Genomic DNA, 461,373 nt, shown 5'->3' with positions numbered 1-461,373 from the left:
TAGGAGAACAGGCGGCCTAGTGCTGTTCGTGAACGAGCAGCGGCGCAGCGTACTGCCCGAGCGCCTCCTCAGCGGTATAGCCGAATAGCTTCTCGGCCTCCGGGCTCCACAAGACGGTCCGCCCATCGGCATCCAGCAGCACCGCGGCAACGCCGAGAAGATCCATCAGTCCGCTCGGCTGCGACGATCGCTCCTCCGGCTGGCCGGCGTCAGCCGGACGCCCATCGGCTGTGCTCACACGGGCACTCCTTCCATACGCCGGACCATAAGGACCTCTGCTCGCGCCAGTCCGTGGCCCTGGCCCGTACCTATGGAGTGCTTTGGCTTCCATGGTCCTCCTTGGAGCGGCCGACCGCTCACGCGCTGGAGCAGGATGGTCCCCGCCCCTTTCCAACTTGATCATTTGTCGTGAGCGCTGCTGGAATCAGTGGCGTACCTGGTAGGTGAGGCTGCTCCAGGTGAGGGCCTGGGCCGCTCGCGCGGCGGGGCCTCCAAGGTCCACCTCAGTGCCGACGGCCGGTGCCGCCCGCTGGTGACGTGTCGCTCGGCGTCTCGGGCGTGGTTGGCTGGCGGGGGCGGCCGGGGGTGCGGGCGGCGCCGATGCATCGCAGTGGCGTTCTGGTCGGCTATCCGGCCCTAAGAGGTGGGGTGGTTGGGCGTCCTGATCGGGGCGTACGAATCTCACAAGCCGGGATCCAGCCGGCCGCGGCGGGCAGGCGGGCGCAGCAGTCACCGCCCCGCACGAGGTCGTACAGCTCCACTGACTACTGGTTTTCGGACCCGTCAGGTTTCCCTTTTCAGGGCCGCATGTTCACCGAGTCGATCGCACAGCGGACCAGTCCAGCTCGCCATGGGAGCTGAGCTCGTCGAGACCAGGCGATGGAGCTTGGCTCACACCCGCGCCTTGGCCCACTCGGAAAAGGGCCGATGGGACGTGGCTCCGGATGGCCCGAACGACGCGGAGAGCAACTGCTGCCATGTACATCCCGACGTGGCCTCGAACCGATCGCCGCGAGCGAACCGCACTGGTCATGCAGGAGACCGCGGGCGAGGGATCCGCACTGCCCCCGGCGGGTCACCCCACCTGCGACTTGAGGTGGTCGACCACGTCGGTGAACTCCTTCGTCGGCGAGAAGTCGAGGTACTCGCAGTCCTCAAGAGCCTCCGGGGCGTGCCCGGATGCCCAGTAGAAGGCTTGCCCGGCCTCGTAGATGTCGTTCCCGCCCGCTGTCCGCATCTTCAGCCGCCCCTTGAGCAAGTATCCCCAGTGGGGGCATTGGCACAGATCACCGGGCAGACCTCTGAAAGCCGGCGCCAGGTCCGTGCCCTGGGGAATCGTCACGAAGGCGACAGACATGTCTCCCCCGACTTCCTGCATGCGCAGTTCCACACCGCCGCCTTCGATCGCAATGGGAGCGTCGTTCCGCGTCGTCGCAGTCATGCTTCCTCCTCGTCGAGCCCGCCGTGGGATATAGGGAACGCCGCCCCTCCAGCCTGCTGCTCGCCCCCTGCCTGGGGCTGGTGGACCGGGCGGCACCGTAGGCGGCTTGGGTGGCGAGCAGGTACTTCTCCCCGGAACGGTGCGCGGAAAGGTAGTTCAGCAGTGCCCTCATTGCACTCGCCGGTCCTCCAACGGGGCCGCCATCAGCATGTCCTCATCGGTCGGGGGGAGATGCGGGGTGTGGTTGACCAGTCGGGCCGAGTTGGCGACGACGGCGATGCTGCTGGTGTTGTGCAGCAGGGCGGCGAGGACCGGGTTGATCGAGCCGCCGGCGCCGGCAACCAGCCCCACGAGGTTGACGCCGATGGCGAGGCCGTAGTTCTGGCGGACGAGGCGCAGGGTGTGGCGGCTGAGTTCGACGACGGCGGGGACCTGCCGCAGGTCGTCGCCGGGCAGCGCGATGTCGGCGGTTTCGAGGGCGACATGGGAGGAGTGTGCGCCCATGGCGATGCCGACGTCGGCGAGGGCCAGGGCGGGGGCGTCGTTGGTGCCGTCGCCGACCATGGCGACCGTATGGCCCTCGGCCTGCAGGTCGCGGATGAGTTGGAGTTTGCCCTCGGGCAGGGCATGTGCATGCACTTCGGCGATGCCCAGGCTGTCGGCGACCACCTGCGCAGTCTCTGGTGCGTCGCCGGTGAGCAGTACCAGACGGGACACCCCCAGATCTCTGAGCTGTTGGATGACGGCGCCGGCCCCGGCCCGTACGGCGTCGGAGACGCCGAGCAGGCCGATCAGATCGTCGTCGTGAGCGATGCAGATGACGGTCTCGCCGCCGCTCCGCAGCCGCTCGGTCCAGCTCTGGGCCTCTTCCGTTAGCTCGACGCCGTGTTGGCGCAGCAAGGCGGGGCTGCCCACGAGCAGCCGGGTGCCGTCGAGTTCGGCGCGCATGCCCATGCCCAGGACGACCTCGCAGGCTTGGTGGATGGGCGCGTGGAGGTGCTGTTCTTCGGTGTGGGCGACGATGGCCTGGGCGAGGGGGTGGCGGGCGTGCAGTTCGCCGGAGGCGGCCAGACTGAGGACCTGGTTGGCGGTGAAGTGGTCGCTGAGGGTGACGACGCTGGTGACCAGGGGGCGTCCGAAGGTGAGGGTGCCGGTCTTGTCGAAGACGACGGCGGTGACCCGGCCGATGCCCTCCAGGTGGGTGCCGCCCTTGATGAGGGTGCCGCGGCGTGCGCCGTTGCCGATGGCGGCGCTGATGGCCGTGGGGGTGGCCAGTCCGGCCGCGCAGGGGCAGGCGATCAGCAGCATCGTCATGGCGCGGCGGGCATCGCGGGTGACGACGTAGGTCAGTGCGGCCAGCGCGAAGGAGACGGGGACGAAGCGCTGGGTGAAGCGGGTGGCGACGGTCTGGATCGGTGCCCGGTCGGACTGGGCCTCTTCGACCCGGCTGATGATCCGGCCGACGGTGGTGTCCGCACCGACGGAGGTGGCACGGACGGTCAGTGAGCCGGAAGTGACGATGGTTCCGGCGTAGACCTCGGCCCCGGCGCGGGCGTAGACGGGCAGCGCCTCGCCGGTGATCGCGGCCTGGTCGACGAGGGCTTCACCCGTGACGACGCGGCCGTCGACGGGGATCCGGTGGTGCTCGTAGACGGCGACCAGATCGCCGGGCGCGACCTCTTCGAGCGCCACCTCGGTCTCGATGCGCCCCTCGCCGTCTGCGCGTTCTTCCCGTACGAGCCAAACGCGTTCCTCGCCGATGGTGAGCAGCTCCTCGATGGCCCGTCGGGTCCGGCGGAGGGTGAGGGTCTGCAGGAATTCGCCGATGTTGAGGAGCCAGAGGACGGTGAGGGCGACGACGTTCTCACGCAGGACGAGCGAGATGACGGTCGCCGCAGTGACGAGGGTGTCGGTGCCGGGATGGCTTCGGCCCCGCAGGGAGCGCAAGGCACCGCGGAAGAAGGGCAAACCGGTGAAGAGGGTGATCGCGCCGAGGAGGCCGGAGGAGCCTGCGGTGATGCGGGGGCGGCCGAGCAGCCGGCGCAGGGCCATGAAGGCGAGGACGGCGCCGCCGACGACCAGCCGGGCCAGTTCGCCGGTGGAGGAGTCGGGGGTGGAGCGGGTGGGTTTGGCGGGCGCGGAAGGGGGCGGGGGCTCTTCGAGGGAGGTGACCAGGCGATCGACATCCAGCAGGTCCGGGGCCATCCAGATCACGACGCTGCCGGTGCGCGGGAAAATCCGCAGCGCCCGGAAGCCCCGCATGCCCACCAGACGCTCATCGACCAGTCCGGCGCTGCCGGGGCGTGCCCGTACCCAGGGGACGGTCAGCCGGACCCGGCCCGAGGCCACGGACCGTACGACCACATCGGACATGGTCAGTGCTCATGCCCGTGGTCGTGCTCGGTGGCTACCGCAGAGGGTGGCGGGACCTCTTCGCCCAGTGATGTACGAGCCTCGGCGAGGACATCACCGGCCTTGAGCCGGGCCTCTTCCGCGGCCGAGGCCAGCCACCGGCTGGTTCGGATGCCGCCGGCCAGACCGTTGATCACTGCCTTGCGGGCGGCGGGTTTTGCCTCGGGGAGGCGCTTGGCGGCGCCTTTGATGATCAGGGCGCCCACCACTCCGGAGACGGCATGGTGAGCCAGCCATCCGGCTGCGCCGCCGGCGAGTGCGACGGGGTGCATAAGGACTCCTTCCGTCGGTACCGGCTTCTTCAAGTGTGCGTCCGTACGGGGTCACCGGGCGAGCCGAGCGCGGTCCGTGGTGCCCGCTGCGTACGCCGCGCCTCCACCAGCCGGCACCCGAGGTAGATCACGAACGCCAGGGTGGTGACATAGGGGCTGATGGGGATGGTGCTGCCGAGCGCGAGCAGGATGCCGCCTTCCATAGCGCACAGCGCGAAGACGACGCTCAGCACCGGCAGCAGCACGGGGGAGGCGGTGATCCGGGCCGCGGCGGCCGCGGGTGTGACCAGGAGCGCGAGCACCAGCAATGCCCCGACGATCTGTACGCACAGTGCCACCGCGAGGCCCAGGACCAGCATGAACGTCAGGGACAGCGTCCGTACGGGCACACCGCGGGCCTCGGCCACCTCCGGATCGACGCTGGCGAAGGTCAGCGGCTTCCAGACGACGGCGAGCGCGACAAGCACCACCACCGACGTGCCGACGAGCCAGGCCATCTGCGGGGTGTCGACCGCGATGATCTGGCCGGTCAGGAGGCCGAACTTGTTCGCCGCCCGGCCCTTGTAGAGGGAAAGAAACAGCACCCCGAGGCCGAGCCCGAACGGCATGATGATGCCGATCACCGAATTGCGGTCGCGGGCGCGGACCCCCAGGACGCCGATCGCTGCGGCTGCCAGCAGGGACCCGGCGATGGACCCGGCGACGATGTTCACCCCGAGCAGCAGCGCGGCCGAGGCCCCGGCGAACGAGAGTTCACTGATGCCGTGCACCGCGAACGGCAGATCCCGCATGATCACGAACACCCCGGCCAGCCCGCCGACCAGGCCGAGCAGCACCCCGGCGATCAGGGAATTCTGCACCAGGCCGAGCAGCTCTCCGTAGTTGTCGAAGTTGAAGATCTGATGCCAGATGCTGGTGTCTTCCCCGGCGTCGGCGAGGAGCCGCAACCCGAGCCCGGTCACAGGCTTTCTCCCCCGTGCGCCCCGTGTGCCCCGTCGGCGTGGGTGTGGCCGGTGCCGGCTTCGGGAACCCCGGCCACCACGATCCGGCCCCTGACACGGACGACATCGACCTGTGTGCCGTACAGCTCCGACAGGGTCGTGGAGGTCATCACCTCGTCCGGCGGCCCGACACGGTGCCCGCCCCGTGCCAGATAGAGCACGCGGTCCACCAGGCCCAGGACGGGGTTGATCTCGTGCGTGACGAAGACGACGGCGGTCCCGGCGCTGCGGCGCCGCTCTTCCACCAGGCCGGTGAGGCTGTGCTGGTGGTGCAGGTCGAGGGAGAGCAGCGGTTCGTCGCAGAGCAGGATCCTCGGGTCGGTGGCGAGCGCCTGCGCGATGCGGATGCGCTGCTGCTCGCCGCCGGAGAGCCTTCCGAGGGGAACGTCCGCGTAGGGCGTCGCACCGACCGAATCCAGCAGGTCGTCCACCCGGTGGCGGACCGCGCGGCGGCCGAGTGGCAGCCCCCAGCGGTGGCCGTCGAGTCCCAGGCGCACCAGATCGCGGGCGCGCAGCAGCGCGTGTGCGGGCTGGAACGTCTGCTGGGGCACATATCCGATGTGCCGGCCGCCACGGCGCGGGGCGTGCCCGAGGACGGTCAGCACACCCTCGCTGAGCTGCTGCCGGCCGAGCAGCACCCGCAGCAGGCTGGTCTTGCCCGATCCGTTCGGTCCTACGACGGCGATGAACTCACCAGGGCGGACATCGAGATCGAGCCCTCGCCACAGGACGCGTCCGCCGTACGCCAGTGCCGCGCCACGCAAGCTGATCACGGGCCCGGCCGCCGGATCCTCGCGCCCTCGCCCGGTCGCTCCGCGCGGCCCGGGATGCGGCGATACCGCCTCGGTGCGGTCCATCACGTGCCCAATGTGTGCTTCAGGGCGGCGACGTTGGCCGTCATCCAGCTGATGTAGTCCTGCCCGCGGGGCAGCGTCTCGGTCACCGGGACCACCGGGATCCGGTTGTCCTCGGCTGCCTTCTTGACCTGCTCCGTCTCGGGGCTGGAGGTCTGCTGGTTGTAGACCAGTGCCCTGACCTGTTTACGGGTGAACAGGTCAAGGGTCTGCCGCAGGCTCTGCGGGGAGACATCGCTGCCCTCTTCGACGGCCTCGCTGAAGTCCGCTGGCGTCTTGTTCCGCAGTCCGCTCGCCTCGGTCAGATACAGCGGCACCGGCTCGGTGACCGCCACCGGGCTGCCCCCATGAGCCTCCTTGATCCCCCGTTCCTGCTCTTCGAGGCGGGTCAATTTCTCTTTGAAGGTCTTGGCGTTGTGGCGGAACGCGTCGGCCTCGGCGGGGGCGGTCTTGGCCAGAGCGGCAGCGATCCGGTCGGCCAGTTTCCCCATCGCGGGGAAGTCGTACCAGACGTGTTCGTTGAGCTGGGCACCCGTCTTCGGTGCCCTCCCTGAGACCTGTACGGCAGCGATGACGGTGGGCGAGGAGTTCTTGGCGCTGTCCAGCATCCGGCCGACGAAGTCGTCATACCCGCCGCCGTTCTCCACGACGACCTTCGCTTTCGACAGCGCCAGCCGGTTCTGCGTACTGGCCTCGTACGAGTGCGGGTCCTGCGCCGGGTCGCTGATGATCGACACGACCTTGACCCGGTCGCCGCCGATCTGCTCGACGATGTCCCCGTAGACGTTTGTCGAGGCGACGACCGGAATGGCCGACGAGCGGGCGCCGTCCCGGGAGCCGCCGGGCGCATCGGCGCCCGCGGCACCGCCGCAGCCGCCGACCAACCCGAGCGCCAGAACCATGAGCAGCGCCGGGCCACGGATCGAGGACAGCCGCATCGCGGCCTCCCGAGCAAACAGAAACGGAAACGGTAATCACTTCATTATCAGCCCGAACCTTGTAGACCCTCCACCGGAGCAAGGGAGGGAGCGGCGCCCCCTGGGGCCCGCCGGAGCCAGAAGCCATGGCGTGATATAAAAATGGAAACCATTTTCAATAGAGGGGGGGTCGGCATGACCGACGTGACCCACGGCAGTGGGAACCGCCCCTTCACCCTGGTCGCATGTACGAACTGCCGGGACGCCGTGGACAGCCAGGTGATGGACCGCCTGCGCAATGCCGTCCGCAGTTGCCACCACGGAGTCATGGTCGCGACCGGATGCCTGGGGCGGCTCCTGGACTGCCACTCCACCAGCGAGCTGTACGCCGCCGTACAACCGTGCGCAGTAGACCGCCGACCCATGGGCACCCCGGTGCTTCTGGGCCCGATCGCCACCGAAGCCGACGCCGAGTCGGTCGGCGCCTGGCTGCTGGCCGGGATGCCGGGCGACGGCATGCTGCGCGTCGGCTTGCGCGAAGCACCTACACCCCGGCGCCTCCCGCACCTCAACTGATGAACTCCACCATGCCCAAGGGCCTGTTGAGCGTGGTCATCGGCAACACCCCTGACGCACGCGGCGCAGTGGTGAACCACGCGATGCATCTTTCCCCCCGCGCCGTGGTCCTGACCGTCTCGATCCACAACACGACGGGTGAGGAGTACCCGACCGTCCAACGCTTCGTGGCCGGAAATGATCCGCGTCTGCACGAAACCGCACCTCTGAGCGCGACCGGCGATCCGGCGATCATCCTCCGCCAGGACCTCCTCTCCCTCAAACGCACCGCAGGAAAGCCCCACGTCATCCTCGCCCTACCGACGGAGCTTGATGCCCTCCCGTTCCTTGTGGAGTTGTGGCGCAAACGGATCGGGAGCAGCTCATTGGGGGACCATTACGAACCGGCCCCACCCTCGTAGGGGTCGATCCGGCGTCCTTCATGGCGGACATCGACTGCGTCCACCGGACCGTGCACCTGTGGAATGGAAGTTCTCGCAACGACCCACTGACACCCGCAGAGATCGCCGCCCGTCAAATCGAGGCGGCGCACGCGCTGGTCTTTCCCGGGCAGGTGAGCAACGACGGGCACCGCAGGGACGATGTTGCTGCGCTGGCCAGTCAACTCAACAGCGACGCTCTGCTCGTGCGGCCCACGGGCCCCGACGAAACGGAGATGGAGCTGCCGCCGTCCCTCATCCAGCCGGCAGCCTGTGGGATCGCCGACGAGTGGCGGGCCCAGCTGGAGCCCGTGACCGTGCCGCGCTCACGCCGAGACAGTGACCACGGGGTCAATTCCGTACTGTGGCGGGCCCGCCGCCCGCTGCACCCGGAGCGGCTGGCAGACGCACTCGGCACCGTGATGTGCGGCGTGGTTCGCAGCCGCGGGCATCTGTGGCTGTCCAGCCGCCCCGATTCCGTCGTGACCTGGCGCTCGGCCGGGCCGCACCTGGAACTTCGCGAAGCAGGCTCCTGGCTGAAAGCAGGCGCCCAGCACGCTTGGGATGCCGTCTCGCCACAACGGCGCACGCTCGCCTCATGGTTCTGGCACGACTACTACGGCGAGCGACGCAACGAGATCACCTTCACCGGCATAGATCTCGACGCGCAACGAATCCGTTCCACCCTTGCAGCCGCGCTGCTCACCGACGCAGAACTGTCACTGGGCCGGGACGGCCGGACCTCCACCCCCGATCCGCTACTGAGTGACGGAGATCCGCCCTGATCACGCGGGTGTGTGTACCGGGTTGGGCGGCGCCGTGGCTGCGACCACCGCCCAACCCGGAGGCATCACTGGATTCCCCCGCAGCAAACGGATCGATGAACGAACGATCTTCATCAACCGCCGCGGGACAGAGAGCCAGCCTCTGGACACACGGAGCCTACATGAAAACGACTCCCATTACCGAATTATGCGGCGTCACAATGCACGGCGCCGCCCCGTCCGCCGGTAGTGCCAAATCCTCAGCAGACAAGAGAGATCAGCAGCGCGGAGCCACCCTTCTTGACGCGGCGGGATGAAGGATTGCGATGCCGGGTGCGAGCCAGCTCCGTGCAGTTCGATCTTGCGTTTTCAGTGCCGGCTGGGATTCCCACAACGGCTGGGACCGGCCAGGGCGCAAAAGACACCTGCTCCTGCGTTTGCAGGACACTGGAGGTACATGGACGTGGTTGCCCCGCGACCCTCGATGCGAGGCACCGAAGCGTAAGGCCGCAACCGATCCGCGGCGGGCCCTCGACTTCGCAATCATGGATGCCGCGGTCGAGGGGTGCCGCGATGCCCACCGCGAACTGACCGAGCAGGTCCAATCTCCACCGGATGGTGCGATCACAAGCGCCCGAGCAAGAGAGGCGGGAGCAAAGGGAGGTGCTGCGATGACTGGAGCACCGGCACAGCACAAGTCCGCCCGGTATCTACCGATCGCTGAGCACGGCTTGATCGGGAATCTGCGCACGGTGGCGCTGGTGGGCACCGACGGCACCATCGACTGGTACTGCTGCCCCTCCTTCGACACCCCGAGCGTCTTCGCAGCCCTCCTGGACGCGGACCGGGGCGGGGCATTCGAGCTGGCTGCCACCGTGCCGGCCAGCACCAAACAGTTCTACTTCCCGGACACCAATGTGCTGATCACCCGCTTCTTCACCGAGGACGGGCTCGGGGAGATCCAGGACTTCATGCCCGTGGCGGACTCCGGCGCATCCGACCGCGACCGGCTGATCCGGCGGGTGGTGTGCATCCGCGGAACCATCCCGTTCCGGGCTCGGGTGGCCCCCCGGTTCGGCTACGGCGCCCACCCGCACACCGTACGGCTGCTGGACCGGGCCGCCCTGTTCGCCTCCGAGGAGCTGTCGCTGACGCTGACTGCCACGGTGCCGCTGGAGTACGACGAAAAGGACGTGTGGACGGAGTTCGAACTCTCCCAGGGCGACACGACGGTCTTCGCCCTGGAGCAGGTCAGCAGCGAGGCTCCACCGCGCCGCTGCCCGCGCGCCGAGGCCGAGCGGGAGTTCACCGCCACGGTCGCCTTCTGGCGGCGCTGGCTGAACCAGTCCCGCTACCGCGGCCGATGGCGGGAGATGGTGCACCGCTCCGCCCTCACCCTCAAGCTGCTCACCTACGCCCCCACCGGCGCGATCGTGGCAGCCCCCACCACCAGCCTGCCCGAGCAGATCGGCGGCGGCCGCAACTGGGACTACCGCTACGTGTGGGTGCGCGACGCCGCGTTCGCCGTCTACGCCCTGCTCAGGCTCGGCTTCACCGAGGAGGCAGAGGCGTTCATGGGCTTCCTCACCCGCTACACCGACCGGCGCGGCAACGGATCGTCCGGCCCGTTGCAGGTCATGTACGGCATCGACGGACGCACCGAGTTGCCCGAACGCGAGCTGTCCCACCTGGAGGGTTACCGGGGCTCGGCGCCCGTGCGGGTCGGCAACGGCGCGGCCACCCAGCTGCAGCTCGACATCTACGGCGCCCTGCTCGACTCCGTCTATCTGTACGACAAGTGGTGCCGGCCCATCTCCAGCGGCCACTGGCGCGCGGTGTGCGCACTGGTGGACTGGGTCTGTGAGCACTGGGACCAGCCGGACGAGGGTGTGTGGGAGACCCGTGGCGGGCGCAAGAAGTTCCTGTATTCCCACCTGATGTGCTGGGTGGCCATCGATCGCGCCATCCGCATCGCCCGGCACCGCAGCCTCCCCGCCGAGCTCGGCCGCTGGGGGCCGGTCCGGGACGCGATCTATTGGCGGATCATGGACAAGGGCTGGTCGCCCGCCCGGCAGGCGTTCGTCCAGCACGAGGACGGCGATGTGCTGGACGCCGCGGTGCTGATGATGCCGCTGACCAAGTTCGTCTCTCCCAGCGACCCCGTATGGCTGTCGACCCTTGACACCCTTGGTGACGAACTGGTCTCCGACTCCCTGGTCTGGCGCTACGACCCCAAGGCCAGCCCGGACGGTCTGGAAGGTGAGGAGGGCACCTTCTCCATCTGTTCCTTCTGGTACGTCGAGGCCCTCACACGCGCCGGGCGCCTGAACGAAGCCCGCCTGGCCTTCGAGAAGATGCTCACCTACGCCAACCACCTCGGCCTGTACGCGGAAGAGATCAGCCACACCGGAGAGCAACAGGGCAATTTCCCCCAGGCTTTCACCCACCTTGCCCTGATCAGCGCCGCCTTCAATCTCGACCGCGCCCTGGGGTGACCTGCCACGCTCCGCATCCTTGCCATTACGCGAGGTCGGCTAGGCTCTGGAACTGCTCTGGGGCGCCGCGGCGGTCAACGCCTGGAGCCGGGCGGCGGTGCTGTCCTGGCTCGGCTGGGGTGGTGCGCCGAGTAACAGCGGCTTCAGCCGGCTGTGTCTACCTGGCCGTATTGCCTCCACGAACGCTCGTGATCACGGTGGCCGCTCCCATGCGGGCAGGGACTCCGGAAGCCCCCGGACCTGCACGAACCGGTCAGTGATCGAGAACTACAGCTGCCCTGAGAGGGGTTTCCGTAACAGCGCATTTGCGGTCGTCGGAAGACGGGGTGACCATTTTTTTAGGGGGTATCGGCCGGGTAAAGCTTGATGCCGACGCCATCGGATGTGTACCGCGACCTTCAGATCGTGACGCGCACCAGCAGTAAGCGTCACCGCGAAGCTACCGCCGCGGCGAAGAAGCCCGAACATGCAGGTGCTCAGCCGGTGGCGTCGGCGGGGGCGACGGGCGGGCTGTCCAGCTGGGCGGCGATCGGAAGGAGTCTGCCCATGCGAATCGCCGTGGATCTGAATCGATGTCAGGGATACGCACAATGCGTGTATTTGGCGCACAAGGACTTCAGATTGACCGGCCAAGAGGCACTCACCTACGAGCCGAACCCCGATGACGAGCGGCGCCTGCAGGTTGAGCGAGCCGCTGCGGCGTGTCCGGTGCAGGCGATCTTGATCGACCGCTTGGACGGCGCGAAGGGGAGCGCGACGTCATGACCGTGCCGGCAACGGTCGCAGAGCTGGTGCGCCAGTTCAGAGCCAACGGCCGGATCGTCATCGTCGGTGCGTCCCTGGCCGGACTGCGAGCCGCCGAAGCCCTGCGTGAGGAGGGCTTCACCGGGTCTTTGACCATCATCGGGGACGAGCCATACGAGCCCTACGACCGTCCCCCGCTGTCCAAACAGGTGCTCAAAGGCTGGGTACCGGCCGACCACACCAAGCTGCCCCGCCTGCGAGAAGTGAATGCGCAGTGGCGGCTCGGGGCGACCGCCACCGGGTTGGACCGGGCCGCCAAGCAGGTGCGCCTGGCCGACGGCGAGCAGATCCCGTACGACCGGTTGTTGATCGCCACGGGCACCCGGGCGCGACAGTGGCCGAACCCGGACGAGGCCGCCCTGGACGGGGTCTACTCGCTGCGCTCGCGTGATGATGCCGCACAGCTGCAAAAGGCGCTGGCCGCGCCGCCGTCGCGGGTCATGGTCATCGGCGCCGGGTTCATCGGCTCGGAAGTGGCCTCGGTCTGCCGGGAACTCGATCTCCCGGTGACCGTCGTCGAGCGGGGCTCGGCACCGCTGGTCGGCGCGCTCGGCGGGGTGATCGGTGAGATCGCCGCGGAGATCCAGCGCGACCACGGCGTGGACCTGCGCTGCGGGCTGGGCGTGGCGTCACTGGAGGGCGACTCCGGCGGACACGTGCGGCGTGCTCATCTCTCGGACGGAACCACCATCGACGCCGACGTGGTGGTGGCCTCGCTGGGGTCGATCCGCAACGTGGAATGGCTGGAGGGCGCCGGGCTGGCGTCCGGTTTCTGGGGCGTCGGTTGCGACGCCGGCGGTCGCGCCTTCGACATCAACGGCGTGGTCACCGACAGCATCTACGTGGCAGGGGACGTGGCGCGCTCGCCCCACGTGCTGTACGAGTACCAGTTCCTCGCGATGGAGCACTGGGACAACGCCGTTCTCGGCGCCGAGGCCGCGGCCCACAACATGGTGAACCTCGAGCCCCACTATCGCCCGCATCTGCTGCTGCCCGGCTTCTGGTCCGGTCAGTTCGGCCTCAACATCAAGTCCGTCGGCGTGCCACCGTTCGGCGACGAGATCGTCTTCACCCAGGGGTCCGTCAAAGAGCGCCGCTTCGCCGCCGCCTACGGTCGCCGGGGCCGCATCGTCGCCGCCGTCACGTTCGATCACGGCAAGTGGCTGGAGTACTACGGGAAGCTGATCGAGCAATCGGGGCCGTTCCCGCCTCCGCCGCCGGGCTGGGACCAGCCCCCCGACATGAAGCCGATTCCGGCCGAGTTCCCGCAACCCGGCGTCCCGACGGCGATCCCCGACGTCGTCCTGACCGGCCACGACCCGAGCGAGCGGGGGGCCGAGTTCCGGCCGCGCCCTCGTTGACGCGCCCGCCGGTTCGGGCGGTGCAAGCGGACAGCATCGACAGGAAGAAGGAGGGAAGCCTCGTGGTCGAGGAAACCCCCTGGCAGCAGGCCCTCCGCTACGCCAACCGCGCCAATCCGTACCCGTTCTACGAGGAACTCCGCAAGACACCAGTGGCGCGGCAGCCGGACGGCACCTACGTCGTCAGCACCTACCAAGAGATCGTCACGCTGCTGCACGACCCCCGGATCAGTTCGGATGTCAGGAAGCTCCCCGACCCGGTTGCGACCCTGGCCGAAGGCTCGGCAGAGGCGGAGGCCGAGCCGATCACGGAGACGGTCATCTTGGAGCCGAACATCATCACCCAGGATCCACCCGAGCACGATCGAGATCGCCGGATGATGACGCCGCATTTCGTCGGCCCACCCCATTCCCCCCACCTGATCTCCGACCTGGAACCCGAGATCCGCCGCATCGTGGACGGCCTCCTGGACAACATGCAGGGCAAGACCCGAATCGATGCCGTCGACGAGTTCGCCTACCCCCTGCCGGTGACCGTGATCTGCAAGGTCCTGGGCGTGCCACTGGAAGACGAGCCACGCTTCCACAGCTGGATCGAGACAGCACTGGACGCCTTGGATTTCGGCCCCGAGGCTGCCTCCGAGGAGATCCAGAGCCGACTGGCCGGGGGGCGCCAGGCCGTGAAGGAGTTCGGGGAGTTCGCAGCTGAGCTGCTCGACCGGTACGCCCAGCAGCCCGGCCCGGGCATGCTCTCGGCGATGGTGAACGAGGACGGCCCGGAGGGAAGGATGTCCAAGGGCGTGCTCGTGAGCAATGCCTTGCTCCTGATCTTCGCCGGGCATGAAACCACGGTCAATCTCATCGCCCACAGCGTGCTCACCTTGCTGCGGCACCCCGACGCGCTCGAGAAGCTGCGCCGCCGGCCCGAGCTGATCGTGCCCGGGGCCGAGGAGTTGCTGCGCTTCGAGTCGTCGGTCCAGTTCTGGCACACCCGCTCCGCCCTGGAAGACATCGACATCGCAGGCACCACCATCCCGAAGGGAGCGCCGATCTTCCTGGCATACGGCTCGGCGAACCGCGACCCGAAGCGGTTCGCCAACCCCGACGAGCTTGACCTCGAACGCCGGGACAACCAGCACCTCGGGTTCAGCCAGGGCATCCACTTCTGCTTCGGCGCTCCGCTCGCGCGGCTCGAGGTCCAGGTCGCGGTCGGCGAGTTCCTCCGACGGGTGGAAAACCCCCGGCTCGTGGAGGACCCCCCGCCGTACCGCCACAACCAGATTTTCCGCGGCCCGCGCCACGTCCTGGTCGACATCGACGGGATCCGCGACTGACTCGGTATGCATGAAGGATCGCTATGCGGGCTTTTCAACTCGTCGGATGGCAGCAACCGCCCGAGCTGCGCGAGGTTCCGGCGCCCGAGCCCGGGCCGGGACAGGTCCTGGTGAAGGTCGGGGGTGCCGGCGCGTGCCACTCAGATCTGCACATCATGGAGGCACCCGGACCACCACCCGGATTCGCCACGGAACTGCCCTTCACACTCGGCCATGAGAATGCGGGATGGGTGGAAAGGCCGGGGCCGGGTGTCACCGGGTTCGCGCCCGGAGACCCTGTGATGGTCTACGGCCCCTGGGGCTGCGGGATGTGCGCCAACTGCCGCGAGGGCAGGGAGAACTACTGCCAGAAGGTCAGCGGTCAGGGCGGGGGCCTGGGAGGCGGTCACGACGGCGGAATGGCCGAGTACCTGCTGGTCCCGACGGCGCGATTCCTGATTCCGCTGGGCACCCTCGACCCCCGCCAGGCCGCCCCGCTCACCGACGCGGGACTGACCAGCTATCACGCCGTCAAGCGATCGGTGCACCTGCTGGGGCCGGGCTCGACCGCGGTAGTGATCGGGGCGGGCGGTCTGGGCCAGATGGCCATCCAGATGGTGCGAGCGCTCAGCGCGGCGACCACCGTCGTCGCCGTGGACACCGACGCCGGCAAGCTGGAAACCGCCAAGCACATGGGCGCGGACGAGGCGCTACTCTCGGGCGAGGAAGCGGTCACACGCATCAAGGACATGACGGGGCAACAGGGCGCTCAGCTCGTGCTCGACATGGTCGGCATCGACCCGACTCTGCGCATGGCGGCCCAGGTGGCCAGGGTGCTCGGCCACCTGACCATCGTCGGTCTCGGCGGCGGAGCCCTGCCCGTCAACTTCTCAAACCCGCCGCACGAGTGCTCGGTCGCCTCGCCCTACTGGGGCTCCCTTCCCGAACTGATGGAAGTGATCACCCTCGCCCAGCAGCAAAAAATCAAGATACTGCTCGAGCACTTCCCCTTGGAACGCGCCAACGAGGCATACCAGCTCCTGCACGACGGCAAGATCCAAGGACGCGCCGTCATCACCCCCCACCCATGAGTACTGTCATGACCGAGAACACGTTCCGACCGGTGACCGCTGCACGGCGGCCGTATCTGATCGTGAATCCCCGTTCGGGAGGTGGAAAAGCGAGCCGGTTCCGGATAGCGGAAAAAGCCCGTGCGTTGGGGGCTCAGGTTCTCCTGCTCGATCCTTCCCGGCCCCAGGACCTCGCTACTGTCGCCCGGCGCGCGGTGTATGACGGTGCGGATCTGCTGGGGGTGGCCGCCGGAGACGGCACGCAGGCTCTTGTCGCCGGCGTGGCCGCGAAGAACGGTGTTCCCTTCGTGGTCATTCCGGCCGGTACCCGCAACCACTTCGCGATGGACCTCGGCCTGGACCGTGACGACCCTTCGGCCGCACTGGAGGCCCTCACGGACGGCGTCGAACTGCGCGTGGACCTCGGGTTCGCAGGCGAGCGGGTGTTCGTCAACAACGTGTCGTTCGGTGCCTATGCCGCCCTGGTACAGGACCCGGCCTATCGGGAGGACAAGGTCGGCACGACGGTGCGGATCCTCCCGGAATTCCTCGCCCGCCACAAGGGCCCGGAGCTGGTGGTACGGGCCGGGCTGCTCACTGTGGACCGGCCTGATGCCGTGCTGGTGAGCAACAACCCCTACCGGGCCGATGACCCGGCCGGGCTCGGCAAGCGTGCGCAACTGGACTCCGGGCTCCTGGGGGTACTGGCCGCCAGGGCGGAGACACCCGCCGAGACCGCCGCCCGGCTGCGAGATGGGCAGACGCACGGCCTGACCAATCTGGCCACCTCTGAAGAGGTCGTCGTCGAAGCCGACCTCCCGTTCATCCCCGTCGGGCTGGACGGCGAAGCCGTCAACCTGCCAACTCCCGTGCGGTGCCGGATCAGTCCCGGGACGCTACGGGTACGGGTCCCCCGCCATCGGCCGGGCGTCACGCCCGCCGAACGGCCGCCGGGCCGGGGCGCCATCCGCCGGGTGGCCTCGGCTGTCGGGCGAGCGGTTCACGCCCGTCATACCGGCTGACGGAAGCCGAACCGGGCAGAGCGCGGACTTCCACCGAACGGATAAACACCACACACCGCTATCTGGCCACACTGCTCGGGCTGAAGAGCACCTGAGCGAGCCGGGCCTGGTAGTCATCGACATCACCGCGGCCGACGTAGCGACTGCCACCGAAGCCGCGGCGGCACTTGGCGAGCTATGGCTCTCCAGCGGCCCGTCCGCCCCTGGCACACCCCCGGCCAAGCCGGCGTCACCGTCCGCGGCCATGCCGACCTGCGACGCGCACCCCTACCAGCGGCAATTGCCCCGGCACCGGTTGAACGACGGTGACGAGAGGAGTTCGCGTAGTTCCACGGGGCTGGTTTCGCCGCCCCGGTACGACTAGCCACTCCCCCGAGTGACCACCATCCCTGTTCCCGGGCGGCGACCGACGCTATGGCGCTATCAACAGATCATGATCAAGAAGACTGTCCGCGCCTTCGCGGCCGCGGCCCTCGCCCTGCTGCCCCTCACCACCGCCACCACCGCCGCTCATGCGGCCGAGACTCTCAGCCTGCACGACGGTATCGAAGCCCTCCCCCAGGCCGCCGAGTCCCGCGACGGCTACGAGCGCACCAAGTTCAAGCACTGGATCGACGAGGACAAGGACGGCTGCAGCACCCGCAACGAGGTCCTCCTCGCCGAAGCCGTCACCCAGCCCATCATCGGAGCCGGCTGCAAAATCACCGGCGGCACCTGGCGCTCCTACTACGACGACACGACCGTCCAGGGGCCGTCCGGCCTGGACATCGACCATATGGTGCCGCTGGCTGAAGCCTGGGACTCCGGCGCCTCCCAGTGGACCGCAGCCCGGCGCCAGGCTTACGCCAACGACCTCGGCGCCGAACGCTCCCTGGTCGCAGTCACTGCCAAGAGCAATCGCTCCAAAGCAGACCAGGACCCCGCCCAGTGGATGCCGCCGGCCATCGACGCCCAGTGCACCTACCTGTCCGACTGGGTGAGCACCAAGCTCCGCTGGTCGCTGACCGTCGACCGCGCTGAGCGCGACACCCTGCGCCAGCTCGCCGCCGGCTGCGAGAGCACCGACGTGGACTTCGAGCGGGTGTAGCCAACGCATCCGGTCCTGCTGGGATTCATCCCAGCTGTTTGCTCACGGGGCCAGCAGCATGGGCAGAGGACGCGTTCGCGGCCCAGCCCCTTGAGCGGGACGCAGCGGTGCGCCGCAGGCACGGGCCTGCGGCGCGCCAGGGGTGGCCGGTGAGCGGCACAGCTCACCGGCCGGTTCAGGCCGGTCAGTGACCGCGGCGTCCCAGCTTTCGGCATCGACGATGCGACGGTGATCGTTGCGCAGGGCGGCGGTGTCGCCGGTGTTGTCCCAGACGTAGGCGCGGCGGTCCTGGTAGACGTCCCGGCGGTTGTCATGGCCGTTGCCGGTGTGGACACGGACCTGGCTCTGGCCCCGGCGGTAGCCCGAACTACCGGGAGCCCGCCACAGGCTGCGGCTTGTAGAAGGACTCCTCCAGGTAGGCGGCCTCGTGCGGCTGGTAGGGCTCCTCCAAGTAGGCGGCCTCGTCTTCATCGAGTTCGACGTCCACCGCGGCGACCGCGTCGGCCAGCTGGGCCGGCTTGGTGACCCCGACGATGGGCGAGGTCACCACCGGGTTGCGCATGACCCAGGCCAGGGCGACCTGAGCCGGGGACAGACCCCGCCTGCCCGCGATCTCGTGGACGCGCTCGGCCACTGCCTGGTCCCCGTCGCGGTAGAGGATCTTGCCGCCCTCGTCGGTCTCGGCACGCGCCGTGGTGGTGTCCCGGGCCCGCGTCAGCCTGCCCCGCGCCAGCGGGCTCCACGGGATCACGCCGATGCCCTGGTCGGCGCAGAGCGGGAGCATCTCCCGCTCTGCTTCTCGGTGGATGAGGTTGTAGTGGTCCTGCATCGACACGAACCGGGTCCAGCCGTTCAGGTCAGCCAGGTACAGGGCCTTGGCGAACTGCCAGGCGTGCATGGAAGAGGCTCCGATGTAGCGGACCTTCCCGGACTTGACCGCGTCGTGCAGCGCCTCGAGGGTTTCCTCGATCGGGGTGTCGTAGTCCCAGCGGTGGATCTGGTACAGGTCGATGTAGTCGGTCCCCAGTCGCTTCAGGGAGGCGTCGAGCTCGGCGAAGATCGCCTTGCGGGACAGCCCGGCGCCGTTCGGGCCGGGGCGCATCCGCATCCAGACCTTGGTGGAGAGAACGACCTCCTCGCGCCGGGTGAAGTCCTTGACCGCCTGGCCGACGATCTCCTCGCTGCTTCCGGCGCTGTACCCATTGGCCGTGTCGAGGAAGTTGACGCCGCCCTCGAGGGCCTGCTTGATGATGTCCCGGCTGGCGTCCGCGCCCAGCGACCAGGGCTCGCCGCCCCGGTCCGGCTCGCCGAAGCTCATGCAGCCGAGAGTGATGGCGGAGACTTCCAGTCCGGTCGTTCCGAGTTTGATGTATCGCACGCTTCCGAAGCTAGGAGTTGGAGTGCGCTCTAACGCAATACGTCTCGGTCCGGAATTCGGAGGCGTGGGGCATGCGCGCCCTGTCAGGTTTCGACCGTTCCGGCCAGACGTACAGAGAACCCAGTGGTAGCGAGTAACAAACTGTCAATTCTCGGCGAGCGCGTGGGACACTACTCAGCCCCCCGACGGCAAAACCGCCCTCGCGGGTCCGTCGCCACGACCGATCATCACTCGACCACTAAGAGATTCCGCTGGTCCGGGCGACGGTATCGCGGCGCTCGCGACGGCGCCCCTACCCGCGGGATCTCTTAGTCGCATGTCCTGTGCGTAGAACTCCAGCATCTGTCGCGGACTCTTCACCACGAACCCACCCCCTAACATCAGGGCCTCGGATCCTCGGGTTCCCGCTGAGCACCCTTCAGTTTCGCGTACTCGTGGGAGTCTGGCGGTATGACCTCAAATCGAGAAAACCCGACCGTGCAGACGACGGCCGCCACGGGCCCCGGCTGGTGACTCACACCCTGCGCTTCAGTACCCCCGCACCCCGTGGTTCAGCAGGTGCCGGGGTCAAAGCTGCCGCCGGTCAGGGGTGGGCGGCGCAGGTCGGCGTAGGCGCGGACGGTTACGCCGGCCTGGCCGGGGGTGTGCCAGGGGGCGGAGGGCCCGCTGGAGAGCCATAGCCCGCCGAGCGCAGCCGCTGCCTGGGTAGCGGTCTCTTCGTCGGCCGCGGTGATGTCCACGACGACAAGTCCTGGCTCCCTGAGGTGCTCTTCGTAGATCTTCATGGCCTCACAGACGCGATGCCCGAGTGGGCAGTTCGTCTGAGACGCAGAAGTCACCCGGTTGTGGGAGGCATGACGGACGACAACCGCACAGGGAGGCGCATTGGGCCGGCTGCCGCGATCACTGGGTTCACTGGTTGACGTGCCCTGGTGCGGTGGGTAGACCCATGGAGTCTGACATCACCCCACCCGACAGGGAGCCTTATGTACCGCACGCGCCGCTTGGCGGTCCTCGCCTGTCCCCTCCTGCTGCTTTCCGCGGCCGCGTGCACTCCCGCGACTCATGAGGACGCGAAGCCGTCGGCTGAGCCGAGCGCGACTTCCTCCGAGGGCACGAAGGGCACCCTGCACCTGACGGATGCGATGGGCCGGCTGACGGTGGCCCGCGAATCCCGGACCGGATACGAGCGGGACAAGTTCCGTCTGTGGACCGACGCGGACCACGACGGCTGCGACACCCGCAAGGAGGTCCTGCTGGCCGAGGCGGTCAAGAAGCCCCGCCAGGGCAAGAGCTGCCGTCTGACCGGCGGCACCTGGCGCTCCTACTACGACGACCGCACTGTTACCGATGCCCGCAAGCTCGACATCGACCACGTCGTCCCCCTCGCCGAAGCCTGGGACTCCGGCGCCTCGAAATGGACCGCGCAGCGCCGCGAGCAGTACGCGAACGACCTGGGGGCCGACCGCAGCCTCGTCGCCGTCAGCTTGGGCCCCAACCGCACCAAGGGCGACAAGGACCCCGCCGAGTGGATGCCACCCGCCAAGGACGCCACCTGCACCTACGCCACCGACTGGGTCACCGCGAAACTCCGCTGGAAGCTGACCGTCGACCCCACCGAAGCCAGGGCCCTGCGGACGATCGCGGCCGGCTGCCCGGATGCGACGGTGACGTTCACGCCGGCACCGTAGCCTCACCGAACCGATCGCCCCTGCCACAGACCATGGGCCCGGTAGCCCGCCCCGAAGCTCCCCGAGCATCCCAAGAGGCTTTTGGTAAGGCGTCTGGCTGGTGGTGCGATCGTCCAATGCATAGGTAATGAGAGGGGAATGATGCTGTCATGTTCGGTCAACGCGCGTAGCACGCGGCGTCGCCTCGCGGTTTGCTGAAGCGTCTCTCCAACCCCCACACTTTTGGAGACCTTCATGCGCCGTGCCGTCCTCGGCTCCGCTGCCGCAGCCCTTGCCTTCGTCGGCCTGACCGCGGCTCCCGCGCTCGCCGAACCGCCCGCCCCGCCCAGCCAGTCGGCCGCCCGCGCCGAACTCGCAGCCCTCACCGTCGCCGCCCCGCACTCCATGGACGGCTACGCCCGCGACAAGTTCGACATCTGGGCCAAGCAGCCCGACGGCTGCACCACCCGCCAGGACGTCCTCGCCCGCGACGGCAAAGACGTCATCGACGGGTCCGACAAGTGCCAGCCGACCAGTGGCAAGTGGCACTCCGTCTACGACGACACCACCGTCACCAACGTCGCCCAGGCCACCATCGACCACATGGTCCCCCTCGCCGAAGCCTGGCGCTCCGGCGCCGACACCTGGACCGCTGACCAACGCAAAGCCTTCGGCAACGACCTCAAAGACCCCCAGCTCGTCGTCGCCTCCGAATCCTCCAACAGCTCCAAGAGCGACAGCGGCCCGGCCGACTGGAAGCCGGCCAACCACGCCTTCTGGTGCACCTACGCCGAGGACTACACCCACGTGAAGTCCGTCTTCAAACTCACCACCACCGACAGCGAGAAGACCGCCCTGTCCTCCATGCTCGACACCTGCACCAACTAACCCGCGCGGCCAACGTGCCTGCGCGTTTTGATTGTGATGCGCGGGGCACACGCACTGCAGTCCCCGGCTGGTCACCCCCGTCCAGCCGGGGACTTGTGTTCCGCGTTGGCTGGTCAGGTCGTGGCGTTCGTTGTCGGCAGCGGCCGTCTCGCGGTGCGACTGCCTGAGTCCGTGGCGCTTGGTGTTGTCATGGCGAGAGGTGCGGTGTCGTGCAGCGGTCAAGACCAGGGCCAGCCCCAACAGATCCTGCCGCCCCGACGGCGATGTCGTCGAGGAAGAGCATGCGGTTCCGAAAAGACAGCTTGCCGGGCCCGCTGTGGCGAGCCTTGCGGACTAGGTAATTCCACCCTGAAGAATGTTTTGGTGGTCAAGTCGCCGCGCCGAGCCTTCAGCGCGCAACGGGCTTTCGTCTGTAAGTGGCTGGCTGCCGACTGGAATTGGCCTTTCGAGCTTCCCTTATTCCTGGTGAGATTGCGCCGACGAAGTGTGCGGCATCGCGCACCATCGCCAACTCAACCCAGGGGGAATGTTTTGAAATTGCAGAAAATGCTCATGTCCGCTGCCTTAGCTGTTGGCGCTCTCGTCACACTCACGGCAGGTCCCGCGGTTCCCGAACCGGCGGCAATGTCACAGGAAATCCAGTCTCACGCTTTGAGCGCGAGTGGCCCAGGGGCTGAACCTGCTGTAAAGCCTGCACCAATACTTGGCCCGTCCGAGACCTGCTCTACTCCGAAAGCAACGGGCAAGGGGGTGTGCCTGAGAACGGGCGCAGTCGGCGCGCAGGCGACGATGTTTCGCGGACGATCCGCGCCTCAGGCGGGGGTGAAGCCACCGCAGTGGTGTGTGAACGCCCGTGGTCAGATCCTCGGAAAGCGCGAGGAGGTGTGCTGGATCTCCGGGCTGTCCTACCAGACTTTCCGCGTGGTCAACGGCCGCCGACAGGTGACAGGCTCGGCCGATATGAACGTCATCAACTACAGCTATGGTGATTCCGGAATGCCCCGATGGGGCTACCAGATTGAAGTCTCTGCCTACCGTGGCTGGGGAGATGCTCTGAAGGCATCTATCAGCGGGAAGGCAACGAAGGACGGTGCTTGCAAGGTCCACAAGTCGGCCTTTCCTTCCAGGAAATTGGCTCCGCTGAGTTCCTGGAAGCTGGGGGAGTCTTTCTTCGACACCACGGCAACGCGCTCCGGCGCTATTGGCCGCTGCGCCACCACGTGGACGCTGTCCGTGACAAATGGGACCTACGGAACGTCGAAATCCTCCTTCAAGCTCAACGAGTTCCGCTGCGACAACGCAACGGCCGGTAGGGCCACGGTCGGATGTGTTGTCCCGTGGTACGCCTCACCGCTCATCTACAGCAAGAGCAGGGCACCGCAACTGGCATCGCACATCACTCGTGCTCAGCGCTCCGGTCTGCCGGGAGCTACCTTCAAAAGTCCCCTGACCCGGACGACGAACGCGGCCACCATGAAACGCAACCGTGACCTGGCCTGTCCCAGGGACGAGTCACGGCCTCAGGGGAAGAGCTGTGACGAGTACCCGGTGGCCACGTCGAAGGAGGGCCTGTCCGCCGGCGGTCAGCGTCGCACCTTCCCGGGATGCTCCATACCCACAGTGCCCTCACGCACGGGGGCGAAGGGGGCAAGCGCCTGCATGATCAGTGTTTCCGATCAGAACTACCAGGGCGGCATGAACAGCAGCTTCTACAAGGCCGAGCGGATGCTGGACGGAGATCCCTACCGGGTGTTGATCGGCGACTGACCGCTCATGGAGGGGGCGCTGCGGGATTCTCCGTAGTGCCTCCTCCATTCCTGCGCCCGGGTAGCCTCATACACGTGACCACATCGTCAGTCATGTTCGTCAACGAAGGCATCTTCGGCGTCTCGGACGACGCCCAGGTGCCCATGGAAACGGTTCGATGGTCGAACGGCCTCGCCGCTCCGATGGACCACGGAGCGTGGATCCTCACCGGCATCAACACCGGACATGTGCGCGTGAAGGCCCAGTGCCTCGATGCCGCACCGTCCGTGGAGGCGGCCGACTGGGAAGAGATCGTAGAGATCAGCGTGCGGTCGGTCGCCGGCGATCTGTGCATCAACTCCGGTTACGACATCACGCCCGATGACCTTCCCGCGCTCAACCCCCAAGGACCGGGCTGGTATCGCATGCGCGTCCACGCCTCGGGGCGCTCGATCAACCCGGACGGGGTCAGCGAAGAGCCTGTCGAGGACTACCTCATCGCCGTCTGGCCACAAGAGCCGGCGAAGTCCGTCGTCATCCGCTCCAGCAAGATGATCGACGAGGCACTTCGGGCCAACGCCGACACAACACCCGACGACATTTCACACGCGCCCCCGGAGCCGGACGACACAGCCGAAAGAGACCGGAGGGCCGACGTACGAGCACGACTTCTGCGGTCACTGCAGGACGACTGAACCACGTGTGTCGCGCCGTTCTCCTGCGGCTTCCCTGACGAGAATTCCTGGCTCGCTGTCCACCGACCGCATTGTCGGCCCTGGACATCCCGGGGCCGTCAGCAGCCCTTACGCCCTGTCGGCGGGCACCTGCGTTCCTCCTTCAACGCAAGGACTGGCACAGCTTCACCGCCGCCCAGATCGCCGTCCCCCACGCAGGAGAGAGGGATCCACAACGCCTCGCCGCTCTCGCCGCCCAGTTGTGGCACCAGCCCCTGGCCTGGGACGCGCGCACCCGCCACCCGTTCCCGCTGCATGTTGCCGGCGCCATGGACCGCGCCCACCCCGAGTACCGCGGCCCCAGCATCGAGCCCACCGTCACGCCCGAGCCCGACGAAACACAGGACGACGTCTAGAACACCGACTCCGGCTGTCAGCAGGTGCGTTCCGTATAGAAGGACTGCCCGGTGTGCCCAGCTACGCCGTCCGGCCTGTTACGTCGGCGGTGATCTATCGAGCTGAAGGGTCGCAGGGGTGGGGCCGTGCGCCTGGGGCCGTGCGCCTGGGGCCGAGGATCGTACGAAATCCAGGAAATCCCGGTCCACTATGCCGTCAGGCCTCACGGATGCCCCTATTACGCAGCTTGGAACTTGGATCCGACCAGGTGGAAGACTTCTCGGAAGGCGGTTTCGCCAAGCCGAGGATGGCGTCGCCGAGCACACGGAGCGCAGCGCCTTGGTGCTGTCTGGTCGGCATGTGGGCAAGGACGGCGAGGGTGCATGCGACCACTGGCGCGGGGGATCTCGCAAGCGCTCGTCCTGGTGCGAACGATCGGCTGGCTTAAGCCACTTCGCGGGGCCCGATGCCAGAGCGGACCAGGTTGAACACTTCTCGGGCGGCATAGCGTTTGAGACAGCGGATGATCTCGCGCCGGGTCTTGCCCTCCACGATGCGCCGCTCATAGTAGTTGCGGGTACGCGCATCGAAGCGGAGCCGTGACTGCACGATCCGATACAGGGCAGCGTTGGCCTGCCGGTCGCCACCGCGGTTGAGCCGGTGGCGACGCTGACGACCGGAGGAGTGCTCGACGGGGCTGACCCCGCAAAGCGCCGCGAACGACGCCTCACTGCACAGGCGTTCTGGGTTGTCCCCCATCGTGATCAGCAAGGTGGCGGCACTATCCGGCCCGATCCCCACCGGGACAAGTAACTGCGGAAAGTGACGCTCCACCAGCCCAGTAAGACGCCGCTCCAGGTCACGAATCTGCCCGGTCAGCTGATCGATCCGCTGGGCCAACAGACACAGGGCGATACGGGTGGCCTGCCCGACGGCATCCTTCTCGCCGTCGTCATCGTCACGATCGTCGAACTGCGCGCAAGTCCTGACCAAGGCTGGATTCTTCAGACCAGCCAGCTGCTCGCGCAGATCCGGATCGGCGGTGACCATGATCGCCTTGAGCTGATTGATCGCCTGTGTGCGGGCCTTGACAGCAGAGTCCTTGGCCAGTTTGAACAGTCGGGCGCACTGCACCGGCCCATCGCCGGCCTTGGCCTGGGAGCGAGCACGGCCACTAAGCACCGCCCGGGCCGCCTCCTGCGCATCCACCGGGTCCGACTTCCCCCGCCGTCGACGAACCGAGCGATCAGCCCGGTTCACCTCGAACACCTCGACCCGATGAGCCAGCAAGTAGCGGGAGAGGGCAGCTCCGTAGCTTCCGGACCCTTCCACCCCGGCCCTGCGCACCGTACCCAGCCGGCTGGCCCACTCCCAGAGTTCGCAATAGCCCCCCGTCGTGGCAGGAAAGGGCGCGGTGTCCATGACCGCCCCTAGCGTGGAGAGCACGGCGGCCACATGAACATCCCGGTGCGTGTCCACACCAAGGACCACCTCGTCCACAACAGAAGGACGTTTTCTAGGACTTGGGACACTCACCATGGTGCACCTCCTGCTGTCTGAGCCTGTCGGCCCTCGCCACCAGGCCGTCGAGGCGGTCAGCAGTGAGACAGTGCCCAGTTCACGGGCACGACTCGCCTCGGGACACGCCTCAGCAGCCCGGCATCAGTAAACCCCGCACTGGTGATCGACGAAGGACAGGCCGGACACCCAGGTCCGATTTCTCACGAGCCAGAGACCAGCGCGCGGGTACATCAACAGGTATACCCAGGGCCCACGACTTGCGATCACTCGGAGCGCAGTGCTCTTTCAAAGCGTGGTGATTCTCCGCGTTCGCGGAGCGGACGAGGGCCTGTGGCGCCGCGTGAAGCTGGTCCCCGGAGCATCTCCGCGTGCGCGGAGCGGACGGGGGCGATACAGGTAAGGCTCTCATCTGGTTCGGAGCATCTCCGCGTTCGCGGAGCGGACCTCACCGAGCAGGAATGGGTCGCCATGTACCGCGGAGCATCTCCACGTTCGTGGAGCGGACTTGAGCTGCTTGGTGTAGTCGGCGAGGGTCGCGGGAGCATCTCCGCCTTCGCGGAGCGGACCGGACGTCGACGACGTTCTCGACCACACCGGCCGGAGCATCTCCGCGTACGCGGAGATGCTCCGGCGTCGTACACGTCGACGCGGGATCCGCCGTAGTCCGCTCCGCGTAAGCGGAGATGATCCTGTGCCAGGAGTCTCATCCCGTAGATGGAGCCTTCTGCTCCGCGTACGCGGAGATGTTCCCTGGCGACCTGAATCGGGGCTCCTCCCCGTGGGGTCCACTCGGCGTACGCGGAGATGCTCCCCCAGGGGCCGACCAGTCGCACGTCCGGCTGAAGCTCCGCGCACGCGGAGATGTTCCGCCCTTGCCGATGACGGACGCGATGGAGCCCTTGCCTGCTCCGCGTACATGGAGATGGTCCGCAGTACGTGCTTGCACGTGGCGACGTCGCTCTGGCCTCTCCGCAAGGCGAAGGTAGGCCGATTCTTAGCGTGGCCGGCGAGTTGGGGTTGAGCGGCTCTCCGCACAAGGGGCAGATAGACGCCGGCTACTTCGAAGCGAAGCAACATAGCGCGGGATCGCCGGTTAGCCAAACCGGCGATCCCGCGGATCATTAATAGCTCACCACAACTTGACCACGCAACGAGAGGCATCGCCGAGACGCCCATCAATGCAACTTGCTCCACATCACTCAGCCCTACGTAGCCGCGTACCCCATGGAACAAGTACCGTGCACGCTCCCGATCCCACGAGAATCGCATCTGCATTCCCTAATCGGCCGCGCCGCGAAGAACAGCAGAGCATCACTTCTTCCCAGGGTCCCCAGGAATGAGGTCGACCTTGCATTGGATTGGCCAACGTCGACCGCAGTACCCGATAAGAGCCCAAGTTGGGGCAGCTTCAAACCGTACCGACGATGCGTAAGCAGCACTATTCTTGCACCGGAGAATCACGAAATGCACGAACAGCCCAACGAGGTTCAGGGCGCCCGGTATAGCCCTACGAACATCCGCGCCACCTGGGACGGAACGGGTAGCGTGGAGGACGCTTCCAGGGCGTTGGGCTTCTCGCGTGCGAAGGGGTACGACCTGGCTCGTCGCGGGGAGTTCCCATGCCGTGTGCTGCGTATCGGCCGTAGCACACGTGTCGTCACCGCGTCCCTGCTCCGCGTGCTCGAAAGTGGAGAGCCGGAGTACAACAGCGCCCGAGCCTGACACTGCGCCGTCATAGCCCGCCGCGCGCAGAGGCCCCGCCGGAGCGTTCCGGCGGGGCCTCTTGTCTCAGCTGCCCCTATGACGAAGGTCATGATGGTGAGGGCCTGACCAGGTTGAAGACCTCTCGGGCCACGTAGCGTTTGAGGCATCGGACGATCTCGCGCCGGGTCTTGCCCTCCTTGGCGCGGCGCTCGTAGTAGTCACGTGTGCGTGGGTCGAAGCGCAACCGGGCCTGCTTGATCCGGTGCAGGGCAGCGTTAGCCTGCCGGTCGCCGCCGCGGTTGAGCCGACGGTAATGATGGCGCCCGAGGAGCGCTCGACGGGGCTGACTCCGCACAGCGCGGCGAGGGTGACGGCCGTGTCTGGGCCGATGCCCACCGGGGCGAGGAGCTTCGGGGCGTGGCGTTCCACGAGCCGGGCCTATGCGGTCACAGCACTGCCGTCCGTTATCAGGAGGCGGGAAGAAGCCGACACGTCTGCAGGTGGGCACAACGGGCGCTGCTGGGAGTATGCCGATTGCCTGCGCGAAGGGCCGTGCCGCTCGAAGGCGGTGAACATCCGGCGGACCAGCGGGCCCACACGCCGCCACGAGCGCAAGCCTGAGCACTTCATTGGTGCGACGTGTTTCGGCGGTGCCCGCGGCTGCAAGGCTGAGGGGGCGCTGACCACCAGGCAGGCGTCACTGCATCACGATAGTGATCGCCCAGTGCCACCTGCTCGTTGATTTGCAGCCTCGGCTTCCTGGTAGGTGACGTATTGACGGAATGTGCCGTCGGGCAGGTTCAATTGGTAGCCGGTGACGGTCTGAGGAGTTCCCCCGCCGCAATTGCATGGCATGGCTGCGATCCTTTCGGGTTTCTTCTTCAGCGCCGGATCGTGGCCGGAATCATCTGGGGCTCCGAGGCTCCATGGAGTGCGTCTGACCGGGAGGCGCCGCGCAACGGACAGGTATGGAGGGGCTGGTCAGTCCAGCCACCGTGAAGCGAGTCCCGCCAGGTAGGAGAGTGTGAGAGCAGTCGCCGGCGCCTGGAACCATGGAGAGCCTCCCAAGCAGGAGGCGTACAAGGCTGTGGCGGTGGTGATCCAGATGCTCGTGCATCATCCGCAGCTGACCAGACATGCGGCCCGGAAGTCGTCACCGAAGTGATCGCCAATCCACGATCTGACCCCGCCGCCAGCGTGTCCTTGGTGATGAAACGGGTGGTGCGACACGCGACGCCGAGGGAGAGAAGGAACGCGGCAAGGCTCATGGAAACTGTCCACTCACTGGCGGGTTCACTACGGGGTGGTGCGGGCTCGGCGGGCGCCTGGGATGTCGCGGAAACCGTCTCACCGGCCACCTGGCGGCGCCACGCCGGGTCCTGGGATGCGAGAGCCGCTCGGCTGTCCCGGGACCGATGGCGGAGGAAAGCACCGGCCCCGGGCCTCACCAATGAGCTGTCCACGCTCCGGCAGCCGGGGGTGTTCCACCCCCGGTCTCTGTCCTGCCGACGTGCGTGGAGCCGGCTGGCCCACCGGTAAGTTTGAGGGGGCTGTCCCCTGTCCTTCCACGACGGGGGACAGCCCTTGAGGGACGGGCCGCTTACCGGACGGCCCTCAGGTCAGGGGCGGCACAGCGTGGATCAGACCTGTGCGCGAGTACCGCCGCAGGACCCTTCACGCCGCCCCGGTCGATCGGGCGCATGCCGGTCACACCGGCGGGAAGCAGGGCCGCAGGGCACCGGTGGCCTGGACCGGGACGCCGCCGACGGTGGCGGTCGCCGTGTAGCTGCTGGCGCTGATCTGAAGGATGGACAGGCCGGCGTTGAGGGTGGCGATGCCGTTGGCGTTGGTCACCGCGGATCCCACCGGCAGGCCGTAGACGAAGAAGTTGACCGTGACGCCCGCTTGCGCCGGCGTGAGGGTGGCCGTCAACGTCGCCGCGAACAGGCTCGGAATCGGGATGGGCAGGTTGACGTGCCAGCAGGCGGGCGCCAAGCTCAGCGGGCCCGTCGCCGGAGTGACGGGGATGGTGAGGGGCGCGGACGCGACGCCGGTGCACGCGCACGCGGTGCCGGCCGCGGTGACCGTGGCAGTGACCGTGGCGGTCCCGGACGTGTTGAAGGTCAGCGTTCCGGTGGCGACACCGGCCGCGTTGGTGGTGGCGGTCACCGGGACCGCACCACCGGTGAAGGTCACCGACCCGCCGACGACCGGCAGACCGTTGCAGGTCACCACAGCGGACACCGGAGTCGGCTGCCCGACCACCACCGGCCCGGCCACCGGCTGGATCACCACCAGGCAGGACGGCTGCGGAGTGACGGTGATGGGGAGGGGCGCGGAGACGACGCCGGTGCACGCACACCCGCTGCCGGCCGCGGTGACGGTGGCAGTGATGGTGGCGGGCCCGGCCGTGTTGAAGGTCAGCGATCCGGTGGCAATGCCCGCCGCGTTGGTGGTGGCGGTCACCGGGACCGCACCACCGGTGAAGGTGACCGAGGCACCCGAGACCGGCAGACCGTTGCAGGTCACCACAGCGGACACCGGAGTCGGCTGCCCGACCACCACCGGCCCGGCCACCGGCTGGATCACCACCTGGCAGGTGGACAGGGGCGGCACGGTGACCGCGTTCGAGTCCAGCGTGACGGCGGCGCCGAGAGCCAGCAGCCGGCCGTCCACGATGGCCCCCGCCGTGGCGGTGATCGAGGTGAAGGCGAGGATGCTGCCCCTGATGGTGGAGCCGGCGCCGAGCGTCGCGGAGCTGCCGACCTGCCAGAAGACGTTGGCGGACTTCGCCTGGTTGATGAGGTTGACGTTGCCGGTGGCTCCGGTGATGAGCGTGGTGGTCGCCTTGAAGATGAAGACGGCGTTGGGGTTGCCCTGAGCGTCCAGGGTCAGTGTCCCGTTGAGGCCGAACGTGCCGGAGAGGGAGTTGTACACGCCGGGGGTCAGGGTGGTCCCGCCGAGTTCCGTCGCGACGGTGCCCGTGACCGGCTGGGAGAGTGCGTTGGCGTACCCAACGAGCAGGTCGGCCTGGGCCTGCGCCGCGGCAGCGTCGTTCACGTGGATGGTTCCGGTGACCGTGCCGGGAGGAAAGCCGGTCACCGCACCGGCGGGGCTCACGCCGAGGTCGCCGGCGACCACGGTGGGACCGGTGTTGGTGACCGCCGTGTTGGCGAGCACCCCGTAGGTGGCGGCGGTACCCAGAGGTACAAATGTTGCCATCGTGGATTTCCCTTCCTAAGGCTTCCGGGGCAGCCCTGATGCCGCCCTGGAACTGTGGGAGAGCGGCGCGCTTGCACCGCTGCGACCGGCGCCTTGGGCACAGGGTGAGCTGTGCCATGTGCTGCGCGCCGGGAGGAACATGAAGGCTTCGGCCGAGCGTGGTGTGCGCACTCGTCACAACTGCCTGAGCACACTCAGGCGTTGGCGCTCGTACCGCTTGCTCCTGGTGACGCCGCACCGGAGCTTGCCTGATGCCGGACCGTCGCCTGTGCCGGACGCAGAGGGGGTCCGGCATCCAGGTCTGATGGAAAGAACAGGGGGAGTCTGGAAACCGGCGGAGCTGTCGCCCGAGTCGGTCGCTTGGGCGTGCTAACGGTCCGTGGAGCCCAGCTTGAGATGAGATCCGCCGAAACCGGTATGGTCGAATTCAGCGGAGTCGGCAGCGTGAGTTGATTTCCACACCCCACGACTCAAAAGCAGTTGCTGCCTTTTCGGCTGAAAACCCTTGCCCATGTTGAGCCCTCGCGATCTAGGTCTGCGTGGATCTAGTTCGGGGCTCCTCAAGGACCGACTGGCAGTCAGATCACAGCTGGGAGGGGCAACTGACCAGCCGTCCAAGGAGCACCCATAGGAAATGCGCTGACCGCTACCGGCCAACCGGCAAAACATGAGCCCCCGAGAGGGATGGGCGACCTCCGGACTCACTATTGCTATTTAAGGCATCACCGGCGGGCCCCGGATAGAGGGAGAACCCAGATGTCGCCCGAATGGCGCAGCGCTTACCCGGGTCCGCTGCCGCCACGGACCATGCGTGGACATCACGCCTCGCCGGCGGAGCGAACTCACAGCCAGCGCAAAAAGCGGGCTGGAACCGTTTGTGCACGGACGCCCCTGGGGGCAGTGGCACTGCTGGACGTTCTGGTGCTGGTGGTGCCAGTGCGTCGCCGCGCGGCGGTGAATGGCGGCGTATCAGGGGGAGTTGCGGTGCGGTCCGCGCCACAGGAACGAACGTCGGAGGTCAGCTGCTGGGTCCCGTCGGTCACCCACTGGCGACCATCTCCTTGCAACCTGATCACCGTCCGACCGCAGTGCCTTTCGTGCGCCCGAGCGACAGCAGATCTCCACGATGTCGATCAACTGCCCGGCACCCCATCACCTCCTGAGAACACTGGGAAACGCCCCCTGAGGTAGTCGACACAGCCCAGACGTGCGTCGGTCTCCGGGTCCGGCGTGACAGGGCACGCGTCGCTACCGGTCCGTGCACGGGCGCGTGGTCACTGTGCGGCCTGGACCAACTAGCCACGAGGAGGGTGGGGGTGCAATTGAGGTCGTGTAGCTGGTCGGCATCGCAGACCACAGAATCCGTCCCGGCTTTCGGCGGCTCGCGCAGCGGCTGCTGCTGCACAGTCACCAGGATGCCCAGAGCGACGGCGCGGGCGACCTCCCTGTGGACCGACCTTCGGCGGCATCTCGACTGGTATGCGCAGAAGGGCCCGGACGGAATGCTGTACGCGGGAGAAGGGCAAGCAGCCCCGTGCGACGGTATCCGGCCTTCTCTCTCGGCCGAGGCGCCAGGGAGGCGGCCGAGATGGCCGAGAGATGGGGGGCGTGAACGGCGGCGAGAGCCGGTCCGACGAGCAGTCGGCCCGGCCCTCGCCGTAGCCGCCCGGGTCTGAGCAACGGAATGGGACCCTTCGTGGGTGCGTCGCGCCAACGCGGCACTGGTTGCATGTTGCGGCGCGCGAACGGCGCACTGTGGGAGACCGTCCGGATAAGAGATCAGCCCCAGGCCGTTGGCCTGGGGCTTTCGCCCGGAGCGGGCTGCGGGACCGACGTCGCGCTCGTGATGACTGACACGACGCTCAGATACCTCTCGTCGCATCTGGTACCTGAGCAATGACTGCTCGGGCGGGGGAACGAGAGGTCGGCAGGCTTGCTCCATGGCCGCCTTCGGAGTCCCAGACCGAGACGAGGGACAGTTCCGTCTCCTCCGCGATCCGGCGTTGCTCCGCTTCGTTCATCAGGGCGCTCGCGGTGAAGGTGCCCAGCGGATCGGCGGCTTCGGTCATGAGCCGGGCGGCGGTGGCAGGACGGGTCTCCGGAGGGATGACGAGCAGGTCCCAACGGCCGACGGTGTAGGAGAGCAGCAGCAGCTTGTGGGGGTCTTGCTCGGCCGTGAACCAGCCGACACCCACCGCATGCCCCGCGACGGGCACCTTCCGTGGGATGACCGGCCAGAAGGTGGGGTTCACCGTGACGTGGGTGATCCGACCCCACAACGGGTCGAGGACGGCCGTCAGTGCGGGAAGCTCCGCCGTGAGGTCACGGGAGCGGGGCCACCACGCACCGTCGAGCAGAGCTGGAGCGGTGCCGACCGGTGCCAACATGAGTCGCAGGGGCAGCGAAGAGGTCCGGTCTTCGACCGCCGGCGTATACGCAATGGTCGTGGTCATGACGCGGACCTTGCCCCAGGCCGATCACACCGGCCCGGTGTCGCGATCGCCGAAAACGACACGAGCGTGGAGGCTGGTGTACGAATTGCCCTCGGTAGTTCCAGCTTACTCCTGGTAAGGCTCACCGAGCCGACCCGGAGCGACGGGATGAACGGCACAGGAGACCTTGGACCAGTCGGCCCGAGAATTGCGAAGAGGCAGCGCCTCCCGTGCGGGCAGCCGGACACTCTCGTGCTACATCGGCTGCCAACGGGGGGCTGTCAGCCGCAGGACCGCGTGGGTCGTCCGGTCAGCCGAGGAAGGACAGCCGGACCTGGCGCTCGGGGCCGTCCCGGTCGGTGTTCACCAGTACGACGGACTGGGAGGCCCCCAGCTCCAGCTCGCCCTCGACCACGGGCAACGTGGCGTGTGGTGGCACCAGAGCCGGGAGCACATGGCCGCTGCCGTGGCCTGGACCACCGTGGCGGTCCCCCCAGCGGTCGTCCGCGGGAAGAACGCCGCGGAGGGCTGCCAGCAGGTCATCGTCACTGCCCGCGCCGGTCTCGATGACGGCCAGGCCGGACGTCGGGTGGAGGGTGAAGACGTTCAGCAGTCCGTTTCGCCCATGAGCGGCCTCCCGGAGGAACGCGGAGCATGCGTTCGTCAGGTCGTGCATGGTCTCAGTGGCGCCGATGGTGATCGTGCGGGTGGTGAAGGTGCCAGCCATGGTTCACCGGTACCCGCCGCGGAGGAACGGCACTAACGGCCGGATGGGTTGTTTCCGGGCCTCCGCTCGCAGCCGAAGGGTTCGGACGCCACCGGAGCGTGGCGTCAACCGTGCTCTTCTTCCTCAGCCTCCATGCGCCGAATGCCCTGGTGCGTCAGCGTGACCATGGCCGGCGTATTGCCCGCGGCCCAGTCGACCGTGATCAGGTCCTCGCCCACCAGATACGTGCAGGCGGCAGCCAGATCCTCTGCCGGGATCGCGAGATCTTGCGCCAGCTTGGCCCCGGTGACACCCAGAAGGCGGTTGCCCTCTGTGGCCTCGTACAGAGCCTGCATGACCTTCTCGCGGTACGCCTTCCGCTCGGCTAGTGATGCCATGACTGCTTCCTCTGGCGAGAACTGCGTCTCGCTCACCGCAGTGCCGGAGGCCTTCTGCGACCCGGCGCGCGGCCTCGGGCGATGCGGCGACGATACCGCCCTCGGCCATCCGCGGCGAGCTACCGACGGGCGGAGAGACGAGCCGGGCCGGCCCACCCCCGGCCTTCCGACTACGGCAAGGACGGGAGCGCCGAAATGTCCCTTCCTGTTCACCGTACTCCGGGCGGCGGTCCACCGAATCCACGCGGGACCAGGCGTTCGTGGGGGCGGGCCGGGCACCGCTTGGGCACCACCCCCTGCCGACGCTGACCCCGTCGCGTTGGACGGCGCACCGACGCCTCGAGGAAGCCGCGGGCGCCCTCCTCGTTGCGGCCCGCGCGCATGCGGGCCGCAACGGTCGTAGACCAATACCCGGAAGGACCGGGCAAGGGCCTCGCGTACAGCGCGCCAGCTGTGACCACCGGTCATCTCCCCGTGGACCAGGACCAGCGGCTCGCCGCGGCCGAAGACGTCGTACGCCAGCACGGCTCCCCGCACATGGGCTCGCGACACGGTTCGGCCAGGGAGCCGCACGGCGGGCTCCCCGCGCGGCCATCCGCCCAAGCCACCGGAGCAACTCATTCTGAAGAACAAGGCAAGTTGGGCATGCGTTTACGGGCGATCTCGATCAACTGGCGTGTACACAAGCCGAGTTCTGCCCTGACCATCCGATGCCGAACGCTCACGGCCCCTCACCCAGGTCCGGTCTTGATGCAACAGTCATGGTCGAACGGCAGAGCCGGAGCACAGCAAGACCGTGCCGAACACCTCACCGGGCCCGTCCCTGAACGCAAGAACCCCCGCCGGCAAGCCGACGGGGGTTCCTCACCTCTCACGCGGTATCACACAGCCCCTATAACGGGGGTCATGGCCGTGTGGGCCTGACCAGGTGGAACACCTCGCGGGCGGCGTAGCGTTTGAGGCATCGGACGATTTCGCGCCGGGTCTTGCCCTCCTTGGTGCGGCGCTCAAAGTAGTCCTGGGTGCGCGGGTCGAAGCGCAGGCGAGTCTGCACGATCCGGTGGAGGGCGGCGTTGGCCTGCCGATCGCCGCCGCGGTTGAGGCGACGGTACTGCCGAGTGCCCGAGGAGCGTTCTACGGGGCTGACCCCACACAGCGCGGCGAAGGACGCCTCACTGCCCAGACGTTCCGGATTGTCCCCCATCGTGATCAGCAGAGTGACGGCCGTGTCCGGGCCGATGCCCACCACAGTGAGCAACTGCGGGGCGTGGCGTTCCGCGAGCATTGCCAGGCGGCGTTCCAGGTCCTGGATCTGCTCGGTAAGCTGCTCGATTCGGTGGGCCAGCAGGCACAGGGTGATGCGGGTAGCATGCAGCACCGCCTCTTCACCGCCCTCGTCGTTCTTGCTGGCGTCGGCGAACCGTGCGCAGGTACGGAAGAGTTCCGGGTTGCCCAGCCCGGCCAGCTCTTCCCGCAGATTCGGGTCGGCGGCGACGAGGACGGCCTTGAGCTGATTGATCGCCTGGGTGCGGGCCTTGACCGCCGACCCTTTGGTGAGTTTGTACATCCGGGCGATCTGCACCGGTCCATCGCCTGACTTGGCCCGGGCGCGAGCCCTCCCGCTCAGCACCGCCCGGGCCGCGTTCTGGGCATCGAGCGGATCCGACTTGCCGCGCTGACGGCGGTCAGTCCGGTCCGGCCGGTTCACGTCGAACACTTCCACGCCCCGGGCCAGCAGGTAGCGGGACAGGGCCGCCCCAAAGGAGCCGGTCCCCTCCACTCCGGCCCGCCGCACCGTGCCCATCCCTCTGGCCCACTTGAGTAGTTCACGGTATCCGGCCGCGGTGGCCGGGAACTCTTCGGTACCGATCACCGCCCCCACCGGAGAGAGCACGGCAGCCACATGAGCATCCCGGTGCGTGTCCACTCCAAGGACCACCTCCCCCGTGGGCCGACGTCGGCGAGTACGCGGAGTTAAGGACGTATCTGTCACGTTCATTCACCTTCCGACCCGATGGCACATCGCGTAGCCGGCACCGGACCGCGCGGGCAGTCAGAACTGTGACAACGCCTATTTGGTCGGCAGGCCCCTATCGAGACACACCTGGCCGGCCCGGCGCCGGCAACGCACCACCCCCCGCCAACGGTCGGCACAGCGTGAGTAAGACACCGCGGTCAGAGTTCTCATGAGCCAGACCCCGGCCCGGGACAGCACCCATCAATCCTCCCGGTACTCACTGCGTCCCGCCCAAGCCCGCCGAACATTCTTTACCCCAGCTCAAGGAACACCCTGAATCTGACTCTGGCCGACCACAACGGATCGCAAAGGTCCACATCACGATCAGTCCTCAGGATTCACCAACGGCGTCGTCGACTGACAGCGCCTTGACACCGACCACCGGACGAGGATCAACCCGCGCCCACGGTCAGCGGCCTACTGCGGGCGGCCGACGGAACCGGCGCGCCCCGCGCCAAGCGTGGGAGGCGGCTCGCGCCGGGAGCGCTCCGACACATGGTCATCGACCACCTCCAGCACACCCCGACGAGTCATTCACCGCCGTCCGGATCATCCGCATCATTGATAAGTCCTCAGGCGCCATCGCCAACGCCCTCAGCAGGCTCGTCAGTCTGAGAGTCGCCGAGCAGGTCAGCGGCCGGCCGCGCAGGTTCCGCTCGCCGACTCGGCCGTGAATAGCACCTGATAGCCGCCCGCCCACACCGGTCCGGGCGTGCCCCTCACACCATGCGCAGCGCGCCCGGCCCCCCTCGCTCCACCCACGCCGCGACGCCCACCTCGTCTTCGCTCCCGATGAGAAGCGGGTACCAGCGCGATACCGGGCCGCTAAGAAGTCACGTGGCAGGAGCACAAGGGGATGCCGGTAGCCAGCGCACCACGCTGTCCGTCACCGAAGGCACCGACTCTTGCGGCCGCCGAGCGCTCAGGCAGCGAGAAGTCGAATTCGAGGAGCCTTAGTCGAATGAAGGCGTGAATTTCAAAGTGGGGTGCCGTCGGCAAGACAACGGTGATCGCGGATGGCGGCTACCGGGGCAGCTGCCGGTCCGGCCCATGCTCTGCTGGTGGCCTGCACTCCTCCGTAATCTTCGGCGGCCGGGGGCTACCCGCGGTCGCCATGAAGCGATCACATCCGGGCGAACAGCAACCCGGGGTATCCCTTGTTGGGGTCGCCCCGGGGGTCCGTCCTGCCTGCCTTGTCCCCTCATTAGCCACCCACCACCGTATCCTCGTCGAACCGCAGCGATGTGATCCGCGACTCGCCCACCCACTCCCTGAGGGTGTCCAGTGCAGCGGGCTCAAGTTTCGTGGTGAAGAGGAGGGCCAGGTGCTCTCTGGCCCGTGAGCATGCCACGTAGAAGAGGTTGCGTGCCCTGATGAACGCCTCCAGTTCCTTGTCCGTCAGATCTTCGCGCCGGGAGAAGTTGGCCAGCATCTCGGGGATCTGGAAGCGGGAGTGTCCCTTGCTGACCACGGCGAGGACCCGGTTGAACTCCAGTCCCTTGACTCCGTGTTGTGTGGCGAAGGGCGTGCCGCCGCCGAGGTGCTCGTTCAACGCCAGCAGCTCCGCGTACGGCACCTGGCGCAGTTGTTGGTACTCCTTCGACCGCGCCTCCGCCCGGGCTTCGGCCTTGCCGTCACTCACAGCCTGCGGGCCGGTACCGGATGGTGATACGGCCTTCCGGTGACGCTCGCGCACCTTCCCCAGTCCGTCGAAGAGCTGCTGCTCAAGACAGAGGTCGAGGACGTCGCCGACCGTGCCCGTCTCGCGGGCCTCCCCCAGTCTCGTCAGGAACGCCATCCATTCCTGCTTGTCGGCTGGCGAGTTGATGGGTGAACGGCCACGGGGGTCGAGTGCGTTGAACATCGCGCCGTAGCGCTTGTTCCGGTGGTGGAGCAGGGCCGGTTCCAGCGTGTCCATGAAGAAGGACATAGCGTGGTCCTCCTTCCTCACATAGGAATCGTTACGCCGAAAGGCGCCGTGGAGCTTCTGATATCCCAGTTCGCCGGCGATCGTCTCGTGCGTGAGCATGAGGATCTTCGTGCTGGGGTCCTCCGCCCGCGCCTGGGCTTCGTGACCGGATGCCCCGGTGCTCCAGAACCGGTCGCGAACGTCGTCCAGTACCCATTTCCGGGCCGCGTGGGCCGCGTCCCAGCCGAGCTGCCCCTTCCGGTGGTGGGTGAGCCTTGTCCCGGCCCATTCGTTGGTGTGATAGACGGCGACGGTGCCCTCGCCAACTCCTGACGCCGTGGTCTGCGTCAGTTCAGGACGCATCGTGTTCAGGAGGTTCACGACGGCGCGCTGTGAGCGCCGATTGCGCCGTCTGAAGACCGGTGTCGGGCGGGCGTCCTCGAGTTCCCCGCACGCGTTGTCGTAGATCTGCTGCCAGTGGTCGCCGAAGAAGCCGCAGAGGGGGCCACGCGCGGTTGCCTCATCGCCCGGCGTGCCCAGCATGGCCTCTGCCAGGCCGGCGGGGGTGTCCTGGTACTCGTCCACGAAGACGATCGGGAAGCGGTCGGTAGCCAGGGCCCGAAACTTGGGAAGGGCGAAGAACGCCCTCGCGAGGACGGGAAGATCGTTGTGACCCAGCTGCACGCGACGGGTGTCGTGGTCCACGTTCTGGAAGCCGGTGCTGTACTCGACGGTGTAACCGTCCAGCGAGGTATAGCCCTCCATCTTCGACAGCATGATGTCCAGCTCGACGATGTGGAGCAACAGGTGCTTACGGAAGGGGGAGAGCAGTTGCCACAGGAAGCCATGGATGGTTTCGGCAAAGACGTACGGGCTGCGGTCGGTACGGCTGATGATCTCGTCGCGGGCCACATTGGTGTACGTGAGGCAGGCGACGCGCTGGTGGGTCCGCGGGAGGTAGCGGGCGCGGTCAGCCAGGATGCTCTGGAGCGCCTCGATCAGTGAGCTGGTCTTGCCCGCACCGGCACCGGCCTCCACCTTGAAGTGACGGCCTGCCTGGAGAGCCGTGAGGATCGTGCGCGTGACGTCGTCCGCCTCGGTCGTCACTGGACGTCCGCCTTCGTCGCCGTCCCGTCCTGTGCCATCAGCCACTCGAGACCGCGCCTGATGTACTTCGGGACCTGCCAGTCGTGGTCTCCGAGGACGTGGTCGAGGGCGAAGTCGACCTTGCTGAGCCTGGTATCCACGCTACTACGGGCCTGTTGCTCCAGTTCCTCGGCTGGAGCGTCACCCCTGGGGAGACCGAACAGGGCCCGGTTGGCCAGCGCGAAGGCGTCCTCGAAAGTGCGGCCGCACGGACCACCGGGCTCCTCCGGCACCTGGTAGGCGAGACACATGTTGCCGCCGGCGATCGGCGGGTCTGTCTCAGCCCGCTGCAGCAGCTCGGCCACCGTGACGTCCGCCATCTCGGGGCACCACGCCCTGATGGACTGGTTGGACGTGCGTCCTGCCTCGGACACCAGGCATTTGCGGATCTTGGGCTCCCGGTCGTCGACGGGATCGAGGTCCGTGATGATCAGGGCCGGGATCCCGAGGATCTTGAGCAGCGGATAGAACCTGTGGGCATACGCCCCTCCCACCTCCATCAGGGTCACGTACTGGTGCTGGCGCGGCTCTCCGAGCCTCGTCGCCACCAGCCTCTCCTCCGCAGCCGGGACGAAGATACGCTCGCTGGCGCCCTCGACGAGGATGGCCTTGTCCGCGAAGTAAAGGTCGGCCCGGGTGAGGGTCAGGTACTTGCGGAGGAACCTCTCGTCGCCGGTCACCTGGGAAAGGTCCTTGATGACAGTGCGGGCCGGCCCCGGCTCGCCTCCGCTCTCCACGGCGTCCTCTTCCTTCCGGAAGTACCGGATGTCGGAGAAGTGTCCACGGTTGGCCACGTGCGCTGAGTGAGTGGTCACCACGAACTGAGCGTTCCACCGGGTGCTGCTGCCGATTGCGGTGCAGCTCTCCTCGACCGCTCCCGCCTGCCCGAGCATGCTCGCTCTCATCTCCGCGTCAATCTGGGGAAACAGACCGTCGGAGTCCGTGAGTTGCTGGACGAACGCCTCCTGCATCTGCGGATGCAGATGGGCCTCCGGTTCCTCCAGGAAGACGAGATGGATCCCCGACTCCGGAGAGGTCGCCGTGTGGTCGCGATAGCAGGTGAAGAGCCTGAGCAGAATCATCACCAGGTTCCGCGTGCCGAGGCCGCTGTACGACTCCGGGAACCGCACGCCGGCCACTCCGGGATAGTGAATGCGTGCGAAGTTCCTGAGCAGCCTCTTGGAGTCCAGCCGGGCGGCCGTGACGAACTCCTGGTTGCCCAGGCCCGGATAGCCGAAGGCTTCCAACGCCGGCGCCACCCGTTCGCGGACCTGCTGGAGGCCGCTGTCGAGACTGCCAGAGGTGTCCACGAGCATCTTGTCGATGCTCGTGGCGAGCTCCTCCAGCCACGTCGCGTTCTGGCTCTGCTCCGCTGCGGTCAGCAGTTGCTCGAAGACCGCTCCGATCGGCGCGGCATGCCCCTCGCCTTCGTCGTCCAGCCCTCGCTGCGCCTCGACGAAGTCCACCCTCACCAGGGTTCGCACGTCCGCGAGGTCGACCGGTCGGACGTTCGCCTCATCGGTCGGGTCGACCGCCATCACCGACGTCTCGAAGTGCTTCGGGATGCCTCTGCCCAGCTGCTCAAGCGTGACCGTGGCATCCGGCCCCACTGCCACGCCGCCGAAGAACTCCTTCAGGGCGCCGTCCCCCAACGCATAGGCGAACTTGATCACTACCTCGGAGCAGTCGGGGTCGAGGTCCACCACGAAAGGGGCCAGGGGGCCGTACTGGCCGCATTCCTTGTCGTAAGCGATGTGAAGGGTGAGGGTGACTGCCGGAACCGTGTCACGCGCCTGCTCCGCCTCACCCGAGACGAAGAGGCGATGAGCAGCGAGGAACTCCTCGTAGCAGTCGGCGGAGAAGTCCTCAATGTGCAGCGTGGTCTTCTTCCTCGCCACGAAGAATGCGAACAGTTTCGCCAGCGAGGTCTTTCCCGTGTTGTTACGGCCGACGCACAGCGTCACCTTGTCGGCAAAGGAGAGGTCGGTTCTGCGGAGCAGCCGGAAGTTGCGGATGACCGCCTTGGTGAGCCGGGGCGGCATCGGGACTACGGTCCCATGTGGTTCGGCGGAGCCGTCTCGCGGGCACGGAATGGCAGGCGGCTCACTGAGCTGGGTCATCGCGGCTCCCTTGCTGCGCTCGTACACACCCTGGGACCTTGGGGGGAACGCACAGCAACGGGAGCGACTAGCCCCTTGAGATGCCGCCACCCCCTCAGGATCCGGGGCCGCATCTTGCCAGCATAAGTCTCTTAATGCACAACGATCGTATTTAATTCAGTTTCGGTCACCTATCCATCTGAATTCACTCCCAAATGTTCGAAATACGGCACCTGTACGGCCACCACCTCTCAGGCCGACGGACCAGGCGGGGGACGGCCTCGCCTATACCATCGCAACACATCATGCCGAGTAGACGGCCGGTTGGGTGACAGGACAGTCCCGCGAAGCGCTACAGAGTCAGCAGAAGGGGGAGCAGTGAGCCAGAGGGATAGCAACGTGCACATCGGCGCGCAGGCGACAAGGGCGGCGGGATCGCAGCGGCGACGTCCGGCGTCCACAGCCACTCTGGACTTCCCGCCCGTCCCGAACGGGGTCGACTACCTGCGCAGCGCCGTGGAGCACCTCGTGGGAGAGCCCTCCCCGCGCGACCTCAAGTACGCGGTGCTCCACCTCCAGGCCGGGGCGGAAGTGCTTATCAAGGCAAAGCTGTACGAGGAGCACTGGACCCTGGTGTTCCGCGACCCCGGGAAGGCCACAACCAAGAGCCTGAACGAGTCCGACTTCGACAGTTGCACCATGGCGGCAGCCATCGAGCGCCTGAGGCACATCGCCAACGTGCAGATTAGCGAGAAAGAGGCCAAAGCCCTCCGTGACCTGACCAAGGACCGCAACGCCCTTCAGCACTTCGGCCTCACGCACAGCGCTCGCGCAGTCGCGGCCCGAGCCACCGTCGTCCTGGACTTTCTCTTGCACTTCGCGTGGCACTCACTGATCCCGGGCTTGAAACTGCCGGAACACGAACGTGAGCGCATCTGGTCGGAGATGGGGGAAGTCCGATCAGGACTCACGTCGATCCAGCAGTTCGTTGACGAGCGAATGAGGCGGCTGCGCGCCACCGTCTTGAAGGACGCGACGGACCACACCCTCGTATGCCCGAACTGCGGCCAGCCGGCGCTGCTGGCCACGGACAACCACATCACCTGCCACTTCTGCGACACCCTCTGGCCGCCCGAGGACCTTGCGGAGAAATTCGTCGAAGATCCGGAAGGTCCCTGGCACGACTGCCCCGAGTGCTGCTACTCCACGCTCATCCCCGGGACCCTGTTCGTGAAGCCGCCCGACGAGGGCGTGATGCACTGCCTCAACTGCGCGGCGCGATTCCGCATGGAGGCTCTCACCCAATGCACCGGCTGTGGGGCCCCGTGGCTGATCGAGAAGGCCGTCGGCGGGCAGACCGATCTGTGCCCTGAGTGCTGCGACCGCATCAGACGTGAAGAAGATGAGCGGTACTGGCAGTGAGTGCGATGGGGGATGAGCAGGTCAACGACAGTGCTCCGGACAACCTGCCCCGTGCTCTCCCCGACATCGAGCGCGCCATGGAGAAACCAACCCGGCTGGTACCACTGCATAGTTCGGATGTTCCTCGTGGCTCTCTGCCGCGCGCGCTGATCAGCCGGAACGACGTGTGTAGACATTGCCGAACGTCAGTTCAGCAATCCCGCTACCGTGGTGACCACGACCGCGATCAACGAGAGGGTGGCTCCGAACGCGATGCCGGCCCGGACGAGTGCAGCAGCTGGTGTCGCACCGTCCGCACGCGCGAGAAAGGCGGCCACCGCGCCGGTCAGGGCGGAGACGATCAGGGACACGGTCACGGCCAAGATTGCCATGGTGGCCAGCAACGCAGGGGACATCGAGAACTCCTTCGTCAGTGCGACTCTGCCTGCGCACCAGACCTTGCCGATGTCCGTGTTCGCTGCGGTCCGGGTGGACGAGAATGAACGGCACCGAACAGTGTGGTGACGCTACCGGGCGGGGAGTTGACGTGGAGAGCGGCGAGGCATTATCTCGGAACCTGGTGAAGCTGCGGGAGCGGCTGCAGGATCTGCGCGGGCGGTCCGGGCTGTCGATGCAGCAACTTCGCCTGCGTGCTGGACTCGGGCGCACCACACTCAGCCAGGCCCTGAACCACGGACCTACACACCCGTCGTGGGGCACAGTCGCCGCGATCGCGAAGGCCGTCGGTCTCGGTCCCGAAGGTCTCGATGAGCTGCACGATCTTTGGAAGTGCTCCCAGCCTCCGAGTCCTCCCTCTGTGATTTCCGCGGACCGGACCGGGGTGTACGTCCACGAGCAGCTCATTGCCGATGTCGGCCCCCAGGCCCTCGAAGTGCACCGTGCCGTGCTGGCGGCCCCCGACCCCGGCGGCTATCCGTTCCTCACGTCCTACATGCCCAGACGGCATGACGACGAGATCCGCACGCATCTGGCACCGGCCCTGTCGGGCGGAGAATCGGTGCTCGTGATGCTCACAGGGGACTCGGCCACCGGAAAAACCCGCGCGCTGTTCGAAGCTCTGACTGATCTCGCGCCTCAGCGGCGGCTCCTGCGCCCGTCAGGCTCCAGTGACCTTCTGCATCTCCTGCTACAGGCGCTGTTCGGTCCCGGCACAGTCCTCTGGCTTAACGAGGCGCAGCGCTTCTTCTACGGTCACGATGCGGAGCAGGCAGCGGCCGAGCTGCGGCAGCGACTGGTCACGACCCCCGGCCTCGTGGCGGTGGGGACCCTGTGGACTGATCCCTACTGGGAGGAGCTGACGCGACCTGGTCGCACAGGGGATCCACATGGGCAGGTCCGAGGCCTGCTGGACTGTTCCGCGGCGCGCAGGGTCATGGTGCCCGACCACTTCTCCGATTCCGAACTGGTTCAGTGGCACACGATGGCGCAGGCCGCAGAAGTGGACGGTGATCGCCGACTTGCTGACGCGCTAAGGGCGGGGGCCGCCGATGGCCTCGTCGTGCAGCACCTCAGCGGAGGGCCCGCACTCCTCGCTGCCTACCGAAGCGGTCCCGGCAGCCACTTCAACCATGTGGAACACGCAGTACTGACTGCGGCTCTCGACGCAAGACGCCTCGGTCATCGCAGTCCGCTGCCCGCCGGATTACTCGCAGACGCTGCCGCCGGCGCGTTGCACCCGCGTCGGCGCCCGAGCGGTGCGGCCTGGGCCGAGGGCGTGTTGACGGCCCTGAGCACGGGGGAACGCGACGACGGACGGCGCACTGACATACGGCATACGCTGACCGCGATGCACAGACCGCTCACCCGACCCGGTGACGAGGCCCTGTTCGAACCGGCCGACTATCTCGTGCAACATGTCCGCCCTCGGCACAAGGACCGGCCGGGAACGCCCTCCCTGTGGCACGCCCTGCTCGATCACACCAGAGATGCGGACGACCTCGTAGAGCTTGCCACGTCAGCGCGCGACCACGGATATCTGACGCAGGCGGTACACCTGTGGCACAAGGCCGTGCTCGTCGGACACCCGACCTGCGCCCACGCTCTAGCCGAGCTTCTCGACGAGGCCAAGGACCCGCAAGCGCACGGCAGCGTGTGGGCCGCCCGTCATACCCCTCTGCGCGACCCGGACGGTGTACGACTTCTCGTAGAGGTACTGGCCGAAACAGGCCGACACACGGCGATGACCGCACTGATGCGGCGCATGCCGGAGGCCCATGTCGACTGTGATGACGCGGAGTCGGTCGCCCATCTCCTCATGCGGCTGCGCGCAGCTGGACAGGACGTTGCCGCGGCCCGGCTGGCAGCCCGTGCGGCGAAGGTCGGGGATGCGACCGACGCCGGTGGCAGTTTCGATCTGCTGGAAGCCTTGCGGACTCTGGGCCTCGACGAGGCGTACCACGTGCTTGCCGTCCGCACCGCTCGCGAGGCCGACACCTCGGACATGGCGTTCACGCCGGCCCTGCTTGCGGAACTCAACGCCTACAGCCCGATTGCCGCCAATCTGGCGATCCGGGCGGCAGCGTCAATCGACATCGGCGACACCACCGACGTGTGGCTGCTGCTCGACGCCTTGCGGGAGGAGGGTCTGCATGAGGCGATCACCGTCCTGCTACGTCGCCAGCCGGAGGAGCACGTCGGTCTTCATGAACCAGAAGCCGTAGCCTGGCTTGTCGATGTCCTCGACCAACTTGATCAGACGGAAGCCGTGCACACCCTCTTCGACCGAGGCGCCGCCACCTTCGCGGACCTCTCGGATCCGGACGCCGTGTCGTTGCTGCTGCGCACGTTGTTGGCCCACCAACGGGACGCGGAGTTCACCGCCCTGGCCACGCGAGCTGCGGAGGAGACCGACATCTCCGATCCCGCGCTTCTCGCGGAGTTGATCGAGTTCCTCCATCAACTCGGCATGGAAGCCGAGATCACTACCTTGCTTGACCGTGGCGTGGCTGCCCGTACAGACGTGCGCGACCCCGAAAGCGTGGGGCGGCTGATCGCCCTCCTCGACAAGATGGGGAAATATGAGGCCGTGGCGCTGCTTGCGCACCGTGCCGCGTCGGACACCGATGTCACCGATCCGGACGGTGCCGCCTGGCTGTTGGAAAGTCTGGAAGAGGTCGGGCAGATCGAAGCCACCCGACAGGTGCTCAGCCGGATACCACCCAGAGACGTCGATGAGGTGCCTGTCGACACACCTGTCGACCGGTGGGGCTTCGATCTCGACGGCACACCCGCCGGCCATTGGACCTGGGACGACCTGGGCCTGTCGTAGGGTCGGCGGTCGTTGCTGACGTCTGAGCGGGACAGCTTTCACGTGCTGTAGACGGCAACTGGTTGCCAGTCATGGCCGGGCGGCCACGGACTGCAAGTCATGCGGTAGCTTGCCCCTCAAGTCTGGTGCGCGTTCACGGGGCAGGCTGGGGGTGGGCAATGAGCCAAGGCGCAGAAGAATGTAGCTTCCAAGGATGCGGGCGACGCTTCCGGGCCCGGTCAGAGGGTGTGCCGCTGTGCAAGTCGCGCTACGAGCAAGCGCGCCAAGGGATTCAGCTCAGACCTATCAGATCAAAGTTGCCAGCGGGTCTACACACCAAGTGCCAGTTCAACACCCCGCCATGCGACCAGGCGGCTACTGCGCTACCCACTATCAGCAATGGTCGGACGGCAAACAGCTCACACCCATACGGGGGTGGAAGTCGCAGGCGGAATGGGGACCGACATGCCGATACGCAGAGTGCGAGGCTGTATCCCGTGCGCGCGGCCTGTGTATCGTGCATTACGGCCGGGGCATCTCACAGTTCGCCCGCGACGCGATTCTGGCTTTGCAAGGCGGCCGCTGCCTATGTGGGACTTCGGATCCGGGGCAGAGGGGCTGGCAGCTCGACCATGCCCACGGCTGCACCAGCGGGCACGAGCCCGAGAACTACTGCAAGGACTGTGTGCGAGGGCTTCTGTGCATTTCCTGTAACCGGCACGGACTTGGGTGGTACGAGGGCGCCTTCCGGCCACAGCACGGAAACGAGCTTATCCCCATCTTCGAACACTGGATCAGCCGACGTGTGCAGTTCCACGGTGACGTCGACTCCCCAGGGACCAGGGTGAGTTACGTGCCCGCTCGACATTGATGGCCGTCCCGGCCGCTGGCTAGTGCACTGAATGTCGACGGACTAACGGCCCTGATCTAGAGAGAATGCGAAACTTCTACCGCGCAAGGAAGGCCAGCCGGAGTCGCTGGTCCTAGGGTCGACGGGCTCCTGAGGGTCGTGCGGAGGCGACTGCATGTCGGTGATCCGAGGGGCCATCGCGTCGATAAACGTGGACGAGGTCGTTCTGGCGAGCGGGGCCGCCGAAGGTGCCAACCGTGGCAAGCAGGGTCTGACGCCATGGGGACTTGACTGGCCACAGCCGGTGTTCGCGCCCGAGGGCCTGACGGCGATGTTCTGGTATGCGGTGACTTCGCCGACGTTCCAGCGGACGAAGAGTCGTGTGCTGCGCTCTCGCGTGGCATCCTCAGTTCACGACCAAGGGGACGTAGGCGAGCCGTCCGGGTCGAGTCCGTAGGGCCACCTCATCTTGACCTCGTCGTCGTCAAGGGCGCCGGAATCGGCGACTTGCTGGTAGAAGGTCTCAGCGCCCTCCTGGTCCCCGGCCTCGTCTCGCATTCGTGCTAGGTGGATCAGCGTATCGGGGTCGCCGGTGGCAGCAGCCTGCTGGTAGAAGGTCTCAGCGCCCTTCTGGTCCCCGGCCCACTCCCGCAGCTCTGCCAGGCGAACCATGGCGCCAGCGTGGCCTGCGTCTGCGGCTCGCCGGTAGACGGCTTTGGCGCCGTCCCGGTCCCCGGCCTGTTCCCGTATTCGGGCCAGGGCTGTCAGTGCGTTGGGTTTGGTAGCAGCCTGCTGGTAGAGGGTCTCCGCACCCTCGAGGTCTCCGGCATCCTCCTTCAGCTCGGCGAGGTGGACCATGGTGTGGATGTCGCCCGTATCGGCGACCTGGTGGTAGAGGGCTTCGGCACCTTCCTGGTCCCCGGCCTCCTCCTTCAGCTGGGCCAGGTAGATCAGAGCACCGGTGTCGCCGGCACCGGCGGCACGTTGGTAGAGGGCCTCGGCGCCGTCGAAGTCTCCAGCTTCCTCCTTCAGCTCGGCCAGGTAGATCAGAGCACCGGTGTCGCCGGCATCGACGGCACGTTGGTAGAGGGCCTCGGCGCCGTCGAAGTCTTCGGCATCCTCCTTCAGCTCGGCCAGGTAGATCAGAGCACCGGTGTCACCGGCATCGGCGACCTGCCGGTAGAGGGCTTCGGCACCTTCCTGGTCCCCGGCCTCCTCCCGCATGTCTGCCATACGGGCTATGGCGTAGGTGTCGCCGGCGTCGGCGGCCCGCTGGTAGAGAGCTTTGACACCCTCCCAGTCCCCGGCCTCCTCCTTCAGCTCCACTAGATCGACAAGGGTGTCAACACGGCCAGCGTCTGCGGCCCGCTGGTAGAAGGCTTCGGCGCCCTCACGGTCTCCGGCTGCCTTCCGGCGCCCCGCCACGAGGAACAAGGCGTCTGCGTCGCCGGCGTCCGCGGCCCGCCGGTAGAGGCATTCGGCGCTCTCCGGATCCCCGGCCCCTCTCCTTTGCTCCGCCAGTTCAGTCAGATCGCTGGTGCCGTCGGCGTCTACGGCTCGCTGGTAGAGGGATTCAGCGACTTCCATGTCCCCAGCCGCCTCCCGCATCCGTGCCAGATAGATGAGGGAGTAGGGGTGGCCTGCGTCGGCAGCGCGGAGTCGGACGTGCTGTGCCCACTGCAAGCGGTGCCTTCGTTCAGCGGCGATCGCAAGGTTGCCGAGGTCGTCGGGGTGGGTGAGGTGGGCGTGGGCGGCGGCCCAGAACGATGCGGGTGGGCACAGCCGCAACCGGGTGGAGCGGCCATGCTGCTCGAGGTAGTCGGCGATCCGAAACACTGGTCCGGTCACTGAGGAGGGCGTGGGCGCCGATGTCGGGGCGCCGGGTGGGCGGCGCCTGGGCCGGGCACCGGTGCGGCTCAGGGGTGCCTGCTTGCCGTGGACGGGGCGGGCGAGGTCGGCGAAGGCCGCCTCTGCCCAGTCGTCTGTGAGTTCGTCGTAGTCCTGGTCGCTGAGGTAGTCGATCGCGGCATCCGTGAGGAAGGTTTGCGGGAGGTGTAGGCCCACACCAAGACGGCGTGCGTCCATAGCCGCCTGCAGTACGGCCCTGGCGGTCGGTGTGCTGTGCTCGTAGCGGCGTAGCAGTTCGGGGGCGCCGGCGAGGTCCTGGGTGATTCGTCCGTGGGTGTGGGCTCGGGTGAGAGCGTCGGCGAGCAGTTGGTCGCCGTCATGCGCCAGGACAGATGCGGTCCGCAGTGCGTCCTGGTCGAAGGTGTCGGGGATGGTGAGGATGCGTCCGGCGAGTAGTTCTCGGACCCGGCTGTGAGAATCCGGGGAGGCAGCGGGGGGGGCAGGGCTGTGTACTGGTCGGCGTACTCGGGCCAGAGCGTGCCCAGAACGAGGACCGGTCGGCGCTTGGGGTGCGTGAGGAGGGTATGGACGGCAGCCGCGATCCGCTCACCGAGCTGGGGGTTGCCGAGGTAGTGCTGGGCTTCGTTGAGCCAGACCACTGTGCACGGCGCGACGCGTTCGAGGTCGTCGAGGGCGGCCTCGGCTCGGGTCGGGTCGAACGGGTGCCACAGCCGCCACCCGCGGGTCGCGAGTGGCTGAATGGCCTCCCAACAGGCTCTTGTCTTGCCAGTGGAGGACGTTCCGACCAGTACCAGCATCCGACTGTTGCCCTGTCCGGCCTCCAGCGCCGCGTCGGCGAGGATCCGGTCATGGCTACGCGGGACGTAGCCAGGCAGCACCCGCTGGGGCAAGGCCCCAGAGCCGACCCCGGCGGGGTGCACCTCCAAGTCGTGAGGGTCCCACTCCGTGATCGGCTTGCCCGGGCCGTGGTCCTTTCCAAGGCCAGGGTCGATCTCTCCGGCGGCGACGCGCCGCAGATCTAGTAGTTGCTGGTCTGGCAGGCGTAGCACGCGTGCCAGCGCGACAACCGTCTCGGCCGATGGAGCGGGCTTGCCCGCCTGGAACGCCTCCTGCACGGTGGTGCGGCCCAGTTCTGCTCGGGCGGCGAGCTGAGTCTTGTTCAGCCCGGCACGAGCCAGGCCGTCGGTGAGCCTTTTGCGCAGCTCGATAAGCGCCGCCAGCTCGCTAGGTTCGTCGTGCATCCGTCCCGCTCCGGCTCGATGTGTTCGCCGGTGTTCATCATTGTCCAGCCGGACCCCGGCGAACATCGTTTCCGCGACCTTCGTCACGTCAACGCCTCACCTTTGCAAGGAGTCTGCCGTGACCCGTCTCGTCGTTGTCCTTCTCTTCACTGCGCTGGTCGTCATATTCGCCCTACTGGTTGCCGCCGCTGCGGGCCTGCTCGCCCGGCTGGATGGCGCCACCTATCCCGCTGCCCTCATGCGAGCCGCCACCACGTTCGCTGCCGCGCTCACCCTTGCGGCCGCCCTGACCGGTGCTCTCGCCCAAATCGTCTCCTGAGCGCTTCTCAGGCTCGGTATCCGGCGCCGAGGGGACTGTCGAGACGGATCTCGGCGCGTACCGCGCCGGGCTCCGCACCGAAACCGATAGCAAAGTGGGCTACGCGCATGCCCCGAGGCCCCCTCTGGATGCCCCGCGCGCGTGCGGCGCGCTCGCCTGGGCCGCAGGCGGTTGGGCTTTCGGCTGCGCCTGTTCTGGAGCGGTGGCCACCGTGCCCCTTTCCGCGCTCGCCGCCTGGCGGTGCTGGGCTGGGGGGGGGCGGGGTCGCTCACATGCGAACGCCTTGCGGTCCCTCCACCTAACCCACGACGAACTCATCTGCCGGGCCCACACACCAGCCCTCCCCGCGCGGTGCATCGGCAGGCCGCTCAGCCACGCCAACGAGCTACCCGAGCATCAGCGCGTCCTGCGCATCCAGGGTGCTAGCCGGAACAGCACCACTCTCGGGCCCAGCGCAGAGCGCCTGGGCACAGCCCGCGCAACGGTAGGCACCCGGGGCCCGGGGCGCACCAGGGGCGATCCGCTAGTCGGACTGAACAGTGACGATACGGCAGACTTCCTCACCCTGCTCGGCGTCAGCAGTCCCGGCAGTTGGATTGCGCGACTCTTGGTGGAGGTCGTTCAAGGCACCTTCGAGCAGGTGGTACCGCACGCGTTCTTGTTCCAGTCGTACGTTGTGACCGAATTCCCCTTCCATAAGGCTTTCATGAAGATCGGCTTCTTCCGGTGAGAGTGTGGCGAGGTGCCCGTGAGTGGGGGCATCCTCCTTCACCCATTGGTTGCGGTGCTCCAACAGCACGTTCCTGGTCATCAGGATGGACTGGGTGTGCGGGAATGCTCGGCGCAGCCGGTCGAGGATGGCGAATCCGTGGGTGTCCAGGTCGCCCCAGTAGATCAGGCTCCTGTGGTGGAGCCATGACAGGGCGGAGAGTTGTGTGACGGCGTAGCCGCCGCCGAGGATCACAATGCTGCGGGGTTGGTTCGGGAAGGCCAGGTAGGTGGTTTCGTTCTCGACGACGTATACGGTCGTGATGCCGGACGGCGGGGAGGTGAATTCGTCGGCACGGACCGTGAGTTCACTGAAGCCTGCCAGTGACTCGTCACCGAGCAGCCGGAACCGCAAGTAGGCGGGCTTGCGTAGGAAGCGGAAGCGGGCGGCGAAGTCGGTGCGCGCAGCCTCAGTGTCGATGCGGTCGCTGGGGAGGCAGTGCTCGAGCAGGGTGGTCAGGATGGCGCGGTGGTGTTCGATGAACTTGGTGTCCACACCGGGTACGTCGAGCTGGCGCAGGTAGACGGCCGGCCCGCGGTAGCCGTTGATCCACCGGATGGTGGCCTGCAGTCGTGGCCAGTCGGCTTCCCACCGGACGACCCTCATCGGGTGATCGGCCATCCAGGTAGCGAGGCGGGGCAGGGCCTCGCGGGCGCAGGCCAGGAGAAGTTCGTAGCGGTGGACCGTGCTGGTGACGCCCAGGAGTCTCCACAGGTCTTCGCGGCGTTCGATCCATACCCGAGCGGGCACGTCGTTCACGCCGGCCAGGCGCCCACCGAGCCGCCGGTGCTCGATGCGCACGTGCTTGTGTACCTCAGGAGCCCATGACCTGGCCCATGCCAGGGCTGCCTCGTAGTGCTGGGTGATGTCGCCGGCCTTGGGGCCGCGCAGGGGGATGCTGAAGGGTTCCCAGTCGGTGCCGTTGGCGAGTTCGGCAAGGTAGTCGCCGCGCTCCCAGCGTTTACGCAGACGCGCGACGACATCGCGGGGTGTGGTCCAGTCGGAGCTGTTGGTGGCTGCCATGTCAACGCCCCTGCCCGGACGCGGGCTGCAGGGCGGCCAGGGTGTGGGCGAGGCGTTCTTGGCGGTACTGGGCGATGGTCAGGGTGCGTAGGCGGGAGTGGTGTCCGGTCGGGTTATCGACGAAGCCGACGGCGGACACATAGGGCTCGATGACGTGGATCTTCTGCAGCGGGGTGACGATGAGGAGTTGCAGGCCCAGGCGCTTGAAGAGGTCCAGGGCGAAGCGGGCCGATTCCTCCGAGCCGCGGCCGAAGGCTTCGTCGATGACAACGAAGCGGAAGGTACGGCTTCTGCTGCTGGTCGTGTCCAGCTTGAACTGGTAGGCGAGGGAGGCGGCCAGGATGGTGTACGCGAGCTTCTCCTTCTGGCCGCCGGACTTGCCGCCGGAGTCGGAGTACACCTCGTACTCGGAGTCGTCCTCGCGGCGTCGTTCGCTGGCGCTGAAGACGAACCAGTACCGCACGTCGGTGACACGCTTGGTCCAGCCGCGGTCGCTTTCCGTGGAGCCTTCGCGGCCCTTGAAGCGTTCGATCAGGCGCTGGACCTGGTGGAACTTCTCCTCGGAGTACAGGTCAGAGTCGTCGCCGGACAGGACGTCGTCGGTGCAGGCGCGCAGTTCCGTAGTGAACTCGCGAATCTCGGTGTTGGGGGTCTGCTCGGGCTTGAGCATGATGTAGCGGCCCGGGTTGTAGTCGATGTCGGCCAGCGACTCGTTGATGGTGTTGATGCGGTCGCCGATCTCGTCGGCCCAGATGTTCAACTGCGCGTGAAATCCGGCGATTTCGCGGATCACGTTGGTCTTCAGGTAGGTGCGGAACTGGCCCTGGAAGCGCGGCAGGTCGTCGGCGACGAGCTGCTGGTGCACAGCGCGGTATCCGGGGGCGGAGGCGACGGAGGCGTCGAGCTCGCTGGTCTCAACCTGATAGGTGTTGCGGAAGGCGCTCATCTGGGCGGCGATCGTCTGGGCGAGGCGAGTCTGCTCCTTGGCCCAGCGGTGCTTGTGCGCCGTCATCTCCTCGCGCAGCCGGGTTTCGGTCTGCGCGCACTCCTGCGCGGTCCGGCACGCCAACCGGGCTGTGGTCAGGCGCTGCTCGAGGGCCGGGAAGTGGGCCTGCGCATCGCCGGCAGCCGGTTCGTCGAGTACGGCGCGGGCCTCGTCGCGAGCGCGTTCAGCGGCGTCCCGTTCGCCACAGACCCGGCCCCAGCTCTGGCTGGCCTTCTCGTAGGCGACTTCCTGTTCGGTGGTTTCGCCGGCGATCTCCGTAAGGCGCCGGGTGAGTTCGTCCAGATCCTTGGAGTCGGCCTGCAGACGCTGCTTCTCGCCGGTCAGCTCGGTGATGCGCCGTACCGCGGACGGCCAGTCGATCTCGCTGTAGTCCTGCATCGCCGCCAGCCGGTCGAGGACCTTGTCACGGCTGATGGCGTCCTCGTAGGCGGCTCCCAGCCCGCGCCTCTTCTTCTCCATCTCGCGCTGGGCGCCATGGACCCGCCCTGCCTGATCCAGGAGGGCATCGATCTTCGCCTGGTTCGTCCAGCCAAGCACATAAGTGCTGCGGTCGTCGATGCGGGTGCTGTCGTTCTTCTCGTGGCGGCCCCGCGCCCCCTTGATCAATCCCTGTGCGGTGATGGCCAGTTCGGCGTGCCGGAAGTCCTCCATGGTCGACACGCAGGCGTGGGAGGCGCGGCGTTCGAGCTCGCCGGCCAGCCACGGGGCGAACGGCGAGTCGTCGCGCACTTCGAGCTTGGTGAACAGCACCGTGGACACGCCTGTGGGCAGGCGCCGCGGCGGGAGCTTGTCCGGGACGCGGAAGTAGACCAGCTTCGTCCCCAGGTGGTGGTCGTTGATCCAGTCGGAGACACGGGCGTACTGGTCGCCGGGGACCAGGAGGGACACGGCGAAGCCGCGCAGCAGCCGCTCGGCGGCTCCGGCCCACTCCTGTTCCTCGTCGCGGACCTGAATGAGTTCGCCGGCGAACGGCAGGACACTCTCCTCGATGCCGAGTTCACGGCTCAGGCGGGTGCGTACCTCCAACTGCTTTCGGGGGATGTTGCTGCGGCGCGAGCGCAGACTGATCAGATCTTCGTTGAGGTCCTCGGCCCGCTGCTTCAGCCGTGCGGCCTCGACCGCGAGCGTCTCCAGCGCCGTGCGCGTCTCCTGTGTCGTGGCGGCGACGTCATGCTGGGCCCGGGCGATCTCCTCAAACCGGTCGGTGAACTGGGCCTGATCGGTGACCGGAGCCAGCTCGGCCTGCTCCAGCAGGGCGGAGTGCTGGCGGGCGCGCTTCTGCTGAGCGGCCCGCCGCTGCTCCGTCTCCTCGATCTGGCGCTCCAATTCCCCCAGGCGCCCGCCACCCAGGCCCTCACGCTGCAGTTCACACCGGCGCTCCTGGCCCCGCAGCCGATCCAGCTCGTCCTTCGCGGTCTTCTTCTCGCTGTCCAGGCGGGCGAGCATCCTTTCCAGCTCGGCGCGCTGGGCTTCGTGCAGAACCGACGTGCGCTCGGCGATGAAGTACCGTAGGGCGGCCTGCTGGGCGTCGGCCTCGTCGATGCGTGCGGCCAGGCCCTCGTAGGCGTCGCAGTCCTCAAGCAGCGGGGTGAGAGCCTCGATCTGGGCGCGCGCCCGCTGAACCGAGTTGTAGGTGGTGGTCAGCGCGTCGAAGTGACTCACGATGTTGTCGGTCATGGCCGCCGCATCGAACGGTTCGAGCATGTGACTGCGCACGAAGTCGTCCAGGCTGCCCACCGACTTCATCGACACCGTCTGGTGGAAGAGTTCCAGCGCCTGCTCGGACTCGATGCCCATACGGCGCCGGAAGTCCTTGCTGTAGGGCGGGAACGTCTTGTGGACGCGGACATCGCCAGCTTCGAGGCGTTTCTTCAGAGCCCGCACCTCGGTGCCGAAGTCGGCGAAGTCTCCGGCGACGGACAGCGCCCGGTCGGCGACGAGGAACAGCCGCTCGGGGCTGGTGGCGTTCGGATCGGCCAGCCAGAACACCTGCCCCAGCGTGACGGTCGCCGCCAGCGCCGGGTTATGGAACACGCCCAGGATGACGGAGTAGCTGCCCGGCTTGCGCAGCGCCACCGGCTTGGTCGTCCCGGTGGTCTCATTGCGTTCGGACTTGTAGTGGCCCAGGACGTAGGAGCGCAGGCTGCGCTCGCGGCTCTCCGCGCCGGCAGCCTTGTTGTAGGCAATCTTGTGGGCGGGCATGAACAGGGTGGTGATCGCATCCACCAGGGTGGACTTGCCGGAGCCGATGTCCCCGGTCAACAGCGCGTTGGCGCCACCGAGGCCGAAGGACCACACGTGCTTGTCGAACGTGCCCCAGTTGTAGACCTCCAGACGCTCCAGCCGGAATCCGGCCGCGGCAACGTCGGTGGAGGGGGCCGTGTCGGCGGGGCCGGGCTGGGCGGGGATCACCGCTGCTTCTCCTGGGGAGTGTGTGTGGCCGCGTACTGGGCCAGGTTCGTTTCGAAGTCGGCGAGCCACTGCCCGTCGACGAAGGCTTTGATGATCCGCTGCACCTCGAACAGCTGCTCCTGACCGCGGGCCCGGCGCAGGAACTGCAGGTCCACCACCTTGTTGATGTGACCGTCGATCTGGTCGACCAGACGTGCCTCATTGCTGCCAGCCGGCAGGTACGTGCGGATCAGCTCGACGATCTCGTCCCGGCTGATCATCAGGCGGGTGCCGTCCGCGCCTGCGTCGAATTCCGCGAGCCGCTTGCGCAGCAGCACGATCAGTAGACTGACGGGGTAGGAAAGCGACCGGCGGGGCATCAGCCGCGGCGGCGCCATGCGGGGGTCTCGGACGTCGTCTTCGTCGTCGGGCTTCGATTGGAGGAAGGCGTAGCCCTCCATCTCGTCGATCACCAGGCGTAGCCCCATGACCTCGACGTAGTCCTTCACACCGGCACTGTGGTGCAGCAGGGCATCCCAGGCCCGCTCGTGCTGGTCGCGGAATACCGGTCCCTTGAGCAGCTGGTTGACCGGAAGCGAGAGGGTGTACGGCTGTTGCGGAGTGGGGGTGGCAGGCTTGGTCATCGCCCCTCCTTCAGGCTGGACGCCCAGGCGATGCCGGGGCTGGTGCGGGCAAAGGTGACCACGGGCACCGTGGCGACCTGCTGGACGTCGTCCTCGCCGATCCAAGCGATCTCTTCTTGACGGTGGTCGTCGAACACGGTGGTGAACCCGTCGTCCGGCAACGCGAAGTAGGCGACCAGTTCGGCAAGTCCCTGCTCCAGGGGGTGTTCGCGCAGCGTCTCGGTCAAGGACACCTGTGTGCGGGAGTCAAGGACGTGGTGCACCGCAGCCGCGAGCCGGGCCGGATCCACATACACCGCCTCGAACAAAGCGTCGGCGGCGAACTCCTCGTCCCCTACCTGGATCCCGGTACTGTCGATCGGTGTCTTGACCACCGGCGCATACAAAGGCCGCTCCATCGGCAGGGCGATGGCCGGAGCTGCCGCATCGATCTCGGCGACCAGTCCCACGCCGGGCACATCGCGCAGGGCCAGGGCCTGAGACTCGATCCCACGGACCAGCTCCAGGACACGGCGATCCTCCGAGCGCACCTGATCGTCCAGGAACCGGCGCAGTTGATCCGACAGCTGCCTCACTGTGGTCTGGGTACGTTCGGCGGCCTCCAGCCAGTCCCGGGGCATGCGCCGCATCCTCGGGTCGGGCTCTCCGATGGCCTCCATCGCCTCTACCTCGGCCAACAACACCTTGAGCTCGTCCTGACGGCTCGGAGCGAGCAGGAAGTCGTAGAACGCCTGGAAGGTCCGGCCCTGGTCCGACTCCGCGATGCTCTCCCGGCTGCCCAGCACCTCATCCAGGAGTTCACCCTTAGCCCCGTCCCACGCGGCGATCTTGCTCCGCAGGTCGCGGTCCAGACCCCGGAAGTTCGCCTCAACCTCGCGGAAGTCGGCCAGCAGCCCATAGGCCGTCGCTGTCACCTGCTGGTAGCGGTCCCGCAACGCCGCACTGTCCAGGACGTCCACCTCGCCGGCCCCAACCCGCGCGATCTCCTGGTCGATCTCATGCCGACGCCGCGTGAGCTCCGCCAGCCGCGCCTCGGGGTCGGTTTCGGTCCCGAACGTCATCTGCCGCAACAGATCGAAGATCGTATTCAGGCGCGACTCCGTGCCGACAAACGTACGCTCTTCAAGCGACCGGACCCACGCGATGGCCTTCTCGACCGCAGACGTGGCGTCATAGTGCGGCTCATCCGAATCCGGCGGGTAATACTTGCGCAGCCAGCCGTTCTCCGGCGCCGACCAGTCATCCAGATACGCCTTCGCAGACTTGGGAAACGCGCCTTGTCCCAGCCGCTCATTGAGCGCGAACAACTCGTCATCCAAGCGTTCGACCAGCTCCGTACCGGCAATGGAGCGAGCCCCCTGCTCGACAAACACCTTGTTGAAAAAGCTCAGCATCAGCGCCGCATTGCCGGCCGTCAGCAGCCGCCACGCGGCGCTCTGCTTCCGCAATGCGACCAGGCGGTCGTAGTCCAACTCCATGCATCCTGCCCCTCACTACCCTCGGCGGGTGCGACGGCATCTCTCACCAACGGCGAAAGCGCATCCCACACGGCCAGCACCCATGCCCCTACGGCCACGCACAGGAATCCCATGTCAGCCACAAATGAACCGTAGAGGCCACCACTGACAACGGGGGTCGATAGAGCGGGGCCACTGGACTACCCAAGGCAGCTCCCAAGAAGGAGTTCAGCAGGTGAGGCCGTAGATGCATCCTGATTCTGCGACGCTGCCAACACCTATCCAGCAGCTCATTCCGAACAAAGTTCCGGACCTGCTCCGGAGTCATGGACATGCTCATTGATCTTCCACAGCTGCGACACCGCATAACTGTTATCCGGTCACGTCATTCGACGTCGGTGTTTATGCCGAGCTCGGCCATTCGCCCGGGTACCCAAGCAGTACGGAATTCCCCAGGGCCCTCGTCTGCCGCGCAACGCCCCCGCCCTCTGCTGTACCCCGGCCACCGCACCCGCATCGTCACCGCCGCGTTCCCTGCCCCCGTCGAGCACAGCGAGCCGCAGCACAGCAAGACCGCGTCGAACACCACGCACCAGGCCCATCCCGAACGCAGAAACCCCCGCCGGAGCCAGCCGACGGGGGTTCCTCACCTCTCACACAGCCCCTATCACGGAGGTCATGGCTGTGTGGGCCTGACCAGGTGGAACACCTCCCGGGCGGCGTACCGTTTGAGGCATCGAACAATCTCGCGTCGCGTCTTGCCCTCCTTGACGCGGCGCTCAAAGTAGTCCTGGGTGCGTGGGTCGAAGCGCAGGCGGGTCTGCACGATCCGGTGCAGGGCGGCGTTGGCCTGCCGGTCGCCGCCGCGGTTGAGGCGACGGTAGTGCCGAGTGCCCGAGGAGCGTTCTACGGGGCTGACCCCGCACAGCGTGGCGAAGGACGCCTCACTGTGCAGACGTTCCGGGTTGTCCCCCATCGTGATCAGCAAAGTGACGGCCGCGTCCGGACCGATGCCCACCACAGTGAGCAACTGCGGGGCATGGAGTCCGCGAGCAGGGCCAGGCGGCGTTCCAGATCCTGGATTCTGGTCGGTGAGCTGCCCAATTCGCTGAGCCAGCAGGCACAGAACGCATCGAGCCGTGGCCACCAGGTACGACAAACTCGCGGTCCGCTACGAGGCTACCGTCCTCGTTGCCGCCATCAACGAGTGGTTGTGACGTACTGGTCCGACGACAACTCGAACACCCGTACTCGCCGACCGCCGGTGGGATGGACGGTCTCACGGACCGGATGCATCCCCAGTTTGGTCATGATCCGTTCGGAGGCGTCGTTGCCCACTTGAGCGATGCTGACGATCCGCTCCAGCCCTCGCTCTTCGAACCCGAACCGCACAGCAGCCCTCGCGGCCTCGGTAGCCAGGCCCTGCCCCCAGTGGGAACGTCCCAGCCGCCAGCCGACCTCCACCGCCGGCAGTACCTCCGGCAAGAAGTCGGGCACCGAAAGGCCGGTGAACCCGGCCAGCTCGCCAGTGGACCGGATCTCCACGGCGAACAGGCCGAAGCCCTGTGACTCCCACTCGCTCTCCCATGCCTGGACCCCGCCGCGAGTCTGCTGTTCGTCACGGACGCTGCCGTCACGGATCCACCGCATGACCTCGGGGTCGGCATTGACGGCAGCCATGGGCGCAACGTCTTCCTCGCCCCAGCGACGCAGGATCAAACGGGGAGTCTCAAGCATGACCATCCAATCTTTCTGGATCACAAAATGGGCTCTCTCCGCCATCCTCACCAGGCACTTTCGATGCACGCCCCAGAAGGTGGTACCGGGGGCGGCATAGGCGGTTGGGCCGCCGCACCGAGCCGAGGCGCGTGCCACCGCTTGCTGCGGCGTGAGGAAGCGGCCGACGTGCGGGACGATCAACCGTCCTGCATGGGCCGCGCCGGCAGTTCGGAGCGCTGGCTCTGCGCGGAGAAGATCCGCAGTACCGCAATCCACACCAGGCACGAGCCGAACATATGGGCACCGATGACCAGCTCCGGCAGATGCGTGAAGTACTGCACATACCCGATGACACTCTGGCCGGCCAACACGGCGAGGAGCTCCAGTACCCGACGACGGACGACGGCAGGCGCTGACACAGCGCGCAGCGCGAACCAGAGCGCCACGGTCAGGCCCACCACGATGTAGACGAAGTCCACGTGCACTTGGGTGATTTCCTGCCAGTCCAGCGGGATCCGGTGCACCTTGCGTGCGTCGCCCGCGTGCGGCCCTGCGCCTGTCACCACGGTGCCGATCACGATCAGTGCTGCAGCGGATGCCACGAGCAGCCCTGTCAGCTGCCGCAGTGGCCTCGTCACCAGGTAACGCGCTGGGGCGTCCCCCTCCCGGGCGCGCTGCCAGGTCACTACGGCCACGGTGAGCAGTGCCATGGCCAGAAGGAAATGCGAGCTGACGATGTACGGGTTGAGCCCGGTCATCACAGTGATGCCGCCGACCACTCCATTGCCCATGATGATCCAGAACTGCGCCCAGCCCAGCCGGCCAAGATCGCGACGCACCGGTGTACGCGACCTGGCGGTCAAAATGACCAGGCCGGCCACGACGCCCATGAGGCCGATCATCATGCGGTTTCCGAACTCGATCACGCCGTGGATACCCATGTCAGCGGTCGGGGTCAGGCTGTCGTCGGTGCACTTCGGCCAGGTCTCGCAGCCGAGCCCGGATTCGGTGAGGCGCACCGCGCCGCCGGTGACCACGATGAGGACGGCCGTCATCACCGAGGCCAGCGCGGCCCGTTTCACCGCCTGCTCGGAGGGCTGCCAACAACGGACAATCAGACCAAGAGAATTCATCAAGCTCGGTGCTTCCTTCCGGTATCACCCGTCCGAACCAGGCCGCCTCAGTCCAGGGTCCGTCTGCCTCGTTCGCCGCGCTGTCCTGGAGACGTCGAGCCTCTTCACAGGGCGTCACGATCACCACGGTTGAACGGAACGCGACGGGCCGACCCTCGAGCACACCGCATCTGGCCTTTGTGAACACTGGCGCCGCCACGACTCCGGACGGGGCCGCTTTCCTGGCTGGGCGGCACTGACCGGTCGCCCACGCGTGAAGGGCAGTGACCCGGCAGGCAGCGCACCGCTTCGAGAGGCAACCCACTGGTCAGCGTCGCGGTGGCTCTTCTGTGGGTTGGAACGGCGGCCGGCCGCTTCAAGGCGCGTGGTTCATCAAGGTAGTTGGCGTCGGTGACACGTTTGTCGCGGCTCCGGTCATTGGCCCTGGAGTTCCTGGTTGCCATGAGCTGCCTCGGGCTCGGCAGCTGCTGCGGGGAACTCGACGGCGACGTCGTACAGACCCGGGCTTGACGTGATCTGCGTCTGCGGGCCGTCCTGCGCGGCTCTGGTGCGCCTACCGAACTCAGGGTCCGCAGTGGCCGCCTCCCACGCTTCCCGGCTCTCCCAGTGAGAGACGTTGACGAGCTGGAACCGTGTCTCCGTGGATCGGGCCCGGTGCAGCCGGGAGTCGATGAAGCCGGATTTGGTGCTCATGAGTGCGGCGCGTTGCTCCCACTGGGCGATGAATGCATCGAGGTGCTCGGCTGAGATTTCGAAGATGTTGATGAAAGTGACGACCGGGCTCGGCACGTTGACGGGCCGACTATCTGCGGTCACAGGGGTCTCCAAGAGTTGGTGGCGCTACGTGGTCCGCTCGGTGCGGATGGGACGACAGCCAGCGGTCAGGTTCTGCCACGCAGTGCGGCGAGTTGCAGGAGGGCGAATACCGAGACGGGGATGGTCTGCAGGACGGTCCACACCGTGCCGACGGTGTTGGTGTCCCACCAGTTGAGGACGAGGGAGGCGAAGCTCGCCGCCACCCACGCGGCCCCGATCGCGACGACGAGCCATACCGATGCGGCGGGTGGATCAGCTCGCCGGGCCAGCAGAGCGACGCCCGCGCCGATCGTCAGCATCAGGCCGCCGGTGGTCAGCACCAGCTTGTCGCCGACCCCCAGCAGCCGGGCGAGGGGGCCGGAGACGAGGAGGTACACCAGCCCGAACACGATCATTCCGGCGGCGTCCATGGCGAGGATCCGGCGCAGCGAAGGTAGCGCCGGCCTGCGGGGATGCGTCGGGGCGACGTCCGCAGATGACGGTGTCATGAGGTCTCCAAGCACTCGACGTCACCGGGCGGCGCGCGGCGGGATGTTGTAGTTGAGGCGGAAGATGTTCTGGGGGTCGTATTCGGCCTTCAGAGCGGTCAGCCGCCTGTGGTCGTCCGTGGTGTAGGCGGTGCGGGTCCGTTCCTGATCGGCGGTGTCGCCGTGGCCCATGAAGTTGAGGAACCGGCCGCTGGTCCAGGGCTCCAGGTCCTTGAACATGCGCTCCAGGAAGGCGTGCGCGTCGGCGGTGGAGTCTCCCGTCAAGGGGGTGAGGACCGCCAGCATGAAGCGCGCGTCGCGATGGCCGACGGCGTTCGGGTGCGCGGGCTGGCGGGCCAGCGCGCCGCCCAGGTGGCGCAGTTCCACGATGGCCGGCAGTGCGGTGCTGGGGCCGGTGTGCTTGAGGATCGTACGGACCGTGTCGCCGTCCAAGTCCGCCAGCAAGGCATTGTCGGCGGCCCACGGCATGGGGACCGGGGGATCGTCGTGGATGTCGGCGCTCTGCTCGTAGGGCATGTCGCGCAGGTTTTCCAGCAGTCGGGGACCGGCCTGGCGGAGCGGTTCGACCAACCGCTCGCCGTCCTCGGTCGAGCCGGTGAAGGCGATCCGCACGTGGCAGACATGGCGTCCGCGCATCGGCTCGGGCACCTGCGGGTCGTCCGGGAAGGGAATCAGCGCCAGCGAAGAGTTCATCTCGTCGGGCACCGTGGCGGCCCACCCCCCGTACGCCTCCAGGATCCCGGGGGTCTGCTCGACATCGAAGAAGAGCCCGCCGCCGTACAGCCGGGCCACCGGGACCAGGTCGAACTCCATGCCGGTGACGATGCCGAAGTTGTCCCGGCCGCCCAGCAGCGCCCAGTACAGTTCCGGCTCGGCGTTCGGGGTGGCGTGACGCAGCCGCCCGTCGGCGGTCACGACGTCCATGGCCCGTACCCGGTCGGCGGCCCAGCCGTGGCTGCGTCCGAGCAGAGGGAGCCCTCCGCCCAGGGTGTAGGAGACGACGCCCACGTGCGGGGCGGAGCCGTTCAGCGGCGCCAGGCCGTGCCGTGCCGCCTCGGGGATCACCTGGTCGAAGCGGGCGCCTGCTGCGACGTACGCACTGCGCGTTTCGGGGTCGACGCGGACAGCGGCCATGCGCCGGGTGGTGACCAGCAGCCCGCCCTCTGCGGCCACCGAGAAGCCGTGCCCGGTGTTCTGTACGGCTACCGGCAGGCCGTGCGCCGCTGCGAAGTCGACGGCCGCCGCCACGTCCTCGGCCCGCGCGGCGCCGACGATCACCTCCGGATGGTGCCGCACGGCCAGGTTGAAGCCCGTCAGCTCCTCGTCGAAGCCCTCCTGGCCGGGCAACAGCACAGGCCCCTCGGTACGGGCGGCCAGGGTCTCGATGTCGTGACGCTCCACAGTCCTGCTCCTTCGTCGTGCCAACGGGAGCGATCTTGATGGGCGTATATGACATCTGCCGTCATATTCTGCTCAGGTGAAATTCGACCGCCTGCTCTCGATCGTGCTGCTGCTCCAGCACCGTGACCTGGTCCCGGCCAAGGAACTCGCCGAGCGCCTGGAGGTGTCGCAGCGCACCATCTACCGCGACGTCGAAGCACTGTCGGCGGCCGGCGTCCCGGTGTACGCCGAGCGTGGCCAGGACGGCGGCATCGGGCTCCTGGCCGGCTTCCGCACCGACGTCACGGGCCTGACCACCGACGAGGCCCGCGCGCTGTTCGTGCTGGCGTCGCAGAGCGCCCACTCGGCGCTCGGCCTCGACCACGCCCACGGCTCCGCGCTGCGCAAGGTGATGGCCGCGCTGCCCGCCCCGCACCGCCCGGCGGCCGAGCTGACCAGCCGCCGCATCCTCATCGAACCCGACCGCTGGCATGCCGCACCCCGCCCCGAGACCGACCTCGAGGCCCTGTACACCGCGGTCCTCAGCGACCGTCGGCTGCGCGTCCGCTACCGCCACAGCGGCCAGACCGCGCTGCGCACCTACACCCTCGACCCCTACGGGCTGGTGGCCAAGGCCGGCACCTGGTACCTGGTCGCCGACCACAAGGGCAAACCGCGGCTCTTCCGAACCGACCGGCTGTCGCAGGTCAGCCTCCTCGCGGCCGAAGCGCGCCGCCGCCCCGGCGCAGAGCTGACCCAGGTCTGGCACGACCTGCGCCGCCAAGTGGAAGACCGCAGCGTCGGCGTCACGATCGTCGTCCGGGTGCGCCGGGAGCGGCTGGACATGGTGACCCGTATCGCCGGCGGCTACTTCACCGCGCCACCTGCCCCCGAGGCCGGAACCGACGAGTGGCTCCGGGTCGAGGTCGCCTACCCTGTCGTGGAGGCGGTCCGCCACCTGCTGCAGTTCGGCACCGACGTCCAGGTCGTCGGCCCTTCCGAGGCCCGCGCCGAGATGACCCGCGCCATCGCCGAGTTGGCGGACCACTACCACGCCGCATGAACCACGGCTTCGTTTCGGCCGCATCCCAGCGGTTTCGCAGTCCGTCACTGCAGGCCGCCGACCGGATGGCGCGGTGGCCCGTAATCCTCCGCCAGGCAGCTCCCATCGCCACCGACTACGAGCAGTATTTGTTGAGTATCGCGAGCTATGGCCCACGGAACGGTGCCGAAGTCGAAGAGTTGATCAACCGGCGGCCCACGCTCCAGGTCCGTTACGAGTCCCTGGACGGCGCGCTGTCATCCGCAAGTCAGGATGACCTTGCCAAACTTGCCTGGGCCGGCGAGCCGGTCATAACCATCGGCGTACCGGTCGAGGGAGAAGGTCGTGTCTACGGGGACCCGCAAGCGACCTTGGGCAAGTAGGGGAACGACCGAGGTGCGAACGAGGTCGGCGAGCAGCGCCTTTTCCGCGTGCGTGCGGCCGCGGATGGTCGTTCCGATCAGATGGCCGCGTACCAGCATGAGGTCGAACATCCGCAGCGGCACCGTAGCGCCGGCCTGAACCCCGACGACGAGGACCTTGCCGCGGCTGCGCAGCAGGCCGACCCGTTGCAGGCAGTCCTGCCCGCCGACGAGTTCCACGATCACGTCGTACGGCCCGTGCTGCGCCTCATCAGCGGGAGTGACAACGTCGACGTGTGCGCCGTCCGGGGCGAGCGCCTTCACCTGGTGGTGAAGCTCGGGACGGCGCACGCTCGCCACGGTATGGGCTCCGGAAACGGCGGCAACCTGCACCATGGCCGTTCCCACGCCGCCTGCCGCTCCGGTGACCAGTACACGGTCGCCCGCGCGGACCTGGGCCTGGGTGATCAGGGCGTCCCAGGCGGTGCTGAAGGCTTCCGGGAAGCCGCCGGCCTCCTGCCAGGACAGCGCATCCGGCACCGGAAGCAGGAGATCGGCGGGGACGGCGATCCGCTCGGCGTGACCGCCGCCTCCGACCAGCGCCATGACTCGGTCTCCGGTGGAGATGCCGGTAACGGCGCTCCCCACGTGCTCGACTTCACCGGCGATTTCCAGGCCGGGCACGTCGGTTGGCCATCCCGGCGGCGCCGGATAGTCCCCCCGTGCCTGCTGCAGGTCGGCGGCGTTGAGACCTGCGGCGCGCACACGGACCACCACACCTCCTGGCCCCGCCACCGGGTTCGGCCGTCGCTCCAGATGGAATTGCCCGTCGGAGTCGATCACTACAGCCCGCATGATCGCACTCTACGGCCAAGGCACTGATGAGGCTGCGAGTGGGGCACGAGACAGTCACAGCCACTCATTGATAGCCGCGACGAGGACGGTCACCTCGTAGCGGACAGCGAGCTTCTCGTAGCGAGTGGCGACCGCCCGGTGCCTCTTGAGCCTGGTACCGGCACATCACCCTGGCCATGGCGGCTTCCGCCCACCTGACAGCGGTCCGGGCCACCACTCATGACAGGGAGGACACAGCCGCGACCTGATCCGACTGAGCGTGAACGAGATCCGCCGCCTGCTGAACACGTTCGCTCACACCGCCCGACACGAAGCCGGTCACTTCCTGTACTGGGGTCGCTGGCGTCGCCGCCATCAACACCGCGCCCGTCTCAGCCACTACCGCCGACGAGGCCAATGCTCCCGTAGCACTGGCGGGTTACGGACTGTGGATCAGAACCGCCCGGGACAATGGTGATCGCATTGTGCACTGGGGGGCTGCGTCATCCTTTTCTTGATTCTCGCTTGCGATGTGCTCTTTTGGATCTTCCTTGTGGGCGGTTTGGCCGCGCGCTACGCCGCTGGCTGGCGGATCCTCGGCGGCGCGCTGCTGCTGTGCGTCCCGCTGATTGATGTCGTGCTGCTGGGCGCCACCGTCCTGAGCATCCAGGACGGCGCTGAGCCAACGGTCTGGCACGGCCTGTCGGCGGCCTACCTCGGAATCACCGTGGTCTACGGACACCGCACCGTCCGCTGGGCAGACGCGAAGTTCGCCCGCCGCTTCGGCGGAGCCGCTGCCGCGCGGCGTCCTGAGCTCTACGGCCGCGCGGCCGTCGTGGACGCCTGGAAGTCCTGGCTCAGGTTCCTGCTGGCCTATGCGATCAGCGTCGGCCTGATCTTCGGCCTGGTGATGCTGGTCGGCACCCTCGACGAAGGCGCTCCGCTACTTGTCTGGCTCAACCCGCTCACCAAGGTCCTTATTTACAGCGTCATCTGGCCGATAGCGACCACCATCTGGCCGGGCAAGGCATCTGAGACAGCGAAGGAGAACCGCTGACCGGGCCGTCCCACGCACCAGCCTTCGACTGGGCATGTGGCCGATGGCCGCGACCACCGACTCCCGCAACTGCGGCTGCAGTACTAGGGCGTGTCCGCAAAGTCCCGCCTGGCTCGCGACGCCTGGCACGCACTCCCCCACGCCTGAACGGCGCGGGGGGACCCCCATCTGCGTTGTCGGGATCGTCCACGTAGGCCCACTACAAGGACGACCCTCCGCCTTGCGAGCGCACGCACCAGACGCCGCGAGCCCCGCCCTCCGGGCGGACGACGGGACTTTGCGGACACGCCCTAGGCCGTCGGCACAGTGGGCAGGAGTGAAGACCTTGTTGGCCGAGAGTCGGAAACCAACGCAGACGTGCGACTTACCCATCCACACCCTTTTCAAGGATGGCCACGTGATAGGGCGCGGTCGGCAATGTGGCGTCTGATCCGCCAACTATGACGGAGTCCGGAGCGGTGCCGGCGAATGCAAGGCACAACGAGGCGGCTGATGCGGCGGCGATTTCGCTCTGCGGGATCACCGTCAACACTCGAAGGACCACCTCCCCCGTGGGCCGACGTCGGCGAGTACGCGGGATTAAGGACGTATCTGTCACGTTCATTCACCTTCCGCCCCGATGGCACATCGTGTAGCCGGCACCGGACCGCGCGGGCAGTCAGAACTGTGACAACGCCTATTCGGTCGGCAGGCCCCTATCGAGACACACCCGGCCGGCCCGGCGCCGGCAACGCACCACCCCCCGCCAACGGTCGGCACAGCGTGAGTAAGACACCGCGGTCAGAGTTCTCATGAGCCAGACCCCGGCCCGGGACAGCACCCACCAATCCTCCCGGTACTCACTGCGTCCCGCCCAAGCCCGCAGAACATTCTCCACCCCAGCTCAAGGAACACCCTGAATCTGACTCTGGCCGACCACAACGGATCGCAAAGGTCCACATCACGATCAGTCCTCAGGATTCACCAACGGCGTCGTCGACTGACAGCGCCTTGACCCCGACCACCGGACGAGGATCAACCCGCGCCCACGGTCAGCGGCCTACTGCGGGCGGCCGACGGAACCGGCGCGCCCCGCGCCAAGCGTGGGAGGCGGCTCGCGCCGGGAGCGCTCCGACACATGGTCATCGACCACCTCCAGGCACACCCCGACGAGTCATTCACCGCCGTCCGGATCAGCCGAATCATTGATAAGCCCTCAGGCGCCATCGCCAACGCCCTCAGCAGGCTCATCAGTCTGGGAGTCGCCGAGCAGGTCAGCGAGATGGATGACGCCACGGGGGTCCATCTCCGGGGCACTGCCCATGACTTCTCCGCGCGCCTCCTCGGTGGCATCTGCGGGATCGCCGGCGCCTTCTCCGTCCTTGCTGACCTCGCCGCCTTCCTGCGCCATATGCTGGTTCCCGCAGCCGCTTCGGAGCAGTCGGGATTCGGGGCGAACTGGGTTGAGAGGTCCCTGCAAATCCACACGGGTGAGCTCACACCAGAGCGCGGTCTGTTCTGGCACCCAGCCCCGAGCACAGTTCCGGCAACGGACGACGTCTGGGTGCACTACGGCTTCACCGGTACCGGCATGTGGATCTCACCGTCGAAGGGCCGCTGGGCAATCCTCCTCACCAACAAGCTCTACTACACCCGCGACCGGGATCCCCTGACCGCGATTCGCAACGCGTTCTGCACCGCCGCATTCTCGTAGCGGCACCCCACGCCAGGCCGAATGCCGACGAGCACAGGGCGACGCCACGCCGCCGACGGCAGGTCGCCATCCGGGACACGCGTGGACCGCGCTGGCCTTCGCGATGCACTGGCACCGCAGGCATCAGCACGCTCAGCAAGAGGCGGCAGCCCATCAGGCCCGCGTCCACCTCCAGCCCGCATACGGACCGATCGCCGAACCCGTACTGAACTTGTGCTGATCTGGCGCGTCCGACCGTGCCTGGAAACGGTCGCTCACCTGGGTACCGCCCCACGCGGGGAAAGCAGCGATACCGATAGGCGCACGCCAGTAGGGTCGAAGAGGGCTCCAGGCGGAGATACCGGTCATAGGGGCTGTGTGATGTAGAGCTGTTCCGCCGCCCGGCCGAAGTGCCGGCGCTCGGCCACCGCGACGAAGTAGCGGAGCTTGCGCAGATCAAGATCCATGCCCTCAAGGTACCAATTGCCCAGGAAGAGTATTGGACGCCGTAGATGCGCCGGCCCGAGACTCGAAGCATGATCCTCATCACCACCCCCACCGGCCAGATCGGCGGCCGGCTCCTGGACATCCTGCTCAACGAAACCCCCACGCGTGGCGAAGAGCTGCGCGTCATCGTGCGCGACCCCGGGAAACTTCCCGACGCGGTCCGCGCCCGCGTCGATGTCGTCACCGGCTCGCACGGCGACGCCGAGGTCGTCGACCGTGCCTTCGCCGGCGCGGACGCCGTCTTCTGGCTGGTCCCGCCGGCGGACCCGCAGGCACTGAGCCTGGACGCCGCGTACTCCGGGTTCACCCGCGCCGCCGCGAAGGCATTCACGACCCACGGAGTGGGGCACGTCGTCGGTGTCTCGGCGCTCGGCCGCGGCACACCCGTCGCCGGCCGCGCCGGACTGGTCACGGTGTCGCTGGCCATGGACGACCTCATCGCGAGTACGGGCGTGGCCTACCGGGCGCTCGCGAACCCGACTTTCATGGACAACCTGCTACGGCAGGCGGATTCGATCCGCGACGACGGAGTCTTCACCGACACCGTCGCCGCCGACCGCAAAGCACCGATGGCCGCCACCCGGGACATCGCCGCGGCCGCCGCCGACCTGCTGCTCGACCGCTCGTGGACGGGGACGGGCGAGGTCCCGGTGCTGGGTCCCGAGGACCTCTCGGCGCACGACATGGCGCGCATCATGTCCGACGTGCTCGGCCGCCCGGTCCGCTACGAGCGGCAGTCGCTCGACGACTTCCGCGCCGCGCTCACCGGACGCGGCGTCGGGGAAGCGCTCGTGGAGGGCTATGCCGACATGATGCGCTCCAAGGACGCCGGTCTCGACGACGGCGTACAGCGCATCCCGCAGACCGCGAGCCCGACCACCTTCCGCGAATGGTGTGAAGAGGTCCTGAAGCCGGCGGTCCAGGCATGAGCGCCAAGACCGCTCTCATCGTGGGAGCCTCCCGCACCCTCGGGCTCGGCCTCGCTACCGAGTACGCGCACCGCGGCTGGGACGTCATCGGAACCGTCAGGGGCAGTGACCGCACCGGTCTCACGACGTGGCCGAGGCGTCCGGTGGGCGGGTCACGATCGAGTCACTGGACATGACGCAGCCGGAGCAGATCACCGCGCTGCGCGAGCGCCTGGCGGAGCGCACCCTCGACCTGCTGTTCGTCAACGCCGGCATCACGAGGGGCGACATTCCGATCGGCGATGTCCCGGAGGAGATGTTCGTCGAGGTCATGGTCACGAACGCGCTCAGCCCGATGCGCGTGGTCGAGTCCTTCCGCTCGCTGGTCGCGCCCACCGGGACCATCGGCGTCATGTCCTCGCGCCAGGGCAGCCTCAGCTTGAACACCAGGGGTGGACAGGACGTCTACCGCGCCAGTAAGTCCGCCCTGAACCAGCTCATGCGCAGCTACGCCGCCCGGTACGCCGAAGCCGCTCACGCACTCCTGCTTATGTGCCCCGGCCACGTCCGCACCGAACTCGGCGGGCCGGACGCACCGCTGACCATCGACCAGTCCATCCGCGTGGCGGACACGATCGACCGCCACAGCGGCGAACCCGGCCTGAAATACCTCAACTACCAGGGCCAGATCGTGCCCTGGTAGCAACCGTCGAGGAAACGCGGGTCCAGACGCTGCCGGTCGGCACTGCGCTAAGGCGTGTTTGAGATGTGGTCACAGGGCTTGCCTTATCAGGGCGAGTTGGATGGTGGCTTCGTAGCGGACGGCGAGCTTGTCATAGCGGTGGCGACGCTCCTGGCCTGTTTCAACAGACCGATGCGGTTCTCGACCTTGTGCCTGCGCCTTTGCATCTCGCGGTCGAAACCGGCCGGTCGGCCCCCTGCTGAGCTGCGTCGGCGCCGGTGTCCGGCCTGGTCGCGCTTCTCGGGGATGGTGTGCGGGATCTGCCGTCGGCGCAGGTACTCACGGATCTCGCGGGAGGAGTACGCCCGGTCGGCGAGCACGTGAACGGGCCGGGTGCGGGGAGGGCCGCCGCCGGTGCGACCAACTGACTCAGGCCGCAGCGGTGGCTTCCGTCGGACTTCTACCGGTACTACTCGCCGGCGCGGCCACGTACTTCCTCACCACCAACGTGGCCGGGCTGAGGCAGGAATGACTCCGCTGGAGGCTTCGCGCGCTTGGTCGCTTCCAAGCGACGCCACGTAGGGGGATTGCCGGTTAGCCAGTGGCTTGGTGTTCACCGAGCTGGTCGGCCTTCGGGCAGGAAGCGACGGACAGGCCCGCGAGGCGGTGCTCGGGCTGGTCGACGAGGTGATCAGCGTGCGCGCAGGCGTACCGGCTCAGCACGGTCAGTGAACCGCTGACTCTTGGGGTGCGGCGTTACGAAACCAGCGATGGGTGCCGTGTGACAAGCAGGACCGACTGATCCTCGACGGTTCGCTCCGCCTGACTGATCTCGGCCCAGACGGCGTCGAGAGACAGGCTGAGGGTGTCGGCGATCGCTGCGATGGTCGGGAAGGCGGGAGTAGCCACACGGCCGGATTCGATCTTCCGCAGAGTTTCCGGCGAGATGTGTGAAGCGAGCGCCACGTCCAGCATCGAGCGGCGGCCCCGGGCTCGGCGGAGCAGGGCGCCAAGGCGCTGTCCGCGTTCTACCTCGGCGGGGGTGAGCGGCAACCTGACCATGAACCCATTCTAATACCGGTACAGTTATACCGGTATAGTTATTGGACGTACATGAGAGGTCCCCCATGATTGAGATCCTGAACTCCGCGCGGCTTGAGCGGGCGAGGGACACCGGCGCCCTGGTCGGAGACATCCTGCACACGCTGAAGCAGCGCAGCACGGTCGGGACGAATCTGCTGGACATCGACCAGTGGGCCAAGGAGATGATCACCGAGGCGGGAGCACAGTCCTGCTACGTCGACTACGCGCCTTCCTTCGGGCGCGGCCCGTTCGGGCACTACATCTGCACGGCCGTCAACGACGGAGTGCTCCATGGGCGGCCTCACAACTACACGCTGGCAGACGGGGATCTGCTGACTCTCGACCTCGCCGTAGCCAGGGGCGGGGTGGCCGCGGACGCCGCGATCAGCTTTCTGGTGGGCAAGGCCAGGCCGGCGAAGAGCGTCGCGATGATCGATACGACCGAACGTGCACTCGCCGCCGGCATCGCCGCCGCCAAGCCTGGGGCGCGCATCGGCGACCTCTCCCACGCCATCGGCACGGTCCTCAGCAAGGCGGGCTACCCGATCAACACCGAATTCGGAGGCCACGGCATCGGCTCGACCATGCACCAGGACCCACACGTCGCGAACACCGGACGGCCCGGCCGCGGATACAAGCTGCGCCCCGGACTGCTGCTCGCCCTGGAGCCCTGGGTCATGGACGACACCGCCACACTCGTCACCGACGCCGACGGTTGGACGCTGCGCAGCGCGACGGGCTGCCGGACCGCGCACAGCGAGCACACCATCGCCATCACCGACAACGGAGCCGAAATTCTCACCCTGCCCCCGCAGGCACGACCGTAAGGGAGCCCACACCGCTGCCGCGTCAGCAGACCCGGCTGCCAGGCGCGGCCGGGCCTCAACTATCCCCGGCCGCCTCGAACCGGGAGGTCACCATGTCCGAGCTGATCGCCGCTTGCACACCGAACAGCCACCCGAAAGATGGTGAGTTCCTGGCTGCCATCAACCTTCCGGACTGGGAGAGCCTCCAGGACGTGGCGGCCCGCCCGCCGCTGCCCGCCGACGCGGGCTTCGCCCCCACCCGATCTCGCCTCCTCCGGCTCGGCCGACTGCGAGTGGCTGCGACTAGACCTCGGTGCTGACCGGGTTGCGCTCCATCCGGCTCGGCAGGTTGGTGAGAAGACGCCGATGTCCCAGAGCCGCCCTCTAGGCGGGTGCCGACGATTTCGGCCACGTCGGACACGTCGACCTGCTCGTCCGCCACCAGAGGCCCCTCACGTTGTCCGCCCGCCAGCGGATGCCACCGGCGACGCGGCGGCACCCGTTTGGCACCACGCCGCGCCTGCGGGCCGGGGCACCCTGACGGGCCGGGTAGCTCGGTCCACACCAAGCCCGGTTTGCGTATGGCAGGGGATTGCACGCTGAGCACCTTGGCGAGTTGAGGCACCGCGGCGGCTGATTAGCGGTGGGGCCGGGGGTCGGGCTGGCGCCGGGCGGCGTGGATGGAACCGAGCAGATTGAGGGACTGGGCGCTGGGGCTGCCTGGTTCGGCATGGTACCCGGTCCCAGTCCGTGTAGAAGTTGCGGCCTGCGGGGTCGAGGAAGGTTATGCGGGCCAAGTTGCCCGCCGGGTCGAACGGGGCGTAGAGGGCATCGGCCAGGGCGTTGACGGCAAGGAGGCCCAGGGTCCGGCTCATGACGAACGCTGGAGTGTTCGGGTAGCCGTCCATAAGCTGTCGCAGCGCCGGGCTGACCCGCTCGGCGGCATGGACGGAGCGCCGGTCGTTCCGCGTGGCCGCGGCCAGCCGGTACAAGTGCGCGCGGGCGTCCGCGTCGAGGCGCAGCGCGCGGCTGAGCGCGTCGGCCACCTGGGGTGAGGGATTGCGCTCGGCCGTGTTCCAGGCGGGTGTAGTAGTCGGCGTTCACTCCGGCCAGGACGGCGACCTCCTCGCGGCGCAGTCCGGCGACTCTGCGGGCCCCGTAGCTCGCCATGCCGCCGCCCTCCGGCCGCAGGCCGGCGCGGCGTGTGCGCAAGAAGTCTCCCAGGTGGTTGTCGTCCATGTGTTCCTGGCTAGGCGACAGCCCGGTGTGCTGCCTGGGCGTGGCACACCCAGGCAGCACGCGTCCTGGTTGATGGCCGCTGACCTGCCCAGACTCGGTGGAGCGGGAAAGACCGCACCATTCGAGGAGAGGAGAGGAGTCCGCCATGGCCGGGACCGTTGAGGGCGACCACGTCGACGTGGTCGGGATGTGGGTGACCGCGGATGGTCACATCCGTCAGGAGCTGCTGCCGGACGGCCGCTACGACGAAGCTCGCGGCGAGCGGCGCAGCGCGTACACCGGCCGGTACACGGTGACCGGCAGCCACCTGGACTACGTCGACGACACCGGGTTCACCGCCACGGGCGACCTCCGGGACGGAGTGCTGTATCACGAGCACCTCGTGCTCTACCGGGAGCAGAAGTCGTCGTAGAGGAGGCCGGGCCGCGGCCGCCGTGGTCACCGGGGGCGAATCCGCCGTCGGCGGACCAAGAAGTCCCGACACAGCAGTCAGTCAGCCAGCAACAACGAGAATCAAGGACCATATCCATGACAGGACCACGACTTGACGGCAAGGTCGCGCTGATCACGGGCGCGACCGGCGGCCTCGGCACAGCGACCGCCGAACTCTTCGCCCGCGAAGGCGCCCGGCTAGTGATCACCGATGTCGCCGAAGGCCCCCTGCGGGACCTGTCCCACCGGATCGGGGAACGCGGCGCGAAGGTCGTCGCTGCCCGCCTCGATGTCTCCTCCGCGCGGGAGTGGGACGAAGTGATCAGCGTCGTACGCGACCGGTTCGGAACGCTGGACGTGCTCGTGAACCTCGCCGGCATCCTGGACTGGCCAGGTATCGAGGACACGCAGGAAGAGGCTTGGGACCGCGTCATCGACGTGAACCAGAAAGGCACATGGCTCGGCATGAAGGCGGCGTTGCCGCTCCTGCGTGCGAGCGGCAACGCGTCGGTGATCAATACGTCGTCAGTACTCGGCCTGGTAGGAAGCGGTGCAGCTGCGGCCTACCAGGCGTCCAAGGGGGCCGTGCGCCTGTTGAGCAAGACCGCCGCGGTCGAGTACGCCCGGCAGGGAGTACGGATCAACTCGGTGCATCCCGGGGTGATCGCCACGCCGATGATCCAGGAACTTCTGGACGACCAGGGCGACCAGCAGCCGGACATCCAACGCACCCCCATGCGCCGAGCCGGCCGTGCCGACGAGATCGCGCCCGCGATCCTCTTCCTGGCCTGCGACGACTCCTCGTTCATCACCGGCTCGGAGCTGGTGGTCGACGGCGGGCTCACCGCGCACTGAACGGCCCGGCCGTGCGACGTCCACGACGGCCTGGCAGTGAACGCAGCGCCCCCGTGAGCGCGTCAACGGCTTGGCCCACCTGGCCCGTTCACCGTGTCACTGCACAGCACTTCAGGTGCCCCGCACCGGCGCCTGCACTCACACTCGCCTTCTCCAGGGACCGCACCCATGACACCTGCAACTGCGTCCGCCGAAGCATCCGAATCCGCCGAGTTCGCTGGGAAGAGCGCCCTCGTCACCGGGGCCGCGCGCGGCGTAGGCAAGGAGACCGTGGCGCTCCTCCACGCCCGCGGTGCCCGCGTCGTCGCCGTCGACCTACGCCCTGACATCACGACTCTGCCGGACGAGTTTCCCGGCGTACTCGCGATGTGCGGCGACATCACGCAGGAAGAGACCGCCGCCCGCGCGGTGCAATCGGCCCTGGACACCTTCGGAGGACTGGACATCCTGGTGAACAACGCCGGACGCACCCTGAACAAGCCCATCACCGAAACCACCGCCGAGGACTGGGACGCTGTGATGGCGGTCAACGCCCGCGGCGCCTTCTTCTGCACCCGCGAAGCCTTCCGGGCCATGAAGAACCGCGGCGGCGGCGCCATCGTCAGTACCGGCTCTTACACCTGCACCGTCGCCCTGCCCGAAGGCGCCGCCTACAGCGCGTCGAAGGGCGCTCTGGCCCAGCTGACCAAGGTGCTCGCCGTCGAGGGGGGGCCACTGGGCATCCGCGCCAACATCGTTGCCGCAGGTGTCATCGAGACCGATTTCCTCGACACGATCCGCTCCGACAGCCGTGCGTACCTGGCGTCCTTCGCCGACGTGCAGCCCCTGGGTCGAGTGGCACAGCCCGAAGAGATCGCCGAGGTCCTGTGTTTCCTCGCCTCACCACGCTCGAGCTTCATCACAGGAGCCGTAGTCGCCGCTGACGGCGGCTTCACCGCGGTCTAGCGCCGCATTGGCCGCATCCACCGCCTGACCCGCTACGTCCGCGGCCTTGTACACCGCCTTCGCCGCGGCCTCGGCATGCTTCGCTGCGTCATTGGCGGCATTGCGCGACTGCCGCACGGCCACCGCGGCCTGCCGGACATTGGTCTGCGCCGCCTCAGCTGCACGCGTGGCCTGACGTAAGTCAGCACCCGCTATCAGCGCCATGGCCAGCAGCGTCGCCACGACGCCGCGCCGGCCGAAGGCGCTCCGTAATGAGGTCGGCCGCTGTCAGGAAAGGCGGCCCACCGGGCCCGTCCCTGAACGCAGGAACCCCCGCCGGCAAGCCGACGAGGATTCCTCACGTCTCACGCGGTATCACACTCGTCTCACCAACAGCATTGACGCTCTTGGCTCTCAAGGCCCTGACCTGCTCCTACGCCTCTGACCTGGACCACCTGGACCGCACGGGACGCGATCTACAACCTGTGCCAGGTGGTCCCCAGAGCGGCGCCCAGGACGAGTACGGGGGCATCGTCGGGGCCGTCGATCCGGTGCTGCAGGGTCTTCTCACTCACCCGGCCACGCTACCGACTCTCTGACAAGATCCTGACACCCGGGTCAGGAAGAGCCGCCGTATCGCGGCCGCCGACCACGCCCGAAGCGGGGGTACACGCAGGTCAGAGCCTCATCGTGGAGACTGTGTGGACGATCGCGCGCCCCGGCTCGTCGTAACTCACCGTGATTTGCTGATACGGATGCGGTGCCTTGCTCGTGCTCAGGACCGGTGTTTTCTGGCCTGGAGAAGCGGCGTTGCGGGGTGGGCGCGGACAGCTCACTCACGCCTTGCGCGCTCTAAAATCTCACCAACCTCGCCTGGCTCGGCGGAAACGCCGCAGCCCTCCTCACCGACTCCGGCACACCGGCTCCCTACCAGCCGACCGGAGCCCTACTGCACCCCGAACAGCTGTGGCCCGACCTCGACCACACCGCGCTGCTGATGGGCACCCGCATCACCCCCCATCGCTGTGCTGCTCGCCCTCGCCGCCGTCGGCGCCTGGTGGTGGTCGCGGCGCAAGAGCGCCTCCGGCGGAAAGAAGAAGCCCCTCCGGGGTCTGGCGCGCAAGAGGGACATCGAGCCCCTGCTCGCCAAGGCGATGACGGCCAAGGCCCAGTCCCTGCGCCCGAGCCTGAAGGACGCCAAGCACATCGCTCCCCGGGAGACCGGCGATCACGGACCGCTCTCCGCTCCCCATCTTCCCCAGACAGTTCAAAGACCAAGGAAGTGGGGCGAGGAGCAGCCCCGGCCGTTTTCAAAGGTCCCCATCATCTCAGGCCGAGACCGAGAGGTAACGCCGCCTCAGATGGTCGGGGTGTCGTCAACGACCGGCCTGTGAATCTCAACGACCGGCTTCCACCCCGCGGAGAACTCGATGAAGTCCGCACGGGTGGGGTAGGTGTCGACCGCGCGACGGTCACGCTTGGGGCTGTCGCTCCCCTTGCGCCCCCGGGGAATCTGCTCCTCGAAGATGTCGACCTTCACGTCGGGAACCTCCTTGAGGCCCTGGCGCCAGATCTGCACGACGTCGGCGCCGAAGGCTTGCCGGGCTGCAGCGTAAAGGGCCGTGAGGGCCCCCTTGTCCCCACTAGGGACGAAAAGTGCCAGGTCCAGCACGACACCGGCGGACTGGAGGACCTCGATGGTCACCGAGCCGTTCTCGTCGGCCAAGTAGATTCCGGCTTCATTCTCGTCGTCGGGAAGGCAGGAGACCTCTTCCTGGAATACGGTTCTCGCCGTGACCGAGCCGCCCTCGAAACCCTCACCGGACTTGGTCAGAAAAGCAGGGACATAGCAGTCGGGAAGCTTGAGTTCTGCCGTGTCGGCGGAAATGAAGATCCTGTCTTTCACGCCGAGCTTCGCCACCTCTTCCAGCGAGAGGCGGCGAGCGGCGATCTTCTCCGTGTTCACGATTTCCCTTTCAGGTTGCATTGTCCCTCGAACAAGGACGCTACCACGAAACCCTGAGGTCAACTGCCCAGCAATCTTTGGGTAAATGGCCTTCGATGACCTGCACGGGAGGATACCGAAGCGAGTGCCACTCGGCCGGGAACACGCATCCGCCAGGTTGTGGCCCTCGCCGTGCTGTTGGGGATCAACTGGCGGCTGCATTTCGGTGCGTTGGGTAGTGCGGAGGAACCAAAAGAGAGCTTACGGCAGATATCACCCATATCACCTTCGGGAGGTGGCGGCGCGGCAAGGCGATCCATTCGTCGTGCATCTCGAAGAGCGCAGCGGAAACCAACCGGATGGTCCGACAACGCAACAACGGAGACCCCCATCGGCAACATCTGGATGAAGCGCCAACCGGAAGTCGCGTACTACCGCGCCCTCTTCGTTCAGGACTCGGCGTAGTCGACTGACGCCCGCTTGCTGACGTCTCGTCATGTTGAGCGGGGTTCGGTACACAGCAGGCACGGACGTCCGCGATCACGGGCGCGCCGGTGGGGAAGCTGGTCCGTCCCCGTGCTCTCGCCGACACCCACAGAGGCCGCGGAGCCCACCACGGGGCACCAGCACCCTGCATGGCGTCTTTTTGCTCTTACCTCCGTGAGGCGTGGGCGGCACTGTGTGTGGCTCGCATCGGAGGGAGCGAACGCATGAGCAATCAGCGAAGGCTCGAAGGGCGCAGTGAACTGCTTGTGGCGGTCGAGGTGCTCTCCGGCGTCCACGATCGCAACGACGCGAGCATGTCCGACCCACCACCGGACGCCACAGGCGACACCCAGCCCGACGGTGACGGCCTGAACCACCCCGCCGGTTACACGTCGTTTCTCTTGGCTCCTGGCGTTCCAGCGAGTGGTGCCGCCGACTGAGGTGCAGCGGGGGCGGGCGTTGCGGGCCGGCGAGGACGCGGCCCTCTCGGCGCTCATCGGGATGCCGCTTGAGGTATACCAAACTAACTTGCAACGCTAATTTAGCGTCCTAAGTTGCCCATGTGGAGCGCAATCTGAGTTTCAACCTGCACGTCCTCACCGCCCGCCTCGACCGGGCAGCCAACCGAACCCTGCAGGCCGAGCACAACGTGTCCTACAGCCGCTTCCTGGCGCTAACTCTGGTGCGGGAGCTGGGAACCCCGACGCAGCGAGCCCTCGCCGACTGCCTCGGGGTGACCGAGCCGTCGGTGAGCCGCATGACCGCGGCCCTTGCCGCGGAGGGACTTCTCGACGCGCAGCCCGATCCGGCCGGCGGACGCCGCCGCCGGCTGAGCCTCACGGAAAAGGGGGTGCGGCTGGTGACCTCGGCCCAACAAGGGTTCGAGGAGCGGCTGGCTGCTCTCGTCGCACGCAGCGGCGTGCCGTACGACGAGTACGCCGAACACACCGCACGCCTCCTGGCGGCCTTTGAGGACCTGGAGAGAGGGGGAACCATGTGAGCCAGAACTTCCAGACCCCACTGGCCTGCCAGCGCACGGCATTGCCGGCCGATGGGACGCCGATCAGCTATCGGACGATGGGCGACGGCCCGCACCTCATCCTGCTCGGCGGGGCTCTGCGAACCTCTGACGATTACCTGCCGCTGGCCTCAGTGCTGGCCACCTCGTTCCGGGTGCACCTCGTCGAGCGGCGAGGACGCGGTGCAAGCGGCCCTCAGGGCCCCCACTACACCCTGCGCAAGGAGGTGGAGGACCTTCTCGCCGTCCAGTCTGAGACGGGGCGCGGCTGGCCTTCGGCCACAGCTATGGCGGGCTTGTCATCCTTGAGACCGCGCGGTCATACCCGGTGTTCGACCGCACTGCGGTCTATGAGCCTGGAGTGCCCGCAGCTCCTGTTCCCACCGGCTGGATGGGCCCATACCGGGAACGACTGACCGCAGGCGACTCCTACGGTGCTTTCGTTCACTTCATCCAAGGAGCGGGCGGCGCTCCGCCGATTTTGGCCAAGCTGCCGTACTGGTATCTGCGCTATGCCTTGCGCATTGGCTTCCGTGGGCCGAGCTGGCAGCGCATGCGGCCTCTTCTGGCAGCCAATCTGGCCGAGCACGAGCAGGTAGCCGCCCAACAGGGCAAACTTGCCGGATTCGGGGCTGTTACCGCCTCGGTGCTGCTCCTTTGCGGGAGCCGCAGCCAACTGGCGAGCAAGACGCAATTCGGCGCACTCCGCGAGATACTCCCCACAGCCGTCCAAGAGACCCTGAACGGTCTCAACCACTTCGGGCCGGAGGGGAAGACAGCAGCAGTTGTGGCGGAACGGGCTCGGGCATTTCTCCTCTGACGTCACAGCCCGCACGGCTTGCAGGAGCAGACTGGGCAGCAATGCAACAGGCATCTCGGGCATTCCTTACGACGTTGCCCTAGTTGGTGAGTCGGCGGAAAGCGATGAGGGCCGAGGCCATGCCGACGAAGGCAAGGAAGTGTTGCGCCTTGCGCTCGTAGCGGCGGTGCAGGCGGCGGCATCCGGCGAGCCAGGAGACCGTCCTTTCGACGACCCAGCGGTGGCGGCCCAGCCTGGTGGAGGACTCGATGCCCTTGCGGGCGATGCGGTGACGGATGCCTTTCTTACGGAGCCATCGGCGCAGGTGGTCGTAGTCGTAGCCCTTGTCGGCATGGAGCTTGGCTGGACGCCGGCGGCGCGGTCCGCAGCGGGAGCGGATGGGCGGGATCCCGCCCACGAGTGGTTCCAGTCCGAGGCTGTCGTGCATGTTGGTGCCGGAGATGCCCAGGGACAGGGGCAGCCCGTTGCGGTCCGTGATCAGGTGGATTTTCGATCCGCTCTTGCCTCGATCGGTCGGATTCGGTCCGGTCAGTGGCCCCCTTTTGCCGCCCTGACGCTGACGGAGTCAATCGCACACCGCGACCGGTCCAACGCTCCGCGGGCGCCGAGCTCGTCGAGGATGACGCGGTGCAGCCTGGCCCGCACCCGGTCCCGGCTCCACTGGGCGAAGCGCCGGTAGACGGTGGGCCAGGCCGGCCCGAACACCGGCGGCAGTTGCCGCCACGTGCAGCCCGAGGTGGCCACGAAGATGATCGCTGCCAGACAGGCGCGGTCACCGGCCCGTCGGCGGCCGCCGCCTTGCAGGCGTATGACCTCCGTCGGCGGAACCACCCGCCGGAACAGCACCCACAACTCGTCCGGCACCACGCTCAACCAGATCCGTCATGCACGGCTCAACGAGCGATCACACCATCAGAAACGGCGTCTTAGACCGTGTCCTATGTGGTGAGGCGGACGTTGGCCTGTGTATGGGGCGGGGTACGTGGAGTTGGATTGTTCCGGACGGTCTGTGGGAGATCGCGAAGCCGTTGGTCCCGCCGTCGAAGGTGCGGTCGCAGGGTGGTGGGACCCAGGACACGCCTGATGAAACGGTGTTCGCGGCCATCATCTACGTGCTGGTCAGTGGCTGTTCCTGGCGTGCGTTGCCGCCATGCTTCGGGATATCGAAGTCGACCGCCCACCGCCGGTTTCTGATCTGGTCGCGGGCCGGCGTGTGGGGCCGGCTGCACGAGGCGATCCTGCACCAGCTCGACGATGCCAGCTTGATCGACGTCTCCCGCGTGGTCCTGGACTCCGCCCACGTCAGGGCCAAAAAGGGGGCGAACTCACAGGTCCGAGCCCCGTGGACCGGGGCAAGCCGGGTTCCAAGATGCACATCCTGTCGGACGCGAACGGACTGCCCTTGGTCGTCGGCGTCTCGGCGGGGAACACCCACGACAGCCAAGGGCTGAAGCCGATGGTCGAGGGTCACCAAACGAGACACGACCCTCACCGCGGCCGCTACTTCAAACCCGAGCGCCTGCACGCCGACAAGGCGTATGACAGACCCGACCTGCGGAAATGGCTGCGTGGTAAGCGGATTGGAGTACGGATCGCCCGCAAGGGCATCGAGTCCAGCGAACGGTTAGGGCGGCGTAGATGGGTGATCGAGCGCACCATGTCGTGGCTGTCGGGCTACCGCAGACTCAGCCCCCGCTACGAACGCGACCACCGCAACTACCTGGCCTTTCTCGGACTCGCCGCCGCCATCTGCTGCTACAAGCGATACGTCCGCCTCACCACATAGGACACGGTCTTACTCTTTACGAGCTGCGCTTCCGATTGGGCTTGATCACGTTGTCAGATGTGCACGGGCTGCCGGAGGCCGTCGGGGGGATCGTCAAAGTGAGAGACCCAAGCTGCATGGCTCGTGTCGGTGGGGGGTGCTGGGTTACAGCCCGCAGGAGCCGCGGTCGAGGTGGAAGTACCGGGCGTTGGCCCAGCGGCACAACCGGATACCGACGATGACGCCGACGATGGTGATCAGGGCAGGTAGGTATCCGCTGGCGACCTGGATGATCGGGATTGCCGGGCACCCGCCTGAGATCGCCCAGCCCGTACCGAACAACACCGCGCCGGGGATCACGCCGGCGTGGATGCGTCCCGGGGTGCGGCGGACCCGCAGCAGAGCGAACGCGCACACGAGGATCACCACAGCACCCGCGAAGGAGAGGAACATGCGCAGGTCCTGGAAGGTGAACATGCGGTTCAGCTCAGCGAAGTCGCCGAAACCGATGTTGGTGACGGTGTAACCGAGAGCTAGTCCGGTGATGATGTTGGCCAGCAGGATCGCGCCCCGAGTACGCATCAGATCACCTTCCACAGCAGGAACGACACCGCGACGGCGGTGCCGAAGAACACGGCGGTCGCGACGAGGCTGACCGGCCGCAGCCGGCCGCAGCCGCTGAGTCCGTGGCCGGAGCTGCACCCACCGGCCAGCCGAGTGCCGAAGCCGACGAGAACACCTCCCACGAACAGCATGGCGACCATGGCGGTCGAATCGGCGGTGACCAGGTCCCGAAAACCGGGGCCCATGTCGTAGCGGAGGTGGAACCGCCCGGAGGCGACCGCGGCGATGAACCCACCGAGGAAGATCGACATCAGCAGGGCAGCCTGAGTGACCAGCGGGGCCGGGCGCAGGCTCGTGGCTGCCGGGCGCTCACTCGCTGCCGATTCGGTGTCGGCTTCCAGTGGCTGCGACTTCTCGTGCGGAGCCTGCGGCACGGTGGACGCGCCGGTGCCGGTGCCGAAGTGCTCCGCTGTGGCTGCGGCAAGCGCCTCGGCCAGAGCTTGATCGTCGGCGAACTCCTCGTCCATCCGTTCGAGCTCGCGTTCGCGACGCCAGTGCAGCACGCGATCCCACGCGGCCGACACCCCGAGAGACCGATCAGTGATGAGGGTGTGGTTGATGGTGACCAGAGCGAGTCCGATAGCGCCCGCCCACCAGGGCCAGTAGGTACTCATGCGGGTCCTCTCATCCAATCGGCAAAACGAGCCCACCAGCCGCGCTTCGGGGCGGGCGCGTGCCGTGATTGTCGAGCGAGGCTGTCTGAAGGTCGGTCGGCCTGTGGGGGCGGTGACGGCCGGTCATGCCAGACATCTGCTGGTGGAGGTGTGGCTCCGAACTGGGCCATGGCTTCCGGTGTCGCGGTTCCAGGCCACGACTGTGACTGCTCATGTGGCTGGGTCGGTGCCGGCTGGGGCCAGGACGCGGGCTCCGGTGACCCCGGAGTGGGTCGTGGCGGGGACTGTCGAGGGGCGGCCGCCGCGCTGGTGGCGCTGGATCGGCCCGCCTCGGCCGGGGCTTCGAGGTGTCGCGCGCTGGCTCCGTTGGGCAGCAGGCTGATCGGCACGCGCTCGCCGGTGAGTGACATCCGGTAGCGGGCACAGCCGAGCCATTGATCTGCGCTGTCGCAGTAGTACTCGCGCCAGCCTTGCAAGCTCGCTTTAAGTAGGGGGAAAAGGGGACATCCTGCGGCGTGTGAGCAACCCACGTTGCTCCCTCCTGACTGGCGTACCACCCGTTGGGGGAGAGCGGTTGCTGTTCTCGATTCCTGCCCACGCCGGCCCGGTCGACGGCCTGAAAAGCAATGCGGTGGCGGGCAGTGACAGAAGGCGCTGTGCCTCCTTTTCTCGACCGGGCGAGATGCAACCATTGTTTCGGTGTCCCGAGCAACTCCGGGAATTTTTTCAAACAGGTCACTTGGCGCCACTTAGTGAGATACTCTCCGCGACGGATATGCGGCGCCTGCCCCTCATGTCCGGATTTTCATGACCGCCGGCGAGGTAACTTGGATCGTGATTCGGCTCCATGAGGACGGCTCACACCGACGCAAGGAAGCTACTTCTGAAGGAGTTGTAAATTCTGGAGTTCCTTGTGGTGATGGCGTGAATATCGTGGATCTCAAGCGAAGAACCAAGGAGGTAATCGTGTGCCAACGTGCCGTCTGTCCGTCGTGCCGGAAGTTGACCTTTGAGGGTTGCGGGAGGCATGTGGACCAAGTGCTCATGGGCGTACCAAACGCCCAGCGGTGTATGTGTGAGCCTGCGGAACGCAAGCGTGCGCGCCCAGTAAAGGCGGCGACTCGAACGGGATCGGCACCAGCCCGACAGGGCGAGTCGTCGCGACGCACACGCGCTCCTGGTGCCCCGGGGAGTTCATCGGGCCGGTGGAGGGGCGGCTGGTGGGCTCGGCTCATCGATTGGGTCAAAAGCCCGGCCTGAGGTAATCATCCGAGTGCGCTCGCTTTCGGTCCCTTGAGCCCAAGGCGTGGATTGTTGGGCCATGAGAACCCCGATTTCAGAACTCCGGGGTGCCAAGTGACGCCGAGCACGGAGCCAGCACCGACACTCGCGTCTCGCGACGAACGTCATAGGCGCTCTGCGTAACAGCATCCGCTTCTTCTGATGACCTCATCCTCATCCACTTTCTGCGGACCCGCTGCACCGAAGAATGGCGGAGCGCGATGATGCCCCGGATGTAGAGATGATGCTCCGGATGGAAAACTGCCAGTCGCGCGTCGCCGACGTGAATGCCGGGCAGACCGTCGTGGACGCGTGCGAGAGGGCGAATATCCTGGCCGCCGGTGCCATCCGACGGCCTCTGAGGGATTCGCTACTGACGGCAGCCCGTGTGCCACTGCCACGTGGGACGCCCGGGCTGTCGTATGTGCGCGGGAGCGGGCCGGCACGGGGGAACCACCCCGCTCCTGCGATCGGCGCCCGCGCACCTCTCCATGACGGTGAGCGCCTCGACCCTCGTGATCGGGTCACTCCTTCCTGCGCGCCATGTCCCTGAAAGACTTCTATCGCACATTCCTCGTCCGGTTCTCCCCACGGCGGCATGACGCGGTAGTCCGGATGATCGAGGAGTGGCTCCAGCGCAGTGGGCACCTCGCTCCACGGCCGTTCGCCGCCGAAGCCCCACATCTCGGAGAGCGTGAAACCCTCAGCCTGAGCCAGACGCCGCCGGAACGCAGCAAAGCCGCTGTAGGACCAGGAGACATCAGGACTGCTCGTGTCTCCATCGCCCGGGAAAAGAACCAGCCCCATGCGCCCTCCCTGCCCTGCGTGCTGAGCACACAGGATCGACGAGATAGGGCAGGACCGGCAACCGAGATGATCTCCGCGTGGCTGCTGTGATCACTGCGTCGGAGTCGTCCTGGATAGCCGCGGTGCCGCGCATCGGAGGCGTTCTCGTGGACCGCCTTCAACCAAGCCCGGCCTCGGCCTCCAGGTAGCGGCGGCCGCCAGGGCCACGGACCTCCACAGTCTCGAAGCCCCAGCTGCGCAGCACCGCCTGGCAGCGCTGGAGCTGCTCCTGTTCCTGGTAGCGAGCGCCACTCCCCCGCGGTCCCACCCAGCGCACCTGGACCTGCCCGGCCTGGCCGCCTTCGCTGGTGCGGTATCCGGTCCGCGCCGACTCGCCGGCCCGGTCGACGGCCGAGTTTCCAAGCGACTCAAGCAGCGACCAATCCACACTCGGTCGCTCACTCCATACGCCGTGCGGCCAACCACTGCACGCACGAGGTTCTACGCCCGAGAACGGTCTGATGACCGCAAGCAATGCGCTGTTATCAGACAGCTACCCTGTGCCTTACCGCTCCCAGTACTTCGCCACCGCCTGTGCGTACGCGACGCGGTGGTCGAGCCTGTCACCGCGGACGCGGAACCGGCCGCGCGCGGACTCGGTCAGGGTCGCCCGGCCGAAGAGTGCACCCGGCCGCTTCCAGGCCGTCCGCAACGGGGCGGTAAAGGTGCCGGCCGGGGAGTCGGAGAATGCCAGGGCAACCAGGTACAGCAGGACGAACGGCAGCTGCACCAGGCACAGGAGCTGCGAGGGCATCGTCCCCTCCCGCCCGCGCAGCACCGTCCCGTCGGGCAGGTGGATCTCGTACGAGGGCCGCCATCGCTTCTCGCGCGGTGGCAGGTGCAGTTCGGCCAGGTGCTCGTGGTTGGGGGTGAGCACGGCGAGGTGACCGCCGCCCTGCTGGACCACCACGGCGAGTGGCGAGGCGCCGGCAGGGTCATCAGCGAGGGTGAAGCGCGGCTTCCACCCCTCGGGAAGGGGCCGGCCGTTGGGGGCGCCACGGCGCACGTGGACGGGGGCGGCACCTCGGGGGCGCAGTTCGTCGCGCTTGTCGTCGCGGTGGCGGGTGAAGGTGAGGGTCATGGAGTATCCCGTCTCGTCGCATCGGTTCTGGCGCCGTTGCCGGCGGTGGAGTTCAACCCTCGGGACCCGCCCGGTCTCGAGAAGAGCACGACTCTGAGTGCCTGGACTACGCGGAGATTGGCGGCGTCTCAGTGCACCCGGGCGTGGCCCTCCGTTGTCCGTTTCCGGGTGGGACGAGGGGCCCCACCGTCCTTCGGTACCCACAACATGCGCACGGGGAATTCTGCCGTGTCCAGCTCATAGCAGGCCGCGTGGGGCATCAGCAGAGGCTGCGGCCGTAGAGTTGAGCACTTCAGAGATGTCTACCTGGACCTGCTCGGTGGTTCCGGTAGTCCAGCACGGCCCCGCACGACAGCGTCAGCCGGTCTGCGCTGTCGGCCACGGCCCGGGCCAGACCGGCAGGTCCTCTGAGTGCTCGGAGCACAGGAACAGAAGCCACGCCGGAGCCTCGCCGGGCTCTGCGGCTGTGCCCTGGCGGAGCACGGTGGCCATGCCGTTGCAGGGGAGCGGGCGGCGCAGGGCGGTGAGCTGCCGGTCGGCGCTGAGCTGGGAGAGTGTGGTCGGCACGCGGGCTCCTTGAGCAGCTAGACCGGGCGGTGTCGGTAGTCACCCGGGCGATTTTTCTCCATCGGGCCTGCTGCCGTGGCGCCGTTCCGGAGGTTGCTGACGGTGAGGTCGATCTGCCCGGACCGCGGGCGAGGAGAGCTGGCGGCCTCGGGCCCGGTGGTGGCGATCCGGGCCTGAAACGCCAGCTGGTCGGTGTTGGCGGCCAGGCCGAGGTGCCCGAGCCAGGTGTCGACGTCGGCCTGGGCGCAACGGCCGGGTGAACAAGGCCCGCTCGGCGTGCTTGAGCGCTTCACGGAAGCGGGCGCGCCGCCGCCGACCGCTGGCGGCGGGCTGATGTGGGGTGGTGGTGTCGTCCATCTACCATCCTCGCCATGACGCTGTGCATCCGGCCTGGCATGGCTGCTCACGAGCAGTCGTTTGCCGCGACGCAGCATATTCGGCGCAATGAACAGCTAGCCTGTCGGCACGAACGCGCCCAGGGGGAGGCAGTGGCAGGGGTAGAAATCTTGGCGGCGGTTGCAGCTCAGGCTGCGAGTGTGGCGGCCCGGGATGCCTGGAGGAGACTTCAGGCCACGAAACAGGCCCAGGCAGCAACTCCCGTGCCAGAAGCCGATATTACGAAGGCAGGTCCGGAGAGAGCAGGCGAGGAATCCGGGCAGACAGTTCCCCTCCCGCTTCCGGTAGAAGTGCCGACGGCACGGCAAGACCCACTCTCTGACGTCCTGGAGACGTACTACAACAAGGTAGGTCGAAGGGCTGACGTCAGCTTCTTCGCAGCGATCATTGCCGCAATCCTGGGTTACGTGATCATCGCTGCCGGGATCGCGGTCGGCATCTATCGCTCGGACGACATGGCGCTGGCTGTCGTCATGACCGCCGCCGGCGCCTTTTCGCAAGTGCTGTCGTTCTTCTTCTTCCGGAATCGGGCGGAAGAGAGACGCATGATGCTCCGAGTACTGGCTGACTTGCGTGACGACGCAGAGAAGAGTGTCCGAGCGGCACGGTCACTGGCACTCATCGAGCAGGTACAGCAGCCACTTCTCCGGGACAACTTGACGGCGGCCGTTGCTCTGGAGCTGAGCGGCGCTTCTGCGGACCTGAAGGATATTCACGACTCCATGAACCTCTTCAGCGACGGAAGCGCCCCCGACTCCCCGCGCTGAGGAACAGCAGCATCGGTCGGCGTCGGCCTTGACCGGCGTGAATCCGTGCCCGTACGGGTCGGCGGCCCGGGTGCGGGGAGCAGCTGCCGAGCGCTGCTGCGAGACGGCGATCCCGAGACCATCCCCGCGGGCGCGGGGATGGCCCCCCGGCCGGACCGCGCGGTGACGTGCCGGGGCCTGCTCCCCGCGCCCGCGGGGCAGGTCACGACCTTCCATATTCCCGCCGTGGTGTTGTCTTGAGTGTCGATCCTCGGGTTCATGGTCAGGGTGAAGGTGCAGGTGGTCGTGGTGGCGCTGTGGGCCACGCAGTCACCGGTGCCATTGTCGGGGACCACGAACCCGTCGGGGTCGTCGGGCATTTTCTGGCCGGGCCCGTGCCACAGCGAGGGGACGTTGTAGTCCTCCTTTATGCCCGAGTCGTCGGTGGCGGTCACCGTCATGGTGAAGGTTTTCGTCTTCGTGGTGCCCAGGACGATGTCGGACCCGCCGTTGACGACCACCTTCATCGTGGTGTCGCCCACGACCTCGTCCGCCTGGGCGGCACCCGGAACAGCAAATGCGGACAGCGCCAGGGCGCTGGCAACGGCGGCCATGGTGGTGCGCTTATGCATAAGTGTGTTTCCCCCACACTCTGGTGGCCCCGGGGCGCCCCGGGGCCAAAGCTGGCAAGACGCGTCCGGCGCTGGGGAGTCAGATCACCCGGGCCAGGGCGGCTTGATCCGCCTCGGCGGCGGCGCGGACGGCACCGAAGACGACTGCCGAATCCCCGGGACGGTTGCAGCGCAGAGAGATCCATTCTGATGCGCCGCCACCACATCTGGCGGAACACCTGTCTTGCGGCCGAGCTGCCACCACCGTGCCTAGCTGCGCGACCTCTTACGGTGCGCTCCAAGCCACTGACCTGCCGGCGGGGGCCCGCCGCACCGGTTTCAGGCCCGGCGGCGGGCGTCCTCGAGGTAGTGGAGGACGGCGGCGACGCGCCGGTCCAGTCGGTGGGTGGGTGAGAGGCCGAGTTTGGCGAAGATGCTGCGGATGTGCTTGTGGACAGCGCTGTCCGTGACGACGAGCCGTTCCGCGATGGCGTTGTTGCCCAGCCCCTCGGCCATCAGGGCGAGTACGTCCCGCTCGCGAGGGCTCAGCCGGTCCAGCCGGGTGTCCTGGCGGGACCGGGCGAAGAGCTGCGTGATGACCTCGGGGTCGATGGCGGTGCCTCCGGCCGCCACCCGCCGAAGAACGTCCAGGAACTCCTCCACCCGCCCGACCCGTTCCTTGAGCAGGTAGCCGAGGCCGCCCACGCCGCCGGTGAGCAGTTCCGTCGCGAAGGTCTGCTCGACGTACGCGGACAAGACGAGGACGGCCAGGCCGTGTTGCCTGCGCCGGGCCTCGACCGCCGCGACGATCCCCTCGTCGGTGTGGGTCGGTGGCATCCGCACGTCGAAGATGGCGACGTCCGGTCTGTGTGCGTCGATGGCGTCCAGTGCCTCGTCGGGGGCGCCCGCGGTGGCCACGACATCGAGGGACTCGGCGCGCAGCAGCAGGGCGAGCCCCTCGCGCAGCAACGGGTCGTCCTCGGCGATCACGATCCGCATGGAAGATCCACCTCAAGGGTTGTCGGGCCGCCGGACGGGCTGGTCAGGGAGAGGTTGCCGTCGTGTGCCGCGATCCGGCGGCGGATGCCGGTGAGTCCGGAGCCGCCGTCCTCGTCCGCCCCGCCCCGGCCGTCGTCCTCGACGCACAGGTGGAGACGGCCGCCGCGGCTGCGCGCCGTGACGGTGGCGTGGTCGGCGCCGCTGTGCTTGGCGATGTTGGTCAGGGCTTCGGCCACGACGAAGTAGGCGGTCGCCTCGACGGAGGCGGCGCACCGCTCGGGTACGTCGACGTCGATCCGGCAGGGCACCGCGCAGTTCGCGGCCAGCCCGGAGAGTGCGCCGGTGAGTCCCCGGTCGGCCAGCACCGGAGGCAGGATGCCGCGCGCGACCGCACGCAGTTCGGCCAGCGCCTGCTCGGCGGTGGAGTGTGCGCGTTCGAGGACTTCGTCGGCGCCGGCGAGATCGCGGGCCACCATGCGGCGGGCGGCGCCGAGCAGGATGGTGACGGAGACGAGCCGGTTCTGGGTGCCGTCGTGCAGGGAGCGCTCGATGCGGCGCAGTTCGGTGGCATGGGCGTCCAGGGCAGCCGCGCGCGTGGCGGTGAGCTCGGCGACGCGCAGGGACAGGTCCGTCTCGGGGCCGGCCACCAGGAGTCGTCGTCCCGGGCGGGCCTGCAAGCGCGCCATGCCGGGGGTGAGGCCCAGGATGACGGCGGTCCAGCCAAGGCCCAGCAGGCCGACGGCGACCGCGGCCGGCCAGGATTGCACGTTCCCGAGCCCCAGCGACGTAGTGGCCACCTCCTCGGGCGCGAACCGCCACCACAGCGGGAAGGTGCCGTCGCGGAGGGCCGAGATCGGCAGCAGGACGCCGAGCACGCCCAGGAGGAACCCCAGAGTGGCGTGGCGGACCAGCCAGCGCAGCTCCCGTCGTGTGGTGGGGTCGACGAGGGCGAGCCGCAGTTGCGTCGGCGGAGGTTCCGGGGCGACGACTTCGGGACCCCAGCGACCGAGCCGGTCGCGCTCCCGGCCGGCCAGAGCGTGCAGCGCGCGCAGTACGGCGGGTGCCATGAGCAGTCCCACCCCGATCGGACCGGTCACGGCGGTGACGGCCAGCCAGAGCAGCACGAACAGGGCCGAGAGGGCACTACCGAGCCCGGAGGCGAGCTGTCTGATCGCGGCGGTCGCGGGCCGTACGACGATGTCTTTGAAACCCGCCCGCGGGCCACTGGCTGCCGCGTCCTCCCGGATCGCCATCAGGCCTCCCTCCCCTCCCCCGCCGCGCGGACGACCTTATGACGCGGCCGGCTCGCCGTCCGTCTCGGGGTCGGGGAGTACGGCCTGCTGTACCTCGAACCGGGCGGTCTGCGGGATCGGCCGGGAGGGGTGCTCATCCATAGCGTCGGCCGGCGGCTGCTGGTGGACTGCCCGCGACGCCGGGAACGAGGAGGCCGAGCTACCGTCGAAGCTGCCCGCGCCAAACAGGCCGACGAGCTCCTTGTAGTCGGTAGGCAGCGAGGTCCCCGGGCCGGCCTTCGGCAGCGGCCCGGTCGACGCTCCCGCGCGGCCGGGGGCGTTCCGGCGGACGGCACACAGGGGAGGCCGGTCTCCCCGTAGGTCAGGAAGCGTCGAGCGGCTCGTGCCGGGGCCTGGCCGTCACGGCATCCGCTTGTCTGCCTCCCGGACTTCGTGAAGGTGAATGAGGACGTCGAAGGACTTCGCGATCGCGACGTCGCGCGGCTTCACGGGGAACTGTGTGCCGACGCCGAGCGTGGGCCGGGCGACGTTCAGCCAGGCCCGCGCGGGGGCCGGGGCGTTGCGGACGTCGAGGTAGAAGTCCCGGTAGCGGACCTGGTCGAGGGTGTGCTCGTTCCTGCCGGGCTCGGCGCCGTCCACGGTGAACTTCTTCCAGTCGCCGCCGAGGGCGGCATCCTTCGACAGGAACGAGCCCTGGTTGAAGGTGAAGCCGATGGGGAGGTAGTTCTTGCCCATCGTGTCGCGCAGGAACGACCCCTGCGTCTTGGGATAGAGCTCGGAATAGCCGGCGACGTGGCCGACGTGGTCGTTCTGCGCCGACAGCAGGATCTTGTGGCCGGTGCGCTGCTGCCACCAGGTGACGTTCTGGGCCATCACCTCGTCGCGGAAGCGCTGGAAGGAGGGCAGCGTGCCAGGGTCGTCGGGGTTCATGGTGAGGAACTTGGCGGTCTGGGCGATGGAGCGGGCGTTCTGCTCTGCCCATTCGAACGCCTCTCCGCCGGAGCCCTTCTGACTGCTGATCAGTTCCAAAGCCTGCTGTGCCTTGGTGGCGAGTTGCTGCCGTTGCGCAAGCGGCTTGCCCAGGTAGGCGAAGACGTCGTCGATCGGGCGCAGGCCGGTGTAGAGCTCGTTGAGCCGCGGCAGCGCCTCCGGGTGGTTCTGCCGCACATAACCGGTCACCCGGCCGAAGAACTCGTCGCTCACTGCGGGGGCGCCGATGTCGTCGCCCATGAAGTGGACGGTGCGGCCGGGGTGGCGGCGGTTGTAGTCACGCATCCACTCGATGAGGCTCACGAACTCCTCATGGTCCCAAGGGGTGTTGGTCAGCGTCTCCTCGGCGATCTTGCGGGCGTCGCCCTTGCCGGTCTGAAGGTAGTCGTCGATCTGGAGCCCCGCGGACCAGCTCAGTTCGAGGGCGAAGGTGGTGAAGCCCTTCTCCTCGACGAGGTAGCGGAAGACCCTCTCCTTCATGGTGAAGAACTCGTGGGAGCCGTGCGTGGCCTCGCCGAGGCCGACCACCTTGGCGTCGCCGATCATCGAACCCAGGGCCCGCAGGTCGGCCGTGCTCCTCCCGGGCTCGGTCGAGCGCAGCGGGTGGGCCGTCTGCTCCAGCGCGCGGACCGGGTTCTGCTTCCCGCCTGCCGTGTCGGCCGGGGCCGCCTGGACCGCCTGGACCGCCACAGGAGCCAGGACCGCTCCCGTCGCGATCACCGCCGTGACCAGCAGCCCCCGCCGGCTGATGCGCTTACGGTGCCTCACCATGCTATTTACCCCTCAACTTGCGTACGGCAACTTGAGAAGGATCATCACTCGCGATTCCCTCGCCCCGCGCTGGTGGCAGCCACCGAACTTCTCCGGGTGGCTACCGCCCGCTGGAAGCGGTAGTAGGGGGTACCAGAGCGGGGCGGACGTGGCCGCCCAGGCCCCGCACCGCGCGGCGCTCGCGCCTGGAATCTCCCCGGGTGCCGTATGGCCGACGACGGGGGAAGCCAGCGGCTCTTCGTCCTGCGCGGTCTGTTGCCTGACGACGCCGACCACCGCCTGTCGCTCCCGGCGCCGCAGATGCCGGGAGCGGCAGGCGGGCAGTGAGGTCAGTGCGACCCTGTGCTCGGGGTCGGCCTCGGTGCTGACCGGATTGCGCTCCGCCCGGCTCGGCAGGTCGGTGGGAAGACGCCGATGTCCCAGTCGCCGTCCTCCAGACGGGTGCCGACGATTTCGGCCACGTCGGACACGTCGACCGGCTCGTCCGCCACCAGGGGCGCCGTCACGGTGTCCGCCCGCCAGCGGATGCCCCTGCGATGCGGCGGCGCAGATCCTCGCGCCTCGCCCCTACCCCCAGGCTGCCACCATAGGGAGGGTCCGCCCGTTCGCCCGTTCGGCAGCACGCCGCGCCTGCGGGCCGGGGCACCCCTAGCATGCTGACTGTGCGCCCCATTCTCCCGAAGATCGAGGGCGGCCGGGTACAGGGCCTCCTGCAACTCATCGAGGACGGCATCCACCTCGTCGTCGCAGCGTTCCTCGTAGTGCTCGCGGGGCTCCTGGCCGTCGGGGTCGTCCACGACGTCATCAGGTCGATCCAGGGGCCGTACCGCGAGGATGTGGTCGTTCTCTCCGCCCTGGACAACGGCCTTGTGCTGTTCATCGTGGCCGAGCTGCTCCACACCGTCCGCCTCACCATCAGGAACCAGACCCTCGACGCGGAGCCGTTCCTCGTCGTCGGCCTGATTGCCGGCATCCGCAAGGTGCTCATCGTGACGGCCGAGGCGGAGAAGTCCTTCCGGTGGAACGTCGAGGGGATCGAACTCCTCATCCTGGCGGGGCTGATCCTCGTGATGGCGACAGCGGCGTACGTGTGGCGGCGCTCGACGCGGCCGGGAGACTACTTCCCGCTCCAGGAGGCGGGGCGCTCCCCGTCGCCGGCGCCGTCATCCACCCCGGTGCGCGGGTCCTGATCCGTCACCTTCCGCCTCCACGGCCGCCCGCACCCGTTGCTCCTCGCGAGCAGAGCCGACGTCCCGTTCCAGGGGTGTGCGGCTCACGGCCGTCGCGAGGTCCTCCAAGGCCCGTTTCTCCCGCGCCCTGGATGTCCGCCAGGTCCAGAACCTGTGCCTGGCCGTCCTCCACATCCCACCCGTCCAGCGCGGTGGGCGTGCAGGTCCCCGGAGACTCTCCGAAGCTGGATCAGGCGGCTACCTCTCACCGAAATGGAGACATCATGAGCATTGCCGTTGTGCCACGGCCCGGCATGGGTGGGTGCATCCGCCACATGAACGAGTGAGTTTCCGTGACCCTCGGGCTTGCGCCCAAGAAATCGCACCCCAAGGTCCCACGGCGTCACGGCGAGGGCGGAAAGTCCCACCTGACCGTGCTCCAGGGGCTGGCCGCCCTATCACTGGACGCCCTCAGCTCGGTCGCGTACGGCCCGGAGGCCATCGTCGTCGTACTGGTGGCCGCCGGTTCGGGCGCACTCACGGCGATGCTGCCGATCACCCTGGTCATCGCCGGGTTGCTGGCCGTCCTGGTCGTCTCCTACCGCCAGGTCATCGCCGTGCACCCGGACGGCGGTGGAGCCTACGCGGTGGCGAAGAAAGATTTGGGCAGAACGGTCAGTCTGATGGCCGCGGCCAGCCTCATCATCGACTACGTCCTCACCGTCGCCGTCAGTCTCGCCGCCGGCGCCGCGAGCCTCGCATCGGCCTTTCCCGTCCTTTCCGATCATCTTCTGGCCGTATGCCTGATCGCGCTGTTCCTCCTCACCGTCGTCAATCTGCGCGGCATCGCGGACAGCGCACGGGTGCTGATGCTGCCCACAGTGCTGTTCATCGTCAGCGTGATCGGTGTCATCGTCGTGGGGCTGTTCCGGGCCCATCCCGCAGCCACGGTCGGAACGTCCCAGTCCTTCCCCGCCGTCGAGGCGCTGGGCGTGCTCCTGGTGCTCAAGGCGTTCTCCGCCGGATGCTCGGCGCTGACCGGGGTGGAGGCCATCGCCAACGCCGTTCCGATGTTCCGCCAACCACGCGTCAAGCGGGCGCAACACACCGAGCTGATGCTGGGGTTGCTGCTGGGCGCCATGCTCATCGGGCTGTCGTTGCTGATCCGCAGCCATCACGTGGTGCCACGCGGCGGTGTGACGCTGCTGGCCCAGCTGACCGCCGGCGCCTTCGGGACCGGCTGGCCCTACTACGCCATCAGCCTCATCGTCACTCTCGTGCTGGGCATCGCCGCGAACACCAGCTTCGGCGGCCTTCCGGTCCTGATGAGCGTCCTCGCCAAGGACGACCGTCTCCCTCATCTGTTCGCCCTCCGCTCGGAGCGGCCCGTCCACCGCTGGGGCGTCGTGGCACTGGCGGTGCTGGCCGGCGTCATGCTGGTCGTCGTCAGTGCCGACACCCAGCGCCTGATCCCGCTCTTTGCCATCGGCGTCTTCGTCGGCTTCACCATCAGCCAGATCGGCCTCGTCCGGCACTGGAGCGTGGAACGCCCCGACGGCTGGTTGCCCCGTGCGTTGGTCAACGGCGTCGGGGCTGTGCTGACCGCCGTCGCCGGAATCGTCCTGCTCGCCACCAAGTTCCTCGCCGGTGCCTGGATCGTCGTCCTCACCGTGCCGCTGCTGATGCTGCTGTTCTCCCGGATCGAGCGCTATTACACGCGCGTTCGCGACCAACTCGGACTGGACGGCACCCCGCCACGCCCCACACGAACCCACAGTCTGGTCATCGTCCCCCTGGGCAGGGTCGACATGATCGCCGCCGCCGCACTCAACGCCGCGTCCTCACTGGGCGATGAGGTCGTCGTGGTCGCCGTCTTCGACGACCGGACGAAAGCAGACGCCATGCGCGCCGACTGGGCGCGATGGAACCCCGGCCCACGGCTCGACATCATCGACAGCCCTCAGCACTCCCTGGTGCATCCAGTCATCGGCTATGTCGAGCAGGTCGCCCGCAACGGCAGGCAGGTCGCCGTACTCATTCCCCAGGCGGAACCCCTGCACGGCCGCTACCGGATTCTCCAGAACCAACGGGGCATTCTCATGGCCGGCCTGCTGAGTTCCCGCACCGACGTAGTCGTATGCCTGCTCAAACTCCAGTTGGATCTGTGACCCCGTCACTCACGTGACGGCGCCCCCGCCTCCAGTGGCACACCATCAAGTTCCCTCATCACGGAGAGCCATTGATTCTCCGAACCTGCCACGCATGGCGTCGCTGTCTGCCGTGCTGCGGTAGCCACAGCTGCGCGGCCGCCGCTCGCCAAGCCGGGCGGGGGCGGGTGGCTCTGGCCCCTGGAGGGGCGACCTGCGCAATCCGGGCAGAGCCGGCTACAGGAGCAGGTCGAAGATGGCGGTCGCGCCCTCCCAGTGCTTGGTCTGGGGGTTTTTGACGTCGGGGTACATGATCTTGAAGGTTTCGGCGAGTGCCACGCTCAGCCCGCCGATGATCTCCGGGTACCGGGCCTCGGTCTCCTCGCTGGGTGCCCGGTCGAGCAGGGGGTGCGCGGCCAACTGCTCGAGGATCGGCTTGAGCTCGACCTCCTCGTCCAGCTGCCGGAACCGGTGAATGCTCTCCTGAAGCCCCTTGGTGATCGGTAGATCCCACGGTTCGACGATGTCCCGGTCGTTCGCCTTGGCCGCGGCCTGGGCGACGAGCAGGAGGTCGTAGAGCTTGCCGTCGACGAAGTCGCTGTACCGCTTCAGATCGTTCTTGTCCACGTCGAGACTTGCGGCGGCACGGAAGAACCTTTCGAACCTGGACACGCCCATCACGGTCATGCCTTTCGCCTCCTCGCCCTCGGTGACTACCCCACACCGGCGACTGTCCGCCCACCGGCGCGCAATGCCCAGTTCCAGGATTCCAGACACCTCCGGGGCACGCCTGCGCATGCCAGGCCGAAGCCGTGGCGCTTATTTCACCTGACAGGCCAAGCGATCGGAACGTCCCCGGAATTGGCCGTGAGAGCCGCCCGTCGGCGGCGTAGAATGGCGTGAACAAGAGGACGCGAAGCGTTACCTCGCCGCATGAGCCATGGATGCTCCGGACCGGCGGATACCGGCGGATCATCCGCCGCTGATACAGGGGCACACAGTCAGGCAACGGAGCGTTATCCCCTCCCCCCGGTGAGCGCCATTCCCGGAGGATTTCCCGTAGTCCCGTGGCACGGCAACGCGTGGGAGGTGTGAACCTCGTGGTGGTGAAGTTGAACGCACGAGCCTTTGAACACGCGAAGAAGCTGGTCAGGGAACGGCAGGTGGTCCTCGACGACCGGGACGAGTGGAGCGAACACCGCCCCTCGGCCGAGGAGGAGAACCGCTACCTGGAGCAGCACGGCTTCGCCGAATACCGGAAGTGGTACCTCGGCGAAGACGACGAACAAAACGAAGAGAACAAAGGCCGGTACAAGTTCCCCTATGGCGACTTCGAGAAAGTGCACCGCTGCGGAGTCCTCTCCGCGGAGTCACGCGCCGGGCAGTACAAGTACACCGACATAGAGGTTGCCGTGGCTCATGTGCACGGAATGCTGGAAGAACTTTCCTGAGCCGGACTCACGCCCCGCCTGCCGTCCCCGCACCGCCCTGGGCCAATGCACCCGCCCCGCGGTCTCACGTTGAACCGGCGGCAGTTCGGGAGCGAGCAGCCAACCGCTCCCCGTTCTACCGTGCCTCGCCGAACCGGAAGGCGGGCATTGGTGTCCCACAGTCCGATTCGCGCGACGCGCTCACCAGGCGGCGAACAGCCCGGGAAGTACTACGGCCTGGGCGAACACCCGGGACAGCGGCACCTGGATCGGCCCCGTCTGGTGGCCGGCGTTCCCGCCGGCCACCTCGGTTCGTTCCCGGGCGGCACCGCGTGGTAGCTCACGTGGACGGGTGCACGGTGCGGCTGACGGCGGACGGCCCCGGCCTCGCCCTAAGCTCGGCGCCGTGACGTGGCTGCGGGCGCTGGGGCTGATCGTGCGCTCCGGACTGACCATTGAGAGGACCCGGCTCGAGCCGCTGGTCGCACTGCGCGCCGCGGCCGGAGTGGCAACCGTGATCGGGCTCGCGCTGTGGCTTGTCTCCCCGGCCTATGCCGCGTCCGCCGCGTTCGGAGCCTTCTCGGCCGGCACCGCCACGTTCCAGCGGAGTTGGCGCCCGCGCAAGGTGCTCGCGCTGGCCGCCGGCGCGGGCCTGGCGCTCAGCACCTTCCTGGGATATCTGGCGGGGGCGCACCCCGTGTCGTTCCTCCTGCTGCTCGCCGTGTGGTCCTTTGGCGCCGGAATGGCCTGGGCCGCGGGCTCGACCTCCGGGATCGTCGCGGCCACCACGATCGGCATCATGCTGGTGACCATCACCCTGCCGACCACCGTGGTGCAGGCGCTGGAGCACGCCGCGGTGATCGCCTTCGGCGGGGTGGTGCAAGCGACGCTGATCCTGCTGTTCCCGATCCGCCGCTGGGGAGCGCACCGGGATGCGCTCGCCTGCGCCCTCGCCGCCGTGGCCGACTACGCCCGGCGGCTGCGGGACGACCCGGTGGCCCCCTTCGCCCCGGAACCGATGATGACGGCCCGCGACGCCGCTGCGGTCACGCCGTGGCAGGCGCGCCGGCGGCCCGCCGCCTTGCACGGCCCCCGCGGCCTGGCCGAGCGCATCCGCCCGGTCCTCGCCTCCCTCGCCGACCCCCGGGTCGGCGCTCCGGCGGAGGGGCCGGAACGCGACCGGGCGCGGGAACTCCTGAAGGCGGCCGGCGAGGTGCTGGACGCCGCTGCCCACTCGATCCGCCGCGGTACCCCGGTCCGGGTGCCCTCCGAAGCCATGGAGGCCCTCCGGGGCGGGGAGGAGGAGGTGCTGCGGGGGCCGGCGCGGCTGGCGGCGGTGCGGCTGTTCGATCTGCTGCGCGAGGTCGTGGAGACCGCGGACAGCGGCGACACTCACGCGGCGAACGCCCCGGCACTGGTGCGTCCGACCATGTTCCGGATGGTGCCGGTCGTGCTGCGTGCGATGCGCCGCGAGCTCACCTGGGACTCGACTGTTCTCCGGCACGCGGTACGTCTCGCCGGGGTGGCTTGCCTCGGCTACCTGCTCGGCAATGCGCTTCCGCTGGGCCACGGCTACTGGGTGCCGATCACCTCCGTCATGGTGCTGCGGCCCGACTTCCACCAGACCTACTCCCGTGCTGTGGCCCGGTTCTCCGGCACTCTCGTGGGCGTCGGCCTGGCCACCGGAGTGGTGCAGTTGGCTCACCCGGGCGCATATCTGTCCGGCGGGCTGGCCGTGATCTCGGCCGGGTTGATGTACCTGCTGATGCGCACCGGGTACGCGGTCTCGCAGTCCTTCGCCGCAGCGTATGTCGTCTTCCTGCTCGGGATGGGGGGCGAGGAGTGGCACCAGACGGTGCGGGACCGAGTGCTGCTGACCCTGCTCGGCGGTGCGCTCGCGATGCTGGCCTATGTGGTCTTTCCGGCCTGGGAGACCCCGCGGCTGCTGGACCGTCTCGCGGACTGGCTCGCCGCGAACGGGCGGTACGCGGCGGCGGTGGTCGGCAGCTACGCGGATCCCGGCGGCGGGCATCGCGCGGAAGTGCGGCAGGCACTGCTTGCCGCCCGTAAGAAGGAGGCCGTGTGGGACGAGGCTTTCGAGCGGGCCAAGCAAGAGCCGGTGAAGCATCGTGGACTGACCCGCAGTGCGGCCCAGGACGCGTATGGGGCGCTCAAGTCGATGGGGCGGGCGGCGATGCTTCTGGAGGCCCATCTGCCGGGGCCAGGGGTGCGGCCCGTCCCGGAAGCCGCACTGTTCGCGGCGGCCCTGCGGGCGGACACCGCGCGGGCGGCCCGGGACGTACGCGAGCGGCGGGCCCCGGGATGGGAGCGGGTAGCGGCGGCTCTCGACGCCTGGGAGGGCGCGGACGACGGTGATGATCCGGTGGTGCGGCGTGGCGCGGAACTTTTGCTGGGGGCCCTGGAGGAGCTGACGGCCGCGCTGGGCACGACACCGCTGGAACGGGATGTCGAGCCGGTCCGGGAGGCGCGGGAGAGCCGGCAGGAGCGACCGGCGCCGGGGGAAGAGGCGGCAGACGCGGAAGAGGAACAGGAACTCCGGCGGGGGCGCGGTGACGGCTCGGCTCCGCCACCCAAGGACGTCGGATAGGCAGCGCCTACGTTCCGTGCGGCAAGCCGGGGTTTCGTGCCGGAACCGGGCGGCGGGATGTGCGCACGGCCGGAGCCGTGAGCGGTGAGCGGTGAGCGGTGTCAGGTCTCCCCGGAGGCCGGTGGCCCGGTCTCCTCATCGGGATCGAGGAAGTACGGATTTTCCATGATCATGCCGTTCAGCCAGACCTTCGGATGGGCCTTGACCAGTGGGACGATCAGGTCACTGTGGAACATCTCCAGGTCGTACATGCACATCCCCACCTGCGGATACGACCGCAGCCACCGGGTCGCGCGCATCTCGTACCGGACCAGGTCCTGGACGAAGGCGGGCCGCACCAAGGGCTGGGCCCAGCTCATATCGGCGGCGAGCCGGGCGCAGGTGCCGTCGTCGGACGGGACCATCTCGTCCGACCATGCGGAGAGCCGGGCCAGTGTGCGGTCTCCGTCGAAGGTCCCGTCCCGCAGATACTCATCCGGGCCCCTGATCTGGAGGTTGTTGCCGCCCCGGCCCACCGCGGGGGCGTGCGAGGCCAAGACGTCGCGAAAAGTACGGCCGTCGCCCTCGGTGCCCAAGAGGAGGCAGATGTGCCCTGCACTCAGGCCCTCCGCCAAGAAGGGGGTCATGAACTGGTCCCGCTCGGCACGCCCCCGGTACAGGGCACAGATGTGGTCGCCGGGAGTCAGTGGTACTCCGCCCAGGTGAGCGACAGCGGCCACGGGAGCGTCCGCTGTCCGCCGGTGCATCGCTCGCCTCCTGGTCAGGGTCAGCCGCCCAGGACTTTCCACACCCGGGTGGCAACGTGCAGGTTCAGCCGGCTGTCGACGGCCCCGAGGTCACTGCCGCTGACCTCGCGGATGCGCTGGAGCCGGTAGCGCAGGGTGCTGCGGTGGATGGCCAGGGCGGCTGCCGTGGCGTCGTAGTTGCCGCCGCACTCGAAGTACTGGGAGAGGGTCTGGACCAGGTCCGAGTGGTGTGCGGCGTCATAGTCCAGGAGCGGGCCGAGCCACTCACGGACGAACTGCTCGACCTCCCGGTAGCCGCCGCCCGGCCCCAGGATGCGGTAGAGACCCAGTTCGTCGAAGGTCGTGGCGCCGTGGGGGGACTGCGAGCGCTGGCGGACCTCCAGGGCGCGCAACGCTTCCTGGAACGAGCGGGGGATCTCGCTCGGGGTGTCGCAGCGGCCGCCCACACCGATCGAGCCGGTGGGCGAGCCGAGTTCGCGGCCCACCGCCTCGTGCAGGGCCTTCGCCTGGGGACGGCCTTGCAGTACGAGGACGGCCATCCCGGACCGTCTGGCCAGCAGTGACCGCATCCGCAGCCCGGCTGCCGACCTGCCGACCGCTTGCACGAAGGTGTCGTCGGCCGGCCTGCCCGTCCATTGCACGACGGCGAGATAGTGCGGACCGTGCAGGTCATGGCCGACGGCGGCGGCCCGGGCGTAGGCGCTCGCGTCGTCGGTGCCGGTGATCAGGTCGTCCACGAGTTCGCGTCGTAGCCGCAGTTCCACCTCGGCGAGGTTGCGCAGATGGGCCAGTTCCAGGGCCAGCGCGGTGCTGGCGTAATCGAGGGCGAACCGTTCTTCCTCGCCGGCGCCTGCTTCGGGGTCGATCAGGGCCACGGTGCCGAGGACCTCGCCACGGTGCTGGGCCAGCGCGATGACCTGTTCCGCCACCCGCACCGGCCGCTGTCGGCGGGCCGCATCCTGCAGAAGCTCTTCGTGCGGGGTCGCCTCGGGTTTGGGGTAGGGGTCGGGGCGGCCCGGGCCCGCCCAGGCCCGCAGATTGCCGAAGCGGTCCTCGATGGCGACCGGGTAGCCGGTGAGCCTGTGGAGGGCTTCGGCGATGCCCTGTACGCCGTCGTCGTTCGCGGAGGCGTCGCTGAGCATCTCGTGGACGGAGCGCTGATGCTCCAGTTCGGAGACGGACGTGGTGAGCCGGGCGTTCGTGGCCGCGCGGTCATCGCTGAGCTGCCGCAATTGCTGTTCACGGTCGTGTTCCGTGCGCCGGGCCATGGCTTGCGTCAGGGCCGCCGCGGTCTGCTGAGCCAGGACCCGCAGCAGGAAGTACTCGTCATCGGTGGGCCGGGACGGTGCGCTGACCACCAGGTGGCCGATGGCGTCCGCCGTGCTGCGCAGCGCGAGGCTCCAGCCCCATTCCCGGTCCGGCACCGTGACCGGCCCACCCTGACCGCCCAGTCTCCGGACCTGGGCATCGAGGTGGGGGGTGGCGTCGGGCCAGTCGGCGGGTGTGCGGGTCAGGCCGTTGTCGAGCGTGAGGTAGGCGGCCTCGGCGCGGCACGGACCGAGGGTGCCAACGGCGGTGAGGGCCCGCGTCAGGACGTCACTCTCGTCCGGCGCGTCATTCATGATCATCGAGAGCACGAAAAGGCTGTACAGGTTCGCCAGGTGCTCGCGGCCCCAGCTGGTCCGTGGGGACCGGCCCGTCGTGCCCGAGGTCGTGGCCATGGTGGGATCAAGGGCCTTTCTACGGGACTCGCCCGGGATCCACACTACCCAACGACGCAGATCTTGTCCGATATGTCGGCCTCGCAGCTCACCCTGGCAGACCGAGATTCCCTACGGATTTCGGCCTCGCAGGCGCAGGCCGCGGGTCGCCCGCGATGGCGAGACTGAAGCGGTCAGCCGTGAACCAGTAGCAGTGGCGTGTCGTCGGGAGGAGCGGACATGAGCCAGCAGGATCGTCGTCCCATCGCGTCCTACCCCACCTACGCGGAGGCGGAACGCGCCGTCGATTACCTGTCCGACCAGGAATTCCCGGTGGAACGAGTCGCCATCATCGGCCACGACCTGCAACTCGTCGAACAAGTTGTCGGCCGTGTCGGCCCTGGCAGGGCGGCGCTCAGCGGGGCCGCGTCCGGAGCTCTCCCCGGTGCACTGATCGGCTGGCTCTTCGGCCTGCTCAGTTGGCTCGACCCGGTGCTGTCGTCGCTGTTGCTGGCCCTTTACGGGCTGATCTTCGGCGCGGTGATCGGCGCGCTGCTCGGACTGCTTCTGTACAGCCTGCAGCGCGGGCGCCGCGACTTCGCTTCGGTCAGCGCGATGCAGCCGAGCCGGTACGAGGTCGTGGCGGACGCCGAGGTGGCCGATCAGGCCGCCAAGCTGCTCAACCGGCTCGGGAGCGCGGCGGCCGGCACCACCGCCACGGAGAAGTGAGACCCCGCGGCACAGGGCGCGCGAACACTTCCGTGGCTTCGATGAAGGAGTATCCCCATGGCTAAGGCAGTCGGCATTGACCTCGGAACCACCAACTCGGTGATCGCCGCGTGGGAGGGCGGTGAGGCGACGGTTCTCCCGAACTCCGAGGGCAGCCGCACGACCCCTTCAGTCGTTGCGTTCACCGACTCGGGCGAGCGGCTCGTGGGCCAGTTGGCCCGCCGCCAGGCGATCCTCAACCCCAAGGGAACCATCTACTCGGCAAAGCGCTTCATCGGCCGCCGCTACGACGAGATCTCCGACGAGGCGAAGGCCGTCGGCTTCGACGTGGTCGCCGACGACCACGGCAATGCGCGCTTCGAGGTACGCGGCAAGCTGTACGCGCCCGAGGAGATCAGCGCACTGGTCCTGCGCAAGCTCGCCGACGACGCCGCCAAGCAGCTGGGCGAGAAGGTGACGGAAGCCGTCATCACCGTCCCCGCCTACTTCAACGACGCCCAGCGCACCGCGACGAAGGACGCGGGGCGCATCGCAGGACTGGAGGTCCTGCGCATCATCAACGAGCCCACGGCGGCGGCCCTCGCCTACGGGCTGGACAAGAAGGGGCACGAGACCGTGCTCGTCTTCGACCTGGGCGGCGGCACCTTCGACGTCAGCCTGCTCGACGTCGGCGACGGGGTGGTCGAGGTCCGTTCCACCGCGGGCGACAGCCACCTGGGCGGCGACGACTTCGACCGGCGGCTGGTGGACCACCTGGCGGACAACTTCCAACGCGACAACGGCATCGACCTGCGGAATGACCCGCAGGCCCTGCAACGGCTCTTCGAGGCCGCGGAGAAGGCCAAGACCGAACTCAGCTCGGTCACCCAGACCCAGGTCAGCCTGCCGTTCATCACCGCGGACGCCGCCGGCCCGAAGCATTTGACCGAGACGGTCATGCGGTCCACGTTCGAGCAGATCACCTCCGACCTGGTCGAGCGGACCATGGAACCGGTCAAGCAGGCGATGGCCGACGCCAAGATCAGCGACAACGATATCGACGAGGTCATCCTCGTGGGCGGCTCCACCCGCATCCCCGCCGTCCAGAACCTGGTCCGCCGGCTGACCGGCGGCAAGGACCCGAACATGAGCGTCAACCCCGACGAGGTCGTGGCCATGGGCGCCGCGATCCAGGCCGGAGTGCTCAAAGGTGACGTCAAGGACGTCCTGCTGCTCGACGTCATCCCGCTGTCGCTGGGCGTGGAGACCCGCGGCGGTGTGATGACCAAGATCATCGAGCGGAACACCACCATCCCGGTCCGCCGCACGGAGACCTTCTCCACCGCCGAGGACAACCAGGGAGCCGTCGACATCGTCGTCCTGCAAGGAGAGCGCGAGCTCGCGCAGGACAACCGCGTCCTGGGCCGCTTCCAGCTCAAGGACATCCGCCCCGCGCCCCGTGGCGAGCCGCAGATCGAGGTCACCTTCGACGTCGACGCCAACGGCATCCTGAACGTCACCGCACGGGACAAGGACACCGGCGCCGAGCAGGGCATCACCATCAGCGAGGGCTCCAACCTCGACCAGAGCGAGGTCGAGCGGATGGTCCAGGAGGCCGAAGCGCACCGCGGCGAGGACCAGGCGCTGCGCGAGGCCGTGGACGCCCGCAACGAGCTGGACGCCGTTGCCTACCAGGTCGAACGCCGGCTGAACGAGCTGGGCGACGCCGCACCCGCGCACGAGAAGGCACGGGCCGAGATGCTCGTCACCGACGCCCGGGAAGCCGTCAAGGGAGAAGCGCCGCTCGACAAGGTCAGGTCGCTGACCTCCGAACTCCAGCAGATCCACGCCTCACTGGCCTCCCACCAGGCAGGCGCGGGCCCGTCCGCGGAGGAGCGGGCCACGGCGGACGCCGGGGCAGGCGGTGCTTCGGGCAGCTCCGCCGGATCCGACGACGACGTGGTCGACGCCGAATTCGACAAGAGCTGAGGTGCGGCGATGTCCACCGAACAGGAGCCGACGACGCCCCAGGACGAGCTGAGCCAGGCCCTGCCCCCGGAGCAGCCGGAGGTGGACGACCACGCCGCGGCCCTCGACGAACTCCAGGACCGCTGGCGCCGCGCCCTCGCGGACCTCGACAACCTCCGCAAGCGCCACGCCAAGGAACTGGACGCCGTACGGAACGAGGAACGCGCCCGCACCGCGGCGGCCTGGCTGCCGGTGGTCGACAATCTGGACCTGGCGCTCGCCCATGCCGGATCCGATCCGTCCGCCGTGGTCGAAGGCGTCAAGGCCGTACGCGACCAGGCCGTCGACGTGCTCCGCCGGCTCGGGTATCCCCGCTACGAGGAGACCGGAGTGCCGTTCGATCCGGCCGTGCACGAGGTCGTCGGCACCGTCGACGACCCCGCTGCCGAGCCGAACACCGTCGTGCGGGTGATGCGTCCCGGCTACGGCGAGGGGCGCCGGCAGCTGCGCCCCGCGGCCGTCATGGTCAGCAAGCGGCAGGAGTGACGCCCCATGGCACGGGACTACTACGACGTGCTCGGGGTGCAGCGCAACGCGAGCTCCGACGACATACAGCAGGCCTTCCGCAAGCTGGCCCGCAAGTACCACCCCGACATCAACAAGGACCCGCAGGCCGAGGAGCGCTTCAAGGAGCTCAACGAGGCGTACAGCGTGCTGTCCGACCCCCAGACGCGCAAGCGCTACGACCGCTTCGGCGAGGACTTCCGGCAGATCCCGGAGGACTGGGAAGAACGGGTGGGCGCGGGCGTGGGGGCCGGGGCGGGAGCCCGGGGCCGCGGCCGGTCCACCGGCGGCGGCCGGGTCCGGTTCACCGACTACGGCGAGGGATTCGACGGCTCCGGCATCAACTTCGAGGACCTGTTCGGCGGGTTGTACGGCCGCGGCGGAGGCGGCGGACGCTGGGGCCCGGTTCCCGGGGCCGACCAGGAGGCCGAGATCCAGCTCGGTGTCGAGGAGGCCTACCACGGCGGCCATCGCAGCATCACCCTCGCCGGACCCGGCGGACAGCGGACCTACGACGTCAACATCCCACGTGGCGTGGTCGATGGACAGCGCATCCGGCTGGCCGGGGAAGGCGGCAGGGGCAGCGACGACGGTCCCCCGGGAGATCTGTATCTCCGCGTACGGATCAAGCCCGATACGCGATTCCGCCTGGAGGGCCGGGACATCCACGTCGCGCTTCCCGTCACGCCCTGGGAGGCGGCGCTCGGCGCGACGGTACCGGTACCCACGCCCGGCGGCACCGCCAAAGTCACCGTTCCCAAGGGCTCGTCCAGCGGCCGCCGGCTGCGGCTGCGCGGCGAGGGCATGCCCAACCCCCGTGGCACCAACGGAGATCTCTACGCGGAGGTCCGGATCATGGTGCCGCCCGAACTCGGCGACCGGGAGCGTGAGCTCTTCGAGGAGCTGGCTGCCGTGTCCACCTTCGACCCGAGGAAGCCAGGATGACCCATGATCCACGGCGCGCTGCCGCCGGGCCGGAGGCCGGGCATCGCCGGCCGACGGCGCCGGACAAGCAGCGGGCCCTGAACGTCGTTGTCCGCAACTACGCCCTCGCGCCCGTCGACAGACTCAGCCTGGACGTCGTGGCCCGGCGCTCTGGACTCCACCCCGATCTCGTCCGGCGGTTCGTCACCCTCGGCCTGGTCGACGCGACCCGCGACGACAGCGGCCGGCTGTGGTTCGGCCCGGGCGCGCCCGCAACTCTCGCCCGCATCCAACGGCTACGGGCCGGGCTCCCCCTCAACTACGCCTCCCTCGGTCTGGTGCTCGACCTGCTCGACCGGATCAGCGAGCTGGAGGCCGCGTTGAGACGCAGCAACGCCGGCTCGAGGAGTGATGAATCGTGGATATGAACCGGCTCACCCAGAAGTCCCAGGAAGCCCTTCAGGAAGCGCAGACGATCGCCGGCCGGATGGACCAGACCGAGGTCGACGGTGAGCATCTGCTGCTCGCCCTCCTCGACCAGCCGGACGGGCTGGTGCCGCGGCTCTTCGACCAAGCGGGCGCCGACACCAAGGCGTTGCGCGCCTCGCTCATGAGCGAGCTGTCACGCAGACCGAAGGTGACCGGACCCGGCGCCACACCCGGCCAGGTGTACGTCACCCAGCGGCTGGCCAAGCTGCTGGACACCGCCGAGCAGGAGGCCAAGCGGCTCAAGGACGAATATGTGTCCGTGGAGCACCTCGTCCTGGCACTGGCCGATGAGGGCTCCAGGACCGCGGCGGGACGGCTGCTCAAGGAACACGGCATCACCAAGGACGTCTTCCTGTCCGCGCTGACCCGCATCCGCGGCAACCAGCGGGTCACCTCGGCGACGCCCGAGGCCGCGTACGAGGCGTTGGAGAAGTACGGCCGTGATCTGGTCGCCGAGGCGCGCAGCGGCAAGAAGGACCCGGTGATCGGCCGGGACGCGGAGATCCGCCGCGTCACCCAGATCCTCAGCCGCAAGACGAAGAACAACCCCGTGCTGATCGGCGATCCGGGCGTCGGCAAGACGGCCATCGTGGAGGGCCTGGCACAGCGGATCGTCCGCGGCGACGTCCCCGAGGGGCTGCGCGAGAAGACCATCTTCTCCCTCGATATGAGCTCGCTGGTGGCGGGCGCCAAATACCGTGGTGAGTTCGAGGAACGACTGCAGGCCGTGCTGAGCGAGGTCAAGGCCGCCGAGGGGCGCATCCTGCTCTTCGTCGACGAACTCCACACGGTCGTCGGAGCCGGCGGCGGCGCCGAGGGCGCCATGGACGCCGGCAACATGCTCAAGCCGATGCTCGCCCGCGGTGAGCTGCACATGATCGGCGCCACCACGCTGGAGGAGTACCGCAAGCACGTCGAGTCCGACGCCGCCCTCGAACGCCGCTTCCAGCAGGTCCTGGTGGACGAGCCGAGCGTGGAGGACACCGTCTCCATCCTCCGCGGCCTGCGCGAACGTCTTGAGGTCTTCCACGGCGTGAAGATCCAGGACACCGCGCTGGTCGCCGCGGCCACCCTCAGCCACCGCTATATCTCCGACCGCTTCCTGCCGGACAAGGCCATCGACCTCGTCGACGAGGCCTGCGCCCGGCTGCGCACCGAGATCGACTCCATGCCGGCCGAACTCGACGAGATCACCCGCCGGGTGACCCGCCTGGAGATCGAGGATGCGGCCCTCGCAAAGGAGACCGACGCCGCCAGCCGTAAGCGGCTGGAGGAGCTCCGGCGCGAACTGTCCGACCTGCGCGCCGAGGCCGACGCCATGAACGCCCAGTGGGAGGCCGAACGCCAGGCCATCCGGCGAGTGCAGGAGCTGCGTCAGGAACTGGAACAGGTGCGTCAGGAAGCGGAGGAGGCCGAACGCAACTACGACCTCAACCGCGCCGCCGAACTGCGCTACGGCACACTCACCGAACTCGAACGCCGGCTGGCCGCCGAAGAGGAGGCGCTCGCCGCCAAGCAGGGCGATACCCGGCTCCTGCGCGAGGTCGTCACGGAGGACGAGATCGCCGAGATCGTCGCCGCCTGGACCGGCATCCCGGTGACCCGGCTGCAGGAAGGCGAGCGGGAGAAGCTGCTGCGGCTCGACGAGATCCTCACCGAGCGGGTGATCGGCCAGGACGAGGCCGTCAAGCTGGTCACCGACGCCATCATCCGGGCCCGCTCCGGCATCCGCGACCCGCGCCGTCCCATCGGCTCGTTCATCTTCCTCGGCCCCACCGGCGTCGGAAAGACCGAACTGGCCAAGGCGCTGGCCGCGGCACTGTTCGACACCGAGGAGAGCATCGTCCGTCTCGACATGAGCGAGTACCAGGAACGGCACACCGTCAGCAGACTGGTCGGAGCGCCGCCCGGATACGTCGGCTACGAGGAGGGCGGTCAGCTCACCGAGGCGGTACGCCGCAAGCCCTACTCCGTGGTCCTGTTCGACGAGGTCGAGAAGGCACACGCCGATGTCTTCAACACCTTGCTGCAGGTACTCGACGACGGCCGGATCACCGACGCCCAAGGCCGCACCGTCGACTTCCGCAACACCGTCGTCATCATGACCTCCAACATCGGATCCGCCCATCTGCTCGACGCGGTGACCCCCGAGGGCGAGATCAAACCCGAGGCACGGGCCCTGGTCATGGGCGAACTGCAAAGCCACTTCCGCCCCGAGTTCCTCAACCGCGTCGACGACGTCGTGCTGTTCAAGCCGCTGGGCATGGACCAGATCAAGCGCATCGTCGAGCTGCAGTTCAACGACCTGCGCCGGCGCCTGGCCGAACGCCAGATCACCGTCGAACTCACCGAGCGGGCCCGCGAGCTCATCGCCCAGCAGGGCTTCGACCCCGTCTACGGGGCACGGCCGCTGCGCCGCTACATCTCGCACGAGGTCGAAACACTCGTCGGGCGGGCCCTGATCCGCGGCGATGTACAGGACGGCACGGCGATCCGGGTCGACGCCCAGAACGGTGAACTGGTCGTGACGTACGACAGGCCGGCCGAGGCCGACCACGGAATGGCTGCGTGAGCACGGTGACAACGAGCGGGAGCAACACGGTCGTCTGTGAGTCGTGCGGCCGCAAGAACCGGGTGCCGGCAGCGGGGGACGGGCGCCCCAAATGCGGAAACTGCGGTACCCCGTTGCCCTGGATCGTCGATGCCGGCGATGACGACTTCGCGGAGATCGCCGATAAGGCGGCGCCCATCGTCCTCGTCGACCTCTGGGCCACCTGGTGCGGTCCCTGCCGCATGGTCAGCCCCGCACTGGAACAGGTCGCCCGCGAGCTCGCCGGAAAGATCAAGCTCGTCAAGGTCGATGTCGACCAGGCCCCCAGGCTGTCCCAGCGATTCCAGGTGCAGGCCGTGCCGACCCTGCTCCTTCTCGACCAGGGAGAGGCGATCGCGCGACAGGCCGGCGCGGCCCCCGCCAACGTGCTGCGCCAATGGGTCGAGGAGACCATCGCGGGTCGCCGCTGAGCCCGTCCGCCAAGGAAGGACGACCATCATGACTACCGAAAGCGACTGGCACCTGTCGCTCGTGCGCCCGGTGACGCCACGCACCCCCGAGGGCTGCGAGGAGTGCCTGCGCCTCGGCTCTCCCTGGGTGCACCTCAGGCTGTGCCTGACCTGCGGACACGTCGGATGCTGTGACTCCTCGCCACTCAAACACGCCCGTCTGCACGCCGCCAACGACGGCCACCCCATCGTGCAGCCCCTCGAACCGGGAGAGAACTGGCGCTGGTGTTACGTCCACGAGGCCGTGGTCTGATGACTGCCGCGGGCCCGGACGGGGTATCCACCGAAACCCCCGATCAGCACGGCGCCTACCCCCGGCTGACGCCGGAACAGCTCGATGAGCTGGCCCAGTACGGCGAGTACCGCCCCACACGGCGGGGCGAGGTGCTGTTCCGCGAGGGCGAACCGTGCGAGGAGTTCCTTGCCATCGTCAGCGGGATGGTCGAGATCATCCACGACTACGGCGGTCCCGACCAACGCACCGTGGCGGTACATGGCCCCGGCCGCTTTCTGGGGGAACTCGGTCTGCTCGAAGGGCAGACGGCGTTCGACACCGCGGTCGTACGCGAGCCCGGCCAGGTCCTCGCGGTCCCGGTGGAGCGCCAACGGGCCCTGGTGGCACGCGATCCGGCCCTCGGGGACCTGATTCTGCGCGCCTACCTCGGCCGCCGGTCCCTGCTCATCGGCCTGGGCGCCGGCTTCCGGATCCTGGGCTCGTGCTACTCGCCCAACACCCTGCGACTGCGTGAATTCGCCGCCCGCAACCGGCTACCACACCGATGGATCGACCTGGAGAAGGACAAGGAAGCCGAGGCGCTGCTGCGCCGGTTCGGCATCCGTCCGGACGAGACCCCGGTCGTCATGTGGAAGGGAGAGCAGGTACTGCGCAATCCCAGCATCGCGGACCTCGCCCGCCTCATCGGACTCCCCACCTCTGCGCACGGCGACGGTGAATACGACCTGGTGGTGATCGGCGCGGGCCCGGCCGGGCTCGCCGCCGCGGTCTACGGCTCATCCGACGGCCTCGTCACCGTAGCCGTCGACGCCATGGCCACCGGAGGCCAGGCCGCCACCTCCTCGCGCATCGAGAACTATCTGGGCTTCCCGTCCGGGATCTCGGGTGGCGAACTCATGGAACGCTCGGTGCTCCAGGCCCGCAAATTCGGCGCACAGCTCACCGTCCCCGCCGAGGCCACCTCGCTCGAACCGCGCGACGGCCGGTACGCCCTCACCTTCGCGGACGGCTCCGAGATCCGGGCCGCCACCGTCGTCCTGGCCTCGGGAGTGCGCTACCGCAGGCTCGACGTCCCCGGCATCGACCATCTGGAAGGCTCCAGCGTCTACTACGCCGCCACACTCCACGAAGCCAACCTGTGCCGGATGGACCCCGTGGCCGTGGTCGGCGGGGGCAACTCCGCAGGCCAGGCGGTGCTCTTCCTCGCCGAATACGCACCCAAGGTGTATCTGATCGTCCGCAGCGGCGACCTCGGCAAGGACATGTCGCGCTATCTGGTGGACCAGGTGACACGCCATCCGAAGGTCGAGGTGCTGACCCATACCGAAGTGCGCCAGGTCAACGGAGAGGGCACCCTGCAGTCGTTGACCGTGGAGGACAACGCCTCCGGCGACCGTCGCGAACTGCCGGCCCGCGCCCTGTTCGTGTTCATCGGCGCCCGGCCGCACACCGAGTGGCTGAAGGACGTGGTCGCGCTGGACCGACGGGGGTTCGTGCTCACCGGCGCCGACGCCCGGGCAGCGGCCGACGAGAACATCTGGGAATCGCTCGGGCGCGGGCCACTGATGCTGGAGACCACGATGCCGGGTGTCTTCGCCGCGGGTGACGTCAGGAGCGGGTCCGTCAAGCGGGTCGCCTCCGCCGCGGGGGAAGGCGCCATAGCCGTCCGACTCGTCCATGAACACCGGGCCCAGGAAGGCAATCTCGTCCGCGGCTCCGGCATGAGCGAGCCTCGGTCCGTGCCGGCCCAGTCGGTGTCCTGACGCCGGCCGTCCTCCTGCTGGTGGCCGGTGCGGCGCTGGAGTCGTGGCTCGCGCCGGCGAGCGGCTGGGGGCTCGCCTACGTATCGCGGCGGCTGAGCCGGGCCGAGTGCGCGGCGCTCGGCGTGCCCGGGATCGTCGGCGCTGTTCCTGGTGTGGCGGATGCGGCGGGTGCCCCGCTGAGGGACCGGGGTCGTGCCTCCCTGACCGGGGATGCCGCCGCAGGCACAATGGCAGGCATGGCTGCACACTCTCTGACGGTCGGCTTCGACCTCGACATGACGCTGATCGACTCGCGTCCGGGCATCAAGGCCGTCTATCAGGAGCTGTCGGCCAGGACCGGCACCTTCATCGACGCCGACCTCGCGGCGAGCCGGCTGGGGCCCCCGCTGGAGCACGAGATCCGCCACTGGTTCCCCGAGGAGCGAGTGGCGGAGACCGCCGCTCTCTTCCGCGAGCTGTATCCGCAGTACGCGGTCACGGCCTCGCCCGCCATGCCCGGTGCCCGGGAGGCCATCGACGCGATCCACGCCGCGGGCGGCCGGGCGATCGTGGTGACCGCGAAGTACGAGCCCAACGCCAAGCTGCACCTGGAACACCTCGGCCTCGACGCGGACGCCCTCTTCGGCTCCCTGTGGGCGGCGGGCAAGGCCGAGGCGCTGCGCAAGCACCAGGCGCAGGTCTACGTCGGCGACCACATCGGTGACGTCGTCGGGGCGCACACCGCCGGCGCGCTGTCCGTCGCGGTCGCCACCGGCCCGTGCGACGCCACGGAACTGCGCAACGCCGGCGCCGAGGTGGTGCTCGCGGACCTGACGGAGTTTCCGTCCTGGCTGGAGCGCTATGTGGCCGACGGCGCGGACGGGGGCGACGGCGCCGCCCCCTGACGGCGCTGAGCGGTGGCGGAACGGATCACTCCGGCCCGCGGCGATCAGAAAACCGAGGCCCATCAGCATGCACACCCAGCAGAAGACGGACGGCAGCGGTTCGGTCCCGAGAAACAGCGGCGTCACCCGTGGCGAGAGTGGCCACCGCGCCAGCTAGGAACATGATCGCGTCGATTCGGACCAGCAGATCCCCGGCCAGGGGAGTTTCGTCGCGAGAGCCTCATCGAAGCGCCCTCGCCGTTCGGGGGCGGGGCTTCTCGCATGTGCCGGCAACGTGTGGCGTGGGTGGGGACTCAGGGCGCGATGACTAGGCGTTCGATGAGGCCGTCGCGGAGTGTGAACTGGTAGCGCAGATCGATGGCCCCGCCGGGGAAGTTGCCCTCAAGGTGGTGGGTGGCGATGTAGCGGGTTGGGTCGGTCCGTTGGGCGCCGGTGAGGTGGATGGTGTAGTTGAATTCGGTGGCGGATCGGTCGAGCCAATCCCCGATCGCCTCGGTGCCCTCGTAGGTGTTGCCGTCGTCGATCACTGTGGCTTCGCTGGTGAACGCCGTGATTGCGGTGGCGGTGTCGTGGGCGCGGTGCGCTTTCAGGTAGCGGGTGATCACCTCGGGCAGGGCGTCCGGGGTGCTGGTTCGGGGCTGGTTGTCGTGCATGACGCTCCCTGGGGTGGTGGCAGGTTCAGACGGTGGGGGTGGTGCCGCCGTCGATGACGTGTTCGGCACCGACGATGGCCGAGGCGCGGTCGGAGACGAGGAAGGCGACGAGCTCGGCGACTTCCTCAGGCCGGTTGGGACGGCCCAGTGGGATGCCGCCCAGGGAGTCCATGAGCCGGCCCAGCGCCGCTTCCTGGGTGATGTCCGCGTCGTGGGCGATCCGGGCGACGAGGTTGTCGGCGGCCGAGGTCTGCACGAAGCCGGGCGAGACGGTGTTGACGCGGACGCCGTGCGGGGCGACCTCGTTGGCCAGGCCCTTGCTGTAGGTGGTCAGGGCGGCCTTGGCGGCGGCGTAGGCCAGGGTTCCGTTCCACAGCGGCATGCGGCGCTGGATCGAGGTGACGTGCACGATCACGCCCTTGCCCGTGGCGATCATGTGCGGCAGGAGTGCGCGGTCCAGGCGGACAGCGGCCAGCAGGTTCGTGTTCAGCTCCCTGGCCCAGTCGTCCTCGCCGAGCGCTGCGAACCCTCCAGCCGGCGACTCGGACCCGCCGAGGGTGTTGACCAGGATGTCGACGCCTCCCACGCGGGCGTCCACCTCGGCGGCGACGTGGGCTGCGCCCTGGGCGGTGGACAGGTCGGCGGTGATGAACGCATTCTCCTCGACGTGGTCGGGGCGGCTGCGGGCGGTGACCAGTACGTTTGCGCCGGCCTGGGTGAGACGTCGGGCGATGGCGGCTCCGGTGCCCTTGGTGCCGCCGGTGACCAGAGCGCATCGGCCTTCGAGGGATTCACTGATGGACGTGGTCACGGTGTGCTCCGTTCCCGGGTGCGGACACAGAAGGCACCGCTCCCGACGTTACTGCTAAAATAGCACCCACTAACTTCGATTTTAGCAGTAACCGAGGGGATGGTCGCCGTGGCAAGCCGGATCAGGCTGTCGGACCGAGAGTGCCCGCTGTCTACGACGGTGGAACACGTAGGCGAGTGGTGGACGCTGCTGATCCTCCACGACGCCTTTGACGGCTACACCCGCTTCGACCAGTTCCAGGAGAGCCTGGGCATCTCCTCCAGCATGCTCACCGCCCGGCTGAAAACCCTCGTCGCGGACGGGCTACTGGAGCGCCGGCCCTACCAGTCCAACCCCGTGCGCCACGAGTACGTCCTCACCGAACTCGGGCACTCCCTGCGACCGGTGATCGTCGCCCTGGCCGCATGGGGCAACTCCCGCCTCACATCGGCCGAACGCAGCATGATCCTCATCGACGCGCACAGCGGCGAGGAAGTCGAGCCCGTCGTCGTCGACGCCAAGACCGGCCGCCGACTCGACGACAGCGCCACCTACGTCTTCACCGCAGGCCCCGCGGCCAGCGACGCCATGCGCCACCGCTACGCGACACGACCGGCCACCCCCGCGGAGGCGTGAGGCTGGTCCGGACATGCACCGAACGGCCTTGAGCATGAGTCAGACCCCGCCCCGGACAGCACCCGCCCATTCTCCCAGCAGGACAGCCACGGCGTGGGCACGCTGCCACAGCACACCCATATCAACTGCGGGAGCAACAGAACGGGCACTCCAGGTCCGGTCTTGATGCAACAGTCGTGGCCGAACGGCAGAGCCGGAGCGCAGCAAGACCGTGCCGAACACCTCCAGGCCGTCCCCGAACGCAGGACCCCCCGCCGGCAAGCCGACGGGGGTTCCTCACCTCTCACGCGGTATCACACTGCCCCTATGACGGGGAGCATGTCTGTACGGGCCTGACGAGGTGGAACACCTCACGGGCGGCGTAGCGTTCGAGGCATCGGACGATCTCGCGTCGCGTCTTGCCCTCCTTGGTGCGGCGTTCGTAGAGCGCCAACCCAGCGAACCACGCGGTCAACGCATTAGCCGGGCGAGAGCAATCGTCAATACCTGTGGATCAGCAGGGTCGGGAGAGTTCCTACGCACGGCCTCCCGCTCCTCAAAGCTGTGCTGTCAGAGTGGCCGTTCGGCAGCCGAGGTGTGCCGTCGTTGTCGTCATCACCGTCGCTGGGGCACCCTCCAATCGCAGCTCGCGAGCGCGGAGTCGGGTTGTTCTGCCGCGCTTCCTGCGCCGTGGTCTGCTGGATCACCGTGCCGATGCTGGAGCCGCCCTCACGGCCGGAGCCCCACCACTGGAATCCGCACGTGCCGCCAAACCCCTCGACTGGTCGGCCGACTCGTCCAGTTGGGCCACGGTGTGTTCCTCCCATCGCAGCAGACCAGGTGACGTGGGGTTTTCGGAGCCAGTCAGATCAGCCCGGGAGGGGGATGAACAGCAGGATGCCGTGGGCGGTGGCGGAGGTGTAGCAGGCAGTGCCGGGGAAGGTGGCGGTGTAGAAGGGGGTGGCGATGGCGAAGACGGGGACGACGGCGTTGTGGATGGTGGCGGTGCCGCTGGCGTCGGTGACGGCGGTGCCGAGATTGACCGGGCCGAAGATCGTGGTGGCGGTGAAGGTCACCGGCTGACCGGCCACCGGCATCCCCGAGGTGGTCTTCAGGGTGGCGCTGAGGGTGGGGATGTAGAACTCGGGCAGCGGGGTCAGCCGGAGCCTGATCGTGCCTGGCTGCGCGGTCAGCGTTGTGGGGGTGCGGTTCACGGTGACGGGGGTGCTGGTGGTGAAGCCGGTGAAGCAGCTGTCACCGCTGTAGGCGGCGGTGAGGGTGCCGGTGGTCAGGGCGGTGGTGGTGAAGCAGGCCTGCCCCGATGCGTTGACGGGGACCACCTGGGTCTGGCCGTTGGGGAGGGTGAAGGTGACCGTGCCGGTCGGCACTGAGGTGGTGCCTGGCGCCGGGGTGATGGTGGCGCAGACGGTCACGCTCTGCCCGCAGCTGGAGGGGTTCGGCGTCACCGACAGCGTCGTCGTTGTGGGGTTGGTGCTCACGGTGACGGGGGTGGGGTTGCCGTTCACGGTCGCGGTGAACGAACCGGCGGTGTAGGTGTGGGTGGTCTGCCCGCTCCCGGTGGCGTCCAGGGGGACGGTGACCGTGGGGCTGGCGTCCCCGAAGTTCACCACCGCTGTCCCGTTCGGAGTCCCCCCGGAAATGTTGAACGTCACCGGTTGCCCGCACACCGGCGACGCCGGCGAGGTCGTCACCGTCAACGGCGAAATCTCCGTCACGTTGGCCGAATTGGCGTTGGTGACGTAGACGTTGCTGTTCTGCGCCGCCGCCACCGAGAACGGGAACGCGCCGACGGGGACGGTGGCCAGTACGGTGTTCGTGGTGCTGCTGATCACCGTCACGTTGTTGGAATTGCTGTTGCCGACGTAGACGTTGCCGGTCGGCGCCACCGCCACCCCGAACGGGCCCCCGCCGGTGGGGACGGTGGCCAGGACGGTGTTGGTGGCGCTGTTGATCACCGTCACGTTGTTCGAAACGGTGTTGGTGACGTAGACGTTGCCGTTCTGCGCCACCGCGATCACCCCCGGGACCGTGCCGGCGGGGACGGTGGCCACGACGGTGTTCGTGGCGCTGTCGATCACGGTCACGTTGTTCGAGGTCTGGTTGGCGATGTAGACGTTGCCGTTCTGCGCCACCGCCGCATAGCCCGGGAAACCACCGGTGGGGAGGGTGGTCAGGACGGTGTTCGTGGCGCTGCTGATCACCGTCACGGTGTTCGCGTTCCGGTTGGCGACGTAGACGTTGCCGTTCGCCGCCACCGCCACCGCGTCCGGGACCGCGCCGACGGGGACGGTGGCCAGGACGGTGTTCGTGACGCTGCTGATCACCGTCACGTTGTTGGAAGTGCTGTTGGCGACGTAGACGTTGCCGTTCGGCGCCACCGCCAGCGCGAACGGGCCCCCGCCGGTGGGGACGGTGGCCAGGACCGTGTTCGTGGCGCTGCTGATCACCGTCACGTTGCTCGAGCTCTGGTTGGTGACGTAGACGTTGCCGTTCGCCGCCACCGCGATCATGGCCGGGTTCGAGCCGGCGGGGACGGTGGCCAGGACGGTGTTCGTGGTGCTGTTGATCACCGTCACATTGTTCGAATTGGCGTTGCCGACGTAGACGTTGCCGTTCGGCGCCACCGCCACCGCCAGCGGGGTCGTGCCCGCCGGGATCGTCACCGTGGAGAACGCCGCACTGAACGGCGCGGCCGCAAGCCGCCGAACAGCGGCCACCTCAGATCCACCGGCCGGTACAACCGGCCGAACCCCGGCCACCGCCGGAGCTCCCCACCAACCTGTAGTCAGATCCATGACAAACCTCTCTCAGCTGAGAGGGTCGCCCGAGAACTCCCCTCCGGGGCCCGCGTCACACGGCGCCGGTATACGCGCGCCGGACCACCGCCTACACACCGGGACAGAGAGAGACCCGCCGACACGTACCACGCGTCCGCGCACCACAGGGGTTGCCTCTCTCCCCGGAGAGATGGGCAACCCACCGGAAAACAGTCACCACCATTAACCCGAAATGGCCAATGGAACACCACCGTATTGACCCGACTATCACCCGGACAGACCAACACACAGCCCCACCCGGGCACGTCGTTGGAGAGGACGAACTGGCACGCAATGTGGCCCGGAACGTGGAGCTGAGCAGGGGGACGAGGTGAGGCGCGTTGACAGCCCGCCCGCCCGCCACCGCTGTTGGGCGGACTCGACAATCTTGAAGACCACGGCCAGGGCTGCGGTGCCACGGGTCCGCAGCCGGACGGTGGTGGAGGTCGACTCGACCGGATTTGTGGTCCGCAGGGTGATCCAGTGCTCGGCCGGGAAGTTGAAGACCGCCACCCAGCGGGAAGGTGCGCCTCTTTCCGGCAGGAGTGATCCACAGGCGTCGACCTTCGCTCCGCTGGTACCAAGCGCCGCGTCCCGGGGGCCGACAAGCCGCCAGGGGTTCCTCACCTCTCACACAACTGCCCCTATGACGGGGAGCTTGTCTGTACGGGCCTGACCAGGTGGAACACCTCGCGGGCGGCGTAGCGTTTGAGGCGAGGTACTGCCGAGTGCCCGAGCAGCGTTCTACGGGGCTGACCCCGCACAGCGCGGCGAACGACGCCTCACTGTGCAGACGTTCCGGGATGTCCCCCATCGTGATCAGCAAAGTGACGGCCGTATCCAGACCGATGCCCACCACGGTCAGCAGCTGCGGGGCACAGCGTTCCACGAGCCGGGCCGGGCGGCCTTCCAAGTTCCTGGATCTGCTCGGTGAGCTGCCCGATTCGGTGAGCCAGCAGACACAGGGTTACGCGCGTGGCCTGCTGCACCGCGTCTTCACCGCCCTCGTCGCACTCACCATCGTCGGTGAACCGTGCGCAGGTGCGGCAGAGTTCCGAACAAGGTCACGCCCTCGCAGCGTAACGATCGAGTGTCCAAGATCGCGGGGAACTTCAGCCCGGGCGGCCATCAAACGCCGTACGGTGTCGCCTACTCCGCGATCCGGCTACGCAACTCTTTGCGGGACATCACGGCTTTCCCAGCGGAATCCAATACACTTTCAGGATCTGATCCAGGTTCGAGTCCTGGATGTTACCTCCGTCCGCTGCAAATCGCTCCCCCTTACGGACAAAGAGTAGCGTGGATGCAGATCCCCTGTGCTCCCACCAGACAGTCGTCTTCTTTGTGGAACCCACGATGGACAGCGTCAGCTGCCCATTCCGCCCAGTATCCTGAACATCCATTACCGCTAGAGCAATACCAGAAGATGCAACTGGACTGGATTCATAATAAAGCTGCGGGTCTTGCTTGCTGGATTCCCATAGCTTATGGGTATTCCCGACAAGGTCTGCGAGGACGGTTTGCCCGTAAGCCGTGAAGCTGGTGTGAACCGTGATGTCACGGGCCGCGAGGCCGCTAGTGGCGTGGAGGGCGCCATAGGCCATGAGGTTGCCACGGGTCGTGAGCGTCCCATCGACCTTTACGTCTGAGAGCTTGATCTCTTCTTTGTACTTCGGTTGGATATCATCCACCTTCAAGGAATTTCCAACTTCAAGCATGCCGATATAGCCCTGCGAACTGATGAGCGTGCCCTCCGGGCCCATTTGAAGAGTGTCGTCGATTCTGGTGTAACCGTGGAGTTGGGTGGTTCCTTTGACGATGAGGGAGTTGTAGCCGGGGCGGAGGCTGTTGACCGTGAGGGTGTCGTTGGCCTGGATCGGGCCGTTGACGGTGAGGGATCCGTTGACGGTGCCGTGGACGGTGAGGTTGCCGATTTCAAGGTCTGGTTTTCGGACGGTGACCTGGGCGTAGAGGGTGCGGGTGACGGGGTTGGTGGGGTCGCCGGTGGTGCCGCGCAGGTAGAAGGTGGTGTCGGATTTGATGTTGGTGATGGTGCGGGTGGTTTCGTTGGTGACGTTGAGGTTGGTGTCTCCGTAGAGCAGTTCGTAGGTGGCGTTGGTGGAGCGTTTCCAGGTCAGTGTGATCTCGCCGCCGTTGTCGATCCGGGTTTCGTCAGCCACGAATTCGATCATGTAGAAGTCGGCCGGGAATTTGCCGACGCTGAACACGGTGGACCTGTCCTGGAAGGCGCTCTTGCCGGTTCGGGAGTGTTCGGTCACGCAGATCGGTACGGTGCCGACCTTGCGGCTGATCGGGATCTGTGAGAGCTGGATGGTGAATCCGGTGTCGGGCCCGATCGTTTCGTGGCTTCCGGCCGGGGAGAAGACGAACTCCTTTGCCGTCTCGTCCAGTGGGGCTGTCCAGCCGTTGAGGGTGATCCGTGGGTTGACGCTCGACAGGTTCGTGGCCAGGTCCGGTGACATCGTCCCGGCCGGCACTTTCACCTTGATCCATTTCACATCGGCCGGAGTGCCACTGTGCCGCGAGCCGACGATGATCAGCTCACCGCGCTCCTCGGGTTCCTCGGGCTTTTCCGGGGAGGCCTTGAGCGGGTCGGGGCTGGTGGTCAGGTCGTAGGACAGCAGCGGTTCTTGGGCGGTGGGGTCCGTGGTGCGGGTGGGGGAGACCAGGGCCATGATGATGCTCCTCGGGCTGGCAGGCGTGCCGCAGCACCGTTGTCGGTGCGCTGGTGGTGGGTCAGCTGTCGGTGCTGCTGTGCAGTGCGGCGTTGTCGAGGGTGAGGAAGCCGGAGCGGATCTCGGGTTCGGCCAGCGGGAGGTCGGAGGGGTCCTGGCTGAGGATCGGGAGTTTCTCCCAGGTGCTGCCGCGCTTTTCGGTCCAGGTCCAGGTGCCTGTGATGCCGGCGGGTGCGGGCATCAGTACGGTCTCCTGGGCCTGTTCCTGGGCGCCGAGCAGTGCGGTGGTGCCGGCGAGCAGGGGGCCGGTGCGGAAGTTCACGGACATGCGGGCGAGGGCCTGGTCGGTGAATTCCTGGGGGATGAATACGCGCTTGGTGGCGAGGATGTCGGTGGTGGCGTGGACGGCGGCGCGCGGGTCACACAGGACGGTGGCCACGGCGGTGTTGTGGCCGCCGAAGTCGAGTTGCAGGCTGGGCTTGTCGCCGATCGGCCGTAGGTAGTCGTCGCTGCCTGTGGCGGGGGTGATCACGGTCTCGAAGTGGGTGTAGTCGTTGTCGGCGACGTATCCGACCAGTCCGTCGTCGGTCTGGGCTACCTCGCCCAGGCGGATCGTCCAGGGGTAGTCGGGCAGTTGCGGCTGCGGCGGGTCGAAGAGGGCCTGCCAGCTGACGTCGGTGCGCACGGGGCCTCGTAGTTGCATGGTCAGCCGGGTGCGGACCAGGGCGAGGGGGCGGCCGAGGAGGAATCCGAGGCCGGGGTCGGCCGGGCCGTCCGGGTCGATGGTCTCCAGGGTGCGGTCGACGGTGGCGCGGAAGGCGTCGAAGGTCTGCGGGCCGCGGGTTTTGATGGCGCTCAGCAGGCGGTAGGTGTGCGGGGAGCGTGTCTGCAGCTGCTCGAAGTCGTCGAGGTCGGAGCCGGGCAGTGCCGTCCAGGACACCTCGTGCTCGTCGTTGGGGCCCAGGGTGACGCGCAGTTCGCCGAGCGATGTGCCGTCGGGTGTGTGGACGACGAGGGATTCGTCGAGGCGGTTGTGGAGCAGCCAGGCGCAGACGGGGTTGGTGCCGGGGGTGAGGTCGGTGTCTTCTTCGTCGCCGGTGGCGGACAGGAAGGCGAAGTCGAGCCGGGCCGGCTGGAGCAGGCGGGGGCCGAGTTCGACCAGACGCCCGCTGTCGTAGCCGCTGACCGGGTGGGCGGGCCGCATGGTGTCGGACATCTCGGGCCGGAAGTGGCTGGGTTCTGCGATGAGGTTGACGGAGCGTCCAAAGCGGTCGACGACGGCCAGGTTGAGGAAGGAGAGTTGTCCGGCGCGCAGTTCCTGGAAGGTGGACTCGGGCCACGGATCCCAGTCGCTGGCCGGCATGCCGCCGGGGTCCGGCGGGGGGTAGCCGCCGTTGCCGATGAGGTCGGCGATGTCGTCGTCGGCAGGCTGGAGTCCGCCGTGGGCCCGGCGCTGGGCGATGGCCGCGCCGAAGCCGTCGAGGGTCTGGGAGAGCAGGTCGGTGGAGCGGATGTCGGCGCGCAGGCGCCGCAGGCTGTCGGCGGGCAGCTGGTCGCGGACGCGGGCATAGGCGCCGAGAGCACCGTCGAGAGTGTGCCCGGGGGCGGGGGTGAGGATCTGCCGTCCGGAGATGACCAGAGGGGTGCCGGGGGTGCCGGTGCCCTGCCACTGGTAGCGGGAGCCGTCGATGAACTCCCAGTGTGCGGTGGTGCCGTCGTGGAACGGCAGGGGGAAGTACTCGGCCTTCCACAGCAGATACAGCGGTTGCCAGGGCATCTGCCAGGCTGCCGTGCCGTACTCGGGCAGTGTTCCGGTGACCTCGCGGATCTGGCCGGTGGCGAGAGCCCGGTCGAGGATGAGGAATTCGGTCAGCAGCGCGTGGAAGCAGGCGGGCAGGTGGGTGAGGTCGACCTGGCGGACGAGGCCGGCCACGTCGCTGGTGGTGATGCCGGATGCGCGGGTGATCAGGCGATCGGGGGTACGGCACGGTAGTGGGGTGCCGCGGGTGAGCGGTGCGTGCAGGTTGGCGCCTTGCAGGGCGAGTGCGGGGTCGGCGGAGTACTCGAAGTCCTGGGCGGGGACGCGGATGAGGCGACGGGCGGCGCGTGCTCCGAAGGCGGGGTAACGGGTGGCGATGCTCGCGGACAGCTCCTCCTCCGTCCTGCCCCAGGGCAGGGTGCGGCGCTGCTCGGCCAGGCGCCGGGCCAGGGCGGTGACGTGACCGGCCGCGCCGTCGGGGTTGGCGGGGTCGAGTTCGGCGTCGATGCGCTCCCCGAACTCGTCGGAGTGCCGTTCCAGACGGCTGAGCCACCACAGGTGATAGAGGCGTTCGCGGGCGGCGTCCAGTTCGGCTTCGATGGCGTCATGTCCGGCTTGCCTGCGGTTGAGGTCGGCGATGGTCTCCGCCTCGGCCGCGCGGGCGGTGTGCCGGGCGGCTACGGCGTCCGGCGAGGGAATGTGGCCTGGGTCGCCGCCGCGTTCGCCGATGAACCAGCGGTAGCCGCCGGGCACGGGACCAAAAGCGGTGTCGTGGGCGCGGCGGTCGGTGAGGATGTCCGCTTCGGGACGGTCACGGTCCTCCAGGCCCTCGATGCCGCCGAGCAGGAAGGCGCGGAAGAGGTCGGCTTCGTCCGCGGAGAAGGCCCCTGTGCCGTCGGCTTGGGCACCGAGTTCGGCCGCGGCCTCGCCCATGGTGTTGGCGACCATCGTGGTGACGTCCTCGCGGCGGGGGCAAGGGGAGTCGGGGACCGGGCCGGTCAGGTCCCAGTCCAGGCCGAGGACGGTGCCGGTGTAGACGGAGGTGCGGATGCCGCTGCCGGAGCCGGCGGGCTTGGTCCACTCCAGGCGTCGCAGGAGGTCTGCGAGGTCCTCGGTGCCGGCGAGGATGTCGGCAGCCGGGTCGGCGTACCAGCCGGCGACGAAGTAGCTGAGTTGCTCCCGCTCCGCTACGCCTTCCAGCGTGTCGTGCAGGGAGAAGACGTTCTCGTTATAGGGCTGGAAGACGGAGAACGTGAGCAGCCCGGGACCGATCGCGGTGAGGAAGGGGGCGCGCCGGTCGGCGGGCTCCTGCCAGGGACCGGTGAGGGGATGGCACTTGCCGATGAGCGTGGCCTGGGGCGTGGCGCTTTCCGGGTCCTGGAAGGAGACGGTGCCGTTCGTCGGATCGAGGTAGTCGCTTTCGACGATCCAGGCGGTGAGCGTGCGGGTGCTGTCCGCGTGGCGGACGACCAGCCATCGGTTGGGGACGAGGGGGAAGTCGCCGACGCCCTCGTCGTCATCGTGCCGGCCGCGGGTGAGTGCGGCGGGCAGTTCCCACTGGAGATAGACGCCGAGGCGGTCTTCGCGCCCGGTCCACTCCTCGGCGCCGGTGAAGGGCTCCGGCTCGGACGGGACGCCCTGTCCGATGTGTTTGAAGTTGGTGTTCCAGCGGTGGATGACGTGGTGGCTTCCGGTGTCGCGGGTCTGTCGGTTGACGGCGAGGGCGGCCACCTCGACCGGCACGACCAGGGTGTTGTCCACTGACATGGCCCATCGGTCCTTTCACGAGCGTCGCGGGATGGGGCGGGGTGTGCTGGTCAGGGCCGGTAGGAGAAGGTCTGCGCCTGCGGCGCGTTGATCATCTGCAGGGCGAACTGCGCCGAGGAGAGCCGCTCGACGCCGTGGGCCTGCGACAGGGCGGGAACCAGAGCGTCGCCGGTGCCGTAGACATTGAGGACGTCCGCGTCACCGGGGCGCAGGAAGCGACGGAAGCGGCCGTCGCCCTTTCCCGGTGGGAACTCCCCCTCGATCCCCTCGATGGGATAGCCGATGTGGTCACCGCTGATCTCGCGCAGCTGGATCGTGCCCACGTTGCCGATGCCGAAGCAGAGGCCGCGCGGCGGCTCGGCCAGTTCGAACCGGTCGATCACCCGCGGGTAGAGCATGAGGCGGACATCGGTGCCGAAGAGGGCGCTGCGGAGCGGCTCCACGACACTGGGACCCGCGTAGGCGGTGATGATGGTCTGGGGCCAGTGCGGTACCAGATCGGAGCGGAGCAGTACCGCGCAGGCCGGTAGGCGTCCGCCGGTGGTGGCCAGGTCGTTGAGGTCGGCGTCCAGGGCGTGGCCGACGCCGACGCTGAGGGCCCCGTCCACGGCGGCGCGGACCCAGCCGGCATCGACGTAGGCGAAGCGGATGCTCTCCGGGGGCAGCATCCGGCTGTCCGGGACCAGGTGCTCGAAGCCCAGCATCTCCAGCCGTCGCAGCCGGTCGAGCCAGTCGGCGACGGGCCGGAACTCGCCCTCGGCGGCCTGGGTGATGATGCTGGCGACACCTGACTGGGACAGCAGTGACCGCACATCGGCCGCGGTGCGGGCCCGCCGGGCACCGGTGGTCGTGGCACTACGGCGCGGGTGAAGCGGTCGCCGTCGCCATCGAGGAGCATGCGGTCGAAGGCTTCGAAGGACAGCGGTGCGGTCAGCTGCCGGGCCGTCACCGCACGGGTACCGAGCTGAAGCTGGGGGTGGGAGGCCAGGCGGCGTACGGCGGAGCGTGCGGTGGAGCGGAACTCCAGCAGGGCGGTGCGGAATTCTGCGTCGGACAGAGCGAGCGTGCGCCCTGCGGTGAAGGCGGCGCCGTAGCTGGTGTCGAAGACTCCGTACTTCTCCAGGTAGATCAATGCCTCGCCAGGCGATTTCAGCCGGGGGGCAGCAGGCGCGGGCAGCGCGCGGGCAGGCCGGGCGGTGAGCGGCCCGCGGTGGAAGGCGGCGGTGCGCTCCCCCGTCTCCAGGCGCTGTGGCAGGGCGACGGCGCCGCCCTCCATGCGGTCGAGGGCTTCGCGCTCCTCGGCGTCCGGGTTGGTCGGGGCACTGACCGGCAGGCGCAGCCGCAGCCCGTCCGCGGAGCGCGGGGTTTCGCCGTCGGTGGTGGCCAACTGCTGGGCGAGGTCACCGAAGCCGATGCCGGAGTCGGCATTGGTGGTGAAGGCCCAGGAGGTGAGCGAGACCAGACGCACGCCCTGGGACGGGGCGGGCTCGGTCAGGTACCGGTCGAAGCCTTCCAACGACACGAGGTGGACCACATGCCGGCCGCCCGCGGCGGCGGGGAACCGGTTGGCAACCACGACGCCGTTGAGCTGCCCCTCGTCCGGCTCCGGGTCGCCGTCGGACAGGGTGGCGTCGGGTGGGCCGCCCTCGCGGACGTGGGCGAGGTAGCCCATCTCCACCGGCAGGGGTTTGACCTTGTCGAAGAGGTCGGCCGGGACCAGGACCGTCGCGCAGTGCTCGTCGTACTCCTCCGGCCGCATGCTCAGCTCCGGCAGGTCCGGCGGCTCCCCCGCGCCCAGGCCGCGGGTGAGGAGTCCCCGCACGGTGCCGGCCTTGACCAGGCCGACGGCATCGGGATCCTCGGGCAGTTCGTTCTCCCGGAACAGCAGCAGCGCCATCCAGGGCACCGCGCGCTGTGCCTCACGCTCTTCCTCGCTGGCACCAGGTACCAGGGGCCGGTTCCAGGGCAGGCCGGGGGCGTCGAGGTTGATGTGCGGAAGGATCTCACTGTAGGTACCGACGGCGTCGGGTACCGGGAAGCGGGCGTTGATCCCTCCCGGGTCGATGCTGAACCGCGGCTCGATGACGTCGAACGGCTGCGGCGTGGCGACAATCTCGCGGTCGGCGCCTTCGTCGACGTCCTTGAGGACCTGTCGGTTGCCGATCTCGTAGCGGCCGGCGTACAGCGAGGGGATGCGGTGGTCGAAGAACCGGGTGCGGTGCCGGGCCGTGGGCGCGGTGCAGGGCTGGGGCCCCGATTCGGGTGCGGTGGTCACGAGCGTGCCTTTCGACAAGGGGCGGCTGCAAGCGCGGGCAGCGGACCGGCCGGTGGAGGAAAAGGGGGGCCGGCCGGCGAGAAATGACGGGACGGCGCCGGATCAGCCGGCGGGCACCAGCATCGGATTCGCGGTGAAGGCGGTGCCCGCGGCCCGGGCGTACCCGCTCAAGTCCGAATCGAGTGCGCCGAGTTCCGAACCCAGCCTCCCCAGCGCGCTGGTGAGGGCCAAACGGTTGCTGCGGGTGCCGGCCGCGTCGATACCGTTTTGGATCTTCTCGATCACTCGGCCGGGGCGCTGCGGGTCGGCGCCGGAGGGTTCCTCGCCCGCGGACAGCGGCTGGTTGCCGTCCGGCGCGATCGGGTCGAACGAGATGCCCTCCTCGTCGATGAACCCGGTGGACTCGCCGTAGTCCACCGGGGGCGAGATCAGCCGGACTCCCAGAATGCGGTCGGGGATCAGCCCGTCATTGCCCGCATCCCGGCTCGTGCCCCACAGGCCGTTGACGACATTCCCGCGGATCAGCGTCCGCCCCCAGTCCGTCAGGCTCTCGGCGCCATCGTTGTAGTCGAGCCACACGCGCAGCTCGCTGTCCCGGCCCTTGACCTGCATGGGCAGGATGTCCACCGTCCGGTCGGTCTCCACCGGCATGGTGCTGTCGCGGTCCAGGAACACCTTGCTGACCGGCGCCTGGGTGTCGGCGGTGAAGGTGAAGCCGCCGCTGTCGACCAACCACGGCTTGACAGCGCTCCGGGCGGCAGGAGCGGATGTGCCCTCACCGGCGTATCCGGAAATCGCGGTCGTACGGACCATGGTCGCGGGCGGTGGCAGCATGCCTTGGAATCCGCCCCAGTCCAGCGCGGGAGGCTCCCTGCGGCGGTCGGCGCCGAATCCGATGGTGAAGGAGATGAACCACAGGTGGACGGTGGCCTCCCCGCCCACCGCGGGCCCCCACACCCGCACGCTGACCCCGACCTCGATGGAGATCGTGACCTTGACGAACCACACCTTGATGGTGGCGGAGACACCGACCCGGACCCCGATGCCCACATCGAAGTAAAACGGGTTCCACTCCACGAGGGCATCCACCCTGGCGTGGAGCCAGGCCCGCAGCGGCCCGGCGTGGAAGGTGACATCGAGCCCGCCGCCCGCCATCAGCGACTTCGGCGTCAGTGCGGCGTAGGCGCTGCCGGTGATGTTGACCGTGTCGCCGATGCCCCAGGTCAGACCGGCGGGCTGCTGCTTCGGGTAGCGGGCAGGCAGCTCACGGCCCCGCGGGATGGCACCAAGGATCAGCGCGAAATCCCCGGCCTTGGGGTGCTTGCCGAACCAGAACTTCATCCCCACGCCACCGCGCAGCTTGCAGTTCGGGTCGATGAGGAAGGTCTTCTCGGTGAATCCGGCGCTGAAACTCAGCTCCCCGGCCATGGGCCGCAGCGTCGCCTCGATACCGATCTCCACCCGGGCGATCTTCTTGTCACCCTTCGTGGGCAGCTCGGCGCCACCCGCCCCGAGCAGACTGATCGTCAGATCCGATCCGGTCTGCACCAGAGCCATCATGCGGCCACGCAAGGAGGCGAAGCAGTCGAAGGCCAGGCCGGCGGCCAGCCACAGGTCTCCCTCCTGCGGCCGCACCCACGGGTTGGAGCCGCCGATCAGCTTATTCAGCACGGACAGCGGATCGACCTCGTCCTCGTCCGCGCCGATCTCGCCCGGGTTGTCGAGGGCGACCAGGAACGGAAATTCGCCCAGGGCCTCCGCCGACGGGACCCGCACCCGGCTGTTCCACCCGAACCCGGCGGCGATACCCCGTACCTGGAAGCAGGGCAGACCGATACCGGTCTCGCTGCCCAGCGAGCCGTAGGCGAACAACGACGGCCGGGCCCCGTTTCCGTCGGGAACGACATACGCACCCATCAAGGAACCGTTGAACGTGCCGGTGTCCATCAGCAGCGTCCCGCCGATCACCGCCTTGTAGGGCGGGGAGGCCGGCAGGGCGGTCAGCGCCCCCGCGATCCGCAGCGGCGGGCTCTCGTAGTTGACGCTGATGCCGTTGCCGACGTCGCCGCCACCGGGTGTGCCGATCGGCGACCAGCCGCGCACCATCGGCGACTCAAGAACCCGCACGCCCGCGCGCCGGTACGCCGGCGGCCGGGGACGAGGATGCCATGCTCGGTCACCAAGGCCCGTGGCCCGCGGTCCCTTTCACGTTCGGCGGCCGTCCGCAGGCGGACCGGGGGAAGGGACCGGCCCAGGCCGTCCAGCCGCCCGGCATCGGTCCGGGCTGCTGCGGGGCCCCGTCCGGTCAGCCGCAAGGCCCGTCCATCCGCCACCGCCCAGGCCCCGGGGGGAAGTTCGGCGCCGGCCGCAGCACCATCGATCAGCAACAGCCCGCGGCCCTCACCGAGATCGGCGGTTGCCAGCGTCCCAATCACCAGTTCACCGTCGCCGGTGAAAGCGACCCGCACCGGCACCAGGGCCGCACCAGCGGTAGTGGCGGCCTGACCGGTGACCCACAACTCCTTCGGAGCACACACCGCGCCCTCGACCCGCAGCTCCCCGCCGCGGAACACCAGACCCACATCGGGCGCGCAGCCATCGAGCACAGAGGCCGGGATCTCGACCGCTCCCCCCGGCGCCGCCAGCTGAAGAATTTCCCGGATGTCACCCACACGTACTGACACAGAGACCCAGCCTCCGAACCGCAGCAAAAGGGAAGAGCAGACCAGCGCAGCGCCCTACTGGAAGCGACACCCCATACCCGGCATCGGACCTACCGGAACGTGATCGACCGATTACGGACAGTACACGGCCGCTGGCCGACATGGCGGCCGACCAGGCAGTTTGCGCCAACGGGCCCGCGGCCAACACCCACCCCTTCCGTCACAGCAGAAGGCGGACGCCCGAAGCGCGTGCGCCGGTCGAGCACGCCGCGCACCACTGGCCGCCAACGACCGATGATGAGCCGTCCACCCATACCCAGAAGGCATCCACGGCCACGTCCGGTCGGCGTTCTGACGGAACGAGGAGCAGCGGTCCGCGACAGATGCCGAGCGTCGCCACCACCCTCCACAACGACCCCACGCCCTTCGTTGTCCTGATCCAGCCGCAGGGCGCCGCGGACCGGGGTTGCCGCGCTCCCTTGACGACGTCGCGCTCGGCGAGAGCAAGCGAAGCCGATGAGGCGGATAGCCGACCAGAACACCATTGGGATGCAAGGAGCGGGTGCCGGCACACGGTCTCCGGCAGGAGTGCCAGGGCCGGGAAGGGGGACCTGCGGAGCCGGTATGCTGGGGCTGCTGCGGCACCTCCCACCCTCACCCACGTGGTGAGTTACGGCCTGCGGTGGTCGAGACGTCTCATGGCATGAGGATGAAACACAGGTGCTGATAGCGGGCCGGTATCGGCTGCAGGACGTGGTCGGTCGGGGAGCGGTGGGGGAGGTCTGGCGGGCCTTCGATGAATCGCTCGGCAGACCGGTGGCGGTGAAACTGCTGCTTCCCCAGGGCTCCGACCCCAGCGCCGCCTCCCGCTTCCGCCTGGAGGCGCAAACGGCCGGATGCCTCAACCACCCGCACGTGGTCGGTGTCCTCGACTTCGGCGAGCACGAGGACCGACTGTTCCTGGTGATGGAACTGGTCGAGGGCGACAGCCTTGCCCGGCTCGCCGGTTCCGGCCCGCTGCTTGCCGAGCGCGTGGCCCTTCTCGCTGCGCAGGCCGCGGCCGGGCTCGCCGCGGCTCACCGGCAGAACATTGTCCACCGGGACATCAAGCCTGCCAACCTCCTGCTGGACACCCACGGTGCGCTGAAGATCGGCGACTTCGGCATCGCACGGTTCGTCGACGACCCCGGTGCCGCCCTCACCGCCACCGGACAGATCGTCGGCACCAGTCTCTACCTCGCGCCCGAGCGCGCCCTGGGCCGGCCCGCCGGCCCTGCCTCGGACGTGTACGCACTGGGGTGCGTGCTCTATCAACTCCTCACCGGGCGGCCGCCGTTCCAGGCGGACACCGCCCTCGCGATCCTCCACCAGCACCTCGACGCCTCCCCCGTGCCACCCCGGCAGCTCGGCGCCAGCCTCCCGCCTGCGTTCGAGAGCTACCTGCTCGGGCTCCTGGCCAAGCAGCCCGAGGACCGGCCCACGGCCGATCAGGCGGCGGACTGGTTCGGGCGCGGAGCCTGGCGCGGGGCGCCGGAGCCCCTGCCGCAGGAACTACCCAACCAGGGCCGCAGGCCCGCACCCTCCGCCGTGCGCGGGCCGCACATCACCGGCCCGGGCACCGCCGTCCCCGGTACCCCAATACCAGGCACCGCCGTACCTGCCCCCTCTGTCGGGTCTGTCGGGGGCGTCTCTGTCCGGGCAGCGGAAACGGAGTGGAAGACGACGGTGCACCGGGCCGCGCCGCACCGCCCTCGCCTGCCCTTGACCCGCCGTTCCCGCCTGGTGGCGCTGCTGGGCGGTGCCGCCTTGTTCTCCGTGGCGCTGCTCGCCGGCTTGACGTGGTTCTCGCCCGACACCGGTACGGCGCAGGTGCCGCAGGCTGAGCCGTCCGCGCTCGTGAACCCTTCCCTCTCACCGTCCCCGGCATCGAGTGGGACTGCTCCCTCATCTTCACCCACCCCCTCGCCCTCTTCGTCCGCTGCGCAGACTGCCGACAAGAAGACGGCGGCACCGGCCGACCCCAACAAGAGCCCCAAGGCAGCGGGCAAGCACGGAGGTAAGGGCAAGCACTGACCAGGGTGTACCGAGCGGTGTGGTGACGTGGTGCGGCTCTGACCGAGCGACCTCGGACGTACGGCGAGGGGCTCCCCCGGTCTCAACGGCCTTTACCGCCTCGCGCGTTGAGTCCGGCCATTCCCGCCCATCACGGACTGCCCGTCAGTGCATCCATTTTCGTGTCGATCCTGTGCATCTTTGCAGTCGGGGGCATGGATTCCGGACGAGGCCGCCCATCTCGCTGCGTGGCGCCTGTCAATGCCGTGATAGCACGGACTAATCCAATTCGAGGGAGGCTACAACCGCATGGGTATCTTCAGCCGTCGCCAGAGCGCGACGATCGAGCAGACGCAGGCTGTTGGCCCCCGTACGCCCTTCCCGGCGGCCGATGCCACCGGAGTCGCGCTCGACCCCGCACTTCGTGCGCTGACCGGGCAATGGACCATCGACCGCCCGCACAGTCGCATCGGCTTCTCCGTGCGGCACGCGATGGTCACGACGGTGCGGGGTGCTTTCGCCGATTACGACAGCACGCTGTATTTCGACGGAGCCCGGCCCTCCCAATCCCGGGCCGAACTCGTCATTCGGGTCGCCAGCGTCGACACGGGCGTAGAACAGCGGGACGCACACCTCATCGGCACCGACTTCTTCGACGCGCACCGCTACCCGGAGATGGTGTTCCGCAGCACCTCCACGATCCACGAGGGCGCAGAGAGCTTCCGCATGACAGGGGATCTGACGATCCGCGACATCACCCGTCCGGTCGAGCTGCAACTCGACTACCTCGGCTCGGTCTTGGACCCGTTCGGCTACGAGCGGGCCGGCTTTGACGCCACCACCACCATCGACCGCACCGATTGGGGCTTGGTCTACAACCAACGCCTGGAAGCGGGCGGCGCCATGGTGAGCGAGAAAGTCCGGCTGCAGTTCGATATCTCCGCGATCCGGTCCATGCCTGTGGCGTAGTTGCCCGGAAGGCCCCCTCCGTTCGGCACGCCCACACCCTCGACGAGGCGAGCTGCGTTAACGCGCCTTCTGGCGTTGGTGCTGCATTACCGCTGGGAGGGGGAGAGCCAGCAGGGCTCCCATCGGCTGCTTGGGCCCCTCCTCCCGGGGAGGGGGTGGTGCAACTGACATGCTGGTGACTCCCTCCCAACCCACCCTTGGGTTCAGGCCGAACAACATTCAGTTTCTGCGAACTCGCGGACCCCACTGACTTTTAGGGACAACAGGGCCCGAGTGAGATCAAAAAGTACGCGGCGCTGACAGCGGCTGCCTCACGTACAACAATTCCGCGAATTCACCACGTGCGGGGATGGGTGCGCCAGTCGGGTGGACACTCGTCTCGGCGCTCAGGGGGCACGGGAAGCCTGCGCCCCCTGAGCTCGGCGGAAGCACAGTCAGAGGCGTCGCAGCCATGCGGCTGCGCCGTGGCCGACCGCGAGGTAAATCAGCGCGGGAAGAGCGTAGTTGAAGAATACGCGCAGCCCTTCCGTCTCCATGATGAAGATGTCCTGCGACCAGCCGGCGAGCCAGTCGGCCACACCGTGCACGAAGCCGACGAAGACATTAGCCTGATTCGCTTCGAGCAGATAGAGCAGGATCCACAGCCCGAGGAATGCCGCGGCGACATCCGCGAGGCTGTGAATGATCAAGGCGAGTCGATCCGCTCCGTGGCCTCGCCGGTTCCCTCTCCCACTCCTTCCGGCATCGGAGTTTGTGTTCGGAACGGCGTTGTACGGACCGGCTGGGGCGGGGTCGTAGGGCGAGGGTGAATTGCTGCGATGCGGGGCGGGCGCCTCGACAAACGGCAGCGGAGCCGTCTCACCGGGATCCGGCGAGTTCGGTCCGCCGTGGTAGGGAGAGTTTCGACCGGAGTCGTAGGGGCGATTTTGCGGTATGCCTTCATTGGGATAACTCACGCTTCCGCGCATTTCCCGTCGGACGATTCCGAAACTCCCTTCACCGCCATTTCACATCGATGCCCTCGGACCGCCACCTCACAATCGACAGGTCAATGGCGCGGCCGGCCGGCTGGGGGCCGCCCGCGCCGCGCGCGGCAACTTGAGGCGGGGGGACCGCAGACATCAAGGCACCACGCGGCCGATAGCGATCGGCACTCCCCACTGCGGCGCGCCGGACGAAAGTGTCACACCCGGCCGCGGCTGCCTCACCGCAGACGCCGCGACGCCTCGATGCCCCGATCGCACCACGTACGGAGTCAGTTCATCCGTGCTGCTTGGCCGTGACGGTGAACTTGCCTCGAATCCCGTCACCCACCATGCCTGGCTTGCATGCCGTGGCGTACGCCCCGGGCTCGGACACCTTCACGCTCATCGTGCGGGAGGTGCCGGGGCCGATGCCCTCGACCTCGCTGACGACCTTTCGGTCGGGTCCGTAGAGGTAGAACTCGGTGATCTTGCTGCCTTGGTTGGAGACCTTGAAGGCGATGGGCCCGGCCTTGGCAGAAGTCCTGGAGAGTTTGCAGGCGTCGTCGGTGGCCTCGACGGCGATGGCCCCCGACTTCGAGTCGCCGCTCTGGCTCTTCTCGGCGCAGCCGGTCAGGGCGGCGAGTGCTCCGGCGGCGAGCAGGGCCGCGGCCATGGGCTGGGACATGCGAAGCGTCATGAGGGTTCTCCCTGGGAGGGCGGAGGCGGGGGGGAGGCGGACGCAGTGTAAGCAACAGAGCGGCCGAGTTGTCCAAATCCCGCCCAACCATCGGCACTTCCTGAGCGTCACCAACGGCTCGACTCTGCACAACTCCCACGAAAGCGGCGGTCCGTTCCCACGAATATCGCCCGCTTCACTCGCTAATGCCCGAATTGCGAGAGGGGTTGACTGGAACGCTTCATATACTTAGGTTCGCCTAACCTCACCTCCAGCCCGAAGGGATTCAGCCATGCCCAGATTCGTACCCGCCGTGTGCCTCGCGGTGCCACTCGCTCTTGCCCTGACCGCCTGCGGTGGCGCCGATTCGGACAAGAAGCCCGCCGCCCGGAGCGAGTCGAAGGAGACAGCCCCGGCCGGCGTCGCGCACCAGCACACCGTGCTGGCGGCGGAGATCGCGGCCAGGGGCGGCAAGATGCGCGTGGGCGACTACAACGTCGGCTACATCGTCGAGGCGGCCGAGCCGTGGTTCCACGCGGAGCACGGCACACACGGCAAGCAGGTCCACCGGGCCCCGGCCAAGGACGAGACCCACCACATCGAGATCATCCCGATGGAGGCCAAGACCGGCCGCATCGTGCCCGACGTGCCCATCACGCTCGAAGTGGTCAACAAGGACGGCAAGGTCGTCCAGGCCAAGGAACTGAACTTCTACTACTCGGAGTTCTTCCACTACGCCAACAACTTCTCCATACCCAAGGCCGGTAAGTACACCCTCCGCGCGAAGCTCGACACCCCGACGTTCCTGCGACACGGCGCCAGCGGCGAGAAGCCCGCGCTCGGCGAGGGGGCCACTGCCACGTTCCGCAACGTGGAACTCAAGCCGGAGAGCTGACGGTGCAATCCACCTCCGCCAGAGGCCAGGCTGCACTCGGACCCCGGCCGGCCGGGGAACCGGGGCGGCCGGCCCTCGCCGTCGAAGACGAGGGCCCCGACGGCGCTCCGACACCGCCGTGGGCGCTGGTCGCCCTGGGCGTCGTGGCGTGCGCGGTCCTGGCAGCAGCCTGCTGGACGGCCTCCCATGTCCACCCCGACCCGCCGTTGCAGGCCGCAGCCCGCTTCCTCCACCTCGCGGCGCTCATCGTCGGGCTGGGTGCCGTGCTCGCCGTCGACTGGTTCGCCCTGCTCTGGCTGCTCGGACGTCGCCGTCTGAGCGATGTCCTCCAGACCGCCTGTGCGCTGCACACACCGATCTGGCTGGGGCTGGGCGGACTCGTCCTCAGCGGGCTGTTCCTCCGCCCGGACCTGTCATCCCCACTGACCTTGGTCAAGCTCGGACTCGTCCTCGCCGTCATGCTCAACGGCCTCTACGCGCACTGGCTCGGCCAGCGCCTGAGGCATGTGCAGGAGCACCCCGGACGCGTACCTCGACGCCTGCTGATGCAGACGGGGATCGCCGCCACGATCTCCCAGGGCGGATGGTGGGGCGCCAGCGTCATCGGGTTCCTCAACAGCCACCCCTGAACCGACACCTCACGATCTTCATGATCTTCGCTAGGAGACCGGCGTGCTCGCCAACTATCTGATCGGCCTGCGCGAGGGCCTGGAAGCCAGCCTCGTGGTCTGCATCCTCGTCGCCTACCTCGTCAAGACCGACAACCGCAGCAAACTGCCGCCGATCTGGCTCGGCGTGGGCATCGCCGTCGGTCTGAGCCTGGCCGTGGGCGCGGTACTGCAATTCGGCTCCTCCCAGCTGACCTTCGAGGCACAGGAGGCGCTCGGCGGCGCCCTGTCCATCGTGGCCGTCGGGCTGGTCACCTGGATGGTCTTCTGGATGCGCCGCACCGCCCGGCACCTCAAGGCCGAGCTGCAGGGCAAGCTGAACGAAGCCCTGGCCATCGGCACCGGCGCGCTGGTCGCCACCGCATTCCTCGCGGTCGGCCGTGAGGGCCTGGAGACGGCGCTGTTCATATGGTCTGCCGTCCAGTCGACGGGCGACGGCGCACAGCCGGTGCTCGGAGCCGCCCTCGGACTGCTCTCGGCCGTCGCGCTGGGCTGGCTCTTCTACCGCGGCGCACTGCGCATCAACCTGGCGAAGTTCTTCACCTGGACCGGCGCCCTGCTGGTCGTCGTGGCAGCAGGCGTCCTCGCCTACGGCATCCACGACCTACAGGAGGCCGACCTCCTCCCCGGCCTGGACGACCGGCTCTTCGACATCAGCGCGACCATCCCTCCCGACAGCTGGTACGGCACCCTGCTCAAGGGCATCTTCAACTTCCAGCCCAACCCGAGCGTGCTCCAGGCCACCGCCTGGGCGCTCTATCTGGCACCCGTCCTGTACTGGTTCCTGCGCCCTCAGCCCGCCAAAGAGGCACCGGCCCCGGCATAAGCCCCTCGCCGGATGCGGACGGCCACGTCGCCCATCCGGTGTCGGAACTGCCCGCACCAGATAGACCCGACGCCAAGAGGAGCCGCCGGAGCGTGGCGCCGATCCGCCACCATCGTGCTCGTACGCCACCTGGATTCCAGCGAGCGCGGGGCGGACCGTCACACACTCGCTTCACCAGCGTCCAGCAACAGGCTTTGGCTAGCAGAACCAGCCTCGAAAGGCCCCCTCGCTCCCCTCCTCCGCGTTGGGGGCCCGCCGCGCCACCGCCGCCAGCAGCCGCTGAACCGAGCGCTGCCATACAGCGGACCTCGTCAGCGGCCCCGCCTGCGTCCACGACGGAACGTCACGCATGCGCCGCCGCGGCTGGTACGGAGGGCGGTCCGGGGCGTCGGCCGCCGCACCGAAGAAGTCCCCGCCCTTGCGCTTGAAGCCGTCCGTGCCCCACGCCTGCCTCTGGCGCTGCTCGGCCGACGCCTTCTGCAGGTGCGGAATGTGCTTGGCGCAGTGGATGTACGCCTCCTCAACCGTGATCTCGACCCACAGCTGGGCTCGGCGCCCGGGCACGGGGTCGACCGGCAGCTCGGGCTGGGCGCGGCGCATCTCCTCGTCGGAGACGATTCGGGCCCGCCCATTGACGTGCAGGCCGATCCGGTCCTTCAGAAAGTCGATCATCAGGAGACCGACATGGGGGTTTTCCTCGATGTTGCCGAGGCTGGCGAGCACGCCGTTGCCCCGGTACTCGGGGTAGACCAGCGTCCTGTCGTCGAGGACCTGGAGGAAGCCGGGCGGACCGGCCCGGAAAGTGCTGTCGCACTCACCGTGCCGGTCGGAGGTGGCCAGGAAGCACATCTCCTGGCGCGCCACGAAGTCCCGCATCCTGGTGTTGAGCCGGTCCAGGACCTGCTCGTCGTAGAACTTGTCAGCGCGTGCGGTGGTGCCCATGCGCTCCTGGAGTTCACGCTCGCCCTCGCTGCCGGGCGGGAGCCGGCAGTCTCCAGCGGGCATGGGATCCACCGTGGGCATCCAGCCTGCCGTGGACATCTGGTCCGCCACCTGGCCCTCCCTGAGCGCCGCCTCGACGCCACCTCTCCACGTACCGGTCCCGGCCGAGCGGGAGGCTCCAACCGCCGAGTTCCGGCTTCGGCGAAGCGGATGGCGTACCGATACCAAGAAGTAGATGCCGGACGCGAGCGGGGCTGAGCGGGGGGGGCCACATCCCCGCCCGCGTCGGGCACGGATCCTGCAGCCGGGGGGACCTCGGATCCGTCGTGTGCCGACGATCAATCGGCACACTCAGGTCTGCGCCGTCGTCCCATCAAATGTCACACCCGCAGGCGAGCGAATTCTCATGCGCGCCCGTATCGGACGAATGCGCTCGCTGCAGGTGAGCATCTTCGTGGAGTTTGTGAAAGGCGTGGCGGATGCGCCGACTTGGTGGTCACAGGACATTTTCACCATGCACACAGAGGGCGTGGGCGCCCTCCTCAATTACGCTCTGCCAGCCGTGATCCACCTGCTGGCCGGACAGGGAATAGCCGCACGAATTCGCCGCCGTTCACCCTGTTGCGTCAATCCGAACCTGTGAAGAAACGAAGGCGGTTCAGCAACAGTTCTCAAAGCGGGCTACTTCCACTCCAGAAAATGTCCGGGGCGCGCCGACTCGGCGGCTTCACCGCTCCGTGGAAGTGCTGCGAGAGGCAAGGCGCCGGGGCCTCCACGGCACCCGGCGCCACGACTGCTGGGCGCTACTGCACGTCGACGTAGTCGCCAGTCGCCTTGACGGCCGGAGTGGTCGAGGTGCCGGCGAAGTTCCAGCGCCAGTAGCCGTCCACGGACGCGGTGGCGGTGGCCTTGAGGTCACCGGTGCTGGAGGTGTTCACCGTCTGGAGGGTGTTGTAGGTGCTGGTGCCCGCTTTGCGGAACTGGAGCTTGACGGGCTGGGCGGTGTAGCCCGCGTAGGTGTCGGTGTCCCAGTTGGCCCGGGTCAGCCTTCCGGTGACCGTAAGGGGCTTGCCGGCGGCTATCGGCTCCGGGCTCGCGTTGACGGTCAGCTTGGAAAAGCGCTGGAGCCGGACGGTGGTGTAGGCGTCCCGCACCGCCCGGCTGTCGTCGTTCGCCCACACCTCGATGCCGACCTTCCAGGTTCCGGCGTCGGCGTTGGTCAGCCACGAGTCCGGTTCGAAGGTGAAGGTCTTCGAGCAGGTGGAGGTGGTCGCTGAGGAGGCGACGCAGTCCGCCGGGGTGGTGTCCTCGTTCGGCTTGAGGTAGCCGTCCGGGTTGTCCGGGTCGGTGCCGCGCCAGAGATGGAAGTCGGCGTCCCAGATGCCCGAGGGGTCGGTGGCGGTCACCGACACCGTGACCGTCTTGTCGGCGAGGCCCATCGCGATGTCCTTGCCGCCACTGACGGCGGCAGTGGTGATCTGGACGTCACCGACGGTCTCGTCCCCGTACGCGACGGCGGTGGAGCCGCCCAACGCGACGGCAGCGCCGAGTACAGCGAAGATTGCGCGCTTGCGCATGAATCTCCCCAGTGTGCAGAAGAAGCCCGCCGTTTGCACGGCGGGCGAAGAATGAGGCGCCAACTGTAAGCAGACAGCCACACCCGCACAACGGCTGGTCGATCACACCGGGCCCCGGGGGAACCGTCCACCCCCGGGGGGGACCCGTTCTGCCGCGTCACTGGTCAGAGGCGGCGCACCCGCCCGGCGATCAGGTGTCCGACCAGCAGATAGATCGCGGCAGGCAGACCGTAGTTGAGGGCGACGCGCAGCCCTTCGGTGTCCATGGTGAAGATGTCCCGCGCCCACCAGGCGAGCGAGTCCGCCACGCTCTTCACGAACTGGACGAAGACGTTGGCCTGGTTCGCTTCCAGCAGGTAGAGCAGGATCCACAGCCCCAAGAACGCGGCGGCTATGTCGGCAATCGTGTGGACGATCAGGGCTGTCCGCTGTGCGGGGGTGCCGCCCCCGCTACGGGAGTACCGATCATCTACAGGCACGGGTTCGAAGCTGTGGCTCATGGGAATCGCAATCTGACGCACGCAGCGCCTCGGCGGCGGGGCGCGAGCACGGCCAGGGTGGCCACCCCCCACAGGAGTCACCCTGACCGTCATCGCATACGGGGACGACCATGCGCGCCCGTATGCCGTTCTGCGTCGCAGGGTGCTGTCACGTTACTCGGCCGTGCAATACGTCCGATACGTAAGGACATTTGCGCTCTTCCAGGCACCTGGCCGTGCGGGTGTAACGAGGAATTAACCGGTGACGCAGTAGAAGTAGCCGACTGGTCATCGGTCCATACGGATCCGACGGTTCCCCCCGTGCCGAGCGGATCCACCGCCCGGCGCGGGCGGCGCTACTCCCCTCTGGAGCCCCCGCCCGCGCCGGCCTCATCCCTCGTGTGCGGTTGACAGTGCCTGTTGCGGCGGTGGATACCAGGTTCACCACCGGCACCGAGTACATGGCGCGGGTGAAGCCCTCCCGGTTCGGCCTCCCCGTCTCCAAGCGCATTCACGAGAGCGTGTTGAGCTTCGGGCACGAGGTTCTTCTGGCACCGCTCAATGCCATCGACAACATAGCCCTGGCGGTCGAGAAGGTCATCGCCAACGCCCGGGAACTCAGCGGCTGAGTGTGAGGCATTGCCCCCGAGGACATCTGTGTCGGCGGTGGTGGCCTGTGCGGTGTGCGCGATGTCGCGCCCCTGGGTGCGTGGTGGTAACCGACTGCCGTTCAAGGTTAATTACCCTGCCATATTGGGGCGTTCAGGTTAGTTTTGGCGGCGTGATCGATTCATTCTCCGCATTCCGAACGTTGCTGCATGCCAACCGCGACAGCGGCCGGTGGGAGCCCGTCACTGATGGCGAGTCCGAAGCCAGTGTCTTCCGCACGGAGGACGGTTCGCGATACGCCAAGTGCGTCCCTGCCGAGGGTGTGACCTCGTTGGAGGCAGAGCGGGACCGCGTCGACTGGCTCAGCAGGCAAGGGGTACCCGGTCCACGGGTACTCGACTGGCGCGTCGACACGGCCGGCGCGGCTCTGCTGACCAGCGCTGTCGCAGGAGTCCCCGCCGACCGTGTGTCGGCTCCGGCGCTCATGACGGCGTGGGAGCCGATCGCGGAAGCCGTGCGGCAGCTGCACGCCCTGCCCGCGCGGCAGTGCCCCTTCTCCCGCGACCTCACCCAGATGTACGCCGCAGCACGTGACGTCGTCGCGCGTGGTGCGGTGAAGTCAGAGTTCCTCCCCGTGGAGCAGCAGCAAACCCCTCCGGACGAGTTGCTCGCGCGCCTCGCCGCACAGCTCGAACACCGCCTGGCGCAGGAGACCGCAGAGACTGTCGTCTGCCATGGCGACCTGTGCCTGCCCAACATCATCCTCGACCCGGAGGCACTGACGGTGGCGGGCTTCATCGACCTGGGGCGCCTCGGACGGGCCGACCCCTACGCCGACATCGCGCTCCTGCTCGCCTCGGCCCGACTGGAGAAGTGGACGGACGATCAGCAGGCGGACTCGGCGGAGGAGACGTTCGCCGACCGGTACGGCATCACCCTCGACCGTGACCGCGAGCGGTTCTATCTGCACCTCGACCCCCTCACCTGGGGGTGAGCCCATTCCTCCGTGGTACGGCCGAGCGGCTGACAGCCCAGCCGGCCGGGCGTCGTGGACAGCCACCAGACCCAGTCGGCGAACACGTCCGGTACGGAGACGTGCAGGGTGGGCATCCCGAGCGCGGATGCGGTCCGCAGCACCGTGCGGCATCCTCGGCGCGGGGCTGGGACGCAGGCCGGCACACGTGCGCCGGGGAGTCGCCGGGCGGGGTGTGCTGGCTACTGACACTGCCGGCCGCGCGGCGCCACCGCTCCGAAGGAACGGCGGGCACCGCGTCGGCCACCGGCGAGGTGAGAGTCGCGGTTATCGGGAGACGAGCTTGCCCCAGCCCTGAGCGATGTCATCCTTGGCGTGGCCCAGCTGCGACTCGGTCGGGAATCTCGGCGTGCCGGAGACCTTCGGCAGCTTGGCGGCCGCGGTCTTGTCGAGCGTGCCGTCCTCCTCCATGGCGGCCATCAGAGCCGGGCGGGCGTAGCCCTTGAGCCAGAGGTTCTGGCCCTCGGCGCTGTAGAGGTACTCCTGCCACAGTCGGGCGGCCGCCGGGTGCGGGGCGTCCTCGTTGATGGCCTGCGAGTAGTACTGCGAGAACTTACCGTCCTCTGGGACGGTGACCTGCCAGTCGAGTCCCTTGCTCTTGAACTCGTCGGAGTACCTGGCGTTGAGGTAGTCCCAGTCGAGGACGATCGGCGTCTTGCCCTTCGTGATGGTGGCCGAGGTGGACTGGACGGGCGTGTAGTTGCCGTTCTTTTTGAGCTTGGCGAAGAAGTCGAGGCCGGGCTGGATGTAGTCGAAGGAACCGCCGTTGGCGAGGGCGGCCGCGTACACACTGCCGAAGGCCGAACCCGACTGGGTGGGGTTGCCGTTGAGCGCGACCTTCCCCTTGTATTCCGGCTTGAGCAGTTCCTTGAAGGTGGTGGGACAGGTCTTCACGCGATTCGCATCGCAGCCGATGGAGATATAGCCGCCGTAGCCGTTGTACCAGCGGCTCATCGTGTCCTTCTGGCCGTCGGGGATGTCAATGAAATCGGCGACCATGTACTGCGCCAGCAGATTCTTCTGGGCGGCGCTGTACGCGAAGGAGCTGCCGAGGTCGAGGACGTCGGGCGCCCCGTCCTGGCCCTTGCGGGAGGTGACGGCGTTGATCTCGTCCTGGCTGGCACCGTCCGGGTTCTCCACCTTGACCTTGATGCCGTACTTCTTCTCGAAGCCGTCGATCAGCGCGCCGTAATTGGCCCAGTCGCGGGGGAGCGCGATGGCGTTCAGCGTGCCTTCCTCTTTGGCTGCCTTGACGAGCGCGTCCATGCCCCCGAAGTCCTCGGCCGTGATCGCGGTGGCCGCGCTCTCTCCGTCGGCGTTGGTCGACGCGTCGGAGCCCGCGCTACAGGCGCTGAGGGCGAGTGTGGCGGCGACGAGACCGCCGGTAAGGACGGCGGCTCTCGGCAGGATCTCGGTCACGGTCTCTCCAGAGGGGTACACAAGGGGGCACAGGGGACACACGGGATTCGCGTGGGGGGTGAGAACTTGTGCGAATAACTCGTCTGAACAAGTTGGCCATAGTAGGCACGCCGTCGATGTCTGGTCCGTAACATCTTCGAAACTCTTGGCCACCATTCCTGCACATTTGTGGCACGCAAGGACGTGTCACGGTGCCTCACCCACGCTGGTCGCGCTACGTGAATGGAGCGCCACTCTGTGCGAGCGGGGGGATGTGGCGGCACGACACGAGGAGATCGCCGAGGAGCTGCGGCGGGCGATCGATCGCGAGGACTACGCGGTCGGCAGTCCGCTCCCCACGGAGGTCGACCTCGCACCGCGCCACAGCGTCTCGCGCGGTACGATCCGCCAGGCCGGGCCGTCGCGGCCCTGCCCGTCGAGGGGCCCACCGGATCACGGCAGGGCGTGCGCCGCGTGGTCCTGACGAGCCGCCGCAGCCCCCAGAGCTTCGCCGTTGAGTCCCAGCAGCGCCGTCCGGCTCGCGTTGGGCCCCTGCCACCGTCGGGCACTTCTGCCGCAACTCACCATCTGCCTATGGTGTCTTGAGACCGCAGGGCGCGGTCGAAGGGAGATGCTCATGCCTACGCAGACCAGCCGCGCATCGCACAACCTTCCTCGCTTCGAAGACGCAGAACCGCTCGGCTCACAGGACGCGGAGTTCGCCAGGGACATCAAGGCCGTGCTGGAGAAGCACGGCAACCTGGACCGGTTCGGTCTGGTCCTGTTACACGACCACTTCTCGGTCGGTGGCGACGAAGTGCTCGTCGAGACGAACGATCCGCAGGCCCGCACACTCCACGTCGAGGTGGAGAAGAAGGGAGAGACCAAGCACGCCCAGCCATCGCAGTGGCGGTTCGTCGCGGACTCCGAGGAGACACCCACCGCACAGAGCGACAGCACCCCCTACGAGGTGCTGATGCTGTGCCTGACGCTCGCCTGCGAGGACCGCTGAGGTCGGGCGGCACCCCCGGCTGATACGAGCGCACACATGAGGAGGGCTGTACGAGCTCCCTCGGGTACAGCCCTCGCTGTGCTTCGCCCCGCCTCGCTCGGACCGTGACGTACAAAGCCCGGCGAGGCGACCGTTCACGCCAGGCCGGCGCCGGCTTCCTTGCGGGCCCTCGAAGACGCTTTCCGACGCGAACACCAACCTGGCCGAGCTCGTCGTACTCGATGGGGCCGACATCAATGCCGGCCCCATCGCTCGCACCGTCCGGCGGGAGTGATGAGTGGCGTCAGCGACGTACAGCAGCATCGGCCCTGGGCCCGCCACGACGCAGAGGCGTGTGAAGGCGCGTCCCAGCACATCGGCCGCCCGCGGGTCGGAGGCCTGCGACTGAACCGGGACGGGCTGGATCTCGACGCCTCCGCACCGGATGCAGTCGCCGATCAGGTGGTCGATTGCGGACAGCGGATGATCGCCGCCTGATTCGGATAAGGCGGAGCGCCGACGGAGCTTACGGTTTCGAAGAAATCAGGTGCTCTGGAGGCGTACATGAACAGCTATCGCGGTGCGCGTACGGCCATGATCGTGGGCGCGGGCGTCGCTGGTCTGACAGCGGCCACTGCCCTGGCAGGCGCGGGATGGCAGGTGGAGATCGCTGAGGTCAATCCGTCAAGGGCGACTTCCGGCTGGGGGTTGTGCCTGACCGGTCCCGCGCTGCGCGCGCTGGCCGAGCTGGGTCTCGCGGACGACTGTCTGACCGCGGGCTACGGCATGAGCGTGATCACGCACGTGGACGTGGACGGCGAACCCGCGGGCCGGGCCCGGCTACCGCGCCTGATCGGTGCGCGGCGACCGGCGATGGCCGGCATAGCGCGCCCCGTGCTGCACCGCATCCTGCACACGGAAGCCGAGCAGCGCGGCGTGGTCGTACAACAGGGACTGACCGTCACGGCGGTGGACCAGGAGGGGGAGCTGGTCCGCGTGCAGTTGTCGGACGGGACGGTCCGGCAGGTCGCGCTGTTGGTGGGCGCGGACGGGATCCGCTCATCGGCGCGGAGCCTGCTGGGCCTTGAGACCTCGCTCGGCTATCACGGGCAGATGGTCTGGCGGGCTCTGGTGCCCCGCCCGCAGTGGGCCACCGGGATCCACCAGTTTGCCGGGAAGGCCGACACGGCGGGCCTCGTGCCCATCTCGGCCGGCCAGGCGTACGTGTTCTTGACGGAGAACGGAGTGGAGCAGAGCGTCCTGCCCGAGGCTGAACTCGTCCCGCGCCTGCAGCAGTTACTGGAGGCCTTCCCGGGCCGGGTGGAGGAGATCCGCCCTCTGGTGTCCGTGTCGGAGTCGGTGGTGCGCCGCCCGGTGCTGACTGCGTTCCTTGAGGGCGCCTGGAACCGGGGCAACGGCGTCGTCATCGGTGACGCCGCGCACGCGCCCGCACCGCAGATGGCCAGCGGCGCGGCTCTGGCCATCGAGGACGGGCTCGTGCTGACCGAAGAGCTCGGGCGGCACAGGTCGGTCGGGGCGGGGCTCGATGCGTTCGTGAGTCGGCGCGGACAGCGGTGCCGAACGCTCGTGGAGACCTCGGTGGCGATCGCCGGCCTGGAGCATGCGCAGCGCCATCGTGAGGCGTATCCGCTGACGGATGCCGGTCACCGGCTCATGGCCGAGCCCGCGTGACCGTCCGGCGCGAAGTGACCCACGAGACGCGGGAGTTCCGGCGGACTGCCCTTCGCGCGTCGGACGATGTGCTGCGGTTCCTTGTGGCACGCCTGGGGCAGTCGCCGATGCGCGCGGGCCGGGACGCCGGACGGCAAATGGGATCCCGCTTCGCCCCAAGACACCCGGATGTTCCCTGGCGGCCGCATGGGCAAGGGCCCGTGCCGCCCACCGTCCTCAACTGGACCACGGGACGCCCGAGCTGACCGAACGACCGAGCTGACCAGCGCGACCCAAGGGAGTTCACCATGAGCAACAGCGGCAGTCTGATCACCCACCTGCGGCACATCGATGTCGCCATGCCGAACTTCGCCGAGCAGCGTCAGTTCTACACCGAGCTGTGGGGGCTGACGGAGGCCGCCGGTGACACCGGTGTCTCGTTCCTGGCAGCCGAGGGCTCCCCGGAGCAGTACGTGGTGCGACTGCGCGAGGATGCCCACAAGCGCACCGACCTGATCGCCTTCGGCGCTGCCGGCGCCGGCGATGTCGACATCCTGGCCGCACAGCTGATCGCGCAGGGCGTGCGGCTGGTCCACGAACCGAAGGCGCTGGACACACCCGGGGGCGGCTACGCGGTCCGTTTCTTCGACAACGAGGGCCGCGTGGTGGAGGTCTCCGCCGACGTCGCCGCGCGCCGGCACCGCCGGATCGAGGCCCGCGAGCCGATCCCCGTGCGCCTCTCCCACGTCCTGATGAACTCTCCCACCCCCGAGGCCACGGTTGCCTGGTACATCAGGCACTTGGGGTTCCGCCTCTCGGACACCATGTGCCTCGGCGGCCGCGGCGGGATCATCTGGTTTCTGCGGTGCAACACCTTCCACCACAGCTTCGGCATCGTGCGCGGGCCGCACGCGGCCTTCCACCACGCCTCCTTCGAGATGCGCGGAATCGACGAGTTCATGCGCGGCACCGGCCGGATGCGGCGCATGGGCATCGAGCGGCTGTGGGGGCCGGGGCGCCACCGTGCCGGTGACAACTCCTTCAGCTACTTCCTCGACCGGGCCGGCAACACCGTCGAGTACACCACCGAGCTGGAAATCCTGGACGAGGACACCTGGCACCCCCATATCTACGACCTGCACGACCCCGCCAACGCGGATCAGTGGGGCACGGCCAACGAGATGGACGAGTTCATCGCCGTCAAGTCCCACAACGACGTGGACCCGGGGCTGTTCGTCGCACCGCCGATGTGAGCGCGCCCGCAGAACAACTCACAGGGGAACCCGCGGAAGAAGATGCACCCCTCGGTCCGGTGCGCCCCGCACCGTCCCGTTCGTCCTGCCGGACGCCGAACCGCCGGACCGCCGAACCGCCGAACCTCCGGACCGCCGACCGGGCAGAGGGCAAAGGGCAAAGGGCAGAGAGCAGAGAGCAGAGAGCAGATGGTAGAGGGCAGACCGCCATGGCTGAGACACTGACGCCGGAATCGGGCCGCCCGCCACATACGCTCCACGGCACCGCGGCGGGCGCACCAAGGGAGGTGAACGCCGTGCCGGAGCCGCTGCGCACCTACCTCATCAGCAAATCCCGGAACCCCGTCGACCTCCTGAACGCCGCCACCCTGCTCTTCGGCGGCTCTGTCGCCACATCGCCGCTGGACGGCCTGTGCGGCGGCGATCACGAACTGCGCGGCGTAGCCGCCCACGACTTCGCAGTGGGCTACTTCGCCTCACCGCTCGATGTGCGCGTCGCCTCGGCCGAGGGCCGCAGGTCCTACTTCGTCAACATAGGCGTCTCCGGCGCGATCTCGGCAGCGCGGGGCAGCCTGCGGGCGACCTTGGACACGTCGACGGCGGGAGTCGTGAACCCCGGCGACTCCCAGGAACTGCGGCCCGTGCGTGCCCGCGGGACGCGGTTCCTGGGACTGCGCATCGACGCCGCCCTGGTCGACCAGGAGTTCAGTGCGTTGACCGGGCACCCGCCGCTGTCCCCCATACGCTTTGACTTCGCCCTGGACCTGGCCGCGTCCAAGGGCCGGGCGGTGCGGCTACTGGTCCGTTCCCTCCTCGAACAGCTGGATTCGGGAGACCCCCTCTTCCAGCGCTCGGACGTGCAGCGCGGCCAGCTGCGGTCCATCGTCACCGCCCTGCTCCTGGCCCAGCCGCACTCGCACACGGCCGAACTGCGCGACGGTCCTCCACCCGGCCACCCGCGTGCCGTGCGCGCAGCCCTCGCGTTCATCGAGGCGAACCTCACCGAACACATCAGCCTCAGTGACATCGCGCAGGCTGCCCACTGCAGCCCTCGCACCATCAGCTCGGCGTTCCGCAACCGGCTCGGCCTCTCGCCCCTGTCCTACGTCCGCAACCTGCGGCTCGACCGGATCCGTGAGGACATCCTCGCCTCCACCGACCCCATCGGCACGATCGCCTACCGGTGGGGCGTCTCCCACCTCGGCCGCTTCGCGAGCGCGTATCGCGACCGCTTCGCCGAACTCCCCTCCGACACCGCGGCCCGAAGGTAACCCCGGCCTCAGCGGTGAGCGACAGGGCGCAGCCGATGCATCACGCGGTCTCGAGCGGCGGTGCGTGAGCCGGGTGCGCCGACGCGGGCGTTCTCCCCTGGCCGGACGCCGGTCGACCGGCGTGGGTGGAGGGCGTCACTTCATGGTCTGGGCGAATTCGTCGAGGTCGAGTGCGCGGTGGGGCAAGGGGGACGGGCCGCCCCTGTCGCGGCGTATGCCGTCCAGGATGAGGGTGAGGTAGCGCTTCCAGAGGTCCGGCGTGATGGTCCGGCTGTGCTGGGTGACGGCTCCGAGCATGATCTGGATGAGGGGGAAGTCGGTCCGTTCGATGTCATCGCGGAGCCGGCCGTCCTGCTGGGCGCGCGCGATGAGGGCGCCGACCGCGGGCATGAGGCGCTCCCGCGCGGCGGCCACCCGGGGCCTGCCGTCCACGTGTCCCAGCAGGACTTCCCTCAGGCCGCGGTTCTCGGCGAACCGCTGGGCGGCGGCCAGGAAGTACTCCACGAGGCCGTCCCAGGGATCTTCGTGGGCGAGGGCCTGCTCCGCGAGTGCGACCACCCGCAGCGCCTCGTCCTCGAAGACGGCCTCGACGAGTTCCTCACGGCCCCCGAAGCGGCGGTAGACGGTGCCGACGCCGACGCCCGCGTGGTGGGCGACGTCGTCGAGGGTGACGTCCAGCCCTCGTTCGGCGAAGACCTCCTGAGCGGCGGCGATGATGCGTTGCCTGTTCCGTTCCGCGTCCGCCCTCAGGGCACGCGCCGGGGCGTTCTCGGAGGGCGTGGTGGAGGCGGTTCGGTTACTCATGAGTCCACCGTACCCCAGAAAGCGGAGATGACTTCTCCATTTTGGTGTTACGGTGGATCACGTAAACGGAGATGCCTTCTCCGTTTACTGTGCTGCGTTCCGAGAGGTCCGTGAGCGCTGCCGCGCCGCCGTGATCTCGCCGCTCCAAGAAGACCTCGATCCCCGAAGAGGACTGGAGAAACGACCGCCATGAACAAGCCGCGTGCCCTCATCGTGGGCATGGGTATCGGAGGCCTGGCCACGGCCCTGCGCCTCCACGACATCGGCTGGGAGACCCTGCTCGTCGAGCGCGCTCCCCAGCGCCGTCCCGCCGGATACTTCGTCGGGCTGTTCGACTCCGGCCAGCTCGCCGCGCAGCGGATGGGCGTGCTCGACGCCATCGGCAACCGGGCCGTCGTCGAGAAGGGCAGGTCCTACGACATCGACCGGGCCGGCCGCCGCCGGCCGGGCCTGGGATACGGCGACCTTCCCGGCTCCCCCCGCATGCTGCTCAGGGGTGACATCGAGAGCGCCCTCTACGATGCCGCCGAGCCCTTCACCGAGATCCGCTACGGCACGACACCGGTGGCCGTCGAGGAGCACCGCGACGGCGTGGACGTCACGCTGCGCACCACCTCGGGAGACAACACCACCGAAACCACGGAGGCGTTCGACCTCGTGGTGGGGGCCGACGGCCTGCGCTCCACGGTGCGTCGCCTGGCCTTCGGCCCCGACTCCGACTACTTCCGTCCGTTCCACCACATCATCGGCGCCACGATCCTCAAGGAACCCGTGCCCGGCTACGGGCTCACCGACGGCGTCGTCCTGACGGAACCAGGGCGTGCCGCCTGGGTCTTCCCCTTCTCCGACCACCGGCCGGGGCTGCTGCTCACCTACCGCACCGACGACGAGGACGCGGAGTTCCAGCGCCCGCCCATCGAGTCACTGCACCGCGCCTTCGGCCCCGAGCCGACCGGACCCGTGCTGGACAACCTCCTCCGGCAGTTCGAGCAGGCCGACCACCGTCTCTTCGACTCCGTCCACCAGGTGGTGATGCCGACGTGGCACACCGGCCGAGTCGTTCTCCTCGGCGACGCGGCCTGGTGTCTGACGCTCTATTCCGGCATGGGCGCCTCCACCGCCATCGCCGGCGCGGACCTGCTCGGCACCATGCTGCAGCGCAACCCGGGCAACCCCTCCCGGGCACTGCGCGAGTGGGAGCAGAGGATGCGGCCCTTCATCGCCACCATGCAGGAGCACGGCCGCAAGGAACTGGTGATATTCGTCCCCCAGACCCGCCGGGACAAGCTCACCCGCACCCTCACCAGGTCGCTGATGGGCAACTCGGTCGGCAGGCGCGTGATGAAGAGCCTGCTGGCCGGCTCGTTCAAGGACAAGTCCATCGACGTCGCCGCGGCCTGACCCTCCGGCCGTGACGGCCTCAGGATGCCCCGGCACCCACGCGGAACATCCGGATGCCAAGTCACCCGCCGGCACGAGCCGTTGAAGCCCTCACCACAGGCGGGAGCTCGTGCTCGCCTCCATCACCACCGACCAAGTAACCAACCCGGTAAAGGAAAAGAGGAAACTGCCTTGCCCAAGCACCATCGCGTCTCCATCAACGGCATCAGCCTGCAGATCACCGAACAGGGCGAAGGCCCGCTTGTTCTGCTCCTCCACGGCTTCCCGGAAACGTCGTACTCCTGGCGTCACCAGATCCAGCCACTCGCCGAAGCCGGCTACCGCGTGGTCGCGCCCGACCAGCGCGGCTACGGCGGCACCGACTGCCCCGAAGGCATCGACCACTACACCATCCTGCACCTCGTCGGCGACGTCGTCGGCCTCATCCATGCCCTCGGCGAGCGGCAGGCCGTGGTCGTCGGTCACGACTGGGGCGCCATGGTCGCCTGGAACACCGCCCTGATACGTCCGGACGTCGTACGCGGCGTGGTCGGCATCAGCGTCCCGCCCCTGCCGCGTGGCCCCGTCCCGCCCATGGCCGCCGCCCGTGAGCGCTTCGGCGAGGACTTCTACCAGGTCTACTTCCAGCAGCCGCACGTCGCCGAGGCCGAGTTGAGCAAGGACATCCCGGCAACCTTGCGCAAGGTCCTCGCGGGCGCCCGGAAGGCCGCGGGCGAAGGCGCCGGCGGCTTCCTCGGCCCGTTCGCCGAACCGGACGTCCTGCCCGGGTGGCTCACCGAAGCCGACCTCGCCACGTTCGCCGGACAGTTCTCCACCAGCGGATTCACCGGCGGCCTCAACTGGTACCGCAACCTCGACCGCAACTGGGAACTGACCACCGCCTGGCAGGACGCCCCGATCACCCCGCCGTCGCTGTACCTCAGCGGTGAACGCGACTCCGTCCGCGGCATCTATCCCCCGGATTTCCTGGACAACCCGGACGTGATCGTCCCCAACCTGCGTGGGGTGGTCGACATACCCGACAGCGGCCACTGGACGCAGCAAGAACGTCCGGCCGAGGTCAACAAGGCTCTCCTCGACTTCCTCAGCGGCCTTTAGCGCCCACCCACTCCCGCTGCCTGACGGGCATTCCTCGCACGTCGTCGTGGCTCACCACGCACACAAGCCCCGCCGGAGATCCCACTCCGGCGGGGCTTGAACCGGTAGGCAACCAACGACGAATGGCGTCCGCGGCCGGTCCCGGTGACCGTTCAGAACTTCACGGTCGAGACCGTGTAGACCACCGGGTGCCCCGGCTCGTCGTAGCTGACCATGATCCGCTGGTTCGGGTGCGGTGCCCGGTCCGTGGTCGTCGTGCCGGCCCAGGGCCCGTCGGTGTTGAGGTCCCAGCCGACCTTGGCCGCCTGTCCGGGCGGGATCGTCTTCTGGTCCTTCTTGAGGGCGGCGGTGCTGGTGCCGACCGCCGCGAGGTAGTGCTCCAGGCCCCACTCATTGGTCCGGAACTGCACGAACAGCGAGCTGGTCTGCCAGGAGTTGGTCTCGTAGTAGTAGACCGGGGTGGAGCCGACCGGGACCGGGACGTTGTAGATCCGCTGCTGGACCTTGGAGGGGAAGGCGTTGGTCAGGCCGGTGGCGGCGGCCTCCAGCTCCTTGCCCTCACCGCTGTCCCGGCTCTGCTCGGCGGAGATGACGATATAGCCGGCCGGGATCGCGATCAGCAGAAAGATGATCAGCGCCATCAGCACCGGGCGGCGGCGCTTGGCGCGGGGCGGCGTGGACGGGTGGTGGTCGTCGTGCACGGTGTGCAGATCGGTGTCGGTCATCGGCGGCCGGCCCGTTCATAGCGCTCGTAGCGCTCGACGCGGCGCCGGTTGGCGCGCCGGAAGCGGCGGGCCACCAGACGAGCCAGGTCGGCGGCGCCGACCATGCCGGCCTCGGGGCCCAGCTGGGCCTTGGTGATGGTGGCTTCGGGACGGTAGCCGCGGCCGGTGAGATGGCGCCGGAAGGCGTCCCTGGCCGGGCCGATCAGCAGGTCGTCGGCGGCGCTGACGCCCCCGCCGATGACGAAGCAGGACGGGTCGAGGGCGGCGGCGAGGTTGGCGATGCCGACGCCGAGCCACTGGCCGATCTCCTGGAGGAGCTCGACGCACATCGCGTCGCCCTCCCGGGCCAGCTCGGTGATCAGCGGTCCGGTGATGTCACCGACGCGGCCGCCGACCCGCTCGATGATGTTGTACGCGACCGGGGAGTCGGCGGCGGCCAGCTCGCGGGCCTCGCGCACCAGCGCATTGCCGGAGCTGTACTGCTCCCAGCAGCCGCGGTTGCCGCAGGGGCAGCGGTGGCCGCTGGGGACGACCTGCATATGGCCGAATTCACCGGCCACGCCGTACTTGCCGCGCTTGACCGCGCCGTCCTCCAGGATCGCGCCGCCGATGCCCGTACCGAGCGTGATCATGACGAGGTGGTCCTGGCCGCGGCCGGCGCCGAAGCGCCACTCCGCCCAGGCGGCGGTGTTGGCGTCGTTGTCGACCATGACCGGCACCGCGAGGCGGCCGGCGAGCCGGTCGCGCAGGGGTTCGTTGCGCCAGTTCAGATGCGGGGCGAAGAGCACCTTGCTGCGGTCCGCGTCGACCCAGCCGGCCGCGCCGATGCCGACCGCGTGGACGTCGTGCCGATCGGAGAGGTCGAGCACCAGCTCGGTGATGGTGTCCTCGACGACCCGGGGGCTCTTGGACTTGTCCGGCGTCTCGGTGCGGACCTTCTCCAGGATGGCGCCGTCGGCGTCGACCACGCCCGCCATGACCTTGGTGCCGCCGATGTCGATACCGACGGTGGGCACCCGGGGGGCGGTCAGATGCGAGCGCCGCTCGCGGGTGCCGACCGTGCGCAGCACGGTGGCGCCGGCGGATCCTCGGTGCACCCGGTCCCGGTACATGCTCATCGACCCACCTCTTCGCCGGTACTCCCCCACTGCCCGGTGGGCGCGGGTGGTACCCCCATGCGACGGCTGTGTGCTCGCAAGAGTCGTCTCGTCCCTGCGGGTCTCGGGAGGCCGGGGCCTCGATGTGCTGGTTCGCTGCGATTGTGCATCACCCGCACCGTTCCGCGCACCGCGACGGAGAGTAACGAGCCCCGCGCGGCCGGGCGGCCTGCGCGGGGCGCGGTGGAGATCACTCGGGCCGGTGACCTCCGGGGAATTCCGGGGTCGCGGTGCGGGCCAGCTCGTGGCTGAGCTGTTCCAGCTCGCTGCCGCCCGCCATTTGACGGGTCAGCTCTTCCAGGGCGATCTCCGACTTGGCGTGGCTGCCGGCCATCGTGCCCCGTTTGAGCAGCACGAAGCGGTCGCCGACGAGATAGGCATGGTGCGGATTGTGGGTGATCAACACCACGCCGAGCCCGGCGTCCCGGGCGGCCGCGACGTACTTGAGGACGACACCGGACTGTTTGACGCCGAGCGCCGCGGTCGGCTCGTCCAGGACGAGGACCTTGGCACCGAAGTAGACGGCGCGGGCGATGGCGACGCACTGCCGTTCGCCGCCCGAGAGGGTGCCGATGGGCTGGTCGACATCGCGCAGGTCGATGCCCATCCGCAGCAGCTCGCTGCGGGTGGTCTCGCGCATCGTGTGGACATCGAGCCGCTTGAAGGGGCCGGCGCCGGTGGTCGGCTCGGAGCCGAGGAAGAAGTTCCGCCACACCGGCATGAGGGGGACGACGGCCAGGTCCTGGTAGACGGTGGCGATACCGCGGTCCAGGGCCTCGCGCGGTGAGGAGAGGGTGGTCTCCTCACCGTCGATGGTGAAGGAGCCGGCGTCGTGCCGGTGCAGCCCCGCGATGATTTTGATGAGGGTGGACTTGCCGGCGCCGTTGTCGCCGAGCACACAGGAGATCTCACCCGCGTGCACCTCCAGCGAGACGCCTTCCAGGGCCCGGACGTTCCCGTAGTACTTGCTGACCTCGGTCAGCTCGACCAGCGCTGTCATGCCTTTTCCTCCGCCCGCTTGCGGACCCATGCGTTCAGGAGTGTGGCGAGCAGCAGCATCGCGCCGAGGAAGAACTTGTACCAGTCCGGATTCCACTGCGCGTAGACGATGCCCTTGCTGGCCATGCCGAAGATGAAGGCGCCGACGGCGGCACCGATCGCGGAGCCGAAGCCGCCGGTCATCAGACAGCCGCCGACCGCCGCGGCGATGATGTACAGGAACTCGTTGCCGACGCCGTCGCCGGACTGGATCGCGTCGTACGAGAACAGCAGATGCTGTCCGGAGACCCAGGCGGCGAAGGCGACGCCCATGTAGAGGCCGATCTTGGTCTTGGTGACCGGGACACCCACGGCCCGTGCGGCGTCGGCGTTGCCGCCCACCGCGAAGATCCAGTTGCCGACGCGGGTCCGCAGCAGGATCCAGGTGGCGACCGCGACCAGCGCCAGCCACCACAGGATGGTGACCTGGATGTCCACGCTGCCCAGGGTCAGATGCGAGGCGAAGAGCGTGCGGGCCGACTCGAAGCCCTCCATGTCGGCGATGGTCTTCGTCGAGACGGTGCCGCTGATCAGCTTGGTGAAGCCGAGGTTGAGGCCGGTCAGCATGAAGAAGGTGCCGAGCGTGATGATGAAGCTGGGCAGTTTAGTACGGGTCAGCAGGGTGCCGTTGAACGCGCCGATGGCGAGGGTGACCAGCAGCGACACCCCGACACCCACCCAGGTGTTGGCCGTCATCTGGTAGCTGAACATCGACGAGATCAGCGCCGAGCTGACGACCATGACACCGGCCGACAGATCGAATTCGCCGCCGATCATCAGCAGTGCCACCGGCACCGCCATGATGCCGATCGTCGAGGACGCATAGAGCACGGTGGAGAGGCTGGCGGCCCGCAGGAACGGCTCGGCGGCGATCGAGAAGAAGAGGAAGACCGCGGCGGCACCGACGACGGAGCCCAGTTCGGGGCGGCCCATCAGCCGGCGGGCCAGGGAGCGGTGCAGCAGCCGTTCGTCGCCTCCGCTCTCGGACGGGCCGGCGGGCTGCAGCGGTGGGGCGTCCGTGTGGCTCATCGGGTCCCCCGCTTCGTGTACTCCTGCAGTGCCGCGGCGTCCTTCTTGGTGATCACCTGGGGTCCGGTGAGCACCGGCTTGCCGCCGCCGAGGACGTCGGAGTTGTACTTGTAGAGCCACAGCAGGTCGATGGCCTCGTAGCCCTGGAGGTAGGGCTGCTGGTCGACGGCGAAGCCGAGGGTGCCGTCCTTCAGGCCGGTCGCGACCTGGGCATTGAGGTCGAAGGTGTCGATCTCGGCCTTGCTGCCGGCCTGCTCCCTGGCCTTGACGGCGGTGGGGGCGAAGGGCGCGCCGAGCGTGACGACGGCGTCGATGGCACTGTCCGACTGGAGCTTGGACTCGATGGAGGACTGCACATCGGGCATGTTGGTGCCCTCGACATACAGCTTCTGCAGATCACCCTTGAAGGTCTTCTCGGCGCCGTCGCAGCGCTGCTCATGGCCCACGTTGCCCTGCTCGTGCAGAACGCACAGGGCCTTCTTGCGGTCGCGCTTGTTCAGCTCCTCGCCGACCGCCTCGCCCGCCACCGTCTCGTCCTGCCCGATGTGGCTGAGCGCACCGAACGCCTTGGACTCCTCGGCGCCGGAGTTCACCGTGATCACCGGGATGCCGGCCTTCCGGGCCTTGGCGACGACGTCCTTCATGGCGTTGGGCTTGGCCAGCGAGACGATCAGCCCGTCGACCTTCTGGTCGATGTAGGACTGCACCAGCTGGCTCTGCCGCTGGGCCTCCTTGTCGTGCCCGTAGACGAACTTGATGTTGTCCTTGACGGCGGCCTGCTGGGCGCCGTTCTGCACGATGTCCCAGAAGGTGTCGCCGTCTCCCGAGTGGGTGACCATCGCAAACGTCCACCTGGGGGTGTTCACCGCGGCCTTGCCGCCGGCGGCCTTCGCGGCGCGCTCCTGCTCGGCGCGCAGCCCTCCGGTGCTGCTGCACCCCGCCAGGGAGGCGCCCAGCGCCGCCGCCAGCACGGCGCCTATGACGCGTCCCCTTCTCCGAACCCGTGCCACGAGGACTCGCCCTTCCCGCTGATCTTGCCGTGTCGGCTGCGTTGGTTGTATTCGCTGTCCGGCCGGCCCGGCCGGCCGCTGTGTGGTGTGGTGCATCGGTCCCGGCCGGCCGGGACCGACCGGCCAAGTATCCGTGACCGGTGATCTGTCCCGGTTCATGGGGTCCCGTCTTCCGTGTGGCTTCACCGGGTGCCTCGCCCGGTGTACTCGGTGAGCTTCGGTACGTCCTTCTCGGTGACCAGCGCGGGCCCGGTGAGCACCGGTTTGCCGCCGCCGAGGACATCGGCGTTGGTCTTGTGGAGCCAGAGCAGATCCACGGCCTCGTAGCCCTGGAGGAAGGGCTGCTGGTCGACGGCAAAACTGAGGTCCTTGGCCTTGAGCAGCTTGACGACGGCGGAGTTCAGGTCGAAGGTCGCGATCTGCGCCCGGCTGCCCGCCTCCTCCTTGGCCTTGAGCGAGATCGCCGCCATCGGCGCACCGAGCGTGACGATCGCGTCGAGGGACTTGTCGGACTGGAGCTTGGCCTCGATCGAGGACTGCGAGTTCGGTGCGTTGGTGCCGTCCACGTCGATGTTCTCGACCGTTCCGCGGAAGGCCTTGCGGACGCCGGCGCAGCGGTCCTCCAGCGACACATTGCCCTGTTCGTGGATGACGCAGAGCACCTTCTTCGCCCGCCGCGCGTTCAGCTCGTCGCCGACCGCGCGGCCGGCCACCGACTCGTCCTGCCCGATGTGGGTGAGCGCCCCGTACGCCGCGGAGAACTCGCCACCGGAGTTGACGGTGATGACGGGGATGCCCCGCGCCACGGCCTTGCGGACGACCGCCTTGACGGCCTGGGGCTTGGCGAGGGTGACGATCAGCCCGTCCACCTTCTGGTCGATGTACGACTGGATCAGCGCGGCCTGCTGGCCGCCCTCCTTGTCGTGGGCGTACAGGAACTTCACCTTGTCCTTGGCGGCGGCCTGCTGGGCGCCGTTCTGCACGATGTCCCAGAAGGTGTCGCCGTCGCCGGAGTGGCTGACCATGCCGATGGTCATGCGCGGGGTATCGGCGTCGTCGCCGGAGGCGTCCTGGCCGCCGGTGGCACTGCACCCGGTGGCCAGTGCGACGGTCGCCAGTAAGGCGGCTGCGCCGCGCACAGCGACGCTGCGGACAGTGAAGGAGCCAGTCGTACGCACGCCGATCATCGTGGGACCGCCTTTTCTCCCGGCCGCCGGAATGCGGTTGGAGGAGTTTGTAACGGCGCGCGCGGAGCCACGTCAATGGTTTGTCAGAACATTCTGACGAAGTGGGGTCTCGCGGGCCCTGCATAACGGGATATTCCGGGCGATAAAGCCCGTCCGGCCGTGCTCAGGGGGACGCGATGACCGGTCCGGCGGCTCTCGGGGCGGTGGGGCCCGCCCGCTCCGCTCAGGGCCGTACCAGCAGCTGGAACTCGAAGGCGTAACGCGACGCGCGATAGACGTGCGAGCCGAATTCGACCGCGCGCCCGGTGTCGTCGAAGGTCGTCCGCTGCATCGTGAGCAGCGGGGCGCCCTCGGGCTCATCGAGCCGCTCGCCCTCCTCGACGGTCGCGGCACGGGCCCCGACGGCCTGACGGGCACTGTGCAGGGTGATCCCGGCCGACCGCATCAGGCGGTAGAGACCGGTCTCCTCCAGCTCGGCGGTCCTCAGCGCGATCAGCCCGGCGGGGAGGTGGTTGCGCAGATGCGCGACGGGCTCCCCATGGGCCAGCCGCAGCCGCTCGACCAGCGCGACCTCCGCCCCCTCGGCGATCCCCAGGGCGGCGGCGACCTCGGCGTCGGCCTCGGTGGTGGTGTTGAGCAGCACCCGGGTGGCCGGCTTCTGCCCGGCCGCCTCCAGGTCGTCGTAGAGGCTGCTCAGCTCCAGCGGGCGCTTGACCTGGCTGTGGACGACCTGGGTGCCGATACCGCGGCGGCGCACCAGCAGGCCCTTGTCGACCAGCGACTGGATCGCCTGCCGCACCGTCGGCCGGGACAGGCCCAGCCGGCCGGCCAGCTCGATCTCATTGCCGAGCAGGCTGCCGGGAGCCAGCCGGCCGTGCTCGATCGCGGCCTCCAGCTGCTGGGACAGCTGGAAATACAACGGGACCGGACTGCTCCGGTCCACGCTGAACTGGACGGGGCCGTCGGCGCCCAGGGCTTGTTCTGTCTCGCGTTTCCCCACGCTCGCGAGCGTATCCGCCCCGGCAGATGACGGGAAGTCCGGAGGTCACATTGTCCGGACAAGGTGGGTGACGGGGGCCATCCGTTGCCCGCCCGGCCGGGAATCCGGGCGCGGGCTCAGGAGGTCTTGCCGTACATCGGAGTACGTTGCCGAGGCCGGCCGTGACCGCACACCGGACCGGGCCCTCCCGCCCGTGCCCGACCGCCCGCACGTCCCGAAGGAGCGCCCATGCCCGTACGCCGCGTCGTCCCCGACATCCACTCCGACGACCTGGACGGAAACCGCACGTTCTACGGCCTGCTGGGGTTCGAGGAGGTCATGAACCTGGGCTGGGTCATGACCCTCGCCTCCCCCGCCAACCCCACGGCCCAGCTCATCTTCATGACCCACGACAAGACCGCCCCCGTCACTCCCGACCTGAGCATCGAGGTCGACGACGTGGACGCGGTCCACGCCGCCGTCCTGGCCTCCGGGGCGCGGATCGTCCGGCCGCTCCAGGACGAGGAATGGGGCGTCCGCCGTTTCTTCGTCGAGGACCCGAACGGCCGGGTCGTCAACGTCCTCAGTCACCGCGCACCGGCGCCCGGCACCGGGAACACCGCGGCCGCCGACGCCGGCACCGACGGCTGAGCCGCCGCGCACCGGCTACCCCTCACCACCGCCGCCCGCCGGCCCGTTGAGCGGCATCGCCGTCCCCTGCGCCACCGCGCACACGCTCTCCGCCCCCTCCTCGTCGAGCACGGTCAGCTCGCAGCGGCACACGGCCTGCCGGCGCCCGGCCTGGACGACCTGGGCGCGGGCGCGCAGCGTGCGGCCGCGCGCCGGACGCACGTACTGGATGGAGAAGCCGCCGGTGACGATGGCGGCGCCCAGGGCCGTGGCGGCGGCGAAGGTGAGGGTGTTGTCGGCGGCGTACGACAGCACCCCGCCGTGCACGAACCCGTGCTGCTGCTGGAGTTCCTCGCGGATATCGATCTCCAGCGTGGCCGCACCACCCCCGAACTCGGTGATCCGCGCCTGCACCAGCCTGCTGAACGGCTGGGCCGCCAGGGCCTGTTGCGCCGCCGCAAGATCGAACTCCGCACTCGTCCGCCCCGAACCGGCCATCTCGTCCTCCGCCTCTCGCCGTGTGCCGTATGCCGTGTGCCGTGTGCCGGAAAGTCCGACCGACATTAGAGCCGACTCTCCAAAACGGCGGGCCGCCACCGGCCCGCTACTTCATCCATGCGTCCTCGTACTTCCGGTACGTGCCGTCGTGCGTGGCCAGGTGTACCCACTGGTCCACATACGCCTTGAACTCATCGTCGCCGCGGGGCAGTGCGTAGGCCTTCTCGGAGAAGGAGAAGGGCTTGTCCGGGTGGAGCGAGCAGAGTTCGGGGTGGATCTTGGCCTGGTAGCGGGTCTCGCTGGCGTCGGTCATCATCACATCGGCGCGGCCCGCGATGATCTCGTCGAAGATCGTGGTGTTGTCCGGATGGACCGTGAGGGCTGCCCGGTGGAGATGGGCGCGGGCGAATTCCTCGTTGGTGCCGCCCGGGTTGACGATGACGCGCGTGCCGGGCCGGTCGATCTGCGACAGGGTCCGGTACTTGTCCTTGTCCGTGCAGCGCACGATGGGCGTCTTGCCGTCGGTGCGGGTGGGTTCGCTGAAGTACACGGAGCGGGCGCGCGGGAGGGTGACCGAGACTCCGCCCATGGCGATGTCGCAGCGGCCGGCCGACAGATCGCCAACGAGCCCGGCCCAGGTCGTGGCCACATAACGCGGCCTGGCACCGAGGCTCTTGGCGAGATCCCCGGCCATCTTGATGTCCACACCGCTGTACGTGCCGGTCGCGGGGTCGAGGTGGCTGAAGGGACGGTAGTCACCGGTGGTGCAGACGCGCAGTACCTTGCGCCGGGGGACGGTGTCGAGGGCCGACTGCTTCCCCGTGGAGGCGGTGGTGGCTCCTCGTGCCGCGGTGGGGGTGTCCGAGGCCGCCGGGGCGGCGGCGGTGACGGCGAGCAGACAGGCGAGGGCGGAGAGGGTGGCGGCGCGCTTCATGGGGGCTCCTGTGACTCCGGTACGCGGCGGCGTGGTCGCATGATCGAAGCGCTCAGGGTGGCAGAGCCCGGGGTGCGGGTGAACCCCTTGACCGGCCAGTGGGACGGCCGGTCAGGGGCCGGGAAGGCGGCGCACCGACGCACCGTCAGTCTCCGCACCGGACGCGCCGTCCGTCCTCTCAGAAGTCCGCGGCACCCCGGATCGTCGGACGGTCCGGGGCGGCGTCCTCAAGGCGGGTGAGCAGATCGGCGGCGCGCTTGGCAACGGTGTCACGGTCGCCGTCGGAGAGCGCCGCGCCCATACCGACAGCCACGGCGCCCGCGGCGATCCACTCCGGCGCGCTGTCGACCGTCACCCCGCCCGTCGGCAGCAGCGGTACCTGCGGCAGTGAGGCACGCACCTCCGCCAGCCAGGACGGGTCGTGTGCCGAGGCGGGGAACAGCTTGAGCGCGTCCGCCCCGAGCTCCAGACCGCGGACCATCTCGGTCGGCGTCGACACCCCGGGGAAGACCGGGACGCCATAGCGGTGGCCCGTACGGATGACCTCGGCGTCCAGGCTCGGCGAGACCAGGAAACGGGCGCCCGCGTCGACCGCCATCCGGGCCGATGCCGCGTCAAGGACCGTGCCGGCGCCGATGACCGCGTCGTCGCCCAGCTCCCGGGTGAGGGTGGTGACCGCTTCCAGGGCGAAGGGGGTGGTGAGGGATATCTCCAGGCTGGTGATGCCCGCCGACAGCAGGGTGTCGGCGGTGGCGCTGGCCTCGTCATAGGTCCGGCTCCGGACGATGGCGAAAACACGCTGCGCCAGTGCGGCCCGGGTGATTTCCCAGCGATACACGGCAGTTCGCCGTCCTTCCTTGTCTCCGACGCTCCATGCCGCCTCGCCATGGCCTTCAGCGGATACGGCACTTTCCGGGGCGTGCCGCAGCAGCTGACCGCACATGGTCTTTTTCCGCCGATGCCCGCCCGCTCCTCGTTTTCACCGAAACGCTACCGGGAGCCACTGACAATCCTCTCTCGGGGGTGCGCCCCGTGCGCCCCTTCTGCCGAGAATGGGGAGAAGAGGGAGGTGGGAGGGGGCGCACAGCGCGGGCATCCAGCGCGCACGCACGGCGGCGGCCGGGGTGCGTGTACACCCCGGCCGCCGCGGGTTCCGGGTCACGGGCCCACTCGGCCCGCTCCCCCTGCTGTTCCGTTGTCCTGACGGCCGGCCGGTGCCCTGACATCCGGCCGGCCGCTCACCTGCCCGGCCGTCTGCCGGTCGGCCGACGGCCCGTCGGTCCGGCCGGCCTCAGCAGCCTCGGTCGACGAGATCGAACGTCTTGTAGTGGTCGGCGGTGTAGTAGTCCTCCTCCTTCTTCTCGCCGGTCACGATGCGTCGCGCACCGCGGTCGGGCGAGCCGGGAGTGATGACGGTGAACTCGTGGTAGTAGCCGGTGCCCTGGGACGGGAGGATGCCCTCCCGGTTGTCGAAGACCGTGCCGTCCTTCGGATACGGGTAGGGCCCACCCTTCTCGATCAGATCGAGGGTGTCATGGGCCTGCGAAGGCAGCTTGGAGTAGCAGACCTTGCCGACGTCCTGGACGTGCACGGACGCCACATGCGCCGTCGCGGCGTACGAGGTGGCCGTGTGCGTCGAGGCGACGGCAGGGGTGGCGGTGACAGCGGTCCCGCCGATGAGAAGGGCCGAAGCGAGGGCGCCGACGGCGCCGAACCTGGTGATCCGTGGGGGGATTCTCATGCCCTCCAGAATGACGCGCGTAGACATGATCCTGTCAATGCCAACGGGCGGAAGTTTTCCGGGAGTTCACAAGACCGCCCCACCAACTGCCGCACATTTCCGCATATCGCGGCCACACCCTCAGAGCCGCACAGGGGGGTGTGCGATCCTGCCGCAGTGCCGCCTACGCCCCTCGCCCCGGAACCCATAACGCCGGCCCCCGTGCACACGACGCCGCGCCCTCTCCTCACTCAGTCGTGGCTGGATCTGGCCTTTGTGCACTGGGCCGTCGACCCCGCCGACATCACGCCGCTCCTGCCCGCAGGTACGGTCCCCGATACGCTCGACGGCGCCACCTACGTCGGCCTGGTCGCTTTCCGCATGCACCGCGTCGGATGGTTCCGGCTGCCCGGCGTGCCGTATCTGGGCAGCTTCCCGGAGACGAACGTGCGCCTCTACACCGTGGATGCCTCCGGGCGCCGAGGCGTGGTCTTCCGCTCGCTCGACGCCTCCCGCCTCATCCCCGTGGCGATCGCACGGACCTTTCTCCGACTGCCGTATCTGTGGTCCCGCATGAGCATCAGCCGCAGCGCCGACACCATCAGCTACCACAGCCGCCGCCGCTGGCCCGGACCGCGCGGCGCCCACAGCAGGCTGACGATACGGCTCGGCGAAGAGATCGAGGAGCCCACCGCGCTCGAACACTTCCTGACCGCACGCTGGGGCATGCACAGCAGCTTCTTCGGGCGGCCGATGTATCTGCCGAACACCCACCCGAGGTGGCCACTGCACCGCGCCGAGCTGATCGAGTGCCACGAGAACCTGGTGACGGCCGCGGGCCTGCCCGAGCCGTGCGGGACACCGGCGAGCGTGCTCTACTCGCCCGGCGTCCCCGTGCGCTTCGGACGGCCCGCCCGCCCGGGCGGCATCCCCGCCCCGGCGCGAGGGGGCGCTTTTGCCTCTGAGGCAAATCTTTTGCCCGAGAGGTGAAAGCTCGCTATACCGGGGATATGACCGAGCTCCCCGACGAGCCCGCCGGCGGTCCGCCGGACGAGCTGTCCACCGTTGCGCCGCGCCTGCGTGACCTGCGGCGACGCAGTGGTCTCACGCTGGAGGCCGCGGCCCGGCTGGTGGGGCTCTCGCCTGCGCATCTGTCGCGGCTGGAGACCGATCAGCGCCAGCCTTCGCTGCCGATGCTGCTGGCGCTGGCCCGTACCTATGGCACCACGGTATCCGAGCTGCTCGGCGAGACCGCTCCGGAGCGGGACCCGATCGTGCGGGCCGGGCGGGCGGAGGCGTCGGAGGCCGGCGGCTGGACGTACTGGACCGTGGGCGGTGCCGGGCGGGCGATGCAGGCGCTGCGGGTGCGGGTGCCGGAGCGGGCGCAGGGCGATCTGGTGCGGGTCCATCCGGGCGAGGAGTGGCTGTACGTCCTGAAGGGGCGGCTGCGGCTGACGCTCGGTGCGGCCGTACAGGTGCTGGAGCCGGGGGACGCGGCGCACTTCGACTCGCTGACCCCGCACCGTATCGCCGCCGCCTCGCCGGGCGGGGTGGAGCTGCTGTTCGTCCACACGCTGCTGCAGAGCGGGGCCGCCGAGCTGTGCCTCGGCGACGACACGAGGCGCCGCGGGCTGTGAGCCCTCGGCACCGTTCTTGAGGGAAGGACCCACGTCGTGCCCGATCAGACCATTCCTGCCACTCCCCCGCCGTCGGAACCGCTGTCCGAGGCGGTGCCCGCGCGGAAGTACGTCGAGAACAAGCCGCCCCGCGGGCTGTATGTGCGGGTGTTCATCTATGTCATTGCGACGCATGTGCTGCTGGCGATGATGAGCCTTGTGGTGATCGCCGCGAATTCCCGGTAGGGGGCGCCCCGCGGGTGCTCCGGGGAGCGGCAACGTCCATCCCTTCGGCCCGAAAGTCCATTGCCCCGGTGTGGTGGCCAGGTGAAGCCTGCTGGCGCGAAGAGGTCGCACGACCCTCGTCCCTGAACCTCGCTGCACCGAGGAGGACCGAAGGATGCACCGTAAGCGCACCGCGGCGGCCACCGCGTTGGCCATGGCCTTGGCCGTGCTCCCCCTGACGGGCATGGCCGGGCCGCCGGGCGCGGGAGGGAAGGCGGGGCGGGACGGCGCCCGGGACAGCCCCGAAGGCTCCGCCTCCCGTGCCCTCTCGCCCACGCCCCGGTCCGTCCACGGCCGGTCCGACCGGGTCACCGTCACTCCGTCCGTGACCATCGTCGCCGGGCCGCGCGCCGATGCGCCGGCGCTGGACGTCGTCGAGAAGTCGCTGAAGGACGCCGGTGCGCAGCGGGTCGTGCGGGCCGGGCGGGCGCCGGACGGCCCGCAGCCGGACGGCCCGCAGTTGACGGTGTATGTGGACGGTGCGGACGCGGCACGGGCGCTGACGGAGCTGGGCGCGCGGGGCCCCGGGGGGCTGCCCGCCGAGGGCTATGCGCTGGCCGTCGGCAAGGGGCGGATCGCGCTGTCCGGGAAGGACGCCAACGGCACGTACTACGCCGCGCAGTCGCTGCGGCAGCTGCTGCCGCAGCGCGAGCGGCCGGGCGCCCAGGTGCCGGGCACCGTCGTACGGGACTGGCCGGCCACCCCGCTGCGCGGCGTCATCGAGGGGTTCTACGGCACCCCGTGGTCGCACCGGGCCCGGCTCGACCAGCTCGACTTCTACGGCGCGCACAAGATGAACATCTATGTGTACTCGCCGAAGGACGACGCCTATCTGCGGGAGAAGTGGCGGGACCCGTACCCCGCGGAGCAGCTGGCGCAGATCAAGGAGCTGGTGGACCGGGCGCGCGAGCGGCATGTGGAGTTCACCTATGCGCTCTCCCCGGGGCTGTCCGTCTGCTACGGCTCCGACGCGGATCTCCGGGCGCTGACCGCCAAGTTCGAGACCTTGTGGGACATCGGTGTGCGGACCTTCGCGGTGCCGTTGGACGACATCAGCTACACGGACTGGAACTGTGCGGCGGACAAGGACCGGTTCGGGACCGGCGGCGGGGCGGCGGGTGCCGCGCAGGCGCATCTGCTCAACCGCGTCAACCAGGAGTTCATCGCCGGGCATCCGGGCGCCGAGCCGCTGCAGATGGTGCCGACCGAGTACTACGACGTGAAGCCGTCGCCGTACAAGAAGGCGCTGGCCACCCAGCTGGACAAGGAGGTGCTGGTGGAGTGGACGGGGGTGGGGGTGATCGCGCCGACGATGACCGTCGCCCAGGCCCGGCAGGCCCGGGAGGTCTTCGGGCACCAAATCCTGACGTGGGACAACTACCCGGTCAATGACTATGTGACCAACCGGCTGCTGCTCGGGCCGTTCAACGGCCGGGAGAAGGGGCTGCCGGGGCAGCTGGCCGGGATCACCGCGAACCCGATGATCCAGCCCGCGGCGTCCAAGCTCGCGCTGTACACGGTCGCGGACTACGCGTGGAACGACTCGGCGTACGACGCCCGGACGTCCTGGGGCGGGGCGATCGAGGAGCTGGCGGGCGGTGACGCCCGTACGGCACGGGCGCTGCGGGCCTTCGCGGACGCCCATTACTCCTCGTCGCTCAACCCGCGGCAGGCGCCCGAACTGGCCGCCGCCATCGAGGAGTTCGGCAAGGACGGCGAGGCGCGGCGGCTCGATGCGGTGCTGCGGAACCTGCAGGACGCTCCGGCGGTGCTGCGCGACCGGCTCGCCGACCGGGGCTTCGTACAGGACAGCGAGCCGTGGCTGGACGCGACCCGGGCCTGGGGTGTCGCGGCGCGTACGGCACTGCAGCTGATCGAGGCGACCAAGGCGGGCAACGGCGCGCAGGCCTGGCAACTGCGGCAGCAGATACCGGAGTTGGTGAAGAAGGCCAGGTCGTTCGTGTACGTGGACATGGCCGGGAAGAGGATTCCGGTCCTGGTGGCGGACGGGGTGCTGGACACCTTCGTCGAGGACGCGGTGGCCGCGCACGACCGGGCGCTGGGCGTCACCGGCCGCCCCAAGGCGTCGACGGATCTCTCCGTCTACCAGGACAACGCGGTCTCCCGTATGACCGACGGTGATGACGCCACGTACTTCTGGAGCGGCGCGGCGCCCAAGGCCGGTTCCTCCGTGGCACTGGATCTGCGGGCCGAGCGCCCCACTGGGCACGGTCACCCTGGCGATGGGCAAGAGCGGCAGCCCGGACGACTATCTGCGGCACGGCGTCCTGGAGTACTCGTCGGACCACAAGACCTGGCAAAAACTGGCCGCGTTCGACGGGAAGGCCGAGGTGCGGGTCGAGCCGCCGGCCGGGGCCCGGGCCCGGTACGTCCGCGCCCGGGCCACCCAGGCGCAGGACAACTGGCTGGTGGTGCGGGAGTTCGCGGTGGCCGGGGCCGAAGCGGTGACGGTGGCCGGAGGCCCGCCCGCGACGGAGGGCAGCGCGCTGCGGTCGGCGGCTGACGGTGATCCGGCGACCGTCTACCGCGCGGCGCGGGCGGCGCAGCCCGGTGAGGCGCTGGAGTTCACTCCCGAGGCGCCCCGTGCGGCGCACTCCGTGGTCGTGCTGCGGCCGCAGGGCGCGCCGGCCGGGGCGGCGAAGGTCGAGGTCCGTACGGGCGGTGCCTGGCGCACGCTCGGCACGCTGTCCGGCGCCTATACGCGGCTCGCGGCGGGCGATGGCCCGGTCGAGGGCGTCCGGCTGACGTGGCGTGAGGGGACGGCGGCGCCCGAGGTCAATGAGGTGGTGGTGCACTGAGGGGCGCTTGCTGCACCGGGGGTGGGGCCGCGCCGCCCCCGCCCGGTGCACGGAGGACGCGGCACGCCCGGCGGTGTGCCGCGTCTCCCGTGCGCGATGGGGTGGCGTCCACCCGGCGGCGTCGCGCCATCTCCCCCGCGGCCCCGCCCCGCGCCCTAATCTGAGGTGCTGGCCGCCGCCCTCGCCCAGGAGGAGACCGACCCATGGCCCGAACCGCTCCCGACGCCCCTCGCCCGACCGCGGCCGCCGTGCTGGACGACGCGGTCCGCGCGCTCACCCCGGACTCCGCCGCCAACCGGCTGGTCTCGCAGATCGAGGCGGGTGCGGCGCCGCGCTCCGTGTTCGCCACCTTCGCCCTCGAACAGCACCAGGTGATCGCCTCCGACCGCCTCAGCTTCCAGCATCTGGCGCGTCGGGCGGACGGTGACCCGCCCGTCGCCGACTTCTTCGATCTGCTCGCCCAGGGTGAGACGCGGGCGCTGAAGCAGCTGGCCGGGCTGGCGGACGCCTGTGGGCTGAGCGAGCGGGAGATCGCGGAGTACCAGCCGCGGCCCGGCTGTCAGGCGTACCCGTCCTATGCGGCGCGGCTCGCGCTGGGCGGCGAGCCGTCCGATGTGGCGATCGCGCTGACCGCCAACTTCGCCGCCTGGGGCGGCTATTGCGCGGTCGTCGCGGCGGCGATGCGGGACCACTACGGCTTTCCCGAAGCGGCCCGTGGCTTCTTCGGGTTCTTCGCCGAGCCGGCGCCGGCCGTCGACGAGAAGGCGCGCGAGGCGGTGCAGCACGGCCTCGACACCGGCCAGGCGCAGCCGGCCACGGCGCATCGCTACGGCCGTCTGCTCCAGTCGTACGAGCTCATGTTCTGGAACTCCGTCGGGGAGTGAGCCGCTGGGACGGGCGCGCGGGTTCCCCGGCCGGTGCCGCCCATCCCCTCCGGCCGGGGTGACCGCCCGGCACTTCTGACATCCCATCAGAACCGCCGGACCCGTCGTGGTCAGCCGCTCAGCTCCTCGTGGCGCGCGGCCAGGCGGCGCATACCGTCCGCGGTGAGTGAGCCGTGCAGGCGCAGCCGGGCGATGCCGCCGTCGGGGAAGATGTCGATCCGGACGTGGGTGACGGGCGGCGCCCCGGCCGGCAGGAAGCGGTGCACGGTGTCGGGCTGCAGGCGCGTGCGGGGCAGCAGTTCGGTCCAGTCGCCGCCCTCGCCGTCGCGGCCGAACAGGGCCGCCCAGCCCGCCGAGTTGCCCTTGAGGCAGCCGGTGTCGATCTCCACCGCGCGGATCACGGAGCGCTCGGTGAGGCGGTAACGGACCCAGTCGTTGCCGGTGCCGCGGCGACGCCGGGTCTCCCAGCCCTCGTCCATCGTGCGGGAGCGGCCCGGCTGGATGGTGTGGGCGGGTGGGGAGTAGAAGCGGTCCGAGGCGTCCTCGACCCGGCCGCCGTTCTCCAGCGCGGCGACATCGAAGGTGCCCAGCGCGGCGAGCCAGTCCGGCGCCGGGACGACCTCTCCGTGGACCCGGAGGCGGGCGACACCGCCGTCGGGATGCTGGTTGAGGCGCAGATGGGTGAAGCGGCGGCCGGTATCGACGAGGAAGCCGTTGGCGGCGTGGCCGCCGATGGGGGTCCGCGGGACGAGGGGCGTCCAGGTCACCCCGTCGGCGAGGAGTCCGGCCGGTGACGGGGAGCCCTCGACGCAGGTGCCCTCGACGCTGACGGACTGCGGGTAGTTGCCGCGGAAGTGGGCGGTGTCGACGACGATGCCGTGGATCACGCCGGGGGCGCCGAGCCGGATCAGCGCCCAGTCGTGGTCCTCGTCCGCCGGGAACGGGTGGTCGCCGTCGGTGCCGCGCCGTCTGCGGGTCTCCCAGCCGTCCATGATCTTGCCCTTGTGGCCGAAGGCCTCGGGGTCGAAGCGGGCGGGGCCGGGCGTGAGGAGGTTCTCCCGCTCGGCGAAGAACTCGTCGTTCGCCGCGATGACGCCCGCGCCCAGCCGCCGGTCGGCCAGGTCGGGGAGCTGGGTGAAGGGGAAGCCGTCAGGGCCGGGGGTGCGGTAGTCGGCGTACGGGTCGCCGCCTCGGTACGGGGCGGCGTCGCCGGTGTAGCGGGGAAGGCCGGCGGCGGTCATGCGCGGTGCGGCCGTTCGAGCAGCTCGCCGGTGGGCTCGGCGAGGGTGGTGCCGTCGTTGATCCGGCGGCCGCGCAGCCAGGTGGACCGGACGACGCCGTACAGGGTCTTGCCGGCGTATGCGGTGATCTTGTTGCGGTGCTGGAGGGCCTGCGGGTCGACGGTGAAGGTCTCCTCGGGGGCGAGGACCGTGAAGTCCGCGTCCCGGCCGGGCTCGATGGCGCCCTTCCGGTCGAGGCCGACCAGCGCCGCCGGTGCGGTGGCCATCCAGCGCACCACGTCGTCGAGGGTGTGGCCGCGCTCGCGGGCCTCGGTCCAGATGGCGGGCAGGCCGAGCTGGAGGGAGGAGATACCGCCCCAGGCCGCGCCGAAGTCCGCGGTCTTGAGGTCGGCGGTGGACGGCGAGTGGTCGGAGACGATGCAGTCGATGGTGCCGTCGGCCAGCCCCTCCCACAGCGCGTCCTGGTTGGCGGCCTCACGGATCGGCGGGCAGCACTTGAACTCCGTTGCGCCGTCCGGGACTTCCTCGGCGGTCAGGGTCAGGAAGTGCGGGCACGACTCGACGGTGATCCGGACGCCCTCGCGCTTGGCGGCGGCGATCAGCGGCAGTGCGTCGCTGGAGGACAGATGCAGGACGTGGACCCGCGCGTCGAGGCGCTGGGCGAGCACGATCAGCCCGGCGATGGCGTCGTTCTCGGAGATGCGCGGGCGGGAGGCGAGGAAGTCGGCGTACTTGGGGCCATGCGGCTCGGGCGCCGCCTCCAGGTGGCCCGGGTCCTCGGCGTGCACGATCAGCAGGCCGTCGAAGCCCGCGATCTCGCCGAGGGCGGCGGCCAGTTGTTCCTGGTCGACCTCGGGGAACTCGTCCACACCGGACGGCGACAGAAAGCATTTGAAGCCGAAGACCCCGGCGTCGTGCAGCGGGCGCAGGTCCTTGACGTTGCCGGGGATGGCGCCGCCCCAGAAGCCGACGTCGATATGCGCCTTGCTGCGGGCGACCGCGCGCTTGGTGTCGAGGTGGGCGGCCGTGGTGGTGGGCGGGAGGCTGTTGAGCGGCATGTCCACGAGGGTGGTGATCCCGCCGGCCGCGGCCGCGCGGGTGGCCGTCCAGAAGCCCTCCCACTCGGTGCGGCCCGGGTCGTTGACGTGGACGTGGGTGTCGACGAGGCCGGGCAGCAGGACGTCGTCACCGAGGTCCTCGACCCGCGCCCCGGCCGGAGCCGGGTCGTCGTACGGCAGCACCGCGGTGATCCTGCCGTCCTGGACGGCGACGGACGCGGCGCGCGTCCCCTGCGGGGTGACGACGCGCCTGGAGCGCAGCACCAGCTCTGTTTCGGACACCCGGTCCCCTCCTCGTAGCTGTTTTCATCGTGGCGTGCGGGCGCGTGGGGTGCACGGCCGCCGAAGTGGCCGCGCACCCGGAGCGCGTCGCGCACGCCGGAGTGACATGCGGTTTCAACAGTCTGTTGAATGAGTCTTCACTCCGGACCCCGGCCCGTCAAGACCCCTCGGCCGGGACCGGCACGACGACCGCCCCGGCCCCCTCGGAGGCCGCAGGATCCGTCGCCACGGCGGCGCTGACCTGCGACGGGATGATCTCGTCCGGCACCGGTGCGGCGATTGCGGCGGACCGGTCACGGCCCGAGACCAGGACGTAGAGCGCACCGGCGAGCCCCATTCCGAAGATCCAGGAGAACGGCGCCACCACGTCGAAGGCCGGGACCAGGGCGAGCGCGGCGGAGACCGCGGCCGCCGGAAGGAAGGCGATCACGGCCTTCGGGTTGTAGCCCCGGCGGTAGAAGTACGCCCCCCGGGCATCGGCCGAGAACAGCGCATCGACATCGATCCGGCCCCGGCGCACCAGGTAGTAGTCGACGAGCAGAATCGCCACCAGCGGCCCGAGGAAGGCGCCGAGGGCCCCCAGGAAGTACTGGATCACCAGCGCCGAGGAGTACAGCTTCCAGGGCATGACGACGATGGCCAGCACCGCGGTGATCATGCCGCCGCGCTTGAAGTTCAGATACTTCGGCGCGAGATTGGCGAAGTCGTAGGCGGGCGAGACGAAGTTGGCGACGACATTGATGCCGATGGTGGCGACGATGAAGGACAGCGCGCCGACGACGGTGACCACCGGGTTGTCGATCTTCTGGATCACCTTCACCGGGTCGTAGATCGCCTCGCCGAAGACGGAGATGGTGCCCGCGGTGACCAGCACGGCGACCATCGCGAAGGCGGTGAAGTTCACCGGCAGCCCGATCAGGTTGCCGCGCCGGTAGGAGCGGTGGTCGGGCGTGAAGCGGGCGAAGTCCGCGTAGTTGAGGACCAGGGTCAAGAAGGTGGCCACGGTCAGACTGACCGCGATGAGGCTCTGTTCGAGCTGCGCGGAGCCGCTGAGGCCGGTGAGGCTGCGGGTCAGCGAGATGTCACCGCCGGCCTTGACGACGAGGTACACCGCGAGCGCGAGGACCACGAGCCAGACCACCGGTCCGGTCGCGAAGTCCTGGACCTTGCGGATGAACTCCATCCCGCGGGTCAGCAGGACGGCCTGCAGCCCCCACATCACCATGAACGCGATCCAGCCCAGGGTGGACAGCCCCAGCACCGAGTTGTGGTGGTAGACCTCCAGGCCCGGCGCTAGCTGCAGGGTCAGCAGGACCACGGCGGTCGAGGCCAGCCAGGTCTGGATGCCGTACCAGGCCACGGCCATGACGGCGCGCAGCAGCGCCGGGATGTTGGCGCCGTAGACGCCCCAGCTCGCGCGGGCGAGCACCGGATAGGGCACACCGGTCCGGTGCCCGGCGTGCCCCATGCGGTTCATCAGCCAGTAGACGATCGAGATGCCGGCCAGCAGCGCGACGAACACCTCCCAGGCGGGCAGGCCCAGCACGAACAGGCTGGAGGCGAAGGCGTAATTGCTGATCGCGTGGGTGTCGGACATCCACAGCGCGAAGATGCTGTACGTGCCCCATTTGCGCTCGGGGGCCGGGGCGAGGTCCTCGTTGAAGAGACGTGGGTCCGGCTGCGGGGGCTTCGGGGGTGTGGACACGTGTCCTCCCAGGCAGGTTGGGTGGAGCTTAGGGGGTCAGTTGTCAGATGCCTGATGTCTGTGCGGAAAATTCAGTGGGGCGTGGGGAGCCCTGAGCGCGCCCCGGGGACAGATGGGCGCTCAGCGGCCAGGAGCCGATGACCTTGGGGCGGGGCGGCGCGAAGCTGCGGCCCGCACTGGTGGTCAGCCCGAGGCCGACGACCGCCTCCGCGAACTTCACCGCCGCGGCGACACCGTCCACCACCGGTACCCCCAGCGCCGCGGCGACCTTCTCCTGGAGCCCGGCCATCCCGCCGCAGCCCAGACAGATCACCTCGGCACCGGCCCGGACGGCGTCACGAGCGGTCTCGATGATCACCTCGACGGTGCGCTCCGCGTCCTCCTCCAGCTCCAGGACGCCGAGCCCGGTGCCCCGGACCGCGGCACAGCGCTGCAGCAGTCCCGCGGTCAGCAGCCGGTCCTGTATCTGCGGTACGGCACGGTCGAGGGTGGTGACGATGCCGTAGGCGTGGCCGAGCATCATCGCCATCTGGGCGGCGCTCTCGGTGATGTCCAGGACGGGTACGTCCAGCAGTTCCTGGGCACCCTCCCGGCCCGGTTCGCCGAATCCGGCCATGACCAGCGCGTCAAAGGCCAGGTCGAGGGTGGCGAGCCGGTCCAGTACGGCCGCGGCGCTGAGATAGCCCTCGAAGTGGCCCTCGATCGACTCCGGCCCCCACAGGGGTTCGGTGGCGATGATCTCGGTGCCCGGGGCGGCGGCTGCGGTGGCGGTGGCGCGGATCGAAGCGGTCATGGAAGCCGTGGTGTTCGGGTTCATGACGAGAATGCGCATGACGCTCCAGCGATTTGGAGGATTCCACAGAATGGACAGTATGTTTCGCGCAGCAGAACGTAGCTATGGCCACTGGCACCGTCAAGAGATCGCGGCTAGGTGTGCGCCCGGCGGTTCACTCCGTGGGACAAAGCAAGCCTGACCGGTGGGAACGAGTGTGCGAGAGTCCATGTGCGGGCGTACGGGGACCGGTAGGCTTCTCCGGTCGGGCCCGGCGCCCGCACGTGCCAGCCGAGACCGATCAGCCCCGCCCCGAAAGGAACGCTCCGTGCCGTCGTCCAGCGCCAGCACCTCCGCCGCCGAAGCCAAGCCAGGCGCCAGCGGCGGCGTCCAGTCCCTCGAGCGCGCCTTCGACCTGCTGGAGCGGATGGCCGACGCCGGTGGCGAGGTCGGCCTGAGCGAGCTGTCCACCAGCAGCGGGCTGCCCCTCCCCACCATCCACCGCCTGATGCGCACGCTCGTCGCCTGCGGCTACGTCCGCCAGCAGCCCAACCGCCGCTATGCGCTGGGCCCCCGTCTGATCCGGCTCGGCGAGAGCTCCTCACGGCTGCTGGGCACGTGGGCCCGGCCGTTCCTGGCCCGCCTGGTCGAGGAGACCGGCGAGACGGCCAACATGGCGCTGCTCGACGGCGACGAGATCGTCTATGTCGCCCAGGTCCCGTCCCGGCACGCGGTACGGATGTTCACCGAGGTCGGACGCCGGGTGCTGCCGCACTCCACCGGCGTGGGCAAGGCCCTGCTGTCGAACCATCCCCCGGAGGAGGTCCGCGCGCTGCTCGGCCGTACGGGCATGCCCGCCGCGACCGAGAAGACGATCACCGACCCGGACCGCTTCCTCGAAGCGCTCGCCGACGTCCGCCGCCTCGGCTACGCGGTCGACGACAACGAGCAGGAGATCGGTGTCCGCTGCCTGGCGGTGCCGGTGCCCAACTCCCCCACCTCGGCGGCGATCTCCATCTCCGGCCCGACGGGCCGGGTCACCGAGGCCTCAACGGACAAGATCGTGCCGGTCCTGCAGGACGTCGCGGCGCAGCTGTCGGTGGCCCTCGCGAATCAGACGCCGGCGTAGCGGGACGGGGCGGGGCCTTCGGGGGCGGGTGGCGTACGGGCCCTCCTCGCGGGCTGGGGGGGGCGGCGTACGGCTCGCGGGCGGGCAGGCAGCCCGCAATGGCTCCTTCGGGGGCGCGCGGGCGGCGTACGGCCCTTCGCGGACGGGCAGGCAGCGTACGGGGCTGGTCCGCACACGACTCTGCCGCGGCGCGCAACCAACCGGCTCGCGAGCCGGTCAGCGCACCGGTGCGCCGGACTCCGGTCCGGGCTGCGCGGTGGTGGTCACCAAGCGCGCGGCAGCTCGCCGAAACGGTCGATACCCTCGCGCACCTCTGCCAGCGCGGGTGACAGCGCGCTCACCGATCCGACCGCCCCGGCAATCAGCAGGAGCGAACGGCGCAGCCGGGGCACCTCGGGCATCCCGTGGCTCACCATCGCGTCCAATGCGGCCAGCTCATCATCGGCGGCCACCCGATCCGGTAACTCCCCTGGAAGTACGGCCAGTTGGCGGCGCAGCCGGGCCACTGCCCCGCGCAATTCCTGGACCCGTGGGTCGCCCTCGACCCCGGTCACTCGTCTGTCCCTCTGCAGCTGTTCCACAACGACGGCGTCCTCCAAAGCCGTTGCCCGTTCCACAATGCGGGCCAGTTAACGCCACTCTGCGCTGATCGCGCCATACGGAGAGCGAAAAAACCGGATCACCGAGTGAATCCGGTGGGCGTGGCCCATGCCTGACGGCTCCTTAGGGCGTGGTGCGCGATTGAGGTCGGGGCGTGCCGGCCTGGCGGGTCGGCTGGTGGGTGATCATCTTTCGGCGGTGCGGTCGGAGATCAGGCCGGCGACGGCTCGGTAGCTCTCATCGAAGTACTCGCGGCGTCCGAGGAAGCGTTGGAGAGTTCGCCATTGCTTGTGCTCGGCGTTCGCGTGCTCCACGCAGATGCGTTCCGAAGACTGCTGGTGGCGCTCGGCCTCCCAGGCGGTGACCTCCTTGGGCGGCGCGTCCTTCATCGGAACACCAGCCCATGGTCCGGGCCGGCCCCTGGCGCGCGCCGACGGTCGTGACCTCGGCGTTCACGCCGCCGGCCCTCCTCCGCGGCCGGCCCCCTTTCCCGTACAACCCTTCAGGCTCACCAGAGGTCATCTCCGAGTCCGCACGTATGTCCTGGAGAGGAACTCATGTCCCGGCCCCATCACAAGCGTTCCCGGCGTCCCGTCGTCCTGGGCGCCACCGCCGTCGCGGCCGCACTGGCCGGTGGCCTGCTCATCACGCTGCCCGGCGGCGCGAGCGCCGCCGCGTCGGGCCTCGCCGACGACTTCAACGGTGACGGCTACCGCGATCTGGCGACCGGCGCCCCGGGTGCTGTCGCGGGCGGGAAGGCGAAGGCGGGCGCCGTGGTCGTCAACTACGGCTCGTCGAGCGGTATCAGCGCCGCGCGCCACAAGACCACATCGCAGAGTTCCTCCGGCGTGCCGGGCGCCTCGGAGACCTCCGACCGCTTCGGCACCGAACTCGCGCACGGTGACCTCAACAACGACGGCTACGGCGATCTCGTCGTGGGCACACCGCTGGAGGACGTCAGCGGCGACGTCGACGGCGGTTCGGTCACCATCCTGTGGGGCGGCTCGTCCGGCCTGTCAGGCGGCACGACGATCAGCGACCCGAACGCGTCGGGCCACGACCGGTTCGGCCAGTCCCTCGCGGTCGGCGACTTCACCGGTGACGGGAAGGCCGATCTGGCGGTCGGTTCCACCGGCAAGGACGTGTGGATCTTCAAGGGCGGCTTCACCAAGTCCGGCGGCGCGGCCGGGAAGCTGCGCTTCGACGCGCAGATCGAGTCCGGCGCTTACCCCAAGGGCGCCGTCCAGCTGGCCGCCGGGGACTTCGACAACGACAGGACGGACGACGTGGTGGTGGGGTCCTCCGCGGGCAACTTCGTCTACCGGGGCGCCTCGACCGGGCCCACTCTGCAGACCGAGGCGGGCACGGGGTACGCGGGCGCGCTCACCGTGGCGGACTTCGACCGCGACGGGCACGACGACCTGGTCGTCGGCACCGACTTCGTCTCCGTCACGGACCAGACGGCGAAGGGTGGCTACGCCACCGTGTTCTACGGCGGTGCGGCGGGCGTCGACACCACTCGCAGCGCCGTCTTCAGCCAGGACACCGCGGGCGTGCCGGGAGCGGACGAGTCCGACGACTCGTTCGGTGGCACACTCGCCGCGGGCGACGTCAACGGTGACGGCTACCCGGACCTCGCCGTCGGCGCGAACTTCGAGACCATCGGCTCCGCGACCCACGCCGGCAACGTCTGGGTGCTGCGCGGCGGCGCCTCCGGCCTGACGGGGACCGGCGCCCAGTCCTTCAACCAGGACACCTCGGGTGTCCCGGGCGCCAACGAGTCGTCGGACATGTTCGGCGACGCCATCCACCTCGCCGACCACAACAAGGACGGCCGCGCCGATCTGTCGGTGGGCGCGGGCGGCGAGAACAGCGACGACGGCGCCGTGTGGGTCCTGCGCGGCTCCAACGGAGGCGTCACGGGCACCGGCGCGGTGAGTTTCGGTGCGTCGTCCGTCGGCATCGGGAACTCGGGGGATGACCCCATGTTCGGGGATGCCATGTCGGGCTCCTGAGCACGTAGACAGACAGCCGGAAGGGGCGGCACCGGAGGATTCCGGCGCCGCCCCTTCCGTTGTGCTGACTTATGGCCGGCGACGTCGCCCTTCGCGCACCAAGTCGTTAGGTTTTTTCCCCCGCCGCCCACCCCCCTTCGGGGGGTGGGCGGGTGTAGTGACGCAGGTGCCCACCCCTAACGGGGTGGGGGAGGAGGTGGCGAGGCGGGGAAGCCGGGAGCGCCCAGGCAAGCGGGGTACGCAGGCGGCCGCCCGACGGCGCGCACAGGGCCCCCGACGGCACGCTGAGCCCCCGAGGCCCCCCCGAGAGCCGCTCAGCGCACCCACCCCGCCAGGCGCAGCCAACCCGTCTCAGGACTCCTGCTCGGGCTCCACCGCGTTGCGCCAGACCCGGACGTCGATGGTCATGTAGCTGCTGGGGTCCGTCTTCGGGGCATAGCCCTTGAAGGTGATCAGCGCGACATGGCCGTACTTGGTGGTGAGGCACATCTGCGCGCCCTTGGAGAGCCGCTTGGTCAGGATGCTGTCGGTGAACCGGGTCTCGTTGCGGCAGGTGGCGAGCGTGCCCTCCTGGCCGGCGTTGAGCAGCACCAGCTTGCCGGTCTCGGTGTCGACCTCGTCGTCCGTGTAGGAGTTGTCCGTGTACGAGAAGTCGATGTCCGTGTCGTTGTCGGAGTCGGTCGGGTGGACCGGCTCGTCGGACAGCGAAATGTGGTAGTCGTCGGGCAGGTTGATGGTCTTGTAGTCGACCGGGGTCGGGTCCTTCACCGGGGCGCCGCTCCCGCCGTCACCGGGGCTCGCGGTCGGGTCCCCGGTGGGCGTCGGCGAGGAGTCCTTGTTCGCCGTCTTGCTGCCGCCGGCGGACTGGTTGCCCTTCTTCTGGCCCTCGCCCTTCATGAAGGTGTAGACGAGGGCGCCGCCGGCGCCCGCGAAGGCCAGCAGACAGACCACGGCCAGGACCGCGATCAGCCCCTTGCGCTTCTTCTTCGGCGGCTGCGGGGCGGGCACGGCGGAGGTCGGGCCGGTCACCGCCGGTCCGGTGGCCATCGGTACGGCGGCGGTCGGTACTGCGGCGGTCGGTCCGGTGGCCGTCGGCGCGCCGGTCCCGGCGACGGTCGGCGCGTAGGCCGCCGGGCCGAAGCCGGGCGGCGGGGTCTGCGGGTGGCTCAGCTCGGTCGGCACCGGTGCGACCGGCGCCGTGGGCGGGGCCGGCGGCTGCGTCGGCCGGCCCGGCGACGGGGCGGGCGGGTTCGGCGGCTGGGCCAGAGCGGCCGCGGTGGGCGCCTCCAGCGGGGGCGGCGGCGTCTGTGCGGGCGCGGGCGCGGCGGCCCGTGTGGTGATGTCGGCGGCGACGGCGGTGGGCAGCCACTCCTCGGGGCGGCGCAGCTGCGTCTGGCCGGAGGCCGCGCCGCACAGCGCGATCACCTCGGCTACGGAGGGCCGGTCCGACGCCTCCTTGGACAGACAGCGGGTCACCAACTCCCGCAGCTCGTCGGGGAGTCCGGTCAGATCCGGCTCCTCGTGGACGATGCGGTAGAGCACTCCGTGCGAGGTGCCCTCACCGAACGCCGGGGTGCCTATGGCCGCGTAGGCGGCGACCTGGCCGAGCGCGAAGACATCGGTGGCGGGGCTGATGGTGCTGCCCGCGGCCTGCTCGGGCGCCATGAAGGTGGGGGTGCCGACGGTGACGCCGCTGCTGGTCAGGGACGTGGCGTCGGCGGCGCGGGCGATACCGAAGTCGATGACGCGCGGGCCGTCGGCGGCCAGCAGCACGTTGGACGGCTTCAGATCGCGGTGCACGATGCCCGCGCCATGGATGACCTGCAGCGCCTCGGCGATCCCGGCGACCAGCAGCAGCACGGTCGGCACCGGCAGCTTGCCGTGCCCGGCGACCGCCGCGGCGAGCGAGGGGCCGGGTACGTACGCGGTGGCGAGCCAGGGGCTGGGGCCTTCGGCGTCGCTGTCGATGACCGGCGCGGTGAACAGGCCCTGCACGCGCTGCGCGGACTGCACCTCCTGCTTGAAGCGGCGGCGGAACTCCGCGTCTTCGCTGAACTCGGGGCGGATCACCTTGATGGCCACCGGCCGCCCGCCGGGCGTGTAGGAGAGATAGACCTTCCCCATGCCACCGGAGCCGAGCCGCGCCGTGAGGCGGTAGCCCGCGATCGCCCGCGGATCGTCACCTTCCAGCGGCTGGAAGATTCCGGATCCGCCCGCACTGTTCACCACTACTGGGTCCCCCGACTCAAAAAGGCCCGCCACTTCGGCACGACGGCCACGATGTCCGCAACGGGGATGAACCTTATCCGGCCAGGCGCCACACCCTCACATCGCCGGTGACGAACATGGCGCCTTGTCCGAAGGGCCGGTTTCGCGACGGGATTTGGCGGCCGGGACCTTCCGCGTACCGCCCTGACGCGCGGTGCCCGGAAATGGCTTGATGACGCGTCGGCACATACGTTCCCCCGGACACCCTTTGGTGTGGGCAGACGTGATCCGATGCGTATGGCGGGACACGGTGGAGCATTCTCCCTTTCAAGGAAATATCCGGCATATCACTGGATCGGAGAATGCCATGGAGCCCAACTCCGGCCCCGGCAACGGCTCGAACCCCCGCCGCGTGAGCGTCGTACAACTCATCTGCCGCGCGTACGGCCTGTCCGACGCATCGGAAATCACGATGGAGCACATAGACCGCTATGTCGCCGAGCGCCGGCGGGCAGAGGAACGCACACATCATCTGCGCGACCGGTTCCGACCGCACATCCCCCGGCCACGGGCCTCCGGTGACGCGGCCTGACCCGGCCGGCCACGCCCCAACGGGCCGCGGGGCACGGTGTCATGGGGTAAGCAGTCCCCATGGCACCGACAGCACCGAAAGACCCACGAGAACAGCCGCACCGGGCCCGGCCGGACGCCCCTGAGGGGACGCGGAACGCCGGGCGGCCCGAGGGAAGGGTGGCGGGTCTGCTGCTCGCCGCGGGCGGCGGGCGGCGGCTGGGGGGACGGCCCAAGGCGCTGCTCGACCACCGGGGACGGCCACTGGTCGAGCACGCCGCACGGGCCCTGCGGGACGGCGGCTGCCACCCTGTGCACATCGTGCTGGGGGCGGCCGCCGCTGCCGTGCGCGAACGGGCCGAACTCGCGGCGTACGGCCTCTCGGAGAACCCGGACTGGGCCCAGGGCATGGGCTCTTCACTGCGTGTGGGCCTGGCCGCGCTGGCGGAGTCCGGGGCGGATGCGGTGGTGGTGTCCCTGGTGGACCAGCCGGGCATCGGTGCCGCGGCGGTGGCGCGGGTGGTGGCGGCGTACGAGGGCCGCGCCTCGCTCGCCTCCGCGGCGTACGACGGCCGGCGCGGCCACCCGGTGCTCTTCGGCGCCGACCGCTGGGCGGACATCGCGGCGGACGCGGAGGGCGACCGCGGGGCGCGCGGCTACCTCCAGCGGTATGCGGACGCCCTCACCCTCGTCGAGTGCTCCGACATCGCGGAGCCGTACGACATCGACACGCCGGAGGATCTTCACCGTCTGGAGTGAGAGCGGGCCTTGGCCGGCGGTCTCCGTACCCGGGGTGGAAGTAATGCAGAGTGACCGCCGTGGCACCGAGAGCCATTCGATCACCACTTCTGTCGACCCTGAGAATCTCGACGTCAACAAACCATTGAAGTTCCGCGATAAGGAAACTAGTCTCCACTGGTCAGAAGCGCCCTGAACCCAGTCGGCGCCCGCGACCGTACCCGGGAGCCCGCGGCACCCCGTGCCGCCCGGTGTCCCGGCGGCCGCCGGGCACCGCCGCTGAATGGAGTGACAGCTCATGTCCGCACCAGCGCCGTCCCCGCTGGCCATCGTCGAAGTCGACCCCGCGCACACCCCCGAACGGCAGGGCGAGGTCCTCACCGACGCCGCGCTCACCTTCGTCGCCGAGCTTCACCGCCGGTTCACCCCGCGCCGCGACGAGCTGCTCGCCCGCCGCACCGAGCGCCGCGCCGAGATCGCCCGGACCAGCACGCTGGACTTCCTTCCGGAGACCGAGCGGATCCGCGCCGACGACAGCTGGAAGGTGGCCGAGGCGCCCGCGGCCCTCAATGACCGCCGGGTGGAGATCACCGGCCCCACCGACCGCAAGATGACCATCAACGCGCTCAACTCGGGCGCCAAGGTCTGGCTCGCCGACTTCGAGGACGCCTCCGCGCCGACCTGGGAGAACGTCGTCTCCGGGCAGCTCAACCTGATCGACGCCTACGAGCGCCGCATCGACTTCACGGACGCCGCGTCCGGCAAGTCGTACGCCCTCAAGCCCGCCGAGGAGCTCGCCACCGTCGTGATGCGGCCGCGCGGCTGGCACCTCGAAGAGCGTCATCTGCAGTTCGAGGGGCGGCCGGTGCCCGGCGCCCTGGTGGACTTCGGGCTGTACTTCTTCCACAACGCCCAGCGCCTGCTGGACCTCGGCAAGGGCCCGTACTTCTACCTGCCGAAGACCGAGTCGCACCTGGAGGCCCGCCTCTGGAACGAGATCTTCGTCTTCGCCCAGGACTATGTCGGCATCCCCCAGGGCACGGTGCGCGCCACCGTCCTCATCGAGACCATCACGGCCGCGTACGAGATGGAGGAGATCCTCTACGAGCTGCGCGACCACGCCTCGGGACTGAACGCCGGACGCTGGGACTACCTCTTCTCCATCGTCAAGAACTTCCGTGACGGCGGCGCCAAGTTCGTCCTCCCGGACCGCAACGCGGTCACGATGACGGCGCCGTTCATGCGCGCCTACACCGAACTCCTCGTCCGCACCTGCCACAAGCGCGGTGCGCACGCCATCGGCGGTATGGCGGCCTTCATCCCCAACCGCCGTGACCCCGAGGCCAACGAGAAGGCGCTCGCCAAGGTCAAGAACGACAAGGACCGGGAGGCCGGCGACGGCTTCGACGGCTCCTGGGTCGCGCACCCCGACCTGGTCCCGGTCGCCCGTGCCTCCTTCGACGCGGTGCTCGGTGACAAGCCGAACCAGAAGGACCGTCTGCGCGAGGACGTCTCGGTGTCGGCCGCCGACCTCATCGCCATCGACTCCCTCGACGCCAAGCCCACCTATCAGGGCCTGATCGACGCGGTCCAGGTCGGCACCCGCTATATCGAGGCCTGGCTGCGCGGCCTGGGCGCCGTCGCCATCTTCGGCCTCATGGAGGACGCCGCGACCGCCGAGATCTCCCGCTCCCAGATCTGGCAGTGGGTCGACGCCGGTGTCGTCTTCGAGAACGGCGAGAAGGCCACCGCGGAGCTGGTGCGCACACTCGCCGCGGAGCAACTGGCCGCCATCCGCGCCGAGATCGGCGAGGAGGCCTTCACCTCGGGCAAGTGGCAGCAGGCCCATGACCTGCTGCTGAAGGTCGCGCTGGACGCGGACTACGCGGAGTTCCTGACGCTGCCCGCGTACGAGCTGCTGGTCTGAGCCGACTCGGCGTCCGTCGTTCCGGTTGTGCCGCGGTTCCGTTGGGGAGCCGCGGCACAACGGCGTTCCGGCCGCCGTCGCGCGACAAGGCGGGTGCCCCTGGACGGTGTGGTGTCATGTGATCACCAAGTGGAGAGGCAGTCGGATGGATGACCGGCCAGGAGATCACGGTGAGCCGCCGGCCACGGGCGGGGACGCGGGCGGGGACGCGAGCGCGGGCCAGGAGCCGGGGATGACGGTGGCCGAGCGTGTGCGGCGGGTCCAGGGTTCCCTGTCGCCCGCGGAGCTCAAGATCGCCCGCGCGCTGATGGCGCACTACCCCGCGGCGGGCCTGGAGTCGACGTCCGGGCTGGCCGGGCGGGCGGGGGTGAGCCCGCCGACCGTGGTCCGCTTCGTCGCCCGGCTCGGCTTCGAGGGCTACCGGCAGTTCCAGCAGTCGCTGCGGGACGAGGTGCAGGCGCGCCGGGCCTCCCCGCTGACCCTGCGGCCGGTGATCAGCGAGACCTCGCCGACCTCGGACCTGGTCGAGGCGGCGGCGGAGGTCGGCCGGGGGGCCTTGAGCCACACCTTCGCCGCGCTGCCGGAGCAGGAGTTCGACCGGGCGGTCGAGCTGATCTGTGACCCGGCGAAGCGGATCGTGAGCTTCGGCGGGCGGTTCTCCCGTCTTCTGGCCGAGTACCTGGATCTGCATCTGCGGCTGCTGCGGCCGGGCACACAGGTGCACATACCGGCCCCCGGCGGGGACGGCGGCTTCCGGGTGGATCTCGGACGGCGCGAGGTGTGTGTGGTCTTCGACTTCCGGCGCTATCAGCGCGACACCGTGGAACTCGCCCGCTTCGCGCAGGAGCGCGGCGCGCGGGTCGTGCTGTTCACCGATCCATGGCTGTCGCCCGTGGCCGAGTTCGCCGATGTCGTGCTGCCCGTGCGGGTCGAGGCGCCCAGTCCGTTCGACAGCATCGTGGCGCCCGTGGCGGTGGTGGAGGCGCTGGTGGCCGCGGTGCACGTACGGCTGGGATCGGCGGCGGAGGAGCGGATGAGGGCCGCTGAGGAGGCGTCGGGCGACCGCACCATGGAATGACGCCACGCCATGAAATGAATATTTCATGCACTCCTATTGACGCGCTCCCTGGAACGTATGTTTCATGACGGGGCTCGGGCTGCTGTGGACTCAGCCCCGTCTCCTCCTCGGAGCGCCCTGTGTCGAATCCCCCTCGAACACGCAAGCTGCGCTTGTGGGAAGCGCTAACCCTCTCCGTCGGTCTCATGGGGCCGACACTCGCCATGGGCCTCAACGGGGCCGGAGTGGCAACCACGGTCGGCAAGGCCGTCCCCCTCGTCTTCCTGCTCGGCCTGCTCGGTGTCGGCCTGGTCGCCTACGGCTTCTGGCGGCTGACCCAGCACTTCAACCAGGCCGGTTCCGTCTACGCCCTGGCCGGGGCCACCATCGGCCCCCGCGCCGGATTCTTCGGCGGCTTCGCCCTGCTGGGCACCTACCTCGCCTTCCTCGTCTGCACCCTCGCCGCGACCGGTGTCTTCGCCCAGGCGTTCCTGCACGCGATGGGCATCCGGTCCACCGGGCCCTGGGTGGCCGTCGCGTTCCTCGCGGCCCTCGGCGTCACCGCGCTCAACTCCCGGGACGGCCGCACCACCGCCCGCACCCTGCTGATCGTGGAGGGCATCGGCATCCTCGCCATGCTGGTACTCGCCGCCGTCATCATGGGACGGGCCACCACAGGATCGGCGCCCCGGCACCAGAGCCTCGACCTCTCGGTGTTCACCGCCGGCGGCACCACGTACAGCGCGGTGGTGACGGCCACCGTCTTCGCCTTCCTGTCCTGGGCCGGGTTCGAGGCCTGCGCGTCGCTGGGTGAGGAGACCGACGACCCCAAGCGCAACATCCCCCGCGCGCTGGCCGGCAGTGTGCTGCTGACCGGCTGCCTCTACGTCCTGATGATGTTCGCCCAGACCATCGGCTTCGGCACCGACGCCCAGGGGGTGCGCGAGTTCGGCGCGGCGGAGTCGGCCCTCTCGACGCTCTCCGGGCAGTACATCGGCACCTGGTTCGCGCTCGTCATCGCCTTCACCGCGGTCGCCTCCGCCTTCGCCGCCGCGCTGTCCTCCTCGGCGGCGGCCGCCCGTATGGTCCAGGCGCTGGCCCGGGACGGCTTCGGGCCGCGCGCCCTCGCCCGCACCCACCCCGTCACCGGTGCCCCGACCACGGCCCTGCGGGTGTGCGGCGCCGTCGCGGCGGCGCTGACCGCGGTGATGTACGGCACCGGGGCCGCCGCCTTCGACACGTACTACTGGTACGCCACCATCGGCGTGCTGTGCGTCCTGGTGGTGTACGCGGTCGCCGGGGTCGGGGTGATCGTCTTCACCCTCTCCGGCCGGGGCCGCATCCCCCGCTGGGAGCTGGTGGTGCCGGTCGCCGGGCTGGGCTATCTGGGCTTCGTCTTCCTCCAGCAGTCGACCGGCCAGAGTGCGCCGTACACCTACTTCCCCTGGATCGCCGCAGCCTGGTGCCTGGCCGGTGTCGCGGTCGTCCTCGCGGCGCCCTCCCTCACCCGGCGCATCGGCGCCCGGATGACCAGCGTGCTGGTCGCCGACGCGCACCCGACCGACCGAAAGGTGCCCTCTTGAAACCTCCCCCTCATAAGCGAGGGGAATTCCTAGCTCACTTTGCCTGACGCCTAGCAGGTGGCAGGGCTTACAAGATCAGCACTAGCCGGGTTGAGACCACCCCGGAGCTGGGGGCACCTCCCAGCGGTAGCTGGGGGACATCACGCGGGCGGAGTTCTTATCCCGTGGCCGGGAGGCTCCGCATGCGGTGCAGGTATACGTTCGTTCGGAAAGGGGCAGTGCGTGCTTGGCTCTCGCTCCGCAGTCTGCGCAATCCATCGTGGTGTGTGCCGGGTGCACCAGGTGCACCTTCCGCGCGTGCTTACGGCCCATCTCGACCAGCGCGGCCTTCGTCGCACTGATCGCGGCATCCGCCGCCTTACGGGCCATAGTGGTCTTGGCGAGGAACTTCGGGTCGTTGCTGGTGGTCGTCGCGGTTTCCTTGACTCCCCAGTCAATGCCGATCACACACCCGGTTTCGGGCAGTGGCTCGGACCCGGTTTCGACAACGAACGACGCGTACCAAGGGCCGAGACCGTCTCGGTACACCCGCACCGAGGACGGGTCGGACGGAAGGTCACGCGACCACACCACGGTCAGCACGATCCCGCCTGCCAGACGCAGACGGCCGTCCTTCAGACGGAAACCGCGCCGGGTGTATTCAAAGGTGGGAGAGGCGTCACGCTTCTTCTTCCACTTCGGCATGCCGGCACGCTGCCGCATCGGCAACCGGGCCTTGATGTCCTTCATCGCCTTCGCCCGGGACTTGCCGAAATCGCGTATCAACTGCTGCTGCGGCACCGAAGCGCCCTCACACAGCCACGGAATGCTCGGTCAGCATCGCGGACAGCTGCACCGGACCGCACGTCTGCCTGTCCTCGGGATGCACACGGTTATGCGCATGGACAGCCTTCGACTTGGCGACGCACTCATTCCACACCCACCGGCACCGGTCCCACTCCGCCAGCAGCAAAGCGTTCGCCGTCGACGACACACGCAACCGGAAGGTGTACCGGGCACGCCCGGTCTCCCCCCACGTCTGCGCTGCTGCCGTCACGATCACCAACTTACCCGAGAGGTACGACAGTTGAGACCGGGCGCTCAATCGGGACACCCTCACCATGACCCCGGAGGACGCCGTATCGCCTGGCGGCGATACGGCTTTCCCTGCCCTGCTCCGCAGGAGCTTCGTTTCCTCCCCCGGCCAAAGCCGGGGGTATCCACGAAGGAGAACCGATGACCCTGGTGCACACGACGGGGAAGGAGCCGGGACTCCTCGGTCCCGCCACCGTCCCCGGCCCCTCCCCCACCCTCCGCGCCGCACCCGAGGACCCACCGATGACCGACGCCGCCACCGTCTTCGTCGCCACCTGCGATCTGGCCGGGCAGGTGCGGGGGCGGGCCGTGCCCTCCTCGGAACAGGCCTCCGCGCTGCGCTCCGGCACCGGATGGGTCCCGGCCGATCTCGCGATCTCGGCGTTCGGCCCGATCGCGCCCGACAACGTCTTCGGTTCACGGGGCGACCTGCGGCTGATCCCCGATCCGGCCACCGGGATCGACATCCCGGCGGACGGCGACACCCCGGCCCTGCGGCTCTACCTCGCCGACCAGACCCTGCCCGACGGGGAGCCCTGGCCCTGTTGTCCGCGCACCTTCCTCCGCGACACGGTCGAGGAGCTGCGGGAGCGCACCGGAATCGAGGTGGTCGCCGCGATCGAGCACGAATTCGTGCTCGGCGGACTCCCGTCGAGCCCGCCGTTCTCGCTGCAGCGCTTCCGCCAGGCGGAGCCCTTCGGCTCGGACCTCGTACGGCTCCTGGAGCAGGCCGGGCTGCAGCCGGAGAACTGGCTCCCGGAATACGGGGACGGCCAGTTCGAGATCACCCTGCGCCCCGGTACCGCGATGTCCGCCGCCGATCGCGCCGTGCTGCTCAAGGAGCTGGTGCGCGACCTCGCCCGCCGCCGTGGCCTGCCGGTCAGTTTCGCGCCCCTCCTCGACCCCGACGGGGTGGGCAACGGGGTCCATCTCCATCTGAGCCTGAAGGACGCCGAGGGCCGCCCGCTCCTCTTCGACCCCTCGCGCCCGGGCCGCCTCTCCGCGCTCGGTGCCCGGTTCTCCGCCGGCATCCTGCGCCATACACCGGCCCTGACCGCCTGGACGGCACCGAGCCCGGTCTCCTTCCTCCGGCTCACCCCCCACCGCTGGAGCGCCGGAGGGATCTTCCTGGCCGAGCGCAACCGGGAGTCGCTGCTGCGGATCTGCCCCACGACACAGCTCGCCGGGGGCGACGCCGCCGGGCAGTTCCACCTGGAGTACCGCGCGGCGGACGCCACCGCCAATCCCTGGCTCGCCCTGGGCGTCCTCCTCCGCGCCGGACTGGAAGGGCTGGTCCGCGACTACGACGAGCCCACGGTGTGGCCGGAGGACACCGACGCCTCGGTGCTCGACGGTGTCCCCGCCCTCCCCTCCTCCCTCGAAGAGGCCCTGCACGCCCTCGAATCGGACGATGTCGTGCGGTCGTGGTTCGACCCGCGGCTCCTCGCCACCCATCTGTCCGTCAAGCGGTCCGAGCTCGCGCAGCTGGCCGGGCTGGACGACGCCGCACGTATCCGGAAGGTCGCCGATGTCCACTGATGCCCTGGCGGCGGCGATCGCCGAACTGCCGCTCGTGGACCACCATGTCCACGGCGCGCTCCGCGATGACGTCGACCGCGCTCAACTGGAGCTGATGCTCACCGAGTCCGACCGTCCGGTCCCGCCCTGGATGACCCAGTTCGACTCGCAGATCGGCTTCGCGGTGCGGCGCTGGTGCGCCCCGGTCCTCGGCCTGGCCGCGCACGCCGCGCCGGAGGCCTATCTCGCCCGGCGCCAGGAGCTGGGCGCGGCGGAGATCACCCGCAGACTGCTCGCGGCCTCCGGTATCGACCACTACCTGCTGGAGACCGGCTACGGGGGTGCGGAGATCCTCGGCACCGACGAGATGGCCAGTGCCTCCGGTCGCCCCGTCGACGAGGTCGTACGGCTGGAGTCCGTGCTGGAGGACGTGGCGCGCAGCGGTGTGGCCGCGGCGGAGCTGCCCGAGCGGTTCCGCGAGACCCTCGCCGCACGGACCACCGACGCGGTCGGCCTCAAGAGCATCGTCGCCTACCGGTTCGGCTTCGACTTCGACCCCGGGCGGCCGGCCGACCACGAGGTGGCCGCCGCGGCCGGGCAGTGGCTGGCCGAGTGCGCGCGCACGGGGACCGTACGGGTCACCGACCCGGTACTGCTCCGTTTCGTCCTGTGGTCCGGCGTCGACCGGGGGCTGCCCATCCAGCTGCACGCCGGGTACGGCGATCCGGACGTGGAACTGCACCGCTGCGACCCGCTGTTGCTCACCGAATTCATCAGGAGCGTGCAGCCGTACAGGGTCGACCTGATGCTGCTGCACTGCTACCCCTTCCACCGCAACGCCGGCTATCTGGCGCAGGTCTTCCCGCATGTCTACTTCGATGTCGGGCTCGGGGTGAACTACACCGGCGTACGCTCCGACGCCGTGGTGGCCGAGTCGCTGGAGCTGGCTCCGTTCGCCAAGATCCTCTTCTCCAGCGACGCCTGGGGCCCGCCCGAACTGCACCATCTGGGCGCGCTGTTGTGGCGGCGCGGGATGCTGCGGGCGATGGCGCCGTGGGTCGGCAGCGGCGAATGGGACCTCGATGAGGCGGTCCGGGTGGCCCGCATGATCGGACACGACAACGCCCGCCGGGTCTACGGTCTGGAGGGCGGCGCATGAGCCTCGACCACACCCTGACCACCCTCGCCGCACAGCTCGAACGGGAGCTGGACGACGCCGTCGAGCTGCGCCATCAGCTCCACGCCCGGCCCTGTCTGTCGGGCGACGAGGCCGCGGCCCGCGAGCTGGTGCTCGCCGCGCTGCCCGGCGGGCACACCGCTGCCGAGGTCGCCGGCACCGGCGCCGTGGTCCGCGTCGGCGGCAGCGGTCCGGCCGTCGCCGTCCGCGGTGAACTCGACGCCCTGGCGGTGCACGAGGAGACCGGTGTGCCCTGGGCGTCGCAGCACCCCGGCGTGATGCACGCCTGCGGTCACGATGTGCACCTGGCCGCTCTGGTCGCCCTCGCGCGGGCCGTGGACCGGGCCGGCGGTCCGGCCCCGCTGCTCGCCGTGCTGCAGCCCCGCGAGGAGACCTATCCCTCCGGCGCACAGGACGTCACCGAGGACGGGATCCTCGAACGGGAGCAGTGCCGGGCGACCATAGGGGCGCATGTCCAGCCGTTGCTCGCGGCGGGCACCGTCGCCTGCACCGCCGGTGGTGTCAACGCCTCGGCGGACGAGTTCACCGTGACCGTCCGGGGCCGCGGCGGCCACGCGGCCTACCCGCACCTCACCCGCGACCCCGTCGTCACCCTCGCCCATGTCGTGGTCGCCCTGCAGAGCCTGGTGAGCCGCGGGATCGACCCGATGTCGTCCGTCGTGCTGAGCGTCACCACGCTCGCCGCCGGGACCGCGGCAAATGTCGTCCCCGGCTCCGCCGAGGCCGGCGGCACCCTGCGCGCGATGCGGACGGCCGACCGCGAGGTCATCCATGAACGGCTGGTGGAGACCGCCGAGTTGGTGGCTCAGGCGTACGGCTGCACCGCGGACGTCCGGATCACCCGGGGTGAGCCGGTGCTCGACAACGACGCGACGCTGACCGCCGCGACCCGGCCGCTGCTCGCCTCACTCGGCCTGAAGGTCGACGCCGACCTGCGGTCCGCGGGCGCGGACGACTTCTCGTACTTCTCCGAGCGGATGCCCTCACTGATGCTGTTCGTGGGGACGCACGGCGGCACCGAGCAACTGCACTCCCCGACGTTCCTGCCGCCCGACGAACGGGTGCGGGACGTCGCCCACGCCCTGCTCGCCGGCTATCTGGCCGCCGCGGAGCAGTTCATCCCGCAGCACTGACACCTCCATGCCCCTGGCACCTCCCGCACCGCCCACACCTCCCGCACCCCCCGCACCCGCGTACTCAGGAACGAGGACCCGCACATGACCGCCACCGACACCGCCGGCGACCTTCCGCTCGCCCCCGAGGCCCGGGAGCACCTCCACCTCGCCGAGACCGCCACGGCCCGCAACTACCACCCGCTGCCGGTGGTCCTCAGCTCCGGCGAGGGCGCATGGGTGACCGACGTCGGCGGCCGCCGCTATCTGGACTGCCTGGCCGGCTATTCGGCGCTCAACTTCGGCCACGGGCACCCCCGGCTGCTGGCCGCGGCCCGGGAACAGCTCGCACGCCTCACCCTGACCAGCCGCGCCTTCCACAACGACCGGCTCGGCCCGTTCTGCCGGGACCTCGCCGAACTCGCCGGGATGGACCTGGTGTTGCCGATGAACACCGGCGCCGAGGCCGTGGAAACCGCGCTCAAGGTGGCACGGAAGTGGGGCTACGAGGTCAAGGGCGTACCCGCGGACCGCGCGAACATCATCGTCGCCGACGGGAATTTCCACGGGCGCACCACCACGATCGTGAGCTTCTCGACGGACCCCGACGCTCGGGAGGGCTTCGGCCCGTTCACGCCCGGCTTCCGCACCGTCCCCTACGGAGACGCCGGCGCACTGGCGGCCGCGGTCGACGAGCACACGGTGGCGGTGCTGCTCGAACCGATCCAGGGCGAGGCGGGCGTGGTGATCCCGCCGCAGGGGTACCTCCCGGCGGTGCGTGAGCTGTGCAGCCGGGAGAACGTCCTGTTCGTGGCCGACGAGATCCAGTCGGGTCTCGGCCGGACCGGCACCACCTTCGCCTGCGACGCCGAAGGGGTCACCCCGGACATGTACATCCTGGGCAAGGCCCTCGGCGGCGGCATCGTGCCGCTCTCCGCCGTGGTCGCCCGCCGCGAGACCCTCGGCGTCATCCGGCCCGGCAATCACGGCTCGACCTTCGGCGGCAACCCGCTGGCCGCCGCCGTCGGCCACACCGTCGTCGAGCTGCTGCGGACCGGCGAGTACCAGGCCCGGGCCGCCCGGCTCGGCGCGCAGCACCGCGAGCGTCTCGAAGCGCTCATAGGCCACGGTGTGCGCGCCGTCCGCAGCCGTGGGCTCTGGAGCGGTATCGATATCGACCCGCAGCTCATGTCGGGGCGCGAGGCCTGCGAACGGCTCCTGGCCCGGGGCATCCTCGCCAAGGACACCCATGGCTCCACGATCCGCCTGGCCCCGCCCCTGGTCATCGCGGCCGACGAACTCGACTGGATGACCGAGCAGCTCGCCGAGGTGCTCGCCGCGCCCCGCCCCTGACGCGATCCGCCGTACCGGGCCGTCGGATGAATCGGCGGCCCGGTTCAGCCCAGCGCACCGCCGACCGTCATCGCGGTCCGCATCGCGGCGTTCCGCAGGCCGGGCAGCCGCCGGGCGTGGGCCATCCGGTTCATCAGCCGTGCGGTACGCACCAGCCGCTGGGTCGCCGGGCGCCGGGCGCGGTCGTACGCACGCAGCGCGGCCGGCACATCCGGCGCGGCCGTCAGGGCCCGCGTCAACTCCACGGCGTCGACGAGCGCTTCGCAGGCGCCGCGGCCGAGGTCCGGGGTCATGGCGTGGGCCGCATCGCCGATGAGGGCCGTACGGCCCTGGACGTAGGAGGGCAGCGGCGGATCGAGGTAGTAGAGGTCCAGGCGCAGCACCCCGTCCTCCGTCAGCCGGTCCACGATGTCGCGCACTCCGGTGTGCCAGTGGCCGAACCACTCGCGCAGGGTGGCGGCCTCCCGGCCCGGGTCGCGCTGCCCCTCGGGCACGACGGCACAGGCGAACCAGTTGGTCCGGCCGCCCGAGCTGGGCGTGATGCCGAAGCGGCGGCCCTCACCCCAGGTCTCGGTGATGCTCCCGATCTCCCCGTCGACCGTGCCGCGCCAGGAGGAGGCGCCGACGTACCGGGCGCGGTGGCGCGGGCCGAACAGTGCCGTACGGGCCGCGCTGTTGAGGCCGTCGGCCGCTATCACCACGTCGTACGAGCCGTCCAGCGCGCCGAGGTCCTCGATGCGTTCGCCGAAGGTGACCTCCCCAGCCGCTTCCTGCAGGAGGGCGAGCAGATCGGGCCGGGAGATGAGACGGCCCACTTCACCGGTGCGCCGCTTCATGGCCTCGACGTCGAGGGTGGCGATCCGGCCGCCGTCGGGCCGCAGGAAGGCGCCGGAGGTCTGCGGCCGGCTCAGCGAGCGCACCTGCGCGCCGACCCCGAGGGCGTCCAGGGCGCCCAGCGCGGTGGGCCACAGCCCGAGGGCGGTACCGGCCGCGGGGAGGCTGCGGGCGCGTTCGAAGACGTCGACCGACCAGCCGCTCTCACGGAGGGAGAGGGCAGTGGCGAGCCCGCCGATGCCGCCGCCGACGACGGCCGCCGTGCGCTGTTTCCGGGTCATGCCGGCACGGTACTATGTCTGTAGTAGATCGGCACTACAAACATAGTAAAAGTCATGGCGAAGGGCGCTCAGGGTGGCACGACGGCGGGAGCAGGTACTGGACGCGGGAATCCAGGTACTGGGGAGCGAGGGCGCGCGGCGGCTGACCTACCAGGCCGTCGACGCGGCAGCGGGAGTGCCGTCGGGCACCACCTCCAACTACTTCCGCAACCGGGCGGCCCTGATCGACGGCATCGTCGACCACCTCCAGGCCCTGGAGCGCCGCGACTGGGAGAACTTCGCCGCGGCCGCCGCCCCGGCCGACGCCGGTGAACTCGCCGACGCCGTCACCCGGTTCCTCCGGTACGCGACCGGTCCCGAGCGGGCCAGGACCGCCGCCCGCTTCGCGCTCTACCTGGAGGCCACCGCCCGCCCCGAACTCCGCCCGACGCTCACCCGCGGCCGCGAGACCGTCGTCGGCTGGGGAGCGGAGTGGCTGCGGCGCTTCGGCTCACCGGACCCGCGGCGGCACTGCCAGATCCTCTTCGACTACATGGACGGCGTCGCCTTCCACCAACTCGCCTTCCCCACCGAGGACTTCGACCCGGGACCGGGCATCCGCGAGCTGCTGCGCGGACTGCTGGGCTGAATCCCCGCGGGGCCGGCGGGGCGCACCGGGCTCCCGGACGTGTTGACCGCCCCGGACAACTCGCGGGACGGGGCGGTCGGGGGCAGCCTTGACGGGTATACGACACCTGGCCAGCCTGGTAGGAAAGCTTCCTAACGATTGCGGAATCCACGGCCCGCTCCGACTGGAGGACTCCATGCGCACCCGATCGAGAGGCCGGACCCTGCCCAGGACCACCACCCGCGTCGCCCTGGGCCTCGCCCTGCTCGTCGTGCCGGCCGCCGCCGTCGCCGCCACCACGCTCCCGGACGCCCCGCACCGTCCGGCCACGGCGCACCACGCCCCGGTCCGAGTGCGCGCCGGGGCGGACCTCGACGACCCGGCGAAGAAGGAGATCGCCATGCAGCTGGTCTCCAGCGCGGAGAACTCCTCCCTGGACTGGAAGGCCCAGTACGGGTACATCGAGGACATCGGCGACGGCCGCGGCTACACCGGCGGCATCATCGGCTTCACGTCCGGGACGCACGACATGCGCGAACTCGTCGAGCTCTACACCCGCCGCAAGCCGGACAACGTGCTGGCCAAGTACCTCCCCGCCCTGCGCGAGGTGGACGGCGGCGACTCGCACGACGGGCTGGACCCCGGCTACCCCGGGGACTGGAAGAAGGCCGCCCGGGACCCCGCCTTCCAGAAGGCCCAGAACGACGAGCGGGACCGGCTCTACTTCGGCCCGGCGGTCGAGCAGGGCAAGGCCGACGGCATCGGGGCGCTGGGCCAGTTCGCGTACTACGACGCGCTCGTGGTGCACGGCGGCGGCGACGACCGGACCGGCTTCCCCGCCATCCGCGAGCGGGCCCTGGCCAAGGCCGATCCGCCGTCCCGGGGCGGCGACGAGAAGACCTACCTCAACGCCTTCCTCGACGCCCGGGTGTGGGCGATGCGGCAGGAAGAGGCGCACAGCGACACCAGCCGGATCGACACCGCGCAGCGGGTGTTCCTGAAGAACGGCAACCTCGCGCTGCACACCCCGCTGACCTGGAAGGTCTACGGGGACAGCTACCACATCGACTGACACCCGCAGGCCGCAGGCCGCAGAACGCACGCCCTCACACCCGCACACCCGCACACCGCCCGCGTCACGCCCGACGGCCCGTGGCGAAGCGCCGCATGCCGCTCCCCTACGGGCCGTCGGTCCGCCCCGGCGTCAGTGGGCGGGCGCCGCCGCGGGTGCGCCGGCTTCGTCCGTGGTGCCGGGGGCGGGTTGCGGTGGGGTCTCCGGGTCGCCATGGGCGGCCGCGGCCGTACCGTCCGCCGTGTCCTCGTGCGCCGTGTCCTCGTCCGCGGCGTCCCCCTCTGCCGTCTTCCGTCCGAAGTGGTTGAAGGCGAGGTTGAGGACGATGGCGACCAGACAGCCGGTGCTGATGCCGGAGTCCAGGACGACCAGCAGGTCCTTGGGGAGGTGGTGGTAGAAGTCCGGCGCGGCGATCGGGATCAGCCCGATACCGACGGCCGCCGCGACGATCAGGGCGTTGTCCCCCTTCTCCATCGCGGCGGAGGCCAGCGTCTGGATACCGCTGGCGGCCACCGAGCCGAAGAGCACGATGCCGGCGCCGCCGAGGACCGGCAGCGGGACCAGCGAGATGACCGAGGCGGCCACCGGGCACAGCCCCAGCACGATCAGGATCAGACCGCCGGTCGCCACGACGAAGCGGCTGCGCACCTTGGTCATCGCGACCAGGCCGATGTTCTGGGCGAAGGCGCTGTTGGCGAAACCGTTGAACAGCGGGCTGAGAGCGGTGCCGAGGGTGTCGGCGCGCAGTCCACCCTCGATGGTGCGCTCGTCCGCCGGACGGCCGACGATCCTGCCGAGGGCGAGCATGTCGGCCGTCGACTCGGTCATACAGACCAGCATCACGATGCACATGCTGACGATCGCGGCGATGTCGAACTGCGGGGCGCCGAAGTGGAACGGCGTCGGGAAGCCGACCAGGGACGCCTCCGAGAGCGCCGAGAAGTTGGTGATGCCGACGGGTATCGCGATCAGCGTGCCGGCGATCAGACCGAGCAGGATGGCGATCTGCTGGAGGAAGCCGCGCAGCACCCGGCGCAGCACCAGCACGATCAGGAACGTCAGCGCGGCCATCCCGATGTTCGTCAGCGAACCGTAGTCCGGGGCCCGGTCGTTGCCGCCCTGGGACCAGTTGAAGGCCACCGGCAGCAGCGAGACGCCGATCAGGGTGATGACGGTGCCGGTGACCACCGGCGGGAAGAACCGTACGAGCTTGGAGAAGTAGGGCGCGACGAGGAATCCCAGCACACCGGCGACGATCACCGCGCCGAAGATGATCGGGAGGGCGTTGTCGGGACTCTGGGCCTTGCCGATGGCGACCATCGGCGTGACACCGGCGAACGAGACGCCGTTGACGAAGGGGAGCTTGGCGCCGACCTTCCAGAACCCGAGGGTCTGGAGGAGGGTGGCGATGCCCGCGGTGAAGAGGCTGGCGCCCATCAGGAAGGCGGTCTCGGTGGCGTTCAGCCCGCAGGCCGGGCCCACGATCATCGGCGGGGCCACCACACCCGCGTACATCGCGGCCACATGCTGGAGGCCGCTGGTGAACATCTTCAAGGGCGGGAGGGTCTCGTCGACCGGATGCTTCCGGTCCCCCTCCGACTTCTGCCCGGTCATTGCGGCCACTGCGGGCCTCCTTCGTTTTCTGCGTCGCCGGGGGCCGGCGAGCGAGGCTGTCACGGAGGGCTTGCCATGTGGTGCGTACCGCGGGAAGTTCGCCTGGTGAGCGTGGTGCGGCAGGGCGCGCTTGTGGCGCATGGACGGTGGTGGCCGGGCCTACCGGCCCCGGGGGTACGGGAGTTCCCGCACCCCCGGGGTCCGGCGCTTGTGGATCCCGCTCGGATCCACAAGCCCGGCCGGGAGCCGTCCCTCCCGGCCGAGTCTGGGGTGTGCGCCGGTCTTGGGACCGCGCCGTGGGGGTCAGCCCTCGGCGGCGATCCGGGCCAGACGCTGTGCCTCCGCCCGCGCGGTGCGGGCGATGGCGTCCTCGTCGACGTTGCTGAGGTGGTTGTCCTCGACGACCGGCCGGCCGCCGACGAGGGAGAGGGTGACCGGCGCGGCGGCGCCGAAGACCAGCGCGGTGACCGGGTCGGCGATGGAGGAGTGGCCGAGGCCGTCCAGCTTCCACAGCACCAGGTCGGCGAGCTTGCCGGCCTCCAGCGAACCGATCTCGGCGGTCCGGCCGAGGACCTGCGCGCCGCCGTAGGTGCCCAGCCGCAGCGCCTTGCGGGCGTTGAGGGCGGCCTCCTTGTGGGCGCCGAGGCGGTTGATGAGCAGTGCGTTGCGCAGCTCGGTGTGGAGTTCGCCGGACTCGTTGGAGGCGGTGCCGTCGACGCCGAGGCCGACCGGGACGCCGGCCGCCAGCATGTCGGGGACCCGGGCGATCCCGGCCGCGAGGCGGGCGTTGGAGGACGGGCAGTGCGCGACGCCGGTGCCGGTGCGGGCGAAGGCGGCGATGTCGGAGTCGTTCATGTGGACGCAGTGCGCCATCCACACGTCGTCGCCGAGCCAGCCGGTCGACTCGAAGTAGTCGGTCGGGCCCATGCCGAACAGCTCGTGGCAGAACTTCTCCTCCTCCACGGTCTCCGAGCCGTGGGTGTGCATGCGTACGCCCTTACGGCGGGCCAACGCGGCGCCCTCCCGCATGAGTTCGGTGGAGACGGAGAACGGCGAGCAGGGCGCGGCGGCGATGTGCACCATCGAGCCGAAGGAGGCGTCGTGGTGTGTGTCGATGGCCTCCTCGGTCGCCAGCAGCGCGCCCTCGGTGGTCTCGACGGCGAAGTCCGGGGGCAGCCCGCCGTCCTTCTCGCTGCGGTCCATGGAGCCGCGGGCCAGGGTGATCCGGGCACCGATCTCCGCGGCCGCCGCGAGCTCCGCGCCGACGAGGTCGCCGGAGCCCCGGGGGAAGACGTAGTGGTGGTCGGAGGCGGTGGTGACACCGCCCTTGACCATCATGCCGAGTGAGCCCTGGGTGGCCGCGGCGAGCATCGGGGCGTCGATACGGGCCCAGGTCGGGTAGAGCGCGACCAGCCAGTTGAACAGGTTGTGGTCGGTGGCCAGGCCCCGGGTGATCCACTGGTAGAAGTGGTGGTGCGTGTTGATCAGGCCGGGCGTGACCAGGTGTCCGGTGCCGTCGATCCGGCGGACCACGTTCTCCAGGCCCTCGGGGGCCGGACCGGCGCCCACCGACTCGATGACGCGATCGGCGACGACCACATGGCCGGTGGCGTACTCGGTGTCGTGGGCGTCGACGGTCGCGATGGCGCAGTTCTCGATGACGAGGCGCTGCTTCACCGCGCTGTCAGGGGATGCCGGTGCAGCCATGGTGCGGTTCCTTCTTTCGGTACTGGCGGTGGGCACGGCATGGCCCTAGGGGATTTGAGTGCCGGAGCCGGACGAGGCGGCTGACAGTACCGCTGCCCGTGGGGTGCTCCGGGTGCCGAGATGGTGGAAGAACAGGTTGAGCGCGACCGCGGTCAGGGCTCCGGCGCTGATCCCGGAGCCGAGCACGGTCTGCGCCCAGGCGGGGAAGTCGGCGTAGAAGGTGGGTGCCGCGAGCGGGATGATGCCCGCACCGAGCGACACGGCCACCAGGATGATGTTGGAGCTGTCGTCGAGACCGGCCGCGGAGAGCGTACGGATACCGCTGACCGCGATCGATCCGAACAGCACGATTCCCGCGCCGCCGAGCACCGGCATCGGCACCAGCGAGACCACCGCGCCCAGAACCGGGAACGCGCCCAGGACCAGCAGGGTGGCGCCGGCCAGCGCGACGACATACCGGCTGCGGACGCGGGTCAGCGAGACCACCCCGACGTTCTGCGCGAAGGCGCTGGTCGGGAAGCCGCCGAAGACGGGACCGAGCAGGGTCGCGAGGCCGTCGGTGCGCAGTCCGCGGGTGAGGGTGGCGCCGGTGGCCGGGCGGTCGCAGATCTCACCGAGGGCCAGCATGCCGGCCGACGACTCCGTCATCAGCACCAGCATCACGATGCACAGCGAGAGGATCGCGGCGGGCTGGAACTCGGGGGCGCCGAAGGAGAACGGGGTGGGCAGCGCGACGACCGGGGCCGAGCGCAGCCCGTCGAAGCTCGCCATCCCGAAGGGGACCGCGGCGAGGGTGCCGGCGACCAGGCCGATCAGCAGCGCGATCTGCTTGACGAAGCCCCGGGTGAAGCGCTGGACGAGCAGGATCACCACCAGGGTGAAGGCGGCGAGCGCCAGGTACTTCATGGCACCGAAGTCGGCGGCCTGTGCGTCGCCGCCCTGCGCCCAGCCGACCGGTACGGGCATCAGCGTGACCCCGATGAGGGTGATGACGACACCGGTGACCAGCGGCGGGAAGAAGCGGAGCAGCTTGCCGAAGAAGGGGCCGACCGCGAGGCAGAAGGCTCCGGCGACCATCACCGCCCCGTAGATCGCGGGGAGTTGATGGCCGCGGGCGGTGGTCTCGGCGATGGCCAGCATCGGGGTGATGCCGGCGGAGCTGGCCGCGTTGACGAACGGCAGGCGGTTGCCGGCGAACCGGCGGAGGCCGAGGGTCTGCAGCAGCGTGGCGAGCCCGGCGATGAGCAGGCTCGCGGCGATCAGCCGGGTCCGGCCCGCGGTGTCCAGGCCGACGGCCTGGCCGATGATGAGCGGAGGGGTGACGACACCGGCGTACATGGCCGCGATGTGCTGGAGCGCGGCCGGGACGAGCCGCCTGGCCGCCGGCTTCTCGTCCACCGGATGGACCGGGGACGCGGGGTGGTGCGGGTCGTGCGGGTGCTGTGCCATGGGTCGTTCCCCTCAGGATGTGCGCTCCCCTCCCCGCTGCGGGGTGGGGAGGGGAACGCACGGCACGGCGTTGCGTCGGAGCCGCTCAGAGGTTCGTCAGATCCACCGGGATCTTGGGCTCGACACCGTCGCGCAGAACAGTGGCTTCGATCAGGCCGTACGGGCGGTCCGCCGCGTAGTAGACCTCGTTGTCGTTCTTGAGCCCGAACGGCTCCAGATCCACCAGGAAGTGATGCTTGTTCGGGAGCGAGAAGCGGATCTCGTCGATCTCGGACCGGTTGTTGATGACGCGCGCCCCCATTTGGTACAGGGTCTGCTGGAGCGACAGGCTGTAGGTCTCCGCGAAGGCCTGCAGCATGTGCTTCTTGACCTGCTCGTACGAACGCTCCCAGTTCGGCATCCGCTGCTCGTCGTCGGTCCAGTTGAACCGCCAGCGGCCGGACACCTCGGTGGCGAGGATGCGGTCGTAGGCCTCCTTGAGGGTCGTGTACTTGTCCTTGATGTAGCCCCAGAACTCCGAGTTGGTGGAGTTCATCACCACGAGGTCCTTGAGGCCGGAGATGACCTGCCACCGCTCACCGTCATAGGTGATCTCGGTCAGGCGGGTCTCCTGGCCCTTGCGGACGAAGGAGTGCTGGACCTCGTCGGCGCCGATGAAGCGGGAGTTGGCGTCGGAGGTGGCGATCCGCTCCCAGGAGTACTCCTCGATCCGGATACGGGCCCGGTGGATCGGCTCCTGGCTGCTGACGAAGTGCCGGGCCAGGTGGATGCCGAACTGCTCGGCCGATTCGATCCCGTATTCCTTGGCGAAGGCGTACACGGTGTTCTTGGTCGTGTCCGTCGGCAGGCAGTGGGCGTTGGAACCGGAGAGGTGGACCTCTTCCAGGTCGCCGGAGAGCGACACCGAGACGTTCAGGTCCTTGATGTGGTGGGTGTCGCCGTCACGGGTGATCTTGACGACGCGGTTCTCCGCTTTGCCGTACTGGTTCTGGCCGAGCATCACCGGGCGGGCCGGGCGGGAATGGGCTGTCATGTCGGTGCTAGCTCCCTCGGTATACGGAGTAGCCGAACGGGTTGAGCAGCAGCGGTACGTGATAGTGCTCGCCCGGCTGGACGGCAAAGGTGATTGCCACCTCCGGGAAGAATGCTCCGCTGTCCCTTACGCGGGGGGCGTCCTGCTGTTCCTCGGCTTGCTGGTGTGAAGCGCGGTGCTTGTTTGAAACGAAGTACTCCTCGACGGCGAAGTCGAGGCGCACATGGGTGGTGCCGTCCGGCAGGGCCGGCAGGTCCTTGCAGCGTCCGTCCGCGTCGGTCGTGGACGCGCCGTGGGCGGTCCAGGCGCCGTCGCTGCCGGAGCGCACCGAGAGCGTGAGGGCGACGCCCTCCGCGGGGCGGCCCACGCTGGTGTCCAGGATGTGGGTGGACACCGACGTCGGTGCGGCCGTCTCGCTGCTCATGCTGCGTCTCCTTCTGCGTGCTCCGCGATACGGGTCAGACGAATGCGGTTGATCTTGCCGAGTTCCGCACGAACGATCTCTCGTTCCTGTTCCGGCGTGTTGTCGATCCTGTTACGGACCGCGTCACGCATCTGTTCTCCGGTGCGGCCGGAGGCGCAGATCAGGAAGACATGCCCGAACTTCTCCTGGTAGGCCAGGTTGAGTTCGAGCATCTCCGCCTTGAGCGCGTCGGAGGCGCCCGCCATGCCGCTCTGCTCGCGTCGCGAGGTCGGGTCACCCGGCTTCGGCCGGCCTATGGGCGGGTGCCCGGCCATCGCCTCGGCCAGATCCGCCGCGGTCAGCTCGGCCATCGCGGCGTCGCTCGCGGCGAACAGGGCGTCGGTGGTGGCGTAGGGGCGCCGGGCGAGCATCCGCTCGCCCCATGCCCGGCTGGCGCACACCTCGTGCAGTGCGGCGCGCGCCGTACCGTCGTCGGCGGTGTTGAACCGGGTGAGCCCCGCGGGGGGCACGGGGGTGTCCCCCGTCGAGCGCGGTGAACTCGAAGACACGGGAAGCCTCCGTGGCCTGGTGGTGCTGGACAGCTCTGCTTGGCTGGAAACAGCTAAGACCCCTGGCAACATCACGTCAACACTTTGTTGAAAACTCGGCGACACAAAAGCCGCCGTCCGGTGCTGCGGGACGGCGGCTCCGGCGGCCGGGACGGGGCCGTGACCGACTGCCCTCAGTCGGCGTCCTTCGCGGCGTTCTCCCTGTTCAGGTAGTTGTACACGGTGAAGCGGCTCACCCCGAGAGCACTGGCGACCGTCTCCACTCCGTGCCGGACCGAGAAGGCGCCGCGGGACTCCAGGATCCGCACGACCGACTGCTTGGTCTTACGGTCCAGCTCCGCCAGCGGCACCCCGTGCCGGCGCTGGAGCTCGGCGAGGAGGTGATCGAGCGAGTCCGACAGATGCGGGAGCCGTACGGCCACCCGGTCCTGCCCCTCCCAGGCCAGGACGACATCGTCACCCTCGGCCAGGTCCGGCGCGACCATCTGTCCGCCCATCGCGTCGACCAGCGGTTTGACCGCCTGGACGAAGGGGTGGTCGGCGGGATCCGTCATGTCGCGTCCCCCTCGCCCGGCCCGGCCTCACCGATGACATTGACCTGCAGGGAGACCCTGGTGGCACCCGCCTGCAGGGATTCGCGCAGCAGGGCGTTCACCGCATCGAGCACCCGGTCGGCGTCGCCCTCGGCCGTATTGCCGAACGGGCCGACGTCCACGGCGTCCAGCTCGGCGCCCGTGACGACGTCCCGCGCCACCACCGCATGCGCCGGCGCCTCGTCCAGATCGAACGGTTCCGTCGTGAATTCCACTCTCAATCGCACGCCGCTCAACCTACGCGCGGTTCGGCCCGGCCACCAGAAATTGCCCCGGGGCCCCCTTGACAGCCTCCGAGCCCGCCAGGCAGTGTTCCATTAAGCAGAAAAACAGTTCCACTATCCGGAAGGAGCGCCGCCGTTATGGGTTTCCCGGACACGCGCTTCAACGTCAATCTGTCGATCCTGTTCACCGAGCTTCCGTTGCTGGAGCGGCCGGCGGCCGCGCGGGCGGCGGGTTTCACAGCGGTGGAGCTGTGGTGGCCGTGGGTGGATGCCCCGGTGCCGGAGCAGGCGGAGCTGGACGCACTGCGCGCGGCGCTCGACGACGCGGGGACACAGCTGGTGGGGCTGAACTTCTATGCCGGGCAGCTGCCGGGCCCGGACCGTGGCGCGCTGTCGGTTCCGGGTGAGGAGTCGGCGAGGTTCCGGGCGAACGTGCCGGTGGCGGTGGAGTTCGCCCGCTCGCTGGGGTGCACGAGCTTCAACGCCCTGTACGGCAACCGTGTCGAGGGCGTCGATCCGGCCGAACAGGACCGGCTGGCCCTGGAGAACCTCGCGTTCGCCGCGCGGGCGGTGGCGGAGGTGGACGGCACCCTGCTGATCGAGGCGCTCAACGCGCCCGAGTCGCCGCGCTGCCCGATCGTCTCGGCGCCGAAGGCGATCGAGGTCGTGGAGGCGGTGAACGCGGCGACGGGCCTGGACAACGCCCGTTTCCTGATGGACCTCTACCACCTGTCGATGAACGGCGAGGACCTGGACGAGGTCATCGACCGCTACACCGACCGGACCGCGCATGTGCAGATCGCCGACAACCCCGGCCGCGGCGCCCCCGGCACCGGCGACCTCGACTTCACCGCGCTGCTCGACCGCCTCGCCAAGGCCGGTTACGACGGCTGGACCGGCCTGGAGTACAAGCCCGGCGACGGCCCCAGCGCCGAGGCCTTCGGCTGGCTCCCGGCCGACCGGCGCGCAGCCCGCTCCTGACCCGTCGCAAGCCCTTCGAAAGAGACACTCATGAGCAATCTTCCCAAGATCGCGTGGATCGGTCTGGGCATCATGGGCTCGCCCATGGCCGAGAACCTGATCAAGGCCGGCTACTCGGTGACCGGCTACACCCTGGAGGCCGACAAGCTGGAGCGGCTCGCCAAGAACGGCGGCCACGCGGCCGGCTCGATCGCCGAGGCCGTCACCGGCGCCGACGTCATCATCACCATGGTCCCGGCCTCCCCGCAGGTCGAGGCCATCGCCTACGGCCCCGACGGCATCCTGGCCCACGCCCGCCGCGGCGCCCTGCTGATCGACATGTCCTCGATCACCCCGCAGACCTCCATCGACCTCGCCCACGCCGCCGCCGACAAGGGCATCCGCGTCCTGGACGCCCCCGTCTCCGGCGGCGAAGCCGGCGCCATCGAAGCGGTCCTGTCCATCATGGCCGGCGGCGAACAGGCCGACTTCGACGCCGCCCGCCCCCTCCTGGAAACCCTCGGCAAAACCATCGTGCGCTGCGGCCCCCACGGCTCCGGCCAGACCGTCAAGGCCGCCAACCAGCTCATCGTCGCCGTCAACATCCAGGCCTGCGCCGAAGCCGTCGTCTTCCTGGAGAAGTCCGGCGTCGACCTGCCCGCCGCCCTCGACGTCCTGGGCGGCGGACTGGCCGGCTCCACCGTCCTGGCCCGCAAGAAGGACAACTTCACCACCCGCGACTTCACACCCGGCTTCCGCATCGACCTGCACCACAAGGACATGGGCATCGTCACCGACGCCGCCCGCGCCGTCGGCGCCGCCCTGCCCGTCGGCACCGTCGTCGCCCAACTCGTCGCCGCCCTCCGCGCCCAGGGCGACGGCGGCCTCGACCACTCCGCCCTCCTGCGCGGCGTCGAACGCCTCTCCGGACACACCACCGAAAGCTGAGTCCATGGCGGTGCAGCGGATCCCCGCCGTTCGGGCGGCCGTCCAGATCATGAAGGACGAGGGTGTCGGGACCGTCTTCAGCTGCTCCGGTGCCGCCCTCCTCCCGCTGTATGCCGCGATGGAGGCCGGCGGTATCGGGCGGCTGCCGGTGCGCCGCGAAGAGGCCGCCGCACACATGGCGTTCGGCTGGGCCCGTACGAGCGGGAGGCCCGGCGTCGCCGCGGTGGCCGCGGGTCCCGGGGCGGCGCGGCTGGTCACCGGACTGGACGCGGCCCGGCAGGACGCCGTCCCCCTGGTCTGTATCACCGGCCGGGCGGACACCGGCCCGGACGGCTCGCCGCACCACGCGACCTGCCGGCCGCCGGATCTCGTCCGGCTGGCCGGTCCGGTCACCAAGCGCGCCGAGCGGATCGAGGATCCGGCGCGGCTTCCGGGGGCCTTTCGCGAGGCGTTCCGGATCGCGCGGGAGGGCCGCCCCGGACCGGTCCTGATCGATGTCCCGGCCGAGTGGGCCGTGGCGGAGATCGGCTACGACGCCGAGCGCGACGCCGGGGCCGGCTTCCGGCCGCCACGGGCCGGACCCGTGCGCGGTGCGGCGCCGCGGCCGCCTGTCCCGGCGTCCGGGGTCCCGGCGGAGATCGCCGGGCTCTTCGCGCCGGACGCCCATGTCGTCAGAGGTACGGCGGGCGCCTGCGCCCGCAGCGGCCCGCCCGGCTGGGAGGTGCCCGCCGCGATCGGCGTCCGCACGGCGCTGGACTCCCTGGGCGAGCGGGAGGCCGAGGTCGTGGCGGTCATCGACAGCCACGATCTCCCGGCCCTGGCCGAGGAGTTGGCGACCGCGGCGCAGCACGCCGTCCCGTTCGTACTGATCATGCTCACCCCTGTGCTCACCCCACCCGGCCACGAGCCGGACTTCCCGGACCACGTGAAGCTCGTCGAGGCGTACGGCTGCGCGAGCCGGTACCTCGCGGGTCCGGCGGATCCGGCGGAGCTCCGCTCGGCGGCCGAGTGGGCACGCAAGGAAGCCGTCTCCACGCGGCGGCCGGTCCTCCTGGAGGTCCGGGCCGTCTAGAGGCTTCCCCTCCGCTTCCGGGCGGCGGCCGCGCCGACACTTGTCCTGTCGCGCCCAGGTGTGGCCGCCGTCCGGAACACCCTCGGACACCCCCCAGGTTTGTTTCAACAAACTGTTGACGTTTGGTCGGAGCGCTTCTTACGCTCCGACGTGCGGAAGCCAACTTCCGCGCTCTCGTACGGAAGGTCACCATGTCGAAGCCCACGCTGACGGCGCGCTTTCTCACTACGGAGGCTGGCGCCCCCGTCGCCGACAACCAGAACTCCGCCACCGCCGGCGTCGGCGGCCCGATCGTCCTCCAGGACCAGCACCTGCTGGAGAAGCTCGCCCGCTTCAACCGCGAGCGCATCCCGGAGCGCGTCGTGCACGCCCGTGGTTCCGGGGCGTACGGCTACTTCGAGGTGACCGATGACGTCACCGGCTTCACCCACGCCGACTTCCTCGACACCGTCGGCAAGCGGACCGAGACGTTCATCCGCTTCTCGACCGTCGCCGACAACCTCGGTGGCCCGGACGCGGCCCGGGACCCGCGGGGCTTCGCCCTGAAGTTCTACACCGAGGAGGGCAACTACGACCTCGTCGGCAACAACACCCCGGTGTTCTTCATCAAGGACCCGATCAAGTTCCCCGACTTCATCCACTCGCAGAAGCGCGACCCCTTCACGGGCAAGCAGGAGCCGGACAACGTCTGGGACTTCTGGGCGCACGCCCCCGAGGCGACCCACCAGATCACCTGGCTGATGGGCGACCGCGGCATCCCGGCCTCCTACCGCCACATGAACGGCTACGGCTCGCACACCTACCAGTGGACGAACGCCGAGGGCGAGGCCTTCTTCGTCAAGTACCACTTCAAGACCAACCAGGGCATCCGCTGCCTGGACGCCGAACAGGGCGCCGAGCTGTCCGGCAAGGACCCGAACAGCCACCAGACCGACCTGCTGCAGTCCATCGAGCGGGGCGTGTACCCCTCCTGGACCCTGTATGTGCAGATCATGCCGGCGGCCGAGGCGGCCGACTACCGCTTCAACCCGTTCGACCTGACGAAGGTGTGGCCGCACAGCGACTACCCGCTGCAGCGCGTGGGCCGCCTGGTCCTGGACCGCAACCCCGACAACGTCTTCGCCGAGGTCGAGCAGTCCGCGTTCTCCCCGAACAACTTCGTGCCCGGTATCGGCCCGTCCCCGGACAAGATGCTCCAGGGCCGGCTGTTCGCCTACGCCGACGCGCACCGCTACCGCCTGGGCGTCAACCACACCCAGCTGCCGGTGAACGCCCCCAAGGCGACCACGGCCGCCAACTACGGCCGGGACGGCCTCATGGCGACCAACGGCTACGACCGGTACGCCAAGAACTACGAGCCCAACTCCTACAGCGGCCCGGTGCAGACCGGCCGGCCGCTCTCCGCCCCGCTCGCCGTCAACGGCCACGTCGGCACCCATGAGGCCCCCGCGCACACCAAGGACGACGACTTCTTCCAGGCCGGTGAGCTCTACCGGCTGATGTCACAGGAAGAGAAGAAGCGTCTGGTGAACAACATCGCCGGCGGTCTCTCCCAGGTCAGCCGCGACGACGTGATCGAGAAGAACCTCGCTCACTTCCACGCCGCCGACCCCGACTACGGCAAGCGCGTCGAGGCCAGGGTCCGCGAACTGCGCGAGGACTGACGGGAGGTCAGTTCCTCGTGCGTCCGTACCGGCACGGCCCGTTGAGGGGTGGCCGGCCGGTACGGAGCGGGAGCGTGGGCTCCGCGGCATACGGGGAGCACGCAGTGCGGTGGCAGCGCTCGCCCGACAGGAAGGGTGAGCCGCTCCCCCCGCCGCGGAGCCCGCCTCCTCCCCCCAGTCTCCGTCCGGCGGTGCGATGTCCTGTCGCGCCCGATTGCCCGCGCTGCCGGACGGAAACCACTGCAGGGCCCGGCATCCGTACGGTCACGGACGCCGGGCCCTGTGCGATGTCACCCGTACGAGAACGATCCCTGTGCGCCGCGATGCGCTCCCTCCGTGCACCGTGGCTCCCCGGCGTTCTCCCCCGCCTGGGACTCTCCGCCCCAATTCGGCCCCCGCCGACCGGTTTTGGAGGGACCATGGAGCCAGCAGCAGATCCGACCTGTCTGCCGCCCGACCTGCCAGGAGCCGACCATGGCCGAGAGCGTGCCGGTGCGGTGCCCCACGTGCCGCCGCGAGAACGCCTTCACCCCGCCCACCTTCCCGTGCGCCTGCGGTGCCCCGCTCACCCTGTCCGTACTGCGCGGCGGGGTACCCGTCGAGATACTGCACCGCACCTGGCAGGCCTCCTGGGTGGAGGTGCGCTGTGAGGTCTGCGGACGTCAGGACGAGTGGCCGGCGCCGGAGTCCGGCTGCGCCTGCGGCACGGTAGTCCGGGTCCCGGTCGCTCCGGCGCCCCCTCTGCCGCCGCCGAACTTCCCCTCGTCCGGCCGCCCCGCGCCGAGGCCCGCACCACCGCCCGCCGCCGACCCTCCGCGCGCCGTCCTGCGGCCCGCGTTCCGCCCGGTCACGATCCGCACGGCCCGCGACTGTGTCACCGCCGCCGAGCAGTATCTGAAGTGGCTGGGCTACGCCGATGCCGCACGGACCCGGGAGCGCACCGCCTCCGGAGTGGATCTGCGCGGGACGGGTGTGGTCGCCCAGGTCGACCCGACCACCCACGCCACCAAGCTGCGCGAGATCGAATGCGTCTGGCTCAACGGCCTCAACGACTCGGCCGTCGCGGTCTTCTTCTCCCTCGCCGGCTACGCCCGCGACGCCCGTGCCCGCGCCGACGAACTGCACATCCCGCTGTTCGTCATGGACCTCACGGGCACCCCGCAGCCGGTCAACGACCCGGCCGACGAACTGATCAAGTACGGCGCGGCGGGACGGTGACCGGGCCGTCCGCGGCCGCCGTCGTCAGCCGTCCCGGCTGGGTAGCCGAAACCCGCACCGGTCTGCGCCTCGATCCGTCCGACGGCACCCCCGCCGCCGAAGTGGCCCGCGAGTACGTCGCGCACCTCGACGCCCGCGCGTCGGACGGCCGGCTGCGGTGAGCCTCCGGGCGTCACCGCCCACGAGCAGCCCACCGGCCGCCCACGGAAACCGCTCGCCCCCGCCCCCGGAACCCGCGACACTGACCTCGTGATCATCCAGGTACCCGCCCTCGACGAACTGCCCGCGCTGCGCGCCATCGAGCGGGCGGCAGGGGAGCCCTTCCGCGCGCTCGATATGGCCTCGGTCGCCGACGACGAGCCGCCCTCACCGGAGCAGTTGACGGAGTTCCAGCGGGCGGGGCGGGTGCTGGCCGCGTACGAGGAACCAGGACCCGGCCGAGAGGGCCGCCGCCCGGTCGGCTATCTGCTCTGGGAGCCGGTCGACGGCTGCACCCATATCGAGCAGGTGTCGGTCCACCCGGACCGGGCCCACCGCCGCATCGGCCGGGCGCTCATCGACCGGGCGGAGCGGGACGGCGGCCCGGTCCCGCTGACCCTGACCACCTTCACCGAGGTGCCGTGGAACGCGCCGTATTACGCCCGTATCGGATTCCGGATCCTCCCCGAGGCCGAACTCACCCCGGGACTACGGGCGATCCGCGCCCATGAGGCGGCCCTGGGACTCGACCGCTGGCCACGGACCGGGATGCGCCGGGAGCCCGGCTGGTCCGGCTGATCCGGCCGGTCCGGTTCACGGCCGTGAAGCAGCGCGTTCGCCGGAGGCACACGTCTGCCGGCGTCTCTGCCGCCACGTCCGGACCGCGCACCGCCGCTGCGGTGAAACCGCGGCCGTGCGGGCCCACCGCGGCCTCGGCCCCCCCGCCCCGCGAGAATGGCAGGATGATCGACGCGAACACCCTGCGGGCCGTCTGCCTGGACTTCAATGGCGCGGCCGAGGAATTCCCCTTCCCGCGACACCCGGATGTGTCGACGTTCAAGGTCGGCGGCAAGATCTTCGCGCTGACCACGCTGACGGACGCCCCGCTCACCGTGAGCCTCAAGTGCGAGCCGGAGCTGGCGGAGCGGCTGCGAGCGGCGCACCCCGAGGTGGTGCCGGGCTATCACCTCAACAAGCGGCACTGGAACACCGTTTCCCTGGACGGCGGCCTTCCCGACCGGCTCGTGCTGGACATGATCGAGGACTCGTACGACCTCGTGGTCGCCTCGCTTCCCAAGGCCCAGCGCCTGTTGCTCGACTGGCCGGGAGAGCGGCGGGCCTGACCACCGGCGGCGTAGGGCGTGTCCGCCGACCCGCTCTGGCCGCCCCGCCTCTCCGATCTGCTCGCACCGTGGCGGGGCGCGGCCGGCCCCGCCACGGCGCCCGGGCCGGTCGCCCTGGGGTACGTCCCGCAGGGGGCGGCGCGGCCGCGCTGAGCACCCCGCGCCCGGCACCCCGGGCGCGGGATCACTGCGGCACCCGCCCCAGCTCCCTCGCCAGCCGCTCGCGCAGTTCGACCTTGCGGACCTTGCCGCTGACGGTCATCGGGAAGGCGTCGAGCACCTCCAGGTAGCGCGGCACCTTGTAATGCGCGAGCCGGGAGCGGCAGTAGCGAGCCAACTCGTCGCGGGTGAGCGGGTCTTCGGGGTCGCGGAGGATGACGCAGGCGGCGATCTCCTCGCCGTACTTCTCGTCGGGGACGCCGACGACCTGGACATCGGCGATCTTGGGGTGGGAGTAGAGGAACTCCTCGATCTCGCGCGGGTAGACGTTCTCACCGCCCCTGATGATCATGTCCTTGATGCGGCCGACGATCCGGACGTAGCCGTCGTCGTTCATCACCGCGAGATCGCCGGTGTGCATCCACCGGGCCGCGTCGATGGCCTCGGCGGTGCGCTCGGGGTCCTCCCAGTAGCCGAGCATCACGCTGTAGCCGCGGGTGCACAGCTCCCCGGGGGTGCCGCGGGGCACGGTCACCCCGCTCGTCGGATCGGCCACCTTCACCTCGATGTGCGGCAGCACCCGGCCGACGGTCGCGGTGCGGTGGGCGAGGTCGTCGTCACGGCGGGTCTGGGTGGAGACCGGTGAGGTCTCGGTCATGCCGTAGCAGATGGAGACCTCGGTCATATGCATCTCGGCGACCACCCGCTTCATCACCTCCTCGGGGCACGGCGAGCCCGCCATGATGCCGGTACGGAGGGAGGAGAGGTCGTAGGAGGCGAAGTCGGGGTGGTTGAGCTCGGCGATGAACATGGTGGGGACGCCGTAGAGGGAGGTGCAGCGTTCGTCCTGGACGGCCCGCAGGGTGGTGGCGGCGTCGAAGGCGGGGGCCGGGATGACGATGCAGGCGCCGTGCGAGGTGCTGCCGAGGTTGCCCATGACCATGCCGAAGCAGTGGTAGAAGGGCACCGGCAGACACACCCGGTCCTGTTCGGTGTAGGCGAGGGTTTCGCCGACCCAGTAGCCGTTGTTGAGGATGTTGTGGTGGGAGAGGGTGGCCCCCTTGGGGAAGCCGGTGGTGCCCGAGGTGTACTGGATGTTGACCGGGTCGTCGGCGGTGAGCGCCTTTTCGCCGTCGGTGAGCCGGTGCTGCGGGACGGTGGCGCCGGCGGCCAGCAGCCCGCCCCAGGTCGGATCGTCGATGTAGACCACCTCGCGCAGCGCCGGGCTCTCGGCGCGTACCTGCTCGATCATCCGGCGGTAGTCGCTGGTCCTGTGGTGGGTCGCGGAGACCAGGAGGCTGATGCCGGCCTGCCGCAGGACATAGGCCAACTCGTGTACGCCGTAGGCGGGGTTGACATTGACGAGTATCGCCCCGATCCGCGCGGTGGCGTACTGGACGAGGACCCATTCGGCGCAGTTGGGTGCCCAGATGCCGACCCGGTCGCCCTTGGAGACGCCCTTGGCGAGCAGACCGAGCGCCACCTCGTCGACCGCACGGCCCAGTTCGGTGTAGGTCCAGCGGCGGCCGCTCTCCACCTCGACCAGCGCCTCGCGCTCGCCGAACCGGGCGATGGCGCGGGCCAGATCGGTGCCGATGGTGTGGCCGAGCAGCGGTCGCCCGGAGGCCCCGCAGGCGTACGACAGCTCCTGGTGCTGCTGGCTCATCGGTGGTTCTCCTCCCAGTACTCGGCACCGCCGTCGCCCTGCGCGGTGCGCTCGCGCAGCTCGATACGGCGGATCTTGCCGGAAACGGTCTTCGGCAGGTCGGCGAACTCCAGCCGCCGGATGCGCTTGTAGGGGGCCAGGACCGCGCGGGAGTGCTCGAAGATCAGCTTTGCGGTCTCCGGGCCGGGCGACCATCCGGCTGCCAGCACCACATACGCCTTGGGGACGGCCAGCCGCAACGGGTCAGGGGCCGGCACCACTGCGGCCTCGGCGACCGCCTCGTGCTCCAGCAGGGCGCTCTCCAGCTCGAACGGGGAGATCTTGTAGTCGGACGCCTTGAAGACATCGTCGGCGCGCCCGACATAGGTGATCCAGCCGTCGCGGTCGCGGATGCCGATGTCGCCGGTGCGGTAGTAGCCGTCGGCCATCGCCTCCGCGGTGCGTACCGGGTCCCCGTGGTAGCCGGTCATCAGGCCGACCGGCCGGGCGGAGAGGTCGAGGGCGATCTCCCCCTCGTCGGCCGGGGCGCCGCTGACCGGGTCGAGAAGGACGACGTCGAAGCCGGGGGTGGGGCGGCCCATGGAGCCCGGCTTGACGGTCTGGCCGGGGGTGTTGGCCACCTGGACGGCGGTCTCGGTCTGCCCGAAGCCGTCCCGGATGGTGACGCCCCAGGACTGCCGCACCTGCTCGATGATCTCCGGGTTGAGCGGTTCACCGGCCGCGACGATCTCCCGCGGCGGATGGCGGAGGGCGGACAGATCGGCCTGGATGAGCATCCGCCAGACGGTCGGCGGGGCGCAGAAGCTGGTGACCTGGGCCCGGTCCATCTCCGCCATCAGCCGGGCCGCGTCGAAGCGGGTGTAGTTGTGGATGAAGACGGTGGCCTCGGCGTTCCAGGGCGCGAAGAGATTGGACCAGGCGTGCTTGGCCCATCCGGGCGAGGAGATGTTCAGATGCACATCGCCGGGCCGCAGACCGATCCAGTACATCGTCGCGAGATGGCCGATGGGGTACGAGGAATGGGTGTGCTCGACGAGCTTGGGGCGGGCGGTGGTGCCCGAGGTGAAGTAGAGCATCAGGGCGTCGTCCGCCCGGGTCGGGCCGCTCGGCTCGAAGGTCTCGGGGCTGTCGTAGGCCTCCTCGTACGCCAGCCAGCCGTCCGGCGCACCGCCGACCGCGATCCGGGTGTAGTCGCCGGGCACATCGGCGAACTTGGCGGTGTCCGCGGCGCGCACGATGACATGCCGGGCCCGGCCGCGGTCGATCCGGTCGGCGAGATCGGCGGGGCCGAGCAGCGGGGTCGCGGGGATGACGACGGCGCGCAGCTTCATCGCGGCCAGTGCGGTCTCCCACAGCTCCGCCTGGTTGCCGAGCATCATGACGATGCGGTCGCCGGCCCGTACCCCGTTGGCGGACAGCCAGTTGGCGGCCTGGTCGGAGCGGCGGCGCATCGCGTCGAAGCTCAGCTTCGTCTCGCTGCCGTCCTCCTCGACGAGGTGCAGCGCGGTGCGGTCGTTGCCGTGGGCGAGGGTGTCGAACCAGTCCAGAGCCCAGTTGAAGCGCTCCGGACGGGGCCAGCGGAACGCCGTACGGGCCGCGTCATAGTCCTCCCGGTGCCGCAGCAGCAGGTCCCGCGCCGCCCGGAACTCCTCGGTGGCGTCCGGTGCGCGCCCCGTCGCCCCGGCTTCCGTGTCCGTCATATGTCCTCCTCATTGCCGCACCGCTACCTGCCATCGTGTAATCAGTGGCGCAGGTCTCACCACCCCCGAACGGGGGGAAGCGGAGGTTTCGGCGTGCGGCTCGACCCGGGAGCGAACGAGGCGGTGGACGTACGGGCGGCGCTGTCGCGGCTGCGGCGGGCCGGCGGCCTGCCGGTGGCGTTCGGCGGTCTGCTGGCCGGTGCGGGGCGCTACCGCATCAATGAGCTGGCCGGTACGGAGACCGCGGTGCTGCGCGGCCTGGACATCGTGCAGGGCAACGGGCTGGGCGGGAAGGCCGTGGCGCTGTCCCGGCCACTCGCGGTGACCGACTACAGCACGTCCTCAGTGATCAGCCATGAGTACGACGCCGCGGTGGCCGCGGAGGGGCTCCGGTCGGTGCTCGCGGTGCCGGTGATCGTCCGGCGGCGGGTGCGCGGGGTGCTGTACGGGGCGCTGCGCCGCCCCGTACGGCTCGGCGACCGGACGGTGTCGGCGGCCATGGAGGCGGCACGGGAGCTGGAACAGGCGCTCCTGCTCCAGGACGAGGCGGCGCAGCTGCTGTCGCTGGCCCTCCCCCGAGCTCTTCATGAGCAGGGGGGACCCCCATCGACCGCCGGCGACCCGGCGCGCTGGGAGGAGGTCCGGGAGGCGCACGGCGAACTCCGCGGGCTGGCACAGCGGGTCGGTGATCCCCTGCTGCGGCAGGAACTGCTGGCGGCGTGCGGACGACTCGCGGCGGCCTCCTCACGACGGCCCGGCGCGGAAGGTGACGCCCCTGCCCTGTCGCCCCGAGAGGTGGATGTACTGACCTGCGTGGCATCGGGCGCGACGAACGCGGAGGTGGCGGAGCGTCTGGGTCTGCGCCCGGAAACCGTGAAGAGCTATCTCCGCTCCGCCATGCGGAAGTTGGGCGCCCACACCCGCCTCCAAGCAGTGATCGCGGCACGCCGGGCGGGGGCGTTGCCGTAGGGCGGGGCGGCACGGCTTCGTCCGGCTGGCGACGCCCGGGCGCCCGGCCCTCCCCAACTGCGGCCGCCCAGGACTCAGATCCCGGAGCCTGCACATGGCGCATATGAGGCCCACGAGCGAGCCCGGTCAGCTCTACTCTCGGGGGGTTGCGTGCAGCATCACGTCACAATCAACCGGTAGACCACCGCACAACTGGCCACCAGCAGAACGACAATGACCCATGCGGCCTCGGCCCGGGCCAGACCCTTTCTGATGGCGCCTACGCACTCGACCAAAGCGATCACTGAGGCCAGCAAGCCGATGCCGCCGACCACCGCGGCGGTCACATATGCCCACGCCTGGTCACCCAGAGTGTGCAACAGCAGCAGGGCGACAGCGAGCGGGACCACTGGCCAGGCATCGCCTCGGACAGAGGCCTTGGTCTCAGACCGTGCTGGATACGAACTGTCGCTCATGTCTTCCTTGGGTGTTTTGGAGGTGCAATGTTGATGAAGCAGTTTCATACAGGAGCGCGGCCGGCGGAACAGTGAATCCCGCCAGCCGCTGATCACCTGCGGTGGCATTGCACCGGCTGACTCACAGGCCGATGAAGTCCCGCATGGCCGAGGAGATCTCGTAGACCGATGCACCGACCTCGATCGCCTTGCGGACGAGCCACGGCACGTACTCTTCGTATGCCTTCTTGAAGGCCTCGAAGCCGCCTCGGACAGGGCGGCACTCGTTAACGCACCCTGCTCAGCGATGTGCACGTCGGCGGCCGAGGTGACCGCACGATGGGTGTCCACGCCCCCGTCTCCCCGCGGCGCCCCCCGGGCCAATTCCCTTGCCGCCCCGCCGTCGTCCGGACATCATCGCCCCATGATCGATGCCACCGCACTCGCCGAGAAGCCGGTACTCACCGGCGTCCGGATCCGTCTCGTACCGCTGGCGATACGGCATGCGGCCGCCTTTCATGCCGCGTGCCAGGACCCGGAGACGCGTCGGCTGACCGGTACCCACCATGACTTCACACTGGCGGAGTTGGAGGCATGGTGCGCCGGCAGCGCCGGGCGGGCGGACCGTCTGGACCTGGCCATCGAGGACCGGGAAAGCGGTGACTTCCTGGGTGAACTCGCGCTGAGCCAGATCGATCCGCCGAACGCCCACGGGAGCTTCCGGATCGCCCTCGTCCCGGAGGCCACCGGCCGCGGTGTCGGCAGCGAGGCGACCCGGCTGCTGCTCGGCTACGCCTTCGACCGGGTGGGCCTGCACCGCGTCCAGCTGGAGGTCTACGACTACAACCCGCGTGCCCGGCGGGCGTACGAGAAGTGCGGCTTCGAGGTGGAGGGCCGGATGCGGGAGGCGCTGTTCTGGGACGGCGCGTGGCATGACGTGCTGGTGATGGCGGTGCTGCGGCCGGGGTGGGGCGGGGGCGCGGGCTGAGGACCGGGTCGTAGATGGGTCGGGGGCGGTCCCACCCGACGGCCCCGGCCCGCCGCAGGCAGACGCCCCGGCCGGCCCGCGCCCACCGGTCAGTCATTGCCCCCGGTGAAGGGCAGCCACTCGGTCTCCAGCGCGGCGTCCAAGCGGCGGACCGCGCCCGGGGTGTGCTCGGTGACCAGCCCGGCGTGGACGAAGCGGCGCAGAGGCGTACCACCGAGGTAGGAGGAGGCCAACTCCCGTACGTCCAGGGAGAGATCGGGTGCGGCGTCGGTGGGCAGCCAGGTGGCGCCGTCGGGGTCGGCGGTCAGCCGGAAGCGGCCCGCGTTGGCCGGTAGCGCGGTGTCGCGCAGATCGAGGACGAGGTCGACGGGAGCCGCCCAGGAACGGGCAGTCAGCGCGGCCCGGACGTCCACGAGCCGGATCCACATGGAGGGTTCCTGGCCGGTGACGCGTACCTGGTCGCGGTCGGCGACGAGGTGCAGGAGCGGGTCGTCGGCGGGGCGGGCCTGGATCCGTACCGTCGAGGTGAGGTCGATCGAGGCGAGGTAGGACCACAGGGCGGCGGCGGCCGGTGCGGTATCCGCCTCCAGTTCCTCGACGAGGACCGCTCCGGGCCGGTCCTCGCCTCCGCCGCGGGTGCGGTAGACCGCATAGCCGGCGGGCACTTCACCGGAGGCGCCGAGCACCACCACCCGCACCGCGCCGAAGCCGTCCCGGTCATCGCCGCCGCGCGCCCCGTCGAGGTCCAGCACATGGTCGCGCCACCACGCCGCGTCGCGGGTGAAGCGGCCGGCGCGCTGCGGCAGCGTGGCGTCGTAGCGCGGTGCGAGCAGGGCGGGCGCGTCCGCCGGGTCGATCAGCCGCAGCGGGCGGCTGTCGGGGGTGACACGCAGGGCGAGCGGGCGCGAGGAGTCGATCTCGATGCGGTACGACTCGGTGGCGGCGCCGAAGCCGAAGCGGCCGTAGATGCCGCTCTCGGACGCCCAGAGACAGGACACCGGCCGCCCCTCGGCGGCACAGCGGCGCCAGAGCTCGTCCATCATCGAGGTGAGGACTCCGCGGCGCCGATGGGTGGGCGCAACCGAGACGAAGTCCAGTGCCGCACAAGGGAGTTGACCACCCGGGACGGAGAGGGTCAGCCGGTGCGCGGCGGCCACCCCGCTCAGCCGCCCGTCGTCATGGGCCCCGATACGGGAGCAGGCCCGCAGCAGCTCCCGGTGGTACGCGCGGGTCTTGTCGGCGGGTTTGAGGTGGAAGGCGAGATAGACCAGGTCCAGGGCCTGGTCGAGGTCGGACTCGGGGATGTCCCGGAGCTCCGTGGTCACACGCGCGTCGTCGTCACTGGTCACCCGGGGACGCTAACGCGGCATCCGGGGAGCTTCATCTGTTTTTGCCGCCGCAGGGGCCGGCCCGGGTCGGCACCCACGACCCGTCCCGCGGCAATCAGCCGTGGAACCGCCGGTCCGTCATGGTGTGCCGGACTCCGTGTCGCGCTCGTCGTAGGCGGCGCGGGCTGCCGCGATTTCCGTCTGGTGTTCCTCGGTCCACGTCACCAGGGCCTGAATGGTGTCGTGCAAGGTGACGCCCAACGGCGTCAACTCGTAATCCACCCGCGGCGGCACGACGGGGTGGACGGTGCGGCGGACGAGCCCGTCACGCTCCAGCTGGCGAAGGGTGACGGTCAGCATCCGCTGGCTGATGCCGTCGATCTCGCGACGGAGTTCGGTGAAGCGCAGCACCCGCCGGTCGAGCAGGGCGATGGCGAGCAGTGACCACTTGTCCGCGACCCGGTCGAGGATCTGGCGGACCTCGCAGCCCTCGCGGACGTCCCACTGGCGCGCGTCGTTGTCGTGGTCGGCGGGGGCGGCCGCCTTGGTTCCCTCGGGGTGTGTCAGTGACTTCGAAGTGCCTTCCATAGCTCTTCACGGTGCCGCACGATGCGGTCAGTAACAAGAGGTAACCGACTGCGTGTCCAGCACCGAGCCCCCCATTGACCGAGGAGCACTGTGATGTCCCGATCCGCGGCACCGTCCTGGGCGTTGCTTCTCGTCCTGTGCGGGGCGGTCTTCCTGGAGGGGCTCGACATCGGCATGCTGAATGTCGCCCTCCCGCCGATCCGCGCCGAACTCGGCCTCGCCACCGGCGAGTTGCAGTGGGTGATGAGCGGCTACGTTCTGGGCTACGGCGGGTTCATGCTGCTGGGCGGGAGGGCCGCCGACCTGTTCGGCCGGCGTCGGATGTTCCTGGTGCCGCTGACCGTGTTCCTGGTCTTCTCCGGGTTGGGCGGGCTGGCGACCGAGGGCTGGATGCTGATCACCGCCCGCTTCGTGACCGGCGTGTGCGCCGCGTTCATGGCGCCGGCCGGGCTGTCGATCATCACCACGAACTTCCCGGCCGGACCGCGCCGCGATCGTGCCCTGCTGGTCTACTCGGGCACTGCGGGCGGTGGCTTCTCGATCGGGCTGGTGGCCGGCGGGCTGCTGACCGCCGCCGACTGGCGCTGGGTGTTCTTCGCCCCGATCGCGCCCGCCCTGCTGGTGCTGCTCGCCGCGCTCCCGCTCGTCCCGAAGGACTCCGCCCCGCGGCAGCCCCGTCCGAGGGTGGATGTGACCGGTGCGATCACCGTCACCGTGGCGGTGCTGCTTCTGGTCATGACCGTGGAACAGGCGGCTCACGCACCGGCGTTACGGACCATGGGGACCCTCGCCGCGGCCCTCGCCCTGCTCGCCGTCTTCGTCACGGTCGAACGGCGGACTCCCACACCCCTGCTCCGTCTGGGCATCCTCCGCTCCCGGCCGCTGGTGCGCGCCGGCGTCATGGGGCTGCTGTTCACCGCCGGATTCTTCGGCTTCCAGTTCCTCGCGGTGCTCTACCTCCAGGAGTTCCGCGGCTGGTCGGCCGCGGAGACCAGCTTTGCGCTGCTGCCGATGGGCGCCGACGCGGTACTGGCGCCGACGCTCACCCCACGCCTCGTACGGCGCTTCGGGCATGCCCGGGTGATCGTCGCCGGCCTGCTGCTCGCCGCGCTCGGCTACGCGTTGTTCCTGCCGGTCGGCGTGGACTGGACCTATGCCGCGATGTTTCCGAGCCTGCTGCTGGTCGGCATCGCCTTCGCGCTGGTCCACGGGCCGCTGGCGATCGTCGCCACGGACCGCGTCGCGTCCTGTGAACAGGGCCTGGCAGGTGGTCTGTTGTACACCTCGGTCCAGTTCGGCGCGGCCCTCGGGCTGTCGGCGGTCACTGCCGTGACCACCGTCGCGGGCGGCGGCGACGTGCCCCTCACACCGCTCGCGGGCTACCGCGCGGGCCTGATCGTCCCCACCGCGGCGGTCGTCATCGCCCTGCTCATCGGGGTGCTGGGGATGCGTGAACGGCGGCCCGGACGTGCGGTACGGAGCGGTCGGCGGGCGAGCGGCTCCAGCGAGCCGGCGGGCACCGGCTCGGTCACCCGGCCGAAGTAGGAGGAGGAAGGCGGCGGGAAGTCGCCTCGGCCGGTCGCGGGCCGGACGGCCGCGGAGACGCTCTCCGCCGCTCCACCGGCCCCGGCGGTCTCAGCCAAGGCCCTGCCAAGGCCCTCACGCCACCGACCCGATCCGCCCCACCGGCCGCCCCGTGTCGTGGTGGATGGGGGTGTGCGCGCCGGTCAGCGGGGCGCCGGTGCCGCCTCGGCGGTTGGCGACGATTTCGGCGGCGATGGACAGGGCGGTCTCCTCCGGGGTGCGGGCGCCGAGGTCGAGTCCGATGGGCGAGCGCAGGCGGTTCAGTTCGAGCTCGGTCAGGCCGACCTCCCGCAGCCGTCGCTGGCGGTCCAGGTGGGTGCGGCGCGAGCCCATCGCGCCGACGTAGGCGACCGGGAGCTTGAGCGCGCGCTCCAGCAGCGGTACATCGAACTTGGCGTCGTGGGTCAGGACGCACAGCACCGTGCGGGAGTCGAGTTGCTGGGCGTCCAGATAGCGGTGCGGCCAGTCGACGACGATCTCGTCGGCGTCGGGGAAGCGGGTCCTGGTGGCGAAGACGGGGCGGGCGTCGCAGACCGTGACGTGGTAGTTGAGGAACTTGCCGACCCTGACCAGCGCGGCGGCGAAGTCGATGGCGCCGAAGACGATCATGCGGGGCGCGGGGACGGATGATTCGACGAGGAGGACGACGGGCTGGCCGCAGCGCGACCCGCTGCGCTGCGCGTCGTTGTCGCTGTCCGCCGGGGCCTGGTCCTCGAAACCGGCCTCCGCTTCCTCCCCGGGTGCGAAGCCCGTGCCGATCTCCAGGCTGGTGGTGCGCCCGGCGTCCAGCAGGGCGCGGGTCTCCTCGACCGCGGTGCGGTCCAGGGCGGGGTGGCCGCCGAGGGTGCCGGTGTGGCTGCCGTCGGCGCGCACCAGCAGGGCGTGGCCGAGGAGTCCGGCGGGGCCCTGGATGACCCGGGCGACCGCCGCCGCCTCTCCTGAGGCCGCGGCGGCCAGCCCGGCGGCGAGCGTGGCGGCGGTGCTGTCCGCCCGCTCCCCCGCGAAGCCGCCGTCGTCGGCGGTCGCGGGGGCGCCCGCCCGGACCGGCTGGACGAGGATGTCGATGACGCCGCCGCAGGTCAGGCCCACGGCGAAGGCATCCTCGTCGCTGTAGCCGAAGCGCTCCAGGACCGGTTCACCGGTCTGCAGCGCCTGTTGGCACAGTTCGTACACCGCCCCCTCCACACATCCGCCGGAGACCGACCCGATCGCCGTGCCGTCACTGTCGACGGCCAGCGCGGCCCCGGGCTGGCGGGGCGCGCTGCCGTTGGTGGCCACCACGGTGGCCACCGCGAACTCACGGCCCTGCTCGACCCACCGGTGCAGCTCTTCGGCGATGTCCAGCATGTCGGTCTCCTCACGGACGGGGGGGGAAGCGGGCGGGCGGTTACTTGACGCCCAGCCACTGCTCGATCGGATGGAGCGAGAAATAGACGACGAAGATGGCGGTCAGCACCCACATGAAGCCGCCGACCTCGCGCCACTTGCCCTGCGCCGCCTTGATGGCGGCGTAGGCGATGACACCGGCGCCGACGCCCGCGGTGATGCTGTAGGTGAACGGCATCAGGGCCACGGTCAGGAAGACCGGGATGGACACCGAGCGGTCGCGCCAGTCCACATGGCCGGCGGCGCTCATCATCATCGAGCCGATGACGACGAGAGCGGCCGAGGCCACCTGGGCCGGGACGAGCTGGGTGACGGGGGTGAAGAACAGGCAGGCCGCGAAGAACAGGCCGGTGATGACGGACGACAGGCCGGTACGCGCACCCTCGCCGACACCGCTCGCCGACTCGATGAACACGGTCTGACCGGACGCGCCGGTGACGCCGCCGATGGCACCGCCCGCGCCGTCCACGAACAGCGCCTTGGACAGACCCGGCATCCGGCCCTTGTCGTCGGCCAGCTTGGCCTCGGTGCCGACGCCGATGATGGTGGCCATGGCGTCGAAGAAGCCGGCCAGCACCAGGGTGAAGACGATCATGCCGACGCTCAGCGCGCCGATGGAGCCCCAGCCGCCGAACTCGACATGTCCGAAGAGACCGAAGTCGGGCATCGCGACCGCGCCGCCGTCCAGCTCCGGGGGCGTACCGCCCCAGTCCTTGGCCGTCAGCCCGCCGATCCTGGTCACGGCGATGGACAGGACGCTGCCGACGACGATGCCGATGAGGATGGCGCCGGGCACCTTGCGGGCCTGCAGCATGAAGATCAAGATCAGCGTGACACAGAAGAACAGGACCGGCCAGCCGGACAGCTGCCCGGAAAGGCCGAGGGTGACCGGGCCGCCCTCACCCTTGCCCACGAAACCGGCCTTCACCAGCCCCAGCAGCGCGACGAACATCCCGATGCCCATGGTGATCGCGTGCTTGAGCGCGAGCGGGATGGCGTTCATGATCATCTCGCGCAGTCCGGTGACCACCAGCAGACAGATGACCACGCCGTACACCACACACATGCCCATGGCCTGCGGCCAGGTCATGTTCGGGACGACCTGGGCGGTCAGCGCGGCGGAGACGTTCAGGCCGGCTGCCAGCGCCAGCGGCACCTTGCCGATGAAGCCCATCAGCAGGGTGGAGACCGCCGCGGCGAGCGCCGTCGCGGTGACCACGCCCGCATGCGCGAGAGTGTGCTTCTCCACGTCCGGTGTCGAGAGGATCAGAGGGTTGAGCAGGAGGATGTAGCACATCGCCATGAAGGTGGTGATGCCGCCGCGCACCTCTTGCGCGACCGTCGATCCTCTGTCGGATATGTGGAAGTACCGGTCGAGCCAGGAGCGGCCGGCGGGCTGGCGCGAGCCGTCGCCCGCGTCTTCCGCCGTCGTCCTCGGCTCAGTGGACTGCTGGGTCATGGTGCCTTACTCCCAAGGTTCACAGGGGCACTCGCACCAGGTGCGAGATTTGGGATGAAACTTCGGCTGCACGACCCGGGGGACGGCCCGAGACGAACGTGAGGGGTGCTGGCTCCGCCGGGGCGGAGCAGCGACTGCGTACTGCGGGGTGGTGGTCTCCGGGCGGTGCGCGGAGGAGGACGGACAGGGACACCCCTGACACGCACCGCCCGGAGGCCGGTGTCCGGGGTCGCCCCCGGACGGCTCTCTATGTGCCGGTGAGGTGCTCGGGGCGCACCGGCGTCTTGTTTAGCTCCAGCCCGGTCGCGTTCCGGATCGCCGCGAGGACGGCCGGAGTGGACGACAGGGTGGGGGCCTCACCGATACCGCGCAGCCCGTACGGGGCGTGCTCGTCGGCGAGTTCGAGCACATCGACCGGGATGGTCGGCGTGTCGAGAATCGTGGGGATGAGGTAGTCCGTGAAGGAGGGGTTGCGCACCTTCGCGGTCTTGGGGTCGACGAGGATCTCCTCCATCACCGCCACGCCCAGGCCCTGGGTGGTGCCACCCTGGATCTGGCCGACGACGGACAGCGGGTTGAGCGCCTTGCCGACGTCCTGGGCGCAGGCCAGTTCGATGACCTTGACCAGGCCGAGTTCGGTGTCCACCTCGACGACCGCGCGGTGGGCCGCGAAGGAGTACTGGACATGGCCGTGGCCCTGGCCGGTGACCAGGTCGAAGGCCTCGGTCGGCCGGTGCCGCCACTCGGCCTCGATCTCGACGGCCTCGCCCTCCAGGACGTCCACCAGGTCGGCGAGGACCTCGCCGCCGTCGGTGACGACCTTGCCGCCCTCCAGGAGGAGTTCGGCGGTGGCCCACGCCGGGTGGTACGTGCCCATCTTGCGGCGGCCGAGCTCCAGGACCTTCTCGCGGACGAGCTCGCAGGAGTGCTTGACCGCGCCGCCGGTGACGTACGTCTGACGGGAGGCCGACGTCGAACCGGCGCTGCCCACCTGGGTGTCGGCGGGGTGGATCGTCACCTGGGTGACACCGAGCTCGGTGCGGGCGATCTGCGCGTGGACGGTGACACCGCCCTGGCCGACCTCCGCCATCGCGGTGTGCACGGTGGCGACCGGCTCGCCGCCGATGACCTCCATGCGCACCTTGGCGGTGGAGTAGTCGTCGAAGCCCTCGGAGAAGCCGACGTTCTTGATGCCGACCGCGTAGCCGACACCGCGGACGACGCCTTCGCCGTGGGTGGTGTTCGACAGGCCGCCGGGCAGCTGACGGACGTCGGCGCCCTCGCTGGACTCCCACTGGCGCTCCGGCGGCAGCGGGCGGGCCTTGACGCGGCGCAGGATCTCGGCGACCGGGGCCGGCGAGTCGACCGGCTGCCCGGTCGGCATGATCGTGCCCTGCTCCATGGCATTGAGCTGGCGCAGCTCCACCGGGTCCATCTCCAGCTTGGCCGCCAGCTTGTCCATCTGCGCCTCGTACGCGAAGCACGCCTGGACCGCGCCGAAGCCGCGCATGGCGCCGCAGGGCGGGTTGTTGGTGTAGAGCGCGACGGCCTCGATGTCGACGTCGTCGATCACGTACGGACCCACCGCCAGCGAGGCGGCGTTGCCGACCACTGCCGGGGACGCGGAGGCATAGGCACCGCCGTCCAGCACGATCCGGCACTTCATGTGCGTGATCTTGCCGTCCTTGGTGGCGCCGTGCTCGTACCAGAGCTTCGCCGGGTGCCGGTGGACGTGGCCGAAGAAGGACTCGAAACGGTTGTAGACGATCTTGACCGGCTTGTTGGTGCGCAGCGCCAGCAGGCAGGCGTGGATCTGCATCGACAGGTCCTCGCGCCCGCCGAAGGCGCCGCCGACGCCGGAGAGCGTCATCCGGACCTTCTCCTCGGGCAGGCCGAGGACCGGGGCGATCTGGCGGAGGTCGGAGTGCAGCCACTGGGTGGCGATGTAGAGGTCCACCCCGCCGTCCTCGGCGGGCACCGCGAGGCCGGACTCCGGGCCGAGGAAGGCCTGGTCCTGCATGCCGAAGACGTACTCGCCGGAGACGATGACATCGGCCTTCTTGGCGGCCGCGCCGGCATCACCGCGGACGATCGGCTGACGGTGGACGATGTTGGGGTGCGCGACGTGCCCGGCGTGGTGGTCGTCGCGGCCCTCGTGGAGCAACGGCGCGCCGTCGGCGGTCGCGGAGGCCTCGTCGGTGACGACGGGCAGTTCCTTGTAGTCGATCTTGATCTTGGCAGCCGCGCGCCGCGCCGTCTCCGGGTGGTCGGCGGCGACCAGGGCCACCGGCTCACCGTGGTGGCGGACCTTGCCGTGCGCGAGAACCGGGGTGTCCTGGATCTCCAGGCCGTAGTTCTTGATCGACGTGGGCAGGTCGTCGTAGGTCAGCACGGCGTAGACGCCGGACTGCGCGAGCGCCTCGGAGGTGTCGATGGAGACGATCTCGGCGTGCGCGACGGTGGAGCGGAGCGTGAAGCCCCACAGCATGTCCTCGTGCCACATGTCCGAGGAGTACGCGAACTCGCCGGTGACCTTCAGCGTGCCGTCGGGGCGCAGGGTGGACTCGCCGATGCCGCCCTTGGTCTGCGAACCCTGGGTGATCTTGGTCGGGGTGCCGGTGGTTCCCATGGTCAGACCCCTTCTTCCTGGCCCTGACGGGCGGCCGCGAGCCGTACCGCGTCCAGGATCTTCTCGTAGCCGGTGCAGCGGCAGAGGTTGCCGGAGAGCGCCTCGCGGATGTCCGCGTCGGTCGGCTGCGGGTTGTGCTCCAGCATCTCGTCGGCGGCGACCAGGAGGCCGGGCGTGCAGAAGCCGCACTGGACGGCGCCCGCGTCGATGAACGCCTGCTGGATCGGGGAGAGTTCACCGCCCTCACCGGTCTGCGAGTCGGTGCCCTTGGCCTGCCACTGCTGCGCGGCCTGCAGGGAGGTGCCACAGGCGCCGGAGGGACAGCCCGCGCCGGGGTGGGCGTCCTCGCGGTGCTTGGCGTAATCGGCCAGGCCCTCGACCGTGACCACCTCGCGGCCCTCGACCTGACCTGCGGCGACCAGACAGGAGCACACCGGCACACCGTCCAGCCGGACCGTGCAGGAACCGCATTCGCCCTGCTCACAGGCGTTCTTGGAGCCCGGCAGGCCCATCCGCTCCCGGAGGACGTACAGCAGGCTCTCGCCTTCCCAGACGTCGTCGGCCTCCTGGCGGCGGCCGTTGACGGTGAATGTCACGCGCACTGTGCGCTCCTCTCGTTGCCCCGGTAGGACTCCCAGGTCCAGCCGAGGGTGCGGCGCGCCATGATGCCGACCGCGTGCCGGCGGTAGGTGGCGCTGCCGCGCACATCGTCGATCGGGTTGCAGGCGCCGGAGGCGAGCTGCGCGAACTGCTTGGCGACGGACGGCGGGATGGGGTTGCCGGACTCCCAGAAGCCGCCCTCGTCCAGCGCCGCGGTGAGGAACTCCTCGGCCTCACGGGCCCGTACGGGGGTGGGCGCGGCGGAGCCGATGCCGGTGCGCACCGTGCGGGTCGCGGGGTGCAGCGCGATACCGAAGGCGCACACCGCGATCACCATGGCGTTACGGGTGCCGACCTTGGAGAACTGCTGCGGTCCGTCGGCCTTCGGCAGATGCACCGACCGGATCAGCTCGTCGGGCTCCATGGCGTTGCGCTTGACGCCCACGTAGAAGTCGTCGACCGGGATCATCCGGCGGCCGCGTACGGACTCGACTTCGACCTCCCCGCCCGAGGCGAGCAGCGCGGGGTGCGCGTCACCGGCCGGGGAGGCGGTGCCGAGGTTGCCGCCGACGCCCCCGCGGTTGCGGATCTGCGGGGAGGCGACGGTGTGCGACGCCAGGGCCAGGCCCGGGAGTTCGGCCCGCAGATGCTCCATGATCTGGGTGTAGGGGACGGAGGCGCCCAGGCGTACGGTCTTCTCGCCGACCTCCCACTCGCTCAGGTCACCGATGCGGTTCAGGTCGAGCAGGTACTCGGGGCGCCGGTGGTCGAAGTTGATCTCGACCATCACATCCGTGCCGCCCGCGATGGGCACAGCGGTAGGGTGCTCGGCCTTGGCGGCGAGCGCCTCCTCCCAGCTGGCGGGGCGAAGGAAGTCCATGGTTGGCCTCTTCTACGAAATCGGTCGTTCGTTACTCATGGTGAGGACGCTGCGCTCACATCGCCATGGAGCCGTTCATGTCTCGTTAACGGTTGAGGCTTAGTGAACGCGCCCCTGACCCGCCCGGTGCAGTCACCGAAACCATGAAGCGGTTGGCTGGCCAAGCCACCTGTCTTGTAGATTCGAACGAAAGACGAGGCTCTGAAACCTCGCGGCATTCCACCGGCAACACCAGACAGCAAAGAACGGCGGGCGAGGTCATGCGGCTCCGCGCACTCCTGGACACCCCATCCCTGGGCCTTCGGCTGCTCGGGGGCGAGGACGAGCTGGACCGCACCGTACGCGGCGTGATGACCACCGACCTGCGCGACCCCAGCCGCTACCTCTCCGGCGGCGAACTGGTGCTGACGGGTCTGGCCTGGCGCCGCGCGCCCGAGGACTCCGAGCGGTTCGTCCGCATCCTGGCCGCCGCCGGGGTCGCCGGGCTCGCCGCGGGCGAGGCGGAGCTGGGCTCGGTCCCGGACGACCTGGTGGCGGCCTGTGTCCGGCACCGGCTGCCGCTGTTCTCGGTCGTCGAGGACGTCTCGTTCGCCTCCATCACCGAGCATGTCGTCCGCCAGGTCTCCAGCGAACGGGCCGGTGACCTCGCGGCCGTGGTGGACCGTCACCGGCGTCTGATGACCTCGGGCCCCACCGGCGGCGGCCCGGAGGTGGTCCTGGACCTGCTCGGCTCAGACCTGGACCTGCGGGCCTGGGTGCTCTCCCCCACCGGCCGGCAGATCGCCGGTTCGACGCTGGCCGGTGCCGGACCCGAGCTGTCCGCCGGGACGGCCGCCCGGCTCGCGGGCGAGCATCTGGCGGCCGCCCGCAGCGGACGCCGCGGCCCGCACCGCGTCACGATCGAGGCGGCCGGCGCACCGGGAGGCGCCACGTTCTCGCTGTTCCCGATCCGCCACGACGGCCGTGACCTGCGCCAGACGCTGCTCAGCGACTGGCTGCTGGCCGTCGAGGCGGACGCCGGCGACTGGCCCGAGGAGCGCCTCGACCTGCTGCACGGTGTCACCCAGCTGATCGCCGTGGAACGCGACCGGCGCGACGCGGCCCGTACGGTCCGCCGCCGGCTCGCCCAGGAGGTGCTGGAGCTCGTCCAGACCGGCGCGCCGCCCGCCGAGATCGCCGCCCGGCTGCGGGTGGCCGCCCCGGTGCTGCTGCCCGGGCTGGGCACCGCGCCGCACTGGCAGATCGTGGTGGCCCGGGTCGAGTGGGAGGACGGCGACGCCCCCGGCGGCCCGGTCGCACAGAGCCTGCTGGAGGAGATGCTGGTCGACCCGGGCACCTTCGGTCCGGAGCCCTCCGACCGGATCGCCGTGGCCCACACCGGCGACGAGGCGGTGGCGCTGGTGCCGCTGCCCGTCCCGGACGAGCCCGGGGACGCCTCGGCGGCCGGTCTGCACGCCGATGAGCTGCTCTCCGTCGTCCAGGAGCCGCTCGGCCGCGGTCTGGCGGACGACGGGCGGCTGACGGTCGGCGTGAGCGCCTCGGTGCACTCGGCGGAGGGGCTGCGCGGCGCGCTGGAGGAGGCCCGGCACGCCCGCCGGGTCGCCGCCGCCCGTCCGGGCCGGGTCTGCGCCGCCGGGCACGAGGAGCTGGCCTCGCATGTGCTGCTGCTGCCGTTCGTGCCGGACGACGTCCGCCGGGCCTTCACCGCCCGCCTCCTGGACCCGCTGCGCGACTACGACCGCCGGCACCGCGCCGAACTGATCCCCACGCTGGAGGCGTTCCTGGACTGCGACGGCTCCTGGACCCGCTGCGCCACCCGCCTCCACCTGCACGTCAACACGCTCCGCTACCGGGTGGGCCGGATCGAGCAGCTCACCGGCCGCGATCTGGCCCGCCTGGAGGACAAGCTCGACTTCTTCCTCGCGCTGCGGATGAGCTGACGGCGAGCGACGGGTGGCGTCGGCCGGCGCGGCGGGGCGCCACAGGTCCCGCCCCGGGTGCCGGAGGCGTGCGCCCGCGGGTTCCGCCGGCGGGTTCGACACGGCCGGCCCGGACTGCGCCGTTCGGGGTCATCCGATCGGGCGGCATCGCGTCCACGGCGTCCGGGCGCCGGCCGGGCGCGCCGCGCCCCGGCGCATCCGATCAGCGCCGCGCCCCCCGTCAGACCCGTGCCCCGAGTGATTGTGAAAACTTTCACCCGCCCCCTTGGCCCCGCTACGGAATCCGTGCTGAGATTCGCCCACGGTCTCCAATTTCCAGCTCAATGGCGCGCTCGGGGAGGGCAATGTGGCGGATACCGCCATGTCAGGATCCGCGGATCCCGTGGATCCGGTCAGTTCTGCGGATCCGGTACCGCTCGCGGTACCGGCACCCGCATCCGCACCGGAGGCAGCGGCACACGGCACGGTCGAGGGGGACACTCCCCTCGACCGTGCCGTTTGGCGTCTGCGCTCCCGCGGCTGCTGGGAGGACGCGGCCGCGCTGCTGGAGCCACACTCCGTCCATCACGCCCCGTCCGCGCTGCGTCGCGCCGCGCTTCTGGTGGAGCGCTGCATGTTCACGGCCACCGGCTGGGCCGCGGCGGAGGACGCGCTGCGCGCCGCCGAGGCACTGGCGCATGACGACGACGAGCGGGGCGGCGCGGCCTGCGAGCGGGGCCATCTCGCCTACGCCGCCACGGTTTTGAGCGTCCGCGACCGGGCCGACGAGGCGCGGTCGGCGCTCGGCCGGGCCGCCGCGCTGCTGGCACCCGCCGCGCCCGGCCGCCCGCTGCTGGACTTCCGCCGCGGGCTGATGGCCGAGCATGTCGCCGACAGCCCGGACGCGGCGCGCGCCGCCTACCGCCGTGCGCACGCCGGCGCCACCGCACACGGCGACACCCTGCTGCTGTCCTTCACCTGGCGCCATCTGGCCGGGCTGGCGCTGCGCGACGGCGAACTGGCGGAGGCCCGGCACGGTTTCGCCGAGTCCCTGCGGATCCGCGAGGAGCTGGGCTTCCTCATCGGCACGGCACCGGCCCTCGCGGCGCTGGCCGACGCCGTCCCGGACACCGACGCACCCCGGCTGCGCGCCGAGGCCGCCCGGCTGTTCCGCCTCATGGGCGGCGTCCCCACCTGGCTCGCCGACCATCTCTCCGCCGCCGTCACGGCGACCTAGGGACGTCTCCCCCGGGAAACCGCTCGCGCACCACGGCCAACCACCCGCCTGCTGCGGGTGGTTGGCCGTCGCCCGTTCGGCGCCTCCTTTGCGGCTCCACCCCTCCCCGTCAACCCCCCGTAGTCGGCCATGCCCGCCCGCGCCGCGATTGGCTGGATCTGGACGGTCCCCGCGGCGGATCGGCCGGGGCGTGGTGGTTGCGGTACGCCCCAACGGTCGACGAGCCGGGCGAACCATGAGGTGGGACCATGGGCGGAGGCAGGGGGCAGTGGTGTTCCATCACGCCCCACTGGCCCCGAGAATGGCCGCAAGTCGCACTGTGAGGCGGCGGCAGGGACTTGGATGCTGGTCCGGGACCAGCCGAGACCCTCACCCACTGGCACAGCCTTTACAGGAGGCCATAGATGACAGCAGGAGTGACGAACACAACCGCTGGAACCGACTGGGGCAAGGCAGATTTCGAGGCGATTTACAACTGCCCGGATCCCCGTCGGTACTTCACCACACTGCACCCCCTGGACTACCAGATTCCGCACCACGGCCAAGCGGTCTTCCGCGCCGTGGCCGAGACCCTCCAACGGCACCGGAGCGACCGCCCGCCACTGAACGTCGTCGACCTGTGCTGCTCGTACGGGGTCAACGCCGCTCTGCTCAACCACCGGCTGTCCCTCTCCGACCTCTACGGCCGCTACGCCGCGCCCGGTCCGGGCATGCCGACCACCGGCCAACTCATCGAAGAGGACCGCACGTTCTTCGCCACCCGGCGGCGCGCCGAACCCTTCCGGATCACCGGCATCGACTCGGCGGACCGCGCGGTCGGCTATGCCCGGTCCGTCGGCCTCCTCGACCACGGCTTCGCGGAGAACCTGGAACTCGACGAGCCGAGCCCGGAGCTGCGGCGGGTCCTGTCCGGCACCGACCTGATCACCGTCACCGGCGGCGTCGGCTACATCACCGCGCGTACCTTCGGCCACCTCGTCGACAATGTGTCCGCACCGCCCTGGGTCGCCGCGTTCGTGCTGCGTACGGTGTCCTACCAGCCCGTCTCCGCGCTGCTGGCCCGTGCCGGCCTGGTGACGGAGAAGCTCACCACCCGTACGTTCCGGCAGCGCCGGTTCGCCGACGGCAACGAACGGCGGGCGACCTTCGACGCCCTGGCCGGCCTCGGCCTGTCCACCGCGGGCAAGGAATCCGACGGCTTCTACCACGCCGAGCTCTATCTCTCCCGGCCCGCCGCCGATGTCGCGGCACTGCCACTGGAGGAACTGCTCCCCGACTGAGCCGCACGAGAGGCCCCAGGGCCTGTCCCGCGGCCCCGGCCCCGGCCGCGGTCCGCCGGACGGGCCCAGGGCGTGTCGTTCGGATCGGCGAGCCCGCCATGATCCGAACGACACGCCCTAATGCGGATGCCGTGCCGCCGAGACATGCTCGCGCGCGATCCGCTCGACGACCGCGTACTCCTGGGCCACCAGGGCGTCGAGCAGCGCCGTGTGCTCGGAGGCGTCGGCCAGCAGCTCGGCCGTACGCAACCGGGAGCCGCCGGCCGGCCACTGGGTGCGGCGCAGCAGATCGCCGGCCACCTCGGTCAGCCGGCGGTTGCCGGTGAGCGACATCAGGGCGACGTGGAAGGCGTGGTCGGCCTCGGCATAGCCGACCCGGTCCCCGCGGGCGGCGGCCGCCACACCCGCCGCGGCGAGCGGGCGCAGCTCCTCCCAGCGCTCCGGGGCCAGCGCCCGTGCCAGCCGGACGATCGCGGGCACCTCCAGCATCCCCCGGACCTCGGCCAGCTCGGCGAGCTCACGGGAGCTGCACTCGGCGACCCGGAAGCCGCGGTTGGGCACGACCTCGACGGCGCCTTCGCCCGCGAGCTGCTGCATGGCCTCACGGACCGGGGTCGCGGAGACGCCGTAGCGCTCGGCGAGCGCGGGGGCGGAGTAGACCTCGCCCGGGGTCAGCTCCCCGCCGACCAGCGCATGACGCAGCGCGGCCAGCACCTGACCGCGGACGGAGTGCCGCCGGGGCGCGGCAGGTCCGGGCTGCGCGGGTACCCACGCCCGCGCGACCGGCTCCTGTTCCGCTGTGCCCTGTTCCATGACGGATCCTCCTGACGTATCCCAGCACCATAGGCGGCGCGGGCCACAGTACAAATCCGTCTCCCGGTCCCGGAACCTCGCCGGTCCGGCGGGACTGGCGCCGATCGCGCGCGGGTAAAGTCTTCGAATAAGGTAAGGCTTACCTGTTAACGATCGCGATTCGGTGGTCTCCCCATGACTTCTGCTCTCGCCGCCCCGGCCTCGACCCACCCGGTCGCCGAGTCCTACGCCCGGCTCGCCGAGGCATTTCCCGGTCTGCAGGTGACCACCTGGCATGCGGCACCACCCAGCGGCGACGGCTGGGTCTGCGCGGCCGGGCTCGCGGCCGGCGGCGAGGCCCTCGACGCCTTTCTCTCCTGGGACGACGCACAGATCCTGCGGGACTACGGACAGCGGGGCCGGCCGGACGTGGTCGCGAGCTTCGCGCTGCACCGCTACGCCTGGCCCGCCTGCCTGCTGATCACCGTCCCCTGGTTCCTGCACCGCCGGGTCCCGCGACTGCCCGTACAGGACGTCTCCTTCCAGCGCGAGCTGGGCCGGATGTCAGTGCGCATCAGCTCGTTCGCCTGCCTCCCGGACGATCCGGCGGCAACGCTGCCCGGTGCACGGGTCGTTCCGGACGAGGAGGCGCTGCGCGCGGAGGTCCGGGCGGCGGTGGCCGCGCACCTCGGGCCCGTCCTGGAGGGTTTCCGTACCCGGATGCGGCGCGGGCCGCGGGCGCTGTGGGGGATGGCGTCCGACGAGGTCGTCGAGGGCCTCTGGTATGTGGCGCAGCTGCTGGGCGAGGAGCCGCGTGCGATGGCCGCCCTGGAGCGCCTGCTGCCGGGCGCCACCGCTCCCTACGTCGGGAGCGCGGGATTCCGTGCGCTGACCGGCCCCTGCGGCGAGGCCCTGCCGACCCGGGACCGCGCCAGCTGCTGCATGTTCTACACCCTGCGCCCCGAGGACACCTGCGTCACCTGCCCCCGCACCCGCGACGAGGACCGCGTCAAGCGCCTCACGACAACCGCCTGACACCCAAGTTGCCGGCGCCGGCAGGCTGTTGCTTCCAGCTCAGCGCCCGAGCGGCAGCAGGGAACCGGCTCGCTTCACCGTGCGGAGGACGGGGGCCGTCTCCAGCGTGTGGATCGCGTCCAACGAGGCGATCCTCTCGGTCAGGTACCGCGCGAGGTCGAGGGAGCTGCGGCAGTTGACGGCCGCGAGCAGATTGGTCGGCCCGGTGGTCTGGGCCACGAGTGAGACTTCGGGATGGCGGGCCATCGCGGAGGCCACAGCGGTGAGCCGGGAGGGCCGCACCGACATCCACAGGCGGGCCTCGGAACGGAAGCCGAGTGCGGCCGGCGAGATGTCGACGAGGAAGGTGAGCACGCCGGCTCGGCGCAAGGTGGTGAGCCTCCGCCTGACGGTCGACTCGGACCATCCGGTCGCGGCGGCGAGTTCGGTGCAGCTCGCCCGTCCGTCCTGTGACAGGAGGTCGAAGAGCGAGCGGTCCGCGGGCCCCAGGGAGATGTCGCTGTCGTCGGTGGGTGGCGGGGTGAGCGGCGCGGCCTGTTCAGGGGTGAGGCGGGCGGGCCCGGCCCAGTTGTTGGGCAGGGCGTAGTGGCCGAGCAGGAGGTGGGCGGAGACGGAGGTGATGCGGCTGGTTCGGGGGAGCTTGTGCAGCAGCAGCGCTTCACTCTCGTCCGCGGTGGGTGTCTGGACGCTGCACGAGATCTCGGTGCCGCCGGAGAGCAGGTGGACGTAGGAGGTATCGGGGCGGCCGGCGAGGGCCTTGGCGATGGCGGTTGCCGCGTCCGGAGGGCACTGCAGCCGGATGGTCCAGGCGTGGTGGCCGAGGCGGGCGCCATTGAGGGTGCCGACCACACGGAGGACGCCGGCGGTGCGAAGGCGGCGGTAGCGGCGGGCGACAGTGTTCTCGGAGACCCCGAGGACTTCGCCGATGAGCCGGAACGGGGCGCGGCCATCGATCTGCAGGGCATGCACCAGCCCCGCATCGACGTCATCCAAGGTGACAGCATCCGTCTTCATCAGGGATGAGTGTGCCAGCATCCGCCGCACACAGCGGGCCAGATGGTGGGGACGAGGGGTTGTTCCCGACCGTGAGAGGCAACCGACAAACTCTTCGGAGGAAGCCTCATGCGCAAGTGGTGGCCACTGGTGGCCGTCTGTCTCGGCACTTTCCTGTTCCTGCTCGACACCACCGTGTTGTCCGTCGTCCTGCCCGGCACGGGGGAGGAGTTGGACGCCTCGCTGTCCGCTCTGCAGTGGGTGGCCAACATCTACACACTGGTCCTGGCCGTACTGATGCTCACGATGGGGGCACTGGTGGACCGGCTCGGCGCGCGCACGGTGTACGTCGTCGGCCTGGCGGTCTTCGGCATCGCCTCGCTGGTCTGCGGTCTGGCCCCCGACGCGGGTGTACTGATCGCAGCCCGCGGGGTGCAGGGCATCGGCGGCGCGGCGATGGCGGTGACCACGTTCGCTCTGATCGGCTCCGTCTACCGGGGCCCCGACATGGGACGGGCGATGGGTATCTTCGGCGCGGTGACGGGCCTGGCCGCTGCCGTGGGGCCGATGCTGGGCGGCGTCCTCACCCAGTACCTCAGCTGGCGGGCGGTCTTCTTCCTCAACCTTCCGCTCGTCGCCGTCACCGTCGCGCTGTCCCTGCGGGTCCTGGCCGCGGGGCGGCCGGGCACCGGGAGGCGTATCGACCTGCCGGGCATGGCCGCCTTCGCCGCGTGCGCGGGCTCGCTCACCTACGCCCTGACACTGGCCGCCGACGAGGGCTGGACCTCCCCCGCAGCGCTGGGGCTGCTGACGCTCGCCACCCTCTCCCTTGTCGTCTTCACCCGCATCGAACTCCGCAGCGGTGCGCCGTTGTTGGACGTGAGGCTGTTCTCCCGGGCGTCCTTCTCGGGGGTGATGATGTGCGTGGCCGCCTCCACCGCGGCGTTCGCGGCGCTCGTCTACACCTCGGTATGGCTGCAGTCGGGACTCGGCCTGGGGCCGGTACGCGCCGGCCTCGCCCTCATGCCCCTCGCCCTGGCCTCCTTCGCCACCTCCCTGATCAGCGGACGCAGGCTGCACGGAAGGTCCCCGCGCGCGATCCTCGCCACGGGCCTGCTGCTGAGCGGGATCGGCTGTGCGCTGCAGGCAGGGCTGGACGCGGACTCATCCGCCGGCTCCCTTGCGGCAGGGCTGGCCCTCACCGGCATCGGCGTGGGGCTGATGGGGCCTGCCATGGGAGCCGCGGTCTTCGCGGCGCTCCCGCCCGAGCGGGGAGGGATGGCCGCCGGCGCCATGACCACTTTCCGGCAGCTGGGACAGACCCTCGGCGTCGCGGCCTTCGGCCTGCTGTTCCAGCACCACGGTGGCGCCATGTCCGAGGGGGGCCTGAACCGGGTCCTGATCGCTGCCGCAGCGACCGGGATCATCGGCTCCGCCCTCGCCTGCGCCTTCGTACCCAAACCGGCGGCGGCGAAGGCTACGGGCACCCGCCCCCGGAACCTGACCGGGTCCCGGTGATCCTCCCCCCTGCGAGCCGCTTCGTCAGGCGGCCCGCAGGGGGTGGTCACCCGCCGGACCCGGTGCCGATATACCGGGATCCAATTTGAAAATGATTTCCATAACCGTATTCTGAGGGTGCGGCCCCAAGGCCGTAAACCCGAGCCTCGACACCCCCCATGGACAGGTATGCACGAACGACGACCACAGCCGCACGGGATCGACACCTACACGGTCCGCCCGGCCGAACCCCAGGACTGCGACGGCGCGCGCAGCGTCATGCTGGACACCTTCTACCGCGAATTCGACTACGGATATGTGCCCGCATGGCACTCCGACGTCATCGACATCCAGGGCACATACCTGGACCACCCGCGCCATCAACTGATCGTCGCCCTGTCGGACGGTGAAGTGGTGGCCACCACCGGACTACTGTCCCGCGGACCGGCCCATCCCCCGCACCCCCGATGGCTGGCCGAGCGCTACGCCTGCGCGGCACAGCTCGTACGCGTCTACGTCCGGCCCGGGCACAGGCGGCACGGGCTCGCCCGCGCCATGGTGCGGAGGGCCTGCGAATTCGCCGCCGCCACGGCGGGATACGACTGCGTCTACCTCCACACCAACGTCAACATCCCCGGTGCACAGGGCTTCTGGAACAGCATCGCCAAGCAGGTTTTCGACGCCAGGCCCACCGGCGAACACGGAGCCGGCTTCGGCACCGTGCACTTCGAGATCCCGCTGCCCGGCTGACGACCGGAGACCCACCCTCGAATACGACTCCGCATCCAGCGGTACCGCGATCACAGCGCATCGGCTGATGTCAGTCACAAACCGTGGCTGACATGACGCGGTTGATGAGAGCCCTGCCGTTCGCGTCCCACATCAGCGCGGTGACCATGGAGCACTGGACATACCTCCCGTTGCTGTTCTCGTACTTCAGAGGGCCCGCGTACCGGCTGTAGGTACCTTCATCGACCTTGCAGGTCGCACCGGTCTTGTTGGGGCACAGCTTGAGCTTCATGTGCTTCGCACTGCCGGTGTTGTTGTCGAACAGCACACAGACACCGGACGACCCCGTGGTGAACTTCGTGTAGGCGAACAGAGTTCCAAACCGTCTCGCGTCCGGAAGCCGCTCGGCGTAGTCCAGCTTGTAGCCGCTGCCGCAGAGCGTTGCGGTCGCTGCGACGGCATCCGGGTCCGCTTCAGCGATCGCACGAGTCCGAGCATCTTTGGCCCCCTCCTCGGACAGCAGGACGCCGGTGCCGGCGATGCCCGGGCCGCTCGACGGGGAGTCCTGGGCCGTCGCTTGAGGAGCCGTGAGGAGCGCCAGAGCGAGTGCCACTCCGGCGGCGGTGGCACGTATGACGTTACGCATGAGAAAGCCACTTCCTTCTTCGTGAGAACGCCCTACCCAGGAAGAACAATCCGGGTATCACCGGGCACAGTGAAGTTGCGTCTGGAAGATGCGCGATGAGCCTGGCCGTTCGAGCCGAATGACGGCACAGAACTCCTCGCGGGAGCAATACCGCGCGCACCGCGATCAGTTACATCCCCGCTCCGACTGAAGAGAGTCGGCGCCATTCCGGTGCGGCCTCGGCGCGACCCCGGCAGCACCGAACAGGGCTGCGAGTGGCCGCGCTCAGGCACAGTAGCCCACAGGTACCAGCGATGAACAGAGAGACCTCAGGCCTTATGTCTGAAATATCAGCCTTGAAGGGTGAGTCTCCCGATTTCTTGACTCAATTGCTGCGCCATGGCCGAGACATGCAGGCCTATCTGCAGCAAGAGTGACTGCAATCCAGCCGGTTTGGCCGGATCCCACATACGGAGAGCGCGGTTCAGCGGCAAGCCGCAGAGAACGGTTGACTGTCCGGGACGCATGGGATGAGATGCGTGCACTCCTCAGCTGGCAACGGCCGGCAGCCCGTGCCTTGCACTGTGCTTTTTTTGGGGAGACCTTTCCGGCGAGGGGCCGGCGCCGGCGGAACGGCTGTGCCTTCGCAGCCGAATGACTGGGGGAAGTCATGCCATACACATTCACCAGGAGCTCGGGTTTCCGTGCGGTCATCCGCTATGCGACGCGGGTGCCCTAGCCGGGTTCGCCGGGCCAACGTGGCGCAATATCCCGCGTGTTGGCGTGAGTGGCTCAGATCAGAACGCCTGGAGGCGCCCGCGCGACAGGCGCGCCCGCCAAACCGGAAACCACTTCGCCTTGCCGATGCGCAGGCCCTGCCCTCCATTGAGGCCGACTCACCAAGTCCTCGTCGAGTGACGCCAGGTTTGCTCCTACGCGCCGTCCCGCTCAGAACGCACGCCGTCAATATCTGAGCAATTCCGCTTCCCTGATGGGCAATTCATGGGACCGGTGCATGGTACGGCGCCTCACTCGGCACCCTCACCGTCGCGGTGGCCACCCTCATCCGCGACCGGTCCCCGCGCACCCACCACCGTCGCCGCCGCGGCCGCACTCGCCCTGCCCACCGGCTTGGCCGCCGGCCTCTACCCGGCCCGGCGAGAGCCACAGCCTGGCCTGTCGAGGCACTGCGGCGCCGGCATCAATACCGCAATACCGCCCGTCGCCCAACCGGGCTGCGGGCTCGCCCCGGAGTATCCCCACGAGAGGAATCAGCTGTGGCGGACGAGCAAGTTCTCAGAGCTCAGAAGTGGGTGAACTCCCACTACGGCAGTGTTGCGGGCTACGTTCGCTGCCCCGAGGACGGCCGGACCGGATGGGGGACCATGACTTCCCTTGTCATGGCACTCCAGCACGAACTCGGTATCAGCCCGGTCGTGGCCTCGTTCGGTCCCACCACGTATGCGAAGTTCGCCGCCCTCGGGGACATCGGTTTCGAGTGGGACAAGAACCGCAACCTTGTCTCCGTCCTTGAGTACGCCCTGTGGTGCAAGGGCTACTGGGCCGTAGAGCCCGGAAGCGAGGGCTGGTTCACCGGCGTCACCCGTGATGCCGTCAAGAAGCTTCGCGGGAACATGGGCATCGGCGGCGAAGGCGTCATCAACGCCCCGATCGCCAAGGCCCTTTTCAACATGGACGCCTACGTCGTCGTGGCCGGCGGCACCGACGGAATCCGCTCGATCCAGCAGTGGCTCAACGGCCGCTATTGGACCCGCAGCGCCTACAACATCGGCCCCACCGACGGCATCTACTCCCGAGATGTCCAGAAGTCGCTGATGATCGCCCTCCAGTACGAGTTGGGCATCTCCGCGCCGACCGGCAACTTCGGCCCCGCCACCCAGGAAGGCCTGAAGTCCCACACCCTTGCCCCTGGCGACTCCGGGGTCTTCGTCCAACTCTTCTCTGCCGCATGCGTCTTCAACTCTCCGACCTACAGCCAGGAGGGCGACCCGGTCCTCACGACTTGGCGGTCCACCTACGACTCCGGCAGTTCAAGTCTCGCCGCATGGGTCAAGATCTTCCAGAAGTTCAACAAGCTGACCGACAACGGCAATGGCGACTATGCGACATGGGCCCAGCTCTTGGTCTCCATGGGAGACCCCGACCGCCCGGCGACCGGATCGGACACCCGGTACGAAATCACTGGCTCTCGCGCCAAATGGCTGCACGACCACGGGTATCGGTTCGTCGGGCGCTACATCTATGACCCGCCCGGCTCAACCCTCGACAAAGAGATCAAGCCGGGCGAGCTGGAAACCCTCTTCAGCAACGGCCTCAAGGTCTTCCCGATCTACCAGGACAACGCCCGCAAACTCACAGACTTCTCCTACAGCTCCGGCTACCAGCACGGGCTGAACGCACACAAACACGCCTCCGACTACGGATTCAACCGAGGTACCACCATCTACTTCGCCGTCGATTACGACGCGACCGGCGAAGAGATTCACAGCGCCATCGTTCCGTATTTCCACGGCGTGCAGGCCGCTCTCGCCAGCCAGGGCAAGAAATACACGCACGGGGTGTACGGATCCCGGAACGTTTGCAGCACCGTCAGCAACGAGACGTTCGCCCGCTTCTCCTTCGTATCCGGCATGTCCTGGGGGTTCTCCGGGAATCTCGGCTTCCCCATCCCCAGAAACTGGGCGTTCAACCAGATCAAGGAATTCAAGGTCACCAACGGCTCCGATACGTTCGACCTGGACCGCGATGTGGTCTCCGGGATCGACCACGGTGTCTCCTCGGTGAACGACAAAGGAGGACCGGCGGACGGCTTCATCGCCTACGTCCAGCAGCTGTACGACCTGGCCGGCTCATACGGAGCCAGCGGCCAGAAGCGCAGCCAGCTCGTCATGGAGTACCTCCGCCACCGCGAGTACGGCAACAAGGGAACGGCCAACAAGCTCGGTTGGTGGTACCTCATCGGCTCGTACGACTCCGGGTTCGTCGAGTACTGCGACTCCAAGGGCATGAGCATCAGGAAGTCCTTCACCGACCCCTTCACCGGCTACCAACTCGGTGCCGAGCACATGATGGCCACGGCGAACGCGCACCTCCTCACGGATCAGCCGGGCAACAAGAAGGCCGCCAACGGCGGGGATGTCGGTGGCTGGGCCGGCGATCTGATGACGTTCTGGGCCGACTGGCGCAACTCCGAGGAGCAGTATGCGAATCCGCTGCAGTTCGCCCACGCCAAGCTCGCAGTCCCCGGCGTCGCATCGACCTTCAGCTTCAACGACCTGATCGAGGACGCCGACGGGTACCACCTCGCCCGGGCCGTGCGTGGCAACAAATCCATCGTCGACGCCATGAAGGACCACTACAACGGTGGCGGCGGCCTGCGACGCTTCAACAACTACTTCGCCCAGAGGTGGGGCAACGCCACGGACTGCAAGACCTCCGCCCACAACGCCCTGACTTCGCTGGACAAAACCCTCTCAGCCGCGCAGCTCTACCTCATCACCGGTTCCGGAGCCGTGCAGCCCGCGGACTACCAGAACCTCCCCGGCGGGAGCGAAAAGCTCAGCAGTTTCGAACAAGGCTTCGTCGACGCTCTGCTGGCCCGCATGGGTATGGAGAAGCGCAACCTGTCCCGGTACCGCGCGAACCACGAAAAGTACCTCAAGGCGGCCCGCGCCCGCTCCGCTCGATGACAACGGATAGAACATCGGCATGAAAGAAGCCTCGACCCTCGCCGTCGCAGTGATCCTCGCCGCATGGCTGGTGTGGAACCTGTGGAACCTCTTCCCACTCGCCATCGGCCTGCGAAACGGATCATGGCGGCGCGCGATGTGGTGGACGCGCTTGTGCTCCGTCTCGCTCTGCGCCGGCCTCGCATCGTGGGTCCGCGGAGTGTTCGGGGGAGGTCTCAACGTCCGCGAAACCTGCCTGTTCGTCCACCACGAGCGCTACGACGCAAAGTACTGGAACTCCCATGCCGAGGAGTTCCGGAGAATCTTCCCGCTGCACAACAAGTGCCATGCGCAATACGACTTGGTCCCCGCATGGATCAATCCGGCCATCATGACCTGCGCCCTCATTTCCTTGGCCGCCATGACGGTCCTCCTGTGGTTCGGCACCACACATCTCACCCGCTTGCTCAGAAAGGAGAACCAGTCATGAACCAGACTGGCCTGTCAAGACGCCGGTTCATAGGCGCCAGTTCCGGCTTTGCGGCTGCCGCGACACTGGTCAACCTCGGTGCAGCCCATGGCGCTTCAGCCGATACCCACGCGTGGAAGGGCCCGGTATCCAAGAACAGGTGGCCCGTCCTGGACGAGGCGACCAGCTTCACCATCGAAGGCAGCGGCCAGAAGGTCTCACTCGCCGAGGGGGACGCCGCCACAGTCCTCCTCAACGTGGCCCGCCGATTCCACTACGAGATCGACTCCCTGCGCGCCGGCGACGTTCACGGCTGGACGAGCGACCGTAAGGTGACCGAGGCGTACGAGTCGAACTATCTGTCCGGCAGCGCGATAGCGATCCGCCCCGTGGGGTACCCGGTCGGCGCAAAACACAATTTATACCCGAACGAACTGGTCGTCATCCGGGACATCCTCGCTGAACTCGACGGCGCCGTCGCGTGGGGCGGTGACTTCACCACACCGAAGGAATCTCACTTCGAGATCGCGCTCAGGCCCGGTCATCCCCGCTTGAAGGGTGTGGCGCGCAAGATCCGCGGGTGGGACAGCGGCCCGGGCGACGAGGGCGCAGGGGCAATCGACGCCTTCGACCCGAAGCGCCGAAGCGCTGCGCAGGCGTTTGCTCGGCGGGCGTCATAAGAGCTTGTGACACGTCGGCCCGACGAGCTCCTGCACGATTGGCCCGAGGCGTCCCGCCCGACAGGCCGATTTGCATCGAAATCACTTTCCCCTTGCGCGCAATAGTTCGAAGGCAAAGTATCTCCATCGCACCCCTTGGCGTCCTCTTGTTCTGAATGCCTCGGTTACGGCTGTGGTTTCCGCCAGGATGTCGCGGAAATCGCGTATCCGAGCCAAAGGGATCCCAGAATGAGAATGACCGACATACCGCTGGACTGGCTGGTTCCCGGCGCCCTGCTGCTCGTCGGCGTATGCGCGGCCTCGGCGCTGGTGGTGCGCGGGAAGCGTGCGGCCGCCCGGTCCGCAGGTGAGGACTCCTGGGAGCGCAGCGAGGAGCGCCGGCGGCGTAAGGAGACCCTTTTCGCCTCGGCCTCCTATCTGCTGCTGTTCTGCTGTGCCGCGGTCGCCGCCGCCCTGTCCTTCCACGGGCTGGTCGGCTTCGGCACACAGAACCTCAACCTCTCCGGGGGCTGGGAGTATCTGGTGCCCTTCGGGCTCGACGGTGCGGCGATGTTCTGCTCCGTCCTCGCCGTACGGGAGGCCAGCCACGGTGATGCGGCGCTCGGATCCCGGATGCTGGTGTGGACGTTCGCGGGCGCCGCGGCCTGGTTCAACTGGGTGCATGCGCCGCGCGGCCTGGACCATGCGGGTGCGCCGCAGTTCTTCGCCGGGATGTCGCTGTCGGCCGCGGTCCTCTTCGACCGGGCGCTCAAGCAGACCCGCAGGGCGGCGCTGCGCGAGCAGGGCCTGGTGCCGCGGCCACTGCCGCAGATCCGGATCGTCCGCTGGCTGCGCGCTCCCCGCGAGACCTTCGCGGCCTGGTCGCTGATGCTGCTGGAGGGCGTACGGACGCTGGACGAGGCGGTCGAGGAGGTCCGCGAGGACCGGCGCGAGAAGGAGCAGAACCGGCACCGCCGGCGCGAGCAGGGCAAGCTCGACCGGGCCCGTATCAAGGCCATCAACCGGCAGCACCGCGCCTGGGGCATCGGCCGGGGTGGCGGCCGGCAACTGGCGGTGACCCAGGCGGCGGCCGCGCCCGCGGAGGTGGCCGGCCCGGACCCCGCCATAGTCGGCGACTCCCCGCCGCTGCTCACCGGAGAGTCGCCGGTGCGCTCCCGCCCGGCCCTCAAGGCCGTGGCCGGCGCTGAGGCCGAGGGTGCCGGGGCCCTGGCCGGGCCCCCGCGGACCGTGGATCTCACCGCCGAGGACGACACCCAGACGATCCCCCGTCTGGACTCCCTCGAGGAGAAACTCGCCGAGATCGAACGGCAATTCGGCTGACCGGTGGCGGACCGCGCCGACCGACGCCCCCGCCCATGGGTCAGGCCGGTCCGCCGCCCAGCTCGAACCACACACTCTTCCCGAGACTCTCGGTGCGTATCCCCCAGGCGTCGGCTAAGGAACGCACCAGCATCAGCCCCCTGCCGGAGGTCCCGTCGGTGGTCGGTGCGCGCGGTTCGGGCCGTCCGGGCACGAAGTCCCGGACCTCCACCCGCAGCCGGTCGCTGACCCTGGCCGTGACGACGGCGCCGCCCTCGGCATGCACCAGGGCATTGGTGACCAGCTCGCTGGTGAGCAGCGTCGCGACCTCCGCGAGCTCGCCGCCCCCCGGCAGCGTCCAGCGGCTCAGCAGCTGGCGCAGCTCCCTGCGCACCTCACCGACCGCCTTCAGATCCGCATGCCGCACCTTCCGCTCCAGCACTCTTGGTGCTCGTGCGGTGGTCCCCCCGTTCCGGCCCCCGTCGGCCGTTTCCTGTCTTTTGTCCCGCTCCTCGCGCCGCACAGGCTGACGCATTCTCTCCCCCGCCCCCAACGAACCTCGGCGCTCTGCCTCGAACAGCCTCACGGTCAGCATGCCCATCGGATCTGCCGCCATGCTTCCCCTTGCCGCTTCGGCGCTCCATGTGGCCGGTCCGCCGCCCGCGCGCCGGGTGGGCCGGGCCGCGCCTCAGTGGGTATGCCTGACCCGAGCCCGACCCGAGCCTGTCGCGGAACCCCGGCCGGTACCCGGATACGAGGGAGCACTCCCCCGGTTGCCGCCGGGGCAGCCCGCCCGCGCCCCGGGGCGTGGGGAGTACGAGCGTGAGGAGCCGCTGTGCACGACGACCGACTGCTGGTGGAGGGGCGCCTGGAGCGGGCGCTGAGGCAGTTCATCAGGCCCGCTCAGTACGCGGCGCGGGTGCCGCTGCGGCTCGCCGTCTGGCATGCCCCCGGAGAACCGGTACCGGTGGGCGAGGCGCTGCAGGCCGCTTACGAGCCGTTCGCGGTCGGCGAGCCCTGGGGGCCGCCGTGGTCCACCAGCTGGTTCCAGCTGGCGGGTGAGGTGCCGCGGGAGTGGGCGGGGCGGCGGGTGGAGGCCGTCATCGACCCCGGATTCAGCGGCGACGGCCCCGGGTTGCAGGCCGAGGGCCTGGTCCACGACGCCGAAGGGGTGCCGCTCAAGGGCATCCATCCGCGCAACCGGCATGTCCCCGTCGGCGCGCCGGTCAGCGGCGGTGAGGAGGTGCGGCTGCTGCTGGAGGCCGCCGCGAACCCGGCGGTGCTGCGGGACTTCCGCCCCACCGACCTCGGCGACGTACTCACCGCTCCCGCCCGGCCGCTGTACCGCTTCGCCTCGGCGGACCTCGCGGTGCTCGACGAGACAGTCTGGCAGCTGATCCTCGACATCGAGGTGCTGTCGGAGCTGATGTACGAACTGCCCGCCGACGGCCCGCGCCGGCACGAGATCCTGCGGGCCCTGGAGGACATGCTGGACGCGCTGGATCTGCACGACGTCGGCGGTACGGCGACCGCGGGGCGGGCCGCGCTGGCGGACGTACTGAGCCGCCCGGCCACCGCGAGCGCCCACCGCGTCTCGGCCACCGGGCATGCGCACATCGACTCGGCCTGGCTGTGGCCGCTGCGGGAAACTGTGCGCAAGGCGTCCCGCACCTTCGCCAATGTCACCCAACTGGCCGAGGAGTACACGGAGTTGGTGTTCGCCTGCTCCCAGGCGCAGCAGTACGCCTGGGTCAAGGAGCACCAGCCGCACCTCTGGGAACGCATCAAGCAGGCCGTACGGGCGGGCAATTGGGCACCGGTCGGTTCGATGTGGGTGGAGTCCGACGCCAATATGCCCGGCGGTGAGGCGCTGGCCCGGCAGATCGTGCACGGCAAGCGCTTCTTCCTGGAGGAGCTGGGGGTGGAGACCGAGGAGATCTGGCTGCCGGACTCGTTCGGCTACACCGCCGCCTTCCCGCAGCTGGCCCGGCTGGCCGGTGCGAAGTGGTTTCTGACCCAGAAGCTGTCGTGGAACCAGACCGACAAGATGCCGCACCACACCTTCTGGTGGGAGGGCATCGACGGCACCCGCGTCTTCACCCACTTCCCGCCCGTCGACACCTACAACTCCCGCTTCCACGCCCGCGAACTCGCCCACGCCGAACGCAACTTCGCCGACAAGGGCCGCGCCACCCGCTCCCTGGTCCCCTTCGGCTGGGGTGACGGCGGTGGCGGCCCGACCCGCGAGATGCTGGAGCGGGCCCGCCGGCTGCGGTCCCTGGAGGGCTCACCACGGGTCGAGATCGAGCCGCCGGCCCGCTTCTTCGCATCCGCCCATGAGGAGTACGGGGCGGCGGCGCCGGTCTGGTCGGGCGAGCTGTACCTCGAATTCCACCGCGGCACGTACACCTCGCAGGCGAAGACCAAACAGGGCAACCGGCGCAGTGAACATCTGCTGCGCGAGGCGGAGTTGTGGGCGGCGACAGCGGCGGTCCGGGCGGGCGCCGATTCCTCGTACGCCTACCCGTACGACGCCCTCGACCGCCTCTGGAAGACCGTGCTGCTGCACCAGTTCCACGACATCCTGCCGGGCTCGTCCATCGCCTGGGTGCATCGCGAGGCCCGTGCCACCTATGCGGCGGTCGAGACCGAGCTGACCGGGATCATCGAGACGGCGCTCGGGGCGCTGGAGAGCGCCGGTGCCGAGGCGGCCGAGGTGCCGACGGTGTTCAACGCCTCGCCGTACGCCCGGGACGAGATCGTCGCACTGCCGGCGACGGACCCGGAGCCGGGCGGGCCGACCGCCGTCGCGGTCCATGTACCCGCGCTGGGCTCGGCCCCCGTCCTCCCGCCCGGCCCGGACTCCCCCACGCCACCGCCCGCGCCCGTACGGGCGGACACCGGCCCCGAGGGCACCCTCACCCTCGACAACGGACTGCTGCGGGTGCATCTCGACGCCGACGGCCTGCTGACCTCCGTACGCGATCTGCACGCCGGACGGGAGGTCCTGGCACCGGGCTCCCGCGGCAATCTGCTGCAGCTGCACCCCGACCACCCCACCCAGTACGACGCCTGGGACCTCGACCGGCACTACCGCCACCGGCACACCGATCTGACCGACGCCGAGTCCGTGGAGCTGGCCGCGGCCGGGCCGCTGTCCGCGACGGTACGGGTGACCAGGGCGTTCGGCGCGTCCCGGCTCACCCAGGACCTGACCCTGCGCGCCGGCTCCCACCGTCTCGACATCACCACCGCCATCGACTGGCACGAGTCGGAGAAGGTCCTCAAGGCCGCCTTCCCCCTGGACGTGCACGCCGAACGGTCGACCTCCGAGGTGCAGTTCGGCCACGTCCACCGGCCCACGCACACCAACACCAGCTGGGACGCGGCCCGTTTCGAGATCTGTGCGCACCGCTGGCTGCGGGTCGCCGAGCCGGGCTACGGGATCGCGCTGCTCAACGACTCGACCTACGGCCATGAGGTGACCCGCGCCCCGCACCCCGAGGGCCTGGGCACGACGGTGCGGCTGACCCTGCTGCGCGCCCCGCACAGCCCCGACCCGGAGACCGACCAGGGCACCCACCGCTTCACCTATGCCCTGCTGCCGGGCGCCGGGGTCGGTGACGCGGTCGCCGAAGGGCTGGCCCTCAACCTGCCCCTCAGGCCGGCCGCCGCGCCGCCCGTGGCCCCGCTGATCCGCGTCGACCATCCGGCCGTCACCGTCGAGTCGGTCAAGCTCGCCGAGGACCGCAGTGGCGATGTGGTGGTGCGCCTGTACGAGTCCCACGGCGGCCGCGCGACCGGCATCCTCTCCCCCGGCTTTCCCGTCGAACGCGCCACCGTGACCGACCTGTTGGAACGGCCGCTGCACGAGGCGGAGGAAGGCCCGACCTCCGATGTGACGGTCGAGCTGCGCCCGTTCCAGATCCTGACCCTCCGGCTCCGGCCGCAGCATCCGCCTGCCGGCTGAACCGGGGGTGCGTCGGGCTCACCGGCCGGTCAGAGGCGGCGGCAGAGGCCAGACAGCTCAACGGCCGGGACCCCGTGGTGGGGCCCCGGCCGTGTGCTGGTGAGGCGCGTGATCGTGGAGTCCACCGAACCCGCCCGGTTCAGGCCCTCATCGGCGTCGGCCGGGCCATGAGCGCGGTGAACGCCCGCTCGCAACGATCAGATGATCCGAGCGAGCGGCCTAGCGGTCGGCGCCGACCAGGCCGCCGCCGCCGGTGTGGATGCCGCCGGCCGGCTTGTGGTGGTGCTTCTTGGGGTGGTGCTTCTTGACGTGGACGTGCTTGACGTTCTTGACGTGCTTGTGGTGGTGGTGCTTGACGTGCTTGTGGTGGTGGTGCACCACACGGCGCTCAATGCCACCGTTGAGGCAGGTGTTACCGAAGGCCGGGTTCAGCAGCCCCACGATGTTGATGGTGTTGCCGCACACATTGACCGGAATGTGGATCGGGACCTGAATCGCGTTGCCCGACACCACTCCCGGCGAATTGGCCGCCCCACCGGCCGCGCCACTGTCTGCGAACGCTGCCGACATGCCACCCAGGGCTGTACTTGCCGCAAGCGCGGCCATGGCAGTCACCCGCGTGATCCGTGACATAACAATCTCCCGATCGCTCCAAGCGGCTCACTGCCGCTTCCTGTTACTCCCTTCGGCGCGTGCGGCCCCATACTGAGAGAATTTGCTAACATTTCACTCTTTCCGGGGATAAGTGTGGTTTAGAGATCGCGTGGGTGGGTCAGAGACATCGGCCTGGCCAGAACAGTGCACCAAGTACCCTTGGCCACGTGACGATGCACCAGGCCGTCGATGTGACCGTTGACGCGATGCTTGAGGACCTCAGGACGCTCATCGAGGTCGAGTCCCCCTCGCGCGACCTCGACGCCCTCAGGGCATCGGCCACAGCTGTCGCCGCAGTGATCGAGAACCGCCTCGGCGGGCAGGCCGTCCTCGTGGAGAGCGAAGCCGGGCCGCACGTCCACTGGTCGGCCGGGGGCGATCCCACCGTGCTGATCCTCGGTCACCACGACACGGTGTTTCCGCTCGGCACTCTGGCACGCCGCCCGTTCAGGGTCGAGGACGGGCGGGCCACCGGCCCCGGCGTCTTTGACATGCTCGGCGGACTGGTGCAGGCCATCCATGGCCTGGCGGCGCTCGATGACCGTTCGGGCGTCGAGATCCTGGTGACCGCGGACGAAGAGGTCGGCTCCCGCTCCTCTCGCGCTCTCATCGAAGAGCGCGCCCTTGCCTGCGGCGCTGTCCTTGTGTTCGAGGGCGCCGCTGAGGGCGGAGCCCTGAAGACCGGCCGTAAGGGCTGCGGCACGTTCGAAGTCCGCGTCACCGGCCGGGCGTCGCACGCCGGCCTGGAGCCCGCGGCCGGGGTCAACGCCCTGGTCGAAGCGGCACATCAGGTACTGGACATCGCGACGCTGAACCGGCCCGAGGTCGGCACGACCGTCACCCCGACCGTCGCGTCCGCGGGAACTCTGGACAACGTCGTTCCCGCGGAGGCGACCGTCATCGTCGATGTCCGGGTCGAGTCGGCCGACGAGAAGGAGCGCATCGAAGCTGCCTTCGCGGCGCTGGCCCCGCATCTCGATGAGGCGGAGATCGCAGTTCAGGGAGCCATCGGCCGCCCCCCGATGCCCGAATCGGCCGCGGCCGGGCTCTTCGCGGTGGCGCAGCGACTGCTTCCCGGCATCGAAGCCAAGGCGGTCGGCGGCGGAAGCGACGGCAACTTCACGGCCGCGCTGGGGGTGCCCACCCTCGACGGCCTGGGCGCGGTCGGGGGCGGCGCCCACGCCGACCACGAGTACCTGGTGATCGACGCCATGCCCGAGCGGGCGAACCTTGTCACCGGCCTGGTGCACGCGCTCCAGCACCCGGAGGAGAACGGGCGCCTGCGCGGCCTGTGAGCGGCGACCGCGCGAGGTCGTGCTCCGCGCTCACCTCACCGGCCGGCCACGGGGTGAGTTCCGCGGAACGACTCGCGCTGCGTCTCTGACCGTTGCTGCGCGCAGTTCCCCAGGGCGGGGTCGATGATGTCGACCCCGCTGCCCCGGTGAGCCGGAAGTCGCCGTGCCTGGCTGTCTCTTGACTCCGGACCGGAACTCCAGAAGCCGGCCCCACTCATGAACGTCACCCTGGCGAGGGCGACCAGGTGGCCAGGCCATGCCCTGTTTGCGGAAAACGCCTCAGAAGCAGGGGAGTTGGACGTTCGTGACGCCCGCCCGCACTGAGACGTGAGGGGGCGGCGGGCATTGCCTAATGCACTACACGCTAGCTTGCTAGGATGCTAGCATCACTGCTGTGAGTGACGAAGAGGTCAAGCAGTTCAACGTGTACTTGCCGGTCGGACTGATCAAGCAGGTCAAATATCGCGCCATCGAGTCGGGCTCGTCCCTCTCGGCGCTGGTCGCGGCCGCCCTGCGCGCCTACCTCGACGACACCCATGGGCAGCGGCAGGAATCGTCTGAGAAGGAGACCTGATATGGCGACCGAAGGCATCGAGGCCGTGTTCCTGGAGACGCACAACTGGGGCAAGGCAGCACAGTTCTTCCAGGCACTGGGCTTCGAGCTGGAGTTCTCGACCGACCACAGCTCCGGCCAACTCCGCAAGGGAGACGGTCCCTACGTCTTCATCGCCGAGGTCCCCGAGGACCGGGAGCCCCGGACGCGGATCGTGCTGGGGGTGAGCGATGCGGAGGCGCTCCGTCCCGATCCTGCCGTCGAGGTGGTCACGCCGTGGGAGGACACCCATTACGGGACCACGGAGATGACGGTCCGTGACCCCGACGGACGTCTGTGGAGCCTGCAGGCTCCGGCCAAGAACTGACCGTGGGGGGAGGGACATCGTGGCAGACGAGCAGAGCGAGGTACCGGACGGCACCGCGGTGCGGGTCGCCCTCTGGCGGGCGATGCATGTGCAGGTCGACTCGCCGCCCCATGTGATCGAGGACGAGATCGGACTGCAGCTCGCGGCCCCTGAGGAGGGATGGCGGCGGCGCCCGGACATGGACCCGCGCGGCACGAGCCCGTTCCGGGCGGCCATTGTGGCCCGTGCCCGTTTCATCGAGGACCTGGTTGTCGAGCAGGCCGGTCACGGCGTCGCCCAGTACGTCGTCCTGGGGGCCGGGCTGGACACCTTTGCCCAGCGGAGGCCGGACATCGCCGCCCGCCTAAGGGTGTTCGAGATCGACCAGCCGGCCACGCAGGCCTGGAAGCGCCAACGCCTGATCGAACTCGGCTACGGGATCCCCGACTGGCTGCGTCTGGTGCCCGTCGACTTCGAGGCAGGCGGGGACTGGTGGGAGCAGCTGTCCGACGCCGGCTTCGATCCCGGCCGGCCGGCGGTCGTGGTCTGCGCCGGCGTCACCATGTACCTCACCAAGGACGCCAACGCGGCGACCCTGCGGCGGCTCGCCGGGCTCTCCCCCGGCTCGACGCTCGCCATGACATTCATGCTGCCGACCGACCTCGTGGACGACGCCGACCGCCCCGCGCTGGAGGCCACCAAGCCACAGGCGCAAGCAGCCGGAACGCCGTTCATCAGCTTCTACACCCCGCAGGAGATGCTGGCACTGGCCCGCGACGCCGGCTTCGAGGACGCCCACCACGTGCCGGGAGCCGCGCTCGCCGTACGCTACTTCGCCGAGCGGCCCGACGGCCTTCGCCCGTCAAGCGGCGAGGATCTGCTGGTGGCGACCACCTGACGGTCGTCGGGCGCCAGGGCGGACCCGCCCGGCGCTGTCCGGCGGATCATGCTTCGGGGTCGAGAGTCCGAAGGGCAGAGAGGCAGGAGCGGTCGTGCGTGCGTCGTGCGTGCCGCTCATTTCACCCAGTGGGGAGAGAACACCACATGGATGTGTTCCCGGTCGTGCGCATGCGGATTCTTCCAGACGTACAGACCCCGGCAGGTGTGGTAGTTGCAACCCGGGCCCGGAAGGTACAACTCGGTCGCGGCGGTGGGCGGACCCTCCTTCGTCACGGCGAAGACGGGCCGGGCCGATTCTCTGAACGCCCTCGTGGTGCCGGTAAGGAACAGCGTCTCGGCGTGGACGCGTTGGCGGAGCAGGTCCCCGTTCCGCTGCCTGCCCAGAAGCCCCTGGTCGACCTCCTGGTCGGGCAGCACGTCGCTCTCCGGCACGCCGGCGGTCCGTAGCTCGCGGGGAGCGTTTCCCGCAGTGATGCGGTCGCGCAACCGCTTCCAGCGGGAGGGCCGGAACTGCAACGACCGGTGAGCCAGCATGAGATCGAGCGGCTTCTCGTCCCTCCAGCCGGTTCCGGGCGCAGTCGGGGTGGCGCGCATCGGCAGATGATCCGCCGGACAGCGCCTAAGGCCTGGGAATGTTGCGCAAGTTGGAGCGGGCCATCTGGAGCATGCGGCCGACTCCGCCGTCCAGGACCATTTTTCCGGCCGACAGGGCGAAGCCGGACACCATCTCGGCGCTGATCTTCGGCGGGATGGACAGGGCGTTGGGGTCGGTGACGATGTCGACCAGTGCCGGGCCCTTGTGGCGGAAGGCGTCGCGCAGGGCGGCGCGCAGATGCTTGGGCTTCTCCACCCGGACGCCGTGTGCCCCGGCCGCGCGGGCGATGGCCGCGAAGTCCGGGTTCTGGTTGGTGGTGCCGTACGACGGCAGACCGGAGACCAGCATCTCCAGTTCCACCATGCCCAGTGAGGAGTTGTTGAACAGCACCACCTTCACCGGCAGGTCGTACTGGACCAGGGTGAGGAAGTCGCCCATCAGCATCGAGAAACCGCCGTCGCCCGACATGGAGACGACCTGGCGTCCGCGGTCGATGAACTGGGCGCCGATCGCCTGCGGCAGCGCGTTGGCCATCGAGCCGTGGCTGAACGAACCGATCACCCGGCGGCGGCCGTTGGGGGTGAGGTAGCGGGCGGCCCAGACGTTGCACATGCCGGTGTCGACCGTGAAGACGGCGTCGTCGGCGGCCTCCTCGTCCAGGACGGAGGCGACGTACTCGGGGTGGATCGGGGTGTGCTTCTCGACCTTGCGGGTGTAGGCCTTGACCACGCCTTCCAGCGCGTCGGCGTGCTTCTTCAGCATCCGGTCGAGGAACCTGCGGTCCGGCTTCGGCCGGACCTTGGGGATCAGACCGCGCAGGGTCTCGCGGACATCGCCCCAGACGGCCAGTTCGAGCGTGGTGCGGCGGCCCAGGTGTTCGGGCCGGACGTCCACCTGGACGATCTTGACGTCATCGGGCAGGAACGCGTTGTACGGGAAGTCCGTGCCGAGCAGGATCAGCAGATCGCACTCATGGGTGGCCTCGTAGGCCGCGCCGTAGCCGAGCAGTCCGCTCATGCCCACGTCAAAGGGGTTGTCGTACTGAATCCATTCCTTGCCGCGCAGCGCATGTCCGACCGGGGACTTCACCCGCTCGGCGAACTCCATCACCTCGGCGTGCGCGCCCGCCGTGCCGCTGCCGCAGAACAGCGTGACCTTGTCGGCCTCGTCGATCATCCGGGCCAGCTTCTCGATCTCGGCGTCTCCGGGACGCACGGACGGACGCGAGGTGACCAGGGCATGTTCGATCGCGCGCTCGGGGGCCTGCTCGGCGGCGATGTCGCCGGGGAGGGAGACGACCGCGACGCCGCTCTGTCCGATGGCGTGCTGGATCGCGGTCTGCAGCACCCTCGGCATCTGCTTGGTGCTGGAGATCAGCTCGCTGTAGTGGCTGCACTCGGTGAACAGCCGGTCGGGGTGGGTCTCCTGGAAGAAGGTGGTGCCGATCTCGCTGGAGGGGATGTGGGAGGCCAGGGCGAGGACCGGGGCCATGGAGCGGTGGGCGTCGAACAGACCGTTGATGAGGTGCAGATTGCCGGGGCCGCAGGAGCCGGCGCAGGCCGCGAGGGAGCCGGTGAGCTGCGCTTCCGCCCCGGCCGCGAAGGCGGCGGCCTCCTCGTGGCGGACCTGGATCCAGTCGATGGCGGAGTTGCGGCGGATGGCGTCCACCACCGGGTTCAGGCTGTCGCCGACGACGCCGTAGAGCCGTTGCACCCCCGCCCGCACGAGGATGTCCACGAACTGCTCGGCCACGGTCTGCTTCGCCATGTCGTGCTCGCTCCTTCGACGGGTGGGTGACGTCCGCTGACGCGGTGGGGTCTGGTCCCATGAAACCCATGGGGTGCCCCGGCCGCCTCCGCTGCGCCGCTCCTGCCGGCCCGCACCCCGGGACCGCGTGTGCCCGCCGCTACGACTCCCACACCCCGACGGCCGTACGGTCCTTCGGGTGGCCCGCCACCCGCAGTTGGGCCGCGGCGAGGAAGGCCACCAGGCCCGGAGGCTCGGCTGACCACTGTCCGGCCAGCCGAGCGGCGAACGCGGGCTCCTGCTGCAGCGGCTCGGCGAGACCGGCGCTGCACAGCAGCAGAGTGTCCCCCGGACGGGCGAAGGCCGTCCGGAAGAGGAACGGCTCGGCCCCGTCGGAGCCGTCGGCCGGCGACCGGCCGGAGGCGGAACGGAGCCGTCCGCCGGTGCCGTCCGGTCCCTCCTTCGCGGACTGTTCCGGCAGCGGGGGCTCCAGGTCCTCCCAGGCACCGTCACGGAGCCGGAAGAGACCGCCCGCGCCGATACCGAAGAACACCCGGGTACGGCAGTCCGGGTCGGCGGGCAGCAGCAGACAGCGCAGCGCGGCCGTGTACCGCTCCGGTGCGACGTCCAGCTCCCGTGCCCGGCCGCGCAGCCTGCCGTAGCTGCGGTCGGTGAGCCGCTGCAGCCCGGATTTGAGGGCGCTGCGGTGGTCCGTACGGATGTCCTCCGCCAGTCGGGTGTAACTGCGGCCGACCGCGCCGCCGATCCAGGCGCAGGCGTCATGGGCGGCGCGTTGGGCGCCCTCGGCGGCCGGCCGGCCGGTGGCGACGGCGACCAGGATCAGGGCGTGCCGGCCGGCCCCGAAGCGGGCGGTGAGCAGGGCGTCGCGGCGTACGTCACCTCGGTGGCGGGCGAGGTCGCCGCGCTGGGAGGCGGCGAGCAGGGTCAGTGAGCCGTACCGGGCGCCGTCCAGCGCGGTGTCCGGGACAAGTTCGTCAAGTGCGGCCGGATCGGCGGCGGGCAGGGGACCCAGTTCGGGTTCGGACAGCGGCGGCCGGTCGCCGGTGACCCCGGTGGTGGCTGGTTCGGGGATATCGCGGGGTGGCTCGGGCGCGGACGGGGCGGCGGTCCTGGCACGGGACGCCGGGCGTGAGCCCGGCCCGGTGGCCTGGAGCGGGATCGGTGCCGGCGGGGAGGCCGTGGGGCGGGCCGGGGGCGGCTGCGGTGCGGGGGCGCCCCGCCGTGGCGGGGCCACCGCCCGGAGCGCCGAGGCGACCCGGTCATCGAGGGTGTCCGGGGCGTCGGACGGCCCGGCATCACGCATCGCGGCGCGTCCCGGGGTCTCCTCTCCCCCTCCCTCGCCGTACAACTGCCGCCACCAGTCGTCCTCCTGGCCGCACCCGGCCCCCTGCTGGTTCATGCGCCGTATTGTCCCTGCGCGGCCGCGCACTCAACAGGGCGCGAAAGAGCGTCCACCGGGCGGTCGGCCTCCCAAGAGTGACCGTCCGGCGGAGTCGGTGAACAGCGCATGTCAGCGGCGTGGCCCACGGACCGGCTGACCGAATCGCCGTGGGCGGCGGTCAGTTCGGCCGCGGTGTGACCGTTCCGTCCGCCGCGGCCTCCGGCCACCCGCGCTCCGGCCGCCCGCCCGGCAAGCACTTCCGGGCCGCTTCCGGCACGCTGGGCCCATGAGAGTGTGCAGCGTACGAGCCGTCACGGGGCGTGCGCCCGCCGGGTGTGAGGCCGGCACGTGAGCGAGTGCGGCGAACGGGCAGGGACGGGGTGCGCGCTTCGCGAAGGCAAGCGGGCCGGGCGAAGTGTGGCGCGGCGCATGAGCGCGTGCGGCGAGCGGACGGCGGGCAGGCCTGGACGGAGCGAGGGTGGGCGGGCCGGGCGAAGTGTGGCCGCCGTATGAGTGTGTGGCAGCTGGTCACGGCCGGTCTGGTGATGCTGCTCGGGCTGCTCGGGGTGCTGGTGCCCGGTATTCCCGGGCCGCTGATCGTCTGGGCGGGCGTGATGTGGTGGACGCTGTCCGAGAAGTCCGCGCTCGCCTGGGTGGTGCTCATGGCCGCCACCGCCCTGCTGCTGCTCAATCAGGTGCTGAAGTGGCTGCTGCCGGCCCGCAATCTGCGGGCCGTGGGGACGCCGTACCGGGCCCTGTTCCTGGCGGGGGTGGCCGGCATCGTGGGGTTCTTCGTGATTCCGGTCATCGGCGGGGTGCTGGGATCGGTCGGCGGTCTCTATCTGCTGGAGCGGATCCGGCTCGGCAGCCATGGCGATGCCTGGGCCTCGACCCGTACGGCCCTGCGCGCGATCGGGCTGAGCGTGCTGGTCGAGCTGTTCGCCTGTCTGCTGGTGGTCGGCGCCTGGATCGGGGCCGTGGTGGCGGGCTGACCGGACCGGGGCCGTGGTGACGGGCTGACCGGACCCGGGCCGTGGTGGCGGGCTGACCGGACCGGCCGGCCGTGGGGTGCGCGTGGGCTGAGGCGTCAGACGGCCCGGCCGGCGGTGGCGTACGTGGGTGGTTCCGCCGACGATGACGGGTTCTCTGCCCCGGGCATCTCCGCCGACGCTGACGGCTCCCTCGGCCCTGACGGCTCCCCCGCCCCGGGCCCCTCGTCCGGCCTGGGTGTCCCGTTCGGGATGGGTGTCCCGTCCGGGATGGGTGTCCCGTCCGGGATGGGTGTCCCGTTCGGCCTGGGCGTCCCGTTCGGGATAGACATCTCGCCGGCCGGCAGCAGCCCGGCGCGCCAGAGATGGTGCAGGGCGTAGGCGCCCCAGGGCCGCCATGCGGCCGGACCCGCCATCGCGCCCTGTTCCTGGTCGCTCCCCGGCGTCGTCCCCACGTCGGGGTCGCCCAGCGCCCGCATCCTGAGGTACGCGGCGGCGCGCGGGCCGACTCCGGGCAGGGCGGCCAGCGCCCGCTCGGTGGCGCCGCGGTCCGCGCCCGCGTCCAGCGTGACGGTGCCGTCGGCGAGTGCGGTGCACAGCGTGCGCACCGGTTCCGCGACCTCGGCGCCGGTCAGGTTCCCGGGCGCCGGGAAGAGGTGGGTGAGGCCGCCGTCCGCCGCGTCCAGCGGTTTGCCGTACTTCCGCACCAGCGCGGCGGCGTGTTCCGGCGGGCCGCCGAGCACGGTCCGTACCGCCAGTTCCTCGGGGTCCGCGGCGCCGGGTGACCGCAGGCCCGGCCGTTCGGCCACCAGCGGGCCGAGCAGCGGATCGGCTCCGAGCCTCTCGGCGACCGCATACGGGTCGGCGTCCAGGTCGAACAGACGACGGAGGCGCTGTACGGCCGTCGACAGATCCCGCAGGTCGGTCAGCCGCAGACGGCACTCCAGCCAGCCGCCGTCCGTGCCGCGGGCCGCCGGGCACACCAGGCCCGCCGGTGGGCGACGCCTCCGGCGCGGCCCGGCGGGCTCGTCGACCTCGGCGATACCGCTGCCGTGGGTGAGCCGCAGCGTACGGCGGTAGGTGCGCTCCCCGCGGGTGCCGCGGATCTCCTCGACCCCCGGCACCGCCCGCAGCTGCAGAAAGTCGAAGATCTCTGCGGCCGCGTACGGGCCGCGGTAGGCGAGCCGGAGCGGGATGCCGGCGGGCGCGGAGCGGTCCGCGGATCCGCCTGCGGAGCGGTCCGCGAAGCCGTCTCCCGGCCGCCCGGCCCCGGCTCCCGGCGCGGCCGCGGTGGTACGGCGGGCGACGGCACCCCCGTTCCCGGCCGCCGCCCGCAGCTCGCTGGGCGTGCCCGCGTAGATCTCCCGGATCGTGTCGTTGAACTGACGGATGCTGGCGAACCCGGCGGCGAACGCCAGCTCGGTGACCGGCAGCGCGGTGGTCTGCAGCAGTACCCGCGCGGTGTGTGCCCGGCGGGCCCGTGCCAGCGCCACCGGTCCCGCGCCCAGCTCCGCGGTCAGCTGCCGCTGCACCTGTCGCGGGCTGTATCCCAGCCGCCGCGCCAGTCCGCCGACGCCCTCCCGGTCGACCACGCCGTCCCCGATCAGCCGCACGGCCCGGCCGACCAGGTCGGCGCGCACATTCCACTCGGCGGACCCCGGCACGGCGTCCGGCCGGCAGCGGCGGCAGGCCCGGAAACCGGCCGCCTGCGCGGCGGCGGCCGACGGGAAGAACCGCACATTCACCCGCTTGGGAGTGACCGCCGGGCAGCTCGGCCGGCAGTAGATACCGGTCGTCACCACGGCGAAGAAGAATTCCCCGTCGAACCGGGCATCCCGGCTGGTCACCGCTTCGTACCTGGCCTCGTCGTCCCTCACGCCCTCAGTGTGCGCCGGGCGCGGCGCCCCGGCTGGCGGAAATCGGACGTGGCGTTCGGGCAGGGAGGGCCGATGCCGGGCGGCCCTCCCTCCCCTCACCTCACCTCTGCGGCCCCCGCTTCCGCTCCATCAGGTGCCGGCCCAGCGCCTGCTTCTGCTTCCAGTCGCGGCGGAGCTCGGCGCGCACCCGGGCGTCCGTCTTCGCCACGATGCGCTGGTTCTCACGCTGCAGCTTCCGGTAGCTCTCCAGCCGACGGGCGGGCAACTCCCCGCATTCGACGGCCTCTTGGACGGCGCAGCCGGGCTCCGCCCGGTGCGCACAGTCGTGGAAGCGGCACTCCTCGGCCAGCGTCTCGACATCCGAGAACGTCCGGGCGAGCCCGGACTCGGCATCCCACATCCCGACGCCGCGCAGCCCGGGGGTATCGATCAGCACCCCGCCGCCGGGCAGCGCCCGCAGATCACGGGTGGTCGTGGTGTGCCGGCCCTTGCCGTCCCGGTCACGGTTGGCCTGCACCAGCTGGACGCTCTCGCCGAGCAGGGCGTTGACCAGCGTGGACTTGCCTGCACCGGACTGCCCCAGCAGGACGGACGTACCGCCCGCGAGTACGGCGGCGAGCACATCGAGCCCGTCCCCGGTCGTCGAGCTGACCGCCAGCACCTGTACCCCGGGCGCCGCGGCCTCGGCATCCTCGATGAGATACGCCAGACCGTCCGGGTCCCCGGCCAGATCCGCCTTGGTCAGCACGACCACCGGCTGCGCGCCGCCCTCCGTGGCGAGCCCGGAGGCGTGCGGCGGGCCCTCGGCGCCCGCGCTGGACATCGCCAGTGCGAGGAACCGCTCGATCCGCCCGAGGTCCAACTGGTCCGCGAGCGAGACACAGATGACGATGTGATCGATGTTGGTGGCCAGCACCTGGCCCTCGGAACGCTTCGACGAGGTCGACCGTACGAACGCGGTCCGGCGCGGCAGCAACGTCCGTACGACACCGTCGACATGGTCGCCGCTGCGCCCGTTCTCCAGGTCGATCACGGCCCAGTCGCCGGTGCACGGCACCCGCATCGGGTCGCGGGTCGCCACCAGCGCGGTGTCCGCCAGAACGGTACGGGTGCCGTCGCCGTGCGCCACGACGGCGTCCACCCGGCCGCGGTCCACACGGACGATACGGCCGGGCACCAGCCCCGGCCCGGCAAAGGGGGTGAAACTCCGCGCGAACCCGTCGTCCCAGCCATAGGCGGTCAGCGGGTGCGCAGCAGAGAGAGTGAGGTCGAACAACGGGATGGCCCTTCGAGAAGGAGCGGTCCCGGCCGTGCGCGCGAGGCGCACGCGAAGAAGAGTGACGTCGAGTCAGCCGGAGACCACAGGGAGGGAGTTGATGATCTTCTGGATGCGGGCAGCGCCCTGCGCAACGACAGTCATCAGTACTCACCTCCCGCATTTCTCCACAGCCGACGGCGACAGCCTCCGGCCGTCCTCCCGAACGCTGCAGACTGTAGACCGGTCCCGCGCGTCGGCGCCAGCCATTTATTCGGCCCCGGTTTTCAGTGGTGCGCCACGCGCCGCCCGGACGCGGTGCCCGGGCGGCCGGGCGGCCGGGTCCGGGCGGCCGGGTCCGGGCGGCCGGGCGGCCGGGCGGCCGTGGGAGGTCATCGCTCAGCCGTGCCCCGGCGTGCCCCTCCCCCAGAAGCCCCTCAGGCCTCCAGACCTCCAGGCCTCAAGCGCCCGTGACACCGTCGATGCGCTCCCTGAGCAGATCCGCATGGCCGTTGTGGCGTGCGTACTCCTCGATCATGTGGACCAGGATCCAGCGCAGCGACACCCCCTGGTCCCCGACGAAACCGGCCTCCCGCTCCGAGAGGGTGCCGGAGTCGTCGAGCGAAGCGGTGGCGGTCAGCTCGCGGCTCCGGGCGACCTCCGCGCGCCAGTCGGCCAGCGCCTCGTCGATCCCGCGGTCGGGGGCGAGGATGAACCCGTCACCCTTCTGCGCCTCGTACACCGGCGGTATGTCCTGTCCGGCGAACACCCGCTGGAACCAGTTGCGTTCGACCTCCGCCAGATGCTGGACCAGGCCCAGCAGCGTCATGGTGGACGGGGCCACCGAGGCCTGGCGGACCTGCCGGTCGTCCAGGCCCGCGCACTTCAGCGGGAGCGTGGCGCGGTGGAACTCCAACCAGCTCTCCAGCATGGTGCGTTCATCTGCGTGCGGGGGCGGAACGGGCCGCCCGTCCGGTGTCATTCCCATGCTCCTCAGCCTTGCACAGGCCACTGACAACGACGCGGACGAGCGGCACGGCGCGACGGCTGGGTGCGGGCGCATCCGGAACTCGTTCCGGATGCGCCCCCGGTTCACCCGGCGCGCAGTGCCTTCTTGAGGATCTTGCCGGTGGGGCCCTTGGGCAGTTCGTCGACGATGCGGATCTCGCGGGGGTACTTGTAGGCGGCCAGCCGCTCCTTGCAGTGGGCGGTGAGGTCCTCGGCGGTGGCCGTCGTGTCCCGTTTGAGGCTGACCACGGCGATGACCTCCTCGCCGAGCCGGTCGTCGGGGCGGCCGATGACCGCGGCCTCGGCGACGGCGGGATGGGTGTGCAGGACCTCCTCGACCTCGCGCGGATAGACGTTGTAGCCGCCCCGTATGACGAGGTCCTTCTTGCGGTCGACGACGAAGAAGTAGCCGTCCTCGTCGCGGTGTCCGAGGTCTCCGGTGTGCAGCCAGCCGTCGCGCAGCGCCTCGGCGGTCTCCTCGGGGCGCCGGTGGTAGCCCTTCATGACGTTGTGGCCGCGGACGAGGATCTCGCCCACATGCTCGGGACCCGGCGGCAGTTCGGCGCCGGACGGGTCGACGATCCGGACCTCGACGCCCCAGATCGGCTTGCCGATCGAGAGCACCTTGCGCTGCTCCGCGCTGATGTTGAAGGTCGCGGTGCTGGCCGTCTCGGAGAGCCCGTAGCCCTCCAGGATCACCACGCCGGGGAACTTCTCCTCGAAGGCACGGATGACCTCGCCGGGCATCGCCGCACCGCCGGAGACACCGACGCGCAGTGCGCCGAGGTCCCGTTTGACGGTGTCGGCCTGCAGCAGGGCCGCGTACATGGTCGGGACGCCGGCGAAGACCGTGCAGCGGTGCCGTTCGAGGGCGTCGAGCACCGCGTCGGTCCCGAACCGCGGTACCAGGGCGAGGGTGCCGCCGTGGCGTACGGCCATGTTGAGGACGCTGGAGAGACCGAAGACATGGAAGAGCGGCAGCACGGCGAGGGCGATGTCGTCCGGGCGGAAGCCGAACAGCTCGCCGGAGACGGTGCAGTTCATGTGGAGCTGGAAGTGGGTGAGCTCGGCACCCTTGGGGCGGCCGGTGGTCCCGCTGGTGTAGAGCAGCACGGCGGTGTCATCGGCGCTGGTCGGCGCGATCTCGCCGGTGTCGTCGGCGGCGTAGAGCTCGTCGTGATGACGGGTGCCCGCGATCCTCCGGTCGCTGCCCGGCGGGTGGACGACATAGGTGCCGACGCCGCCGGCCAGCTCTGCCCCCTTGACGGCCTCCGCCGCGAACTCCTCGAAGGTGACGAGGAGTCGGGACTCGGAGTCCTGTAGGTGATAGGCGATCTCGGGGGCCTTCAGCAGGGGGTTGAGGGGGACCATGACCAGCCCCGCCTTGAGGATCCCGTAATACGTGAACAGGAACTGCGGCACGTTGGGCAGGTGGACGGCGACCTTGGCGCCCGGCCGGAGGCCGAGCCCCCGCAGGGTGGCCGCGATACGGCCGGACGCCTCGTCGGCCTGGGCGTAGGTGGCGGTCCGGTCTGCGAGGTGGCACAGGGGTTTGTCGGGGTGGGACCGGCGGGACTCACGGAGGGCGGTCGCGAGGTTGAAGGTCATCCGGGCTCCTGGCGTGCGGCGGCTCGTACCACGGACTGCATCGGACGCGCCGAGCATAGAGAGCGGCTGAGCATCGCTCAATAGCGCAGGAGCGAGGCGCTGCGGAAGCGCACGGCGCCGGGACGGCCGATCACCCCGCGGTGGAGCACAATGCTAAATATGGGTCATGACGGAAATTTTCGGGCGAGAAGGTGACGATTCTCCGGCGTCACCACGCTCCCCGGGACAGCGCCTGCGCTCGCTGCTGAACGGTCACGGCGTCGCGGGCCGGGTATGGGTGCTGCAGCTCGCCCTCGCGGTGCTGCTGGTCGTCGCGGCCGTCCTGGCGCTCGTCTTCCAGGCACAGGACGCGAGCACCCGGGAGGCCCGTCAGCTCTCGGTCGTCGGGGCCGAGTCCTTCGCCCATGCGCCGGGCACCCGCGCCGCCATGCGGTCCGCCGACCCCGGCGCACTGCCGCAGCCGCGGGCGGAGGCGGCCCGGAGCCCTGCGGCGCACACGACGGCCCCGGTGCTCGAACGCAGCGGCGAGCTCGTCGGGCCGGTGTCCGGGATCCGCGTCCAGCGGGCGAACGCACAGGTGGTGGACCAGCTGCCGCTGCTGCTCGGTTCCGCCGCCGGGGCGCTGCTCCTGGTGACCGGCGGGGCCGCCCTGGTGAGCCGTCGGCTGCGCCGGCAGACGCGCGGACTGGATCCGGCCGAGATGCGGCGGAGGTACGACCACCACGACGCGGTGCTGCACGCCGTACGGGAGGGCGTGCTGATCCTCAGCAGTGACGGGCGGCTGCTGCTGGCCAACGACGAGGCCCGGCGGCTGCTCGAACTGCCCGCGGACGCCGAACGGCGCCCGGTCACCGATCTCGGCCTGGAACCGCAGCTGAGCGCGCTGCTCTCATCGGGGCGGGAGGCGACGGACGAGGTGCTGCTGGCGGGCGACCGGCTGCTCGCGGTGAACGTACGGCCGACCGGCCCCCACGGCGGGGCCGCCGGGACCGTGGTGACGCTGCGGGACAGCACCGAACTGCGGGCGCTGGCCGGGCGGGCGGACGTGTCCCAGGAGCGGCTGAAGCTGATCTATGACGCGGGGCTGCGGATCGGCACCACGCTGGACGTGGGGCGGACCGCCGAGGAGCTGGCCGCGGTCGCGGTGCCGCGGTTCGCCGATGTGGTCACCGTCGAGCTGCTGGAGCCGGTGCTGCGGGGCGACGAACCAGCGGCCGGGGCGAGCGCCGAACTGCGGCGGATGGCGGTCGACGGGGTCCCCGAGGAAGCGGCGATCTACCGGGTCGGCGAGGTACTCCGCTATGTGCCCGGTACGCCGATGGCGACGGGCCTGACGAGCGGCCGGCCCGTCCTCGTCGGTGATCTGCGCGGTTCGGACGCGTGGCGGCGGCAGGATCCGGAGGGCACCCAGCGGGTGCTGGACGCCGGTATCCGGTCACTGATCGCCGTACCGCTGCAGGCCCGGGGCGTGGTGCTGGGACTGGTCAATTACTGGCGGTCCGCGGCCTCCGACGCCTTCGAGGAGGAGGACCTGGCCTTCGCCGAGGAGCTGACCGCGCGGGCCGCGGTCGCGGTCGACAACGCCCGCCGCTACACCCGCGAGCACACCACGGCCGTCACCCTGCAGCGCAGTCTGCTGCCGCAGACCCTGCCCGAGCAGTCCGCCCTGGAGGTCGCCCACCGCTATCTGCCCGCGCACGCCGGGGTCGGCGGCGACTGGTTCGATGTCATCCCGCTGCCCGGCGCCCGGGTCGCGCTGGTCGTCGGTGATGTCGTCGGACACGGGCTGCACGCCGCCGCCACCATGGGCCGGCTGCGGACCGCGGTCCACAACTTCTCCGCCCTCGACCTGCCGCCCGACGAGCTGCTGAACCACCTGGACGAACTGGTCACGCACATCGACACGGACGAGGCGCGGGCGGCCGGCCTCGGCACCGGCGGCAGAGGTGCCGACGACGAAGGGCCCTGGTCCGGCGGCGCGGACGGCGACACCGACGGGGTACCGGCGCACCTGGGACGCACCGGCATCACCGGCGCGACCTGTCTGTACGCCATCTACGATCCGGTCACCGGCCGGGTCACCCTGGCCACCGCGGGACACCCCGGACCGGCCGTGATCCGCCCCGCCGGCACCGTCTCGTTCCCCGAGGTGCCCGTCTCCCCGCCCCTGGGACTGGGCGGCAGCGTGCCGGTGGAGACCACGGAGCTCACGCTGAGCGAGGGCTCCCGGCTGGTGCTGTACACCGACGGGCTGGTCGAGAACCGCGACCGCGATATCGCCACCGGACTGGAGCAGCTGCGCACGGCCCTGGCGGCCGGGGCGGACCGCACCCCGGAGGAGACCTGTTCGGCGGTCCTCGACGCGATGCTGCCCGACCACCCCAGCGATGACATCGCCCTCCTGGTGGCCCGTACCCAACTGCTGGAGCCCGCCCGGGTCGCCGAATGGGAGGTGCCCTCCGACCCGGCGGCCGTCGCCCCCGTCCGGGCGGGCTGTCTGCGCATGCTGGAGTCCTGGGGGCTGGCGGCGATCGACTTCACCACCGAGCTGATCCTGAGCGAGCTGATCACCAATGCCATCCGCTACGGCGCCCAGCCGATCCGGGTCCGGCTGCTGTACGACCGTGCCCTGATCTGCGAGGTCTCCGACGGCACCAGCGCCTCCCCGCATCTGCGCCGGGCCGCCACCACGGACGAGGGGGGCCGCGGTCTCTTCCTCGTCGCCCAATTCGCCCAGCGCTGGGGCACCCGTTACACACCGGGCGGCAAGGTCATCTGGACCGAGCAGTCCCTCGACGGCGGCCGGCCGGAAGCCGGACCGGACTCGGCCGAGGACGTCCTCGACCAGTGGGACGACGTCCCTGCGCTGTGACGGTGCGGGGCGGGGACGCGGGGCGGGCGCCGGTCGCGGATGCGTCGTCGCGGGTCGCCGGTCTCCGGTCGCGGGCCGCCGGTCGCGGGTCCCGGGCCGCAGGATGTCACCGCTTGTCGCCCGCCCTCGCCGTACCCCCGCGCCGCGGCTGCCGGATGCAGCCCCCTTGCCCCCTGGCTAAGCTCGGTGAGGGGGCCGACTACTGATCTTGGAGGCTCCCATGGTGCAGTTGCCCGAAGCGCGAGACCTGGCTCCGCGTCTGGCCGTCGGCGCCTTCATCCTGGATTCCGGGCTGACGCTGCTGCGGGCCGACCGGGCGACCGCCGAGGGCGTGCACAGCATGGCGTGTGTGGGCTATCCGTTCCTGACCAAGATCCGCGCCGAGCAGTTCACCCGGCTGCTGGCATGTTCCGAACTCGCGGTCGGCGGTGCGCTGCTGGCGCCGCTCGTCCCCACCCGGCTGGCCGGACTCGCGCTGACCGGGTTCTCCGGCGGGCTGGTCGGGCTGTATCTGCGGACTCCCGGGATGCGGCAGCCGGGGAGTCTGCGGCCGACCCAGGAGGGCATTCCCCTGGCCAAGGACATCTGGATGCTGGGCATCGGACTCGGGTTCCTGGGTGCGGCGGGCCGGCGGCGGCGGGCCGCGGTGTCCCGGTACCGGCGCGCGGCCCGGCACCGCAGGTGCTGGTGCCGGGGCTGAGCCCTGCACAGCGCAAGCACCCCATGGCCGGTATACCGGACGGGCCGTCAGCCCGCCGGGTGCCGGCGGACGGCCCGTACGGCGGCCGCACAGACCGCGCCCAGCACGCCGGCGAGGAGGAGGACGAGCAGGCTCGTCCGGTCCTGCGGCTGAAAGGCCAGTTCGGAGCGCTGGTGGAGCACGAAGCCGTCGTAGAACATCCAGGACACCAGGGCCGCGAGGGGCACCAGAAGCGGCCGGGTGCGCAGCGCCACGGCGGCGGTCAGCAGGGCGAACAGCGCCAGCACGGCTGATGTGTGGACGGTCTCGCCGGTCAGCATCAGGGCGGTCACCAGCAGCGCCGCCCCCACGGCACCGAGCGGCAGGGCGAGATCACGGGCGAGGGTGCGATCCGGCACCTGGCGGGCCGGGTGCGTGACGGGCGGCCTCACCCGCGGGAACGGTGTGGGGCGGGGACGGTACGGGCGGGGTGCGGGCGCCGGGCGGTGAAGGGTGGTCACGGCGAACACCTCCTGCTGCGGCCCGATCGGCAAGACACCCCCTAGCCGCCAGCCTGCGCCCCGCGAGTGGTGCGGGAGCGCCACGGTGCAGTCCTTAACGCCGTATGTACGGGCGGCGGATGCTTTCTGACACCGCCTTGACGCAGGGGTGCACCGGCCGATGTCGCCGGGCGCGGGGTGGGACGGGGCACCGCGCGCGCGGTGATGCATACTCGCTCCTCGTTGCCCGAACCGACGACCGATGATCGGCAGGACCTCCCCGCATGACCAGTGTCCAGGCTGACCCCCCACCCCCCACCACCACCGCCCGACGGTGGCGCGTCTGGCTCCTGGACGGGCTCAGCAGCAAGGCCGCCCGCCACCCCGGTCCGCACGGCACCCCGCCGGCCGAGCACAAGGGGCACTCCTGGTGGCGGGTCATGTGCCTCACCGGCGTCGACTACTTCTCGACCCTGGGCTACCAGCCGGGCATCGCCGCGCTGGCGGCCGGGCTGCTCTCGCCGTTCGCCACCCTCGTACTGGTCGCCCTCACTCTGCTCGGCGCGCTGCCCGTGTACCGCAGGGTCGCCAAGGAGAGCCCGAACGGCGAGGGTTCGATCGCCATGCTGGAGCGGCTGCTGCCCTGGTGGGCGGGGAAGCTGCTGGTCCTGGTGCTGTTGGGCTTCGCCGCCACGGACTTCATCATCACGATGACGCTGTCGGCCGCCGATGCCTCGGCGCACGTCGTGGAGAACCCGTTCGCCCCGCCCCTGCTGCACGGCGCCAACCTGTGGATCACCTTGGTGCTGCTGGCCGCCCTGGGCGCGGTGTTCCTCAAGGGATTCCGCGAGGCGATCGGCATAGCCGTCGGACTCGTCGGGACCTACCTGGCGCTGAACATCGTCGTCCTGGCCACCTCGGCCTGGCAGGTACTGACGCACCCGGTGGTGGTCGGCGACTGGTGGGGGGCGATGACCGCCGGGCACTCCTCACCGCTGGCGATCGTCGGTGTGGCGCTGCTGGTCTTCCCCAAGCTGGCGCTGGGCATGTCCGGCTTCGAGACGGGTGTCGCCGTCATGCCGCAGGTGCGGGGCGATGCCGCGGACACCGCTGCGCACCCGGCCGGCCGGATCCGCGGCACCCGCCGGCTGCTGACCACCGCGGCGCTGGTCATGAGCGGCTTCCTGCTGCTGTCGAGCCTGGCCACCACCCTGCTCATTCCGCAGCACGAGTTCGAGAGCGGCGGCTCGGCCAACGGGCGTGCGCTGGCCTACCTGGCGCACCAGTACCTCGGCGAGGCCTTCGGCACCGTCTACGACCTCTCCACCATCGCCATCCTCTGGTTCGCCGGTGCCTCGGCGATGGCGGGACTGCTCAATCTCGTACCGCGGTATCTGCCGCGCTACGGCATGGCCCCGGAGTGGGCCCGTGCGGTGCGCCCGCTGGTGCTGATCTTCCTGGCCATCGCCTTCGGCATCACCGTCCTCTTCAACGCCAGCGTCGATGAGCAGAGCGGTGCGTATGCGACCGGTGTGCTGGTGCTGATGCTCTCGGCGTCCTTCGCCTCCACCGTCGCCGCCCGGCACCGCCGCCACCGGGCGGCCGCCGTCGGCTTCGGCGCCATCACCCTCGTCTTCGGCTACACCCTGATCACCAATGTCATCGAGCGGCCGGACGGCCTGAAGATCGCCCTGCTGTTCATCCTCGGCATCCTGCTGACCTCGTTCGCCTCACGGGTCCACCGGGCCTTCGAACTGCGCGCCGTGAAGGTCGAGTTCGACGAGCCCGCGCGGCGGCTGATCGACGCCGCGCTGGCGGCCGGGCCGCTGCGGGTCATCGCCAACGAGCCCGATGAGCGGGACGAGGCGGAGTACCGGGAGAAGGAGTACAGCCAGCGCGAGGAGACCCATATACCCGACGGCCGGCCGGTGTTGTTCCTGGAGGTCACCGTCAGGGACTCCTCGGACTTCACCACGGATCTGCACGTCCAGGGCGAGGAGCGGTACGGGGCGCAGATCCTGCGGGTGGAGGGCGCCGGCGTGGCGAACACCATCGCCGCCGTCCTGATGGAGCTGCGCGAGCACACCGGCCAGGTCCCGCACGCCTACTTCAACTGGACCGAGGGCCATCCGCTCAGCCATCTGCTGCGCTTCCTGGTCTTCGGCGACGGTGAGGTCGCGCCGGTCACCCGGGAGGTCCTGCGCCGCGCCGAGCCCGTCCCGGCCCGGCGCCCCCGGGTCCACGTCGGCTGATCCACCACGTCGGCCGACCCGCCACGTCAGCTGACCCGCGACGGCCGGCACACCACGGCCGGTGCCCGGAGACACGGGTGGGGTGCCCCGGCTCCCCCGCCCGCCGGCTGTGACAGGCTGCGCACAGATGCCCGGCCGGTCCGGACGCCGGGCCGGAGAGATCGGGAACCACCGTCCATGAACTCCTCGCACCCCGCGGGCCGGGCGGCCGTCGGTCCCGCCGTGCACCGCGCCGCCGTCGCGACCGAAACCGCCGCCTTCGTGGCGGCGCTGGACGGCGCGGACCTGTCGGCCCCCGTCCCCGGCTGCCCGGAATGGACACTCCGCGATCTGGTCCGGCACACCGGGAGCGTGCAGCGCCTGTTCTCCGTCCTGCTGCGTCGGCTGGTCCAGGAGCCGCCGCGGAGCCGGGAGGTGGAGCTGGACCTGCCGACGGCGGAGGACGGCTGGGCCGACTGGCTGTCGGCGAGTGCCGCGGAGGCGGCGGACGCGTTCGCCGCCACCGACCCGGATGCCCCGATGTGGGCGTGGGGCGTCGATCAGCACGCCCGGTTCTGGATGCGGCGGATGCTGTTCGAGACGCTGGTGCACCGCACGGACGCGGAACGCGCGGTCGGCCGGCGCCCGGTGATCGACCCTGCCCTCGCGACGGACGGGGTGGACGAGTTCCTGGCCAATCTGCCGTTCGCCACGTCCTTCGCGCCCCACGTGGCCCGGCTGCGCGGCAAGGACGAGACGCTCCGCTTCCGCTGCACCGACACGGACGGCGACTGGCTGGTCCGTCTGCGGCCCGACGGTTTCGTGGCCGAGCCGCGGACCGGGGACGCGGCGGCCGAATCCGCCGACGCCGGCGTCCGGGGAACCGCAGCGGATCTGCTGCTGCTCGTGTACGGGCGCCTGGACCGCGGTGCGGACACCGTCGAGACCACGGGCGACGAGGAGCTGCTGACGCGCTGGTTCACCAACTCCGCGTTCTGAAACCGGTGTCAGCTCCGCCGGCCGAGCGCCTTCGCCCGGGTGTGGGACCAGCCCGTCAGCAGCACGCCCACGGCGACCAGCGCCAGATGCACGGCCAGCGTGAGGGCGAAGCCACCGTCGAGCCAGCCGAGAAATCCGGTGTCGGTGTGGTCGAAGAGCAGCCGGATCGCGCCCTGCGCGAAAAGCACCATCATGACGGCGCCGGCGATCTGCAGGATGTCGTACTTCATCGGTCCCCCACGTTCTGTCGATAAGCCCCCTGTTCCCCGGGGACGTTACGAACGTATCATTCGGAAAGTCGCTATTAGCGGCCTGATTACTGAGGAATTCGATTTACGTCACACAATTTAGGGCTTGGAAAGGGGAATTGTGCGTGCGGAAACAGGGCGGGCGGGAGGACCCGTGTGCCGGATGTGCCGCACGGCCCTCCCCCCGGCGGGGCGGGGCCGGCCGGCGCTCTACTGCTCCCGCAGCTGTCAGGCCAGGGCCTACCGGCGGCGCAAGCAGACACCGGTCCCGGCGGCCGGGCGGCCGGCGGTGGGTGACCCGTCGGGCAAGCGGCTGCGGATCGCCGAGGCGCTCTGGCGGATCGCCGCCGAGCGGGGGCTGCACGCGGCGAGCCTGCGGGAGGTCGCGGCCGAGGCCGGGGTCTCGCTGCGCTCGGTCCAGTACCACTTCGAGAGCAAGCACCGGCTGCTGGTCGACGCGCTGCAACTGCTGCACGCGGAGAACGAGCGCATCGCCCGCTCCCGTATCCGGTTCGATACCGCGGAGCCCCGGGGTCTGCTGCGGGCGGTGCTGGAGGAATTCCTGCCGGTGGACGCCCAACGGGCCACCGCACTACGGGTGTTCGCCGCGTACTACGCCCGCAGCCTGACGGACCCGGCCCTCGCCGAGGTCTTTCTGCCCGCCGAACAGCCGCTGGAGCGGCTGGTGGCGGATCTGATCGCCGCCGCACAGGCCGACGGGCGGACCGCGCCCGGTCTCGACCCGTGGCGCGAGGCCGATCTGCTGGTCGCCGGTGCGGTGGGGCTGGGCGGCGATGTGCTCCACGACCGCCGCACGCTGGACGATGTGCGCCGCACCCTGGACTACCACCTCGACAAGATCTTCGCCGGAGACCGGCGCACGGGGCGCTGATCTCCGGCGAGGACGAAGGGCCTGCCGACCGCCGTCAGCGGGTGGCCGGCTCCGGGTAGAACTCCCGTGGCCGGCCGCGGTGGTCCTTGAGCCGGCCGAGCAGGCTCGCCGGATACTCGATGAGCCAGTAGCTCGCCGCCGCCACGGGCACCGCCACCAGGAACACGATCAGCAGGGCCAGCGGGAAGCCCGACTGGCCGGAGGGCAGCAGGCCGGCGTTGTGGAGCTGGAGCATGACCGGCTCGTGCCAGATGAAGAGGCTGTAGCTGACCAGTCCGACGGCGGTCAGCCAGCGGGCCGTCAACAGGCCCTGCCAGAAGGTCTGTTGACGTACGTGGAGGGTGCTGAAGATCAGCACCACCCACAGGGCCGAGGCGATCGGGTGGTAGAAGGTGAAGGTGAAGTTCTCCGGCGCGGAGTCCAGGGAGAGCGCGAACAGTCCGGCCAGCGCCAGCCCCGCCAACGGCAGTGCGGTGCGCGGGCCGAGGCGGCCTCGGTCCCCCAGGGCGGCCGTCAGCACGGCCAGCCCCATGCCGGCCGCGAAGCCGCCGAAGCGGGCCTGCGGGCCGAAGTACACCACCCAGTCGGTGTGCGGCACCCCGAACCGGTAGTGGGCGACGGCGATCCAGGCGAGCGGCGCGGCGTACAGGAACAGACATCCCGCCGCGCACACCGCCACCCGGGTACGGCGCCGGCGCAGCGGACGGCAGGCGCGGACCGCCAGCGGCCCGAGCGCCACCAGCACGAGGTAGAAGAGCACCTCCAGCGACAGCGACCAGGTGGGGCCCAGGGTGTAGAAGATCCGCTGCTGGTCGAAGACATGGGTGAAGGTGAGGTGCTCGACCAGGTCCCGCCAGTTGCCCGGCAGGGTGGGGTTGCGGCTCGCCCAGACGACCAGCACCGCCAGGAAGTACAGCGGCAGGATCCGGATCGCCCGCCGGAAGAGGAACACCCGGGCCGGCCGGGTCGAGCGCCCGTCGAGGGCGGCCCGGGCGTACGACAGCGTCAGCAGATACGCGGACAGCACGAAGAACAGGTCGATGACTTCGAGGGAGAAGGCGGCGCCGAGGACCGGGTTGTCGACCGGCGGATGACTGCCCTGCGCGTCATAGCGGAAGTACTGCTGCCAGACGTGGAAGGCGACGGTGCTGAGCGCGGCGAGCCCACGGAAGCCGTCGATGGCACTGGCCCGGCCCCGGGCCGGAGCGGTGTCCGTGCTGCTCATCGACGGGCCACCGCCTTCGCGGCGGCGGCCCGCGGGGTGACCCGCCACTGCCGGTCCCCCAACGCCTCCTTCAGATGGGCCTGTCGGGCCACCATGTTCTTGAAGTGGCTGTAGAAGAAGGTCGAGACGAGCAGATAGGACCAGAACCACCGGCCACGGGAACGGAGTTCGGGGACCGCCATCCGCCAGGCGAACAGCGCCTGCACCGGGCCGGCCGCCATGGTGAACAGCACGGCCAGTACGCACACCGGCACCGCCCAGTCGAGCCGCTGCAGCCCGCCGGCCTTCCAGGCCGAGTACAGCAGGATGGGCAGGATCTGCAGCGTCAGCCACGGCTGCACCTCCCGCCAGCCCAACAGGACGAAGAGCCCCAGTTTCTGACGGGCCGTGAACACCGGGGAGCGCAGGCTCCGCCACAGATGCTTGAGCGAGACCTGGAGCCAGCCCTGCGCCCAGCGGGAGCGCTGGTTCCACAGCGCCTTCAGGGTGGTGGGCGCCAGTTCACGGGAGATGAGGGTGCGGTCGACGGCGAACCGGGCGCCCTCGCCCAGGGCGCGCAGCGTCGAGTCGATGTCCTCGGTCAGCATCGAGCCGTGCATCCGGGTACGGGCGAGCAGATCCGTACGCCAGAATCCGTTCGAGCCGCCGAACACGCCGAAGCCGTACAGCCGGGTGCGGCCCGGGTGGCTGACCGCGTAGATCGCCTCGAACTCCACCGCCACCAGCTCGGCGACCCGGGAGCTCTCGCCGTTGCGGATCACGCAGTGCCCCTGGACGACGTCATGGCCGTTGGACAGCCAGTGCCAGGCGTCCCGGAACGCGGTGCGGGCCGGGTGGTGGTCGGCGTCGAAGATACCGACGAACTCACCGCGGACCCGGGTGACCGCGGCATTGATGTTCTGCGCCTTGGAAGTGCTGCCCGCGACCGGCAGCAGCACCAGCCGGGGGTCCCGGGCCGCGATCTCGCGGAGGGTGTCCTCGACGGGCAGCGGATGCGGTGTGTTGTAGGCGAGCAGGATCTCCAGCTCGCCGGGGTAGTCGAGGCGGAGGAACGACTCGACGGTCTCGACGATGGTCGCGGCCTCATTGGGCAGATACGCGGCGATGACGGCACTGGCCGGCGGGTACGGCGCACCGGGTGACTCGGGCCGGGCGGCCGCGTCGAGGGAGAAGAGGCACTCCAGGACGATCAGCAGCGCGGACAGCACCAGCCCGGCCACCACCACCCAGTACATGGCGGAGCCGAGGTCCCAGCCCAGCGCGTACGTCTGCAGGTAGAGCACGAACGGCACCGCGACGCCGAGCAGCAGCGCCAGCACCGGGGAGAGCGCCGAAAGGGCGGGCCGGATCAGCGCGCTCAACGACGGGCGCCGGTGGCGGTGCGGTGTGCCGCGCATCCAGGGCGCGTACCGGACCGGGCGCAGATCCCGGTGGCGCAGCGCCTCTTGGACCGCGTCCCGGGCCTGGCCGGTGGCCCGGTCGCCGTCCGCGCAGCCGGCCAGGGGCAGCCAGCCGATGGCCGGGGTGAGGCGGACGTTCTCGTCGGCGACGATGAACCGGGTACCGGCGACGGTCGCGGCGAACTTCTCCAGCCCGCGGCGGGCCGTCTCCTCGTCGACACCGGGCAGCAGCATCAGCAGATGGCCGTCGTCGTCCCAGCCGAGCCGGTCGCAGAAGCTGCCGAGCCGCTCGGCGACGCCCGCCAGCCGCTCGGCGACCTCGCGGCGTATTCGCTGTCCGAGCCGGGCCTCCAGGGCGGCCATCTCGGCCACCCGGACCACGGCGAGCACCCCGCCGTTCCGGGCGGCCTCGGGGCGCTGCAGCTCGCGGTCGAGCTCGTCCAGGAAGTGCGCGTGGGAGTACAGGCCGGTGCGCGGGTCGCGCGGCAGGTTCTCGACCGGTACGGGTACCCGCCGGAGCTTGGCCTCGATACGGGCGGACAGCTCGACCGGGTCGGAGGCCTCCGGAATGCAGTCGTCGGCGCCGCGGCGCAGCATGTCCGCCACTCCGGAGGGCCCCGGGCCGTCGGTGACCATGAGCAGCGGCAGCGCCCGCCCGGCGGGTGCGGTGCGGACCTCACGGATCACGTCGGGGCCGCGGTCGTCGTGGGCGCCGGGTGCGCCCCGGTCGTCGAGGGCGACGATGGCGTCCGGCTGCGCCTGCGCCATCCGCCGGTCGACGTCGCCGGGCGGGGCGTGGCTGACCTCGTGGCCGGTGGCGCGCAGGGTCCGGGTGAGCCGCTCCCGGCGCGGTCCCGGAGCGCCGACCACCAGCACATGCCCGCCGCTTCGGGGGTCGTCGGCCGGGGCGGTGGGGACGGAGTGGTCCACGGCGTCGAGCAGGGCCGTGGGTGAGCCCTGGGAGGTGTTGCGGTGCGAAGTGAGCACCTGGGGATGTCCTTTCGTGCAAGGAGGCATGCGAAAGCGGGCCCGGACCGCCGCATCGGCGGCAGCGGTCCGGACCTCTAGCTGAATGTCAGATGCATGACGCGTGCGCGGGTCGCGGTCGCTCTTCGGGTCCGTCTCTGCGCGGTACGGACGCGGGCGCGCGGGCGCACTGCTGCTAAGGCAGGCTCCAAGCCTTGGAACGCATGGGCGCGTTCCAGCACTGATCGCATATGTGGGGTCCCATCCTGATCGGATCGTGGGGGGAGGACCGGATGTCGGTGGTGCCGTCGGCCGGCCCCGCGCGGCGGGGCCCGTCGACAACATCAGCCTCGACGGAGACTGTGACACCACACCTGCTTCTGCGTAACGCTCTCATTACGTCCCGCCGTCCGCACGGTCTCGACGCATGGCTACTGCCCGGTAAGTACCGAGGCATCGGCTATACCCAGTAAGCGAGTTGAGGTGTGAAATCGGACAGATAGCGCACAACTCCCAGCGGCCCGACCGTGCGGCCTCTCCCGCCTTCGAGTCCAAGGGGAACTGGAGATTCGTACCTATCGACCATCTGTTAATCTGCCCGCTCCTGGATGTTCCTCCATGTCGTCTCCCCCCAAGCACCCCTCGTTCGCCGGGTGCAGCGAGGTGCCCCGTACGTGTACAGCACTCCCTTCTCCCCCGCCGAGGCCAGATCCGCGCGGGCCCGGGTGGGCCTGAGTACGGCTCAGGTCGCCCAGGCCATGACGGCGTGCGGCACACCGGTCCGCCCCGAGCTGGTCGAGGCCTGGGAGTACGGCTCCCAGATGCCGACCGAGCCGCAGCTGTTCGTCCTGGCCGATGTCCTGTGGTGCCCGCCGACGGCGCTGATGGGCGTCGAGCCGCGGACCCTGGCCGAGCACCGGATGGCCCGCCAGCTCAGCGTGGAGCGACTGTCACAGCTGATCGGCATGGACCCGGCCCTGTACTGGGCGGCCGAGTCGGCACAGCAGTGGAGCGGCGACTACCGGCAGACCAAGGCGCTGGTGGAGGCGCTGGGGCTGTCGCTGCGGAAGCTGATCGGGGTGATGGGCCGGGACGAGGAGCTGGCCGGGCATCTGCGGGCGGCCATCGACGGGCGCTGGAAGACGCATGTCGGGCCGGTCACCAAGATCACCACGTTGAGCAAGACGCGGGTGGGGGACGCGCTGCGCACGATGCATGCGGAGTTCGCGGAGTTCTCCGAGCGCTACATGGGGCATGTGGTCGCGCGGAACGACGACTCCCGGCTCAAGGAGGTCGCGGCCGAGCGCTCGGCGTATCTGCGCCGGCTGGTCGACCACTTCTGGGAACTGATCGGGGATGCGGGCGAGGTGCCGCCGTTCAACACCGTGCCCACCCACTGACGCGGGCCGGTGCGGGCACCGGCAAAAGCGGGCGGGGAGGGAACCGGACAACCGGTTCCCTCCCCCCCCGCGGCCGTTGACGGACTCAGTGGCCGGGTATCCCCCAGTCCGGCCCGCCCTGCGGGTGGTGCGGGCCCGGAGGGTTGGGCGGGCCCGGCCGGTGGTGCGCCTGCGGGGCGTACGGCTCCGCCGGACCGTGCGCGCCGAACGGCTCGTGCGCGTCCGCCTGTTCGTCGTCGCCCTCGATCTCGTCCCAGTCGATCTCCATCGTCTTACGGCGCGTGAAGACGTTGAAGAAGAGGTTCAGCAGAACGGCAGTCAGGCTGCCCAGCGTGATCCCGCTGTTGAGGACCGCCCGGACGTCCTCCGGCATCCGCGCGAAGAACGGCTCGACCGCGTTGGGAAGGAGTGCCGCGGCGAGGCTGACCGCGAGGATCAGGGCGTTGCGCTCCTCGCGCAGATCCACCTTGCCGAGGATCTGGATACCGACCGCGGCGACCATGCCGAACATCGCGATCGCGGCACCGCCGAGCACCGGATGCGGAATGGCGGCCACCACACTGCCCGCCTTCGGCAGCAACCCCATCACAATCATGAAGCCGCCGGCCGCGACCACCACGAACCGGCTCATGACCTTCGACATCCGCACCAGGCCGATGTTCTCGGCAAAGGCCACGTAGGGGAAGGAGTTGAAAACACCGCCGAGGACGGTGGCGACACCATCGGCGCGCAGCGCATTGGCGACGGTGGCGTTGTCGACCTTTTTACGGGTGATCTCCCCGATGGCGTACACGTCTCCGGTGGTCTCCACCATGGTGATCAGCATGACGACGACCATGGCGATGATCGGGAACAGCTCGAACTTCGGCATTCCGTAGTGAAAGGGCGTGCTGACGCCGAACCAGTCGGCAGTCTTGACCCCGCCGAAGTCCACATCGCCGAGGAGCCAGGCGACGGCGGTACCGGCGACCAGGCCGAGCAGGACGGCGAGGCTGCTCAGGATCGGCTTCCCGAGCCGGACGACGAGCAGGATGAAGAGCAGGGTGCCCAGCGCGTAGGCGAGGTTCTTGGGATCGCCGTATCCGGGGTGTCCGATCAATTGCGCACCGCCGGCCGCGTCCTTGAGGCCCTGCGGGATCAGGGTGAGGCCGATGACGGTGAGGATCGTGCCGATGACGATCGGCGGGAAGTACTTCACCAGCTTGCTGAAGAAGGGCGCGAAGAGGAAGGTCGCTATGCCCGCGGTGATCACCGCGCCGTAGACGACGAGCAGCCCGGCGGTGCCGCCGCCCGCGCCCAGCCCGATGGCGATCATCGGGGAGACCGCGGTGAAGGTGACACCCTGGACCAGCGGCAGCCTGGCGCCGATCTTCCAGACGCCGAGAGCCTGGATGATCGAGGCGACACCGCAGGTCAGCAGGTCCGCGTTGATCAGATAGACGAGCTCCTCGCGGGAGAGACCCAGGGCGTTCCCGAGGACGATCGGGACGATCACCGCTCCCGCGTAGAACGCGAGGACGTGCTGGAAACCGTAGAGGGTGAGTTTGCCGACGGGGAGTACCTCGTCGACGGGGTGAGCCCGCTGCCGGGAGAACTGCTCGGGGTCGTGTCGGGAGACTCGTGCCATCTCTGCCTTGCCTTCGGGAGGTAGGTGAATAAGAAGGGACCGGCCCGTCGTGTCCCGGAGGACGGACGGACCGGCTGGGTCTTACAAAGCCGACGTTCAGCGGTGTTACCGACACCACGTAGCCCTGCACTGCACTGTGCGTCCTGGGTTCCACAGGACTTCTTTCGACCAGTGCAGCAAATTCCGGCATTTCCATGGAATTTGCAGGTGGGACCAATCGGAGCGTTCACCCTAGTTGACCTGTGCCGTTTCTCGCGAGTAACCGGTCGTATTCGCTCGTATAAAGGGTGATCATGACCCGAAATGCCGTTTTGAGAAGGGGACTTTGTGTGCCGCGGGCGCTGCCGCGCCGACAGGCGGAGCCCGGCTCGCGGCCGTAGCATTTTGGTATGGCTGAGCGGCAGGATGCGCCCACCGCGCCGGAACTCGTCATCGAGTCCGACGGCAGCACCCAGGTGATGAGCCCCAGCCGCGTCTACCACGTCGGGCGGGACCCCGCATGTGAACTCGTGCTGCACGACGCCCGGGTTTCCTGGCATCACGCGGTGCTGCGCACCAAGTCGGGCCACTGGACGGTGGAGGACGAGGGCAGCACCAACGGCACCTTCGCCGACGGACGGCGGGTCCAGGAGACCGGTATCGGGCCGGGCAGTGTGATCCGGTTCGGCAACCCCGCGGACGGTCCGTGTGCGGTGCTCTCCAGGGTGTCACCACCGCCGGCGCCGCCTGCCGCTCCGGAACCGCCCACCCCGCCGGCACCGCCGACCCGCACCGAGCGGCCCTCCGCCGTCTCGCATCCGGCCGGCACGCACACCTTCCGCCAACCCAGCTCCGTACGGCCGCTGCCGGCCGCCCGGACCACCCGGATCGGCCGCGCCCCCGAGAACGACCTGGTCGTCGACGACCTCTCGGTCTCCCGCCGGCACGCGGAGCTGCGCGCCGGCGCCGAGGGCTTCGAGATCGTCGACCTGGGCAGCCACAACGGCACCTACCTCAACGGCCAGCCGGTGGGCCGGGCCCCGATGATCCCCGGCGATATCGTCGGCATCGGCCACTCCGCGTTCGCCCTGGTCGGCGACGAACTCCAGGAGTTCATCGATACCGGTGAGATCTCGCTGGACGTACAGGACCTGGCCGTACGGGTCGACAACGGCCGGAAGACGCTGATGGAGCAGGTGTCCTTCCCGGTGGGCGAGAAGACACTGCTCGCCGTGGTCGGACCGAGCGGTGCGGGCAAGTCGACGCTGCTGAACGCGCTGACCGGACTGCGCCCCGCGGACGACGGCACAGTGCTCTACGACGGCCGTGACCTTTACCGCGACTACGCCGAGCTGCGCCAGCGCATCGGACTCGTCCCGCAGGACGACATCCTGCATCTGCAGCTGACCGTGCGCCGGGCCCTCGGCTACGCCGCGGAGCTGCGCTTCCCCGAGGACACCGCGAAGGCCGAGCGGCAGGCGCGGGTCGACGAGGTGATCCATGAACTGGGCCTCGACCAGCGGGTGAACCAGCCGATCCACAGCCTCTCGGGCGGCCAGCGCAAGCGCGTGAGCGTGGCCCTGGAGCTGCTGACCAAACCGTCGCTGCTCTTCCTCGACGAGCCGACCTCCGGCCTCGACCCCGGGATGGACCGCTCCGTGATGCACATGCTGCGCGGTCTGGCGGACGACGGCCGTACGGTCATCGTCGTCACCCACAGCGTGCTGAGCCTGGACGTCTGCGACCGGCTGCTGGTCCTGGCACCGGGCGGCACCATCGCCTACTACGGGCCGCCGGGGGAGGCACTGGCCTACTTCGGGTACGAGCAGTGGCCGGAGGCGTTCGAGGCCTTCGAGAACGACAAGGAGCGTGACTGGGCAGGTCAGTTCCGTGCCTCGCCCCAGCACCGGCGCTATGTCGCCGCGGACTCCCATCAGCCGCCGCACGCCCCCGAGGCCCCGGCGGGCCCGGTGGCCGCGCCGAAGGCACAGAGCTGGGGCAAACAGCTGCACACCCTGGTCCGGCGCTATGCGGCGGCGCTGACCGCCGACCGGACCTTCCTGATCATCATGGTCGCGCTGCCGTTCGTGATGGGCGCGATGGCGCACGCCCTGGCCGGGTCCGCACTCACCCAGGACTCGGCGGTCAACGCGCTGCTGATCCTGTGCGTCGGTGCGGTGCTGACCGGCGCCGCCAACGCGGTACGGGAGCTGGTCAAGGAGCGGACCATCTATCAGCGGGAGAGAGCCGTCGGCCTGTCCCGCTCGGCGTATCTGATGTCCAAGGTGCTGGTGCTGGGCCTGATCACGGTCGTCCAGGCCGTGGTGCTGACCCTGGTGGCGCTGATCGGCGTCAAGCTGAACGCGCCGGGCGGCAAAGGGGTGTTGATGCCACCGCTGATCGAAATCACGCTTGCTGTGGCGCTGTTGGCGTTCACCGCCATGATGCTCGGCCTGTTCGTTTCCGCGCTGGTGCGGAAGGAAGAGGTCACCATGCCGCTGCTGGTCCTGCTCGCGATCATCCAGGTCGTGTTCTGCGGTGCGCTGCTCAAACTGAACGGTGTGCTGGTGCTGGAGCAGCTGGCATGGCTGGTGCCGTCGCGGTGGGGGCTCGGGGCCATGGCGGGCACCATCGATCTGCACCACATCATGCCGCAGGGGACCGCGGACCCGCTGTTCCAGCACAAACCCGGGACCTGGCTGCTGAACATGGGCATGATGCTCGTGCTCTCCCTGCTGCTCGGATTCGTGGTCGTCAAGCTGCTGCGGCGGCACGAGCCCGAGATCATGCGCAAGTAGCGCCGTGGAGCCGCCTGTGACCTCGCCGGAATTCCTCCCCAGCCATGTCGTCCCCCCGGAGGGTATGGCGACCTGGTCGGCCCCCGACACCACCCGGCCGTCCGCACCGCTCGACCCCCTGCTGCCGGTCCAGATCATCGACCGCCGCGGCGACTGGGCACGGGCGCTGTGCTCCAACGGCTGGTCGGCGTGGGTCGACGGCCGGCTGCTGCTGGCCGTGCCGCGCGAACCGCCGGCCGCCGCGCAGCCCGGCGCCCGGACCGCGGACCCCCGTCCGCTGCTGGGCGCCGCGGAGGGCGAACTGATCCGGTACCGCAAGCTGATCGAGGAGCTGGCCGCCGGGCAGCTGGACGGCGAGTCCTTCGCCCGGCGCACCCGCGGCACCCGGCTGGGAGTCGTCGTGGACGGCGACGCGGTCTGGCTCTACGACGCACGGCACGAGCGCTGGTGCTACTGCGACGGGGTGTCGCTGCAGACGTACGCGGTGACGGCGGGGCCCTCATCGCGGTCCGGGGAGCGGGAAGGGGCCGGAGCGGGCCCGGAGGCACCGGACGAGCCGGGACCGGCGGCGGATCCGCCGGCTTCCTCGGGCGCCGGAGCCCCCGGACGGGAGCCGGGCCCCCCGGCCCCGGATCCCACGGCGTCGGGCCCCCCGGACGGGCCGTCGGCACCGCCCCCGGACCCCGACCGGACCCGCGCGCTCCACCCCGGCGAGCCGCCGCCCCCTCCGCCGAACCCCGTGGGTGAGATCCGGTGAACGGAGGGCCGGGCCGGCCTCATGAGCGCTCCACCGCTCCCGACTCCTCCGGGCTGCGCGGGCGGCGGATCGCCGAGTATCTGCTGCAGGAGGAGATCGGCCGGGGCGGGATGGCGGTGGTCTACCGCGCGGAGGACCTGCGGCTCGGCCGCACCGTGGCGGTGAAGCTGCTGGCGCCCGAGCTCGCCCGGAACGACACCTTCCGGCAGCGCTTCGCCCATGAGTCGCGGGTCGCCGCGGCGATCGACCACCCGCACATCGTGCCGGTCTTCGAGGCCGGGGAGACCGAAGGCGTGCTCTTCATCGCGATGATGTACGTCCGGGGGCGGGATCTGCGGGCCCTGCTCGACCGCGAGGGACCGCTGCCGCTGGAGACCGCCTGCCGGATCGCCCTCCAGGTGGCCTCCGCGCTGGACGCCGCCCATGCGCACGACCTGGTGCACCGGGACGTCAAACCGGGCAACATCCTGATCGCCGCCGGCACCGACAGCGACCGCCCCGAGCACGCCTACCTCACCGACTTCGGCCTGACGAAGAAGTCCCTGTCGCTGACCGGGTTCACCAGCGTCGGCCAGTTCGTCGGCACGCTGGACTATGTGGCGCCCGAGCAGATCTCCGGCCGCCCGGTGGACGGCCGCTGCGATGTCTACAGCCTGGCCTGCGTCCTGTTCGAGATGCTGACGGGGGCGCCGCCGTTCCGCCGCGATGACGACATGGCGCTGCTGTGGGCGCATCAGTACGATCCGCCGCCGGCCATGACGGAGCTGCGGCCGGATCTGCCGGAGGCCGTCGACGCGGTGTTCGAGCAGTCCCTGGCCAAGGCCCCCGAGAACCGCTACGAGACCTGCCGGGGTTTCGTCGCGGCACTGCGCGCGGCGGGACGGGCCACGGCCCCCCGGGTGGCGGCCGGCACCCCCCAGGCGCACCCCAGGACGCAGGTCGACGCCCAGGCGGACCAGGGCGGCCGGCGCAGCGCGGCGCCCCCGCCACCGCCGCGCTGGGCGACCCCGATGTTCCCGGGCCGCGCGGGGTAGGACGGGCAGGCGCTCAGGGCTTCCCCGCCTCGCGCGGCTCCCGTACCTCACCCGGATGCCGTACGCCCCGCGCCAGCAGGCTGCCGAGGAAGCCGAAGACCAGCCCCCACACGAGGCCCGCCCCCACCAGCCGGAGCAGCTGCGGTTCCAGGGTGACCTCGCCGCCCAGGTCGCCGCCGAGGTCGCCGACGCCGATCACGGAGAGCCCGTAGTGGGCGGAGATCCGGGTGAGCAGTCCGACGACGAACAGGGTGACCGCCAGCGCCACGGCCATCTCGACGGCGTGCCGCCAGGCCGGCAGCCGGGCCGGGGAGCGGACCGCCGCGGTGAAGGCGGCGGCGAGCAGCACCACGGCCGCCACCACCACCAGCAGCCAGGCCCGGCGGTCGTGCTCGGCGAGCGCGCCGAGGTCGAGGGTCCGCTGCCCGTGGGTGCGGAGCACCTGGTCGAGGAGGTGCGGCAGGGGCAGCCCCAGGGCCTTGTCGATGTGTCCCACCCAGGCGCCGCCGGTGCCGATGCCCAGCGCCATCCAGGCCAGGTTCGGCAGCCCGAGGAAGATGACGGCGAGGGTCTGGGACGGGTGGTTGTTGGTGATGAGCTCGACGATGCCGGCGATCAGCCCGATCACGGCGTAGACGAGCAGCGTCAGCAGCATCGCGAACGCGGGTGGCCGTACGAATTCCTGGAAGTGCAGCAGCCGGGGCGACAGCGGGGCCCGGCGGGAGACGAGGAAGGTCAGCACGAGCACCGCCAGCACCCACAGCAGCCCGACGCCGAGCGTGGCGGGCACATCGGCGCGGAAGCCCACGGTGGGGGTGGTGCCCAGTTCGGCGCCGAGCTGGTCGGCGAGGTCGTTGCCCACGGAGATCCGGAAGCTGTGCCGGGCGGCGAGCGCGATCAGCAGCAGAAGCACCAGCCAGCACACCGCCGTGCGGGCGATCCGGCCGAGCAGCTCCGGGGTGCCGGCCACCGCCCGGTGGCGCAGCGGCAGCAGGAAGACGACGGCGAGCACCAGCGCTCCGGCGAGCGTGACCGACAGCGGTACGACGTCCAGGGCGGCATCGGCCTCCGCGATGACCCCCGCGTCGCCGGCCACCCCTACCGAGCCGCCGGCCGCGACGACCACGGTGGCCGCGACCACGGACGGGAACGCCCCGCCGGGGAGGTCTGCCGCGCCCGCCGCCCACAGGCCGAGGGCGGCGACCACGATCATGGTGACGAGGCCCGCCAGCGCCGCGCCGAGGGCCTGGACCCAGGCCCGGACGGCGGGCGGTGCGCCATGAGCGCGCACCGGACCCGGGGAACCGGCTGACGCGGGGCCTCGCATCTGGCTCAACCTCTCTTCTGCCGGTCGCGGGACCGCGGTACCCACGGTCCGCCCGGGATGGACTCCTGCCCCGGCGGGTGACGGAAGCTGCTCTCCCCTCCCGCGGAACACGCAATTCCGTGCATCTGGCGCAGGGACGGCATGCACGCACCACCGTAAGCACCGACGTGCCGCCCCGCTTGCGGACGGCGCCGCTCCCGGACACACAATGTCCTTGACCTAGACAAAACGGGCAAAATTCGCATCGCCGGATGGCCCACACGCGCCGGAAGAGGCACCCGTGACATCTCCCCCGCCGCCTGACAGTCACCCGACAGGACCGCCGTCGGGCCCGCTCTCCGGTACGCCGTCCAGCCCCGGGCACGAGCCGACACAGGTGGGCTCGTGGCCGGGGCAGGCGCAGCCGGAGGAGCCCACCGCGCCGGGCTACCGCCCTCCGCCGGGCGGTCCCGGCGAAGGCGGCGGAGGCGGCGGGGGCGGCGGCGGTGGGGGCGGTCGCGCCGGCGGGGGTGCCGGAGCCGGCGGGCCCTGGTGGCGGTCCGCGCCGCGGGTCGCGATCATCGCGGCCGTCGTGGTCGTGGCCGTGATCCTCATCGTCGTCCTCACCCGTCCGGGGGGCGGCACCAGCGAGGTGTTCGCCGAACCGGCCGCCTCCACCGGCCAGGACCCGGTCACCAAGTCGTCGGCCAACGACTCCTCCCCGACCGCGTCCGCCACGCCCAGAAAGCCGTCCGGCAGAGGGAACAGCGAGTTCTCGGGTGCGACGCCCGGTCTCTACGGCGGCACCCAGAACAGCGCGAGCTGTGATGTCGAGAAGCAGATCACCTATCTGATGGAGGCGCCCGCGAAGAACCGGGCGTTCGCCGGGGTCCTGGGCAAGCAACCGGGCGACGTCCCGTCCTATCTGCGGTCGCTGACGCCCGTTCAGCTGGCCTATGACACCCGGGTCACCAACCACGGTTTCAAGGACGGCAAGGCCACCACCTTCCAGTCGGTCCTGCAGGCCGGCACCGCGGTCATGGTCGACTCGTACGGGGTGCCACGGGTGCGCTGCAAGTGCGGTAACCCGCTGACGCCGCCGACGGCGCTCAAGGGAGACGTGAAGACGGTCGGCACCAAGTGGCCCGGCTACCAGTCCTCGAACGCGGTCGTCGTCAGGCCCTCGAAGGCCAAGATCAAGGAATTCACCCTGCGCAACCCGAAGACGGGCAAGTGGTTCAAGCGGCCCGAGGGCACCACCGGCGGCGAGGACCGTCCGACGAGCCCGCCGGCCGAGACCCCCAGCGGGCCCGCCTCGTCCCAGCCCCCGCCGGGCCAGTCGCCCGGCGAGACCAGCCCCGGGTCCACCGAACAGCCCACCGGGGGCACCGACACCTCGCCGTCGGAGACCGGCGGGACGGGGTCCCCCGGCGGCGGGACCGACACGTCCCCCACCGGTGGTGACACCTCGCCGGACGGCGGAACGACCGGCGAGACCACCGGGACCGCCACCGGCGAGAACACCACCGGGACCTCGACCGGTGAGAACACCACCGGGACCGCCACCGGCGACAACACCGCCGGGACCACCGCCGGCAACACGACCGGCGACCACTCCACCGGCAATCAGTCGGCCCAGGGCGGGTCCCCGGGCGGCGGCTCACCGCCGTCCACCTGACGAGGGCGGCAGCAGGTGCATGCGGCGGGCGGCCGGGAGGGCCGCCCGCCGCTTTTTCACGCCCCGATATCGAACTGTGTCCTATTCAACCCATGCACGGGACAACCACTTCAGCGGACAGACCCTCTGCTTATGCGGCGGGTGCATTGGCGGCCCCTGACGGCGACCCCCTCACGGGGCCGGGCCCCGCCACTGACAGTTGTTCTGCTTTGGAGGGATCCCCGTGCACGCCGGACCACGTCGCCACTCCGCCCGGTTGCTACCCGCCCTGACCGCGGCAGCCGCGCTGCTGACCGCGTGCGGGCCCGGTGGCGACGCATCGAAGGCCGACCAGCCCGCTGCCAAAGTAACCGTCACGCCGGCCGCCGGGAACGCCCCGGCCAAGCTCGGCTCGGAAATATCCGTACGGGCCGAGGGCGGCAAGCTCACCTCGGTCGAGGTCGAGAACAACAAGGGCGGCAAGGTCTCCGGACGGCTCTCCGGTGACGGCGCGTCATGGAACTCGGACGGCAAGGTCATGCCGGAGACCACGTACACCGTGCGGACGAAGGCCAAGTCCGACGGGGGCAAGGAGTCCTCGGAAACCTCGAAGTTCACCACGGAGAAGGCCGGCAAGGTCAACAAGCTCACCAACACCCCGTCCGGCGGGCAGACCGTGGGCACCGGCATGCCGGTCTCGATCCTCTTCGACAACCCGATAGCCAAGGACCGGCAGGCCGAGATAGAGAAGGCGCTGAAGGTCACCACCCAGCCGAAGGTCGAGGGCTCCTGGGGCTGGGTCAAGGACTACTCCGGCAAGGACCGCATCGACTGGCGGCCCAAGGACTACTGGCCGTCCGGCACCAAGGTCTCCGTGAAGGGCGCACTGTCCGGCATCAACTCCGGTGACGGCGGCTGGTTCGCCCGGGACTACGACTTCTCCTTCAACATCGGCGCCGACCACAAGGCCGTCATCGATGTCCCCTCGCACACGATGACCATGTACGAGAACGGCAAGAGCGTCGGCAGCATCCGCGGCTCCGCCGGTTCCCCGCAGGACCCGACCCGCGGCGGCGTGCACACCGTGCGCAGCAAGAACGCGGCCGAGACGATGGACTCCTCCACCATCGGCCATGGCGACGAGTGGAGCCTGGACTCCAAGTGGGTCACCCACCTCACCGCGTCCGGGACCTTCCTGCACTCCGCCCCGTGGAACAAGTCCATCGGTGTGGAGAACAACAGCCACGGCTGCTTCGGCATGACGACCTCGGACGCCAAGAGGGCCTACGACTTCCTGACGATCGGCTCCACCGTCGAGGTCAAGAACACCAGCAACACCAACAAGACCGACGTCGGCAACGGCCTGGAGGTCTGGCAGGAGAGCTGGGAGCAGTGGAAGCAGCGCAGCGCGCTGACGCACTGACCCGGCGGGCGCCCCTCCGCGGGGCCCGCGGCTGCGGATGACCAGCAGCCAAGAGACCACCGAACGCCGCCGCCCGGCCCCCAGGGGTGGCGGCGTTCGGCGTACCGGGCGAACCCGGCAGGCGGCGGGCGCCCGTGGCGCGGCGTCCGGTCAGCGGATCTCGCTCGCCGTACGGCGGTAGGTGGAGCGCCGGTCGTCGATCTCGGCCCAGCGGTCGCCGTAGACGTTCTCGATGATGCCCGGCTCCCGCAGGAAGTCGTGGGGGAAGCCCAGTGGCACCGCGCTGGTCCGGTCGAGCCGGGCCAGCGCGTCGGCGTCCAGCGTGATGCCGACGGCGCCGAGGTTGTCGAGGAGCTGGCTCTCCTTGGTGGCAGCGATGATCGGGATGATGTTGCCGGGCCGGCTGCGCAGCCACGCCAGGGCCACCTGCGCGGGGCTCCAGCCGCCCTGCTCGGCGATCTCCAGCACCGCGGTGACGGTCTCCTCCTCGTTGTGGTCCCGCACGGTGCCCGCGTCGACGGTGTCCAGCCGGCCCGTCTCGCCGCGGCGGTACTTTCCGGTGAGCTTGCCGGCCGCGAGCGGCGCCCAGGCCAGCACGGCCAGATCGAAGGCGCGGGCCTGCGGCAGCAGTTCGCGCTCCGGCGTCCGCTCCAGCAGGTTGTAGCGCAGCTGCGAGCCCGCGAAGGCGGTCCAGCCGCGCAGCTCGGCAAGGGTGTTGGCCTGCGCGATCTCCCAGGCGGGCCAGTCGGAGACGCCGATGTAGAGCACCTTTCCCGAGCGCACCACGTCGTCGAGTGCCCGCATCACCTCCTCCACGGGAGTGAAGTTGTCCCGTGCGTGCACCCACAGCACATCGAGGTGGTCGGTGCGCAGCCGGTCCAGGCTCGCCTCCACCGACCGGACCAGGTTCTTGCGGTGGTTGCCCGCCGCGTTCACCTCCCCCTTGCGGGTCGCGCAGGTGTACTTGCTGGCCAGGACGAAGCGGTCCCGGCGGCCTTCGAGCAGCTCACCGAGGATTCGCTCGGAGGTGCCGCCGGTGTAGTTGTTGGCGGTGTCGATGAAGTTGCCGCCCGCCTCCGCGTAGGCGTCCAGGATCCGGCCGCTGGTGTCCTTGGGGGCGCCCCAGCCCCAGTCGTCGCCGATGGTCATGGCGCCCAGACTCAGCTCGCTCACCCGCAGACCGGTCCTGCCGAACAGTGTGTAGCGCACGGTGTTCCCTTCGCTCAGCGACAGCTGCAGATCGTGCGCCCACGCTAGGAGCTGGAGCGCACTCCAGGGCAAGCGACGGCGCCGCGGGCGGGGCCGCGCGGCGTCCCGGCGGTGGCCCATGTCACCCGCGGGAGCCCCGGCCCCGGTGTCCGATCCGGGCGCCAGCGCCTAGGGTGGCCGGTGCAACTGGTTCGCCCTGCCCGCCAGGCAGGCGCGTCGCAAGAGGGAACCCGGTGGAAATCCGGGACTGCCCCGCAGCGGTGAGTGGGAACGACCGCCGTCATACGCACTGGGCCCGGCCGGGTCTGGGAAGCGACGGCCAGTAGATGTCCGCCTTCGGCGGACGTGCCCGCGAGTCCGAAGACCTGCCAGTGCCCCCGCGCCACCGGTGTGCGGGGTGATCTCGGTGACCTCGAGGGCGGGTCGGCGGACACATCGGGCGGGCACGGCCGGCGGCAGAGCGCCGGGGCCCGCCAGGTTTGCCGTCCCTTCGCGTCCTCGACCCTCCCGGGGTCCATGGAGACACACTCGCGAAGGAGAGTTCCGTGACCAGCAGGTCCGCAGCCGCGGCAGCACGAGCGACCGTGCACGGCTACCCCCGTCAGGGGCCGAACCGTGAACTGAAGAAGGCCATCGAGGGCTACTGGAAGGGCCGGGTCGGCGCCGACGCCCTCCGCACCACCGCCGCCGGGCTGCGCCGCGACAACTGGCAGCAGCTCGCCGGGGCCGGCGTCCACGAGGTGCCGACCGGCGACTTCTCGTACTACGACCACGTCCTGGACACCAGCGTGATGGTCGGCGCGATCCCGGCCCGGCACCGCGCCGCGGTGGCCGCCGACCCCCTGGACGGCTACTTCGCGATGGCCCGCGGCACCCAGGACGTGACGCCGCTGGAAATGACCAAGTGGTTCGACACCAACTACCACTATCTCGTACCGGAGTTGGGGCCGGACACGGTCTTCGCCGCGGACTCCGCCCAGCAGGTCGGCCAGCTGACGGAGGCGCTCGGCCTGGGCCTCGCCGCGCGCCCGGTCCTCGTCGGGCCGGTCACCTACCTCCTGCTGGCCAAGCCCGCGCCCGGCGTCGCGGCCGGCTTCGATCCGCTGACGCTGCTCGACCGGCTGCTGCCCGTCTACGCCGAGGTGCTCGCCGATCTGCGGGCGGCCGGCGCCGACTGGGTGCAGCTGGACGAGCCGGCGCTGGTGCAGGACCGCTCCCCCGCCGTGCTCAACGCGGCGGCCCGCGCCTACCGCGACCTCGGCACACTCACCGACCGCCCGCAGCTGCTGGTCGCCTCGTACTTCGACCGGCTGGGCGAGGCGCTGCCGGTGCTGGCCAAGGCGCCCGTCGAGGGCCTGGCGCTGGACTTCACCGGAGCCGCGGCCGGCAACCTCAAGGTTCTCGCTGCGGTCGGCGGGCTGCCCGGCAAGCGGCTGATCGCCGGCGTCGTCAACGGCCGCAATGTGTGGATCAACCACTACGAGAAGTCGCTGGCCACCCTGGGCACGCTCCTGGGCCTGGCCGGGCGGGTCGATGTGTCGTCCTCCTGCTCACTGCTGCACGTCCCGCTGGACACCGGCGCCGAGCGGGACATCGACCCGCAGATCGCCCGCTGGCTCGCCTTCGCCCGGCAGAAGACCACGGAGATCGTGACGCTGGCGCGCGGGCTGGCGCGGGGCACCGACACCATCGCGGCCGAACTCGCCGCCAACCGCGCGGACCTGTCCTCCCGGGCAGGCTCGGCGCTCACCCATGACCCGGCGGTGCGCTCCCGCGCCGCGGCCGTCACCGACGCCGACGGCCGCCGTTCCCAGCCGTACGCCGAACGTGCCGCCGCCCAGCGCGCGCACCTCGGGCTGCCGCTGCTGCCGACCACCACCATCGGTTCGTTCCCGCAGACCGCCGAACTGCGCACCGCCCGCGCCGAGCTGCGGGCCGGGCGGCTCGACGCCGAAGGGTACAAGGAGCGGATCTCGGCGGAGATCCGCGAGGTCCTCGCCTTCCAGGAGAAGGCCGGTATCGATGTGCTGGTGCACGGTGAGCCGGAACGCAACGACATGGTGCAGTACTTCGCCGAGCAGCTGACCGGCTATCTCGCCACCCAGCACGGCTGGGTGCAGTCCTACGGCACCCGCTATGTCCGGCCGCCGATCCTGGCCGGGGACATCTCCCGCCCCGGACCGATGACCGTGCGCTGGACCCGCTATGCCCAGTCGCTCACCGAGCGGCCGGTCAAGGGCATGCTCACCGGCCCGGTCACCATGCTCGCCTGGTCCTTCGTCCGCGACGACCAGCCGCTGGGCGACACCGCCCGCCAGGTGGCGCTCGCCCTGCGCGACGAGGTGAACGACCTGGAGGCGGCGGGCACTTCGGTCATCCAGGTCGACGAGCCGGCGCTGCGCGAGACGCTGCCGCTGCGCGCCGCCGGCCACGCGGAGTACCTGGCCTGGGCCACCGAGGCCTTCCGGCTCACCACCGGCGGGGTCCGGCCTGACACCCAGATCCACACCCATATGTGCTACGCGGAGTTCGGGGACATCCTCCGGGCCATCGAGCACCTCGACGCCGATGTCATCAGTCTGGAGGCGGCCCGCTCCCATATGCAGGTCGCCTCGGAGCTCGCCACGGCCGGCTATCCGCGCGAGGTGGGGCCCGGTGTCTATGACATCCACTCGCCGCGCGTCCCGGACGTGGCCGAGGCAACGGCCCTTCTGCGCAAGGGACTTGACGCCATTCCGGCGGAGCGGCTGTGGGTCAACCCGGACTGCGGTCTGAAGACCCGCGGCTGGCCCGAGGTACGGGCCGCCCTGGAGAACCTGGTCGCTGCGGCCCGCGAGATCCGCGGCAGCCTGCCCGGCGGGGTCTCCTGACACCCTGAGGGCCGGGGGCCGGGGGCCGGTGCCCGTAGGGGTGCCGGCCCCCGGCCCGGGGCCGCCATACCGGGGCGGGGACGGCGGTGGCCGCTCAGGGCAGGTCACGGCGCATCAGATCCGCGTGGGTCTCGCGCCGTACGACGGGGCGGGAGCGGCCGTCGCGGCAGAAGACGACCGGTGGGCGGCAGGCCGCGTTGTAGTTGTTGGCCAGGGAGTAGGTGTAGGCGCCGGTGACCGGGACGGCGATCAGATCGCCGGGCCTCGGGTCCTGGAGGTGCACGCCCGCGCTGAGCACATCGCCGGACTCGCAGTGCGGGCCGACGACCCGGCAGAGTTCGCCGGGTCCTCCGGAAGTCCCGTGCACCCGGGTGGCGACGGCCGCCTCGAACCGCTGCCCGTACAGGGCCACTTCGAGGTTGTCCCCCATCCCGCCGTCCACGGCGACCATGGTCTCGCCGCCGGCCCGCTTGACCGTCACCACGCGGTAGAGCGAGACCCCCGCCTCCGCCACCATCGACCGGCCGGGCTCGATGATCAGCCGGGCGCCGGCCGGCAGCAGCGCATCGGCCGCGGCGGTCAGCGCGTCCAGGTAGGCCTCGACCGTCGGCGGCCGGTCGTCGTACGTATAGCGGGCCCCCAGCCCGCCGCCGAGGTCGTAGACGGGAAACCGGCCGAGCTCCGCCACCGCCGCGACCGCCCGGACGAACGGCTCGGTGTCGAGGATCTGCGAGCCGATGTGCACATGCAGTCCGTCCAGGCGCAGCCGGGCGCTGCCGCGCAGCCGGGCGATCGCCTCCCGTGCCTGCGGCGGCAGCAGCCCGAACTTCGAGCCGCGCTGGCCGGTGGAGACCGCCTCATGGGTGTCGGGGCGGATGTCGGGGGTGACCCGTACGAGGACGCCCTGGGTCCGGCCGCCGGCGCCGTGGGTGCGGGCCATGAGGTGTTCCAGCCGGTCGATGTCGTCGAAGTTGTCGATGACGACCAGACCGGCACCGGCCTCGACTGCGGCCCGGAGGTACTCCTCCGTCTTGGCGTTGCCGTGCACGATCACCTTGGCCGGGTCGGTGCCCCCGGCGAGCGCGAGCGCCAGTTCACCACCACTGGCGACATCGACGCCGAGGCCTTCCTCGGCGAGCAGCCGGTAGACGGCGGTGCACGGGAAGGCCTTGGAGGCGAAGGCGACCATCGAGTCCGGCCGGCGTGCGGCCAGCCCGTCGGCGTAGCGGCCGGCCCGGTCCCGGAGGGCGCCCTCGTCGATGAGCAGGGCGGGGGTGCCGTGGCGTGCCGCGAGCTCGGTCACCGGGCATCCGCCGATGCGCAGCCCGCCGTCCGGCGCGGTCGTGGTGCCCGGCGGGAACAGCCCGAGCAGGGCGTCACCGGACGGGTGGACCGGCGCTGCGGTGGTGGTCCTGTGGGCCATGGGGTGCTCCTTGCTGGGTCGTACCGGGGGTGCGGGGCGCTCGGCGGGCCCGTCGGCCCCGGCCCGGGATCGGCTCCGCACCATGCTGCGTCCCACCCGCTTCCCCGTCGTTGGCGCGATCGCCTAGGGTCCGACCGTGGATCTGTCGGATACGCCGAACCCGCCGGACCTCGGTGGGACGAGCGAGGAGCTGTTCGCGCTGGCCAACGCCGTGGCCGCGGTGATCGGTGGCTCGGTGGCGATCGAGGACCTCGACCACCGGGTGCTGGCGTATTCGTCGGTGCCGGGCCAGCGGATCGACGAGCTGCGCCGCCGCGGCATCCTGGACCGGCGGGTGCCCGACGAGCCCGCACCGCAGCGCCAGTACCGCGAGGTGCTCGCCGCGCCCGGCGTCGTCCGGCCGCCGCGGCTCGCCCCCGGTGAACTGCCGCGCGCCGCGGCCGCGATCCGTGCGGGCGAGCTGCCGCTGGGCACCATCTGGGCGATCGAGGGGGACCCCGGGGCCGGTGCGGCCGGTGACCGGGCGCTGCTGGACGGCGCGCGGCTCGCCGCGCTGCACATGCTGCGCCGCCGCAGCTCGGCCGAACTCGGTCTGCGGGCCCGCGAGGAGGCGCTGCGGGCGGCGCTGTGCGGTGACGGCGGCGCGCAGGAGATCCGGTTTCGGCTGGGTCTGCCGGAGCGGCCGAGGCTGACGCTGCTGGGGTGTGCGCCGGCTGCGGGCGGGCCCGACCGGACCGGACCGGAGGTGGTCCGGCTGGGTGCGGCGGCCGCCCGTCACTGGTCCGCCGTGCACGGTGAGGCGGCCGTGGCCACCGTCGGCCGTACCGTCTACGTCCTGCTGCCCGGGGCCGGCCCGGACGAGGCCCGCCGGCTGGCCGGACAGGCCGTGGCAGCGCTCGGCCGCACCCTGGACACGGCGCTGCGCACCGCGGTCAGCCGCCCCGCCGACGACCCCGCCGGACTGCCCGCGCTGCGCGCCGAGGTGGACGACATCCTGCGGGTGACGACGGCGGACGCGGACGCGCCGGAGGTCGCGGCGCTCACCGATGTGCACGCCCGCGTCCTGCTGCTGCACTGCGCCGACGCGCTGGAGCGCCACCCCCGTCTGCGCCACCCGGGCATCGAGGCCATGCGCGCGCACGACCGCACCCGCCGTACCGCGTACGCCGCGTCGGTGGTGGCCTGGCTGGACGCGGCCGGCAATGTCGGGGAGGCCGCGCAGCGGCTGACCGTCCACCCCAACACCCTCAAGTACCGCCTCCGTCGCGCCCATGAGCTGTTCGGGATCGACCTCGGCCACCCGGATGTGCGGCTCTCGTGCTGGCTGCAACTACGGCTCGCCGACTGACCGCACGGGGCCGGCCGGGGCAGCGCAACGGGGCGCCCGCCGCTTCGGCGGGCGCCCCGTTCTCCGCCGGGACACCGGCGGAATGAGCGTGAGGGACGGAGCGTCGTGGGGGCTCAGTCCGTGATGATCGCCGGGTCGCTCACACCCGCCTCGCCGGTCTCCACGTGGCCGGCGAACCGGCGCAGGAAGGTGCCGTCGGTGTCGGAGGTGACCGACAGGTCGTACCAGCGCTTGCTGGCGCGCAGGTCGAACGACTTCTTGACGGTGGCGCCCGCACGGACCGGGTAGGTCTCGCTGGCCCCGCCGTAGGCCTGGGTGACGGTGAGATGGCAGTCGGTGCGGCCGGGGTTGGTCAGGGTGAGCTCGACGCGGCCGGCGGTCGCGTCATGGCGGGCGGTCACCTCGGGCCCGGTCTTCTTGCCGGCGCCCTTGAAGGTGCGCAGGAAGCCGTTCGGGCCGTGGACCGTCAGGTCGTACACGTCCTTGGAGTAGGAGGTGTTCCAGGTGTCGGAGATCTTCTTGCCGGCCTCCGTGGTGTACGACCAGGGGCCGTCGGTGCGGTTGCCGGCGGTGACGGTGAAGCAGGCACCGGCCTTGTCGCCGCTCTTGAAGGTGAGGGTGAAGCGGCCGGTGGAGGGGGTCGCGGACCCGTCGACGAGCGGTGCGTACGGCAGCGGGCGGGCGGGGCGGGAGCCCGGCTCCTGCTTGGGCAGCACGGGGTTGGCGGGCGGCTTCGCCACGAGGCCCTTGTGACGCTCCTTGTCCGGCGGCTCGTAGCCGTCGGTGGCGGGGAGCGAGGCCGGCTTGGTGTTCTCCAGGCCGAAGTCGAAGGCGGAGGTCAGGTCGCCGCAGATGGCGCGCCGCCAGGGCGAGATGTTCGGCTCGTGCGCGCCGAACCGGCGCTCCATGAACCGGATGATGGAGGTGTGGTCGAAGACCTCCGAGCAGACGTAGCCGCCGGTGCTCCAGGGGGAGACCACGAGCATCGGGACACGCTGGCCGAGGCCGTAGGGGCCGGCCGCGAACTTGGCGTCGCCGGGGAAGTGGTCGAGCGTGGTGTCCACGGTCGACTTGCCCCGGTCGGCGGAGGCCGGCGGGAAGGGCGGGGCGACGTGGTCGAAGTAGCCGTCGTTCTCGTCATAGGTGATGAACAGGGCGGTCTTGCTCCACACCTCGGGGTTGGAGGTGAGCGCGTCCAGCACCTGGGAGATGTACCAGGCACCGTAGTTCGCGGGCCAGTTGGGGTGTTCGGTGAAGGCCTCGGGGGCGGCGATCCAGGAGACCTGGGGGAGCTTGTCGGCCTTCACATCGGCCTTGAGCAGGTCGAAGTAGCCGTCGCCCTTCTTGGCGTTCGTGCCGGTGCGGGCCTTGTCGTAGAGCGGGTCGCCGGGCTTGGCGTTGCGGTACTGGTTGAAGAAGAGCAGCGAGTTGTCGCCGTAGTTGCCGCGGTAGGCGTCCTCGATCCAGCCCCACTTGCCGTCCGCGTCCAGGCCGTCACCGATGTCCTGGTACATCTTCCAGGAGATCCCGGCCTTCTCCAGCCGCTCCGGGTACGTCGTCCAGCTGTACCCCAGCTCCGCGTTGTCGAGGACCGGGCCGCCACCCGAGCCGTCGTTGCCGACGTGGCCCGAGTACATGTAGTAGCGGTTGGGGTCGGTGGCACCCATGAACGAGCAGTGGTACGAGTCGCAGACGGTGAACGCGTCGGCGAGCGCGTAGTGGAACGGGATGTCCTTGCGGGTCAGGTGGGCCATCGTCCCGGCCGTCTTCGCGGATATCCAGTTGTCGTACTTGCCGTTGTTCCAGGCCTTGTGGCCGCCCGCCCACTCGTGGTCGAGGCCCTCGATGAACTGCATGCCGAGGTCTTCGGCTTCCGGGTGGTAGGGCAGCACCTCTTTGTCGCCGTCCGGCTGGTGCCAGACGGACTTACCGCTTTCGAGGACGAGCGGGCGCGGGTCACCGAAGCCGCGTACGCCCTTCATCGAGCCGAAGTAGTGGTCGAAGGAACGGTTCTCCTGCATCAGGACGACGATGTGCTCGACGTCCTTGATGGATCCGGAGCGTCGCTTGGCGGGGATGGCTGCGGCACGGGCGATGCTGCTCGACAGGGCCGAGGCGCCCGCGGTGGCGCCGGCGATCTGGAGGAAACGCCGGCGATTGAATTCAGGCATGGGCTGGGGAACCTCTTCAGATGTGGGGGAGTTGGCGAAATGACGGTACTGGTGTGCGGTTGTGTGAGGAGTGGTGCGAAACCACGGTCAGCAGAGTGTTCCAAGAGGAACGAGCGCCAGGGAAGGGGGGGGTGTCGCAGATATGGCACATCGGGGTACGGGCGACGAACTCCCTGGTCGGGAACGCCGTACAGCCAACTGCGGGCATTTCGAACAAGGGGGAGCAATGGGACAGGGCAATGATCAGGGCGTGGCCGGGGACGGCGGGACACCGCTGCCCGACGAGATCGCTGCGGACAACGCCGAACAGGGCGGGGCCTGGAACGGGGACGACGGACGGTACTGGGTCCAGCACCGGGAAAGGCAGGAGGCGAGGTATCGCCGGCTCACTCCGCACTTAATGGCGGCGGCCGGGATCCAGGCGGACAGCCGGGTGTTGGACATCGGATGCGGCAGCGGCGGTACGAGCCTGGAGGCGGCGCGGACCGCGGCCGAGGGAGCGGTGCTCGGCGTCGATGTGTCGGCGCCGATGCTGGCCGAGGCCCGGAAGCAGGCCGCGGGCTCCGGACTGCCGCAGGTCACCTTCGAGCGAGGGGACGCACAGGTCCATCGCTTCGAGGACGGCGCCTTCGATATCGCGATCAGCCGTTTCGGGGTGATGTTCTTCGCCGACCCGGAGGCGGCGTTCGCAAATATCGCCCGAGCGCTGCGTCCGGGCGGGCAGTTGGCGTTCCTGTGCTGGCGGAGCGTGCGGGACAATCCCTATCTGACCGTGCCGATGGGCGCCATCGCCCCGTATGTACAGCTTCCGGAGCTCGAGGCGCCGGGCGCCCCGGGCCCGTTCTCCCTCGTTGACACCGACCGGATCGAGAAGCTGCTGGACAGCGCGGGATTCGACGAGATCACGATCAGCGCCGTCGACGAGCCGATGTGGATGGGGACCGATCCGGACGACGTGGTGGCCTACCAGCTCGGCATACCGGCCTCGCGCGCGATGCTCGCCGAGGCGAGTGCGGAAGCGCGGGCCAAGACAGAAACCGCGTTGCGGGATGCGCTGGCCGAACACCAGGGCCCCGACGGCGTCACGCTCGGCAGCGCGGCGTGGCTGGTGACGGCCCGCCGCCGATGACCGGCTCGGCAGCCCGGATCCGGTGCCAGTCGGGAGGTGGCCACCCCGCTCCTCGTGGACGGGGTGGCCACCGGCTCGCTCAGCCCATCGCCGCCGCCGGCCCGGCGACCGGGGCCAGACGGCCCGTGCGGTGCAGTCCGTAGAGGGCGGCACTGCAGGCGAGGCCCAGGACCGGCAGGGCGATCCAGGGCAGGGCGGGCAGTCCGGCCGACCGGGAGGCGTCCAGTGCGGCACCGGTGAGCAGATTGCCGAGGGTGATGCCGATACCGCAGATGGTGTTGTAGAGCCCGTAGTGGGTCGCCACCAGGCGGTTTCCTGACAACCGGACGATGGTGTCCATCTCGAACGGGTACGTGATCATCGTGCCGAGCGCGAGCAGCAGCGCACAGAGCGCCGGCGGGACGGCCGCGAGGGCCCAGCGGCCGGGGCCCTCGGCCGGCACCGGCAGCGCCGTGGCGGCCAGCAGCGGAACGAAGGCCAGCCCCATGGTCAGCAGACCTCGGGCGAGCGCGCGGCCCGCGGTCATCCGGGCCTTGCACCAGCGCGTCACCCTGGTCTGGCCAAGGATGGTGCTCAGCCCGGACACCGCGAACAGCCCGGCGACCGCCGCGGTGCCGAACTCCCCCTCGCCGCCCAGTCGCCGTACCTCCAGCGGCAGCGCCAGATAGACCTGGAACGACAGCACATACGAGCCGATCATGGCTCCGGAGAACAGCAGGAACGGCCGGTTGGCCAGCACGCCGCGCCATGAGGACGGCAGGCCCGCCCGCCGGTCGTCACCGGCCGGAGCGGTCTCGTCCCCGCGGGCCGGCAGCGCACGGATCTGCACGATGCTCAGCAGCGCGAAGATCCCCGCCGAAACCAGGCAGGTGACCTGGAAGTTGACGCCGGTGAGCACCATCCCCACCAGCGGGCCGAGCAGGATGCCCGCCTGGTAGAAGACGTTGAACAGCGCAAACGCCTCCAGCCTCCGGTCGCCCGCCGCGGCGGCCAGATAGGCCCGGACCGCCGGGTTGAACAGCGCACCGGCCAGTCCGGTGGCCGCGGACGCCGCCAGCAGCGCGGGCAGCGAGTCCACCAGCCCGAGCGTCGCGAATCCGAGCGTCCGCAGCACACAGCCGGCCACGATCAGCGGCTTGTAGCCGAACCGGTCGGCCAGCGCGCCGCCGACCAGGAACATCCCCTGCTGGCTGAAGTTGCGGACGCCCAGGACCAGTCCGACCAGCCAGCCCGCCAGGCCGAGCGTCCCGGACAGATGCGCGGCCAGATACGGCATCAGCATGTAGAAGCCGAGGTTGATGGTGAACTGATTGACCATCAGCAGCCGGGCGCTGCGCTCGTAGGAACGGAACTGTGTGAGCATGCCGGTCACCGGTCCTCCCCCGCAGCGTGGGCGGGCGCGTCGCCGGTCGGGCCCGCCACACCGGACGTGCCGAGCGGATCGACGACCTGCGCGCACCGGCTCCAGACGGTGACCTCCCGCTCCCCCAGCCGGCTCAGGGTCTGCGGCCCGTCCGCCGGCGGGGCGTCGAGCAGGCCGTGTTCGGCGCAGTACTGGTCGTCGTAGACCGTGCTCAGATAGCGCTGCGGTCCGTCGGGGAAGACGGCCGCGATACGGGTGCCGGCCGGCTCGGTCCGGCTCAGCCAGCCCGCGACCAGGGCGACCGCGCCGACGCTCCAGCCGCCGGTGGCGTAGTGCGAGGACGCCAGCGTGCGGCAGGCCCAGACCGCTTCGGCGGGTGCGACCCAGTGCACCTCGCTGAACTGGTCGTAGGCGACATTGCGCGGGTAGATGCTCGATCCCAGCCCGCGCATCAGCCGCGCACGGGCGGGCTGTCCGAAGATGGTCGAGCCGATGGTGTCGACGCCGACGAGCCGCAGCTGCGGGTAGAGCTGGCGCAGCACCCGGGACACCCCGGCGGAGTGCCCGCCGGTGCCCACACTGCACACCAGGACGTCGATATGGCCCAGCTGGGAGGCGAGTTCGAGGGCCAGCGGCAGATAGGCGGTGGTGTTGTCGGGGTTGTTGTACTGGTCCGGGCACCACGCGCCGGGGTGGGCGGCGAGCAGTGCGCGCACCCGGTCACGGCGGGCCTGCTGCCAGCCGCCGCTGGGGTGCGGCTCGGGGACGAGCTCGACCTGGGCGCCGTACGCGGTCAGCAGCCGGGTCATCGAGGACTCCAGGCCGGGGTCGGTGACCAGGCTGACGGGATGGCCGTAGACCATTCCGGCGAGCGCCAGGCCGAGCCCGAGGGTGCCACTGGTGGATTCGATGATCCGGGCGCCGGGCTGCAACTCACCACGGGCGCGGGCGCGTTCGACCATGTGGAGTCCGGGACGGTCCTTGATGCCGCCCGGGTTGCGGCCTTCGAGCTTGGCCCAGAAGCCGCGGCCGGGCGGGGTGAGCGGCTCGGAGATGTGCAGGACGGGGGTGTTGCCGACCAGGCCGGGGATGCCGGAGGCGGGGGCCGGGCCCGGCGTCGGGGAGGCGGGGGCAGCAGGAGAGACGGAACGGGCCGCCGTGGGGAGAGAGTGCATTTTTCGCTCTCGTTCGGTGGGTGGGGATATACGGGCGCTCCTCTCGCGCCGGCCGGGGTGGCCGGGCGCGACGGCGGGCTCCTATATCCGGCACCGGCAGAGGGCGGCGAGAGTGGACCGGCCGCCGCGTGCCGGTCTGTAGTGACCGGCCCCGCTCCCCGCGGCCGGGCGCCGGCCGGCCGCGACGCGAACGGCCCCCGCGAGGACGGCGGGCACCGCGGCGCCCTCCGTACCGGCGGCCGGCCGGCCCTGCGGGAGATGACCGGACGGGCCGGGCACACACGCGGGGTCGTGGTGCCCGCCGTCCGTCCCGGCGGTCGCCTGGACGGGCGCGGCGGCCATGGCGGCGGACCGCCCCGACGAGACCGCCGCCGGCACCGGCACATCGTGGTGGCCGTCCGCGCCGTCGGCGCACGGGAGCACCACGGACAGCAGTCCGGCGACCAGGAGCAGTAAGACGGCCGGCCGGCGGTGGCGTAAGCGGGCGCGCCTCGGTGAGCGGGCGCCGCTCAGGAATCGGGCGCCACTACGGAGGCAGGCGCCACCAGGGACGAGGAAACGGAACGGACGGCACAACGGAACGCGCAACGGCACAGGTTCTCCGTGGGACTGCCGCCGCGCCGGAGCAGCACACGCACACACGCATGCACACGGGCGGACGGCATCGGCAGGGGGTGATCCGGAATCGGCCGGAATCTAGACCTGCTGCACCACGGATCCCGTTGCGCTGCGCAACGGTGGGAGGGCGGCACGAGCGTTCTCGGACGCCTTGGACCGGCTCTGCGACGGCGGATGCCAGGAGGAGCCCGCAGCGGGAGTGGGGCAGGGCAGCGCCATGGCGGCACCCTGCTGGGGCTGGCCCGCGACACACAGCTCGTCGGAGTGGTGCCCGGGGTGCTCCGGTCCCTCGGAGTGACCGCTGTGTCCGGAGGCGAGCCAGCCGCCGGAGTCCGCGGCGGCGGAGGCCGCGACCGGCAGGGCGTTCACCAGATGGCCTTCGGCGCTCTCCGCCCGCGCCCCATGGGCGACCAGCACACTGATCAGCAACGCGGCCAGCCACAGCACACGAAACGGAACCGCTGAACCGCGGTTCCGCATGCTGCTGTTGGCCGACCTGACCGTTGCCATACCGCGATCGTAACCGCGGCGGCCTCCCGTTGCCGGTTTCCCCGCGCCCGGCGCGACAGATATCAGCCGGTGGGCGAGGCGTGACGGGGGTGGGCGTCAGCGCCTCGCGCCTTCATTGACGGCGGGTCAGACCAGCGACACCGCGTTCGACGCCGCCGGGGTGGCCTCGGCAGCGGTCCCGGTGGCTTCCTGCAGGGGCTCGACGAGCGGCTCGACCGGTACGGCCGGAGGCACCGCCGGCTGGCCCTTCGCATCGGGCACGCTGCGCAGCGGGGTGCGGCTGGTCAGCGGCGACTTGCGGGCCGCCTCGACCCGGCGGGTGAACCAGATGACCTTGCCGTCCGGGGTGCCGCAGGTGCCCCAACTGTCGCTCAGTGCCGCCACTCTGGAGAGCCCCCCGCCGCCCGCGCTGAGCAGCTTCGGCAGGCGTGGCCCCTGGTCGGCGACGGAGGCCGTGAGGTGCCGGCCGGTCCAGCGGAGTTCGACGACGCACGGGGCGTCCGGGCCGATATGGCGATGGACGTTGGTCAGGAGTTCCGCCACTCCCCGGCACACGGGCGGGATATGCAGCTCAAGATCCCAGTACCGCAGGTGCGCGGCCAGGATCCGCCGGATCTGCGGCACACGCTCCGCCGAAGCATGCAGTTCGACCGTGTAGTGCCGGTCGCCGGGAAGTGTCATGTCGTGGCTCCTCACCGCGAGGCTCACGCCCTTCACCTCGTTGGACCAACGAACCCCGAAACACGAAGAGTGAGCATTAATCACGTATGGGTCATTTGTCATGGTGACCCGGCCGGGCGGGTTCCGCAACAGATCTTGGGTCAGTGGAGTCCTCCGGCACGGTGCTCACCCCGGCCGGTCCGGCAGCCGCGGCAGGACCTTGTCCGGGGTGAGCGGGAGGTCGCGCAGCCGGACCCCGGTGGCGTGCCGTACGGCGTTGGCGAGGGCCGCCGCGGTGCCGACGATGCCGATCTCCCCGATGCCCTTGCTGCCCATGGGGTTGAGGTGCGGATCCTCCTCCTCCAGCCAGTGCGCCTCGATCAGCGGGACGTCGGCGCAGACCGGAACGTGATAGGAGGCCAGATCGCACTCGGCGAAGTCGCCGAACTCGGCGTCCAGACCGCTGCCCTCCGTGAGCGCCATCCCCAGGCCCATGGTCATCCCGCCGATGAACTGGGAGCGCGCCGTACGGGAGTTGAGGATGCGGCCGGCCGCATAGACACCCAGCATCCGCCGCGCCCGGACCTCTCCGGTGACGGTGTCGACCTGCACCTCGGCAAAGGTGGCGCCGAAGGAGTGCCGGGCGTACGGGGAGCGCTCGGACGTCTCCTGGCGGGTGTCGACGGCGGCCGTCAGCCCGTCGGCCGGGAGCGGTCCGACGTGGTCCCGCAGCCGGTGCCGCAGCTCCGTACAGGCCTTGTGGACGGCCCAGCCCCAGGAGGCGGTGCCCGCGGAACCGCCGGCCAGCATGGCGGGCGGCAGATCGCTGCTGCCGATCTCGATGCGGATCCGCTCGTCGGGCACGGCCAGCACACCGGCGGCGAGCTGCGCGAGGACGGTGCGGGCGCCGGTGCCGATGTCGGTGGCGTTCACCCGGATCCGGTAGGTGCCGTCGGCGGCGGCGTGCGCCTCGGCGGAGGAGGCGGCGATGAGGACGGGGTAGGTGGCGGCGGCGACACCGGTGCCCAGCAGCAGATCGCCCTCGCGCCGGACCCCCGGCCGGGGGTCCCGGGGCCGCCAGCCGAAGCGCTCCGCGCCCTCCCGCAGACAGCCGACCAGATGCCGGCTGCTGAAGGCGCGGTCGCTGTCCGGCTCGGTGTCCGGCTCATTGCGCATCCGCAGGTCGACGGGGTCGATGTCCAGGAGGACGGCGAGTTCGTCGACGGCCGACTCCAGGGCGTACATCCCCGGTGCCTCGCCCGGTGCGCGCATCCAGGAGGGCGTCGGTACGTCGAGCGGGACCACACGGTGCACGGTGCGGCTGTTCGGCGAGGCGTACATGACGCGCCCCGGGACCGCGGCCTGCTCGACGAACTCCGTGACGGTGGAGGTGTGGGTGGCGGCTTCGTGAGCGAGGGCGGTGAGGACCCCGTCGTCGCCCGCGCCCAGGCGCACCCGCTGGATCGTGGGTGCGCGATGACCGACGACCGCCGGCATCTCCCTCCGCGGCAGGGACAGTTTGACCGGGCGCCCGGTGTGGCGGGCGGCCATCGTGGCCAGGACGACCTGGGGGCGGGGCGTCCCCTTGGAGCCGAAGCCGCCGCCGACATGCTCGGAGAGGACGGTGATCTCGCTCCGGTCGAGCCGGAACAGCGCGGCGAGGTCCTCGCAGACCTTGGTGGCGCCCTGGCTGGAGTCGTGGACGGTCAGATGGCCGTCGCTCCACCAGGCGGTGGAGGCATGGGGCTCCATGGGGTGGTTGTGCAGCGGGGGCACGGTGTATGTGGCGTCGACGGTGACGGGCGCGGCGGCGAACGCCCCCTCGAAGTCGCCGCGTTCGCGGGTGCCCGGATAGCCGCCGTTGGCGGTCTCCGCGTCGTACAGCCCCGGATGACCGGCGGTCAGCCGTACGTCGTGTGCGGCGGTTTCGTAGCGGACGCGGACCGCCCTGGCGGCGGCGCGGGCGGCTTCGAGGCTGTCGGCGACGGCGAGGGCGACATACCAGCCCCGGTGCGGCACCCGGTCGTCCTGGAGCACCGCCAGCGTGGGGTCGTCGGTGGTCGCGAGGCGCGGCGCGTTCTCGTGCGTCAGCACCGCGTACACCCCCGGCAGGGCGAGTGCCGCCGCGACGTCCACGGCGGTGACCCGGCCGCGGGCGACGGTCGCGGGCACCGGCCAGGCGTAGGCGCAGCCCGGCGGGGTGTGTTCGGCCGCGTATCGGGCGGTGCCGGTGACCTTCTCCCGGCCTTCCCGGCGCACGAGCGGGGCGCCCACGGGGTACGGGGGTGGGCCGGGCGGGAACGAGTCGGGGCTCATGACGCGCGTCCTTGGGTCGGGGGCCGGTGCCGGGTCGGCGGTGGCGGTGGTCCTTGTCGTGGGAGGGGTCGTCAGTGGTCGTCGGCCGGGGCGGCCAGAGCGGCCAGCACGCCGACGGCCAGATTGCGGGCGAGCGTGACCTTGAAGCCGTTGTCGCGCAGCGGCCGGGCGGCGGCGAGTTCGGCGTCGGCGGCGCGGGCGAAGGTGTCCTCGGTGGCGGGCGACCCGTGCAGCACCTCTTCGGCCGCGCGGGCGCGCCACGGCCGGTGCGCGAGCCCGCCGAAGGCGAGGGCGGCCCGTCGTACGGCGCCGTCCCGCACCTCCAGTACGGCGGCGACGGAGACCAGGGCGAACGCGAACGAGGCGCGGTCGCGGGCCTTGCGGTAGCGCGAGCGTGCGCCCGGGGCCGGCGGCGGCAGCTGGACTGCGGTGATCAGTTCGCCGGGCCGGATCTCGGTGTCCCGCTCCGGGCTGTCGCCGGGCAGCCGGTGGAAATCGGTGACCGGCACGGTGCGCTCGCCATCGGGGCCGTGCAGATGGACCTCGGCGTCGAGGGCGGCCAGCGCCACCGCCATGTCCGACGGCTGGGTGGCGACGCAGTGCGCGGAGTGGCCCAGTACGGCGAGATCGCGGTGTACCCCCTCGCGGGCCGGGCAGCCGGTGCCGGGGGCGCGCTTGTTACAGGGCTTGGTGATGTCCTGGAAGTACAGGCAGCGGGTGCGCTGCAGCAGATTGCCGCCGGTGGTCGCGATGTTCCGCAGCTGCCCCGAGGCGCCGGCCAGCAGCGCCTGCGACAGGGCAGGGTAGCGGTCGCGGACCGGGACCGCAGCGGCGAGATCGCTGTTGCGGACCATCGCCCCGATCCGCAGTCCGCCGTCCGGCAGCTCCTCGATACGGTCGAGCGGCAGCCGGGTGACGTCGATGAGCAGCTCCGGCGTCTCCACGCCCAGCTTCATCAGGTCGACGAGGTTGGTGCCCCCGCCGAGAAAGCGGGCGCCGGGCTGCCCGGCCGCGGCCCGTACGGCCTCCTCGACGCTCGTCGCCCGCAGATACCCGAACGGCTTCATGACGCCGCCTCCCGTACCGCTTCGACGATCCGCGGATAGGCGCCGCAGCGGCACAGATTTCCGCTCATCCGCTCACGGATCTCGTCGTCGGTCAGCTCGACCGGAGCCGCGGGGTCCGCGGTGGGCGGGGTGACATGGGACGGGAAGCCGTCGGCCGTCTCGGCCAGCATCCCGACGGCCGAACAGATCTGGCCGGGGGTGCAGTAGCCGCACTGCAGGGCGTCCCGCTCCAGGAAGGCCTGCTGCAGGGGGTGCAGCCGCTCCCCCTCTGCCAGGCCCTCGACCGTGGTGATCTGCCGCCCGTCCTGTGCCACGGCCGGCAGCAGACAGCTGTTGGCGCGCCGCCCGTCGACGAGCACGGTGCACGCGCCGCACTGGCCGTGGTCGCAGCCCTTCTTGGCGCCGGTCAGACCGAGGCGTTCACGGAGCAGGTCGAGGACCGTGGTCCGGTGGTCCACGGTCAGCGTCTGCGTCACTCCGTTGATGTGCAGCACCAGCGAGGAGCTCTGGCCGTCCGCCGACGGAGCACCGCCGGTGTCCGCCGGATGTTGGGTGGACTCCACTCCCTCATGCCTTTCCGGTCCGGGCCGCGAGGCGGCTGCCGTGAGCGGCCGTTTGATGCGCCGTGCGCCGTGGCCGTGGTGGCCCCGCCGCTCAGGGGCGGCTGGAGGCCCGCTAGCGGGTCTCCAGCCGCAGCTCGACTTCCTTTTCCTGGTCGCCGGCGGCCGTCCCGAGGACGTGCACGGCGAACGCGGGCTCCAGGCCCTTGCACAGCTGGTCGACGGCCCAGTAGCCGCCCTGGAGGCTGACCATGACGGGCGCGGTCAGCCGACGGGGCTCGGCGGTGGCCTTGCGCTCACTCACGTCGAAGGTCGAGGTCCACACGGTCGACCCCGCACCGGCCACCTCCTCGGGCACATCGTCCGCCGCCCGGTCGGAGCTGAAGGAGGTACGCAGCGCACTGAAGACGGCGTGCGCGTCCTGCGTCGCGCAGCTCTCCAGCTCCACCATCACCTCGGCCGATACGTGTTCCGTGTGTGACGCCTGTTCCGCGCTGTTCACTGTGGGGCCTTTCCTCCGGGGGCTGAACGCTTCCAGGCTCGCCCCGCGGCCCGGTGTGTGCGACCGGAGGCACGAACGAGTGGTTTGAACGGGCGGCAACCGCATGGCACCGATCGGGGGATTACGCTGTGTAGTCAGCACGAGCGTTCTGTGACCGAAGATGCCTCATGCGCAGCGCTCGGCCCTCGCAGCAGCCCTCGTCGACCTCAGCCAGAGGAGCCCTCGTTGACCAGCGCCACGATCGACCAGAAAGCCACCGGCTACAGCGTCCGTCATGCGCTCTGTATGGCACGCGCCTCCGAACTCGCCTACAAGGACGAGCAGACCATCGAAGCCACCGCCCGGCAATGGGGCTTCGACCGGGTGCGCCATCACCACACCACGTTCCGCCCGCCGTTCCCCCTGGAGGACACCCAGGCGTACACCCTCGGCGGGCACAGCATGATCATCACCAGCTTCCGGGGAACGGAGCCGGTGAAACTGCGCGACTGGCTGTCCGACGCCACCACACCGCCGTGGCCCGGTCCTGGCGGCAGGGGGTATGTCCACTACGGCTTCGGTGAGGCGCTGGAGGCCGTCTGGCCGCAGGTCCGCGCCGCCGTCGACGCCTTCCGCGACAACCGCCAGACGGTGTGGTTCACCGGCCACAGCCTCGGCGGGGCGCTGGCGATGCTGGCCGGGGCGCGGCTGCATTTCGAGGAGCCGCATGTGACGGCCAACGGCGTCTACACCTTCGGCCAGCCACGCACCTGCGACCGGCAGCTGTCCAAGGAGTTCAACACGGCCTTCTCCGACCGCATGTACCGCTTCGTCAACAACAACGACATCGTGCCGCAGCTCCCCCCGGAGCCCGCCTTCCACCATGTCTCCGCCCTGCGCTACATCGACACCCAGGGCGCCATCCACCACACCATGCCGCTGATCAGCGGCCTGGTCGACCGCGCCCAGGGCCTCACCGCCGATGTACTGGCGCCCGCCTCCGACGGGGTCCGGGACCACTTCATGGACGCGTACATCAACGCATTGGAGAGGAACCAGAACTGAGCGTCTGGGGGGGGACGGGGGCGGCGGGCACCCGACAGGGCGGGTACCGGGGCGGCGGGCACCCGGCCGGCCGGACCGGCGGGCACCGTGCCGGGCTGGCCCGGCGGGCACCGTGCCGGGCTGGCCCGGCGGGCACCGTGCCGGCCGGGACAGCCCGGCTACCGTCCCGTCCCGTTCCGTCCCGTCCGGACCGGGTGCGGTGCCGGTCAGAGCGGCTGGGTGAGGTTGACCGCGTTGCCGTCCGGGTCCTGGATATGGGCGACCCGCTGCCCCCAGGGCATGTCGTTGGCCGGGCCGCGCGCCGTTCCGCCGAGCGGCCCGACCCGGTCGAGCAGGGCGTCGACGTCCTGGACGACGATGCTGATCAGGATCCGGGTGGGAGTGCCGGTTTCTACGTTCTGGTCCACCACGATGCCCAGCTCCGAGCCACCGATCCGCAGACCGACGAAGAAAGCCGGGCCCTCCTCGGGCACCCGGGTGAACTCCTCGGCACCGACCAGCCCGCTGTAGAAGGCCTGCAGCCGGTCGAGGTCGGGGGTGACGATCACCGGCTGGACGGCGGCAGGGGCGGGGGCGGCGGGTGAGGTGGCAGACATGGCGTCCTCCGGGTGTGTGGCCTGTGTGGTCGGTGAGGTAGACCGCGCCCGGAGTGCTGATTCATCGCTCGGGGCGGGAGCAATGCGCCGGTCGGGTTGGGAGCAGGTTCACCGACCAGGAGGCGGGAGGGGAGACGGCACACCGGCCGGGGCGGAGACGGCTCACCGGCCGGGAGGGGAGGCGGTTCACCGGCCGGGACGGAGGGCGGTGAAGGTGACCTCGGCGGCCTGGGCGGGCGACGATTTCGATCTCGTCGCTCAGGGCCCATTCCGCGGCCCGCGAGGACAGCGCCGCGGGCACCCGCTCGCTGATGCCGGGGGCCGCCGGGATGTCGTAGGTGGCGTGGGCGTCGTGCGGCAGAACGACAGGGAAGTCGCAGGCCAGGGCCGTACGGGCGGTCGCGCTGACGCACATCTCGGAGGGCACCCCGCAGAGCGCCAGGGCCTTGACCCCGGCGTCGTCGAGCAGGGCACCGAGCGGGGCGTCCTCGAAGCCGTCGTCCTGGGTCTTGCGGATCACCGACTCGCGGGGCCCGGTCTCCACGGGCAGATGGTGCTCCCAGTCCCCCGCGACGAACGCCGACCATCCCGGTCATCCCGACCGTCCCGGTCGCCGCAGCCGTCGCGGCCGTCATCCTCGCCGTAGCCGCCGTAGCCGCGGCAGCCGTGGTCACCGACGTCGCCACCGCCGTCGTCACGCTCTCCGTCACCCTCGCGTCCTCCGTCGCCGTGATGACGACCATGGGGCGGCCGGGCGGGCCATTGATCACGGTCGCGGCGGAATTCAGCCAAGCGCCCGCCCTCCTCGACCGCCTCGACCCGCCCCTTCGCCGCCCTCCCCAGCCGCCTCGCCCCGCCCATCCCCCGCCGCCTCCGGCCGCCTCGAATGCCGCTCCCCCGCTCCTCCCCCGCCCGGCCCATAGGTCGCGCGTCGTCCACGACGCCGCCGCTGAGCTGTCACAACGATCCGGACGCCCGACGGACGCCATACGGGCGCAGCGTCCGATGCGGATGCGAGGACTCGCAGCCGAGGCACGCCCGTGCGCCCGTGTGTCCGCGCCCATGCGCCCGTACACCGACGGCTCTCTCCGGACACGCGGGGCTGAGCCGTCCGGCCGCACATCGTTGCCACGGGCATCGACCTGGACGGATCATCCGATACGCACGCCGTACGCACGTACGGAGGGCCGGGATGACCGCACCGTGATGACCGCACCGGCACGACGCGAGGAGAGCCACTGTGGAGCCAGCCACCGTCAACGGCCACTGCGCACCGGAATTCACCGGCGTACGGGACGCGTTCGAGCGGAACTTCAGCGAGCACGGTGAGGTCGGCGCGGCGGTCACGGTGACCGTGGACGGCGAGGCAGTGGTGGACCTGTGGGGCGGCCACGCGGACGCGGCCGGGACCCGCCTCTGGGAGCGCGACTCTCTGGTCAATGTCTACTCGACATCGAAGGGGATGACCGCGTTGTGCGCCCATCTCCTCGTGGACCGGGGCGAGTTGGATCTCGATGCGCCGGTGACCCGGTACTGGCCCGAGTTCGGGCAGGCCGGCAAGCAGGACATACCCGTGCGCTGGCTGCTCAGCCACCGAGCCGGTCTGATCGCGCCCCGTGAGCCGCTGCCCGCAGGGCACGCCTATGACTGGGAGCGGGTGTGCGCCGTCCTGGCGGCCACCCCGCCGTGGTGGGAGCCGGGCACCGCGCAGGGCTATCACGCGGTGACCTTCGGATACCTCGTGGGCGAGGTCGTACGGCGGATCACCGGGCAGTCCCTCGGCGCGTTCCTGCGCAGCGAGATCACCGGGCCGCTGGGCGCGCGGGTGTTCATCGGCACCCCCGCCGAGGAGCACGCCCGCTGTGCCGACATGGTCGGGCAGCTGGACGAGGCGCGGATCGCCGAGCAGTTCCCCGGTGTACCGAAGCCGCCGTTCCGGTCGCTCGCCGACCATCCCCTGGCCATCGTGATGCTGGCGCTGACGTACATCCCCACCGGCGATGTCAACAGTGCCGCCTACCGGTCGGCCGAGATCCCGGCGGGCAATGCCCATGCCGGTGCCCACGGGCTGGCGACGGTGTACGGCGCGCTCGCGGGCGGCACGCTCGTGGGGCCCGGCACCCTGGAGGCGATGCGCCGGTCGCAGAGCCTGCCGGGTGAGCGTGATCTGACGATCGATGCGCTCGCCCCGGCGGGGTACGAGCACCGCTGGGGTCTGGGCTTCATGCTCAACCACCAGGGCCAGGCGGGGCCCAATCCGCGGGCGTTCGGACACGGTGGCGCGGGCGGCTCGTTCGCCTTCGCCGATCCGGAGAACCGGCTGTCGTACGCGTACACCATGAACAAGTACGGCGGTGGCACGACGGGCCAGGATCCGCGCAACGCCGGGCTGATCAGGGCGGTGTACCAGGCGCTGACGCAGCACCGGAGCTGATGCGGGGGCCCGCCGCCCCTAAGGAGCCGACGGTTCGGGCGGCGGTGCCGGCCGCGGAGCCACGGGCGGTTCGTCCGCCGCGTCGGTAAGGGCACGCAGCGCCTCGACGAGCCCGGCGCGCCGGGCGGCCGGCAGCCGGGACACGATCGTGGCGATCTCCGCGTGCCGGTCGGCGAGCACCTGCGCGACCAGACCGCGGCCCCGGTCCGTCAGGCTCAGCACGACCTCGCGACGGTTGCCGGGGTTGGCCTGCCGGGTGACGCTGCCGGCCGCCTCCAGCCGGTCGGCCATCCGCAGCGCGGTGGACGGATTGACGCCCAGCGCGTCGGCCAGCGCGGCGAGCTTGACCGGGCCCCGGCCGTCCAGCACCACCAGGGCCCGCAGCTGGGGCAGGGTGAGCGAGGGCGCGGTCCGGCCGAGTGCCCGGGCGGAGACCCCGACCAGCATCCGGGAGGCGGTCAGCACCGCGGCGATCACCTCTTCGACCTCGTGGTCAAGAGCGTCGTCGCCGGACCCGGCCGCCCCGGCCGCCCCGGCCGGCCGCGGTACGCGGTGTGCGTCGTGCCCCATGGCGCCTTTATACCCGGCAAGGGCATCGTGCCTGGTGGCGAGCCTGGCGGCGGCCCCTCTGCGGCCCGGAAATCTGCCCCCGCCATCGCCGTTGCCGAGCGCAATAATGGAAGGTGCGGCAAGCATCCGGCCTGGCGCGAGCGCCGTGGCCCGGGGAAAGGGCGTGGTGATCATGGAACGGGACACCGAGACGGTTCACGAGGCGTATGCGTTCGTCTGTCTGCACTGCGGACACGGCTGGGAAGAGGAGTACGAGATCCGGCACACCACGGATCTGGCCGGCCACCGGCGCGCCGACTACTTCACCCGGGGCGTCCGTGTCGCCTCCCCGCTGACCCGCGCCGACTGCCCCTCCTGCAACCTCGGCCCGATCCGCATCCTGCGCCCCGGCCGGGTGAACTCGACCCGCCCCTACCTCGCCTGAACCCAGCCCACCCCCTTCCAGGAATCTGACGCACTATCACCATCAGGTGCGGAGAAGGTGGTTGATGCGTGATGTCTGCACGCCGGAGCCCACGGTCGGACGGCAACCGCCTTACGGCCGTTCGGCGTGCGGGCTATGTCTGCTGCCCCGGCGGCGGTCCGGCGACCTCCGGGTCCACATAGGCGGGACCGGGCAGGCCCTTACGGCGCATGGCGATCCCGGTCAGCGCCTCGAAGATGGCCCGGCGGGCATTCATCGTCGTGGTGTAACCGGGATCGAGGTGGGGTGCGACCTCGACGACCTCCATGCCCACGACCGGCGTCTCATGGCAGATCCGGCGGAGGGCGGGAAGCAGTTCGCGGTTCGTCAGGCCGGGCGGCTCCGGTGTGCCGGTGCCGGGTGCGAAGGCCGGGTCCAGCACGTCGATGTCCAGCGACACGAACAGGTACTCCGGCCCGTCCAACGCCTCGTCGATGGCCTGCTGGAGGACCACGTCGAATCCGCGCCGGTCGATCTCGGCCATGAAGTGCGCGCGCAATCCGTGCTCGCGCATCCAGGCGAACAGGGCGTCGTCGGGCGCGATCGCGCTGCGCAGACCGATCTGGATGAAGTTGCGCCCGGGGATGTGCTCGTCCTCGATCAACCGGCGGACCGGTGTGGCGTGTGAGACGGGATGTCCGAACAGGTCCTGAGAGCAGTCCGGATGCGCATCGAAGTGGATCACCCCGACCTTGCCGGCACCGTACACATCGGCCACCGCCGCGGCGTCCGGCCACAGGATCGAGTGGTCCCCGCCGAGCACGATCGGGATCGCGCCTGTTCCGGCGATCTCGCGGACCAGAGTGCGGATCGGTTCCATGGAGTTGTCGATGCTGAACGGGTCCACCGCGGCATCGCCGTAGTCGACCACCGTCAGTTCCTCGAAGGGCTTGATACGGGTGGTGGGATTGACGAGCATCTGCGGGGTGTGGGGCAGGATCCGCTCGTCGGCCCGGATCGCACGCGGTCCGTAGGCCGCCCCCCGGTGCCCGGTGGACATGTCCACCGGCGCTCCCACGACGGCCACATCGACATGGCCCGCACGCAGGTCGTCCGGGTTGAGGCACAGCGGCAGCCCGAAGAACGTGGCGATCCCGGCGTAGGCCGGTACGAACGCATACCGCTGGAGGTTGATCGGTCCGGGCTCGCGCTTCGGGTCGGGCGTACGGTCGACCGCCCATTTCCAGACGTCCGGGGGTACACCTTCCACAAGCTGCTCCTTTCCGTCCCGTCCGGACGGCCGCCCGGTACGGAGGGCGCCCGGCCGGCCACACCGCCGCCACTCAACCCGACCTGCACGGGTTCGCCGGGCACCGCGGCGGGACAGGCCACAACAGTCAGTCGTTCGGACCGGGGGGGGAGGAGCGCGGGGCACCTTCCGGCCGTGCCTGCCACTGCAATTCGGTAACAGCACGCATTCGAGGTATTTCGGTACGGCATATGTTGCCTATGCTCAGGCCGGAGGTCGGGGGGCCGCTTTCGGACACTCCGACGGCCGACGGCCCCCTTGCCCGATCACTTCACCTGACACCGTCGGAGAACACCTTGGCCGTGGAGAACGGGGAGCAGCGCACCGGCTCCCGTGTGCTGGCCGTGCTCCCGTACGCGGTCATGGCCGTGGTCACCACGGTCGATCTCACCGCGGGTCCGGGGGTCGGGTTCCTGCCCCTGGTGTCGCTGGGGCCGGCGTTCGCGGGGCTGGTCGGCGGCTGGCGGCGGACGGCCGTGGTCGGGCTGGCGGCGTTCGTGCTCTGCCTCGGCCTGGGGGTCTACAACGGTCTGTTCGAGAGCCGGCGGGGCCTGACCGCCCTGCTGTCGGTGGCCGGGGTGACCGCGGCCGGAGTGGTCGCCGCGGTGATGCGGCAACGCCGTGAGGCGGAACTGGCCAGTGTCCGCTCGATCGCCGAGGTCGCCCAGCGGGTGCTGCTGCGCCCGGTGCCGCGCGGCGCGGGCCCGCTGCGGATCGCCGTCTCGTACACCTCGGCGGTGGCCGAGGCCCGGATAGGCGGTGATCTGTACGAGGTGGTGACCTCGCCCGCCGGGGTGCGGATCATCGTCGGCGATGTGCAGGGCAAGGGCCTGGAGGCCGTGGAGAGCGCGGCGGTGGTGCTGGGTGCGTTCCGGGAGGCGGCGCACGACGAACCGGATCTGCCGGCCGTCGGCGAACGGGTCGAGCGGGCGCTGAACCGCCATCTGTCCGGCGAACGGTTCGTCACGGCGGTGCTGGCCGAGATCGGTGACGGTCCGCGGGCCACCCTGCTGAACTTCGGCCATCCGGCGCCGCTGGTGGTCCGCCCCGACGGCACGGTCGGCTTCGCCGCACCGCCCGACCGCGCGCTGCCGCTCGGCCTCACCCTGCACGGCGCCATGGCCCCGGTCCCCTACCAGGTGCCGTTCACACCCGGCGACCAGATGCTCTTCTACACCGACGGCGTGACCGAGGCCCGCGATGCGGCGGACCGCTTCTACCCCCTCGACGAACGTGCCGCGCTGCTCAAGGACCCCGACCCGGAGGCCGCGCTGCGCTCGGTGCGCGAGGACCTGGTCGAGCATGCCGAGGGGCCGCTGCACGATGACGCGGCGATGCTGCTGGTGCGCTACCGGCAGGAGCCGGTGAACGGGCCTCAGGGCAGCGGCAGCCCCGCGTAGTTCTCCGCCAGCTCGGCGGCGGCGTGCGGCGAGCCGGCGATCCGGTCGAGCTGGGCGAGCTGCAGCCGGGTGTCGAACGGGCTCTGGTCCGGGGCGGTGTGCAGGGCCGTCGTCATGAAGTACGAGAAGTGTTCGGCCCGCCAGACCCGGCGCAGACAGGTGTCGGAGTAGGCGTCGAGCAGTTCGGTGGAGCCGGTGCGGTGCAACTGGTCGAGGGCGCGGGCCAGGACGGTGACATCGGCGACGGCCAGGTTGAGGCCCTTGGCCCCGGTGGGCGGCACGATATGTGCCGCGTCGCCGGCCAGCAGGACCCGCCCGTACCGCATCGGTTCGGTGACCGAACTCCGCATGGGCAGGACGGCCTTGGCGGTGAGCGGCCCGCGCGCCGGTTTCCAGGGGGTGTCGACCGCGCCGCGGGCTTCCAGTTCGTCCCAGATGCGGTCGTCGGGCCAGTCGGCCGGGTCGGTGCCGTTGGGGACCTGGAGGTAGAGCCGGCTGACGGTCGGCGTCCGCATGCTGAACAGTGCGAAGCCGCGTGCGGAGTGGGCGTAGACCAACTCGTCGTGGGAGGGCGGGACCTCGGCGAGCACACCGAGCCAGGAGTAGGGGTAGCTGCGTGTGTACGTACGGCGTGCGCTCTCCGGTAGCGCCTGCCGGGCCACACCGTGGAACCCGTCGCAGCCCACGACGTAGTCACAGGTCAGGGTCTGCTCGCGGCCCCGGTGGCGATAGCGGATGCCGGGCCGGCCGGTGTCCGCGCCGGTCACCGCGAGCGCCTGCGCCCCGAACAGCAGCGGTGCCCCGTCCGCGAGTTGCAGCGCGATCAGGTCCTTCACCACTTCCGTCTGGGCGTAGACCATCACCCGGCGGCCGCCGGTCAGCGCGGGGAGGTCGAGGCGGTGGGCGCGCCGGTTCCAGCGCAGCTCGATGCCGTCGTGGACCAGGCCCTCGCGGTCCATCCGCTCCCCCGCCCCGCAGGCGCGCAGCACCTCGACGGTGCCCTGTTCCAGGATGCCCGCGCGCTGGCGCCGTTCGACGTAGGCGCGGTCCCGGCTCTCCAGGACGACGCAGTCGATGCCGGAGCGGTGCAGCAGCCGCGCGAGCAGCAGGCCGGCCGGGCCGCCGCCGATGATGCCGACCGTGGTGTGGCGGGGGTGGGTCACTGGGCTGTTCCTTCCGCGGGGTGCGGTGCGGGTGTGCCGACGGCGGTGGCCACGGGGCCGTTGTCCGGGTGTGCGGCGAGGTGGTCGAGGAGGGCGGCCAGCACCGGGGCGGGGCGTTCCACGTTGGCGAGGTGGGCGGCGCCGGACAGTTCGAGCAGGCCGGCGTCCGCGATGCCGTCGGCGAGTTCGCGGGCGTGGGCGGGTGGGGTGGCCGGGTCGGCGAGGCCCGCGACGACGAGTGTGGGGGCGGTGATCCGGGCCAGGTCTGCGCGCAGATCGAAGGCGGCGAGGGCGTCGCAGCAGGCCGCGTAGCCCGCGGGCGCCACCGACCGGCGCACTGCGTCGAGGAGCGCCGTGGCCTGCGGGGAGCTGACGAAGGCCGGGGTGAACCAGCGGCTCGCGGCGGCCTCGGCGATCGGGGCGAGGCCCGCTTCCCGTACCAGCGCGGCCCGGTCCTGCCAGCCCGCCGGCTCGCCGAACCGTGCGGAGGAGCAGATCAGGGCGAGCGAGGCGATCCGCTCAGGGTGGTGGGCGGCGAGCCAGGCCCCGACGGCGCCGCCGAGCGAGATCCCGGCGTAGGCGAACCGGTCGACACCGAGGGAGTCGGCGAGGCCGAGAACCAGTCGGGCCAGGCCGGGGACGGTGGTGGTGGGGGCGGGCCCCCCGTGGTCGCCCAGCACCCCGATGGGGGTGCCGCCGTGGCCGGGGAGGTCCCAGCGGATGACGCAGTGGTGCCGTGCCAGGGAGGGGAGTTGGGGGTCCCAGACGGCAAGCGAGGCACCGAGCGAGGGGCCCAGGAGGAGCGGCGGGGCGTCTTCGGGACCGTCCACGGTGTGGTGCGGGAGCGGGGTGGCGGGCGGGTGGGTCATGGCAACTCCTGTGCGGGGTGCTCGGGGCGTTCCAGTGCCCGGTCCACGAGGGCGCCGGCGGAGCCCAAGTATCCGGTGGGGTCGAGGAGTTGACGCAGGCGGGAAGGGGACAGGGCCGGGACTCCCCGTGGGGCGGGCGGGCCGTCGGACGGGGCGGGCCGGTCCTCGCACGGGGCCGTGGGCAGTGCCTCGTTCAGTGCCTCGTCCAGCGCCGCGGGCAGTTCGATGTCCCGCTCCGCGGTGCGCCGGGCCGCCGTGTCCAGGATGCGGCGGGCCTCGGCGCGGCCGGTCAGGGCCGTGAGGGCGGCGACCAGGCGTTCGGTGACGACCAGACCACCGGTCGCGTCGAGATTCTGCCGCATACGGCGCGGATGGACCCGTAGGTGCGCGGTGAGTTCGGCGGCGTCCCGGGCCGCGCCGCCGGTCAGCCGCAGGGCGTCCCGCAGCGGCTGCCATTCGGCGTGCCAGGCGCCGGCCGGGCGTTCGTCCTCGGCGGCCAGCGACCCGTACAGCACCGCGGCGAGGCCCGGGACCTGCCGGGCGGCGGCCGCGATCAGCGTGGCGCGCACCGGGTTGGTCTTGTGCGGCATGGCGGAGGAGCCGCCGCCGCTGCCCTCGGTGAGCTCGCCGAGCTCCGTGCGGGAGAGGGTGAGGACATCGGCGGCCAGCTTGCCGAGGGCGCCCGCGGTGAAGGCCAGCGCACCGGCGAGATCGGCGACCGGGGTGCGCAGGGTGTGCCAGGGCAGGGCCGGTGCGGCGAGTCCGGTCTCGGCGGCGTAGCGGGCGAGGAGCCTGCTCCCCAGGTCGGGAGCGGGGGGCCGCCCATCCTCCGCCTCCGCGTACGCGTGGAAGGCCGCGAGGGTGCCGGCCGCGCCGCCCAGTTGCACCGGCAGTGCGGCCCGTACGGACGCCAGCCGGTCATGGGCGTCGAGCACGAGGCTGCGCCAGCCCGCCGCCTTGAGGCCGAAGGTCGTCGGCACCGCGTGCTGGGTGAGGGTGCGGCCCGCCATGGGGGTGTCGCGGTGCTCCGCGGCGGTACGGCGCAGCGCGGCGGCGGTGCGGGCGAGGTCCGGCAGGACGGTGTCCAGGGCGCGGGCGCAGACCAGCATCGTGGCGGTGTCCAGGATGTCCTGGCTGGTGGCGCCCCGGTGGACGTAGGCGGCGGCCCCGGGGTCGCGGTCGGTGACCGCGGCCGTCAGATCGGCGACGAGCGGGACCACGGGGTTGCCCGCGGTGCGGGCGCGCAGCGCGAGGGTACGGGCGTCGTGGCGGTGGGGCTCGGCGGCCGCGGCGGTGACGGCGGCGGCCGCCGACCGCGGTGCGAGCCCCAGGGCGGCCTGGGCGCGGGTCAGCGCGGCCTCGGCGTCGAGCAGGGCACGCAGATACCCGGCGTCACCGGTGAGGCCGGCCACGGCGGAGCCGGCCCAGGACGGCGCCAGCAGCCCCAAGTCGGCGGATTCGTCGCGTTGTTGGGGATGCTCGGTCCACGGCAGCTCATCGGAAGGCAAGGAAGACCGTCTCCTCGTGTGTGCCGTCCTCCGCCCGCTGCAACCGGATGTCGAAGCGGTACCGGCCGGGGCCGTCGGGGCGGGCGAGCAGGGTGTCCGCGCGGTCCGCGGGCAGTTGTGCGAGCAGCGGGTCGGTGGCGCGGGCCGTCGGGTGCCCGGGGAAGTAGACGCGGGTGAACAGGTGGTGGAGCAGTCCGCGGGCGAAGAGGCACACGGAGAGGTACGGCGCGGCGTCCGGGCGCCCGGCGGGGGCGGTGGCCGGCAGGGTGCGGACGGCATAGCGTCCGTCGGCGTCGGTGGGGACCCGGCCGAAGCCGGTGAAGTCCACACCGTTGCGGCCGAGGAGGGCGCCGGTGGCCGGGTCCCGGCGCAGCGAACCGGGCGCGCCCGTGCGGCTGCCGTCCGGGGCCGCCTGCCAGAACTCCAGCAGCGCGTCCGGCACCGGCTCGCCGGCGCCGTCCCGTACACAGCCGTGCACGGTGACCGTTTCGGGGTGGCCTGCCGGGGCGAGCTGCGCGCCGTCCGGGAACGGGAGGGCGTAGCCGTAGAACGGCCCGATGGTCTGTGCGGGGGTCGGGGCGAGCGGCCCGGACGGCGTGCCGGCCGCGGCGCCGGACCGGTCGGGGCGGAGGGTGGCGCGGGGCATCAGCGGCCTTCCTCGATCCAGGTGGCGGACGGGCCGTCCAGGACCACGTCCCAGCGGTAGCCCAAGGACCTTTCGGGGACGTTCAGTTCGTGATCGTAGGCGGCCACCAGACGGGCGCGCGCGGCGGGATCGGTGACCGAGCCGAGGATCGGGTCGTAGGGAAAGAGCGGATCGCCGGGGAAGTACATCTGGGTGATCAGCCGCTGGGTGAAGGCCGATCCGAAGAACGAGAAGTGGATATGGGCCGGGCGCCAGGCGTTGTGGTGGTTGCGCCACGGGTAGGCGCCGGGCTTGATGGTGGTGAAGGCGTACCGGCCCGCGTCATCGGTCAGACAGCGGCCGACTCCGGTGAAGTGGGGGTCGAGCGGGGCCGGGTGCCGGTCCCGCCGGTGGGCGTAGCGGCCGGCGGCGTTGGCCTGCCAGATCTCGACGAGCTGACCGCGTACGGGGCGGCCGGTGCGGTCCAGGACGCGGCCGGTGACGGTGATGCGTTCGCCGAGCGGTTCGCCGGTGTGCTGCCGGGTGAGGTCGGCGTCCAGGTCGCTGACGTCCGTGACACCGAAGGCGGGCCCGCCGAGCTCCACGGCCTCCGGGTCGGCGCGGTGGTCGATCTCGACGGGCGGGCGGCGGGGGTGGCGCGCGGTGGTGCTGCGGTAGGGGGCGAAGTCCCTGGCGGGGTGGTCCGGGGCCGGTGCGCCCGCCGCCCGGTCCCGTTCCGCGGCGGTGTGCCGGGCGGCGATCTCGCGGCTGATGTCGGCCTGGCCGGGGAGCGGCGGGGCGCCGGGCGCGGGGCGGGGCGGGGGTGCGGCCACCGACGGAGACGCCGGGACAGGAGCGTCGTCGGACGGGGTGGGCGGGGTCAGGGCCATGGGCGGTATCTCCCTGCGGTGGGGGCACGGCGCGGGTCCGGTGGGACGGGCGGACGCGGGCCGCGTGGTGGCGGGACGTGTGCGGGACGGGGCGGTCGCGGCGGTCTCGGGGCGTGGGCGCTCCGGCGACGTGGAGATGCCCCGTAGGCGGCCGATGAGCATCAGGCGTCGTTACGGGAGCGGAGGGAGGGGGCCGCCCGTAGGAGCTCGGGGGCTGTCGACCGTACGGGTCACCGGGGTCTCGCCCCTGCGGGAATCAAGGGCCTCGCCCGCACGGATCCCGGGGGCCTCCCTGGGCGACTGTCCGTCCGAGGCCGCCGCCTTCAGGGACCGCAGCGCGGCGAGTTCGGCGGCCGTGGGCGGGGCGGTGACGCCGATCCGGTCGGCCTCCTTGAGGTCCCAGCCGGTGGCCGCCCGGACCTGGTGGATCGTCACTCCCGGGTGGAGGTCGGTGAGGACGAGTTCCGCGGTGACCGGGTCGGGGCGCAGCACGCCGAGGTCGGTGATCACCGCGGCCGGACCGGCGCCGGGCAGTCCGAGCGCCGCCCGGTCCCGGGGGCCCGCGCCGTGGCCGAGGGTGGTCACGAAGTCCAGCGCACCGACGAAGCTGCGGGGGCTGTGCCGCAGGACCATCAGCACCTGCCCGCAGTTGGCGGCGATTTCGGGGGCGCCGCCCGCGCCGGGCAGCCGTCCCTCGGGCTTGCCGGGGCCGCGGTGGACGACGGTGGTGTTGATGTTGGCGAACCGGTCGACCTGCGCGGCGCCCAGGAAGCCGACGTCGATCCGCCCGCCCTGCAGCCAGTAGTTGAACATCTCCGGCACCGACACCACCGAGTCCGCGGTGTCGGCCAGTTCGCCGTCCCCGATGGACAGCGGCAGCTGGGTCGGCTTGGAGCCCAGGGTGCCGGACTCGTAGACGAGCACCAGGTCCGGATTGACCGTACGGCGGGCGAGGTTGGCGGCCGTACTGGGCAGCCCGATCCCGACGAAGCAGGTCCGCGCACCCGCCAGCGCACGGGCGGCGTTGACCTCCATCAGCTCGTCGGGGGTCCAGTCGGGGGCGCCCTCGGGGCCGGAGCCGGAGGCGCGCCGCTCGGCCACGTCCTCCCCGGCCGCTCCCCGCACCGGAGGCCCCTCCCCTCCCTGCACACGTTCCCCTCGCACGCACTCCGCCAGCCACCGCCCGAACGCCGCCCGGTCCCGTGAAATGCCGTCCCACTCCCGGTAGTAGGCGTTGTCACGGACCGAATAGCCGGCCGCGTACGACGGATGGGCGCCGCCGGGGACGGGCGCGACCGCGTCGACGACCCAGGTGGGCAGGACGACCGCACCGGGGCGCGGCTCCAGCGTTTCGACGATCTCCTCGACGGTGACCAGTACGCGCCGGGCGGCGAGCGCCGCCTCCTTCTGCACCCCGGTCAGGCCCCACAGCTGGACGTTGCCGGCCCGGTCGGCCTGCTGCGCATGGATGACCGTGACATCCGGGTTGAGGGCGGCGACGGCGGCCAGCTCCTCTCCGGTGAACGGGCAGACGACGGTGGAGACCGTGGGCGTCCGGGCCGGGATGTCGCTGCCGCGGTAGCCGCGGAGCACCGCGAAGGGGAGCCGGGCCGCGCCCGCGGCATAGCGGTTGGCCATCCCGGCGTGGCTGTGCTCGTCGATCTCCAGCGGGGCGGGCCAGCCGTGCTCGACCGCGTCCCGGAAGCGGTGCAGCGAACCGACGCCCGGATTGCCGCCCCAGGAGAACACCAGCTTCCGGGCCGCGCCCGCGCCGATCAGCTGGTCGTAGACCACGTCGGGGGTCATCCGGGCGAGCGTGAGGTCCTTGATGCCCTGACGGATGATCTCGTGCGCGGCGGCGAACGGGATGAGGTGGGTGAACCCCTCCAGCGCCACGGTGTCGCCGTCATGGATCAGCTCCGCGACGGCCTCGTGCAGGGAACGGATGTCGGCCATGTCCTCACCCTCGGGTCATACCGGAGCGTGGCCCCAGGGGCCGCCCCGCACCAGGTTGTTCGCACAGTGAACTTAAGTTCATAATGACGCCGCCTTGAGTTTGGCCCCGGTCCCCGGCCCTGTCAACGGTCCGCCGGGTACGGTTCCGACGAGATCGACGCACCAGGGAGAGGCCATGACCCACCCCGCCGCCACCGCCCCGTCAGCGCCGCCGCCACCGGAGGCGGTGGGGCCGCTGATCCGCAGCGTGTCCGTGCTGCGGGAGCTGGCGGCCGGCGGCGGCCGGCGGTCCGTCGGCGATCTGGTGCGCGGCACCGGCCTCGCCCGTTCGACCGTGGACCGGGTGCTGAGCACCCTCGCCCGGCTCGGTTACGTACGGACCGAGGGCCGGGACGCGGTGCTCGCGCCGCGTCTGCTGGAGCTGGGCAACGCCTACCTCGCCGCCTCCGAACTCCCCGAACGGCTCGGCCCGCTCGCCGACCGGCTGGCCGATGAGCTGGACGAGTCGGTCTCGCTGGCGGTGCCGGACGGCGACGGGGTGCGCTTCGTCCACCAGGCGACCCGCCGCCGCGCCATGTCACTGGCCTTCCGCATCGGCGATCTGCTGCCCGCCGAGCGGGGCGCGCCGGGCGCGCTGTTCGCGGACGGGTGGGACGAGGCGGACTGGCGGCGCTGGCGGGCGCGCCGGGCGGCCGACCCGACGGACGCGGGCTTCCCGGCCGTCCCGCCGCGGCGCGACGAGGACACCTCGGAGACCGGTTTCACCGCACGGGTGGCCGCCGCGCGCACCGCCGGCTGGTCGCTGGACGACCAGCTCATCGAGCCGGGGCTGGTGGCCGTGGCCATGCCGGTCCTCGACGCCGCCGGCCGCACGGTCTGTGCGCTCAGCGTCGTCAGCCACACCAGCCGGCTGAGCGCGGACGCGCTGCCCGGCGCGGTACTCCCCCGCCTCCGCGAGACGGTCGCCGCCATGGAGGACGCCCTGCGTGCGCCCCGGGCCGCCACCCCCTCCGCGACGGTTACCGGCCCGTCCCACGCCACCTGGATGCGCGCGTCCAAGCAGGAACTGGGCCCGGAATTCGTCGAATCGATGGCCCGCGGGCTGATCACCCTCACCGCCTTCGGCACCGGCCGCGCCGCGCTCCCGCTCACCACCGTGGCGGAGGCCACCGGCCTGGCCCGCGCCACCGCCCGCCGGGCCCTGATCACCCTGGAGCACCTCGGCTACCTCACCGCCGACGGCAAATTCTTCCGCCTCACGCCGAAGGTGCTGGAGCTGGGCTTCGCCCACCTCTCGGGGCTCACCCTGCCCGACATCGCCCAGCCCCACCTCGCCTCACTGGTCGAGCGGGTGCACGACTCCGCCTCGATGGCGGTCCTCTCCGGCGACGACATCCAGTACGTCGCCCGGGTCCCCACCGTGCGCATCATGAGCGTCAACATCACGCTGGGCACCCGTTTTCCGGCGTATGCGACCTCCATGGGCCGGGTGCTGCTCGCCGGACTGCCCCCGGCCGAGCGCTCCGCACGGCTGGCGCGCACACGGCCGGAGCCGCTCACCCGCCACACCGTGACCGACCCGGAACGGCTTCTGGCCCTCCTGGAAGAGGTCCGCTCCGCCGGTCACTCCCTGGTCGACGAGGAACTGGAGGAGGGCCTCCGCTCCCTCGCCGTCCCCGTCCACGACCGCACCGGCCAAGTCGTCGCCGCCGTCAACGTCTCCACCCACGCGGCCCGTTGCACCCCCGACGAGGCCCGCGAGGCCCTCCTCCCCGCGCTGCGCACCGCCGCCGCCGAGATCGAGGCCGACCTGGGTGTGGCGGGGCGGTACGCGCGGATTCCGGTGCGGTGACCGGCCCGGTCCTCCCCTACGGGGTCTCCTGAGGGAGCATCAGCGCCGATCCCGAGTGCAGTGTGAGGTGGACCGGCAGGAAGCGGGTGGCCTCGGCCGACGGTTCGCCGGTGCCGGGGTTGCGGGCGTAGCGCGGATGGGCGCCTGCGCTGACCTGGAGGCGTATCCGGTGACCCGCGGCGAAGCGGTGGGCGGTGGCCCTCATCGCCACGGTGACCTCCGAGGGGGCCTGCCCGGTGGTCCGCAGCCGCACCAGCCCGTCGCACAGATTGGTGGACCGGTTCTCGGGGTCCACGTCGCAGAGGCGGGCGAAGACGTCGGCGTGGCCGGTGTCCGTGGAGATCCGCAGCCGCGCGGAGACCGGGCCGAGGATGTCGACGGGCTCGGTCAGCGGCGGGCCGGTGAACGTCAGCACGTCCTCCCGCGCTTCCCGTGCGCTGTTGTCGCGGGGACCGGCGCTCCGGGAGAGCAGCGGCCCGCCCACGGACGGGGCGGGGTCGGCCGGGTCATGGCGGAAGGACGCCAACGGGCCGGATTCCACCGGGTCCTGCCGGCTGAGCGTTCCGTTCTCCGCGGGGAACCAGGCCGTGGTGGCGGGGGCCGGCGGCCAGTCGTCGAGGTCCCGCCAGACGTCCTCGCCGCCGACGTGGACGCGTACGGGGGTGGGGCGGAGGCCGGTGCGGTCGCCGCACAGGTGCGCGCGCAGCCAGGCGAGGCTCTCGGAGAAGACCTCGGGCCAGCCCTGTTGCAGCGCGGAGGTATGTGTCCAGGGGCCGACGAGCAGGGAGGACTCACCTCCGGCCCGGCGCAGCCGCGCGAACTGCCGGAGGTTCTGGTCGGCCAGCACATCGTGCCACCCGGTGATCACGCTGGTGGGCACGGCAGCTTGCTCGGCCGCCGCGGCCACGGACGCACCGTGCCAGTACGGGTCGTCGGCGTCCGGATGGGTCATCACCTCGTCCAGCCAGGGCACTTCACCGAGGGCGGACTCATACGCCCCGCGCAGCGGCCGCGCGCCGGTGATCTCGCGCAGCCGGCGCTGCAGCCGCAGCGTCGACCGCACGAAGGGCATCAGCCCCCGGTGCTGGTACGTCATGCCGGCGCCGACGGCGAGGGCGTTCTCCAGGAGCAGCGCACCACCCTCGTAGAAGAGGGCATGGGGGTCGTCCAGACCGACCTGCACCACCATCGCCTTGAGCTCCGGCGGCGGGTCCAGGGCGAGCGCCCATTGCACATAGCCCAGGTAGCTGGGGCCGATCGTGCCCAGCGTGCCGGTGAACCAGGGCTGCTCGCGCAGCCAGGACACGGCGGCCTGCCCGTCGGCGGCCTCGTTTCGCCACAGGTCGAACCGCCCGCCCGAGCCGCCGGTGCCACGGCAGCTCTGCAGGACCACATGGAAGCCCTGTTCGGCGAAGAGGATGCCGTACAGGGGTGACCACGGCACCCCCCGGCCGTACGGCGAGCGCACGAGAAGCGTGGGGAAGTCGCCCTTCGTACGGGGGAAGTAGTGGTCCGTGCGCAGGGGACTGCCGTCAGCGGCCGGCACCACGAGCCCCGGCTCCCAGCCGACGTCGTGCCGCTTGGCCGGGAGTCCGCGCCATGTCGCCCGCATCATCCGCGAGGCCAACGGCGGCTTCCCGGACGGCGCGACCCAGCCGGAACGCGGTACGACGTCGTGCGTGTGCGGCGTCATCGTCTTCCCCTCCACTCATTCCCGTACGTTGCACGAGAATAGCGGACGCCGGGCCGCTCCTCACAACTCCGGGCGTCGGAGCGGGACATGAGGATGTTGACGAGGGCGCGCGCACCGGCGACCGGTGCGGGGCGCCCGGGGTCAGTCCAGGTCGTAGTGGAAGGTGTAGGGGAAGGAGGAGGCGCCGGGACCGGTGGTGAAACTGCCGCTTCCGCGCAGCCCGGTCAGCTCCCCGGTGCCGCTTCCTGGCACGACCTCGAAGGTGCAGCGCACGGAGCCGTCGGCACCGAACGAGCCGCGTTCCTCGACGACGAAGCCGCCTTCCCGACCGTCGAGCCGCCCGGCCAGCCTCTCCATACCGGTGAAGGTGCCGGTCTTCTCCGTGATGTAGACGATGCTGTATTCGCAGGTGGTATCGACGGCCTCGATGCCGCCGGAGAAGGTGTTGGTGACGGAGGCGTGGGCAAGCCTCGGGCTCGCTTCGCTCGAACCGACCGCCCTCTCCTCCCAGTTGGCGTAGCTGAAACGGCCGGTGGTCTGCACAGGCATGGAAGTCCTCTCGGTCGGCCGCACGGGGTCGTACGTGCGGTGCGTGACCAGCCTGAGGGCCGTACCTGACACCTCCTGTCAGGTACGCGGGACAATCTCCGTATGCGTGCCGACCGGCTTCTCTCCCTGCTTCTGCTGCTCCAGAACCGCGGGCGGATGACCGCTCCCGAACTCGCGGCGGAACTGGAGGTGTCGGTCCGTACGGTCCACCGGGACATCGAGGCGCTCCTCGCGTCGGGAGTTCCCGTCCGCGCCGACCGCGGTCCCGCCGGCGGCTACCGCCTGATGGACGGATACCGCACCCGGCTGACCGGGCTCACCGACGCCGAGGCCGCCGCGCTCTTCCTCGCCGGAGCGCCCGGGCCGGCGAAAGACCTGGGCCTGGGCGCGGTGCTGGCGACCGCGCAGCTGAAGGTGCAGGCCGCTCTCCCGGCCGAACTGGCCGAGCGCACCCGCCGCATACAGGACCGGTTCCACCTGGACGCGCCGGCCTGGTTCCGGGACGCCGATCCGGCGCCGTATCTGGCGTCGGTCGCGCAAGCGGTGTGGGAGCAGCGGACGCTCCGTGTGCACTACCGGCGCTGGAGCGGTGAAATCCACCGGGAACTCCATCCGCTCGGTCTCGTCCTCAAGGGCGGCCTCTGGTACCTGGTGGCGCTCGCGGACGGGGCCGTACGGACCTATCGGATGGCGCGGTTCCTGGCCGTGGACCTCACCGAAGAGCACTTCGAGCGACCGGCCGGATTCGCCCTGGCCGCCTACTGGGAGGAGGCTGCCCGCCGCCTGGAGGCCACGCTGCAGCAGGGAACGGCGCAACTGCGGATCTCACCGCTGGCGCAGCGCCTGCTGCCGGTGCAGTTCGGTGCTGCGGGCGCACGCGCCCTGGAGAGTGCCGGGCCGCCGGACCACGAGGGCTGGGTGCGGGTGGAGCTGCCGGTCGAGGCGCCCGCCGTGGCGGTCAGCGACCTGCTCAGGCTCGGCACGGAGGCAGAGGTGCTCGGCCCCTCCGCACTGCGGCAAGCCCTCGCCCGGGCCGTGGCCGTACTCGCGGACCGCTACGCGACGACTCCCTGAACCCGCCCTGGGCGCTGCCCTCTTGGTCGTGTCAGCGGCGCCAGCACCGCGGACCGGCACACGGACCCGGCGCGGGCTCCGCTCACGGCTCCGCGCCGGCCGTCTCCGGCAGCGAGGCCGTTGCCGGTCGGCGGCCGAGGCGGCGGGCCAGCGGTACCGAACCGATGGCGAGCGCGCCCAGCAGGCCGGCCAACGCGAAGGCGGTGAAGCCGAGTTGGTCGTTGGCGGTGGCGGCGAGGGTGCCGCCGAGCCAGGGGCCGGCCACCGCGCCGGTGCGGCCGATGCCGGTGACCCAGCCGAGGCCGGTGGCCCGTTCGGCGGCCGGATAGACGCGGTTGGCCGCCGCGTACACCATCACCTGCGCGCTGAAGAGCCAGACACCGGTGGCCGCGACCACCACATACGTGACGCCGAGCGGCAGCCGCGCCCCGAGGAGCAGTGCGCCGGCGGCGGTCAGCAGGAACCAGAGGGCGGAGACCCTGACCGGGCCGTAGCGGTCGGCGATGCGGCCCGCGATCAGCATGCCGGCGATCCCGCCCGCGTTGATGATGAGCAGGAAGCTGACCGAGGACGTGAGGCCGTACCCGGAGGCGCGCATCATCTGCGGCAGCCAGGTGCTGACGCCGTAGACCAGGAGAAGTCCGCAGAACGAGGCGAGCCACAGCAGCGGGGTGGCCAGGCGGACGCCGGGGCGGAAGAGGGCGAGGACCGCGGCGAGGCGGCCCTTGGCCCCCTGGGCCGGTGCGTCGGCGGAGGCCGGGCGGGCCATGCCGTAGCGGTCGGCGACCGCCTCGGCCTCGGCGGTGCGGCCCTTGGCGAGCAGCACACCGGGCGACTCCGGCAGCAGGCGCAGCAGCAGCGGGGCGGCGACGACCGCGGGCAGGACGCCCGCCCAGAACACCCAGCGCCAGCCCAGCGCGGGGGCGAGCGTCAGGCCCAGGCCCGTCGCGAACATGCCGCCCGCGTGGTACGAGGTCATCAGCAGGCCGGTGGCGAGGGCGGCCCGGCGGGGCGGCGCGAACTCCATCACCATCGAGAGGCAGAGGGGCATCAGACCGCCGAGTCCCAGGCCGGCGAAGAAGCGTCCGGCGCCGAACGGTCCGGGCGCGCCTGCGAGCGCGCAGACCGCCGACCCGGCGGAGAACACCAGCACGCTGACGACGAGGACGGGGCGGCGGCCGAGCCAGTCGGTGAGGGTGCCGGTGCCGAGCGCGCCGATCAGCATGCCGAAGGTGGTCCAGCTGCCGATCGCGCCGGCCGCTCCGGGGGTGAGGCCGAGGCCGGGGTCGTCGAGCATGTGCGGCATGACGGCGCCGTAGACGTTGACGTCCATCCCGTCGAAGAAGACGGCGAGCCAGCACAGCGCCAGGACGGGCGCGACGGAACGGAAGGTGTGACGGCGGCCGGTGGAGGGCGGAGGACCGGTGCGGGACATGCCGGTGGGAGACATGGGACCTCGGATTCACGGATCACGGTTCGCGGATCACGGTGCGCGATGCGCCATCAGTGGCGCGGGTTCGCCGGCTTACTGGTTCGCCTGGTGAACTTTCGTTCGCCGAACGATCGGCAAGGATCATCTGCCCGGGTTCGGTGAGTGTCAATGGCCCGTGCAGGGCTTCCTGCGCTGCCGTGCGCGGCGCACCAGGGCCGGACGAGGCGGGACGGGGTACGCCGGCTCAGTCGTCGCGGGTGCCGCCGGCGTCGTGGCCCCCGCCCCGGCGCCCGCCGTCGTCACCGCGGTCAGCGCCGTCCGCCGGGGCACCGTCCGCGCCGCCGGTCTCCCACTCCGCGCCGGACCGCGCGGCCGTCCGCCGGGCGATCTCCTCGCGCGCCGCGGCCGTGGCGACCGAGGGCCACACCCGGTCGAGCGAGGCATTCATCGCGGCCCCCACCAGCACCGCGAAGGCGGACACCCCGATCCACAGCAGCACGGCGACCGGCGCGGCCAAGGAGCCGTAGATCGTGGGTCCCTCGACCGTCGAGGTGAGATAGAGCCGCAGCAGAAAGCTGCCGAGCAGCCACATGCCGAGGGCGACCACCGCGCCGGGAATGTCCTCCGGCCAGGGCGAACGGACCGGTACGGAGGCGTGGTAGAGGGTGGTCAGAAAGGCGACCGACAGGAGCAGGACGACCGGCCAGTACAGCGCCCGGATGATGTGCTCGCTGGCCGGCAGCCAGCTCACGACGGTGTCGGGCCCGGCGACCATCAGCGGCAGCGCGACGGCGCCGACCACGAGCGCCGCGAGATACAGCGCGAACGCCAGCAGCCGGGTCCTGACGATGCCGCGCCGCCCGTCGAGCCCGTACATGATGGTGATGGTGTCGACAAAGACATTCATCGCCCGGGAGCCGGACCACAGGGCGATGGCGAAGCCGAAGGAGATGACATCCGGGCGGCGGCCGGTGAAGACATCGTTGAGCAGCGGCCGGGCGATCTCGTTCACGCCCTTGTCGGACAGCACGGCGCCGGCGCCGTCGAGGATGCGCTGCCGGACGCTGTCGATGGTGTCGTGGCCGATCCACGCGTCCGTATAGCCGAGCACGCCCAGGAGCCCGAGGATCAGCGGCGGCAGCGACAGCAGGCTCCAGAACGCGGCCTCGGCGGCCAGCCCGGTCACCCGGTACTTCATGCAGGAGTTGACGGTGTCCTTGAGCAGGAGCCAGACCAGCCGGCGCTTGGAAACATTGCGGTACAGCGCGCGGGCCTTGGTCAGACGGCCCGCGGGCCGCTCGGTTGGTTCGTTTGCGGGCTGCACCTCCTTACCGTATCTGCATGGCAGCCACCACTCACTCGGTCACGAACCAGCCCCCGCCGCTGGTCGGCTACGACGTCTTCGCGAACGATCCGGCCCTCACCGAGGGCATCACCCGGTACATCGCCGCCGAGCGGCTCGGCGAGGTACGCGAAGAGCTGGGCACGCTGGGCAAGGCGGCCGGCTCCACGCACGCCCAGCAGTGGGGCGAACAGGCGAATGCGCATCCACCGGTGCTGCACACCCATGACCGCTACGGCCACCGCATCGACGAGGTGGAGTTCCACCCGGCCTGGCACCGGCTGCTCGGCCACGCCGTCACCTCCGGGCTGAACGACGCCTGGTCCCGGCCGGACGGCCATGTCCGCCGCACCGCCGGCTTCATCGTGTGGACGCAGGCCGAGGCGGGGCACGGCTGCCCGCTGTCGATGACCCATGCGGCGGTGCCCGCGCTGCGCGCCGAGCCGGAGCTGGCGGCCGAATGGGAGCCGCTGCTGACCTCACAGGTGTACGAGCGGGAGCTGCGGCCGGTCGCCGAGAAGGGCGGCGCGCTGGCCGGGATGGCCATGACGGAGAAGCAGGGCGGCAGCGACGTACGGGCCAACACCACCCGCGCCGAGCCGCTGGCCGCACCCGGTGAGTACGTCCTGACCGGACACAAGTGGTTCTGTTCGGCGCCGATGTCGGACGCCTTCCTGGTGCTGGCCCAGGCGCCCGGCGGACTCACCTGCTTTCTGCTGCCACGGGTGCTTCCGGACGGCAGCCGTAACTCCTTCCGCATCCAGCGGCTCAAGGACAAGCTCGGCAACCGCTCCAACGCCTCGGCGGAGGTCGAGTTCGACGGGCGGACCTGGGCGCGCCGGGTCGGCGAGGAGGGGCGCGGGGTGGCGACGATCATCGAGATGGTCGCGGCGACCCGGCTGGACTGCGTCAGCGCGTCCGCGGCGGTGATGCGACAGGCCGTGACGCAGGCGATCCACCACACCGCCCACCGGGAGGCGTTCGGCGGCCGGCTGACCGACAAACCGCTGATGCGCAATGTGCTGGCCGATCTGGCGCTGGAGTCGGAGGCGGCGACCACACTGGCGCTGCGCCTGGCGGCGGCGTACGACGGCGGCACCGAGCAGGACCGGCACTTCCTGCGGCTGGCAATCCCGGCGGCGAAGTACTGGGTGACCAAGCGGTGCACGCCGATGGTGGCCGAGGCGCTGGAGTGCCTGGGCGGCAACGGCTATGTCGAGGAGTCGGGGATGCCCCGGCTGCTGCGCGAGGCGCCGCTCAACTCGATCTGGGAGGGCGCCGGCAATGTCCAGGCGCTGGACGTCCTGCGGGCCCTGCGGCGCGAACCCGAGGCGCTGAACGCGTTCCTGACCGAGATCGGGGCGGCGCGGGGCGCGGACCACCGGCTGGACCGGGCGATCAAGGGGATGCTCACCGAACTCGCCGACCTGGCGGGCATCGAGGCACGGGCCCGGCGGCTGGTGGAGCGGATGGCACTGGTGCTCCAGGGTTCGCTGCTGGTGCGCCATGCGCCGTCCGAGGTCGCGGACGCGTTCTGTGCCTCCCGGCTCGGCGGCGACGGGGGTGCGGCGTTCGGCACGCTGCCGCACACGCTGGACCTCGCGGCGGTGGTGGAGCGGGCGCGGCCGGTGATCGACTGCTGAGCCCCCGCCCGGCCGGATCGTGGCGCGGCGGCGGCTCCCCGTCACCTCTGGGCCGGTGGCCGCACCGAGGGGACGAGGACAGGGGGTTACCGCCGCCGCGCCGGTCAGGGAGCGGTGCCGCGCCGACCCGGCACCGCTCCCCGGTCTCAGGGGCGGCCGGGGCGCTCCGGCGGGTCCGCGAGGCGCCCGCGCAGCGCCGCATCGATGGCCACGACGAGGTCGCCGTCCGGCGCGTGGGGAGGGAAGGCGACCAGCACACCGCGCGCCTCGTAGTAGCGCAGCACGCGACAGGCCTCGTCCGCGCCGTTCCACTCCGCACCGTGCAGCAGGACGACGAGGTCGGCGAAGGCCAGGGCGGGCAGCAGACCGCCGGTGCCGGCCATCCGGTCGAGGAGCTGCGGGGCGCCGTCGACGACATAGCCGTCGGCGGGCAGCGGCTGACGTCTGATCAGCAGGTCGACCGCGGGCAGCCGGGGGACCCCGTAGTGGTCCGCCAGACGGGCCGCACGCGCAATACGGACCCCCTCGTCCGCTCCGATCACGACGACGCGCGGGGCAGCGGCCATCATGGTGAGCCCCCTCCCCCGCACTGCCGACATCACACGACGGCCGATGGCATCCCCGGCCACCACCGGCGGTTCCCCGACGGGTGTCCGGCGAACCCGCGGTGGCGGGGCACCATCGGCCGCTCGGCCCAGATTCCCCGGAACGCGTCATAGGCCACAACGGTTGCAGTCCGTTGCAGTGCGCCGGTACGGACCTGGACAATGCCGTTCCAGGACTGCCTGGTGACGGCACGAAGCGCACGGGCACAAGGACAGTGCACATCGGAGAGCAGCGTGAGCGACAGACCGATCGAAAGTGCCATCTGCTCGTCCCAGGACATCCGAGCGACGGCACACCGCCTCGCCACGGTCCGGGAGGCCGTGCTCACGGGCGGGACACCGTCCGACGCCCCGTCCGACGCGCCCCGCGCGGTGATCGGCGAATCCTGGCGCCGGGTGCGGGTCTCGGGTGTGGACCCGGACCGGGACCAGCCGCAGAACCCGTTGCCCGTCGCGGAGTTGGAGCACCGCCGGCAGATGTCCCGACTGGCCCCGGTGCTGCCGGTGCTCAACGAGGGGCTGCTGGCGGCGGCCGACGCCGCGCAGCAGATCATGGTCGTCACCGATGCCGAGGGCCGGGTGCTGTGGCGGGAGGGCAGCGCGCCGGTCCGCCGGATGGCCGACCGGCTGGGCTTCGACAAGGGCGCCCACTGGGCGGAGGACGTCGTCGGCACCAACGCCATCGGCACCGCGCTGGTGGCCCGCCGGCCGGTGCTGGTGCACTCCGCGGAGCACTTCGTCCGCAGCCACCACCAGTGGACCTGTGCCGCGGCGCCGCTCCACGACCCGCGCGACGGGCGGCTGTTGGGCACGGTGGACGTCAGCGGTCCGGCGCCCGGCTTCCACCCCACGACGCTCTCGCTGGTGTCCGCGGTCGCCCGGCTCGCCGAGGGCGAGCTGCGCAGCCGCCATCACCTCTCCCTGGAGCGGCTGCGGTCGAGCGCGGCGCCGGTGCTGGCGCGGATCGGCGGACGCGCCCTGGCCGTCGACCCGAGCGGCTGGGTCGTGGGGGTGACGGGCCTGACCCCGCCGGACCGGGTGGCGCTGCCCAAGTCCCCCGAGGCCGGGCCGCTGTGGCTGCCGCGCTACGGCAGGTGCACTCTGGAGCCATTGCCCGGCGGCTGGCTGATCCGTGTCGGGCAGCAGGAGCGGGACATCGGTCCGAGCCGGGTGGTGCTGGACGTCAGCGGCCGGGACGGCTCGACGGTCACCGTCAGCGGACCGGCCGGCAGCTGGTCGCACGAGCTGACCCCGCGCCATGCCGAGCTGCTGTTCGTGCTCGCCGCGCATCCGCAGGGGCGCAGCGCCGCCGAACTCGCCCGGGACCTGTTCGGTGACGACAGCCGTACGGTCACGGTGCGCGCGGAGCTGTCCCGGCTGCGCCGCCATCTCGCGAGCGTGCTGGCGCACCGGCCCTACCGCTTCGCGGACGGCGTGGAAGTGGAGCTCCGGCTGCCGCCGCAACCCGTGCATCTGCTGCCGCAGTCGCTGGCGCCCGCGGTGGCGGCGGCTCGGCGGGGCTGAGGGACGGGTCCGGAGGGGGTGCCGGAGGGGGTGCCGGAGGGGTTGAGGGTCGCCCGGCGGGCTGAGGGACGGGTCGGCGGGCCGAGGGGCGGCGGGCCGAGGCCGCGGCCGGAGGGGCCGGGGGACGGTCGACGGGACCGGGCGAAAAACCGGATGCGGCGCCGTGCTGCCCTCTCGTAAAGTGACCGCGCTCTGAATCAGCTCTCCAGAAGGCCGTCGCAGAACGGGAGCAGCCCGCGCGTACAGCACGCGCGGAGCCGAATGAGCGGGCGACACGACAATCCGTGATCACGCATGCCCGCATGCCCTTCTGGAGGACACCACCATGTCCGTAGGCCTTGGCCTTCCCATCGGCGACCCCGCACAGCTGTTGAGCTGGGCCCGGCGCGCCGAAGCCACCCCGTTCACCACCGTCGCCCTCCTCGACCGGCTGGTGTTCGGCAACCCCGAGCCCCTGATCACGCTGGCCACCCTGGCCGGCGCCACCTCCCGGATCCGGCTGCAGACCGAGGTGCTGCTCGCCCCGCTGCACCGCACGGCGCTGCTCGCCAAGCAGGCCGCCACGCTCGATCTGCTGTCCGGCTCCCGCTTCACCCTCGGCATCGGTATCGGCGGACGCGATGACGACTATCTGGCCTCCGGCATCGATCTCCGCACCCGCGGCCGACGGCTCGACACACAGATGGCGACCCTGCGGCGCCTCTGGTCCGGCGAACCGCTCTCCGCGGACGTCGGCCCGATCGGCCCCGGCCCGGCGCGGCCCGGCGGGCCCGAGGTGCTGTTCGGCGGTTTCGTGCCCGCCGCGCTGGAGCGCGTCGCCCGCTGGGGCGACGGCTTTCTCGGCGCCGCACTGCCGCCCGGGCACATGGACGGACTGTTCCGTCAGGTGGAGGACGCCTGGGACCGGGCCGGCCGTAGGGGCAGGCCGCGGCTGGTGGCCCAGGTCAATGCCGCGCTCGGCCCGCAGCCGACCCTCGACCGCGCCCGCGCGGAACTGCGCGCCTACTACGCACCGCACAGCTACACCGACCACGTGGTGAACGGTCTGCTCACCTCGGGGGACCAGATCCGTGAGGCGGTGGCCGCGTTCCGGGCGATCGGCGCGGACGAGGTGATGCTCTATTGCTGGTCCCCGGACCCGGACCAGGTCGAGCGGCTGGCCGGGGCGGTGTTCCACGGCGAGTAGCCGGCGGCCGGGCACCGCTCGGTCACCGTTCGGCGGGCGGCGCCCTCCAAGGGGGCGCCCTCCAAGGGGGCGCCGCCCGGCGGCAGGCCCGGCGGGAACCGGCCACGGGCGCGCGGGCGGACCCGGGCAGAGGCCGCGCGGACGACCCCGGGCACGGCGGGCGACCCCGGGCAGGGTGCGCGGCCCCGGGCAGGGGCCGGCGGGCACAGGCAGGAGCCGGCGGGCACAGGCAGGAGCCGGCGGGCACAGGCAGGCCGGCGGGCTCCACGGCCCCCGCGCCGCCACCCGTTCGACCGGCTGCTGTCGCTGCCCGCTCGGGGCGGCCCTAGCCTGCCGACTGCGGACCATGTGCTCCCGGGCGCGCGGCCACGGGAGGTGAGTGATGAGCTCGACAGGCCCGCCGGAAGCGGCGCCCGGGAAGCCGGCGGCCCCGCGTCGGCCCAGGTGGGGCGTGCTGCTCCTGGCCGGTCTCATCGGCCTCGGCATGGTGCGCCAGGGCCTGACCGGTGAGGCGGACGGGCCTCCGCAGCCCGGAGCCGGTTCGGCGCTCTTCCCCGGCGACCTGCCGCCCGACGGCCCCGCACCGCCGCCGCTGCCCCGTTCCGCCCCCTCCCGGGTGGCGATTCCGTCGATCGAGGTGTCGGCTCCGCTGATGCCGCTGGGCCTGGACGCGGACGGCGGGATCGCGGCCCCGCCGGCCGAGGACCCCGGGCTGGCGGGCTGGTACGCGAACGCGCCGACCCCGGGGGAGAACGGCACCGCCGTCATCGTCGGGCATGTCGACAGCCGCAGCGGGCCCGCGGTCTTCTACGGGCTCGGCGCCCTGGAGAAGGGCCGGACGGTCCGGGTGACCCGCGAGGACGGGCGGACCGCGGTCTTCGAGGTCTACGGCGTCCAGGTCTTCGACAAGCGGAAGTTCCCCTCACGGAAGGTCTACGGCACCACCGGACGCCCCGAGCTGCGCGTCCTGACCTGCGGCGGCGCCTACGCGGCGGGCTCCGGCTACGCGGGCAACGTGGTGGTCTTCGCCCGGATGACGGGATCCGGCCAGGGAGAACCGCCCGGCCGGTGACTCCGGGGAGCCACTCAGGCCCGGCAAGGCCCGAGATCCCCCACGAAGTGAACCGGCGTCTCACGATTCGGGACGGTCCGCTGCCACCCGCCCGACCCCTTCCCCTTCGACCTCCCCTGCCCCCCGTCCGGCCCCCCCTGCTCCCCTGTCGGTCTGAGCCCGGGGCCCGGGTCCCGGTGTGATGTGCTGGCCGCATGAGCATCTCGGTCACCACCTGGCACCTCGAACAGACCTCGCCCGCCGACCTGTCCCCCGCCCAGGCGCCGCCGGCCGAGCAGGACGTCCGTATCGTCCGCTCCGAGGTACCGTCGCCCGAATTCAGCCGCTTCCTCTACACGGCGATCGGCGGGGACATCGCCTGGACCGACCGGCTGACCTGGCCGTACGCACAGTGGGCGGAGTTCCTCGGGCGGCCGGGGGTGGAGACCTGGGTGGCGTACGAGCGCGGTACGCCGGCCGGGTTCATCGAGCTGGCGGGGGAGGCGGACGGTTCCGTGGAGATCACCTACTTCGGGCTCGTCCCGGCGTTCCGGGGGCGCCGGATCGGCGGGCATCTGCTCGCGTACGGGATCGAGCGGGCCTGGGACCTGGCGGAACGGTGGCCGGGGCGGGCGCCGACCAAGCGGGTGTGGCTGCACACCTGCAGCAAGGACGGCCCGCACGCGATGGCCAACTACCAGCGGCGCGGCTTCCGGCTGTACGACACCAAGGTCGCCGAGGAGGACGGGATACCCGCCCCCGGACCCTGGCCCGGCGCGGGTCCGATCACGGGTCCGACCACGGGTCCGACCACGGGTCCGACCACGGGTCCGATCACGACCGGCACCCCCGCCGGAGAGTGACCGACAGCACACCGTCTCGCGATGCGGGACAGAGGTGTCCAAATCCTGGATGACGGTGGACTGGCCGGAGAACGGCGTGCCAGGCTTCCGTCATGTCTCGAGCTGGAATTGCCTTGGTGAGTCGGCGGCACGTCGACCTCGGCCGCATGTCCAGCGCCATTTGTCGGGCGGGCTGAGGCTGCATTCACCAGGGGCCTTCGGCCCCGGGCAGCACCCAGCAGCACGCATTTTCCACGCCGTCCCCATCGTCGCGGACGCGCCGACACCCCCTTGACCCGCAGACCTCCCCGACGCGTTGTCACGCGCCGCCTTTCGGTGTGTCTGCGCAGGCCATCGTGGTGCCCGGCGACCGTTCCGGATCCCTTGAGCCCGCCCAGAAGGACGTACACCCATGGCCGCCTCCTCCGAAGTCCCCGCAGCTGCCACGACCCGCCGTAAGGCCGGACGCCACCGCGGTGAGGGCCAGTGGGCCGTTGGCCACTTCACGCCGCTCAACGGCAATGAGCAGTTCAAGAAGGACGACGACGGTCTCAATGTGCGGACACGCATTGAGACGATCTACTCCAAGGCCGGTTTCGACTCGATCGACCCCAACGACCTGCGTGGCCGGATGCGTTGGTGGGGTCTGTACACCCAGCGCAAGCCCGGGATCGACGGCGGCAAGACCGCGATCCTGGAGCCGGAGGAGCTGGACGACAAGCACTTCATGCTGCGGGTCCGGGTCGACGGCGGGCGGCTGTCCGTGGCCCAGCTGCGCGCCATCGGCGAGGTCTCCGAGGAGTACGCCCGCGGCACCGCGGACATCACCGACCGGCAGAACATCCAGCTGCACTGGATCCGTATCGAGGACGTCCCCGCCATCTGGGAGAAGCTGGAGGCCGTCGGGCTCTCCACGACCGAGGCGTGCGGCGACTGCCCGCGCGTGATCATCGGTTCCCCGGTGGCCGGTATCGCGGCGGACGAGATCATCGACGGCACGCCCGCCGTCGACGAGATCCACGACCGCTACATCGGCAGCAAGGAATTCTCCAACCTGCCGCGCAAGTTCAAGACCGCGGTCTCCGGCTCCCCCGTCCAGGACGTGGTCCACGAGATCAACGACGTGGCCTTCGTCGGCGTCGTCCACCCCGAGCACGGCCCCGGCTTCGACCTCTGGGTCGGCGGCGGTCTGTCCACCAACCCCAAGCTCGCCCAGCGCCTGGGCACCTGGGTGCCGCTGGACGAGGTCGCGGACGTCTGGGCCGGTGTCGTCGGGATCTTCCGCGACTACGGCTACCGCCGGCTGCGCACCCGCGCCCGGCTGAAGTTCCTGATGGCCGACTGGGGCCCGGAGAAGTTCCGCCAGGTACTGGAGGACGAGTACCTCCAGCGCAAGCTGATCGACGGCCCCGCGCCCGAGCAGCCGCGCTCCAAGTGGCGCGACCACATCGGGGTGCACCAGCAGCAGGACGGCCGCTTCTACGTGGGCTTCGCCCCGCGCGTCGGCCGGGTCGACGGCACCACCCTCACCAAGATCGCCGAACTGGCCGCCGCCCATGGGTCCGACCGGCTGCGCACCACCGTCGAGCAGAAGATGATCATCCTCGATGTGACGCAGGACCAGGTCGACTCGCTCGTCGCCGGGCTGGAGGCGCTGGACTTCCAGGTCACCCCCTCGCCGTTCCGGCGCGGCACGATGGCCTGCACCGGTATCGAGTTCTGCAAGCTGGCCATCGTCGAGACCAAGGGCCGCGGCGCGTCCCTCATCGACGAGCTGGAGCGCCGGATGCCGGACTTCCAGGAGCCCGTCACCATCAACCTCAACGGCTGCCCCAACGCCTGCGCCCGTATCCAGGTCGCCGACATCGGCCTCAAGGGCCAGCTGGTGCTGGACAACGACGGCAACCAGGTCGAGGGCTACCAGGTGCACCTGGGCGGCGCGCTGGGCCTGGAGCCCGGCTTCGGCCGCAAGGTCCGCGGTCTGAAGGTCACCGCCGATGAACTCCCCGACTACGTCGAGCGGGTGCTGCGCAACTTCGAGGCGGAGCGCGAGGAGGGCGAGCGGTTCGCCACCTGGGCGGCCCGTGCGGAAGAGGGTGCCCTCAAATGAGTGAGCGTGCGGCGCCCTTCTACTGCCCCTACTGCGGGGACGAGGACCTGCAGCCCTCCGAGGAAGGCCATGGAGCCTGGGAATGCCGGTCCTGCAGCCGTGCGTTCCGGCTGAAGTTCCTGGGCCTGCTGGCCCAGGGGCTGACCGGTAAGTCCCCTGCCGCACCCGACGGAGGTGAGTCGTGACCACCGCTACCACCGCAGCCGACCTGCAGCAGCTGGCCGAGCAGGCGGGCCGCGACCTGGAGGACGCGCCCGCGCTGGAGATCCTCACGTGGGCCGCCGAGACCTTCGGTCCGCGCTTCTGCGTCACCTCCTCGATGGAGGACGCGGTCGTCGCGCATCTGGCCTCGCGGGCGTTCCCCGGTGTGGACGTGGTGTTCCTGGACACCGGCTACCACTTCCCGGAGACCCTCGGGACCCGCGACGCGGTGGCCGAGGTGATGGACGTCAACGTCCTGACCCTGACCCCTCGTCAGACGGTGGCCGAGCAGGACGCCGAGCACGGCCCGAAGCTGCACGACCGCAACCCCGACCTGTGCTGCGCGCTGCGGAAGGTCAAGCCCCTCGAAGAGGGCCTGGCCCGGTACGACGCCTGGGCGACGGGGCTGCGCCGGGACGAGTCGCCGACCAGGGCGGGCACCCCGGTCGTCGGCTGGGACCCGAAACGGCAGAAAGTGAAGGTTTCGCCGATCGCCCGCTGGACACAGTCCGACGTGGACGCGTACGTGGCCGAACACGGTGTGCTGACCAACCCGCTGCTGACGGACGGCTACGCCTCCGTCGGCTGCGCGCCCTGCACCCGCCGGGTGCTGGAGGGCGAGGACGCCAGGGCCGGCCGCTGGGCCGGCAGCAACAAGACCGAGTGCGGGCTGCACGGATGACCGAGCATCAGGAGATATCCATGACGGGCGCCACGATCTGGCTGACCGGTCTGCCGAGCGCGGGCAAGACGACCCTCGCGCACGAGCTCGCCGGACGGCTGCGCGGCGAGGGCCACCGGGTCGAGGTGCTCGACGGCGATGAGATCCGCGAATTCCTGTCCGCGGGCCTGGGGTTCACCCGCGCGGACCGGCACACCAACGTCCAGCGCATCGGCTTCGTGGCCGAACTTCTGGCGAGCAACGGCGTCAAGGCGCTGGTGCCGGTGATCGCGCCGTACGCCGACAGCCGCGAGGCGGTGCGCAAGCGCCACCAGACCGAGGGCACCGCCTACCTGGAGGTGCATGTGGCCACGCCCGTCGAGGTGTGCTCCGAGCGGGATGTGAAGGGCCTGTACGCCAAGCAGGCGGCGGGCGAGATCTCCGGGCTCACCGGCGTCGACGACCCGTACGAGGCGCCCGAGTCGCCCGATCTGCGCCTCGAATCGCACACCCAGACCGTGCAGGAGTCCGCGGCGGCGCTGCACACGCTGCTCACCGAAAGGGGACTGGCATGACCGCCACCGCTGCCGTGACCGACGACCTCGACAACCCCTACGCGCTGTCGCACCTGGACGCCCTGGAGTCCGAGGCGGTGCACATCTTCCGTGAGGTGGCGGGCGAGTTCGAGCGGCCGGTGATCCTGTTCTCCGGCGGCAAGGACTCCATCGTCATGCTGCACCTCGCGCTGAAGGCGTTCGCGCCGGCCGCGGTGCCGTTCTCGCTGCTGCATGTCGACACCGGGCACAACTTCCCCGAGGTGCTCGACTACCGCGACCGCACGGTGGAGCGGCACGGGCTGCGGCTGCACGTCGCCTCCGTGCAGGACTTCATCGACCGCGGTGAGCTGCGCGAGCGCCCGGACGGTACCCGTAACCCGCTGCAGACCGTCCCGCTGCTGGACGCCATCGAGAAGAGCCGCTTCGACGCGGTCTTCGGCGGCGGCCGCCGGGACGAGGAGAAGGCGCGCGCCAAGGAGCGGGTGTTCTCGCTGCGCGACGAGTTCGGCGGCTGGGACCCGCGCCGGCAGCGCCCCGAGCTGTGGCAGCTCTACAACGGCAAGCACTCCCCCGGTGAGCACGTCCGGGTCTTCCCGCTGTCCAACTGGACCGAGCTGGACGTGTGGCAGTACATAGCCCGCGAGAAGATCGAGCTGCCCGCCATCTACTACGCCCACGAGCGGGAGGTCTTCGCCCGCAACGGTATGTGGCTGGCGCCCGGTGAGTGGGGCGGCCCCAAGGACGGCGAGAGCCTGGAGACCCGGCAGGTGCGCTACCGCACCGTCGGCGACATGTCCTGCACCGGCGCCGTCGACTCCGACGCGGACACCATCGAGGCCGTGATCACGGAGATCGCCGCGTCCCGGCTCACCGAACGGGGCGCGACGAGGGCCGACGACAAGATGTCCGAGGCCGCCATGGAGGACCGCAAGCGCGAGGGGTACTTCTAACCATGAGCACGACCACGAGCGCGATCGACGCCGTTGACGCGGGTGCCACCTCGCTGCTGCGTTTCGCCACCGCCGGATCCGTCGACGACGGCAAGTCCACCCTGGTGGGCCGGCTGCTGCACGACTCCAAGTCGGTGCTCGCCGACCAGCTGGAGGCCGTCGAGCACGCCTCCCGCAGCCGCGGGCAGGAGGCGCCCGACCTGGCGCTGCTGACCGACGGGCTGCGCGCCGAGCGCGAGCAGGGCATCACCATCGATGTCGCCTACCGCTACTTCGCCACTCCGCGCCGCCGCTTCATCCTCGCGGACACCCCCGGGCATGTGCAGTACACCCGCAACATGGTCACCGGCGCCTCCACCGCCGAGCTGGCCGTGGTGCTGGTCGACGCCCGCAACGGTGTCGTCGAGCAGACCCGCCGGCATGCCGCGGTCGCCGCCCTGCTGCGGGTCCCGCATGTCGTCCTGGCCGTCAACAAGATGGACCTGGTCGACTACGCCGAGCCCGTCTTCGCCGCCATCGCCGAGGAGTTCACGACGTACGCGGCCTCGCTGGGCGTCCCGGAGATCACCGCGATCCCGATCTCGGCGCTGGCCGGCGACAACGTCGTGACGCCGTCCGCCACCATGGACTGGTACGGCGGCCCGACCGTGCTGGAGCACCTGGAGACCGTGGCCGTCGTCGCCGACCCCTCGGACGACCCCGGCCGCTTCCCGGTCCAGTACGTGATCCGTCCGCAGACCGCCGAACACCCCGACTACCGCGGCTACGCGGGCCAGATCGCCTCCGGTGTGCTGCGCGTCGGCGACGCCGTCACCGTGCTGCCCTCGGGCCGTACGAGCACCATCGAGGCGATCGACGCGCTCGGCCAGGCCGTGGACGTCGCCTGGGCACCGCAGTCGGTGACCGTCCGGCTCTCCGATGACCTGGACATCTCGCGCGGCGACCTGATCGCCCCGACGGCCACCGCGCCGGGTGTCTCGCAGGACATCGAGGCGACCGTCTGCCATGTGGCGGACCGGCCGCTGACCGTCGGGCAGCGGGTGCTGCTCAAGCACACCACCCGCACGGTCAAGGCGATCGTCAAGGACATTCCGTCCCGGCTGACCCTGGACGACCTCTCCCAGCACCCGGCGCCCGGTGAGCTGGTCGCCAACGACATCGGGCGGATCGTGCTGCGCACGGCGGAGCCGCTGGCGCTGGACGCCTACGCCGACTCCCGCCGCACCGGCTCCTTCCTGCTGATCGACCCGGCGGACGGGACGACGCTGACCGCGGGCATGGCGGGCACCGCCTTCGCGGAGGCGGCCGAAGAGGCCGCGCCGGCGGCCGCGGCGGACGACGAGGGATGGGACTTCTGAGCATGCTCAAGGACGTTTTCTCGACCTTCGCGAAAGAGGGCGGCCGCATCGGCAGCGGCGCCCTGGGCAGCGGGCAGGGCGGAGTCGGCCGATGTGTGCGCTGACGATGCCCGACTCCGTATCCCCCACACCCCCCTTCCGAAGATCCACAGCTTCGCCGGGCGCGCCCTAGAGGGCGTGCACCGCCCGGCCCTCCGAGAGGAACTCCTCCCGTGTCTGCCGTTCGTCACCGCCTGCTGGCGGCCGCCGCCACCGTCCCGCTCCTGATAGGCGCGCTGGGCGCCTGCGGCTACGGCTCCGAGGCCAAGAAGGACACCGCGGCCGGTGTCGCCCCGAAGGGCGCCAAGACCGACGGGCTCGATCACCTGACGATCGGGTACTTCGGCAACACCACGCACGCGACCCCCCTGGTCGGCCTCCAGAGCGGCCGGTTCCAGAAGGAACTGGGCGGCACCGAGGTGAAGTCCTCCGTCTTCAACGCGGGCCCCGCCGAGATCGAGGCGCTCAACTCGGGCGCCATCGACATCGGCTGGATCGGCCCCTCCCCCGCGATCAACGGCTACGCCAAGTCGCACGGCAAGAGCCTGAAGATCATTGGCGGTTCGGCCTCCGGCGGCGTCTCGCTGGTGGTCAACCCCAAGAAGGTCAAGGGCCTCCACGACCTCAAGGGCAAGACGATCGCGACCCCGCAGCTGGGCAACACCCAGGACGTCGCGCTGCTCAACTACCTGGCCGAGAAGGGCTACAAGGTCGACCCCACCACCGGCAAGGGCGACGTCACCGTCCAGCGCACCGACAACAAGGTGACGCCCACGGTCTTCCAGCAGGGCGCCATCGACGGTGCCTGGGTGCCCGAGCCCACCGCTTCCAAGCTCGTCGCCGAGGGCGGCAAGACGATCCTGGACGAGAAGAAGCTGTGGAAGGACGGGAAGTTCGTCATCACGAACATGATCGTCTCGCAGAAGTTCCTCAAGGAGCACCCGAAGGCCGTCGAGGCGGTGCTGCGTGCCTCGGTGAAGACCAACGCCTGGATCCGCTCGCACCCGGCCGAGGCGAAGAAGACCCTCAACGACAAGCTCGCCTCCGCGGACGTCGCCGGCAAGGCACTGCCGCAGAACGTCATCGACTCGGCGTTCAAGAACGTCGATGTCACCGATGACCCGCTGGCCGCCACCCTCCAGCAGGAGGCCGACCACGCCGTCAAGGCGGGCCTGCTCAAGAAGCCCGACCTCAAGGGCATCTACGACCTCACGCTGCTGAACAAGGTGCTCAGGTCCGAGGGCAAGCAGCCGGTCGACGACGCCGGACTCGGCAGCAAGTAGCTCCCGCCCGCAGCACCGCACTCCCCCAGGAGGTGACACCGATGACGACCACCACGCTCACCAAGCAGCAGCCCGCCACGGCGGACCCGGGCACCACCGTGCCGTACGCCGCTCGCATCGACCATGTCTCGAAGTCGTTCGGCCGCACCGGCGCACAGCAGCATGTCCTGGACGACATCACCATCGATGTGGCGCCCGGCGAATTCGTCTGCCTCCTGGGGGCCTCGGGCTGCGGCAAGTCCACCCTCCTCAACCTCGTCGCAGGCCTCGACGCGCCGTCCGCCGGCGCCATCGAGACGCCGGGCGGCCGGCCGGCCCTGATGTTCCAGGAGCATGCGCTGTTCCCGTGGCTGACCGCGGGCCGCAACATCGAACTGGCGCTGCGGCTGCGCGGGGTGCCGCGCGCGGAGCGCCGCGACGAGGCCGAGCGGCTGCTCGAACTCGTCCGGCTCAAGGGCGCCCACGGCAAGCGGGTGCACGAGCTGTCGGGCGGGATGCGCCAGCGGGTCGCGATGGCCCGTGCGCTCGCCCAGGACAGCCAACTGCTGCTGATGGACGAGCCGTTCGCGGCGCTCGACGCGATCACCCGCGATGTGCTGCACGACGAGCTGACCCGTATCTGGCGCGAGACGAACCTCTCGGTCCTCTTCGTCACCCACAACGTCCGTGAGGCCGTACGGCTCGCCGAGCGGGTGGTGCTGCTGTCCTCCCGCCCGGGGCGGATCGCCCACGAGTGGCGGGTGGACATCCCGCAGCCGCGCCGCATCGAGGACTCCGCGGTCGCCGACCTTTCCATCGAGATCACCGAACAGCTCCGTGGGGAGATCCGCCGCCATGGCCAGCACTGAGACCAAGGCCCCGTCCACCGCCGCGGAGGCGGGTGACAGCTCCGGCGACATCGCCGGTCTGGAGGCCGGGCTCGACGCCCTGGAATCCAGGGTCGTCGACCGGCAGCCGTGGCTGCGCACCGCCACCTCGAAGGCGCTCCCTCCGCTGATCGCCATCGCGATCGTGCTCGCCCTGTGGCAGCTCGCCTACCACTTCGAGCTCAAGCCGCACTACCTGCTGCCGAGCCCCGTCGAGGTCGGCCACTCGCTGCAGCAGAAGTGGCTGGAGGGCACCCTGCTGAGCTTTGTGTGGACCAGTGTGTCCCGCGGCGCCCTCGGCTTCCTGGCCTCGGTGGCGATCGGCACGGTGCTCGGGCTGATCGTCGCCCGGGTCAAGGCCGTACGGGCCGCGATCGGGCCGATCCTGAGCGGGCTGCAGTCCCTGCCCTCGGTGGCCTGGGTCCCGGCCGCGATCATCTGGTTCGGGCTGAGCGACGCCACGATCTACACGGTGGTGCTGCTCGGCGCGGTCCCGTCCATCGCCAACGGGCTGGTGGCCGGTGTCGACCAGATCTCCCCGCTCTACCTGCGGGCGGGCCGCACCATCGGTGCCACGGGCTTCGCCGGGGTACGGCATGTGCTGCTGCCGGCCTCGCTGCCGGGCTACATCGCCGGGCTCAAGCAGGGCTGGGCGTTCTCGTGGCGCTCCCTGATGGCCGCCGAACTCATCGTGAACGCGCCCGATCTGGGCACCGGACTGGGCCAGCTGCTGGAGCAGGGCCGTGAGCTCCAGGACATGTCCTGGGTGCTGTCCGCGATCCTCCTCATCCTCATCGTCGGCATCGGCATCGAGCTGCTGATCTTTGCCCCCGTCGAACGCCGGGTGCTGCGCAGCCGCGGCCTCCTCGTGAAGAGCTGACCCATGGACACCCGCCCCACGCTTCTCGTCATCGCCCACGGCAGCCGCGACCCGCGGCACGCCGCGACCGTCTCCGCGCTCTGTGCGCGGGTGCGGGCGCTGCGGCCGGGGCTGCGGGTCGAGGTCGGCTATCTCGACTTCAACGCCCCCCGGGTGCCGCGGGTGCTGGAGCGCCTGTCGGCCGAGGGAGTGCGGGACGTGGTGGCGCTGCCGCTGCTGCTGACCCGGGCCTTCCACGCCAAGTCCGACATCCCGGCGGTACTGCGGGAGGCGGCCGTCCGGCTGCCCCTGCTGTCCATCCGTCAGGCCGACGTGCTGGGCCCGTCGTCCCTCCTGACCGCCGCGCTGGAGCGCCGGCTGGAGGAAGCCGGGCTGCGGCCCGGTGACCGTCGTTCGACCGGGGTCGTCCTGGCCTCGGCGGGCTCCTCGGACCCGGAGGCGAGCGCAGTGATCGCTGAAATCGCGCGGGAGTGGTGGCGCACCGCTGGTTGGTGTGCCGTGCGTCCTGCGTTCGCCTCCGCATCTCTTCCCCGCACCGCGGACGCCGTACGGGCGCTGCGTGCCGAGGGCGTCCGGCGGGTGGCCGTCGCCCCGTACGTCATCGCCCCCGGCTTCCTCCCGGACCGGATCGCCGCCGGCGCCCGCGAGGCCCGCGCCGACCTGCTCGCCCCCGTGCTCGGCCCGGCGCCCGAGCTGGCCCGTCTGCTGCTGCGGCGCTACGACAGCGCGGCCCTGGCGCACGCCCGTGGGGACCTGACGGCGCTGAGCGCCTGACAGGTCCCCGGGGCGCGGCCGGTCAGCGCGTGGTGCGCAGCCAGACCGTCGTCCACGGCGGCAGCTGGTCGCCGGTGACCGGCGCGGAGCTCAGCAGCAGCTCACCGGCGGGCAGCGGCCGGGGCTCGTCCGTCAGGTTCGATACACACTCCCAGCCGCCCGAGCGGCGGAAGTGCAGGATGCCCCGCTCGGTCGCCGAGGTGTCGTCGGCCCATTCCAGCGCCTCGTCGGCCACCAGCCGGCGACGGGTGGCCAGCGCGGTGCGGTAGAGCTCCAGGGGCGCGGACGCCTCGTCCTGCTGTGCCTCGACGGACAGCGCGCCCCAGCCCGGGGGCTGCGGCAGCCAGGAGCCGCCGCTGCCGAATCCGTACGAGCTGCCCTCGCGCCGCCAGGGCAGCGGCACCCGGCAGCCGTCCCGTCCCTTCAGCGCACCGCCACTCCGGGTCCATACCGGGTCCTGCAGGCTGTCGCGGGTGAGGTCGGCGACTTCGGGCAGGCCCAGTTCCTCGCCCTGGTACACATAGGCCGAGCCGGGCAGCGCCAGCATCAGCAGGGTCGCGGCCAGGGCCCGGCGCAGGCCGAACTCCCGGTCCAGGGCGGGTTCCTGTCCGTCGGAGAGCAGCCAGGCCTCTTCGTCGCGGCCGGCCGGGAGGCCGTAGCGGGAGGCGTGCCGGATCACATCGTGGTTGGAGAGCACCCAGGTCGCGGTCGCCCCGGCCGCCCGTGCGTCGGCGAGCGCGGTGTCGATGGAGGCCCGCAGCTCCGCGGCGTCCAGGGAGGCCTTGAGGAAGTCGAAGTTGAAGGCCTGGCCGAGCTCCTGCGGGGTGGCGTAGGCGGTACGGCGGGAGCTGCGCACCCAGGCCTCGGCGACGGCGACCCGGGGCGGGTCGTACTCGTTGAAGACCTTGCGCCACTCCCGGAAGATGTCATGGACCTCGTCGCGGTCCCAGAAGGGGTGGCTGCCGTCCTCGGGCAGGTCGCCGGGCGTGTAGCCCTCGACGGTGCCGATGTCGCGGAGCGGAGCGGCCAGGTCCTTCGCCAGCCCGTGTGCCACATCGACCCGGAAGCCGTCGACGCCGCGGTCGGACCAGAAGCGCAGCGTGGTGCGGAAGTCCGCGCGGACCTCGGGGTTGTCCCAGTTGAAGTCGGGCTGCTCGGGGGCGAAGAGGTGGAGGTACCACCAGCCGTCGGGCAGCCTCGTCCAGGCGGGGCCGCCGAAGCAGGAGATCCAGTCGGTGGGCGGCAGTTCACCGTGCTCGCCCTTGCCCTCGCGGAAGACATAGCGATCCCGTGCGGCGGATCCGGGCTCGGCGCGCAGCGCCTCCTGGAACCACACGTGCTGGTGGGAGGAGTGGTTGGGCACGATGTCCACCATCACCTTGAGGCCCAGGCGGTGTGCCTCGGTGACCATGGCGTCGAAGTCGTCGAGGGTGCCCAGCCGCGGGTCGACATCGCGGTAGTCGGCGACGTCGTAGCCGCCGTCGGCCAGCTCGGAGGGGTAGAAGGGGCTCAGCCAGACGGCGTCCACGCCCAGGCTCGCGAGGTAGGGCAGCCGGGAGGTCACTCCGGGGAGGTCACCGATGCCGTCGCCGTCGGAGTCGGCGAAGCTGCGCGGGTACACCTGATAGACGACGGCCTGCCGCCACCAGTCGGTGGTGTCGCGGGCGGGGTCGAGGTGCTGTGCGGTCACGTGGAGGCCTTTCGGGGCGGGAGCGGACGCATGGGGGCACCTCCCAGCGGTAGCTGCGGGAGGGGTACGGCGCGGTGCGGCGCCGGGTCGGACCGGGTGCGGCGGGGGCGGCCACGGGGCCGGCCGGCACGGGGGCCGGGGTCATCCCTTCACCGCGCCGGAGGTCATGCCCGAGACGATCGAGCGGCGGAAGATCATGACCAGGACGCCGATCGGTACGGTGGCGGCCACGGCCCCCGCGAAGAGCGTCCCGTAGGGGACCGTGTACTGGCTGGTGAACAGGGCGATGCCGACCGGAACGGTGCGGTGGCCGTCCTCGCTGTTGAAGGTCAGCGCCAGGAGGAACTCCGCCCAGGTCGCGGTGAAGGTGAAGATGCCCGCGGTGAACAGTCCCGGCCGGGCCAGCGGCGCGATGACGGTCAGGACGGTGCGCAGCGGTCCTGCGCCGTCGACGGTGGCCGCCTCCTCCAGCTCACGGGGGATACCGACCAGGTAGTTGCGCATGATCCAGATGGCGAACGGCAGATTGAGCGCGACATAGGGCACGATCAGGCCCGCGTAGCTGTTGAGCAGCCCCAGTTGGCGCTCCAGCAGGAACAGCGGCACGACCAGCGCGATCGGCGGGAAGACGGACAGCATCAGCAGCGTGGTCATGATGGCGCCGCGGCCGCGCAGCGGGGTGCGGGCCAGGGCGTACCCCGCGAAGAAGGACAGCCCGAGCACGGCGACGGTGGAAACAGAGGCCACCAGCACACTGTTGAGCAGATAGCGGCCGATGCCGTTGCGGACGAAGGCCTCCGCGTAGTTGCCGAACGTGGCCGCTTCCGGTACCAGGCTGGGCGGGGCGGCGCTGATCTCGCCCGGCCCCTTGAAGGACGACGCGATCATCCAGTACAGCGGCAGTGCCGACAGCACCACGATCGCCAGACCGCCGAGGTTGACGGCGTTGAGGTACCGGCGGATGCCGGAGGCCGGTGCACGGCGGTTCATGCCCGCCCTCCTTCGTCGGCCTGCGTCTTGAAGACCCGCAGGAAGAGCAGACAGCAACTGATCACGATCACGGCGGTGGTGGTGGCCACCGCGGCGCCCCGGCCGATGTCGAGGTTCTGGAAGAGCGTTTTGTAGCCGAGCATCGCCAGGGATTCGGTGGCGGTGCCCGGTCCGCCCTGGGTCAGGACGAACGGCAGGTCGAAGATGCCGAAGGCCTGCAGGATGCGGAAGAGGACGGCGATGGCCATGATCGGCCGCAGCTGCGGCAGGGTCACCTTCCAGAACGTCGTCCAGGCGCCGGCGCCGTCGATCTCTGCCGCCTCGTAGACATCGCCGGGAATCAGCATCAGCCCGGCGAGGACGACAATCGCGACAAAGGGTGTGGTCTTCCATACATCGACCACCACCATGGCGCCCATGGCGGAGGCCGGCTGCCCGAGAATGTCCGGCTGGCGGCCGAGGATCTGCTCGAAGATCCAGGTCAGCCCGCCATAGGTGCCGTTGAAGAGATAGCCCCACAACTGGGCGGCGACGACATTGATCAGCGCCCAGGGCAGCAGCAGCACCGCCAGCACCCAGCCGCGGGCGGCCCCCAGCCGTTCCAGCACGAGCGCCGCGGCGGTGCCGAGCACCAGCTCCAGCAGGACGGTGACGGCGGTGAAGCCGAAGGTGAAGACGAGCGCATAGCGCCATTCCGGGCTGCTCAAGACGGCGGCGTAATGGTCGCCCGTCAGGGACAGCAGACGGAACCCGCCGTATTCCAGGCGGACATCGGCGAAGCTGAGCAGCAGCGAGAAGAGCACCGGGAAGACCGTCACGGCGGCGATCACGATCAGCGCCGGCGAGGCGAAGAACCAGCCGGTGCGCGCCCGTCGGCGCCGGCTCATCCGGGCCGGTCCGCCGCCGCGCGGTCCGGGTCCGGCCGGCGGTCCGGCCGGCTGCGGGTCCGGGCCCCGCGCGACGGTCGCGGAGGAGGTAACGGCATTCACAGGGCCCTGCCTTCCAGCGCGGTCCGGATGTCGGCGCGGGCCGCGCGCACGGCCTGGGCGGGCGTGGCCCGGCCGCCGGTGACGGCGTTGGCCTGGGTGTAGAGCGCCTTGCTGACCTGGGGGTAGTACGGGGTCTGCACCGGCCGGGCGACCAGCCGCAGTTCATGGGCCCGGGTGAGCGTCGGATCACCGACCCGGCGGGCCTCCGGCCGGGTCAGCACCCCTTCGAGTGCCGGAATCACCCCGGCGTGTTTCAGCAGGATCATCTGCGCCTCCTCTCCGGCGCAGAAGCGGGCGAAGGCGACCGCGGCCCCGAGGTGATGGGAGTTGGGATTGACGAAATTGCTCCAGCCGCCGGCGCAGCTCACCCCGCGCGGACCGTCGCCGTCGAAGCCGGGGCGGGGGACGACCCCGACCCGGCCGGCCACCTTGGAGACCGAGCGGTTGGCCGCATTGCCCCAGGCGTAGGACCAGTTGCGCAGAAAGACGCCGCGGCCGCCGGTGAAGGCGTCCTGGGAGTCCGCTTCCGCGTAGGTGGTGACCGTACGGGGCGTGACCCCGGTCTCGGTGAATTCCCGCATCAGCGCGAAGGCCCGCTCCGCGCCCGGCCCGTTCAGCGCCACCCGGCCCGCGTCGTCCAGTACGGGGGCCTCGGCGTCGGCCAGGAACTCGGCGACATTGCAGGTCAGCGACTCCGATACGGAGGCCTGCCAGAGAAAGCCGTAGGCGGCGTCCCCGGCCCGCTGGATCCTGCGCGCCGTGCGCAGCAGCTCCTCCCAGGTGCGGGGCACCGGCAGGCCGTGCTTGGCCAGCAGATCCTTGCGATAGAAGAGGAAGGAGTTGTCGGTGTAGAAGGGCAGGGCGTACACGGCTCCGCGGTACTCGCTGACCCGTCGCAGGGCCGCCGGATAGTCCCCCCAGAAGTCCTTGGGCAGCAGCGTCTGCACCGGCAGGGCAAGGGAGTTGGCGCCGAACTGGGCCGGCCAGGTGGTGTCGCCCAGGTAGACGTCGGGGGTGGGTGAGGCCCCCGCGAGCTGGGTGGTGACCGCGGCGCGGTTGCCGTCGGTGGTGCTGAGGGCGTTCGATTTCCGGACACGGAGGTGCGGATGGCGGCGCTCGAAGGCACGGATGATCAGGTCGGCCACCACCGGACCGTTCCGGGAGGGGATTTCGGACACCCACCAGACGAGGGTGGCCGGGGTACGCGGGACGTGGGCAGCCTGGGTCAGCAGGGTGTCCAAGGGCTTGCCCGCGCAACCGCTGGTGAGCCCGGCTCCGGCGGCGAGACCGCCCGCGAGCAGGGTTCTGCGGCTCAAGGCCATGAGTGCTCCTCACGTCTTGGCTGCCATCGATGACAGCGCTTGCAGGCTAGAAGTGGCCTTGTCACCAGGTCAACGGTTCGTGAACAACAGATTTCCTTGTGGATCTACTGGCAACGCTGTCATCGTCATTTTGTGCTAGCGTCCCGGCATGTCCTCAGCTCGGAGCGAGGCCACGATGGCCGATGTGGCCCATCGGGCGGGGGTTTCGGTATCCACGGTGTCGCGCACTCTGCGCGGACTGTCGACGGTCTCGGACACCACACGCGCCCGTGTGGAGGAGGCGGCCCGCGAGCTCTCGTTCGCGATCACCCGCAGCGCTTCCAGTCTCGTGACCGGCCGCACCGGACGGGTCGCCGTACTCCTCCCGCACCTGGAGTCGTGGTTCCTGAGCGCGGCGCTGGCCGGTATGGCGCCCGCGCTGCGCGAGGCGGGTCTCGACCTGCTGGTCTACAGCGTGGCCGATGTGCGCGAACGTGCCGATTTCTTCGACCGGTTGCCCGCCCGCCGCAATGCCGATGCCCTGCTCGTGGTGAGCTTCTCGCTCACCCCCGCCGAGCGTGCCCGCCTGGACGACCTGGGCATGCCCCTCGTGTTCGTCAGCCAGCACGCCCCGGGGCGCCCCAGCGTCTACGTGGACGACGCGGACGCCGCGCTGCGGGGCACCCGCCATCTGATCAATCTCGGGCACCGGCGGATCGCGTTCCTGCAGACGGTCGACGCGACGGGCTTCCACTGGAGCAGCAAGAACCGGCTCGCCGGACATCTGCGGGCCCTCGACGAGGCGGGGCTGGAGCACGACGAGGAACTCGTCATGAGCGTGCCGGGCTGGAAGGGCAGCGGGATGGGCGCGGCGGTGGGCCGGCTGCTGAGCCTCCAGGACCCGCCGACCGCCCTGTTCACCGAGACCGACGATATGGCGTTCCGCCTGCTGGCGGCGCTGCGGGAGGCCAATGTCCCGGTCCCCGGGCGGGTTTCGGTCATGGGCTTCGACGACCACGTCATGGCCGGGGTCCTGGGCCTGACGACACTGGCCCAGCCCGCCGCCGACCTGGGGCGCACCGCCGTACGCCTGGCCCGGTCGGTGATCGACGACTCCGACGGCGCCCATCAGCGCCACATAGTCCTGCCGACCGAACTCGTCCCCCGCGGCAGCACGGGGCCGCCGCCTTCGGGAAGCTAGGCCGCGTCCTTGCGGATCAGCCCCCGCCCGGCCGATCCGCAAGACCCACCCCGAACCGTCCCCGAACCGTCCCCGAACCGGGCCGGCGACGTGCGCCCCGCGAAAAACCGCTCGCGGCAGGACGGCTGTGGCACCACGATGAGGTGCCCGGAGTGGGCATGACAGGGGGAGACGGATGTCGAAGGCGCATGGGTTCACCTATGAGGAGCTGGGCGACGGATCCGTGGTGATGCGCCATCACGGACGTCGGGCGGCGGTGGTGCGGGGCGGCCGGGCCGAGCGGTTCCTGCGGGAAGTGGCGTCCGGCGACGCCCAGTTGGTGATGGCCCGGTGGACGGGCAACTACCGGCGGGGCAACGAGCGGTCGGCCCGGCAGCATCCGAGGAACGCCGGGTGACGGTGTCCGGGGCCGGTGTCAGGACGTCAGCTCTCCGGGTGGGTGGCGGCGAACACCGCGTAGGCGTCGGGCACTGTCCGGACGATCCGTTCGCCCGCCGCCCGGCCGTCACACGTCAAGGCCGCCCCGCTCGACGAGCTGGTCGGCGATCACCTTGCGCTGGATCTCGTTGGTGCCCTCGCCGACGATCATCAGGGGCGCGTCACGGAAGTACCGCTCGACGTCGAACTCGGTCGAGTATCCGTAACCGCCGTGAATACGCACCGCGTTGAGGGCGATCTGCATCGCGGTCTCGGAGGCGAACAGCTTCGCCATACCGGCCTCCATGTCCACCCGCCGCCCGGCGTCCGCCTCGCGTGCGGCGTGCAGTGTGAGCTGGCGCGCCGCCGAGAGGGACGTGGCCATGTCTGCCAGGTAGTTGCCGATCGTCTGGTGCTGCCAGATCGGCTTGCCGAAGGACTCGCGCTCCTGGGCGTAGGCGAGTGCGTCCTCCAGCGCCGCCCGGCCGACGCCGAGGGCCCGTGCGGCGACCTGGATCCGGCCGGTCTCCAGCCCCTTCATCATCTGGGCGAACCCCTTGCCCGTGACGCCGCCGAGCACGGCACCGGCCGGCGCGCGGTAGTCGTCGAAGGAGAGTTCACAGCTCTCGACGCCCTTGTAGCCGAGCTTGGGCAGGTCGCGGGAGACGGTCAGACCGGGCCCGTGCTCGACGAGGAGGATCGAGATGCCCCGGTGCGCGGGGGTGGCGTCGGGGTCGGTCTTGCACAGCAGGGCGATCAGCCGGGACCGCCGGGAGTTGGTGATCCAGGTCTTCGAGCCGTTGATCACGTAGCCGTCCGGGTCCCTGCGGGCAACGGTGCGCAGGGCCTGGAGGTCGGAGCCGCCGCCGGGTTCGGTCAGGGCCATGGTGGCCCGGATCTCGCCGGTGGCCATCCGGGGGAGGTAGCGGGTCTTCTGTTCCTCGGTGCCGAAGTGCAGCAGCAGCTTTGCGACCACGGTGTGGCCGCCCATGGCACCGGCCAGGCTCATCCAGCCGCGGGCGAGTTCCTCGGTGAGGAGCACATAGCAGGGCGTGGAGACCGGAGTGCCTCCGTACTCCTCGGGGACGGCCAGACCGAAGATCCCGAGGCGCTTCATCTGCTCGATCAGGGCCGCGGGGTAGGTGTCGGCGTGTTCGAGCTCCCGGACCACGGGCCGGACGTCCTTGTCGACGAAGCCGCGCACCGTCCCGACGATGGCCCGCTCGTCCTCGGAAAGACTGTCGAGAGTACTCACGCTGTGCTTCTCCTTGCCGGCGGGCGCGGGGGTGGCTTCGTCAGATGACGTGGTGGGCGCGGAGGCTTTCGATCTCGGCGGTGCCGTGTCCCAGCTCGGCCAGGATCCGCTCGGTGTGTTCGCCGACGGCGGGGACGGCGTCCATGCGCGGGGCGGTCCCGGCGAGGTCGGCCGGCGGCAGGAGCGCCGGCACGGTCCCGCCGGGAATCCCCACGTCGCGCCAGCGGCCCCGCTCCCGGAGCACCGGGTGGTCGAGGAACTGCTCGACGCTGTTGACCCCGGCGTTGGCGATGCCCGCGGAGTCCAGCAGCTTCGTCACCTCACGGCTGTCCGACCGCCGGAACCGTTCGGCCACGATCGCGTTCAGCGCGTCCCGGTGGGTCACCCGGTCCGGGCCGGTGGCGAAGCGCGGATCGTCCACCAGGTCCGGGCGCTCCAGGAACCGCTCGCACAGGGCGGCCCACTCGCGCTCGTTCTGGATGGAGAACAGCACCTCCTGCCCGTCGGCCGCGGTGTAGGCCCCGTACGGCGCGACGGTCGCGTGCTGGGTGCCGAGCCGCGGAGGCTGGGTGCCGCCGAACCGGGTGTAGTAGGCGGGCTGGTGCATCCATTCGGCCAGCGCCTCGAAGAGGGAGACCTCCACGGCGCGCGCGACACCGCTGACCGCCCGGGTGTACAAGCTGGTCAGGATGCCCGAGTAGGCGTACATACCGGCGGCGATATCGGCGACCGACACCCCCGCACGGGCGGACTCCTCGGCGGTTCCGGTGAGGGACACCAGACCGGTCTGGCACTGGATCAGCAGGTCGTACGCCTTGCGGTCGGCCCAGGGCCCGGTGGTGCCGTAACCGGAGATGGTGCAGGGGATCAGCGTTTTGTGCCGCCCCGCAAGAGACGCCGCGTCCAGCTCCAGCCGGGCGGCCGCGCCCGGGGCCAGGTTCTGTACGAACACATCGGCGCCGGCGAGCAGTTCCTCCAGGATCTCCCGGCCACGCGTCGACTTCAGGTCCAGGGTCAGGGACTCCTTGGACCGGTTGAGCCATACGAAGTAGCTGGACTGCCCCTGCACCGTGGTGTCGTACCGCCGGGCGAAGTCGCCTCCGTCAGGGCGTTCCACCTTGATCACACGTGCGCCGAGGTCCGCCAGTTGGCGGGTGGCGAAGGGGGCCGCCACGGCCTGCTCGACGCTGACGACGGTGATGCCGGAGAGCGGAAGCTCGTTCATACGGTGACCTCCAAGGCTGAGGGAGCACGGCGGCCCGGCTGCTGCTGCTGCTGCTGCTGCTGCTGCTGCTGCTGCTGCTGGAAGCATGCGATCAGGCGCCGGGTGAGCGCCACCCGGCCAGTGACATCATGAACATGCATGGCAGGGGCAAGGAAAGAGCGAGAACTGATGGTGCCATGCCGGATGAGCATGGCCGCTCAGGAGCGAGCGGTGGACCTCAAACAACTGGCCGCTTCGTCCGGGAAGACCCGAGGAACGGCATGACAGACCCCCCTCAGCAGCTCCACGCCTCGACCCGTGCCCAGGACGGCACCGTCCTGGCCTATCAACGTCACGGCTCCGGCCGCCCGTTGGTGCTCCTTGCCGGACAGGCGAACAACCACCACTGGTGGGACGGTGTGCGCGAGGACTTCCACGCCACACACACCACGGTCACCATGGATTACCGCGGCACCGGGGCAAGCGGCAAACCCGACGGGCCCTACTCCACCCGGCTGTTCGCCGACGATGTGATCGCGGTCCTGGACGACCTGGGTGTCGAGCGGGCCGATGTGTACGGGACCTCCATGGGCGGCCGCGTCGCCCAGTGGGTCGCCGCCCGCCACCCGGACCGGGTCGGCCGCCTCGTCCTGGGGTGCACCTCACCCGGCGGACCGCAGGCACAGGAGCGGGACGCCTCGGTACGGCGCGCCCTGTCCCAGGCCGACCCGACCGCGTCGCGGCAGGCCCTCCTCGACCTGATGTACTCCCCTGCCTGGCTGGCGGACCATCCCGGCCCGTACACGACGCTCGGCGACCCCGGGATGCCCCCGCACGCCCGCCGGGGCCATCTGGTGGCAAGCAACGAGCACGACGCCTGGGACGCGCTCCCCCGGATCGTGGCGCCCACCCTGGTGCTGCACGGCGATCAGGACCGGCTCACGCCCGCGGCCAACGCCCCGCTGCTCGCCGCCCGTATCCCCCGGGCCCGGATGCACCTCATCACCGGCGCACGCCACGCCTACTTCCAGGAATGCCGCCCCCGGGCCGGCCGCCTGGTCAGGGCCTTCCTCGCCGGCCAGGAGGACCTTCCGCTCCCGGAGGCCGGACACGGCTGACCGGGCGGGTCCCCGAACGCCCGCCGGCCGGGCCGCGGCTCACCTCGCGCCTCCCGTTCCGCGAGGCCGTCCGTGGCGTTCCGCCCACGTCACGCACCTGCCCCCACGCCCTCCGTGTCCGCGAGCGGGCCCTGTTCGAGCAAGCGCGTACGGAAGAGGTCGAGCACCCCGTCCAGCGCCGCGCGGGTCGGCTGGCCCGGTGCGTCGATGAGGTGCTCGGTCAGTACGGCGTGCGGCGACTGCACCGCGTCGGGACGCGCGGCGGAGTCGTCCAGTTCGACGGCGGTGAACGCCTCGCCGAGCTCGCGGCGCAGAAAGGCGAACCGGTCACCCGGTACCAGCCGGTCCCCGCGGAACCGGAGCCCCATGACCCGAAGGCCCTCGCGCTCACACCGACCCCGGACGGCGGCGAGTTCCTCGGCGGAGATATCGGTGGTGCCGGCCCGGCTCTTGGTAACGGGCAGCGGCATGGACGGCTGGGACAGGACGGGGGCGAGAAGGCGCTCGTCGGTGGCCATGGCCAGGGCGAAGCCCCCGGTGAGACACATGCCGACGGCCCCGACGCCGGGGCCGCCGCAGCGCTGGTGCTCGTGCGCGGCCAGGGCCCGCAGCCAGGTCACCACGGGGGAGGATTTCCCGGTGGCCAGCACGGTGAATTCCCGGCTCACGCACACCTTTCCGATGGACGAGGCCATATAGAGTCCGGCCTTCAGCCGGCCGATGTGCGCGGGATCGGCATCGCGGCCCGGCGTGCCGAAGAGCACCGGGAGCACGGCGGTGCAGCCGATGGCCGCCACGCGTTCCGCGAACTCCAGCACCTTGGGCGTGATCCCCGGTATTTCCGCCAGCACGATCACGGCGGGCCCCGTGCCACGCCGCAGAATCCGGCGGGTGGTGCCGTCGTGGGTGAAGGTGCCGCGGTCAAAACCCGTCAGGTCATGATCTGCCATGGAAGCCCCCGCTTCGGTCGGTCGCTGCTCGGACTGGTCCGGTGCGGCTCTCCGGCCGGGGCGTCTCGCCCCCGTCCGGCGCCGTTCCCGCGCCGAGACTACCCAGCGGACGCCGCTCGTAGGACCTGATTTAACGCGCCCTCCCCGCTCAACTGGCCTGCGGGCGGCGGCAATACGGTGCGGCCTACCCCGCTCGCCAGACGGTGCCCCGGCGTTCGTACTCCAGCACCTCTTCGGCGACGAGGGCGGAGGGCGGTCCGTAGTGGCGCTCGACGAGCCACAGGGCGAGGTCGATACCGGAGGTGACTCCCCCACAGGTGACCAGGTCGCCATCGTCGACCACCCGGCCGGCGACCACCTTCCCGCCCGCTTCCGTCAGCTCCTTCTTGGCGATGTGGTGCGTGGTGCAGGGCCGTCCCCGGGTGAGGCCGGCGGCGGAGAGCAGCATCGTCCCGGTGCACACCCCCGCCAGGGTCAGACCGGGCCGGCGAGCCGCGGCCAGCGCCTTGGGCAGGGTGCCGAGGCGGATCTGCTCGCTCACCCCCGACCCCTTCCCGTAGCCGCCTCCGGGCACGATGATCACGTCGGCCGAGCGCGGCGACCACGGTGCCCGGATCACGATCTCCATACCGGACGACGTAGTCACCGTCCCCGGTCCTCCGGCGGTGACGAACGTCTGCTGGAGCCGGCTCGGCTCGATGATGCCGAAGACCTCCACCGGCCCGGCGAAGTCCTGCTCCTCCACTCCGTCGTAGAGCACCGTGTGCACCCGCAGCGGCCCACGACGTGGCTCGGCGGGTGACGCCGGGGCGGTCGTGACCGCCCCGAGACCGAGGCCGGCCGTGGCGACCACGCCGGAGCGAAGAAGATTCCGTCTGTGCATATCGTGCTCCAGAAAGTGTTCGGCGACGCGATGTGCCGCCAAGTCTGTCCACGCCGAAGGCCGTCGAACAGTGGCATGACTGCCCATGGTCCGTAAGATCCGGCCAGGTGCGGGCGGCGTCGGCGCGGGCGGCCCGCCGCCGCGGGCCTGGGCACTCGGACGACGGTGCCCGTGAAGACCTGACCGAAGCGCAGCTCACCTTGAACCCGTTCCCACTCCGCGTCCGTCACCACTTGCGCATCCTCACAGCTCAGCAGCTCTGGAACGTCGCGCGGTAGGCGGTGGGGGTGGTGCCGACATGCCGGGAGAAGTGGTGCCGGAGCGTTTCGGTCGACCCGAACCCCGCCGCCCGGGCGACCCGCTCCATGCTCAGGTCGGTCGTCTCCAGCAGCTCTCTCGCCCGCTGCAGACGCCGGTGGAGCAGCCACTGCAGCGGAGTGGTCCCCGTCTGCGCGCGAAACCGCCGGGACAGGCTGCGGCTGCTCATCGCGGCCCGGCGGGCGATGTCGGCGACGGTCAGCGGTTTGTCGAGGTTCTCCTGCATCCACTCCAGGACCGGCCCGAGGTGGTCGGTGTTGCTGGGGGGATCGCGGTGCTCGATGAACTGCGCCTGGCCGCCGGCTCGCTGCGGCGCCATAACGATCATGCGGGCGGTACGGGCCGCCGCGGCCGCCCCCAGGTCCCGGCGCACCATGTGCAGGCACAGATCGAGCCCCGCGGCGACGCCCGCGGAGGTCAGGATCTGACCGTTGTCGACGAACAGGACGGAGGGATCCACCTCCACGTCCGGGAAGCGCTGCGCCAGTTGGCCGGCGAACATCCAGTGCGTGGTCGCCCGGCGCCCGTCGAGCAGACCGGCCTTCGCGAGCACGAACGCCCCGGTACAGATCGACGCCACGCGTCCACCCCGGTCGGCCACCTCGCGTATCAGCCGCAGGGCTCGCGGCGACGGCGCCCGGTCCGGGCGGACACCGGGCACGATCACCGTGTCGGCGTCGCGGGCGTCGTCCAGTCCGTACGGCGAGGAGATCCGGAAGGACGGATGCCGGCCGGCGGTCGCGGTGACCGTCCGCCCCGCACACACCCGCACCTCGTAAGCAGGGCTGCCGTCCGGGCCGTGCGCCATGGCGAACACCTGGCAGGGGATGGTCAGATCGAAGGCCGCCACGTCCTCAAGAGCCAGGATGGCAACTGTGTGCATGTGTCCGGAGCTTAGCTCTCAGCCACCTGGAACTCGCTGCCGGTGCCGCCTTCTGCCGGGCCGTCAGCCGTGCGTCATAGCCATGCGCCTTGACCGAGCGGCCCGGCAGAAAAGCGGTTGCCCACGCGGAGTGCGGCACCCAAGCTGCTCCCAGTACCCCCGCGCTGCCGTGCGGGCATACTCGGAACCGGGCCGGGGAGGAAGCGTGGGACGGCGGTACGTGGCCAGAGGAGTACCGGGCGGCTACCGGATCTGGGACAACAGAGGGCGCCGCTGGTGGGGCGACCACTATGAGCTCTGCCCCGACGACCTCCTCAGTGAGCTGAACGGCAAGGCGAACTACGAGAAGATCACCGCACTCCTCAAGCGGTACCGGGCGCAGAAACGCTAGGGCTTGTCCGACAACGCCAGGCCCCAACGCTAGGTCGCTTCCGACTCATCACGGTGCGGCGAACAAGCCCACGGCCACCCCATGGCCCTCGTTACTGGCCCACCCTTCCGTCGACGCACTCGCGCAACAGGTCGGCGTGCCCGCAGTGCCGGGCGTACTCCTCGACCCTGTGCACCAGCAGCTCCCGTATGGCGATCCCTTCCTTCCCCACACGCTCGCCCAGGTCCGGGTGCTCGGCCAGCGCGGCGTCGGTAGCGGCCTGCTCGCGCTCCAGATCGGAGTACGCCGAGTCGACCACGGCCTGCTCGGCGACCGCTCCATGGAAGTCCGCGTCCTTCGCGCCGTACAGCTTCGGCAGCGGGTCACCGGCGGTGATCCAGTTGCGCCAGTCCCGTTCCGTCTCGGCGAGGTGCCGGACCAGGCCGAGCAGCGACATCGTCGACGGTGGCACCGACCGACGGGCCAGTTGCTCCGCGTCCAGACCCTCGCACTTCATCCGCAGGGTCCTGCGGTAGTTCGTCAGGAAGTCCTGCAGCGTCGGAAGCTCGCCGTCCGGACCAGGTCCTTCGCTGCGGGGGTCGTCGTCCGGATCGGCCCACATATCGGGGTAGACGGTTGCCTGGGTCCATCGCGCGGGTTGGTCACTCATGCATGGCATGTTCGTCCGTGACGGCCCGCACTCGCCACTGAATTCCCGCTTCGAGGTGACGTCATTGGGCGTTATGGGAGGGGCGTCAGGGGGGTGTCAGGTGGGCTTCATGGTGGCGTCAGGCCACCGGGGCGGCACTTTGGCCTGAGCGCCCCATCGCGTGCGCTCCCGCTCCGGCGCACCGTCCCCTTCGACCGAGCGGGCGCGCACGCGGCGGCCACCCCCTTCCCGATCTGTAACGGTCCAGCCTCAAAGGGTGACTCCGACATTTACTCAGATTGCTCTTGTGGTGCACTTGTTGGACGTGAGCTCGGCTCATGCGTGGGGGGGAAGAATGACGCATTTGACGACATGCCCCGGATGTGGCCGGGAAGCGGTTCCGGGGGCCGCGTACTGCGGCTCCTGCGGAGCGGCCTTGGAGGCCACCGAGGCGACCGCGACGCTGCCGCAGCAGCCTTCCGGCCCTCCCTCACCTGCGCCGACAGCGCCCGGCCTGGCCGCCAACCGCCGCACCGCCGTGCCGCGTTGGGGTAACGGCCGGGATCTGACCAGGTATCTGTGTGCGGCCGCCTACCTGGACCGCGCCTACGCCGGGTCGCTCATCAAACAGGTCGCCGCCGAACCGCATCTGGGGGTGGCGGCGGCCCCGGCGTGCGACATCCCCGTGGTGCTCCGGCACGCCTATCTGGCCAACGCGCGCCGTCACGGCCGGGATCTCGTGCTCACCGTCCTGCTCCTGCTGGCCTTCGTCTTCACGTTCTGGGTCGCCGACGGGGGGATCACCCTGCTGGCGCTCTTCCTCTCCTGGGTGACGGTGCTCTCCTTCGAGCTCTCGACGAAATACGGTCGGCATCTGCAGAGCCTGCGCCCGGACCGGTTCGACCCGGCGGCCGCGCCCCCGCCGCTCAACGGCGATATCGCGACGCGTCTGCGCCAGATCGGCGAGTACGCCGACGGGAACGTCACCACCTACAGCGGCTATTCACCGTTCATCGGCTACGGGGCCGAGCTCGACTCATGGTCCCTGACCTTCGACGTCACCACATCGAGCCGGCCGGGGGGAGAGCCGCAGGAATTCGATGTGACGGAGCTCTACGCCCATATCGCCGAGCGCGTCAGCACCCTGGCGCTGCCCTGTCTGGAGATCGAGGAGCGGCTCTTCGCCGACGGGGCGACCCTCCTGGGGGACACCCGCTTCCTGCCCGAACCGCTCGGCCGGCCCGTCCCCCGGATCCCCTTCGATCAGCTGGACGCGCTGAAGCGGACGCCCGAGGAAGGCGCCCGCCCTTATCTGGCGGTGCACTCCACCGGCTGGGGCGGCGAGTTGGTCACCTCGCTGTTCCTGCGCTTCGTGCGGTCGGACTCCAACCTCTTCGTGGAAGCCGTCCCGACGGTGTTGTTCCCCCTGCTCGACCGCTACCGGGTCATCGACACCCTGATGCCCCGCCCGCCCCTGGGCGAGCTCGCCAAGCTCGTCTCGGAGACGGCGGTCAGCACCGTTTTCATTCTGCTGGCCTCGCCCGTGCGCGCGATCGCGGGATTCGCCCCCGACTACGGGATGTCCCGGCGGTTGCGCCGCCAGAGAAAGCTGATCACCAGGCTGCGCAGCTTCGACTACGGGGCGCGGCAGAGCGTCCGCCGGCAGGCCGCGGCCACCCGCCACCAACGGCATTTCCAGAAGGCCGACAGCGGCATGGTCCTGAAGACGGTCGAGAAGCGGGTTCTGGACGCACTCGTCGAATTCGCCGAGGCGCGTGGCATCGACGTGGGCGAGCTGATCCAGCGTCAGCAGACGATCATCAACAACGGCATCATCGCGTCCCACGGAGCGCGGGTGGACTCAAGCTCGGTCGCCTCCGGCGACAGGTCCCGGACCGCGATGAACATCATCAACAAGATCCCGCTGCTCAAGCTGGACTGACGAACCCAGAAGGAATGAGGAATCCGCATGCGCAGGAACGACGGGATCATCGCCACCGGCGGCTCGAATGTCGTCGGCAACGCCGTGGCCAGTGGCAGGAACGCCAAGGCGGAGGTCCGGGACAGCGGGCTGACCCAGTACGGCGACGGGCAGCAGCCGTCGCCCCAGGACCTCGACGCCCTGCTCTCCCGGCTGATCGACGAGCTCGGCCAGTCCGACCACCCCGAACGCGACGATCTGATCGAGGCCGCCGAGGATGCGCGCGAGGAGGCCTCCTCGGAGACACCGCGCAAGGGCAAGCTGAAGGTGTTCGCCAGGGCGCTCGTGGGCGCGGTACCGGGGTTCACCGCTCTGACCACCCTGGCGGTGGCGATCGAGCAGGCGATCCACGGGCTGTAGCCGGGGCCGGCGCGAAGGCCGGGTCCATGAACGCGAAGGCCGGGTCCATGAACACGAGGCCGGCTCCATGAACACGAGGGACATCGGGGGGAGATGACCATGCCGTCCTGCCTGCACTGCGGCGCGCTCCAAGAGGATGCCGCGGCGACATCCTGTCCGAGCTGCGGCATGCCGCGCGGGGGCGGGGTGTCCGCCGCCGCCGACCGGCCCGCCGGGACCGCCGGGCACGGCTACGTCCGTGTGGGGCCCACCATCCTCCCGCTGTGGCTGCTCTGGCTGATGGCCGGTCTGATCGTGGTGGGCGGGGTGACCGCCGTGGTTCTCGCCTCGTCCACCGGCTCCTCGGACGACGGGGCGGTCGACGTCATCTCGTCGGCCACCCCGACCCCGACCCCGGACCCGGCCATCGGCTCCATGCCGCCCACCGACATCGGCTCCATTGCGCCGACCTACCCCGAGACCATGCCGCCGACCGACCTGGAGACCCCCAGCCCGTCGGACCTCTCACCGTCCCCCGACAACGCGAGCGCCATCGTGGAGGAGTACTACCGGGACATCAACGCCGGGGACTTCTCAGGGGCCTGGGACCTCGGCGGCAAGAACATCGGCGGCAGCTCGTACTCGAAGTGGGTCTCGGGCTTCGACACCACGGCGCACATCGAGCTCAGCGCGGTGAACGACGGCAGCCCCGGGCAGGTCGGCGCCGTCCTGCGGGCGACCCAGACCGACGGCTCGGTGCGGGTGTACCAAGGGACCTACACGGTCTCCGACGGCGCGATCGTCAGCGCCGACATCACCCAGCGGTGACCGTCCGCCGGCTCACCCCTCCCCCGCGGGGCGGGGCGCTCAGCGGAAGGCGGCGGCGTGCTCCGTGGCCCATTGCCGGAAGGGGGTGGCGGGGCGGCCGGTGAGCTGCGGGACGGTATCGCGCACCTTCAGCAGTTCCTCGTTGAGGTCCCCGCCCATGAGGTCGAGCACCGCGTTCGCGGTCTCGTCCCCCATGAAGGAAGCCATCTGCCGGTGGGCCTGCTCCCGGCTGATCCCGACCAAGGACAGCTCTTGTCCCAGAGCCGCAGCCAGGGCCGCCACCTGCTGCCGTGCCGTGACGCGCTCCGGTCCGGTCAGCGGGTACGTCCGCCCTCGGTGGCCCGGCTCGACGAGCGCCGCTCGGGCCACTGCCGCGATGTCCGCGGGATGGATTGTCGGAAGCCCCAGATCCGCGTACGGCACATGGACCGTCCCGTGCTCGCGGATCGATGTCGCCCACCACAAGGTGTTGGAAGCGAACTGTGTCGGCCGCAGGATCGTCCAGGCCATACCGGAGTCCTTCAGCAACCGCTCGACGGCCGCATTCACCCCGGCGGCGGGCAGGTGCGGATGGGTCTGCACCGTGATCGACGACACGAGGACCACATGCTCCACACCTGCTTGCCGGGCAGCCTCAAGAACCTCACTCTCTGCCCCCATGCCCTGCACCAGGAACAGTGAACGCACGCCATTGAGCGCCGAGTTGAGGGATCCCGCCCGTCCGAGATCCCCCTCAACGGCTTCGACTCCTTCAGGGAAGGTGACCCGTGCGGCGTCCCGGGTAAGACCTCGCACCGGCCCTGCACCGCATGCGCGCAGCTCCTCCAGCAGAGCGCGTCCAATATTTCCGGTGGCTCCTGTCACGAGGATCACGGGTGCCTTCTCCTGCCGTCAGAGGGTGGTCAGCTGGAGAGCACGCTAGAACCTCAACTTTGCTTGAGGTCAAGAGGGTTCGCGGGCGATGCCGACCGGCCGCCGGGCGGGCGATACCGACCGGCCCTCCGGCTCCGCTCATGGCCTGCCGTCAGCGAGCACGCGCCGGGGCGAAGGGGATCCCCGACGTCATGGCGCGACGGCCGACCATCAGGGACTCGCCGAGGAAGCTCACGCCGATGGAGAGCTGGAGGGGACGTGCGTGCTCGTGCATGCCCATCTTCACCGCCAGGACACTGAAGCCGGCCGTGAGCGCCAGGGTGCCGATCACGGCGAGGAAGGTGCGGCCGGTGTACCGCTGCCACAGGACGCCTCCCTTGTCGACGAGTTGAACGGTGGCGCCGCGGAGTGCGCCGAGGGCCGCACCGAAGACGGCACCCGTGATGACCCAGGTGAGGTCGGTGCCGGTCAGATCCGTCCTCTTGACGAGGGACAGGATGCCGATCCCGGTCAGGATCGCCGGGGCCACGAAGAGGTCCCTTGCGTTGACCGGTTCGCCGATCATCCGCTTGATCACGACCGCGATCACGACCACCGCGATGATCGCGGCGAGCAGCCAGGGGTTCACGCAGATACCACCCATCTTGATAGCACGATTGAGCTAAAAAAATGTTAGCCCGGTCGTGCTATAAAGGCAATGTGCCGAAGATCGTTGATCCCGTGGTCCGCCGCAGGGCGGTGGCGCAGGCCGTCCTGTCCGTCGCCGCCCGGCAGGGGCTGGAGCATGCGTCGCTGCGCAACGTCGCCGAGGAAGCCGGACTCGCCATCGGCTCGGTCCGCCACTACTTCGCCGATCACGACGAGTTGATGACCTTCACCATGCGGGAGCTGAGCCGGCGCATCGGCGACCGCGTCCGCCCCCATGCCGAGCGACTGCTGGCCCCCGACGGCCACACCGACCGCCGGGCCGAGACAGAGGAGCTCCTGGCCGAGCTCCTCCCCCTGGACGAGCCCCGCCGCCAGGAGGCGGCACTCTGGCTCGCGTTCACCGCCGCCGCACACACCCGCCCCGAACTGCGGCCCTGCGCCGCCGAGATGCAGGCCGACCTGCACAGCCTGATGTCGCGCGTACTGCACGAGGCTCAGTCCGCCGGCGGGCTGCCGGACGGCATGGACGTCGAACTGGAAAGCACGCGACTGGCCGCCCTCCTCGACGGACTCACACTCCAGGCAACCCTGCTGCCGGACCGCTATCCGCCGAAGCTGCTCCGACAGGTACTGCGACGGCACCTGGAAGCCCTCAGAGCCGGCAGCTGACCTGATGCCGGCGCCCTCGGCCGGACGCGAGCCTCCCCGCCATGACGGCAGGGCCACATGGAGCGGCTGCCCCGCCGCTCAGGCCTGTGGGTGGACGTGGAGGTCCAGTCCGGCAGTTCCCGGTGACTCCGCGCCCGGCAGCAGTCGCATATCGCGGCCGTAGTCGCCGCCGACGAGCGACCGGAACGGGACCGGCTCGTCCGTGAAGAGGCCGTCGAGCCGTTGTCCGTACGCCTGCTTCGCCGCCGTGAAACGGTCCTGCGGCAGCTCGTTCGCGTCGTACACCGCGAACGGTTCGAGCGGCGCCATGCCGGTGAACCAGAACAGGCCGTGCTGCACCGGGTGGAGGACGTCCGCCAGCCGGCCGTGAATGCCGCGGTCGGAGAACGCCGACCCCCGGGCGCCCATCGTTGCCGACAGCAGCGCACGCCGTCCCGCCAGGGCGCCTTCGCTGTAGGGCGGCGGCACCTCCGGGCCGTAGCCGAACCCGCTGGTGAACACCCGGTCGATCCAGCCCTTCAGGATCGCGGGCACCGAGAACCACCACATCGGGAACTGCAGGATCACCGCGTCCGACCAGCGCACCTTCTCCTGCTCCGCCGCGATGTCGGGCGCCAGCCGGCCCGCCAGCGTGGACCGCTCGGAGGCGGCCATCACGCCCAGTTGCCGGTCCGCCGGGTGGTCGGGGAAGTCGTCGGCGTCCACCGCCGCCTTCCACTTCATCGCGTAGAGGTCGGATACCCGCACCTCGTGCCCTGCCGCCCGCAAGTGCTCGACCGCAAAGGTGGTCAGCGCGGCGTTGAGCGAACGGGGTTCCGGGTGGGCGCTGACGACGAGGATCCTTCCGCTGCCGCGGTGTGGCTTCGTTCATGTCCCCACGTTCTCCCGGGCGCGAGCGGGTAACCAGCACCCTGTTCGACCGGCGGAACGGCGGTCCTGGTACTGCGAGGGCCACGCATACTTGAGCTCATGGACGGCGTGGACCACATCGAGCGCATGGACGGCGTAGACGACCGGATCGAGGGCGGGGGCGAGGGCGGTGGTGCCATCGAGAGCGCCGAACGCGCCGGCGGGGTCGACGGGGTCGGTGATGCCCGGCGGGCGCTCGGGGGCTTTCTGCGTGCCCGCCGGGGGCGCGTCGCGCCGGAGCACGTCGGGCTCGCCGGGGGCCGTCGCCGACGGGTGCGCGGGCTGCGCCGTGAGGAGCTGGCCCAGCTCGCCGGGATCAGCGTCGACTACTACGTACGCCTCGAACAGGGGCGGGCCACCCAGCCGTCCACCGAGGTGCTCGACGCGCTCGCCGGGGCGCTCGGTCTCGACGCGGCAGAGCGCCGGCATCTCGCCACCCTGGCCGGTGCCAGGCGTGACCCCGCGCCCAGGGCCCGGGTCAGCCCCCTGCTGCAGCGGCTCCTGGACTCCATGGCGCCTTTCCCGGCCTTCGCGACGAACCACCGCCTCGACGTGGTGGCCTGGAACGGTCTGGGTGCCGAGCTGATCGGCGGGGTGGCCGACCCGGGCCGCCGCGACCGCAACAACGCCAGATACCTCTTCCTCGACCCCGCCTCCCGGACCGTCCACCCCGACTGGGAGGACCGGGCAGGCGAGGCCGTGGGCCAGCTGCGGGTCTCCGCGGGGCGTTACCCCGACGACGCGGAACTGACCGCTCTGGTCGGCGAACTGTCCGCGCGCAGCGCCGAGTTCCGGCGGATCTGGGCGACCGGCGAGGTGGTGATGTGCGCGGCGGGGCGCAAGCGGCTGCGGCACCCGGAGGCCGGGCTGCTCACCCTGGACTACGAGACGCTGCACGTCCCGGCCGCGCCCGGTGAGACGGGTCTGGTGGTGCATGTGTTCAGCGCCGAGGAGGACAGCGAGGCGGCCGTCGCCCTCGGCCGGCTGGCGATGACCGTGATGGGGTCAGCCCAGCGGTCGGCCGGGGCGGATTCCGCCGAGGGTGGCGGCCCACGCTGACCACCCGAGGGCCGCTCGTCGCGGGGCTCTACGCCGGCTGTGTGGCAGGGCGTGGCGGTTTGAGAAGCCGGAGGGCCAGGATTCCGCTGCCCAGTCCGATGGCGGCGGCGACGGCGAACACGGCGGTGAGGCCATGGGCGTAGGCCGCGTGGAGGCCGGTCCCGCCGGACGTCGTGGAGAACCGGTGGAAGACGGAGCCGAGTACGGCGATGCCCAGGGCCAGGCCGAGTTGACGGGCGCAGTTGGCTGCGGCGGAGGCGACTCCGCTCTGTGACGGGGGTGCTGCGGACATGGCGGCGGACGGCAGGACGGGCGAGACGATGCCCGCGCCGACCCCGGTGACCACCAGGCCGGGGATCAGCGCGGTCCAGGACGAGCCGGCGCCGATCGCCAGCATGAGTACGTTTCCCGCTCCGACGGCGAGCGCGCCGCCGCCGAGGGTCCGGTGCGCGGGCAGCCGGTGCAGCATGCTGCCGGCCACGGCCGAGGTGGCGAAGAAGGCCACCGGCTGCACGGTGATGACCAGGGCGGTGGACAGCGCGCTGAGCCCCGCGCCGTCCTGCAGCCAGAGGGAGATCACCGGCAGCGCCCCGAATCCGGCGAGGTAGTAGCCCATGGCCGCGACCAGGGTGCCGTTGAACTCCCGCTTGCGGAAAAGGGCCGGGGCGATCATCGGGTTGCTGCCGGTGCGTTCGGCGAGGAGGAACAACGCGAGCATCGCCGCCCCGACGGCGAAGCCGAGCACGGCCGGGCCGGAGGTCCACCCCTGCTCACCCCCGTTGATGATGCCGAAGGTGATGCCGAGGGCCGCCGGCGTGAACGTGACGATGCCCAGGTAGTCGATGCGGGTCGGGGTTCTGGCGTCGTCGGTCAGCACCGCTGCGGAGAGCGCCAGGGTGGCCAGGCAGACCGGCACTCCGACGTGGAAGATCCACTGCCAGGACAGAAACTGCGTCAGGATTCCCCCGGCGACATTGCCGATGCCGGCGGCGGCACCGGCGACCGCACCCCATACGGCGAAGGCCACGCCTCTGTCGCGGCCGGTGTACGTCAGTCCGATGAGCGGCAGCAGCGTCGAGAACATCGCGGCACCGGCCAGTCCCTGTACCGCGCGTGCCGCGATCAGCGTCATGACGTCGGGTGCAAGACCGCAGGCGAGGGTGGCGAGGGCGAAGACGGTGAGGCCGGTCAAGTAGAGGCGTTTGCGGCCCAGGTTGTCGCCGAGTGATCCCATGCCGAGCAGCAGGCCGGCCAGCGCGAGGGTGTAGACATCGATGATCCATTGCAGGGAGCTGAAGCTTGCGTGCAGGTCGTCGGCCACGCCGGGCAGCGCCACCGTCACGATCGTCGAGTAGACGAGCAGCATGAACGTTCCCGAGCAAGTGGCAACCAGCGGCAGCCATTTGTGCATCAGTGCTTCCTTCCGGGGGCGGGGTGACTCCGGAAACAGCCTGCTGTAATAGGCTTGTGCAACAGAACCCTTACGGAGAAGATCCCGTACGGCTCATCGTCGATCTGGCGGCCGTACCGCCCCGCTCCCCCGAGGAATTCGCCGACCGCTGTGTGAAGGCGGGCATGGCGATCGACCGGCCGGTGGGTGAAGCCGATCTGGCGGAACTCCTGGCGTTCATCCCGCGCTGGCTGGCGGTGGTCGATGCCGAAACGCCCCGGCAGAGAGCGGCCGAGCTGAACGAACTGCTGACGATGTCATCGAGCCATCCCCGGCTCACCGACCATGCCGACGGCGGCTGGCACATCCACTACCGCGACGACGATCTGGGACTGGCAAGTGTGGTGCGGGCCGTGGTCAGTGTCGGTACCGCGCTGCACCTCACCGGACGCGGTATGGACCGGCTCAGCCGCTGCGCCCTGGCCGAATGCGGTCGCGCGTACGGCGACTTCACCAGGGCCGGCCGGCAGCGCTACTGCTCCCATGCCTGCGCGAATCGCGATGCCGTGCGCCGCTTCCGCGCACGGCGCGCGGAACGCAGCGGGTGAGAGCGGCGGGGGTGCGCGCACCCGTAGGGGCGGAAGCCGGCACCCCGCCGGACGCACCGGACGGGGCGCCGCGGTATCCGGCGCGGAGGGAAGGATGGAGAGCCCCTCCGCGCCGGATTCCTGCGTCACGTGATATCTGCGTCACGTGATACCTGTGCCACGTCGAAGGCCGGCCGGGCCCCGGCACCGGGTTGCAACCGGGTTGCGGGGGGCCGGTCAGAGTCCGCGGTGCGCTGTGGGAGTGGCGCGGTAGGAATCGCGCGCACTCCCCCGCCCTCCCCCGCACCTCGTTTCCCGCAGGCACGCGTACGGATCCGGCCTACCCGATGTAGTCGAGCAGGGCCCGTGCCTCGGCCCGGCGCCGCTCCGCGGTGGCGTCGGGGTCGCTGCCGTCCTCGTCGCCGTAGTCGTCCAGGACGGCACGGGCGCGGGTGTCGGCGGCGGAGTTCCGGCCGAGGTCGGCCTCCAGCCAGGCGGCCATCAACTGGGCGCCGGTGCGGTCGTGGCGACCGGTCTCGCCGAGCGGGGCCAGGACAGTGATCGCCTTCTCCGCGTAGCCGAGGGCTTCCTCGTAGGCGTGCCGCGCCGTGCCGTCGTCGTCCTCGTCGCCGGGCTCGGACGCGCAGCCGCGGACCAGCAGTTCGCCGGTCTGGCGGTAGGTGCCGGCGAGTGCGGTCCGCAGCATGGCGTGGCTGTCGTCGTCCGCCGGTTCGGCGACGGCCTCGGTGAGCAACTGCTCGGCGGTGGCCATCAGATCGCGGGCGGCCGGGAGGCCGCGCCCGGCGTCGCGCAGCGCGAGCCAGGCTTGGGCCCGCACGGCGCGGGCCGCATTGTGCGGCCGGCCGAGGCCGCGCCAGAGTTCCTCGGCGCGGGCGTAGGCAGCGGCGGCCTGTTCGTTGAGCCCGGCGCCGTTGAGGGCGTCGCCGGCGAGGTGGGCGAGGACGGCGTGGTCGCGCTGTCCGTCCCAGCCCTTGGCGATGTCGGCCGCGAGCAGGAACTGTTCACTGGCCTGCCGGTGGTCGCCGAGCGCGTCCAGGCATTCGCCGAGCCACCAGCGGGCTTGCACGACCTGTCCTTCTTGGTGGTGCTCCTGGAGGTCCGGCAGCGCACTCTCCAGGACGGATGCCGCCTCGTCGAAGCGCCGGAGGCGGAGCAGGGCGCCACCGAGCACCAGCCGCGCCCAGGCGGCGAGCGCTTCGCTTCCGGCCGCCTCGTCGGCCCAGTGCGTGGCTTCGAGGGCGTGGCCGGCCACCTCGTTGTCGTCCTGACCGGAGGCGGCCAGGGCCTCGGCGAGGATGAGGTGGAGGTGGGCGCGGCCGAGGGGTTCGAGCAGCTCGGCGCCGTGGTCGAGGGCGGCGCGGGCGGCCTTCTCGGCCTGTTCCGGACGGCCCAGCGCGAGGGAGAGTTCGGCGAGCCGGGCCTCGGCCTCCGCGGCGAACCAGGGGGCGGCGGCCTCGTGGTACAGCTCCACCGCCCGGGCGAACAGCTCCGCGGCCTGCGGGGCGTCGCCGCGCCCGGCGAGCAGACCGCCCAGCAGACAGGAGGTGTCGGCGATGCGGGAGCGCATCCGCCGGTCCTCGGTGCGGTGCTCCTCGGCGAGACGGAGCACCGCACGGAGTTCCTCGGCGAGGGCTTCCGCGGCCGCGTCGGGGTCCGGCGCCGACGGGAGCGTGCCCCGCCGGACGCGGGCGGCAGCCAGGAGCGCCCCGGTCAGCTGCCGGGCGGTGGCCCGCCCGTCGGCGTGCAGTGCTCTCAACTGTCCGCAGAGCGCGTCGAGTTCGGCGAGCCCCTCCTCCGTACGGCCGGAGACCGCCGTGGTGTAGGCGGCCCGGGCCCGGCCGGCGGCGCCCTCGCCAAGGTCACCCGCGGCCTCGAACTGCTCGGCGGCCCGGCGGAACAGCGAGACGGCCGTGTCCGGGTCGTCGAGCGCGTCGACGGCGGCGTGGTAGGTCACCTCGGCGCTGGCGGACGCGTCCAGTCCGGTGCCGGTCCGTTCGGCGGTTTCGGCCACCGCCCGCCATGCGGCGCGTGCGTCCGGGTGCTGGGCCAGGGTGAGGCGCCGGGCCTCGGCCAGCAGTGCGGCGAGGTCCTCGGAGCCGGCCTCGGCCGCCACCGGAGCGGATTCCGGAGCGGATTCCGGCGTGGACTCCGGCGCGGACTCCGGCGCAGGCTTCGGCCGGGCGACGGACCCCGGGGCGAGCCGGGCGCCGCGGACACCGAGGGGGAGCCGGTCGGTGAACGGGGTGCCGGCCATCCGCGCGGCCACCCGTGTGCCGACCCGGTCGGTGGCGTTGCGCTCGTCAAAACGGCGGGCCAGGCCGTCGGCGGCTTCCCGCGTACGGGCCAGGAGCTGTTCCGCGGTGACGGTGATGCCGCCCGGCAAGGGCACCGGGCGGTCGGCGTGGCCGAGTTCCACCAGACGGCGCAGCAGCAAGGCCGCCGCGCTCAGTATCTCCAGCCGGGAGAGCGGTTCCCCGTCGTTGTCGAGATACGCCGCATGCTCGGCGAGGATCTCCAGGCCACGGGCCTCGTTGCCGGTCAGTGCGCAGAATTCGATGTGGCGGGCGAGGGCCGGTACGAGGCTGCCGTTGCCGCGGGCCAGGCGATAGCCCCGCAGATGGTTGCGGCGGGCCTCGTCGAACCGCCCGAGACGCAGCAGCGGCACCAGGGACAGGGCGAGGATGAGGTGCGGCTGCTCCGCACAGGACTGTTCCCCGTTCAGTACGGGTGCCCAGGTGGCGAGGGCGCGCTCGTCGTCCGCGTGGTCCGCGTGCCATTCGCCCTGCTCGTTGAGTTCGCAGGCCAGGCAGTCGCTCATCCGGTCCCGGTCGGCGCCGGTCCACTCCTCCAGCAGCCGGGCGGCCAGGGCGTCGTCTCCGAGGTGCTGGGCGAGGTAGAACTCGGCCGAGCGGACCGGCCGCAGGGAATACCCGGCGATGCGGTAGTGGCGCTCCATGTCCGGGAGCCAGCGGCGGATGGCGTCCAGCGGGATGTCGGGGTTGCCGGTGAGGCTGTAAATGATCCATTTGAATCGCCAGTGGAGCCGGTGGAGTGCCGGGCCGCTGAAATCCCCGGGGTTCTCGTCCCACATGCGCAGCAGCCGGGAGAACGGCACCAGCGTCTTGCCGCTCTCCGAGCTGAACTGGTAGGCGCTGATCAGATCCAGCAGTGCGTCGAGGAGCAGTTGCCGGTCGCCGGCCGTCTCGGCGAGGGCGACGAGTTCCTCGGCACGGTGGGTGCGGGCCGGCCCCTTGGGCTCGGCGTCGTTCTCCCACAGGGCCTGGCGGATCGACTCGACGGTGTGCGGCGTGCCGTTCTCGTACGTCATCGGCTTTCCTCCTGGCCGTCCGAGTGCGTGGCCCAGCGCAGCAGGTCCAGGAACGCACGGTTGAGCAGCGCCGAGTCGGCGGGCCGCAGCGGGCGCGGGGCCATCAGCAGGGCCTGGCCGTACAGCGCCTCGGCGGCGGTCCCGACGAGTTCCGGATCATCGATCCGGGCGATCCGGCGGACCAGCGGGTTGTGGTGGTTGAGGACGAGCCGGGCACGCGGTGCGCTGCCGCGCAGGCTGCCGAGGATGCCTGCCCACAACTCGTCCGCCTGCGATTCTTCCTCGGCGCGGGCCCGTTCCTGGCGGGCCGAGCGGTCGTCCAGGTGGAGGGCGGGGACGGACACCGGGTGGAAGGTGCGCAGCACCACGTCGCAGCCGAGCGGGTCGAGCTTGCTCCGGGCGGCGCCGAGGAATCCGGACAGGGCCAGTTCCTCAGCGGGGTCGACCGGGTCGAGGTGGGCGGTGACGGTGTCGGCGTCGAGTTCGGCGATATCGGTGCCGGGCCGTACCGACGGCAGCAGTTCGACGAGCTCGGCGTCGTAGGTGTAGCCGCCGTTGACGACGCCGATGCCCTGGGCGGCGGCGATCGCGGCGACCTGCCGGTACTCCTCGACGGTCCGCGTGAAGTGCACGACGGGGTGCCTGCGGGCGAACTCCTCCAAGGACAGCTGCCCGTCGGTGGTTTCGAACGGCAGCCAGGGCAGCATGGTGGTCAGCACGTCCCGGTCGTGCCTGGCCAGCGACTTCACGCCTAGGTGGTGCACGGACAGGAACTGTGCGAGCCGCTCGGGCTCTCCGGCGGCGAGTGCGGTGAACCAGTCCTTGATGCGCGCACCGAGGGCGTCACGGACCGCGGCGAGGGTCTCGTCGGCGTACAGGCTCTCGCGGGAGGCGGTGGGGCGCAGGCTGTCGGTGTCGATGACACAGCGGACGAAGAACGCCCAGTCGGGCAGCAGTTCATCGGCCCGCTCGGTCAGCAGCATGCCCTTGAGGTGGACCCGGTGCCCGGCGCGCTGGGCGGGGCTGACGGCGGACGGCAGGACGTAGGCGACACCGCGTACGCCCGCGACCGGCACATCGAGGTCGATGGAGTCGAGCGGGGTGAAACCGAAGAGCTCATGACAGTGGCGGGCGAGGGCGACACGGCGTGCGGCGGGGTTCGGGTAGCCGCGCTCCCAGACGGCCGGGCGATCGGTGACCGGCTCCTCCCCCACCCGTACGTCATAGGGCAGAAGCGTCCCGAAGTCCTTGGCCAGGCTCAGTACCGGTCCTCGGCGAGCCATTCGGCGGCGCCGGGCCGGGCCGTGAGGTGCACGGTGGTGCCGGGCTCGGGGTGCGCGTCTCCGGGCAGCGTACGCACGGTGTACGAGCCGTCGTCGCGGGCCGTCCACTCGACGGGCGGGGCGGTGAGGTCTCGCGCGGAGCGGCTGACGACGCGAATTTCCTCCGCGACGACGAAACACGCCAGCAGACCGATGCCGAACTGACCGAGAAAGTCGGCACGGGCCGACTCCAGGCCGTCGCGCTTGGAGCTGCGGCCGATGGTGGCCAGCAGACTGTGCACATCGGCCTCGGTCAGCCCGATCCCGGTGTCCTTCACGCGCAGCCCCCCGGCGTCCGCGTGCAGCCGCACCCGGGCAGGGCTGTCGGGCTGCTCGGCACGGCGTGCGGTGACGGCGTCCACGGCGTTCTGCAGCAGTTCGCGCAGATAGACCCGGGGGCTGGAGTAGAGGTGGTGGGAGAGCAGATCCACCAGGCCCCGGAGATCGACCTGGAAGGTGTGCGGTATGTGATCAGCAGTCATTTAGGGGTGCGTCGACGGACATTCACTGCCCTGCCGCGCGGATAGTGCGGCCGTGGCCGCCAGTGGTCAGGGCTGGCCATCATAGGAGCCGCGCCGACGACCCGACCATGGAATTCCGCCCCGCCGGGCGCCCGGGTCACACCGCCCGACGGGACGCCTCGACCTCGCGCCGCCCGACGGCCTGTTGGCACGTTCGATACCTCTCTTTGCACAAGGGTAAGGAGCAACGCTCGGGCGGGGTCAGGCGACGCCCGGCGGTGACCGCAGCCGGTCGGATTCGGCCCGGCCGGCCGCCCCGGCCGGAAGACCCGCCCCGAGCACGATAGGCGCGGCTTTCCCTGCCCCGCCCGTGACGCGTTCGTGGGCGGCGGGATATGGCCCCTCGGGACCGCCGGGGTCCTTGTCGCCCCGGCGGCACCCTCGGGTCATCTGCCTTGATTTCAGCGGCCGGCAGGACGCCTACCCGCGCCTCACCCCGTCCCGGCGAGAGCTGTCCGCGTCGGCCGGTGGTCGGCCCTTCCCTTCTCGTAGACGGTGAGGCCTCGTGCCAGGTGGAGGGGTACCAGCAGCAGTTCGACGATGAGGGCCTTCCAGGCGTAGACGAGGTTGACGGCCTTGGTTGCGTAGACGCAGGGGATGTTCAACAGCACTGTGGGCAGGGAGAGTTTGCGGCGGCGGGCGGCGTAGAGGAGTGGTGGGATCGTCAGGAGCAGTTCGGCGCCGGCCCACCAGGCGAAGGCGAGTGCGGGTGGCTGGTCGGTTGTTGCGACGAGCAGGAACGGTGTCGCCCACCACAAGGGCGCGGTGAGGATCTCCAGGAGGGCGAGCAGCACCCAGACCGCCAGCAAGGGTTTGTGGCGGATCAGCCGCCCGAGGTGGAGCCGGACGTTCTGGCAGAAGCCGGCCATCCAGCGCCAGACCTGTTTGCGGAGGTAGGTGAGGTCCTCGGGGTCGGCGGCCAGCGCGACCGCGTCGGAGACGTAGACCGCGCGTCTGCCAGCGATCTGCTGGGACCACGTGTAATCCATGTCTTCGACGATGGTCCGCTCGGGGAAGCCACCGAAGGCCATCAGGTCGTCGCGCCGGAAGACGGAGCAGCAACCCGAGCAGACCATGGGGCTGTTGGCGCGGGCCTGGATGGGGCGGTGCCAGTGGAATCCGAAGAGATATTCGGTGGAGCGCCCGCGTTCCCAGAGTGTGCGGGTGTGGCGGGTGCGGACCGTGCCTGCCGCGACGGAGACGCCGGGGTCGTCGAAGACGGGCAGGACGGTCTCGATGTAGTCCGGCGCGAGGACGGTGTCCGCGTCGACGGCCAGGACGAGGTCGGTGGTGCACTGCGGAAGGGCGTAGTTCTGTGCCTTGGCCTTGCTGCCGAGATTGTGCGGTGGCCGCAGCACGGTCACGCCGTGTGAGGCCGCCACTTCACCCGTGCGGTCCGTGGAAGCGTCGTCGACTACCAGGACCTGGTCAGGCCGGACCGTTTGACAGGCGAGGGACTCCAGTGTGGCCGGCAGTCCCTCCTCCTCGTTGTGTGCGGGCACGATGACGGTGATGGTGTGCAAGTCGGTCTCCCCCTGTCTTGCGGATGGCGCTGACTACGACCGTGAGCAGTCCGATCACGCCGTAGACGATGGTGCTGATGCCGATGAACGGCAGTCCTCCGTGCATGTCACCGACGGTAGGGGAGGTGGCGCCCGGCGTGTTTCCGGAGGGCCCCTCCTGTGGATAACTCGTACAACGAGGCGGGACAGAGCCTGAGTTGGAGATGTCGAGTACCGGCCTTCGCCGCGCGGCGCGTGGCGGCGGAAGGGGGCGCAGTTGAGGCGCCCCGCTGGTGCGGGCCCCTCGGTCCGGGGCGTTGCTTGTCGGCGGGCCGGTCGGCTCGTCAGTCCCCGGACGTCACGGCCTTTGTCGCTGCGGCCGGGTCGCGATCGCGCCCGGTGATTGCCGGCGACTGCGGAGAGTCGCCACCGGCCGTGCGGCGGGGGAGTTTGGCCGCGGCCAGGGCGCCGGTCGCGGCGACGACGGCGAGGGTCAGGAGGGTGGGGCCCATCGCGGAGAGGAAGGCTTCGCCGGTCCAGTGCGGCCCGCCGGTTGGACGGTTTCCGGCAGCGGTGGGGGCCGTGAGGGTCACCAGCATGGTCGCCGTGGCGACGCCCAGTGCCGGGCCGATGTTCATCGCGGTCTGCTGGAGGCCGCCGGCCACTCCGGCGTGGTCCGCGGACACTTGGCGCACGATGACTGCCGTCGCCGTGACCATCACCGTGCCGAAGCCGGCGCCCAGCAGCAGGAATCCCCCGCTGATGGCCGGCGCCGTCGAGGTCCGGTCGAGTTGGGACAGCGCGAGGATGCCGAGGGTGAGCAGGGTCATCGCCGCCACGGTCGTCCGGCGGGGGCCGTACCGGCGCTGCAGTACGGCCGAGGCCGGGGCGCTCAGCACCATCATCACGGCGAGCGGCAGCACCCGCAGACCGCACTGCAGCGGGTCCATCGCGAGGACGTCCTGCAGGAAGTAGGTGCTGACGAACAGTGCGCCGAACAGGGCCGCCGACGCGGAGAGCAGGACCGCGAGGGCCGAGGCGACGGTCGTCGAGCGGAGCACGGAGAGGGGTACCAGCGGACTCGCGGTGCGGCGTTCGTGCCGGATGAAGGCGCCGCAGGCGAGCGCCGCCGCGGCCCCGCCCAGTGTGGTGGCCGTCGTCCAACCGGTCTCCGGGAGGGTGACGAGGGTGTGTACGAGACACACGAGGGCGAGCGCGAGGAGGCAGGCGCCCGGCAGGTCAAGTCGAGGGGCGGGGGCGCGGGTGCCCCCGGCAGTGGTGGTGGCTCCGGCCGTCTCCCGGTCGGCGGGGGTGGGTACGCGAACGGCCAGCGCCAGTAGGCCGATCAGGCCCGCGGGTACCACGTTGAGGAAGAAGACGGCCCGCCAGCCCCAGTGGGCGACCAGCGCGCCGCCGAGGACCGGGCCGGCGGCGGCCGCCAGCCCGATGGCGCTGGTGCGCAGGGCGAGGGGCATACCGAGCCGGTCGCTCGGATAGGTGGCGCGCAGCATTCCCAGGGTGGCCGGCTGCAGCAGCGCGCCGAAAACTCCCTGAGCCACCCGCAGTCCGATCACCCAGCCGACGCCGGGTGCCAGGCCGATCCCTGCCGAGGCGGCGCCGAAGCCCAGGATCCCGAGGGCGAAGATCTGTTGGTGGCCGTACCGGTCACCGAGCCGGCCGGCGAACACCAGCAGGCTCGCCACGGCGATGAGATAGCCGGTGCTGGTCCACTGGACCTGCCCGAAGGAGGCGTGCAGATCCCGCTGGAGGGCGGGCTGCGCCACGGTCAGTACGGTGCCGTCCAGGGCGACGATCACGACCCCGGTGATACTGCCGGTGAGGACGAGGCGCTGACGGCGTCGGGCAGTCATCGGCCCTCCCGCCCGAGGTGTGCGTCCAGCGCGGCCCGGAGCAGCGGCTCGACTTCGTCGGCCCCTGTGGCGAGCTGCAGGCTGCCCCACCTCCACAGCTGGGCGATGCCGTGCAGATTGCTCCACAGGGCGCCCGCGACGACCCTGGCCGGCACATCGGACTGCGGCTGTACCCGGGCGACAAGATCGACGAGTACCTGGAAGAGCGGCAGGCTGGTGTCCCGCAGGCCGAGATGGCCGCTCTCCAGCAGGTCATGCCGGAACATCAGCTCGAACATGCCGCGGTGGGTCAGCGCGAAGTCGAGATAGCCACGGCCCAGGGCCATGAGCTGGGCGCGGGGGTCCGACGGGTGGGCGTCGATGTCCGCCGCGGCCTTCTCCGCCAGATCGGCGAACCCCTGGCGGGCGATGGCGGACAGCAGGGACAGATGGGTCGGGAAGTGGCGCCGCGGCGCCCCGTGGGAGACCCCGGCACGGCGGGCGATCTCCCGCAACGACAGTGCCTGCACTCCCTCTTCGGTCAACAGGTCGATGCCGACCTGGACCAAACGGGCACGCAGGCCCGCCTCTTGATCAGTCATGGACACTGTCTACCGTATGGAGTAGACAGTGTCTACGCGGGTTCCGTCCCGCGGGCCACTGAGGGGCGAGGGAAGCCTTCGGCCGGGAGTCCCGGAGCGCACAACAGCGCCGGCCGCCGCGCCCCGTGGGGGCGAGCGCGACGGCCGGCGGGTGGAGCTGAGGGAGTCAGGTGATTACTCGACGACCTTCAGCAGCTTGTTGGGCGTACCCTCGCTCGGGTTCGTGATCTTGTCCGGGGTGGCACCGTCGGTCAGGGCCTTCGCCACGTCGGCCGGCTTGGCGTCCTTGTGACCGGCCAGGTAGACCGCGGCGGCACCGACGACGTGCGGGGTCGCCATGGACGTACCCGAGATGGTCTTGGTGGCGCCGTCGTTCCAGTCCGAGGTGATGTCGGAGCCGGGGGCGTAGAGGTCCACGACCTTGCCGAAGTTGGAGAAGTCGGACTGCTCGTCATCCTTGGTGCTGGAGGCCACGGTGATGGCTTCCTTCACCCGCGACGGCGAGCCCTGGCCCGCGTCGGAGGACTCGTTGCCCGCCGCGACGGCGAAGGTGACACCGGCGTCGATGGCCTTCTTCACGGCCGCGTCGAGAGCCTCGTCCGCGCCGCCGCCGAGCGACATGTTGGCGACCGAGGGGCCCTTGTGGTTCTTGGTGACCCAGTCGATGCCCGCGACGACCTGCTCGGTGGTGCCGGAGCCCTCACCGTCCAGGACCTTGACGCCCACGATCTTGGCCTTCTTGGCGACACCGTGCTCGGTACCGCCGATGGTGCCCGCGACGTGCGTGCCGTGGCCATTGTCGTCCTCGGCCTTGTCGCTGCCGTCGATGGCGTTGAAGCCGTACGACGCCCGGCCACCGAAGTCCTTGTGCTTGATGTGGACACCGGTGTCGATGACGTAGGTGGTGACACCCTCACCCGCGGTGTCGGGGTAGTTGAACTTCTTGTCGCCCTTGGTGTCTTCCTGGTCGATGCGGTCCAGGCCCCACGACGGCGGGTTGGCCTGGGCTTCGCTGATGTGGAACTTCTTGTTCTGGACGACCTTGTCGACGGCCGGGTCGGCGGCGAGCTGCTTGGCCTCATCGGCGCTCAGACCGGTCGCCGAGAAGCCGTCGATGGCGGAGGAGTAGTTCCGCTTGACCTTGCCGCCGTACTTGGAGGCCAGGTCACCGCTCTCCATGGTGCGGATCGACTTCTTCATCATGACGATGTAGCTGCCGTTCACGGCGCCCTTGGCCTCGGCTCCGTAGATCTTGCCTTCGGCGGCCGGGGACGCGCCCGCGGTGACCGCGGTGACGGCGGCGATACCAGTGGCGGCGACCGCGGCGGTTATTGCCGTGATGAGCCGCTTCTTGCTGGAACGCTTGTGAGCCATTGCGAGGGTTCTCCTCGTTCGTGGTGTGGGGGGAAAGCGTTGCGCAATAGCCCGAACAGACAGGAAGATCTGCGTCGGACTGGTTCGAAACCCTGTCTGATTGATGAGTTCAATTCAAGGCCAGTCGGGGCGTGTGAGATAAGCAACAAGGGCTCTGAAATGGGAAATGTTTCAGAAGTGGTCAAAGCGACCCCGGAGTTGAACCGGAGGGACTCAACTCCGTTTACGTGCCCGCAATAGAGAGTGACGCGGCAGTGAACCGAACGCCGGGCGACAGGTATACCGGTGACGGTTCGTGTTCGGTGGCGGACGTGTGCGTACCGTCCATCACGGCTTCGGGCAGGGGCAGTTGGGGTGTACCGGCCCCCCAACAGCGCTGCTGCTCGGCCATCGCCGGCCTTCTGTGATGACCCGTACGGCTGCGCGCGCTTCAGCGCTGATAGCGGGCCAACACCAGATTGCCGTCCTCGACGAGCCGCTTCCGCAGGGTGTCCAGGCCGATGGCGCCGCTGTAGTACTCCTGAAGACCTGGGGTGGCTATCTTGTCCTTCCATTCCGGATATCCGCGGACGGACTGGGCCGGGGCGGAATGCAGCGAGCCCGCCAGGGCGGTGCCCGTCGCCCAGTCGTATTCGGCGGCCCGCAGCGCCGGATCCTTGAGCGCCTCCTGACCCGTCGGCAGCAGCCAGTCGCCCAGGGCGAGCCGGACCATGTTCGGCGGACTGAGGAGGAAGTCGATGAAGGCCATCGCCTCCTCCTTGTGCGGACAGTCCTCGGCGATCGACAGGGTCTGCGGGCTCACCCCCTGGTCCAGGGCGGTGCCCTTGGGGGCGGGCAGCACCGTCCAGTCGAAGCCCTTGGGCGCCTGCTGGGCGATCTGCTGACGGTAGGAGAAGCCGAGCGGCACCATCGCATAGCGCCCGGCGAAGAAGCCCGGGAGGGTGTCGGAGCCGCCCATGCCCAGGGTCGTACGGGAGGCGCTGCGGTCGACGTTGACCTGGTCGTGGATGGTGCGCGGCACCTGCTGGTCGACGGCGTCGAAGCGCACCTCCACCTTGCCGTCGCGGCGGCGGTGGAAGATCCGGCCGCCCGTGGACAGGGCGAGGTTGAGGGTGGCGGAGACGGGCTCCTTCAGTGGCCAGGCGACGCCGTAGGTGGTGCCGCGGGTCAGCCGCTGTGCCGCCTCCTCGAACTCCTGCCAGGTCCAGGGGTGTTCGGGGGTGGGGATGCGGACGCCGGACCGGTCCAGCTTCGCGCGGTTGGCGATCAGTACCCGTGGTTCCTGGAGGAACGGGACGCCGTGGATCCGGCCGGCGAAGGTGCCGGTCTCCCAGCTGCGCTGCGGGATGTCGCGCTTGAGGCGCGGCGGCAGGAGGGCGGTGAGGTCGGCGAGGTCCCCGCCGTAGGCGAAGTCCGCGAGGTCGTCGGAGGCGTCATGGATGATGTCCGGCGCCTCGCCGCCCTCGAAGGAGGTCAGCAGCTGGTCGTGGACGGTGGTCCAGGAACCCTGGACGTACTGCACCCGGACGTCGGGGTGTTGTCGGTTCCACTCGGCGACCAGCTGTTTGTTGGCCTTGAGCGAGTCCTGCTGCCAGGCCAGCGACTGGAAGCGCAGGGTGATCCGGCCGCCCGCCGTCCGCCGCCGGCCGTCGGAACAGCCCGGCAGCAGGGCCGCGGCCGGCAGTGCGGCGGCCGTCGTGAGCAGGCCCCGCCGGGTGAAACGGGGCGGGCGCCCGGGCGCGCGGTCGTGGCGCATCAGTTCTTCACCGCCCCGGCGAGCATCCCGCCCGTGATCCGCCGCTGGATGGCGGCGAAGAGCAGCAGGCTCGGGAGGGTGGCGAGGAGCGCGGCGGCGGCGAGCGGGCCGAGGTCGGCGACGCCCTCCGCCCCGAGGAAGTGGGTCAGCACGACCGGCAGCGTCTGTTTCTCGGGGGACTTGAGCAGGACCAGGGCGAAGAAGAACTCGTTCCAGGCGGTGATGAAGGCGAACAGCGCGGTGGCGACGAGGCCGGGCGCGAGCAGCGGGGCGGTGACCGAGACGAGCGTACGGAGCCGGCCGGCGCCGTCCACCGCCGCCGCTTCCTCCAACTCCCTTGGTATGGCGCGGACATAGCCGGTCAGCATCCACAGGGCGAACGGCAGCGACCACACCACATAGACCATGATCAAACCGATCCTGGAGTCCACCAGATGGAGGCCCTTCAGGATCAGGAACAGCGGGATGATCACCAGCACCAGCGGGAAGGCCTGGCTGATCACGACCCAGCCGGTGGCCGCCCGGGAGAGACGGTTGCGGAAGCGGGCCAGGACATACGCCATCGGGGTCGCCAGCAGGATCGCGAGCAGCGCGGAGACCGCCGCGGCCAGCAGGCTGTTGCCCGCCGCCGCAAGCAGCGGCTGCTGCGCGAAGGCCTGCCGGAAGTTCTCCAGGGTGGGCGCCTCGGGGATCCAGGTGGGGTGCATGCTGCTGAGTTCCCGCGGCGGCTTGAAGGCGGTGGAGAGCAGCCAGAGGAAGGGGAAGGCGAGGAAGGCGAGATAGCCGAGGAGTGCGGCGTACTGGCCGGCGCGGGTGGCGGTGCGTCGCGGGGTGGCGCGGCGTCGTGAGGTGGAGGTGCGTCGCGCGGTGGAGGTGCGTCGTGGGGTGCCGCGCGGGACGGGGGCGCTTCCCGCACCGCGCGGGGCGCTGCTGCGCTCGCTGCCGCCGGTGCTCTCCGTGGCCGTCACCGGTCGTCGTCCCCCTTCAGCCGGCCGGCCAGATAGACGGCCAGCAGGACCGAGATCACCGCAACCATCGCCAGGCCCATCGTGGCGGCGTATCCGAACTGCCCGTAGCGGAAGGCCTCTTCGTAGGCGAACAGCATCGGCAGTCGGGTCCGGCCGCCGGGGCCGCCGTCGGTCAGCACGAAGACCAGGGCGAAGGAGTTGAAGTTCCAAATAAAGTTGAGCGCGGTGACGGCGAGGGCGATGGGTTTGAGGGCGGGCCAGGTGACGGTGCGGAAGCGGCGCCAGGCGCCCGCGCCGTCCATGGACGCGGCCTCGTGCAGTTCGCGGGGCACGTTCTGCAGACCGGCCAGCAGGGTGACGGTGGTCTGGGGCATCCCTGCCCAGACGCCGACGACGATGACCGCGGGCAAGGCGGTGGCCAGTCCGCTCAGCCAGTCCCGGCCGTCGCCGGCTCCGGACAGGCCCAGGCCGCGCAGGGTCTCGTTCAGGATGCCGGCGTCCGGGTGGTAGACCAGCCGCCACATGATGCCGACGACGACCTCGGGCATCGCCCACGGGATGATCGCGAGCGCCCGGGCCAGCCAGCGCAGCCGCAGATCGAGATGGAGCAGCAGGGCGAGCCCGAGGGCGAGGAGGAACTGCGGGACGGTGACGCCGAAGGCCCATATCAGGCCGATCCGAAACGAGTCCCAGAACAGCGAGTCCTGGAACAGGTCGGAGAAGTTCAGCAGCCCCACGAAACGGGTGGCCTGGGTCCGGCCCGACTGGGCGTCGGTGAACGCCAGCCCGATGCCGTACAGCAGCGGCCCCACGCTCAGCACCAGGATCGGGAGCAGCGCGGGCAGCACGAGGAACCAGGCGCCCAGGTCGCGCCGGGGCCGGGCGGCGCCGTCCGCGGCCGGTGCGGTGGACCGCCGGGGAGCGGTCGTCAGGGTCATCGGAGGGGCTCCGCACGACGCGGTCCGGGCGGTCTGCCCCCGTATGCCCCCGCCGTTGGCACCGCTGCCATCGCTCCCCCTCTCCCCCGCCGGCCGTTCCCGGCCGCCGTCATCGTCGTGACGGCCGGCACCCCCGTCAAGGTCCCCGGCCGATTCCCCGGCGGAACTCCCCGCCGGGGATGTCCTACGGGGCCATGAGGCCGACCTGCGACACTGGTCGCGAACCGGCACCGCAGGAGGCACCCCGATGACCGAACCGAGCCCCGCCGCCTTCACGGAGGCGCGCGCCCGGGACGTGCTGGCCGCGGCCGGGCACCCCGAGGCGGCGGCCGATGCCGCGCTGCTCTCGCTCGGCGAGAACGCCGTCTTCGCCCTCGGCGACAACGGACCGGTCGTACGGGTGGGCCGCAGCGCCGAACTCCTGGAGCGCGCCGAGCGGGAACTGGGCGTGGCCCAGTGGCTGGCGGCCGAGGGCGTGCCGGCCGTACGGGCCGCGGAGCCCGTGGCGACGCTGGCCGACGGGCATCCCGTGACCTACTGGCAGCGGCTGCCGGAGGCCGTACGGCCCGCCGGTCCGGACGATCTCGCCGCGCTGCTGAAGCTGGTGCACGCGCTGCCCGAGCCGCCGTTCGCACTCCCCCGGCGCGAGCTGCTCGGCGGTGTCGAGCGCTGGCTGCGGCTGGCCGGTGACGCCGTGTCGGCGCCGGACGCGGAGTATCTGCGCGGGCGGCGGGACGCCTTCGCGGCGGCCGCCACCGCCCTGGAACCGCATCTGCCGCGCGGCCCCATCCACGGTGACGCGCTGGCCCGCAACATTCATGTCGGGCCCGACGGACCGGTGCTGGTCGACCTGGAAACCTTCTCCTCCGATCTGCGGGAGCACGATCTGGTCGTGATGGCGCTGAGCCGGGACCGCTACGGCCTGGCCCCCGACGCCTACGACACCTTTGTGTCCGTCTACGGCTGGGACGTACGGGACTGGGAGGGCTGCGCCGTGCTGCGCGGGTCCCGGGAGACGGCGAGCTGCGCCTGGGTGTCCCAGCACGCGCCCGGAAACCCGGCGGCGCTCAGGGAATTCCAGCGCCGGATCGCCTCCCTGCGCGACAAGGACGCGACGGTGCGGTGGTATCCCTTCTGAGCGGGGCGGCCTGACGGGCCGAGTCCGGCGAGCGGGCTATCGCTCGGCCCTGGCCTGGTACGGGATCAGCGGCCAGGCCGGCTCGACTATCGCCTGTGGGTCACCGGAGCGCCGCAAATACGCCTGGAACGAGGCGGCTTGATCAGCGGCCGCCTGCTCCTGGAGGGTGTGCAGCGCGCGCGGCGACGGGAGGGCGACGGCCGGGTACTTCTCCCCGATACGCCGGGCGACGCCGGCCGCGGCCGCCGCATCGGCGCCCGCTTCGTGGGCACCGTCCAGCCGGACGCCGTAGTGACCGCAGAGCGCCTGGAGGGCGCGCTTCCCCTTGCGGTAGCGGTCCACGTGCTTGTCCAGGACGAGGGGGTCGATGACCGGTGCGGGTGCGTGTCCGAGGCGTTCGGTCAGGGTGCGCAGGCCGTGGCGCCGGCACTCGCGGTCCAGGAGCGAGAGGTCATAGCGGGCATTCATCACCACCAGCGGGATCTCCGCGCGCAGGGCCTCGGCCAGCGCCTCGGTGATCTCCTCTATGGCAGTCGCCGGCGGACGCCCGTGTTCTTGGACATATGCGGTCGAAATGCCGTGAATGGCCGCCGCCTCGTCGGGAATCGGCACCCCCGGGTCGAGCAGCCACGTCAGCTTCCCGGCCGGCCGGCCGTCCCCCTCCAGCCGGAGCAGGGCCGCGGTGACGATGCGGTCCTGCTCGACGTCGGTGCCCGTGGTCTCCAGATCGAAGCTGACCAGCAGCCCCTGATGCCAGCTCATGCCCAAACCTCGCTTCGCCCGGCCCCGCACTCACTCGGCGCGCGCCCTCCCATGAAGATCCCCCGGCATTCGGCCGGGGGGACATCCATGCTGCACTCGCTCATGCGGGGCCTCCTTCGGTGGTACTTCCCCCGTTGCTCATTCACTCTCCCACGCACCACTGACAATCCACCGGCCACCTGTCGCGGCAGGGAGCCCACGGCCCGCCGCGCCCCTAGGCTGACCGCCATGGACCTACGGCTGGCAGGACACAGCGCGCTGGTGACGGGCAGCAGTGCGGGTATCGGGGCCACGATCGCCGAGACGCTGGCGGACGAGGGGTGCGACGTCCTCGTCCACGGGCGGAACGCGGGGGCCGCGGCGGCCGTCGCCGAACAGGTCGCGGCCCGCGGTGTGCGGGCCGAAGTGGTGCTCGGTGATCTGACGGAACCGGGCGTCGCCGAGCAGGTCGCCCTCACCGCACGGGACTTCGGGGCGCACATCCTCGTCAACAACGCGGGTCCGTTCGCCGAGCACGACTGGGAGAGCTCCCGGCCGTCCGACTGGCGGACCGCCTTCGAGGGGAACGTCCTGCCGACGGTGCGGGTCAGCCAGACGCTGCTGCCGTCGCTGCGCGCCCACGGCTGGGGCCGGGTGATCACCATCGGCAGCCGGGCCGTACGGACCCCGCTGCCCCACATGGTGGCGTTCTCCGCCGCCAAGGCCGCCGTGGTGAACATGACCACCAGCCTGGCCCGGCACCTCGCCGGGACCGGGGTCACCGCGAACTGTGTCAGCCCGGGGGTGATCCTCACCCCCTCCATGTACCGGATGTTCGAGGAGCGGGCGGCGGCGGAGGACGGCCCCCAGGAATGGCCGGACGAGGCGGACCTCGTCAAGGAGTATGCGCCGAACCCGAGCGGGCGGCTGGGGCGCCCGGCGGACATCGCGTCCGCGGTCGCCTATCTGGCGAGCCCGCTCGCGGACTACGTCAACGGGATCGAGCTCCGGGTGGACGGGGGGATCACGGGGACGCCGTAGTTCTCGCTCCCCGGGCCCCCGCGCTCCCCGTCGCTTCCTTCACCAGCACCTCCGGTGCCACCCCCGCGCCGCTCGCATACGCCGCCTCGTACGCCGCGTCGCCCAGGCCGCGGCGTGCCGTGGCCGTACTCCGGGCCACATCGCCGCGCTCCGCGGCCGGCTGGGGCGCGCCCGCGGTGGCGCGGGCCGCGGCCGCACACCCCAGCAGCCGGGCCGCGACGGCGCACCGGCCGGTCAGTGCCACCGCGCCGGCCAGCCCTTCCAGGGCCAGCGCGACGGCACGCGGGTCGGCGGTGGCGCGGGCCGCCACGAACCCGTCCAGGTGGTGACGGCGGGCGGTCTCCGGATCGCCCCGCAGTTCGGCGAGGAAGCCCAGCTCGCTCAGGACGAATGCGGTACCGGGGTCGCCGTCCCGGCCGAGGCACCACTCCAGCCAGGGCAGCAGATGCGCCTCGGCGTCGTCGAGGCGGCCCTCCCGCCGGGCGCCGAGGGCGAGTCCGCACTCGGCGAACATCTCGCCCCGCAGGTGCGACTGTTCCGCGGCCAGCCGCATCCCCCGCTCGTGGAAGTCGCGGGCGGCCGCCAGATCACCGGTCAGCAGCGCGATCCGGCCCAGTCCGGAGAGCTTGTAGGAGGCCTGGATCCAGAGGCCGAGCTCCTCGGCGATCCGCAGCCCGTCCCGGTGGAGCCGGGCCGCGCGGCCGTAGTCACCGGTGATCTCCGCAAGGGCGCCGAGCGCATCGGCGGCCTGCAACTGGCCCCAGCGGTCGCCCAGTTCACGGAAGAGCGCGGCGCTCTCCTCGGCATCGCGGAGCCGGGCCCGGAGATCTCCGCCGACGCTGCCCTGGGCGCGGCTGCTCAGCGCCGCGGCGATGCCCCAGCGGTCGCCCAGGGCCCGGAAGGCGGCCAGCGAGTCCGCCACCCGCTCCCTCGCCACTGCCGGTTCGCCCAGGCCGACTTGGGCGAAGCCCAGGAACCACTGGGCCCAGGCCCGGGCGCCCGGGTCGTCATGGGTCCCGTACTGCCGGAGCACGGCCGTGGCCCGCTCCACGGGGTCGGTGTCATCGCCCGCCAGTGAGGCCATGCCGACCTGCCAGGTGGCGGCACGCAGGCGGCGCCCCTCGGCGGCCGGGTCCCCGGCGTCCGCCGCCGTCGCGCGGGCGGCCTCGTACGCCGCGAGCGCCGCCGTCAGCGAGCGGCCCGCCTCCGCGAGCCGGCCGCGCAGGAACCAGTACCAGGCCAGCGCGTCGACCAGGCGCAGCGCGTGGTCCGCGGCGCCTTCCCGGACCGCGGCGTCCAGGGCGTCCCGCAGGTTCGCCGTCTCCTGGTCGAGCCGCTCCAGCCACTCGCGTTGGTCCGGCCCGTACAGCAACGGGGCGGCGCGCTCGGCCAGTTCGGTGTAGTGGCGGTGGTGTCTCCGGCGTACGGCCGTCAGTTCACCGGCCTCCCGCAGACGTTCGAGGCAGTAGGCGGCGACCGTCTCCAGGAGCCGGTAGCGGGGGCCGTACGGTGTCCGGGCCACCGTCACCAGGGAGCGGTCCACGAGACGGGCCAGCAGATCGAGCACCTCGTCCCGTCGGACGCCGTCGCCCGCGCAGACCGTTTCGGCGGCCTTCAGGGTGCAGCCGTCCGCGTGGACGGCGAGCCGGCGCAGCACGGTGCGTTCGGCGGCGGGCAGCAGCTCCCAGCTCCAGTCGATCATTGCGCGCAGGGTCTGCTGACGGGGCGGGACCCCGCGCCGACCGGACGCCAGCACCCGGAACCGGTCGTCCAGCCGGGCGCTCAGCTCCCGTACGCCCAGGGCCCGTACGCGGGTGGCGGCCAGCTCCAGGGCGAGCGGGATACCGTCCAGGCGGCGGCAGATCTCCGCCACGGCGGCCGTGGCGTCGGCGTCGAGGACGAAGTCCGGGTCGGCGGCGCTCGCGCGGGCCGTGAACAGCTCGACGGCACCGGCGGGTTCCAGCGGCGGTACGGGCCACAGCGTCTCGCCCGTCAGGCCCAGCGATTCCTGGCCGGTCACCAGCACCCGGAGGTCCGGGGCGGCGCCGAGCAGTTCGGCGGTGACCTCCGCGGCCGCCTCGACGAGGTGCTCACAGTTGTCCAGCACGAGCAGCAGGCGTTTGCCGCGTACCGCGCCGATGAGGCGCTCGGCCACCGGTCCGGCCGAGGCGCCCTCCCGGATGCCCAGCACGGCCAGCACCGCCTCGGCCACCTGGGCAGCGGTGCACTTGCTCCCGGCGCGCTCGGGGGCGTCCGGGCGGCTCAGCGCGGCCAGTTCGACCAGCCAGACACCGTCCGGGAAGGAGCCGGCCAGCCGGCCGGCGGTCTCCAGGGCGAGGCGGGTCTTGCCCACGCCACCGGGGCCGGTGAGCGTCACCAGGCGGTTGGCCGCCAGGAGCGCCTCGATCCGGCGTACGGCGTCCCGGCGGCCGAGGAGTGCGGTGAGGGGGGTGGGGAGGTTGGTGCGGGGGCGGGGGCCGGCCGGCGGTGCGGTGGCCAGGTCCGGTTCCGGCCGGTCCGTGGGGCGGGTGGTGCCGCCGTCGTGGCGGGTGCCGCCATCGTGGCGGGTGCCGCCGTCGTGCCGGGCTCCGTGGTCGTGGCGAGTGCCGTCGTCGCGCTGGGCGCCTTGACCCTGCCAGGCACCGCCGTCCTGCCAGGCACCGCCGTCGTGGCGGGCGCCGCCGTCCTGCCAGGCACCACCGTCATGCGGCCGCCACGGCTCCTGGCGCAGGATCGCCCGGTGTGTCGCGGTGAGTTCGGGGCCGGGGTCCACCCCCAGTTCGTCGGCCAGGCGCGCGCGGATCTCGTCATAGGCGGCGAGTGCGTCGCTCTGCCGGCCGGCCCGGTACAGGGCGGTCAGCTGCAGGGCGCGCAGCCGTTCCCGGAGCGGGTGCCGGGCCGCCAGACCGGCCAGCTCGGCGGTCAGCGGGGCGTGCTCGCCCAGCTCCAGGCGGGCCGCGGCCCGCTCCTCCAGCGCCGTCAGCCGCTGCTCCTCCAGGCTCTCGGCCACCGGGCGCACCAGGTCGCTGTCCGCGAAGCCGGCGAACGCGGGGCCGTGCCACAGTTCCAGGGCCTCGCCGAGCAGTCCGGCCCGTTGTCGCGGGGTGGCGGCGGCCCGGGCGCGGGCGGTCAGCGCCGTGAAGAGGCCGGCGTCCAGGGCGTCGGGGGCGATGTCCAGCCGGTAGCCCGGCGGGGTCGCCGTCACCAGTTTGCGGGCGCCGGGCTCCGCGGTGTCCAGGGCGCGGCGCAGCTGCGAGACCTTGCTCTGGAGGGAGGCCGTGGGACGGGCGGGCGGCCGCGGGCCCCAGAGGTGTGCGACGAGCCGGGCGGTGGACACGGGGCGGCCGTGGTGCGCCAGCAGCGCGGCGAGCAGGGCGCGTACCTTCGTCTCCGGGACGGGAGCGGGGCGGCCGTCGGCGGACCGCACGTCCAGGGGGGCGAGTACACGGAAGTGCATTGCCCCACGGTAGTCGGGGGCCGGTCCGCGGTGCCGGGTGGCCCGTCGTGCGGCGACTGCCGCCCCCGCGGGTGACGGGGGCGGCGTCCGGTTCAGGAAACCGACGTCCGGTTCAGGAAACCGGCCGCTTCAGGAAACCGGCCGGGAATCCGCCCACATGCTCTCGAATTCCTCCCGGTAGGTCTCGAACAGGCCGTTGTCACCGTCGCGGGTGTGGGCGTCCTGGCGGACGACCTCCCGGCCGCCGCCGCGGAGGACGAGGACGGGGGATTCCATTCCGCGGCTCTTGCGCAGGTAGGGCTGGACGACGGCCACACCGTCAGGGCCATCGCCGTCGACGAGGTAGGCGGTGAAGCGCGGGGTCTCGTCGAAGACCTGGATCTCGAAGGCGCCGGGGTCGCGCAGCCGGGCCCGCACCCGCCGCATATGGAGGATGTTCATCTCGATGGAGCGGCTCATCTCGCCCTTCTTGAGGCCGATTTCGCGCTCCCGGCGGCGGACCGCGCTGCTGGCGGGGTTGAGGAAGAGCAGCCGGACGCGGCAGCCGGATTCGGCGAGCCGGACCAGGCGACGGCCCGAGTAGTTCTGGACCAGGAGGTTGAGGCCTATGCCCACGGCGTCGAGGCGGCGGGCGTCGCCGAAGAGGTCCTCGGCGGGGAGCTGGCGCTGCAGGCGCACCCGGTCGGAGTGCACCCCGATGACATCGGCGTAGCGGTCGCCGACCAGGTCCTCCACCGCGTCGATGGGCAGCCGTCCGGAGATACGGGTGCCGACGCCGGAGCCGAGGATGTCCAGGAGGCGGGCGGAGGCGCGCTCGGCCTGGGCGAGGACCGTCTCGGACAGGGCGCGGTTGCGGGAGACGATGTTGCGGGCGACCTCGAGTTCGTCGAGGGCCAGCTCGACATCGCGGCGGTCGTCGAAGTACGGCTCGAAGCAGGGCCAGTGCTGGACCATCAGTTCGCGGAGTTGCGGAAGGGTCAGAAAGCTGACGATGTTGTCGTCGGCGGGGTCGAGGAGGTAGCCCTTGCGGCGGCTGACCTCGCGGACGGCGACCGCCCGCTGCACCCACTCCTGACCGGCGGGACCGGCCGCGGCGACGACCCATTCGTCGCCGTGCACCGGCTCGTAGATGGGCCGCAGGACGGCGGCGACGACGGCCCGCAGCCGTTGCTCGACGAGATTCAGCCAGATGTAGGCGCGGCCGGCCCGGCGGGCGCGGGTGCGCACCTCGCTCCAGGCCTCGGCGCCCCAGTCCAGCTCCGCACCGATCTCCAGCGGTCGTGCCAGGGACACCGCGCCGGGCGGTGCGTCGACGGAGCCGCCCTCATGGCCCTCATGACTCTCGTCACCAGGGGGCAACTCCAGCCCGCCGCTCACCTGCCACCGCCTTCCGAACCCCCGTGCCAACGATCAAGGCAGACTACTGCGGTGCGGGAGGCGGTGCAGCAGGATGGGTGGAGTCGGTTATCAACTCCCCTTATCCATAGTGCCCGTTGTGCCCGGACAGCGAGGGGGGAGTGAGCGGATTCATAGCGGTGACATCGCGTGGGACCAGCTGGAAGCCCTGCCAGTGCACGGGCATCGGCTCCTGGTCCTCGTCCCTGGCGATGTGGTGGAACCCGATGTTGACCCACGCGATGGGGTGTTTCAGCGGCTGGCCGTTGACCCAGGTGTCGACGCTGTTGCCGGCCTTGGTGCCGCAGTTGGCCAGGTTGTTGCTGGCGAACTGTTCACATGTGTTGTACTCGGTGAAATAGACGTCATGTCTGGTGTAACTGCGCCCGGCGTATTTGCTGGTGGGGCCGGGGACGATCTCGTACGAGCGCGGGTGGCCGTCCTTGTTGCGGCCGGCGCCGACCACCCGCCACCAGCGCAGCGGGCCGGCGTCCCCGGCCAGCTCCTTGGTGACCGGCGTGCGGGTGGTGCGGATGGTGGGGGTGCGGCCGCCGCCCGGGACGGTGGTGGCCGAGTCGAACTGCTCGACCTTGTTGCCGGCGGAGCCGCCCAGGCCGAAGTTCAGCCGCCAGAAGACATTGTGGCTGTGGCTGGTGGCGTAGTCCTTGGCGCCCTTGCCGAGCGGCGCGCCCCGGCCGTCACCGGCGTCGTAGTCGGCGGGTGAGACGGTGCCGGTGGCGCCGACCTGCAGGGTCATGGTGCCGTCGCCGGAGAACCGCCATTCGCTGATGTACTCGTACCAGCCGACCTTGTTGACGGTGTAGAGCAGCAGGTCCGTGCCCTGGAGCTGGTAGATCTTGGCGCGCTCGCCGGGGTAGGGGCCCATGCGGTAGGCGTGGCCGCGGGCTCGGGTGGTGGCGCACAGCCCGCGGATGTCGGGGTGGGCGGGGTCCCAGGCGCCGGGCACCTTGACGGTCTTGAGGGTGCCGCCGGGGCATTCGGCGGGGTCGAGCTTCTGCAGGCCCTGGGCGAAGCCCTGCCCGGTGAGGTCGTCGTACTCGTTCCGGCCGTCGTCGTAGGGGACGTGGATCTGGGCGAGTTTGGCGGTGGTGAGCACCTTGACGGGGGTGCGTTCGCCCTTGGGCTGGTAGGAGATGTCGTCCAGGACGAGACCGGCGTTGCCCTCGTAGTGCCAGCACATGCGCCAGACGGTGCCGCCGTCGAGCGTCTGGGTGATGCGGTGGGCGGCACTGCAGTTCGGGGTCGGTACGGGTGCGGCGGGGGCCTCGGGGGCGGCCTGGGCGGCCGGGCCGGCCGTCAGGGCGGCCACGGCGAGCAGCAGGGGGGCGGTGGCGAGGAGCGCGGCGCGACGGTGCGGGCGGCGGGTGCCGGTGGTGCGTCTTCCGGGCATGGCGGAGGCTCCGGTGGGGTGGAGTGGCGGTCGGTGGGGGCGCCGGTCAGCCCAGGCGGGCGACGGTGCGGGCGCTGAGGTCGATCACGAAGCGGCGGGTGTCGATCCACCGGCCGTTCTTGACCTTGGTGAAAAGGCGGATGCAGCGGTGTTGCCCGCAGTCGCCCAGGGCTCCCGGCGCGTCGCCTTCCGCGCGGCCGCGGTAGACGAAGCCGGTGACGGAGAGCGGATCCGGACCGGTGAGGTCACGTCCGGTGGCGTCGCGGTAGTCCTGGCGCAGACCGGATCCCAGCGGGGCGGCGATCAGCAGCCGGGCCGCCTCGACGGCCTCGGCGCGGCTGGGCGGCGGCTGGACGCCGTGCCGGGCGTCCGCCGACTCCACCGTCGAGGTGGTGAGGTTGACGGTCTTGGTGAGGTAGCTGTCGTCCCGGTAGTCGTAGAAGGTGACCGTCGCCCGGCGCGGCGGGTCGGCGAGCCCGGTCTCCGCGGGGGTGAGTTCGGCCAGGTCGGTGGTGAGGGGCTCGGGACCCGGCCTCCCGGTGACGTTCCGGGCGGCGCCGCGCGGGGTGCGCGGCAGCGCCAGGTCCCGGGCGCGCCGGAGTTCGTCGTCGGTGAGCGGGTCCCGTCCCCGGCCGCGCTCCCCCTCCACGGGGGGTCTCTCGACGACGCCGGGTGGTGGCGGCCCCTGGTCGCGGCCCGGGCCGGGCGCGGCGGCCGCGGCGGGCCGGCTCCGGGGGTCCGTTCCGGCGGCGGCGCCGGCGTCGGACGGCAAGGTGACCGCGACCATGGCGGCGGTGCCGGTCAGGGCGATGGCGGCGCCCGCGACGGCCTTGCCGAGGTGGCGGTGCATCAGGTGGTGCACGGTTCCCCCCTGCTGTCACCTCGTCGTGACATGCATGTCGGTTCCCCCCGGTAGTCCTCCAGTAGGACGACCAGTAGGACGATCCGACATCGCGGCAGGTTGCCACCATTCAGCGGAGATCTCGCGAAAAGCCCTTTGTGTGCGACAAGTTGCGCCATCCAGGGGGAAGTATGGCGAACCGTTCCGCGGACGTGTGTCGTGGAGTCGCCGCAGCGCCCGACGAGAAAGTGGAAGAGTCTACCCATGCAGGTCTGGCCGGGACAGATGTATCCGCTGGGTGCCACCTATGACGGGGCGGGCACCAACTTCGCGGTGTTCTCCGAAGCCGCGAAACGCATCGAACTGTGTCTGCTGCACGACGACGGTTCGGAGACCGCCGTCGAGCTGCGCGAGAGCGACGCCAATGTGCGGCACGCGTATCTTCCGGGGGTGATGCCGGGGCAGCGTTACGGCTTCCGGGCGCACGGTCCGTACGAGCCGGAGCGGGGGCAGCGCTGCAATTCGGCGAAGCTGCTGCTCGACCCGTACGCCCGCGCCATGAGCGGCCGGATCGACTGGGACGAGGCCATCTACGGCTACCACTTCGGGCGTCCCGAGGTGCGCAACGACCTGGACTCGGCGCCGCACACCATGGCGTCGGTGGTGGTCAACCCGTACTTCGACTGGGGTGACGACCGCCCGCCACGCACCGCGTACCACGAGACGGTGCTCTACGAGGCCCATGTGAAGGGCCTGACGATGCGCCATCCGGAGCTCCCCGAGGAGCTGCGCGGCACCTATGCCGCGCTGGCGCATCCGGCGATCATCGATCATCTGACGAAGCTCGGGGTGACCGCGCTGGAGCTGATGCCGGTGCATCAGTTCGTCCAGGACCACCGGCTGGTGGACGCGGGGCTGACGAACTACTGGGGCTACAACACCATCGGGTTCTTCGCCCCGCACAACGCCTATGCGTCCTGGGGCGACCGCGGGCAGCAGGTGCTGGAGTTCAAGACGGCGGTGCGGGCGCTGCACCAGGCCGGTATCGAAGTGATCCTCGACGTGGTCTACAACCACACCGCCGAGGGCAGCCATCTGGGCCCGACGCTGTCGTTCCGGGGGCTGGACAACGCCTCCTACTACCGGCTGTCGGACGACAAGCAGTACTACATGGACACCACGGGCACCGGGAATTCGCTGCTGATGCGCAGCCCGCATGTGCTCCAGCTGGTGATGGACTCGCTGCGCTACTGGGTGCAGGAGATGCGGGTGGACGGCTTCCGCTTCGATCTGGCGGCGACGCTGGCCCGGCAGTTCCACGAGGTGGACCGGCTGTCGTCGTTCTTCGACCTGGTCCATCAGGATCCGGTCGTCAGCCAGGTGAAGCTGATCGCCGAGCCGTGGGACGTCGGTGAGGGCGGCTATCAGGTGGGGAACTTCCCGCCGCTGTGGACCGAGTGGAACGGGAAGTACCGGGACACCGTGCGGGACCTGTGGCGGGGCGAACCGCGCACCCTGGCGGAGTTCGGGTCCCGGCTGACGGGTTCCTCGGACCTCTACCAGGAGGACGGGCGCCGGCCGCTGGCCTCGGTGAACTTCGTGACCTGCCATGACGGCTTCACGCTGCACGATCTGGTCGCGTACAACGACAAGCACAACGAGGCCAACGGCGAGGACAACCGGGACGGGGAGCGCTTCAACCGGTCCTGGAACTGCGGTGCCGAGGGGCCGACCGACGATCCCGGGGTGCGGCGGCTGCGGGCGCGGCAGATGCGCAACTTCCTGGCCACGCTGATGCTGTCGCAGGGCGTGCCGATGCTCAGCCACGGGGACGAGTTCGGGCGCAGCCAGGGCGGCAACAACAACGCGTACTGCCAGGACAACGAGCTGTCGTGGGTGCGCTGGCCGGAGCGGGGGCGGGGCGGGGGCGCCGGGGAGACCGACCGTACGGACGCGGACGGGCCGGACGGACTGGACGGGCCGGACGCGGCGGCGGACGAGGACGCGGAGCAGCGGGCGCTGCTGGCGTTCGTCCGGCAGATGGTGTGGCTGCGGCGCGACCATCCGGTGTTCCGGCGCCGGCGGTTCTTCCAGGGCCACCCGATGGAGGGCACCCATGACGAGCTGTCCGACATCGCCTGGTTCACGGCGGGCGGCGAGGAGATGGGGCCGCGCGACTGGCAGTCGGTCCATGCGAAGTCGCTGGCGGTGTTCCTCAACGGCAGCTCGATCTCCGAGCCGGGCCCCCGGGGCGAGCCGGTCACCGACGACTCGTTCCTGCTGATGTTCAACGCCCACGACCAGGAGAAGGAGTTCATGGTGCCCGAGCACCTGGGCCGGCAGTGGCAGGTCGTGGTGGACACCGACCGGCCGCAGGCGGTGGCGGACGGCGGCGGCGCCAAGGTCAAGGCCGGCGACCGGCTGACGCTCATCGGGCGGAGCCTGCTGGTGCTGCAGCGGCCGGCGTGAGCGCGGCGGCCGGACGGTCCGTGCCCCGGGTGGTCAGGGCGAGGCCGAGGATCAGGACGGCGGCGCCGACGGCCACCGCGAAGGCGGCGGTCGGCCCGTGGGCCTCGGCGAGCCGGCCGGAGACGGCCAGGGACAGGGCCTGGCCGCCCACGATCGCGCTGGTCAGAAAGGCCATCGATTCGGCCAGCCGGCCGGCGGGCACCAGCCGTTCGGTGAGGCCGAACAGCGTGATCAGATGCGGGGCGAAGGCCGCGCCGAGGACCACGACGGCCAGGTAGAGCGCCCCCAGGGACCGTACGAACAGCAGCGGCACGGACAGCACGATCAGCGCCACGGCCGCCGCCCGCCAGCGTGCCGGCAGCCCGATCCGGGCGGGCACCAGCGCCAGCGAGAGCCCGGCGACCGCGCTCATCACGCCCATCGCGGCATAGACCAGCCCGGCCTGGGCGGGCCGGTGGAGGTCTGCGGTGAGCGCGGTGATACCGGCCTGGCAGGCACCGAAGAGGGCGCCCTGCAGCACCATCGAGGCGCGCATGGCATGCACCGCGCGGGGCATCCGGGCGCGGGCGGCCCGGGCGGCGGGGCGCCGGGCGCGGGGACCGTCCGGGGCGGGAGCCGGGCCGGAAGAGACCGGCGCCCGGGCGGACGGGGCGCCCGTGGGCCGCACCGCAGCGGCCGTGGGATGCAGGGCGAAGGCCGAGCCGCAGACCGCGAGCAGCAGCGCGGCCAGGGCGAGCGCCACGGCCGGGTGGGCCACCGTGGCGGACAGTCCCACCAGCGCCGGACCGAGCACGAACGACACCTCGTCCAGAGTGCCTTCGAAGGACAGCGCGGTGTGGACCAGGCGGTCGTCGGCCCGTGCGCGACGGGCCAGCGCAACGAGCCGGGTGCGGGCCAGCGGCCCGATCTGCGGCACCCCGGCACCGGCGAGCAGCGCGATCAGGGCGAGCGGCAGCGCCCCGGTCCGGGCGAGGGCGGCGAGCACCAGCGCGGTCACGGCGAGGGCGTCGAACCAGCAGGCGGCCAGCACCACCGGCCGCTGTCCGTGCCGGTCCGCGAGCCGGCCGAGCAGCGGGCCGCCCGCGGTCTGTCCCGCCGCCAGCGCACCGCCCACCAGCCCCGCGGTGGCCAGCGAGCCGCTCGTCTCCGCCACCAGCAGCAGACTGCCGAACTGGCACATGGCGGTGGGGAGCCTGCCGAGGAAGGACAGGACGGGCAGCATCGGCCCGCCCAGCGCGAGCACCCGGCGGAAGGCGGCGGTGGCAGCGGTCATCGCCAGACGCTAACCGGCGGGCCGCCGCGCGCCCCACGCACCGGACCTACGAAGCTCCCCGCCCCCGGAGCCCACTCCGTCGGAGGAAACAACGACACCGTGCGGGAGGCGGATGACACAACGGGCCTCCGGCGGGGTACGGGTGTTCCCATGACGCAGCCCTCGAGTCCGTCGCCGACCGCCACCTACCGGCTGCAGCTCCAGCCGGACTTCCCGTTCGCCGCCGCCGAGCGGGCCGTCCCGCATCTGGCCGCGCTCGGCATCTCCCACCTGCACCTCTCACCGGTGCTGGAGGCCGTGCCGGGCTCCACCCACGGCTATGACGTCGTCGACCACACCACGGTACGGGCCGAGCTCGGCGGTGAGACGGGGCTGCGGGCGCTGGCGGCGACGGCCCGCTCGCACGGCCTCGGGCTGATCGTCGACCTGGTGCCGAACCATATGGCGGTGCCGGAGCCGATGTCGCTGAACGGGCCGCTGTGGCAGGTGCTGCGCGACGGCCCGGAGTCCCCGTACGCGCGGTGGTTCGACATCGACTGGGACGCCGGGCACGGCGGACGGCTGCTGCTGCCGGTGCTCGGCGGCCGGATCGGCGAGGAGCTGCGGCACTTCCGCGTCGAGGGCGAGGTGCTGCGCTATCACGGGCATGCCTTCCCGCTGCGCCCCGGGACGGAGATGCTGCCGCCGGCCCGCCTCCTGGACGCCCAGTGGTACCGCCTCGGCTGGTGGCGGCTGGCCCGCAGTGAGCTGAACTACCGCCGCTTCTTCACCATTTCGGAGCTGATCGGGGTGCGCGTCGAGGACCCCGAGGTGTTCGAGGCGACCCATGGCACGGTGCTGCGGCTGATCCGCGAGGGCGTCATCGACGGGCTGCGCATCGACCACCCGGACGGTCTGGTGGACCCCGGCGGCTATCTGGCCCGGCTGCACGAGCGGACCGGCGGCCGCTGGACGGTCGTGGAGAAGATCCTCTCCGCTGACGAGCGGCTCCCGGACAGCTGGGCCTGTGCGGGCACGACCGGCTATGACGCCCTGCGGCACATCGACGGACTCTTCGTCTGCCCGCAGGGCGCCGGACGGCTGTTCTCCCACTACCGGGACTTCGTCACCCCGCTGGCCGACGAGGGCGGCGACTGGGAGGAGACGGTGCGCCGGGCCGCGTACGAGGTCGTCACCCACGAGCTGGCCGCGGAGATCGAGCGGCTGGTGCGGACCGCGGCGCGGATCAGCGCACGCGCCCCCGAACCGGGCGACCATGCGACCTGGGCGCTGCGGCACGCGCTCCGTGAGCTGCTGGTGCGGCTGCCGGTCTACCGTCCCTATGCGGCGGATCCGGCGCGGGCCGGGCAGGACGCGGCCATGCTGGACGCGGCGGCGGCGCAGGCGCGTACCGCCTTCCGAGTGCCCGAGGAGGCGCGGGCGGTGGATCTGGTCCGCGATCTGGCGCTCGGCCGGCTGACCGACGCCCCGGACCAGGGCAGTACGGACTGCGCCGACTTCACCGCGCGGTTCGCCCAGACCGCGTCCGCACTGCACGCCAAATCCGTGGAGGACACCGCCTTCTACCGCTATCCGGTGCTGCTGTCGGCCTGCGAGGTCGGCGGCGATCCGGGGGAGCCGGCGCTCGCCCCGGAGGTGTTCCATACGTACTGCGCCGGGCTGCAGCGGGACCGGCCGCTGTCCGGCACGGTGCTCTCCACCCACGACACCAAGCGCAGCGCCGATGTACGGGCGCGGATCGCGGTGCTGTCGGAGTGCCCGGACCGGTGGCGGGATGTGCTCGGGGCGATGGCCGACGAGGCGGTGTGCGGGGTGGACGGCCTCGGCCCGGCGGACCCGATGGTGTCGTGGCTGGCCTGGCAGACCGCGTTCGGCCTGGGCGCGGCCGGCGACGGCGACGCGGCGGAGCGGGTGGTGCCCGCGGTCCTCAAGGCCGCGCGGGAGGCCGGGCTGCGCACCTCGTGGACCGAGCGGAACGCGGGCTACGAGGAGGCGGTCGAGGAGTTCGTCCGCAACGGGCCCTGTGGTCCCACGGCCGCCCCGCTCGCCGCGCTGGACGGGGAACTCGCCCCGTTCGTCCGCGCGAACGTGCTGGGCGCGGCGCTGCTGCAGCTCACCATGCCGGGCGTCCCCGACCTCTATCAGGGCACCGAACTCGGCTATGCCGCGCTGGTCGACCCGGACAACCGGCGGCCGGCCCGCTTCCGCCCCGAGCTGCTCACCGCGCTGGACGGCGGGAGTCCCCCGCGCGATCCGTCCGGCGAGAAGCTGCGGCTGACCGCCGCGGCGCTGCGGCTGCGGCGCGACCATCCCCAGTGGTTCGGCGCCGCGGCGTCGTACGAGCCGGTGTACGCGGAGGGCCCGGCGGCCGAGCACTGTGTGGCGTTCTGCCGCAGCGGGCGGGTGCTGACGGTGGTGACCCGGCTGTCGCTGCGGCTGGTGGAAACCGGCGGCTGGTGGGACACCCTGCTGCGGCTGCCGCCGGACGGCTCCTGGCGCGAGCTGCTTTCCGGGCGCGAGCTGCCGGGCGGCGCGGTGGTGGGGCTGAGCGAGCTGCTGGCGGAGTCACCGGTGGCGCTGTTCGTCCGCGAGTGACACCGCGTCACATCGGGGCGTCTTGGCTCAGCTCCGCGCTCCCGACCGTGCGCAGCAGCTCCGTGAACTCCGCGGCCGCGCCGGTCGGTTCGACACGGGAGAAGACGGTGATCTCGCGGTGCCAGGGCGGGTCGGTGGGCACGGCCGCACAGTCGAGGCCGCGCAGTTCATGGGCCGCGGTCAACAGCACACCGACGCCCGCCGCGGCCATCCGGACGGCCGTGGAGCTGTGCTGGGTGCGGACGGCGGTACGCGGGGTGAAGCCGACGCGTTCGCACTCCCAGTCCAGCCAGCGCCGGCTGTCAACCACCGGCTCCAGGCTGCAGCGCACCCACGGGCGGTCCGCCAGCTCCGCGAGGCGGACCGACTCCCGGGCGGCGAGCGGGTCGCCGTGCGGGACGACCAGCACCATCCGCTCCTGTCCCACGACAGTGACCGGCCCCGGCCAGTCCTTGGGGCGCGGCCCGAGCGCCAGATCGGCGACCCCGCGGGCCATCTGCTCGTCCAGCTCCTCGGTGGTGGCGTACTCATGGAGCACCAGCCGGACGCCCGGACGCGCGGTGGCCCAGCGGGCGCAGACCTCCGGGAGCACCCCGACCGCCTGGGAGTGCACCGTCGCGATATGCAGTTCGCCGCTCTCCGCGCCGCCCGCCGCGAGCGCGGCGCGGCGGGCCTGCCGGGCGCTGCGGACGGCGAGTTGGGCGTGCGGGAAGTAGGCCCGGCCCATCACGGTCAGCCGCACCCCGCGCGTCATCCGCTCCAGCAGCGGGCCGCCGACCGTCCGCTCCAGCGCCTTGATCTGGTGCGAGAGCGCGGACTGGGTGACGTGCAGCGCCTCGGCGGCGCGGGTGAAGGACTCCTGCTCGACGACCTCGACGAGGTACTCCATCTGCCGCAGACTCATGCCCGCCCCTCCCGGTGCACTCGGCCCCCCTCATGCAGCGCCAGCAGACAGCACCGCACATGAAGGTTCTTCATCACCTCCATGGAAACATTGCCTTGGACTCATCACCGCAGGTGGGCGGAGTCTGATCACATGAGTGAGACAGACCCGAACACGACGGACGTCCTTGTCATCGGCGGTGGCACCGGCGGCTACAGCACCGCCCTGCGCGCCGCGTCCCTGGGCCTGCGGGTGGTGCTGGCCGAACGCGATCTGATCGGCGGCACCTGTCTGCACCGCGGCTGCATCCCCAGCAAGGCCATGCTGCACGCGGCCGAGCTGGTGGACGGCATCGCGGAGGCCCGCGAGCGGTGGGGCGTCAAGGCCACCGTCGACTCCCTGGACTGGCCGGCCCTGGTGGCCACCCGCGACGGCATCGTCGAGCGCAACCACCAGGGCGTGGCCGGGCACTTGCGGACGGCGGGGGTGCGGGTCGTCAAGGGCACGGCGCGGCTGACCGGCCCCCGTACGGTTCATGTCGAGGGCGCCGGGGAGTTCACCGCACGGCGCGGCATCGTGCTGGCCACCGGCTCCCGGCCGCGGCTGCTGCCGGGCCTGGCCGCGGACGGCCGACGGGTGGTGACCAGCGACGACGCGCTGTTCGCGGCCGGACTTCCGGCGTCCGTCCTGGTCCTGGGCGGCGGTGCGATCGGCGTCGAGTACGCGTCCTTCCACCGCTCCATGGGGGCCGAGGTCACCCTCGTCGAGACGGCCGGGCGGCTGCTTCCACTGGAGGACGAGGACGTCGGCCGCCATCTGGCGCGCGGGCTGAAGAAGCGCGGCATCACGGTCCGTACGGGCTCGACGCTGACCGGCACCGAGCTGCTGGCGGACGGGGTGCGGGCCACGGTGCGCACCCCGAAGGGCGAGAAGCTGGTGATCGGGGCCGAGCGGCTGCTGGTCGCGGTGGGGCGGGCCCCGGTGACGGACGGGCTGGACCTGGCGGCGGCCGGGCTGGCGGCGGACGAGCGGGGGTTCGTCGCGCCTGCGGACTGGTCACGGCTGGAGACCTCCGTGCCGGGCATCCACGTGGTCGGCGATCTGCTGCCGCCGCCCTCCCTGGGGCTGGCCCACGCCTCGTTCGCGGAGGGCCTGTTGGTGGCGGAGACGCTGGCGGGCCTGCCGTCGCGGGCGGTGGACTACGCGACCGTGCCGCGGGTGACGTACTCCTCGCCGCAGACCGCCTCGGTCGGCCTGACCGAGGCCGAGGCGCGCGCCCGCGGCCTGGACATCAAGGTGAACACCATGCCGCTGGCCGCCACCGCCAAGGGCATGGTGCACGGTCAGGGCGGCATGGTGAAGGTGATCGCGGCGGCGGACGGGGCGGGCGGCGATTGGGGTCTCCCCTGGGCATGGGGGTCCCCCCGCTCGAACGAAGTTGAGAGTGGGGGAGAAGTTGAGAGCCTGGGGAAGACCGGCGCGGTGCTCGGCGTCCATCTCGTCGGGCCGCAGGTCTCGGAGATGATCGCGGAGAGCCAGCTGATCGTGGGCTGGGACGCCGAACCGGCCGATGTCGCCCAGCACATCCACGCCCACCCGACACTGTCGGAGGCGGTCGGCGAGACCTTTCTGACGCTGGCGGGGCGGGGGCTGCACCAGCACTGAGCCGGGCGGGGGACGAGCGGGGCCGGGGGGCCTAATTCGGTTGCGCCCCCGCAGTACGGCCGGAAAGCATGGCCGCGTACGTCGTTCTTCCCTCGTCAAGGAGCACGGAATGCGCCGATTCCTCGGAACTACTCATCGCCCCCACCGGACGACAGTTCTTGAGGACTCCACCTTCCATGCTTCCTTCGCGCACCCTGAACATCGGGATTCTCGCCCACGTCGACGCGGGTAAGACCAGCCTCACCGAGCGGCTGCTGTTCGACACCGGCGCCATCGGCCGGCTCGGCAGTGTCGACGCCGGTGACACCTTCACGGACACCGGCGAGCTGGAGCGGCAGCGCGGTATCACCATCCGCTCGGCCGTCGCCTCCTTCACCGTCGGCGACACCCAGGTCAATCTCCTCGACACCCCCGGCCACTCCGACTTCATCGCCGAGGTCGAGCGCGCCCTGGGGGTGCTCGACGGCGCCGTGCTGCTGCTGTCCGCGGTGGAGGGCGTCCAGGCCAGGACCCGGGTACTGATGAAGACACTGCGGCGGCTGCGGCTGCCCACCCTGCTCTTCATCAACAAGATCGACCGGGCCGGCGCCCGGGGCGAGGCGCTGCTCGCCGACATCCGCCGTCTGCTGACGCCCGCCACCGTCCCGATGACGTCCGTGACCGGCCTCGGCACCGCGCAGGCCACGTCCGTGCCGTACGCCCTGGAGGACCCGCGGGTCCGCGAGCGGATCGCGGAAGCCGTGGCCGAGGCCGATGAGTCGGTGCTGGCCGAGTTGACCGGCCCGGCCTCCGGCGGACCGGCCGCGGGTGACGGCGGGCCGCCGCTGACCGCGGACCGGCTCCGTGCGGCGCTGGCCGCCCGGACCGCCGACGGCTCGCTGCACCCGGTGTACTTCGGCTCCGCGCTCGGCGGCCAGGGCATCGGCGCACTCCTCGACGGTATGGTCCGGCTGGTCCCGCCGGCCCCGGCCGGCGCGGGCACCGGGCCGCGGGGCACGGTGTTCGCCGTCCATCAGCCGCCGGACGGCGAGCGGACCGCGTACCTCCGGCTCTACGAGGGCGAGTTGCGGCCACGGCAGCGGATCGAGCTGCACCGGCCCGCAGCGGACGGCACGAGCGCCACCCTGACCGGCCGGATCACCTCGCTCCAGGTCGTCGGCCCGCCGCCCGGCGACGACGGGCCGCTCACCCCGGGTCAGATCGCGGTGCTCCGCGGGCTGCCGGGCATCCGCACCGGTGACCGTCTCGGCCCGGCCGGTGACGCCCCCGCCGGCGCCGCGCTGTTCCCCTCCCCCACCCTCGAAACCCTGGTCCGGGCCCGCAACCCGGCACGGGCCGCCGCACTGCGCGCCGCATTGCTGACGCTCGCCGACCAGGACCCGCTGCTCCAGGTCCGTCCCGCGCCCGACGGCGCGACCTCGGTGCTGCTGCACGGCGAGGTGCAGAAGGAGATCATCGCCGCCACCCTGCACCAGGAGCACGGCATCGAGGCCGAGTTCGCGCCGAGCCGGGTGGTGTGCGTCGAGCGGCCATCCGGGGTCGGCGAGGCCTGTGAGGAGATCGCCCGGCGCGGCCACACCGGGCCCTGGGCCACGGTCGGGCTCCGGGTCGAGCCGGGCGCCCGCCACTCCGGCCCGGTCTTCGCCTACGAAACCGAACTGGGTGCCCTGCCGCACGGCTTCCACCAGGCCATCGAGGAGACGGTACTGGCGAACCTGCGGTGCGGACCGCGCGGTCTGGCGGTGACGGACTGCCGGGTGGTGCTGACCCGGTCCGGATTCGTCGGACCGCTCAGCACCGCGGGGGACTTCCGTACGGTCACCCCCCGGGTGCTGCTGCGGGCCCTGGAGCGGGCCGGCACCCGGGTGTACGAGCCGTACCACGCCTTCGAGGCGGACCTTCCGCTCGCCGCGCTGGCCCCGGTGACCGCCCGTCTCGCGGCGCTGGGCGCCGAGTTCGCCGAGACCACCGGCGGCCGGCACTCCTGGCTGGTCAGCGGCTTTCTTCCGGCGCGCCATGTCCAGGAGTTCCAGGGCTTGTTGCCCGGTCTGACGCACGGTGAAGGAGTATGGACGTCGGCCCCCTCGGGCGACCGGCCGATGCGGGAGGAGGAGGCGCCGCGGCAGGGCGAGCCCCTGTGAGGCGGTGGTTGCCGTGCCGTCAGGCGACAGCGGTCCGCGGCCGCCGCGCTCCGGTCCGGGCGGCGCGCGCCGCCCGGCTCACCGCTCCGTCAGGACGTAATCCACCTGTCCGAACCTGATGTGGTCGCCGGGGCCGACCGCGACCTCGCCCACCACCCGGCGGCCGTTGACGCAGGTGCCGTTGGTGGAACCGAGGTCGCGCAGCAGCCAGCCCTTGCCGGCGCTGCGGAGTTCGGCGTGGGCGCGGGAGACCGTCTCGTGGTTGAGGCGCAGGCCCACACCGGGCGCCCGCCCTATGAGCAGCGGGAGCGGGCCCGGCTCGGGCAGCAGCAGCTTCGGCAGCCGCTCCGTACGCCAGGCGCGGCGCACCCGGAGGTGGAAGGCCGATGCCCGGCCCACGACCCGCAGCAGTACGCCCTGGACCTTGCCGCGACTCGCCAAGTCGGCGGTGACGAGGTCGAGTTCGGACTGCTGTTGAGCGGTCAGGACGAGTTCCAGGCGCCGCAGGAAAGTGTCCTGGGACAACCGTCCCTGCGCCGCACCGTCGCGCAGCAGGTCGAGGGCGCGTTCCCGGTCGGCGTCCGACGGGCGCGCCGGACGCGCAGGGAACTCGAGCGAAGTCATACCGAGATTCTCCGGCCACCGCGAGCCGCTGTCCAGGCGATGTGTGTGCGGGGGACGGTCCTACCGGGCCCTCGGGCCTGTCGTCAAAGTCCCGAGGACTCGCCGGAACGGCCCACCGGGATGGCGCGATGTCGGTCCGTAGCGCCACGTCGGGCTGTCGGGCGGCGCGGCGGCGTGCTTGGGTCGGGGACCGGGACCGAACGAAGGAGGACGGCCGTGCTGTTCGAGGTGTGGGCGCCGGAGGCCGGGCGGGTCGCTCTCCAGTGGGCGGGGGACCGGGCGGCCGAGCCCGCGGTTCCGATGGAGCGCGACCCCGGCCGGGCGGGCTGGTGGCGTACCGAGGTACCGGCCCATGACGGGGACCGGTACGCCTTCCGGCTGGACGGCGGGCCGCCGCTGCCCGATCCGCGGGCCGCCCGGCTGCCGGAGGGCCCCGGCGGGCCCGGCGCGGTCGTCGCACACGACCGGTTCGTATGGAGGCATCCGTGGCCCGGCCGCCCGCTTCCCGGTGCGGTCCTCTACGAACTGCACATCGGCACCTACACCCCCGAGGGCACGTTCGACGCCGCGGCCGCGCGGCTGCGCCACCTCGCCGACCTGGGCATCACCCATATCTCCCTGATGCCGGTCTGCCCGTTCCCCGGCACCCATGGGTGGGGGTACGACGGGGTCGCCCCCTGGGCGGTGCACGAACCGTACGGCGGGCCGGACGGGCTCAAGCGGTTCGTGGACGCGGCGCACGGGTCCGGTCTGGGGGTCGTGCTCGATGTGGTGCACAACCACCTCGGCCCGTCCGGCAACCCTCTCCCCGCGTTCGGCCCGTACTTCACCGACACCCATCACACCCCGTGGGGCGCGGCGGTCAATCTCGACGCCCCCGGTTCCGACGAGGTGCGCGGCTACTTCATCGGCAGTGCGCTCTCCTGGCTGCGCGACTACCGGCTCGACGGACTGCGGCTGGACGCCGTCCACGCGCTGCACGACGACCGCTGCCCGCACTTCCTGGCCGAACTGACCGCCGCCGTCGACGCGCTGGCCGGGCAGCTGCGGCGCCCGCTGTTCCTGGTCGCCGAGTCCGATCTCAACGATCCCCGCACCACCGCCCCCAGGGCGGGCGGCGGACACGGTCTGCACGCCCAGTGGAACGACGACTTCCACCACGCCCTGCACACCGCGCTCACCGGCGAGTCCCAGGGCTATTACGGCGACTTCGCGCGGGCCCCGCTCGCCGCCCTCGCCAAGACGCTGACCGGCGGCTTCTTCCACGACGGTACGCACTCCGCCTTCCGTGGCCGCAGGCACGGCGCCCCGCTCGACCTGCGGGTGACGCCCGCGTACCGGCTGCTGGCCTACGCCCAGACGCACGACCAGATCGGCAACCGCGCGCTCGGCGACCGGCTCGCCGCCGGGCTCTCCCCCGGCCTGCTCGCCTGCGCCGCCACACTGGTGCTCTGTTCGCCGTTCACCCCGATGCTGTTCATGGGCGAGGAGTGGGGCGCGACCACCCCGTGGCAGTACTTCACCGCGCACACGGATCCGGAACTGGCGGAGGCGGTACGGGAGGGGCGGCGGCGCGAGTTCGCCGCGCACGAGTGGACCGGTGCCGCCGGTGACTGGCCCGACCCGCAGGACCCGGCGACCCGCGACCGCTGCGTCCTGGACTGGACCGAACCGGCCCGGGAGCCGCACACCGCGCTGCTGGCCTGGTACCGCACACTGCTGGCGCTGCGCCATGAGCTGCCCCCGCTGACCGACCCGGATCCGCGGCACACCGCCGTCCGCTACGACGAGGAGGCCCGCTGGCTCCTGCTGCGGCGCGGCCCGCTCCGGGTGGCGGTCAATCTCGCGCACGACACCACGGCCGCCGTCCCGGCCGTCGACGACGGCGGCGGGACCGGGCTGCAGGCGCTGGCGGGCTGGCCCGGCGCCCGGCTCCCCGGCGCGGACGGCGTGCTCCATCTGCCGCCGGAATCGGCGGTGGTGCTCGGGCCTTAGGGCCTCCGCCGACGGGTCCTCAGTGCGAGAACTCCGAGACGAACGCCGCGCAGAAGGCCTCCAGATCGGCCGGCTTCCGGCTGGTGATCAGGGTGTTCGGTCCGGCGGTGCAGATCTTGACCTGCTCGTCGACCCAGGTGCCGCCCGCGTTGCGGATATCGGTCCGCAGGCTCGGCCAGGAGGTCAGCGTGCGGCCCCGCACCACGTCGGCCTCGATCAGCGTCCACGGTGCATGGCAGATCGCGGCCACCGGCTTCCCGGCGTCGAAGAAGGACTTGATGAACGCCACGGCCCGCCGGTCCAGCCGCAGCGCGTCCGGGTTGGCCACCCCGCCGGGCAGTACCAGGCCGTCGAAGTCCGCCGCGGTCGCCTCGTCCACCGTCAGATCGACGGGGAAGGTGTCCGCCTTGTCCAGGTGGTGGAACGCCTGCACCTTGCCCGCGCTGGTGGAGACCAGCGTCGGGCCGCCGCCCGCGTCGGTCACCGCCCGCCACGGCCGGGTCAGCTCGACCTCTTCGGTGCCCTCGGGAGCCACCAGAAACGCCGCCTGCATACCGAGCTCACGTCCCTTCGTCGGGTCGAGAAGCGGGGAGGGTTCCCCGCTCCCACACTTCTCGACCATAACGCCACCGGGCCCGCGCCCTCCGCCGGACGGGGCGGCACCTCCGGCCCCGGACGGCGCTCCCCCCGGCAGCCGCGGCGGCACGTCGTAGCCGGCCGGCCGCCCGGACCCGCGTTGCCGGGCGATCGCCCGAGTGTCCATCGCGGGGCGATCTGCTGGACACTGTGTCTATGCCCCTGCACCTCTCCGACCTGCTGGCCCGGCCCGATCTCGGTCTGTCGGCCAGCTACGACGTGCCGCCGCGGCTGCTGGCCCGCACGATCGAAGCGGCCACGGTCTCGGATCTGCCGGCGCCGGGTAAGTGGCTGCAGGGCGGCGAACTCCTCATGACCATCGGCCTGTTGCTGCCGGAGGAGCCGGCCGCGTGCCGGGCGTACGTGCGGGACGTGGCCGAGGGCGGGGCGGCCTGTCTGGCGCTCGGACTGGGGCAGGGACTGCCCTACCAGGAGGCACCGGAGCCGCTGGTGACCGCGGCCGAGGAGGCCGGTCTGCCGCTGCTGACGGTGCCGGACGAGGTGCCGTTCATCGCCGTCACCAAGGCCGTCTTCGACGCCCGGGCCGAGGAACAGCGCGCGCTGCTGCAGCGGGCGTTCGCGACCCAGCGGCGGCTGACGGCCGCGGCGACCGGCGACGGGCTGCGGCCGATGCTCGCGGAGTGGACCGCCGCCACCGGGGTCGGCGCGGCGGTGTTCGACCCGCTGGGGCGGCTGCTCTCGGCGGGAGAGCCGGCGCACCGGACACCGCTGGCGCAGGCCCAAGACCTGATCGAACGGGTCGCCGCACGCGGACTGCGCGGCAGCGCCTCCAGCACGGCCGCCGGGCAGCAGCTGGAGGTGCAGCCGCTGGGGGCGCGCCGGCTGCGGGGGCTGCTGCTGCTCACCGGCCGTCCGGACGACGCCGCCCGTTCGGTCGTCCCCGGACTGGTCTCGCTGCTCTCCCTGGAGCTGGAGCGCCGTCACCTCCGCGATGAGCCGGAGCGCCGTCGCAGGTCGGCGCTGCTTTCGGAGCTGCTGGCGGACGAGGATCCGGCCGCCGGGCGGGCCCGGGACATCCTGCGCTCGGTGGGGCTGACGGCCGAGCGGGTGCGGGGTGTCGTGGTGGCGGCGGGGGGCGGTGCGGGCGGTCGTACGGGCTCCGCCGCGTCGGATGCCGGGGCCGGGGCCGCCGGGGCGGCGGACGGCGCCGCGCAGGAGATGGCCGCCGATCTGGCGCTGGCGATGCCCGGTGGCCTGGTCAGGGTCGTGGATGGGGCACCGGGCGCGGTCATCGAGGCGGTGGTCGGCGAGGATCTGGACATCCGCGATGTGCTCGCCCGCTTCGCCCCGCGCTGCCCGGCCGGCATCGGCCCGGCCACCGCCCCCGAAGCGGTACGGGTGTCCCTGCGCCAGGCGACCGGCCTGCTCGCCGTCAGCCGGTCGAGCGGCGAGCCCGCGGAGGCCCGGCAGAGCCAGGCCAGCCGGCTCCTGCTCGACCTGGGCGACCGCCGTACGCTGCACGGCTACGCCGACACCGTGCTCGGCCCGCTCGATCTCGCGGACAACGGCGAGGAGTTGATCGCCACCCTCACCGCCTGGCTGGAGACCGGCGGCGCCTGGGACGCCACCAGCCGGCGGCTCGGCGTCCACCGGCACACCGTGCGCAACCGCCTCGACAAGGCCATGGACCTCACCGGCCGCCGCCTCGACGACCCCGACGACCGCTTCGACCTGTGGCTGGCCACCCGCATCCGCCGCGGCGGCGCATCCGCCACCGGGGCCGACGGACGGCCCGCCGCACCGCCGCCAGGGCGGTGACGCACCACACCTCCGCCCGGTCCGCGCTTCACTCTCGCGCCCGCACCGTCTTTACTTCGATGATGACCTACGAGATCCGCACCCTCACCCCCGGCGCCGCCGGACCCGCCGCCACGGGCTCCCCACACGGCGGCGGACGCGGCAGATTGGTGGCCGTCAGCGATCTGCACGTCCGCTACAAGGAGAACCGCGACATCGTCGAGGGATTAAAGCCCGAGTCCGACGACGACTGGCTGCTGGTCGCCGGCGACGTCGGGGAGTTCGTCTCCGACATCCGCTGGGCGCTCTCGCTGCTCAGCAGCCGGTTCGCCAAGGTGGTGTGGGTGCCCGGCAATCACGAGCTGTGGACCCCGGCCCAGGACCCGGTGCAGCTGCGCGGTGTGGCGCGCTATGAGCATCTGGTGGACATCTGCCGGGAGTTGGGCGTCCTCACCCCCGAGGACCCGTATCCGGTCTGGGAAGGCGCCGGCGGCCCGGTCGTCATCGCACCGCTGTTCCTGCTCTACGACTACACCTTCCGGCAGCCGGGGTCGACGTCCAAGAAGGAGGCGCTCGCCCGGGCCGAGAAGGCCGGGGTGGTTTGCACCGACGAGCACTTCCTGCATCCGGACCCGTATCCGACGCGGGAGGCGTGGTGCCAGGCGCGGGTGGCCGCCACCGAGGCCCGGCTCGCCGCCGTTCCGGAGGAGTTGCCCACTGTGCTCGTCAACCACTGGCCGGTGGTGCGCGAGCCCACCCGGCCCCTGTGGTACCCGGATTTCGCGCTGTGGTGCGGTACCGAGGCGACCGCGGACTGGCCACGCCGCTTCCGGGCCGCCGCCGTGGTCTACGGCCACCTCCACATCCCGCGGCTGCTGATGCTGGACGGCGTACCGCATCAGGAGGTGTCGCTCGGCTATCCGCGGGAATGGCAGCGCCGGGCCGCCGCGCCGGGCCGACCGGTCCAGATCCTGCCCACCCCGGCCACGGTCGGCTCCGGCACCACCGGGGGCCCGGCGTGATCGACAAGCTGCTGCCGGCCCCGGTCAGGACCGCCGAGGCCTTCCAGGACGCGCCGCTGTCCGAGATGTTTCCCGAGGAGTGGGCGCAGGTGGCCAAGGCCGTGCCCAAGCGGCAGCATGAGTTCGGCACCGTACGCGGCTGCGCCCGCCAGGCACTGGCCGAGCTGGGCTTCGCCCCCGCCCCCCTGCTCCCCGGCCCCAACCGGGAGCCGCAGTGGCCGCCGGGCGTCGTCGGCGCCATGACGCACTGCGCCGGCTACCGCGCCGTGGCGGTGGCCCGTTCGTCGGAGGTGCGGACGATCGGCCTGGACGCGGAGCCCAATCTGCCCGTGAACGACCCCGGGGTGGTCGACCTCGTCACCCTCCCCGAGGAACGTGCCCAGCTCCGCCGGCTGGCCGCGCTGCAGCCCGAAGTCTGCTGGGACCGCCTGGTGTTCAGTGCGAAGGAGAGCGTCTACAAGGCGTGGTACCCGCTCACCCGCCGCTGGCTCGACTTCGAGGAGGCCCGTCTCACCCTCGACCCGACGAACGCCACCTTCACCGCCCAACTCCTCGTCCCCGGCCCCGTGGTCGACGGCAGGGAACTCACCGAATTCAGCGGCCGGTGGCTCGTCGGCTCGGGGCTGGTGGTGACGGCGATCGTGGAAATGGTCTGACGGGACGGCCGCGGGGAGGCATGAGCCCCGCGGCCGTCAGCCCTCCTCAGTTGTCACGCCGCATCAAATCCCTTCTCATCCGCACCGTCAGACGGCAACGACGGGCCGCCGGAGCCCGTCACGCCGTTACGGTGTGTTCTGTTTTCAATGATCGTCAGGACGTTGAAGGGTCAGTAGCCCACTCATGCAAGAGCAATTCGACACATCCGGTGGGACAGAGGCGTCCGATACCGAGTTGGTCCGGCGTATCCGTGCGGCCGCGGCCCGGCCCGGCGACCGCGCGGCGGCCGGGGCGGGCGAGGAAGCCCTCAACGAGTTCCACCGCCGGCACTACGCCGCGGTGCTGGCCCACGCCCGCGACTGCTGCCGGTCCGCCCAGGCGGCAGCGGACCTGACGAAGGAAGCCATCAACAGCGTCCTGCACTCCCCCGGCCCCGGAGAGGGACCCGACGGGGCCTGGCGGGACACCTTGCTGGCGGCGGTGCGCCACACCGCCGACGCCTGGCACCGGACGTCCCGGAACACCGAGCTGCGCGACGACTTCGCGTCCCGGCCGTCCGGCCGGCCAGGACAGGGCCCCGGTCCCTCCGGGGCCGCTCCGCAGTCCTCCGCCGCCGGCGAACCCACCGCCCCCGTGCCACCGGTGGCGCCGGACCCGTCCACCGCACCGCACAACGCCCGGGGCTCCCGGTTCTCCCCGGCGCGCCTCACCCTGCTCGCCGTTGCCGTGAGTGTCCTGGCCGGCGTGGCCATAGCCGTCGGCCCCCTGTCCGGCCCGGAGGGCCAGGACACCTCGGCCACCGGCCCCGGCCGGTCCGGTCTCTCGTCGGCCCCTGATGAGGACGGGTCGCCGACGGATTCTCCCAAGGGGTCGGCAAGCGCCTCCCGCTCGGCGTCGGGCACACCGAGCACCCACCCCACCAAGGCGTCGAAGCGACCGAGCTCCCGGCCCTCATCGCCGGCACCGTCGTCGCCCTCCGCGTCCCGGGGCAACAAGGGCAACAAGGGCAAGCCGTCACCCGCCCACACCACCGCGCTGGTCGCCCGGCCGTGGAGCTCCAACGCGAGCAGCTTTGCGCCGGCGAGGCTGAACAGCAGCATCGACGGACATGCCCTCACCATCCAGGGGACCGGCTACCCCCAGGGCCTGGGAGCCCACGCCAACAGCGAGATCACCTATGGCCTCGGCGGCAGCTGCTCCGCCCTCAGCGTGGACGTGGGCCTCGACGACGAGGTGGGCGCGAACGGCTCGGTCGTCTTCCAGGTCTACCGGGACGGCACCAAGGTCGCCGACAGCGGGCTGATGACGGTCGACCAGCCCGCGCAGCACCTCACCGCCGACCTCACCGGCGGCACCCAGCTGCGACTCGTGGTCACCGACGGTGGCAACGGGAACGACTCCGACCACGCCGACTGGGGCAACCCCGTTCTCACCTGCCGCTGATCCGGCCGCCCACAGCGGCCGGACCGAAGCTGCCCGCAGCCGTCCGGCCGCTCACTCCGCGTCAGGCTCCAGGCGCAGCGAGATCGAGTTGATGCAGTACCGCTGATCGGTGGGGGTGGGGTACCCCTCGCCCTCGAAGACGTGCCCGAGATGCGAGCCGCACCGGGCGCACCGTACTTCGGTGCGCACCATGCCGTGCGAGCGGTCCTCGATCAGCTCGACGGCGTCGGAGTCCTTGGGGTCATAGAAGCTGGGCCAGCCGCAGTGGCTCGCGAACTTGGTGTCGGAGCGGAAGAGCTCGGCGCCGCAGGCGCGGCAGGAGTAGACGCCCGCGGTCTTGGTGTCGGTGTACTCGCCGACGAAGGCGGGCTCGGTGCCGGCCTGGCGGAGCACCTGGTACTCCGCGGGGCTCAGCTCGGCACGCCACTGCTCGTCAGGCTTGTCGATCTCGTACGGCATCTGGGGCCTCCTCAGCTCAGCTGCCCAGGCGGGACAGGATGGCGGGGCCGAGGTCGGTCACATCGCCCGCGCCCATGGTGAGAACAAGGTCACCGGGCTTCGCCATTCCGGCGATGACGTCCGGGACGGCGGCCTGGTCGCTCTCGGGGGTGACATCGGCGCCCGCGGCGCGTGCGGCATCGATGATCAGGGTGCTGGTGACGCCCGGGATCGGGTCCTCACGGGCCGGGTAGATGTCCAGGACGACGGAGGCGTCGGCGAGGGCGAGCGCCTGGCCCATCTCCGTGCCCAGCTCCTGGGTGCGGGAGAAGAGATGTGGCTGGAAGACGACGAGTACGCGGGCGTCCTCGGCGGCGCCGCGGATCGCCTCCAGGTCGGCGGTCATCTCCGTGGGGTGGTGGGCGTAGGAGTCGATGACCTGCACACCGGCCGCCTCGCCCTTGAGCTGGAGGCGGCGCTTGACGCCGGTGTACTTGCCGAGCGCGGAAGCGAGGTTGTGCGGCGGGAGGTCCAGGGCGACACCGGCGGCCAGCGCGGCGACGGCGTTGGAGGCGTAGTGCCGGCCCGGGACGGAGACCGTGAAGGTGAGGATCTTGCCGCTGGTCAGGGTGACGGTGACATCGCTGGTCAGACCGCGGGGGTTGACCTTGAGGATGCGCACGTCGGCGTCCGCGGACTCACCGTAGGTGACGACCTCGATGTCGTAGCGGCCGGAGATCCGCTCGGTCAGCTCGCGGGCGCCGGGGTGGTCGGCGGAGATGACCAGGGTGCCGCCGGGGCGGATACGGCCGACGAAGGTCTCGAAGGACTCGTAGATCTCGTCCATCGAGGCGTAGTTGGCGTGGTGGTCCAGCTCCACGTTGAGGATGATGGCGACCTCGGGGGCGTACTTGTGGAAGCTGCGGTCGCTCTCGTCGGCCTCCGCGACGAAGATGTCGCCCGAGCCGTGCTCGGCGTTGGACCCCGGGGCGTCGAGGTCGCCGCCGATGGCGTACGAGGGCTTGAGGCCGAGGGCGCCGAGCGAGACCGCGAGCATGGAGGTCGTGGTCGTCTTGCCATGGGTGCCGGCCACGGCGATCGGCCGCGCGGCGTCCATCAGGGAGGCGAGGGCGTCCGAGCGGTGCACGACGGGGATGCCGCGCTCGTGGGCTGCCGCCAGCTCGGGGTTGTCGGGGCGGATCGCGGAGGAGACGACGACGCTGGTGGCGTCGGCGGCGAGATGCCCGGCGGCATGGCCGATGTGGACCGTGGCGCCGAGCGCGCGCAGGGCCTGGGCGGTCGCGGAATCCTTGGCGTCGCTGCCCGCCACCTGGGCGCCACGCTGCGCAAGGATCTTGGCGATGCCCGACATACCGGCTCCGCCGATGCCGATGAAGTGCGGCCGGTCCATCGAGGCTGGGATGGCGGGTGCCATGGGCGGGTCTCCCTGATGTCGATCGTCGCGAGCGGTGGTGCGGTCGTTCTGTCGTGCTGTCGATGATTCTCGCACCCGGCACCGACAGAGCCGGTCCACGGACCCCGGCCGGGTGCCGGCTCCGGCGCGAAGACCGGTGGTCAGCGGCGGATCAGGCCCTGTGCGGTGGCGGCGGCGACCGCGGACGTTCGGGAGTCCACGCCCAGCTTGGAGTAAATGTGGACGAGGTGGGACTTGACGGTCGCCTGGCTGAGGAAGAGCTGTTTGCTGACCGCCGCGTTCGACAGGCCGTCGGCGACGAGCTGGAGGACCTCGGTCTCGCGCCGGGAGAGCGCGGTGGCGGGGGTGCGCATCCGGTCCATGAGGCGCAGCGCGACGGTGGGGGCGAGCGCCGACTTCCCGGCGGCGGCGGTGCGCACCGCGGCGGCAAGCTCCTCCGGCGGGGCGTCCTTGAGGAGGTAGCCGGTGGCGCCCGCCTCGATGGCGGCGAGGATGTCGGCGTCGGTGTCGTACGTGGTCAGGACGAGGACGCGCGGGGCGCCGGGGGCGGCGGTGATCGCGGCGGTGGCCTGCGAGCCGAGCATCCGGCCGCCGAACTGGAGGTCCATGAGGACCACGTCGACGTCGAGCCGCGCGGCGAGGCCGACGGCCTGCTCGGCGGTGGGCACGTCGGCGACGATCTCGAAGTCCTCCTCGGTCTCCAGGACGGCGCGCAGTCCGGCCCGGACGACGGGGTGGTCGTCGGCGAGCAGCAGCCTGACGGGCGGGTCCGGCGCGGTCACGAGGCGGCCTCCGGCGCGGCGACGGGCGCGGTGGCGGGGCAGGGCAGGGTGGCGGCGACCGCGGTGCCCTCCCCGGGGGCGGACTCGACGGCGAGGGTGCCCTGGAGGGCGCGGGCCCGGGCGCGCATCGCGGCGAGGCCGAAGCCGGTGCCGGGGACCGCGGCGGAGCCGGGTGCGGGCACCTCGGCGGGGACGAACCCCGTGCCGTCGTCGACGATGTCCAGCGCGACCTCGGTGTCCATGTAGCTGAGGGTCAGCTCGACGCGGTCCGCGGCGGCGTGCCGGACGGTGTTGGCGAGCGCGGACTGGGCGATGCGCAGCAGGGCGACCTCGTGCGGGGTGGGCAGTGCGGTGGGCGCGCCGGAGACCTGGCAGTGCACGGCGAGACCGGAGGCTGCGGCCGTGGTGGCGCAGAGCCGCTCCAGGGCGGCGGGCAGCGACCCGGCCGCCAGGTCGGGCGGGCTGAGCGCCCGCACGAAACGGCGCGCCTCGGCGAGGTTGTCGACGGCGGCGGTGCGGGCCTGCCGGACGTGGCCGAGGGCGGTGCCGGGCCGCTCCGGCAGGGCGCGCTCGGCGGCCCGCAGCAGCAGCTGGATGCTGGACAGGCCCTGCGCGAGGGTGTCGTGGATCTCCCGGGCCAGCCGTTCGCGTTCGGCGAGCACTCCGGCGGCGTGTTCGGCGTCGGCGAGTTCGCTGCGGGTCGCGGTGAGCTCCTCGATGAGGCGGCGGCGCTGTTCGCTCTCCCGGTAGAGGGCCTCGTACCCGAGGACTACGGCGACCGCGACGGCGGCGCCCAGGACGGGGCCGAGCACCGTACCGACGCTGAGGGTGTGGGTGTGCCGGCCGAATCCGGCGACGGCGGCGAGGGTGGTGGCCGCGACCGCGGGCAGGGCCCCTCGCAGCGGCAGCAGATGCAGCTGGACGAAGAAGAGCGGGAAGGCCACCCAGACGCCGTCCGGGGTGAGGGCCAGCAGGACCAGCCAGACCAGGGCGAGGGCGGCGAGCCAGAGGGCGGCGGCGCCGGTGGAGGTGCGCAGACGGGGCAGCCTGTGGCCGGTGACGTAGAGCGCGCACAGCGCCACCGCGGCGGCGAGCACGGCGGGGGCGTCCGGGGTGCGGTCGGCCACCGCCCGTACGGCGGCGAGCGCGAGCAGCGTGGCCACCATCAGATGCAGGCAGCTGCGCAGCGCCCGCTGGACGGGGGTGAGGGAGGGAGAGGTCACGGCTTCTTCGGTCACGGCGCCTCCAGGCTAAGGGCCCTGTTCACCGGCGGCATCAACCAAAGGATTGACCGCGGGACACACCTTTCGACGCCGGTGGACCCCTCCCCGGCGCGATGCCACGGCCCCGTCCGGGAGGCGACGGTGGGGGCCAGCCGCCGGGCAGTGGGGTCCGGCGCCCGATCCGAAGAGGGCAAGGACTGTGTTCGTCGCCTGGAGAGACCTGAGATTCGCCAAGGGGCGGTTCGCCCTGATGGGCGCCGTGATCGTGCTGATCACGGCGCTGGTGGGGCTGCTGTCGGGCCTGACGGCGGGCCTGGGCCGGGAGAACACCTCGGCGATCACCGGGCTGCCCGCCGACCATCTGGTGTTCGCGGCGCCCATCGACGGCAGCAAGCTCGCCTTCACCGATTCGCGGCTGCCGGAGCGGACCGTGCGGGCCTGGTCGCGGGTGCCGGGCGTACGGCACGCCGAGCCGCTGGGCATCGCGACGGCCCGGGCCGAGGCGGGCGGCCGGACCGCCGCGGTGTCGGCGTTCGGGGTGCGGCCCGGGTCCCGGCCGGCGCCGGGGCGGGTCGGTGACGGTGCGGTGGTGCTGTCCGCGAAGGCCGCCGCGTCGCTCGGTGTGCGGGCCGGCGGACGGCTGACGCTGGGCGGGCGGAGCTTCGAGGTCGCGGCGGTGTCGGGCGCGGCGATGTACAGCCACACGCCGGTGGTGTGGACCTCGCTGGGCGACTGGCAGCGGCTCGCGGGCGGCTCCGGGCCGGCCGGTGCGGGCCCCGGTTCCGGCCGGAGCGGCCCCGACCGCGGCTCCGTCGGCGCCACGGTGCTGGCCCTGTCCACCACCGGGACGTCCGGTCTGCCGGCCGCCGACAAGGAGCTCGGCACGAAGACCGTCACCACCGACGACGCCGTGCGGGCCATCGGCTCGTTCACCGCCGAGAACGGTTCGCTGCAGCTGATGCGCGGCTTTCTGTTCGTCATCTCCGCGCTGGTCATCGGCGCCTTCTTCACGGTGTGGACGGTCCAGCGCAGCGGCGATGTCGCGGTGCTGAAGGCGCTGGGCGCCTCGACCGGCTCGCTGCTGCGGGACGCGCTCGGCCAGGCCGTCGTCCTGCTGGTGGCCGGGACCGCGCTGGGCACCGCCGTGGTGGCAGCGGTGGGCGCCGCGATCGGCGGCACCGTGCCGTTCGTCCTCGATCCGCCGACCGTGCTGGTACCGGCCCTGATCATGATCGCGCTGGGGGCCGCCGGCGCCGCGCTCGCCATCCGCCGCATCACCTCCGTGGACCCGCTGACCGCCCTGGGAAGTGCCCGATGAGCCTCGAACTGACCGATGTCACCCTCACCTACCCCGACGGCGACGCCCGGCTGACCGCGCTGGACCGGGTCTCGCTGACCGTGCCCGCCGGCTGTCTGACGGCGGTGATCGGGCCGTCCGGCTCCGGCAAGTCCAGCCTGCTCGCGGTCGCCGCCACGCTGATCGGCCCGGACCGCGGACGGGTGGTGATCGACGGCACGGACACCGCGGGACTCGGCCGCTCCGAGCTGACGAGGCTGCGCCGCACCACCATCGGCACGGTCTTCCAGCAGCCGAACCTGCTGCCGTCGCTGACGGCCGCCGAGCAGCTGGAGGTGATGGCCCGTCTGGACGGCCGCCCGTCCCGTACGGCGCGCGTCCGGGCGCGGGAACTACTGGCGGCGGTCGGCCTGGCGGAGCTGGCGGGCCGGCGGCCGCATCAGCTGTCGGGCGGCCAGCGGCAGCGGATCAATATCGCGCGGGCGCTGATGAACGAGCCCGCGGTGCTGCTGGTGGACGAGCCGACCAGCGCCCTGGACCACGAACGGGGCGCCGCGGTGCTCACCCTGCTGCGCACCCTCACCCAGGAGCGCGCCACCGCGACGGTGCTGGTCACCCACGCCCGGGCGCATCTGGACGCGGCGGACGAGGTCGCCGAGGTGCTGGACGGCCGGCTCCGCCCGCACCGCGGCGCCCGCCGCTGACTCCCGCCCGCACGGGGCGGTTCCCGCCCGGCCGGGCGGGAACGCCGGAGCCGGTCCCTCCGGAGGGACCGGCTCCGCGGCGTCGGCTTCTCAGCTGCCGGAAGTGCCCTGGGGCTGGTCGTCCGGCGCGTGCGAGAAGAGCTTGAGGACCGGGACGCCGACCTTGTGACGGGCGCGGGAGGCCCAGTCGCGGTGGAAGAACTCCTCGACGAAGTGCGGGGTGGTCAGCACGATCACCTCGTCCGCTCCGGTCTCGTCGACGATGGACCGCAGCAGGTCCAGCGGTTTGTCCTCGACCACCTGCCCGACGGCCTCCGAACCGGCGTCGCGCAGCGCCTGCAAGGTGTGCGCCAGGGCGAGCTCGGCGGGGGCCTCGGCCTGGGAGCCGCCCGGTTCCTCCGCCTCCCGTACGGCATCGTCGAACTCGCCGAGGGCGACGTCGTCGATGGCCCGCAGCAGCACGTCCTGCTTACCGCGCGGCTGCATGAGCACGACGAACGAGATCCGGTCATCGCCGTGCAGGGTGGTCACAAACTCCACGTCGACGGGCGTCAGAGGCTTCTCGATCATCAATACGCTCGTGAACACGACGGACGCCCTTCTTCTCTTCGGGGCGCCGCATGGCACGGAGCCCGACAGACACCATCCTGCCCCGTCGTCACACGGGACCTGTTGGCTTTTAGTGTGCCCAACGGAAGCTAAGCGGAACAGATAGTTCCGCTGATTGTCAGGACCGACGGTAGCGAGTGAACAGGAACCCGGCCTCTTCCAACACCGATGCCAGGGCGAAGCGCTCCGGAACCGCGACGGCGGGACCGTTCATGATCCGCGGCGCGTCGCCCACGGCGACCACGGGAGCCAGCGACAGACACATCTCGTCCAGCGCATCGGCCGCCGCCAGCTGCCCCAGCAGCCTCGGCCCGCCCTCCGTCAGCAGCCGGCGGTGGCCCCGACCGGCCAGCACCCCGGCCACCCGGGCCGGGTCGACACCCAGCCCCTCCCCCGCGAACAGCACCTCGGCGCCCGCCGCACGGGCCCGGTCCACCCGGTCCGCCGGCGCACCCGCACCGGTCAGCACCACGGTGGGCACATGCGGCTCGGTGAACAGCGGCAGGGTGAAGTCCAGCCCGAGGCCGGCGGTCACCACGGCGATGGCGGGGGCCGGGCCCTGGCCGGCGGCGGCCCGGCGGGCGGCGAACGCCTCCCGGGCACGGGCCGGCCGGTAGCCCTCCTGCCGCACCGTCTCCGCCCCCACCACCACGGCATCCGCGAGCCCCCGCAGCACCCCGAAGATCCGCATGTCGGCGGCGCCGGAGAGCGGCTGCGAGCGGCCCTCGTGATGGGCCGCGCCGTCCAGGGAGGACACCATGTTCGCCCGCAGCCAGCCGGGGCGCCCGGAGCGCGCCGGGTCGTCCGCCGCCGGGTACGCATAGGCCTCGGCCAGCTCGTCCAGCGTCCACTCACGGTCCGTGGGGTCGGTGCTCCCCGTCCCCCTGCTGTCGAGGTCAGGGGCCGGAACAGGTGGGGCGGGGAGCGGGAACAGGCGTCGCATGGCGGCAGTGTGACATGCCTCGCTGACCGGACCGGCGGGTACCGCACAGGAGATAGGCTGGACGGCTGTGTCGCCTTCCCAGCACTCCTCCCCGCAGCCCGACCCGACAGCCGCACCGCCGGCCGACGGGGACGACGCGGTGCCCGCCGCCCTCACCGCCCGCGCCCCGCAGGTCCCGGCCGACCGCCTGGTCGCCGAGATGGTGCCGCCGCCGCGCTTCCAGGGCGCCCGCTTCGACACCTACATCCCGGATGCCCAGCAGCCCAGCCAGGCCGAGGCCGTACAGGTCCTGAGCGACTTCGCGGACGGCATCGACGCCGGGCGGGCGGGCGCGGGCAAGCGGCGCTGGTTCGCCAGGAAGCCGGCGGCCCCCCAGGGCCCGCGCGGGGTCTATCTGGACGGCGGCTACGGTGTCGGCAAGACCCATCTGCTCGCCTCCCTGTGGCACGCCACCCCCGCTCCGGCCGAGCGCAAGGCCTTCGGCACCTTCGTCGAGCTGACCAACCTCGTCGGCGCGCTCGGCTTCCAGCAGACCGTCAAGACGCTCGGCGAACACAAGCTGCTGTGCATCGACGAGTTCGAGCTCGACGACCCCGGTGACACGGTCCTGGTCTCCACCCTGCTCGGCAAGCTGGTGGACGCCGGGGTGGCGCTGGCCGCCACCTCCAACACGCTGCCCGGCAAGCTCGGCGAGGGCCGCTTCGCCGCCGCCGACTTCCTGCGCGAGATCCAGGGGCTGAGCGCCCACTTCCGTCCGCTGCGCATCGACGGCGAGGACTACCGCCACCGCGGTCTGCCCGAGGCGCCCGCCCCGTACGACGACGAGACCGTCACGCGCACCGCGTACCGCACCCCGGGCGCCTCTCTCGACGACTTCCCCTCCCTGCTGGAGCATCTGTCCAAGGTGCACCCCAGCCGCTACGGCGCCATGTGCGACGGCATCGAGGCGGTCTGCCTCACCGATGTCCAGGCGGTGCCCGACCAGTCCACGGCGCTGCGGCTGGTCGTCCTCGCGGACCGGCTCTACGACCGCGAGGTACCGGTGGTGACCTCCGGCAAGGCCTTCGACGAGCTGTTCAGCGACGAGATGCTGCGCGGCGGCTACCGCAAGAAGTACTACCGGGCGATCTCCCGGCTCACGGCGCTGGCGCGCGACGCGGGTGCCCTGGTGGCCGAGGCCCGGTAGGGCCTGCCTTACGGATCAGGACGTATCAGCGGCAACACCCGGTTGGTGCCCGTCGGCCGGTTCCCGGCGGCCCGGCGGCATGGTACACACGAGCGGATCACGCCACCTGTCCGCCAACAGGGAGTTGCCCATGTCCGCGACACGACGTCAGATCCTGGCCCGCACAGGTGCTCTGGGGGCCGGAATCGCCTTCTCCGGGAGCCTCACGGAGCTCTTCGCGGGGACCGCGACCGCCCAGAGCATGGGACAGCGCGGCTACGGCCCGCTGGTGCCCGACCCGGACGGCCTGCTCGACCTGCCCCGGGGCTTCCGCTACCGGGTCCTGTCCCGGGAGGGCGACCCGCTGCCCTCGGGGGAGGGCAAGGTGCCCAGCAACTGTGACGGTATGTCGGCCTTCCCCGGCCGCCGTGGTGGCACCCACCTCGTCCGCAACCACGAGAACCGTACGGGCTCCCGCCAGGCCGTCCCCCGGGTCCGTGATCTGACCTACGACCCCGGTGGTGAGGGCGGCTGTACGGCCCTGGAACTCGACGGGGACAACAAGGTCCTCTCTGAGCGGGTCGCGATCGCCGGCACCTCCACCAACTGCGCGGGCGGGCCCACCCCCTGGAACACCTGGCTGACCTGCGAGGAGACCGAGTTCCGGGCCGGTGAGGAGAACTACACCAAGGACCACGGCTTCATCTTCGAGGTCGATCCGTACGATCCGCGGCGCACCGGAGCGGTCCCGCTGACCGCGATGGGCCGCTTCCAGCACGAGGCGATCGCCGTGGACCCCGGCACCGGCATCGTCTACGAGACCGAGGACGCCTTCGAGAGGCCGTTCGGCCTCTTCTACCGCTTTCTGCCCGAAAAGCCGATGGGCGGCCGCGGTTCGCTCCGGGCCGGCGGCCGCCTCCAGGCGCTGCGGGTCCCCGGGGTGCCCGACCTCTCCACCATCCAGCGGCCCGGCACCACCTTCGACCACGTCACCTGGGTGGATGTGCCCGATCCGCTCGCCCGGGAGACCCCGATCCGCTTCCAGGACTTCGGCCCCCAGGGGATCACCCACGCCCAGAAGCTGGAGGGCTGCTACTGGGGCGGCTCCTGCGTCTACTTCGTCTCCAGCTTCGCGCACCGCGAGGACGGCTCGGCGGCCGACCACTACGGCCAGATCTGGAAGTACGACCCGAAGAAGCGGCGGCTCACCCAGGTCGTCGTCTTCGGCCCGAAGACGGATCTCCAGCTCCCCGGCGAGTCCCCCGACAACATCTGCCTCGCGCCCAGCGGCGGCCTGATGGTGTGTGAGGACGGCGAGGGCGCCCAGCACGTCTTCGGCCTCACCCGGCGCGGCGAGGTCTATGCGATGGCGCGCGGCCGGCAGAACATCGGCACCCCGCAGAAGCCGGAGTGGGGCGAGTTCGCCGGGGTGACGTTCTCGCCCGACCACCGGACGATGTATGTCAATTGCTATACGCCGGGGACGACATTCGCGGTGACCGGGCCCTGGCACCACTGAGGCCGACTGGGGTGGGGGGAGCAGGCGGACGGCCGCTCCTCCCCTCCCCCACCCCCGAACCCACTTCGGCCCCTGCCTCCCCCCCTCCCCCGAAGGGGGAGGGGGGAGGGGGCGGGGGAGAGCCCTGGCCCTCGCTTGAACCGCGCCCTCCGCTTCCTCGCTTCAACCGCGCCCTGGTTGCGCCGCGTCCCGCTTCACCCGCGCCGCGAGCTGAGGGCGCACGCGGCCGCTACGGCGGCGGCCGCGATCAGGGCGGTGGCGGCGAGCGGCAGCCAGGGGGTGCTGATCGTCCCGTGGGCGGAGCCGGTGACCAGGCCCGATACGGCGGCGTTGGCGGGCGAGGCGCCCAGCACCAACAGCAGCAGGGCGGCGAGCAGACCCGCCGGGATGCTCCAGCCGGTGCTGCGCAGCACCGGCCAGTTGCTCAGCGCGCCGACGGCGGTGCCCATCAGCAGACACGCCAGCGCGGCGAGCAGTCCGGCGAGCGCCGCGGGCAGGACGGGAACGGCGACCTGATGGTCGTTGGAGCGCGGGTCCGACAGCAGCACGACCACTGCCGTGCCGACGAGTGCGAGCAGCAGGGCGGTGCCGGCCGCGGTCAGTACACAGGCGAGGTGCACCCGTCCAGGCCCGGCAGCGGCCGCAGCGCAATTGCGGGCAGCCGGCGGCTCGTTGGTGACACAAACCCGGGTCAGCCATACGGCGGCCGGCAGCAGTCCGCCGGCCGCATAGCCGAACCCGTCGAGGATCGGGTCGCCGCTCCGGATGCCGAGGGCCAGCCAGGCGGCGTAGAGGATGACCGGCGGCAGCCAGCGGTGCGAGCCGATGAGCAGTGCCGTCTGATAGCGGAGGAGAGCGATCACGGGAGGGGGGCCTCGTGGGGTGCGGGGGCGTCGTCGGTCACAGGGACGGTGCCGGGGGCGTCGTGCGGCGGTGGGGCAGCGGTGACCGAGCGGATGTGCCAGGGCGGGCGGGCGGTGAGCAGGGCGCGCAGCAGGGCGTCGGAGTGGACGGCCGGAACCGTCAGCCGGGTCGTCCCGTCCGGTCCGGGCGCGATCTCCGGTCCGCCGGGCAGCTGCGGCGCTCCGGCAGACGGCAGGCTCCCCGCTGCGCCCTCGGCCTCGATGAGCACGCGGGGACCGGCCGCGGTCCGCGCACCAGCCGCCGGGCCGCCCTCCTCCTGGGTCAGCAGCCGCCCGTCCGCTACCCGGTAGCGAGCATCGGCGGCGCCGGCCAGCCGCTGCGGGTCATGGTCGACGAACACGACGGTGCCGCCGTCCGCGACCCGTTCGGCGACCGCACGGTCGAGCACCTCGCGCGCGCCCCGGTCCAGACCGGTCCAGGCCTCGTCCAGTACCAGAAGGCCGGGCTCGGCGAGCAGCGCCTGGGCGACCGCGACCTTCTGGCTCGTTCCCTTGGACAGCTCGGCCAGCCGGGTGTGCGCATGACCGGCCGCCCCGAAGCGTTCGAGCCACTCGGTGGCGCGGCGGGCCGCTTCGGGGCCGTGCAGACCGTGGATGCGGCCGAGGTGGGTGAGGTAGCCGGCGGCGGTGAAGGGCAGGGCGACCGGGAAGCGTTCGGGCACATAGGCGGTGCGCGGGCGGCCGGTGATCCGTCCGGTGCTGGGCCGGTCGATCCCGGCGAGCAGCCGCAGCAGGGTGGATTTCCCGCTGCCGTTGGTCCCCTCGATGCGCAGCAGTGCCCGCGGGGGCACGTCGAGATCCACCTCCCGCAGCACCCAGGGGCCGCGCACCCCGTACCGCCGTCCCACCCCGTCGAGCCTCATGCGTTCCGGCACCTCCGCTGCCTCCTGGCGGCCCCCGCCGAACCCGACGGTAGCCGCAGCGACCGCCCGGTGCCTGCCTGGGGGCGCGTTCGCCCCCGGCCGTACGCACCCCAACCTCGCGCTGGGCGGGCGGCGTTGGCATGCACGGCTGCCGGACGGTGGCTGCGACTCTTCCAGACGGGCGACGCCTGATCTTGATGCCTGAAACCACCCTGCGAAACGCCGCAGCCACACCGGATTTCTGCTGCGCCCGTTCCCGCGGACGCATCGCGGGGGACACCGTTCTCGGCCCCAACTCCCCCTTCCGCCTCAAATACCTTGAGCCCTACGCCGAGGCGGCCCGCGCCTGGCTTGTTGAGGTCCGCCCGCCACTCGGAAACCGCGAGCGGGGCGGGGGCGCGGAAGCGGGGCGGGGCCGCTGTCGGTGGCGGCTGGCAGACTGTTCGGGTGACCAGCACCGAGACCGCCGGGGAGCCCGGCAACACCGCCACCAGCGCTTCCGAGCACGCAGAGACCGACCGGGACGCGGCACCGCAGTTCGTGCTGCCGCTCGTCGTCCGTATCGAGCGGGAGGCGCCGCCGGCGCGTACGGACGCGCTGGAGACGGCGGCGCGGGCGGTGCTGGTGCTGCTGTCGGACGAGCGGTCGGCCGGGGACGGCGAGTGGGCCGCGGCGGTACGGGACTGGCAGGACGCCCGGATCCGGAAGGTGGTGCGGCGGGCGCGCCGCGCGGAGTGGCGGCGGGCCGAGGCGCTGCCGGGCATCACGGTCACCGGCCACGAGGCCGAGGTGCGGGTCTTCCCGCCGGTGCCGCTGGACGGCTGGCCGAAGGACCTGGCACGCCTCCAGGTCTCGGGCACGGAGCTGGACGATCCGCAGCCGCCCGGGCCGCCCTCCGCGGGCCCGGTGCTGTGGTTCAACCCCGGTCTGGAGATGTCGGCGGGCAAGAAGATGGCCCAGGCAGGACACGGCGCGCAGCTGGCGTGGTGGGAGCTCTCCGAGGAGGAACGGGCGGCCTGGCGCGCGGCCGGCTTCCCGCTCTCCGTGCGGTCCGCCGGGCGCACGGAGTGGGACGCGCTCACCCGCAGCGGTCTGCCCGTGGTGCGCGACGCCGGGTTCACAGAGATCGCGCCCGGGAACACCGTTGTGGTCGAGGGGGACGATCGCTTCTGTCCTCTTCCGCGCGTACGTCGGCCGTAGTCCCGCGCGTACGACGGCCGTAGGCGGGCCACTGCGTCCCGATGCCATACGGGAGCGGCATGGGCGTGACGTACCAGTACTGCCCGTTCCCCACGGGGAGGACCACGCGCCCGCCCACCCCCACCGTCACACCGACAGGGAAAGTTCCGCCTCATAAGCCCGGTGCAGCTGCTTCAGGAAGAGCGGAGCGTCCGGCAGGGGGACCGAGCCGATGCGGTGTACCGGGATTCCGGGGGTCCAGGAGTTCATGACGACCGCTCCGGCCAGCGCGGGCAGGTCGTCCAGGGAGACTTCCTCGGTGCGCTGGGGAACACCGAGGTGTTCCAGTTGGCGGCGGATGATGCCCATCGTCGTGCCCGTCAGCATGTCGGCGGCAGGCCACACCACGCTGCTGCCGTCCCAGAAGGCCAGGTTCCAAATGGTGGCCTCGCTCAGCCGGCCCCGCCGGTCGACGAAGGCCGCATCGTCATAGCCCTGTTCGACGGCCTGGCGCAGGCGATACGTCTTGGCCACCTCGCCGACATGTTTCACGGCCGGGAGCTCCCGTTCGTGCTCGACCGCCGCCAGGGCCAGCGGTCCCTCGGGGCCGGTTGCCGCCAGTGCCGTACGGACCAGCAGCTCAGGCTCCACCTCAGGTCCGGCCACGGTGAACTCGCCTGCCGGGGAGTAGACCGTGGCGATCAGCGAGAGGTCAGCCGGACCGGCCCGCAACGCCGTCCGCAGGTAGGCACGGACCCGGTCGTCGGGCAGTGCCCGCCCGAACATCTCCAGGGAGGCGGACCGCAGCCGCTCCAGGTGGAGGTCGAGGCCCCGGACCCGGCCGTCCCGGACCTGCAGGGCGGTGAAGTGGGCGTATCCCGCGAAGGCGAGGGGCGCCAGCTCCTCTGCGGTCGCCGCCACACCGTTACGTTGAACAACGAAAGACATCGTGCATCACTCCAGCATCAGCCAGTCATCAGTCAGGCATCAGTCAGGCACCTGTGCGGAATACCCGTTCGGTGGAGGACGTTAAGGCTTGACATCGATGCGAAGGTCAAGCGCGAAGGCCTGGCGCGAGGGTCAATCACGAAGCTCAGACGCGATGGGCGGGGCACCATGCTGATCGGGGAGTTGTCCCGTCGTACCGGGGTCAAGGCACGATTGCTGCGGTACTACGAGGCGCAGGGCCTCCTGGACGTCAGACGCGAGCAGAACGGCTACCGGGACTACGACGAGGACGCGGTCGTCACCGTGCGGCGCGTGCGCGCGTTGCTGGACGCGGGCCTGTCCACCGAGGTGATCCGTTCGGTGCTGCCATGTGTCCGGGGGGAGGCGCAGGAAGCGCCGGAGTTCGACTGGTGCGCCGATCTGCGGGCCGTCCTCCAGGGCGAGATGACGGCCGTGGACGAGCACATACACAACCTTCGACGCACCCGCGGCACCCTCGCCGGCTACTTGGCACAGTCGCCCGGCGGTCCCACCCGTGAGGCGCTGCCGCGCACCGGCTGAGAGGTGAGCAGGCCGGGGCACCGCCGGGCCCGGTGCCCGGTCCGATCAGGCCACCGTCGGGGCGCGGCTCGCGCCGCTCACCGTTGTGCGGCGTAGCAGGGCCCGTAGCGACACCGTGCGGCCCGCAGGGGTGCCGGTGAAGCTCAAATCAACCTCTGAACTCGGCCGGTGCAGGGTTCGGGCCGCCCTGACGCGGCATGAGTACCGACACCACGGAGCGAGAGGGGGAGCCATGGAGCGCCTGGGTACGGGAATCGGCTGGCGGCCGGAAATCGCCGCGGAGATCGCGGAGCTGCCCGGGGTGGACTGGGTCGAGGTGGTGGCGGAGAACATCTGCCCGGGCCATCTGCCGTCCGCCCTGCAGGAGTTGCGCGAGCGCGGCACGACCGTGATCCCGCACGGGGTCGCGCTGGGCCTCGGCGGTGCCGAGCGTCCGGACCCCGGCCGGCTGACCGCGCTCGCCGAGCGCGCCGAGGCGCTCGGCGCACCGCTGGTCACCGAGCACATCGCCTTCGTCCGGGCGGGCGGGCCGCTCACCGCCTCGCCCCGTATGGAGGCCGGGCATCTGCTGCCCGTACCGCGCACCCATGACGCACTGGACGTACTGTGCGAGAACGTACGGATCGCCCAGGACGCCCTGCCGGTGCCGCTGGCGCTGGAGAACATCGCCGCGCTCATCAACTGGCCGGGCGAAGAGCTGACCGAGGGGCAGTTCCTGGCCGAGCTCGTCGAGCGGACCGGGGTGCGGCTGCTCATCGATGTCGCCAATCTCCACACGAACCACATCAACCGCGGCGAGGACCCGGCGGTCGCCCTCGACGAACTGCCGCTGGAGGCGCTGGCCTACGTCCATGTCGCGGGCGGGGTGGAGCGCGACGGAGTGTGGCACGACAGCCATGCCCACCCGGTGACCCGGCCCGTGCTGGACGTCCTCGCCGAACTGTGTGCCCGGACCACCCCGCCCGGGGTGCTGCTGGAGCGGGACGACGACTTCCCCGAAGGCGGGGAACTGGCCGGCGAACTCGATGCGATACGCACCGTGCTGAAGGAGGCCCGCCATGACCGGGCGGCTTGAGGCGGTGCCGGACACCACGCCGGGGCCGGAGACCGCACCGGTGCCGGACACCGCACCGGACGTGGGCACCCACCCGGATGCGGGCACCCACCCGGACGCCCCGGCCGAAGTGGGCACCACGGGTGGCGATGCGGGCACAGGCACCGACACCGACACCGGCACCGACGCGGCGCGTCAGCGGCTGGCGCTGGCGCAGACCGCGCTGCTGTCCGCGCTGGTCGCCGGAACGCCCGCCCCCGAGGGCTTCGACCGGACCCGGCTGCGGGTGCAGAGCCGGGCGCTGGCCGCCAAGCGGGCCGAGGTGGTCGCCAAGGTCGCGCCCGAGCTGCCCGAGATCCTCGGCGCGGACTACTGGGCGGCCTTTGCGGACCATGCCCGGAACCGACCCATGAGCGGCGGCTACCGCCAGGACGCCCTGGACTTCGCGGCGCATCTGCTGACCCAGGGCCGGCCCGAAGACCCGGCCGCGCGGCGGCAGTTGGCGCGCTGGTGGCGGGACCGCGCGGGCCCGAAGCCGCCGTCCGCCCGGCCCGCGGCCCGGCTGGCACGCGCCCTGCGGCTCTTCCGGGGCCCGAGGTGACCGCGATGCCGTAGCCCCAAGCGGTGCGAGCTGTGGGAGGCGGCTCGTCGCCCGGTGGCAGCTCGTCGTCCGGGGACAGCTCGTCGTCCCGGGGCGGTTCGAGCCGCGGCGGCGAACCCGGCCGCGGCGGCGAACCCGGCCGCGGCGCCGAATCCGGCCGCGGCGGCGGTTCCGGCTGCCGGACAGCTGACACCGGACAGCTGACGCCGGGCAACTGCCCGCATACTGAGAAACTTTGTGGCGGTCATCGTGTCGCCTCGCATAAAAATACCGACATGTGGCTGCTCTTCCTCCTCGTCGCCTGTTCGGCGGCGGTGCTGTCCTGTGCGCTGCTCTGCCGCGCGGCGGTCGCCGCCGCCCGCGCCACCTCCGGGCCGGCCCCGCAGCCGCCCGACACCGTCCCGGAGACGGCCGCCGTGGGCCGCCGTGGCCCCGGGCTGACCCTGTACGAAATGGCGTACCTCTCCGGCGGCCCGCACCGGCTCGCCGATGTGGTGCTGGTGCTGATGGCCCAGCAGCGACGCCTGCTGCTCGCCGACACCGGCTGGGCCACCGTCGTCGACCCGGTCGGCAAGGACGCCGTCGAGCGCGCCACCCTCAGCGCCATAGGGCCCGACGGGCAGCGCCGCATACCGGCCATACGGGACGCCCTGACCGGCGACGACGCGGTGCGGGAGGTGGCCGACCGGCTGGTGACCGACGGGCTGGCGCTGCCCGCCGCGGTCCGTCCGGGCGTCGCCGGTGCCGTCCGCCTGGTGCGGGGCGCCGCCCTCCTGGTGCTGCCGGCCGCCGCGGCGTCCTACTGGACGGCACCGGACGGCGCGGACGGCGGCCTGCTCCTGGCCTGGTTCTCGCTGCCGCTGATCCTCACCCTCGGCACCTGGGCCGTGGCCCGCTTCGAGCTCCACCCGTACAGCGACTGGGCCACCACCGCCGGCGAACGGCGACTGCCCGGCATCGGCCACTCCCCCGCCACCGCTGCCACGCCCGCCTCCCTCGTCACTCTCGCCCTCCGCGGCCCCGCCGCCCTCACCGATCCCGCCTTGCGCGCGGCGCTCCACTCTTCCGGGGCATAGCCTCCGACACCGGAGCCAGGTGCTTTACAACGACAATCAGCGCCCCAACTATCCCTTTTGTATGCACACACGAAGGGACGGCCAGTGAGAGCACTTGCGTTGTACGGCACCATCGGGTCGCTGATGGTGACCGCCCTCGCCACTGCCCCGGCAGGCGGCGCCACGGGGGCCGCCGCCGCGCCACCCGCGCCCGTTGCGCACCGCATCGAATTCGGCCGCTGCGCGGCGGTGGAGCATCTGCCGTCGTCCGTCGAGTGCGGCCGGCTCGCCGTTCCTCTCGACTATGCGCGCCCCGACGGCAAGAAGATCCACCTCACCGTCAGCCGGATCCGCGCCACGGCGCGCGGCGAACGCCAGGGCGCCCTGGTCTTCAACCCCGGCGGCCCCGGCGCGTCCAGCATGGAGTTCCCGCTCTACGGGGCGCTCCCCAAATGGAGCAAGCTCGCTCGCGCCTATGACTTCGTGGGCTATGCGCCGCGTGGTGTGGGCCGCTCGGCACCGCTGTCGTGCCAGGACCCCAAGGAGTTCGCCAAGGCGCCCTCCGACAGCCGGATGCACCCCGATGCGGCCTTCAAGCGCCAGAAGCGGGCGGAGGCCAGGGAGTACGCCCGCGGCTGCGTCCGCCGGGCCGGCGCGGACCTGCCGTACTACAACTCCATCAACAACGCCCGCGACCTGGACATGCTGCGGGCCGCGCTCGGCGAGAAGAAGCTGACGTTCATGGGCGCCTCGTACGGGACGTACTTCGGTGCGGTCTATGCGACGCTCTTCCCCGGTCACGTCCGGCGGATGATCTTCGACAGCGTCGTCAATCCCTCGCCCCGGAAGATCTGGTACCGCAACAACCTCGACCAGGACGTCGCCTTCGAGCGCCGCTGGGGCGACTGGCTGGGCTGGGTCGCCCGGCACGACAAGCAGTACCACCTCGGCACGACCAAGAAGGCGGTGCAGCACTCCTACGACAAGGCCGCGTACAAGCTGCGCCGCAAGCCGCTCAACGGGAAGATCGGCGCCGGCCAGCTGCAGTCGGCGTTCCTCAAGACCGGCTACAACGACGCCTTCTGGCCGATGCGCGCCGAGGCGCTCTCGGGGTACCTGCACGGCGACCCCAAGCCGCTGCTCGCCCAGGCCCTGCCCCGGGCCGCCGGCGCCGCCGCCGACGAGAACAGCAACGCCGTCTACACCGCCGTGGAGTGCAATGACGCGCCCTGGCCACGCGACTGGGGGACCTGGGACCGGGACAACACCGAGATCGCCCGGGTCGCCCCGTTCGAGACCTGGGACAACGCCTGGATGAATCTGCCGTGCGCCTACTGGCCCGACCGGTCGGCGTCGGCCGCGGCCGAGCTCGACGCCGCGGTGCGCCGCGCGGACCACCCCGCGGCCGGGCAGGACCTGGTGGATGTCGCCGGCCATGCGGCCCGGACCCAGGTCGACGACGCGCTCCACGGGCGGCGCGGTCCGCTCGATGTCCACACGGAGCCCGGTGCGCTGCCGCCGGTGCTGCTGCTGGCGGCCGAGCGGGACGCGGCGACGCCGTACCCGGGGGCGCTGGAGCTGCAGCGCCGGCTGCCCGGTTCCTCGCTGGTCACCGAGAACGGCGCGGGCACGCACGGCGTCGCGTTCAACGACAACGCCTGTGTGAACAAGTACGCCGAGGCGTATCTGCTGCACGGGAAGATCCCGGCGCACAAGGTGTACTGCGGACCGCGCGCGGAGCCGGTGCCGGGCCAGCAGGCGACCCGGGCGCAGCACGCACTGCCGGGGAAGTAGCCGAGGACCGGTGGTGCCGCGGGCCGTCCCCCAGGGGGCGGCCCGCGGCGCCGTGTCCGGGGTACCCGGCCGGACGCGCGCGTCCGGTTACGCCAGACCCGCGACCAGCTCGGAGACGGGCTTGCGCCGCCCCGTGTAGAACGGGATCTCCTCGCGGACGTGCATCCGCGCCTCGGAGCCGCGCAGATGACGCATCAGGTCGACGATGCGGTAGAGCTCATCGGCCTCGAACGCCAGCACCCACTCGTAGTCGCCGAGCGAGAAGGACGGCACGGTGTTGGCGCGCACGTCCGGGAAGCCGCGGGCCATCTTGCCGTGGTCGGCCAGCATCCGGCGGCGGTCCTCGTCGGGGAGGAGGTACCACTCGTAGGAGCGCACGAAGGGGTAGACGCTCACATAGGCGCGCGGCTGCTCGTCGGCCAGGAAGGCCGGGATGTGCGACTTGTTGAACTCGGCGGGGCGGTGCAGCGCCATGTTCGACCACACCGGCTCCAGCGCGCGGCCGAGACGGGTCCGGCGGAAGAGGTTGTACGCCTCCTGGAGGGCGTCCGAGCTCTCCGAGTGCCACCAGATCATCAGGTCCGCGTCGGCCCGCAGACCGGACACGTCGTAGGTGCCGCGGACCACCACGTCCTTGGCCGCGAGCTGCGCGAACAGCTCCTCGACCTCGTCGGCGTAGCCGCTGCGGTCCTCCGGGAGGACGTCGCGCAGCTTGAACACGGACCAGAGGGTGTAGCGGATGACCTCGTTGAGGTCCTTGGCCTTCTTGCCGACGTGCGGCACCTTCTCGGGCGCCGTGGGGGTCTGCGGCGCGGAAGCGGGAGTGGAAGCGTCTGTCATGTTGTCCATTCTCACTCGGCGGGGACGGAGTCCGGCGTCAGGGTGCCGAGGAGCTCGTCCGCGGCGCGGCGCGCCGAGCCGACGCAGGCCGGGATGCCGACGCCGTCGTAGACCGCGCCGCACACCCGCAGCGCACCCGGCATCCGGGCGACCGCCTCTCGGATCCTGGCGACCCGCTCCAGATGGCCGACGGAGTACTGCGGCAGTCCGCCCTCCCAGCGGGTGACCGTGCTCGCCACCGGCCGGGCGGTCAGGCCGACCGCCGCGCCGAGGTCGGCGAGCGAGAGTGCGACGAGTTCGGAGTCGTCGCGCTGGAGGTCGGCGGCGTCCTGATACCGGCCGAGGGAGGTGCGCAGCACGAACAGGCCGGGGTCGGCGGCGTCGATCCAGCCCCATTTGTGGCTGGCGAAGGTGGAGGCCTTGATGCGGTGGCCGTCGACGGGAGGTACCAGGAAGCCGCTGCCGTCGGGCACCCGGTCCAGGTCGGCGCGGCGGAAGGCCATGGTGACCAGCGCCATCGAGGCGTAGTCGACGGTGTCCAGCGCGGTGGCCGCGGCGGGGCAGTCCGCGCGCAGCAGGCCCGCCGCCGCGCCCGCGGGCGCGGCCATGACGACCGCGTCGGCCGCGATCGTCCGGTCACCGAGGCGGATCCGCCACCCCTCCCCGGCGGCCCACCGGAGCTCCTCGACGGGCGTCCCGAGGAGGATCTCGCCGCCGGCCCGGCGCACGGCGTCGGCGACGGCGGCCGGCAGTGTGCCGATCCCGCCGTCGATGCCCATGAAGACCGGCGGGGTCCCCTCCGGCGGGGCGGTGGCGGCGGCGCGCGCCTGGATGGCCCGTACGCCCTCGATCAGGGAACGCTGCGTCCGGGCGGCCTCGAAGAGCTGCGGGACGGCGGCGCGCATCGAGATGCGGTAGGCGTCGCCCGCGTAGACGCCGCCGAGCAGCGGCTCGACGAGCCGGTCGACGACCTCCCGGCCGAGCCGGGCGGCGACATACTCGCCGACCGCGACATCCTCACCGGCCTCGGTCCGCGCCAGCGTCTCGTCCTCGGCGATCCGCGCCATCCCGTCCGGCGAGATCACCCCGGAGGCGGCGAGCAGACCCAGATCCCCGGGCACGCCCATCACATGCCCCTTGGGCATCGGGCGCAGCGCACCGCGGGTCCACAGCGACGCGGTGGCCGTGGCGGGCGGCTGCAGCCGGTCGCCGAGCCCGACGGCGCGCGCGAGGTCCACCGCCTCCGGGCGCCTGGCCAGCATCGATTCGGCGCCGAGATCGACCGGGACGCCCGCGATCGCGCCGGCGTGCAGCTTGCCGCCGAGCCGGCCGGAGGCCTCCAGGACGGTCACCCGGGCGCCGCCTTCGAGCAGGCGGTGCGCGGCCGCCAGTCCGGAGATGCCTCCACCGATGACGACGGCATGACCGGGCTCCCGGCCCGTACGGGTGTGCGCTGCGCTCATGCCTCCACTCTCTCAGAGCCCACCGACACGACCGTGACCGGATCGCGATGCGGGGACGGCAACCCCGGTGGGCCGCGGTCCGTCGAAGGGCCAACAACGGCACGCCACTTCGAGGGGGAGCGTCATGCAGGGAGCGGTGCGGGCAGGGGGAGTGCGGGCGGGGTGGGCCGCGACGGGCCGGCGGGGTGCCACGGCGGGGGTGCTGCTCGCCGTCTCGCTGGCGGTCGCCGGGTGCAGCGCTTCGGGCAGCGACAGCGCCCGGGACGCGGCGGTCTCCGGCAAGGCACCCGCCGCACCGAGCCGGGCCGCGGGCGAGCGGCAGAGCGGCGGGGCGGCCGCGGACGGCGGCACCGCGCGGCCGGACAGCCGGGCGGGCAGGGCCCCGAAGGCCGCGCCCTCGCAGATCATCCGGACCGCGACCGTCACCGTGCAGACCGAGGACGTCGCGGCGGCGCTGGCCAGGGCGCGGTCGGCGGTCGACGGCGCGGGCGGTTACACCGCCGACGAGACCACCGACCGGGACGCCGACGGGCATGACCGGTCGCGGATCGTGCTGCGGGTGCCGCCGGCGGAGTATGACGCGGTGCTGGGGCGGCTGGCCGGGCTGGGCAAGCTGCTCTCCCGTGAGGTCTCGGCGAAGGACGTCACCGATCAGGTGGTGGACACCGACAGCCGGATCAGGTCGCAGCGGGCCAGTGTGTCGCGGATCCGGGCGCTGATGGAGAAGGCCACGACGATCGGCGACGTCGTCTCCCTGGAGTCGGAACTGAGCACCCGGGAGGCGAATCTGGAGTCGCTGGAGGCACAGCTGAAGTCGCTCAAGGAGCGCACCGGGATGGCCACCGTCACGCTGCTGCTGCGGCAGCCGGACGCCGCGTCCGAGGAGCGGAACGACGACCGGCCCGCCTCGTTCGGCGAGGCGCTGTCCGGCGGCTGGCACGCCTTCGTGACGGCCGTGCGGTGGGTGCTGGTGGCGATCGGGGCGGTGCTGCCGTTCGCGGTGGCCGCGGGCCTGGTGTGGGCGCTGTGGCGGCTGGTCCGCGACCGGCTGCCGGTGACGCGGCGCCGGCAACGGACGTCCGGCGGGCCGGCCCCGGCGCCGGCGAACCACTCGGCGGACGCGCCCGCGGCCACTGAGCCGGCCGGAGCGTCCGGCGCGGCCGGGGAAGGTGACCGAGAGCCCCGTTGACAGCGGGCGGTGTCGGGCAAAGACTCATGGTCGGCGGGCGGCGATCTTCGTACCGCCCCACCGACGTCGAGCCGGGACAGCGAGGACAGCGCCTGATGACCGACCCACGCGTACGGGATGTGTACATCGTCGATGCCGTACGGACCCCCGTCGGCAAGTACGGCGGCGCGCTGGCCGGGGTACGGCCCGACGATCTCGCCGCCCATGTGGTCAAGGCCCTGGTGGACCGCACTCCGGAGCTCGATCCGGCGCGGATCGACGACGTCTGCTTCGGCGATGCGAACGGCGCGGGCGAGGACAACCGCAATGTGGCGCGGATGGCGGTCCTGCTCGCCGGGCTGCCGGTGACCGTCCCCGGCGTGACCGTGAACCGGCTGTGCGGCTCGGGTCTGGAGGCCGTCATCCAGGCGGCCCGTGCCATTGCGCACGGCGATGCGCATATCGCGGTGGCGGGCGGCGTGGAGTCGATGAGCCGTGCGCCCTATGTGCTGCGCAAGCCCGAACGGGCCTTCCCCGCGGGCCATCAGGAGATGTTCTCCTCGACGCTGGGCTGGCGGATGGTCAATCCGCGGATGAAGCCGGAGTGGACGGTCGCGCTGGGCGAGGGCGCCGAGCAGATCGCCGACCAGCACGGCATCACCCGCGAACAGCAGGACGTGTTCGCGCTGGCCAGCCACCAGAAGGCGGTGCGTGCCTGGCAGGAGGGCGCCTACGACGCCGAGGTCGTGCCGCTGCCGGATGTGGACCTGGTGCGCGACGAGACGATCCGGGAGGCGTCCTCCCTGGAGTCGCTGTCCAAGCTGAAGCCGGTGTTCCGTACGGCCGGCGGCACGGTCACCGCCGGGAACTCCTCGCCGCTCAACGACGGTGCGGCCGCGCTGCTGCTGGTCGACGAGGAGGGACTGCGGGCCACCGGGCGGGAGCCGCTGGCCCGTATCCGCGCGAGCGCGGTGACCGGCATCGAGCCGCAGCTGTTCGGCCTGGGCCCGGTGGAGGCCGTACGGCGCGCGCTGGAGCGGTCCGGGCGCGGCTTCGACGACGTGGCGACCTTCGAGCTCAACGAGGCGTTCGCGGCCCAGGCGTTGGGCTGCATCGGACAGTGGCCGGAACTCGACCCCGCGGTGGTCAATCCGCGCGGCGGCGCCATCGCCATCGGCCACCCGCTGGGCGCGTCCGGTGCCCGTCTCGCGGGCTCGGTCGCCCACCAACTCGCCGCCCTGGGCTCGGGTACCGGGCTCGCCGCGCTGTGCATCGGCGTGGGCCAGGGACTCGCACTGGTCCTGGAGCGCTGAGCAGCCGCCCGATGCCGGAGCGGCCGGTTTCCGCCGCGCGGCGCAGGCCCCGGCCGGCCCCCGCGGACGCCGTACGGGCCGTAACGTGACGGACCCGGGCAGACGTCCAGCAGACGGTGGCACCGGCGCACCCACACGACGAGGCACCACCCGACGAAGGGGCACACGGCATGGCGGCGGAGCGGCTGGTGGTGGTCGGGGGCGACGCGGCGGGGATGGCCGCGGCATCGCAGGCGCGCCGGCTGCGGAAGCCCGGCGAGCTGGCGATCACCGCGTTCGAGCGCGGCCACTTCACCTCGTACTCCGCCTGCGGCATCCCGTACTGGGTGGGCGGCGCGGTCGACGGCCCGGACGCGCTGATCGCCCGTACGGCCGAGGAGCACCGCGCCCGTGACATCGATCTGCGGATGCGCACCGAGGTCACCGAACTCGACCTGGACCGCGGCCGGGTGCGCACCCGGGAGCTGGACAACGGCGGCCGGGAGTCATGGACCGGCTTCGACAAGCTGGTGCTGGCGACCGGCGCGCGGCCGCTCCGCCCCGATCTGCCGGGGATCGACGCGCCGGGAGTGCACGGTGTGCAGACGCTCGACGACGGCCAGGCCCTGCTGGACACCCTCGACGCGTCGTCCGGCCGGCGGGCGGTCGTCGTGGGCGCGGGCTACATCGGGGTGGAGATGGCCGAGGCGCTGATCCGTCGCGGCTATGAGGTCACCGTCCTGGAGCGGAGCGACCAGCCGATGTCCACCCTGGACCCGGACATGGGCGCGCTCGTCCATGAGGCGATGTGCGGAATGGGCATCGAGACGGTGTGCGGGACGACCGTCACCGGGGTGCTGACGGACTCGGACGGGCGGGCCCGCGCGGTCACCACCGAGGACGCCGAGTACCCGGCGGATGTGGTCGTGCTGGGCATGGGCGTCCGTCCCGAGACCACGCTCGCCGCCGCGGCCGGGCTGCCGCTGGGCGAGTCCGGCGGGCTGCTCACCGATCTCGCGATGCGGGTCCGCGGCCAGGACCACCTCTGGGCCGGCGGCGACTGTGTGGAGGTCCTGGACCTGGTCTCCGGGCGCACCCGCCATATCGCGCTGGGCACCCACGCCAACAAGCACGGGCAGGTCATCGGCGCCAATGTGGGCGGCGGTTACGCCACCTTCCCCGGTGTCGTCGGCACGGCCGTCAGCAAGGTCTGCGATCTGGAGATCGCCCGGACGGGGCTGCTGGAGCGCCAGGCGCACGCCGCCGGGCTGCGCTTCGTCACGGTGACCGTCGAGGCCACCAACCGCGCCGGCTACTACCCGGGCGCCCGCCCGATGCACGTCAAGATGCTCGCCGAGCGCCGTACGGGCCGGTTGCTGGGGGTGCAGATCGTCGGCCGCGAGGGCGCCGGCAAGCGGGTGGACATCGCGGCGGTGGCGCTCACGGCCGGAATGACGGTGGAGCGGATGACCGCCCTCGACCTCGGCTATGCCCCGCCGTTCTCCCCGGTCTGGGACCCCGTCCTGGTGGCGGCCCGCAAGGCGGCGGGCGCCGTACGGGACGACGGAGCCTGACGCCGCACCACGGACGCCCGCGCGCCCCGGCTCAGTACGTCCCGGCTCAGTGTGCCCCGGCTCAGTCGTCGTCCTCGCCGTACCCGTCCTCCGCGGCCTCGTCCCAGGTGTCGCACCACTGCAGCCACTCCTCGGCGAGCGGCGCGAGGTTCCGGGGGCAGGCCCAGGCGTCCGGCTCCCGCGCGCCCTTCGGGGCGGGGAAGCTCTCCGGGGCGAAGAGGTGGGCGAGGTGCTCACCGGCCCCGCCGGGCAGACCGGCCCCCGCTCCCGGGTGTGCGTCCCCGTGCGGGCATGTCTCCGGCACCGCCGCGACGGCGCTCTCCAGGACGGGGCGCAGTTCGCGGTAGACGGACGGCGGCGGGTCCGGGTAGGCGCAGTCGAGGCTGTGACACACGGTCAGGAAGAGCACGAGCCGTTCGTGGGCGGCGCCGGGGCCGCGTACGAAGCGGCGTCCGGCCCACAGCCCGAGGTCCTCGGTCCGCTCCTCGCCCTCGGCAGCGCTCCGCAGCACCCCCGCCAGCCGCGCCGCGTCCCACGTCCCGTCAGGGCGCAGGCACTCCGCGTCCAGGTACTCCGTCCGGCGCTCGCCGAAGAACCGGTCGCGGGCCGTGGTGAGCGGGCCGAGGGTCTCGTGGGCGAGCGCCCGCAGATGGGCGCGGCAGGTCCAGGCGGCGGGTGGCGCGTCCGCGAAGCCGTCCTCGTAGCTCCGCTGGAGCCGGGCGCGGCCGCCCGGGGTGAGGAGGTGGTAGCCGGTGCCGGCGTCGGTTTCCGGGTCGCCCGAGAGCTCGGGGTGTGCGCCGTCGCCGTGGGAACAGGTCGCGCCCTCCAGCGCCCGCAGCGCGTCTTCCAGCGTCCCGATCATGTCGTCGAGCACCCAGCGCGGCCGGATCGTCCCGGAAGCGGCTTCCCAGCATGCGGCGTGGAGCAGGACGAGATGCCCGGCCAGGGCCCCCGTGGTGGGCTGCACGGGGAGGCCGGTGCCGGCGGTGACCTCGTAGGCGGGCTCGACGCCGCCGCGCGGATAGCCGTGCAGGACGGACGCGAGGTCATCGATGGCGTCCTCGTGGTGGTGCGGAACGCGCTCGGGAATGCCCTCCGGTGTGCCGGGGGCGATGATCTCGGCGGCGATCCGCGCGAACCCCGCGACGGCGTGCGGGCAGCGGTACTCCTCCTTGGTGCCCGGCTCCTGCCACTCCGGGTCCGCCCCGGTCGGCGTGCCGTTGCCGAGGAGCACCACGTCCGGAGCGCTGCCGGTCAACAGGAGCTCATCGAAATCGAGCTGCTCCAGGGCGCTTTCGCAGGGGTGCGTGCGGTGGCCGCAGGGCGGGCCGTCCAGGGCGCGGGCCGCCGTGCGCAACGCTTCCGCGACCTGCCCGGCCGTCGCGTCGCCCGCCCTCGTGGCGAGGTAGCGGGTCATCGAGAGCAGCCCGTAGACCCACTCGGCGGCGCGTTCGCCGGCCGGGTCGGCGGCGAGCCGGTGGGCACAGTCGAGGACGAGGGGATCGGCCGTCGCGGCCGTGGAGCGGTGGTCGACCAGCTGCCAGGCGGCGGCGAGGCCGGCTATCGGGGCGTCGGCGGAGGCGTGCATGATCTCGACGACGCCCCGGGGGCGGGAGCGGTTCCGCTCAGCGCGCCGTCTGCGTGTGCACGTACTCGACCAGGCGGGTCAGCGCGTCCGGGTCGGTGGTGGGCAGGACGCCGTGGCCGAGGTTGAAGATGTGGCCCTCCAGGCCGGCGGCCGCGTCGAGGACCTCACGGGCCTTGGTCTCGACGGCCTCGCGGGGGGCGAAGAGCACGGCCGGGTCGATATTGCCCTGGAGCGCCTTGCCGGGGCCGACGCGGCGGGCCGCCTCGTCCAGCGGGACCCGCCAGTCGACGCCGACGACATCCGCGCCCGCCTCGCCCATCAGGCCGAGGAGTTCACCGGTGCCGACACCGAAGTGGATCCGCGGGACGCCCAGGCCCTCGACCGCCCGGAAGACCTTGGCGGAGGCCGGCATCACGGAGCGGCGGTAGTCGGCCGGCGAGAGCGCGCCGACCCAGGAGTCGAAAAGCTGCACCGCGCTCGCCCCGGCCGCGATCTGGACCTTGAGGAAGGCGGCGGTGATGTCGGCGAGCCGGTCCAGGAGGTCGGCCCACAGCTGCGGGTCGCCGTACATCATCGCCTTGGTGCGCTCGTGGTTGCGCGAGGGGCCGCCCTCGACGAGGTAGCTGGCGAGCGTGAAGGGCGCACCGGCGAAGCCGATCAGCGGGGTGCCGCCCAGCTCGCGGACGAGCATGCCGATGGCCTCGGTGACATACGCGACGTCGCCGGGCTCCAGGCGGCGCAGCTGCTCCAGATCGGCGCGGGTGCGGATCGGGTTCTCGACGACCGGGCCGATACCGGGCTTGATGTCGAGGTCGATGCCGATGGCCTTGAGGGGGACGACGATGTCGCTGAAGTAGATGGCGGCGTCGACGTTGTGGCGGCGCACGGGCTGCAGCGTGATCTCGGTGACCAGCTCGGGCCGCATGCACGAGTCGAGCATCGCGATGCCCTCGCGGACCTTGCGGTATTCGGGCAGTGAGCGCCCGGCCTGGCGCATGAACCACACCGGGGTGTGCGGCACCGGCTCCCGCCGGCATGCCTTGAGGAAAGCCGAGTCTTCCGTACCGGTCTGCTGCTGGCCCGCAGGGCTTTGGTTGGCGCTCACGCCCCAAATCTTCGCACGACGGCCCACCCGCGATCGGGGCAGGTGGCCGATATCTCCGCATGCGCCCGGGGGCACCTCCGAATGGGCGACGCGCGCACCGGGTGTCCTCCCCGTATGCGGGCCCGGTTCCGCCTAATCTTCCGGGCATGGCTGCGGCTCATGAACACCTCGCGGACAGCGCGGACGAGGCCCCGATCCCCTTCCGTCAGGCGGTCGAAGCGCTCCGCGCGGCACGGCTGCGGCCGGAGATCGAGATCGATCCGACACCCGCCCCGAAACGGCTCGCCCCGTTCGCGTACGCGCTGGAGGCGGCGGTCGTCGAGCGCGGCGCGGGTCCGGACGGCGAGGACCGGGACCTGGCGGACGGGCGGCTGGTGGTGCTGCACAACCCGGCCGGGGACGAGACCTGGCAGGGCACGTTCCGCGTGGTGACGCTGGCGCGAGCCGAGCTGGAGCCGGAGATGGGCGCCGATCCGCTGCTGCCGGAGGTGTCCTGGTCGTGGCTCACGGGCGCACTGGACGCGCGCGGGGTGCACTACGGCGCGCCGAGCGGGACGGTCACCCGGGCCGGCTCGTACTACTTCGGCGGGCTCGCGGCGCGTGAGCCGGCGACCCAGATCGAGATCCGGGCCTCCTGGACGCCGGCCGAGGGCCCCGGCGGGGTGCCGGATCTGGCGGCACACCTGTCGGCCTGGTGCGATCTGCTGTGCCAGGTGGCGGGCCTGCCGCCGGCCCCGCTCGACATGACGACGCGCGGCGGGATCGTCCCGCTGCCCCAGCGCCGTGGCGCACAGCCGCGCTGACCTCGGCATTCCCTGCGGCCGGGCCGCGGCGTGCATGCTCAGGCACCGCCGGTCCCGGTGATCGTTCCGCTGCGCGGCGGGCGCCGCGCCCGCCGCGCCGTCTCCCCCTGACGAGGTCCGCTGTGGCGGTCCGGTCGGCTTCGCGTACGGCTCTGATCACCTCGGTGCGTACTGGGGACCGACCCTGATCGATCATGCATCCGATTTGCCCGAATTGCCCCTAACTAAATCGTGATCAAAGTCTAAAGTCCCGCCGGATTACTGCCGAAGAGGTCAGTGACCCTTCAAACACGGATCATTCCGGCTCCCCCCAGCCGGCTTCCGTCCCCCGCCACTCCCCCAGGAGGCCCGGTGTCTGTTCTCCTCGAGCAACCTTCGAGCCTGGTCGCCTACCGCCCGAACAAGCCGACGGCCATGGTCGTCGTGGCCGACCCTCGCGTCCGCTCCACCGTCACCCGCCACCTGTGGGCCCTCGGAGTGCGCGACGTGATCGAGGCGTCGTCCATCGCGGAGGCCCGTCCCCGCGTCGGCAACCCGCGCGACATCTGCGTTGCCGACGTCCACCTTCCCGACGGCTCCGGCCTCACGCTGCTGTCGGAGACCCGGGCGGCGGGCTGGCCCAACGGCCTCGCGCTGTCCGCGGCCGATGACATCGGTGCCGTACGCAACGCCCTGGCCGGCGGCGTCAAGGGCTACGTCGTCACCGGCACCCGCACCAACCTGGGCCTTCCCGGCCGCCCCGGCGCCTCACCCATCGGCGCCAACGCGGCCCGTATGCAGCGCCGTCCTCCGGGCGCCCCCGGTCACCCGGGCGGATACCGGGAGCTGTCGGGACGCGAGGTCGAGGTGTTGCGGCTGGTGGCGGAGGGCCAGTCCAACAAGGCCATCGGTGTCTCGATGGGGCTGTCGGCGCTGACCGTCAAGAGCCACCTCGCCCGTATTGCCCGCAAGCTCGGCACCGGCGACCGGGCCGGAATGGTGGCGGTCGCCCTGCGTACCGGCATCATTCACTGACCGTCCACACGACCGGCTCGCCCGTCGAGGGAACGTTCCCTCGACGGGCGACGTGCATACACAGATACCCTTGACTGGTGACCGACGCCCAAAAGACCGCAGCAGACACGACACTGCGAGCAGCCGGAGACTCGCCTCCGGACCCCCGACCGGCGCCGGTCCCTCTCCTGGAGCCCCGTGAGGGCATCCCCCCGGTGACCGCCACGGACGACGCACTCGCCGAGGTCGTGGCCGCCTTCGCGGCCGGTACGGGCCCGGTGGCCGTCGACGCCGAGCGGGCCTCCGGCTACCGCTACGGCCAGCGCGCCTACCTCGTACAGCTACGCCGCGAGGGCGCCGGCAGCGTGCTGATCGACCCGGTCGGCTGCCCCGACCTGTCGGCACTGGGCGAGGCGATCGGCGACGCCGAGTGGGTGCTGCACGCCGCCACCCAGGACCTGCCGTGTCTGCGTGACATAGGGATGGTCCCCACCCGGCTGTTCGACACCGAGCTCGCCGGACGGCTGGCCGGGTTCGCCCGGGTCGGACTGGGCGCCATGGTCGAGAACGTTCTCGGCTTCGCCCTGGAGAAGGGACACTCCGCCGTCGACTGGTCCACCCGTCCGCTGCCCGAGCCGTGGCTGCGCTATGCCGCGCTCGATGTCGAGCTGCTGGTGGATCTGCGGGACGCGCTGGAGGAGGAGCTGACGCAGCAGGGGAAGCTGGAGTGGGCGCGGCAGGAGTTCGCCGCGATCGCCGCCGCTCCCCCGCCGCCGCCCCGCAAGGACCCCTGGCGCCGCACCTCCGGTATGCACAAGGTCCGCCGGCGCCGCCAGATGGCGGTCGTACGGGAGCTGTGGACGGCCCGTGACCAGGTCGCCCAGCGGCGCGATGTCTCGCCCGGCAAGGTGCTCGGGGACACCGCGATCGTGGAGGCGGCGCTGAGCCTGCCCCCGAACAGCCACGCGCTGGCGGGGCTGCCCGGCTTCGGGCACCGGATGGGCCGCCGGCAGCTGGAGCAGTGGCAGGCCGCCGTGGACCGCGCCCGGGCGCTGCCCGAGAGCGAGCTGCCGCAGCCCGGCCAGCCGCTCAACGGCCCGCCGCCGCCCCGCGCCTGGGCCGACAAGGACCCGGCCGCCGCGGCCCGGCTGTCGGCCGCCCGCGCGGCGGTCACCGCGCTCGCCGAGAGCCTGAATCTCCCGCAGGAGAACTTGATCACTCCGGACACGGTGCGCCGGCTGTGCTGGGAGCCGCCGGCCGAGCCGACCCAGGAGTCGGTCGCCGAGGTGCTGTCGGGCCACGGCGCCCGCGCCTGGCAGATCGAGCAGGTCGCGCCGCTTCTCACCGAGGCGCTGCTGACGGACCCCAACTGACGCGGAGGCCCCGGGCGGAGAGGACTCCGGCCCGGGGCACGGTCGAACGGTCACTCAGTCCTGATCGATGTTCATCCACAGGACCTTGCGGTTGACCGCGTCGATCTCGTAGGTCGTCTCGTACCAGTCGTCGGTGGTCACCACGCCCACCGTCCAGGCCACGCTGTCGTTGTTGTTGCCGTGGTCGGCGTCGCCGAGCTCGATGGTGGTGACGGTGCCCTTCGTCTTCTCGGTGGCCGTCTGCGCGGCCTGCTGGGCCGTGACGGTGGCCTTGGTCAGCCGGGCGGCCAGCTCCTGCTTGTCCTCGGGGTCGTCCGACTGGGGGCGCGGCTGCTCCGCCTTGCCGGAGACCGCGTCGACCCGCACGGCGTAGGCCGCCCCGTCGGTCGTCGCCACCGCGGTGTCCCAATAGGGGCTGGCGGGCGTCCCCTTGAGCTCCGCGGCGATCGCCTCCGAGGACGGAACGGCCGCGATCGCGGCCTTCAGCGCCTGCCCGTAGTCCACCTTGGCCTTGGGGACCAGGGCCTTGCGCTGGGCCTGGTCCGCGCTGAGCGAGCCGGTCGGGGAGGCGGTGGCGGGGGCCGCCCTCTTCTGGGGGCTTCCCGTGTCGTTGCCGCTGTTTCCGCAGCCCGACAGCAGCGCGCCCGCGGCGGCGACGGCACAGACCAGTCCGATCGTGCGCGGCCCCGCCGGACGCCCGCGCCGGACCACGACACCACTCCTGTTCGTATCCATATGGGCACTTTAGGTGTGTGATGGGATGAATTGCTCCAAGACCCGACGGCATTCAGCCCTTTTCGATCACCGGTTTCCGCCGGTTGCGGCGTGGTTGCCCGGCAGCCGGGGCCTTCGCCGGGTGTGACCTTCAACGCTCCGGGCGGTGGGGGTGTGCAGCTTGGTTACCCGTAAGTAGCATGTCGGTGGGAAGCGCCCCGCGGGGCGCCCCGCAGCAGCAGTGCCATCCCGCACCTGGAGGAGAGCCAACGTGCCTCGTACCGCTAGGGACGTCGTCTTCGTCGACGGCGTCCGCACCCCGTTCGGCAAGGCGGGCCCGAAGGGCATCTACCACGAGACCCGCGCCGACGATCTCGTCGTGAAGGCCATCCGGGAGCTGCTGCGCCGCAACCCGGCCCTGGACCCCGCGAAGATCGACGAGGTCGCCATCGCCGCGACCACCCAGATCGGTGACCAGGGTCTGACCATCGGCCGCACGGCCGGCATCCTCGCGGGCCTCCCGCAGTCCGTCCCCGGCTACTCCATCGACCGCATGTGCGCCGGTGCGCTGACCGCCGTCACAGCGACCGCCGGCTCCATCGCCTTCGGCGCGTACGACGCCGTCATCGCCGGCGGTGTCGAGCACATGGGCCGCCACCCCATGGGTGAGGGCGTCGACCCGAACCCGCGGTTCGTGAGCGAGAAGCTCGTCGACCAGTCGGCCCTGTTCATGGGCATGACGGCGGAGAACCTCCACGACCGCTACCCGCAGATCACCAAGCAGCGCGCCGACGAGTACGCCGTGCGCTCGCAGGAGAAGGCGGCGAAGGCGTACGCGAACGGGAAGATCCAGCAGGATCTGGTACCGATCTCGGTGCGCAACACCAACGCGGAGGTCGGCGAGACGGGCTGGGGCCTGGTCACCGCCGACGAGCCGATGCGTCCGGGGACGACCCTGGAGAACCTCGCCGGCCTCAAGACGCCGTTCCGTACGCACGGCCGCGTCACCGCCGGTAACGCCGCCGGTCTCAACGACGGCGCCACCGCCTCGATCATCGCCTCCGAGGACTTCGCCCGGGAGCACGACCTCCCGGTCAAGATGCGCCTGGTCTCCTACGCCTTCGCCGGCGTCGAGCCCGAGGTCATGGGCTACGGCCCGATCCCGGCCACCGAGAAGGCGCTCGCCAAGGCGGGCCTGGGCATCGAGGACATCGACCTCTTCGAGGTCAACGAGGCGTTCGCCGTGCAGGTGCTCGCCTTCCTGGACCACTACGGCATCGCCGACGACGACGCGCGCGTCAACCAGTACGGCGGCGCCATCGCCTTCGGCCACCCCCTGGCCTCCTCCGGCGTGCGGCTGATGACCCAGCTGGCCCGGCAGTTCGAGGAGCAGCCGCAGGTCCGCTACGGCCTGACCACCATGTGCGTCGGCTTCGGCATGGGCGCGACGGTCATCTGGGAGAACCCGAACTTCGACGGAGGCAGCAAGTGAGCACCCCCACCACCGCCGAACTCCTGAAGGGCGCGGCCGAGCTGTTCCCCGACGAGGTCGTCACGTCGGCACACGTCCGCCACCTCGATCTGCCGTACGGCGCGGGCCGGTTCGCGCTGATCACGCTCGACAACGGCTTCGACCACACCAAGCCGACCACCTTCGGTCCGGGCTCGCTGGCGAACCTCAACGCCGCGATCGACCAGGTCGAGAAGGAGGCCGCGGACGGCGACATCGTCGGCGTCGGCCTCACCGGCAAGCCGTTCATCTTCGCCGTCGGCGCCGACCTCAAGGGCGTCGAGCTGCTGAAGAAGCACGAGGACGCGCTGGCCATCGGCAAGGGCGGCCACGAGGTCTTCAAGCGGCTCGCGAAGCTCGCCGTGCCGACCTTCGCCTACTACAACGGTGCCGCCATGGGCGGTGGCGTCGAGGTCGGTCTGCACTGCTCCTACCGCACGGTCTCCAAGGCCCTGCCGGCCTTCTCGCTGCCCGAGGTCTTCCTCGGTCTCGTCCCGGGCTGGGGCGGCTGCGCACTGCTGCCGAACCTCATCGGCGCGGACAAGGCCGTCTCGGTCATCATCGAGAACTCGCTCAACCAGAACAAGCAGCTCAAGGGCCAGCAGGTCTTCGACCTCGGCATCGCGGACGCGATCTTCGAGGGTGCTGACTTCCTGGAGCAGTCGCTGATCTGGACCGCGGGCGTCCTCAAGGGCGATGTGGCCGTCGAGCGCGCCGAGGTCGACCGCGGTGAGGCCTGGGACCAGGCCGTCGCCAAGGGCCGGTTCATCGCCGACGGCAAGGTGCACGGCGCCGCCCCGGCCGCCTACCGCGCCCTCGACATCATCGCCGCCGCCAAGGACGGCGACCTGCAGGCCGGTTTCGACGCCGAGGACCAGGCCCTGGCGGACCTGATCATGGGCGGCGAACTCCGCGCCGGCATCTACTCGTTCAACCTGGTGCAGAAGCGGGCCAAGCGCCCCGCCGGCGCGCCGGACAAGAACCTGGCGCGTCCGGTCAGCAAGGTCGGTGTCGTCGGCGCCGGTCTGATGGCCTCGCAGCTGGCCCTGCTGTTCCTGCGCCGCCTGGAGGTGCCGGTCGTGCTGACCGACATCGACCAGGAGCGCGTCGACAAGGGTGTGGGCTATGTCCACGCCGAGATCGACAAGCTGCTCGGCAAGGGCCGGATCAACCAGGACAAGGCCAACCGCCTCAAGGCCCTGGTCTCCGGTGTCCTCGACAAGGCCGAGGGCTTCTCCGACGCCGACTTCATCATCGAGGCGGTCTTCGAGGAGATCGGCGTCAAGCAGACGGTGTTCGCGGAGGTGGAGGCCGTCGCCCCGGCGCACGCGATCCTCGCCACCAACACCTCCTCGCTGTCGGTCACCGAGATGGCCTCGAAGCTGAAGCACCCCGAGCGGGTCGTCGGCTTCCACTTCTTCAACCCGGTCGCGATCCTGCCCCTGCTGGAGATCGTCCGCGGCGAGAAGACCGACGACGCCTCGCTGGCCACGGCGTTCGGTGTCGCCAAGAAGCTGAAGAAGACCGCGGTGCTGGTGAAGGACGCCCCGGCGTTCGTCGTCAACCGCATCCTGACCCGCTTCATGGGCGAGATCCAGAACGTCATCGACGAGGGCACCCCGGTCGACGTCGCCGAGAAGGCCATCGAGCCGCTCGGTCTGCCGATGTCGCCGCTGGTGCTGCTGGAGCTGGTCGGCCCGGCGATCGGTCTGCACGTGTCGGAGACCCTGAACCGCTCCTTCCCGGACCGCTTCACGGTCTCCCCGAACCTCAAGGCCGTCGTCGAGGCCGGCAAGCGCGGCTTCTACGTCTACGACTCCGGCAAGCCGGAGCTGGACCCCGAGGTCGCCGCGCTCCTCAAGCAGGGCGACTCGGTGCTGACGGAGGACCAGGTCCGCGACCGTGTCCTGGACGCGGTGGCGCAGGAGATCGGCCTGATGCTGGACGAGGGCGTGGTCGCCGAGGCGCAGGACATCGACCTGTGCCTGATCACCGGCGCCGGCTGGCCCTTCCACCTGGGCGGCATCACGCCGTACCTGGACCGTGCGGGGGTCTCCGAGCGGGTGACCGGCAAGAAGTTCCTGGCCCCGGGAGTCGCGAGCGTGCCCGCGTAAGGGTGCACAGCTGACAGCGAAAGGCGCGGGCCGGCTCGGCGGAGCCGGTCCGCGCCTTTGTGTGCCGGGGGACGGCCGCGGCCCGGCGTGGGAGGGTGGCGGCATGGATTCCTTGGTCATTGTCGATGCCGCGAATGTCGTCGGCTCGGTGCCCGACGGCTGGTGGCGGGACCGGCACGGCGCGGCGGAGCGGCTGCGCGACGCGCTGCCCGCGTACGTCAGCCAGGGGCTGCCGGGGCTGGTGACGCCGCCCGTGGAGATGGTCCTGGTGGTGGAGGGCGCCGCGCGGCGGGTCGAGTCCGTCGAGGGTGTCCGGGTGGTGCCGGCGGACGGCAGCGGCGACGACCGGATCGTGCAGCTGGTGGCGGACGAGTGCGGCGGGCGGGACTGTCTGGTGGTCACCGCGGACCGCGGGCTGCGGGAGCGGGTCCAGGCGCTGGGCGCGCGGGTGACGGGGCCGCGGGCCGTATGGGGCCGGGGGCGCGGCGAGGCGTAGGTACAGCGAAGCCCCGTACACCGCGACGGGCGCGGCATACGGGGCCGGGCGGAGGAGCCGGGCGGGCCTCCGGCGCCGTCAGTCCTTGGCGGCCTTCCGGGTGCGGATGCCGAGGCGGCTGTGCGAGCGCCCGTACAGGAAGTAGATGACGAATCCGGCCACCATCCAGAACGCGAACCGGACCCAGGTCTCCGCGGGCAGATTGAGCATCAGCCACACCGAGGCCGCCACCGAGAGCACCGGCACCAGCGGCACCAGCGGGGTGCGGAAGGAACGGGGCAGATCGGGCCGGGAGCGGCGGAGCAGGATGACGCCGACCGCGACCACGACGAACGCGAACAGGGTGCCGATGTTGACCAGTTCGGCGAGTTCGTCGATCGAGGTGAAGCCGGCGACGACGGCGACGACGACACCCAGCGCGATGGTCGACCGGTAGGGGGTGCCGAACCGCGGATGGGACTTCGAGAAGACCCGCGGCAGCAGCCCGTCCCGGCTCATCGCGAAGAACACCCGGCTCTGGCCGAGCAGCAGGATCATGCTGACGGAGGTCAGGCCGACGGCGGCGCCGAAGCTGATCACGCCCGCGAAGAAGGGGTGCCCGAGGTCCTTGAAGGCATCGGCGAGCGGGGCGTCGGTGGAGAGCTTGCTGTACTTCTGCATACCGGTCACGACGATCGACACGGCCACGTAGAGGATGGTGCAGATGGCCAGGGAGCCGAGGATGCCGCGCGGCACATCGCGCTGCGGGTTGCGGGTCTCCTCGGCGGCGGTGGCCACGATGTCGAAGCCGATGAAGGCGAAGAAGACCACGGCCGCAGCGGCGAAGATGCCCATGGTGCCGAAGTTGGCCGGGGTGAAGCCGAACATCAGCTGGGCCAGCGGCGCGCCCAGTCCGCCACCGGCTTCAACGGGCTCGCTGGGCGGGATGAACGGCGTGTAGTTGGCGCCGTTGATGAAGAAGGCACCGGCGACGATGACCAGCAGGACGACGGTGACCTTGACCCCGACGACCACCGCCGTCACCCGCGAGGACAGCTTCGCCCCGAGCACCAGGATGCCGGTCAGCGCCAGTACGAGGAGGAAGGCGAGCAGATCGAAGCCGAACTGCCCCTCATGGGTGCCGGACAGGCCGGCGGGCAGATGCAGCCCGGCGGAGTCCAGCAGGGAGCGCACATAGCCGGACCAGCCGACCGCGACCACCGCACAGCCCAGGGCGAGTTCCAGGATCAGGTCCCAGCCGATGATCCAGGCGGGCAGCTCGCCCAGTGAGGCGTACGAGAAGGTGTAGGCCGACCCGGCGACCGGCACGGTGGAGGCGAACTCCGCGTAACACAGCGCCGCCAGCGCGCAGACCACACCCGCGACGACGAAGGACAGGGCGACAGCGGGTCCGGCCTGCTCCTTGGCGATTTTTCCGGTGAGGACGAAAATGCCGGTGCCGATGACGACACCGACACCGAAGACGGTCAGATCGAGCGCCGACAGGGACTTCTTGAGCGTGTGCTCCGGCTCCTCGGTATCCAGGATCGACTGTTCCACGGACTTCGTCCGGAACAGGCCGCGACTGCGGCGTGAATCGTGTGGTGTGCCGTGCTGTGTGCTCATGGGCGAACCTCCGCCTGGACGACCCTCGCAACTCTCCTGAACTGACCGAGTCTCCGCAATGCCGGGAAACAGTCAGCTTCGGCGGGCCTCCGGACGGCGGGGATTCACCCGATGGGGTGCGGCCGTACGTATGCCGATGGGCCGGCCGGAACATCCGTACGGATGACCGGCCGGCCCATCGTGCCGTCTGCGGAATCAGTCGCGGGCGGCCTCGGCCGGCTCTGCCGCACCCTTGGCGCGGGCGGCCTCGGAGGCGTCCGCACCGCCGTCGGCCGGACGGAGCGGGGGCTGGGGCAGCCCGTCGATCTTGGAGACCAGGCCGGTCACCTGGCGGGCGATGTCCGGCGCGGTGAGCCCGATCTCCGCCATGACCTCCTTGCGGGAGGCGTGGTCGAGGAACTGCTCGGGGATGCCGAAGTCACGCAGCGGCAGATCGACACCGGCGTCGCGCAGTGCCTGGGCGACGGCCGAACCGACTCCGCCGGAACGGACGTTGTCCTCGACGGTGACCACGACCCGGTGCTTGGCGGCCAGCCCCGGCAGCGCCGCGTCGACCGGCTTGACCCAGCGGGGGTCGACGACAGTGGTGGAAATGCCCTGCTTGTCCAGGAGGTCGGCGATCTCCAGGCACATCGGGGCGAGCGCGCCGACGGACACCAGGAGGACGTCGGGCCGGGTGACGCCCTCGGCGGGCTCGCGCAGCACGTCCATGCCGCCGACCCGGCCGACGGCCTCGACCGCGGGGCCGACGGCGCCCTTGGAGTAGCGCACCACGGTGGGCGCGTCGTCGACGTCGACGGCCTCGCGCAGCTGGGCGCGGACCTGGTCGGCGTCGCGCGGCGCGGCGATCCGCAGACCGGGCACGACCTGCAGGATCGACATGTCCCACATGCCGTTGTGCGAGGCGCCGTCGGTGCCGGTGACCCCGGCCCGGTCCAGCACGAAGGTGACACCGCACTTGTGCAGCGCCACATCCATCAGCACCTGGTCGAAGGCGCGGTTGAGGAAGGTGGCGTAGACGGCGAAGACCGGGTGCAGGCCGCCGGTGGCCATGCCCGCCGCGGAGACCGCCCCGTGCTGCTCGGCGATGCCGACGTCGAAGACGCGGTCGGGGAAGGCCTTGGCGAACTTGTCCAGTCCGACGGGCTGGAGCATGGCCGCCGTGATGGCGACGATGTCCTTGCGCTCCTTGCCGAGCTCGACCATCTCGTCACCGAAGACGGACGTCCAGTCCTTGCCGCCCGAGGAGATGGGCAGTCCGGTGTCGGGGTGGATCTTGCCGACAGCGTGGAAGCGGTCCGCCTCGTCCTGGAGGGCGGGCTGGTAGCCGCGGCCCTTCTCGGTGAGGCAGTGGACGATGACCGGGCCGCCGAAGCGCTTGGCGCGCGTCAGGGCGGATTCCAGCGCCTCGATGTCATGACCGTCGATCGGGCCGACGTACTTCAGGCCCAGGTCCTCGAACATGCCCTGCGGGGCGATGAAGTCCTTGAGGCCCTTCTTGGCGCCGTGCAGCGTCTCGTAGAGCGGCTTGCCGACGACCGGCGTGCGCTCCAGCAGGTCCTTGCCGCGGGCCAGGAAACGCTCGTAGCCGTCCGTGGTGCGCAGCGTCGCCAGGTGGTTGGCGAGGCCGCCGATGGTCGGGGCGTAGGAGCGCTCGTTGTCGTTGACGACGATGACGAGCGGGCGGTCCTTGGCGGCGGCGATGTTGTTGAGCGCCTCCCAGGCCATACCGCCGGTCAGCGCGCCGTCACCGATGACGGCGGCGACCCGGTTGTCCGAACCGCGCACCTCGTTGGCCTTCGCGATGCCCTCGGCCCAGCCGAGCACCGTGGAGGCGTGGCTGTTCTCGATGATGTCGTGCTCGGACTCGGCACGGGAGGGGTAGCCGGACAGGCCGCCCTTCGCCTTGAGCTTGGAGAAGTCCTGACGACCGGTGAGCAGCTTGTGGACGTAGGACTGATGCCCGGTGTCGAAGAGGACCTTGTCCTTCGGGGAGTCGAAGACGCGGTGCAGGGCGATGGTCAGCTCGACCACGCCGAGGTTCGGGCCGAGGTGTCCGCCGGTCTTGGACACCGCATCGACAAGGAAGGTACGGATCTCCCCCGCCAGCTGCTCGAGCTGCTCCGGGCCCAGTCGGTCCAGATCGCGCGGTCCCCTGATACGGGAAAGCAACGCCACCCCTGCCTCCTTGCTGCTTGCTGCCGTGGATCGAGCTTGCCGATCAGACGAGTCTAATGTTGCGTCCGCCGCGGCGACGCCCGGGCCTTGCGATGTATGTCACTCGGGTGACATGGGGCCCGGCACGCCGCACGGCGTACGGCGCCGCACGCGGAGGGGCCCCCACCGGATGATGCCCGGTGGGGGCCGACGCCGTCGGACGACCGCCGCGGTCAGGTGCGTCCGGCCGTTTTCTGCGTCCGGCGGGAGACCGAGTCGATGACCACGGCGGCGAGCAGGACCGCGCCGGTGATCATGTACTGGATCTCACTCGCCATGCCGAGCAGGTTCAGGCCCTGCTGGATCGACTGGATGACCAGCATGCCCAGCAGCGCGGACCAGATCTTGCCACGTCCGCCGAAGAGGCTGGTACCACCGATGACGGCCGCCGCGATGACATTCATCAGGGTGTTGCCGGAGCCCAGGTTCTTGGTGGCGCCACCGGAGAGGCTGGCGATGAACAGTCCGCCGAAGGCCGCGAGCATGCCGGAGACGGCGAAGACGCTGATCCGGATCTTGTTCACATTGATACCGGCGCGGCGGGCCGCCTCGGCGTTTCCGCCGACCGCGAAGATCTGCCGTCCGTAGGTGGTACGGCGCACCACGAAGTCGGCGATGACCAGGACCGCGAGGAACAGCACCAGAGCCAGCGGCAGACCGCGGGCGCCGGCCGGCTCGTTCAGGACATAGGCGACGACGAAGGCGAGCACCGCGACCACGCCGGTGCGCAGCAGGATCTCGCTGAGCGGCCGGGACGGCAGCGCGGCGGCCTTGCGGCGCTTGCTGTCCAGCAGCAGCGATCCGGCGTAGGCGAGGACCGCGACCAGTGCGAGACCGTACGCGGCGGCCTTGTCCTCGAAGTAGTAGCCGGTGAGGTTCTCCACGACACTGCCGCTCGGCGTGTTGATGGAGCCTTCCTTGCCCATCATCCAGATCTGGAGACCGCTCCAGCCGAGGAAACCGGCCAGCGTGACGACGAAGGCCGGCACACCGATCTTGGCGAAAAAGAACCCGTGCAGGGCGCCGATGACCACACCGGTCGCGATGGCGATCAGCACCGCGAGCCAGTCGTTGACGCCATTGGTGACGCTGAGGACGGCCCACACGGCCGCGCCGACACCCGCCACCGAGCCGACCGACAGATCGATCTCGCCGAGCAGCAGCACGAAGACGATGCCGACGGCCATGATGCCGAGGCCGGAGGTGTAGACGCCGATGTTGGCGAGGCTGTCCGCGGACAGGAAGCTGCTGTTCTTCATCTGGAAGACGACCGCGATGACGAACAGGCCGATGATGACCGGCAGCGAGCCCAGCTCACCCCCGCGCACCCGGCGCTTGAAGTCGTTGAGATAGCCGGCGAAGCCCTGTTCGCGGACGAGCAGACGGGGGTCGACGGCGGCCGGCGGGGCGGCGTCCGCTGCGGGGGCCGGAGCGGCCGTCGTCGCCGCGGGCTCCTTGGTGAGATCGCTCATGCCCCGGCCTCCTTCTTCACCTGGTCCGTGCGCGCCTTGCGGCGGGTCACGGCGTTGTCCGAGGCGCCGGTGATGGCAGCGATGATCTCTTCGTGGGAGGTGCCCTCGACATCGAAGACACCGTTGTTGCGGCCCAGCCGCAGCACCGCGACCCGGTCCGCGACGGCCTGCACATCGGCCATGTTGTGGCTGATGAGGATGACGCCCAGGCCGCGCTCCCGCAGCCGCTCGACGAGGTCGAGGACCTGCGCGGTCTGCTCGACACCGAGTGCGGCGGTGGGCTCGTCCAGGATGACGACCTTCGGGTCGCCGATCAGCGCCCGGGCGATGGCGACGACCTGCCGCTGACCGCCGGAGAGCGCCGCGACGGGGATCCGGACGCTGGGGATGCGGATGGACAGGGTGTCCAGCAGTTCCTTGGCCCGCTTCTCCATGGCGATCTCGTCGAGGACACCGACGGTGCGGGTCTCGTTGCCGAGGAAGAGGTTGGCGACGACGTCGAGGTTGTCGCAGAGCGCGAGGTCCTGGTAGACGGTGGCGACGCCGAGTTCCTGGGCGTCGTGCGGCTTGTTGATGCGGACCGTCTCGCCCTGCCATTCGATGGCGCCGTCGTCGACCGGGTGGACGCCCGAGATCGTCTTGACGAGGGTGGACTTGCCGGCGCCGTTGTCGCCGACGAGGGCGACCACCTCACCGGGGTGGATCTCCAGGGTGACGTCCGTGAGTGCCTGGACGGCGCCGAACCGCTTGGAGATTCCGCGCAACGCCAGCACAGGCGTAGCGGACACGTGAATCATCTCCTTCGCCGCCGTCACAACGGCGGGGATGGTGGTGCGTGGAGCAGGGGGCTCGCGAGGGACGGTCCGGCGTCCGCGCCCGGGACGGGTGTCGCGGGGCGGGCAGGGACCGGTAGGGACCGGTAGGGGTACGGACCGGGCCGGGGCCGCGGGGCGGTGCCGCGCGGCCCCGCCTGACCGGGGTCCTGGGGCCGGGGTCCGGGGACCGGGGCCGGGGCGTGGAGCCGGGGCCGGGGGTCCAGCGCCGGGGGTCCGGCGTCGGGGGGGGAGCCGGGGCCGGAGGGCCCGTGGCCTTACTTGATGCCGGCCGACTCGCAGGCCTTCTTGGCGTCGCCGGCACAGATCTGGCTCGCCTTGTAGACCTTGTCCTTGAGGATCGTGGAGGCGATGTTGTCCTTGGTCACGATCTGCGCGTCGTACAGCTTGGCCGGAATGCCCTTGACCTCGCCGCTGAGGCTGTCGACCTTGGAGTCCGTCAGGGAGCCGATCTTCTCGCCCTTGAGCAGCTTGACCGCGATCTCGGCCGTGGAGTCGGCCTGCGGCTTGATCTGCTTGTAGATGGTGAACGCCTGGTCGCCCTTGAGGATCCGCTGCAGACCCGCGAGCTCGGCGTCCTGGCCGCCGACCGGGACCTCCACGCCCTTCTGCTTGAGGGCGGTGATGATGCCGCCGGCCATGCCGTCGTTGCCGGAGTAGACGCCCTGGAAGCCGTCCTTGCCGAGCGAGTCGAGGGCGGCGCTCATCTTCTTGTTGGCCTCGTCCGGCGACCAGTCCGGGATGTCCTGCTCGTACGCGATCTTCTTGACCTGCTTGTCGAGGACGCTGTGGGCGCCCTTCTTGAAGAACGGCATGTTCGGGTCGGTCGGCGAACCGTTGATCATGACGACATTGCTGTCCTTGGCCTTGTCGCCGAGCGCCTTGACCAGCGCCTCACCCTGCAGGCGGCCGATCTTCTCGTTGTCGTAGGACACGTAGGCGGAGATGTTGCCCTCGGCCAGCCGGTCGTACGCGACGACCTTCACGCCCTTCTTGGCGGCCTGGTTCACCCAGGACTTGGTGGCCTTGTAGTCGACCGCGTCCAGAATGATCACCTTCACGCCCTGGGTGATCAGCGCGTCGAACTGCTTCTTCTGGGTCTCGGTCTCCTGCGCCGCGTTGTTGTACTTCACCTTGCAGTCGCTGCACAGCGCCTTGATCTTCGCCTCCATGAGCGGGCGGTCGAAGGTCTCGTAACGCGTGGTCTTGTTCTCCGGCAGCAGCAGGCCGATCGTCTTGTTGTCGCCGCCGCCACCCTTGGCGCCGTCGCCGGCCTTGCCGCAGGCGGCCACGGAGAGCGCCATCGAGACAGCGGCTGTGCCTATGACGACGCGACGCGTCCAAACGTTCATGGGGGTGCCTCCCTGACGAGGCCGCGTCCTTGCGGCCGAGGTGGCTGGAAGTCAACTCGGCCGCCAGCCGACCGTCAAGGAGTAAATCCTTAACGAGATGACAACGGTGCCATGCGTTAGCTGTGTGAACTCGGCGCTCTTATGCCGGGGCCGGCGCGTCCGCGGTCTGCGCACCGTCGAGCAGGGTCGAATCGCCCATCTCGCTCAGCACCAGCGCCAGGGCGCCGAGCACCTCCGCACGGCCCCCGAGCGTGCCCGGGACGATCCCCAACTGCCGTGCCGCGCTGGGGATCGCGTAGCGCGAGACCGACTCACGGATCGGTGCGAGCACCAGCTCACCGGCCTCGGCGAGATCCCCGCCGAGCACCACTCGGCTGGGATTGAGCAGATTGCACAGATTTGCCACGCCACTGCCGATATGGCGCCCCACGTCCGCAATGACCCGGCGGCAGCCCGGGTCACCCTCGCGGGCCAGCTGGACCACCCGCGACATGGTCAGATCGGGCCCGTGGCTCGGCTGCAGCAGCGGGAGGACGTACCGGGCCGCGGTGAAGGTCTCCAGACAGCCGCGGTTGCCGCAGCGGCACACCGGACCGGCCTCGTCCAGCGTGATGTGCCCGATCTCGCCCGCCGTGCCGCCCGGCCCGCGGTAGATCTGCCCGCTGATCACCAGCCCGGCGCCGACACCGCTGGCGACCTTGATGTACGCCAGGTCGGAGGCCCCGCGGCCACCGCCCCACACCAGCTCGCCCAGCGCGCCGAGGTTGGCGTCGTTGTCGACGTGCACGGGCACTCCGAGGCGCCCCGACAGCTCCTGACCGGGGTTCGTCCCCGTCCAGCCCGGCAGGATCGCCGTGGAGCCGAGCGTCCCGGATTCGACGTCGATGGGCCCCGGCACGCCCAGGCCGACGCCGACGACCTTGCCCGGGTCGATCCCGGTGGCCGCGATCAGCCGGTTGACCAGCTGTTCCGCCCGGTCGAAGCCCTCGGCGGCGGAGGCGTCCACATCGATCGGCTCGGCTTCCTCGGCGAGCACCTGGTGGGCGAGGTTGCCGACCGCCACGCGCAAGTGGGAGTGCCCGAAATCGACCCCTACGACGATGCCCGCGTCGCCGGAGAGCGAGACACTGCGCGCCCGCCGACCGCCCGCCGATGTCGGCGTCACCTCAACGGTTCCGCCGTCCTTCAACTCGCGAACGATGTTGGAAACGGTGGCCGCGGACAGCCCCGTGCTCCGGGCGATCTCCGCCTGCGTGAGTGAGCCCGCCATACGCACCGCGCGCACGACCCGCTCCAGATTGGCCCGGTGCAGCGAGGACTGCGACCCTGGAGTCTCCATCGACTCATCCACTCCCGTCTGGGGCCGGGGGTACCTCCCAGCGGAAGCTGGGGAGGCACGACGACCGCCCGCCGACCGCACCCACGTCCTCGGGGGGCGGCCATCGATTCAACATGTGAACCCTAAGCAGAACGCCAGCCGGGAAGTCTCGTCAAGGCGTTGAGCCCGGCATGATCGGATAGCGCCTGATCCGGGCACCCGGGGAGGCGGCCCCGCCGCAGCGGAGCCGCCCCGGAGGCCTGCCGGGCGGCACGCCAAGGTGGCTCAAATCTTTCGCCGGACCGCCGGCCGCCGGCCGCCGGGCGAGCTCGTGGCCCACTCCCCTACTTCGGCTCCCCTACTTCAGCGCGCCGGCGGTCAGACCGGCCACCACCTGCCGCTGGAAGATGATGTACGCGGCGAGCACCGGCAGCATCGCGATCGTCAGCCCGGCGAACAGACCGGACCAGTCCCCCTTGTAGCCCTGACTCACCGCCAGGGCCACCAGCCCCTGGGTCAGCATCTTCCGGTCCGGGTCACCGACGTTGAGCACCGTCGGCAGCAGGTACTGGTTCCACTGCCCGAGGAAGTCGAAGATCCCGACGCTGATCAGGCCGGGCTTGGCCATCGGCAGCATCACCTGGAAGAAGGTGCGGGTGTGCGAGGCACCGTCGATGAGCGCCGCCTCGGCGACCGAGGTCGGCAGCGTCTTGAAGAACCCGCTGAGGAAGAAGACCGTGAACGGCAGCGAGTAGGCGATGTAGACCAGGATCAGCCCGTGGTAGGTGTCCAGCAGCGCCATGTTCTTCATGACGAAGAACAGCGGGACCAGCGCCAGGATGACCGGGAAGCCCATGCCGCCCACGAACAGGAAATACAGAAAGCGGTTGCCCGGGAAGTCGAAGCGGGCCAGCACATACGCCGCCATCGCGCCCAGCAGCATCGTGCCGATCAGTGAACCGCCCACGACGATCAGCGAGTTGAGGAAGTACTGGCCCATGTGCGCCTTGTCCCAGGCGCGGGCCCAGTTGTCGAAGTGCAGGACCGACGGCAGTCCCCAGGGCGAGCCGAAGATCTCGGTGTCGTCCTTGAAGGAGCTCACCACCGCCCACAGCAGCGGCATGGTGACCAACAGGCCCCAGATCACCAGGACTCCGTGCGAGAAGACATTGAGGACCCTGCCCTCGCCGCTTCCGCCGCCGGAGCCGGCGCCGTCCTTCCGTCCCTGTCCGCCGCGCGGGCCGGGCAGCCGCGACGCACCCGGAGGCGGTGGGTGCTCCTTCGTCACCCCCGGGAGGTCCGCGGGGTCTGTCTGCGCACTCATCAGAACTCCAGTCGCTCGCGCCGTCCCAGCCGCATGACGACGGCCGAGAAGATGAGGGTCACGATCAGCAGGGAAACGCCGATGGCGGTCGCATATCCGGCCTGACCGTCGCGGAAGGTCTTCTGGTACACGTACAGCGGAAGGACCTCGGTCGAATAGTCGGGGCCGCCCGGACCGACGCTCATGATCTGCACGAAGGCGAAGGCCGACACGTCCAGGGCGAGAATGCCCATATAGATCCAGCCGGTCTGGACGGTGTCCCACAGCAGCGGCAGGGTGATCCGGAAGAACGTGTTGAAGCGGTTCGCGCCGTCCAGCAGCGCGGCCTCGTAGAAGTCCTTCGGAATGGAGCTCATACCGGCCGAGAAGAGCACCACATAGAAGCCGACATTGGCCCACACCATCGCGGCCATCACACACCACAGGGCGATCTGCGGATCCCCCAGCCAGTCCGGCTGCACATTGTCGAGCCCGATCGCGTCGAAGAAGGCGTTGAGCGCGCCGCTCTCCGGGTTGTAGGCGAACTGGAACAGCAGCGCGACGATCGGGACCGACAGCACCTGCGGGAAGAAGTAGAGGATTTTATAGGTGCCCGAACCGCGCACCCCGCCGATGACCGCCTTCTTCCGGCGACGGCCACCGACGTTGAGCATGAAGGCGAAGAAGAGCCCGAGCGAGAGCGTCACCACCGGCAGGAGCAGCAACAACGTCACACTGTTGCCCACGGCGGACCAGAAGACATCGTCCTGGAAGAGGCGCGCATAGTTGTCGAGGCCGACCATCTTCATGTCCGGACTCAGCCCGGTCCAGTCCGTGAAGGAGTAGTAAATCGCCTGCACGAAGGGCGAGATCACGAAGATCGCGTAAATCGCCAGCGGGAGGACCAAGAAACCCGCGATGAAACGGTACTTACCGTGTTTCATGACTACCGATCCCGTTCTCTCCCCGCGTGTGCCGTCGCCGGTGACGCGCCCCCGGCCGGCGCCGGGAGGTCATCCCACGCATTTCTCGGTCAGCGCTTGTACTTCTTCACGCTGGAGTCGTCGCGGGTGTCGTCCGCGTACTTCTGGATCTTCTTGATGGCCTCGTCGGGAGTCAGCCGGCCGGCCATCATCTCGCCCAGCGCACCGACCCCGATCCGCTCCTTCTGGAGCGCCACATACCAGTCCTGCAACCGTGGGTTGACAATGTTCTGGCCGGCCTTTTCCAGCGCCACCTGCGCCGATGCCAGACCCGGCGGGAGCTTCAGCCCCTCGGTGCCGCCGTTGAGCGAGGTGAGGGAGGAGACCTGCCGGATGAAGTTCTGCGAGGACTTCTTGCTGAGCATGATGCGCAGCAGCTCCATGCCGCCCTCGGCGTTGCGGGCCTTCCTGGGCACGATGTACGGCTCGCCGCCCGAGGCCCAGATCGTGCCGTAGGGCATCTTGTCGGAGTCCGACAGGCTGGACGGGGCGCCGACCGCGAGATCGAAGTTCGGATTCTTCGCGATCTGCTTGGCCGACTCGTTCTCCACCCAGGAACCGTTGGGGATGAACAGCGCCTTCCCGTCGGCCCACGCCTTCTGCGACTGGAGGTGGTCCAGCCCGGGCGAGCCCTTGAGGACATAGCCCTTCTTGTAGAGCTCGTAATAGGCGTCGAATGCCGCCTTGACCGCCGGGTCCTTCCAGGCGTTCGGCTCCAGATTGTCGATCTTCCGCAGGACCTCCGCACCACCGATCTTGGCGATGAACGGGTAGAGGCTGAAGGGAAGGTAGTACGGGTACTTGCCCGGGTACGTCCAGCCCGCGACGCCCTTCTTCTTGGCCTTCGCGCACAGGGCCAGCATGTCGTCCCAGGTCTCCGGATATTCCGCGTCCAGCTTCTGCAGATTGCTCTTGGAGTACCAGACGCCGTAGACCGTGTACGCGTAGTAGAGAATCCAGGTTTCCTTGCCGCCGAACTGTCCCATTTCGACGACGCCGGGGCGCAGGGTGTCCCGCACCTTCTTGTTCGGGTCGTCGACCGAGGGGGCGTCGAGGAGCGCCGAGAGGTCGGTCAGCTGGTCCTTGCCCACCAGCGTCCCGAAGTCCATCTGTTCCGCACCGGAGTTGTCGACGAGGTCCGGGGGGTTTCCGCCGTTGAAGCGCGGCTGCAGTGTCGACTGGATCTTCTGGGTCGACGAGAGCTTCACCTTGCCGTCGGCCTTCGGGAAGGCCTTGAGGTACTCGCTCTGGGCGTCCTTGGCGTACTTGTCGCCGAATCCGCCGTCGAAGATGACGACATCGAGGCCGGCCGACTCATTGACCGCGAGCGGATTCTTGGCCGACTTCTTTCCCTTTTCGACCTTGTTGTCGCTGTCGCTGCCGCCGCCGCTCGCACACGCCGACAGCATTCCCATGGCCGGTACGGCGACGATCCCCAGGGCCGCGGCCCGCTTGACCAGATCGCGACGGTTGAATGCAGAGGTGGATCCCATGCTCAAGTCCTCGCCTTCTTCAGGACTCAGGCGGTGTACCGGAGCCACCCCGGCACCGCGGGTCAGATGAAGCTGAGTTGTACGGGATGTGCACCGGGCTCGCTAGGGAAATGCGGGGCAGTCATGCGTTCCCGCCTTCCCCCCGGATCCGCGGCCTGGGTCGTACGGCCGGTCGGACGCGACAGGTATAGTCCACTTCCGGCCGCAGGGGCAAGATCGAATGCAGGGTTGGACGGCAGTCTTTCCCTAGTTGAGACCTCCCCGGTATGCGCGGATTCGCCCGGCCGCCATCCGCCGGACCGCCCGGCGGCACGACCGGCGCACCGATCTCAGCGCCACCCTTGACACCAAAGTCCCCACGCACCTTACTTATCTCTGTTTATCTGGCGTCAGACAACTGACAACGATGTCAATCTCGTTGAGAGGGCTCGCGTGCGGCTCAGACACCGGCACAGTCCACTGCGGGGGATCGCCCGCCCCGCCGCCCTCGCGGCGGCCGCTCTGCTCGTCATCACCGTGCCCGGCCCGGCCCAGGCCGCGCCGCCCCAACCGCCCCAGGGGGCAACGGAGTTCCGCTCCTCGTTCGAATCCGGCGAACCGCAGCCGGACTGGACCGACACCGTCGACACCGGCGCCGACGGAAAGCCCCGGACCTCCGGCGTCACCCCGGAGACCGCCCCGGCGGCACCCGGGATGAACACCGGGACCGACACCGGCCCCCGCGACTCCCCCACCGCCAAGGCCCACGCCGGCTTCACCGGAGGACATGCGCTGCGCTACGCCGGCACCCACACCGCCCCCGGCCGCGGCTACTCGTACAACAAGATCTTCGACGTCAATGTTCCGGTCACCGCGGCCACTTCGCTCTCGTACAAGATCTTCCCCGAGATGGCGAAGAGCGATCCGGCGTACCCGGCGACCCATGCCGCCGTCGATCTGGCCTTCACCGACGGGACGTACCTCAGCGAGCTGTCCGCCGTCGACCAGCACGGCGCGCCGCTGACGCCCCGGGGTCAGGCCGCCTCCAAGACGCTCTACGTCAATCAGTGGAACAACCGGGAAGCGCGGATCGGCGCGGTCGCCGCGGGCAAGACCGTCGACCGGATCCTGGTCGGCTATGACGCACCGGAGGCACCGCGGACCGCAGCGGCCTTCCGCGGCTGGGTCGATGACCTCACCCTCGCGCCCAAGGCACCGGACAAACCGCTCGACCGTCTCTCCGACTACGCCGTCACCACCCGCGGCACGCTCTCCAGCGGCAGTTTCTCGCGCGGCAACACCTTCCCCGCCACCGCCGTCCCCAACGGCTTCAACTTCTGGACCCCGGTCACCAACGCGGGCTCCGCTGACTGGCTCTACGAGTACGCGCGGAAGAACAACGCCGACAACCTCCCCACCCTCCAGGCGTTCAGCGCCAGCCATGAGCCCAGCCCGTGGATGGGCGACCGGCAGACCTTCCAGGTCATGCCGTCCGTCGCGGCCGGCACCCCGGACGCCTCGCGCACCGGCCGTGCGCTGCCGTTCCACCACGCCAACGAGACCGCCAAGCCGCACTACTACGGCGTGACCTTCGACAACAGCCTCAAGACGGAGATCACCCCCACCGATCATGCCGCGCTGATGCGCTTCACCTTCCCCGGCGACCGGGCGAGCCTGATCTTCGACAACGTCAACAACAAGGGCGGGCTCAGCCTGGACACCGGGCGCGGGGTCGTCACCGGCTTCTCGGACGTCAAGAGCGGACTGTCCGTCGGCGCCACCCGGCTGTTCGTCTACGGGGTCTTCGACGCCCCGGTCACCGGCGGCGGCAGGCTCGACGGCGGGGGCGGGAAGGACGTCACCGGCTATCTCCGCTTCCGGCCCGGGGCGGACCGCACGGTGACCATGCGGATCGCGACCTCGCTCGTCAGCGTGGACCAGGCGAAGGCGAATCTGGACCGGGAGATCCCCGACGGCGCGACCTTCGCCGGCGTCAAGGAGCGGGCGCAGTCGCAGTGGGACGACCTGCTGGGCCGGATCGAGGTCGAAGGCGCGAGCCGCGATCAGCTCACCACCCTCTACTCCAACCTCTACCGCCTCTACCTCTACCCCAACTCCGGCTTCGAACAGGTCGGTTCGCGCAGCCGCTACGCCAGCCCGTTCTCGCCGCAGGTCGGCCAGGACACTCCGACGCACACCGGCTCGAAGATCGTCGACGGTGAGGTGTACGTCAACAACGGCTTCTGGGACACCTACCGGACCACCTGGCCCGCCTATTCGCTCCTCACCCCGAAACGCGCGGGGAAAATGGTCGACGGCTTCGTCCAGCAGTACAAGGACGGCGGCTGGATCTCCCGCTGGTCCTCGCCCGGCTATGCGGACCTGATGACCGGGACGAGTTCCGATGTGGCGTTCGCCGACGCCTACGCCAAGGGCGTGGAATTCGACGCCGAGGCGGCCTATGCCGCGGCCGTCAAGAACGCCACCGTCGCCCCGCCGCAGCCCGGGGTCGGCCGCAAGGGCATGGCCACCGCGCCCTTCCTCGGCTATACGAGCACCGATACCCGTGAGGGCATGTCCTGGGCACTGGAGGGCTACCTCAACGACTTCGGTATCGCCCGTATGGGCAAGGCGCTGTACGAGAAGACCAAAAAGCCCCGCTACAAGGAAGAATCGGCCTATTTCCTGAGCCGCGCCCAGAATTACGTCAAGCTCTTCGACCGCAAGGTCGGCTTCTTCCAGGGCAAGGACTCCCAGGGCAACTGGCGGCTGCCGCCCGGCGCGTTCGACCCCCGGGTCTGGGGCCACGACTACACCGAGACCAACGCCTGGACCTTCGCCTTCACCGCGCCGCAGGACACCCGGGGGCTGGCCAACCTCTACGGCGGCCGCGCCGCCCTGGCCAAGAAGCTGGACGCGTACTTCTCCACCCCGGAGACCGCGTCCAAGGAATTCGCCGGTTCCTACGGCGAGGTGATCCATGAAATGACCGAGGCCCGCGACACCCGGATGGGCATGTACGGGCACAGCAATCAGCCCTCGCATCACATCGCCTATGTCTATGACGCGGCCGGCCGGCCCTGGAAGGCCCAGGAGAAGGTCCGCGAGGCGATGTCCCGGCTCTACCTCGGCAGCGAGATCGGCCAGGGATACCCGGGCGACGAGGACAACGGTGAGATGTCCGCGTGGTACGTCTTCAGCTCGCTCGGCTTCTATCCGCTGGTGATGGGCCAGGGCGAATACGCGGTGGGCTCCCCCCTCTTCACCAAGGCCACGGTCCACCTGGAGAACGGCCGCGATCTCACCGTCAACGCCCCGCGCAACAACGCGCGCAATGTCTATGTCCAAGGCCTCCGGGTGAACGGCAAACCCTGGAATTCCACCGCACTTCCGCACCGGCTCCTCGCCCGCGGCGGCACGCTGGACTTCACCATGGGCGACCGGCCGTCCGCCTGGGGCACCGGAGAGCACGCGGCCCCGACGTCCCTCACCAAGGACGACAAGGTGCCCACACCGCCGGCCGATGTGACCGATCCGGCGACCGGCCCGCTCTTCGACAACACCTCCGGCAGCTCGGCCGCACTGACCGGCGCCCCGGTGGACCTCGCCCGCCCCGCGCGGGTGACGTCGTACACCCTCACCTCGGCGGACGGTGCCACCGCACCGGCCGGCTGGACGCTGGAGGGCTCCCCGGACGGGCAGCGGTGGACACGGCTGGACCACCGCGACGGGGAATCCTTCACCTGGGATCACCAGACCCGCGTCTTCGGCATCAGCGACCCGGGCAGCTACCTGCACTACCGGCTGGTGCCCGACGGCCCGGGCACCCTCGCCGAGATCGAGCTGCTCGGGGCGCCCTGACCCCGTCGCCCCGTGACGACGGACGGGCCGCACCCCCTCGACCGAGGGAGTGCGGCCCGTCCTGGTGCCCTGGGGGACTTACTTGCGGATCAGCGAGCGCAGCACGTACTGCATGATGCCGCCGTTGCGGTAGTAGTCCGCCTCGCCGGGGGTGTCGATGCGGACGACCGCGTCGAACTCGACACCGCTGTCCGTGGTCACCTTGACGGTGCGCGGCGTGGTGCCGTCGTTCAGCTCGGTCACGCCGGAGAAGGAGAAGCTCTCCTCGCCGGTCAGGCCGAGGGACTCGGCGGACGCGCCCTCCGGGAACTGCAGCGGCAGGACGCCCATGCCGATGAGGTTCGAGCGGTGGATGCGCTCGTAGGACTCGGCGATGACGGCCTTGACGCCGAGCAGCGCGGTGCCCTTGGCCGCCCAGTCACGGGACGAGCCGGAGCCGTACTCCTTGCCGGCCAGGATGACCAGCGGGGTGCCGGCGGCCTGGTAGTTCTGCGAGGCGTCGTAGATGAACGACACCGGACCGCCGTCCTGGGTGAAGTCGCGGGTGTAGCCGCCCTCGGTGCCCGGCGCGATCTGGTTGCGCAGGCGGATGTTGGCGAAGGTGCCGCGGATCATGACCTCGTGGTTACCACGGCGCGAGCCGTAGGAGTTGAAGTCACGACGCTCGACGCCGTGCTCGGTGAGGTACTGGCCGGCGGGGGTGTCGGCCTTGATCGCACCGGCCGGGGAGATGTGGTCGGTGGTGACCGAGTCGCCCAGCTTGGCCAGCACCCGGGCGCCGGTGATGTCGGAGACCGGGGTGGTCTCCATCGTCATGCCCTCGAAGTACGGGGGCTTGCGCACGTAGGTGGACTGCGGGTCCCACTCGAAGGTGTTGCCGGTCGGGATCGACAGCGCCTGCCACTGGGCGTCGCCCGCGAAGACGTCCTGGTAGGACTTGTTGAACATGTCCTCGCCGATGGCGTTGGCCACGACGTCGTTGACCTCGGCCTCGGAGGGCCAGATGTCCTTGAGGTAGACCGGGTTGCCCTCGGTGTCGGTGCCC

383 protein-coding genes, 23 pseudogenes and 1 riboswitch (2 of these 407 only partly in view) are annotated in these 461,373 nt (G+C 70.6%); of the genes and pseudogenes, 195 read left to right on the top strand and 211 right to left on the bottom strand.

Annotation, left to right across the window (positions count from 1 at the left end):
* The 8 genes and pseudogenes from NUT86_RS33025 to NUT86_RS32990 all read right to left on the bottom strand — a co-directional run.
* Positions 1 to 17, bottom strand: a pseudogene (locus NUT86_RS33025) (catalase-related domain-containing protein) (its annotated part extends 1,027 nt beyond the left edge of the window); the annotation flags it as partial.
* Between the two features lie 2 nt (positions 18 to 19).
* Positions 20 to 331 (bottom strand): annotated as a pseudogene (locus tag NUT86_RS40740) (PAS domain-containing protein); the annotation flags it as partial.
* Between the two features lie 744 nt (positions 332 to 1,075).
* On the bottom strand, positions 1,076 to 1,441 hold the full coding sequence (locus NUT86_RS33015; protein WP_274738966.1) for a hypothetical protein: 366 nt from the start codon (positions 1,439 to 1,441) through the stop codon (positions 1,076 to 1,078).
* Between the two features lie 168 nt (positions 1,442 to 1,609).
* Complete coding sequence (locus NUT86_RS33010; protein WP_274738964.1) at positions 1,610 to 3,814, bottom strand: heavy metal translocating P-type ATPase; 2,205 nt, start codon at positions 3,812 to 3,814, stop codon at positions 1,610 to 1,612.
* A gap of 2 nt (positions 3,815 to 3,816) precedes the next feature.
* On the bottom strand, positions 3,817 to 4,125 hold the full coding sequence (locus NUT86_RS33005) for a DUF1490 family protein (protein WP_266449584.1): 309 nt from the start codon (positions 4,123 to 4,125) through the stop codon (positions 3,817 to 3,819).
* A 29-nt stretch (positions 4,126 to 4,154) separates the two neighbouring features.
* Entirely contained in the window at positions 4,155 to 5,072 is a 918-nt protein-coding gene (locus NUT86_RS33000) for a metal ABC transporter permease (RefSeq protein ID WP_446750843.1), read from the bottom strand.
* Between the two features lie 11 nt (positions 5,073 to 5,083).
* Positions 5,084 to 5,983 carry a metal ABC transporter ATP-binding protein gene (locus tag NUT86_RS32995; RefSeq protein ID WP_446750842.1) on the bottom strand — a complete coding sequence of 300 codons (900 nt, stop codon included), beginning with the start codon at positions 5,981 to 5,983 and terminating at the stop codon, positions 5,084 to 5,086.
* Positions 5,983 to 6,918 (bottom strand): metal ABC transporter solute-binding protein, Zn/Mn family, encoded by a 936-nt coding sequence (locus tag NUT86_RS32990; RefSeq protein WP_274738957.1) that lies wholly within the window; start codon positions 6,916 to 6,918, stop codon positions 5,983 to 5,985. The genes NUT86_RS32995 and NUT86_RS32990 overlap by 1 nt, the downstream gene beginning before the upstream one ends.
* 174 nt (positions 6,919 to 7,092) lie before the next feature.
* Here NUT86_RS32990 and NUT86_RS32985 point away from each other — a divergent pair, with 174 nt between their 5' ends.
* From NUT86_RS32985 to NUT86_RS32930, 11 genes are all read left to right on the top strand, one after another.
* Positions 7,093 to 7,473 carry a hypothetical protein gene (locus NUT86_RS32985; RefSeq protein ID WP_274738955.1) on the top strand — a complete coding sequence of 127 codons (381 nt, stop codon included), beginning with the start codon at positions 7,093 to 7,095 and terminating at the stop codon, positions 7,471 to 7,473.
* Positions 7,473 to 7,874, top strand: a complete 402-nt coding sequence (locus NUT86_RS32980; RefSeq protein WP_274738953.1) for a hypothetical protein — start codon at positions 7,473 to 7,475, stop codon at positions 7,872 to 7,874. Before NUT86_RS32985 ends, NUT86_RS32980 begins: the two co-directional genes overlap by 1 nt.
* Before the next feature lie 20 nt (positions 7,875 to 7,894).
* Positions 7,895 to 8,677, top strand: coding sequence for a GTP-binding protein (locus NUT86_RS32975; protein ID WP_274738951.1), 783 nt, complete (start codon positions 7,895 to 7,897; stop codon positions 8,675 to 8,677).
* Positions 8,678 to 9,327: 650 nt separating this feature from the next.
* Positions 9,328 to 11,151, top strand: a complete 1,824-nt coding sequence (locus tag NUT86_RS32970; RefSeq protein WP_274738949.1) for a glycoside hydrolase family 15 protein — start codon at positions 9,328 to 9,330, stop codon at positions 11,149 to 11,151.
* A 546-nt stretch (positions 11,152 to 11,697) separates the two neighbouring features.
* Positions 11,698 to 11,916 (top strand): ferredoxin, encoded by a 219-nt coding sequence (locus NUT86_RS32960; RefSeq protein WP_086715462.1) that lies wholly within the window; start codon positions 11,698 to 11,700, stop codon positions 11,914 to 11,916.
* On the top strand, positions 11,913 to 13,316 hold the full coding sequence (locus NUT86_RS32955; RefSeq protein ID WP_274740701.1) for an NAD(P)/FAD-dependent oxidoreductase: 1,404 nt from the start codon (positions 11,913 to 11,915) through the stop codon (positions 13,314 to 13,316). Before NUT86_RS32960 ends, NUT86_RS32955 begins: the two co-directional genes overlap by 4 nt.
* Before the next feature lie 62 nt (positions 13,317 to 13,378).
* Complete coding sequence (locus NUT86_RS32950) at positions 13,379 to 14,650, top strand: cytochrome P450 (RefSeq protein WP_274738947.1); 1,272 nt, start codon at positions 13,379 to 13,381, stop codon at positions 14,648 to 14,650.
* Between the two features lie 23 nt (positions 14,651 to 14,673).
* The gene (locus NUT86_RS32945; protein ID WP_274738945.1) at positions 14,674 to 15,720 is read left to right on the top strand and encodes an NAD(P)-dependent alcohol dehydrogenase; all 1,047 of its coding nucleotides are present in this window, start codon (positions 14,674 to 14,676) and stop codon (positions 15,718 to 15,720) included.
* On the top strand, positions 15,717 to 16,721 hold the full coding sequence (locus tag NUT86_RS32940; RefSeq protein ID WP_342456267.1) for a diacylglycerol/lipid kinase family protein: 1,005 nt from the start codon (positions 15,717 to 15,719) through the stop codon (positions 16,719 to 16,721). The genes NUT86_RS32945 and NUT86_RS32940 overlap by 4 nt, the downstream gene beginning before the upstream one ends.
* Positions 16,618 to 17,085 (top strand): DUF6207 family protein, encoded by a 468-nt coding sequence (locus NUT86_RS40735; RefSeq protein ID WP_446750841.1) that lies wholly within the window; start codon positions 16,618 to 16,620, stop codon positions 17,083 to 17,085. The genes NUT86_RS32940 and NUT86_RS40735 overlap by 104 nt, the downstream gene beginning before the upstream one ends.
* A 69-nt stretch (positions 17,086 to 17,154) precedes the next feature.
* Positions 17,155 to 17,808 (top strand): HNH endonuclease family protein, encoded by a 654-nt coding sequence (locus NUT86_RS32930; RefSeq protein WP_274738943.1) that lies wholly within the window; start codon positions 17,155 to 17,157, stop codon positions 17,806 to 17,808.
* Positions 17,809 to 18,175: 367 nt separating this feature from the next.
* Here NUT86_RS32930 and NUT86_RS32920 read toward each other — a convergent pair whose 3' ends face one another.
* Together NUT86_RS32920 and NUT86_RS32915 are read right to left on the bottom strand one after the other, a co-directional pair.
* Positions 18,176 to 19,186, bottom strand: a complete 1,011-nt coding sequence (locus tag NUT86_RS32920; RefSeq protein ID WP_274738941.1) for an aldo/keto reductase — start codon at positions 19,184 to 19,186, stop codon at positions 18,176 to 18,178.
* A gap of 551 nt (positions 19,187 to 19,737) precedes the next feature.
* Positions 19,738 to 19,971, bottom strand: coding sequence for a DUF6207 family protein (locus NUT86_RS32915; protein ID WP_129293638.1), 234 nt, complete (start codon positions 19,969 to 19,971; stop codon positions 19,738 to 19,740).
* Between the two features lie 201 nt (positions 19,972 to 20,172).
* On the opposite strand from NUT86_RS32915, the gene NUT86_RS32910 reads away from it, so the two are divergent.
* The 5 genes from NUT86_RS32910 to NUT86_RS32890 all read left to right on the top strand — a co-directional run bounded on the left by NUT86_RS32910 (position 20,173) and on the right by NUT86_RS32890 (position 24,580).
* Positions 20,173 to 20,877, top strand: a complete 705-nt coding sequence (locus tag NUT86_RS32910; RefSeq protein WP_274738937.1) for an HNH endonuclease family protein — start codon at positions 20,173 to 20,175, stop codon at positions 20,875 to 20,877.
* Positions 20,878 to 21,111: 234 nt separating this feature from the next.
* Complete coding sequence (locus tag NUT86_RS32905) at positions 21,112 to 21,744, top strand: GmrSD restriction endonuclease domain-containing protein (protein ID WP_274738935.1); 633 nt, start codon at positions 21,112 to 21,114, stop codon at positions 21,742 to 21,744.
* 843 nt (positions 21,745 to 22,587) lie between these two features.
* Positions 22,588 to 23,511 carry a NucA/NucB deoxyribonuclease domain-containing protein gene (locus NUT86_RS32900; RefSeq protein ID WP_274738933.1) on the top strand — a complete coding sequence of 308 codons (924 nt, stop codon included), beginning with the start codon at positions 22,588 to 22,590 and terminating at the stop codon, positions 23,509 to 23,511.
* A 74-nt stretch (positions 23,512 to 23,585) separates the two neighbouring features.
* Complete coding sequence (locus tag NUT86_RS32895) at positions 23,586 to 24,185, top strand: hypothetical protein (RefSeq protein WP_274738931.1); 600 nt, start codon at positions 23,586 to 23,588, stop codon at positions 24,183 to 24,185.
* A gap of 71 nt (positions 24,186 to 24,256) precedes the next feature.
* Positions 24,257 to 24,580: an RNaseH domain-containing protein gene (locus NUT86_RS32890; protein ID WP_274738929.1), complete on the top strand. Its 324-nt coding sequence runs from the start codon at positions 24,257 to 24,259 to the stop codon at positions 24,578 to 24,580.
* A 424-nt stretch (positions 24,581 to 25,004) separates the two neighbouring features.
* Here NUT86_RS32890 and NUT86_RS32885 read toward each other — a convergent pair whose 3' ends face one another.
* The 10 genes and pseudogenes from NUT86_RS32885 to NUT86_RS32840 all read right to left on the bottom strand — a co-directional run bounded on the left by NUT86_RS32885 (position 25,005) and on the right by NUT86_RS32840 (position 41,657).
* Positions 25,005 to 26,099, bottom strand: coding sequence for an IS110 family transposase (locus tag NUT86_RS32885; RefSeq protein ID WP_274738927.1), 1,095 nt, complete (start codon positions 26,097 to 26,099; stop codon positions 25,005 to 25,007).
* A 1,792-nt stretch (positions 26,100 to 27,891) separates the two neighbouring features.
* A pseudogene (locus NUT86_RS32875) lies at positions 27,892 to 28,214 on the bottom strand (transposase); the annotation flags it as partial.
* A gap of 276 nt (positions 28,215 to 28,490) precedes the next feature.
* Positions 28,491 to 28,640, bottom strand: a complete 150-nt coding sequence (locus NUT86_RS40730) for a DUF7196 family protein (protein WP_446750796.1) — start codon at positions 28,638 to 28,640, stop codon at positions 28,491 to 28,493.
* An 852-nt stretch (positions 28,641 to 29,492) separates the two neighbouring features.
* The gene (locus NUT86_RS32870; RefSeq protein WP_274738923.1) at positions 29,493 to 31,007 is read right to left on the bottom strand and encodes an ice-binding family protein; all 1,515 of its coding nucleotides are present in this window, start codon (positions 31,005 to 31,007) and stop codon (positions 29,493 to 29,495) included.
* 1,862 nt (positions 31,008 to 32,869) lie between these two features.
* Positions 32,870 to 33,460 carry a DUF5994 family protein gene (locus NUT86_RS32865; protein ID WP_274738921.1) on the bottom strand — a complete coding sequence of 197 codons (591 nt, stop codon included), beginning with the start codon at positions 33,458 to 33,460 and terminating at the stop codon, positions 32,870 to 32,872.
* A gap of 289 nt (positions 33,461 to 33,749) precedes the next feature.
* Positions 33,750 to 34,166 carry a YjbQ family protein gene (locus tag NUT86_RS32860; RefSeq protein WP_274738919.1) on the bottom strand — a complete coding sequence of 139 codons (417 nt, stop codon included), beginning with the start codon at positions 34,164 to 34,166 and terminating at the stop codon, positions 33,750 to 33,752.
* Positions 34,167 to 34,270: 104 nt separating this feature from the next.
* On the bottom strand, positions 34,271 to 34,543 hold the full coding sequence (locus tag NUT86_RS32855) for a hypothetical protein (RefSeq protein ID WP_274738917.1): 273 nt from the start codon (positions 34,541 to 34,543) through the stop codon (positions 34,271 to 34,273).
* A 904-nt stretch (positions 34,544 to 35,447) separates the two neighbouring features.
* Entirely contained in the window at positions 35,448 to 36,542 is a 1,095-nt protein-coding gene (locus NUT86_RS32850; RefSeq protein ID WP_274738915.1) for an IS110 family transposase, read from the bottom strand.
* Between the two features lie 1,222 nt (positions 36,543 to 37,764).
* Positions 37,765 to 39,576 (bottom strand): UvrD-helicase domain-containing protein, encoded by a 1,812-nt coding sequence (locus NUT86_RS32845; RefSeq protein WP_274738913.1) that lies wholly within the window; start codon positions 39,574 to 39,576, stop codon positions 37,765 to 37,767.
* Positions 39,573 to 41,657, bottom strand: a complete 2,085-nt coding sequence (locus NUT86_RS32840) for an ATP-dependent nuclease (protein ID WP_274738911.1) — start codon at positions 41,655 to 41,657, stop codon at positions 39,573 to 39,575. Before NUT86_RS32840 ends, NUT86_RS32845 begins: the two co-directional genes overlap by 4 nt.
* Positions 41,658 to 42,092: 435 nt before the next feature.
* Between NUT86_RS32840 and NUT86_RS32835 the strand changes: the two genes are divergently transcribed.
* Positions 42,093 to 43,136: a hypothetical protein gene (locus NUT86_RS32835; protein ID WP_274738909.1), complete on the top strand. Its 1,044-nt coding sequence runs from the start codon at positions 42,093 to 42,095 to the stop codon at positions 43,134 to 43,136.
* A 185-nt stretch (positions 43,137 to 43,321) separates the two neighbouring features.
* On the opposite strand, the gene NUT86_RS32830 is transcribed toward NUT86_RS32835, so the two are convergent.
* Positions 43,322 to 43,531, bottom strand: a complete 210-nt coding sequence (locus NUT86_RS32830; RefSeq protein ID WP_274738907.1) for a hypothetical protein — start codon at positions 43,529 to 43,531, stop codon at positions 43,322 to 43,324.
* A gap of 83 nt (positions 43,532 to 43,614) precedes the next feature.
* On the opposite strand from NUT86_RS32830, the gene NUT86_RS32825 reads away from it, so the two are divergent.
* Both NUT86_RS32825 and NUT86_RS40725 read left to right on the top strand, forming a co-directional pair.
* Positions 43,615 to 46,404: a helix-turn-helix domain-containing protein gene (locus NUT86_RS32825; RefSeq protein WP_274738905.1), complete on the top strand. Its 2,790-nt coding sequence runs from the start codon at positions 43,615 to 43,617 to the stop codon at positions 46,402 to 46,404.
* Positions 46,405 to 46,597: 193 nt separating this feature from the next.
* Positions 46,598 to 47,254, top strand: a complete 657-nt coding sequence (locus NUT86_RS40725; protein ID WP_446750795.1) for an endonuclease domain-containing protein — start codon at positions 46,598 to 46,600, stop codon at positions 47,252 to 47,254.
* 390 nt (positions 47,255 to 47,644) lie between these two features.
* On the opposite strand, the gene NUT86_RS32820 is transcribed toward NUT86_RS40725, so the two are convergent.
* Positions 47,645 to 49,318, bottom strand: coding sequence for a tetratricopeptide repeat protein (locus NUT86_RS32820; protein WP_274740790.1), 1,674 nt, complete (start codon positions 49,316 to 49,318; stop codon positions 47,645 to 47,647).
* Positions 49,319 to 49,665: 347 nt separating this feature from the next.
* On the opposite strand from NUT86_RS32820, the gene NUT86_RS32815 reads away from it, so the two are divergent.
* Both NUT86_RS32815 and NUT86_RS32805 read left to right on the top strand, forming a co-directional pair.
* Entirely contained in the window at positions 49,666 to 50,124 is a 459-nt protein-coding gene (locus NUT86_RS32815) for a hypothetical protein (protein WP_274740789.1), read from the top strand.
* Between the two features lie 337 nt (positions 50,125 to 50,461).
* Positions 50,462 to 50,662, top strand: a complete 201-nt coding sequence (locus NUT86_RS32805) for a hypothetical protein (protein ID WP_274738903.1) — start codon at positions 50,462 to 50,464, stop codon at positions 50,660 to 50,662.
* A gap of 523 nt (positions 50,663 to 51,185) precedes the next feature.
* On the opposite strand, the gene NUT86_RS32800 is transcribed toward NUT86_RS32805, so the two are convergent.
* The 5 genes and pseudogenes from NUT86_RS32800 to NUT86_RS32780 form a co-directional block, all read right to left on the bottom strand.
* Positions 51,186 to 52,454 (bottom strand): Wadjet anti-phage system protein JetD domain-containing protein, encoded by a 1,269-nt coding sequence (locus NUT86_RS32800; protein WP_274738901.1) that lies wholly within the window; start codon positions 52,452 to 52,454, stop codon positions 51,186 to 51,188.
* Between the two features lies 1 nt (position 52,455).
* The gene (locus NUT86_RS32795) at positions 52,456 to 55,872 is read right to left on the bottom strand and encodes an ATP-binding protein (RefSeq protein WP_274738899.1); all 3,417 of its coding nucleotides are present in this window, start codon (positions 55,870 to 55,872) and stop codon (positions 52,456 to 52,458) included.
* Positions 55,869 to 56,495 carry a DUF4194 domain-containing protein gene (locus NUT86_RS32790; RefSeq protein WP_274738897.1) on the bottom strand — a complete coding sequence of 209 codons (627 nt, stop codon included), beginning with the start codon at positions 56,493 to 56,495 and terminating at the stop codon, positions 55,869 to 55,871. The genes NUT86_RS32795 and NUT86_RS32790 overlap by 4 nt, the downstream gene beginning before the upstream one ends.
* The gene (locus tag NUT86_RS32785) at positions 56,492 to 57,973 is read right to left on the bottom strand and encodes a DUF3375 domain-containing protein (protein ID WP_274738895.1); all 1,482 of its coding nucleotides are present in this window, start codon (positions 57,971 to 57,973) and stop codon (positions 56,492 to 56,494) included. Before NUT86_RS32785 ends, NUT86_RS32790 begins: the two co-directional genes overlap by 4 nt.
* 655 nt (positions 57,974 to 58,628) lie before the next feature.
* Positions 58,629 to 58,973 (bottom strand): annotated as a pseudogene (locus NUT86_RS32780) (transposase); the annotation flags it as partial.
* Between the two features lie 94 nt (positions 58,974 to 59,067).
* Between NUT86_RS32780 and NUT86_RS40720 the strand changes: the two are divergent.
* A pseudogene (locus tag NUT86_RS40720) lies at positions 59,068 to 59,169 on the top strand (IS5 family transposase); the annotation flags it as partial.
* Here NUT86_RS40720 and NUT86_RS32775 read toward each other — a convergent pair.
* The 5 genes from NUT86_RS32775 to NUT86_RS32755 all read right to left on the bottom strand — a co-directional run bounded on the left by NUT86_RS32775 (position 59,153) and on the right by NUT86_RS32755 (position 63,509).
* Positions 59,153 to 59,689: a GNAT family N-acetyltransferase gene (locus tag NUT86_RS32775; RefSeq protein ID WP_274740697.1), complete on the bottom strand. Its 537-nt coding sequence runs from the start codon at positions 59,687 to 59,689 to the stop codon at positions 59,153 to 59,155. The pseudogene NUT86_RS40720 and the gene NUT86_RS32775 sit on opposite strands and share 17 nt — an antisense overlap.
* A gap of 179 nt (positions 59,690 to 59,868) precedes the next feature.
* Positions 59,869 to 60,804: a COX15/CtaA family protein gene (locus NUT86_RS32770; RefSeq protein ID WP_274738893.1), complete on the bottom strand. Its 936-nt coding sequence runs from the start codon at positions 60,802 to 60,804 to the stop codon at positions 59,869 to 59,871.
* 414 nt (positions 60,805 to 61,218) lie between these two features.
* Positions 61,219 to 61,620: an antibiotic biosynthesis monooxygenase family protein gene (locus NUT86_RS32765; RefSeq protein WP_274738891.1), complete on the bottom strand. Its 402-nt coding sequence runs from the start codon at positions 61,618 to 61,620 to the stop codon at positions 61,219 to 61,221.
* Between the two features lie 65 nt (positions 61,621 to 61,685).
* A complete protein-coding gene (locus NUT86_RS32760) occupies positions 61,686 to 62,108 on the bottom strand; it encodes a hypothetical protein (protein WP_274738889.1) in 423 nt (140 codons plus the stop codon).
* Between the two features lie 21 nt (positions 62,109 to 62,129).
* Positions 62,130 to 63,509, bottom strand: a complete 1,380-nt coding sequence (locus tag NUT86_RS32755) for an FAD-binding oxidoreductase (protein WP_274738887.1) — start codon at positions 63,507 to 63,509, stop codon at positions 62,130 to 62,132.
* A gap of 76 nt (positions 63,510 to 63,585) precedes the next feature.
* Here NUT86_RS32755 and NUT86_RS32750 point away from each other — a divergent pair, with 76 nt between their 5' ends.
* Entirely contained in the window at positions 63,586 to 64,551 is a 966-nt protein-coding gene (locus NUT86_RS32750; RefSeq protein WP_274738885.1) for a helix-turn-helix transcriptional regulator, read from the top strand.
* A 236-nt stretch (positions 64,552 to 64,787) separates the two neighbouring features.
* Here the strand turns inward: NUT86_RS32750 and NUT86_RS32745 are convergent, their stop codons facing one another.
* Positions 64,788 to 65,747, bottom strand: a complete 960-nt coding sequence (locus tag NUT86_RS32745) for an alcohol dehydrogenase catalytic domain-containing protein (RefSeq protein WP_274738883.1) — start codon at positions 65,745 to 65,747, stop codon at positions 64,788 to 64,790.
* 532 nt (positions 65,748 to 66,279) lie between these two features.
* Here NUT86_RS32745 and NUT86_RS32740 point away from each other — a divergent pair.
* A complete protein-coding gene (locus tag NUT86_RS32740; protein WP_274738881.1) occupies positions 66,280 to 66,783 on the top strand; it encodes a hypothetical protein in 504 nt (167 codons plus the stop codon).
* 1,255 nt (positions 66,784 to 68,038) lie between these two features.
* Positions 68,039 to 68,476: pseudogene (locus tag NUT86_RS32735) on the top strand (serine hydrolase); the annotation flags it as partial.
* A gap of 347 nt (positions 68,477 to 68,823) precedes the next feature.
* On the opposite strand, the pseudogene NUT86_RS32730 reads toward NUT86_RS32735, so the two are convergent.
* Positions 68,824 to 68,922, bottom strand: a pseudogene (locus tag NUT86_RS32730) (LysR family transcriptional regulator); the annotation flags it as partial.
* A 69-nt stretch (positions 68,923 to 68,991) separates the two neighbouring features.
* On the opposite strand from NUT86_RS32730, the gene NUT86_RS32725 reads away from it, so the two are divergent.
* Both NUT86_RS32725 and NUT86_RS32720 read left to right on the top strand, forming a co-directional pair.
* Positions 68,992 to 69,891: an NAD(P)H-binding protein gene (locus NUT86_RS32725; RefSeq protein WP_274738880.1), complete on the top strand. Its 900-nt coding sequence runs from the start codon at positions 68,992 to 68,994 to the stop codon at positions 69,889 to 69,891.
* A pseudogene (locus NUT86_RS32720) lies at positions 69,888 to 70,573 on the top strand (SDR family NAD(P)-dependent oxidoreductase). Before NUT86_RS32725 ends, NUT86_RS32720 begins: the two are co-directional and overlap by 4 nt.
* A gap of 86 nt (positions 70,574 to 70,659) precedes the next feature.
* Here NUT86_RS32720 and NUT86_RS32715 read toward each other — a convergent pair.
* Positions 70,660 to 70,992, bottom strand: a complete 333-nt coding sequence (locus NUT86_RS32715; protein ID WP_086716142.1) for a transposase — start codon at positions 70,990 to 70,992, stop codon at positions 70,660 to 70,662.
* Between the two features lie 169 nt (positions 70,993 to 71,161).
* Between NUT86_RS32715 and NUT86_RS32710 the strand changes: the two genes are divergently transcribed.
* The gene (locus tag NUT86_RS32710) at positions 71,162 to 71,284 is read left to right on the top strand and encodes a hypothetical protein (protein ID WP_263295818.1); all 123 of its coding nucleotides are present in this window, start codon (positions 71,162 to 71,164) and stop codon (positions 71,282 to 71,284) included.
* 24 nt (positions 71,285 to 71,308) lie between these two features.
* Here NUT86_RS32710 and NUT86_RS32705 read toward each other — a convergent pair whose 3' ends face one another.
* Complete coding sequence (locus NUT86_RS32705; RefSeq protein WP_274738878.1) at positions 71,309 to 71,614, bottom strand: helix-turn-helix domain-containing protein; 306 nt, start codon at positions 71,612 to 71,614, stop codon at positions 71,309 to 71,311.
* Positions 71,615 to 71,679: 65 nt separating this feature from the next.
* Between NUT86_RS32705 and map the strand changes: the two genes are divergently transcribed.
* Positions 71,680 to 72,462, top strand: a complete 783-nt coding sequence (gene map / locus NUT86_RS32700; protein ID WP_274738876.1) for a type I methionyl aminopeptidase — start codon at positions 71,680 to 71,682, stop codon at positions 72,460 to 72,462.
* Positions 72,463 to 73,178: 716 nt separating this feature from the next.
* On the opposite strand, the pseudogene NUT86_RS32695 reads toward map, so the two are convergent.
* Positions 73,179 to 73,680 (bottom strand): annotated as a pseudogene (locus NUT86_RS32695) (MmyB family transcriptional regulator); the annotation flags it as partial.
* A 145-nt stretch (positions 73,681 to 73,825) separates the two neighbouring features.
* On the opposite strand from NUT86_RS32695, the gene NUT86_RS32690 reads away from it, so the two are divergent.
* The 3 genes from NUT86_RS32690 to NUT86_RS32680 all read left to right on the top strand — a co-directional run bounded on the left by NUT86_RS32690 (position 73,826) and on the right by NUT86_RS32680 (position 75,912).
* Positions 73,826 to 74,092, top strand: a complete 267-nt coding sequence (locus tag NUT86_RS32690; RefSeq protein WP_086716134.1) for an Atu4866 domain-containing protein — start codon at positions 73,826 to 73,828, stop codon at positions 74,090 to 74,092.
* 116 nt (positions 74,093 to 74,208) lie between these two features.
* On the top strand, positions 74,209 to 74,967 hold the full coding sequence (locus NUT86_RS32685; RefSeq protein ID WP_274738873.1) for an SDR family NAD(P)-dependent oxidoreductase: 759 nt from the start codon (positions 74,209 to 74,211) through the stop codon (positions 74,965 to 74,967).
* Between the two features lie 168 nt (positions 74,968 to 75,135).
* On the top strand, positions 75,136 to 75,912 hold the full coding sequence (locus NUT86_RS32680; RefSeq protein WP_274738871.1) for an SDR family NAD(P)-dependent oxidoreductase: 777 nt from the start codon (positions 75,136 to 75,138) through the stop codon (positions 75,910 to 75,912).
* Here the strand turns inward: NUT86_RS32680 and NUT86_RS32675 are convergent.
* Together NUT86_RS32675 and NUT86_RS32670 are read right to left on the bottom strand one after the other, a co-directional pair.
* The gene (locus tag NUT86_RS32675) at positions 75,847 to 76,134 is read right to left on the bottom strand and encodes a hypothetical protein (protein ID WP_274738870.1); all 288 of its coding nucleotides are present in this window, start codon (positions 76,132 to 76,134) and stop codon (positions 75,847 to 75,849) included. The two genes, NUT86_RS32680 and NUT86_RS32675, sit on opposite strands and share 66 nt — an antisense overlap.
* Before the next feature lie 242 nt (positions 76,135 to 76,376).
* A pseudogene (locus tag NUT86_RS32670) lies at positions 76,377 to 76,466 on the bottom strand (3-oxoadipate enol-lactone hydrolase); the annotation flags it as partial.
* A 284-nt stretch (positions 76,467 to 76,750) separates the two neighbouring features.
* Here NUT86_RS32670 and NUT86_RS40715 point away from each other — a divergent pair.
* Positions 76,751 to 77,117, top strand: a pseudogene (locus tag NUT86_RS40715) (hypothetical protein); the annotation flags it as partial.
* Between the two features lie 131 nt (positions 77,118 to 77,248).
* Here the strand turns inward: NUT86_RS40715 and NUT86_RS32665 are convergent.
* The gene (locus NUT86_RS32665; RefSeq protein ID WP_018090367.1) at positions 77,249 to 77,857 is read right to left on the bottom strand and encodes a hypothetical protein; all 609 of its coding nucleotides are present in this window, start codon (positions 77,855 to 77,857) and stop codon (positions 77,249 to 77,251) included.
* Positions 77,858 to 78,546: 689 nt separating this feature from the next.
* Between NUT86_RS32665 and NUT86_RS32660 the strand changes: the two genes are divergently transcribed.
* The 3 genes from NUT86_RS32660 (at position 78,547) to NUT86_RS32650 (ending at position 80,160) form a co-directional block, all read left to right on the top strand.
* Positions 78,547 to 78,762 (top strand): hypothetical protein, encoded by a 216-nt coding sequence (locus NUT86_RS32660; RefSeq protein WP_266444496.1) that lies wholly within the window; start codon positions 78,547 to 78,549, stop codon positions 78,760 to 78,762.
* Between the two features lie 122 nt (positions 78,763 to 78,884).
* Positions 78,885 to 79,322, top strand: coding sequence for a MarR family winged helix-turn-helix transcriptional regulator (locus tag NUT86_RS32655; protein ID WP_274738867.1), 438 nt, complete (start codon positions 78,885 to 78,887; stop codon positions 79,320 to 79,322).
* Positions 79,323 to 79,608: 286 nt separating this feature from the next.
* Positions 79,609 to 80,160 carry an alpha/beta fold hydrolase gene (locus NUT86_RS32650; RefSeq protein ID WP_274740695.1) on the top strand — a complete coding sequence of 184 codons (552 nt, stop codon included), beginning with the start codon at positions 79,609 to 79,611 and terminating at the stop codon, positions 80,158 to 80,160.
* A gap of 79 nt (positions 80,161 to 80,239) precedes the next feature.
* Here NUT86_RS32650 and NUT86_RS32645 read toward each other — a convergent pair.
* A protein-coding gene (locus tag NUT86_RS32645) for an IS5 family transposase (RefSeq protein WP_274740693.1) occupies positions 80,240 to 81,039 on the bottom strand; the annotation gives its coding sequence in 2 pieces (ribosomal slippage) (positions 80,240 to 80,691 and positions 80,691 to 81,039; 801 coding nt in all).
* Positions 81,040 to 81,128: 89 nt separating this feature from the next.
* On the opposite strand from NUT86_RS32645, the gene NUT86_RS32640 reads away from it, so the two are divergent.
* Positions 81,129 to 81,946, top strand: a protein-coding gene (locus tag NUT86_RS32640; RefSeq protein ID WP_274733814.1) for an IS5 family transposase whose coding sequence is annotated in 2 segments (ribosomal slippage) — positions 81,129 to 81,471 and positions 81,471 to 81,946 — 819 coding nt in all. Because the reading frame shifts where the segments join, the coding sequence is not laid out codon by codon here.
* Between the two features lie 144 nt (positions 81,947 to 82,090).
* On the opposite strand, the gene NUT86_RS32635 is transcribed toward NUT86_RS32640, so the two are convergent.
* The 5 genes from NUT86_RS32635 to NUT86_RS32610 all read right to left on the bottom strand — a co-directional run bounded on the left by NUT86_RS32635 (position 82,091) and on the right by NUT86_RS32610 (position 86,938).
* The gene (locus tag NUT86_RS32635) at positions 82,091 to 82,507 is read right to left on the bottom strand and encodes a YeeE/YedE thiosulfate transporter family protein (protein ID WP_109893874.1); all 417 of its coding nucleotides are present in this window, start codon (positions 82,505 to 82,507) and stop codon (positions 82,091 to 82,093) included.
* Entirely contained in the window at positions 82,507 to 83,163 is a 657-nt protein-coding gene (locus NUT86_RS32630; protein WP_018093648.1) for a YeeE/YedE family protein, read from the bottom strand. Before NUT86_RS32630 ends, NUT86_RS32635 begins: the two co-directional genes overlap by 1 nt.
* A 2,245-nt stretch (positions 83,164 to 85,408) precedes the next feature.
* The gene (locus tag NUT86_RS32620; RefSeq protein ID WP_274738864.1) at positions 85,409 to 85,678 is read right to left on the bottom strand and encodes a hypothetical protein; all 270 of its coding nucleotides are present in this window, start codon (positions 85,676 to 85,678) and stop codon (positions 85,409 to 85,411) included.
* A 117-nt stretch (positions 85,679 to 85,795) separates the two neighbouring features.
* Positions 85,796 to 86,371, bottom strand: coding sequence for a hypothetical protein (locus NUT86_RS32615; protein ID WP_159485286.1), 576 nt, complete (start codon positions 86,369 to 86,371; stop codon positions 85,796 to 85,798).
* Between the two features lie 357 nt (positions 86,372 to 86,728).
* Positions 86,729 to 86,938: a hypothetical protein gene (locus NUT86_RS32610; RefSeq protein ID WP_159485288.1), complete on the bottom strand. Its 210-nt coding sequence runs from the start codon at positions 86,936 to 86,938 to the stop codon at positions 86,729 to 86,731.
* A gap of 371 nt (positions 86,939 to 87,309) precedes the next feature.
* Between NUT86_RS32610 and NUT86_RS32605 the strand changes: the two genes are divergently transcribed.
* Positions 87,310 to 88,101 (top strand): TRADD-N-associated membrane domain-containing protein, encoded by a 792-nt coding sequence (locus NUT86_RS32605; RefSeq protein ID WP_274738862.1) that lies wholly within the window; start codon positions 87,310 to 87,312, stop codon positions 88,099 to 88,101.
* On the opposite strand, the gene NUT86_RS32600 is transcribed toward NUT86_RS32605, so the two are convergent.
* From NUT86_RS32600 to NUT86_RS32585, 4 genes are all read right to left on the bottom strand, one after another.
* Entirely contained in the window at positions 88,047 to 88,712 is a 666-nt protein-coding gene (locus NUT86_RS32600; protein WP_274738861.1) for a hypothetical protein, read from the bottom strand. The two genes, NUT86_RS32605 and NUT86_RS32600, sit on opposite strands and share 55 nt — an antisense overlap.
* 318 nt (positions 88,713 to 89,030) lie before the next feature.
* Complete coding sequence (locus NUT86_RS32595) at positions 89,031 to 89,690, bottom strand: response regulator transcription factor (RefSeq protein WP_266444448.1); 660 nt, start codon at positions 89,688 to 89,690, stop codon at positions 89,031 to 89,033.
* A complete protein-coding gene (locus NUT86_RS32590) occupies positions 89,678 to 90,943 on the bottom strand; it encodes a sensor histidine kinase (RefSeq protein WP_274738858.1) in 1,266 nt (421 codons plus the stop codon). The genes NUT86_RS32595 and NUT86_RS32590 overlap by 13 nt, the downstream gene beginning before the upstream one ends.
* A 399-nt stretch (positions 90,944 to 91,342) precedes the next feature.
* Complete coding sequence (locus NUT86_RS32585; RefSeq protein ID WP_274738857.1) at positions 91,343 to 92,704, bottom strand: erythromycin esterase family protein; 1,362 nt, start codon at positions 92,702 to 92,704, stop codon at positions 91,343 to 91,345.
* 653 nt (positions 92,705 to 93,357) lie between these two features.
* Between NUT86_RS32585 and NUT86_RS32580 the strand changes: the two genes are divergently transcribed.
* Positions 93,358 to 93,894, top strand: coding sequence for a phosphate-starvation-inducible PsiE family protein (locus NUT86_RS32580; RefSeq protein ID WP_026170216.1), 537 nt, complete (start codon positions 93,358 to 93,360; stop codon positions 93,892 to 93,894).
* A 332-nt stretch (positions 93,895 to 94,226) separates the two neighbouring features.
* Positions 94,227 to 96,041 carry an APC family permease gene (locus tag NUT86_RS32575; RefSeq protein ID WP_266444437.1) on the top strand — a complete coding sequence of 605 codons (1,815 nt, stop codon included), beginning with the start codon at positions 94,227 to 94,229 and terminating at the stop codon, positions 96,039 to 96,041.
* Positions 96,042 to 96,257: 216 nt separating this feature from the next.
* Here the strand turns inward: NUT86_RS32575 and NUT86_RS32570 are convergent, their stop codons facing one another.
* Entirely contained in the window at positions 96,258 to 96,707 is a 450-nt protein-coding gene (locus NUT86_RS32570; protein ID WP_018092870.1) for a DUF1931 family protein, read from the bottom strand.
* Between the two features lie 404 nt (positions 96,708 to 97,111).
* On the opposite strand from NUT86_RS32570, the gene NUT86_RS32565 reads away from it, so the two are divergent.
* Positions 97,112 to 97,471 (top strand): hypothetical protein, encoded by a 360-nt coding sequence (locus NUT86_RS32565; RefSeq protein WP_234017661.1) that lies wholly within the window; start codon positions 97,112 to 97,114, stop codon positions 97,469 to 97,471.
* Positions 97,472 to 97,856: 385 nt separating this feature from the next.
* A complete protein-coding gene (locus NUT86_RS32560; protein WP_274738854.1) occupies positions 97,857 to 100,058 on the top strand; it encodes an FUSC family protein in 2,202 nt (733 codons plus the stop codon).
* Positions 100,059 to 100,159: 101 nt separating this feature from the next.
* Here the strand turns inward: NUT86_RS32560 and NUT86_RS32555 are convergent, their stop codons facing one another.
* Together NUT86_RS32555 and NUT86_RS32550 are read right to left on the bottom strand one after the other, a co-directional pair.
* Positions 100,160 to 100,804, bottom strand: a complete 645-nt coding sequence (locus NUT86_RS32555) for an MEDS domain-containing protein (protein ID WP_274738852.1) — start codon at positions 100,802 to 100,804, stop codon at positions 100,160 to 100,162.
* Between the two features lie 20 nt (positions 100,805 to 100,824).
* Positions 100,825 to 102,525, bottom strand: coding sequence for a PucR family transcriptional regulator (locus tag NUT86_RS32550; protein WP_274738850.1), 1,701 nt, complete (start codon positions 102,523 to 102,525; stop codon positions 100,825 to 100,827).
* A 219-nt stretch (positions 102,526 to 102,744) separates the two neighbouring features.
* Here NUT86_RS32550 and NUT86_RS32545 point away from each other — a divergent pair, with 219 nt between their 5' ends.
* From NUT86_RS32545 to NUT86_RS32500, 10 genes are all read left to right on the top strand, one after another.
* Positions 102,745 to 103,233: a general stress protein gene (locus NUT86_RS32545; RefSeq protein WP_159485312.1), complete on the top strand. Its 489-nt coding sequence runs from the start codon at positions 102,745 to 102,747 to the stop codon at positions 103,231 to 103,233.
* A gap of 57 nt (positions 103,234 to 103,290) precedes the next feature.
* The gene (dnaK, locus tag NUT86_RS32540) at positions 103,291 to 105,201 is read left to right on the top strand and encodes a molecular chaperone DnaK (RefSeq protein WP_159485314.1); all 1,911 of its coding nucleotides are present in this window, start codon (positions 103,291 to 103,293) and stop codon (positions 105,199 to 105,201) included.
* 9 nt (positions 105,202 to 105,210) lie between these two features.
* On the top strand, positions 105,211 to 105,726 hold the full coding sequence (locus tag NUT86_RS32535) for a nucleotide exchange factor GrpE (RefSeq protein WP_274738847.1): 516 nt from the start codon (positions 105,211 to 105,213) through the stop codon (positions 105,724 to 105,726).
* Positions 105,727 to 105,732: 6 nt separating this feature from the next.
* Positions 105,733 to 106,689, top strand: coding sequence for a DnaJ C-terminal domain-containing protein (locus NUT86_RS32530; RefSeq protein WP_274738846.1), 957 nt, complete (start codon positions 105,733 to 105,735; stop codon positions 106,687 to 106,689).
* Positions 106,686 to 107,096, top strand: a complete 411-nt coding sequence (locus NUT86_RS32525; protein WP_018092861.1) for a chaperone modulator CbpM — start codon at positions 106,686 to 106,688, stop codon at positions 107,094 to 107,096. Before NUT86_RS32530 ends, NUT86_RS32525 begins: the two co-directional genes overlap by 4 nt.
* The gene (gene clpB, locus NUT86_RS32520; RefSeq protein WP_159485320.1) at positions 107,087 to 109,729 is read left to right on the top strand and encodes an ATP-dependent chaperone ClpB; all 2,643 of its coding nucleotides are present in this window, start codon (positions 107,087 to 107,089) and stop codon (positions 109,727 to 109,729) included. The genes NUT86_RS32525 and clpB overlap by 10 nt, the downstream gene beginning before the upstream one ends.
* 5 nt (positions 109,730 to 109,734) lie before the next feature.
* The gene (gene trxA, locus NUT86_RS32515) at positions 109,735 to 110,178 is read left to right on the top strand and encodes a thioredoxin (RefSeq protein WP_159488926.1); all 444 of its coding nucleotides are present in this window, start codon (positions 109,735 to 109,737) and stop codon (positions 110,176 to 110,178) included.
* Between the two features lie 28 nt (positions 110,179 to 110,206).
* Entirely contained in the window at positions 110,207 to 110,470 is a 264-nt protein-coding gene (locus tag NUT86_RS32510; protein WP_018092858.1) for a UBP-type zinc finger domain-containing protein, read from the top strand.
* On the top strand, positions 110,470 to 112,215 hold the full coding sequence (locus NUT86_RS32505; protein WP_274738844.1) for an FAD-dependent oxidoreductase: 1,746 nt from the start codon (positions 110,470 to 110,472) through the stop codon (positions 112,213 to 112,215). The genes NUT86_RS32510 and NUT86_RS32505 overlap by 1 nt, the downstream gene beginning before the upstream one ends.
* A gap of 236 nt (positions 112,216 to 112,451) precedes the next feature.
* Positions 112,452 to 113,099 carry an HAD family hydrolase gene (locus NUT86_RS32500; protein ID WP_274738843.1) on the top strand — a complete coding sequence of 216 codons (648 nt, stop codon included), beginning with the start codon at positions 112,452 to 112,454 and terminating at the stop codon, positions 113,097 to 113,099.
* On the opposite strand, the pseudogene NUT86_RS32495 reads toward NUT86_RS32500, so the two are convergent.
* The 3 genes and pseudogenes from NUT86_RS32495 to NUT86_RS32485 all read right to left on the bottom strand — a co-directional run bounded on the left by NUT86_RS32495 (position 113,054) and on the right by NUT86_RS32485 (position 114,563).
* Positions 113,054 to 113,262: pseudogene (locus NUT86_RS32495) on the bottom strand (hypothetical protein). The gene NUT86_RS32500 and the pseudogene NUT86_RS32495 sit on opposite strands and share 46 nt — an antisense overlap.
* A 130-nt stretch (positions 113,263 to 113,392) precedes the next feature.
* Entirely contained in the window at positions 113,393 to 113,752 is a 360-nt protein-coding gene (locus NUT86_RS32490; protein ID WP_274738841.1) for a nuclear transport factor 2 family protein, read from the bottom strand.
* A gap of 25 nt (positions 113,753 to 113,777) precedes the next feature.
* Positions 113,778 to 114,563 carry an SDR family oxidoreductase gene (locus tag NUT86_RS32485; protein WP_274738840.1) on the bottom strand — a complete coding sequence of 262 codons (786 nt, stop codon included), beginning with the start codon at positions 114,561 to 114,563 and terminating at the stop codon, positions 113,778 to 113,780.
* Positions 114,564 to 114,662: 99 nt separating this feature from the next.
* Here NUT86_RS32485 and NUT86_RS32480 point away from each other — a divergent pair, with 99 nt between their 5' ends.
* Positions 114,663 to 115,178: a winged helix-turn-helix transcriptional regulator gene (locus NUT86_RS32480; RefSeq protein ID WP_266444397.1), complete on the top strand. Its 516-nt coding sequence runs from the start codon at positions 114,663 to 114,665 to the stop codon at positions 115,176 to 115,178.
* Positions 115,179 to 115,482: 304 nt separating this feature from the next.
* On the opposite strand, the pseudogene NUT86_RS40710 reads toward NUT86_RS32480, so the two are convergent.
* The 8 genes and pseudogenes from NUT86_RS40710 to NUT86_RS32445 all read right to left on the bottom strand — a co-directional run.
* A pseudogene (locus tag NUT86_RS40710) lies at positions 115,483 to 115,599 on the bottom strand (IS110 family transposase); the annotation flags it as partial.
* Positions 115,600 to 116,026: 427 nt separating this feature from the next.
* Entirely contained in the window at positions 116,027 to 117,895 is a 1,869-nt protein-coding gene (locus NUT86_RS32475) for a virginiamycin B lyase family protein (RefSeq protein ID WP_159485332.1), read from the bottom strand.
* A gap of 415 nt (positions 117,896 to 118,310) precedes the next feature.
* A pseudogene (locus NUT86_RS32470) lies at positions 118,311 to 118,498 on the bottom strand (IS256 family transposase); the annotation flags it as partial.
* 683 nt (positions 118,499 to 119,181) lie between these two features.
* Positions 119,182 to 120,690 (bottom strand): hypothetical protein, encoded by a 1,509-nt coding sequence (locus tag NUT86_RS32465; RefSeq protein ID WP_274738837.1) that lies wholly within the window; start codon positions 120,688 to 120,690, stop codon positions 119,182 to 119,184.
* A gap of 61 nt (positions 120,691 to 120,751) precedes the next feature.
* Positions 120,752 to 124,216 carry a hypothetical protein gene (locus tag NUT86_RS32460; protein ID WP_274738835.1) on the bottom strand — a complete coding sequence of 1,155 codons (3,465 nt, stop codon included), beginning with the start codon at positions 124,214 to 124,216 and terminating at the stop codon, positions 120,752 to 120,754.
* Between the two features lie 50 nt (positions 124,217 to 124,266).
* Positions 124,267 to 124,659 (bottom strand): hypothetical protein, encoded by a 393-nt coding sequence (locus tag NUT86_RS32455; RefSeq protein ID WP_274738834.1) that lies wholly within the window; start codon positions 124,657 to 124,659, stop codon positions 124,267 to 124,269.
* Positions 124,596 to 126,491, bottom strand: coding sequence for a hypothetical protein (locus NUT86_RS32450; RefSeq protein ID WP_274738832.1), 1,896 nt, complete (start codon positions 126,489 to 126,491; stop codon positions 124,596 to 124,598). The genes NUT86_RS32455 and NUT86_RS32450 overlap by 64 nt, the downstream gene beginning before the upstream one ends.
* A gap of 102 nt (positions 126,492 to 126,593) precedes the next feature.
* Positions 126,594 to 128,618: a DUF6603 domain-containing protein gene (locus tag NUT86_RS32445; RefSeq protein WP_274738830.1), complete on the bottom strand. Its 2,025-nt coding sequence runs from the start codon at positions 128,616 to 128,618 to the stop codon at positions 126,594 to 126,596.
* Between the two features lie 41 nt (positions 128,619 to 128,659).
* Between NUT86_RS32445 and NUT86_RS32440 the strand changes: the two genes are divergently transcribed.
* The 3 genes from NUT86_RS32440 to NUT86_RS32430 all read left to right on the top strand — a co-directional run bounded on the left by NUT86_RS32440 (position 128,660) and on the right by NUT86_RS32430 (position 132,175).
* Positions 128,660 to 129,172, top strand: coding sequence for a hypothetical protein (locus NUT86_RS32440; protein ID WP_274738828.1), 513 nt, complete (start codon positions 128,660 to 128,662; stop codon positions 129,170 to 129,172).
* Positions 129,173 to 129,874: 702 nt separating this feature from the next.
* Positions 129,875 to 131,227, top strand: coding sequence for a serine/threonine-protein kinase (locus tag NUT86_RS32435; RefSeq protein ID WP_274738826.1), 1,353 nt, complete (start codon positions 129,875 to 129,877; stop codon positions 131,225 to 131,227).
* Positions 131,228 to 131,515: 288 nt separating this feature from the next.
* Positions 131,516 to 132,175 carry a YceI family protein gene (locus NUT86_RS32430; protein WP_018092850.1) on the top strand — a complete coding sequence of 220 codons (660 nt, stop codon included), beginning with the start codon at positions 131,516 to 131,518 and terminating at the stop codon, positions 132,173 to 132,175.
* 434 nt (positions 132,176 to 132,609) lie between these two features.
* Here the strand turns inward: NUT86_RS32430 and NUT86_RS40705 are convergent, their stop codons facing one another.
* The gene (locus NUT86_RS40705; RefSeq protein ID WP_446750840.1) at positions 132,610 to 133,023 is read right to left on the bottom strand and encodes a hypothetical protein; all 414 of its coding nucleotides are present in this window, start codon (positions 133,021 to 133,023) and stop codon (positions 132,610 to 132,612) included.
* 412 nt (positions 133,024 to 133,435) lie between these two features.
* Positions 133,436 to 133,837, bottom strand: a complete 402-nt coding sequence (locus NUT86_RS32420) for a cupredoxin domain-containing protein (RefSeq protein WP_229838429.1) — start codon at positions 133,835 to 133,837, stop codon at positions 133,436 to 133,438.
* A gap of 271 nt (positions 133,838 to 134,108) precedes the next feature.
* Between NUT86_RS32420 and NUT86_RS32415 the strand changes: the two genes are divergently transcribed.
* Genes NUT86_RS32415 through efeU form a run of 3 tightly spaced genes read left to right on the top strand, consistent with a single transcriptional unit; the run spans position 134,109 to position 136,205 of the window.
* Positions 134,109 to 134,711, top strand: a complete 603-nt coding sequence (locus NUT86_RS32415) for an iron transporter (protein ID WP_018092847.1) — start codon at positions 134,109 to 134,111, stop codon at positions 134,709 to 134,711.
* 2 nt (positions 134,712 to 134,713) lie between these two features.
* Positions 134,714 to 135,340 carry a hypothetical protein gene (locus NUT86_RS32410; RefSeq protein ID WP_159485342.1) on the top strand — a complete coding sequence of 209 codons (627 nt, stop codon included), beginning with the start codon at positions 134,714 to 134,716 and terminating at the stop codon, positions 135,338 to 135,340.
* Between the two features lie 43 nt (positions 135,341 to 135,383).
* The gene (gene efeU, locus NUT86_RS32405) at positions 135,384 to 136,205 is read left to right on the top strand and encodes an iron uptake transporter permease EfeU (RefSeq protein ID WP_274738822.1); all 822 of its coding nucleotides are present in this window, start codon (positions 135,384 to 135,386) and stop codon (positions 136,203 to 136,205) included.
* 198 nt (positions 136,206 to 136,403) lie between these two features.
* On the opposite strand, the gene NUT86_RS32400 is transcribed toward efeU, so the two are convergent.
* Positions 136,404 to 137,210, bottom strand: coding sequence for a pyridoxamine 5'-phosphate oxidase family protein (locus NUT86_RS32400; protein WP_266444362.1), 807 nt, complete (start codon positions 137,208 to 137,210; stop codon positions 136,404 to 136,406).
* Positions 137,211 to 137,475: 265 nt separating this feature from the next.
* On the opposite strand from NUT86_RS32400, the gene NUT86_RS32395 reads away from it, so the two are divergent.
* Positions 137,476 to 137,790, top strand: a complete 315-nt coding sequence (locus tag NUT86_RS32395; protein WP_274738820.1) for a hypothetical protein — start codon at positions 137,476 to 137,478, stop codon at positions 137,788 to 137,790.
* A 160-nt stretch (positions 137,791 to 137,950) separates the two neighbouring features.
* Here NUT86_RS32395 and NUT86_RS32390 read toward each other — a convergent pair whose 3' ends face one another.
* Together NUT86_RS32390 and NUT86_RS32385 are read right to left on the bottom strand one after the other, a co-directional pair.
* The gene (locus NUT86_RS32390) at positions 137,951 to 138,724 is read right to left on the bottom strand and encodes a DUF5707 domain-containing protein (protein WP_018092842.1); all 774 of its coding nucleotides are present in this window, start codon (positions 138,722 to 138,724) and stop codon (positions 137,951 to 137,953) included.
* A gap of 164 nt (positions 138,725 to 138,888) precedes the next feature.
* On the bottom strand, positions 138,889 to 139,224 hold the full coding sequence (locus NUT86_RS32385; RefSeq protein WP_109893822.1) for a hypothetical protein: 336 nt from the start codon (positions 139,222 to 139,224) through the stop codon (positions 138,889 to 138,891).
* A 407-nt stretch (positions 139,225 to 139,631) separates the two neighbouring features.
* Between NUT86_RS32385 and NUT86_RS32380 the strand changes: the two genes are divergently transcribed.
* Both NUT86_RS32380 and NUT86_RS32375 read left to right on the top strand, forming a co-directional pair.
* Entirely contained in the window at positions 139,632 to 139,832 is a 201-nt protein-coding gene (locus NUT86_RS32380) for a hypothetical protein (protein WP_274738817.1), read from the top strand.
* Between the two features lie 152 nt (positions 139,833 to 139,984).
* Positions 139,985 to 140,806 carry an APH(3'') family aminoglycoside O-phosphotransferase gene (locus tag NUT86_RS32375; RefSeq protein WP_446750794.1) on the top strand — a complete coding sequence of 274 codons (822 nt, stop codon included), beginning with the start codon at positions 139,985 to 139,987 and terminating at the stop codon, positions 140,804 to 140,806.
* A gap of 306 nt (positions 140,807 to 141,112) precedes the next feature.
* On the opposite strand, the gene NUT86_RS32370 is transcribed toward NUT86_RS32375, so the two are convergent.
* Positions 141,113 to 142,264, bottom strand: coding sequence for an ABC transporter substrate-binding protein (locus tag NUT86_RS32370; protein WP_148588564.1), 1,152 nt, complete (start codon positions 142,262 to 142,264; stop codon positions 141,113 to 141,115).
* A gap of 253 nt (positions 142,265 to 142,517) precedes the next feature.
* Here NUT86_RS32370 and NUT86_RS32365 point away from each other — a divergent pair.
* From NUT86_RS32365 to NUT86_RS32340, 6 genes and pseudogenes are all read left to right on the top strand, one after another.
* A pseudogene (locus NUT86_RS32365) lies at positions 142,518 to 142,756 on the top strand (GntR family transcriptional regulator); the annotation flags it as partial.
* Positions 142,757 to 142,880: 124 nt separating this feature from the next.
* Positions 142,881 to 143,255: a hypothetical protein gene (locus NUT86_RS32360; RefSeq protein ID WP_018092837.1), complete on the top strand. Its 375-nt coding sequence runs from the start codon at positions 142,881 to 142,883 to the stop codon at positions 143,253 to 143,255.
* Between the two features lie 273 nt (positions 143,256 to 143,528).
* Entirely contained in the window at positions 143,529 to 143,732 is a 204-nt protein-coding gene (locus tag NUT86_RS32355; protein ID WP_266444349.1) for a hypothetical protein, read from the top strand.
* A 66-nt stretch (positions 143,733 to 143,798) separates the two neighbouring features.
* A complete protein-coding gene (locus tag NUT86_RS32350; protein WP_274738816.1) occupies positions 143,799 to 144,926 on the top strand; it encodes an FAD-dependent monooxygenase in 1,128 nt (375 codons plus the stop codon).
* A gap of 287 nt (positions 144,927 to 145,213) precedes the next feature.
* On the top strand, positions 145,214 to 146,158 hold the full coding sequence (locus NUT86_RS32345; protein ID WP_266444342.1) for a VOC family protein: 945 nt from the start codon (positions 145,214 to 145,216) through the stop codon (positions 146,156 to 146,158).
* A gap of 209 nt (positions 146,159 to 146,367) precedes the next feature.
* Positions 146,368 to 147,429 carry a helix-turn-helix transcriptional regulator gene (locus NUT86_RS32340; RefSeq protein ID WP_274738812.1) on the top strand — a complete coding sequence of 354 codons (1,062 nt, stop codon included), beginning with the start codon at positions 146,368 to 146,370 and terminating at the stop codon, positions 147,427 to 147,429.
* 135 nt (positions 147,430 to 147,564) lie between these two features.
* On the opposite strand, the gene NUT86_RS32335 is transcribed toward NUT86_RS32340, so the two are convergent.
* Entirely contained in the window at positions 147,565 to 148,233 is a 669-nt protein-coding gene (locus NUT86_RS32335) for a TetR/AcrR family transcriptional regulator (protein WP_159485358.1), read from the bottom strand.
* 189 nt (positions 148,234 to 148,422) lie between these two features.
* On the opposite strand from NUT86_RS32335, the gene NUT86_RS32330 reads away from it, so the two are divergent.
* Both NUT86_RS32330 and NUT86_RS32325 read left to right on the top strand, forming a co-directional pair.
* Positions 148,423 to 149,634: an FAD-dependent monooxygenase gene (locus tag NUT86_RS32330; protein WP_274738809.1), complete on the top strand. Its 1,212-nt coding sequence runs from the start codon at positions 148,423 to 148,425 to the stop codon at positions 149,632 to 149,634.
* A 171-nt stretch (positions 149,635 to 149,805) separates the two neighbouring features.
* Complete coding sequence (locus NUT86_RS32325; RefSeq protein ID WP_274738807.1) at positions 149,806 to 150,732, top strand: alpha/beta fold hydrolase; 927 nt, start codon at positions 149,806 to 149,808, stop codon at positions 150,730 to 150,732.
* Positions 150,733 to 150,884: 152 nt separating this feature from the next.
* Here NUT86_RS32325 and NUT86_RS32320 read toward each other — a convergent pair whose 3' ends face one another.
* From NUT86_RS32320 to NUT86_RS32290, 7 genes are all read right to left on the bottom strand, one after another.
* Positions 150,885 to 151,457, bottom strand: coding sequence for a hypothetical protein (locus NUT86_RS32320; protein WP_018092827.1), 573 nt, complete (start codon positions 151,455 to 151,457; stop codon positions 150,885 to 150,887).
* Entirely contained in the window at positions 151,454 to 152,575 is a 1,122-nt protein-coding gene (locus NUT86_RS32315) for an ROK family glucokinase (protein WP_020397769.1), read from the bottom strand. Before NUT86_RS32315 ends, NUT86_RS32320 begins: the two co-directional genes overlap by 4 nt.
* A 229-nt stretch (positions 152,576 to 152,804) precedes the next feature.
* Entirely contained in the window at positions 152,805 to 153,614 is an 810-nt protein-coding gene (locus tag NUT86_RS32310; RefSeq protein ID WP_018092825.1) for an ATP-binding cassette domain-containing protein, read from the bottom strand.
* Positions 153,611 to 154,681 carry an ABC transporter permease gene (locus NUT86_RS32305; RefSeq protein WP_274738805.1) on the bottom strand — a complete coding sequence of 357 codons (1,071 nt, stop codon included), beginning with the start codon at positions 154,679 to 154,681 and terminating at the stop codon, positions 153,611 to 153,613. Before NUT86_RS32305 ends, NUT86_RS32310 begins: the two co-directional genes overlap by 4 nt.
* Positions 154,678 to 155,691 carry a sugar ABC transporter substrate-binding protein gene (locus tag NUT86_RS32300; RefSeq protein WP_274738803.1) on the bottom strand — a complete coding sequence of 338 codons (1,014 nt, stop codon included), beginning with the start codon at positions 155,689 to 155,691 and terminating at the stop codon, positions 154,678 to 154,680. Before NUT86_RS32300 ends, NUT86_RS32305 begins: the two co-directional genes overlap by 4 nt.
* 182 nt (positions 155,692 to 155,873) lie before the next feature.
* Entirely contained in the window at positions 155,874 to 156,878 is a 1,005-nt protein-coding gene (locus NUT86_RS32295; RefSeq protein ID WP_274738801.1) for a sugar ABC transporter substrate-binding protein, read from the bottom strand.
* A 223-nt stretch (positions 156,879 to 157,101) separates the two neighbouring features.
* On the bottom strand, positions 157,102 to 157,878 hold the full coding sequence (locus NUT86_RS32290; RefSeq protein ID WP_018092821.1) for a GntR family transcriptional regulator: 777 nt from the start codon (positions 157,876 to 157,878) through the stop codon (positions 157,102 to 157,104).
* Between the two features lie 228 nt (positions 157,879 to 158,106).
* Here NUT86_RS32290 and NUT86_RS32285 point away from each other — a divergent pair, with 228 nt between their 5' ends.
* Positions 158,107 to 158,508, top strand: coding sequence for a VOC family protein (locus NUT86_RS32285; protein ID WP_018092820.1), 402 nt, complete (start codon positions 158,107 to 158,109; stop codon positions 158,506 to 158,508).
* Positions 158,509 to 158,523: 15 nt separating this feature from the next.
* Here the strand turns inward: NUT86_RS32285 and NUT86_RS32280 are convergent, their stop codons facing one another.
* The 4 genes from NUT86_RS32280 to NUT86_RS32265 all read right to left on the bottom strand — a co-directional run bounded on the left by NUT86_RS32280 (position 158,524) and on the right by NUT86_RS32265 (position 161,660).
* Positions 158,524 to 158,985: a PaaI family thioesterase gene (locus NUT86_RS32280; RefSeq protein ID WP_274740689.1), complete on the bottom strand. Its 462-nt coding sequence runs from the start codon at positions 158,983 to 158,985 to the stop codon at positions 158,524 to 158,526.
* A 106-nt stretch (positions 158,986 to 159,091) separates the two neighbouring features.
* Positions 159,092 to 159,919, bottom strand: coding sequence for a transporter substrate-binding domain-containing protein (locus NUT86_RS32275; protein WP_159485370.1), 828 nt, complete (start codon positions 159,917 to 159,919; stop codon positions 159,092 to 159,094).
* A 178-nt stretch (positions 159,920 to 160,097) separates the two neighbouring features.
* Positions 160,098 to 160,757: a bifunctional 4-hydroxy-2-oxoglutarate aldolase/2-dehydro-3-deoxy-phosphogluconate aldolase gene (locus NUT86_RS32270; protein WP_274738799.1), complete on the bottom strand. Its 660-nt coding sequence runs from the start codon at positions 160,755 to 160,757 to the stop codon at positions 160,098 to 160,100.
* A gap of 453 nt (positions 160,758 to 161,210) precedes the next feature.
* Positions 161,211 to 161,660, bottom strand: a complete 450-nt coding sequence (locus NUT86_RS32265; RefSeq protein WP_159485372.1) for a ribonuclease domain-containing protein — start codon at positions 161,658 to 161,660, stop codon at positions 161,211 to 161,213.
* A gap of 156 nt (positions 161,661 to 161,816) precedes the next feature.
* Between NUT86_RS32265 and NUT86_RS32260 the strand changes: the two genes are divergently transcribed.
* The 5 genes and pseudogenes from NUT86_RS32260 (at position 161,817) to NUT86_RS32240 (ending at position 167,243) form a co-directional block, all read left to right on the top strand.
* Positions 161,817 to 162,629 carry a YqjF family protein gene (locus NUT86_RS32260; RefSeq protein WP_446750793.1) on the top strand — a complete coding sequence of 271 codons (813 nt, stop codon included), beginning with the start codon at positions 161,817 to 161,819 and terminating at the stop codon, positions 162,627 to 162,629.
* A 20-nt stretch (positions 162,630 to 162,649) separates the two neighbouring features.
* The gene (locus NUT86_RS32255) at positions 162,650 to 163,276 is read left to right on the top strand and encodes a helix-turn-helix domain-containing protein (RefSeq protein ID WP_109893790.1); all 627 of its coding nucleotides are present in this window, start codon (positions 162,650 to 162,652) and stop codon (positions 163,274 to 163,276) included.
* 36 nt (positions 163,277 to 163,312) lie between these two features.
* Positions 163,313 to 163,501 (top strand): DUF6126 family protein, encoded by a 189-nt coding sequence (locus NUT86_RS32250; RefSeq protein ID WP_018092813.1) that lies wholly within the window; start codon positions 163,313 to 163,315, stop codon positions 163,499 to 163,501.
* 154 nt (positions 163,502 to 163,655) lie between these two features.
* Positions 163,656 to 166,359 (top strand): annotated as a pseudogene (locus tag NUT86_RS32245) (beta-N-acetylglucosaminidase domain-containing protein).
* A 203-nt stretch (positions 166,360 to 166,562) separates the two neighbouring features.
* On the top strand, positions 166,563 to 167,243 hold the full coding sequence (locus NUT86_RS32240; RefSeq protein ID WP_159485378.1) for a transcriptional regulator: 681 nt from the start codon (positions 166,563 to 166,565) through the stop codon (positions 167,241 to 167,243).
* Between the two features lie 110 nt (positions 167,244 to 167,353).
* Here NUT86_RS32240 and alc read toward each other — a convergent pair whose 3' ends face one another.
* The 4 genes from alc to NUT86_RS32220 all read right to left on the bottom strand — a co-directional run bounded on the left by alc (position 167,354) and on the right by NUT86_RS32220 (position 172,361).
* Complete coding sequence (alc, locus tag NUT86_RS32235) at positions 167,354 to 168,484, bottom strand: allantoicase (protein ID WP_274738793.1); 1,131 nt, start codon at positions 168,482 to 168,484, stop codon at positions 167,354 to 167,356.
* Positions 168,481 to 169,824: an allantoinase AllB gene (gene allB / locus NUT86_RS32230; protein ID WP_274738791.1), complete on the bottom strand. Its 1,344-nt coding sequence runs from the start codon at positions 169,822 to 169,824 to the stop codon at positions 168,481 to 168,483. Before allB ends, alc begins: the two co-directional genes overlap by 4 nt.
* A gap of 157 nt (positions 169,825 to 169,981) precedes the next feature.
* The gene (locus tag NUT86_RS32225; protein ID WP_159485384.1) at positions 169,982 to 171,529 is read right to left on the bottom strand and encodes an NCS1 family nucleobase:cation symporter-1; all 1,548 of its coding nucleotides are present in this window, start codon (positions 171,527 to 171,529) and stop codon (positions 169,982 to 169,984) included.
* 43 nt (positions 171,530 to 171,572) lie between these two features.
* Complete coding sequence (locus tag NUT86_RS32220; RefSeq protein WP_159485386.1) at positions 171,573 to 172,361, bottom strand: aspartate/glutamate racemase family protein; 789 nt, start codon at positions 172,359 to 172,361, stop codon at positions 171,573 to 171,575.
* Between the two features lie 268 nt (positions 172,362 to 172,629).
* Between NUT86_RS32220 and NUT86_RS32215 the strand changes: the two genes are divergently transcribed.
* On the top strand, positions 172,630 to 173,430 hold the full coding sequence (locus NUT86_RS32215; RefSeq protein WP_018092806.1) for an IclR family transcriptional regulator: 801 nt from the start codon (positions 172,630 to 172,632) through the stop codon (positions 173,428 to 173,430).
* Between the two features lie 263 nt (positions 173,431 to 173,693).
* Here the strand turns inward: NUT86_RS32215 and NUT86_RS32210 are convergent, their stop codons facing one another.
* Together NUT86_RS32210 and NUT86_RS32205 are read right to left on the bottom strand one after the other, a co-directional pair.
* On the bottom strand, positions 173,694 to 173,984 hold the full coding sequence (locus NUT86_RS32210) for a DUF5955 family protein (RefSeq protein WP_026170205.1): 291 nt from the start codon (positions 173,982 to 173,984) through the stop codon (positions 173,694 to 173,696).
* 231 nt (positions 173,985 to 174,215) lie between these two features.
* Positions 174,216 to 174,419, bottom strand: coding sequence for a hypothetical protein (locus tag NUT86_RS32205; protein WP_274738787.1), 204 nt, complete (start codon positions 174,417 to 174,419; stop codon positions 174,216 to 174,218).
* A gap of 168 nt (positions 174,420 to 174,587) precedes the next feature.
* On the opposite strand from NUT86_RS32205, the gene NUT86_RS32200 reads away from it, so the two are divergent.
* Complete coding sequence (locus NUT86_RS32200) at positions 174,588 to 176,045, top strand: FG-GAP-like repeat-containing protein (protein WP_274738785.1); 1,458 nt, start codon at positions 174,588 to 174,590, stop codon at positions 176,043 to 176,045.
* Positions 176,046 to 176,396: 351 nt separating this feature from the next.
* Here NUT86_RS32200 and NUT86_RS32195 read toward each other — a convergent pair whose 3' ends face one another.
* Positions 176,397 to 178,274: a serine/threonine protein kinase gene (locus NUT86_RS32195; protein WP_274738783.1), complete on the bottom strand. Its 1,878-nt coding sequence runs from the start codon at positions 178,272 to 178,274 to the stop codon at positions 176,397 to 176,399.
* A gap of 346 nt (positions 178,275 to 178,620) precedes the next feature.
* On the opposite strand from NUT86_RS32195, the gene NUT86_RS32190 reads away from it, so the two are divergent.
* From NUT86_RS32190 to NUT86_RS32170, 5 genes are all read left to right on the top strand, one after another.
* Positions 178,621 to 178,845, top strand: a complete 225-nt coding sequence (locus NUT86_RS32190) for a hypothetical protein (protein WP_274738781.1) — start codon at positions 178,621 to 178,623, stop codon at positions 178,843 to 178,845.
* Positions 178,846 to 179,003: 158 nt separating this feature from the next.
* Positions 179,004 to 179,582 carry a nucleotidyltransferase family protein gene (locus NUT86_RS32185; RefSeq protein ID WP_274740687.1) on the top strand — a complete coding sequence of 193 codons (579 nt, stop codon included), beginning with the start codon at positions 179,004 to 179,006 and terminating at the stop codon, positions 179,580 to 179,582.
* Positions 179,583 to 179,859: 277 nt separating this feature from the next.
* Positions 179,860 to 181,488 (top strand): malate synthase A, encoded by a 1,629-nt coding sequence (gene aceB, locus NUT86_RS32180; protein WP_018092800.1) that lies wholly within the window; start codon positions 179,860 to 179,862, stop codon positions 181,486 to 181,488.
* 145 nt (positions 181,489 to 181,633) lie between these two features.
* A complete protein-coding gene (locus NUT86_RS32175; protein ID WP_262041861.1) occupies positions 181,634 to 182,566 on the top strand; it encodes a MurR/RpiR family transcriptional regulator in 933 nt (310 codons plus the stop codon).
* 119 nt (positions 182,567 to 182,685) lie between these two features.
* Entirely contained in the window at positions 182,686 to 184,128 is a 1,443-nt protein-coding gene (locus NUT86_RS32170) for an APC family permease (protein ID WP_159485394.1), read from the top strand.
* Positions 184,129 to 184,209: 81 nt separating this feature from the next.
* Here the strand turns inward: NUT86_RS32170 and NUT86_RS32165 are convergent.
* Positions 184,210 to 185,164 (bottom strand): annotated as a pseudogene (locus NUT86_RS32165) (RNA-guided endonuclease InsQ/TnpB family protein).
* A gap of 179 nt (positions 185,165 to 185,343) precedes the next feature.
* On the opposite strand from NUT86_RS32165, the gene NUT86_RS32160 reads away from it, so the two are divergent.
* The 4 genes from NUT86_RS32160 to rocD all read left to right on the top strand — a co-directional run bounded on the left by NUT86_RS32160 (position 185,344) and on the right by rocD (position 190,383).
* The gene (locus tag NUT86_RS32160; protein WP_159485396.1) at positions 185,344 to 186,741 is read left to right on the top strand and encodes a glutamine synthetase family protein; all 1,398 of its coding nucleotides are present in this window, start codon (positions 185,344 to 185,346) and stop codon (positions 186,739 to 186,741) included.
* Complete coding sequence (locus tag NUT86_RS32155; protein ID WP_274738778.1) at positions 186,731 to 187,879, top strand: amidohydrolase family protein; 1,149 nt, start codon at positions 186,731 to 186,733, stop codon at positions 187,877 to 187,879. Before NUT86_RS32160 ends, NUT86_RS32155 begins: the two co-directional genes overlap by 11 nt.
* Complete coding sequence (locus NUT86_RS32150) at positions 187,876 to 189,051, top strand: M20 metallopeptidase family protein (protein ID WP_274738776.1); 1,176 nt, start codon at positions 187,876 to 187,878, stop codon at positions 189,049 to 189,051. Before NUT86_RS32155 ends, NUT86_RS32150 begins: the two co-directional genes overlap by 4 nt.
* Positions 189,052 to 189,135: 84 nt before the next feature.
* Positions 189,136 to 190,383, top strand: a complete 1,248-nt coding sequence (rocD, locus tag NUT86_RS32145; protein WP_274738775.1) for an ornithine--oxo-acid transaminase — start codon at positions 189,136 to 189,138, stop codon at positions 190,381 to 190,383.
* A gap of 44 nt (positions 190,384 to 190,427) precedes the next feature.
* On the opposite strand, the gene NUT86_RS32140 is transcribed toward rocD, so the two are convergent.
* The gene (locus NUT86_RS32140; protein ID WP_274738774.1) at positions 190,428 to 191,498 is read right to left on the bottom strand and encodes an FAD-dependent monooxygenase; all 1,071 of its coding nucleotides are present in this window, start codon (positions 191,496 to 191,498) and stop codon (positions 190,428 to 190,430) included.
* 73 nt (positions 191,499 to 191,571) lie between these two features.
* Here NUT86_RS32140 and NUT86_RS32135 point away from each other — a divergent pair, with 73 nt between their 5' ends.
* Positions 191,572 to 192,126, top strand: coding sequence for a TetR/AcrR family transcriptional regulator (locus tag NUT86_RS32135; protein ID WP_159485402.1), 555 nt, complete (start codon positions 191,572 to 191,574; stop codon positions 192,124 to 192,126).
* Between the two features lie 175 nt (positions 192,127 to 192,301).
* The gene (locus NUT86_RS32130; RefSeq protein ID WP_274738772.1) at positions 192,302 to 193,177 is read left to right on the top strand and encodes a chitosanase; all 876 of its coding nucleotides are present in this window, start codon (positions 192,302 to 192,304) and stop codon (positions 193,175 to 193,177) included.
* A gap of 132 nt (positions 193,178 to 193,309) precedes the next feature.
* On the opposite strand, the gene NUT86_RS32125 is transcribed toward NUT86_RS32130, so the two are convergent.
* The 8 genes from NUT86_RS32125 to NUT86_RS32090 all read right to left on the bottom strand — a co-directional run bounded on the left by NUT86_RS32125 (position 193,310) and on the right by NUT86_RS32090 (position 200,772).
* On the bottom strand, positions 193,310 to 194,791 hold the full coding sequence (locus NUT86_RS32125; protein ID WP_159488936.1) for a nucleobase:cation symporter-2 family protein: 1,482 nt from the start codon (positions 194,789 to 194,791) through the stop codon (positions 193,310 to 193,312).
* A gap of 303 nt (positions 194,792 to 195,094) precedes the next feature.
* On the bottom strand, positions 195,095 to 196,498 hold the full coding sequence (locus tag NUT86_RS32120; RefSeq protein WP_274738770.1) for an 8-oxoguanine deaminase: 1,404 nt from the start codon (positions 196,496 to 196,498) through the stop codon (positions 195,095 to 195,097).
* Between the two features lie 45 nt (positions 196,499 to 196,543).
* Positions 196,544 to 197,947, bottom strand: coding sequence for a nucleobase:cation symporter-2 family protein (locus tag NUT86_RS32115; RefSeq protein ID WP_274738769.1), 1,404 nt, complete (start codon positions 197,945 to 197,947; stop codon positions 196,544 to 196,546).
* An 85-nt stretch (positions 197,948 to 198,032) separates the two neighbouring features.
* Positions 198,033 to 198,980 carry a factor-independent urate hydroxylase gene (gene pucL / locus NUT86_RS32110; protein ID WP_018092787.1) on the bottom strand — a complete coding sequence of 316 codons (948 nt, stop codon included), beginning with the start codon at positions 198,978 to 198,980 and terminating at the stop codon, positions 198,033 to 198,035.
* A gap of 7 nt (positions 198,981 to 198,987) precedes the next feature.
* Positions 198,988 to 199,404, bottom strand: coding sequence for a hydroxyisourate hydrolase (gene uraH, locus NUT86_RS32105; protein WP_159485406.1), 417 nt, complete (start codon positions 199,402 to 199,404; stop codon positions 198,988 to 198,990).
* On the bottom strand, positions 199,401 to 199,913 hold the full coding sequence (gene uraD / locus NUT86_RS32100; protein WP_018092785.1) for a 2-oxo-4-hydroxy-4-carboxy-5-ureidoimidazoline decarboxylase: 513 nt from the start codon (positions 199,911 to 199,913) through the stop codon (positions 199,401 to 199,403). The genes uraH and uraD overlap by 4 nt, the downstream gene beginning before the upstream one ends.
* A gap of 212 nt (positions 199,914 to 200,125) precedes the next feature.
* Positions 200,126 to 200,506, bottom strand: coding sequence for a helix-turn-helix domain-containing protein (locus NUT86_RS32095; RefSeq protein ID WP_018092784.1), 381 nt, complete (start codon positions 200,504 to 200,506; stop codon positions 200,126 to 200,128).
* On the bottom strand, positions 200,503 to 200,772 hold the full coding sequence (locus tag NUT86_RS32090) for a hypothetical protein (protein ID WP_161299385.1): 270 nt from the start codon (positions 200,770 to 200,772) through the stop codon (positions 200,503 to 200,505). The genes NUT86_RS32095 and NUT86_RS32090 overlap by 4 nt, the downstream gene beginning before the upstream one ends.
* Positions 200,773 to 200,907: 135 nt before the next feature.
* Between NUT86_RS32090 and NUT86_RS32085 the strand changes: the two genes are divergently transcribed.
* The 9 genes from NUT86_RS32085 to NUT86_RS32045 all read left to right on the top strand — a co-directional run bounded on the left by NUT86_RS32085 (position 200,908) and on the right by NUT86_RS32045 (position 208,106).
* Complete coding sequence (locus NUT86_RS32085) at positions 200,908 to 201,750, top strand: TIM barrel protein (protein ID WP_274738765.1); 843 nt, start codon at positions 200,908 to 200,910, stop codon at positions 201,748 to 201,750.
* Between the two features lie 30 nt (positions 201,751 to 201,780).
* On the top strand, positions 201,781 to 202,677 hold the full coding sequence (locus tag NUT86_RS32080; protein WP_159485412.1) for a 2-hydroxy-3-oxopropionate reductase: 897 nt from the start codon (positions 201,781 to 201,783) through the stop codon (positions 202,675 to 202,677).
* A gap of 4 nt (positions 202,678 to 202,681) precedes the next feature.
* Positions 202,682 to 203,749 carry a thiamine pyrophosphate-binding protein gene (locus tag NUT86_RS32075; protein WP_274738763.1) on the top strand — a complete coding sequence of 356 codons (1,068 nt, stop codon included), beginning with the start codon at positions 202,682 to 202,684 and terminating at the stop codon, positions 203,747 to 203,749.
* A gap of 206 nt (positions 203,750 to 203,955) precedes the next feature.
* A complete protein-coding gene (locus NUT86_RS32070) occupies positions 203,956 to 205,413 on the top strand; it encodes a catalase (protein WP_274740684.1) in 1,458 nt (485 codons plus the stop codon).
* Between the two features lie 474 nt (positions 205,414 to 205,887).
* A complete protein-coding gene (locus NUT86_RS32065; protein ID WP_274738761.1) occupies positions 205,888 to 206,631 on the top strand; it encodes a hypothetical protein in 744 nt (247 codons plus the stop codon).
* Entirely contained in the window at positions 206,628 to 206,792 is a 165-nt protein-coding gene (locus tag NUT86_RS32060) for a hypothetical protein (protein WP_159485416.1), read from the top strand. The genes NUT86_RS32065 and NUT86_RS32060 overlap by 4 nt, the downstream gene beginning before the upstream one ends.
* A gap of 88 nt (positions 206,793 to 206,880) precedes the next feature.
* Positions 206,881 to 207,408, top strand: a complete 528-nt coding sequence (locus tag NUT86_RS32055; RefSeq protein WP_274738759.1) for a GNAT family N-acetyltransferase — start codon at positions 206,881 to 206,883, stop codon at positions 207,406 to 207,408.
* Between the two features lie 164 nt (positions 207,409 to 207,572).
* Positions 207,573 to 207,953: an MmcQ/YjbR family DNA-binding protein gene (locus NUT86_RS32050; protein ID WP_018089120.1), complete on the top strand. Its 381-nt coding sequence runs from the start codon at positions 207,573 to 207,575 to the stop codon at positions 207,951 to 207,953.
* 18 nt (positions 207,954 to 207,971) lie between these two features.
* Positions 207,972 to 208,106 carry a hypothetical protein gene (locus NUT86_RS32045; protein ID WP_274738757.1) on the top strand — a complete coding sequence of 45 codons (135 nt, stop codon included), beginning with the start codon at positions 207,972 to 207,974 and terminating at the stop codon, positions 208,104 to 208,106.
* Between the two features lie 31 nt (positions 208,107 to 208,137).
* Here the strand turns inward: NUT86_RS32045 and NUT86_RS32040 are convergent, their stop codons facing one another.
* Positions 208,138 to 209,778: an AMP-binding protein gene (locus tag NUT86_RS32040; protein ID WP_159485420.1), complete on the bottom strand. Its 1,641-nt coding sequence runs from the start codon at positions 209,776 to 209,778 to the stop codon at positions 208,138 to 208,140.
* Positions 209,775 to 211,478 carry an AMP-binding protein gene (locus NUT86_RS32035; protein ID WP_274738755.1) on the bottom strand — a complete coding sequence of 568 codons (1,704 nt, stop codon included), beginning with the start codon at positions 211,476 to 211,478 and terminating at the stop codon, positions 209,775 to 209,777. Before NUT86_RS32035 ends, NUT86_RS32040 begins: the two co-directional genes overlap by 4 nt.
* Positions 211,479 to 211,571: 93 nt before the next feature.
* Between NUT86_RS32035 and NUT86_RS32030 the strand changes: the two genes are divergently transcribed.
* Complete coding sequence (locus NUT86_RS32030) at positions 211,572 to 212,447, top strand: helix-turn-helix transcriptional regulator (protein WP_266443338.1); 876 nt, start codon at positions 211,572 to 211,574, stop codon at positions 212,445 to 212,447.
* A gap of 158 nt (positions 212,448 to 212,605) precedes the next feature.
* On the opposite strand, the gene NUT86_RS32025 is transcribed toward NUT86_RS32030, so the two are convergent.
* Positions 212,606 to 212,902, bottom strand: coding sequence for a hypothetical protein (locus NUT86_RS32025; RefSeq protein ID WP_159485426.1), 297 nt, complete (start codon positions 212,900 to 212,902; stop codon positions 212,606 to 212,608).
* A gap of 403 nt (positions 212,903 to 213,305) precedes the next feature.
* Here NUT86_RS32025 and NUT86_RS32020 point away from each other — a divergent pair, with 403 nt between their 5' ends.
* Positions 213,306 to 213,869: a GNAT family N-acetyltransferase gene (locus NUT86_RS32020; RefSeq protein WP_274738751.1), complete on the top strand. Its 564-nt coding sequence runs from the start codon at positions 213,306 to 213,308 to the stop codon at positions 213,867 to 213,869.
* 89 nt (positions 213,870 to 213,958) lie between these two features.
* Here the strand turns inward: NUT86_RS32020 and NUT86_RS32015 are convergent, their stop codons facing one another.
* Together NUT86_RS32015 and NUT86_RS32010 are read right to left on the bottom strand one after the other, a co-directional pair.
* Positions 213,959 to 215,218, bottom strand: a complete 1,260-nt coding sequence (locus tag NUT86_RS32015; protein ID WP_274738749.1) for a GNAT family N-acetyltransferase — start codon at positions 215,216 to 215,218, stop codon at positions 213,959 to 213,961.
* A 117-nt stretch (positions 215,219 to 215,335) separates the two neighbouring features.
* Positions 215,336 to 215,785: a winged helix-turn-helix transcriptional regulator gene (locus tag NUT86_RS32010; RefSeq protein ID WP_274738747.1), complete on the bottom strand. Its 450-nt coding sequence runs from the start codon at positions 215,783 to 215,785 to the stop codon at positions 215,336 to 215,338.
* A 93-nt stretch (positions 215,786 to 215,878) separates the two neighbouring features.
* On the opposite strand from NUT86_RS32010, the gene NUT86_RS32005 reads away from it, so the two are divergent.
* Complete coding sequence (locus NUT86_RS32005; protein WP_274738746.1) at positions 215,879 to 217,330, top strand: MFS transporter; 1,452 nt, start codon at positions 215,879 to 215,881, stop codon at positions 217,328 to 217,330.
* Between the two features lie 114 nt (positions 217,331 to 217,444).
* On the opposite strand, the gene NUT86_RS32000 is transcribed toward NUT86_RS32005, so the two are convergent.
* From NUT86_RS32000 to NUT86_RS31980, 5 genes are all read right to left on the bottom strand, one after another.
* The gene (locus tag NUT86_RS32000; RefSeq protein ID WP_274738745.1) at positions 217,445 to 218,716 is read right to left on the bottom strand and encodes an XdhC family protein; all 1,272 of its coding nucleotides are present in this window, start codon (positions 218,714 to 218,716) and stop codon (positions 217,445 to 217,447) included.
* A 40-nt stretch (positions 218,717 to 218,756) separates the two neighbouring features.
* Positions 218,757 to 220,214, bottom strand: a complete 1,458-nt coding sequence (locus NUT86_RS31995) for an NCS2 family permease (RefSeq protein WP_018089058.1) — start codon at positions 220,212 to 220,214, stop codon at positions 218,757 to 218,759.
* 247 nt (positions 220,215 to 220,461) lie between these two features.
* Positions 220,462 to 222,843 carry a xanthine dehydrogenase family protein molybdopterin-binding subunit gene (locus tag NUT86_RS31990; RefSeq protein ID WP_274738744.1) on the bottom strand — a complete coding sequence of 794 codons (2,382 nt, stop codon included), beginning with the start codon at positions 222,841 to 222,843 and terminating at the stop codon, positions 220,462 to 220,464.
* A 2-nt stretch (positions 222,844 to 222,845) separates the two neighbouring features.
* Positions 222,846 to 223,445, bottom strand: a complete 600-nt coding sequence (locus tag NUT86_RS31985; protein ID WP_274738742.1) for a (2Fe-2S)-binding protein — start codon at positions 223,443 to 223,445, stop codon at positions 222,846 to 222,848.
* On the bottom strand, positions 223,436 to 224,323 hold the full coding sequence (locus tag NUT86_RS31980; RefSeq protein ID WP_018089055.1) for an FAD binding domain-containing protein: 888 nt from the start codon (positions 224,321 to 224,323) through the stop codon (positions 223,436 to 223,438). Before NUT86_RS31980 ends, NUT86_RS31985 begins: the two co-directional genes overlap by 10 nt.
* Positions 224,324 to 224,583: 260 nt before the next feature.
* Between NUT86_RS31980 and NUT86_RS31975 the strand changes: the two genes are divergently transcribed.
* The 3 genes from NUT86_RS31975 to NUT86_RS31965 all read left to right on the top strand — a co-directional run bounded on the left by NUT86_RS31975 (position 224,584) and on the right by NUT86_RS31965 (position 228,759).
* The gene (locus tag NUT86_RS31975) at positions 224,584 to 226,263 is read left to right on the top strand and encodes a PucR family transcriptional regulator (protein ID WP_274738741.1); all 1,680 of its coding nucleotides are present in this window, start codon (positions 224,584 to 224,586) and stop codon (positions 226,261 to 226,263) included.
* A 361-nt stretch (positions 226,264 to 226,624) separates the two neighbouring features.
* Positions 226,625 to 227,479 (top strand): hypothetical protein, encoded by an 855-nt coding sequence (locus NUT86_RS31970; RefSeq protein ID WP_274738740.1) that lies wholly within the window; start codon positions 226,625 to 226,627, stop codon positions 227,477 to 227,479.
* Between the two features lie 404 nt (positions 227,480 to 227,883).
* Positions 227,884 to 228,759, top strand: a complete 876-nt coding sequence (locus NUT86_RS31965) for a hypothetical protein (protein WP_371874792.1) — start codon at positions 227,884 to 227,886, stop codon at positions 228,757 to 228,759.
* A gap of 117 nt (positions 228,760 to 228,876) precedes the next feature.
* Here the strand turns inward: NUT86_RS31965 and NUT86_RS31960 are convergent, their stop codons facing one another.
* A complete protein-coding gene (locus NUT86_RS31960) occupies positions 228,877 to 229,572 on the bottom strand; it encodes a GntR family transcriptional regulator (RefSeq protein WP_159485438.1) in 696 nt (231 codons plus the stop codon).
* Positions 229,573 to 229,746: 174 nt separating this feature from the next.
* Here NUT86_RS31960 and NUT86_RS31955 point away from each other — a divergent pair, with 174 nt between their 5' ends.
* Positions 229,747 to 230,586, top strand: a complete 840-nt coding sequence (locus NUT86_RS31955; protein ID WP_159485440.1) for a (2Fe-2S)-binding protein — start codon at positions 229,747 to 229,749, stop codon at positions 230,584 to 230,586.
* Positions 230,587 to 230,625: 39 nt separating this feature from the next.
* On the opposite strand, the gene NUT86_RS31950 is transcribed toward NUT86_RS31955, so the two are convergent.
* Positions 230,626 to 231,600 carry an Lrp/AsnC family transcriptional regulator gene (locus tag NUT86_RS31950; RefSeq protein ID WP_018089049.1) on the bottom strand — a complete coding sequence of 325 codons (975 nt, stop codon included), beginning with the start codon at positions 231,598 to 231,600 and terminating at the stop codon, positions 230,626 to 230,628.
* A 108-nt stretch (positions 231,601 to 231,708) separates the two neighbouring features.
* Between NUT86_RS31950 and NUT86_RS31945 the strand changes: the two genes are divergently transcribed.
* Together NUT86_RS31945 and NUT86_RS31940 are read left to right on the top strand one after the other, a co-directional pair.
* The gene (locus NUT86_RS31945; protein WP_274738739.1) at positions 231,709 to 233,097 is read left to right on the top strand and encodes an MFS transporter; all 1,389 of its coding nucleotides are present in this window, start codon (positions 231,709 to 231,711) and stop codon (positions 233,095 to 233,097) included.
* 168 nt (positions 233,098 to 233,265) lie between these two features.
* Positions 233,266 to 233,826 (top strand): GNAT family N-acetyltransferase, encoded by a 561-nt coding sequence (locus NUT86_RS31940; RefSeq protein WP_274738737.1) that lies wholly within the window; start codon positions 233,266 to 233,268, stop codon positions 233,824 to 233,826.
* Positions 233,827 to 233,896: 70 nt separating this feature from the next.
* Here the strand turns inward: NUT86_RS31940 and NUT86_RS31935 are convergent, their stop codons facing one another.
* Positions 233,897 to 234,451 carry a hypothetical protein gene (locus NUT86_RS31935; protein WP_274738736.1) on the bottom strand — a complete coding sequence of 185 codons (555 nt, stop codon included), beginning with the start codon at positions 234,449 to 234,451 and terminating at the stop codon, positions 233,897 to 233,899.
* Between the two features lie 1,364 nt (positions 234,452 to 235,815).
* Between NUT86_RS31935 and NUT86_RS31930 the strand changes: the two genes are divergently transcribed.
* From NUT86_RS31930 to NUT86_RS31915, 4 genes are all read left to right on the top strand, one after another.
* The gene (locus NUT86_RS31930) at positions 235,816 to 238,140 is read left to right on the top strand and encodes a glycoside hydrolase domain-containing protein (RefSeq protein ID WP_266443376.1); all 2,325 of its coding nucleotides are present in this window, start codon (positions 235,816 to 235,818) and stop codon (positions 238,138 to 238,140) included.
* A 19-nt stretch (positions 238,141 to 238,159) separates the two neighbouring features.
* Positions 238,160 to 238,609, top strand: a complete 450-nt coding sequence (locus NUT86_RS31925) for a hypothetical protein (RefSeq protein WP_159485448.1) — start codon at positions 238,160 to 238,162, stop codon at positions 238,607 to 238,609.
* Positions 238,606 to 239,268, top strand: coding sequence for a hypothetical protein (locus tag NUT86_RS31920; RefSeq protein WP_274738734.1), 663 nt, complete (start codon positions 238,606 to 238,608; stop codon positions 239,266 to 239,268). The genes NUT86_RS31925 and NUT86_RS31920 overlap by 4 nt, the downstream gene beginning before the upstream one ends.
* Positions 239,269 to 239,496: 228 nt before the next feature.
* Positions 239,497 to 240,588, top strand: a complete 1,092-nt coding sequence (locus tag NUT86_RS31915; protein WP_026169519.1) for a DUF2637 domain-containing protein — start codon at positions 239,497 to 239,499, stop codon at positions 240,586 to 240,588.
* A 40-nt stretch (positions 240,589 to 240,628) separates the two neighbouring features.
* On the opposite strand, the gene NUT86_RS31910 is transcribed toward NUT86_RS31915, so the two are convergent.
* A complete protein-coding gene (locus tag NUT86_RS31910; RefSeq protein WP_026169518.1) occupies positions 240,629 to 241,006 on the bottom strand; it encodes an ATP-binding protein in 378 nt (125 codons plus the stop codon).
* A gap of 396 nt (positions 241,007 to 241,402) precedes the next feature.
* Between NUT86_RS31910 and NUT86_RS31905 the strand changes: the two genes are divergently transcribed.
* Complete coding sequence (locus NUT86_RS31905) at positions 241,403 to 244,537, top strand: alpha-mannosidase (RefSeq protein ID WP_274738733.1); 3,135 nt, start codon at positions 241,403 to 241,405, stop codon at positions 244,535 to 244,537.
* Positions 244,538 to 244,936: 399 nt separating this feature from the next.
* On the opposite strand, the pseudogene NUT86_RS31900 reads toward NUT86_RS31905, so the two are convergent.
* A pseudogene (locus tag NUT86_RS31900) lies at positions 244,937 to 245,143 on the bottom strand (chaplin); the annotation flags it as partial.
* Positions 245,144 to 245,364: 221 nt separating this feature from the next.
* Between NUT86_RS31900 and NUT86_RS31895 the strand changes: the two are divergent.
* The 4 genes from NUT86_RS31895 (at position 245,365) to NUT86_RS31880 (ending at position 248,283) form a co-directional block, all read left to right on the top strand.
* On the top strand, positions 245,365 to 246,486 hold the full coding sequence (locus NUT86_RS31895) for a M20 family metallopeptidase (RefSeq protein ID WP_274740681.1): 1,122 nt from the start codon (positions 245,365 to 245,367) through the stop codon (positions 246,484 to 246,486).
* 394 nt (positions 246,487 to 246,880) lie between these two features.
* A complete protein-coding gene (locus NUT86_RS31890) occupies positions 246,881 to 247,060 on the top strand; it encodes a ribbon-helix-helix protein, CopG family (RefSeq protein ID WP_018089037.1) in 180 nt (59 codons plus the stop codon).
* A 1-nt stretch (position 247,061) separates the two neighbouring features.
* Positions 247,062 to 247,406 carry a VOC family protein gene (locus NUT86_RS31885; protein WP_274738732.1) on the top strand — a complete coding sequence of 115 codons (345 nt, stop codon included), beginning with the start codon at positions 247,062 to 247,064 and terminating at the stop codon, positions 247,404 to 247,406.
* A gap of 19 nt (positions 247,407 to 247,425) precedes the next feature.
* Complete coding sequence (locus NUT86_RS31880) at positions 247,426 to 248,283, top strand: class I SAM-dependent methyltransferase (RefSeq protein ID WP_274738730.1); 858 nt, start codon at positions 247,426 to 247,428, stop codon at positions 248,281 to 248,283.
* Between the two features lie 116 nt (positions 248,284 to 248,399).
* On the opposite strand, the gene NUT86_RS31875 is transcribed toward NUT86_RS31880, so the two are convergent.
* From NUT86_RS31875 to NUT86_RS31865, 3 genes are all read right to left on the bottom strand, one after another.
* Entirely contained in the window at positions 248,400 to 248,879 is a 480-nt protein-coding gene (locus NUT86_RS31875; RefSeq protein ID WP_274738729.1) for a hypothetical protein, read from the bottom strand.
* Between the two features lie 25 nt (positions 248,880 to 248,904).
* Positions 248,905 to 250,647 (bottom strand): pyruvate dehydrogenase, encoded by a 1,743-nt coding sequence (locus NUT86_RS31870; RefSeq protein ID WP_018089034.1) that lies wholly within the window; start codon positions 250,645 to 250,647, stop codon positions 248,905 to 248,907.
* A gap of 139 nt (positions 250,648 to 250,786) precedes the next feature.
* Positions 250,787 to 252,046 (bottom strand): protein phosphatase 2C domain-containing protein, encoded by a 1,260-nt coding sequence (locus NUT86_RS31865; protein ID WP_274738728.1) that lies wholly within the window; start codon positions 252,044 to 252,046, stop codon positions 250,787 to 250,789.
* Positions 252,047 to 252,537: 491 nt separating this feature from the next.
* Here NUT86_RS31865 and NUT86_RS31860 point away from each other — a divergent pair, with 491 nt between their 5' ends.
* Positions 252,538 to 253,020 (top strand): DUF456 domain-containing protein, encoded by a 483-nt coding sequence (locus tag NUT86_RS31860; protein ID WP_274738727.1) that lies wholly within the window; start codon positions 252,538 to 252,540, stop codon positions 253,018 to 253,020.
* A gap of 95 nt (positions 253,021 to 253,115) precedes the next feature.
* Here the strand turns inward: NUT86_RS31860 and NUT86_RS31855 are convergent, their stop codons facing one another.
* The 4 genes from NUT86_RS31855 to NUT86_RS31840 form a co-directional block, all read right to left on the bottom strand.
* Positions 253,116 to 254,894, bottom strand: coding sequence for a DNA-3-methyladenine glycosylase 2 family protein (locus NUT86_RS31855; protein ID WP_274738726.1), 1,779 nt, complete (start codon positions 254,892 to 254,894; stop codon positions 253,116 to 253,118).
* Positions 254,895 to 254,994: 100 nt separating this feature from the next.
* Entirely contained in the window at positions 254,995 to 256,170 is a 1,176-nt protein-coding gene (gene rsgA, locus NUT86_RS31850) for a ribosome small subunit-dependent GTPase A (RefSeq protein ID WP_159485464.1), read from the bottom strand.
* A gap of 439 nt (positions 256,171 to 256,609) precedes the next feature.
* The gene (locus NUT86_RS31845; protein ID WP_159485466.1) at positions 256,610 to 257,137 is read right to left on the bottom strand and encodes a DinB family protein; all 528 of its coding nucleotides are present in this window, start codon (positions 257,135 to 257,137) and stop codon (positions 256,610 to 256,612) included.
* 104 nt (positions 257,138 to 257,241) lie between these two features.
* Positions 257,242 to 258,765 carry a long-chain-fatty-acid--CoA ligase gene (locus tag NUT86_RS31840; protein ID WP_274738725.1) on the bottom strand — a complete coding sequence of 508 codons (1,524 nt, stop codon included), beginning with the start codon at positions 258,763 to 258,765 and terminating at the stop codon, positions 257,242 to 257,244.
* A 166-nt stretch (positions 258,766 to 258,931) separates the two neighbouring features.
* On the opposite strand from NUT86_RS31840, the gene NUT86_RS31835 reads away from it, so the two are divergent.
* On the top strand, positions 258,932 to 261,637 hold the full coding sequence (locus NUT86_RS31835; RefSeq protein WP_274738724.1) for a SpoIIE family protein phosphatase: 2,706 nt from the start codon (positions 258,932 to 258,934) through the stop codon (positions 261,635 to 261,637).
* Positions 261,638 to 261,857: 220 nt separating this feature from the next.
* Positions 261,858 to 262,337: a hypothetical protein gene (locus tag NUT86_RS31830; protein WP_148591587.1), complete on the top strand. Its 480-nt coding sequence runs from the start codon at positions 261,858 to 261,860 to the stop codon at positions 262,335 to 262,337.
* Positions 262,338 to 262,384: 47 nt separating this feature from the next.
* On the opposite strand, the gene NUT86_RS31825 is transcribed toward NUT86_RS31830, so the two are convergent.
* Positions 262,385 to 262,837, bottom strand: a complete 453-nt coding sequence (locus NUT86_RS31825) for a DUF4118 domain-containing protein (RefSeq protein WP_274738723.1) — start codon at positions 262,835 to 262,837, stop codon at positions 262,385 to 262,387.
* A gap of 263 nt (positions 262,838 to 263,100) precedes the next feature.
* Here NUT86_RS31825 and NUT86_RS31820 point away from each other — a divergent pair, with 263 nt between their 5' ends.
* Complete coding sequence (locus NUT86_RS31820) at positions 263,101 to 265,068, top strand: hypothetical protein (protein ID WP_018089023.1); 1,968 nt, start codon at positions 263,101 to 263,103, stop codon at positions 265,066 to 265,068.
* Positions 265,069 to 265,245: 177 nt separating this feature from the next.
* Entirely contained in the window at positions 265,246 to 266,046 is an 801-nt protein-coding gene (locus NUT86_RS31815; protein WP_274738721.1) for a maleylpyruvate isomerase family mycothiol-dependent enzyme, read from the top strand.
* A gap of 8 nt (positions 266,047 to 266,054) precedes the next feature.
* Here NUT86_RS31815 and NUT86_RS31810 read toward each other — a convergent pair whose 3' ends face one another.
* A complete protein-coding gene (locus NUT86_RS31810) occupies positions 266,055 to 266,276 on the bottom strand; it encodes a hypothetical protein (RefSeq protein ID WP_093648584.1) in 222 nt (73 codons plus the stop codon).
* Between the two features lie 181 nt (positions 266,277 to 266,457).
* On the opposite strand from NUT86_RS31810, the gene NUT86_RS31805 reads away from it, so the two are divergent.
* Positions 266,458 to 267,186: a TetR/AcrR family transcriptional regulator gene (locus tag NUT86_RS31805; RefSeq protein WP_018089020.1), complete on the top strand. Its 729-nt coding sequence runs from the start codon at positions 266,458 to 266,460 to the stop codon at positions 267,184 to 267,186.
* 34 nt (positions 267,187 to 267,220) lie between these two features.
* Here NUT86_RS31805 and NUT86_RS31800 read toward each other — a convergent pair whose 3' ends face one another.
* Both NUT86_RS31800 and NUT86_RS31795 read right to left on the bottom strand, forming a co-directional pair.
* A complete protein-coding gene (locus NUT86_RS31800) occupies positions 267,221 to 268,411 on the bottom strand; it encodes an acyltransferase family protein (RefSeq protein WP_202466282.1) in 1,191 nt (396 codons plus the stop codon).
* The gene (locus tag NUT86_RS31795; RefSeq protein WP_018089018.1) at positions 268,408 to 270,798 is read right to left on the bottom strand and encodes a glycosyltransferase; all 2,391 of its coding nucleotides are present in this window, start codon (positions 270,796 to 270,798) and stop codon (positions 268,408 to 268,410) included. The genes NUT86_RS31800 and NUT86_RS31795 overlap by 4 nt, the downstream gene beginning before the upstream one ends.
* A 653-nt stretch (positions 270,799 to 271,451) precedes the next feature.
* Here NUT86_RS31795 and NUT86_RS31790 point away from each other — a divergent pair.
* Positions 271,452 to 272,177: a transcriptional regulator gene (locus NUT86_RS31790; RefSeq protein WP_229838419.1), complete on the top strand. Its 726-nt coding sequence runs from the start codon at positions 271,452 to 271,454 to the stop codon at positions 272,175 to 272,177.
* Positions 272,178 to 272,262: 85 nt separating this feature from the next.
* On the opposite strand, the gene NUT86_RS31785 is transcribed toward NUT86_RS31790, so the two are convergent.
* Positions 272,263 to 273,804 (bottom strand): nucleobase:cation symporter-2 family protein, encoded by a 1,542-nt coding sequence (locus NUT86_RS31785; protein WP_274738720.1) that lies wholly within the window; start codon positions 273,802 to 273,804, stop codon positions 272,263 to 272,265.
* Between the two features lie 389 nt (positions 273,805 to 274,193).
* Here NUT86_RS31785 and NUT86_RS31780 point away from each other — a divergent pair, with 389 nt between their 5' ends.
* The 3 genes from NUT86_RS31780 to NUT86_RS31770 are packed head-to-tail and all read left to right on the top strand — an operon-like array spanning position 274,194 to position 278,372.
* A complete protein-coding gene (locus tag NUT86_RS31780; RefSeq protein WP_266443429.1) occupies positions 274,194 to 276,581 on the top strand; it encodes an ABC transporter ATP-binding protein/permease in 2,388 nt (795 codons plus the stop codon).
* 16 nt (positions 276,582 to 276,597) lie between these two features.
* The gene (locus NUT86_RS31775; RefSeq protein ID WP_018089014.1) at positions 276,598 to 277,338 is read left to right on the top strand and encodes a hypothetical protein; all 741 of its coding nucleotides are present in this window, start codon (positions 276,598 to 276,600) and stop codon (positions 277,336 to 277,338) included.
* On the top strand, positions 277,335 to 278,372 hold the full coding sequence (locus NUT86_RS31770; protein WP_093648570.1) for a serine/threonine-protein kinase: 1,038 nt from the start codon (positions 277,335 to 277,337) through the stop codon (positions 278,370 to 278,372). Before NUT86_RS31775 ends, NUT86_RS31770 begins: the two co-directional genes overlap by 4 nt.
* A 13-nt stretch (positions 278,373 to 278,385) precedes the next feature.
* Here the strand turns inward: NUT86_RS31770 and NUT86_RS31765 are convergent, their stop codons facing one another.
* Positions 278,386 to 279,699 (bottom strand): streptophobe family protein, encoded by a 1,314-nt coding sequence (locus NUT86_RS31765; protein WP_446750792.1) that lies wholly within the window; start codon positions 279,697 to 279,699, stop codon positions 278,386 to 278,388.
* 376 nt (positions 279,700 to 280,075) lie between these two features.
* Between NUT86_RS31765 and NUT86_RS31760 the strand changes: the two genes are divergently transcribed.
* Both NUT86_RS31760 and NUT86_RS31755 read left to right on the top strand, forming a co-directional pair.
* Positions 280,076 to 281,356 (top strand): DUF6777 domain-containing protein, encoded by a 1,281-nt coding sequence (locus NUT86_RS31760; protein WP_274738717.1) that lies wholly within the window; start codon positions 280,076 to 280,078, stop codon positions 281,354 to 281,356.
* 223 nt (positions 281,357 to 281,579) lie between these two features.
* Positions 281,580 to 282,758 carry a L,D-transpeptidase family protein gene (locus NUT86_RS31755; protein ID WP_274738715.1) on the top strand — a complete coding sequence of 393 codons (1,179 nt, stop codon included), beginning with the start codon at positions 281,580 to 281,582 and terminating at the stop codon, positions 282,756 to 282,758.
* A gap of 150 nt (positions 282,759 to 282,908) precedes the next feature.
* Here NUT86_RS31755 and NUT86_RS31750 read toward each other — a convergent pair whose 3' ends face one another.
* Positions 282,909 to 283,967: an aldo/keto reductase gene (locus tag NUT86_RS31750; protein WP_266443438.1), complete on the bottom strand. Its 1,059-nt coding sequence runs from the start codon at positions 283,965 to 283,967 to the stop codon at positions 282,909 to 282,911.
* A 185-nt stretch (positions 283,968 to 284,152) separates the two neighbouring features.
* Positions 284,153 to 284,340, top strand: a riboswitch (cobalamin riboswitch).
* A gap of 172 nt (positions 284,341 to 284,512) precedes the next feature.
* Between NUT86_RS31750 and metE the strand changes: the two genes are divergently transcribed.
* Positions 284,513 to 286,837, top strand: coding sequence for a 5-methyltetrahydropteroyltriglutamate--homocysteine S-methyltransferase (gene metE / locus NUT86_RS31745; protein ID WP_274738713.1), 2,325 nt, complete (start codon positions 284,513 to 284,515; stop codon positions 286,835 to 286,837).
* A 94-nt stretch (positions 286,838 to 286,931) separates the two neighbouring features.
* On the opposite strand, the gene lysA is transcribed toward metE, so the two are convergent.
* Positions 286,932 to 288,260 (bottom strand): diaminopimelate decarboxylase, encoded by a 1,329-nt coding sequence (gene lysA / locus NUT86_RS31740; RefSeq protein WP_274738712.1) that lies wholly within the window; start codon positions 288,258 to 288,260, stop codon positions 286,932 to 286,934.
* A 136-nt stretch (positions 288,261 to 288,396) separates the two neighbouring features.
* On the opposite strand from lysA, the gene NUT86_RS31735 reads away from it, so the two are divergent.
* Positions 288,397 to 289,608 carry a PucR family transcriptional regulator gene (locus NUT86_RS31735; protein WP_159485486.1) on the top strand — a complete coding sequence of 404 codons (1,212 nt, stop codon included), beginning with the start codon at positions 288,397 to 288,399 and terminating at the stop codon, positions 289,606 to 289,608.
* A gap of 113 nt (positions 289,609 to 289,721) precedes the next feature.
* On the opposite strand, the gene NUT86_RS31730 is transcribed toward NUT86_RS31735, so the two are convergent.
* A complete protein-coding gene (locus tag NUT86_RS31730; protein WP_274738710.1) occupies positions 289,722 to 291,779 on the bottom strand; it encodes a phosphocholine-specific phospholipase C in 2,058 nt (685 codons plus the stop codon).
* A 226-nt stretch (positions 291,780 to 292,005) separates the two neighbouring features.
* On the opposite strand from NUT86_RS31730, the gene NUT86_RS31725 reads away from it, so the two are divergent.
* A complete protein-coding gene (locus NUT86_RS31725; protein ID WP_274738708.1) occupies positions 292,006 to 292,908 on the top strand; it encodes a class I SAM-dependent methyltransferase in 903 nt (300 codons plus the stop codon).
* Positions 292,909 to 292,987: 79 nt separating this feature from the next.
* Here NUT86_RS31725 and NUT86_RS31720 read toward each other — a convergent pair whose 3' ends face one another.
* On the bottom strand, positions 292,988 to 294,271 hold the full coding sequence (locus NUT86_RS31720; RefSeq protein ID WP_037741294.1) for an MFS transporter: 1,284 nt from the start codon (positions 294,269 to 294,271) through the stop codon (positions 292,988 to 292,990).
* A 5-nt stretch (positions 294,272 to 294,276) separates the two neighbouring features.
* Positions 294,277 to 295,446 (bottom strand): PLP-dependent cysteine synthase family protein, encoded by a 1,170-nt coding sequence (locus tag NUT86_RS31715; RefSeq protein ID WP_159485492.1) that lies wholly within the window; start codon positions 295,444 to 295,446, stop codon positions 294,277 to 294,279.
* Positions 295,447 to 295,587: 141 nt separating this feature from the next.
* Here NUT86_RS31715 and NUT86_RS31710 point away from each other — a divergent pair, with 141 nt between their 5' ends.
* Positions 295,588 to 295,902, top strand: coding sequence for a hypothetical protein (locus NUT86_RS31710; RefSeq protein ID WP_274738706.1), 315 nt, complete (start codon positions 295,588 to 295,590; stop codon positions 295,900 to 295,902).
* Positions 295,903 to 296,142: 240 nt separating this feature from the next.
* Here NUT86_RS31710 and NUT86_RS31705 read toward each other — a convergent pair whose 3' ends face one another.
* From NUT86_RS31705 to NUT86_RS31680, 6 genes are all read right to left on the bottom strand, one after another.
* Positions 296,143 to 296,574 carry a hypothetical protein gene (locus tag NUT86_RS31705; protein WP_148591844.1) on the bottom strand — a complete coding sequence of 144 codons (432 nt, stop codon included), beginning with the start codon at positions 296,572 to 296,574 and terminating at the stop codon, positions 296,143 to 296,145.
* 126 nt (positions 296,575 to 296,700) lie between these two features.
* Positions 296,701 to 297,255, bottom strand: a complete 555-nt coding sequence (locus NUT86_RS31700; RefSeq protein WP_274738704.1) for an ATP-binding protein — start codon at positions 297,253 to 297,255, stop codon at positions 296,701 to 296,703.
* A 165-nt stretch (positions 297,256 to 297,420) separates the two neighbouring features.
* Positions 297,421 to 299,550, bottom strand: a complete 2,130-nt coding sequence (locus NUT86_RS31695) for a xanthine dehydrogenase family protein molybdopterin-binding subunit (RefSeq protein ID WP_274738702.1) — start codon at positions 299,548 to 299,550, stop codon at positions 297,421 to 297,423.
* Between the two features lie 71 nt (positions 299,551 to 299,621).
* On the bottom strand, positions 299,622 to 300,617 hold the full coding sequence (locus NUT86_RS31690) for an FAD binding domain-containing protein (RefSeq protein ID WP_018088998.1): 996 nt from the start codon (positions 300,615 to 300,617) through the stop codon (positions 299,622 to 299,624).
* On the bottom strand, positions 300,614 to 301,114 hold the full coding sequence (locus tag NUT86_RS31685) for a (2Fe-2S)-binding protein (RefSeq protein ID WP_446750839.1): 501 nt from the start codon (positions 301,112 to 301,114) through the stop codon (positions 300,614 to 300,616). The genes NUT86_RS31690 and NUT86_RS31685 overlap by 4 nt, the downstream gene beginning before the upstream one ends.
* Before the next feature lie 178 nt (positions 301,115 to 301,292).
* Positions 301,293 to 301,679 (bottom strand): hypothetical protein, encoded by a 387-nt coding sequence (locus NUT86_RS31680; protein WP_159485500.1) that lies wholly within the window; start codon positions 301,677 to 301,679, stop codon positions 301,293 to 301,295.
* A gap of 225 nt (positions 301,680 to 301,904) precedes the next feature.
* On the opposite strand from NUT86_RS31680, the gene NUT86_RS31675 reads away from it, so the two are divergent.
* Entirely contained in the window at positions 301,905 to 302,723 is an 819-nt protein-coding gene (locus tag NUT86_RS31675; protein WP_018088995.1) for a lipase family protein, read from the top strand.
* Between the two features lie 206 nt (positions 302,724 to 302,929).
* Here NUT86_RS31675 and NUT86_RS31670 read toward each other — a convergent pair whose 3' ends face one another.
* A complete protein-coding gene (locus NUT86_RS31670; protein ID WP_018088994.1) occupies positions 302,930 to 303,319 on the bottom strand; it encodes a VOC family protein in 390 nt (129 codons plus the stop codon).
* A 232-nt stretch (positions 303,320 to 303,551) separates the two neighbouring features.
* A pseudogene (locus tag NUT86_RS31665) lies at positions 303,552 to 303,881 on the bottom strand (isochorismatase family protein); the annotation flags it as partial.
* Positions 303,882 to 304,559: 678 nt separating this feature from the next.
* On the opposite strand from NUT86_RS31665, the gene NUT86_RS31660 reads away from it, so the two are divergent.
* Entirely contained in the window at positions 304,560 to 305,753 is a 1,194-nt protein-coding gene (locus NUT86_RS31660) for a serine hydrolase domain-containing protein (RefSeq protein ID WP_274738697.1), read from the top strand.
* A gap of 18 nt (positions 305,754 to 305,771) precedes the next feature.
* Here NUT86_RS31660 and NUT86_RS31655 read toward each other — a convergent pair whose 3' ends face one another.
* Positions 305,772 to 306,323, bottom strand: coding sequence for a MarR family winged helix-turn-helix transcriptional regulator (locus tag NUT86_RS31655; protein WP_274738695.1), 552 nt, complete (start codon positions 306,321 to 306,323; stop codon positions 305,772 to 305,774).
* 172 nt (positions 306,324 to 306,495) lie between these two features.
* Between NUT86_RS31655 and NUT86_RS31650 the strand changes: the two genes are divergently transcribed.
* Entirely contained in the window at positions 306,496 to 306,747 is a 252-nt protein-coding gene (locus tag NUT86_RS31650) for a hypothetical protein (RefSeq protein WP_202443717.1), read from the top strand.
* A gap of 133 nt (positions 306,748 to 306,880) precedes the next feature.
* Here the strand turns inward: NUT86_RS31650 and NUT86_RS31645 are convergent, their stop codons facing one another.
* Positions 306,881 to 307,996, bottom strand: coding sequence for an agmatinase family protein (locus tag NUT86_RS31645; RefSeq protein WP_093648539.1), 1,116 nt, complete (start codon positions 307,994 to 307,996; stop codon positions 306,881 to 306,883).
* Between the two features lie 401 nt (positions 307,997 to 308,397).
* On the opposite strand from NUT86_RS31645, the gene NUT86_RS31640 reads away from it, so the two are divergent.
* Positions 308,398 to 309,435, top strand: coding sequence for a PP2C family protein-serine/threonine phosphatase (locus NUT86_RS31640; protein ID WP_159488959.1), 1,038 nt, complete (start codon positions 308,398 to 308,400; stop codon positions 309,433 to 309,435).
* Here NUT86_RS31640 and NUT86_RS31635 read toward each other — a convergent pair.
* The 7 genes and pseudogenes from NUT86_RS31635 to NUT86_RS31605 all read right to left on the bottom strand — a co-directional run.
* Complete coding sequence (locus NUT86_RS31635; RefSeq protein ID WP_274738692.1) at positions 309,411 to 310,598, bottom strand: 4-hydroxybenzoate 3-monooxygenase; 1,188 nt, start codon at positions 310,596 to 310,598, stop codon at positions 309,411 to 309,413. The two genes, NUT86_RS31640 and NUT86_RS31635, sit on opposite strands and share 25 nt — an antisense overlap.
* Positions 310,595 to 311,467 carry a 3-oxoadipate enol-lactonase gene (pcaD, locus tag NUT86_RS31630; RefSeq protein WP_274738690.1) on the bottom strand — a complete coding sequence of 291 codons (873 nt, stop codon included), beginning with the start codon at positions 311,465 to 311,467 and terminating at the stop codon, positions 310,595 to 310,597. The genes NUT86_RS31635 and pcaD overlap by 4 nt, the downstream gene beginning before the upstream one ends.
* Positions 311,464 to 312,975 carry a 3-carboxy-cis,cis-muconate cycloisomerase gene (gene pcaB / locus NUT86_RS31625; protein WP_274738688.1) on the bottom strand — a complete coding sequence of 504 codons (1,512 nt, stop codon included), beginning with the start codon at positions 312,973 to 312,975 and terminating at the stop codon, positions 311,464 to 311,466. The genes pcaD and pcaB overlap by 4 nt, the downstream gene beginning before the upstream one ends.
* Entirely contained in the window at positions 312,962 to 313,621 is a 660-nt protein-coding gene (gene pcaG / locus NUT86_RS31620; RefSeq protein ID WP_274738686.1) for a protocatechuate 3,4-dioxygenase subunit alpha, read from the bottom strand. Before pcaG ends, pcaB begins: the two co-directional genes overlap by 14 nt.
* On the bottom strand, positions 313,621 to 314,490 hold the full coding sequence (pcaH, locus tag NUT86_RS31615; RefSeq protein WP_274738684.1) for a protocatechuate 3,4-dioxygenase subunit beta: 870 nt from the start codon (positions 314,488 to 314,490) through the stop codon (positions 313,621 to 313,623). Before pcaH ends, pcaG begins: the two co-directional genes overlap by 1 nt.
* A 171-nt stretch (positions 314,491 to 314,661) precedes the next feature.
* Entirely contained in the window at positions 314,662 to 315,525 is an 864-nt protein-coding gene (locus NUT86_RS31610) for a CoA-transferase subunit beta (protein ID WP_274740678.1), read from the bottom strand.
* 120 nt (positions 315,526 to 315,645) lie between these two features.
* A pseudogene (locus tag NUT86_RS31605) lies at positions 315,646 to 316,446 on the bottom strand (CoA transferase subunit A); the annotation flags it as partial.
* Positions 316,447 to 316,621: 175 nt separating this feature from the next.
* On the opposite strand from NUT86_RS31605, the gene NUT86_RS31600 reads away from it, so the two are divergent.
* Entirely contained in the window at positions 316,622 to 318,298 is a 1,677-nt protein-coding gene (locus NUT86_RS31600; RefSeq protein ID WP_274738682.1) for an IclR family transcriptional regulator domain-containing protein, read from the top strand.
* A gap of 16 nt (positions 318,299 to 318,314) precedes the next feature.
* Here NUT86_RS31600 and NUT86_RS31595 read toward each other — a convergent pair whose 3' ends face one another.
* Both NUT86_RS31595 and NUT86_RS31590 read right to left on the bottom strand, forming a co-directional pair.
* A complete protein-coding gene (locus tag NUT86_RS31595) occupies positions 318,315 to 319,991 on the bottom strand; it encodes a CocE/NonD family hydrolase (RefSeq protein ID WP_274738680.1) in 1,677 nt (558 codons plus the stop codon).
* A 141-nt stretch (positions 319,992 to 320,132) separates the two neighbouring features.
* On the bottom strand, positions 320,133 to 320,540 hold the full coding sequence (locus NUT86_RS31590; protein ID WP_266443495.1) for a DUF3224 domain-containing protein: 408 nt from the start codon (positions 320,538 to 320,540) through the stop codon (positions 320,133 to 320,135).
* A gap of 102 nt (positions 320,541 to 320,642) precedes the next feature.
* On the opposite strand from NUT86_RS31590, the gene NUT86_RS31585 reads away from it, so the two are divergent.
* On the top strand, positions 320,643 to 321,614 hold the full coding sequence (locus tag NUT86_RS31585; protein ID WP_266443498.1) for a helix-turn-helix transcriptional regulator: 972 nt from the start codon (positions 320,643 to 320,645) through the stop codon (positions 321,612 to 321,614).
* Positions 321,615 to 321,696: 82 nt separating this feature from the next.
* On the opposite strand, the gene NUT86_RS31580 is transcribed toward NUT86_RS31585, so the two are convergent.
* Positions 321,697 to 323,064: an MFS transporter gene (locus NUT86_RS31580; RefSeq protein ID WP_274738677.1), complete on the bottom strand. Its 1,368-nt coding sequence runs from the start codon at positions 323,062 to 323,064 to the stop codon at positions 321,697 to 321,699.
* Positions 323,065 to 323,290: 226 nt separating this feature from the next.
* On the bottom strand, positions 323,291 to 324,370 hold the full coding sequence (locus tag NUT86_RS31575) for a YihY/virulence factor BrkB family protein (RefSeq protein ID WP_274738675.1): 1,080 nt from the start codon (positions 324,368 to 324,370) through the stop codon (positions 323,291 to 323,293).
* A gap of 17 nt (positions 324,371 to 324,387) precedes the next feature.
* Between NUT86_RS31575 and NUT86_RS31570 the strand changes: the two genes are divergently transcribed.
* Positions 324,388 to 326,031: an acyl-CoA dehydrogenase family protein gene (locus NUT86_RS31570; protein WP_159485522.1), complete on the top strand. Its 1,644-nt coding sequence runs from the start codon at positions 324,388 to 324,390 to the stop codon at positions 326,029 to 326,031.
* Between the two features lie 146 nt (positions 326,032 to 326,177).
* Here NUT86_RS31570 and NUT86_RS31565 read toward each other — a convergent pair whose 3' ends face one another.
* Entirely contained in the window at positions 326,178 to 326,600 is a 423-nt protein-coding gene (locus NUT86_RS31565; RefSeq protein WP_159485524.1) for a hypothetical protein, read from the bottom strand.
* A gap of 270 nt (positions 326,601 to 326,870) precedes the next feature.
* Here NUT86_RS31565 and NUT86_RS31560 point away from each other — a divergent pair, with 270 nt between their 5' ends.
* The 15 genes from NUT86_RS31560 to NUT86_RS31495 all read left to right on the top strand — a co-directional run bounded on the left by NUT86_RS31560 (position 326,871) and on the right by NUT86_RS31495 (position 340,918).
* Complete coding sequence (locus NUT86_RS31560; RefSeq protein WP_274738672.1) at positions 326,871 to 328,160, top strand: GAF domain-containing protein; 1,290 nt, start codon at positions 326,871 to 326,873, stop codon at positions 328,158 to 328,160.
* Between the two features lie 325 nt (positions 328,161 to 328,485).
* On the top strand, positions 328,486 to 329,346 hold the full coding sequence (locus NUT86_RS31555; RefSeq protein WP_274738670.1) for an LLM class flavin-dependent oxidoreductase: 861 nt from the start codon (positions 328,486 to 328,488) through the stop codon (positions 329,344 to 329,346).
* 382 nt (positions 329,347 to 329,728) lie between these two features.
* Positions 329,729 to 330,418, top strand: a complete 690-nt coding sequence (locus NUT86_RS31550) for a class F sortase (protein WP_167540501.1) — start codon at positions 329,729 to 329,731, stop codon at positions 330,416 to 330,418.
* 194 nt (positions 330,419 to 330,612) lie between these two features.
* Positions 330,613 to 331,260 carry a GNAT family N-acetyltransferase gene (locus NUT86_RS31545; protein WP_274738667.1) on the top strand — a complete coding sequence of 216 codons (648 nt, stop codon included), beginning with the start codon at positions 330,613 to 330,615 and terminating at the stop codon, positions 331,258 to 331,260.
* 92 nt (positions 331,261 to 331,352) lie between these two features.
* Entirely contained in the window at positions 331,353 to 331,436 is an 84-nt protein-coding gene (locus tag NUT86_RS40700; RefSeq protein ID WP_350257049.1) for a putative leader peptide, read from the top strand.
* 215 nt (positions 331,437 to 331,651) lie between these two features.
* Positions 331,652 to 333,349, top strand: a complete 1,698-nt coding sequence (locus tag NUT86_RS31540) for a nitrite/sulfite reductase (RefSeq protein WP_159485530.1) — start codon at positions 331,652 to 331,654, stop codon at positions 333,347 to 333,349.
* Positions 333,346 to 333,534 (top strand): hypothetical protein, encoded by a 189-nt coding sequence (locus NUT86_RS31535; RefSeq protein WP_148591000.1) that lies wholly within the window; start codon positions 333,346 to 333,348, stop codon positions 333,532 to 333,534. Before NUT86_RS31540 ends, NUT86_RS31535 begins: the two co-directional genes overlap by 4 nt.
* Positions 333,531 to 334,232, top strand: coding sequence for a phosphoadenylyl-sulfate reductase (locus NUT86_RS31530; RefSeq protein WP_093648504.1), 702 nt, complete (start codon positions 333,531 to 333,533; stop codon positions 334,230 to 334,232). Before NUT86_RS31535 ends, NUT86_RS31530 begins: the two co-directional genes overlap by 4 nt.
* Before the next feature lie 20 nt (positions 334,233 to 334,252).
* A complete protein-coding gene (gene cysC / locus NUT86_RS31525) occupies positions 334,253 to 334,786 on the top strand; it encodes an adenylyl-sulfate kinase (protein ID WP_018088967.1) in 534 nt (177 codons plus the stop codon).
* Positions 334,783 to 335,718, top strand: coding sequence for a sulfate adenylyltransferase subunit CysD (gene cysD / locus NUT86_RS31520; protein WP_109893597.1), 936 nt, complete (start codon positions 334,783 to 334,785; stop codon positions 335,716 to 335,718). Before cysC ends, cysD begins: the two co-directional genes overlap by 4 nt.
* A gap of 2 nt (positions 335,719 to 335,720) precedes the next feature.
* Positions 335,721 to 337,076 carry a sulfate adenylyltransferase subunit 1 gene (locus NUT86_RS31515; protein WP_274738663.1) on the top strand — a complete coding sequence of 452 codons (1,356 nt, stop codon included), beginning with the start codon at positions 335,721 to 335,723 and terminating at the stop codon, positions 337,074 to 337,076.
* Between the two features lie 212 nt (positions 337,077 to 337,288).
* Positions 337,289 to 338,398: an aliphatic sulfonate ABC transporter substrate-binding protein gene (locus NUT86_RS31510; RefSeq protein ID WP_159485534.1), complete on the top strand. Its 1,110-nt coding sequence runs from the start codon at positions 337,289 to 337,291 to the stop codon at positions 338,396 to 338,398.
* Between the two features lie 41 nt (positions 338,399 to 338,439).
* Entirely contained in the window at positions 338,440 to 339,246 is an 807-nt protein-coding gene (locus NUT86_RS31505; protein WP_018088962.1) for an ABC transporter ATP-binding protein, read from the top strand.
* On the top strand, positions 339,233 to 340,144 hold the full coding sequence (locus NUT86_RS31500) for an ABC transporter permease (protein WP_093648495.1): 912 nt from the start codon (positions 339,233 to 339,235) through the stop codon (positions 340,142 to 340,144). Before NUT86_RS31505 ends, NUT86_RS31500 begins: the two co-directional genes overlap by 14 nt.
* A 3-nt stretch (positions 340,145 to 340,147) precedes the next feature.
* Positions 340,148 to 340,918, top strand: coding sequence for a sirohydrochlorin chelatase (locus NUT86_RS31495; protein WP_148591004.1), 771 nt, complete (start codon positions 340,148 to 340,150; stop codon positions 340,916 to 340,918).
* Between the two features lie 22 nt (positions 340,919 to 340,940).
* Here NUT86_RS31495 and NUT86_RS31490 read toward each other — a convergent pair whose 3' ends face one another.
* The 4 genes from NUT86_RS31490 to NUT86_RS31475 form a co-directional block, all read right to left on the bottom strand.
* Positions 340,941 to 342,608 (bottom strand): glycoside hydrolase family 13 protein, encoded by a 1,668-nt coding sequence (locus NUT86_RS31490; protein ID WP_274738659.1) that lies wholly within the window; start codon positions 342,606 to 342,608, stop codon positions 340,941 to 340,943.
* A 141-nt stretch (positions 342,609 to 342,749) separates the two neighbouring features.
* On the bottom strand, positions 342,750 to 343,598 hold the full coding sequence (locus tag NUT86_RS31485) for a carbohydrate ABC transporter permease (RefSeq protein WP_274738657.1): 849 nt from the start codon (positions 343,596 to 343,598) through the stop codon (positions 342,750 to 342,752).
* A complete protein-coding gene (locus tag NUT86_RS31480; RefSeq protein WP_266443534.1) occupies positions 343,595 to 344,485 on the bottom strand; it encodes a carbohydrate ABC transporter permease in 891 nt (296 codons plus the stop codon). Before NUT86_RS31480 ends, NUT86_RS31485 begins: the two co-directional genes overlap by 4 nt.
* 98 nt (positions 344,486 to 344,583) lie before the next feature.
* Positions 344,584 to 345,909 carry an extracellular solute-binding protein gene (locus NUT86_RS31475; RefSeq protein ID WP_109893585.1) on the bottom strand — a complete coding sequence of 442 codons (1,326 nt, stop codon included), beginning with the start codon at positions 345,907 to 345,909 and terminating at the stop codon, positions 344,584 to 344,586.
* A 148-nt stretch (positions 345,910 to 346,057) separates the two neighbouring features.
* Here NUT86_RS31475 and NUT86_RS31470 point away from each other — a divergent pair, with 148 nt between their 5' ends.
* Together NUT86_RS31470 and NUT86_RS31465 are read left to right on the top strand one after the other, a co-directional pair.
* Positions 346,058 to 347,089 (top strand): LacI family DNA-binding transcriptional regulator, encoded by a 1,032-nt coding sequence (locus NUT86_RS31470; RefSeq protein ID WP_229838414.1) that lies wholly within the window; start codon positions 346,058 to 346,060, stop codon positions 347,087 to 347,089.
* Positions 347,090 to 347,264: 175 nt separating this feature from the next.
* The gene (locus NUT86_RS31465) at positions 347,265 to 347,486 is read left to right on the top strand and encodes a hypothetical protein (protein WP_148589083.1); all 222 of its coding nucleotides are present in this window, start codon (positions 347,265 to 347,267) and stop codon (positions 347,484 to 347,486) included.
* Between the two features lie 108 nt (positions 347,487 to 347,594).
* On the opposite strand, the gene NUT86_RS31460 is transcribed toward NUT86_RS31465, so the two are convergent.
* The 3 genes from NUT86_RS31460 to NUT86_RS31450 are packed head-to-tail and all read right to left on the bottom strand — an operon-like array spanning position 347,595 to position 350,126.
* A complete protein-coding gene (locus tag NUT86_RS31460; protein WP_109893579.1) occupies positions 347,595 to 348,761 on the bottom strand; it encodes an acyl-CoA dehydrogenase family protein in 1,167 nt (388 codons plus the stop codon).
* 40 nt (positions 348,762 to 348,801) lie between these two features.
* A complete protein-coding gene (locus tag NUT86_RS31455) occupies positions 348,802 to 349,986 on the bottom strand; it encodes a CaiB/BaiF CoA transferase family protein (RefSeq protein ID WP_274738651.1) in 1,185 nt (394 codons plus the stop codon).
* Positions 349,983 to 350,126 (bottom strand): hypothetical protein, encoded by a 144-nt coding sequence (locus NUT86_RS31450; RefSeq protein ID WP_274738650.1) that lies wholly within the window; start codon positions 350,124 to 350,126, stop codon positions 349,983 to 349,985. Before NUT86_RS31450 ends, NUT86_RS31455 begins: the two co-directional genes overlap by 4 nt.
* 120 nt (positions 350,127 to 350,246) lie before the next feature.
* Between NUT86_RS31450 and NUT86_RS31445 the strand changes: the two genes are divergently transcribed.
* Complete coding sequence (locus NUT86_RS31445) at positions 350,247 to 351,083, top strand: alpha/beta fold hydrolase (RefSeq protein WP_274738648.1); 837 nt, start codon at positions 350,247 to 350,249, stop codon at positions 351,081 to 351,083.
* A gap of 89 nt (positions 351,084 to 351,172) precedes the next feature.
* Here the strand turns inward: NUT86_RS31445 and NUT86_RS31440 are convergent, their stop codons facing one another.
* From NUT86_RS31440 to NUT86_RS31430, 3 genes are all read right to left on the bottom strand, one after another.
* On the bottom strand, positions 351,173 to 352,033 hold the full coding sequence (locus NUT86_RS31440) for a dienelactone hydrolase family protein (protein ID WP_148589086.1): 861 nt from the start codon (positions 352,031 to 352,033) through the stop codon (positions 351,173 to 351,175).
* A 184-nt stretch (positions 352,034 to 352,217) separates the two neighbouring features.
* On the bottom strand, positions 352,218 to 352,916 hold the full coding sequence (locus tag NUT86_RS31435) for a DJ-1/PfpI family protein (RefSeq protein WP_274738645.1): 699 nt from the start codon (positions 352,914 to 352,916) through the stop codon (positions 352,218 to 352,220).
* 250 nt (positions 352,917 to 353,166) lie between these two features.
* Entirely contained in the window at positions 353,167 to 354,117 is a 951-nt protein-coding gene (locus NUT86_RS31430) for a GlxA family transcriptional regulator (RefSeq protein ID WP_148589088.1), read from the bottom strand.
* Positions 354,118 to 354,337: 220 nt separating this feature from the next.
* Here NUT86_RS31430 and NUT86_RS31425 point away from each other — a divergent pair, with 220 nt between their 5' ends.
* Positions 354,338 to 354,508: a hypothetical protein gene (locus NUT86_RS31425; protein WP_174876319.1), complete on the top strand. Its 171-nt coding sequence runs from the start codon at positions 354,338 to 354,340 to the stop codon at positions 354,506 to 354,508.
* A 91-nt stretch (positions 354,509 to 354,599) separates the two neighbouring features.
* Here the strand turns inward: NUT86_RS31425 and NUT86_RS31420 are convergent, their stop codons facing one another.
* Positions 354,600 to 355,166: a DinB family protein gene (locus NUT86_RS31420; RefSeq protein ID WP_274738643.1), complete on the bottom strand. Its 567-nt coding sequence runs from the start codon at positions 355,164 to 355,166 to the stop codon at positions 354,600 to 354,602.
* Between the two features lie 406 nt (positions 355,167 to 355,572).
* On the opposite strand from NUT86_RS31420, the gene NUT86_RS31415 reads away from it, so the two are divergent.
* The 3 genes from NUT86_RS31415 (at position 355,573) to NUT86_RS31405 (ending at position 358,284) form a co-directional block, all read left to right on the top strand.
* Positions 355,573 to 357,078 (top strand): zinc ribbon domain-containing protein, encoded by a 1,506-nt coding sequence (locus NUT86_RS31415; protein ID WP_159485552.1) that lies wholly within the window; start codon positions 355,573 to 355,575, stop codon positions 357,076 to 357,078.
* A 27-nt stretch (positions 357,079 to 357,105) separates the two neighbouring features.
* Positions 357,106 to 357,477: a hypothetical protein gene (locus NUT86_RS31410; RefSeq protein WP_159485554.1), complete on the top strand. Its 372-nt coding sequence runs from the start codon at positions 357,106 to 357,108 to the stop codon at positions 357,475 to 357,477.
* 93 nt (positions 357,478 to 357,570) lie between these two features.
* The gene (locus NUT86_RS31405) at positions 357,571 to 358,284 is read left to right on the top strand and encodes a hypothetical protein (RefSeq protein WP_229838413.1); all 714 of its coding nucleotides are present in this window, start codon (positions 357,571 to 357,573) and stop codon (positions 358,282 to 358,284) included.
* A 39-nt stretch (positions 358,285 to 358,323) separates the two neighbouring features.
* On the opposite strand, the gene NUT86_RS31400 is transcribed toward NUT86_RS31405, so the two are convergent.
* A complete protein-coding gene (locus tag NUT86_RS31400) occupies positions 358,324 to 359,157 on the bottom strand; it encodes an SDR family oxidoreductase (protein WP_159485556.1) in 834 nt (277 codons plus the stop codon).
* Between the two features lie 151 nt (positions 359,158 to 359,308).
* Positions 359,309 to 359,800: a DUF1453 domain-containing protein gene (locus tag NUT86_RS31395; RefSeq protein WP_037741184.1), complete on the bottom strand. Its 492-nt coding sequence runs from the start codon at positions 359,798 to 359,800 to the stop codon at positions 359,309 to 359,311.
* Positions 359,801 to 359,856: 56 nt separating this feature from the next.
* On the opposite strand from NUT86_RS31395, the gene NUT86_RS31390 reads away from it, so the two are divergent.
* On the top strand, positions 359,857 to 360,474 hold the full coding sequence (locus tag NUT86_RS31390) for a TetR/AcrR family transcriptional regulator (protein ID WP_229838412.1): 618 nt from the start codon (positions 359,857 to 359,859) through the stop codon (positions 360,472 to 360,474).
* 78 nt (positions 360,475 to 360,552) lie between these two features.
* Here the strand turns inward: NUT86_RS31390 and NUT86_RS31385 are convergent, their stop codons facing one another.
* Entirely contained in the window at positions 360,553 to 361,266 is a 714-nt protein-coding gene (locus NUT86_RS31385) for an NAD(P)H-dependent oxidoreductase (RefSeq protein ID WP_274740677.1), read from the bottom strand.
* Between the two features lie 177 nt (positions 361,267 to 361,443).
* On the opposite strand from NUT86_RS31385, the gene NUT86_RS31380 reads away from it, so the two are divergent.
* On the top strand, positions 361,444 to 362,442 hold the full coding sequence (locus tag NUT86_RS31380; protein ID WP_274738638.1) for a helix-turn-helix domain-containing protein: 999 nt from the start codon (positions 361,444 to 361,446) through the stop codon (positions 362,440 to 362,442).
* Between the two features lie 28 nt (positions 362,443 to 362,470).
* On the opposite strand, the gene NUT86_RS31375 is transcribed toward NUT86_RS31380, so the two are convergent.
* Complete coding sequence (locus NUT86_RS31375; RefSeq protein WP_274738636.1) at positions 362,471 to 363,853, bottom strand: MFS transporter; 1,383 nt, start codon at positions 363,851 to 363,853, stop codon at positions 362,471 to 362,473.
* Between the two features lie 56 nt (positions 363,854 to 363,909).
* Here NUT86_RS31375 and NUT86_RS31370 point away from each other — a divergent pair, with 56 nt between their 5' ends.
* Positions 363,910 to 364,440, top strand: a complete 531-nt coding sequence (locus NUT86_RS31370; protein WP_266443580.1) for a CGNR zinc finger domain-containing protein — start codon at positions 363,910 to 363,912, stop codon at positions 364,438 to 364,440.
* A gap of 319 nt (positions 364,441 to 364,759) precedes the next feature.
* Here the strand turns inward: NUT86_RS31370 and NUT86_RS31365 are convergent, their stop codons facing one another.
* The 9 genes and pseudogenes from NUT86_RS31365 to NUT86_RS31325 all read right to left on the bottom strand — a co-directional run bounded on the left by NUT86_RS31365 (position 364,760) and on the right by NUT86_RS31325 (position 378,601).
* Positions 364,760 to 367,768, bottom strand: coding sequence for a tetratricopeptide repeat protein (locus tag NUT86_RS31365; protein ID WP_274738635.1), 3,009 nt, complete (start codon positions 367,766 to 367,768; stop codon positions 364,760 to 364,762).
* Positions 367,765 to 369,572: pseudogene (locus NUT86_RS31360) on the bottom strand (HSP90 family protein). Before NUT86_RS31360 ends, NUT86_RS31365 begins: the two are co-directional and overlap by 4 nt.
* 470 nt (positions 369,573 to 370,042) lie before the next feature.
* Positions 370,043 to 371,134 (bottom strand): glycosyltransferase family 2 protein, encoded by a 1,092-nt coding sequence (locus tag NUT86_RS31355; RefSeq protein WP_274738634.1) that lies wholly within the window; start codon positions 371,132 to 371,134, stop codon positions 370,043 to 370,045.
* A 323-nt stretch (positions 371,135 to 371,457) separates the two neighbouring features.
* On the bottom strand, positions 371,458 to 372,984 hold the full coding sequence (locus NUT86_RS31350; protein ID WP_274738633.1) for an MFS transporter: 1,527 nt from the start codon (positions 372,982 to 372,984) through the stop codon (positions 371,458 to 371,460).
* A complete protein-coding gene (locus tag NUT86_RS31345) occupies positions 372,981 to 373,565 on the bottom strand; it encodes a TetR/AcrR family transcriptional regulator (protein WP_159485570.1) in 585 nt (194 codons plus the stop codon). The genes NUT86_RS31350 and NUT86_RS31345 overlap by 4 nt, the downstream gene beginning before the upstream one ends.
* A gap of 174 nt (positions 373,566 to 373,739) precedes the next feature.
* Positions 373,740 to 374,939: a S8 family peptidase gene (locus NUT86_RS31340; RefSeq protein ID WP_018088929.1), complete on the bottom strand. Its 1,200-nt coding sequence runs from the start codon at positions 374,937 to 374,939 to the stop codon at positions 373,740 to 373,742.
* Between the two features lie 430 nt (positions 374,940 to 375,369).
* Entirely contained in the window at positions 375,370 to 376,695 is a 1,326-nt protein-coding gene (locus NUT86_RS31335) for an ABC transporter substrate-binding protein (protein ID WP_274738632.1), read from the bottom strand.
* On the bottom strand, positions 376,695 to 377,663 hold the full coding sequence (locus tag NUT86_RS31330) for a carbohydrate ABC transporter permease (protein ID WP_274738630.1): 969 nt from the start codon (positions 377,661 to 377,663) through the stop codon (positions 376,695 to 376,697). Before NUT86_RS31330 ends, NUT86_RS31335 begins: the two co-directional genes overlap by 1 nt.
* Positions 377,660 to 378,601, bottom strand: a complete 942-nt coding sequence (locus tag NUT86_RS31325) for a carbohydrate ABC transporter permease (RefSeq protein ID WP_274738629.1) — start codon at positions 378,599 to 378,601, stop codon at positions 377,660 to 377,662. Before NUT86_RS31325 ends, NUT86_RS31330 begins: the two co-directional genes overlap by 4 nt.
* Positions 378,602 to 378,848: 247 nt before the next feature.
* On the opposite strand from NUT86_RS31325, the gene NUT86_RS31320 reads away from it, so the two are divergent.
* Positions 378,849 to 379,739: an aminoglycoside phosphotransferase family protein gene (locus NUT86_RS31320; RefSeq protein WP_274738627.1), complete on the top strand. Its 891-nt coding sequence runs from the start codon at positions 378,849 to 378,851 to the stop codon at positions 379,737 to 379,739.
* A gap of 36 nt (positions 379,740 to 379,775) precedes the next feature.
* Here NUT86_RS31320 and NUT86_RS31315 read toward each other — a convergent pair whose 3' ends face one another.
* Positions 379,776 to 380,501, bottom strand: a complete 726-nt coding sequence (locus tag NUT86_RS31315) for an exonuclease domain-containing protein (RefSeq protein ID WP_274738626.1) — start codon at positions 380,499 to 380,501, stop codon at positions 379,776 to 379,778.
* Positions 380,502 to 380,729: 228 nt separating this feature from the next.
* On the opposite strand from NUT86_RS31315, the gene NUT86_RS31310 reads away from it, so the two are divergent.
* The gene (locus NUT86_RS31310; protein ID WP_274738625.1) at positions 380,730 to 381,521 is read left to right on the top strand and encodes an SDR family NAD(P)-dependent oxidoreductase; all 792 of its coding nucleotides are present in this window, start codon (positions 380,730 to 380,732) and stop codon (positions 381,519 to 381,521) included.
* Here the strand turns inward: NUT86_RS31310 and NUT86_RS31305 are convergent.
* The 4 genes from NUT86_RS31305 to NUT86_RS31290 all read right to left on the bottom strand — a co-directional run bounded on the left by NUT86_RS31305 (position 381,505) and on the right by NUT86_RS31290 (position 388,646).
* Positions 381,505 to 384,978, bottom strand: coding sequence for an AfsR/SARP family transcriptional regulator (locus tag NUT86_RS31305; protein ID WP_274738623.1), 3,474 nt, complete (start codon positions 384,976 to 384,978; stop codon positions 381,505 to 381,507). The two genes, NUT86_RS31310 and NUT86_RS31305, sit on opposite strands and share 17 nt — an antisense overlap.
* 129 nt (positions 384,979 to 385,107) lie before the next feature.
* Positions 385,108 to 386,355, bottom strand: coding sequence for an SAV2148 family HEPN domain-containing protein (locus NUT86_RS31300; protein WP_037741182.1), 1,248 nt, complete (start codon positions 386,353 to 386,355; stop codon positions 385,108 to 385,110).
* Positions 386,356 to 386,455: 100 nt separating this feature from the next.
* A complete protein-coding gene (locus NUT86_RS31295; protein WP_274738621.1) occupies positions 386,456 to 387,784 on the bottom strand; it encodes a copper amine oxidase in 1,329 nt (442 codons plus the stop codon).
* 46 nt (positions 387,785 to 387,830) lie between these two features.
* Positions 387,831 to 388,646 (bottom strand): Tat pathway signal sequence domain protein, encoded by an 816-nt coding sequence (locus NUT86_RS31290; RefSeq protein WP_274738620.1) that lies wholly within the window; start codon positions 388,644 to 388,646, stop codon positions 387,831 to 387,833.
* Between the two features lie 243 nt (positions 388,647 to 388,889).
* Here NUT86_RS31290 and glgX point away from each other — a divergent pair, with 243 nt between their 5' ends.
* Positions 388,890 to 391,094 (top strand): glycogen debranching protein GlgX, encoded by a 2,205-nt coding sequence (gene glgX, locus NUT86_RS31285; RefSeq protein ID WP_274738618.1) that lies wholly within the window; start codon positions 388,890 to 388,892, stop codon positions 391,092 to 391,094.
* Here the strand turns inward: glgX and NUT86_RS31280 are convergent.
* A complete protein-coding gene (locus NUT86_RS31280; protein ID WP_274738617.1) occupies positions 391,054 to 392,367 on the bottom strand; it encodes an MFS transporter in 1,314 nt (437 codons plus the stop codon). The two genes, glgX and NUT86_RS31280, sit on opposite strands and share 41 nt — an antisense overlap.
* A 150-nt stretch (positions 392,368 to 392,517) precedes the next feature.
* Between NUT86_RS31280 and treY the strand changes: the two genes are divergently transcribed.
* On the top strand, positions 392,518 to 394,962 hold the full coding sequence (treY, locus tag NUT86_RS31275) for a malto-oligosyltrehalose synthase (protein WP_266443616.1): 2,445 nt from the start codon (positions 392,518 to 392,520) through the stop codon (positions 394,960 to 394,962).
* 7 nt (positions 394,963 to 394,969) lie between these two features.
* On the opposite strand, the gene NUT86_RS31270 is transcribed toward treY, so the two are convergent.
* Positions 394,970 to 395,866, bottom strand: coding sequence for a LysR family transcriptional regulator (locus NUT86_RS31270; protein ID WP_266443618.1), 897 nt, complete (start codon positions 395,864 to 395,866; stop codon positions 394,970 to 394,972).
* A gap of 132 nt (positions 395,867 to 395,998) precedes the next feature.
* Between NUT86_RS31270 and NUT86_RS31265 the strand changes: the two genes are divergently transcribed.
* Positions 395,999 to 397,510, top strand: coding sequence for an FAD-dependent oxidoreductase (locus tag NUT86_RS31265; RefSeq protein WP_266443620.1), 1,512 nt, complete (start codon positions 395,999 to 396,001; stop codon positions 397,508 to 397,510).
* 176 nt (positions 397,511 to 397,686) lie between these two features.
* Positions 397,687 to 399,651 carry a tetracycline resistance ribosomal protection protein Otr(A) gene (otr(A), locus tag NUT86_RS31260; protein WP_274738616.1) on the top strand — a complete coding sequence of 655 codons (1,965 nt, stop codon included), beginning with the start codon at positions 397,687 to 397,689 and terminating at the stop codon, positions 399,649 to 399,651.
* Positions 399,652 to 399,729: 78 nt separating this feature from the next.
* On the opposite strand, the gene NUT86_RS31255 is transcribed toward otr(A), so the two are convergent.
* Complete coding sequence (locus NUT86_RS31255) at positions 399,730 to 400,275, bottom strand: DUF1707 and FHA domain-containing protein (protein WP_018088911.1); 546 nt, start codon at positions 400,273 to 400,275, stop codon at positions 399,730 to 399,732.
* Positions 400,276 to 400,491: 216 nt separating this feature from the next.
* On the opposite strand from NUT86_RS31255, the gene treZ reads away from it, so the two are divergent.
* Positions 400,492 to 402,270: a malto-oligosyltrehalose trehalohydrolase gene (gene treZ / locus NUT86_RS31250; RefSeq protein WP_274738614.1), complete on the top strand. Its 1,779-nt coding sequence runs from the start codon at positions 400,492 to 400,494 to the stop codon at positions 402,268 to 402,270.
* A gap of 19 nt (positions 402,271 to 402,289) precedes the next feature.
* Here treZ and NUT86_RS31245 read toward each other — a convergent pair whose 3' ends face one another.
* Positions 402,290 to 402,823 carry a type 1 glutamine amidotransferase domain-containing protein gene (locus NUT86_RS31245; protein ID WP_026169505.1) on the bottom strand — a complete coding sequence of 178 codons (534 nt, stop codon included), beginning with the start codon at positions 402,821 to 402,823 and terminating at the stop codon, positions 402,290 to 402,292.
* Between the two features lie 239 nt (positions 402,824 to 403,062).
* On the opposite strand from NUT86_RS31245, the gene NUT86_RS31240 reads away from it, so the two are divergent.
* From NUT86_RS31240 to NUT86_RS31225, 4 genes are all read left to right on the top strand, one after another.
* Positions 403,063 to 404,685, top strand: coding sequence for a PucR family transcriptional regulator (locus NUT86_RS31240; RefSeq protein ID WP_274738612.1), 1,623 nt, complete (start codon positions 403,063 to 403,065; stop codon positions 404,683 to 404,685).
* A 62-nt stretch (positions 404,686 to 404,747) separates the two neighbouring features.
* The gene (locus tag NUT86_RS31235; protein ID WP_274738610.1) at positions 404,748 to 405,686 is read left to right on the top strand and encodes a metallophosphoesterase family protein; all 939 of its coding nucleotides are present in this window, start codon (positions 404,748 to 404,750) and stop codon (positions 405,684 to 405,686) included.
* Positions 405,683 to 406,342, top strand: a complete 660-nt coding sequence (locus NUT86_RS31230; RefSeq protein ID WP_274738608.1) for a 4'-phosphopantetheinyl transferase family protein — start codon at positions 405,683 to 405,685, stop codon at positions 406,340 to 406,342. Before NUT86_RS31235 ends, NUT86_RS31230 begins: the two co-directional genes overlap by 4 nt.
* Positions 406,343 to 406,577: 235 nt before the next feature.
* Entirely contained in the window at positions 406,578 to 407,786 is a 1,209-nt protein-coding gene (locus tag NUT86_RS31225) for an NPCBM/NEW2 domain-containing protein (RefSeq protein WP_274738606.1), read from the top strand.
* 51 nt (positions 407,787 to 407,837) lie between these two features.
* Here NUT86_RS31225 and msrB read toward each other — a convergent pair whose 3' ends face one another.
* The 4 genes from msrB to NUT86_RS31205 all read right to left on the bottom strand — a co-directional run bounded on the left by msrB (position 407,838) and on the right by NUT86_RS31205 (position 411,679).
* The gene (msrB, locus tag NUT86_RS31220; protein WP_018088904.1) at positions 407,838 to 408,245 is read right to left on the bottom strand and encodes a peptide-methionine (R)-S-oxide reductase MsrB; all 408 of its coding nucleotides are present in this window, start codon (positions 408,243 to 408,245) and stop codon (positions 407,838 to 407,840) included.
* Between the two features lie 16 nt (positions 408,246 to 408,261).
* Positions 408,262 to 409,659, bottom strand: a complete 1,398-nt coding sequence (gene murC / locus NUT86_RS31215; RefSeq protein WP_109893517.1) for a UDP-N-acetylmuramate--L-alanine ligase — start codon at positions 409,657 to 409,659, stop codon at positions 408,262 to 408,264.
* A gap of 140 nt (positions 409,660 to 409,799) precedes the next feature.
* Positions 409,800 to 410,441: a response regulator gene (locus tag NUT86_RS31210; protein WP_018088902.1), complete on the bottom strand. Its 642-nt coding sequence runs from the start codon at positions 410,439 to 410,441 to the stop codon at positions 409,800 to 409,802.
* Positions 410,438 to 411,679, bottom strand: coding sequence for a sensor histidine kinase (locus tag NUT86_RS31205; protein ID WP_159485609.1), 1,242 nt, complete (start codon positions 411,677 to 411,679; stop codon positions 410,438 to 410,440). Before NUT86_RS31205 ends, NUT86_RS31210 begins: the two co-directional genes overlap by 4 nt.
* Positions 411,680 to 411,863: 184 nt before the next feature.
* Between NUT86_RS31205 and NUT86_RS31200 the strand changes: the two genes are divergently transcribed.
* Together NUT86_RS31200 and NUT86_RS31195 are read left to right on the top strand one after the other, a co-directional pair.
* Positions 411,864 to 412,982, top strand: coding sequence for an ABC transporter permease (locus tag NUT86_RS31200; protein ID WP_274738603.1), 1,119 nt, complete (start codon positions 411,864 to 411,866; stop codon positions 412,980 to 412,982).
* Positions 412,979 to 413,665: an ABC transporter ATP-binding protein gene (locus NUT86_RS31195; RefSeq protein ID WP_274738601.1), complete on the top strand. Its 687-nt coding sequence runs from the start codon at positions 412,979 to 412,981 to the stop codon at positions 413,663 to 413,665. Before NUT86_RS31200 ends, NUT86_RS31195 begins: the two co-directional genes overlap by 4 nt.
* A 90-nt stretch (positions 413,666 to 413,755) precedes the next feature.
* Here the strand turns inward: NUT86_RS31195 and NUT86_RS31190 are convergent, their stop codons facing one another.
* Entirely contained in the window at positions 413,756 to 414,253 is a 498-nt protein-coding gene (locus NUT86_RS31190) for a hypothetical protein (protein WP_026169501.1), read from the bottom strand.
* A gap of 139 nt (positions 414,254 to 414,392) precedes the next feature.
* Positions 414,393 to 415,217, bottom strand: coding sequence for a pyrimidine reductase family protein (locus NUT86_RS31185; RefSeq protein WP_159485615.1), 825 nt, complete (start codon positions 415,215 to 415,217; stop codon positions 414,393 to 414,395).
* Between the two features lie 67 nt (positions 415,218 to 415,284).
* Between NUT86_RS31185 and zapE the strand changes: the two genes are divergently transcribed.
* Positions 415,285 to 416,403: a cell division protein ZapE gene (gene zapE / locus NUT86_RS31180; protein WP_174876320.1), complete on the top strand. Its 1,119-nt coding sequence runs from the start codon at positions 415,285 to 415,287 to the stop codon at positions 416,401 to 416,403.
* A gap of 130 nt (positions 416,404 to 416,533) precedes the next feature.
* Positions 416,534 to 417,901 (top strand): alkaline phosphatase PhoX, encoded by a 1,368-nt coding sequence (locus tag NUT86_RS31175; RefSeq protein WP_274738598.1) that lies wholly within the window; start codon positions 416,534 to 416,536, stop codon positions 417,899 to 417,901.
* Positions 417,902 to 418,095: 194 nt separating this feature from the next.
* Here the strand turns inward: NUT86_RS31175 and NUT86_RS31170 are convergent, their stop codons facing one another.
* Positions 418,096 to 418,764: an ABC transporter gene (locus NUT86_RS31170; protein WP_274738596.1), complete on the bottom strand. Its 669-nt coding sequence runs from the start codon at positions 418,762 to 418,764 to the stop codon at positions 418,096 to 418,098.
* Complete coding sequence (locus NUT86_RS31165; RefSeq protein WP_274738594.1) at positions 418,761 to 419,687, bottom strand: ATP-binding cassette domain-containing protein; 927 nt, start codon at positions 419,685 to 419,687, stop codon at positions 418,761 to 418,763. The genes NUT86_RS31170 and NUT86_RS31165 overlap by 4 nt, the downstream gene beginning before the upstream one ends.
* A gap of 257 nt (positions 419,688 to 419,944) precedes the next feature.
* On the opposite strand from NUT86_RS31165, the pseudogene NUT86_RS31160 reads away from it, so the two are divergent.
* Positions 419,945 to 420,040: pseudogene (locus NUT86_RS31160) on the top strand (ATP-binding protein); the annotation flags it as partial.
* A 94-nt stretch (positions 420,041 to 420,134) separates the two neighbouring features.
* Positions 420,135 to 420,887 carry a peptidyl-tRNA hydrolase gene (locus NUT86_RS31155; protein ID WP_274738592.1) on the top strand — a complete coding sequence of 251 codons (753 nt, stop codon included), beginning with the start codon at positions 420,135 to 420,137 and terminating at the stop codon, positions 420,885 to 420,887.
* A 126-nt stretch (positions 420,888 to 421,013) separates the two neighbouring features.
* Here the strand turns inward: NUT86_RS31155 and NUT86_RS31150 are convergent, their stop codons facing one another.
* Positions 421,014 to 421,814, bottom strand: a complete 801-nt coding sequence (locus tag NUT86_RS31150; RefSeq protein WP_274738590.1) for an aminotransferase class IV family protein — start codon at positions 421,812 to 421,814, stop codon at positions 421,014 to 421,016.
* Positions 421,815 to 421,982: 168 nt separating this feature from the next.
* Between NUT86_RS31150 and NUT86_RS31145 the strand changes: the two genes are divergently transcribed.
* The 4 genes and pseudogenes from NUT86_RS31145 (at position 421,983) to NUT86_RS31130 (ending at position 426,879) form a co-directional block, all read left to right on the top strand.
* The gene (locus NUT86_RS31145) at positions 421,983 to 422,375 is read left to right on the top strand and encodes a MerR family transcriptional regulator (protein ID WP_018088890.1); all 393 of its coding nucleotides are present in this window, start codon (positions 421,983 to 421,985) and stop codon (positions 422,373 to 422,375) included.
* A 232-nt stretch (positions 422,376 to 422,607) separates the two neighbouring features.
* Positions 422,608 to 424,030, top strand: a pseudogene (locus NUT86_RS31140) (multinuclear nonheme iron-dependent oxidase).
* A gap of 275 nt (positions 424,031 to 424,305) precedes the next feature.
* Positions 424,306 to 425,106 carry a TIGR04222 domain-containing membrane protein gene (locus NUT86_RS31135; RefSeq protein WP_266443668.1) on the top strand — a complete coding sequence of 267 codons (801 nt, stop codon included), beginning with the start codon at positions 424,306 to 424,308 and terminating at the stop codon, positions 425,104 to 425,106.
* Positions 425,107 to 425,229: 123 nt separating this feature from the next.
* Positions 425,230 to 426,879 (top strand): alpha/beta hydrolase, encoded by a 1,650-nt coding sequence (locus tag NUT86_RS31130; RefSeq protein ID WP_274740675.1) that lies wholly within the window; start codon positions 425,230 to 425,232, stop codon positions 426,877 to 426,879.
* An 87-nt stretch (positions 426,880 to 426,966) separates the two neighbouring features.
* Here NUT86_RS31130 and hemQ read toward each other — a convergent pair whose 3' ends face one another.
* Together hemQ and hemG are read right to left on the bottom strand one after the other, a co-directional pair.
* Positions 426,967 to 427,728 (bottom strand): hydrogen peroxide-dependent heme synthase, encoded by a 762-nt coding sequence (hemQ, locus tag NUT86_RS31125; protein ID WP_446750791.1) that lies wholly within the window; start codon positions 427,726 to 427,728, stop codon positions 426,967 to 426,969.
* Between the two features lie 2 nt (positions 427,729 to 427,730).
* Positions 427,731 to 429,182 carry a protoporphyrinogen oxidase gene (gene hemG / locus NUT86_RS31120; RefSeq protein WP_274738586.1) on the bottom strand — a complete coding sequence of 484 codons (1,452 nt, stop codon included), beginning with the start codon at positions 429,180 to 429,182 and terminating at the stop codon, positions 427,731 to 427,733.
* 124 nt (positions 429,183 to 429,306) lie between these two features.
* Between hemG and NUT86_RS31115 the strand changes: the two genes are divergently transcribed.
* The 3 genes from NUT86_RS31115 to NUT86_RS31105 all read left to right on the top strand — a co-directional run bounded on the left by NUT86_RS31115 (position 429,307) and on the right by NUT86_RS31105 (position 433,216).
* On the top strand, positions 429,307 to 430,371 hold the full coding sequence (locus NUT86_RS31115; protein WP_274738585.1) for a DUF4349 domain-containing protein: 1,065 nt from the start codon (positions 429,307 to 429,309) through the stop codon (positions 430,369 to 430,371).
* Between the two features lie 95 nt (positions 430,372 to 430,466).
* Positions 430,467 to 431,663: a thiolase family protein gene (locus NUT86_RS31110; RefSeq protein ID WP_159485627.1), complete on the top strand. Its 1,197-nt coding sequence runs from the start codon at positions 430,467 to 430,469 to the stop codon at positions 431,661 to 431,663.
* 170 nt (positions 431,664 to 431,833) lie between these two features.
* A complete protein-coding gene (locus tag NUT86_RS31105) occupies positions 431,834 to 433,216 on the top strand; it encodes an FAD-dependent oxidoreductase (protein ID WP_274738583.1) in 1,383 nt (460 codons plus the stop codon).
* A 61-nt stretch (positions 433,217 to 433,277) separates the two neighbouring features.
* Here the strand turns inward: NUT86_RS31105 and NUT86_RS31100 are convergent, their stop codons facing one another.
* Entirely contained in the window at positions 433,278 to 434,804 is a 1,527-nt protein-coding gene (locus NUT86_RS31100) for a hypothetical protein (protein ID WP_274738582.1), read from the bottom strand.
* Positions 434,805 to 434,841: 37 nt separating this feature from the next.
* Positions 434,842 to 435,909, bottom strand: a complete 1,068-nt coding sequence (gene hemE, locus NUT86_RS31095; RefSeq protein WP_026169498.1) for a uroporphyrinogen decarboxylase — start codon at positions 435,907 to 435,909, stop codon at positions 434,842 to 434,844.
* Between the two features lie 146 nt (positions 435,910 to 436,055).
* On the opposite strand from hemE, the gene NUT86_RS31090 reads away from it, so the two are divergent.
* From NUT86_RS31090 to NUT86_RS31080, 3 genes are all read left to right on the top strand, one after another.
* Positions 436,056 to 436,712, top strand: coding sequence for a DUF3000 domain-containing protein (locus NUT86_RS31090; RefSeq protein WP_018088880.1), 657 nt, complete (start codon positions 436,056 to 436,058; stop codon positions 436,710 to 436,712).
* A 351-nt stretch (positions 436,713 to 437,063) separates the two neighbouring features.
* A complete protein-coding gene (locus tag NUT86_RS31085) occupies positions 437,064 to 437,726 on the top strand; it encodes a response regulator transcription factor (RefSeq protein ID WP_018088879.1) in 663 nt (220 codons plus the stop codon).
* 77 nt (positions 437,727 to 437,803) lie between these two features.
* Entirely contained in the window at positions 437,804 to 439,078 is a 1,275-nt protein-coding gene (locus NUT86_RS31080) for a ribonuclease D (RefSeq protein WP_266442696.1), read from the top strand.
* A gap of 54 nt (positions 439,079 to 439,132) precedes the next feature.
* Here the strand turns inward: NUT86_RS31080 and NUT86_RS31075 are convergent, their stop codons facing one another.
* Positions 439,133 to 439,813, bottom strand: a complete 681-nt coding sequence (locus tag NUT86_RS31075; protein WP_266442694.1) for a PepSY domain-containing protein — start codon at positions 439,811 to 439,813, stop codon at positions 439,133 to 439,135.
* Positions 439,814 to 440,063: 250 nt separating this feature from the next.
* Between NUT86_RS31075 and NUT86_RS31070 the strand changes: the two genes are divergently transcribed.
* The 3 genes from NUT86_RS31070 (at position 440,064) to NUT86_RS31060 (ending at position 443,912) form a co-directional block, all read left to right on the top strand.
* Positions 440,064 to 441,284, top strand: coding sequence for a thiolase family protein (locus tag NUT86_RS31070; RefSeq protein ID WP_018088876.1), 1,221 nt, complete (start codon positions 440,064 to 440,066; stop codon positions 441,282 to 441,284).
* Positions 441,281 to 443,416 (top strand): 3-hydroxyacyl-CoA dehydrogenase NAD-binding domain-containing protein, encoded by a 2,136-nt coding sequence (locus NUT86_RS31065; protein ID WP_018088875.1) that lies wholly within the window; start codon positions 441,281 to 441,283, stop codon positions 443,414 to 443,416. Before NUT86_RS31070 ends, NUT86_RS31065 begins: the two co-directional genes overlap by 4 nt.
* Positions 443,417 to 443,519: 103 nt before the next feature.
* Positions 443,520 to 443,912, top strand: coding sequence for an NTP pyrophosphohydrolase (locus NUT86_RS31060; RefSeq protein WP_159485632.1), 393 nt, complete (start codon positions 443,520 to 443,522; stop codon positions 443,910 to 443,912).
* 78 nt (positions 443,913 to 443,990) lie between these two features.
* Here NUT86_RS31060 and NUT86_RS31055 read toward each other — a convergent pair whose 3' ends face one another.
* From NUT86_RS31055 to ngcE, 9 genes are all read right to left on the bottom strand, one after another.
* Positions 443,991 to 445,517: an amino acid permease gene (locus NUT86_RS31055; protein WP_159485634.1), complete on the bottom strand. Its 1,527-nt coding sequence runs from the start codon at positions 445,515 to 445,517 to the stop codon at positions 443,991 to 443,993.
* Between the two features lie 195 nt (positions 445,518 to 445,712).
* Positions 445,713 to 447,695, bottom strand: a complete 1,983-nt coding sequence (gene dxs / locus NUT86_RS31050; protein WP_018088872.1) for a 1-deoxy-D-xylulose-5-phosphate synthase — start codon at positions 447,693 to 447,695, stop codon at positions 445,713 to 445,715.
* A gap of 212 nt (positions 447,696 to 447,907) precedes the next feature.
* On the bottom strand, positions 447,908 to 449,206 hold the full coding sequence (locus NUT86_RS31045; protein ID WP_159485638.1) for a sugar ABC transporter permease: 1,299 nt from the start codon (positions 449,204 to 449,206) through the stop codon (positions 447,908 to 447,910).
* Complete coding sequence (locus NUT86_RS31040) at positions 449,203 to 450,003, bottom strand: ATP-binding cassette domain-containing protein (protein ID WP_078518561.1); 801 nt, start codon at positions 450,001 to 450,003, stop codon at positions 449,203 to 449,205. Before NUT86_RS31040 ends, NUT86_RS31045 begins: the two co-directional genes overlap by 4 nt.
* Positions 450,004 to 450,296: 293 nt before the next feature.
* Positions 450,297 to 451,391 (bottom strand): substrate-binding domain-containing protein, encoded by a 1,095-nt coding sequence (locus NUT86_RS31035; protein ID WP_229838408.1) that lies wholly within the window; start codon positions 451,389 to 451,391, stop codon positions 450,297 to 450,299.
* 139 nt (positions 451,392 to 451,530) lie between these two features.
* On the bottom strand, positions 451,531 to 452,730 hold the full coding sequence (locus tag NUT86_RS31030; protein ID WP_018088868.1) for an ROK family transcriptional regulator: 1,200 nt from the start codon (positions 452,728 to 452,730) through the stop codon (positions 451,531 to 451,533).
* 337 nt (positions 452,731 to 453,067) lie between these two features.
* Positions 453,068 to 454,033, bottom strand: coding sequence for a carbohydrate ABC transporter permease (locus tag NUT86_RS31025; RefSeq protein ID WP_274738573.1), 966 nt, complete (start codon positions 454,031 to 454,033; stop codon positions 453,068 to 453,070).
* Entirely contained in the window at positions 454,033 to 454,956 is a 924-nt protein-coding gene (locus NUT86_RS31020) for a carbohydrate ABC transporter permease (protein WP_148589790.1), read from the bottom strand. Before NUT86_RS31020 ends, NUT86_RS31025 begins: the two co-directional genes overlap by 1 nt.
* Positions 454,957 to 455,045: 89 nt before the next feature.
* Positions 455,046 to 456,488: an N-acetylglucosamine/diacetylchitobiose ABC transporter substrate-binding protein gene (ngcE, locus tag NUT86_RS31015; protein ID WP_148589789.1), complete on the bottom strand. Its 1,443-nt coding sequence runs from the start codon at positions 456,486 to 456,488 to the stop codon at positions 455,046 to 455,048.
* Positions 456,489 to 456,920: 432 nt separating this feature from the next.
* On the opposite strand from ngcE, the gene NUT86_RS31010 reads away from it, so the two are divergent.
* Positions 456,921 to 460,328: a GH92 family glycosyl hydrolase gene (locus NUT86_RS31010; RefSeq protein ID WP_274738571.1), complete on the top strand. Its 3,408-nt coding sequence runs from the start codon at positions 456,921 to 456,923 to the stop codon at positions 460,326 to 460,328.
* Positions 460,329 to 460,406: 78 nt separating this feature from the next.
* On the opposite strand, the gene acnA is transcribed toward NUT86_RS31010, so the two are convergent.
* Positions 460,407 to 461,373 carry the end of an aconitate hydratase AcnA gene (acnA, locus tag NUT86_RS31005; RefSeq protein ID WP_018088863.1) on the bottom strand. Its footprint extends 1,748 nt past the window's final position, so the window shows 967 of its 2,715 coding nt (coding positions 1,749–2,715); its start codon lies beyond the right edge, outside the window; it ends in the stop codon at positions 460,407 to 460,409.

The organism is Streptomyces sp. G7(2002), from assembly GCF_028870195.1.
GTDB lineage: Bacteria > Actinomycetota > Actinomycetes > Streptomycetales > Streptomycetaceae > Streptomyces > Streptomyces nigrescens.
The sequence above is the reverse complement of the archived record's forward strand: the minus strand, read 5'-3'. Positions and strand labels throughout refer to the sequence as shown.

Coding starts and splice junctions, on each gene's coding strand:
- NUT86_RS33015 (WP_274738966.1), bottom strand. CDS start 1,441: ATGACTGCGACGACGCGGAACGACGCTCCCATTGCGATCGAAGGCGGC.
- NUT86_RS33010 (WP_274738964.1), bottom strand. CDS start 3,814: ATGTCCGATGTGGTCGTACGGTCCGTGGCCTCGGGCCGGGTCCGGCTG.
- NUT86_RS33005 (WP_266449584.1), bottom strand. CDS start 4,125: ATGCACCCCGTCGCACTCGCCGGCGGCGCAGCCGGATGGCTGGCTCAC.
- NUT86_RS32995 (WP_446750842.1), bottom strand. CDS start 5,983: ATGGACCGCACCGAGGCGGTATCGCCGCATCCCGGGCCGCGCGGAGCG.
- NUT86_RS32990 (WP_274738957.1), bottom strand. CDS start 6,918: ATGCGGCTGTCCTCGATCCGTGGCCCGGCGCTGCTCATGGTTCTGGCG.
- NUT86_RS32985 (WP_274738955.1), top strand. CDS start 7,093: ATGACCGACGTGACCCACGGCAGTGGGAACCGCCCCTTCACCCTGGTC.
- NUT86_RS32980 (WP_274738953.1), top strand. CDS start 7,473: ATGAACTCCACCATGCCCAAGGGCCTGTTGAGCGTGGTCATCGGCAAC.
- NUT86_RS32975 (WP_274738951.1), top strand. CDS start 7,895: ATGGCGGACATCGACTGCGTCCACCGGACCGTGCACCTGTGGAATGGA.
- NUT86_RS32970 (WP_274738949.1), top strand. CDS start 9,328: ATGACTGGAGCACCGGCACAGCACAAGTCCGCCCGGTATCTACCGATC.
- NUT86_RS32960 (WP_086715462.1), top strand. CDS start 11,698: ATGCGAATCGCCGTGGATCTGAATCGATGTCAGGGATACGCACAATGC.
- NUT86_RS32955 (WP_274740701.1), top strand. CDS start 11,913: ATGACCGTGCCGGCAACGGTCGCAGAGCTGGTGCGCCAGTTCAGAGCC.
- NUT86_RS32945 (WP_274738945.1), top strand. CDS start 14,674: ATGCGGGCTTTTCAACTCGTCGGATGGCAGCAACCGCCCGAGCTGCGC.
- NUT86_RS32940 (WP_342456267.1), top strand. CDS start 15,717: ATGAGTACTGTCATGACCGAGAACACGTTCCGACCGGTGACCGCTGCA.
- NUT86_RS32930 (WP_274738943.1), top strand. CDS start 17,155: ATGATCAAGAAGACTGTCCGCGCCTTCGCGGCCGCGGCCCTCGCCCTG.
- NUT86_RS32915 (WP_129293638.1), bottom strand. CDS start 19,971: ATGAAGATCTACGAAGAGCACCTCAGGGAGCCAGGACTTGTCGTCGTG.
- NUT86_RS32910 (WP_274738937.1), top strand. CDS start 20,173: ATGTACCGCACGCGCCGCTTGGCGGTCCTCGCCTGTCCCCTCCTGCTG.
- NUT86_RS32905 (WP_274738935.1), top strand. CDS start 21,112: ATGCGCCGTGCCGTCCTCGGCTCCGCTGCCGCAGCCCTTGCCTTCGTC.
- NUT86_RS32885 (WP_274738927.1), bottom strand. CDS start 26,099: ATGGTGAGTGTCCCAAGTCCTAGAAAACGTCCTTCTGTTGTGGACGAG.
- NUT86_RS40730 (WP_446750796.1), bottom strand. CDS start 28,640: ATGCCATGCAATTGCGGCGGGGGAACTCCTCAGACCGTCACCGGCTAC.
- NUT86_RS32870 (WP_274738923.1), bottom strand. CDS start 31,007: ATGGCAACATTTGTACCTCTGGGTACCGCCGCCACCTACGGGGTGCTC.
- NUT86_RS32865 (WP_274738921.1), bottom strand. CDS start 33,460: ATGACCACGACCATTGCGTATACGCCGGCGGTCGAAGACCGGACCTCT.
- NUT86_RS32860 (WP_274738919.1), bottom strand. CDS start 34,166: ATGGCTGGCACCTTCACCACCCGCACGATCACCATCGGCGCCACTGAG.
- NUT86_RS32855 (WP_274738917.1), bottom strand. CDS start 34,543: ATGGCATCACTAGCCGAGCGGAAGGCGTACCGCGAGAAGGTCATGCAG.
- NUT86_RS32850 (WP_274738915.1), bottom strand. CDS start 36,542: ATGAACGTGACAGATACGTCCTTAACTCCGCGTACTCGCCGACGTCGG.
- NUT86_RS32840 (WP_274738911.1), bottom strand. CDS start 41,657: ATGCCGCCCCGGCTCACCAAGGCGGTCATCCGCAACTTCCGGCTGCTC.
- NUT86_RS32830 (WP_274738907.1), bottom strand. CDS start 43,531: ATGTCCCCTGCGTTGCTGGCCACCATGGCAATCTTGGCCGTGACCGTG.
- NUT86_RS32825 (WP_274738905.1), top strand. CDS start 43,615: ATGAACGGCACCGAACAGTGTGGTGACGCTACCGGGCGGGGAGTTGAC.
- NUT86_RS40725 (WP_446750795.1), top strand. CDS start 46,598: ATGCGGGCGACGCTTCCGGGCCCGGTCAGAGGGTGTGCCGCTGTGCAA.
- NUT86_RS32820 (WP_274740790.1), bottom strand. CDS start 49,318: ATGGACGCACGCCGTCTTGGTGTGGGCCTACACCTCCCGCAAACCTTC.
- NUT86_RS32815 (WP_274740789.1), top strand. CDS start 49,666: ATGGACGGCAGCCGCGATCCGCTCACCGAGCTGGGGGTTGCCGAGGTA.
- NUT86_RS32800 (WP_274738901.1), bottom strand. CDS start 52,454: ATGGCAGCCACCAACAGCTCCGACTGGACCACACCCCGCGATGTCGTC.
- NUT86_RS32790 (WP_274738897.1), bottom strand. CDS start 56,495: ATGACCAAGCCTGCCACCCCCACTCCGCAACAGCCGTACACCCTCTCG.
- NUT86_RS32785 (WP_274738895.1), bottom strand. CDS start 57,973: ATGGAGTTGGACTACGACCGCCTGGTCGCATTGCGGAAGCAGAGCGCC.
- NUT86_RS32775 (WP_274740697.1), bottom strand. CDS start 59,689: ATGCTTGAGACTCCCCGTTTGATCCTGCGTCGCTGGGGCGAGGAAGAC.
- NUT86_RS32770 (WP_274738893.1), bottom strand. CDS start 60,804: ATGAATTCTCTTGGTCTGATTGTCCGTTGTTGGCAGCCCTCCGAGCAG.
- NUT86_RS32760 (WP_274738889.1), bottom strand. CDS start 62,108: ATGACACCGTCATCTGCGGACGTCGCCCCGACGCATCCCCGCAGGCCG.
- NUT86_RS32745 (WP_274738883.1), bottom strand. CDS start 65,747: ATGCGGGCTGTAGTGATCGACTCCGACGGGCAATTCCATCTGGAGCGA.
- NUT86_RS32725 (WP_274738880.1), top strand. CDS start 68,992: ATGATCCTCATCACCACCCCCACCGGCCAGATCGGCGGCCGGCTCCTG.
- NUT86_RS32705 (WP_274738878.1), bottom strand. CDS start 71,614: ATGGTCAGGTTGCCGCTCACCCCCGCCGAGGTAGAACGCGGACAGCGC.
- map (WP_274738876.1), top strand. CDS start 71,680: ATGATTGAGATCCTGAACTCCGCGCGGCTTGAGCGGGCGAGGGACACC.
- NUT86_RS32690 (WP_086716134.1), top strand. CDS start 73,826: ATGGCCGGGACCGTTGAGGGCGACCACGTCGACGTGGTCGGGATGTGG.
- NUT86_RS32685 (WP_274738873.1), top strand. CDS start 74,209: ATGACAGGACCACGACTTGACGGCAAGGTCGCGCTGATCACGGGCGCG.
- NUT86_RS32680 (WP_274738871.1), top strand. CDS start 75,136: ATGACACCTGCAACTGCGTCCGCCGAAGCATCCGAATCCGCCGAGTTC.
- NUT86_RS32660 (WP_266444496.1), top strand. CDS start 78,547: ATGAGCAATCAGCGAAGGCTCGAAGGGCGCAGTGAACTGCTTGTGGCG.
- NUT86_RS32635 (WP_109893874.1), bottom strand. CDS start 82,507: ATGCGTACTCGGGGCGCGATCCTGCTGGCCAACATCATCACCGGACTA.
- NUT86_RS32630 (WP_018093648.1), bottom strand. CDS start 83,163: ATGAGTACCTACTGGCCCTGGTGGGCGGGCGCTATCGGACTCGCTCTG.
- NUT86_RS32615 (WP_159485286.1), bottom strand. CDS start 86,371: ATGACCCTCACCTTCACCCGCCACCGCGACGACAAGCGCGACGAACTG.
- NUT86_RS32605 (WP_274738862.1), top strand. CDS start 87,310: ATGACGCTGTGCATCCGGCCTGGCATGGCTGCTCACGAGCAGTCGTTT.
- NUT86_RS32600 (WP_274738861.1), bottom strand. CDS start 88,712: ATGCATAAGCGCACCACCATGGCCGCCGTTGCCAGCGCCCTGGCGCTG.
- NUT86_RS32595 (WP_266444448.1), bottom strand. CDS start 89,690: ATGCGGATCGTGATCGCCGAGGACGACCCGTTGCTGCGCGAGGGGCTC.
- NUT86_RS32590 (WP_274738858.1), bottom strand. CDS start 90,943: ATGGCGATCCGGGAGGACGCGGCAGCCAGTGGCCCGCGGGCGGGTTTC.
- NUT86_RS32585 (WP_274738857.1), bottom strand. CDS start 92,704: ATGGTGAGGCACCGTAAGCGCATCAGCCGGCGGGGGCTGCTGGTCACG.
- NUT86_RS32580 (WP_026170216.1), top strand. CDS start 93,358: ATGCTGACTGTGCGCCCCATTCTCCCGAAGATCGAGGGCGGCCGGGTA.
- NUT86_RS32570 (WP_018092870.1), bottom strand. CDS start 96,707: ATGACCGTGATGGGCGTGTCCAGGTTCGAAAGGTTCTTCCGTGCCGCC.
- NUT86_RS32555 (WP_274738852.1), bottom strand. CDS start 100,804: ATGCACCGGCGGACAGCGGACGCTCCCGTGGCCGCTGTCGCTCACCTG.
- NUT86_RS32550 (WP_274738850.1), bottom strand. CDS start 102,525: ATGGCCACGACCTCGGGCACGACGGGCCGGTCCCCACGGACCAGCTGG.
- NUT86_RS32545 (WP_159485312.1), top strand. CDS start 102,745: ATGAGCCAGCAGGATCGTCGTCCCATCGCGTCCTACCCCACCTACGCG.
- dnaK (WP_159485314.1), top strand. CDS start 103,291: ATGGCTAAGGCAGTCGGCATTGACCTCGGAACCACCAACTCGGTGATC.
- NUT86_RS32535 (WP_274738847.1), top strand. CDS start 105,211: ATGTCCACCGAACAGGAGCCGACGACGCCCCAGGACGAGCTGAGCCAG.
- NUT86_RS32530 (WP_274738846.1), top strand. CDS start 105,733: ATGGCACGGGACTACTACGACGTGCTCGGGGTGCAGCGCAACGCGAGC.
- NUT86_RS32525 (WP_018092861.1), top strand. CDS start 106,686: ATGACCCATGATCCACGGCGCGCTGCCGCCGGGCCGGAGGCCGGGCAT.
- NUT86_RS32510 (WP_018092858.1), top strand. CDS start 110,207: ATGACTACCGAAAGCGACTGGCACCTGTCGCTCGTGCGCCCGGTGACG.
- NUT86_RS32505 (WP_274738844.1), top strand. CDS start 110,470: ATGACTGCCGCGGGCCCGGACGGGGTATCCACCGAAACCCCCGATCAG.
- NUT86_RS32500 (WP_274738843.1), top strand. CDS start 112,452: ATGGCTGCACACTCTCTGACGGTCGGCTTCGACCTCGACATGACGCTG.
- NUT86_RS32490 (WP_274738841.1), bottom strand. CDS start 113,752: ATGCACGACAACCAGCCCCGAACCAGCACCCCGGACGCCCTGCCCGAG.
- NUT86_RS32480 (WP_266444397.1), top strand. CDS start 114,663: ATGGTCGCCGTGGCAAGCCGGATCAGGCTGTCGGACCGAGAGTGCCCG.
- NUT86_RS32465 (WP_274738837.1), bottom strand. CDS start 120,690: ATGGCCCTGGTCTCCCCCACCCGCACCACGGACCCCACCGCCCAAGAA.
- NUT86_RS32460 (WP_274738835.1), bottom strand. CDS start 124,216: ATGTCAGTGGACAACACCCTGGTCGTGCCGGTCGAGGTGGCCGCCCTC.
- NUT86_RS32440 (WP_274738828.1), top strand. CDS start 128,660: ATGCTCGGTCACCAAGGCCCGTGGCCCGCGGTCCCTTTCACGTTCGGC.
- NUT86_RS32430 (WP_018092850.1), top strand. CDS start 131,516: ATGGGTATCTTCAGCCGTCGCCAGAGCGCGACGATCGAGCAGACGCAG.
- NUT86_RS32420 (WP_229838429.1), bottom strand. CDS start 133,837: ATGACGCTTCGCATGTCCCAGCCCATGGCCGCGGCCCTGCTCGCCGCC.
- NUT86_RS32415 (WP_018092847.1), top strand. CDS start 134,109: ATGCCCAGATTCGTACCCGCCGTGTGCCTCGCGGTGCCACTCGCTCTT.
- NUT86_RS32400 (WP_266444362.1), bottom strand. CDS start 137,210: ATGCCCGCTGGAGACTGCCGGCTCCCGCCCGGCAGCGAGGGCGAGCGT.
- NUT86_RS32390 (WP_018092842.1), bottom strand. CDS start 138,724: ATGCGCAAGCGCGCAATCTTCGCTGTACTCGGCGCTGCCGTCGCGTTG.
- NUT86_RS32385 (WP_109893822.1), bottom strand. CDS start 139,224: ATGAGCCACAGCTTCGAACCCGTGCCTGTAGATGATCGGTACTCCCGT.
- NUT86_RS32360 (WP_018092837.1), top strand. CDS start 142,881: ATGCCTACGCAGACCAGCCGCGCATCGCACAACCTTCCTCGCTTCGAA.
- NUT86_RS32355 (WP_266444349.1), top strand. CDS start 143,529: ATGAGTGGCGTCAGCGACGTACAGCAGCATCGGCCCTGGGCCCGCCAC.
- NUT86_RS32350 (WP_274738816.1), top strand. CDS start 143,799: ATGAACAGCTATCGCGGTGCGCGTACGGCCATGATCGTGGGCGCGGGC.
- NUT86_RS32345 (WP_266444342.1), top strand. CDS start 145,214: ATGAGCAACAGCGGCAGTCTGATCACCCACCTGCGGCACATCGATGTC.
- NUT86_RS32340 (WP_274738812.1), top strand. CDS start 146,368: ATGGCTGAGACACTGACGCCGGAATCGGGCCGCCCGCCACATACGCTC.
- NUT86_RS32335 (WP_159485358.1), bottom strand. CDS start 148,233: ATGAGTAACCGAACCGCCTCCACCACGCCCTCCGAGAACGCCCCGGCG.
- NUT86_RS32330 (WP_274738809.1), top strand. CDS start 148,423: ATGAACAAGCCGCGTGCCCTCATCGTGGGCATGGGTATCGGAGGCCTG.
- NUT86_RS32320 (WP_018092827.1), bottom strand. CDS start 151,457: ATGACCGACACCGATCTGCACACCGTGCACGACGACCACCACCCGTCC.
- NUT86_RS32315 (WP_020397769.1), bottom strand. CDS start 152,575: ATGAGCATGTACCGGGACCGGGTGCACCGAGGATCCGCCGGCGCCACC.
- NUT86_RS32310 (WP_018092825.1), bottom strand. CDS start 153,614: ATGACAGCGCTGGTCGAGCTGACCGAGGTCAGCAAGTACTACGGGAAC.
- NUT86_RS32305 (WP_274738805.1), bottom strand. CDS start 154,681: ATGAGCCACACGGACGCCCCACCGCTGCAGCCCGCCGGCCCGTCCGAG.
- NUT86_RS32295 (WP_274738801.1), bottom strand. CDS start 156,878: ATGATCGGCGTGCGTACGACTGGCTCCTTCACTGTCCGCAGCGTCGCT.
- NUT86_RS32285 (WP_018092820.1), top strand. CDS start 158,107: ATGCCCGTACGCCGCGTCGTCCCCGACATCCACTCCGACGACCTGGAC.
- NUT86_RS32280 (WP_274740689.1), bottom strand. CDS start 158,985: ATGGCCGGTTCGGGGCGGACGAGTGCGGAGTTCGATCTTGCGGCGGCG.
- NUT86_RS32275 (WP_159485370.1), bottom strand. CDS start 159,919: ATGAAGCGCGCCGCCACCCTCTCCGCCCTCGCCTGTCTGCTCGCCGTC.
- NUT86_RS32265 (WP_159485372.1), bottom strand. CDS start 161,660: ATGAGAATCCCCCCACGGATCACCAGGTTCGGCGCCGTCGGCGCCCTC.
- NUT86_RS32255 (WP_109893790.1), top strand. CDS start 162,650: ATGACCGAGCTCCCCGACGAGCCCGCCGGCGGTCCGCCGGACGAGCTG.
- NUT86_RS32240 (WP_159485378.1), top strand. CDS start 166,563: ATGGCCCGAACCGCTCCCGACGCCCCTCGCCCGACCGCGGCCGCCGTG.
- alc (WP_274738793.1), bottom strand. CDS start 168,484: ATGACCGCCGCCGGCCTTCCCCGCTACACCGGCGACGCCGCCCCGTAC.
- NUT86_RS32220 (WP_159485386.1), bottom strand. CDS start 172,361: ATGCGCATTCTCGTCATGAACCCGAACACCACGGCTTCCATGACCGCT.
- NUT86_RS32205 (WP_274738787.1), bottom strand. CDS start 174,419: ATGAAGGACGCGCCGCCCAAGGAGGTCACCGCCTGGGAGGCCGAGCGC.
- NUT86_RS32200 (WP_274738785.1), top strand. CDS start 174,588: ATGTCCCGGCCCCATCACAAGCGTTCCCGGCGTCCCGTCGTCCTGGGC.
- NUT86_RS32190 (WP_274738781.1), top strand. CDS start 178,621: ATGGAGCCCAACTCCGGCCCCGGCAACGGCTCGAACCCCCGCCGCGTG.
- aceB (WP_018092800.1), top strand. CDS start 179,860: ATGTCCGCACCAGCGCCGTCCCCGCTGGCCATCGTCGAAGTCGACCCC.
- NUT86_RS32175 (WP_262041861.1), top strand. CDS start 181,634: ATGGATGACCGGCCAGGAGATCACGGTGAGCCGCCGGCCACGGGCGGG.
- NUT86_RS32160 (WP_159485396.1), top strand. CDS start 185,344: ATGACCCTGGTGCACACGACGGGGAAGGAGCCGGGACTCCTCGGTCCC.
- NUT86_RS32155 (WP_274738778.1), top strand. CDS start 186,731: ATGTCCACTGATGCCCTGGCGGCGGCGATCGCCGAACTGCCGCTCGTG.
- NUT86_RS32150 (WP_274738776.1), top strand. CDS start 187,876: ATGAGCCTCGACCACACCCTGACCACCCTCGCCGCACAGCTCGAACGG.
- rocD (WP_274738775.1), top strand. CDS start 189,136: ATGACCGCCACCGACACCGCCGGCGACCTTCCGCTCGCCCCCGAGGCC.
- NUT86_RS32140 (WP_274738774.1), bottom strand. CDS start 191,498: ATGACCCGGAAACAGCGCACGGCGGCCGTCGTCGGCGGCGGCATCGGC.
- NUT86_RS32130 (WP_274738772.1), top strand. CDS start 192,302: ATGCGCACCCGATCGAGAGGCCGGACCCTGCCCAGGACCACCACCCGC.
- NUT86_RS32125 (WP_159488936.1), bottom strand. CDS start 194,791: ATGACCGGGCAGAAGTCGGAGGGGGACCGGAAGCATCCGGTCGACGAG.
- NUT86_RS32120 (WP_274738770.1), bottom strand. CDS start 196,498: ATGGCTGCACCGGCATCCCCTGACAGCGCGGTGAAGCAGCGCCTCGTC.
- NUT86_RS32115 (WP_274738769.1), bottom strand. CDS start 197,947: ATGGCACAGCACCCGCACGACCCGCACCACCCCGCGTCCCCGGTCCAT.
- pucL (WP_018092787.1), bottom strand. CDS start 198,980: ATGACAGCCCATTCCCGCCCGGCCCGCCCGGTGATGCTCGGCCAGAAC.
- uraH (WP_159485406.1), bottom strand. CDS start 199,404: ATGAGCAGCGAGACGGCCGCACCGACGTCGGTGTCCACCCACATCCTG.
- NUT86_RS32095 (WP_018092784.1), bottom strand. CDS start 200,506: ATGACGGATCCCGCCGACCACCCCTTCGTCCAGGCGGTCAAACCGCTG.
- NUT86_RS32085 (WP_274738765.1), top strand. CDS start 200,908: ATGGGTTTCCCGGACACGCGCTTCAACGTCAATCTGTCGATCCTGTTC.
- NUT86_RS32080 (WP_159485412.1), top strand. CDS start 201,781: ATGAGCAATCTTCCCAAGATCGCGTGGATCGGTCTGGGCATCATGGGC.
- NUT86_RS32075 (WP_274738763.1), top strand. CDS start 202,682: ATGGCGGTGCAGCGGATCCCCGCCGTTCGGGCGGCCGTCCAGATCATG.
- NUT86_RS32065 (WP_274738761.1), top strand. CDS start 205,888: ATGGCCGAGAGCGTGCCGGTGCGGTGCCCCACGTGCCGCCGCGAGAAC.
- NUT86_RS32050 (WP_018089120.1), top strand. CDS start 207,573: ATGATCGACGCGAACACCCTGCGGGCCGTCTGCCTGGACTTCAATGGC.
- NUT86_RS32040 (WP_159485420.1), bottom strand. CDS start 209,778: ATGAGCCAGCAGCACCAGGAGCTGTCGTACGCCTGCGGGGCCTCCGGG.
- NUT86_RS32035 (WP_274738755.1), bottom strand. CDS start 211,478: ATGACGGACACGGAAGCCGGGGCGACGGGGCGCGCACCGGACGCCACC.
- NUT86_RS32025 (WP_159485426.1), bottom strand. CDS start 212,902: ATGAGCGACAGTTCGTATCCAGCACGGTCTGAGACCAAGGCCTCTGTC.
- NUT86_RS32020 (WP_274738751.1), top strand. CDS start 213,306: ATGATCGATGCCACCGCACTCGCCGAGAAGCCGGTACTCACCGGCGTC.
- NUT86_RS32010 (WP_274738747.1), bottom strand. CDS start 215,785: ATGGAAGGCACTTCGAAGTCACTGACACACCCCGAGGGAACCAAGGCG.
- NUT86_RS32005 (WP_274738746.1), top strand. CDS start 215,879: ATGTCCCGATCCGCGGCACCGTCCTGGGCGTTGCTTCTCGTCCTGTGC.
- NUT86_RS32000 (WP_274738745.1), bottom strand. CDS start 218,716: ATGCTGGACATCGCCGAAGAGCTGCACCGGTGGGTCGAGCAGGGCCGT.
- NUT86_RS31995 (WP_018089058.1), bottom strand. CDS start 220,214: ATGACCCAGCAGTCCACTGAGCCGAGGACGACGGCGGAAGACGCGGGC.
- NUT86_RS31990 (WP_274738744.1), bottom strand. CDS start 222,843: ATGGGAACCACCGGCACCCCGACCAAGATCACCCAGGGTTCGCAGACC.
- NUT86_RS31980 (WP_018089055.1), bottom strand. CDS start 224,323: ATGGACTTCCTTCGCCCCGCCAGCTGGGAGGAGGCGCTCGCCGCCAAG.
- NUT86_RS31975 (WP_274738741.1), top strand. CDS start 224,584: ATGCGGCTCCGCGCACTCCTGGACACCCCATCCCTGGGCCTTCGGCTG.
- NUT86_RS31970 (WP_274738740.1), top strand. CDS start 226,625: ATGTCAGGATCCGCGGATCCCGTGGATCCGGTCAGTTCTGCGGATCCG.
- NUT86_RS31965 (WP_371874792.1), top strand. CDS start 227,884: ATGACAGCAGGAGTGACGAACACAACCGCTGGAACCGACTGGGGCAAG.
- NUT86_RS31960 (WP_159485438.1), bottom strand. CDS start 229,572: ATGGAACAGGGCACAGCGGAACAGGAGCCGGTCGCGCGGGCGTGGGTA.
- NUT86_RS31955 (WP_159485440.1), top strand. CDS start 229,747: ATGACTTCTGCTCTCGCCGCCCCGGCCTCGACCCACCCGGTCGCCGAG.
- NUT86_RS31950 (WP_018089049.1), bottom strand. CDS start 231,600: ATGAAGACGGATGCTGTCACCTTGGATGACGTCGATGCGGGGCTGGTG.
- NUT86_RS31945 (WP_274738739.1), top strand. CDS start 231,709: ATGCGCAAGTGGTGGCCACTGGTGGCCGTCTGTCTCGGCACTTTCCTG.
- NUT86_RS31940 (WP_274738737.1), top strand. CDS start 233,266: ATGCACGAACGACGACCACAGCCGCACGGGATCGACACCTACACGGTC.
- NUT86_RS31935 (WP_274738736.1), bottom strand. CDS start 234,451: ATGCGTAACGTCATACGTGCCACCGCCGCCGGAGTGGCACTCGCTCTG.
- NUT86_RS31930 (WP_266443376.1), top strand. CDS start 235,816: ATGACTTCCCTTGTCATGGCACTCCAGCACGAACTCGGTATCAGCCCG.
- NUT86_RS31925 (WP_159485448.1), top strand. CDS start 238,160: ATGAAAGAAGCCTCGACCCTCGCCGTCGCAGTGATCCTCGCCGCATGG.
- NUT86_RS31920 (WP_274738734.1), top strand. CDS start 238,606: ATGAACCAGACTGGCCTGTCAAGACGCCGGTTCATAGGCGCCAGTTCC.
- NUT86_RS31915 (WP_026169519.1), top strand. CDS start 239,497: ATGAGAATGACCGACATACCGCTGGACTGGCTGGTTCCCGGCGCCCTG.
- NUT86_RS31895 (WP_274740681.1), top strand. CDS start 245,365: ATGCACCAGGCCGTCGATGTGACCGTTGACGCGATGCTTGAGGACCTC.
- NUT86_RS31885 (WP_274738732.1), top strand. CDS start 247,062: ATGGCGACCGAAGGCATCGAGGCCGTGTTCCTGGAGACGCACAACTGG.
- NUT86_RS31875 (WP_274738729.1), bottom strand. CDS start 248,879: ATGCGCGCCACCCCGACTGCGCCCGGAACCGGCTGGAGGGACGAGAAG.
- NUT86_RS31870 (WP_018089034.1), bottom strand. CDS start 250,647: ATGGCGAAGCAGACCGTGGCCGAGCAGTTCGTGGACATCCTCGTGCGG.
- NUT86_RS31865 (WP_274738728.1), bottom strand. CDS start 252,046: ATGAACCAGCAGGGGGCCGGGTGCGGCCAGGAGGACGACTGGTGGCGG.
- NUT86_RS31860 (WP_274738727.1), top strand. CDS start 252,538: ATGAGTGTGTGGCAGCTGGTCACGGCCGGTCTGGTGATGCTGCTCGGG.
- NUT86_RS31845 (WP_159485466.1), bottom strand. CDS start 257,137: ATGGGAATGACACCGGACGGGCGGCCCGTTCCGCCCCCGCACGCAGAT.
- NUT86_RS31840 (WP_274738725.1), bottom strand. CDS start 258,765: ATGACCTTCAACCTCGCGACCGCCCTCCGTGAGTCCCGCCGGTCCCAC.
- NUT86_RS31835 (WP_274738724.1), top strand. CDS start 258,932: ATGACGGAAATTTTCGGGCGAGAAGGTGACGATTCTCCGGCGTCACCA.
- NUT86_RS31830 (WP_148591587.1), top strand. CDS start 261,858: ATGGTGCAGTTGCCCGAAGCGCGAGACCTGGCTCCGCGTCTGGCCGTC.
- NUT86_RS31820 (WP_018089023.1), top strand. CDS start 263,101: ATGACCAGTGTCCAGGCTGACCCCCCACCCCCCACCACCACCGCCCGA.
- NUT86_RS31815 (WP_274738721.1), top strand. CDS start 265,246: ATGAACTCCTCGCACCCCGCGGGCCGGGCGGCCGTCGGTCCCGCCGTG.
- NUT86_RS31810 (WP_093648584.1), bottom strand. CDS start 266,276: ATGAAGTACGACATCCTGCAGATCGCCGGCGCCGTCATGATGGTGCTT.
- NUT86_RS31805 (WP_018089020.1), top strand. CDS start 266,458: ATGTGCCGCACGGCCCTCCCCCCGGCGGGGCGGGGCCGGCCGGCGCTC.
- NUT86_RS31800 (WP_202466282.1), bottom strand. CDS start 268,411: ATGAGCAGCACGGACACCGCTCCGGCCCGGGGCCGGGCCAGTGCCATC.
- NUT86_RS31785 (WP_274738720.1), bottom strand. CDS start 273,804: ATGGCACGAGTCTCCCGACACGACCCCGAGCAGTTCTCCCGGCAGCGG.
- NUT86_RS31780 (WP_266443429.1), top strand. CDS start 274,194: ATGGCTGAGCGGCAGGATGCGCCCACCGCGCCGGAACTCGTCATCGAG.
- NUT86_RS31765 (WP_446750792.1), bottom strand. CDS start 279,699: ATGCGAGGCCCCGCGTCAGCCGGTTCCCCGGGTCCGGTGCGCGCTCAT.
- lysA (WP_274738712.1), bottom strand. CDS start 288,260: ATGGCCCACAGGACCACCACCGCAGCGCCGGTCCACCCGTCCGGTGAC.
- NUT86_RS31730 (WP_274738710.1), bottom strand. CDS start 291,779: ATGCCTGAATTCAATCGCCGGCGTTTCCTCCAGATCGCCGGCGCCACC.
- NUT86_RS31725 (WP_274738708.1), top strand. CDS start 292,006: ATGGGACAGGGCAATGATCAGGGCGTGGCCGGGGACGGCGGGACACCG.
- NUT86_RS31720 (WP_037741294.1), bottom strand. CDS start 294,271: ATGCTCACACAGTTCCGTTCCTACGAGCGCAGCGCCCGGCTGCTGATG.
- NUT86_RS31715 (WP_159485492.1), bottom strand. CDS start 295,446: ATGCACTCTCTCCCCACGGCGGCCCGTTCCGTCTCTCCTGCTGCCCCC.
- NUT86_RS31705 (WP_148591844.1), bottom strand. CDS start 296,574: ATGGCAACGGTCAGGTCGGCCAACAGCAGCATGCGGAACCGCGGTTCA.
- NUT86_RS31700 (WP_274738704.1), bottom strand. CDS start 297,255: ATGACACTTCCCGGCGACCGGCACTACACGGTCGAACTGCATGCTTCG.
- NUT86_RS31695 (WP_274738702.1), bottom strand. CDS start 299,550: ATGAGCCCCGACTCGTTCCCGCCCGGCCCACCCCCGTACCCCGTGGGC.
- NUT86_RS31690 (WP_018088998.1), bottom strand. CDS start 300,617: ATGAAGCCGTTCGGGTATCTGCGGGCGACGAGCGTCGAGGAGGCCGTA.
- NUT86_RS31670 (WP_018088994.1), bottom strand. CDS start 303,319: ATGTCTGCCACCTCACCCGCCGCCCCCGCCCCTGCCGCCGTCCAGCCG.
- NUT86_RS31655 (WP_274738695.1), bottom strand. CDS start 306,323: ATGGGGCACGACGCACACCGCGTACCGCGGCCGGCCGGGGCGGCCGGG.
- NUT86_RS31650 (WP_202443717.1), top strand. CDS start 306,496: ATGGAACGGGACACCGAGACGGTTCACGAGGCGTATGCGTTCGTCTGT.
- NUT86_RS31640 (WP_159488959.1), top strand. CDS start 308,398: ATGGCCGTGGTCACCACGGTCGATCTCACCGCGGGTCCGGGGGTCGGG.
- pcaD (WP_274738690.1), bottom strand. CDS start 311,467: ATGACCCACCCGCCCGCCACCCCGCTCCCGCACCACACCGTGGACGGT.
- pcaG (WP_274738686.1), bottom strand. CDS start 313,621: ATGCCCCGCGCCACCCTCCGCCCCGACCGGTCCGGCGCCGCGGCCGGC.
- pcaH (WP_274738684.1), bottom strand. CDS start 314,490: ATGGCCCTGACCCCGCCCACCCCGTCCGACGACGCTCCTGTCCCGGCG.
- NUT86_RS31610 (WP_274740678.1), bottom strand. CDS start 315,525: ATGGAGGTCAACGCCGCCCGTGCGCTGGCGGGTGCGCGGACCTGCTTC.
- NUT86_RS31600 (WP_274738682.1), top strand. CDS start 316,622: ATGACCCACCCCGCCGCCACCGCCCCGTCAGCGCCGCCGCCACCGGAG.
- NUT86_RS31595 (WP_274738680.1), bottom strand. CDS start 319,991: ATGACGCCGCACACGCACGACGTCGTACCGCGTTCCGGCTGGGTCGCG.
- NUT86_RS31590 (WP_266443495.1), bottom strand. CDS start 320,540: ATGCCTGTGCAGACCACCGGCCGTTTCAGCTACGCCAACTGGGAGGAG.
- NUT86_RS31585 (WP_266443498.1), top strand. CDS start 320,643: ATGCGTGCCGACCGGCTTCTCTCCCTGCTTCTGCTGCTCCAGAACCGC.
- NUT86_RS31580 (WP_274738677.1), bottom strand. CDS start 323,064: ATGTCTCCCACCGGCATGTCCCGCACCGGTCCTCCGCCCTCCACCGGC.
- NUT86_RS31570 (WP_159485522.1), top strand. CDS start 324,388: ATGGCAGCCACCACTCACTCGGTCACGAACCAGCCCCCGCCGCTGGTC.
- NUT86_RS31565 (WP_159485524.1), bottom strand. CDS start 326,600: ATGATGGCCGCTGCCCCGCGCGTCGTCGTGATCGGAGCGGACGAGGGG.
- NUT86_RS31555 (WP_274738670.1), top strand. CDS start 328,486: ATGTCCGTAGGCCTTGGCCTTCCCATCGGCGACCCCGCACAGCTGTTG.
- NUT86_RS31550 (WP_167540501.1), top strand. CDS start 329,729: ATGAGCTCGACAGGCCCGCCGGAAGCGGCGCCCGGGAAGCCGGCGGCC.
- NUT86_RS31545 (WP_274738667.1), top strand. CDS start 330,613: ATGAGCATCTCGGTCACCACCTGGCACCTCGAACAGACCTCGCCCGCC.
- NUT86_RS40700 (WP_350257049.1), top strand. CDS start 331,353: ATGTCTCGAGCTGGAATTGCCTTGGTGAGTCGGCGGCACGTCGACCTC.
- NUT86_RS31540 (WP_159485530.1), top strand. CDS start 331,652: ATGGCCGCCTCCTCCGAAGTCCCCGCAGCTGCCACGACCCGCCGTAAG.
- NUT86_RS31535 (WP_148591000.1), top strand. CDS start 333,346: ATGAGTGAGCGTGCGGCGCCCTTCTACTGCCCCTACTGCGGGGACGAG.
- cysC (WP_018088967.1), top strand. CDS start 334,253: ATGACGGGCGCCACGATCTGGCTGACCGGTCTGCCGAGCGCGGGCAAG.
- cysD (WP_109893597.1), top strand. CDS start 334,783: ATGACCGCCACCGCTGCCGTGACCGACGACCTCGACAACCCCTACGCG.
- NUT86_RS31515 (WP_274738663.1), top strand. CDS start 335,721: ATGAGCACGACCACGAGCGCGATCGACGCCGTTGACGCGGGTGCCACC.
- NUT86_RS31505 (WP_018088962.1), top strand. CDS start 338,440: ATGACGACCACCACGCTCACCAAGCAGCAGCCCGCCACGGCGGACCCG.
- NUT86_RS31500 (WP_093648495.1), top strand. CDS start 339,233: ATGGCCAGCACTGAGACCAAGGCCCCGTCCACCGCCGCGGAGGCGGGT.
- NUT86_RS31495 (WP_148591004.1), top strand. CDS start 340,148: ATGGACACCCGCCCCACGCTTCTCGTCATCGCCCACGGCAGCCGCGAC.
- NUT86_RS31485 (WP_274738657.1), bottom strand. CDS start 343,598: ATGAACCGCCGTGCACCGGCCTCCGGCATCCGCCGGTACCTCAACGCC.
- NUT86_RS31480 (WP_266443534.1), bottom strand. CDS start 344,485: ATGAGCCGGCGCCGACGGGCGCGCACCGGCTGGTTCTTCGCCTCGCCG.
- NUT86_RS31475 (WP_109893585.1), bottom strand. CDS start 345,909: ATGGCCTTGAGCCGCAGAACCCTGCTCGCGGGCGGTCTCGCCGCCGGA.
- NUT86_RS31470 (WP_229838414.1), top strand. CDS start 346,058: ATGTCCTCAGCTCGGAGCGAGGCCACGATGGCCGATGTGGCCCATCGG.
- NUT86_RS31465 (WP_148589083.1), top strand. CDS start 347,265: ATGTCGAAGGCGCATGGGTTCACCTATGAGGAGCTGGGCGACGGATCC.
- NUT86_RS31455 (WP_274738651.1), bottom strand. CDS start 349,986: ATGAACGAGCTTCCGCTCTCCGGCATCACCGTCGTCAGCGTCGAGCAG.
- NUT86_RS31450 (WP_274738650.1), bottom strand. CDS start 350,126: ATGCATGTTCATGATGTCACTGGCCGGGTGGCGCTCACCCGGCGCCTG.
- NUT86_RS31445 (WP_274738648.1), top strand. CDS start 350,247: ATGACAGACCCCCCTCAGCAGCTCCACGCCTCGACCCGTGCCCAGGAC.
- NUT86_RS31440 (WP_148589086.1), bottom strand. CDS start 352,033: ATGGCAGATCATGACCTGACGGGTTTTGACCGCGGCACCTTCACCCAC.
- NUT86_RS31435 (WP_274738645.1), bottom strand. CDS start 352,916: ATGCACAGACGGAATCTTCTTCGCTCCGGCGTGGTCGCCACGGCCGGC.
- NUT86_RS31430 (WP_148589088.1), bottom strand. CDS start 354,117: ATGCACACAGTTGCCATCCTGGCTCTTGAGGACGTGGCGGCCTTCGAT.
- NUT86_RS31420 (WP_274738643.1), bottom strand. CDS start 355,166: ATGCCATGCATGAGTGACCAACCCGCGCGATGGACCCAGGCAACCGTC.
- NUT86_RS31410 (WP_159485554.1), top strand. CDS start 357,106: ATGCGCAGGAACGACGGGATCATCGCCACCGGCGGCTCGAATGTCGTC.
- NUT86_RS31405 (WP_229838413.1), top strand. CDS start 357,571: ATGACCATGCCGTCCTGCCTGCACTGCGGCGCGCTCCAAGAGGATGCC.
- NUT86_RS31395 (WP_037741184.1), bottom strand. CDS start 359,800: ATGGGTGGTATCTGCGTGAACCCCTGGCTGCTCGCCGCGATCATCGCG.
- NUT86_RS31380 (WP_274738638.1), top strand. CDS start 361,444: ATGGACGGCGTGGACCACATCGAGCGCATGGACGGCGTAGACGACCGG.
- NUT86_RS31375 (WP_274738636.1), bottom strand. CDS start 363,853: ATGCACAAATGGCTGCCGCTGGTTGCCACTTGCTCGGGAACGTTCATG.
- NUT86_RS31365 (WP_274738635.1), bottom strand. CDS start 367,768: ATGACGTACGAGAACGGCACGCCGCACACCGTCGAGTCGATCCGCCAG.
- NUT86_RS31350 (WP_274738633.1), bottom strand. CDS start 372,984: ATGACTGCCCGACGCCGTCAGCGCCTCGTCCTCACCGGCAGTATCACC.
- NUT86_RS31345 (WP_159485570.1), bottom strand. CDS start 373,565: ATGACTGATCAAGAGGCGGGCCTGCGTGCCCGTTTGGTCCAGGTCGGC.
- NUT86_RS31340 (WP_018088929.1), bottom strand. CDS start 374,939: ATGGCTCACAAGCGTTCCAGCAAGAAGCGGCTCATCACGGCAATAACC.
- NUT86_RS31335 (WP_274738632.1), bottom strand. CDS start 376,695: ATGCGCCACGACCGCGCGCCCGGGCGCCCGCCCCGTTTCACCCGGCGG.
- NUT86_RS31325 (WP_274738629.1), bottom strand. CDS start 378,601: ATGACCCTGACGACCGCTCCCCGGCGGTCCACCGCACCGGCCGCGGAC.
- NUT86_RS31320 (WP_274738627.1), top strand. CDS start 378,849: ATGACCGAACCGAGCCCCGCCGCCTTCACGGAGGCGCGCGCCCGGGAC.
- NUT86_RS31315 (WP_274738626.1), bottom strand. CDS start 380,501: ATGAGCTGGCATCAGGGGCTGCTGGTCAGCTTCGATCTGGAGACCACG.
- NUT86_RS31310 (WP_274738625.1), top strand. CDS start 380,730: ATGGACCTACGGCTGGCAGGACACAGCGCGCTGGTGACGGGCAGCAGT.
- NUT86_RS31305 (WP_274738623.1), bottom strand. CDS start 384,978: ATGCACTTCCGTGTACTCGCCCCCCTGGACGTGCGGTCCGCCGACGGC.
- NUT86_RS31295 (WP_274738621.1), bottom strand. CDS start 387,784: ATGCCCGGAAGACGCACCACCGGCACCCGCCGCCCGCACCGTCGCGCC.
- glgX (WP_274738618.1), top strand. CDS start 388,890: ATGCAGGTCTGGCCGGGACAGATGTATCCGCTGGGTGCCACCTATGAC.
- NUT86_RS31280 (WP_274738617.1), bottom strand. CDS start 392,367: ATGACCGCTGCCACCGCCGCCTTCCGCCGGGTGCTCGCGCTGGGCGGG.
- treY (WP_266443616.1), top strand. CDS start 392,518: ATGACGCAGCCCTCGAGTCCGTCGCCGACCGCCACCTACCGGCTGCAG.
- NUT86_RS31270 (WP_266443618.1), bottom strand. CDS start 395,866: ATGAGTCTGCGGCAGATGGAGTACCTCGTCGAGGTCGTCGAGCAGGAG.
- NUT86_RS31265 (WP_266443620.1), top strand. CDS start 395,999: ATGAGTGAGACAGACCCGAACACGACGGACGTCCTTGTCATCGGCGGT.
- NUT86_RS31255 (WP_018088911.1), bottom strand. CDS start 400,275: ATGACTTCGCTCGAGTTCCCTGCGCGTCCGGCGCGCCCGTCGGACGCC.
- NUT86_RS31245 (WP_026169505.1), bottom strand. CDS start 402,823: ATGCAGGCGGCGTTTCTGGTGGCTCCCGAGGGCACCGAAGAGGTCGAG.
- NUT86_RS31240 (WP_274738612.1), top strand. CDS start 403,063: ATGCCCCTGCACCTCTCCGACCTGCTGGCCCGGCCCGATCTCGGTCTG.
- NUT86_RS31235 (WP_274738610.1), top strand. CDS start 404,748: ATGACCTACGAGATCCGCACCCTCACCCCCGGCGCCGCCGGACCCGCC.
- msrB (WP_018088904.1), bottom strand. CDS start 408,245: ATGCCGTACGAGATCGACAAGCCTGACGAGCAGTGGCGTGCCGAGCTG.
- murC (WP_109893517.1), bottom strand. CDS start 409,659: ATGGCACCCGCCATCCCAGCCTCGATGGACCGGCCGCACTTCATCGGC.
- NUT86_RS31195 (WP_274738601.1), top strand. CDS start 412,979: ATGAGCCTCGAACTGACCGATGTCACCCTCACCTACCCCGACGGCGAC.
- NUT86_RS31185 (WP_159485615.1), bottom strand. CDS start 415,217: ATGCGACGCCTGTTCCCGCTCCCCGCCCCACCTGTTCCGGCCCCTGAC.
- NUT86_RS31175 (WP_274738598.1), top strand. CDS start 416,534: ATGTCCGCGACACGACGTCAGATCCTGGCCCGCACAGGTGCTCTGGGG.
- NUT86_RS31165 (WP_274738594.1), bottom strand. CDS start 419,687: ATGAGGCTCGACGGGGTGGGACGGCGGTACGGGGTGCGCGGCCCCTGG.
- NUT86_RS31150 (WP_274738590.1), bottom strand. CDS start 421,814: ATGTCTTTCGTTGTTCAACGTAACGGTGTGGCGGCGACCGCAGAGGAG.
- NUT86_RS31145 (WP_018088890.1), top strand. CDS start 421,983: ATGCTGATCGGGGAGTTGTCCCGTCGTACCGGGGTCAAGGCACGATTG.
- NUT86_RS31135 (WP_266443668.1), top strand. CDS start 424,306: ATGTGGCTGCTCTTCCTCCTCGTCGCCTGTTCGGCGGCGGTGCTGTCC.
- NUT86_RS31130 (WP_274740675.1), top strand. CDS start 425,230: ATGGTGACCGCCCTCGCCACTGCCCCGGCAGGCGGCGCCACGGGGGCC.
- hemQ (WP_446750791.1), bottom strand. CDS start 427,728: ATGGACAACATGACAGACGCTTCCACTCCCGCTTCCGCGCCGCAGACC.
- hemG (WP_274738586.1), bottom strand. CDS start 429,182: ATGAGCGCAGCGCACACCCGTACGGGCCGGGAGCCCGGTCATGCCGTC.
- NUT86_RS31115 (WP_274738585.1), top strand. CDS start 429,307: ATGCAGGGAGCGGTGCGGGCAGGGGGAGTGCGGGCGGGGTGGGCCGCG.
- NUT86_RS31110 (WP_159485627.1), top strand. CDS start 430,467: ATGACCGACCCACGCGTACGGGATGTGTACATCGTCGATGCCGTACGG.
- NUT86_RS31105 (WP_274738583.1), top strand. CDS start 431,834: ATGGCGGCGGAGCGGCTGGTGGTGGTCGGGGGCGACGCGGCGGGGATG.
- NUT86_RS31100 (WP_274738582.1), bottom strand. CDS start 434,804: ATGCACGCCTCCGCCGACGCCCCGATAGCCGGCCTCGCCGCCGCCTGG.
- NUT86_RS31090 (WP_018088880.1), top strand. CDS start 436,056: ATGGCTGCGGCTCATGAACACCTCGCGGACAGCGCGGACGAGGCCCCG.
- NUT86_RS31075 (WP_266442694.1), bottom strand. CDS start 439,813: ATGGATACGAACAGGAGTGGTGTCGTGGTCCGGCGCGGGCGTCCGGCG.
- NUT86_RS31060 (WP_159485632.1), top strand. CDS start 443,520: ATGGATTCCTTGGTCATTGTCGATGCCGCGAATGTCGTCGGCTCGGTG.
- NUT86_RS31055 (WP_159485634.1), bottom strand. CDS start 445,517: ATGAGCACACAGCACGGCACACCACACGATTCACGCCGCAGTCGCGGC.
- NUT86_RS31045 (WP_159485638.1), bottom strand. CDS start 449,206: ATGAGCGATCTCACCAAGGAGCCCGCGGCGACGACGGCCGCTCCGGCC.
- NUT86_RS31040 (WP_078518561.1), bottom strand. CDS start 450,003: ATGATTCACGTGTCCGCTACGCCTGTGCTGGCGTTGCGCGGAATCTCC.
- NUT86_RS31035 (WP_229838408.1), bottom strand. CDS start 451,391: ATGAACGTTTGGACGCGTCGCGTCGTCATAGGCACAGCCGCTGTCTCG.
- NUT86_RS31030 (WP_018088868.1), bottom strand. CDS start 452,730: ATGGAGACTCCAGGGTCGCAGTCCTCGCTGCACCGGGCCAATCTGGAG.
- NUT86_RS31025 (WP_274738573.1), bottom strand. CDS start 454,033: ATGAGTGCGCAGACAGACCCCGCGGACCTCCCGGGGGTGACGAAGGAG.
- NUT86_RS31020 (WP_148589790.1), bottom strand. CDS start 454,956: ATGAAACACGGTAAGTACCGTTTCATCGCGGGTTTCTTGGTCCTCCCG.
- ngcE (WP_148589789.1), bottom strand. CDS start 456,488: ATGGGATCCACCTCTGCATTCAACCGTCGCGATCTGGTCAAGCGGGCC.